Annotated in this window: 413 protein-coding genes, 8 tRNA genes and 17 pseudogenes (2 of these 438 cut by a window edge); 237 read left to right on the top strand and 201 right to left on the bottom strand. The window is 69.5% G+C overall.

What is annotated here, in order from left to right:
• Positions 1 to 908: the 3' portion of an aldo/keto reductase gene (locus tag OG905_RS21180; RefSeq protein ID WP_328674635.1), read on the top strand. Its footprint begins 79 nt before the window's first position; only the last 908 of its 987 coding nucleotides appear in the window; its start codon lies off the left edge, out of view; its stop codon occupies positions 906 to 908.
• Between the two features lie 41 nt (positions 909 to 949).
• On the opposite strand, the gene OG905_RS21175 is transcribed toward OG905_RS21180, so the two are convergent.
• Together OG905_RS21175 and OG905_RS21170 are read right to left on the bottom strand one after the other, a co-directional pair.
• The gene (locus OG905_RS21175) at positions 950 to 1,552 is read right to left on the bottom strand and encodes a sigma-70 family RNA polymerase sigma factor (RefSeq protein ID WP_328674634.1); all 603 of its coding nucleotides are present in this window, start codon (positions 1,550 to 1,552) and stop codon (positions 950 to 952) included.
• A 138-nt stretch (positions 1,553 to 1,690) separates the two neighbouring features.
• Positions 1,691 to 2,344, bottom strand: a complete 654-nt coding sequence (locus tag OG905_RS21170) for a hypothetical protein (protein ID WP_328674633.1) — start codon at positions 2,342 to 2,344, stop codon at positions 1,691 to 1,693.
• Between the two features lie 282 nt (positions 2,345 to 2,626).
• On the opposite strand from OG905_RS21170, the gene OG905_RS21165 reads away from it, so the two are divergent.
• Both OG905_RS21165 and OG905_RS21160 read left to right on the top strand, forming a co-directional pair.
• A complete protein-coding gene (locus OG905_RS21165; RefSeq protein ID WP_328682506.1) occupies positions 2,627 to 3,757 on the top strand; it encodes an MFS transporter in 1,131 nt (376 codons plus the stop codon).
• Positions 3,754 to 4,740, top strand: coding sequence for a sugar ABC transporter permease (locus OG905_RS21160; RefSeq protein ID WP_328674632.1), 987 nt, complete (start codon positions 3,754 to 3,756; stop codon positions 4,738 to 4,740). The genes OG905_RS21165 and OG905_RS21160 overlap by 4 nt, the downstream gene beginning before the upstream one ends.
• A 218-nt stretch (positions 4,741 to 4,958) precedes the next feature.
• On the opposite strand, the gene OG905_RS21155 is transcribed toward OG905_RS21160, so the two are convergent.
• On the bottom strand, positions 4,959 to 6,143 hold the full coding sequence (locus OG905_RS21155; RefSeq protein ID WP_328682505.1) for an acyl-CoA dehydrogenase family protein: 1,185 nt from the start codon (positions 6,141 to 6,143) through the stop codon (positions 4,959 to 4,961).
• A gap of 113 nt (positions 6,144 to 6,256) precedes the next feature.
• Here OG905_RS21155 and OG905_RS21150 point away from each other — a divergent pair, with 113 nt between their 5' ends.
• Both OG905_RS21150 and OG905_RS21145 read left to right on the top strand, forming a co-directional pair.
• Positions 6,257 to 8,008, top strand: a complete 1,752-nt coding sequence (locus OG905_RS21150) for a CoA transferase (RefSeq protein ID WP_328674631.1) — start codon at positions 6,257 to 6,259, stop codon at positions 8,006 to 8,008.
• The gene (locus tag OG905_RS21145; RefSeq protein WP_328674630.1) at positions 8,005 to 9,666 is read left to right on the top strand and encodes a class I adenylate-forming enzyme family protein; all 1,662 of its coding nucleotides are present in this window, start codon (positions 8,005 to 8,007) and stop codon (positions 9,664 to 9,666) included. Before OG905_RS21150 ends, OG905_RS21145 begins: the two co-directional genes overlap by 4 nt.
• A gap of 155 nt (positions 9,667 to 9,821) precedes the next feature.
• Here the strand turns inward: OG905_RS21145 and OG905_RS21140 are convergent, their stop codons facing one another.
• The 3 genes from OG905_RS21140 to OG905_RS21130 are packed head-to-tail and all read right to left on the bottom strand — an operon-like array spanning position 9,822 to position 12,081.
• Positions 9,822 to 10,625 (bottom strand): metal ABC transporter solute-binding protein, Zn/Mn family, encoded by an 804-nt coding sequence (locus OG905_RS21140; protein ID WP_328674629.1) that lies wholly within the window; start codon positions 10,623 to 10,625, stop codon positions 9,822 to 9,824.
• The gene (locus tag OG905_RS21135; RefSeq protein WP_328674628.1) at positions 10,583 to 11,449 is read right to left on the bottom strand and encodes a metal ABC transporter permease; all 867 of its coding nucleotides are present in this window, start codon (positions 11,447 to 11,449) and stop codon (positions 10,583 to 10,585) included. Before OG905_RS21135 ends, OG905_RS21140 begins: the two co-directional genes overlap by 43 nt.
• Complete coding sequence (locus OG905_RS21130) at positions 11,446 to 12,081, bottom strand: ABC transporter ATP-binding protein (protein ID WP_328674627.1); 636 nt, start codon at positions 12,079 to 12,081, stop codon at positions 11,446 to 11,448. The genes OG905_RS21135 and OG905_RS21130 overlap by 4 nt, the downstream gene beginning before the upstream one ends.
• A gap of 140 nt (positions 12,082 to 12,221) precedes the next feature.
• Between OG905_RS21130 and OG905_RS21125 the strand changes: the two genes are divergently transcribed.
• Together OG905_RS21125 and OG905_RS21120 are read left to right on the top strand one after the other, a co-directional pair.
• Entirely contained in the window at positions 12,222 to 13,931 is a 1,710-nt protein-coding gene (locus OG905_RS21125; protein WP_443043965.1) for an ABC transporter transmembrane domain-containing protein, read from the top strand.
• Positions 13,928 to 15,664, top strand: a complete 1,737-nt coding sequence (locus tag OG905_RS21120; RefSeq protein WP_328674626.1) for an ABC transporter ATP-binding protein — start codon at positions 13,928 to 13,930, stop codon at positions 15,662 to 15,664. The genes OG905_RS21125 and OG905_RS21120 overlap by 4 nt, the downstream gene beginning before the upstream one ends.
• Before the next feature lie 30 nt (positions 15,665 to 15,694).
• Here OG905_RS21120 and OG905_RS21115 read toward each other — a convergent pair whose 3' ends face one another.
• From OG905_RS21115 to OG905_RS21105, 3 genes are read right to left on the bottom strand one after another with little or no spacing between them, the layout of a single operon-like run.
• Positions 15,695 to 16,198 carry a copper chaperone PCu(A)C gene (locus OG905_RS21115; protein WP_328674625.1) on the bottom strand — a complete coding sequence of 168 codons (504 nt, stop codon included), beginning with the start codon at positions 16,196 to 16,198 and terminating at the stop codon, positions 15,695 to 15,697.
• Positions 16,179 to 18,428, bottom strand: coding sequence for a heavy metal translocating P-type ATPase (locus OG905_RS21110; protein ID WP_328682502.1), 2,250 nt, complete (start codon positions 18,426 to 18,428; stop codon positions 16,179 to 16,181). Before OG905_RS21110 ends, OG905_RS21115 begins: the two co-directional genes overlap by 20 nt.
• A gap of 20 nt (positions 18,429 to 18,448) precedes the next feature.
• Entirely contained in the window at positions 18,449 to 18,652 is a 204-nt protein-coding gene (locus OG905_RS21105) for a hypothetical protein (RefSeq protein ID WP_328674624.1), read from the bottom strand.
• A 135-nt stretch (positions 18,653 to 18,787) separates the two neighbouring features.
• On the opposite strand from OG905_RS21105, the gene OG905_RS21100 reads away from it, so the two are divergent.
• Positions 18,788 to 19,375, top strand: coding sequence for an HhH-GPD-type base excision DNA repair protein (locus OG905_RS21100; protein WP_328674623.1), 588 nt, complete (start codon positions 18,788 to 18,790; stop codon positions 19,373 to 19,375).
• 51 nt (positions 19,376 to 19,426) lie between these two features.
• Here the strand turns inward: OG905_RS21100 and OG905_RS21095 are convergent.
• Positions 19,427 to 19,517, bottom strand: a pseudogene (locus tag OG905_RS21095) (helicase HerA-like domain-containing protein); the annotation flags it as partial.
• 80 nt (positions 19,518 to 19,597) lie between these two features.
• Here OG905_RS21095 and OG905_RS21090 point away from each other — a divergent pair.
• Positions 19,598 to 19,894, top strand: coding sequence for a type II toxin-antitoxin system VapB family antitoxin (locus tag OG905_RS21090; protein WP_003955420.1), 297 nt, complete (start codon positions 19,598 to 19,600; stop codon positions 19,892 to 19,894).
• Between the two features lie 136 nt (positions 19,895 to 20,030).
• Positions 20,031 to 20,657 (top strand): LytR C-terminal domain-containing protein, encoded by a 627-nt coding sequence (locus OG905_RS21085; RefSeq protein WP_328674565.1) that lies wholly within the window; start codon positions 20,031 to 20,033, stop codon positions 20,655 to 20,657.
• 20 nt (positions 20,658 to 20,677) lie between these two features.
• Here OG905_RS21085 and upp read toward each other — a convergent pair whose 3' ends face one another.
• Positions 20,678 to 21,313, bottom strand: a complete 636-nt coding sequence (gene upp, locus OG905_RS21080; protein WP_328674563.1) for a uracil phosphoribosyltransferase — start codon at positions 21,311 to 21,313, stop codon at positions 20,678 to 20,680.
• A 119-nt stretch (positions 21,314 to 21,432) separates the two neighbouring features.
• On the opposite strand from upp, the gene OG905_RS21075 reads away from it, so the two are divergent.
• The 5 genes from OG905_RS21075 to OG905_RS21055 all read left to right on the top strand — a co-directional run bounded on the left by OG905_RS21075 (position 21,433) and on the right by OG905_RS21055 (position 24,530).
• A complete protein-coding gene (locus OG905_RS21075) occupies positions 21,433 to 21,612 on the top strand; it encodes a hypothetical protein (protein ID WP_328674561.1) in 180 nt (59 codons plus the stop codon).
• Positions 21,613 to 21,752: 140 nt separating this feature from the next.
• Positions 21,753 to 22,292 carry a tRNA adenosine deaminase-associated protein gene (locus OG905_RS21070; RefSeq protein WP_328674560.1) on the top strand — a complete coding sequence of 180 codons (540 nt, stop codon included), beginning with the start codon at positions 21,753 to 21,755 and terminating at the stop codon, positions 22,290 to 22,292.
• A gap of 71 nt (positions 22,293 to 22,363) precedes the next feature.
• Positions 22,364 to 22,792, top strand: coding sequence for a tRNA adenosine(34) deaminase TadA (tadA, locus tag OG905_RS21065; RefSeq protein WP_328674558.1), 429 nt, complete (start codon positions 22,364 to 22,366; stop codon positions 22,790 to 22,792).
• A 59-nt stretch (positions 22,793 to 22,851) separates the two neighbouring features.
• Positions 22,852 to 22,936, top strand: a tRNA-Ser gene (locus tag OG905_RS21060).
• 286 nt (positions 22,937 to 23,222) lie between these two features.
• Positions 23,223 to 24,530 (top strand): pentapeptide repeat-containing protein, encoded by a 1,308-nt coding sequence (locus OG905_RS21055; RefSeq protein ID WP_328674556.1) that lies wholly within the window; start codon positions 23,223 to 23,225, stop codon positions 24,528 to 24,530.
• A 66-nt stretch (positions 24,531 to 24,596) separates the two neighbouring features.
• On the opposite strand, the gene OG905_RS21050 is transcribed toward OG905_RS21055, so the two are convergent.
• The 13 genes from OG905_RS21050 to OG905_RS20990 all read right to left on the bottom strand — a co-directional run bounded on the left by OG905_RS21050 (position 24,597) and on the right by OG905_RS20990 (position 35,547).
• A complete protein-coding gene (locus OG905_RS21050) occupies positions 24,597 to 25,826 on the bottom strand; it encodes a tyrosine-type recombinase/integrase (RefSeq protein ID WP_328674554.1) in 1,230 nt (409 codons plus the stop codon).
• Between the two features lie 80 nt (positions 25,827 to 25,906).
• Positions 25,907 to 26,140, bottom strand: coding sequence for a helix-turn-helix domain-containing protein (locus OG905_RS21045; RefSeq protein ID WP_328674552.1), 234 nt, complete (start codon positions 26,138 to 26,140; stop codon positions 25,907 to 25,909).
• 468 nt (positions 26,141 to 26,608) lie between these two features.
• On the bottom strand, positions 26,609 to 28,084 hold the full coding sequence (locus OG905_RS21040) for an ATP-binding protein (RefSeq protein WP_328674550.1): 1,476 nt from the start codon (positions 28,082 to 28,084) through the stop codon (positions 26,609 to 26,611).
• 2 nt (positions 28,085 to 28,086) lie between these two features.
• Positions 28,087 to 28,992, bottom strand: a complete 906-nt coding sequence (locus tag OG905_RS21035; protein WP_328674548.1) for a bifunctional DNA primase/polymerase — start codon at positions 28,990 to 28,992, stop codon at positions 28,087 to 28,089.
• A gap of 84 nt (positions 28,993 to 29,076) precedes the next feature.
• Positions 29,077 to 29,556, bottom strand: a complete 480-nt coding sequence (locus OG905_RS21030) for a hypothetical protein (protein WP_328674546.1) — start codon at positions 29,554 to 29,556, stop codon at positions 29,077 to 29,079.
• A gap of 1 nt (position 29,557) precedes the next feature.
• Positions 29,558 to 30,166, bottom strand: a complete 609-nt coding sequence (locus OG905_RS21025; RefSeq protein WP_328674544.1) for a hypothetical protein — start codon at positions 30,164 to 30,166, stop codon at positions 29,558 to 29,560.
• A 10-nt stretch (positions 30,167 to 30,176) separates the two neighbouring features.
• The gene (locus tag OG905_RS21020; protein ID WP_328674542.1) at positions 30,177 to 30,365 is read right to left on the bottom strand and encodes a hypothetical protein; all 189 of its coding nucleotides are present in this window, start codon (positions 30,363 to 30,365) and stop codon (positions 30,177 to 30,179) included.
• A 5-nt stretch (positions 30,366 to 30,370) separates the two neighbouring features.
• The gene (locus OG905_RS21015) at positions 30,371 to 30,664 is read right to left on the bottom strand and encodes a hypothetical protein (protein ID WP_328674540.1); all 294 of its coding nucleotides are present in this window, start codon (positions 30,662 to 30,664) and stop codon (positions 30,371 to 30,373) included.
• A 139-nt stretch (positions 30,665 to 30,803) separates the two neighbouring features.
• Positions 30,804 to 32,975: a cell division protein FtsK gene (locus OG905_RS21010; protein ID WP_328674538.1), complete on the bottom strand. Its 2,172-nt coding sequence runs from the start codon at positions 32,973 to 32,975 to the stop codon at positions 30,804 to 30,806.
• A 100-nt stretch (positions 32,976 to 33,075) separates the two neighbouring features.
• The gene (locus OG905_RS21005) at positions 33,076 to 33,462 is read right to left on the bottom strand and encodes an RRQRL motif-containing zinc-binding protein (protein WP_328674535.1); all 387 of its coding nucleotides are present in this window, start codon (positions 33,460 to 33,462) and stop codon (positions 33,076 to 33,078) included.
• A complete protein-coding gene (locus tag OG905_RS21000; RefSeq protein WP_328682499.1) occupies positions 33,462 to 34,568 on the bottom strand; it encodes a conjugal transfer protein in 1,107 nt (368 codons plus the stop codon). Before OG905_RS21000 ends, OG905_RS21005 begins: the two co-directional genes overlap by 1 nt.
• Positions 34,568 to 35,233, bottom strand: coding sequence for a GGDEF domain-containing protein (locus OG905_RS20995; RefSeq protein ID WP_328674533.1), 666 nt, complete (start codon positions 35,231 to 35,233; stop codon positions 34,568 to 34,570). Before OG905_RS20995 ends, OG905_RS21000 begins: the two co-directional genes overlap by 1 nt.
• Positions 35,230 to 35,547 carry a hypothetical protein gene (locus OG905_RS20990; RefSeq protein WP_328674531.1) on the bottom strand — a complete coding sequence of 106 codons (318 nt, stop codon included), beginning with the start codon at positions 35,545 to 35,547 and terminating at the stop codon, positions 35,230 to 35,232. Before OG905_RS20990 ends, OG905_RS20995 begins: the two co-directional genes overlap by 4 nt.
• Before the next feature lie 613 nt (positions 35,548 to 36,160).
• Here OG905_RS20990 and OG905_RS20985 point away from each other — a divergent pair.
• Together OG905_RS20985 and OG905_RS20980 are read left to right on the top strand one after the other, a co-directional pair.
• Complete coding sequence (locus OG905_RS20985; protein WP_328674529.1) at positions 36,161 to 36,877, top strand: XRE family transcriptional regulator; 717 nt, start codon at positions 36,161 to 36,163, stop codon at positions 36,875 to 36,877.
• A gap of 2 nt (positions 36,878 to 36,879) precedes the next feature.
• Positions 36,880 to 37,353 carry an NUDIX domain-containing protein gene (locus OG905_RS20980; RefSeq protein WP_328674527.1) on the top strand — a complete coding sequence of 158 codons (474 nt, stop codon included), beginning with the start codon at positions 36,880 to 36,882 and terminating at the stop codon, positions 37,351 to 37,353.
• On the opposite strand, the gene OG905_RS20975 is transcribed toward OG905_RS20980, so the two are convergent.
• On the bottom strand, positions 37,341 to 37,913 hold the full coding sequence (locus tag OG905_RS20975; RefSeq protein ID WP_328674525.1) for an HD domain-containing protein: 573 nt from the start codon (positions 37,911 to 37,913) through the stop codon (positions 37,341 to 37,343). The genes OG905_RS20980 and OG905_RS20975 overlap by 13 nt on opposite strands.
• Entirely contained in the window at positions 37,910 to 38,377 is a 468-nt protein-coding gene (locus tag OG905_RS20970; RefSeq protein WP_328674524.1) for a GntR family transcriptional regulator, read from the bottom strand. Before OG905_RS20970 ends, OG905_RS20975 begins: the two co-directional genes overlap by 4 nt.
• 421 nt (positions 38,378 to 38,798) lie before the next feature.
• On the opposite strand from OG905_RS20970, the gene OG905_RS20965 reads away from it, so the two are divergent.
• The 5 genes from OG905_RS20965 (at position 38,799) to OG905_RS20945 (ending at position 42,219) form a co-directional block, all read left to right on the top strand.
• Positions 38,799 to 38,963 (top strand): hypothetical protein, encoded by a 165-nt coding sequence (locus OG905_RS20965; protein WP_328674522.1) that lies wholly within the window; start codon positions 38,799 to 38,801, stop codon positions 38,961 to 38,963.
• Positions 38,964 to 38,973: 10 nt separating this feature from the next.
• Entirely contained in the window at positions 38,974 to 39,267 is a 294-nt protein-coding gene (locus tag OG905_RS20960; RefSeq protein ID WP_328674520.1) for a Dabb family protein, read from the top strand.
• Positions 39,268 to 39,444: 177 nt separating this feature from the next.
• Positions 39,445 to 40,287, top strand: a complete 843-nt coding sequence (locus OG905_RS20955; RefSeq protein WP_328674518.1) for an RNA polymerase sigma factor SigF — start codon at positions 39,445 to 39,447, stop codon at positions 40,285 to 40,287.
• A gap of 234 nt (positions 40,288 to 40,521) precedes the next feature.
• A complete protein-coding gene (locus tag OG905_RS20950) occupies positions 40,522 to 41,385 on the top strand; it encodes an RNA polymerase sigma factor SigF (protein ID WP_324985263.1) in 864 nt (287 codons plus the stop codon).
• A 60-nt stretch (positions 41,386 to 41,445) separates the two neighbouring features.
• The gene (locus OG905_RS20945) at positions 41,446 to 42,219 is read left to right on the top strand and encodes a hypothetical protein (protein ID WP_328674514.1); all 774 of its coding nucleotides are present in this window, start codon (positions 41,446 to 41,448) and stop codon (positions 42,217 to 42,219) included.
• Between the two features lie 15 nt (positions 42,220 to 42,234).
• On the opposite strand, the gene OG905_RS20940 is transcribed toward OG905_RS20945, so the two are convergent.
• Positions 42,235 to 42,453 (bottom strand): hypothetical protein, encoded by a 219-nt coding sequence (locus OG905_RS20940; RefSeq protein ID WP_328674512.1) that lies wholly within the window; start codon positions 42,451 to 42,453, stop codon positions 42,235 to 42,237.
• Positions 42,454 to 42,646: 193 nt separating this feature from the next.
• Between OG905_RS20940 and OG905_RS20935 the strand changes: the two genes are divergently transcribed.
• The 3 genes and pseudogenes from OG905_RS20935 to OG905_RS20925 all read left to right on the top strand — a co-directional run bounded on the left by OG905_RS20935 (position 42,647) and on the right by OG905_RS20925 (position 45,254).
• A complete protein-coding gene (locus tag OG905_RS20935; RefSeq protein WP_328674510.1) occupies positions 42,647 to 43,105 on the top strand; it encodes a MarR family winged helix-turn-helix transcriptional regulator in 459 nt (152 codons plus the stop codon).
• Between the two features lie 15 nt (positions 43,106 to 43,120).
• A pseudogene (locus tag OG905_RS20930) lies at positions 43,121 to 44,755 on the top strand (MDR family MFS transporter); the annotation flags it as partial.
• Positions 44,756 to 44,786: 31 nt separating this feature from the next.
• Complete coding sequence (locus tag OG905_RS20925) at positions 44,787 to 45,254, top strand: PPOX class F420-dependent oxidoreductase (RefSeq protein ID WP_328674506.1); 468 nt, start codon at positions 44,787 to 44,789, stop codon at positions 45,252 to 45,254.
• Positions 45,255 to 45,703: 449 nt separating this feature from the next.
• Here the strand turns inward: OG905_RS20925 and OG905_RS20920 are convergent, their stop codons facing one another.
• The 13 genes from OG905_RS20920 to OG905_RS20860 all read right to left on the bottom strand — a co-directional run bounded on the left by OG905_RS20920 (position 45,704) and on the right by OG905_RS20860 (position 57,759).
• On the bottom strand, positions 45,704 to 46,483 hold the full coding sequence (locus OG905_RS20920) for a TetR/AcrR family transcriptional regulator (protein WP_328674504.1): 780 nt from the start codon (positions 46,481 to 46,483) through the stop codon (positions 45,704 to 45,706).
• 35 nt (positions 46,484 to 46,518) lie between these two features.
• Complete coding sequence (locus OG905_RS20915; RefSeq protein ID WP_328674503.1) at positions 46,519 to 48,060, bottom strand: MFS transporter; 1,542 nt, start codon at positions 48,058 to 48,060, stop codon at positions 46,519 to 46,521.
• Between the two features lie 69 nt (positions 48,061 to 48,129).
• Positions 48,130 to 50,271 (bottom strand): ArnT family glycosyltransferase, encoded by a 2,142-nt coding sequence (locus OG905_RS20910; RefSeq protein ID WP_328674501.1) that lies wholly within the window; start codon positions 50,269 to 50,271, stop codon positions 48,130 to 48,132.
• Complete coding sequence (locus tag OG905_RS20905) at positions 50,268 to 51,596, bottom strand: bifunctional glycosyltransferase family 2/GtrA family protein (protein WP_328674498.1); 1,329 nt, start codon at positions 51,594 to 51,596, stop codon at positions 50,268 to 50,270. Before OG905_RS20905 ends, OG905_RS20910 begins: the two co-directional genes overlap by 4 nt.
• A gap of 25 nt (positions 51,597 to 51,621) precedes the next feature.
• A complete protein-coding gene (locus OG905_RS20900; protein ID WP_328674496.1) occupies positions 51,622 to 53,145 on the bottom strand; it encodes a HAMP domain-containing sensor histidine kinase in 1,524 nt (507 codons plus the stop codon).
• Entirely contained in the window at positions 53,145 to 53,882 is a 738-nt protein-coding gene (locus tag OG905_RS20895; RefSeq protein WP_328674495.1) for a response regulator transcription factor, read from the bottom strand. Before OG905_RS20895 ends, OG905_RS20900 begins: the two co-directional genes overlap by 1 nt.
• 67 nt (positions 53,883 to 53,949) lie before the next feature.
• A complete protein-coding gene (locus tag OG905_RS20890) occupies positions 53,950 to 54,864 on the bottom strand; it encodes an amidohydrolase family protein (protein WP_328674494.1) in 915 nt (304 codons plus the stop codon).
• Positions 54,821 to 55,165: an antibiotic biosynthesis monooxygenase family protein gene (locus OG905_RS20885; RefSeq protein ID WP_328674492.1), complete on the bottom strand. Its 345-nt coding sequence runs from the start codon at positions 55,163 to 55,165 to the stop codon at positions 54,821 to 54,823. Before OG905_RS20885 ends, OG905_RS20890 begins: the two co-directional genes overlap by 44 nt.
• Before the next feature lie 87 nt (positions 55,166 to 55,252).
• Positions 55,253 to 56,119, bottom strand: coding sequence for a DUF2797 domain-containing protein (locus OG905_RS20880; protein ID WP_328674490.1), 867 nt, complete (start codon positions 56,117 to 56,119; stop codon positions 55,253 to 55,255).
• 95 nt (positions 56,120 to 56,214) lie between these two features.
• On the bottom strand, positions 56,215 to 57,093 hold the full coding sequence (locus OG905_RS20875; RefSeq protein WP_328674489.1) for an arginase family protein: 879 nt from the start codon (positions 57,091 to 57,093) through the stop codon (positions 56,215 to 56,217).
• 34 nt (positions 57,094 to 57,127) lie between these two features.
• Positions 57,128 to 57,256, bottom strand: coding sequence for a hypothetical protein (locus OG905_RS20870; RefSeq protein WP_328674487.1), 129 nt, complete (start codon positions 57,254 to 57,256; stop codon positions 57,128 to 57,130).
• A 140-nt stretch (positions 57,257 to 57,396) separates the two neighbouring features.
• A tRNA-Arg gene (locus OG905_RS20865) sits at positions 57,397 to 57,469 on the bottom strand.
• A gap of 196 nt (positions 57,470 to 57,665) precedes the next feature.
• Positions 57,666 to 57,759: transfer RNA gene (locus tag OG905_RS20860), tRNA-Ser, on the bottom strand.
• A 206-nt stretch (positions 57,760 to 57,965) separates the two neighbouring features.
• On the opposite strand from OG905_RS20860, the gene OG905_RS20855 reads away from it, so the two are divergent.
• Together OG905_RS20855 and OG905_RS20850 are read left to right on the top strand one after the other, a co-directional pair.
• Complete coding sequence (locus OG905_RS20855; RefSeq protein WP_328674484.1) at positions 57,966 to 58,406, top strand: SSI family serine proteinase inhibitor; 441 nt, start codon at positions 57,966 to 57,968, stop codon at positions 58,404 to 58,406.
• A 169-nt stretch (positions 58,407 to 58,575) separates the two neighbouring features.
• The gene (locus OG905_RS20850; protein WP_328674483.1) at positions 58,576 to 62,412 is read left to right on the top strand and encodes a PAS domain-containing protein; all 3,837 of its coding nucleotides are present in this window, start codon (positions 58,576 to 58,578) and stop codon (positions 62,410 to 62,412) included.
• 72 nt (positions 62,413 to 62,484) lie between these two features.
• Here the strand turns inward: OG905_RS20850 and OG905_RS20845 are convergent, their stop codons facing one another.
• The 8 genes from OG905_RS20845 to OG905_RS20810 all read right to left on the bottom strand — a co-directional run bounded on the left by OG905_RS20845 (position 62,485) and on the right by OG905_RS20810 (position 70,330).
• On the bottom strand, positions 62,485 to 64,131 hold the full coding sequence (locus tag OG905_RS20845; RefSeq protein ID WP_328674481.1) for a long-chain fatty acid--CoA ligase: 1,647 nt from the start codon (positions 64,129 to 64,131) through the stop codon (positions 62,485 to 62,487).
• Between the two features lie 210 nt (positions 64,132 to 64,341).
• On the bottom strand, positions 64,342 to 64,914 hold the full coding sequence (locus OG905_RS20840; protein ID WP_266480768.1) for a SigE family RNA polymerase sigma factor: 573 nt from the start codon (positions 64,912 to 64,914) through the stop codon (positions 64,342 to 64,344).
• A gap of 199 nt (positions 64,915 to 65,113) precedes the next feature.
• Positions 65,114 to 66,280 (bottom strand): lipid-transfer protein, encoded by a 1,167-nt coding sequence (locus OG905_RS20835; protein ID WP_328674478.1) that lies wholly within the window; start codon positions 66,278 to 66,280, stop codon positions 65,114 to 65,116.
• On the bottom strand, positions 66,277 to 66,678 hold the full coding sequence (locus OG905_RS20830) for a MaoC family dehydratase (RefSeq protein ID WP_328674476.1): 402 nt from the start codon (positions 66,676 to 66,678) through the stop codon (positions 66,277 to 66,279). Before OG905_RS20830 ends, OG905_RS20835 begins: the two co-directional genes overlap by 4 nt.
• Positions 66,665 to 67,738 carry an acyl-CoA dehydrogenase family protein gene (locus OG905_RS20825; protein WP_328674474.1) on the bottom strand — a complete coding sequence of 358 codons (1,074 nt, stop codon included), beginning with the start codon at positions 67,736 to 67,738 and terminating at the stop codon, positions 66,665 to 66,667. Before OG905_RS20825 ends, OG905_RS20830 begins: the two co-directional genes overlap by 14 nt.
• Positions 67,738 to 68,643, bottom strand: a complete 906-nt coding sequence (locus tag OG905_RS20820) for a bifunctional MaoC family dehydratase N-terminal/OB-fold nucleic acid binding domain-containing protein (RefSeq protein ID WP_328674472.1) — start codon at positions 68,641 to 68,643, stop codon at positions 67,738 to 67,740. Before OG905_RS20820 ends, OG905_RS20825 begins: the two co-directional genes overlap by 1 nt.
• Complete coding sequence (locus tag OG905_RS20815; protein WP_328674470.1) at positions 68,640 to 69,830, bottom strand: acyl-CoA dehydrogenase family protein; 1,191 nt, start codon at positions 69,828 to 69,830, stop codon at positions 68,640 to 68,642. The genes OG905_RS20820 and OG905_RS20815 overlap by 4 nt, the downstream gene beginning before the upstream one ends.
• Before the next feature lie 191 nt (positions 69,831 to 70,021).
• Positions 70,022 to 70,330 carry a hypothetical protein gene (locus OG905_RS20810; RefSeq protein ID WP_328674469.1) on the bottom strand — a complete coding sequence of 103 codons (309 nt, stop codon included), beginning with the start codon at positions 70,328 to 70,330 and terminating at the stop codon, positions 70,022 to 70,024.
• 333 nt (positions 70,331 to 70,663) lie between these two features.
• On the opposite strand from OG905_RS20810, the gene OG905_RS20805 reads away from it, so the two are divergent.
• The gene (locus OG905_RS20805; protein ID WP_328674467.1) at positions 70,664 to 71,539 is read left to right on the top strand and encodes a bifunctional DNA primase/polymerase; all 876 of its coding nucleotides are present in this window, start codon (positions 70,664 to 70,666) and stop codon (positions 71,537 to 71,539) included.
• A 157-nt stretch (positions 71,540 to 71,696) separates the two neighbouring features.
• Positions 71,697 to 72,227, top strand: a complete 531-nt coding sequence (locus OG905_RS20800) for a hypothetical protein (protein WP_328674465.1) — start codon at positions 71,697 to 71,699, stop codon at positions 72,225 to 72,227.
• A 114-nt stretch (positions 72,228 to 72,341) separates the two neighbouring features.
• Here the strand turns inward: OG905_RS20800 and OG905_RS20795 are convergent, their stop codons facing one another.
• Both OG905_RS20795 and OG905_RS20790 read right to left on the bottom strand, forming a co-directional pair.
• Positions 72,342 to 72,662 (bottom strand): carboxymuconolactone decarboxylase family protein, encoded by a 321-nt coding sequence (locus OG905_RS20795; protein ID WP_328674463.1) that lies wholly within the window; start codon positions 72,660 to 72,662, stop codon positions 72,342 to 72,344.
• A 209-nt stretch (positions 72,663 to 72,871) separates the two neighbouring features.
• Entirely contained in the window at positions 72,872 to 73,348 is a 477-nt protein-coding gene (locus tag OG905_RS20790) for a hypothetical protein (RefSeq protein ID WP_328674461.1), read from the bottom strand.
• 272 nt (positions 73,349 to 73,620) lie between these two features.
• Between OG905_RS20790 and OG905_RS20785 the strand changes: the two genes are divergently transcribed.
• The gene (locus OG905_RS20785; RefSeq protein ID WP_328674459.1) at positions 73,621 to 73,866 is read left to right on the top strand and encodes a hypothetical protein; all 246 of its coding nucleotides are present in this window, start codon (positions 73,621 to 73,623) and stop codon (positions 73,864 to 73,866) included.
• Between the two features lie 788 nt (positions 73,867 to 74,654).
• Entirely contained in the window at positions 74,655 to 75,602 is a 948-nt protein-coding gene (locus OG905_RS20780) for a hypothetical protein (RefSeq protein ID WP_328674457.1), read from the top strand.
• Positions 75,603 to 75,818: 216 nt separating this feature from the next.
• On the opposite strand, the gene OG905_RS39170 is transcribed toward OG905_RS20780, so the two are convergent.
• Together OG905_RS39170 and OG905_RS20770 are read right to left on the bottom strand one after the other, a co-directional pair.
• The gene (locus OG905_RS39170) at positions 75,819 to 76,754 is read right to left on the bottom strand and encodes a pentapeptide repeat-containing protein (RefSeq protein ID WP_443043964.1); all 936 of its coding nucleotides are present in this window, start codon (positions 76,752 to 76,754) and stop codon (positions 75,819 to 75,821) included.
• Between the two features lie 169 nt (positions 76,755 to 76,923).
• Positions 76,924 to 79,353: a SpoIIE family protein phosphatase gene (locus OG905_RS20770; protein WP_328674453.1), complete on the bottom strand. Its 2,430-nt coding sequence runs from the start codon at positions 79,351 to 79,353 to the stop codon at positions 76,924 to 76,926.
• Between the two features lie 380 nt (positions 79,354 to 79,733).
• Between OG905_RS20770 and OG905_RS20765 the strand changes: the two genes are divergently transcribed.
• Positions 79,734 to 79,964, top strand: coding sequence for a response regulator transcription factor (locus tag OG905_RS20765; protein ID WP_328674451.1), 231 nt, complete (start codon positions 79,734 to 79,736; stop codon positions 79,962 to 79,964).
• Between the two features lie 272 nt (positions 79,965 to 80,236).
• Positions 80,237 to 81,175 (top strand): tellurite resistance/C4-dicarboxylate transporter family protein, encoded by a 939-nt coding sequence (locus OG905_RS20760; RefSeq protein WP_328674450.1) that lies wholly within the window; start codon positions 80,237 to 80,239, stop codon positions 81,173 to 81,175.
• Positions 81,176 to 81,613: 438 nt separating this feature from the next.
• Here OG905_RS20760 and OG905_RS20755 read toward each other — a convergent pair whose 3' ends face one another.
• From OG905_RS20755 to OG905_RS20735, 5 genes are all read right to left on the bottom strand, one after another.
• Positions 81,614 to 82,030, bottom strand: coding sequence for a hypothetical protein (locus OG905_RS20755; RefSeq protein WP_328674448.1), 417 nt, complete (start codon positions 82,028 to 82,030; stop codon positions 81,614 to 81,616).
• 61 nt (positions 82,031 to 82,091) lie between these two features.
• The gene (locus OG905_RS20750; protein ID WP_328674445.1) at positions 82,092 to 82,274 is read right to left on the bottom strand and encodes a hypothetical protein; all 183 of its coding nucleotides are present in this window, start codon (positions 82,272 to 82,274) and stop codon (positions 82,092 to 82,094) included.
• Between the two features lie 480 nt (positions 82,275 to 82,754).
• Positions 82,755 to 83,504 carry a hypothetical protein gene (locus OG905_RS20745; protein WP_328674444.1) on the bottom strand — a complete coding sequence of 250 codons (750 nt, stop codon included), beginning with the start codon at positions 83,502 to 83,504 and terminating at the stop codon, positions 82,755 to 82,757.
• Positions 83,505 to 83,554: 50 nt separating this feature from the next.
• Positions 83,555 to 84,253 carry a helix-turn-helix transcriptional regulator gene (locus tag OG905_RS20740; RefSeq protein WP_328674442.1) on the bottom strand — a complete coding sequence of 233 codons (699 nt, stop codon included), beginning with the start codon at positions 84,251 to 84,253 and terminating at the stop codon, positions 83,555 to 83,557.
• 104 nt (positions 84,254 to 84,357) lie between these two features.
• Positions 84,358 to 84,834, bottom strand: a complete 477-nt coding sequence (locus OG905_RS20735; protein WP_328674441.1) for a hypothetical protein — start codon at positions 84,832 to 84,834, stop codon at positions 84,358 to 84,360.
• A 59-nt stretch (positions 84,835 to 84,893) separates the two neighbouring features.
• Between OG905_RS20735 and OG905_RS20730 the strand changes: the two genes are divergently transcribed.
• The gene (locus OG905_RS20730) at positions 84,894 to 85,286 is read left to right on the top strand and encodes a hypothetical protein (RefSeq protein WP_328674438.1); all 393 of its coding nucleotides are present in this window, start codon (positions 84,894 to 84,896) and stop codon (positions 85,284 to 85,286) included.
• A gap of 74 nt (positions 85,287 to 85,360) precedes the next feature.
• Here OG905_RS20730 and OG905_RS20725 read toward each other — a convergent pair whose 3' ends face one another.
• Positions 85,361 to 85,696, bottom strand: a complete 336-nt coding sequence (locus tag OG905_RS20725; RefSeq protein WP_328674436.1) for a hypothetical protein — start codon at positions 85,694 to 85,696, stop codon at positions 85,361 to 85,363.
• Positions 85,697 to 86,275: 579 nt separating this feature from the next.
• Entirely contained in the window at positions 86,276 to 88,828 is a 2,553-nt protein-coding gene (locus OG905_RS20720; protein WP_328674434.1) for a DUF6185 family protein, read from the bottom strand.
• A gap of 311 nt (positions 88,829 to 89,139) precedes the next feature.
• On the opposite strand from OG905_RS20720, the gene OG905_RS20715 reads away from it, so the two are divergent.
• Positions 89,140 to 89,709, top strand: coding sequence for a hypothetical protein (locus OG905_RS20715; RefSeq protein WP_328674432.1), 570 nt, complete (start codon positions 89,140 to 89,142; stop codon positions 89,707 to 89,709).
• Between the two features lie 142 nt (positions 89,710 to 89,851).
• Here the strand turns inward: OG905_RS20715 and OG905_RS20710 are convergent.
• Together OG905_RS20710 and OG905_RS20705 are read right to left on the bottom strand one after the other, a co-directional pair.
• Positions 89,852 to 89,938: transfer RNA gene (locus OG905_RS20710), tRNA-Ser, on the bottom strand.
• A 139-nt stretch (positions 89,939 to 90,077) separates the two neighbouring features.
• The gene (locus OG905_RS20705; protein WP_328674431.1) at positions 90,078 to 91,622 is read right to left on the bottom strand and encodes a S1C family serine protease; all 1,545 of its coding nucleotides are present in this window, start codon (positions 91,620 to 91,622) and stop codon (positions 90,078 to 90,080) included.
• Positions 91,623 to 91,863: 241 nt separating this feature from the next.
• Here OG905_RS20705 and OG905_RS20700 point away from each other — a divergent pair, with 241 nt between their 5' ends.
• The 3 genes and pseudogenes from OG905_RS20700 to OG905_RS20690 all read left to right on the top strand — a co-directional run bounded on the left by OG905_RS20700 (position 91,864) and on the right by OG905_RS20690 (position 94,439).
• A complete protein-coding gene (locus OG905_RS20700) occupies positions 91,864 to 92,664 on the top strand; it encodes a glycerophosphodiester phosphodiesterase (protein ID WP_328674429.1) in 801 nt (266 codons plus the stop codon).
• Between the two features lie 5 nt (positions 92,665 to 92,669).
• Positions 92,670 to 93,314: pseudogene (locus OG905_RS20695) on the top strand (ATP-binding protein); the annotation flags it as partial.
• Positions 93,315 to 93,470: 156 nt separating this feature from the next.
• Complete coding sequence (locus OG905_RS20690) at positions 93,471 to 94,439, top strand: DUF5926 family protein (protein WP_328674427.1); 969 nt, start codon at positions 93,471 to 93,473, stop codon at positions 94,437 to 94,439.
• A gap of 194 nt (positions 94,440 to 94,633) precedes the next feature.
• On the opposite strand, the gene OG905_RS20685 is transcribed toward OG905_RS20690, so the two are convergent.
• Complete coding sequence (locus OG905_RS20685; protein ID WP_328674425.1) at positions 94,634 to 95,257, bottom strand: hypothetical protein; 624 nt, start codon at positions 95,255 to 95,257, stop codon at positions 94,634 to 94,636.
• Between the two features lie 193 nt (positions 95,258 to 95,450).
• Positions 95,451 to 96,134: a bifunctional DNA primase/polymerase gene (locus OG905_RS20680; RefSeq protein ID WP_328674423.1), complete on the bottom strand. Its 684-nt coding sequence runs from the start codon at positions 96,132 to 96,134 to the stop codon at positions 95,451 to 95,453.
• A 487-nt stretch (positions 96,135 to 96,621) separates the two neighbouring features.
• Here OG905_RS20680 and OG905_RS20675 point away from each other — a divergent pair, with 487 nt between their 5' ends.
• Together OG905_RS20675 and OG905_RS20670 are read left to right on the top strand one after the other, a co-directional pair.
• Entirely contained in the window at positions 96,622 to 98,172 is a 1,551-nt protein-coding gene (locus OG905_RS20675) for a PP2C family protein-serine/threonine phosphatase (RefSeq protein ID WP_328674422.1), read from the top strand.
• Positions 98,173 to 98,303: 131 nt separating this feature from the next.
• Positions 98,304 to 99,761 (top strand): aminopeptidase P family protein, encoded by a 1,458-nt coding sequence (locus OG905_RS20670; RefSeq protein WP_328674420.1) that lies wholly within the window; start codon positions 98,304 to 98,306, stop codon positions 99,759 to 99,761.
• Positions 99,762 to 99,798: 37 nt separating this feature from the next.
• On the opposite strand, the gene OG905_RS20665 is transcribed toward OG905_RS20670, so the two are convergent.
• Positions 99,799 to 100,260, bottom strand: a complete 462-nt coding sequence (locus OG905_RS20665) for an ATP-binding protein (RefSeq protein ID WP_328674419.1) — start codon at positions 100,258 to 100,260, stop codon at positions 99,799 to 99,801.
• 227 nt (positions 100,261 to 100,487) lie between these two features.
• On the opposite strand from OG905_RS20665, the gene OG905_RS20660 reads away from it, so the two are divergent.
• The 9 genes from OG905_RS20660 (at position 100,488) to OG905_RS20620 (ending at position 110,094) form a co-directional block, all read left to right on the top strand.
• A complete protein-coding gene (locus tag OG905_RS20660; protein WP_328674417.1) occupies positions 100,488 to 101,291 on the top strand; it encodes a hypothetical protein in 804 nt (267 codons plus the stop codon).
• A gap of 96 nt (positions 101,292 to 101,387) precedes the next feature.
• Complete coding sequence (locus OG905_RS20655) at positions 101,388 to 102,125, top strand: YcnI family copper-binding membrane protein (RefSeq protein ID WP_328674416.1); 738 nt, start codon at positions 101,388 to 101,390, stop codon at positions 102,123 to 102,125.
• A 32-nt stretch (positions 102,126 to 102,157) separates the two neighbouring features.
• On the top strand, positions 102,158 to 102,811 hold the full coding sequence (locus OG905_RS20650; RefSeq protein WP_328674415.1) for an SCO family protein: 654 nt from the start codon (positions 102,158 to 102,160) through the stop codon (positions 102,809 to 102,811).
• Positions 102,808 to 103,254 (top strand): copper chaperone PCu(A)C, encoded by a 447-nt coding sequence (locus OG905_RS20645; RefSeq protein WP_328674413.1) that lies wholly within the window; start codon positions 102,808 to 102,810, stop codon positions 103,252 to 103,254. Before OG905_RS20650 ends, OG905_RS20645 begins: the two co-directional genes overlap by 4 nt.
• Before the next feature lie 22 nt (positions 103,255 to 103,276).
• Complete coding sequence (locus tag OG905_RS20640) at positions 103,277 to 105,205, top strand: copper resistance CopC/CopD family protein (RefSeq protein ID WP_328674412.1); 1,929 nt, start codon at positions 103,277 to 103,279, stop codon at positions 105,203 to 105,205.
• Positions 105,206 to 105,212: 7 nt separating this feature from the next.
• Positions 105,213 to 106,475 (top strand): iron uptake transporter deferrochelatase/peroxidase subunit, encoded by a 1,263-nt coding sequence (gene efeB / locus OG905_RS20635; RefSeq protein ID WP_443043963.1) that lies wholly within the window; start codon positions 105,213 to 105,215, stop codon positions 106,473 to 106,475.
• A 27-nt stretch (positions 106,476 to 106,502) separates the two neighbouring features.
• On the top strand, positions 106,503 to 107,438 hold the full coding sequence (pheA, locus tag OG905_RS20630; RefSeq protein ID WP_328674410.1) for a prephenate dehydratase: 936 nt from the start codon (positions 106,503 to 106,505) through the stop codon (positions 107,436 to 107,438).
• 569 nt (positions 107,439 to 108,007) lie between these two features.
• Positions 108,008 to 109,285, top strand: coding sequence for a serine--tRNA ligase (serS, locus tag OG905_RS20625; RefSeq protein WP_328674408.1), 1,278 nt, complete (start codon positions 108,008 to 108,010; stop codon positions 109,283 to 109,285).
• Positions 109,282 to 110,094 carry an HAD family hydrolase gene (locus tag OG905_RS20620; protein ID WP_328674405.1) on the top strand — a complete coding sequence of 271 codons (813 nt, stop codon included), beginning with the start codon at positions 109,282 to 109,284 and terminating at the stop codon, positions 110,092 to 110,094. The genes serS and OG905_RS20620 overlap by 4 nt, the downstream gene beginning before the upstream one ends.
• Positions 110,095 to 110,539: 445 nt before the next feature.
• Here the strand turns inward: OG905_RS20620 and OG905_RS20615 are convergent, their stop codons facing one another.
• Genes OG905_RS20615 through OG905_RS20600 form a run of 4 tightly spaced genes read right to left on the bottom strand, consistent with a single transcriptional unit; the run spans position 110,540 to position 114,073 of the window.
• Complete coding sequence (locus OG905_RS20615) at positions 110,540 to 111,259, bottom strand: ABC transporter permease subunit (protein WP_328674404.1); 720 nt, start codon at positions 111,257 to 111,259, stop codon at positions 110,540 to 110,542.
• A 17-nt stretch (positions 111,260 to 111,276) separates the two neighbouring features.
• Positions 111,277 to 112,188 (bottom strand): ABC transporter ATP-binding protein, encoded by a 912-nt coding sequence (locus OG905_RS20610; protein WP_328674401.1) that lies wholly within the window; start codon positions 112,186 to 112,188, stop codon positions 111,277 to 111,279.
• Positions 112,185 to 113,102, bottom strand: coding sequence for an ABC transporter permease (locus tag OG905_RS20605; RefSeq protein ID WP_328674399.1), 918 nt, complete (start codon positions 113,100 to 113,102; stop codon positions 112,185 to 112,187). The genes OG905_RS20610 and OG905_RS20605 overlap by 4 nt, the downstream gene beginning before the upstream one ends.
• Positions 113,099 to 114,073: an ABC transporter ATP-binding protein gene (locus OG905_RS20600; protein WP_328682495.1), complete on the bottom strand. Its 975-nt coding sequence runs from the start codon at positions 114,071 to 114,073 to the stop codon at positions 113,099 to 113,101. Before OG905_RS20600 ends, OG905_RS20605 begins: the two co-directional genes overlap by 4 nt.
• Before the next feature lie 265 nt (positions 114,074 to 114,338).
• Between OG905_RS20600 and OG905_RS20595 the strand changes: the two genes are divergently transcribed.
• The 5 genes from OG905_RS20595 (at position 114,339) to OG905_RS20575 (ending at position 119,624) form a co-directional block, all read left to right on the top strand.
• Positions 114,339 to 115,181 carry a M24 family metallopeptidase gene (locus OG905_RS20595; protein WP_328674397.1) on the top strand — a complete coding sequence of 281 codons (843 nt, stop codon included), beginning with the start codon at positions 114,339 to 114,341 and terminating at the stop codon, positions 115,179 to 115,181.
• Positions 115,182 to 115,195: 14 nt separating this feature from the next.
• A complete protein-coding gene (locus tag OG905_RS20590) occupies positions 115,196 to 116,965 on the top strand; it encodes an SDR family oxidoreductase (RefSeq protein ID WP_328674396.1) in 1,770 nt (589 codons plus the stop codon).
• Entirely contained in the window at positions 116,962 to 117,879 is a 918-nt protein-coding gene (locus tag OG905_RS20585) for a metal-dependent hydrolase (protein WP_328674395.1), read from the top strand. Before OG905_RS20590 ends, OG905_RS20585 begins: the two co-directional genes overlap by 4 nt.
• An 81-nt stretch (positions 117,880 to 117,960) precedes the next feature.
• Positions 117,961 to 118,914, top strand: coding sequence for a MerR family transcriptional regulator (locus tag OG905_RS20580; protein WP_328674394.1), 954 nt, complete (start codon positions 117,961 to 117,963; stop codon positions 118,912 to 118,914).
• 125 nt (positions 118,915 to 119,039) lie between these two features.
• Positions 119,040 to 119,624, top strand: a complete 585-nt coding sequence (locus OG905_RS20575) for an RNA 2'-phosphotransferase (protein ID WP_328674393.1) — start codon at positions 119,040 to 119,042, stop codon at positions 119,622 to 119,624.
• 21 nt (positions 119,625 to 119,645) lie between these two features.
• Here the strand turns inward: OG905_RS20575 and OG905_RS20570 are convergent, their stop codons facing one another.
• The gene (locus OG905_RS20570; RefSeq protein ID WP_328674392.1) at positions 119,646 to 120,545 is read right to left on the bottom strand and encodes an LLM class flavin-dependent oxidoreductase; all 900 of its coding nucleotides are present in this window, start codon (positions 120,543 to 120,545) and stop codon (positions 119,646 to 119,648) included.
• A 93-nt stretch (positions 120,546 to 120,638) separates the two neighbouring features.
• On the opposite strand from OG905_RS20570, the gene OG905_RS20565 reads away from it, so the two are divergent.
• On the top strand, positions 120,639 to 121,526 hold the full coding sequence (locus tag OG905_RS20565) for a Cof-type HAD-IIB family hydrolase (protein ID WP_328674391.1): 888 nt from the start codon (positions 120,639 to 120,641) through the stop codon (positions 121,524 to 121,526).
• On the opposite strand, the gene OG905_RS20560 is transcribed toward OG905_RS20565, so the two are convergent.
• From OG905_RS20560 to OG905_RS20545, 4 genes are all read right to left on the bottom strand, one after another.
• Positions 121,523 to 122,566 (bottom strand): M23 family metallopeptidase, encoded by a 1,044-nt coding sequence (locus OG905_RS20560; RefSeq protein ID WP_328674390.1) that lies wholly within the window; start codon positions 122,564 to 122,566, stop codon positions 121,523 to 121,525. The genes OG905_RS20565 and OG905_RS20560 overlap by 4 nt on opposite strands.
• A gap of 79 nt (positions 122,567 to 122,645) precedes the next feature.
• Entirely contained in the window at positions 122,646 to 126,227 is a 3,582-nt protein-coding gene (gene cydD, locus OG905_RS20555) for a thiol reductant ABC exporter subunit CydD (RefSeq protein ID WP_328674389.1), read from the bottom strand.
• Positions 126,228 to 126,242: 15 nt separating this feature from the next.
• Positions 126,243 to 127,244 (bottom strand): cytochrome d ubiquinol oxidase subunit II, encoded by a 1,002-nt coding sequence (cydB, locus tag OG905_RS20550; RefSeq protein WP_328674388.1) that lies wholly within the window; start codon positions 127,242 to 127,244, stop codon positions 126,243 to 126,245.
• 22 nt (positions 127,245 to 127,266) lie between these two features.
• A complete protein-coding gene (locus OG905_RS20545) occupies positions 127,267 to 128,775 on the bottom strand; it encodes a cytochrome ubiquinol oxidase subunit I (protein ID WP_328674387.1) in 1,509 nt (502 codons plus the stop codon).
• Positions 128,776 to 128,962: 187 nt separating this feature from the next.
• Between OG905_RS20545 and OG905_RS20540 the strand changes: the two are divergent.
• Positions 128,963 to 129,157: pseudogene (locus OG905_RS20540) on the top strand (cyclophilin-like family protein); the annotation flags it as partial.
• Between the two features lie 44 nt (positions 129,158 to 129,201).
• Here the strand turns inward: OG905_RS20540 and hisC are convergent.
• Positions 129,202 to 130,281, bottom strand: a complete 1,080-nt coding sequence (gene hisC / locus OG905_RS20535; RefSeq protein ID WP_328674386.1) for a histidinol-phosphate transaminase — start codon at positions 130,279 to 130,281, stop codon at positions 129,202 to 129,204.
• A 370-nt stretch (positions 130,282 to 130,651) separates the two neighbouring features.
• Here hisC and OG905_RS20530 point away from each other — a divergent pair, with 370 nt between their 5' ends.
• The 3 genes from OG905_RS20530 to OG905_RS20520 all read left to right on the top strand — a co-directional run bounded on the left by OG905_RS20530 (position 130,652) and on the right by OG905_RS20520 (position 133,990).
• Entirely contained in the window at positions 130,652 to 131,764 is a 1,113-nt protein-coding gene (locus OG905_RS20530) for a LacI family DNA-binding transcriptional regulator (protein ID WP_328674385.1), read from the top strand.
• Between the two features lie 159 nt (positions 131,765 to 131,923).
• Positions 131,924 to 133,015 (top strand): metallophosphoesterase, encoded by a 1,092-nt coding sequence (locus tag OG905_RS20525; protein WP_443044080.1) that lies wholly within the window; start codon positions 131,924 to 131,926, stop codon positions 133,013 to 133,015.
• A 147-nt stretch (positions 133,016 to 133,162) separates the two neighbouring features.
• Positions 133,163 to 133,990, top strand: coding sequence for a hypothetical protein (locus OG905_RS20520; RefSeq protein ID WP_328674383.1), 828 nt, complete (start codon positions 133,163 to 133,165; stop codon positions 133,988 to 133,990).
• Positions 133,991 to 134,153: 163 nt separating this feature from the next.
• Here OG905_RS20520 and thiC read toward each other — a convergent pair whose 3' ends face one another.
• The gene (thiC, locus tag OG905_RS20515; RefSeq protein ID WP_328674382.1) at positions 134,154 to 135,944 is read right to left on the bottom strand and encodes a phosphomethylpyrimidine synthase ThiC; all 1,791 of its coding nucleotides are present in this window, start codon (positions 135,942 to 135,944) and stop codon (positions 134,154 to 134,156) included.
• Positions 135,945 to 136,142: 198 nt separating this feature from the next.
• On the opposite strand from thiC, the gene OG905_RS20510 reads away from it, so the two are divergent.
• Complete coding sequence (locus OG905_RS20510; protein WP_328674381.1) at positions 136,143 to 137,471, top strand: YibE/F family protein; 1,329 nt, start codon at positions 136,143 to 136,145, stop codon at positions 137,469 to 137,471.
• Positions 137,472 to 137,502: 31 nt separating this feature from the next.
• Here the strand turns inward: OG905_RS20510 and OG905_RS20505 are convergent, their stop codons facing one another.
• From OG905_RS20505 to OG905_RS20495, 3 genes are all read right to left on the bottom strand, one after another.
• Positions 137,503 to 137,937, bottom strand: coding sequence for an SsgA family sporulation/cell division regulator (locus OG905_RS20505; RefSeq protein ID WP_328674380.1), 435 nt, complete (start codon positions 137,935 to 137,937; stop codon positions 137,503 to 137,505).
• Positions 137,938 to 138,291: 354 nt separating this feature from the next.
• Entirely contained in the window at positions 138,292 to 138,504 is a 213-nt protein-coding gene (locus OG905_RS20500; RefSeq protein WP_328682493.1) for a DUF5326 family protein, read from the bottom strand.
• 127 nt (positions 138,505 to 138,631) lie between these two features.
• Positions 138,632 to 138,949 carry a cupin domain-containing protein gene (locus OG905_RS20495; RefSeq protein WP_328674379.1) on the bottom strand — a complete coding sequence of 106 codons (318 nt, stop codon included), beginning with the start codon at positions 138,947 to 138,949 and terminating at the stop codon, positions 138,632 to 138,634.
• A gap of 51 nt (positions 138,950 to 139,000) precedes the next feature.
• On the opposite strand from OG905_RS20495, the gene OG905_RS20490 reads away from it, so the two are divergent.
• The 5 genes from OG905_RS20490 to OG905_RS20470 all read left to right on the top strand — a co-directional run bounded on the left by OG905_RS20490 (position 139,001) and on the right by OG905_RS20470 (position 142,749).
• Positions 139,001 to 139,378: a phage holin family protein gene (locus OG905_RS20490; RefSeq protein ID WP_328674378.1), complete on the top strand. Its 378-nt coding sequence runs from the start codon at positions 139,001 to 139,003 to the stop codon at positions 139,376 to 139,378.
• Positions 139,379 to 139,385: 7 nt separating this feature from the next.
• Positions 139,386 to 139,883 carry a low molecular weight protein-tyrosine-phosphatase gene (locus OG905_RS20485; protein WP_328674377.1) on the top strand — a complete coding sequence of 166 codons (498 nt, stop codon included), beginning with the start codon at positions 139,386 to 139,388 and terminating at the stop codon, positions 139,881 to 139,883.
• On the top strand, positions 139,880 to 141,031 hold the full coding sequence (locus tag OG905_RS20480; RefSeq protein WP_328674376.1) for a cystathionine gamma-lyase: 1,152 nt from the start codon (positions 139,880 to 139,882) through the stop codon (positions 141,029 to 141,031). Before OG905_RS20485 ends, OG905_RS20480 begins: the two co-directional genes overlap by 4 nt.
• Before the next feature lie 295 nt (positions 141,032 to 141,326).
• Positions 141,327 to 142,217, top strand: coding sequence for a LysR family transcriptional regulator (locus OG905_RS20475; RefSeq protein WP_328674375.1), 891 nt, complete (start codon positions 141,327 to 141,329; stop codon positions 142,215 to 142,217).
• Positions 142,218 to 142,269: 52 nt separating this feature from the next.
• On the top strand, positions 142,270 to 142,749 hold the full coding sequence (locus OG905_RS20470; RefSeq protein WP_266480665.1) for an NUDIX domain-containing protein: 480 nt from the start codon (positions 142,270 to 142,272) through the stop codon (positions 142,747 to 142,749).
• 25 nt (positions 142,750 to 142,774) lie between these two features.
• Here the strand turns inward: OG905_RS20470 and OG905_RS20465 are convergent, their stop codons facing one another.
• The gene (locus OG905_RS20465; protein WP_443044079.1) at positions 142,775 to 144,541 is read right to left on the bottom strand and encodes a globin domain-containing protein; all 1,767 of its coding nucleotides are present in this window, start codon (positions 144,539 to 144,541) and stop codon (positions 142,775 to 142,777) included.
• A 282-nt stretch (positions 144,542 to 144,823) separates the two neighbouring features.
• A complete protein-coding gene (locus tag OG905_RS20460; protein ID WP_328674373.1) occupies positions 144,824 to 145,474 on the bottom strand; it encodes an HAD family hydrolase in 651 nt (216 codons plus the stop codon).
• Between the two features lie 147 nt (positions 145,475 to 145,621).
• Between OG905_RS20460 and OG905_RS20455 the strand changes: the two are divergent.
• The 5 genes and pseudogenes from OG905_RS20455 to OG905_RS20435 form a co-directional block, all read left to right on the top strand.
• Positions 145,622 to 145,927 (top strand): annotated as a pseudogene (locus tag OG905_RS20455) (DUF2269 domain-containing protein); the annotation flags it as partial.
• Between the two features lie 5 nt (positions 145,928 to 145,932).
• The gene (locus OG905_RS20450) at positions 145,933 to 146,793 is read left to right on the top strand and encodes a GNAT family N-acetyltransferase (RefSeq protein ID WP_328674371.1); all 861 of its coding nucleotides are present in this window, start codon (positions 145,933 to 145,935) and stop codon (positions 146,791 to 146,793) included.
• Between the two features lie 93 nt (positions 146,794 to 146,886).
• Positions 146,887 to 147,345, top strand: a complete 459-nt coding sequence (locus OG905_RS20445) for a MarR family winged helix-turn-helix transcriptional regulator (protein ID WP_328674370.1) — start codon at positions 146,887 to 146,889, stop codon at positions 147,343 to 147,345.
• A gap of 10 nt (positions 147,346 to 147,355) precedes the next feature.
• Complete coding sequence (locus tag OG905_RS20440) at positions 147,356 to 147,808, top strand: GNAT family N-acetyltransferase (protein WP_328674369.1); 453 nt, start codon at positions 147,356 to 147,358, stop codon at positions 147,806 to 147,808.
• Positions 147,809 to 147,823: 15 nt separating this feature from the next.
• Positions 147,824 to 148,984, top strand: a complete 1,161-nt coding sequence (locus OG905_RS20435) for a winged helix DNA-binding domain-containing protein (RefSeq protein ID WP_328674368.1) — start codon at positions 147,824 to 147,826, stop codon at positions 148,982 to 148,984.
• Between the two features lie 53 nt (positions 148,985 to 149,037).
• Here OG905_RS20435 and OG905_RS20430 read toward each other — a convergent pair whose 3' ends face one another.
• The 4 genes from OG905_RS20430 to OG905_RS20415 form a co-directional block, all read right to left on the bottom strand.
• A complete protein-coding gene (locus OG905_RS20430) occupies positions 149,038 to 150,420 on the bottom strand; it encodes a serine hydrolase domain-containing protein (protein WP_328674367.1) in 1,383 nt (460 codons plus the stop codon).
• A 305-nt stretch (positions 150,421 to 150,725) separates the two neighbouring features.
• Positions 150,726 to 151,517 (bottom strand): ABC transporter permease, encoded by a 792-nt coding sequence (locus tag OG905_RS20425; protein ID WP_328674366.1) that lies wholly within the window; start codon positions 151,515 to 151,517, stop codon positions 150,726 to 150,728.
• On the bottom strand, positions 151,514 to 152,494 hold the full coding sequence (locus OG905_RS20420) for an ATP-binding cassette domain-containing protein (protein ID WP_328674365.1): 981 nt from the start codon (positions 152,492 to 152,494) through the stop codon (positions 151,514 to 151,516). Before OG905_RS20420 ends, OG905_RS20425 begins: the two co-directional genes overlap by 4 nt.
• A 13-nt stretch (positions 152,495 to 152,507) precedes the next feature.
• Complete coding sequence (locus OG905_RS20415) at positions 152,508 to 153,179, bottom strand: DUF4097 family beta strand repeat-containing protein (RefSeq protein WP_328674364.1); 672 nt, start codon at positions 153,177 to 153,179, stop codon at positions 152,508 to 152,510.
• Positions 153,180 to 153,401: 222 nt separating this feature from the next.
• On the opposite strand from OG905_RS20415, the gene OG905_RS20410 reads away from it, so the two are divergent.
• Positions 153,402 to 154,157 (top strand): GbsR/MarR family transcriptional regulator, encoded by a 756-nt coding sequence (locus OG905_RS20410; RefSeq protein ID WP_328682490.1) that lies wholly within the window; start codon positions 153,402 to 153,404, stop codon positions 154,155 to 154,157.
• A gap of 359 nt (positions 154,158 to 154,516) precedes the next feature.
• On the top strand, positions 154,517 to 154,717 hold the full coding sequence (locus OG905_RS20405; RefSeq protein WP_328674363.1) for a hypothetical protein: 201 nt from the start codon (positions 154,517 to 154,519) through the stop codon (positions 154,715 to 154,717).
• Positions 154,718 to 154,970: 253 nt separating this feature from the next.
• On the opposite strand, the gene OG905_RS20400 is transcribed toward OG905_RS20405, so the two are convergent.
• The 3 genes from OG905_RS20400 to OG905_RS20390 form a co-directional block, all read right to left on the bottom strand.
• Positions 154,971 to 155,435, bottom strand: a complete 465-nt coding sequence (locus tag OG905_RS20400; RefSeq protein WP_328674362.1) for a hypothetical protein — start codon at positions 155,433 to 155,435, stop codon at positions 154,971 to 154,973.
• An 81-nt stretch (positions 155,436 to 155,516) separates the two neighbouring features.
• Complete coding sequence (locus OG905_RS20395; protein WP_328682488.1) at positions 155,517 to 157,340, bottom strand: alpha/beta hydrolase; 1,824 nt, start codon at positions 157,338 to 157,340, stop codon at positions 155,517 to 155,519.
• Positions 157,341 to 157,348: 8 nt separating this feature from the next.
• Positions 157,349 to 157,804 (bottom strand): hypothetical protein, encoded by a 456-nt coding sequence (locus OG905_RS20390; protein WP_328674361.1) that lies wholly within the window; start codon positions 157,802 to 157,804, stop codon positions 157,349 to 157,351.
• 171 nt (positions 157,805 to 157,975) lie between these two features.
• Here OG905_RS20390 and OG905_RS20385 point away from each other — a divergent pair.
• A pseudogene (locus tag OG905_RS20385) lies at positions 157,976 to 158,427 on the top strand (transposase); the annotation flags it as partial.
• Here OG905_RS20385 and dnaB read toward each other — a convergent pair.
• Positions 158,426 to 159,892, bottom strand: coding sequence for a replicative DNA helicase (gene dnaB, locus OG905_RS20380; RefSeq protein ID WP_328682486.1), 1,467 nt, complete (start codon positions 159,890 to 159,892; stop codon positions 158,426 to 158,428). The pseudogene OG905_RS20385 and the gene dnaB sit on opposite strands and share 2 nt — an antisense overlap.
• A 443-nt stretch (positions 159,893 to 160,335) precedes the next feature.
• On the opposite strand from dnaB, the gene OG905_RS20375 reads away from it, so the two are divergent.
• Positions 160,336 to 161,673 (top strand): MATE family efflux transporter, encoded by a 1,338-nt coding sequence (locus OG905_RS20375; RefSeq protein WP_328674360.1) that lies wholly within the window; start codon positions 160,336 to 160,338, stop codon positions 161,671 to 161,673.
• Between the two features lie 169 nt (positions 161,674 to 161,842).
• On the opposite strand, the gene rplI is transcribed toward OG905_RS20375, so the two are convergent.
• The 4 genes from rplI to rpsF all read right to left on the bottom strand — a co-directional run bounded on the left by rplI (position 161,843) and on the right by rpsF (position 163,545).
• On the bottom strand, positions 161,843 to 162,289 hold the full coding sequence (rplI, locus tag OG905_RS20370; protein ID WP_142214744.1) for a 50S ribosomal protein L9: 447 nt from the start codon (positions 162,287 to 162,289) through the stop codon (positions 161,843 to 161,845).
• A gap of 18 nt (positions 162,290 to 162,307) precedes the next feature.
• Positions 162,308 to 162,544, bottom strand: a complete 237-nt coding sequence (rpsR, locus tag OG905_RS20365) for a 30S ribosomal protein S18 (protein ID WP_003956534.1) — start codon at positions 162,542 to 162,544, stop codon at positions 162,308 to 162,310.
• Positions 162,545 to 162,587: 43 nt separating this feature from the next.
• Positions 162,588 to 163,181 carry a single-stranded DNA-binding protein gene (locus OG905_RS20360; protein WP_328674359.1) on the bottom strand — a complete coding sequence of 198 codons (594 nt, stop codon included), beginning with the start codon at positions 163,179 to 163,181 and terminating at the stop codon, positions 162,588 to 162,590.
• 73 nt (positions 163,182 to 163,254) lie between these two features.
• On the bottom strand, positions 163,255 to 163,545 hold the full coding sequence (gene rpsF, locus OG905_RS20355) for a 30S ribosomal protein S6 (RefSeq protein ID WP_215093090.1): 291 nt from the start codon (positions 163,543 to 163,545) through the stop codon (positions 163,255 to 163,257).
• Positions 163,546 to 163,805: 260 nt separating this feature from the next.
• Between rpsF and OG905_RS20350 the strand changes: the two genes are divergently transcribed.
• From OG905_RS20350 to OG905_RS20340, 3 genes are all read left to right on the top strand, one after another.
• A complete protein-coding gene (locus tag OG905_RS20350) occupies positions 163,806 to 164,123 on the top strand; it encodes a hypothetical protein (RefSeq protein ID WP_328674358.1) in 318 nt (105 codons plus the stop codon).
• A 108-nt stretch (positions 164,124 to 164,231) separates the two neighbouring features.
• Positions 164,232 to 165,350: a lipid II:glycine glycyltransferase FemX gene (locus tag OG905_RS20345; protein WP_328674357.1), complete on the top strand. Its 1,119-nt coding sequence runs from the start codon at positions 164,232 to 164,234 to the stop codon at positions 165,348 to 165,350.
• Between the two features lie 97 nt (positions 165,351 to 165,447).
• Positions 165,448 to 166,479, top strand: coding sequence for an alanine racemase (locus tag OG905_RS20340; RefSeq protein ID WP_328674356.1), 1,032 nt, complete (start codon positions 165,448 to 165,450; stop codon positions 166,477 to 166,479).
• A 48-nt stretch (positions 166,480 to 166,527) separates the two neighbouring features.
• On the opposite strand, the gene OG905_RS20335 is transcribed toward OG905_RS20340, so the two are convergent.
• Positions 166,528 to 168,048 (bottom strand): glycosyltransferase family 87 protein, encoded by a 1,521-nt coding sequence (locus tag OG905_RS20335; protein WP_328674355.1) that lies wholly within the window; start codon positions 168,046 to 168,048, stop codon positions 166,528 to 166,530.
• Positions 168,049 to 168,166: 118 nt separating this feature from the next.
• On the bottom strand, positions 168,167 to 170,863 hold the full coding sequence (locus OG905_RS20330; RefSeq protein WP_328674354.1) for a transglycosylase domain-containing protein: 2,697 nt from the start codon (positions 170,861 to 170,863) through the stop codon (positions 168,167 to 168,169).
• A 368-nt stretch (positions 170,864 to 171,231) separates the two neighbouring features.
• On the opposite strand from OG905_RS20330, the gene OG905_RS20325 reads away from it, so the two are divergent.
• The 4 genes from OG905_RS20325 (at position 171,232) to OG905_RS20310 (ending at position 175,050) form a co-directional block, all read left to right on the top strand.
• Entirely contained in the window at positions 171,232 to 171,948 is a 717-nt protein-coding gene (locus OG905_RS20325; RefSeq protein WP_328674353.1) for a PadR family transcriptional regulator, read from the top strand.
• Positions 171,949 to 172,007: 59 nt separating this feature from the next.
• Complete coding sequence (locus tag OG905_RS20320; protein WP_328674351.1) at positions 172,008 to 173,090, top strand: inositol-3-phosphate synthase; 1,083 nt, start codon at positions 172,008 to 172,010, stop codon at positions 173,088 to 173,090.
• 76 nt (positions 173,091 to 173,166) lie between these two features.
• The gene (locus OG905_RS20315) at positions 173,167 to 174,435 is read left to right on the top strand and encodes an MFS transporter (protein ID WP_328674349.1); all 1,269 of its coding nucleotides are present in this window, start codon (positions 173,167 to 173,169) and stop codon (positions 174,433 to 174,435) included.
• A 48-nt stretch (positions 174,436 to 174,483) separates the two neighbouring features.
• Positions 174,484 to 175,050, top strand: a complete 567-nt coding sequence (locus tag OG905_RS20310) for an LppU/SCO3897 family protein (protein ID WP_328674347.1) — start codon at positions 174,484 to 174,486, stop codon at positions 175,048 to 175,050.
• Positions 175,051 to 175,157: 107 nt separating this feature from the next.
• Here the strand turns inward: OG905_RS20310 and OG905_RS20305 are convergent, their stop codons facing one another.
• A complete protein-coding gene (locus tag OG905_RS20305; protein ID WP_328674345.1) occupies positions 175,158 to 176,612 on the bottom strand; it encodes a CCA tRNA nucleotidyltransferase in 1,455 nt (484 codons plus the stop codon).
• A 178-nt stretch (positions 176,613 to 176,790) separates the two neighbouring features.
• On the opposite strand from OG905_RS20305, the gene OG905_RS20300 reads away from it, so the two are divergent.
• The 7 genes from OG905_RS20300 to trxA all read left to right on the top strand — a co-directional run bounded on the left by OG905_RS20300 (position 176,791) and on the right by trxA (position 186,288).
• Positions 176,791 to 179,163, top strand: a complete 2,373-nt coding sequence (locus tag OG905_RS20300; protein WP_328674343.1) for a DUF6049 family protein — start codon at positions 176,791 to 176,793, stop codon at positions 179,161 to 179,163.
• 45 nt (positions 179,164 to 179,208) lie between these two features.
• Positions 179,209 to 181,359, top strand: coding sequence for a murein biosynthesis integral membrane protein MurJ (gene murJ / locus OG905_RS20295; RefSeq protein WP_328674341.1), 2,151 nt, complete (start codon positions 179,209 to 179,211; stop codon positions 181,357 to 181,359).
• Positions 181,360 to 181,477: 118 nt separating this feature from the next.
• Complete coding sequence (locus OG905_RS20290; protein ID WP_328674339.1) at positions 181,478 to 183,178, top strand: protein kinase family protein; 1,701 nt, start codon at positions 181,478 to 181,480, stop codon at positions 183,176 to 183,178.
• A 25-nt stretch (positions 183,179 to 183,203) separates the two neighbouring features.
• Positions 183,204 to 183,908: an RNA polymerase sigma factor SigM gene (gene sigM, locus OG905_RS20285; RefSeq protein WP_328674337.1), complete on the top strand. Its 705-nt coding sequence runs from the start codon at positions 183,204 to 183,206 to the stop codon at positions 183,906 to 183,908.
• Positions 183,905 to 184,804 (top strand): zf-HC2 domain-containing protein, encoded by a 900-nt coding sequence (locus tag OG905_RS20280; RefSeq protein WP_328674335.1) that lies wholly within the window; start codon positions 183,905 to 183,907, stop codon positions 184,802 to 184,804. Before sigM ends, OG905_RS20280 begins: the two co-directional genes overlap by 4 nt.
• A gap of 125 nt (positions 184,805 to 184,929) precedes the next feature.
• Entirely contained in the window at positions 184,930 to 185,904 is a 975-nt protein-coding gene (gene trxB, locus OG905_RS20275; RefSeq protein ID WP_328674333.1) for a thioredoxin-disulfide reductase, read from the top strand.
• 51 nt (positions 185,905 to 185,955) lie between these two features.
• Positions 185,956 to 186,288: a thioredoxin gene (gene trxA / locus OG905_RS20270; protein WP_328674331.1), complete on the top strand. Its 333-nt coding sequence runs from the start codon at positions 185,956 to 185,958 to the stop codon at positions 186,286 to 186,288.
• Positions 186,289 to 186,375: 87 nt separating this feature from the next.
• On the opposite strand, the gene OG905_RS20265 is transcribed toward trxA, so the two are convergent.
• From OG905_RS20265 to rpmH, 9 genes are all read right to left on the bottom strand, one after another.
• A complete protein-coding gene (locus OG905_RS20265) occupies positions 186,376 to 186,993 on the bottom strand; it encodes a GNAT family N-acetyltransferase (RefSeq protein WP_328674330.1) in 618 nt (205 codons plus the stop codon).
• Positions 186,994 to 187,301: 308 nt separating this feature from the next.
• Positions 187,302 to 188,402: a ParB/RepB/Spo0J family partition protein gene (locus OG905_RS20260; RefSeq protein ID WP_328674328.1), complete on the bottom strand. Its 1,101-nt coding sequence runs from the start codon at positions 188,400 to 188,402 to the stop codon at positions 187,302 to 187,304.
• Complete coding sequence (locus OG905_RS20255; RefSeq protein WP_324975339.1) at positions 188,399 to 189,475, bottom strand: ParA family protein; 1,077 nt, start codon at positions 189,473 to 189,475, stop codon at positions 188,399 to 188,401. Before OG905_RS20255 ends, OG905_RS20260 begins: the two co-directional genes overlap by 4 nt.
• 265 nt (positions 189,476 to 189,740) lie before the next feature.
• Positions 189,741 to 190,457: a 16S rRNA (guanine(527)-N(7))-methyltransferase RsmG gene (gene rsmG / locus OG905_RS20250; protein WP_328674325.1), complete on the bottom strand. Its 717-nt coding sequence runs from the start codon at positions 190,455 to 190,457 to the stop codon at positions 189,741 to 189,743.
• Positions 190,458 to 190,568: 111 nt separating this feature from the next.
• Complete coding sequence (locus tag OG905_RS20245; protein ID WP_328674323.1) at positions 190,569 to 191,081, bottom strand: Jag family protein; 513 nt, start codon at positions 191,079 to 191,081, stop codon at positions 190,569 to 190,571.
• Positions 191,082 to 191,099: 18 nt separating this feature from the next.
• Entirely contained in the window at positions 191,100 to 192,356 is a 1,257-nt protein-coding gene (yidC, locus tag OG905_RS20240) for a membrane protein insertase YidC (protein WP_328674321.1), read from the bottom strand.
• 3 nt (positions 192,357 to 192,359) lie between these two features.
• The gene (gene yidD, locus OG905_RS20235; RefSeq protein ID WP_266480578.1) at positions 192,360 to 192,719 is read right to left on the bottom strand and encodes a membrane protein insertion efficiency factor YidD; all 360 of its coding nucleotides are present in this window, start codon (positions 192,717 to 192,719) and stop codon (positions 192,360 to 192,362) included.
• Entirely contained in the window at positions 192,716 to 193,087 is a 372-nt protein-coding gene (gene rnpA / locus OG905_RS20230; RefSeq protein ID WP_328674320.1) for a ribonuclease P protein component, read from the bottom strand. Before rnpA ends, yidD begins: the two co-directional genes overlap by 4 nt.
• 18 nt (positions 193,088 to 193,105) lie before the next feature.
• Positions 193,106 to 193,243 carry a 50S ribosomal protein L34 gene (gene rpmH, locus OG905_RS20225; protein ID WP_006381191.1) on the bottom strand — a complete coding sequence of 46 codons (138 nt, stop codon included), beginning with the start codon at positions 193,241 to 193,243 and terminating at the stop codon, positions 193,106 to 193,108.
• Between the two features lie 360 nt (positions 193,244 to 193,603).
• Between rpmH and dnaA the strand changes: the two genes are divergently transcribed.
• From dnaA to OG905_RS20180, 9 genes are all read left to right on the top strand, one after another.
• Positions 193,604 to 195,400 (top strand): chromosomal replication initiator protein DnaA, encoded by a 1,797-nt coding sequence (dnaA, locus tag OG905_RS20220; RefSeq protein WP_328674318.1) that lies wholly within the window; start codon positions 193,604 to 193,606, stop codon positions 195,398 to 195,400.
• Positions 195,401 to 196,263: 863 nt separating this feature from the next.
• Positions 196,264 to 197,394, top strand: coding sequence for a DNA polymerase III subunit beta (gene dnaN / locus OG905_RS20215; RefSeq protein ID WP_142214717.1), 1,131 nt, complete (start codon positions 196,264 to 196,266; stop codon positions 197,392 to 197,394).
• A 135-nt stretch (positions 197,395 to 197,529) separates the two neighbouring features.
• Positions 197,530 to 198,408 carry a phosphogluconate dehydrogenase (NAD(+)-dependent, decarboxylating) gene (gene gnd, locus OG905_RS20210; protein WP_328674315.1) on the top strand — a complete coding sequence of 293 codons (879 nt, stop codon included), beginning with the start codon at positions 197,530 to 197,532 and terminating at the stop codon, positions 198,406 to 198,408.
• 30 nt (positions 198,409 to 198,438) lie between these two features.
• Positions 198,439 to 199,608, top strand: a complete 1,170-nt coding sequence (recF, locus tag OG905_RS20205) for a DNA replication/repair protein RecF (protein WP_328674313.1) — start codon at positions 198,439 to 198,441, stop codon at positions 199,606 to 199,608.
• On the top strand, positions 199,605 to 200,156 hold the full coding sequence (locus OG905_RS20200) for a DUF721 domain-containing protein (protein WP_328674311.1): 552 nt from the start codon (positions 199,605 to 199,607) through the stop codon (positions 200,154 to 200,156). Before recF ends, OG905_RS20200 begins: the two co-directional genes overlap by 4 nt.
• Positions 200,157 to 200,795: 639 nt before the next feature.
• Positions 200,796 to 202,862, top strand: coding sequence for a DNA topoisomerase (ATP-hydrolyzing) subunit B (gene gyrB, locus OG905_RS20195; RefSeq protein WP_328674309.1), 2,067 nt, complete (start codon positions 200,796 to 200,798; stop codon positions 202,860 to 202,862).
• Between the two features lie 41 nt (positions 202,863 to 202,903).
• Positions 202,904 to 205,513, top strand: coding sequence for a DNA gyrase subunit A (gene gyrA, locus OG905_RS20190; RefSeq protein ID WP_328674308.1), 2,610 nt, complete (start codon positions 202,904 to 202,906; stop codon positions 205,511 to 205,513).
• Between the two features lie 87 nt (positions 205,514 to 205,600).
• A complete protein-coding gene (locus tag OG905_RS20185; RefSeq protein ID WP_328682484.1) occupies positions 205,601 to 206,152 on the top strand; it encodes a DUF3566 domain-containing protein in 552 nt (183 codons plus the stop codon).
• Positions 206,153 to 206,221: 69 nt separating this feature from the next.
• A tRNA-Ile gene (locus OG905_RS20180) sits at positions 206,222 to 206,298 on the top strand.
• Between the two features lie 295 nt (positions 206,299 to 206,593).
• Here the strand turns inward: OG905_RS20180 and OG905_RS20175 are convergent.
• Positions 206,594 to 207,616 carry an alcohol dehydrogenase gene (locus OG905_RS20175; protein WP_328674306.1) on the bottom strand — a complete coding sequence of 341 codons (1,023 nt, stop codon included), beginning with the start codon at positions 207,614 to 207,616 and terminating at the stop codon, positions 206,594 to 206,596.
• A 355-nt stretch (positions 207,617 to 207,971) separates the two neighbouring features.
• On the opposite strand from OG905_RS20175, the gene OG905_RS20170 reads away from it, so the two are divergent.
• The 3 genes from OG905_RS20170 (at position 207,972) to OG905_RS20160 (ending at position 211,664) form a co-directional block, all read left to right on the top strand.
• Entirely contained in the window at positions 207,972 to 208,106 is a 135-nt protein-coding gene (locus tag OG905_RS20170) for a DLW-39 family protein (RefSeq protein WP_003958712.1), read from the top strand.
• Between the two features lie 181 nt (positions 208,107 to 208,287).
• Positions 208,288 to 210,189: a vWA domain-containing protein gene (locus OG905_RS20165; RefSeq protein WP_328673882.1), complete on the top strand. Its 1,902-nt coding sequence runs from the start codon at positions 208,288 to 208,290 to the stop codon at positions 210,187 to 210,189.
• Positions 210,186 to 211,664, top strand: a complete 1,479-nt coding sequence (locus OG905_RS20160) for a hypothetical protein (protein WP_328673880.1) — start codon at positions 210,186 to 210,188, stop codon at positions 211,662 to 211,664. The genes OG905_RS20165 and OG905_RS20160 overlap by 4 nt, the downstream gene beginning before the upstream one ends.
• Before the next feature lie 16 nt (positions 211,665 to 211,680).
• On the opposite strand, the gene OG905_RS20155 is transcribed toward OG905_RS20160, so the two are convergent.
• Both OG905_RS20155 and OG905_RS20150 read right to left on the bottom strand, forming a co-directional pair.
• On the bottom strand, positions 211,681 to 213,033 hold the full coding sequence (locus tag OG905_RS20155; RefSeq protein WP_328673878.1) for a serine/threonine-protein kinase: 1,353 nt from the start codon (positions 213,031 to 213,033) through the stop codon (positions 211,681 to 211,683).
• A gap of 46 nt (positions 213,034 to 213,079) precedes the next feature.
• Positions 213,080 to 213,628, bottom strand: a complete 549-nt coding sequence (locus OG905_RS20150; RefSeq protein WP_328682482.1) for a helix-turn-helix domain-containing protein — start codon at positions 213,626 to 213,628, stop codon at positions 213,080 to 213,082.
• A gap of 182 nt (positions 213,629 to 213,810) precedes the next feature.
• Between OG905_RS20150 and OG905_RS20145 the strand changes: the two genes are divergently transcribed.
• Together OG905_RS20145 and OG905_RS20140 are read left to right on the top strand one after the other, a co-directional pair.
• Positions 213,811 to 213,883, top strand: a tRNA-Ala gene (locus OG905_RS20145).
• Positions 213,884 to 214,099: 216 nt separating this feature from the next.
• Positions 214,100 to 214,501, top strand: a complete 402-nt coding sequence (locus OG905_RS20140; protein ID WP_328673876.1) for a DUF6344 domain-containing protein — start codon at positions 214,100 to 214,102, stop codon at positions 214,499 to 214,501.
• A gap of 55 nt (positions 214,502 to 214,556) precedes the next feature.
• Here the strand turns inward: OG905_RS20140 and OG905_RS20135 are convergent, their stop codons facing one another.
• The gene (locus tag OG905_RS20135; protein WP_328673873.1) at positions 214,557 to 215,237 is read right to left on the bottom strand and encodes a DUF5324 family protein; all 681 of its coding nucleotides are present in this window, start codon (positions 215,235 to 215,237) and stop codon (positions 214,557 to 214,559) included.
• A gap of 271 nt (positions 215,238 to 215,508) precedes the next feature.
• Between OG905_RS20135 and OG905_RS20130 the strand changes: the two genes are divergently transcribed.
• Positions 215,509 to 216,042: a peptidylprolyl isomerase gene (locus OG905_RS20130; protein WP_328673871.1), complete on the top strand. Its 534-nt coding sequence runs from the start codon at positions 215,509 to 215,511 to the stop codon at positions 216,040 to 216,042.
• A 131-nt stretch (positions 216,043 to 216,173) separates the two neighbouring features.
• The gene (locus tag OG905_RS20125) at positions 216,174 to 217,070 is read left to right on the top strand and encodes a rhomboid family intramembrane serine protease (protein WP_328673869.1); all 897 of its coding nucleotides are present in this window, start codon (positions 216,174 to 216,176) and stop codon (positions 217,068 to 217,070) included.
• Between the two features lie 256 nt (positions 217,071 to 217,326).
• Here the strand turns inward: OG905_RS20125 and crgA are convergent, their stop codons facing one another.
• Positions 217,327 to 217,584, bottom strand: a complete 258-nt coding sequence (gene crgA / locus OG905_RS20120) for a cell division protein CrgA (RefSeq protein WP_328673867.1) — start codon at positions 217,582 to 217,584, stop codon at positions 217,327 to 217,329.
• 142 nt (positions 217,585 to 217,726) lie between these two features.
• Between crgA and OG905_RS20115 the strand changes: the two are divergent.
• The 6 genes and pseudogenes from OG905_RS20115 (at position 217,727) to OG905_RS20090 (ending at position 222,082) form a co-directional block, all read left to right on the top strand.
• Positions 217,727 to 218,541: pseudogene (locus tag OG905_RS20115) on the top strand (DUF881 domain-containing protein).
• A 14-nt stretch (positions 218,542 to 218,555) separates the two neighbouring features.
• Complete coding sequence (locus OG905_RS20110; protein ID WP_328673863.1) at positions 218,556 to 219,275, top strand: class E sortase; 720 nt, start codon at positions 218,556 to 218,558, stop codon at positions 219,273 to 219,275.
• Between the two features lie 56 nt (positions 219,276 to 219,331).
• Positions 219,332 to 219,505 (top strand): hypothetical protein, encoded by a 174-nt coding sequence (locus tag OG905_RS20105; RefSeq protein WP_266480533.1) that lies wholly within the window; start codon positions 219,332 to 219,334, stop codon positions 219,503 to 219,505.
• The gene (locus tag OG905_RS20100; protein WP_328673860.1) at positions 219,502 to 220,140 is read left to right on the top strand and encodes an aminodeoxychorismate/anthranilate synthase component II; all 639 of its coding nucleotides are present in this window, start codon (positions 219,502 to 219,504) and stop codon (positions 220,138 to 220,140) included. Before OG905_RS20105 ends, OG905_RS20100 begins: the two co-directional genes overlap by 4 nt.
• Positions 220,137 to 221,348 carry a class E sortase gene (locus OG905_RS20095; protein ID WP_443043962.1) on the top strand — a complete coding sequence of 404 codons (1,212 nt, stop codon included), beginning with the start codon at positions 220,137 to 220,139 and terminating at the stop codon, positions 221,346 to 221,348. The genes OG905_RS20100 and OG905_RS20095 overlap by 4 nt, the downstream gene beginning before the upstream one ends.
• A gap of 59 nt (positions 221,349 to 221,407) precedes the next feature.
• A complete protein-coding gene (locus tag OG905_RS20090; protein WP_328673859.1) occupies positions 221,408 to 222,082 on the top strand; it encodes a class E sortase in 675 nt (224 codons plus the stop codon).
• A 56-nt stretch (positions 222,083 to 222,138) separates the two neighbouring features.
• On the opposite strand, the gene OG905_RS20085 is transcribed toward OG905_RS20090, so the two are convergent.
• The 7 genes from OG905_RS20085 to OG905_RS20055 form a co-directional block, all read right to left on the bottom strand.
• On the bottom strand, positions 222,139 to 223,170 hold the full coding sequence (locus OG905_RS20085; RefSeq protein ID WP_328673857.1) for a restriction endonuclease: 1,032 nt from the start codon (positions 223,168 to 223,170) through the stop codon (positions 222,139 to 222,141).
• 198 nt (positions 223,171 to 223,368) lie between these two features.
• Positions 223,369 to 225,327, bottom strand: coding sequence for a Stk1 family PASTA domain-containing Ser/Thr kinase (gene pknB / locus OG905_RS20080; protein ID WP_328673854.1), 1,959 nt, complete (start codon positions 225,325 to 225,327; stop codon positions 223,369 to 223,371).
• 168 nt (positions 225,328 to 225,495) lie between these two features.
• Complete coding sequence (locus OG905_RS20075; protein WP_328673853.1) at positions 225,496 to 226,962, bottom strand: peptidoglycan D,D-transpeptidase FtsI family protein; 1,467 nt, start codon at positions 226,960 to 226,962, stop codon at positions 225,496 to 225,498.
• Positions 226,959 to 228,374 (bottom strand): FtsW/RodA/SpoVE family cell cycle protein, encoded by a 1,416-nt coding sequence (locus OG905_RS20070; RefSeq protein WP_328673851.1) that lies wholly within the window; start codon positions 228,372 to 228,374, stop codon positions 226,959 to 226,961. The genes OG905_RS20075 and OG905_RS20070 overlap by 4 nt, the downstream gene beginning before the upstream one ends.
• Before the next feature lie 26 nt (positions 228,375 to 228,400).
• Positions 228,401 to 229,900, bottom strand: coding sequence for a PP2C family protein-serine/threonine phosphatase (locus OG905_RS20065; protein ID WP_328673848.1), 1,500 nt, complete (start codon positions 229,898 to 229,900; stop codon positions 228,401 to 228,403).
• Between the two features lie 129 nt (positions 229,901 to 230,029).
• Positions 230,030 to 230,542, bottom strand: a complete 513-nt coding sequence (locus OG905_RS20060; RefSeq protein ID WP_328673846.1) for an FHA domain-containing protein FhaB/FipA — start codon at positions 230,540 to 230,542, stop codon at positions 230,030 to 230,032.
• Between the two features lie 10 nt (positions 230,543 to 230,552).
• Positions 230,553 to 231,410, bottom strand: coding sequence for a DUF3662 and FHA domain-containing protein (locus tag OG905_RS20055; protein ID WP_328673844.1), 858 nt, complete (start codon positions 231,408 to 231,410; stop codon positions 230,553 to 230,555).
• A 313-nt stretch (positions 231,411 to 231,723) separates the two neighbouring features.
• Between OG905_RS20055 and OG905_RS20050 the strand changes: the two genes are divergently transcribed.
• Both OG905_RS20050 and OG905_RS20045 read left to right on the top strand, forming a co-directional pair.
• A tRNA-Leu gene (locus OG905_RS20050) sits at positions 231,724 to 231,807 on the top strand.
• 671 nt (positions 231,808 to 232,478) lie between these two features.
• A complete protein-coding gene (locus OG905_RS20045; protein ID WP_328673842.1) occupies positions 232,479 to 233,378 on the top strand; it encodes an aminoglycoside phosphotransferase family protein in 900 nt (299 codons plus the stop codon).
• Positions 233,379 to 233,510: 132 nt separating this feature from the next.
• Here OG905_RS20045 and crcB read toward each other — a convergent pair whose 3' ends face one another.
• The 3 genes and pseudogenes from crcB to OG905_RS20030 form a co-directional block, all read right to left on the bottom strand.
• On the bottom strand, positions 233,511 to 233,885 hold the full coding sequence (gene crcB, locus OG905_RS20040; protein WP_328673840.1) for a fluoride efflux transporter CrcB: 375 nt from the start codon (positions 233,883 to 233,885) through the stop codon (positions 233,511 to 233,513).
• Positions 233,882 to 234,229, bottom strand: coding sequence for a DUF190 domain-containing protein (locus tag OG905_RS20035; protein WP_328673839.1), 348 nt, complete (start codon positions 234,227 to 234,229; stop codon positions 233,882 to 233,884). The genes crcB and OG905_RS20035 overlap by 4 nt, the downstream gene beginning before the upstream one ends.
• Positions 234,226 to 234,435: pseudogene (locus OG905_RS20030) on the bottom strand (fluoride efflux transporter FluC); the annotation flags it as partial. The pseudogene OG905_RS20030 and the gene OG905_RS20035, both read right to left, overlap by 4 nt.
• 120 nt (positions 234,436 to 234,555) lie before the next feature.
• On the opposite strand from OG905_RS20030, the gene OG905_RS20025 reads away from it, so the two are divergent.
• Together OG905_RS20025 and OG905_RS20020 are read left to right on the top strand one after the other, a co-directional pair.
• Positions 234,556 to 236,250 carry a sensor histidine kinase gene (locus OG905_RS20025; protein ID WP_328673836.1) on the top strand — a complete coding sequence of 565 codons (1,695 nt, stop codon included), beginning with the start codon at positions 234,556 to 234,558 and terminating at the stop codon, positions 236,248 to 236,250.
• A gap of 43 nt (positions 236,251 to 236,293) precedes the next feature.
• A complete protein-coding gene (locus OG905_RS20020) occupies positions 236,294 to 236,962 on the top strand; it encodes a response regulator transcription factor (RefSeq protein ID WP_328673834.1) in 669 nt (222 codons plus the stop codon).
• Positions 236,963 to 237,276: 314 nt separating this feature from the next.
• Here OG905_RS20020 and OG905_RS20015 read toward each other — a convergent pair whose 3' ends face one another.
• Positions 237,277 to 237,714: a MarR family winged helix-turn-helix transcriptional regulator gene (locus OG905_RS20015; protein ID WP_328673832.1), complete on the bottom strand. Its 438-nt coding sequence runs from the start codon at positions 237,712 to 237,714 to the stop codon at positions 237,277 to 237,279.
• Between the two features lie 198 nt (positions 237,715 to 237,912).
• Here OG905_RS20015 and OG905_RS20010 point away from each other — a divergent pair, with 198 nt between their 5' ends.
• The 3 genes from OG905_RS20010 to OG905_RS20000 all read left to right on the top strand — a co-directional run bounded on the left by OG905_RS20010 (position 237,913) and on the right by OG905_RS20000 (position 240,740).
• Positions 237,913 to 239,454, top strand: coding sequence for a DUF2252 domain-containing protein (locus tag OG905_RS20010; protein ID WP_328673830.1), 1,542 nt, complete (start codon positions 237,913 to 237,915; stop codon positions 239,452 to 239,454).
• Between the two features lie 33 nt (positions 239,455 to 239,487).
• Positions 239,488 to 240,321 (top strand): hypothetical protein, encoded by an 834-nt coding sequence (locus tag OG905_RS20005; protein ID WP_328673828.1) that lies wholly within the window; start codon positions 239,488 to 239,490, stop codon positions 240,319 to 240,321.
• A gap of 74 nt (positions 240,322 to 240,395) precedes the next feature.
• Positions 240,396 to 240,740 (top strand): rhodanese-like domain-containing protein, encoded by a 345-nt coding sequence (locus OG905_RS20000; RefSeq protein ID WP_328673826.1) that lies wholly within the window; start codon positions 240,396 to 240,398, stop codon positions 240,738 to 240,740.
• Between the two features lie 16 nt (positions 240,741 to 240,756).
• Here OG905_RS20000 and OG905_RS19995 read toward each other — a convergent pair whose 3' ends face one another.
• The 6 genes from OG905_RS19995 to paaA all read right to left on the bottom strand — a co-directional run bounded on the left by OG905_RS19995 (position 240,757) and on the right by paaA (position 245,576).
• Entirely contained in the window at positions 240,757 to 241,932 is a 1,176-nt protein-coding gene (locus tag OG905_RS19995) for an acyl-CoA dehydrogenase family protein (protein WP_328673824.1), read from the bottom strand.
• A gap of 125 nt (positions 241,933 to 242,057) precedes the next feature.
• Positions 242,058 to 243,113, bottom strand: coding sequence for a 2Fe-2S iron-sulfur cluster-binding protein (locus OG905_RS19990; protein ID WP_328673822.1), 1,056 nt, complete (start codon positions 243,111 to 243,113; stop codon positions 242,058 to 242,060).
• Positions 243,114 to 243,617: a 1,2-phenylacetyl-CoA epoxidase subunit PaaD gene (gene paaD, locus OG905_RS19985; protein WP_328673821.1), complete on the bottom strand. Its 504-nt coding sequence runs from the start codon at positions 243,615 to 243,617 to the stop codon at positions 243,114 to 243,116.
• The gene (gene paaC, locus OG905_RS19980) at positions 243,611 to 244,327 is read right to left on the bottom strand and encodes a 1,2-phenylacetyl-CoA epoxidase subunit PaaC (protein ID WP_328673819.1); all 717 of its coding nucleotides are present in this window, start codon (positions 244,325 to 244,327) and stop codon (positions 243,611 to 243,613) included. The genes paaD and paaC overlap by 7 nt, the downstream gene beginning before the upstream one ends.
• A complete protein-coding gene (gene paaB, locus OG905_RS19975; protein ID WP_328673817.1) occupies positions 244,324 to 244,614 on the bottom strand; it encodes a 1,2-phenylacetyl-CoA epoxidase subunit PaaB in 291 nt (96 codons plus the stop codon). The genes paaC and paaB overlap by 4 nt, the downstream gene beginning before the upstream one ends.
• Entirely contained in the window at positions 244,611 to 245,576 is a 966-nt protein-coding gene (gene paaA, locus OG905_RS19970) for a 1,2-phenylacetyl-CoA epoxidase subunit PaaA (protein WP_328673815.1), read from the bottom strand. Before paaA ends, paaB begins: the two co-directional genes overlap by 4 nt.
• A 113-nt stretch (positions 245,577 to 245,689) precedes the next feature.
• Here paaA and OG905_RS19965 point away from each other — a divergent pair, with 113 nt between their 5' ends.
• Genes OG905_RS19965 through OG905_RS19955 form a run of 3 tightly spaced genes read left to right on the top strand, consistent with a single transcriptional unit; the run spans position 245,690 to position 248,360 of the window.
• On the top strand, positions 245,690 to 246,517 hold the full coding sequence (locus OG905_RS19965) for a DUF5819 family protein (protein ID WP_328673813.1): 828 nt from the start codon (positions 245,690 to 245,692) through the stop codon (positions 246,515 to 246,517).
• The gene (locus OG905_RS19960; protein ID WP_443043961.1) at positions 246,514 to 247,710 is read left to right on the top strand and encodes an HTTM domain-containing protein; all 1,197 of its coding nucleotides are present in this window, start codon (positions 246,514 to 246,516) and stop codon (positions 247,708 to 247,710) included. Before OG905_RS19965 ends, OG905_RS19960 begins: the two co-directional genes overlap by 4 nt.
• The gene (locus OG905_RS19955; protein WP_328673812.1) at positions 247,707 to 248,360 is read left to right on the top strand and encodes a TrmH family RNA methyltransferase; all 654 of its coding nucleotides are present in this window, start codon (positions 247,707 to 247,709) and stop codon (positions 248,358 to 248,360) included. Before OG905_RS19960 ends, OG905_RS19955 begins: the two co-directional genes overlap by 4 nt.
• Positions 248,361 to 248,470: 110 nt before the next feature.
• Here the strand turns inward: OG905_RS19955 and paaN are convergent, their stop codons facing one another.
• Positions 248,471 to 250,147, bottom strand: coding sequence for a phenylacetic acid degradation protein PaaN (gene paaN, locus OG905_RS19950; protein ID WP_328673811.1), 1,677 nt, complete (start codon positions 250,145 to 250,147; stop codon positions 248,471 to 248,473).
• Between the two features lie 123 nt (positions 250,148 to 250,270).
• Between paaN and OG905_RS19945 the strand changes: the two genes are divergently transcribed.
• Together OG905_RS19945 and OG905_RS19940 are read left to right on the top strand one after the other, a co-directional pair.
• Positions 250,271 to 251,788, top strand: a complete 1,518-nt coding sequence (locus tag OG905_RS19945) for a 3-hydroxyacyl-CoA dehydrogenase (protein WP_328673809.1) — start codon at positions 250,271 to 250,273, stop codon at positions 251,786 to 251,788.
• Positions 251,785 to 252,378 carry a TetR/AcrR family transcriptional regulator gene (locus OG905_RS19940; RefSeq protein WP_328673806.1) on the top strand — a complete coding sequence of 198 codons (594 nt, stop codon included), beginning with the start codon at positions 251,785 to 251,787 and terminating at the stop codon, positions 252,376 to 252,378. The genes OG905_RS19945 and OG905_RS19940 overlap by 4 nt, the downstream gene beginning before the upstream one ends.
• Positions 252,379 to 252,419: 41 nt before the next feature.
• Here the strand turns inward: OG905_RS19940 and OG905_RS19935 are convergent, their stop codons facing one another.
• Positions 252,420 to 252,941 (bottom strand): Lrp/AsnC family transcriptional regulator, encoded by a 522-nt coding sequence (locus tag OG905_RS19935; protein WP_328682476.1) that lies wholly within the window; start codon positions 252,939 to 252,941, stop codon positions 252,420 to 252,422.
• Positions 252,942 to 253,146: 205 nt separating this feature from the next.
• Between OG905_RS19935 and pdhA (OG905_RS19930) the strand changes: the two genes are divergently transcribed.
• The 6 genes from pdhA (OG905_RS19930) (at position 253,147) to OG905_RS19905 (ending at position 260,222) form a co-directional block, all read left to right on the top strand.
• Positions 253,147 to 254,286, top strand: coding sequence for a pyruvate dehydrogenase (acetyl-transferring) E1 component subunit alpha (gene pdhA / locus OG905_RS19930; protein WP_328673804.1), 1,140 nt, complete (start codon positions 253,147 to 253,149; stop codon positions 254,284 to 254,286).
• Positions 254,283 to 255,287, top strand: coding sequence for an alpha-ketoacid dehydrogenase subunit beta (locus OG905_RS19925; protein ID WP_328673802.1), 1,005 nt, complete (start codon positions 254,283 to 254,285; stop codon positions 255,285 to 255,287). Before pdhA (OG905_RS19930) ends, OG905_RS19925 begins: the two co-directional genes overlap by 4 nt.
• A complete protein-coding gene (locus OG905_RS19920) occupies positions 255,287 to 256,717 on the top strand; it encodes a dihydrolipoamide acetyltransferase family protein (RefSeq protein WP_328673800.1) in 1,431 nt (476 codons plus the stop codon). Before OG905_RS19925 ends, OG905_RS19920 begins: the two co-directional genes overlap by 1 nt.
• Before the next feature lie 93 nt (positions 256,718 to 256,810).
• Positions 256,811 to 257,716: an NTP transferase domain-containing protein gene (locus OG905_RS19915; protein ID WP_328673798.1), complete on the top strand. Its 906-nt coding sequence runs from the start codon at positions 256,811 to 256,813 to the stop codon at positions 257,714 to 257,716.
• A complete protein-coding gene (locus tag OG905_RS19910) occupies positions 257,713 to 259,095 on the top strand; it encodes a molybdopterin molybdotransferase MoeA (RefSeq protein ID WP_328673796.1) in 1,383 nt (460 codons plus the stop codon). Before OG905_RS19915 ends, OG905_RS19910 begins: the two co-directional genes overlap by 4 nt.
• 137 nt (positions 259,096 to 259,232) lie before the next feature.
• Positions 259,233 to 260,222, top strand: a complete 990-nt coding sequence (locus tag OG905_RS19905; RefSeq protein ID WP_328673794.1) for an NAD(P)H-quinone oxidoreductase — start codon at positions 259,233 to 259,235, stop codon at positions 260,220 to 260,222.
• A 619-nt stretch (positions 260,223 to 260,841) separates the two neighbouring features.
• Here OG905_RS19905 and OG905_RS19900 read toward each other — a convergent pair.
• From OG905_RS19900 to OG905_RS19880, 5 genes are all read right to left on the bottom strand, one after another.
• Positions 260,842 to 261,384 carry a bacterial proteasome activator family protein gene (locus tag OG905_RS19900; protein WP_328673792.1) on the bottom strand — a complete coding sequence of 181 codons (543 nt, stop codon included), beginning with the start codon at positions 261,382 to 261,384 and terminating at the stop codon, positions 260,842 to 260,844.
• Positions 261,385 to 261,492: 108 nt separating this feature from the next.
• Entirely contained in the window at positions 261,493 to 264,354 is a 2,862-nt protein-coding gene (locus OG905_RS19895; protein ID WP_328673790.1) for an ABC transporter permease, read from the bottom strand.
• Positions 264,351 to 265,103 carry an ABC transporter ATP-binding protein gene (locus OG905_RS19890; protein ID WP_328673788.1) on the bottom strand — a complete coding sequence of 251 codons (753 nt, stop codon included), beginning with the start codon at positions 265,101 to 265,103 and terminating at the stop codon, positions 264,351 to 264,353. Before OG905_RS19890 ends, OG905_RS19895 begins: the two co-directional genes overlap by 4 nt.
• Before the next feature lie 166 nt (positions 265,104 to 265,269).
• A complete protein-coding gene (locus OG905_RS19885; RefSeq protein WP_328673786.1) occupies positions 265,270 to 265,941 on the bottom strand; it encodes a PadR family transcriptional regulator in 672 nt (223 codons plus the stop codon).
• A gap of 860 nt (positions 265,942 to 266,801) precedes the next feature.
• Complete coding sequence (locus OG905_RS19880; RefSeq protein WP_328682474.1) at positions 266,802 to 268,415, bottom strand: protein kinase domain-containing protein; 1,614 nt, start codon at positions 268,413 to 268,415, stop codon at positions 266,802 to 266,804.
• Positions 268,416 to 268,757: 342 nt separating this feature from the next.
• On the opposite strand from OG905_RS19880, the gene OG905_RS19875 reads away from it, so the two are divergent.
• The gene (locus OG905_RS19875) at positions 268,758 to 270,290 is read left to right on the top strand and encodes a protein kinase domain-containing protein (RefSeq protein WP_328673784.1); all 1,533 of its coding nucleotides are present in this window, start codon (positions 268,758 to 268,760) and stop codon (positions 270,288 to 270,290) included.
• A 235-nt stretch (positions 270,291 to 270,525) separates the two neighbouring features.
• Here the strand turns inward: OG905_RS19875 and OG905_RS19870 are convergent, their stop codons facing one another.
• Positions 270,526 to 271,533: a phosphotransferase gene (locus OG905_RS19870; RefSeq protein WP_328673782.1), complete on the bottom strand. Its 1,008-nt coding sequence runs from the start codon at positions 271,531 to 271,533 to the stop codon at positions 270,526 to 270,528.
• Positions 271,534 to 272,095: 562 nt separating this feature from the next.
• Here OG905_RS19870 and pdhA (OG905_RS19865) point away from each other — a divergent pair.
• From pdhA (OG905_RS19865) to OG905_RS19855, 3 genes are read left to right on the top strand one after another with little or no spacing between them, the layout of a single operon-like run.
• On the top strand, positions 272,096 to 273,244 hold the full coding sequence (pdhA, locus tag OG905_RS19865) for a pyruvate dehydrogenase (acetyl-transferring) E1 component subunit alpha (RefSeq protein WP_328673780.1): 1,149 nt from the start codon (positions 272,096 to 272,098) through the stop codon (positions 273,242 to 273,244).
• Positions 273,245 to 273,246: 2 nt separating this feature from the next.
• Positions 273,247 to 274,227 (top strand): alpha-ketoacid dehydrogenase subunit beta, encoded by a 981-nt coding sequence (locus tag OG905_RS19860; RefSeq protein WP_328673778.1) that lies wholly within the window; start codon positions 273,247 to 273,249, stop codon positions 274,225 to 274,227.
• Between the two features lie 14 nt (positions 274,228 to 274,241).
• Complete coding sequence (locus tag OG905_RS19855) at positions 274,242 to 275,642, top strand: dihydrolipoamide acetyltransferase family protein (RefSeq protein WP_328673776.1); 1,401 nt, start codon at positions 274,242 to 274,244, stop codon at positions 275,640 to 275,642.
• Between the two features lie 79 nt (positions 275,643 to 275,721).
• Here OG905_RS19855 and OG905_RS19850 read toward each other — a convergent pair whose 3' ends face one another.
• Entirely contained in the window at positions 275,722 to 276,603 is an 882-nt protein-coding gene (locus OG905_RS19850; protein ID WP_328682471.1) for a D-alanyl-D-alanine carboxypeptidase family protein, read from the bottom strand.
• Positions 276,604 to 276,892: 289 nt separating this feature from the next.
• Between OG905_RS19850 and OG905_RS19845 the strand changes: the two genes are divergently transcribed.
• Together OG905_RS19845 and OG905_RS19840 are read left to right on the top strand one after the other, a co-directional pair.
• Entirely contained in the window at positions 276,893 to 277,534 is a 642-nt protein-coding gene (locus OG905_RS19845; RefSeq protein ID WP_328673774.1) for a GntR family transcriptional regulator, read from the top strand.
• The gene (locus tag OG905_RS19840; protein WP_328673772.1) at positions 277,531 to 278,832 is read left to right on the top strand and encodes an MFS transporter; all 1,302 of its coding nucleotides are present in this window, start codon (positions 277,531 to 277,533) and stop codon (positions 278,830 to 278,832) included. The genes OG905_RS19845 and OG905_RS19840 overlap by 4 nt, the downstream gene beginning before the upstream one ends.
• A gap of 99 nt (positions 278,833 to 278,931) precedes the next feature.
• Here the strand turns inward: OG905_RS19840 and OG905_RS19835 are convergent, their stop codons facing one another.
• Positions 278,932 to 279,756, bottom strand: coding sequence for a maleylpyruvate isomerase family mycothiol-dependent enzyme (locus OG905_RS19835; protein WP_328673771.1), 825 nt, complete (start codon positions 279,754 to 279,756; stop codon positions 278,932 to 278,934).
• Between the two features lie 163 nt (positions 279,757 to 279,919).
• Between OG905_RS19835 and OG905_RS19830 the strand changes: the two genes are divergently transcribed.
• A complete protein-coding gene (locus tag OG905_RS19830; RefSeq protein ID WP_328673770.1) occupies positions 279,920 to 280,735 on the top strand; it encodes a carbon-nitrogen family hydrolase in 816 nt (271 codons plus the stop codon).
• Here the strand turns inward: OG905_RS19830 and OG905_RS19825 are convergent.
• Positions 280,732 to 281,232: an LURP-one-related/scramblase family protein gene (locus tag OG905_RS19825; protein WP_328673769.1), complete on the bottom strand. Its 501-nt coding sequence runs from the start codon at positions 281,230 to 281,232 to the stop codon at positions 280,732 to 280,734. The two genes, OG905_RS19830 and OG905_RS19825, sit on opposite strands and share 4 nt — an antisense overlap.
• Before the next feature lie 41 nt (positions 281,233 to 281,273).
• Here OG905_RS19825 and OG905_RS19820 point away from each other — a divergent pair, with 41 nt between their 5' ends.
• Positions 281,274 to 283,097 carry an NHL domain-containing thioredoxin family protein gene (locus OG905_RS19820; RefSeq protein WP_328673768.1) on the top strand — a complete coding sequence of 608 codons (1,824 nt, stop codon included), beginning with the start codon at positions 281,274 to 281,276 and terminating at the stop codon, positions 283,095 to 283,097.
• Between the two features lie 9 nt (positions 283,098 to 283,106).
• Here the strand turns inward: OG905_RS19820 and OG905_RS19815 are convergent, their stop codons facing one another.
• From OG905_RS19815 to OG905_RS19805, 3 genes are all read right to left on the bottom strand, one after another.
• Complete coding sequence (locus tag OG905_RS19815; RefSeq protein ID WP_328673765.1) at positions 283,107 to 283,484, bottom strand: hypothetical protein; 378 nt, start codon at positions 283,482 to 283,484, stop codon at positions 283,107 to 283,109.
• A gap of 68 nt (positions 283,485 to 283,552) precedes the next feature.
• Complete coding sequence (locus tag OG905_RS19810) at positions 283,553 to 284,845, bottom strand: M18 family aminopeptidase (protein ID WP_328673764.1); 1,293 nt, start codon at positions 284,843 to 284,845, stop codon at positions 283,553 to 283,555.
• Between the two features lie 145 nt (positions 284,846 to 284,990).
• Positions 284,991 to 286,817 (bottom strand): acyl-CoA dehydrogenase, encoded by a 1,827-nt coding sequence (locus tag OG905_RS19805; RefSeq protein WP_328682469.1) that lies wholly within the window; start codon positions 286,815 to 286,817, stop codon positions 284,991 to 284,993.
• Positions 286,818 to 286,941: 124 nt separating this feature from the next.
• On the opposite strand from OG905_RS19805, the gene OG905_RS19800 reads away from it, so the two are divergent.
• The 4 genes from OG905_RS19800 to aspS all read left to right on the top strand — a co-directional run bounded on the left by OG905_RS19800 (position 286,942) and on the right by aspS (position 291,642).
• Entirely contained in the window at positions 286,942 to 287,391 is a 450-nt protein-coding gene (locus OG905_RS19800) for an SseB family protein (RefSeq protein ID WP_142214650.1), read from the top strand.
• A gap of 112 nt (positions 287,392 to 287,503) precedes the next feature.
• Positions 287,504 to 288,493, top strand: a complete 990-nt coding sequence (locus OG905_RS19795) for a pirin family protein (RefSeq protein ID WP_328673762.1) — start codon at positions 287,504 to 287,506, stop codon at positions 288,491 to 288,493.
• 145 nt (positions 288,494 to 288,638) lie between these two features.
• Positions 288,639 to 289,751: an AI-2E family transporter gene (locus tag OG905_RS19790; protein ID WP_328673760.1), complete on the top strand. Its 1,113-nt coding sequence runs from the start codon at positions 288,639 to 288,641 to the stop codon at positions 289,749 to 289,751.
• Between the two features lie 118 nt (positions 289,752 to 289,869).
• Positions 289,870 to 291,642 (top strand): aspartate--tRNA ligase, encoded by a 1,773-nt coding sequence (aspS, locus tag OG905_RS19785; protein WP_328673758.1) that lies wholly within the window; start codon positions 289,870 to 289,872, stop codon positions 291,640 to 291,642.
• 322 nt (positions 291,643 to 291,964) lie between these two features.
• On the opposite strand, the gene OG905_RS19780 is transcribed toward aspS, so the two are convergent.
• Positions 291,965 to 292,699, bottom strand: a complete 735-nt coding sequence (locus OG905_RS19780) for a DUF2637 domain-containing protein (protein WP_328673755.1) — start codon at positions 292,697 to 292,699, stop codon at positions 291,965 to 291,967.
• On the bottom strand, positions 292,696 to 292,887 hold the full coding sequence (locus OG905_RS19775; RefSeq protein WP_328673752.1) for a hypothetical protein: 192 nt from the start codon (positions 292,885 to 292,887) through the stop codon (positions 292,696 to 292,698). The genes OG905_RS19780 and OG905_RS19775 overlap by 4 nt, the downstream gene beginning before the upstream one ends.
• Positions 292,888 to 292,982: 95 nt before the next feature.
• On the opposite strand from OG905_RS19775, the gene OG905_RS19770 reads away from it, so the two are divergent.
• Positions 292,983 to 293,192 carry a hypothetical protein gene (locus OG905_RS19770; RefSeq protein ID WP_328673750.1) on the top strand — a complete coding sequence of 70 codons (210 nt, stop codon included), beginning with the start codon at positions 292,983 to 292,985 and terminating at the stop codon, positions 293,190 to 293,192.
• Positions 293,193 to 293,291: 99 nt separating this feature from the next.
• Positions 293,292 to 294,062, top strand: coding sequence for a L,D-transpeptidase family protein (locus tag OG905_RS19765; RefSeq protein WP_328673748.1), 771 nt, complete (start codon positions 293,292 to 293,294; stop codon positions 294,060 to 294,062).
• 82 nt (positions 294,063 to 294,144) lie between these two features.
• Here the strand turns inward: OG905_RS19765 and metG are convergent, their stop codons facing one another.
• The gene (metG, locus tag OG905_RS19760; protein ID WP_328673747.1) at positions 294,145 to 295,761 is read right to left on the bottom strand and encodes a methionine--tRNA ligase; all 1,617 of its coding nucleotides are present in this window, start codon (positions 295,759 to 295,761) and stop codon (positions 294,145 to 294,147) included.
• A 164-nt stretch (positions 295,762 to 295,925) separates the two neighbouring features.
• Here metG and OG905_RS19755 point away from each other — a divergent pair, with 164 nt between their 5' ends.
• Both OG905_RS19755 and OG905_RS19750 read left to right on the top strand, forming a co-directional pair.
• Positions 295,926 to 296,579 carry a response regulator transcription factor gene (locus tag OG905_RS19755; protein WP_328682467.1) on the top strand — a complete coding sequence of 218 codons (654 nt, stop codon included), beginning with the start codon at positions 295,926 to 295,928 and terminating at the stop codon, positions 296,577 to 296,579.
• Complete coding sequence (locus tag OG905_RS19750) at positions 296,576 to 297,685, top strand: sensor histidine kinase (protein ID WP_443043960.1); 1,110 nt, start codon at positions 296,576 to 296,578, stop codon at positions 297,683 to 297,685. Before OG905_RS19755 ends, OG905_RS19750 begins: the two co-directional genes overlap by 4 nt.
• On the opposite strand, the gene OG905_RS19745 is transcribed toward OG905_RS19750, so the two are convergent.
• Positions 297,682 to 299,367 carry a VWA domain-containing protein gene (locus OG905_RS19745; protein WP_328673745.1) on the bottom strand — a complete coding sequence of 562 codons (1,686 nt, stop codon included), beginning with the start codon at positions 299,365 to 299,367 and terminating at the stop codon, positions 297,682 to 297,684. The two genes, OG905_RS19750 and OG905_RS19745, sit on opposite strands and share 4 nt — an antisense overlap.
• A 280-nt stretch (positions 299,368 to 299,647) precedes the next feature.
• Here OG905_RS19745 and OG905_RS19740 point away from each other — a divergent pair, with 280 nt between their 5' ends.
• Positions 299,648 to 301,729, top strand: a complete 2,082-nt coding sequence (locus OG905_RS19740; RefSeq protein WP_328673743.1) for a PhoX family protein — start codon at positions 299,648 to 299,650, stop codon at positions 301,727 to 301,729.
• A 6-nt stretch (positions 301,730 to 301,735) separates the two neighbouring features.
• Here OG905_RS19740 and OG905_RS19735 read toward each other — a convergent pair whose 3' ends face one another.
• Together OG905_RS19735 and OG905_RS19730 are read right to left on the bottom strand one after the other, a co-directional pair.
• The gene (locus OG905_RS19735) at positions 301,736 to 302,707 is read right to left on the bottom strand and encodes a hypothetical protein (RefSeq protein WP_328682461.1); all 972 of its coding nucleotides are present in this window, start codon (positions 302,705 to 302,707) and stop codon (positions 301,736 to 301,738) included.
• Between the two features lie 14 nt (positions 302,708 to 302,721).
• Positions 302,722 to 304,197, bottom strand: a complete 1,476-nt coding sequence (locus OG905_RS19730; protein ID WP_328673741.1) for an APC family permease — start codon at positions 304,195 to 304,197, stop codon at positions 302,722 to 302,724.
• A gap of 311 nt (positions 304,198 to 304,508) precedes the next feature.
• Here OG905_RS19730 and OG905_RS19725 point away from each other — a divergent pair, with 311 nt between their 5' ends.
• On the top strand, positions 304,509 to 304,907 hold the full coding sequence (locus OG905_RS19725; RefSeq protein WP_266480248.1) for an RNA-binding S4 domain-containing protein: 399 nt from the start codon (positions 304,509 to 304,511) through the stop codon (positions 304,905 to 304,907).
• Positions 304,908 to 305,366: 459 nt separating this feature from the next.
• Here the strand turns inward: OG905_RS19725 and OG905_RS19720 are convergent, their stop codons facing one another.
• The 5 genes from OG905_RS19720 to OG905_RS19700 form a co-directional block, all read right to left on the bottom strand.
• A complete protein-coding gene (locus tag OG905_RS19720; protein WP_443044078.1) occupies positions 305,367 to 307,358 on the bottom strand; it encodes an FUSC family protein in 1,992 nt (663 codons plus the stop codon).
• A gap of 73 nt (positions 307,359 to 307,431) precedes the next feature.
• On the bottom strand, positions 307,432 to 307,677 hold the full coding sequence (locus OG905_RS19715) for a DUF2630 family protein (protein WP_328673736.1): 246 nt from the start codon (positions 307,675 to 307,677) through the stop codon (positions 307,432 to 307,434).
• 11 nt (positions 307,678 to 307,688) lie between these two features.
• Complete coding sequence (locus OG905_RS19710) at positions 307,689 to 308,633, bottom strand: NADP-dependent oxidoreductase (RefSeq protein WP_328673734.1); 945 nt, start codon at positions 308,631 to 308,633, stop codon at positions 307,689 to 307,691.
• Between the two features lie 94 nt (positions 308,634 to 308,727).
• Positions 308,728 to 309,789 (bottom strand): endonuclease/exonuclease/phosphatase family protein, encoded by a 1,062-nt coding sequence (locus tag OG905_RS19705; RefSeq protein WP_443043959.1) that lies wholly within the window; start codon positions 309,787 to 309,789, stop codon positions 308,728 to 308,730.
• Entirely contained in the window at positions 309,770 to 310,477 is a 708-nt protein-coding gene (locus tag OG905_RS19700; protein WP_328673733.1) for a TetR/AcrR family transcriptional regulator C-terminal domain-containing protein, read from the bottom strand. The genes OG905_RS19705 and OG905_RS19700 overlap by 20 nt, the downstream gene beginning before the upstream one ends.
• A gap of 127 nt (positions 310,478 to 310,604) precedes the next feature.
• Here OG905_RS19700 and OG905_RS19695 point away from each other — a divergent pair, with 127 nt between their 5' ends.
• Both OG905_RS19695 and OG905_RS19690 read left to right on the top strand, forming a co-directional pair.
• The gene (locus tag OG905_RS19695) at positions 310,605 to 310,886 is read left to right on the top strand and encodes a hypothetical protein (RefSeq protein ID WP_328673731.1); all 282 of its coding nucleotides are present in this window, start codon (positions 310,605 to 310,607) and stop codon (positions 310,884 to 310,886) included.
• Between the two features lie 17 nt (positions 310,887 to 310,903).
• Positions 310,904 to 311,713 (top strand): MBL fold metallo-hydrolase, encoded by an 810-nt coding sequence (locus OG905_RS19690; RefSeq protein WP_328673729.1) that lies wholly within the window; start codon positions 310,904 to 310,906, stop codon positions 311,711 to 311,713.
• Between the two features lie 87 nt (positions 311,714 to 311,800).
• On the opposite strand, the gene OG905_RS19685 is transcribed toward OG905_RS19690, so the two are convergent.
• On the bottom strand, positions 311,801 to 312,718 hold the full coding sequence (locus tag OG905_RS19685) for a hypothetical protein (protein ID WP_328673727.1): 918 nt from the start codon (positions 312,716 to 312,718) through the stop codon (positions 311,801 to 311,803).
• Between the two features lie 85 nt (positions 312,719 to 312,803).
• Positions 312,804 to 313,304, bottom strand: coding sequence for a MarR family winged helix-turn-helix transcriptional regulator (locus tag OG905_RS19680; protein WP_328673725.1), 501 nt, complete (start codon positions 313,302 to 313,304; stop codon positions 312,804 to 312,806).
• A gap of 116 nt (positions 313,305 to 313,420) precedes the next feature.
• Between OG905_RS19680 and OG905_RS19675 the strand changes: the two genes are divergently transcribed.
• From OG905_RS19675 to OG905_RS19665, 3 genes are all read left to right on the top strand, one after another.
• Positions 313,421 to 313,795: a DoxX family protein gene (locus OG905_RS19675; RefSeq protein WP_328673724.1), complete on the top strand. Its 375-nt coding sequence runs from the start codon at positions 313,421 to 313,423 to the stop codon at positions 313,793 to 313,795.
• A 99-nt stretch (positions 313,796 to 313,894) separates the two neighbouring features.
• Positions 313,895 to 314,272 (top strand): hypothetical protein, encoded by a 378-nt coding sequence (locus OG905_RS19670; protein ID WP_328673723.1) that lies wholly within the window; start codon positions 313,895 to 313,897, stop codon positions 314,270 to 314,272.
• Between the two features lie 169 nt (positions 314,273 to 314,441).
• Complete coding sequence (locus OG905_RS19665) at positions 314,442 to 314,570, top strand: DUF6126 family protein (RefSeq protein WP_222123134.1); 129 nt, start codon at positions 314,442 to 314,444, stop codon at positions 314,568 to 314,570.
• 30 nt (positions 314,571 to 314,600) lie between these two features.
• Here OG905_RS19665 and OG905_RS19660 read toward each other — a convergent pair whose 3' ends face one another.
• A complete protein-coding gene (locus OG905_RS19660; protein ID WP_328673719.1) occupies positions 314,601 to 315,383 on the bottom strand; it encodes a bestrophin-like domain in 783 nt (260 codons plus the stop codon).
• Positions 315,384 to 316,136: 753 nt separating this feature from the next.
• Between OG905_RS19660 and OG905_RS19655 the strand changes: the two genes are divergently transcribed.
• The 4 genes from OG905_RS19655 to OG905_RS19640 all read left to right on the top strand — a co-directional run bounded on the left by OG905_RS19655 (position 316,137) and on the right by OG905_RS19640 (position 319,891).
• On the top strand, positions 316,137 to 318,170 hold the full coding sequence (locus OG905_RS19655; RefSeq protein WP_328673717.1) for an NADPH-dependent 2,4-dienoyl-CoA reductase: 2,034 nt from the start codon (positions 316,137 to 316,139) through the stop codon (positions 318,168 to 318,170).
• Between the two features lie 20 nt (positions 318,171 to 318,190).
• Entirely contained in the window at positions 318,191 to 318,730 is a 540-nt protein-coding gene (locus OG905_RS19650) for a PadR family transcriptional regulator (protein WP_328673715.1), read from the top strand.
• Between the two features lie 83 nt (positions 318,731 to 318,813).
• Positions 318,814 to 318,996, top strand: coding sequence for a hypothetical protein (locus OG905_RS19645; protein ID WP_328673713.1), 183 nt, complete (start codon positions 318,814 to 318,816; stop codon positions 318,994 to 318,996).
• Between the two features lie 76 nt (positions 318,997 to 319,072).
• Positions 319,073 to 319,891, top strand: coding sequence for an MOSC domain-containing protein (locus tag OG905_RS19640; RefSeq protein WP_328673712.1), 819 nt, complete (start codon positions 319,073 to 319,075; stop codon positions 319,889 to 319,891).
• A 28-nt stretch (positions 319,892 to 319,919) separates the two neighbouring features.
• Here the strand turns inward: OG905_RS19640 and OG905_RS19635 are convergent, their stop codons facing one another.
• Positions 319,920 to 321,215: a phosphoribosyltransferase gene (locus tag OG905_RS19635; RefSeq protein WP_328673711.1), complete on the bottom strand. Its 1,296-nt coding sequence runs from the start codon at positions 321,213 to 321,215 to the stop codon at positions 319,920 to 319,922.
• A 70-nt stretch (positions 321,216 to 321,285) separates the two neighbouring features.
• Here OG905_RS19635 and OG905_RS19630 point away from each other — a divergent pair, with 70 nt between their 5' ends.
• Both OG905_RS19630 and OG905_RS19625 read left to right on the top strand, forming a co-directional pair.
• A complete protein-coding gene (locus OG905_RS19630; RefSeq protein ID WP_328673710.1) occupies positions 321,286 to 322,080 on the top strand; it encodes an HAD-IIA family hydrolase in 795 nt (264 codons plus the stop codon).
• Positions 322,077 to 322,493, top strand: a complete 417-nt coding sequence (locus OG905_RS19625; protein ID WP_328673708.1) for a TIGR03668 family PPOX class F420-dependent oxidoreductase — start codon at positions 322,077 to 322,079, stop codon at positions 322,491 to 322,493. Before OG905_RS19630 ends, OG905_RS19625 begins: the two co-directional genes overlap by 4 nt.
• A gap of 22 nt (positions 322,494 to 322,515) precedes the next feature.
• Here the strand turns inward: OG905_RS19625 and corA are convergent, their stop codons facing one another.
• From corA to OG905_RS19605, 4 genes and pseudogenes are all read right to left on the bottom strand, one after another.
• Positions 322,516 to 323,598, bottom strand: coding sequence for a magnesium/cobalt transporter CorA (gene corA / locus OG905_RS19620; protein WP_328673706.1), 1,083 nt, complete (start codon positions 323,596 to 323,598; stop codon positions 322,516 to 322,518).
• An 83-nt stretch (positions 323,599 to 323,681) separates the two neighbouring features.
• Positions 323,682 to 324,107 (bottom strand): annotated as a pseudogene (locus OG905_RS19615) (NPCBM/NEW2 domain-containing protein); the annotation flags it as partial.
• 33 nt (positions 324,108 to 324,140) lie between these two features.
• Positions 324,141 to 325,835, bottom strand: a pseudogene (locus OG905_RS19610) (NPCBM/NEW2 domain-containing protein); the annotation flags it as partial.
• A gap of 143 nt (positions 325,836 to 325,978) precedes the next feature.
• Positions 325,979 to 326,338 carry an ArsR/SmtB family transcription factor gene (locus OG905_RS19605; protein WP_328673704.1) on the bottom strand — a complete coding sequence of 120 codons (360 nt, stop codon included), beginning with the start codon at positions 326,336 to 326,338 and terminating at the stop codon, positions 325,979 to 325,981.
• Positions 326,339 to 326,478: 140 nt separating this feature from the next.
• On the opposite strand from OG905_RS19605, the gene htpX reads away from it, so the two are divergent.
• The 6 genes and pseudogenes from htpX (at position 326,479) to OG905_RS19575 (ending at position 333,415) form a co-directional block, all read left to right on the top strand.
• Positions 326,479 to 327,399 (top strand): zinc metalloprotease HtpX, encoded by a 921-nt coding sequence (htpX, locus tag OG905_RS19600; protein WP_328673703.1) that lies wholly within the window; start codon positions 326,479 to 326,481, stop codon positions 327,397 to 327,399.
• A 54-nt stretch (positions 327,400 to 327,453) separates the two neighbouring features.
• Positions 327,454 to 328,056: a PspA-associated protein PspAB gene (gene pspAB / locus OG905_RS19595; RefSeq protein ID WP_328673701.1), complete on the top strand. Its 603-nt coding sequence runs from the start codon at positions 327,454 to 327,456 to the stop codon at positions 328,054 to 328,056.
• 105 nt (positions 328,057 to 328,161) lie between these two features.
• Positions 328,162 to 328,968, top strand: coding sequence for a VOC family protein (locus tag OG905_RS19590; protein ID WP_328673699.1), 807 nt, complete (start codon positions 328,162 to 328,164; stop codon positions 328,966 to 328,968).
• Between the two features lie 148 nt (positions 328,969 to 329,116).
• Positions 329,117 to 329,242 (top strand): annotated as a pseudogene (locus OG905_RS19585) (SAM-dependent methyltransferase); the annotation flags it as partial.
• Between the two features lie 172 nt (positions 329,243 to 329,414).
• Positions 329,415 to 330,722 (top strand): phytase, encoded by a 1,308-nt coding sequence (locus OG905_RS19580; RefSeq protein ID WP_328673696.1) that lies wholly within the window; start codon positions 329,415 to 329,417, stop codon positions 330,720 to 330,722.
• A gap of 284 nt (positions 330,723 to 331,006) precedes the next feature.
• Positions 331,007 to 333,415 carry a SpoIIE family protein phosphatase gene (locus tag OG905_RS19575; RefSeq protein ID WP_328673695.1) on the top strand — a complete coding sequence of 803 codons (2,409 nt, stop codon included), beginning with the start codon at positions 331,007 to 331,009 and terminating at the stop codon, positions 333,413 to 333,415.
• A gap of 60 nt (positions 333,416 to 333,475) precedes the next feature.
• Here the strand turns inward: OG905_RS19575 and OG905_RS19570 are convergent, their stop codons facing one another.
• Positions 333,476 to 335,389, bottom strand: a complete 1,914-nt coding sequence (locus tag OG905_RS19570) for a protein-arginine deiminase domain-containing protein (RefSeq protein ID WP_328673693.1) — start codon at positions 335,387 to 335,389, stop codon at positions 333,476 to 333,478.
• Between the two features lie 315 nt (positions 335,390 to 335,704).
• Between OG905_RS19570 and OG905_RS19565 the strand changes: the two genes are divergently transcribed.
• The gene (locus OG905_RS19565) at positions 335,705 to 336,010 is read left to right on the top strand and encodes a hypothetical protein (protein WP_328673691.1); all 306 of its coding nucleotides are present in this window, start codon (positions 335,705 to 335,707) and stop codon (positions 336,008 to 336,010) included.
• Positions 336,011 to 336,166: 156 nt separating this feature from the next.
• Here the strand turns inward: OG905_RS19565 and OG905_RS19560 are convergent, their stop codons facing one another.
• Positions 336,167 to 336,907, bottom strand: a complete 741-nt coding sequence (locus OG905_RS19560; protein ID WP_328673689.1) for a PP2C family protein-serine/threonine phosphatase — start codon at positions 336,905 to 336,907, stop codon at positions 336,167 to 336,169.
• Positions 336,908 to 337,086: 179 nt separating this feature from the next.
• On the opposite strand from OG905_RS19560, the gene OG905_RS19555 reads away from it, so the two are divergent.
• Positions 337,087 to 338,910, top strand: coding sequence for a glycoside hydrolase family 15 protein (locus tag OG905_RS19555; protein ID WP_328673687.1), 1,824 nt, complete (start codon positions 337,087 to 337,089; stop codon positions 338,908 to 338,910).
• 161 nt (positions 338,911 to 339,071) lie between these two features.
• Here the strand turns inward: OG905_RS19555 and OG905_RS19550 are convergent, their stop codons facing one another.
• From OG905_RS19550 to OG905_RS19540, 3 genes are all read right to left on the bottom strand, one after another.
• On the bottom strand, positions 339,072 to 340,133 hold the full coding sequence (locus OG905_RS19550; protein WP_328673685.1) for a hypothetical protein: 1,062 nt from the start codon (positions 340,131 to 340,133) through the stop codon (positions 339,072 to 339,074).
• Positions 340,134 to 340,250: 117 nt separating this feature from the next.
• Positions 340,251 to 340,835 carry a TIGR03086 family metal-binding protein gene (locus tag OG905_RS19545; RefSeq protein ID WP_328673683.1) on the bottom strand — a complete coding sequence of 195 codons (585 nt, stop codon included), beginning with the start codon at positions 340,833 to 340,835 and terminating at the stop codon, positions 340,251 to 340,253.
• A gap of 321 nt (positions 340,836 to 341,156) precedes the next feature.
• The gene (locus OG905_RS19540) at positions 341,157 to 342,077 is read right to left on the bottom strand and encodes a helix-turn-helix domain-containing protein (RefSeq protein WP_328673682.1); all 921 of its coding nucleotides are present in this window, start codon (positions 342,075 to 342,077) and stop codon (positions 341,157 to 341,159) included.
• A 696-nt stretch (positions 342,078 to 342,773) separates the two neighbouring features.
• Here OG905_RS19540 and OG905_RS19535 point away from each other — a divergent pair.
• On the top strand, positions 342,774 to 342,989 hold the full coding sequence (locus tag OG905_RS19535) for a MarR family transcriptional regulator (protein WP_328673680.1): 216 nt from the start codon (positions 342,774 to 342,776) through the stop codon (positions 342,987 to 342,989).
• Positions 342,990 to 343,092: 103 nt separating this feature from the next.
• Here the strand turns inward: OG905_RS19535 and OG905_RS19530 are convergent, their stop codons facing one another.
• The 3 genes from OG905_RS19530 to OG905_RS19520 all read right to left on the bottom strand — a co-directional run bounded on the left by OG905_RS19530 (position 343,093) and on the right by OG905_RS19520 (position 345,077).
• A complete protein-coding gene (locus OG905_RS19530; protein ID WP_328673678.1) occupies positions 343,093 to 343,869 on the bottom strand; it encodes a DUF72 domain-containing protein in 777 nt (258 codons plus the stop codon).
• Positions 343,870 to 343,970: 101 nt separating this feature from the next.
• Positions 343,971 to 344,783 (bottom strand): maleylpyruvate isomerase family mycothiol-dependent enzyme, encoded by an 813-nt coding sequence (locus tag OG905_RS19525; protein ID WP_328673677.1) that lies wholly within the window; start codon positions 344,781 to 344,783, stop codon positions 343,971 to 343,973.
• Between the two features lie 147 nt (positions 344,784 to 344,930).
• Positions 344,931 to 345,077, bottom strand: coding sequence for a hypothetical protein (locus OG905_RS19520; RefSeq protein ID WP_328673676.1), 147 nt, complete (start codon positions 345,075 to 345,077; stop codon positions 344,931 to 344,933).
• A gap of 174 nt (positions 345,078 to 345,251) precedes the next feature.
• Here OG905_RS19520 and OG905_RS19515 point away from each other — a divergent pair, with 174 nt between their 5' ends.
• The 5 genes from OG905_RS19515 (at position 345,252) to OG905_RS19495 (ending at position 352,443) form a co-directional block, all read left to right on the top strand.
• The gene (locus tag OG905_RS19515; protein WP_328673674.1) at positions 345,252 to 346,814 is read left to right on the top strand and encodes an FAD-dependent monooxygenase; all 1,563 of its coding nucleotides are present in this window, start codon (positions 345,252 to 345,254) and stop codon (positions 346,812 to 346,814) included.
• A gap of 139 nt (positions 346,815 to 346,953) precedes the next feature.
• The gene (locus tag OG905_RS19510; RefSeq protein ID WP_328673672.1) at positions 346,954 to 347,322 is read left to right on the top strand and encodes a hypothetical protein; all 369 of its coding nucleotides are present in this window, start codon (positions 346,954 to 346,956) and stop codon (positions 347,320 to 347,322) included.
• Positions 347,319 to 351,650: a DUF6531 domain-containing protein gene (locus OG905_RS19505; RefSeq protein WP_328673670.1), complete on the top strand. Its 4,332-nt coding sequence runs from the start codon at positions 347,319 to 347,321 to the stop codon at positions 351,648 to 351,650. Before OG905_RS19510 ends, OG905_RS19505 begins: the two co-directional genes overlap by 4 nt.
• Positions 351,647 to 352,129, top strand: coding sequence for a barstar family protein (locus tag OG905_RS19500; protein ID WP_328673667.1), 483 nt, complete (start codon positions 351,647 to 351,649; stop codon positions 352,127 to 352,129). Before OG905_RS19505 ends, OG905_RS19500 begins: the two co-directional genes overlap by 4 nt.
• Positions 352,126 to 352,443: a hypothetical protein gene (locus OG905_RS19495; protein WP_328673665.1), complete on the top strand. Its 318-nt coding sequence runs from the start codon at positions 352,126 to 352,128 to the stop codon at positions 352,441 to 352,443. Before OG905_RS19500 ends, OG905_RS19495 begins: the two co-directional genes overlap by 4 nt.
• A 63-nt stretch (positions 352,444 to 352,506) precedes the next feature.
• On the opposite strand, the gene OG905_RS39165 is transcribed toward OG905_RS19495, so the two are convergent.
• Entirely contained in the window at positions 352,507 to 353,382 is an 876-nt protein-coding gene (locus tag OG905_RS39165; protein WP_443043958.1) for an SCO2400 family protein, read from the bottom strand.
• 314 nt (positions 353,383 to 353,696) lie between these two features.
• Positions 353,697 to 354,044, bottom strand: a complete 348-nt coding sequence (locus OG905_RS19490; RefSeq protein WP_328673663.1) for a MerR family transcriptional regulator — start codon at positions 354,042 to 354,044, stop codon at positions 353,697 to 353,699.
• 120 nt (positions 354,045 to 354,164) lie between these two features.
• Here OG905_RS19490 and OG905_RS19485 point away from each other — a divergent pair, with 120 nt between their 5' ends.
• A complete protein-coding gene (locus OG905_RS19485; protein WP_328673661.1) occupies positions 354,165 to 355,238 on the top strand; it encodes an alkene reductase in 1,074 nt (357 codons plus the stop codon).
• A 135-nt stretch (positions 355,239 to 355,373) separates the two neighbouring features.
• On the opposite strand, the gene OG905_RS19480 is transcribed toward OG905_RS19485, so the two are convergent.
• The 4 genes from OG905_RS19480 to OG905_RS19465 all read right to left on the bottom strand — a co-directional run bounded on the left by OG905_RS19480 (position 355,374) and on the right by OG905_RS19465 (position 360,887).
• Positions 355,374 to 356,045, bottom strand: coding sequence for a class F sortase (locus tag OG905_RS19480; protein WP_328673658.1), 672 nt, complete (start codon positions 356,043 to 356,045; stop codon positions 355,374 to 355,376).
• Between the two features lie 95 nt (positions 356,046 to 356,140).
• Positions 356,141 to 356,635 (bottom strand): sortase, encoded by a 495-nt coding sequence (locus OG905_RS19475; RefSeq protein WP_328673657.1) that lies wholly within the window; start codon positions 356,633 to 356,635, stop codon positions 356,141 to 356,143.
• Positions 356,636 to 357,096: 461 nt separating this feature from the next.
• On the bottom strand, positions 357,097 to 357,219 hold the full coding sequence (locus OG905_RS19470; protein ID WP_328673655.1) for a hypothetical protein: 123 nt from the start codon (positions 357,217 to 357,219) through the stop codon (positions 357,097 to 357,099).
• Positions 357,220 to 357,371: 152 nt separating this feature from the next.
• Complete coding sequence (locus OG905_RS19465) at positions 357,372 to 360,887, bottom strand: hypothetical protein (RefSeq protein WP_328673652.1); 3,516 nt, start codon at positions 360,885 to 360,887, stop codon at positions 357,372 to 357,374.
• 73 nt (positions 360,888 to 360,960) lie between these two features.
• Between OG905_RS19465 and OG905_RS19460 the strand changes: the two genes are divergently transcribed.
• Complete coding sequence (locus OG905_RS19460) at positions 360,961 to 361,107, top strand: hypothetical protein (RefSeq protein ID WP_328673650.1); 147 nt, start codon at positions 360,961 to 360,963, stop codon at positions 361,105 to 361,107.
• Positions 361,108 to 361,356: 249 nt separating this feature from the next.
• On the opposite strand, the gene OG905_RS19455 is transcribed toward OG905_RS19460, so the two are convergent.
• Complete coding sequence (locus OG905_RS19455) at positions 361,357 to 362,244, bottom strand: hypothetical protein (protein ID WP_328673648.1); 888 nt, start codon at positions 362,242 to 362,244, stop codon at positions 361,357 to 361,359.
• Positions 362,245 to 362,578: 334 nt separating this feature from the next.
• Positions 362,579 to 362,803: a cold-shock protein gene (locus OG905_RS19450; RefSeq protein WP_328673646.1), complete on the bottom strand. Its 225-nt coding sequence runs from the start codon at positions 362,801 to 362,803 to the stop codon at positions 362,579 to 362,581.
• Between the two features lie 317 nt (positions 362,804 to 363,120).
• On the opposite strand from OG905_RS19450, the pseudogene OG905_RS39160 reads away from it, so the two are divergent.
• Positions 363,121 to 363,252 (top strand): annotated as a pseudogene (locus tag OG905_RS39160) (HhH-GPD-type base excision DNA repair protein); the annotation flags it as partial.
• 165 nt (positions 363,253 to 363,417) lie between these two features.
• On the top strand, positions 363,418 to 364,950 hold the full coding sequence (locus tag OG905_RS19445; RefSeq protein WP_328682456.1) for a M28 family metallopeptidase: 1,533 nt from the start codon (positions 363,418 to 363,420) through the stop codon (positions 364,948 to 364,950).
• Positions 364,951 to 365,143: 193 nt separating this feature from the next.
• Here the strand turns inward: OG905_RS19445 and OG905_RS19440 are convergent, their stop codons facing one another.
• Together OG905_RS19440 and OG905_RS19435 are read right to left on the bottom strand one after the other, a co-directional pair.
• Positions 365,144 to 365,539 carry a hypothetical protein gene (locus OG905_RS19440; RefSeq protein ID WP_328673643.1) on the bottom strand — a complete coding sequence of 132 codons (396 nt, stop codon included), beginning with the start codon at positions 365,537 to 365,539 and terminating at the stop codon, positions 365,144 to 365,146.
• A 648-nt stretch (positions 365,540 to 366,187) separates the two neighbouring features.
• Complete coding sequence (locus tag OG905_RS19435) at positions 366,188 to 366,364, bottom strand: hypothetical protein (protein WP_328673642.1); 177 nt, start codon at positions 366,362 to 366,364, stop codon at positions 366,188 to 366,190.
• A 251-nt stretch (positions 366,365 to 366,615) separates the two neighbouring features.
• Here OG905_RS19435 and OG905_RS19430 point away from each other — a divergent pair, with 251 nt between their 5' ends.
• Both OG905_RS19430 and OG905_RS19425 read left to right on the top strand, forming a co-directional pair.
• Positions 366,616 to 367,602, top strand: a complete 987-nt coding sequence (locus OG905_RS19430) for a helix-turn-helix domain-containing protein (protein WP_328673640.1) — start codon at positions 366,616 to 366,618, stop codon at positions 367,600 to 367,602.
• 538 nt (positions 367,603 to 368,140) lie between these two features.
• On the top strand, positions 368,141 to 369,895 hold the full coding sequence (locus tag OG905_RS19425; protein ID WP_328673638.1) for a serine/threonine-protein kinase: 1,755 nt from the start codon (positions 368,141 to 368,143) through the stop codon (positions 369,893 to 369,895).
• Between the two features lie 188 nt (positions 369,896 to 370,083).
• On the opposite strand, the gene OG905_RS19420 is transcribed toward OG905_RS19425, so the two are convergent.
• A complete protein-coding gene (locus OG905_RS19420; RefSeq protein ID WP_328673635.1) occupies positions 370,084 to 370,329 on the bottom strand; it encodes a hypothetical protein in 246 nt (81 codons plus the stop codon).
• A gap of 260 nt (positions 370,330 to 370,589) precedes the next feature.
• Between OG905_RS19420 and OG905_RS39155 the strand changes: the two genes are divergently transcribed.
• The 10 genes and pseudogenes from OG905_RS39155 (at position 370,590) to OG905_RS19370 (ending at position 377,537) form a co-directional block, all read left to right on the top strand.
• Complete coding sequence (locus OG905_RS39155; RefSeq protein WP_443044077.1) at positions 370,590 to 371,090, top strand: bifunctional DNA primase/polymerase; 501 nt, start codon at positions 370,590 to 370,592, stop codon at positions 371,088 to 371,090.
• Positions 371,045 to 371,269 (top strand): annotated as a pseudogene (locus tag OG905_RS19410) (N-terminal phage integrase SAM-like domain-containing protein); the annotation flags it as partial. The gene OG905_RS39155 and the pseudogene OG905_RS19410, both read left to right, overlap by 46 nt.
• A 183-nt stretch (positions 371,270 to 371,452) precedes the next feature.
• Entirely contained in the window at positions 371,453 to 371,857 is a 405-nt protein-coding gene (locus OG905_RS19405; RefSeq protein ID WP_328673633.1) for a WXG100 family type VII secretion target, read from the top strand.
• 40 nt (positions 371,858 to 371,897) lie between these two features.
• Positions 371,898 to 372,200 (top strand): WXG100 family type VII secretion target, encoded by a 303-nt coding sequence (locus OG905_RS19400; RefSeq protein WP_307663364.1) that lies wholly within the window; start codon positions 371,898 to 371,900, stop codon positions 372,198 to 372,200.
• Positions 372,200 to 373,948, top strand: a complete 1,749-nt coding sequence (locus tag OG905_RS19395; protein ID WP_328673628.1) for an RNase A-like domain-containing protein — start codon at positions 372,200 to 372,202, stop codon at positions 373,946 to 373,948. Before OG905_RS19400 ends, OG905_RS19395 begins: the two co-directional genes overlap by 1 nt.
• Positions 373,949 to 373,959: 11 nt before the next feature.
• On the top strand, positions 373,960 to 374,565 hold the full coding sequence (locus OG905_RS19390; protein ID WP_328673626.1) for a hypothetical protein: 606 nt from the start codon (positions 373,960 to 373,962) through the stop codon (positions 374,563 to 374,565).
• A gap of 10 nt (positions 374,566 to 374,575) precedes the next feature.
• A complete protein-coding gene (locus OG905_RS19385; protein ID WP_100111247.1) occupies positions 374,576 to 374,881 on the top strand; it encodes an RNase A-like domain-containing protein in 306 nt (101 codons plus the stop codon).
• A gap of 12 nt (positions 374,882 to 374,893) precedes the next feature.
• Complete coding sequence (locus tag OG905_RS19380) at positions 374,894 to 375,583, top strand: contact-dependent growth inhibition system immunity protein (protein ID WP_328673621.1); 690 nt, start codon at positions 374,894 to 374,896, stop codon at positions 375,581 to 375,583.
• A gap of 4 nt (positions 375,584 to 375,587) precedes the next feature.
• The gene (locus tag OG905_RS19375) at positions 375,588 to 375,710 is read left to right on the top strand and encodes a hypothetical protein (RefSeq protein ID WP_328673619.1); all 123 of its coding nucleotides are present in this window, start codon (positions 375,588 to 375,590) and stop codon (positions 375,708 to 375,710) included.
• A 1,584-nt stretch (positions 375,711 to 377,294) separates the two neighbouring features.
• A complete protein-coding gene (locus OG905_RS19370) occupies positions 377,295 to 377,537 on the top strand; it encodes a hypothetical protein (protein WP_328673617.1) in 243 nt (80 codons plus the stop codon).
• A gap of 375 nt (positions 377,538 to 377,912) precedes the next feature.
• On the opposite strand, the pseudogene OG905_RS19365 reads toward OG905_RS19370, so the two are convergent.
• A pseudogene (locus OG905_RS19365) lies at positions 377,913 to 378,287 on the bottom strand (transposase family protein); the annotation flags it as partial.
• Positions 378,288 to 378,657: 370 nt separating this feature from the next.
• On the opposite strand from OG905_RS19365, the gene OG905_RS19360 reads away from it, so the two are divergent.
• The gene (locus OG905_RS19360; RefSeq protein ID WP_328673615.1) at positions 378,658 to 379,017 is read left to right on the top strand and encodes a hypothetical protein; all 360 of its coding nucleotides are present in this window, start codon (positions 378,658 to 378,660) and stop codon (positions 379,015 to 379,017) included.
• Between the two features lie 458 nt (positions 379,018 to 379,475).
• The gene (locus tag OG905_RS19355) at positions 379,476 to 381,032 is read left to right on the top strand and encodes an oxidoreductase (protein WP_328673613.1); all 1,557 of its coding nucleotides are present in this window, start codon (positions 379,476 to 379,478) and stop codon (positions 381,030 to 381,032) included.
• Here OG905_RS19355 and OG905_RS19350 read toward each other — a convergent pair.
• Positions 381,029 to 381,867 (bottom strand): IS5 family transposase gene (locus OG905_RS19350; RefSeq protein ID WP_443043957.1). Its coding sequence is split into 2 segments (ribosomal slippage): positions 381,029 to 381,507 and positions 381,507 to 381,867, totalling 840 coding nucleotides; the frame shifts between segments, so codons are not numbered across the junction. The genes OG905_RS19355 and OG905_RS19350 overlap by 4 nt on opposite strands.
• Positions 381,868 to 381,919: 52 nt before the next feature.
• Here OG905_RS19350 and OG905_RS19345 point away from each other — a divergent pair.
• Positions 381,920 to 383,100: pseudogene (locus OG905_RS19345) on the top strand (tyrosine-type recombinase/integrase).
• A 63-nt stretch (positions 383,101 to 383,163) separates the two neighbouring features.
• Here OG905_RS19345 and OG905_RS19340 read toward each other — a convergent pair.
• Positions 383,164 to 383,237, bottom strand: a tRNA-Gly gene (locus OG905_RS19340).
• Between the two features lie 523 nt (positions 383,238 to 383,760).
• Between OG905_RS19340 and dcd the strand changes: the two genes are divergently transcribed.
• The gene (gene dcd / locus OG905_RS19335) at positions 383,761 to 384,336 is read left to right on the top strand and encodes a dCTP deaminase (RefSeq protein WP_324987674.1); all 576 of its coding nucleotides are present in this window, start codon (positions 383,761 to 383,763) and stop codon (positions 384,334 to 384,336) included.
• Between the two features lie 3 nt (positions 384,337 to 384,339).
• Positions 384,340 to 384,837, top strand: a complete 498-nt coding sequence (locus OG905_RS19330; protein ID WP_328673606.1) for a phosphoribosyltransferase — start codon at positions 384,340 to 384,342, stop codon at positions 384,835 to 384,837.
• A 63-nt stretch (positions 384,838 to 384,900) separates the two neighbouring features.
• Here OG905_RS19330 and OG905_RS19325 read toward each other — a convergent pair whose 3' ends face one another.
• The 4 genes from OG905_RS19325 to OG905_RS19310 form a co-directional block, all read right to left on the bottom strand.
• Positions 384,901 to 385,794, bottom strand: a complete 894-nt coding sequence (locus OG905_RS19325) for a Yip1 family protein (RefSeq protein ID WP_328673604.1) — start codon at positions 385,792 to 385,794, stop codon at positions 384,901 to 384,903.
• 132 nt (positions 385,795 to 385,926) lie between these two features.
• A complete protein-coding gene (locus OG905_RS19320) occupies positions 385,927 to 387,009 on the bottom strand; it encodes an FG-GAP repeat domain-containing protein (protein ID WP_328673601.1) in 1,083 nt (360 codons plus the stop codon).
• Between the two features lie 336 nt (positions 387,010 to 387,345).
• Complete coding sequence (locus OG905_RS19315) at positions 387,346 to 389,616, bottom strand: (Fe-S)-binding protein (RefSeq protein WP_328673599.1); 2,271 nt, start codon at positions 389,614 to 389,616, stop codon at positions 387,346 to 387,348.
• A 129-nt stretch (positions 389,617 to 389,745) separates the two neighbouring features.
• Positions 389,746 to 390,267, bottom strand: a complete 522-nt coding sequence (locus tag OG905_RS19310; protein WP_328673597.1) for a sugar transferase — start codon at positions 390,265 to 390,267, stop codon at positions 389,746 to 389,748.
• Between the two features lie 235 nt (positions 390,268 to 390,502).
• On the opposite strand from OG905_RS19310, the gene dnaK reads away from it, so the two are divergent.
• Genes dnaK through OG905_RS19290 form a run of 4 tightly spaced genes read left to right on the top strand, consistent with a single transcriptional unit; the run spans position 390,503 to position 394,672 of the window.
• The gene (gene dnaK, locus OG905_RS19305) at positions 390,503 to 392,362 is read left to right on the top strand and encodes a molecular chaperone DnaK (protein ID WP_328673595.1); all 1,860 of its coding nucleotides are present in this window, start codon (positions 390,503 to 390,505) and stop codon (positions 392,360 to 392,362) included.
• On the top strand, positions 392,359 to 393,012 hold the full coding sequence (grpE, locus tag OG905_RS19300; RefSeq protein ID WP_328673593.1) for a nucleotide exchange factor GrpE: 654 nt from the start codon (positions 392,359 to 392,361) through the stop codon (positions 393,010 to 393,012). Before dnaK ends, grpE begins: the two co-directional genes overlap by 4 nt.
• Before the next feature lie 30 nt (positions 393,013 to 393,042).
• On the top strand, positions 393,043 to 394,227 hold the full coding sequence (gene dnaJ / locus OG905_RS19295; RefSeq protein ID WP_328673591.1) for a molecular chaperone DnaJ: 1,185 nt from the start codon (positions 393,043 to 393,045) through the stop codon (positions 394,225 to 394,227).
• A gap of 1 nt (position 394,228) precedes the next feature.
• Positions 394,229 to 394,672 (top strand): heat shock protein transcriptional repressor HspR, encoded by a 444-nt coding sequence (locus OG905_RS19290; RefSeq protein ID WP_328673588.1) that lies wholly within the window; start codon positions 394,229 to 394,231, stop codon positions 394,670 to 394,672.
• Between the two features lie 79 nt (positions 394,673 to 394,751).
• Here the strand turns inward: OG905_RS19290 and OG905_RS19285 are convergent, their stop codons facing one another.
• A complete protein-coding gene (locus OG905_RS19285; protein ID WP_328673587.1) occupies positions 394,752 to 395,735 on the bottom strand; it encodes a helix-turn-helix transcriptional regulator in 984 nt (327 codons plus the stop codon).
• 434 nt (positions 395,736 to 396,169) lie between these two features.
• Here OG905_RS19285 and OG905_RS19280 point away from each other — a divergent pair, with 434 nt between their 5' ends.
• Positions 396,170 to 396,490: a (2Fe-2S)-binding protein gene (locus OG905_RS19280; protein WP_142214562.1), complete on the top strand. Its 321-nt coding sequence runs from the start codon at positions 396,170 to 396,172 to the stop codon at positions 396,488 to 396,490.
• A gap of 129 nt (positions 396,491 to 396,619) precedes the next feature.
• Here OG905_RS19280 and OG905_RS19275 read toward each other — a convergent pair whose 3' ends face one another.
• Positions 396,620 to 397,024 carry a pyridoxamine 5'-phosphate oxidase family protein gene (locus OG905_RS19275; RefSeq protein ID WP_328673582.1) on the bottom strand — a complete coding sequence of 135 codons (405 nt, stop codon included), beginning with the start codon at positions 397,022 to 397,024 and terminating at the stop codon, positions 396,620 to 396,622.
• 122 nt (positions 397,025 to 397,146) lie between these two features.
• On the opposite strand from OG905_RS19275, the gene clpB reads away from it, so the two are divergent.
• The 22 genes from clpB (at position 397,147) to OG905_RS19165 (ending at position 424,846) form a co-directional block, all read left to right on the top strand.
• The gene (gene clpB / locus OG905_RS19270) at positions 397,147 to 399,765 is read left to right on the top strand and encodes an ATP-dependent chaperone ClpB (RefSeq protein WP_328673580.1); all 2,619 of its coding nucleotides are present in this window, start codon (positions 397,147 to 397,149) and stop codon (positions 399,763 to 399,765) included.
• A 115-nt stretch (positions 399,766 to 399,880) separates the two neighbouring features.
• A complete protein-coding gene (locus OG905_RS19265) occupies positions 399,881 to 400,426 on the top strand; it encodes a YbjN domain-containing protein (protein WP_328673578.1) in 546 nt (181 codons plus the stop codon).
• A 247-nt stretch (positions 400,427 to 400,673) separates the two neighbouring features.
• Positions 400,674 to 401,807 (top strand): aminotransferase class I/II-fold pyridoxal phosphate-dependent enzyme, encoded by a 1,134-nt coding sequence (locus tag OG905_RS19260; RefSeq protein WP_328673575.1) that lies wholly within the window; start codon positions 400,674 to 400,676, stop codon positions 401,805 to 401,807.
• Positions 401,808 to 401,961: 154 nt separating this feature from the next.
• Positions 401,962 to 404,619, top strand: a complete 2,658-nt coding sequence (locus OG905_RS19255) for a SpoIIE family protein phosphatase (RefSeq protein WP_328682455.1) — start codon at positions 401,962 to 401,964, stop codon at positions 404,617 to 404,619.
• An 831-nt stretch (positions 404,620 to 405,450) separates the two neighbouring features.
• Entirely contained in the window at positions 405,451 to 405,969 is a 519-nt protein-coding gene (locus tag OG905_RS19250; protein ID WP_328673572.1) for a DUF2617 family protein, read from the top strand.
• Between the two features lie 53 nt (positions 405,970 to 406,022).
• Positions 406,023 to 407,618, top strand: a complete 1,596-nt coding sequence (locus tag OG905_RS19245) for a polyamine aminopropyltransferase (protein WP_328673570.1) — start codon at positions 406,023 to 406,025, stop codon at positions 407,616 to 407,618.
• A gap of 73 nt (positions 407,619 to 407,691) precedes the next feature.
• Positions 407,692 to 408,591: an SRPBCC family protein gene (locus OG905_RS19240; protein ID WP_328673568.1), complete on the top strand. Its 900-nt coding sequence runs from the start codon at positions 407,692 to 407,694 to the stop codon at positions 408,589 to 408,591.
• 22 nt (positions 408,592 to 408,613) lie between these two features.
• A complete protein-coding gene (locus OG905_RS19235; RefSeq protein ID WP_328673567.1) occupies positions 408,614 to 409,408 on the top strand; it encodes an aldose epimerase family protein in 795 nt (264 codons plus the stop codon).
• A gap of 10 nt (positions 409,409 to 409,418) precedes the next feature.
• Positions 409,419 to 409,958, top strand: a complete 540-nt coding sequence (pyrE, locus tag OG905_RS19230; RefSeq protein ID WP_328673565.1) for an orotate phosphoribosyltransferase — start codon at positions 409,419 to 409,421, stop codon at positions 409,956 to 409,958.
• Positions 409,959 to 410,183: 225 nt separating this feature from the next.
• Positions 410,184 to 411,206 (top strand): class II fructose-bisphosphate aldolase, encoded by a 1,023-nt coding sequence (gene fbaA / locus OG905_RS19225; RefSeq protein WP_328673562.1) that lies wholly within the window; start codon positions 410,184 to 410,186, stop codon positions 411,204 to 411,206.
• A 55-nt stretch (positions 411,207 to 411,261) separates the two neighbouring features.
• Entirely contained in the window at positions 411,262 to 412,443 is a 1,182-nt protein-coding gene (locus tag OG905_RS19220; RefSeq protein WP_328673560.1) for a MalY/PatB family protein, read from the top strand.
• A gap of 27 nt (positions 412,444 to 412,470) precedes the next feature.
• A complete protein-coding gene (locus OG905_RS19215) occupies positions 412,471 to 413,952 on the top strand; it encodes an MFS transporter (protein ID WP_328673558.1) in 1,482 nt (493 codons plus the stop codon).
• Between the two features lie 939 nt (positions 413,953 to 414,891).
• Complete coding sequence (locus OG905_RS19210) at positions 414,892 to 415,305, top strand: DUF3151 domain-containing protein (RefSeq protein WP_324975226.1); 414 nt, start codon at positions 414,892 to 414,894, stop codon at positions 415,303 to 415,305.
• Between the two features lie 118 nt (positions 415,306 to 415,423).
• Complete coding sequence (locus tag OG905_RS19205; RefSeq protein WP_328673554.1) at positions 415,424 to 416,302, top strand: DUF3152 domain-containing protein; 879 nt, start codon at positions 415,424 to 415,426, stop codon at positions 416,300 to 416,302.
• A gap of 100 nt (positions 416,303 to 416,402) precedes the next feature.
• Positions 416,403 to 417,224, top strand: a complete 822-nt coding sequence (locus tag OG905_RS19200; protein ID WP_266480014.1) for a tryptophan 2,3-dioxygenase family protein — start codon at positions 416,403 to 416,405, stop codon at positions 417,222 to 417,224.
• Positions 417,217 to 418,410: a kynureninase gene (gene kynU / locus OG905_RS19195; protein ID WP_328673552.1), complete on the top strand. Its 1,194-nt coding sequence runs from the start codon at positions 417,217 to 417,219 to the stop codon at positions 418,408 to 418,410. The genes OG905_RS19200 and kynU overlap by 8 nt, the downstream gene beginning before the upstream one ends.
• A gap of 177 nt (positions 418,411 to 418,587) precedes the next feature.
• Positions 418,588 to 419,466 (top strand): alpha/beta hydrolase, encoded by an 879-nt coding sequence (locus OG905_RS19190; RefSeq protein ID WP_328673550.1) that lies wholly within the window; start codon positions 418,588 to 418,590, stop codon positions 419,464 to 419,466.
• 100 nt (positions 419,467 to 419,566) lie between these two features.
• Positions 419,567 to 420,910, top strand: a complete 1,344-nt coding sequence (locus tag OG905_RS19185) for a sensor histidine kinase (RefSeq protein ID WP_328673549.1) — start codon at positions 419,567 to 419,569, stop codon at positions 420,908 to 420,910.
• Positions 420,907 to 421,566: a response regulator transcription factor gene (locus tag OG905_RS19180; protein ID WP_328673546.1), complete on the top strand. Its 660-nt coding sequence runs from the start codon at positions 420,907 to 420,909 to the stop codon at positions 421,564 to 421,566. The genes OG905_RS19185 and OG905_RS19180 overlap by 4 nt, the downstream gene beginning before the upstream one ends.
• A gap of 51 nt (positions 421,567 to 421,617) precedes the next feature.
• Positions 421,618 to 422,184, top strand: a complete 567-nt coding sequence (locus OG905_RS19175; RefSeq protein ID WP_328673544.1) for a TetR/AcrR family transcriptional regulator — start codon at positions 421,618 to 421,620, stop codon at positions 422,182 to 422,184.
• Between the two features lie 547 nt (positions 422,185 to 422,731).
• The gene (locus OG905_RS19170; protein ID WP_328673542.1) at positions 422,732 to 423,934 is read left to right on the top strand and encodes a cytochrome P450; all 1,203 of its coding nucleotides are present in this window, start codon (positions 422,732 to 422,734) and stop codon (positions 423,932 to 423,934) included.
• Positions 423,935 to 424,072: 138 nt separating this feature from the next.
• A complete protein-coding gene (locus OG905_RS19165) occupies positions 424,073 to 424,846 on the top strand; it encodes a hypothetical protein (RefSeq protein ID WP_328673541.1) in 774 nt (257 codons plus the stop codon).
• A 267-nt stretch (positions 424,847 to 425,113) separates the two neighbouring features.
• Here the strand turns inward: OG905_RS19165 and OG905_RS19160 are convergent, their stop codons facing one another.
• A complete protein-coding gene (locus OG905_RS19160; protein WP_328673540.1) occupies positions 425,114 to 425,950 on the bottom strand; it encodes a diacylglycerol kinase in 837 nt (278 codons plus the stop codon).
• A gap of 153 nt (positions 425,951 to 426,103) precedes the next feature.
• Here OG905_RS19160 and OG905_RS19155 point away from each other — a divergent pair, with 153 nt between their 5' ends.
• Positions 426,104 to 427,387: an adenylosuccinate synthase gene (locus OG905_RS19155; protein WP_266479996.1), complete on the top strand. Its 1,284-nt coding sequence runs from the start codon at positions 426,104 to 426,106 to the stop codon at positions 427,385 to 427,387.
• 48 nt (positions 427,388 to 427,435) lie between these two features.
• Here the strand turns inward: OG905_RS19155 and OG905_RS19150 are convergent, their stop codons facing one another.
• The gene (locus OG905_RS19150; protein ID WP_328673538.1) at positions 427,436 to 429,469 is read right to left on the bottom strand and encodes a serine/threonine-protein kinase; all 2,034 of its coding nucleotides are present in this window, start codon (positions 429,467 to 429,469) and stop codon (positions 427,436 to 427,438) included.
• Between the two features lie 18 nt (positions 429,470 to 429,487).
• Positions 429,488 to 430,104: pseudogene (locus tag OG905_RS19145) on the bottom strand (substrate-binding domain-containing protein); the annotation flags it as partial.
• A gap of 233 nt (positions 430,105 to 430,337) precedes the next feature.
• Between OG905_RS19145 and OG905_RS19140 the strand changes: the two are divergent.
• Positions 430,338 to 430,850 (top strand): hypothetical protein, encoded by a 513-nt coding sequence (locus OG905_RS19140; protein WP_328673535.1) that lies wholly within the window; start codon positions 430,338 to 430,340, stop codon positions 430,848 to 430,850.
• Positions 430,851 to 431,037: 187 nt separating this feature from the next.
• Positions 431,038 to 431,580 (top strand): GNAT family N-acetyltransferase, encoded by a 543-nt coding sequence (locus OG905_RS19135; protein ID WP_328673533.1) that lies wholly within the window; start codon positions 431,038 to 431,040, stop codon positions 431,578 to 431,580.
• A 100-nt stretch (positions 431,581 to 431,680) separates the two neighbouring features.
• On the opposite strand, the gene OG905_RS19130 is transcribed toward OG905_RS19135, so the two are convergent.
• The 3 genes from OG905_RS19130 to OG905_RS19120 all read right to left on the bottom strand — a co-directional run bounded on the left by OG905_RS19130 (position 431,681) and on the right by OG905_RS19120 (position 434,450).
• Complete coding sequence (locus tag OG905_RS19130) at positions 431,681 to 433,327, bottom strand: serine/threonine-protein kinase (protein ID WP_328673531.1); 1,647 nt, start codon at positions 433,325 to 433,327, stop codon at positions 431,681 to 431,683.
• Positions 433,328 to 433,395: 68 nt separating this feature from the next.
• Positions 433,396 to 433,860: a MarR family winged helix-turn-helix transcriptional regulator gene (locus OG905_RS19125; RefSeq protein ID WP_328673530.1), complete on the bottom strand. Its 465-nt coding sequence runs from the start codon at positions 433,858 to 433,860 to the stop codon at positions 433,396 to 433,398.
• Complete coding sequence (locus tag OG905_RS19120; protein ID WP_328673528.1) at positions 433,857 to 434,450, bottom strand: type 1 glutamine amidotransferase family protein; 594 nt, start codon at positions 434,448 to 434,450, stop codon at positions 433,857 to 433,859. The genes OG905_RS19125 and OG905_RS19120 overlap by 4 nt, the downstream gene beginning before the upstream one ends.
• A 167-nt stretch (positions 434,451 to 434,617) precedes the next feature.
• On the opposite strand from OG905_RS19120, the gene OG905_RS19115 reads away from it, so the two are divergent.
• The gene (locus tag OG905_RS19115; protein WP_328673526.1) at positions 434,618 to 435,973 is read left to right on the top strand and encodes an aspartate aminotransferase family protein; all 1,356 of its coding nucleotides are present in this window, start codon (positions 434,618 to 434,620) and stop codon (positions 435,971 to 435,973) included.
• A 213-nt stretch (positions 435,974 to 436,186) separates the two neighbouring features.
• On the opposite strand, the gene OG905_RS19110 is transcribed toward OG905_RS19115, so the two are convergent.
• Positions 436,187 to 436,633 (bottom strand): hypothetical protein, encoded by a 447-nt coding sequence (locus OG905_RS19110; protein WP_328673524.1) that lies wholly within the window; start codon positions 436,631 to 436,633, stop codon positions 436,187 to 436,189.
• 78 nt (positions 436,634 to 436,711) lie between these two features.
• Here OG905_RS19110 and OG905_RS19105 point away from each other — a divergent pair, with 78 nt between their 5' ends.
• From OG905_RS19105 to OG905_RS19090, 4 genes are all read left to right on the top strand, one after another.
• Positions 436,712 to 437,401, top strand: coding sequence for a GntR family transcriptional regulator (locus tag OG905_RS19105; protein ID WP_328682453.1), 690 nt, complete (start codon positions 436,712 to 436,714; stop codon positions 437,399 to 437,401).
• Positions 437,398 to 439,836 carry a dolichyl-phosphate beta-glucosyltransferase gene (locus OG905_RS19100; protein WP_328673522.1) on the top strand — a complete coding sequence of 813 codons (2,439 nt, stop codon included), beginning with the start codon at positions 437,398 to 437,400 and terminating at the stop codon, positions 439,834 to 439,836. The genes OG905_RS19105 and OG905_RS19100 overlap by 4 nt, the downstream gene beginning before the upstream one ends.
• Positions 439,837 to 439,962: 126 nt before the next feature.
• Positions 439,963 to 440,613 (top strand): hypothetical protein, encoded by a 651-nt coding sequence (locus OG905_RS19095; protein ID WP_328673520.1) that lies wholly within the window; start codon positions 439,963 to 439,965, stop codon positions 440,611 to 440,613.
• A gap of 73 nt (positions 440,614 to 440,686) precedes the next feature.
• On the top strand, positions 440,687 to 441,628 hold the full coding sequence (locus OG905_RS19090; protein ID WP_328673518.1) for a class I SAM-dependent methyltransferase: 942 nt from the start codon (positions 440,687 to 440,689) through the stop codon (positions 441,626 to 441,628).
• 331 nt (positions 441,629 to 441,959) lie between these two features.
• Here the strand turns inward: OG905_RS19090 and OG905_RS19085 are convergent, their stop codons facing one another.
• A complete protein-coding gene (locus OG905_RS19085) occupies positions 441,960 to 442,694 on the bottom strand; it encodes an SLATT domain-containing protein (protein WP_328673516.1) in 735 nt (244 codons plus the stop codon).
• Positions 442,695 to 442,975: 281 nt separating this feature from the next.
• Here OG905_RS19085 and OG905_RS19080 point away from each other — a divergent pair, with 281 nt between their 5' ends.
• The 7 genes from OG905_RS19080 (at position 442,976) to OG905_RS19050 (ending at position 449,376) form a co-directional block, all read left to right on the top strand.
• Positions 442,976 to 443,311 (top strand): YbaB/EbfC family nucleoid-associated protein, encoded by a 336-nt coding sequence (locus OG905_RS19080; RefSeq protein WP_328682451.1) that lies wholly within the window; start codon positions 442,976 to 442,978, stop codon positions 443,309 to 443,311.
• 55 nt (positions 443,312 to 443,366) lie between these two features.
• Positions 443,367 to 443,966, top strand: coding sequence for a recombination mediator RecR (recR, locus tag OG905_RS19075; protein WP_142214508.1), 600 nt, complete (start codon positions 443,367 to 443,369; stop codon positions 443,964 to 443,966).
• Positions 443,959 to 444,618: a DUF5063 domain-containing protein gene (locus OG905_RS19070; RefSeq protein WP_328673513.1), complete on the top strand. Its 660-nt coding sequence runs from the start codon at positions 443,959 to 443,961 to the stop codon at positions 444,616 to 444,618. Before recR ends, OG905_RS19070 begins: the two co-directional genes overlap by 8 nt.
• A gap of 301 nt (positions 444,619 to 444,919) precedes the next feature.
• Complete coding sequence (locus OG905_RS19065) at positions 444,920 to 446,191, top strand: aspartate kinase (protein ID WP_266479957.1); 1,272 nt, start codon at positions 444,920 to 444,922, stop codon at positions 446,189 to 446,191.
• The gene (locus OG905_RS19060) at positions 446,188 to 447,258 is read left to right on the top strand and encodes an aspartate-semialdehyde dehydrogenase (RefSeq protein WP_328673510.1); all 1,071 of its coding nucleotides are present in this window, start codon (positions 446,188 to 446,190) and stop codon (positions 447,256 to 447,258) included. The genes OG905_RS19065 and OG905_RS19060 overlap by 4 nt, the downstream gene beginning before the upstream one ends.
• Before the next feature lie 340 nt (positions 447,259 to 447,598).
• Entirely contained in the window at positions 447,599 to 448,261 is a 663-nt protein-coding gene (locus tag OG905_RS19055; protein WP_266479952.1) for a SigE family RNA polymerase sigma factor, read from the top strand.
• Positions 448,262 to 448,332: 71 nt separating this feature from the next.
• Positions 448,333 to 449,376, top strand: coding sequence for a hypothetical protein (locus OG905_RS19050; protein ID WP_328673505.1), 1,044 nt, complete (start codon positions 448,333 to 448,335; stop codon positions 449,374 to 449,376).
• Positions 449,377 to 449,607: 231 nt separating this feature from the next.
• Here OG905_RS19050 and OG905_RS19045 read toward each other — a convergent pair whose 3' ends face one another.
• Both OG905_RS19045 and OG905_RS19040 read right to left on the bottom strand, forming a co-directional pair.
• On the bottom strand, positions 449,608 to 450,363 hold the full coding sequence (locus OG905_RS19045; protein WP_328673503.1) for an SURF1 family protein: 756 nt from the start codon (positions 450,361 to 450,363) through the stop codon (positions 449,608 to 449,610).
• Between the two features lie 96 nt (positions 450,364 to 450,459).
• Positions 450,460 to 452,301 (bottom strand): S9 family peptidase, encoded by a 1,842-nt coding sequence (locus tag OG905_RS19040; RefSeq protein ID WP_328673501.1) that lies wholly within the window; start codon positions 452,299 to 452,301, stop codon positions 450,460 to 450,462.
• Positions 452,302 to 452,371: 70 nt separating this feature from the next.
• Here OG905_RS19040 and OG905_RS19035 point away from each other — a divergent pair, with 70 nt between their 5' ends.
• Both OG905_RS19035 and OG905_RS19030 read left to right on the top strand, forming a co-directional pair.
• Complete coding sequence (locus tag OG905_RS19035; RefSeq protein WP_328673499.1) at positions 452,372 to 453,199, top strand: class I SAM-dependent methyltransferase; 828 nt, start codon at positions 452,372 to 452,374, stop codon at positions 453,197 to 453,199.
• A 43-nt stretch (positions 453,200 to 453,242) separates the two neighbouring features.
• Complete coding sequence (locus OG905_RS19030; protein ID WP_328673497.1) at positions 453,243 to 453,635, top strand: nuclear transport factor 2 family protein; 393 nt, start codon at positions 453,243 to 453,245, stop codon at positions 453,633 to 453,635.
• Here OG905_RS19030 and OG905_RS19025 read toward each other — a convergent pair.
• A complete protein-coding gene (locus tag OG905_RS19025) occupies positions 453,629 to 454,327 on the bottom strand; it encodes a 4'-phosphopantetheinyl transferase family protein (RefSeq protein WP_328673495.1) in 699 nt (232 codons plus the stop codon). The two genes, OG905_RS19030 and OG905_RS19025, sit on opposite strands and share 7 nt — an antisense overlap.
• Positions 454,328 to 454,434: 107 nt before the next feature.
• Here OG905_RS19025 and OG905_RS19020 point away from each other — a divergent pair, with 107 nt between their 5' ends.
• Entirely contained in the window at positions 454,435 to 454,557 is a 123-nt protein-coding gene (locus OG905_RS19020; protein WP_328673492.1) for a hypothetical protein, read from the top strand.
• A gap of 97 nt (positions 454,558 to 454,654) precedes the next feature.
• On the opposite strand, the gene OG905_RS19015 is transcribed toward OG905_RS19020, so the two are convergent.
• The 3 genes and pseudogenes from OG905_RS19015 to OG905_RS19005 all read right to left on the bottom strand — a co-directional run.
• Positions 454,655 to 455,230, bottom strand: a complete 576-nt coding sequence (locus tag OG905_RS19015; protein ID WP_328673490.1) for a TerD family protein — start codon at positions 455,228 to 455,230, stop codon at positions 454,655 to 454,657.
• Between the two features lie 259 nt (positions 455,231 to 455,489).
• Positions 455,490 to 455,975: pseudogene (locus OG905_RS19010) on the bottom strand (cation:proton antiporter); the annotation flags it as partial.
• Positions 455,976 to 456,017: 42 nt separating this feature from the next.
• On the bottom strand, positions 456,018 to 456,373 hold the 3' portion of the coding sequence (locus OG905_RS19005) for a potassium channel family protein (protein ID WP_443043956.1). 175 nt of this gene lie beyond the right edge of the window; the window shows 356 of its 531 coding nt (coding positions 176-531); its start codon lies beyond the right edge, outside the window — the gene reads right to left on this strand; the stop codon is at positions 456,018 to 456,020.

Here is a 456,373-nt window from a genome sequence, read left to right as displayed (position 1 = left end):
GGACGGCGACCGACGAAGCCACGTCGTTCGCGATTCTCGACCGGTACGTCGAGGCCGGCGGGACCTTCGTCGACACCTCGAACAACTACGCGTTCTGGCTCGACGGCACCCAGGGCGGCGAGAGTGAGGCACTGCTCGGCCGCTGGCGCCGCAGCCGGGGGATCGGTGACGAAGTCACGATCGCCACCAAGCTCGGGGGTCGGCCGCTCGCACCGTCCACCGGTTTCAGCAAGAACATCGAGGGCCTGTCCGCCAAGGTGATCCGCGAGTCCGCCGAGCGCAGCCGGGAACGGCTCGGTGTCGAGAAACTGGATCTGCTGTACGCGCATCTCCAGGACGAGGCCGTGCCGCTGCAGGAGGTCGTCGAGTCCTTCGCCGGGCTGGTCGCCGACAGCACCGTCGGTCTCCTCGGCGTGAGCAACCACTGGGCGTGGCGGGTCGAGCGGGCCCGTTCTCTGGCGGCGGCGGCCGGGCTGCCCGGCTTCGAGGTGCTGCAGTACCACCACAGCTATCTGCGACGCCGCACCGACCGGCCGACGCTGCGCTCCCTCGACGGCGAGGTCGGCGTGGTCTCCGGGGACCTGCTCAGCTATGTGCGGGCCGAGCCCGAGCTGGCGCTGGTCGCGTACTCGCCGCTGCTGGCCGGGAGTTACGTACGCGAGGACAAGCCCCTGGACGCCGGCTTCGACCACGCGGGCACGCCGGTACGGCTCGCGGCGCTGCGCGATGTCGCCAAGGAGACCGGGGCGACGGTCAACCAGGTCGTGCTGGCCTGGCTGATCGGCGGCGAGATCCCGGTGATCCCGCTGGTCGGGGCGTCGTCGGTGGCGCAGCTGGACGAGAGCCTGGCCGCGGTGGACCTGGAGCTGACGGCGGAGCAGCGGGCGAAGCTCGACGCGGCCGTGTGAGGGGAGGCCGTCGGACCCGGCGGTCCGACGGCCTCCATGAGTCAGACGGCGACCGGCTGTTCCGCCGCGTGCAGCAGGCCGACCAGCGAGCTGCGTGCGCGGGCCACCCGGGAGCGGACGGTGCCCACGGGGCAGCCGCTGACGAGGGCGGCCTCGGCGTAGGGCAGTCCCAGCAACTGTGTGAGGACAAAGGCCTCCCGGCGCTCGTCGGGCAGCGTGGCCAGGAGTTCGCCGAGGGCTATGCCGTCGTCGAAGCCGGGCAGGTTACGGGACTGGGCGCGCTCCGCGGCGGACTGCCAGTCGTCCGTGTCCGCGAGCCGGGGGCGGGCCGCGGTGTGCCGGAGGCTGTCGATCACCGCGCGCCGGGCTATGGAGAGCAGCCACGTACGGGCCGACGAGCGGCCTTCGAAGCGGTGCAGGCTGCCGAGCGCCCGCAGGAAGGTGTCCTGGGTCAGATCGTCGGCGGCCTGCGGATCGGCGCTGAGGTAGGCCACGTACCGGCGTACGTCGCGGTGCAGGGCGCGTACGAATCGCTCGACGGCCAGGGGATCACCACCGCGTGCGTCGAGCGCCCATGCGGTGATCGCGTCGTCGGTCGAATATCGCGTCGTACGGGGCACGGTCGAGGTCAGGGCAGAGTTCATTGCCTGATGTCCTTCTCGGAATCCGGGAATCCGGAGCCGCGCGAGGGCGGGTCCGGTGAGTCGTACGGCCGCGCACAGGGCGCGGCCGATGCCCGAGCGCCTGGGGTGAGCCCCAGGGCGGCATCGGGGAACCGGCTGTCAGCTGACAGCGGTCCCCGTGGGCGGACCCCGAGTGGTGAGGGCGTGAGCGAGCAGCAACTGCCGTGGCGTACGCGCGCGGCGGCTGCGCCGGACGCGGATACGCGGCGGACGGTGCGGCAGTGCGGGGACGCGGACCGGCAGACGGAGCGGGGCGACGAGCCGGTCGGCGAGTGCGCGCAGGATCCGGAACGCCGCGCGTTCGCCGTACGCGAGCCAGAGGCCGCTCAGGAGCGCGGCCAGCAGGTGGGCCGCGAGCATTCCGGTCGACGACGTCATGCCACCGCCGGTCATGCCGGTCATGTCGTGCGCCGTCGATGCCATGGACGGCATCGGCTCCATGGCGGACGAGAGATGTTGGTGCCGCATCGGCGGCATGTGCGGAGCAGTCGGCCGGGCCGCCGTCTGGGCCAGCGAGAAGGCGGTGTGCAGTGCGGTCTGCGCGGCGACGGCGAACAAGACGACGGGGAGCAGGGTGCGTTCCCGCTCGGCCAGGCACCAGGCCGCGGCGCCGGTGATCACCGCTCCGGCGCCAACCGTCCACCAGGGGACGCCGGTCTGTGACATCAGTACGTGGCCGATGACCGCGAGCAGCACACAGACGGCCGCGAACACCGCAGCCCGTACCGCGCGCACACCCCGTCCGACAGTCATGGCGGGGCTCATCCTCGCATCCGGCTCGCGTTCATCAAGGGTGGGTACGGAAGTTCCCGAGCCGCGCTCAAGCTCCGGCATGTGATTCAAGCCACGGAAAATCGCGGGAACTTGAGGCCCCTTCCGTACGACTCCCTGCCACGACCCGGGCGACTTCCCGGGCGGCGAAGGGACGGAGACGCACGGGTGGGGACGGAGCAGGGGACGGAGCACAAGGAAGCGGCCGCGGCCACGGAGGCGCCTCGTCCGGCGCGTGCGCCGACCGCGTTGCTGACCTGCGCGATGGCGTTCTCGATGATGCAGCTGTTCCTGCTCGGGGCGCTGGGTCCGCGGCTCGTGGACGAACTGGACGTCTCGCCGACCCTGCTGGGCCTCACGACGACCGTCGGCTTCGGCGCGGCGGCCGTACTCTCACCGGTCGGCGGCCGCGTGGTGGACCGCGTGGGGCCGCGCCGCTGTCTGGTCGCGCTGCTTCTCGTCTGCGCCGTGGCGCTTGCCCTCATCGGATCGGCGCCCGGCGCGGGTCTGCTGCTGGCGGCGGTCGCGCTCGGCGGGCTGCCGCAGGCACTGGCCAACCCGGCCACCAACAAGGCGATCCGGGCCACCGTCCCGCCCGAACGGCGCGGCTCGGTGACCGGGATGAAGCAGTCCGGCGTACAGCTCGGGGCCTTCGCCGCCGGGCTGCCGCTCGCGGCGCTCGCCGGGGTCGCGGGCTGGCGGGGCGCGGTGTGGACGGCGGCGGGTGCCGCGGTGGTGGCGGCCGCCTGGGCGGCGCGGGCGCTGCCCCGGGATGTGCCCCGGGCTGGCAGCAGTGCGCCCGGGGCGCGCTCCTCGTTCGTACCGCGGGGTGCGATCGCCTGGCTCGCGGTGTTCTCGCTGCTGCTCGGCTGCGGGATCGCCTCGGTCAACACGTATCTCTCGCTGTACGGCACACAGCGGCTCGGCCTCGGGCCCACGGCGGCCGGTGCGCTCGTCGCCGTCCTGGGGGTCGCGGGCGTCGCGGGCCGGGTGGGCTGGTCGAGGGTCGCCGGGCAGCCTGCGCGCGCCGTGTGGCTGCCCGGCGGCCTTGCCGCCGGGGCGGTGGGAGCCGCCCTGCTGCTGGCCGGCGCGTCCTTTGCCCGCCCGCTGGCATGGGGCGCGGCGGTCGCCGTCGGTGTCTTCGCGGTCGCCGCCAACGCGGTGTCGATGGTGCTCGTCATGCAGCGCGCGACGACGGGGCGGGCGGGGCAGGACTCCGCGCTGGTCTCGGCGGGGTTCTTCGCCGGATTCGCTGTCGGGCCGCCGCTGTTCGGACTGCTGGCGGAGTCGGGGCGGTACGGGACGGGGTGGCTGCTGGTCGCCGGAGAGTTCGCGGGGGCGTGTGCGGTGGCGGTGTGGTGGGCGGTACGGGACCGGGGCGGGGAGAAGCGATGAGCGCGGTGGCGGCGCCGGAGTGGGCCGCGCCCGCGCTTGCCAGGGTCCTCGACCGGGTCGCCGTCACGCGGGCCGAAGTCGGCGACCGCTTCCCGCTGTTCGCGGACCCCGAGAGCGGGCGATGGAGGACCACCGGGCGCGGTTCCTGGACCGGCGGGTTCTGGGCCGGACTGCTGTGGCTGCGCGCCCGCCACACCGGTGAGGCCTCCGACCGGTGGGCCGCGGCCGCGTGCACGGCGCGCCTCGCCGACTGGGTGGACGCCGACACCGCCACGCGCGGGCTGATCCTCTGGTACGGGACCGCGCTCGCTGATGACGAGGCGTCTGTACGGCTGCGCGGACGGGCCGCCCGCGCCTGCCTGAAGTCCTTCGACCCCGAACTGGGCCTCGTCCCCTGGGGTTCTGCCTTCGGCGGCCCCCGGCTGCTCGCCCGCGCCGACGCGGTGCCGGGGATGGTGCCGCTGCTCGCGGCGGCGGACTCGGGGGCGGCTGAGAGCCACCTGTGGACGCACCTCGAACTGTGCCGGGGAAACGGGGCGTCGCGCTTCGACTCCGCGGCGGGCGGGTGGGTTCCGCATCCCGAACCGACGCCCGGCTGGAGCCGGGGGCGGGCGTGGCTGCTGCTCGCGGCGGCGGACGCGGCGGGGCGGCTGGATGCGGCCGATCTGCGCGACCTCACCGACGAGTTGACCGACACCCGGCTGGTCCCCCCGGCCGACGACGCCCATCCCGACGGCCCCCTCGACACCTCCGCCGCGGCGATCACAGCAGTGGCGCTGCTCAAACTGGGCCGCCGCGAGCAGGCGGTGGCGGTGCTGGAGGAGCTCGTACGGGTGTACCTGGGGGAGGACGGGGGGCTACGGGAGGGCTGCTACGACCTGGGCGGGGGTGTGGCGGTGCGGCACGAGCTGGTGTGGGGGGACTTCTTTCTGGCTCTGGGGGTGGGGGTGCTGGTGGGGTTGGTGGGTGTGGGGGAGGTCTAGAGGGTGCGGGGCCGGTGGGGGCGCATGTGCGGGGCGCCTGCGGCGGGCCTGTTCCCCACCCCGCCCCAGACCCGGTATGCGACCTTCGGCCGCATGTCCTCAAACGCCGGACGGGCTGAATATGCGGCCCAGCCGCGCATATCCAGCCCCGTGGGGGTCCCCCCGGACGAAGTCTGGGGGGAGATTGAGGCGCGGGGGTCCGTGGGCAGCGGCCCCGGTCAAGGCGAACGCAGTACCCGCCGCGCCACCGACACCACGTGGAGCTCGTCCGGACCGTCCAGGATCCGCGCCATCCTCCCCGTCCGGAACAGCCCCGGCAGCGCCGTGTCCGGGCCCAGGCCCGCCGCGCCGTGGATCTGGATCGCGGAGTCCGCGACCTGCTGGAGCATCCTCGCCGCCGCGACCTTCGCCAGGCCCACCTCCACATGGGCGTCGCGCCCCGCGTCGAGGTGGGCCACGGCCTCGTACACCAGCGGGCGTGTCGTGCGCAGTGCGAGCAGCGCGTCGAAGAGGTGGTGCTGGACGAGCTGGAGGTCGCCGAGCGGGCCCCGTGACCGGGTACGGGTGAGGGCCCGTTCGCGCATCAGGTCGAAGGCGCGGCGGGCCTGGCCGAGCCAGCGCAGGCAGCGCAGGGTGCGGCCGAGTTGCAGTCGTTCGCCCGCGATGGCCAGGGCCTTGCCGGGTTCGCCGAGCAGATGGTCCGCGGGCACCGGTACCTCGTCGAGCGCGATCTCCCACTGGCCGCCCGCGCCCAGGACGGGCAGTTCGCGTACCACCCGGAAGCCGGGTGCGTCCGTCGGAACGAGGAGCAGGGACAGCCCGTCGCGGTCCGGCGGCGCGCCGCCGGTGCGGGTGAGGACCGTGACGAGGTCGGCGTCGCCGGCGCCGCTCGCGAACCATTTGCGGCCGGTCACCGTCCAGCCGCCGTCCGGCGCTGGCTCGGCGCGGGTCTGGGTGAGAAAGGGGTCGGTGCCGGGGACTTCGGGTTCTGTCATCGCGTACGAGCTGCGCAGCTCCGCGGCGACCAGCCGCCGCGGATAGTTCTCGCGGACCCGGGCGCTGCCGTGCCGCCGCAGCATCTGCACATCCAGCAGGGAGGCCGAGCCGAGCGCCGCGGGCCCGTGGTCGCTGGCGCCCTCCGCCTCGGCGATGTGCGCGTACGAGCGGAGGGGAAGTCCCTGGCCTCCGAGTTCGGCGGGCAGGGGCAGCGCCCACAGGCCCTGCTCCTTGGCCTCGTGCCGCAACTCGCGCAGAACGGCGGCCGCGTCCGGCCCGCCGCGGTCGAGGGCGGGCTCCTGCGGCACGACCCGCCGGCGTACGAAGTCGGCCACACGGTCCTTCAACTCCCGTACGTCCGAAGGACATTCGGGAAGTCCCGCCGTCACAGGCACCTCTGGCTGCACCACTTCCTCCGGCCTTCCGGGAACCCATGGGAACGACTGTCCGACTGCCTCTCACACGGAACAGGTCGGGCGCGACAGTCCCCTGGTTCCCACCGCTTCGGAAGAGGAGAGGCATGGCATCACCTGCCACCACGCGCACCGTCCGGCCGCTGGACGGCCTGCGCACGCGGGCCTCGGGGCCGCCGGGTCCCGGCGCCGGGCTCGTCGCGGAGCATCTGCGGCTGCTGGGCGCCGGGGCGGATGACGCCGAGGGGTCCGAGGTCGTCGTCGACGGCGCCGGGTTCGGGGCTCTCGCCGCCCGCACCACCTGGGCGGACACCGCGCGCGACGTGACCGACGAGGCGACCGTGCAGGCCGCAACGGGGATCATGGCGGTGCACGGGCGGCGCGACGGCGGCCCGCGCGGGATCGCGGCCGACTACGCAGCCACCGCCTCCGCCGTACTGACCGTCCAGGGAGTGCTCGCGGGACTGCTGGCCCAGGCACGCGGCGGCCGGATCGCCCAGGTGTCGACGAGCGCGGACCGGGCGGGGCTGCTGGCCGTCTCGCAGTATCTGGCCGCGGCCGGTGCCGACGAGGGCGAGGCGGCCGAACTCGCCCCGGGCGGGCCGCCCTTCACCTCGGCCGACGGGATCGTCTTCGAGCTGGAGACCCTTGATCCGGGGGCGTGGGCGGCCTTCTGGCGTGCGCTCGGCGCGCCGGAGGATGCGATACGGGCGGGCTGGCGGCCCTTCCAGTTCCGTTACGCCACGGCCTGCGCGCCGTTCCCCGACGCACTGCATTCCACGGTCCGTCACGGCGACTGGGAGCGGATCCGGTACGCCGCCGAGGCCTCCGGCGCTCAGGTGTGCCCGCTGCGTTCCCTGGCCGACCGGGGTATCGAGGATGCTCCCCCGTGGACGCTGGCCCCGCACGAAGCGGCGTACACCACGGGCGGCGCTCCGGCCGGGCTGCCGCTCGCCGGGCTGACCGTCCTGGAGGCGGGCCGCCGTATCCAAGCGCCGCTCGCCGCCCATGTGTTGGGACTGCTCGGCGCCGACATCGTCCGTATCGAACCGCCCGGCGGCGACCCGCTGCGCGGCATGCCCCCCGCCTGCTCCGGAATCTCCGCGCGCTGGCTCGCGCTCAACCGGGGCAAGCAGGCCGTCGAGATCGACATCAAGGCGGAAACCGACCGGCGGCGGCTGCGCGAGATGGCGGCCGGAGCGGACGTCTTCCTGCACAACTGGGCCCCCGGCAAAGCCGCCGAACTCGGCCTCGACCACCATCAGCTGGCCGCGGCCAAACCCGCGCTCGTCTACGCGTACACCAGCGGCTGGGCCGACCGGCTGCCCGGCGCACCCATGGGCACCGACTTCATGGTCCAGGCCCGTACCGGCGTCGGCGAGGCCGTCCGGCCGGACGGTGAACCGCCCGCGCCCTCGCTGATGACCCTGCTCGATGTGCTCGGCGGGCTGCTCGGCGCGGAGGCGGTCCTGGCCGGGCTGCTGCTGCGGGAGCGCACCGGTCACGGCGTGCGGGTGGACTCCTCCCTCCTGGGCGCGGCCGATGTCCTGACCGCGCCCGCCCGCCGCCGGGCCGCGCAGGGTCTCGCCCCGCGCCGTCCGGCCGGATTCCGCCGCCCGCTGCCCACCGCCGACGGCTGGATCGCACCCACCGACTCCTGCGCGGCCGCTGCCGCCGCGTACGACCTGGGCGCACTGCCCACCGCGGACGCCCTCGCGCAGCTGCGTACGCACGGTCTGGCCGCGACCGCGGTCACCACCGACCTCGCCGCTCTGCACCACGACCCGCGCTTCGCCGGCTCGATCAGCCGGGACGCGCACGGTGCACCTGCCGTTCCCGACCCCTGGAGCTTCCTGTGACCGTCGCCCTGCACGATCTGCTGCCCGCCGAGCTGCGCCGTTCCTGGACCGTCGACGGCACCTGCCCCGACCTCGACGTCTACAGCCTCTACCGGGCCCGCCAGATCGCCGATCTGCATCGCACGGCGGTGATCGACGCCAAGGGGAAGCTCTGTTACACGGCGCTGGACCGCAAGGTGCGATGTCTGGCCGCCGGCCTCACCGCCCTGGGCATACGCCCCGGCGACGTGGTCGGCGTCCAGCTCCCCGGCACCCGCAACGCCGTCATCGCCGATCTCGCGCTGGCCGCGATCGGCGCGGTCGCGCTGCCGTTCCCGGTCGGCCGGGGAGGGCGCGAGGCGGCCTCGCTGCTGAGCAGATCCGAGGCGGTCGCCGTGATCGCCGCCATCGAACACCGCGGCTGCGCGCACGCCGCCGATCTGCTCGGCCTCGCCGCCGAACTGCCCGCCCTGCGCACGGTGATCGCCGCCGGACCGGGCGAGGCGCCCGAAGGGGCCGTACCGCTGTCGCAGCTGCTGCGCACCGACGCGAGCGCCTTCGTCCCGGCCCGCCCCGACCCCGACTCGGCCGTACGCATCCTCGTCTCATCCGGCTCCGAGGCCGAGCCGAAGATGATCGCGTACTCGCACAACGCGCTGGCCGGCGGCCGCGGCAACTTCCTGGCCTCCCTGATGAAGGACGGGCAGCCGCCGCGCTGTCTCTTCCTCGTACCGCTCGCCTCCGCCTTCGGCAGCAACGCCACCGCGGTCGCCCTCGCCCGGCACGGCGGAACCCTGGTCCTGCTCGACCACTTCACGCCCGAAGCCGCCCTCGACGCCATCGCCGAGCACGAGCCGACGCATGTGCTGGGCGTGCCGACGATGATCCGGATGATGCTCGACGAACTCGCCGAGCGGCCGCGCGACCTCCCGGCGCCCACCGCGCTGGTGCTCGGCGGGTCCGTACTCGACGCGGCCACGGCCGATGAGGCGCGCCGCGTCTTCGGCTGCCCGGTCGTCAATCTGTACGGGTCGGCGGACGGCGTCAACTGCCATACGGGACTGGGGGACTGGCCCGCGTCCGGGCCGGGTCCCGGCGTGCTCGCCGGGCATCCCGATCCCCGCGTCGCCGACATCCGTATCGCCGTCCCCGGCACACGCGAGATGGAGGAGGCACCCGCGGGAGCCGTCGGCGAGATCGTCGCCCGTGGTCCGATGACGCCGCTGTGCTACGTCGGCGCGCCCGAACTCGACGCGCGCTACCGCACGGCCGACGGGTGGGTCCGCACCGGAGACCTGGGACTCCTGGAAGAGGACGGGGCGCTGCGGATCGTGGGCCGCCTCAAGGACGTGGTCATCCGCGGCGGGGCCAACATCAGCCCCGCGGAGGTCGAGATCGAACTGGCCGCGCATCCGGGGATACGAGACGTGGTGTGCGTCGGCGTGCCCGACCCGCTGATGGGCGAGCGGCTCGCGGCGTGCGTGGTCACCCGGGACGGACAGGCCGCGGTGACACTGGACGAGCTGGGCGCGTATCTGGACGCGCGGGGCGTGGAGCGCCGGAAGCACCCGGAGCGGCTGCTGGTCCTGGCCTCGGTGCCGCTGACCCCCGCGGGCAAACCGGACAGGCTCGCGCTACGGGAACGGTTCGCCGGTGCCGGGTTGGTGGAGGCGGTCTGACCTCAGGTCCGTCCTCAAACGCCGGACGGGCCGGATATTCGGCCCGTCCGGCGATGGAAGTGCGGGTCACCCCGCTGCGGTTCGCCCGCGGTACCACTCACCGGACAGCAACCACCAACGCCCCCTGGCCCAGGCTCACCCCGGCCCCGGTGACTTCAGGGCTTTGCCAGCGCCGCCTTCACCGCCGCCGCCGCGTCCCGGTACACCGGCAGCAGATCCAGGTCCTTCCCCGGGAAGTTGACGATCTTCACCTGCTCCGCACCCGAGTCGGGCAGCACCGTCCCCGTCGACATGTGCGCGTTGTCCAGCACGAGGGCCGGCTTCTTCGCCGACAGCTCCGACAGCTGCTTCGCGCTCACCGCCTCGGGCCCGTACGTCCCCACCACCTGCGCGCCCGCCATCTTCGCCGACCACGCGGTGAACACCTGCGTGACCACGGACGGAGCCTTTCCGCCCGGCCAGGCCGCCTTCAACTCCCGCTGCAGACCGGCGTACTGCGTCCCGAAGCCCTTCTGCCACGTCGCCGCGGCGGACTCGGTCCCGAACAGCTTGCCCAGCCGGGCGACCTCGCCCGTCACCTTGCCCGCGTCGTTGTCGAGGTTCACCTCGACCAGCTTCGCGTCGGAGCCCGCGGCCGCCTTGATCTTCTCCGCGTACGGCTCGAAGGGCGCGTAGAGCACGAAGTCGGCGTCGGCCACCGCCGCGAGGTCGGACGGCTTGGGGTCGTAGTCGGGAGCGTGCTGCACCGACTGCGGGACGATCACCTTGACGTCCTTCGCGCCCGCGGCCTTGGCGAAGGCGCCCTCCCAGGTCGTGGTCGCGACGACCACCGGGGCCCCGCCGCGCGGATGCCCGTCGTCTTTGGACGAGGCGTCCGAGCTGCCGCCGCAGCCCGCGGTCAGGGCGAGGGCGGTGGTCAGTGCGAGGAGGGAAGCGATGCGGACGCGGTTGCGCGCCATGGGCGGATTCTCCGTTCGGGGACGAGATGGACGCCGAGGGCCACGGCCCCGGCGGTCAGGACAAGGACGGGACCGGGCGGCAGATCCAGCCGGAGGGCGATCAGGAAGCCGGTCGCGTTGACGGCGACGCCGATGCCGACGGCCCAGGCGGTGATCGACCTCAGCGACGAGCCCAGGCGGCGCGCGGCGAGGGCGGGCAGCAGGGTCAGCGCGTCGACGAGGAGCGCGCCGGTCAGCTTGATCGCACCGGCGACCGCCACCGCGACCAGGACGAGCAGGACGAGGGTGAGGCGTTCGACCCGTACACCGGAGCAGAGGGCGAGTTCGCGGTCGTACAGCAGCAGGGCGATGTCGCGCCGCCGCCACCAGAACAGGCCGGGCACCACGACGGCGAGCGCGCCCAGCACCCACAGGTCGGCGGTGCCCACCGAGAGGATCGACCCCCACAGCAGGGCGAACGCGCCCGCGGCGTTGACTCCCGAGACCGAGAGCACCAGCAGCGCGGCGGCGATGGCCAGGCTCATCAGCAGGCCCATCGCGCCGGAGAGCCCGTCGGGTGTGCGGGCGAGCGGCGCGACTCCGGCGCCCGCGAGAGCGCAGGCGAGCAGCGCGCACAGCATGGGGTCGAGGCCGGTGAGCAGCCCCACGGCGATCCCCAGCAGGGCCACATGCATCATCGCGAACCGCACCGGCATGATGTCGAGACCGACGATCACCACGCCGACGACCGGCAGCCCGACGGCGGCCAGCAGCAGGGCGAAGCCCGCGCGTTGTACGGGGACCAGCTGCAACAGCGCGCCGATGTCGGCGGCGGCGAGCGTCATACGACCTCCCGCAGCCGGCCGGCGGCCATCTCCAGGACGCGCTCGCAGCGGTCGGCCAGGGCGCGGTCGTGGGTCACCACGACGAGGGTCGCGGGCAGGGACAGCAGGACGTCGGCGGCCTCCTCCTGCCCGGCGAAGTCCAGCGCGGCGGTGGGCTCGTCGGCGAGCAGCACCCCGGCTCCGGCGGCGACGGCACCGGCGGCCCGGGCCAGATACATACGCTGCAACTGGCCGCCGGACAGAGTGTGCAGCGGCCGCCCGGTCAGTTGGCCGACGCCCAGTTTCTCCGCCGCTTCCTCGGCTTCGACCGCCGCGCCGCTGCTGGTCAGCAACTCCCCGGCCAGCAACGGAAAGCGCCCGGCCGCGGGCTTCTGCGGAATCCACGCGCAAGCCCTCCGCCGCCAGGCCCACTCGGCCGGGGTGCGGGCCGGACGCCCGCCGACGAGGATCTCGCCGTCCGCGGTCCGGTGCAGGCCGAGCAGGGCCCGTAGCAGTGTGGTCTTGCCGGAGCCGTTGGTGCCGGTCAGCGCCACCCGCTCGCCGGGCGCGATGTCGAGATCCACGGCGCGTACGGCTTCGATACGGCCGTGCCGGCAGCCGACCCGGCGCATCCGCACGTCAAGCCCGCCCATTCCACCTCCCGTTCGGTCACCCATGTACGGGAGAGGAGTCGGACGGCGAGGCCGATGAGTTCCCGGCCTCGAGCTGCGGCTTCGATCAACTCACGGACCTGACCGCACGGATGAGCGAACCAGGTCACTAAAGTTGCACCGTGACAGTCGCGGATACGGGGCCGGACAGCCGGAGTGCCGGGCGGTACTTATGGTGGCTGGTCACCAGCCAGCGGCGCCGCGTCGCCGCGGGCGCTCTGCTCGGCAGTCTGTGGATGGTGTGCCTGACACTGCCGCCGTATCTCCTGTCGCGGGCCATCGACGAAGGACTCCGGCCGGGCGACTTCGGCGCGCTGACCGGTTGGGTCGCCGCACTGCTCGGCGTCGGGGTGCTCAACGCCTGGCTGGCGATCATGCGCCATCGCACCATGACCCGGATCCGGATGGACGCCGTCTTCCGAACCGTCGAGGTCGTCGTCCGGCAGTCGACGCGCCTGGGCGCCGCGCTGCCGCGGCTGCTCACCGCCGGCGAGGTCGTCACGATCGGCATCAGCGACGTCAGGACCATCAGCCAGACGCTCACCATCACCGGGCCCGGCGTCGGGGCGGTCTTCGCCTATCTCGCAGTGGCCGTCCTGCTGCTCACCGTCTCGCCGCTGCTCACCGCCGTGGTCCTGCTCGGCGTGCCGGTGCTCGCCGTGCTGGTGGGGCCGCTGCTCGGGCGGCTCCAGGGCGCGGAGTCGACCTACCGCGAGCGGCAGGGCAGCCTGGCGGGGCGGATCGGGGATCTCGTGGGCGGGCTGCGCGTGCTCAACGGCCTTGGCGGCAAAGGGCTGTACGCCGACCACTACCGCCGCGGATCGCAGACGCTGCGGGCGGAGGGCTACCGGGTCGGCGTCGTGACCAGCTGGATCCAGGCGCTCGGGGTCGGGCTGCCCGCGGTCTTCCTCGCCGCCGTGACCTGGCTGGCGGCGAGGATGGCGGCTCAAGGGGCCATCACCGTCGGCGAGTTGGTGGCGGTCTACGGCTATGTCGCGATCCTCGTCGTACCGGTGGCGTTCTTCATCGAGGGCGGCTACGACCTGGGGCGCGGCCTGGTCGCGGCCCGCCAGGTGGTGCGCTTCCTGAATCTGGAACCCTCGGACGCGGACGCCGCCGAGCCGGTCGACGCGCCCACGTACCCTGCCGTACTGCACGATCCGGAATCCGGTGTGGAGGTGACGCCCGGGCGGCTGACCGCGCTGGTCAGCGCCCGGCCCGCGCAGTGCGCGGCGGTGGTGGACCGGCTCGCCAGGTTCACCGGCTCGGCGGCGACCTGGGGCGGGATACGCCTCGACGCGATGGCGTCGGCACGGATACGGGAGCGAATCCTGGTCGCCGACAACGAGGCCGATCTGTTCTCGGGACCTCTGCGGGAAGTCGTCGCCGGGCGAGCGGAGCGGGACGAGGACGCCGTCGCGGCGGCGGTGCACGCGGCCGTCGCACAGGACATCGTCGACGGGCTGCCCGACGGCCTCGGCTCGGCGGTCGACGCGCAGGGCCGCAATCTCTCCGGCGGTCAGCGCCAGCGCATACGGCTTGTACGGGCCCTGCTCGCCGAACCCGAGGTACTGATGGCGGTCGAGCCCACATCCGCCGTCGACGCCCATACGGAGGCGGCGCTCGCCTCCCGGCTGCGTACCGCCCGCGCCGGGCGCACCACCGTGCTCACCAGCACCTCGCTGCTGCTCCTTGAACAGGCGGACACCGTGTACTTCCTGGTCGACGGGACCACGGCCGCGACCGGCAGCCACCGTGAACTGCTCGCGGCCGAGCCCGGATACCGCGCACTGGTCTCCCGCAGCGCGGGCGAGGAGGAGAGGCAGCGGTGACCCGTCACCTCCCGGTCGCCGAGCCGCACCACGTACGCCGCGCCGCCCTGCGGCTCGTCCGGCTGGACTCACGGGCCTTCGCCGCCGTGATCACGCTCAACGCGCTCGCCGCCGCGGCCGGGCTCGCCGGGCCCTGGCTGGTCGGACGCGTCATCGACCGCATCAGCGACGGCGCGGGCGTCGCCACCGTGGACCGGCTGGCCTTCGCCATCCTCTGCTTCGCCGTCGCCCAGTTGCTGCTCGTCCGCTTCGCCCGGTACGTGGGACACCGCTTCGGAGAGCGGACGTCCGCCCGGATCCGTGAACAGTTCGTCGAGCGGGCGCTCGCCCTGCCCGCATCCGTCGTGGAACGCGCCGGGACCGGTGATCTCACCGCGCGCGGCACAGCCGATGTCGCGACCGTGGGCACTATGCTGCGCGACGCCGGGCCCGAGGTCTCCATCGCGGTGGCCCAGGCCCTGTTCATCATTGGCGCGGTCTTCGCCCTCGACCCGCTGCTCGGTGCCTGCGGGCTGCTCGGCCTGATCGGCATCTGGTTCGCCGCCCGCTGGTACCTGCGTCGCGCGCACACCGACTATCTCGCCGAAGGCGCCGCCAACTCCGCGCTCGCCGAAGTGCTTTCCGCCACCGCGTCCGGCGCCCGCACCGTCGAGGCACTCGGGCTCCAGGAGCGGCGTATCGCGGCCTGCCATGACGCCGTCGAGGAGTGCAAGGGGACCCGGATGCGGACGCTGTTCCTGCGCAGTGTGCTCTTCCCCGCCGTGGACGTCTCGTACGTCCTGCCGGTCGTCGGCGTCCTGCTGCTCGGCGGCGCACTGCACGCGCACGGCACGGTCACCCTCGGAGCGGTGGTCGCATCGGCCCTGTATCTGCGGCAGTTGTCCGAGCCGCTCGACACCGTTCTCTTGTGGCTCGACCAACTGCAGAGCAGCTCCGCCGCGTTCGCCCGGGTCGAAGGTCTCGGCCGGGCCCCGGCAGCGCTGCCGGCCGCGGAGGCCGCTCCCGCCGACGACCGGATCGAGGTCGCCGGCGCGCGGTACGCCTACGACGGCGGGCGCGACGTCCTGCACGGCGTCGACCTCACCGTCCGTCCCGGCGAACGGCTGGCCGTCGTGGGCCCTTCCGGCGCGGGCAAGTCCACCCTGGGCAGACTGCTCGCCGGCATCGACGCCCCGCACACGGGCACGGTCACCGTCGGCGGAATTCCGCTTGCCGCGCTCGACGCCGCACAATTGCGCCGCCAGGTCGTCCTCGTCACCCAGGAACACCATGTCTTCCTCGGCACGATCCGGGACAACCTGCTGATCGCGGCCCCCTCGGCCACCCGCACCGAACTGTCCGCGGCTCTCGCCGCGGTAGGCGCCGACTGGGCGTCCGAGCTCCCTGCCGGCCTCGACACCGAACTGGGCGCGGGCGCCCACCGCCTCGACGGGGCCCAAGCCCAGCAACTCGCCCTGGCCCGCGTCGTCCTGGCCGACCCGCACACGCTGATACTCGACGAGGCGACGGCGCTGTTGGACGCGACGACGGCACGCCATACGGAGCGGGCCCTTGCTGCCGTTTTGAAGGGCCGCACGGTGATCGCCATCGCGCACCGTCTGCATACGGCCCATGACGCGGACCGGGTGGCGGTCCTGGCAGAGGGGCGACTCGCGGAACTGGGGACGCATGAGGAGCTGGTGGGGGGTGGGGGTGCGTACGCGGCGCTGTGGCGGTCCTGGCAAGGGGGATAGAGGGGGCGCCTGCGGCGGGGCCTTGCCCCCTCAACCCCCCGCCCGCACCACCACCGCCACCGCCCGTACCTCACCCCCGTCCCGGAACCTGAGCACGAAATCGACTCGCTCACCCAACCGAAGCGCCGGCGGATTCTCGACCATCACGTCGCCCACCGCCGGGGACATCCGCACCTCCCCGCCCGCCGGCACCTTCAGCTCGGGCAGCGCCTCCATCCGGCCCGCACCGTCCGACTCGACGTCGCGCGCGAGCATCGTCGGCGAGCCGAGCAGCGGCGCCTCCACCGAGACCAGGGACGCGTCGGCGCCACCCGTGTTGCGCAGGTCGAAGTAGGCCACGGTGTCGCGGCCCGCGAGCGGCTGGACGACCCGGGCGCGGGTGACCGTGATCCGGGCCGGAGGCTCACCCGCCGCGCCGCTGGAGACGTAGGCCGTGAGCAGGGCGAGCGTCACGGCGCAGGCGGCCACCGGCACGAGGATCGCGGCGGTCACGGCTGCCCGGCGCCCGGCGGGGTCAGCGGAGGCTGAGGTCATCGGAGCCCCTCCGGACGGCGGATCGGCCGGGCACGCGCCCGGCGGCCGGTGGCCGTCTGCGGGGCCGCGGTCCGTCGGCGCGCAGCCGCAGACTGTTCCCGACGACCAGCACCGAACTCGCGGACATCGCCAGCGCCGCGAACATCGGGTTGAGCCACCCGGTCGCGGCCAGCGGCACGGTGACCACGTTGTAGCCGAAGGCCCAGACGAGATTGGCCCGGATCGTGGCGAGCGTGCGGCGGGTGAGGAGCACCGCGTCGACGACCGCCGCCATGTCCTCCCGTACGAGAGTGATGTCCGCGGCTCCGATCGCCGCGTCCGTTCCGCTGCCCATGGCGATACCGAGGTCGGCGCGGGCGAGTGCGGCCGCGTCGTTGACCCCGTCGCCGATCACCGCGACGTGGCGTCCTTCGGCGCGCAGCGCGGCGACCAGTTCCGCCTTGGCCTCAGGGCTGACGCCCGCGTGCACGGTCGTGATGCCCAGCTCACGGGCGACGGCCTCCGCCGCGGAGGACCCGTCACCGGTCACCAGGATCGGTTCGATGCCCAGGCGCTTCAGCTTGGTCACCGCCGCGCCGCTGGAGGGCCGCAGGGTGTCGCCGACGGCGAGCAGGGCGACGGGCCGGGAGTCGATCTCGACGACGACCGCCGTGTGCCCGGTCTCCGCGGCACGCAGCAGGCCCTCGTGCAGCGTGTCCGGGAGCGGGGCGGCGGCTCGTGGACTGCGTACGGAGATCTCCCGGCCCTCGACCCGGCCGTGCACGCCTTCGCCCCGTACGGCTCGGAAGTCTGCCGTCTCGGGCAGCGGTTCGCCGCCCGCCTGCCTGCGCGCGGCCGCCAGCAGGGCGCGGCCGACGGGATGTTCGGAGCCGTACTCCACCGCACCCGCGAGACGCAGCACATCAGTGGCATCCCGCCCTTCGGCCACGACGGTCTCGACGAGGGTCATACGGCCCGTGGTGAGCGTTCCGGTCTTGTCGAAGACGGCGGTGTCGACCCGGCGCAGCCGCTCCAGGGCGCCCGGATCCTTGATCAGTACGCCGAGCCGCGCACCGTGCCCCGTCGCCGCCAGGAACGCGGTGGGCGTCGCAAGCCCCAGCGCGCACGGGCAGGCGACGACCAGGACGGCGACCGCCGCGGTGACCGCCGCCTCCGCGTCGGCACCGGCCCCGAGCCAGAAGCCGAGCACGCACGCCGCGACCGTCACGATGGCCGGGACGAACACGCCCGCGACGGCGTCGGCGAGCCGCTGAATCCTCGCCTTGCCCGCCTGGGCGTCGGTCACCAGCCTGGTGATACGGGCGAGTTGGGTGTCCGCTCCGACGGCGGTCGCGCGGACGACGAGCAGCCCGCCGGAGTTCACGGCACCGCCCACGACGCGGAAGCCGGGCCCCACCTCGACGGGCGTCGACTCACCGGTGACCAGCGACAGGTCCAGCGCCGAACTGCCCTCGGTCACCACGCCGTCGGTGGCGACCTTCTCGCCCGGCCGGACCATGAACTCCTGCCCGGTCAGCAGCGCGGAGACGGAGATGCGCTCACCGCTCCCCTTCAACTCCACGTCTTTCGCGCCCAGTTCGGCGAGTGCCCGCAGCGCGGACCCGGTGCCGCGCTTGGCGCGCGCCTCCAAGTACCGCCCGGCCAGGACGAAGAGCGGCACGCCGACCGCTGCCTCCAGATACAGATGCGCGGTGTCGCCCTCGGCACGCGGCAGCCAGCTGAACGGCATCCGCATGCCCGGATCGCCCGCCCCGCCGAAGTACAGGGCGTACACGGACCACAGGTAGGACGCGATCACACCGAGCGAGACGAGGGTGTCCATGGTGGCGGTCGCATGGCGAAGCCCACTGAGCGCGCGCGCGTGGAAGGGGTGGGAGCTCCAGATGACGACCGGTCCCGCGAGGGTGAAGCAGAGCCACTGCCAGTAGTCGAACTGCAGGGCGGGAACCATCGACAACACGAGGACCGGCACCGCGAGCACGGCGGTGATCACCAGCCGTTCCCGCCCGTCGTCGTCCCCGGCCTCGTCCTCGTCCCCCGTTGCGAGCGGAGGCGACGGCAACCGGGCGGTGTAGCCCGCCCGTTCCACCGTGGAGATCAGCAGGTCCACACCCACCTCGGACGGATGCGTGATCCGGGCAAGACCGGTGGCCAGATTGACCGTGGCGCTCACCCCGTCGACCCGGTTCAGCTTCTTCTCGACCCGGGCCACGCACGCCGCGCACGTCATCCCGCCGATCAGCAGATCCGTCACCGGCCCGCCCCCATGTCATGCATCCCGGGCATCCCGCCGGGCTCCTCGCCGCCGGGGCTCTTCGGCTCATCGACACGGTGCAGCCCGGGCGCCACCGGGCCGACGGCGCGCCCCACCGCGTACGAGAGGGCCGTCAGGGCGAGCACCAGGAGCACGAACCCCACCAGGGCCGTGGGCACGGGTATCCGCGAAGTCCTCATGCGTCCATACCGTACGGGGGTATGAGCGCGAGGCGAACCCCCAAAGGCTGTGAGGAAGAACAGCCCTCGGGACGGGAACCCGGAGGTCCGGTGGCGCGACTGGCGGGCGCCCATCGGCTGCGTGATCCTCGGGACATGAGCCCCACGATTCATCTCGCCCAGCAGCCCGAGGCCGACGAACTGCTCGGCCGCAGTCCGCTCGCCGCCCTGGTGGGCATGCTGCTCGACCAGCAGGTCCCCATGGAGTGGGCGTTCTCCGGCCCGTACACCATCGCCCGGCGAGTCGGCGGCGAAGATCTGGACGCCGCCGAGATCGCCGCCTACGACCCGGACGCCTTCGCCGAACTGCTGAAGGAGAAGCCCGCCGTCCACCGCTATCCGGGCAACATGGCCAAGCGGGTGCAGCTGCTGTGCCAGTACCTCGTCGACGAGTACGACGGCGACGCGAGCGCCATCTGGCGCGATGCGGCGAGCGGCGACGAGCTGCTCGCGCGGCTGAAGGCGCTGCCCGGCTTCGGCGAGCAGAAGGCGAAGATCTTCCTGGCGCTGCTGGGCAAGCAGTTCGACGTACAGCCCACGGGCTGGCGCGAGGCGGCAGGAGCGTACGGCGAGAAGGGCTGCTACCGCTCGGCGGCGGACATCACCGGACCGGACTCGCTGGCGAAGGTGCGGGCGCACAAGCAGGAGATGAAGCGCGCGGCGAAGGCAGCGAAAAAGTCCTGAGCGGAACCGTGCTGTCCGACCCGGGGATCAGCCCCGGAACCCGCGCCTCACATGTCTTCGGGGTCTGCGTCACGAAGCAGCCGCCGACCCCTTTCGAGCGAATCGGCCGTACTGTCTGCGTGATCGACTCCGGGAATGTTTCCGGGTTTGCACAATTTTGCCCGGGATCGCACTCCGCCACCGTGGCTGCGCCCGGAGCCTCTTGACCGGTAGGCTTTCCGTGTGATCTTCAAGCGCATCGGTAACGGGCGGCCGTATCCCGACCACGGCCGGGAAAGCACCCGGCAGTGGGCGGACGTGGCGCCGCGCCCGGTCCGCCTCGATCAGCTCGTGACCACCAAGGGCCAGTTGGATCTCGAAACGCTGCTCGCGGAGGACTCCACGTTCTACGGCGACCTCTTCGCCCATGTCGTGAAGTGGCAGGGCGACCTCTATCTGGAGGACGGTCTGCACCGCGCCGTGCGCGCCGCGCTGCAGCAGCGCCAGGTGCTGCACGCCCGCGTTCTCGAGCTGGGCTGAGCCGCCCGCCGGGGTTCCCCGGCCACCTCCGCGGCCGCCCGGGCGACTGAGCCTTTCGGGCTTTTTACGGACCGTACGGACGCAATCGGTTGATCGTTTAGTAGGCATCGGCACCAGGCCGCACTACGCTGCGCCCATGAGCATGCTCACTCCCCCAGGCATGGGCGGAAAGTACCGCATCACGGGCGACAAGTACCCACGAATGCGACGCCCTCGCAATCGCGGCAGGATCGTTGTGGTGGCCCTCGCCGCGGTGGTCGCCCTCGGCCTCGCCGGCTGGGGAACACTGCAGCTCATCGACGTCTTCACGGGCGACGACGGCAAGAAGGCGTCGGCGGCCAGGACGAAGGACTGCAAGAGCGCACCGAAACCCTCGGCCGCGCCCCCGCCGGCCCTCAAGCCGGGCCAGATCACGGTGAACGTCTACAACGCGACCCCGCGCGGCGGCCTCGCCAAGGCGGCCGCCGACGAGCTGAAGAAACGCGGCTTCGCGATCGGCAAGGTCGGCAATGCCCCGGAGGCGTACGACAAGAAGGTGCCCGGCACGGGGATACTGCTGGGCGGTTCCGAGGCACAGCAGGGCGCGTTCCGGGTGCTGGCGACCCAGCTGAGGAGCAGCCGACTGCAGACCGACGCGCGCCGGACGGCGGACGTCGACCTGATCCTCGGCACGGCCTTCAAGACGCTGGACACGAAGAAGGACGCCGACGCGGCGCTGGCCACCCTGGCCAGGCCCGCACCAGCGCCCTCCGGCGCGTGCTGAGCTGAATTACTGCCCCTGGGCTACTCGGCCATGCCGTACATCCGGTCGCCCGCGTCGCCCAGCCCCGGCACGATGTAGCCGTTCTCGTTGAGCCGCTCGTCCACGGACCCGGTGACGACGGTGACCGGCGTGCCCGCCAGCTCGCGTTCCATCACCTCGACGCCCTCGGGCGCCGCCAGCAGCACGACCGCGGTCACATCGTCCGCGCCGCGCTTGATCAGTTCCCGGATCGCGGCGACGAGGGTGCCGCCCGTGGCCAGCATCGGGTCGAGGACGTACACCTGGCGGCCCGAGAGGTCCTCGGGCATCCGGGTCGCGTACGTCGACGCCTCCAGGGTCTCCTCGTTGCGGATCATCCCGAGGAAACCCACCTCGGCGGTCGGCAGGAGCCGCACCATGCCGTCCAGCATGCCCAGGCCGGCCCGCAGGATCGGCACGACCAGCGGACGCGGGTGCGAGAGCTTCACGCCCGTCGTCCCGGTGACCGGGGTCTCGATGTCCACCTGCTCGGTGCGCACATCTCTGGTGGCCTCGTACGCGAGGAGGGTGACCAGCTCGTCGGCCAGGCGCCGGAAGGTCGGGGAGTCGGTGCGCTTGTCGCGCAGTGTGGTGAGTTTGTGCGCCACCAACGGGTGGTCGACGACATGGATCCGCATGCGCCCAACAGTAGCCCGGGCTGGCATCAACGGTGGGTACGGAGGGAAGGTGGTGGGAGTCCCCCAGGCCGCGGGGCCCGGAGGGGACACGGACCCAGCCGTGGGGTGGTGTGTGGCCGATGCGGGAGCCCGGACCCGAAGAGCAGGAGATAGCGGCGGACGCCGAGCGCAGACGGCGACGCGCCCAGTTCCTCCGCGAACTCGGCGAGGCCAAAGCACTGCGCGATCGCGTCCAGCCCCGGAGGGCCAGAGCGGCCCGGATGCGCCAGCAAATGCGTATGCGGACGTTCCGCTGGTAACCGGTCCTGGCAGAACTGATGGCCGACGCAACGACGGAAGACCTCTCGCATCGCGCAGGTTTCTGCCACGATTCCGAGTGGGCGGGGCACGAACAATTGCACCGCCGGTCGTCACACCTCTGATCAGTGGGAGAGTCACGGTGTACTTCGCCGCACTGCTCGCGCGCACTCAAGACGGGTGGGAAGCGAGCGACACAGAGCTCGACGATGTGGAGAGCCTGTCGGATCTGACCGACCTGGCCCGTGAGGCCTCGGTGGACGAGGACACGGTGCTCGTCTTCATCGAGCAGGAGGACGCCTGGTTCGGCGTTCTGCGGGTGGAGGGCGAGGAGGATCCTCGTATCTTCGTCTCGGACGCGGCCGCGGCCGCACGCTCCTCGTACGGGGAAATCCTCACCAACGAACTGCTCGGCGGGGACGATGACGACCCCGCCGACGACCTGGACACGCTGGATCTCGACGGCACCGAGGACGGAGAGCCGGAAGACGACGACGCCGACGACGAGGTCGGCGAGTCGGGTTCGGCCGCCGAGCTGGTGCCCGCGGGACCCGTCGGCGATCGCGACATCCTCATGGACCTGGGGCTGTCGGAGAAGGAGCTGCTGGCACTGGACACGGACGCACTGCTGGAGATCGCGGACGCCTTGGGCGCAGCCGAGGTGCTGGAGACCGTCCGCTAGTGACCGGGGGCGTACCTGATCCCGCATCCGGACCCGCAGGCGATCCGGTACGCGACCCGTGGAAGGCGCCGATGCGTCTCGCCATCGAGGAGGCGGAGCGCGCGGCGCTGTCCGGCGATGTGCCGGTCGGTGCCGTCGTGCTGTCCGCGGACGGCACGCTGCTGGCCGCCGGGCACAACGAACGCGAGGCGACCGGCGATCCGACGGCGCACGCCGAGGTGCTGGCGATCCGAAGGGCCGCGGCTCTGCTCGGACAGTGGCGGCTCAGCGGCTGCACGCTCGTTGTGACGCTGGAGCCGTGCACGATGTGCGCGGGCGCGATCGTGCAGTCCCGGGTCGACCGGGTGGTCTACGGCGCACGCGACGAGAAGGCGGGCGCTGCGGGTTCGCTCTGGGACCTCGTACGGGACCGACGGCTGAACCACCGGCCCGAAGTGATCACCGGCGTGCTCGAGCGGGAGTGCGCGCAGCAGCTGACGGACTTCTTCCGGGAACGCTGACCGACGGGGTCCGGATACGGATTTCAGAGCACGGCCCACCTTGGGCTAAGCTCTCTCCCGGTAGCGTGTCCGAGCGGCCGAAGGAGCTCGCCTCGAAAGCGAGTGTGGGGAAACTCACCGAGGGTTCAAATCCCTCCGCTACCGCAGGTAGACGAAGGGCCCGATCCTATGGATCGGGCCCTTCGTGTTGCTCCGTCTCAGTTTCCGTCTCAGTTGCACCACGCTCGCAGCCCTGAGGCGGCCACCGGCGGCCTGACCGACTGATGCCTGTAGTCCTTCGCATGCCCTCCACCCTCTGAGGCGCGCCGTACGCGTTCCTGCGGCTGGCACCCGGGGCCGGGGCAGGACGAAGCGATCCTGCCCGGGCCGGGCGTTGGGGTATTCCGGTAACTCCCTGCCGACGGCACCCGCCTGCCCCCATCATCCTGACGTGGCATCTCTCCTACGCAGGCGTCAGGCTCCCCAAGGCCGGCATACGCCGAACCTCTGGTCGGTCTGGGTCGTCGCCCCCTTAGCGCTCCTCGTGGTCGGCGCCCTGAGCTTCGGGCTCTATCACGGCGTCTACGGTCTGCTCGCGGATGCCGCCCGCAGCCAGAAGCCGCGCAAGCCGGTCAACATCAACGACGTCATCAAGACCACTGTTACCGTCCTCACCCTGGTCGGCGCCGTCCTTGCCGGTATCTACGCCTACCGCAAACAGCTCCTCTCCGAGGGCGACGCGCACCGGGCCGACGCAAGTCAACTCGCCGACCGCTACACCACCGCGGCCGAACAGCTCGGCCACGACCAAGCCGCCGTCCGCCTCGCTGGCGTCTATGCCCTAGCCCGCCTCGCTGACGACTGGGAGGAACAGCGGCAGGTGTGCATCGACGTGCTGTGTGCCTACCTGCGCATGCCCTACGAAGCCGATGAGTCGGCGCCGGGGCACAAGGCGGGCGAGCGCGAGGTCCGACTTACCGTCATCCGCGTCATCCGTGACCACATGCGCCAACCGGAAGCCCCCACCACCTGGAGTGAGTGCTCCTTCGACTTCACCGGGGCAACCTTCGACGGCGGCGACTTCTCCGAAGGCCACTTCCGAGGCCTGGTCTCCTTCAACGGCGCGACGTTCGCTGGCGGCACGGTCTCCTTCGACGACGCGACGTTCGCCGGCGGCCTGGTCTCCTTCAACGGCGCGGCGTTCGCCGGCGGCTCGGTCTCCTTCGACGACGCGACGTTCGCCGACGGCCTGGTCTCCTTCAACCACGCGACGTTCGCCGGGGGCACGGTCACCTTCAACGACGCGACATTCGGCGACTGCACGGTTACCTTCCACTACGCGAGGTTCCGCGGCGGCACGGTCCCCTTCTTCGGCGCGATATTCGGCGACGGCACGGTCTCCTTCAACCACGCGATATTCGGCGACGGCACGGTCACCTTCTTCGACGCGATATTCGGCGGCGCCACGGTCACCTTCATCGGCGCGACATTCGGCGGCGCCACGGTCGATTTCACCGGCGTGGGCTTCCGCGACGGCACGGTCACCTTCAACCGCGCGGCCTTCCGCGGCGGCACGGTCACCTTCGACGGCGCGCTGTTCGGCGGCGGCACGGTCATCTTCGACGACGCGACATTCGGCGGCGGCACGGTCTCCTTCAACCACGCGACATTCGGCGACGGCACGGTCACCTTCACCGGCGCGACATTCGGCGGCGCCGTGATTACTTGGGGTTCTCTGCCACCGCCTGCGGGGGCCTAATGCGGCGACGGGACGAGCCTGACGCTCGCCTCATCGCCGTCATGATGATGGACCCGGCCAACGCTCCTAGTTCTGTAGGTGCTGGTTCCAGAGGAGTCCGTCGACCTGCTCAGCAACGTTCGTACGCACCGTGTCGACCATGTGCTGATACCTCGCGGCCATGGCCGTTGAAGACCAGCCCATCAAGCCCATGACCGCGCGCTCGGACACTCCGAGGATGAGCAAGACAGTGGCCGCGGTGTGCCGAGCATCGTGCAGTCGGCCATCCCGTACCTTCGCGCCGCTCAGGAGTTCCTTCCAGTCGTCGTAGTCCGTGCGGGGCGACGTGCCCCGGCCGGTCTCGGTCGCGAAGAGCCAGCCCTCTTCCGTCCACTCGCCACCCGCCTTAGCGCGCTCGGCGTCCTGCCGGATCATGTGCGTGCGGAGTAGATCCACAAGCTGTGGAGGAAGGCCGACCGCCCGGCGTCCGGCGCGAGACTTCGTGTCGGCCGTCTCGGGGTTCGTCCGCTCGCGTTGCGGGCAGTACCCGGCCTTGCGCTCGCAGGTGTCTCCGCAGCCGTGGGCGTAGTGGGGGCGTCGGCGGCTGCGACGGACCATCAGGACTCCCCCGTTCAGATCCACATCGGTCCACTTGAGACCGAGCGCTTCACCTTGTCGGAGACCGAGCGCGAGGGCGACGGCCCACCGTGCCGAGTTACGACGCTCGTCGGCTGCGCGCAGCAGCCGACGGACCTCGTCGACGGTGTACGGCTCTACCTCCTGCTCGCGCACCCTCGGGGCCTTGGCCAACTGCACCGGATTCTTTCCGAGGTGGCCACGCCGCACCGCCTCGTTGAGCGCGGTCCGGAACGTGCGGTGCGCCTGGTGGGCGGTCGCAGGCGCGCTGCCGTTGGCCTGCATCTTCGCGTAGAAGGTCTCGATGTGTTCCGGCTTGAGCTTGTCGAGACGGTGAGCGCCCAACCCTGGGATCAGGTGCTTCCGGACCGCTACGCCGTAGCCCACCATCGTGTTCTCGTTGACCCCAAGCGGGGCGATGTTCTCGATCCAGTGCGTCAGCCACGCCTTGACCGTCCAGGGCTTGCCCGGCTTGCGTACGGTCGCGGATTCTCGCTGCCGCTCCAGCTCACGTACCGCGTCGGTGACTTCCGCGCGGGTCTTGCGCTCGACATGGCGACGGTCCGGCTTGCCGTCGTCGCGGGTGCCGACAGTCACGCGACCGTGCCACTTACCGTCATTGCCCTGGTAGATGGACGAACGGCCATTCGGCTGTCGAGTGCGCTTCTTCTCTTCCGCCACGGGCGGACTCCCTCAGGCTAGGTGGGTGGAAACGGCCGGGACGCCACCCCGTAGCGAGGTGACGTCCCGGTTAGAGGTGATCAGGCAGCCCGCTGCTCAGCACGGCGACGGGCGAGGTAGGCGGCCGGAGCGTCGGCGGGGACGCGTCGGAGTCCGCCGATGGTCAGGGACTCCAGCTCCCCGGTACGGATGAGGGCGAAGCAGGTCGTCCGGCCAATACGGAGGCAGCGGGCGGCCTCTTCAACGGTCAGGAGAACAGGGGCCGGGTCGCCAGCCTCAGCGAGTGGTGCGATGTCCACGGTGGCGATGCTCACGGAAAGGTCTCCTTTGGGACTGTCCGTCGTGGGTGGTGGCGGTGTCTCTATCGGGAGCCCGTGTTTGTCCGAGGCTCGGATTTCTGCGTCATTGCGTCATCAGCGTCATTCAGGCTTCTGACCTGCGGTTTTGTGTGACGCAGTGGTTCAGGGGTGCGTCATCGGTGCGTCATGGGCTGCGTCATCGCATGACGCAGATGACGCAGGATGACGCAGAGGCCGCCGTCTGCGTCATGCCTGTAGTCGCAGGTCAGAGGCCGTTTTTCGGCCTGCATGACGCAGATGACGCAGCGTCTTCCCTCTTAGGACAAAAGAGGGGGTGTCTGTAGTGGTGCGGTGTGCCTCACAGCGTGAACAAGGAGCCGCTGCGCGGCGCGTCCTTTGGGCGGCGTTCCGCCGAACAGCAAGAGGAGCACGCCTGGCCGGTGGTGCTCTTCTTGCTTGTCCGGGTGAGCGTCCGCACACGGGTCAGAACACCCGCTTTTGCTCCTGTGGGGGTGTGGTGGCCGGGCGGGTCATTTCGAGGTAGCGGCCTTCGCTGGTGCGGCCGCTGTCGATGAGGACACCGCGAGAGGCCAGGGTCGGTTGGAGGCGCTTGAGACGGTCGGAGAGGACTTTGCCCGTGGTGGGCCAGCCCTTGGGCAGGGGGCGGCAGTCGTCGCCGCTGTAGAGGCGGCTGAGGCAGTGCAGCCACTCGGTGGAGGTCATCCGCTGCGCCGCGCCCGGCTCGATGGTGTCGGCATGCCTGAGGACGGTCTGCGCGAGGAGATCGCCCTCGATCACGTCGTCGTTCAGGTCGTCCAGACTGGCCCCGTAAGCAGTGAGCGCCCCGAAGCCGGTCGCAGCATCGAGCTGCGCGCACAGGTGAGCGAAGTCCGCCATCCGCAGGTCGGTGGGCGTCTCCGCTGCAACCGCACGGACCTTGACCGTGAGGTCCAGGAGAGATCCGAGAACGACAGGCAGAACCTCCGCGTACTCCGCCCACAGTTCGGCCTCGGTGCGCCGGACGCGGGGCCGCTCCAAGCGCAGCGGCAGGAGCCGTTCGGCGAGGTCGGGCCGGATCACCCCGACATCGATACCGGTCAGGAGCAGGGGGCGGCGGTAGCGAGCGCGGAACACGTCCCCGTCGGTGAACAGGGCGCGTTTGACGTTCTCGGCTCCGGTGACGATGCAGCACATGGCGTCGGACAGGTCCGGAGCCATGTGGGAGAGGTTGTCCAGGGCGGTGATCCATCCCGCCGCGACCGCTGCGATGAGGTTCTCTTCGTCCTTGGGTGCGCGGCGCAGGTCGCCGCTCATGCCTTCGATGATCCGCAGGAGCATCCGCCCCGCCGTGGACTTGCCCGCCCCTTGGGGCCCGGTGAGGAAGGGGGCGGGGACGGGCACGGACGGTCCGAGGCACCCGATCAGCCATGCGATGGCCAGGCACTCGGTCTCCGCGTTCGCGAAGTTGGTCAGCCTCAGCAGGAGGTCGATGCCTTTGCCGTCGGTGTCTTTGGCCGGCAGGGGGAGTTCGCCGGTGAGCTGGGTGCGCCGCCAGCACACTTCGCGCGGGTCGGGGGTGAGGATGTCCCAGCCGGTGGGGTGGATGCGGACGGACTGCCCGTCGTTACGGCCCAGGTCCAGCCACGTCGCTCCGTCGAATCCCGGTGCGACGCGGATGTGGACGGGCTGCACGTCCTCGGTTAGCGCGAGGGCTTCGATGAGGTCCAACGCCTCTTTGAGCGCGGTCCCGTTGAACACGCCGCGCCCGTCCTTGAACAGGCCGACCATGAGTTCCTGTCGGTGGCTGCCCGTCGTGCCCTGGGATCGGATGGGGCGGGCCACGGGGTGGCCGTTCTTCTGCGCGTACACGGTTCCGTCGGCGGTGCGGAAGTACCGGAAGTGCTGCTGCGCGTAGTCGGTGATGACCTCGCGGGCGGGGTTCTTCTCGTCGTCTGCCATGGTCACAGTCCCAACCTGGTCAGGGCATTGGTCCACGCGTCGGTGCAGTGCCGGGCCGATTCGCCCTTGCGCTGAGCGGCCGTGAACAGCCTGCTGATGTGGGCGTCGGTGAGGCAGCCGCACCGGCCGTGCGTCGACAGCACGGCGAGGAACGTCCGGTAGACGGTGGCATGCACCGCGCTGGAAGCCTCGGTGATGCGCTGCTCAGCCATGGCAATGCCACGGTCCAGATAGGCGGGCGTGCGGTGAGGACACTCCCCGCCCCCGACCAGTGGGGGCACCATGATGGCCGCGGGCCGGAGTGCGGTGGGATCCTTCACGGTCAGTTCGCGCACGACGTCGGGCAGTGCCGTCATGGTGCCGGTGCCGGGCCCCAACCACCGCGTGTAGGACATCGTGGACTTGACGTCCACGCCGGGCCGTACGGCGTTGGCGGACTGCATGACGCCCTGGTAGAGCCAGTGCTCACCCCTGGTGGTACGCACGATTCGGGTGGCGGGCAGGCTGGCACGCGCCCACGCGATGGCTTCCGCGTTGTCGAGGTCCACGACGGTGAGACCGGCGCCGCCGGGGTGATAGGCCACGGCCGCCGCTTCGCGCCACGCCCATGCCCACGTCGGTGCGTTGATGACGTGGTGGTCGGTGGTGGCGGCGGCCCAGCCGTGGCACACGCCGGGGCAGCGGCACTCTCCCGCTCGCTTCATGTGGGGACGCCCGCCGCACGCTCCGTCGGCGCACGTGCGGCAGTTCCCGAACGGCACCTTCCCTGCCCGCAGAGGCAGTACCGGCGCGCCTGCTGCTGCCAGCTCCAGGGCTGTTCGCAGGTGCTCGTTCGGGCGTGGCCGCAAGCCGCGGACGGCGGCGGACTGTGCAGCGCAGAGCAGCGCGGTGACGTGGTCTGATGTCATGCTGGGGTTTCTCCTGTTTCTGCGAAGGGGCGGAGAGCCGGGGCGGTCGCGGTCTTTGGAGAGAGGCGACCGCCCCGGGCGTAGCTACTGGTTCTTGGCCCACAGGGCGTACTGCTGACGGACGTAGCCGCGCGGGTCGGTGATGCCCTCGGCCCGGTCGAGGTCGAGCAGGCGGCGGGCCGCTTCGGTGGCCGCCTCACACGCGTCGCCGAACGCCTCCCCGTTCTCGTCTCCGAGGGCGATGCGGTCCAGGACTGCGGCCTTGCGGAGCCAGAACTCCCGCCCGAGCAGGGCGCCGGTCGGACGCCCGACGGCGTTGTAGGCGGTCCATCCGATCTCGCTGGGGATGCACGGCGCGGTGGCGTACGCCTCTTCCGGCGTCTGCCAGGTCTCCGGCTGCGTCTGCGGACGGTGGTCGGCGTAGTCGGTCGAGTCGGCGGCCATGTCATCGAGCTGCACGAGCAGTTCTCCGAGCTGGCGGCGGGTGATGTCGCGGGTGTAGGCCTCGGTCCAGCCCTCGCAGTCCAGCTCCACGGTCACGATCTCGTCGGGGTTGATGTCCATGTCAGTGCTCCTTGGTGATGTCGATGGCGGGGAGTTCGGGCAGGCCCGCGCTCTGAAGGGCCTTGGGGTCGAAGCCGGGCAGGGCTGCGCGGGTGATGAGCGCGGTGGCGAGGGATTCGGCGTAGGCGGCGCCGGAGCGGGCGACTTCGATCTGTGCCCCGGCGCGCAGGGCTTCGATGCGTTCGATGTGGCCGTGTTCCTCGCGCCGTTCGGCGGTGTGCCGGTGGTGGGCGAGGGTGGCGCGGCGGTCGGTGCGCCAGTAGCGGGCCGCGATGCCGTACGTGACGGCGGTGGCCAGGGCCCACAGCAGCAGCGGCAGTGAGAGGCCATCGGCGTATCCGGCGACTCCTGCGAGGGCGAGGCCTCCGGAGGCGGCGAACGCGGTTCCGGCGATGACGGGGTCACCGGCCCGACCGGCCGACGCGAAAGCGCCGGCGGTCGCGGCTCCGGCAGCGAGCACGACCATCAACGCGGCGTTGCCCACGCTGTGTTCGGCGCCGTTGGCGTTCCAGATCCTGCCGAGGATCAGCACGGTGGACGTGGCGAGCGCCGGGGCCACCTTCGGGGCTGCGAGTGCGAGCCAGTGGCGGGCGACGATGGGTTCGTTCATGTCCAGCCTCCTAGAGGTTGCCGATGGCGTCGACGACCGCGGAGGTGAGGTCGTTCATCGGCTGGGAGGCGCCGGTGGAGGCGAGGTAGAAGCCGAACATCATGGCGACGAACGCGGAGCCGTAGCCGAGGCTCTTGGAGCGGAGCAGGAAGAACAGGACGAGCCCGAACAGGGCGACGAGCGAGACGGTGATGGCCATCGGGGTTATCCCTTCGAGGCAGGCTTGAAGGCGGGCTTCTTGGCGGGGGTGTCGGTGCCGTCGCGGTAGAGGCGCAGCCACACGTTGTAGAGGTGGCGGCCGACGCGTATGCGCTTGCCGTGGCCCTTGCAGCGGCGGCACGGCTTGCCGCGCTTGAGGCGGCCCTTGCGGTCGATCTTCATCGCGAAGCCGAAGCCCCTGCACTTGCGGCAGTCGCCGAACGGGCTGCCCGCACACAGACTGATGTAACCGAGAGTGACGAACAGCAGGCAGGCGCTAGCAAGGAGGATGAGGGTCATGGCGTGCCTTCCAGGCGGGTTTCCGGCGTTTTCGCAGGTGGGATGCTAGATGCGAGATCGCTGATGGGAGCCGGTTTGGGCTGCTAGTGGGGGTGCTAGACCTAGCAGCGGTGGCTGCTAGGTCTAGCACCGGTGCGCGTCAGCCCTCGGACCGCTTTCCGTCACGCACGGTGATTGCTGCGGTGACGTCGGCTCGGGCGATGCCCCGGCGGGTGGTTCCCTTGCCCTTGTCGGTGCTGCCCCATACGTCCTGCGCCGTGACGCCGTGCGGCTTGAGGTTCGAGGTGACCGTCTCGGCCTTCCAGCCGCCGTAGACCTCCGGGCGCAGCGTGGCGAGACGTGCTGCAACCTTCTCGTTCCACACCTTGTCCTCATCGGCCGCAACGACCCTGAGGATGTCGGCCAGCAGATCGAAGGCGGCCTCGCCGCTCTCGGGTTCCTGGCCGATGGCGTGGCCGGTGACGTTGCCGTACTCCTCGCGCACCTTGCGGGCCCTTGCTACGACCTTTTCGGCTGCGAGCGCGTCGACGAACGCGGACGCGACGATGCGCGGGTCGTCGCCCTCACCGGCCATCCAGCAGATGCCGAGGTCGGTGCGGGAGAACATGGTGGCCCGGTACCCGGCTTTGTAGGCGCCGGTACTGAGGACCATGTCGTTGGCGGTGTGGCCCATGACCTTGAGGCAGAACCGCAGCACCGCGTTGGCGGAGATGCCCGGGGGCAGCGACTTGGCGTCGGGGCGCTGGGTGCCGAACATGCCGACGATGCCCAGAGCCGGGCCGCGCTTGGCGATGTCGGTGGAGATCTCCTCTATCTCCGCCCCGTGCTTGTCGTGCTCGAAAGCCTTCTGGCACTCGTCCAGTCCGACAACGATCGGGTGCAGCCCAAGGGACTTGTCGTTGGCCAGCTCGGGGGTGACTTTCGACTCCGGGCAGCGTGAGCGCGGCAGGGACTTGATGACCTTCGCCCGCCTGCGCAGCTCCTCCTTCAACTCCCGCAGAGCGTGCAGGACGTAGAGGATGTCTTCGTCCTCCTCTCCGGCCCGGTAGCGGTGGCAGACCGGTTCCAGCGCGCCGAAGTCTCCGGTGCCCTTGAAGTCGAACGCGTACAGCTCGGCGCGCGGGTCCAGTGCGGCGATGAGCAGGAACAGGCGCATCAGGAAGGTCTTGCCCATGCGCGGGATGGAACCGACCACCACGCTCGCGAACATCAGGGTCACGGACACGTCGGCCATGCGCTGGTCGTTGCCGAACACGACCGGCTTGAACAGGTCCACGCTGCCGGACTTCAGCAGCGGCCACGCGGGCTTGGTGGTCTCATTCATGGGCTTGTCGCCCACCCACAGGATCAGCCGTCCCTCGTGCTCCGTAGGGTCGGCTGACGGCCACACGCAGCCGACCTTGCGCCGCAGCCCGGAAGCGAGCGGCTTGCGCTCCTCCATGATGTCCTCCGGGGTGACACCCCAGGGAAGGTCGAGGTCAGCGCGGTATCCGGGCCCGTCGCGGGTGATCTCGGAGGTGAACCGCATCCCGTTCATGTCACCGCCCTTCTTGATGGCGGCCGACAACTTCGCGTTGCCGATGTTGTCCAGCGCCCGCAGCACGATCGAACCGGTGAGCTTCTGAAGTTCGGTCTTCAGCACCGCAGGCCCGATGACGGGCTGATCCTGCGGAGCACCCCAGAAACCGGCGACCAGCACCGCAGCCGATGCCAGCACCGCGAGCCAGCCGGGAGCCATCACGTACATGGTCAGGGCGAACCCAGTGCCGAAGATGAGTGCCACGGTCGTGACCAGCGCCCGCAGCCGCACCCGGCTGTCCCGCTGACGCGACAGCTTCAGGTACTCGGCGGTGTTCTCCTTGTAGACCTCGTAGGCGCGCAGCGGGGCAGCCTCGGCGTCCCACATCCACCGGTTGGTGTCGCGGACCAGACGGGCCGCACCGCGCGGGGCGTTCAGCCCGAGCTGAAGCGCGTACCAGGGGGTGCGGATGCCGTGGAAGGCGGTGGCGTAGAACGCGTTGCTGGCCGCGCGCTGGGTGGTGGAGACAAACCCCGGCTTGGAGGTGAGCCAACTCGGCAGGATCGGCAGCCGCTTGTAGGTGGTGATGCCCGGGGCGGGCAGGTCGGGCGAGTCGACCGGCCGCAGCCGGGGCGACTCGTCGTCGTCGTCGACTTCGGCCGCCGGGGCAGCAACGGTCGCTTCGGCCGGTGCCGGGGCGGGCTCGGCGGGTCGTTTGGTGGTGATGTCGAAGACCTCGGCGTCGGGACGCTCGGGCTCTTCGGGCTGGCCAGTGACGTGGACATCAGACACGGTTGGTCTGCTCCCTCTTGTCGAGTGGGGTTGGAAGGGGCCCGGACGGCGCTTTGGTAGGCGAGCCGTCCGGGCCCCAGTGAGCGGGAGTTGTGTGAGGTCAGGCAGCGAGCTGGGGAGCATCCGCGCAGCTCACGCACATGCCGAGCGAGGTCGGGATGCGGTACCCGGCATCGGTGCGGCACTCGGGGCAGACCTGTTGGGCGGTGTTCGCTTTGGCGAGCGCGGCCCATTTGGCCGGCGTCATGGGCCGAACCGTCTTGGCCAGGTCGACGCGGTAGAGGTAGGCGACGCGGATGGGGCTCGTGCCCTTGCGCCAGTAGCGGCGCGAGTACCACATGACCTGCGCGGCAACGTCCTGCCCGCCGGGCCGAAGCCCCTCGGTGCGAAGCTGACGGCAGGTCGCCAACCCGTCCGGAGCCATCCGCCACGGAAAGGTAGGGAGGCCGTAGCGGGCGCCGGTCGGGTCGTAGAAGCGGCTGGCCATTACTCGGCCGTCGCCTCGGCACCGTCATCCGGCACGGCCCGTTCAGCCTTGAGCGCGTCCCGCAGCGTGCGGCCGTTGGCCGACGACGTGCGGACCGCCTTGCGGATCGCCTCGGCCGTCAGCGCACCATCCGACCAGTCGGCCGTGACCGACCGGGCCTCGGCAAGGAGTTCGTCCGGGGTGCGAGTCGGTCGGGGCGTGCGAGCTGCCTGCGGTACCCGACCGGTCGCCCGGCGCGGGGCCGACTCCGCAGCAGCGACCGCCTTCACCGCAACCGACTGAACGGGCTCGATCACCGGTACCGAGTCGGCCGAATAGACAACAGCCGGGCCAGGCTCGACCGGCTGCGGGTCGGCCGACGAGAGTGCGGGAACCGTCGCCGCCTCGGCTAGCGGTTCGGGTGCCGACTTCCGCAGGTCAGACCCCAACCGATTTGTGGCTGAGTCGGCCGTTTGATCCTGGTATGCGGGAGTGGTGAACATGGCCGCGAGAGCGGCGTCCGCGCCGCCGGTGACGCGTTCGCGCTGGATATCCAGCAGGCGTACGCCCAGCGACGGGTCCCCCAACCCGACTTTCCGGGCCAGCTTCCAGGACGTGCGCTCGGATGACTTCCGCACCCGCGTCTCCGGGTGGTTCGCCGCCCGGGCGCGGTGATAGGCCAGCGCCCGCACCACGGCGGCAGCCTTCGCTTCCGCCTCGATGTCGCGCCCGTCCTGGTGGACGACGATCCGCCGGGCCAGGAACGCCATGCCTTCCGCCGACACGCACATGCCCATCGGCGTCACGGCATAGATCACGGTGCGGCCCGGGTCATCGGCGGCCATCGCGGCCATCGCGGACGCGGCGGCGGGCAGTGCCCACAAGCCCATTCGGATGATCCCCGGGGCGGACTGTCCCAGCATCGTCAGCCCGAGCAGCACGAGCGCCAGAACAGCGGTCGCGCCCTCACCGGCCGCCACCGCACCCAGCGCGGTACCCGAGCCGTAGGCGCGGCTGATGTTGCTGAACGTCCCCACGCCACCGGCGATACCGGTGGCCAGCATGGGCACGAACGCGGCAGTCAGAACCACCTTCTGCGCTTTGGTCAGCATCCTGCGCGTGGTCATCACACCGCCTCCCGGGATGCGCCACGGCGGCCCTCACGGCGGCCGTTGACTGTGCGGAACTCCGGGGCCGACCTGAGCGCCGGGGCGATGCTCCATCCCCCGCCCTCCTCCTTGGCCCTGTACATCTGCTCATCCGCCCGGCGAAGCAGAGCGGACAGGTCAGCCGTACCGGCGCGCCAGTACCGGGCCACACCGATCGACGCGTACACGTCGATGCGCTGGCCCTCGAACCCCACCGGCTGCTCCAGCCGGTCCAGTAAGTCAGCCAGCTTGGCGAGCAGGTTGCCGGTCATGGTGTCCGTGTTTCCGTCCACGGGAGTGATGGCGGCGAACTCATCCCCGCCCAGGCGCCCCGCGACTCCGGCGTTATCGTCGGCCCACTCGCCGAAGCGCTGCCCGGTAGCCCGGATCACAGCGTCCCCAGCGGCGTGGCCGAAGGTGTCGTTGATCTGCTTGAACCAGTTGAGGTCCACGACGTAGACCGCCCGCTGCTGTCCACGGGTCAGGCTCTTGCGGGCCCGCTCCTCGAACGGGTCGCGCGTCCACAGACCGGTCAGCGGATCACGGCGCGCGTCGTCGATCCGGCGCCGCATCCACAGACTGTGGATGGACCAGCCGGAGGCAAGAGGAAGGGCTGCGGACAGAGCCGCAAGGGTCTGACTCACGCCGCCTCCCCCGTCCGCGCAAAACGGCCGGCAGCGCGGGCGGCGCGCAGGAAGGGCACCGTGCGGGTCAGCGCGTCGGCGTACAGAGCGTCCCAGGCGGCGACCTCATCGCCGCCCTCGCCCTGCTCCACCAGGTCCGCGATGGCCTCCCGGGCCACATCCAGGCGGGCCGCCCGCTCGTCGGGCGACTCGGGCTTGAGCGGACCGCGGAACAGGTCGCGGTCGATACCGGCGGGCAGCTCGTCGAATCCGAGCGCCAGCTCTTCGAACTCCACCGTGTTCACGGCTTCATGACTTCCGATGTACGTACGCATGCGGATTACTCCTGAATCGAAGGGACGGAGAACCCGTGGCGGTCGCGGCCTTGGAGAGAGGCGACCGCACCGGGAGTAGAGCCTGTGGTCCCGGCTCCCCTCAGCCCCGCCCGTACGAGACGGACAGAGGAGGCAACCGGCCGCAGCACCGAAGTGCTGCGGGGCGGTGAAGTCGTACAGATGTCTCCTTCGGGAACACGAGCTCCCGTTTCAGGCGTATGGAGACGTGACCTTTCGGTCTCAAGCCCTCCGGACTGCCAAGGGGTCCGGGTCCCTCGCCCCCAGTCGCCTGGGGCCTCATGACCCCCGAGCGATCCAGGGGCCCTCTATCTGCGCGATCAGGCATTGCTGATCACCGCGATCGAGCGTCGCCCGATGCAGTACCTCTATTACAGGTACTGCATTGAGTTCCGTCAAGCGTGCTGACGGGGCTACCGGGCTTTGCGCCGGGACTTCTTGGCGCACCATCAGAATCGGTGCAGGTGGGGGGCGTTGTTCACCCCGCGCATGGACACCTTGGGTCGATCTCGCTACCGTCAGGAAGTCCCTAGACGTCCCATCGGGGGTTGAGATGTCCAACGAGCGCCTACGGTCTGCTCTCTTGGCGCAGGGCATGACCGTGCAAGACCTGGCCGACGCGATCGAGGTCAACCCGAAGACGGTCGAACGCTGGATCACACAGGGCAAGGTCCCGTATCGACGGCACCAGTACGCGACGGCGTCACTGCTCAAAGTCGATGTGACGACGCTTTGGGAAGACTCCCGTACGGCCGAAAGCGCCTCAGACCTGAGCAAAGCCGAGATCGTCACGGTCTACCCGCATCGGCACATGGTGCCCGCCGGACTCTGGCGCGAGATCTACGGTCAGGCCCAGTCGCACATCGACGTACTCGTCTATTCCGGGCTGTGGCTGTCGGAGGACCCGCTCTTTCACGATCTACTCAAGGCCAAGGTGCAGGGGAACGCGCAGGTGCGCATCCTGCTCGGGGATCCGGACTGTGCAGCGGTCAAGCAGCGCGGCATAGACGAGGGTCACCAGATCATGGACGGCAAGATTCGCAATGCGCTGGTGAACTACCGGCCACTGTTCAGCAGCCATCCGGACATCGGCTTCCGGCTGCACGACGCGACGCTCTACAACTCGCTGTTCCGGGCCGATGACGAAATGCTGGTGAACACCCACGTCTACGGCATCGGCGCGTACCTGGCACCCGTCCTTCACCTGCGACGGCTGCCGGGCGGAGGACTCTTCAACACCTACGCGAATAGCATCGAGCAAACCTGGGGAGGCGCGCGCCAGGTGACGGATCACGACCTCACGGGAGTTTGAGTATGGGACGCATTGACTATCTCCACGACCCCGACGCCCCGCCGGCCAACTCCGTAGTGCCATCCGTCGTCGCTTTCGTGCAGAACGACGCGGGCGATGTGCTCGTGATCCAGCGGTCCGACAACGGCCGGTGGGCACTCCCCGGCGGCGGACACGATGTCGGCGAGTCGATCAGTGACACGGTGGTGCGTGAGGTCTGGGAAGAGACCGGCATCAAGGCCGAAGTCATCGACATGTCCGGGATCTACACGGACCCAGGCCACGTGATGCTGTACGACGACGGCGAGGCTCGGCAGCAGTTCAGTATCTGCTTCCGGGCGCGGCCGATTGGTGGGGACGTACGTACAAGTGACGAAACGACGCAGGTCCGCTGGGTTGCCCCAGCAGACCTGACCGAACTCGACATCCACCCCACGATGCGGCTCCGCATCGAGCACGCGATGGACCGTGCGCGAACGGCTCCCTACATCGGCTGACGCTTTGCCGCGGCGACTCGCTCCAGTACACGGGCGGTGCTGGCCAGGATCTCCGGTTCGGCACGGCGAATGAACGTGCCGATGAGACTGTCTGGCCCGTACCGCCCGGCGATCTCGTTCACGCGGTCCACGGGGTTGGTAGGCGTGCCGTCCGGAGTCGTGTTCATGTCGCAGTAACAGAGAGCGTCGGCGAGGTGCGGGAGCTCACCGGGAAACTCGCTCTCCAGCTCATCGCGCAGGCCGCGGGCCTCTGCTTCCATCCAGGCGCATGAATGGTGGGCCACGAGCCGGATCACCCGCTCGTCTGCGTCGGCCACATCGCGCAGATACCGCGCACCGTCCAAGGGATGAAAACCCGTCTTGGCGAGGTCTGGCGCGTACCCGATGTCGTGGAGTACCGCCGCTGCTTCCATGAGATCAGCGTCCGCACCGAGGATGGGGGCAATGATCCGCGCCCGCTCTGCCACCCCGAGCGAGTGCTTCCAGCGACGCGGCAGCGGCTCAGCCAGCAGCGATTCAGCGAGGGGGTAAGCCCACTCCGTCAGTTCCGTTGCGCTCACAGGCTGGAACGCTCCTTTCGATCCGGCAGAGCCAACACAGTGCGCTGCTTCCCCTGCCGCGCCTCAGACAGCAGTCCGGCAGCTTCAAGCTTGTCCAGCGCCTTGGTCACAGTCGGCCGCGACACACCGAACCGAGTGGCGAGCGCGGATGTGCTGGGGAACGGCGCACCCACCGCGATATTGTCCCTCGTGATCACGTCTGCGATCTGCTCAGCCAACGGCCGACGGTCGATGCTCTGCCCATCCCTGATCACGCGCCACCGACCACCCGGCACCGGTTCGGCCACCCCCTCTTGCCGAAGCACGTTGAACGCCCGAAGCGCTACGCCCCGAGATACGCCGTGCTCCTCCATCAGGGTCGCGAGCGTCGGCAGCTCAGTCATCTCCGGCTTGGCTTTGATCTCCGCCTTCACAGCATCCGCAATCTTTACGAAGGTCCCGCGAGGGCTTGTCTGCTGCGACACTCGTTCTCCCTCTCTGCGCGCCGTCGTCACGCTCAAGCGTCCCATGGGCTTCCATGCAGGCGACAGCATGTCCAGCGAGCCGACGGCGTCCGGGGCATGCCTCGATCCTCCGTCTCAGTTTCCGTCTCATTCACCTCCGTACATCGGCGTTCATCTCCGTACGCGCCGCGATTTCCGCCGGGTCTCGGGAACGTGGCTGAACGGAGATGAACGCCGACGGGTGACCCTCTGACCGGCACGAACAGACCTCGAAAGCGAGTGTGGGGAAACTCACCGAGGGTTCAAATCCCTCCGCTACCGCTCTTGTCGAAGGACCCCGGTGCACCGCGCCGGGGTCCTTCGCCGTGCTCGGTTAGACTCACGCGACGCACGGCCAGGGGGCTGCAGGGGCGCCAGGGAATCACAGGGGAGACAGGGGCTGATGGTGCAAACGAAGAAGATCGCTCTCTACGCTGTCATCGTCTTCGTGCTGTACACGATCATCACCTCTCCGGCCAGGGCAGCCGATCTGGTGCAGATAGGGTTCGAGGGCATATCGAGCGCCGCGCGGAGCGTCGGCGACTTCATGACCGAGCTCGTGAACTAGGAGAGCCTCCTTGATCCGCCATCTGGTCCTCTTCAAGCTCAACGAGGGCGTCGAGCGCGACGAGCCGTGTGTCGCCGCCGGCGTGAAGGCCTTCCGGGAACTGGACGGGCAGGTGCCCGAGCTGGAGTTCTGGGAGTGCGCCTGGAACATCACCGACCGGCCGATCGCCTATGACTTCGCGATCAACTCCGCGGTGGCCGACCGTGATGCACTCAAGCGGTACCTCGAGCATCCGGCCCATCAGGCGGCCGCCGGTCAGTGGCGCGAGTTCGCCACGTGGGTGATCGCGGACTACGAATTCTGAACCCCCGCCTTTCCAGGCCCCTCGCCGATGCGGCGGGGGGCTTTTGAGGTTTAAAAGCCAACTTACCTTCAACACGTAGTTATGCGGTGCTTGCACACAGTGGACATGTCTTGTGATGCTATGACCGCTTTTGACGGATGAGTTGACCTTAGTTGACCGCAAAGGGGTGGCGTGACCGTGCCGGCCAGTACTGCGCCTCAAGTGCCACCCCAGAACGAGCGGCCGGACGATCCCTCTGCCGCCACGAAACCGCAGAGCAGGGGCGCGGACACCCGGGCGCTCACCCAGGTGCTCTTCGGCGAGCTCAAAGAGCTTGAGCCGGGCACCCCGGAACACTCCCGGGTGCGTGGCGCGCTGATCGAGGCGAATCTGCCGCTCGTGCGGTACGCCGCGGCCCGCTTCCGCAGCCGCAACGAGCCGATGGAGGACGTCGTCCAGGTCGGCACCATCGGGCTCATCAACGCCATCGACCGCTTCGACCCCGACCGCGGGGTGCAGTTCCCGACCTTCGCGATGCCCACGGTCGTCGGCGAGATCAAGCGGTACTTCCGCGACAACGTACGGACCGTCCATGTCCCCCGCCGGCTGCACGAGCTGTGGGTCCAGGTCAACGGCGCCACCGAGGACCTGACGACGGCTCACGGACGCTCACCCACGACTGCCGAGATCGCCGAGCGCCTCAAGATCGGCGAAGACGAGGTACTCGCGTGCATCGAGGCCGGGCGCTCGTACCACGCGACCTCACTGGAGGCAGCCCAGGAAGGCGACGGGCTGCCGGGACTGCTCGACCGGCTCGGGTACGAGGACCCGGCGCTGGCCGGCGTCGAACACCGCGACCTGGTCCGCCATCTCCTCGTACAACTGCCCGAGCGCGAACAGCGCATCCTGATGCTGCGCTACTACAGCAATCTGACGCAGTCCCAGATCAGCCAGGAACTGGGCGTTTCACAGATGCATGTGTCAAGGCTGCTTGCCCGAAGTTTTGCCCGACTGCGATCCGCAAACAGGATCGAGGCATAGCTGAAACGGGTAGACCGTTTGCGCGCCGGTTCCAGCTACCCAACAACCCCGCACCCCCTGCTTCCTGCGCAAATTCACCGGTTACTTGTCGACATGTCACTTCAGCGTGTTGCCGACATGTGACATTCTGCGGGAACCGCGTTTGCCGCAGCTCCGCCTCCGGTATTCAGGTGGAGGCTGCGTTCCTCCGATGGTCGTGGCCGCCGCGACCGTCCGCGACCTCAAGGGGGTGGCATGTCCGTAGAACAGGGCAGCTCCAAGGTGCTCACGCTCACGAAGAGCGTGCCCGCACCTGTCGTACCTGACAGCTCGGAAGCCATCAACACCCGCACTCTGTCCCGCTCCCTGTTCCTGCGGCTGCGCGCGCTGGACACAGAAAACGCCGCGGGCGGAGCCGACACCCCGGAGCGCACCTATGTGCGCGACACCCTCATCGAGCTCAATCTCCCCCTCGTGCGGTACGCGGCGGCACGTTTCCGCAGCCGCAACGAGCCGATGGAGGACATCGTCCAGGTCGGCACCATCGGCCTGATCAAGGCGATCGACCGGTTCGACTGCGAACGCGGCGTGGAATTCCCCACGTTCGCGATGCCGACGGTCGTCGGCGAGATCAAGCGCTTCTTCCGCGACACCTCGTGGTCGGTGCGGGTGCCGCGCCGGCTCCAGGAGCTGCGGCTCGCGCTCACCAAGGCCAGCGACGAGCTGGCGCAGAAGCTGGACCGCTCCCCGACCGTTCCCGAACTCGCCGCGGTGCTGGGGGTGTCGGAGGAAGACGTGGTCGACGGTCTCGCCGTCGGCAATGCCTACACCGCCTCCTCGCTGGACTCGCCCTCGCCCGAGGACGACGGCGGCGAGGGCTCGCTGGCGGACCGTCTGGGGTACGAGGACTCGGCACTGGAGGGTGTGGAGTACCGCGAGTCGCTCAAGCCCCTGCTGGCCAAACTCCCGCCCCGTGAGCGGCAGATCATCATGCTCCGCTTCTTCGCGAACATGACCCAGTCGCAGATCGGCGAGGAGGTCGGCATTTCGCAGATGCATGTCTCGCGGCTGCTGACCCGTACGCTCGCGCAGCTGCGGGAGGGCCTGATCGCCGACTGAGCCGGCCGAAGCCCGGTGGGCAGGGTTCCTTATTGACGGTGCGTCAGACACACTGGCGCGATGCGACGACGTCATGGAGCCGCTCTCGCGGCGGTCGCGCTCTGCTTCGGCGGGGCGCTGACCGCGTGCGGGAGCGGCGGAGGCGACGGCTATGTGGCCCTCGGCGCCGCGGGGTCGGGGCCCGACGAGGCTCCCACCGCCGCCGTGCCGCCGAAGGGCAAGGTCGTTCTGGTGCCGCTGGACGGCACCACACCGTCCGGTGGCGAGGCGGGGAAGCCGCCGGGCGATCAGGCCGTGAACGGGACGCGACTGCCCTCGGTGCCCGGCAGCGGCGGCACATCGAGCGGTACGGGCGGTTCCGGGAGCCCGGGCGGCACGGGAGGCGCCTCAGGCGGTACGGGCGGCAGTTCCGGCGGCACAGGCGGCTCGGGCAGTTCCGGCGGCAGCGGCGGATCAGGCGGTACGGGCAGCAGCACCGGCGGCACCACCCCGCCGCCCGGCCCGACGCCGACACCGCCCCCGGCCGGACCCGCAGTGCTCGCACTCGGCGAACCGGTCCGTGCCGCGCTGGACAAGCGCTGGTGCGAGCAGGTGACGGTGGAGTTCCGCAATACCGGCGGCTCGCCGGTGACCTCGGGCACCGTCACCTTCGCGACGCACATCATCGGCGCACTCGGGATCGACTGGGCGACCGTCGAGTCGGCTCAGCCGCTCCCCGCGCCGATCGCCGCGGGAGCGGTGAGAAAACAGGCGTACACCGTGTGTGTGGACGCCTGGCGGGTGCCGCTGGGCATGCATGTCGAGACCCAGGACGTCACCGCCGTATGGAAGTGACCTTGTCGCAGAGGCTCAGCCGAGGGCGAGCCAGGCCACCGCGCCGAGGATCGCGACGGCCGCGATGACGCCGACGATCAGCCCGATACGCGAGGACGACTGGGCGGCGGGCGCCGCCTGGCGGCCCTGGGGCGCGCCGTCGTCGACGAAGGCGCGGAACATCTGGGTGCTGCCCGCCGGGTCGTAGTTGCCCTCGGGGCCCTGACCTTGGGGAGCGTGGGGGTTGTGTGCCATGGGGCAGGACCCTAGCGAACCCCGGTGCGCCGCCCAACCCCGGGCGGGTGGCAGATCTCTCCCTCTGGGGGCCATGACCGGCGGCATGCGAAGGCTTTGGGGTTCCTTTACTCCCGGGCGCCCGTTTTAGTTTGCCTGCGGCAACCAACAGCTTTATGGTTGCCCTAAGCAACAAGATGCTGGGGGGACGGCCATGGCCGCACAGAGCCAGTACGCGGAACTGGCCCGACAGCTCAGCGCCATCGGCGCCGTGAAACGCGGCCTCGCGCGGATGCTGCCCGCCGAGTGCCCGTCCGGTTCGGCCGCCGTGCTCACCCTGCTGGACCGGCACGGTGAGATGCGGATGAGCCGGCTGGCCGAGCTGCTCGCCGTCGACATGTCGGTCACCAGTCGCCATGTCGCCCACGCGGCGGAGCGCGACTGGATCGAACGGCTTCCCGACCCGGGGGACAAGCGCTCCCGGATCCTGCGGCTCACCCCCGCAGGGCTGGTCATGCTCGACGAGCTCGCCCGGCGGACGACCGAGATGTTCGCCCAGAACCTCAAGGACTGGTCCGACGAAGACGTCGGACGGCTGATCGTCATGCTCGCCCGGCTCCGCGACAGCTTCGGCGACTGCCGGGCCCACCACCTCACCCGTACACCCGCTTAAGACGTAAGGAAGTTCATGGCTACGACCACACCAGCCGGTGTGCGGGGCGGCCACGCCAAGCACGGAGGGCAGTCCTCCGAGGGCGCGCCGATGACCCACCGGCAGATCCTGGAGGCGCTGTCCGGGCTGCTGCTCGGCATGTTCGTCGCCATCCTGTCGTCCACGATCGTCTCCAACGCCCTGCCGGAGATCATCACCGACCTCGGCGGCGGCCAGAGCGCCTACACCTGGGTGGTCACGGCCTCGCTGCTCGCGATGACCGCGACCACCCCGCTGTGGGGCAAGCTCGCCGACCTCTTCTCCAAGAAGCTGCTGGTCCAGATAGCCCTGGTCATCTATGTCCTCGGCTCGGTGGTCGCCGGACTCTCGCAGAACGCCGGAATGCTCATCGCCTGCCGGGTCGTCCAGGGCATCGGCGTCGGCGGTCTCTCCGCGCTCGCGCAGATCGTGATGGCCGCGATGATCTCCCCGCGCGAGCGCGGCCGCTACAGCGGATACCTCGGCGCGACCTTCGCCGTCGCCACCGTCGGCGGCCCGCTGCTCGGCGGTGTCATCACCGACACCGACTGGCTCGGCTGGCGCTGGTGCTTCTACGTCGGTGTGCCGTTCGCGGTCATCGCGCTGATCGTCCTGCAGAAGACCCTGAAGCTCCCGGTCGTGAAGCGCCAGGTCAAGGTCGACTGGTCCGGAGCGTTCTTCATCAGCGCGGCGGTCTCGCTGCTGCTGGTCTGGGTGACCTTCGCGGGTGACAAGTACGACTGGGTCTCCTGGCAGACGTACGCGATGGTCGGCGGCTCGGTCGTGCTCGGCGCGATCTTCCTCCTTGTGGAGTCGAAGGCGACCGAGCCGATCATCCCGCTGCGGCTGTTCCGCAACCGCACCATCACGCTGGCCTCGGTGGCCTCGCTCTTCGTCGGCGTCGCGATGTTCGCGGGCACCGTCTTCTTCAGCCAGTACTTCCAGCTGGCGCGCGACAAGTCGCCGACCATGTCCGGCGTCATGACCATCCCGATGATCGGCGGCCTGTTCATCTCGTCGACGGTCTCGGGCCAGGTCATCACCAAGACGGGCCGCTGGAAGGCCTGGCTGGTCAGCGGCAGCGTGCTGGTGACGGCGGGCCTCGGACTGCTCGGCACCATGCGGTACGACACCGAGTACTGGCGTATCGCGATCTTCATGGCCGTGCTGGGTCTCGGCCTCGGCATGATGATGCAGAACCTGGTGCTCTGCACGCAGAACCAGGTCGCCCCGGAAGACCTCGGCGCGGCCAGCTCGGTCGTCACCTTCTTCCGTTCGCTGGGCGGTGCGGTCGGCGTCTCCGCGCTGGGCGCGGTCATGGCCAACCGGGTGACCCATTACGTCAAGGACGGACTGGCCGAACTCGGCCCGCAGGGCGCGGCGCTGGGCCACGGGGGCACGGCGGGCGGCGGCATTCCCGATCTGGACAAGCTGCCCGCGCCGATCCGTACGGTGATGGAGAGCGCGTACGGACACGGTGTCGCCGATGTCTTCCTCTACTCGGCGCCGTTCGCGCTGCTGGCCTTCCTGGTGACGCTGTTCATCAAGGAGGTCGCGCTGAAGAGCCACGCGAAGGCGGAGGCGGTCGAGGCGGCGGAGGCCGTCGAGTCCCCTGTCGCGGCGGCCGTCGCCGGGACCTCCGTACAGGAATAGGCTGCGGCGCATGGCACCCAACATCGCCACCAACACTGCGGTGGAACTGGACGAGTTGCTGGACTTCGTACGCCCCAGGCACCGGGCCATCCTCCTTACGACCCGCGCGGACGGCACGCCGCAGGGGTCCCCGCTGACGTGCGGGGTCGACGACGCGGGCCGTCTCGTGATCTCCACGTATCCGGAACGCGCCAAGACCCGCAACGCGCGGCGCGATCCGCGAGTCAGCGTGATCGTCCTGTCGGACGACTGGGACGGCCCCTGGGTCCAGATCGACGGCACGGCGGAGGTACTGGACGCGCCGGACTCGGTGGAACCGCTGGTGGAGTACTACCGGAACATCGCGGGGGAGCACCCGGACTGGGACGAGTACCGGGAGGCGATGATGAAACAGGGCAAGTCGATCATCCGGGTGACGGTGGAGCGGTGGGGGCCGGTGGCGAGGGGTGGGTTTCCGGCGAGGCTCAGCGGGAGCTGACGGTGCGGGGGGCCGGGGGGTTCCCCCACCCCGCCCCTTCCCGTAACCGGGGCTCCGCCCCGGACCCCGGGGGTACGTGGGGGCTGACGCCCCCACACCCCGGTGCGGCAGCTTCGCGCCGCCGCGACCAAACAGCCCGTCCGTGCCGTGGGCCAGGGGGCGTTGGTGGTTACTGCCCGGTCGGTGGCTTCGCGGGCGAACCACCGCGCAGCACAGCCCATCCGGTGGGGAGGGGCGGTGCAGGGTCGTCCCCGCAGGCGATTGGCGGCCAACACCGGGTGATCAACGCGGACCCCTCATTGCCGCCGACGCCGAGGAGTCGAGCCCGGAGGCGACCCGGAGCCCGCACCCCGCGGCGGGCCCGCACCGCGGACGCCAAGGCCCGCGCCCCGCGGCCGCCCGGCGCAACGGACGCCCAAGCCCGAGCCACGGCACCCCGCGCCGGGACCCTACGCGCGAGCAACCATCGCTTCGATGCCTGCCACCAAGAGCTCCAGCGCGAACCCGAAGTCCCTCTCCCTCATTTCCTCCACCGTGTCCCCGCCCCGCGCCTCCATCAGTTCCGACGCGCTCTCCACCATCTCCCTGAACTGCGGCTGTTCGCCCACCGTCCCCATCGCCTGGCGGAAGTACTCGTCCTGGCTCATCCCCGCCGTCGCGCACCGCTGAATGAAGTGCCCCTCGACCGTGCCGAACCCGTACACGAACTGGAACACCGCAGCAAGCGCTCCCATCTGCCCGTGGGGCGGCAGGCCCGTGTTGCGCATCACCTGTTGGACCGCCAGTGAGAACGCCATCGCGTTCGGGCCGATGTTCAGGAACGTACCGATCAGCGGTGACACCCAGGGGTGGCGGACCAGCAACGCCCGGTACCCGGTGGCCAGTTCGCGCAGCTGCTCGCGCCAGTCCCCCGTCGCGCTCACTTCCGGCAGTCGCAGCGTGCCGAAGACCGAGTCGAGTGCCAGTTCCAGCAGGTCGTCCTTGGTGTCGACGTACCAGTACACCGACATCGCCGTGACGTTCAGCTCCGCGGCCAGGCGGCGCATCGAGAACTTGGACGCGCCCTCGGTGTCGAGTAGCCGGACCGTCGCTTCGATGATCTTGTCGCGGTCGAGACCGGCCGGCTGGTCGCGGGTCCCCGGCTTGCGGCCGCGGTCCCGGTCCGCCTTGCCGTCCAGCCACACGCTGGTCCGCGCGGGCCCCTTGGCGCGGTCGGCCGCACTCACCATCGCGCATCCTCCTCGGTTCGCCCCCGACTCCGATGCTATGCCGCCGCCCTGGGTGAGTCTTCCCGCCCGGCCCGCCGCAGCAGCATCGCGGCGAGCAGCCCGCCGGCGAGTACGGCGACCGCGCCGACCAGCTGACTCGTCTGGAGGCCCGAGGCGAAGGCGTCGGAGATGCGGCCGCGTTCGGCGGGGCCGTCGGCCGCGGCGAGGGCCGCCGGTAGGGAGGCCGTGCCCGCGACGGTCGCTGCGAGCGCGGCGAAGCGGGAGTTCAGCACGGCGCCCAGGACAGCGACTCCGAGGCCGTTGCCGAATTCGGCGAGGGTGCCGTTCACTCCGGCCCCCACCCCCGCCTTCTCGGGCGGAATCGCGCTCATGATGGCGCCCGCCATGGCGGGCATGGAGAGCGCGACGCCCGCGCCCATGACGACGAGCCCGAGCAGCATGCCGCCGTATCCGTCGCCGCCGAGTACCGCGATCGCCGCGAGCCCGGCGGCGACCAGGGTCATCCCGGTGGCGACGGTCCCGGGGGTGCCGAGCTTCGGCAGCAGCCGCGCGCCGACGCCGGTCAGGTTGAGGGCGATGACGGTGAGTGCGAGCGGCGCCGTGCGCAGACCCGCGTCCAGCGGCCCGTACCCCAGCACGAACTGGAGGTGCTGGGTGAGCAGGAACAGCGAGCCGCCCATGCCGAAGGCCACGAGGATCGCTCCCGCGACCGCGCCGATGAAGCGCTGGTTGCGGAAGAAGTGCATGTCCAGCATGGGATACGGGATGCGCAGCTCCCAGAGGACGAAGACGGCCAGGACGAGAACTCCGCCCGCCGCGGAGGCGAGGACCCGTGTGGACGTCCAGCCGTGCTCGGGCCCGGAGATGATCGCGTACACCACGGCCGTCATGCCGATGGTGGAGAGCAGCGCGCCGAGCAGGTCCGGCCGGTCGCCCTGCACCGGGGGTCCGGGGGTTGTCCCCCGGGAAAACACAGCCTTGGACTCCGGTACGAGTGCGAGGACCGCGACGAGCCCGATCGCCGCCACGGGGATGTTGACCAGGAAGATCGCGCCCCACCAGAAGTGGTCGAGCATGACCCCGCCGATGAGTGGACCGGCCGCGAAGCCGAGGGAGCTGACGGTGGACCAGAGGCCGATGGCCTTGACGCGTTCGGTGTCGTCGAAGATCTGGACGACGACGGCGAGGGTGGTGGTCATCAGCAGCGCGCCGCCGACGCCCATGCCCGCGCGCGCGGCGATCAGCCCGGTCACGGTCTGCGCGAGTCCGGCGGCCAGGGAGCCGAGGCCGAACAGCGCGAGTCCCGCGACCAGCATTTTCTTGCGGCCGTAGCGGTCGGAGGCGTTGCCCGCAGTGAGCAGGAGCCCCGACTGGACGAGCGAGTAAGCGTTGATCATCCATTGGATGTCGGCCGTGGAGGCGTCGAGCTCCCGGGTGAGGGAGGGGATGGCGACGCTGAGGACGGTGTTGTCGAGCAGCACGGTGAGCTGGGCGAGGCAGATGACGCCGAGGATCAGCCAGCGCTGCGGGTGGCGTCCGGTGGGGGCCAGGTGGGTCTCGGCAGTCGTTGCCGTCATACACGCTCCTTGTACGGTGTACGGGACTTCGTCGTACACCGTACAAGGATTCTCATACGCTGTATAGGACTATTTCTCGTCGGTCAGGTCGTAGAGCGTCGTGCCGTCCACGGTGACCTTGGTGAACGTGGCCTCCACCCACGTCGTGATCCCGGAGTTGCCGCTGCCGCCGGGCCCGCCGCCCTGGCCGCCGGAGATGAAGTAGTGGATCTTCCCGTCCTCGACGTACTGCTTGAACTGCGCGAGGCTCGGCGACGGGTCGCTGCCGTTGAAGCCGCCGATCGCCATCACCGGCTTCTCGGTGGCGAGTTGATAGCTGGCGGCGTTCTGGGAGCCGATGGCCGCGGCGATCCAGGTGTAGTCGCCGGCGTTCTGCTTCAGCTTGGCCTCGACCTCGGCGTTGACATTCGCGCCGTTGAGGAGACCGCCCATGCCGCCGCCACCGGCGCCGCGCTCGCCCTGCCCGGCACCGGGGAAACCGCCGGGCATCTGCCCCTGGCCCTGAGGGGCTTGGCCCTGGCCCATCTGCCCGCCCGTCGGGGGCTGCCCCATACCGCCGCCCGGCACGCCGCCACCCTGCTGCCCGGCAGCCTGACCCGGCCCCTGCTGCCCGGGCGGCTGCATCCGCGCACCGTCACCGCCGAGCCGCCCACCGGGACCGCCACCGCCCGGACCGCCACCGCCCGGACCACCGCGGCCACCGGCCACCGCAGGTCCCGCCGTCACGATCGAGCCCGCGTGGGCCTCGCTCACCGTCGTGAGGGTGTAGGCGACGGGCCCCGCCAGCGAGGCCGCGAGCCCCAGAGCCGCCGCGCCGAGCGCCAGTTGGCGGCCGATCCTGCCGGTGAGCAGCAGCCCGGCCGCGGCCGCAAGACCGCCGATCAGCACCGCCCACCGCAGCCACGGCAGATAGTCCGTGCTCCGGCCGAGCAGGGTGTACGACCAGTACGCCGTCACCGCGACGGTGCCGCCCAGCGCCGCCGAGGCCGCGGAGGAACGCCGCTCCTCCCACAGCACCGTCGCGCCCATGCCGACGAGCGCGGCGATGTACGGCGCCAGCGCCACCGTGTAGTACTCGTGGAAGATCCCCGCCATGAAGCTGAAGATCCCCGCGGTCATCAGCAGTGAGCTGCCCCAGACCAGGAACGCGCCCCGGGCAGTGTCCGTTCGCTTGGCCCGCCAGGTGACAACAAGCCCCGCGACGAGCAGCAGCAGCGCGGCGGGCAGCAGCCAGGAGATCTGGCCGCCGATGTTCCCGGCGAACATTCGGTCGATGCCAGTCTCGCCCCAGCCACCGCCACGGCCCCCGCCGCCGCCTCCGACGCTTCCGGTCTCGTTGCCGTTGATCCGGCCGAGGCCGTTGTAGCCGAAGGTCACCTCCAGGAAGCTGTTGTTCTGCGAGCCGCCGATGTACGGACGCGAGGACGCGGGCCACAGCTCGACGATCGCGACCCACCAGCCGGCCGACACAACCATCGCGAGTCCGGCCAGGGCCAGTTGGCCGAGCCGCCGCCGCAGGGTCGCCGGTGCGCACACCGCGTAGATCAGGGCCAGCGGCGGCAGGATCAAGAAGGCCTGCAGCGTCTTCGTAAGGAAGGCGAAGCCGACCGCCACACCCGCCCAGAGAAGCCACTTCGTGCGCGCGCCTTCGAGGGCGCGCAGCACGCAGTACACCGTCACCGTCATCAGCAGCGCGAGCAGCGCGTCCGGGTTGTTGAAGCGGAACATCAGCGCGGCGACCGGTGTCACGGCCATCGCGGCGCCCGCGATCAGGCCCGCGGCGGGGGAGAAGCGCCGGCGTACGGCGCCGTACAGCACACCGACCGTCGCGACCCCCATCAGCACCTCGGGGGCGAGGATCTGCCAGGAGCCGAGCCCGAAGAGCCGTACGGACAGGGCCATCGGCCAGAGCGCGGCCGGGGGCTTGTCGACGGTGATGGAGTTCGCGGCGTCGGACGAGCCGAAGAAGAAGGCCTTCCAGCTCTCGCTGCCCGCCTGCACGGCCGCGGAGTAGAAGGAGTTGGCGTAGCCCGAGGCGCTCAGGTTGTAGAGGTAGAGCAGCGCGGTGAGAAGCAGAAGTCCGAGGAAGGCGGGGCGCACCCAGGCGGCGTCGTCGGCGCGCCCGCGCCAGATACGGGTGCCCGGCGCGCTGCGGGCGTGCCCGGGGCTGTCCGCCACCGCGAGCCCGTCGTGGGGAAGAGTCGTCGTCATCGTGAGTTCCTTACGGTGTACGGAAGTTCGGAGGCGGGCCGCTCGGCGCCGGGCGGGACGTCGCCGTCAGCCGGGACGTCGTCGTCACGCCGGTCCGGGAAGACCCACGCCCGGAAGAGCAGGAAGCGCAGCATCGTCGCCGCGAGGTTCGCCGCGATCAGGACCGCGAGCTCGGTGCCGTGGGACGGGTTTCCGGCGGCCGCGTCCAGGGCGGCCAGCGAGCCACTGGTCAACGCGAGCCCGATGCCGAACACGACCAGGCCCTGCGCCTGATGGCGTACGGCCCGCTCCCGGCCGCGTATCCCGAAGGTGAGCCGCCGGTTCGCGGCCGTGTTCGCGACGGCGGAGAGCAACAGCGCGCCCGCATTGGCGACTTGGGGACCGGCCCCGGCCCTGAAGAGCGAATACAGCAGCAGATAGAGCAGCGTGGACAGCGCGCCGACCACACAGAAGCCGACCAGCTGCCGGGCGAGACCACCCGGAACCCCGCTCAGCTGCCGGTCGCGCGGATCGTCACCGAAGGGTCGCGCGAGGCGGTCCAGCGGCAGCGCGCCCACCGCCAGCGCACGCCCCACCCGCCAGACGCCCTTGAGGTCCTCGGTCGCCGTGCTCACGATGTGCACCGTCGAGTCCGGGTCGTCGACCCAGTCCACCGGCACCTCGTGGATCCGCAGCCCGGCCCGCTCGGCCAGCACCAGCAGCTCGGTGTCGAAGAACCAGCCGGTGTCCTCGACCATCGGCAGCAGCCGCTCGGCGACCTCGCGCCGTATCGCCTTGAATCCGCACTGGGCATCCGAGAACCGCGCCGCGAGCGATCCGCGCAGAATCAGGTTGTAGGCGCGCGAGATGAACTCCCGCTTCGGCCCCCGCACCACGCGCGACGAGCGCGCGAGCCGGGACCCGATCGCGAGGTCCGAGTGCCCGGAGATCAGCGGTGCGACCAGCGGCAGCAGGGCGTTGAGGTCGGTGGACAGATCGACGTCCATATAGGCGAGTACGGGGGCGTCGGAGTGCGACCACACGGTGCGCAGTGCCCGGCCGCGGCCCTTCTCCTCCAGCCGGTAGGCCTCCACCTCGGGGATGGAGTGGGCGAGCCAGGTCGCCACCTGGGGCGTGGCGTCGGTGCTCGCGTTGTCGGCGACGGTGATCCTGAAGCCGTACGGGAAGGTCCGTACGAGGTGGTCGTGCAGTCTGCGCACGCACCGTTCGAGGTCTTTCTCCTCGTTGTGGACCGGGATCACCACGTCGAGTACGGGCCGGCCTGCGGTGTGGGCGAGCAGATGCTCCCGGGCCGGAAGAGTCCCCCTTGGGGTATCGGTTCGCATGGCACGACACTCGGCGGCCGCGCTGTCACGCCTGTGTGATGTGCCTGTGGCTCGTCTGTGAGTCGTGCGCCGCGGGCATTGCCACGGCGAAGGCCGTGCGCCCCGGTTCGGAGCGCACGCTCACCGTGCCACCGTGCGCGGTCACGACGGCCTGCACGATCGCCAGGCCGAGCCCGGTGGATCCGGCGTGCCGGGACCTGGAGGCGTCGCCGCGCGCGAACCGTTCGAAGATGTGCGGCAGCAGGTCCGGCGGAATGCCGGGGCCGTCGTCCTCGACCTCCAGCACGACGGTCCGGCTCTCGCGTCGCACGCGTGCGGTGACGGTCGTGCCCGGTGGTGTGTGGGTACGGGCGTTCGCGAGGAGATTGACCAGCACCTGGTGCAGGCGGGCGCTGTCGCCCAGGACCGTCGCCGGTTCCACCGGGAGCTCCAGACGCCACTTGTGGTCGTGTCCCGCCGCCTGCGCATCACCCACGGCGTCCACGACCAGCGGCGAGAGATCAGTGCTCTCGTACGAGAGCGGGCGTCCGGCGTCGAGACGTGCCAGCAGCAGCAGATCCTCCACCAGACCCGTCATCCGCGTCGCCTCGGCCTCGATCCGCCCCAGTGCGTGCCGGGTGTCCGCGCCGACCTCCTCGCGTCCGCGCCGGGTCAGCTCGGCGTAGCCGCGGATCGACGCCAGCGGCGTCCGCAATTCATGGCTGGCGTCCGCGACGAACTGCCGCACCCGCGTCTCGCTCTCCTGCCGCACCGCGAGCGCCGAACCGACGTGCCCCAGCATCCGGTTGAGCGCCGCGCCCACCTGGCCAACCTCGGTCTGCGGATCGGCCTCGGCGTCCGGGACGCGCTCGTGCAGGGCCACCTCGCCGCTGTGGAGCGGCATTTCGGAGACGCGGGTCGCGGTCGCGGCGACCCGCCGCAGCGGCTGCAGCGCGACCCCGACCAGGGCGGCGCCCGCGATACCGGCGGCGATCAGCCCGGCGCCGGTGACGGAGACCTCGACCAGTACCAGCGTGCCCAGCGCGTCCTGTACGTCGCTCGTCGGGATCCCGACGAGGTAGGAGCCGCGGACCCCGGTGACATACGTGACCCGGTAGTCGCCCCGGCCGGGCAGTTCCAGGGTGTGCGGACGGCGATCGCGCGGGATTTCGGCCAGAGCGCTGGACTGTGCCGCGGTGAGCGGGCTCTTGCTCGGCTCCAGCGCGTCCGTCGCCCGCTCGGTGCTGGCCGCGGCGTCGAGAACCTTGCCGCTGGGGGTGAGCTGCGCGCCGACGGTGCCCACCGGCGTACCGCCGCCGGTGACGAAGTCGAGCGGATCCCGCTCCGGCATGCCGGCGAACGGCCGGTCCGCGACCGGGCCCGGCGGGCCGGCGGCACGCATGCCGACGGTGGCCAGCTGGGTGTCCAACTGCCCGTACAAATAGGTGCGATAGGCGATCGTCGTGACCGTACCGATCACCGCCGACACCACCGCGATCAGCGCCACCGCCGAGACCACGAGCCGGGTCCGCAGCGACCATCTGCGCCGCCGCCCACGTACGCCGCGCACTACTCGCCCGGCTTGATCAGATATCCGGCCCCGCGCCGGGTGTGGATCATCGGCGGACGCCCCGCGTCGATCTTCTTGCGCAGATACGAGACATACAGCTCGACGACATTGGCCTGCCCGCCGAAGTCGTACGACCACACCCGGTCCAGGATCTGCGCCTTGCTGAGCACCCGCCGCGGATTGCGCATCAAGAAGCGCAGCAGCTCGAACTCGGTCGCCGTCAGATGGATCGACTGGCCGCCCCGGCTGACCTCGTGGCTGTCCTCGTCGAGGGTCAGATCCCCGACCGCGAGCAACGACTCACTGCGTACGGTCGCGGCCCCGGACCTGCGGATCAGACCGCGCAGCCTGGCCACCACCTCCTCCAGCGAGAAGGGCTTGGTCACATAGTCGTCGCCGCCCGCCGTCAGTCCCGCGATCCGGTCCTCGACCGCGTCCCTGGCGGTGAGGAACAGCACCGGCACCTCGGGCAGTTCGCGCCGCAGCCGCCCGAGGACGGCGAGCCCGTCCATGTCGGGCAGCATCACGTCGAGCACCACCGCGTCGGGCCGGAAATCGCGCGCGGAACGCACCGCGCCCACGCCGTCCCCGGCGCTGCGCACCTCCCAGCCCTCGTAGCGCAGAGCCATCGACAGCAGCTCGCTCAGCGCCGCCTCGTCGTCCACGACGAGCACCCGGACGGGGCTGCCGTCCGGCCTGAGCATTTCGGTACGCCCCTGGGGCGAGGTCGCGGTCATGCTGGTCACCCTGCGACCCCGCCCTGAGAGGGTCCTTGCCCTTTGCTGTGAATTCCCTGAGAAAACGCTAGGTGAGACCGAAGAGAGCCGCGCCGTTGTCGTGACACACCGCGCGCAGCCAGTCGTCCCCGAGATCCAGCCGCTCCAGCGCCCGCAGTTGATGGACGTACGGATACGGAATGTTGGGGAAGTCGGTCCCGAGCAGCACCCGATCGCCCAGCGCCGCCAGCCGGGCCCGCTCCCCGGCCGGGAAGGGGCTGAGGCGCTCACTGAAGTCCGTGAAGGCCATCGTCGTGTCCAGCCGCACCTCCCGGTAGCGCTCCGCGAGATCGAGGAAGTCGGTGTACTCCGGCATACCCATGTGGGCGACGACCAGCCGCAGCCGCGGATGCCGCGCGAGCAGTCGGCCCACCGGCTCGGGCCCGGTGTGCTTGCCGGGCACGGGCCCGGAGCCGCAGTGCGTGACCACCGGGATTCCGGCCTCGGCGAGCAGTCCCCAGACGGGGTCGAGCAGGGCGTCGTTGGGGTCGTACGCGCCGACCTGGCGGTGCGCCTTGAAGACGCGCGCCCCGCGCTCGACCGCCTCGCGCACGTACCGCTCGACGCCCTCCTCGGGGAAGAGGGTGGCCGTGTGCAGACAGCCGGGAGTGCGCTCGGCGAAGTCGGCGGCCCAGCCGTTCAGCCACGCGGCCATGCCCGCCTTGTGCGGATAGAGCATCGAGGTGAACGAGCGCACCCCGAACTCCCGCAGCAGCGCGACGCGTTCCTCCTCCTCGTGCCGGTAGGTGATGGGCCATTCCATGCCGGTCAGCGGGCCGACGGCATCGAAGTACGCCCACACCTTCCTGAGGACCTGCTCGGGCATGAAGTGGGTGTGTACGTCCACGAGTCCGGGCAGCCCGAGCCGCTGCCAGAACATCCGGACGTCGTCACTCTCGCTACTCTCGCTCAAAGCCGTAACTCCGCTCCACCTTGCCGACATGCACGCTGTAGCTCTCGTACCACTCGGCGCGTCCGCGCTTCTGCGCGGCCTGGTGCTCCAGATTCCGCTGCCAGGCGACGATGGCTTCCTCGTCCCTGAAGTAGCCGACGGTGATCCCCAGCCCACCCGGAGTCTTGGCCGACTCGTACCCGAGGAACCCGGGCACCTCCTGCACCAGTTCCTTCATCCGCTCTGCCGTCTCGCCGTATCCCTCGGGTCGGTCGGAACGGACGGAGGTGAAGACCACTGTGTAGTAAGGCGGTTCATGCGCTGCGACAGGTCTGATGTTCTGCATGCTCATGACGCCCAGCCTCCGTTCCGGGTCGGGGAGGTGTCCAGCCTCATTGCGGTAAGGGATCCAAAGGGGATCCAAGACTTGACCATCCGGTCAGAAGAGCCCGTCCTGAACGGCCCCGCCGGCGACGTCGAGAAGGGGCACCGTCACGCCCTCCCCCGGCCCTGCGCCGATGAGCGACCAGCCGGTCATCAGCCGCGTATCGAGCACGACAAGCCCGTCGTCCGCGGTCCACAGATGCAGATCGGGCCCGGCCGCCGCCACCACGCGCCCGGCGACGACCCCGCCGTCGACCAGTTCGCGCACCACCGCGGTCGCGGCGGGCAGACCGTCGAGCCCGAACACCTCGGCGTGGTCGACCGCCTCGAAGTCCAGCCGCTCCAGCGACTCGGCCCACCCGGCGAGCGCCACCGCGCGGCGGTGCAGCTCCCCGATCTCCGCGGCCCGCTCGGCCGCCCCGGGCAGTGCGGCCCGCACGGCGCGCTTGGCCGCGTACGGAATCCGGTCCGGCACTCCCAGCGCACTGCGCAGCAGTTCCTCGGTCCGCCGCGCGGCCATCAGCGGCCCGCGCCCCAGCCAGCTGAAGACGACGGCCCCCTGCTCCAGCAGTCGCGCGGGCCCGCGCTCCTCGGCGGTGATGCCGACCTTGACCATCTCAGGACCGAACCAGGCGAGATACACGCGGTACGTCCTGGGGTCGTCCGCGATGGTGTCGGCGGCCACCGAGTGCGCCCGGTCCAGCCGCGCGCACTCCGCACACCGCGCCTGCTTGGCCCGACCCGTCACGACGGCCCCGAGCGGACAGGGATTTCCCCGTGCCCCGACGCAGCATCGCTCGCCCTCGGCACGGAAGCCGAGCTCCTTCCCGGCGGTCAGCGGACTGACCCGCCCGCCTTCCCACGCGAGCACGGGAATCCGGGTCCCCCGCGGCCAGCTGAGCCCCGCGCAGCGCCACGCCATACACACACCTCCGGCCGAAAACGGGGACGTTACCGGAGCCCACGGACATCGCCCGCGATCGGCTCAGCCCTACGCAGCCCTGGCCCGGCCTCGGCTCAGCCCCGGGCGGTCCGTGCGGACAGCCCCCGGCGCAGGCATTCGACGAGGCTCGCGGCGATGCTCCCGTCGGGATCGAGACGGGGATTGAAGATCGTGACATCGAAGCCGACGGCCCGATCGTCCCCGAGCGCCGTACGCAGCACGCTCTCCAGCTCGGTCCAGCTCAGCCCGCCGGGAAGCCGGTAGTCGACGGCGGGCATGACCGCGTCGTCCAGCACATCCACATCGAGGTGCACCCAGTACTCGCCGAGCCGCCCGACGGCGCCCCGCGCCGCCGCCGCGGCCCCGACAGCCCGCACGCCGTCGAGATCGACCGCGCACAACTGCGGCGGCAGCGCCTGCATCCCGGCCTCTGCGGACTCGCCGGCATCGCGGAACCCGAGGGCGACGACATCCTCGTCCCGCACCAACGGCCCCAGCCCTTCCAGATCGGCAAGCACCCGCGGCCCGCGCCCCGTCGCCAGCGCGAGCTCCATCGACGCCACCTCACCGGCCGGCTCCGCGGACGGTTGATAGAAGTCGGTGTGCCCGTCGAGGAAGAGCAGTCCGTACCGCCCCCGTCGCCGGAGCGCGAGGAGATTGCCGAGCAGGATGCTGCAGTCCCCGCCGAGGACGACGGGAAACAGCCCACGGTCAAGGACGCCACCCACGGTGTCGGCGAGTGCGCTGGAGTACCGCGCAATACCACCCGAATTGAGCACCCCGCTCTCGCGATCGCGCCTCGCCTCGTACGCCGGCGGCTCAACCCGCCCGCCCCGCACGGCCCCAAGCCCCTCCACCAGCCCGGCCCCGAGCAGCGCCTGCGACAGCTCCTCAACCCCGGTCGGCCGCAGCCCGAGGACGGAGGGCGCCTCGATGATCGCGAGTTCCCGCACTCCGCACGCCTCCTCGACCAGAACCCCAACCCGGTCAGGCTCCCGGCTCCTCCACCGCTTCGCCGAGATTTCCGCACCACCACTCGGCACCGGCAACCCGATCGGCCCACACGTCCATGCCGGCTTCGACCTCGTCCAGGCCGACGCCAGGCGGCAGGGCCACCACCGGAAACCGCCACGCCGCACGACCTCGAACCGGCCACCGGCCACCGGCCACCGCAGTCCACCGTGACCACATCCCCGGCAGCGTTCGCGGCAACGCAAGAGGCCCCCCGGATTTCTCCGGGGGGCCTCTGAGCAGTGTGCACTCGGCAGGATTCGAACCTGCAACCTTCTGATCCGTAGTCAGATGCTCTATCCGTTAAGCTACGAGTGCTTGTGCGTCCCGGGCTTTTCTGCCCGGTCGGCGTTGCGGGAACAACATTACATGACCCGCGCCGTCAGGTGAAATCCGTTAAGCACACCCCACCTGACCTGCGAAAACGCCGCAGAAACGCCTCTGAAGCACCCCCGCGAAGCGGCCCTGAACAACCCGAAGCCCCGGCCATCAGGACGGGGCTTCGGTGATCAACTGGCGGAGGCGGAGGGATTTGAACCCTCGATGGGCTTTAAGACCCAAACCGCATTAGCAGTGCGGCGCCATAGACCGGACTAGGCGACGCCTCCAGCTCACCCGCGCGGGCGCGAGTGGTGCGTGCAGATGATGACACAGCCCGGTGGGGTGTCACCAATCGCTGTCCACGGTACTAGGCACGCGGGCCACAGAGCAAAGCGCTTCTCCGGTTGCGCAACGCCGCGGCCCACGGAGCGTTAAAGATGCCGGGGCCCCGCGCCCCGGGTGGAACCGTGACTCTCGAGCTCCAGGAGTTTCCATGCTGCGCCGCATCGTCCTCATCGCAACCGCCTCCGCCGCCGCGCTGGCCGCCGCCGTCCCCGCCGCCGGGGCCTCGCCCCTTCCGCTGCCGTTGCCGCTGCTGTCCGCGCCGGCCGGGGACCAGCTGACCGTGACCGTCTCCGAGACCGCGCGGACCGACGGGAGGTACGAGCTCTTGTGCGGGCCCACCGGCGGTGACCACCCGGCGGCGCAGGAGGCCTGCGACCGGCTGGACGAGTTGGCGCTGCAGGGGGAGGACCCGTTCGCGCCGGTGCCGCAGGACCAGATGTGTACGGAGCAGATGGGCGGCCCCGAGACCGCGCACATCACCGGCACCTGGCAGGGCCGGCAGGTGGACGCCACCTTCAGCCGGACCAACGGCTGCGAAATCTCGCGATGGCAGACCATGGAACCCGTACTGCCGAACACCAGGTCATAGGCCCAGGGCGTAGGCCGTGTGCACACAACCTTGGTGAGAGCTCCCCCTCATCCGCCGCCTCCCGCACATCCGCTGCCTTTAGACTCCCTCCAGTGACAGGCTGAAGCCCGAGGGGCAGGATGGGACCGGCCGTCCGCACCATGCAGTAGGTCAGGGAGGAACCGTCGTCGTGAGCAGCAGGCCATCCCGAGGCGCTGCTCGCCTCGCAGCCATACTCGACGCGCTCCCGGACGGGCTCGTGCTCGTCAACTGCAATGGCACAGTCGTCAACGCCAACACCATCGCCCTCGAACTCTTCGAGAGCGCGGGCACCGCACTCGTCGGGCGCGGGCTGCTCGATCTGCTGCCCTCGTTCGACTCCCGGCTGATCCCGGGCTCGATGCGTCGGCCCGAGGCGGCCGACGAGCGGGGCCGCACCAAGCCCGCGCGGATGATCGCGCGGCGTACGGACGGCAGTGAGTTCCCGGTCGAGGTCACCAGCGCGAGCCTCGAGGACGGGCGCGAGGCGTACGACTCGTACGGCGGCGGCTACACCGGTGACGAGCTGCTGATGCTCGTCGTACGTGATCTGTCGGGGACCGTGGACACCGAGGCGGAGCTGGCGCGTTCGCAGCGCCAGACCGAGATGATCCTGCGGGCCGCGTCCGAGGGTGTCGTCGGTACGGACACGGATGGGCGCGTCGTGCTCGTCAATCCGGCCGCCGCGCAGATCCTCGGGTTCCGGGCGAGCGACCTCGGCGGCCAGGAGCTGCATCCGCTGATCCTGCACTCGCGCGCGGACGGCGAGCCCTTCCCGTACGAGGGGTCGCCGCTCGCGGACACCCTCAAGTCCGGTCGCAAGCACCGGGTGCGCGGGCAGGTGCTGTGGACGAAGAACGGTTCGAAGGTGTCGGTCGATCTGACGACCGCGCCGGTACGGGACGGGGACCAGCTCGTCGGCGCGGTGATGACCTTCACCGACCGGCGCCCCTACGAGGAGCAGGCGGAGCAGCACGCGGCGGAGCTGGCGCAGACGACCGAGCGGCTGAGGGCCGAGATCGCGGAGACGACCGAGCGGCTCTCGGCGGAGCTCGCGGACAAGTCGGAGCGCTACGCCGCCGAGATCGAGGAGCGGACCGACCGGTTCGAGGAGCTGGCCGCCCGGCATGCCCAGCTGACCGCCGTACTGGGTGAGTCGCTGCGCGGGCCGCTGGAGGAACTGCGCGCCGAACTGGGCACGCTGGCCGCCGATCCGGCCGGGCAGCTGTGGCCCGAGGCCAATCAGATCCTGCATCATCTGGCCGCCGGATATGCCCGGATGACGACGCTTGTCGACAATGTCCTGAGCTATCAGCGGCTCGACACGGGCGCGGAGGAGCTGCACAAGGCCAAGGTGCTGCTCGACGGGGTCGTTGCGGCCGGTGTCGAGGGCGCGATCGAGCTGATCGGTCCGGGGCGGGCGCAGTTCGCGGTGCACTCGCCGCCGATAGAGGCCGAGGTGGACGCGGGGCGTCTGGCGACGGCGCTCGCGCATCTCGTCGCGGACGTGGCCGGGGTCGACTCGACCGGCAAGGCCCGGGTGGTTCCGGGCGGCGGGTATGTGGACTCGACGGTCGTCGTGGCGGCGGCGCAGCGCGGTGATGTCGTACGGATCGAGGTACGCGGGCCGTTCGCCGGGGGAGACCCGGTGCACGAGCCGATCGTGCGCGGGATCGTACGGGCCCACGGCGGGGTGCTGCAGACGCACGAGGTGCCGGGGATGAGCGGCAGCGCGTACGTCCTGGAGGTGCCGCTGGGCGAGGGCTCGGGGACGGTGACGGCTGCCCCGGCACCGGATCCCGAGGCCGGTGCGCTCGCTGTGCCGGAACAGCAGACCTCGCCCGCCACGACCGGCGGGGGCGGGCGGCGGCGCGCGCGGCGGGCCTCCACGGATGCCTTCCTGGAGAGCCCCGTGGCCGTGGAGGTCCCGGCGGCCACGCAGCCGACGGGCCGCCGCAGGGGTCATCCGGGAGAGCCGCAGCAGGAGCAGATCCCCGCTCAGGATTCGGGCGAGGAGAGTGGTTCGGGGAGCGGCGGGACCGGGCGGCGGCGCGGGCGGCCGAGCCCCGCCGAGCAGGCTGTCGCGGTCGCCGCGGGAGCGGCTCCCCGGCCTTCCGAGGGTTCGGTGGTGACGGCCGCGGAGGGCGCGGCCTCGACCGGGCGCGCGGCGCTCGGCGAGACGGTGCCGCCGCAGGGCGTGCCCGTCGCCCCGCAGGGAACGGGCCCCTCCGGGCGGCGTGCGCGGCGCCCCGATGGCGCGATGCCCCAGCTGCCCGCGGCTCCGACCGCGACCGCGGCCCCCGCTGCCGCCCCTGCTCCGGCTGCCGGGCGGCGCGCCAGGCGGGCGCTGGCGACCGCGCCGGCCGAGGTGGAGGCCGGGCGCACGGCGTTCGCGCTCCCGCCTGCCGAGGCCGACCGGATTCCACCGACGGCGGGTGAGGCCGATGCCTCGCTGCCGGGCAGGCACGACGCCGTGGGCACCGAGCCGGGCACCCAGCACCACACACCGCCGCAGCAGCATCCGGAGCCGACGGGCCGGCGCAGGGCACGCCAGGAGGCTCAGCCTCTGCCCGAAGAGACACCCGAGCCGTCTGCGGTGCAGCCGGACACCCAGCCCGTCGCCGAGTCCCTGTCCCAGCCTGCCGTACAGCCGGACTGGGCCGAGAACGGCACCGCAGGCAGCGGCCTCGCGGCCCTCGTCTCCGACGACTCGACCGGCCACCATGCGGCGGCCGTCGACGAGGCCGCGCAGCCGTCCGCGCCCGCGCCCGCGCAAAGCCCGACCCTGAGCCCTGGCCAGACGGTCGCGGCCGCCGGTTCCGTATCGATGCCGCTGCCCGTGCCCGCCGACGGTCCCGCCGCCTCGCGCGCCGCGCAGCCGCTGCCCGCCGAGGCTCCGGTTCCGGCCGAGGCCCCTGTTCCTGCCGACGCCTCACAGGGACGGGCCTTCAGTGTGCGCACGCTGGGGCAGGGCGTGCCGTTCTCGCAGCAGATCGCCGAGAAGCAGAACCAGACACTCGGCTCCGGCCGTCGCCGCAAGCTGGCCACGCCCCCGGACGGCGAGCGTTCCGAATCATCCGCCCGTCAGCACCCGCAGGGCCCGGCGCAGACCGGTTCGCTGATGCCGGCCGAGCGGACCGAGGGCCGGGCGTACGCGATCGGTGCCCCCGACGAGGGCGCGGAGGGCCCCGAGCCGCTGGACGGCCCGGGCGGCGCGGTCGAGGTGGCCAACCGGCCGCAGCCGCAGCCCGTCGACGACGAACTGCCCCCTGAGCCGCTGGACAACCCGCGCCGTCTCCTTGTCTGGCCCGCTCCCGATGTCTCCACCCAGCAGGCGCTGAGCGACCGCGGCTACCGCCCGGTGGTCGTGCACTCGCGCGAGGAGGTCGACGCGCAGATCGCGGCCTTCCCGGCGGCGCTCTTCGTCGACCCGCTGACCGGCCCGATCACCCGGACGGCCCTGCAGTCGCTGCGCCAGGCCGCGGTGGCGGCGGAGGTTCCGGTGCTGGTGACGGCGGGGCTGGGGCAGGCGACGCGGGAGGCCGCGTACGGCGCGGATCCTGCCGTACTGCTCAAGGCGCTGGCCCCGCGCGACAGCGAACAGCACCCTCCGCGCGTGCTGTTGATCGAGGAGCACGAGGAGATCGCGCTCGCGCTGTCGGCGACGCTGGAGCGCCGCGGTATGCAGGTCGCGCGCGCCGGGGCGGACACGGACGCGGTCACGCTCGCCTCCCAGATGCGGCCGAACCTGGTGGTGATGGACCTGATGCAGGTACGCCGCCGCAGGGCCGGGATCATCGACTGGCTGCGGGCGAACGGACAGCTGAACCGCACCCCGCTGGTCGTCTACACCTCGGCGGGCCTCGACCGCGCGGAGCTGCCGCGGCTCTCGTCGGGAGAGACGGTGCTCTTCCTCGCCGAACGCTCCACGAGCAGCGAGGTGCAGGCACGCATCGTCGATCTGCTGGCGAAGATCGGTACGAACTAGCGCGAAAGGGGCGGCGGTTGTGGCCGCCGCCCCCTTCCGTACGCGTACTGCAGCTCCTGCGGCTCCGCCCGGCTACAGCTCCGTGACGTCCAGCTCGCCGTCCGCGTACTGCTTGCGGATCACCTTCTTGTCGAACTTGCCGACGCTCGTCTTCGGAACGGCCGGGATCACCGCCCAGCGCTCCGGCACCTGCCACTTCGCGATCTTCTCGGCGAGGAAGGCCTTCAGCGACTCGTAGTCCGCGGTCGACCCCTCCTTGAGTACCACGGTCGCCAGCGGCCGCTCGCCCCACTTGGCGTCCGGGACCGCGACCACGGCCGCCTCGGCGACCTCCGGGTGTGCCATCAGCGCGTTCTCCAGATCGACGCTGGAGATCCACTCGCCGCCGGACTTGATGACGTCCTTCGCCCGGTCGGTCAGCGTCAGGAAGCCGTCGCTGCTGATCACACCGACGTCGCCGGTCTTCAGCCAGCCGTCCTCGCTGAACTTGTCCTCGGGCCTGAAGTCCTCGCCGCCCGCGCCGCCGTAGTACGCGCCCGCGATCCAGCTGCCGCGCACCTCCAGCTCACCGGCCGACTCGCCGTCCCAGGCCAGGATCTCGCCGCCGGGGCCGACCAGCCGCCCCTCGACACCCGCCGGGAAACGGCCCTGGGTGACGCGGTAGGGCCACTCCTCCTCCGCGCTGAGCCCGGCCGGGGGGTGAGCCATCGTGCCGAGCGGGGAGGTCTCCGTCATGCCCCAGGCGTGGCAGAGCCGCACACCCAGCTTGTCGTACGCCTCCATCAGGGACGGCGGGCAGGCCGCGCCGCCGATGGTGACCTGCTTCATGGAGCTCAGGTCCCGCGGGTTGGCGGTGACCTCCGCGAGCAGACCCTGCCAGATGGTGGGGACGGCCGCGGCGTGCGAGGGCTGCTCGCGCTCGATCATCTCGGCGAGGGGGGCGGGCTGCAGGAAACGGTCGGGCATCAGCATGTTGATGCCGGTCATGAACGTGGCGTGCGGCAGGCCCCAGGCGTTGACGTGGAACTGCGGGACCACGACGAGGGTCGTGTCCCGGTCCGTCAGCCCCATCGACTCGGTCATGTTGACCTGCATGGAGTGCAGGTAGATGGAACGGTGGGAGTAGACGACACCCTTGGGGTCGCCGGTGGTGCCGGAGGTGTAACACATGGCGGCGGCGGAGCGCTCGTCCAGCTGCGGCCAGTCGTACGTGCTCGGACGGCCGGCGATCAGCTCCTCGTACTCGTGCACCCGCGCCTGCACGCCGTCGAGCAGCGCACGGTCCCCGGGGCCGGAGACGACGATGTGCTCGATCGTCGGCAGGTGCGGCAGAAGCGGCGCGAGGAGCGGCAGCAGGGAGCCGTTGACGATGACGGCCCGGTCGGCGGCGTGGTTGACGATCCACACCAGCTGCTCCGCGGGCAGGCGGAGGTTCAGGGTGTGCAGTACGGCGCCCATGGAGGGAATCGCGAAGTACGCCTCGACATGCTCCGCGTTGTTCCACATCAGGGTGGCGACGCGCTGGTCGCCGTCGATTCCGAGCTCGTCGCGCAGGGCGTTGGCCAGGCGGCTCGCCCGCTCGCCGACTTCCGCGAAGCTCCGGCGCTGCGGCTCGGCCTCTCCTGTCCAGGTCGTGATCTGTGACTTCCCGTGGATCGTCATCCCATGCTGAAGGATGCGGCTCACAGTCAGCGGTACGTCCTGCATGGTGCTCAGCACGGCGTCCTCCCGGTGGGCGCTAGCGCTACGTGGCAGTAAGGGTGGGAAGATTCTGCTCACATACCGATTGGTATGTCACTACCCGGAGGTAATCAATCGGCGCCGGAAGATCAGTGCGGAAACAGCAGGGACTGCGGAAACAGGTGAGACGGGAGGGGTGCGGGCGCGGCCGCGGAGCGGGCACGGGAGACGGGGCCGGGCCGGGGCCGGTCAGCGTACGGGCGCCAGCTCCGGGTCCTCGCGGAGCTTGCCGAGCGCCCGCGACACCGCGCTCTTGACCGTGCCGACGGAAACCCCGAGCACCTCGGCCGTCTGGGCCTCGCTGAGATCCTCGTAGTACCGCAGCACCACCATCGCCCGCTGCCGGTCCGGCAGTTTCATCACGGCGCGCCACATCGCGTCGTGCAGCACCTGCTGCTCGGCGGGATCGGGCGTGGGCACGGTCTCGGGCTCGGGCAACTCGTCGCACGCGAACTCGTCGACCTTGCGCTTGCGCCACTGCGAGGTGCGGGTGTTGAGCAGTGCGCGGCGCACATAGCCGTCGAGCGCCCGGTGGTCCTCGATCCGCTCCCACGCGACATATGTCTTCGTGAGCGCGGTCTGCAGCAGGTCCTCGGCGTCGCTCGGGTTCGCGGTGAGCGAGCGGGCTGTTCGCAGCAGCACGGGCCCCCGCGCCCGTACGTACGACGAAAACGATGAGTAGGTCGCATAGCGCGCGTTCGGCGTGTACGAGGCCGCCGGTGCGGCGGCCTTCGAAGCGCTTGTGCAGACTGGCGTGGTCATAGGTCCACGCTAGGAGCGGGCACTACGGTCGCGGATCGGCCCCAGGTCCCGAAGCGGTGTCCGCCTCAGGTTGTACGGGTGGTGCTGCCCCCACCTCCTGAAGGTGGAGGACACCCTGACGCTGGGATACGGGCAGCTGCGGCTTCGCCTCGGCCCGCAAGCCGCCGCAAGCCGCCGCAAGCCGTCCTTCAGCCATCCCTCAGCCCTCCGCGCCCAGGACGAGCCCGGATGTGGGCACGCCGGTGCCCGCGGTGACAAGCGCCCTGGACGCGCCCGGTATCTGGTTCACCGAGGTGCCGCGCAGCTGTCTGACCGCCTCCGCGATGCCGTTCATCCCGTGCAGATACGCCTCGCCGAGCTGCCCGCCATGGGTATTGAGCGGCAGCGCGTCCGCGGCCACGAACTCCGCGGCCTCGCCGGGCTCGCAGAACCCGAACTCCTCCAACTGCATCAGCACAAACGGGGTGAAATGGTCATAGATGATGCCGACGTCGATATCGCCGGGGGCGAGCCCGGACGTCGCCCAGAGCTGCCGGGCCACAACACCCATCTCGGGCAGCCCGGTGAGATCGTCGCGATAGAAGCTGGTCATCTGCTCCTGAGCCCGGCCCGCACCCTGCGCTGCCGCGACGATCACCGCCGGCGGCTGCCGCAGATCACGGGCCCGCTCGGCGCTGGTGACGACGATCGCCTGACCGCCGTCGGTCTCCTGGCAGCAGTCCAGGAGACGCAGCGGCTCGACGATCCAGCGCGACGCGGCATGGTCGGCGAGGGTGATCGGCTTCCCGTAGAAGTACGCGGCAGGGTTCTTCGCCGCGTGACGGCGGTCGGTGACGGCGACATGGCCGAACGCGTCGGGCGTCAGCCCGTACGAATGCAGATAGCGCTGCGCGGCCATGGCGACCCAGGAGGCGGGGGTGAGCAGCCCGAAGGGGAGGTTCCAGCCGAGCGCCGTGCCCTCGGCGGACGGCTCGCGTTGCTGCACCCCGGAGCCGAAGCGCCGACCGGACCGTTCGTTGAACGCCCGGTAGCAGACGACGACTTCGGCGATCCCGGAGGCGACCGCGAGCGCCGCCTGCTGCACGGTGGCGCAGGCCGCGCCGCCTCCGTAGTGAATACGGGAGAAGAAGGACAGCTCGCCGATGCCCGCCGCCTGGGCGACGGTGATCTCCGGGCTGGTGTCCATGGTGAAGGTCACCAGGCCGTCGACGTCGGCCGGGGAGAGGCCGGCGTCGTCGAGTGCGGCACGCACCGCCTCGACGGCCAGCTTCAGTTCGCTGCGGCCGGAGTCCTTGGAGAACTCGGTCGCCCCTATGCCCACGACGGCCGCCCTGCTCCCGAGCGTGTCCCGGCTGCGGATGCTCATAGGGCGCCCTCCGGGCTCGGTGCGAGGCTCACGGTCACCGTGCCTGTGACGTGGTTGCCGATGCCGTTGGCGCCGACGACCCGCACTTCGGCGGTGCCGCCCTCGACGGAGGCGACCGTACCGCTCAACACCATCGTGTCTCCCGGGTAGTTGGGCGCGCCGAGCCGGATGGCGACCTTGCGGAGTACGGCACGCTCCCCGAGGCAGTCGGTGATGTACCGCCCGACCAGGCCGTTGGTCGTCAGGATGTTCATGAAGATGTCCGGGGATCCCCTCTCCTTCGCGAGCTCCGTGTCGTGATGCACGTCCTGGTAGTCGCGCGAGGCCACGGCTCCGGCGACGATCAGGGTGCGGGTGATGGGGATGGTGAGCGGCGGGAGTTCGTCACCGGCTTTCACGTACGGGCTCCTTGGTCAGTACGGGCTCCTGCGCGGTTACGGGCTCCTTTGCGAGCAACTGGCCGAGTTCGGCGAGGAGTTCCGGACCGCAGCCGAGGTAGGCGTCCAGCTGGCGGCCCCACAGGAAGTGCCGGTGGACCGGATGGTCCAGGTCGGCACCGGTCCCGCCGTGCAGATGCTGCCCGGCGTGGACGACGCGCCGGCCGGCCTCGGCGGCCCACCAGGCGGCGGTCAGCACCTCGGCGGCGGCGTCGAGCCCCTCGTCCAGCCTCCAGGCGGCCTCGTAGGCCGTGACCCGTATCGCCTCGGTGTCCATGTACGCGTCGGCGGCGCGCAGCAGCACGCCCTGGTTGGTGGAGAGCGGACGCCCGAACTGTTCGCGGGCCGAGGTGTGTTCGACGGCCCGGGCGAGCGAGCCCGCGCACACCCCGGCCTGCAGTCCCGCGAACGCGGTACGGCCCAGGGCGAATACGGACTCGTACGCACCGGGCCCGCCCAGCCGCTCGCCCGGGGTGCCGGACAGCACGAGCCGTCCCGCCGCCCAGGGCGCCATGGTCTCCACGTCCGTCACCTCCGCATCCGCGGTCCGTACGAGCCAGAGCGCCCGGTCGCCATCCGGAACCAGTACGTGCGTGGCGTCCCGCAGCCAGGGCACGAGCGGCACCGAGCCGTTCAGCCGGCCCGGCGCCAAGACCTGTATGCCGCCGCGTGCCGGGAACGCCCCGGTCGCCACCGCCGTGCCGTCGCCGAGCGCGGGCAGCAGCCGGGCCCGCTGCTCGTCCGTGCCGTGCGCGGCCACCGCCAGCACTCCGTAGACGCAGGTCGCGGCGAAGGGCACCTGAGCGGTGGTCCGTCCCTGCTCCTCCAGAAGCAGCACAAGACCGAGCAGACCTATGTCCTCGGCGGCCCCCGGAAGGCCCGCCGCACACAGCGCCTTCCACAACTCCGCGTCCGTACCGGTCCCGGCGGCGACCAGCCGCTCATGAGTGGAGAGGTCGCCGAATATCCGAGCCGCCAGGTCCCGCGCGGCCGTCTGCTCCTGCGTGGGCGTGAAGTCCATCAGCCCGCACCCCCTTGAGCACCACTGAAGACCGGCAGCTCCAACTCCTCGTCCACCCGCAGGAATTCGAGCCGTACGGGCATCCCGATCCGCACCTTGTCGTACGGCACGCCGACCACATTGCTGACCATGCGGACGCCCTCGGCCAGTTCGATCAGCCCCACCGCGTAGGGCGGGTCAAAAGCCGGGAAGGGCGGGTGGTGCATCACCACGTACGAGTAGACCGCCCCGGCGCCGCCCGCCTCGACCGTGTCCCATTCCGCCGAGCCGCACGCCCCGCATCCCGGCAGCCAGGGCAGGCGCAGCGTCCCGCATCCGCCGCACCGCTGGATGAGCAGTTTGTGTGCGGCCACCCCCTCCCAGAATCCGGAGTTGTCCCGGTTGATCACCGGCCGTGGTCGTCTGGCCGTGGGGGGCTTCGGTTTCCGCCGGGCCGGGGCGTACTTGAGGATCCGGAAGCGATGCGTCCCGGCCGGTTCGCCGTCGGCCCTCACGTCCATGCGTGTCGTGACGAAGTGGCCGGCCCCCAGCTTCGTCGTCTTGAGCTCCGACACCGACTCGATCACCGCGTCGAAGGTGATCCGGTCCCCGGGCCTCAGCGGCCGCAGATACTCCTGCTCGCAGTCGGTAGCGACGACCGAGGTATAGCCCGCCTCGTCGAGCAGTCCGAACAGCTCGTCGTGCGCCGCCGACCGGTCCGTGTGCCCCGAGAGACCGCCCATCGTCCAGGCCTGCAGCATCGTCGGCGGCGCTATGGCGTCGGGCCCGCTGTAGGCGGGGTTGGTGTCCCCCATCGCCTCGCACCAGTGCCTGATCATGGGCTCGTTGACCAGGTCCTTGCCGACGCCCGAGGTGGTGGCCGCCCGCCCCTCGTACGCCTTCAACCGCTCATACAGGTCCGTCACCGCTTCCCCCTCCTCATGCCGAGTCGCATCGTCGCGACGATCTCCCGCTGCACCTCGCTCACCCCGCCCCCGAAGGTGTTGATCTGTGCCGCCCTGTTCATCCGCTCCAGTTCCCCGTCCCCCAGCGGACGCTCCCCGGCACCGATGTCGAGCGAGCCGGGCGAGCCGGCCCGGATCAGCCCCGCTTCCCCCGTGATTTCCTGGCACATGCGATACGCCTCGACCGCGGATTCAGTTCCCGCGAACTTCACGCCGCTCGCGTCGCCGGGGGCCAGTCGGCCCGCCCCCACATCCCCCACCAAACGCCAGTTGAGCAGGCGCGTTGCCGCGAGCCGGGCATGTACTTCGGCCGCTCTGAATTGGACCCACGGCACGTCAATCCGGCGCTCACCCGTCACCGGATCGGGTGTACGCGCCCGCTCCAGCACCGCCGCGTAGAAATCCTCGGCCTGCATTCCGATCGCCGCGAGCGCCACCCGCTCGTGGTTGAGCTGGTTGGTGATCAGTCCCCAGCCGCCGTTCTCCTCGCCGACGAGGTTCGCGGCGGGTACCCGTATCCCGTCGTAGTACGTCGACGTCGTGGCGAGGCCGCCCACCGTCTCGATCGGCGTCCACGAGAAGCCCGGCGCGTTGGTCGGGACCAGGATGATCGAGATGCCCTTGTGTTTGGGCGCCTGCGGGTCCGTACGGCAGGCGAGCCAGATCCAGTCGGCGTTCTGGGCGTTGCTGGTGAAGACCTTCTGTCCGTCGACGACCCAGGATTCGCCGTCCCGGAGGGCGCGCGTACGCAGCGAGGCGAGGTCCGTCCCTGCCTCCGGCTCGCTGTAGCCGATCGCGAAGACGAGGTCGCCGCTGAGGATGCGCGGCAGAAAGTAGGACCTCTGCTGTTCGGTGCCGTACTTCATCAGGGTCGGACCGACGGTGTTCAGGGTCACCATGGAGACGGGCGCACCGGCGCGGTACGCCTCGTCGAAGAAGACGAACTGCTCGTCGGGGCCGCGCCCCTGGCCTCCGTACTCCACGGGCCAGCCGAGACCGAGCATCCCGTCCGCCCCGATGCGTCGCAGCAGCCGCCTGCGGCCCGGCTCGTCGGCGGCGGGCGGCGGTCCGTCCGGCATCAGTTCTCGGAAGTACGAGCGAAGTTCGGCGCGCAGCTGCTGCTGCCGCTCCGTCGGGGCGAGGTGCACGGCGGCCGCCTCCCGGGCGTACGGATCAGGGTTTCTGACTGTCCGTCAGATACGTGTGCCCTGTCAAGGTCGGCCGCAGCCCCGGCCGCTCTCGCGAATGCCTCCGTACGCACAACAGCCTGCGCGACGGCACCGAAGCACCGCCGCGCAGGCCGTCGTTCACCCCTCGGTCGAACCCCCCATCGGGCCGGTCACCACCACAGATCCGTGAAGTTCACCACCGCATGGGACTGGTCGATCATCGTGAAGCCGGAGCCGCTCACACTGGCGGTGCTGTTCTGGTTGGACGCTCCGGCTCCGTTCGCCACCTGTTGGGTGGTGGTCGAATTTCCCCAGTTGTCGCCGGCGACTCCGCTGCCGATGATCGAGCCCACCGCCGCGTTCGATCCGTCGTCCGCGAAGGCGCCATTGTCGGCCTGGGCGACACCCGAGAAGAGTGCGGCAGCGAGGGGCAGGGCAGCGACGGCGGCGAAAGCGCGGGCGGTACGGATGCATGCCATGTCATTTCCTCCATGAACTGGAACTGCAGAAATACGGCTTGTTCCAAGGCAGTTGGCCGACCGCCCGGGATCGTGGTCACGACGTCGCGAGATCAGAGTTGCCCAGGGAATCCCCGGCGAACCACCCCGGACCTCCCAATTCCCCCTCAAGTGTGAGGACATGTCGATAAACCCCCTTCGCGCCCACAAAACCCCAGCTCAGGCCCGCGCACACCACGAAACCCAGGCAGGGCAAGGAAGGAAGCGTTTACGGCATATTTTCGGCCATCCCCCCCGTGTGCGCCGAGACGGCCCCCTCTTCCCTTCTTCGAACACCTGTACGAACATAGAGGCATGGCCACCACCGACCGGCAGAGCGCCACCCTGGCCCTCGCCCACGCTCTCTCCGCCGCGGAGCGCGGGCTCCCCGTCATTCCCCTGTCCCCCAGCAAGCTCCCCGCCCTGCGCTCCCCTCACCGGGGGGAGGCCGAGCCGGTCCTGTGCCGCGGCGAATGCGGCCTCCCCGGCCACGGCGTCCACGACGCCACCACCGACCCCGCAGGTGTCCGCGCCCTCTTCGCCGCCGCCCCCTGGGCCACCGGCTACGGCATCGCGTGCGGCCGGCCGCCGCACCATCTGATCGGCATCGACCTCGACACCAAGTCCTCGGCCGACTCCGTCGCCGCGCTCCAGGACCTGGCCCTGCGCCACCTCTTCACCATCCCCGAGACGGTCACCGTCCTGACCCCGAGCGGCGGCCGCCACCTCTGGCTTACCGGCCCGCCCGACATCGTCGTCCCGAATTCCGCGAGCAGGCTCGCCCCCGGCATCGACGTACGCGGCGCGGGCGGCTATCTCGTCGGTCCCGGGTCGGTCAGCGCCCACGGCGCCTACCGCCTCGCCCCCGGCTCGGCCGAGCTCTCCCCCGCACCCTGCCCCCGCGCACTCCTGCGCCTCGTGACACCCCCCGCACGCCCCCACCACCCCACACAGGCCGGCCCGGCCCGCCCGGCGCAGGGCAACGGCCTGGTCCAGTTCGTCCTCGCCGCGCACGAGGGCCAGCGCAACACCCGGCTGTTCTGGGCGGCCTGCCGCGCCTACGAGAACGGCTTCGGCGACGAGCTCGCGGACGCCCTCACCGAGGCGGCGGTCCACGCGGGCCTGACCGAACGGGAGGCCCGCGCGACGATCGCCTCGGCGGAACGGCTCACCTCGGGGCGCCGCTACTGAACAGGTCCCGTGAACGGGTCGGGCGAATAGGTCGGGTGAACGGGTAGCGGGACCCGCCATCGCCCGCCGACGTCGCTGGATCTGGCTCACCCACCCCGACCGCGACCACACCGGCGGCCTGTTCGACCTGCTCGCCGCGGCGCCCAAGGCACGCGTGGTGACCACCTTCATCGGCGCGGGCATCATGTCCACCGAGCGGCCCCTGCCCCTCGACCGCGTCTGCCTGGTCAACCCGGGCCAGGCCCTGGACGCCGGCGACCGCACCCTCAGGGCGTTCCGGCCGCCGCTGTTCGACAACCCCGGCACCGTCGGCTTCTACGACGACCGCTCGGCGACCTGCTTCAGCTCCGACTGCTTCGGCGCACACATGCCGAGCGCGGAACTGGCCGTCGCCGACGACGTCGGCGCCGTACCCGCCGGGGATCTGCACGACGCCCAACTGCTGTGGGCCACGGTCGACAGCCCCTGGGTCCGCGTGGTCGACAAGGACAAATACCTTGCCACGGTCCAGCCCCTGCGCACCATGGCCCCCGAACTGGTCCTCTGCACCCATCTGCCGCCCGCGTCCCCACTGGCGGGGCCGATGCTCGACACCATCGAGGCCGCCCCGGGCGCGGACCCCTTCGTCGGCCCGGACCAGCAGGCACTCGAGCAGATGCTCGCCGGCTTCGAACCTGCCCAACCGTGAATCGCGGCGGGCCGGGACACGCGAACGGCCCGGACCGGCTTCGTTGACCGGTCCGGGGCCGATTCGTCACGCAACGTGCGGTGGTGCTCCAGACCTGGGGCGATGTCTCAGCGCTCAGCCCTGGGCCTCGGCATCGGCGACGGCGATCGCGATGCCGAGTGCTTGGGCGATGTTGCCCGCTGCCGTCATGACACGGGCTGTACCCACGATGGGGGCGATGGCGACCAGTACGTCCTGCAGCTGGTCGGCGGTCATACCCGCCTGGATGGCGGGGTCGATGTTGGCGACGTAGGAAATCGGCGGAGCGTCCGAGGCGGCGAGGGCCGCGATGCGGGTGAGCATGAACATGTCCGGGGTCAGCCCGCACCGCTCAACCGAGTCGACCGTCATCGCGGCGAGGGTGTCCAGTACCGGGGTTTCAGATGCTGTGGCCATGGCAGGGTCGTCTCCTGTTGGTGTCGAACGAGGATCAACGGGCGGAAGATGATGCTCCGCATCCCGGTGCAGCGTCTACTGCTCGACCGTAAGTCCGTTCCGCGCGGATTGCCTGTCGAGGGCGGCTCTGTAAGAAGGGACAGCACTTCGACAGCGGCGCGGGAGGCAGTTGAGCACCGAGGCGAGCCGGGGGCCGAGGCCTTCCCGCATCACACGGCCGGGTCTTCCCCGGCGCGGCGCTTCGATTCGAGGGCCGCGCCGCCGGCGCATGCGGCGGCGGCCAGCACGGAGCCCAGCACGGCCGGGTTGATGTAGCCGGGAACGGACTCGGCGGCGTAGCTTCCTCCGCCCTTCGTCTCGCACACGAACCTGAGGGGCACGTAGTCCACGGTGTAGTCGACGACGCTCAGCGCTCGCTCCCACTGGCCCGGTGTCCGGCAGGGCCGAAGCGGTGACGAATCGGCGCCGCCGTCCTCTGCCTCGATGACCGTTCCGGCGAGATGGAGCAGGCCCCACGTATACAGGGCAGCCGCGACGGCACCGAGAATCGCGGCAAGGCTCCGGAGCCATACCTCGCGGTCGGCCCGCCGGTGGCTGGTCCGGCCCAGGGTGCCGAAGCCGTAGCCGACGAAGGCCAAGGCAGCGACGAGCCCGAGCGGGATGAACAGCAGGAGCAGCAACACCATCCGTCGAGTGCACCAGGACAAGATCACAACGGCTGTGACGGAGCCCATAGTTCCGGCAACGGGAGCGTCACAGCATGCGGTGGTGCCGGGCGCTGATGCCTCGGCATGCAGCTCCCACCAGCTCGCCGCGGCGAGCTGCCCAGATACGCGAAGGCGGCCGGGGACCATCAAGAGCCAAACGGAACCTGCGGGCCCGCGCGGTCCGGCCGAGTGCGCTGTGAACGTCGGGGCGTCGGGATTCGGGGCGTCCAGATGAGGAGGACACTGATCCTATGGCCCTACCCAAAACGCACCATTGCTCGGCCTGCTCGGACGATGCCGCGCCGCAGACAGTCCTTCACGAAGACCTCGTCGTCGGAGCACCGCTGTCCATGGAGGATCTCACCGACGAGCAGCGCCTCGACCGATTCGCCCGCAAGTACGCCCACGACGGCTGCGAGGTCAGAGAAGTCCGGCGGGTCCCACACAACGGCTTGAGCGGCTACGCCTGGTCCGTCCGCTTCGTCGAGAGTTCCTGAGCCTCGCCGGAACCAACGACCCAGCGCCGAGCTTCGGCACCGGGGCGCCCGTCACCCTAGCTGATCATGGTCACGTCACTGGAGCCGTCCGTCGCGGCCCGCAGCAGTCGCGGTGTCCATCACATACGCGCCGAGTTGGCCACCACGCGCGCCCCGGCACTGCAGCCAAGTGTGTCAATCGCACCGTTGTGCGGGCGTACCGCGAACTGGAGACTGCGGGCCTCGTAAAGAGCCGCCGAGGTTCTGGCACCCAGGTCGTCGCCCCGGCGGCCACTACCGACGTCAAAGCGAAGCTAGCGGAACACGCAAGCAGTTACGCGGCTGCCGCCAAGCAGCTCAACGCCACCAACGAGGAAGCTCTTGCGGCGATCCGGCACGCTCTCGCAAGTCTCGATACACCGTGACCCCAGAGGTACGGCGGATCATGCCGACGTGCCGAAAATCCCATGTCGGCTCCGGCGCCCGCGGCCGTAGCCTCGGGGCGTGCTCCAACTCGTCCTTGCCGCATCGGTGTTCACTGTGGCCGCCGCCGTGTACGGGGCCATCGGCCTCCGGTGGCGGCGCCGGGCCCGGATCCGGCGCGAGATCCTCGGGCTGGTCGCCGCCCTGGACCTCGAGCCGTACCACGCCGCCGCGATGGAGTCCCGGGCGACCGAGGCGGCCGCCGCCGAGCTGCTGCTCGGCGGGTACGTCGACATCGACGGGGAAGGGGCGGCGCTCCCGACGAGGCCGGCCGCGACCCCGGCCGGACGCCCGCCCATCCGCTGCCCGCCGCCCTGCTGGAGGCCGTGCGCCGGCACGATCCCGAGCCGGTGTCGATCGGCTGGATCGACTGGTGCAACGAGGAGTACGTGGCGCGGCGCAGCGCGTACCGGAGCGAGCGGGACGACCTGCTGCCCGAGATTCCCCGCATGCCGGACGGCGAGGGGCGGCAGCTGCTGGCCTGCTGCGCCTGCATGGGCGTCACCCTGCTGCTGAGTTTCTGGTGCCTGGCGGCCGTGCTGCTGGTGATGGCGCGCCCGCACGGCGTCCTGGAATGGGCCGCCGCCGCCGCGGCCGCCGCGGGCTTGACGGCGCTCTGGTTCGCCGACGATGCCCACCAGGCGGTCCGCGCCCGCACGGCATGCGAGGACCCGCTGGGTGACCGGACCCGAGCGGAGTTGCATCCGTCCCTCGCGGCGCTGGACGAGCAGCAGCGTTTCCACGTCCTCAGGAGCATCGGCGACCACAGCAGGTGGCGGGGCACCGACCGGGTACTGAGCGAGGGCGGTGACGAGGACGACGACTGGCTGGACGACGACTGGTGGCCGGACGCGTACCACTACCGGGCCACCGACCAGGAGGAGGAGCCCGACTGCGAGCTCCACGGCGACGCCCGAGGCACGCCCCCTGGGACTTGTCCGCCCGATCAGGCGACTGCCTCGCTGCCTGCGCCGCCGGGCGAAATGGATGACCTGTTAGGACCGCGGCGGCGGTCGGAGCCGATCGGCGCCGTGACCTGCGAGTCGTCGCCCACCAGAAGCTCGGCGGGCCTCTGGGACCGTCTCAACACGTATCTGGCCTGCGGTACAAGACAGTTCATTTGCCGACCACGGCTGGTTGACCGTCCGTCACCTGTCCTGGCTGCGCCCCAGACCTCGGCCCGGCCTGCGCAAGATCCGCGCTTTCAATTGGGGCTGAGCCCGCGCGACATCGCGAATTCACGGAGAGTAGGACTTCGGCAGTGTTTTGCCTGACGGTGCTGCTGCGGACGAGAGGTCGCTTTCTGCAGGAGCGGAGGCGGCGCTGGCGTATTACCTCCGCGCCCTTACCTGGCGTCTTTGAATCCGTCAAGTCCCGAGCCCTCGGAACATGACCCGGTTGGACGATGCGGGCCTACTTGAAGTGCGGGCCTCACCGGAAACACCGGAAGGAAAACAAGGCCCCGGGGCACGTGAAAGTGCCTTTCACCATCAGGAGGAATCGTGACTCGCATTATCCGCAAGCGTAAGGGCACCAATCCCAAGCGTCGGCTCAGCCTCGCTACGGCTGTGGCGTCTGCCGTTGTGGTCGCCGGAGGCGTCATCCTGCCGGCCACCGCCGCAACGGCGGCCCCGACGTCCGGCACGTCGGTCGGGACCATGACCCCAGGGCATAAGGACAAGCACCACAAGAACTACTGCTGGAGCAAGCACCACAACAAGCCCAATAAGCACAAGAAGAACAAGAAGCAGTTCTGCTGGAGCAAGCACCACAAGTTCTACTGGGACGACCATTACAAGTGCTACTACGTGGTGAAGTACCACCACAAGTGGTACTTCTGGGACACCTACAACGACTACCACTACTGGGAGAAGCACCACAAGGATCACTGGAATACCAAGGACAAGGATCACTGGAAGGACGAGCACGAGGTCGAGAAGACCAAGCCGGACCCCGCGAAGCCGGACCCCGCGAAGCCGGACCCCGCGAAGCCGGACCCCGCGAAGCCGGACCCCGCGAAGCCGGACCCCGCGAAGCCGGACCCCGCGAAGCCGGACCCCGCGAAGCCGGACCCCGCGAAGCCGGACCCCGCGAAGCCGGCCCCGCCCCCGGTGGAGCCGCCTGTTAAGCAGCTCCCCGCCAAGCCGAAGCCGGTCCCGGTGGTGCCTGTCCCGGCGGCCCCGGCCCCGGTCCCCCCGGCCCCGGTCCCCCCGGCCCCGGTCCCGGCCCCGGTCCCGGCCGTGTAGGGCGCGGGTAGCGATGGCGGTAACCGCGGTGACACCCGGTGGCCGGCCCTCGCCGATGGACCGGACGGGTTCCTGACGCCCGGGCCGCGACGCCAGGCGCGACGGGGTGGAGGCCTTCACAGCCTTCACCCCGTCGCCTTGTCGGTCTCCTCGCCCCTTGATAAGGGAAGAAGCGCTCATGTCCAGGAGGCCTGGCAGTGTTTGGGTCGCCCCAGCCTGGCTCCCTGGGCGATCGCCATCAGCGCCGCATGCGCGGGGAAGGGGACCGCGCACGGATGGGGCCGCCCGGGTGTGCAGGTCGTGGTGGGCAAGGGCCGCGTGCTGCGTCGAGGGTCTGGGGCCGGGGGCTTCAATCGGTGGTGAGGAACTGTTCGGCCCAGACGGTTTTGCCGGTGGGGGCGTGCCGGGTGCCCCAGCGCTGGGCGAGCTGGCCGACCAGAAGGAGGCCCCGTCCTCCTTCGTCGAAGGTCCGGGCGCGGCGCATGTGCGGGGCGGTGCTGCTGGAGTCGAAGACCTCACAGATGAGGGTGCTGTCGTCGTGGATCAGGCGCAGCTGGATGGGCGGCCGGCCGTAGCGGATGGCGTTGGTGACTAGTTCGCTGACGACGAGTTCGGTGATGAACGCGGCGTCGTCCAGCTGCCAGGTGGTCAGTTTGTCGGTGGCGTGCCGGCGTGCCTGGGCGACGATGGCGGGGTCAAAGGCCAGGTCCCAGGTGGCGACCCGGTCGGCGTCAAGGGCCCGGGTGCGGGCGATGAGCAGGGCGATGTCGTCGTCGGGGCTGTGGGTCAGCATGGAGGTGAGGATCCTCTCGCAGACCATGTCCAGCGTCTTGGCGGGGCGGGCGAGGGCGGCGAACATCTTGTCCAGTGAGTCATCGATGTCGTGGTCGCGGACTTCGAGCACACCGTCGGTGTAGAGGGCGATCAGGCTGCCCTCGGGCAACTCGGTCTCGAAGGTCTCGAACGGCAGGCCGCCCAGGCCCAGGGGTGGTCCGGCCGGGACGTCGAGGAAGCGGACGGCGCCGTCCGGGGTGACCACCGCGGGCGGGGGGTGGCCGGCCCGGGCGAGGGTGCAGCGGCGGGAGACCGGGTCGTAGACCGCGTACAGGCAGGTGGTGCCGATGCCTCCGGCGCTCTCGGCGGCGCCTTCCGTGCCGCCCTCGTCGGCGGACAGGTGGATGACGAGGTCGTCGAGATGGGTGAGCAGTTCGTCGGGCGGCAGGTCGACGTCGGCCAGGGTGCGCACCGCGGTGCGCAGCCTGCCCATGGTGGCGGAGGCACGGATGCCGTGGCCGACCACATCGCCCACGACGAGGGCCACCCGCATGCCGGACAGCGGGATCACATCGAACCAGTCGCCGCCCACGCCGGCCCGGCTGTCGGCGGGCAGGTAGCGGGTGGCGACATCCAAGGCTCCCTGATCGGGCAGCGTCTGCGGGAGCAGGCTGCGCTGCAGGGTCATGGTTGTGGTGCGTTCCCGGGGGCGGCGGCGGGCGCTGTGGATGCTGACGGCCGCTATGGCCGTGAGTTCCTCGGCCAGCCACAGGTCGTCCGGTTCGAAAGGCTCCGGGCGCTGGTGACGGCTGAAGAGGGCCACGCCGAGCGTGCTGCCGTGCGCCCGCATCGGCACCACCATCACCGAGTGGGTTCCCGCCTCGCGGATCCAGGCGGCGGCTTGGGGGTCCTGGGCCGCCCACCGGGCGACGGCCGGGTCGCTCACTTCGTACAGGGCGCCATGGCCCTGGGCCAGGCACTGGGCCACCGGTGACGACGCAGGGTAGCGGGAGGGTTCTCCCGCCGCGAAGGGGGAGACGTCGTCGTCGAGGACCGACCGCACAGCGGCGCGGTCCATGGTGAGGGGACCGGCCGCCGGGACGGGGAGCACCTCGCCACCGCGCTGGACGGCATCCAGCAGGTCGATGGCGGCGAAGTCCGCGAGGCGGGGGACGGCGACGTCGGCCAGTTCCTGCGCGGTGCGCTGGACGTCCGGGGTGGTGCCGATGCGGGCTCCGGCTTCGTTCAGCAGGAGCATTCGCTGCCGGGCGAGGTGCTCCTGCAGCGTGTCGTGCGCCGACAGGCATACGGCGCGCACCCGGCCGTCGGGGTCTTTCAGCGGAGCCAGCGTGGTCGACCAGCCGTGCTCCGCGCTGACACCCGTGGGGCGGATGTAGGCCTCTACGTGCTGCACCTCGCCGCTGTCCAGCGCCAGGCGCATCTTCGCCTCGGCCTGATCGCTCACGGGATGCGGCGCGAGGTCCGGCAGGCGCAGCCCGCGCATCTGGTCCTCGGTGAGGGACAGTGCGCGCTCCATGCCGGCGTTGGCCCGCACCAGCCGCAGGTCCGCATCGAAGACCGCCAGGAGGCTGGGGGACTGGCGAAAGGCCCATTCCCCCAGCGCCTCGTCTCCGGGCGTGCGCGGCTGGCCCGCCACGGCGGACACCACCAGCCACTCGGCGACCGGGCCGTCCGGCCTGGGGCGGTGCACGAGCATTCGCTGCTCGAGCCGGTGACCGTCCCGGTGCCGCAGCGCCACGGTGCCGCTCCACCTCTCCCGCCCGGCCGCATCCTGCAGCGCTCTCTCATCGATGTCATCGCAGAGCAGCCGCGCGGCCCGGTGGCCCACGACCTCCGAGGGTGCGTAGCCCAGCAGCCTCCGGGCTCCCTCACTCCACCCCGTCACGATGCCCTGCTCGTTGACGGTGGCCGTGGCCGTGTAGGCCGACTCCGGCAAGGCGTCCGCCTGCGCCTGGTCACCGGGAGGGGTAGGAATTCGCTCCATCGGCGCTCATCTCGCCCTTCGGGAACCTGCACGGCCGGGCCCTCCTGACAAGCATGATCCTCAGGGGCATGGAGTACCAACCCGGCGCCGTCACGACGAGCCCTGCCCATGCCTGTCTCATGACGCGACGGGCCGCTCAGGAACAGCGCCGCCCCGACGGCTTTCACCGCCGGGCCCCGCCGGCCGGGACCACGATGATCGCTCCGGTGGCGCGCCTGTGGAGGTGGCCTGTGACACCCCTGTGACAGTCAGCGGACACGGTCATGAAGTCACCCAGGCAGCCTTTTCGAAAGCGGACAAAATGCAGCATTCAGGCATTTATCCACTGCTTCCGAGGGTGTGAGCAGTGATGACCGAGCCGATTCGTCGGAGGAAATCCCATGCGCTTCGCACCCACCACGGTGCATACGGAAGCCCCCGCACCTGTGCTGGCCCCGCGTGAGCTGGAGACCCTTCGGCATATCGCCTCAGGGTGCACCTACCTGCAAGCGGCCCGCCAGATGGGGCTCTCCAAGCACACGGTCGACACCTATCTCCGCCGTATCCGGGCCAAGCTCAACATAAACAGCACGGCCGAACTCACCCGATGGGCCATTTCCCTGGGACTGTGACACCCAGGCTGCGGAGGTCGCGCTGCAAGTCGGGGAAGTCCCAGTCCTCACCAGCCCGCGGCCCGTGGGTGAAGTCGTACACACCACCGGTCGTCGGCGGGCACTCGGGCCTTACGGCCCCAAACTGCTCCAGCAACGCTTCGGCAGCGAGCGCGCGGGTCAGCTCGACGCGGGTCATCCGCGCCCGATGCGAGCAGTCGTCGCTCCCCCCGCAGCGTAGGCACGCGTGTCCAAGGGCGCGAGGAACTGTGCGGGACGGAAGACTGCAAGACGTGACCGCCCGTCCCCGCACAGCCCCTTTCTCCCCACCGGTGGTTCACCCCGCGGCCGGGGGCGCGGTCTTGGCCACCGGCGCCCTGTCCGTCGGCCTGCTACTGATCGGCTATACCGTCCTGTCGGCGGTGGCCTTCGCGCTGGCCGGGGCGCTCTGGCTGGTGCTCGCCCTCGACGTCGGCTTCCGACTGGTCCGGGACCGGCCGCGCTGGTTCGCCGAGGCCGACACACCGCCCGCGCTGACCGCCGTCGCCGCCACCGCCCTTCTCGGCACCCGGAGTTCACTCGCCGGCCTGCATCATCTCGCCGCCGCCCTGCTCGCGCTGGCCTCCGCACTCTGGCCCGGTCTGCTGACCGCCGTCGCCCGGCACTGGAAGCGCCCGATACCCGGGTCCGTGTTCCTGGTGTGCGTCGCGACGCAGTCTCTCGCCGTCCTCGCCGGCACCCTCGTCCTGGCCGGCGCCGGCGACTGGCTGACGTGGGCGGCGCTCGTCCTTTTCTGCCTGGGCCTCGCGCTCTACCTCGAAGCCCTCACCCGCTACGACTTCCGGCAGATCTGGCGCGGTGCCGGAGACCAGTGGATCGCATCCGGCGCGCTCGCGATCTCATCCCTGGCCGGCTCAAAGCTGATCCTCTCCCCACTCTGGACCGGGTCCGCCCACGAAGCGCTCCGCACCACCACCCTGGTCCTGCTCGCCCTCGCCCTCGCCTGGCACGCCGTCCTCCTCACCGCCGAACTGGCCCGCCCCCGCCTGCACTACGACATCCGTCGCTGGTCCACGGTCTTTCCCATGGGCATTACCGCCGTCGCCACCCTCTCAGTCTCCACCGCCACGGACATCCCCTGGCTCGACACAGTCGGGCGTGCCCTTCTCTGGACCGCGGTCGCAGCCTGGTTCCTGACGCTCGCCGGTCTGCTCCGCTCCTGCGCCCGTTGAGCCTGGTGGGCGACATGTTGCTTCGCTCGTCACCCGCCGGTGCGTTCTGTCAGACAGACATAAGCCGACGGCACCTCTTCGTCGAGACCGCTGTAGTCAAGGATCGCTGGATAGGTAAGGCGGGTCCCCGGGTAAAGGGAAGCGCACTCTTGAGGGGCGTCGTAGAACACGCTTGACTCACCATCCGGGTGTACAGCTTGCACGTCGATGGCGCCTGCCAGAGTGGCACCGCACTGATACCCAGGTGCCTTCAAGAGAAGCGCACCGTTGCGGCCGGTCTCATTGCCGCTGCCTGTCCAAGCAATGCAGTACTGCATGTCGGGATCACCGCCGGTTTCCGGCTGGGAAACGAGGTGGACGACTCCAATGTGTCCTGCGCCCAGCGCGCCCGCGGCCGCACGCGGCAAGGGCGGGCGGGGGCGCGAAGGGCGGCAGGAATCAGGCCTGCGTCTCGGCGCTGCAGATCCAGTCGCCGTAGCGGACGCCGTCCTTCGAGCGGACGATGCAGACCCGGACCGTGTCGTTCTCGGTCAGGTCGTAGTTGCAGATCGAGTAGCCGTCGGTCGTGTCGTTCTTGGTGGTCGTGTCGTAGCAGCCGGTCCGGTGATCCACCCAGCTCCACGCGTCGATGTTGACCTTCTGCCAGCGCTGGATCTTGGCCTGCACGCTGTAGCCGTCCGCGGACAGGTCCTTCACCTTCAGCTCGTCGCCGTAGGTCGTAAAGGTCGCCGTGCCCCAGGTCCGGGAGATGGTCACATTGCTTCCGCTTGCGGAGGCCGAGCCCGCCATGCCCCCGACGATGATGACGCTCGCCGCGAGAGCCATACCGGCCTTTGCTACCGTGCTGCGCTTCATCAAGCGTTCCCCCTGTAGATGTCGGGTCGTTACGAGTGCTAGATCAAAGCGTCGCCCTGGATCACCTGTCAACTACTTTGTGGACGTGTTGAGTTGAGGCGTGCGCATGGCGAAAGGCGGATTCGACGCCTGCCTGGCGTGGGACATGATCCGCCGCCAGATCCTGCGCGAGCGCGACATACCCGGCGGTGCGAACATCGGTCGGCTGGATCTGACGGTCCGGCACGATCTTGAGAGCCTGCACCGCCTCTACGCAAGGCCATTCGACGCAGTCGGCAGCGCTCGGGCGAGTTCTCGAAGCCGTAGCCGAGGAGTAGCCGCCAGCCACTGCGTTCGCGAGGCGTCGCCCTTCACGCATCTCGGGTAGGACGACTCTGTCCTGTTCCCTGGACCAGCGGCCCCGCCGGCCCACGCATGGCCCATATCGCCTGGTGACAGGCCCTGAGCGGGCAGCAATCCGGTCCACGCGCACGTCGGCTTCAAGGGGTTGCCGAGCTAAAGACGGCCGGGATGAACGGCGTGTATCTCACTGATCTTCTCTGCACCAATGGCTTGGCAGGCGAACGCCAGGCTGACCGGGAGGTTCAGGAACGGGTCGTCACGGCCGGCGTACGAATTCGCAACTCACCACCACCTTGGGTCGGCATCCACGCCTACGGTGCCGAAATGGACACACAGACGCGACCACCGATATTGCGTCCACCAGGTGGCGTGGGCACGGGCTTCAGTACCGGAATGGACGAGTCCCCGTCAGGGACCACGCGCGTGCGAACCGGCCGGAGCGCACTGTCAGGAGGTCGACGCCGCCGACCGAGGTACCGTCAGCCCTGGTTTCGGCCGTCCAGAGAAACGCTACGTACCTTCGCGCGGGGTCGACGACGGGCTGCCGGTGGATCCTGATGGCGGGCGGGTAGTTGGTCTTGGCCTGTCGCTCGATCAGGTCGGCCAACTCGGAGGGGCCGTGCGCATCGCCACACGGTCCGGCGCCCGAGAACAGGTCGAAGTCGTCCGTCACCACGTCCGTGGCCAGCTCGGCCCGGCCGTTGCGAAGCTGAACCCAGTGGTGGCACAGGTCCTCGATCGTGGCAGGGTCGGTCCGAGGGGCCGCATCGGGTTCTGGATCGGATTGCTCACAACGCCGCTCCGCCACGAACGTCCAGTTCTCCCGTATGCGGTCGTCCGTGAGAATGTTGACGTCGATGCCGGTCAGTACCTGACCGTCGGCCTTCCTCACATCCCACAGGTAGGCGAATCGGTCACCGGCGTCGACGAGTACTCGCGGGCTGAAGACGTTCACGTGGCGCGCGCGGTACCCGGTGACGAACTGTTCCTGCTCGTGCGGGCCGACCACCGTGTCCAGGCTGGCTCCGTGATCCGACCACTGCACGCAATCGTCGGACATCAGGCCGTACGCCAGGGAGGGGTCCTCGTTCCACATGCGGCACCACGTGATCATGCGCTTCTCGTTGTCCATGGTGAACAGCATTGCGGCCCCTCGCGACACCGTCCTGTCGGTGTTTCAGATCACAGAGCGAAAGGTTCGGCATCCAAGCGCTTCAACTCGGCCCTCCACTGCGGTTCCCGGGATGCCACTCGTTCGTCCGACAGTTCCAACGAGGTGATCCGGTCGAGCTGGAAGCCTCGGACCGCTGACCGCAGCCGGCACCACGCCGCCAGATACCAGCCACTGGGTCCCCACAGGAGGCCCAACGGCTCGACGTCGCGCGTTGTTGCCGCGCCAGCCCGGTCGGCATAGGTGAGGTGCAGGACATGTCCGGAGACCACTGCCTCGACGATGATCTCGCTCAACTTGCCGCTCTGGCCAGGCGCGTGGTCCCCGACCCGGTACACCAGCCGCGCGAGCGCTTCCTCCCGCTGTCGCACGTCGGCGGGCAGCACTGCCAGCACCTTCTGACCGGCGCGGTGTGCGGCTGCCGCGAACGGCGTGGACGCCGCTGTGCGAAGCGCGACGCTGACGGCGAGGGCCTCAGTGGCGCTGAGTGTCACGGGCGGCAGCGTACGGTCCCGGTCCAGGCTGTATCCACCAGCCCGACCGGAGTCACTGCGGATCGGCAGGCCCGACTGCCTCAACGCTTCGAGATCCCGCTCTACGGTGCGCACGCTGACCTCGAACCGCCGTGCCAGCCACGGAGCACTGCGCGGCCGGGGCGCTACCGCTCGAAGCTCCTCGACCAGCGCATACAGGCGATCGGTGCGGTTCACTGCCCCAGCCTAACCGCCGCCACCGGTCGAGCCGATCCCCGAGTCAGTGCAGTCAACTGACCAGGCCCTCCACCAGACTGCGCTGCTGATCTCCGCCCTGCTGATCACACTGGTGTGACATCAGCGGCGGGGCAGGGGGGGACGACGCCCTTGGCTTCGTCCCCCCTGCCGATGATCCGGGACCGCAGCGGACGTACTGAGCGGCGGCGAAGCCGCTGAACCTCGTCGTCCATGGCCGCCAGGACCGACAGCAGGTGCTGGTGACGCTCCTTGAGCTGCGTCAGCTCGGTGTGGGTGCGGGCGAGTTTGCCGGTGAGCCGCTGGTTGAGATCACGTAGCCGGACGATGCGGGCCTCGCGCGGGTCGGGCTGCCGGCCCGCAGCCCAGGCGGCTGCCCGCCGCTTCTCGAATTCGTCCTTGAGGTGGCCCCAGGTCCGGTAGAGGGATGCGCGGGAGATGCCTGCCTCACGGGCGAGCGTCTTGACGTCGCAGGCGCCGCCGAGCGGGATCTGCCCGGCCAACAACCGATCGATGGCCGCGCGGATGCGCCGCTCGATCTGGTCGCGCTGCTGGTAGCTCATTGCGCAAGCCTTACGAGGAACGCCAGTTGAAGCACCGGGCTCGCCGCGCGGTCCGACCGGTGCCAATCCCGCCCGTGCTGGTCGCCATCCTGCGGGCTCATTTGGACGCGTTCGTGGCGACCCCCGAAGGGCGACTGTTCAGCGCCGTACGCGGAGGTCCGGTGCGGTCACAGGAGTACGGCGCTGTGTGGAAGGAAGCGCGCCGCAAGGCTCTGACGCCAGCGCAGATCGCATCTCCACTCGCTGCCATCCCGTACGACCTGCGGCACGCCTGCGTGTCGTCCTGGCTTCGCTCCGGGGTGAGCCTGGCCGAGACCGCCCGCCGGGCCGGTCAGAGCGTCGCTGTGCTTCAGCGCTACTACACCAAGGTGCTGGACGGCGAGGAAGCGAAAATGAACGCGCTGATCGAGCAGGGGTTGGCGGAGCACGGGGGCGAGACACAGGGGCGGTGAACCAAGGCTCGGGACCCGCGAAGCCGCTCAGTTGGATTCGTGATCAATGCGATCAGCCACCTGCGAACGCCGCTTCAAGCATCCGGACTACGGTCGTCGACCTTGGCATCGAGGGTCATATGTCCGGTGTCCCAGACTGTCTGGGGGCGGTAGCCCGGTCCGTTGATCGGTGTCCAGCACAGGGGACAGAAGATCGGGTCGATGTCCTCATGGAATCGAAGTTCCGCAGGCTGGTCCGGTACACCCCTGGCGACCGCGAAGTCGATCGGTGCCTCCATGTAGCACACCGGGCCGCCTTGTGTCGTCCAGAACGGGCCTGCGCCCTTGCCGGGCGGGCGGGGACGGAAGCGGTTGCCGGCCCGGACGAGCGCGTCGACCACAGCCTCCAGGTGGTGATTCGTATGATCCACGGCGCAAGTGTGCACCAGCTTTCCCGAGCACCGAGGCCGGGGCAGGTGGCAAGGGGGCTCGTGAATCCTGGCCGCAGGTTGGCCGCACGCGCTGGTCAAAGCTGGGAAACCGGCGAGCCAGGGTGAGACAGGTTCATGCAGAAGGGGTGCCGCTCCGGAGAGTGGCACCCCTTCTGACCTGCTGCGGTGGGTGTGGGATTTGAACCCACGGTGACATCGCTGCCACGACGGTTTTCAAGAGCGTCGTGGATGTTTGTCTCACGTTGGCCCTGACCTGCGAAGTGTCATACAGCGGCTGGTCGGGGCGACCTGTTGGCCCACGCATGGCCCACAGCCACCTGATCCGTACTCCAGGCGGATCGGTCTCCGGCGGTTATTCCGGTCGGTTACGGCCCCAGCAGGCACTGCCGGAGGAGCGCGGGGCTAAAGCCGTGGAACCCACCGCCCCGGCCCCAGAGGTTATCTCCTATCTCGTGCCCGCTACCGTGCAGGCTGTCGTCGAGGCGGCGCGAGCCCGCGCCGTGCGCGGGCCTTTGCGGATGTGGCTGGATACGTGGGTGTAGGACGGCTCGCAGGCGCCTACTTGCCCTCCGTCGGAGATCCGCTCTCCCCGCCTCCGGAATCCATGCCGTTGCGCAGTTGTAGCCACAGGCTGACGATGGCCGCCACCTGTGCGATGACGAGCGCCACGCCGGTCTGGGCAGCTCCGAGGCGGTAGACGGAGGCCAGCGGGCTCCACGACGTCGCCCACGAGGGGCGCTGTGCGCGCAGGGTGTTGGCGTCCATCGTGACGCTGGTGATGGTCAGGGCGATCGTCAGCAGACCGGTGACGCCCCACTGGTAGTTCGCGGCGGTCTGGTCCAGCGCGTAGCGGACGAAGCTGTCCACCAGCATCGCGATCACGTACGCGAGCGCGATGGGTAGTATTTTCACCGGGCCCCGCCTGCCGGGAAGTTCGTGCCAGAAGAAGCCCAGGAGGAAACCGCTCGAGGCCCAGGCCAGTGGCGGGATGAGCACCCAGTACACGAGCCATAGGGGACCGAACCACTGGGTGAACTGGCTGGTCCACCAGGAGGGGTCGTAGTCCTCCTTGTACAGGTACAGCACGACGGGCAAGCTCATGATCGTCATGTATAGGGACGCCCGCAGGCCGTTCTGCCACGGCGTCGTGGACGGGCCGAGGCACATGGCCACGTCGACGGGTGTGACGCCGGCTGGCAGCCGGCCCACTGCGTTGCCGTTGCGGCGGCGGCCGCGCCGGATGCGGAGCCTGCCACTGGTGGCGGCATTGGTCGGCGGGGGCCAGTCGGACAGCCGGTCGAGTTCACGCTCGATGCTCCCGCGCTTCTGGTGATAGGCCTCCGCGTCCATGTCCGAGGCGCCGTTCCAGGCTGCGTCGAGCTTGCGGCCCTCCTGTTCCAGCGAGTGGTAGGCCAGGGCCGTGGCCCGCAGGTCCGCCAGCGTCGACGGCGAGCTCCGCGCGACGAGTTCGCCAAGTGTGTCGCCCGGCGGTGTGGTGCCGGACGACGGCGCTCCCAGGCGCTTGGTGAGCAGCACGTGGGACTTGTTGATCCTTATGCCGATCAGCAGGACCACCGTGGTGGTCAGCGGGATGAGTGACACGGGTACGCCCGCGTACCAGTCCGGCCAGTCCTCGAGGGCTATCCCGCCCAGCACGACGACGAGCAGGCGGACGGACGGCCGAGTGCGTCCTGGAGGCAGGTTCTTGAGGACAGGCACCGAAGCCGCCAGCACGGCGAGCCACCACGTGAACACCAGCGCGGCACACAGGTACGACGGATAGTTGAGTAGGTCGAAGTCCAGGTCCACGGAGGGGTCGTCCAGCAGCCATCGCTGGTGCCGCTGGGTGTTGATGATGTTCTTCAGGAAACTGCCCAGCGTGAGCGCCGCGGCCAGGGCGCCGATGCCCAGCGCGACCCCGGCGTGCTGCCACCGCGTGACCTGGCCCCGGGCGGCCCGCCACGCCGCGAGGCAGACTCCCGCGGTTCCGGCGAACACCAGCAGCGACAGGACACCGTCCAGAGCGAGGACGACTTCCGCCCGCGGGCCGACGCGGTAGAAGACCACGGCGGCCGCCGCTACGCCCGCGCCCAGTACCAGGGACACCCACACCCGCGCCACATGCCGCAGGACTCCCAGATGGAACATCGCCACGGCGACGGCCATCCAGGCCGCGGCGATCGCTCCCTGGTAGGCAGACGAGAGATCCGCGTCGCCGAACAATACGGCGTTCATGTCCGTCTTCTCGGACAGGATGTCGAACACGCCGAAGTCCAGGGCGTTCAGCAGCGCGATCACGAGCTGCAGGACGACGGCCACGGTCAGAGTGGGCAGGTGCGGCACGACCGGATGCCGCCCGCGTTCACGGACCCGGGAGATCAGGAACGGAAGGAAGACGATCAGGACGCCGAATGCCTGCACTCCACAGATGACGATGTTCGCCGGGTACTGACCTATCTTGGCGACCATCCGGATGCGCCAGGGCGCATCGAGGGTAATGGTCAGCTCCGGTCCCTGAGCACCGTGCACGTTCTCCCACGTGTACGTTGCGTCGTCCGTCAGGTGGAGAGGTTTCGGGCGGGGGGCGAGGATGTTGTTTCCGTCCCGCTCCAGCCTCACGTCCCAGGACGCCCGCCGCAGCGCCGGCGGCGCATTCAGTGTCAGATGATATCCAGTGGCGTTCAGCTCGGCCTTCCACGGGCCGACGTCATGGCTGTTGCGGTCGTTCAGGGTGACCCGGACGGTGTCCGTGACGGTCGTCTCCTTCTTCGTGGCCACCACGACCGGCAGACCGTCGCGCTCTTCCTTGTCGCGGATCCCCGTCCAGCCACCGTCGGCGAGGAGGCAGCGCATCGCCTTCCGGTACGAACCTGACTTCGGCGACAGCATGAGTCCGTCGTACAGCGGCCAGGACACGGGAATCTCGATCACCGTCGTGAACGTGATCAAGCCCGTGTCGTAACGGTGCTCGTTGAGCCGGATGTCCGTCGAGACCTCGGACTTGTCGAACACGGACTCCTGGCACTCCGTGGGGTCGGCGGCCGCGTGGGCCGGAGCTGCGCCCGAGAACAGCCCCGCGAGCAGCACGGCCAGGACCGACAGACACCTCAACCACCCCGTGCATAAGGCCAATGCGCCCTCCCCCGATTGCGCCGGACTGAGTTTCTGCCCGCCCCGTGTGATCGTTAAGGTCGCAGATCGCGGTAAGCCTTGATGACGTAGAGAAGGTTTCTGAGAAAGGCCTCCTGTCTGCCAACCCCCTTCCCCGTGTCGACTGGACACCACCGGAGACGGATGAGGAGATCGATTTCCGGTACGTCCCCGGCCCGACGCTGGCCGCCTCCTTCATCGAGGCCGTACGGGACTCCGGGGCGCGTGGGCGGCACCTCGCGGGGTTCTTCGGGTGCCTGTACTACGCGGCAATGCGCCCCGCTGAAATCGCCTCCCTCAAGGCCTCAGACTGCACGCTGCCCCCAGACACCGAGGACGCTGCGGAGCAGTGGGGCGAGTTGCTGCTCGGTGAGAGCCGCCCGGAAGTCGGGGGAGGCTGGACTGATGATGGCGCCTCCTACGAGGCACGCAGCCTCAAGCGTCGGGCCCGTGGGGCGACACGGTCCGTGCCCATTCCGCCCCTACTCGTGCGGATGCTGCGGGACCACCTCGCAACCTACGGGACCACCCCTGACGGCCGTTTGTTCCGTGCAGCGCAGGGTGGTCGGGTGCGCTCCACCGAGTACTGCGATCTGTGGGACGCCGCTCGTGCTGCGGTGCTGTCCAAGGAGGACGCGGCGACCCCGCTCGCGGAAGTGCCGTATTCGCTTCGCCATGCCGGTGTGTCTCTGTGGATCAAGTCAGGGGTTGATCCGGTAGAAGTCGCCCGCCGGGCAGGCCACAGCATCGCCGTGCTGTTCCGCTTCTACGCCAAGATCCTCCGGGGCGAGCAATCACGATCCAATCAGCTCATCGCGCAGGAGCTGAGCAAGGGCGGGTAGGCCCTGGCTTGGCCCACAGATGGCCCATACGTGCTGGTCAAACCTGGGACACGGGCGAGTCAGGGTGAGACAAGGTGCACGCAGAAGGGGCGCCCCCGAGAGCGGGGGCGCCCCTTCTGACCTGCGATGCTTCTGACCTGCGCGGTGGGTGTGGGATTTGAACCCACGGTGACATCGCTGCCACGACGGTTTTCAAGACCGTTCCCTTAGGCCGCTCGGGCAACCCACCCACGCCCCGGCCACCTGCGGCGGAGCGGGCTACAGACTACCGGCCCCGCGTCGTGCGTCGCAGCAGTGTTCTCCCGTAACGAGCACTGCCGTACCGCGCTCTCCCCGTACGGAGGTCTCCCGTACCGAAGGAGCAGCGGTCAGCTGTCGCCCGTGCGCTTGCCCAGGACGACCTCCGCCGTGTGTTCCTTGCCGTCGCGCTCGTACGTGAGCGTCACCTTGTCGCCAGGCTTGTGGTTCCAGATTTCGCTGATCAGCGTCGGGCCGCTGTCCACCGGCTTGCCGTTGAACTGGGTGATGACGTCGCCCGCCTTGAGGCCCGCCTTCGCGGCGGGGCCGTTCGGGGACACCGCCGGGGTGCCGCCCGTGCTCTGGGCGGCGATCTTGGCGCCGGAGTCCTTGCCCGACATGTCGACCGTGGCGCCGATCACCGGGTAGACCGGCTTGCCCGTCTTGATCAGCTGTACTGCGACGTTCTTCGCCTGGTTGATCGGGATGGCGAAGCCGAGGCCGATCGAGCCCGCCTGCGTCTGGCCGAGGCCGCTGCCCGCCGACTGGATCGCGGAGTTGATCCCGATGACCGCACCGCGTGAATCGAGCAGCGGGCCGCCGGAGTTGCCCGGGTTGATGGAGGCGTCGGTCTGCAGGGCGCTCATGTACGAGTTCTTGCCGCTGGAGCCGTCCCCAGAGGCGACCGGGCGGTTCTTCGCGCTGATGATGCCGGTGGTGACGGTGTTCGAGAGGCCGAAGGGCGCGCCGATCGCGATGGTCGAGTCGCCGACGGCGACCTGCTCGGAGTTGCCGAGGGCCAGCGGGTTCAGCCCCGAGGGCGCGTTCTTCAGCTTCAGTACTGCGACGTCGTAACCCTGCGCCCGGCCGATCACTTCGGCGTCGTACTTCTTGCCGTTGGAGAAGGTCGCGGACAGTGTGCCGCCGTCGGCCGCGGAGGCCACCACATGGTTGTTCGTGAGGATGTGGCCTTCCTTGTCGTAGACGAAGCCGGTGCCCGTGCCGCCCTCGCTCTCACCGCTCTCGCCGACGCCGGCGCCGCCCGCCTTCGCCTCGATGGTGACCACGCTCGGCAGCGCCTTGGCCGCGACCGCGGCGACCGTGCCCGGCTCGCGCTTGAAGTCCCTGGGCGTGTCGGCCGCGGAGACCGTGGTCGAGTCGATGCCGTCGTCGTTGTGCTCGGCGGCCCAGTAGCCGATGCCGCCGCCGACGCCGCCCGCGACGAGTGCAGCCACGAGCACCGCGGCGACCAGGCCGCCGGAACGCTTGCGCGGGGGCTCCGAGACCTGGGCGGGTGCTCCCCAGACCGGGCCGCCGCCGCTGTCGCCGCTCCCGTGGGAGCCGCCCCCGTAGGAGCCGCTCCCGTACGAGGGGAGTGCGGGCGGGGGCGGCGGCCAGTCGGCTCCCTGCGGCTGGCCGCCGGTCGGCGCGGCGGCAGGTACGGGACCGGGCAGCGGCGCGGTGGTGGGCTCGGGCTGGGGGGAGTGCCCGGGCTCCTCGACCGCAGCCGCTGCCGGCTCGATGGTTCGGGTGGCCCCGTTCGTGTGAGGCGTCCGGTCCGCCCCGGCTCCCTCGGTGGACGCGGGCATGCCCGCGGGAGCAGCGGCCGGCACAGGAGGTACGGACGGGGCGGCCGGTACCGCAGTGCCCTCGTTGCCCTCGTTCTCGGTGCTCACAGCTGTTTCTCCTCAGGTTCCACGTCGGCGCTATGCAGGTGTCTGCGGACAGCTTTTCCCACAGCCCGTCAGGCCACTGTAAGCGGGACCTGTGCGTATCTACGTAATCCTTTACGTCCGGCAAAACGGACGCATCTCCAGGGCCGCCGGACAGTCATCGCACGCCCTTCGGACGAACCTGCGAGTGACACATGGCGGCCCCCGGCACCCGCCTACCCCGTTGCGGTGACACCATGACGCGGTGACTCAAGCACGACAGCACAACATCCAGGTCGTCGCCCACCGAGGCGCCTCCGAGGACGCGCCCGAGCACACCCTCGCCGCGTACAAGAAGGCGATCGAGGACGGCGCGGACGCCCTCGAGTGCGATGTACGGCTCACCGCGGACGGCCATCTCGTCTGTGTCCACGACCGGCGCGTCAACCGCACCTCCAACGGCCGGGGCGCCGTCTCCGCCCTGGAGCTCGCGGATCTCGCCGCCCTCGACTTCGGCTCGTGGAAGGACAGCGAGGAGAGCCCCGACTGGGGAGACCCGTCCTTCACCTCCGTACTGACCCTGGAGCGGCTGCTGGAGCTGGTGGCCGACTCCGGGCGGCGCATCGAGCTGGCGATCGAGACCAAGCACCCCACCCGCTGGGCGGGCCAGGTGGAGGAGCGGCTGATCCAGCTGCTCGGCCGCTTCGGACTGGCCGATCCCGTCACGGCCGACGACTCGCCCGTACGGATCATGAGCTTCTCGGCCCGCTCGCTGCACCGGGTCTCCGCGGCCTCGCCGAACCTGCCCACCGTCTATCTGATGCAGTTCGTGACGCCGCGGCTGCGCGACGGACGGCTGCCGGCCGGAGCGCGGATCGCGGGACCGGGGATGCGGATCGTACGCAACCACCCCGGCTATATCGCCCGGCTGCACCGCGCGGGCCATCGTGTCCATGTCTGGACGGTCAATGAGCCGGAGGACGTAGAGCTCTGTGCCCGGCTGGGCGTCGAGGCAATCATCACCAATCGCCCCAAACAGGTCCTGTCCCAGTTGGGTCGCCTCTAACTCTGATGACAGGGAGTGCACCGGCGCGTTCGTTCCGTATTCGATCGTTACGAGTGCGTCACTGGCCTGCCGTTGGCCGGTTTCCGGTCCAGTCCATTGGGGCATTCACACCGTGGCGTGGGGCAAAGGAGGTCTCGGGGGTGGCGTTGGTGGTGGCACAGGAGGTGCCCACGTCGTCGAGCATGGCCGTACCCCATGGCCCTGCGGGCGTGGGTGAGGCGAGACACCGTATGCGGGAGCAATTGCGACGCAGCGGGATGTCCGAATCGGTCGTCGACGATGCAGTTCTTATCCTTTCCGAGCTTCTCAGTAACGCATGCCGTCATGGCAGGCCGCTGGGCCACGCCGAGGTGGGCGACGGCGACATCCGGGCAGCATGGGGCGTGGACACGGCAGGCCGGCTCACCGTGGAAGTGACGGACGGAGGCGGTCCGACCCGACCGGTTCCGGCCACGCCTTCGGTCACGGCGCGTGGTGGCCGCGGGCTCAACATCATCAGCGCGCTCGCCCAGGACTGGGGTGTCCGGGACAGTGCGGCCGGTGAGGTCACAGTATGGGTAGTCGTCACCGAAGGGCTCCGCCGCGAGGATTTCGCTACGCGCGTCGCCGGCCCCGGCTTCGACTTCGCGGACTCGTACGACGACCTCGCTGAAGCCGGGGCCGAAGGGGGCGGAACGAGGAGCGGAACCGGCACCACCGGTTCGGCGCACCAGGCCGCGCTTGTGAGCCGCTGCTCCCCCGTGACGGCGACAGAGGACTAGGCTCGCGCCCGACACAGCACCACCGCAGTCGGGAGAGAGCCACACATGGCCAAGAAGCGCCCCCAGACGAAGGCCGCCAAGCCCCAGATCGAAAGCGGGGAGATTCCGGTCGTCGGGGCCCGCGAGCCCTGCCCGTGCGGATCGGGCCGCCGCTACAAGGCCTGTCACGGCCGGGCCGCCGCGCACGCCGTGACCGAGCTGGTCCAGCGTCCCTTCGAGGGCCTGCCCGGCGAGTGCGACTGGGTAGCCCTGCGCGAGCTTGTGCCCGCCGCGACCGTAGAGCTGACCGTGAAGGGCGGACTGCCCGAGGGCGTGCCCTCGGTGACCCTCGCGACCGTACTGCCGATGGCCTGGCCCGCGCTGCGCCGCGAAGACGGCTCCGTACTGCTCGGCCTGCAGAACGACACGTCGTCGGGCGATCTGAGCCGGGATCTCGCCGATACGCTCCGGCGTGCGCTGAGCGCCGAGCCCGGCACCCCGGTCGCCGCCCAGCGGGTGCCCGCCGACGGCCCACGCCTTCAGGACCTCCTCGACGAGAGCGTCGCCTTCGCGCCGGTCGTCCACTCCGGCTTCGAGTTCTGGGTCCCGGACTCCGCGGAGAACGCCACCCCCGAGGTCGCCGCATCGCTGGAGCGCGCGAACGCAGCGGCGATCCCGACCGTGAAGCTCTCCGGCGTGGACGCCGCCTACTGGTGCGAGACCCCGGAGAAGAACCACCTGCGCTGGGTCATGCCGCACCCCGAGGAGCAGCTCCTCGACGCGCTGGCCCGGCTGCACGCCGCAGGCACCTCTTCCCTCGGCGAGGGCACCCGGCTGGTCGGCTCCTTCCGCGCGCACGGCCTGATGGTCCCCGTCTGGGACCTGCCGAGCGGGATGGGCGCAGAGGAGTGCGAGAAGCCCGCGGCCGAGCTCGCCGAGCGGCTGGCCAAGGCTCTTCAGACGGACGCTCCGCTGACCGCGGAGGAGCGCCGGGCGCGCGGTGGGCTCACCAACCGCCAAGTCACCCTGAGCTGAGAGTGACGTTTTCTGTCGACCGATAGGTGACTCCAGTCACAACTCGCCCTACGGGCAGGTAAATCGTTGTCCGAATACCCGAGATCGAATTTGCGAACCGCCGATCTCTTGTTACCGTTCTAGAAGCCCGGCCGCTGGTGCATCCCCCGTCGCCAGCGACCGGGCGCTTCCATTTCCGCGGAATGACTCATTCCTCAACGGCCAGCCGGAGCAGCCGAGTTGCTCCCGGATCGCAGCAGCAGCGGCCCTTCGCCCGCCTCGTCCGCAGTCGCGAACTCCGCTACCGCCGAATACCGCGCAACAGGCCCGCGCGAGAGCTCACGGGGCGTCTCACAGACATTCGGTTCGTCGCCCGCCTCGACCACACAGTTGGTCTGCAAAGTGCGCCCGCCGGGCCCCATCAGAGTGAGTACGGAGCTCAATTCCTCGCCCGTCGCATTGCGGTAGTAGGTACGCGCCCAGGTGTCGCGCCCCTCTCTCAGTACGCAGGTCTGTGCCTCGACGCCGTCGGGAGAGGTGAGTTCCGGCCCACATCGGGCCGACGTCTGCGGGGCAGTGGCCCCCGTCACACCCGATCGCTCGGCTGCGTCGGAGGCGCCGGAAGCGCCTGCCCCTTCGCCCGGCGCTTCGCCCGTCCCTTCGGCGGAGCCGAGCCCGGGCAGCAGGCCGGGCCGGGCATCGGTTTTCGGCTTCGCCTCGTCCAGGGGCGCAGCGCCGGATCCCGGCCAAATTCCGTCGCTCGGCCCGGCGAACGCGGCCAGCGGCAGCAGCGCGGCGAACACCACGACAGCGCAGAGCCCGATCATGCGGAGATTCATGGGTCCACCTGCCGACTGCGCGGGAAATTGTTGATGGTGGGCCGAAGATAGCGACGCAATCGGTGCGCCCGGGGCGCCGCGCGCCCAATTCCCGTACAACTCGGGCCGGCTCCTACCCGTACGAGTGACGGAGCCGGCCCGGATCAGTGCACGTTGTCAGTAGCGCCGGCAGTACGCGCGGTCGGTGAGTCGGTCAGTACGCGAGGCGGCTGCCGCCGTCCGGTGCGCTGGTGCTCGCCTCGACCAGCGCGTCCACCACCGCCTCCACATCCGGCAGCCAGGGAGCCGCGGAGCCGGGCAGCGGCGCGCGTTCCCAGCGCACCTGTCCCGTCCCGGCCTGTGAAGGCGGCAGCACGAGATAGCCGCCCTCTCCGTGGAAGCGCAGTGAACTGGGCACGCAGTCCTTGACGAAGAGAAGTTCACCGAGCCGTTCGAGGGTGTACGGAGCCACAAGCAGCGACCACCGGGTGGGCGTCGCCACAACCGGGCCGAGCCGCGTGCCCATCCGGTCAAGTGCCGACAGGGCTCGCGCCCCGGCGACCGCCGAAAGGCTGACGGCGCAGGGCGCACGCCCTCCGGTGGCCAGCACGATCGGAGCGGTGGGCCGGTTGGTCCACCACCAGCGCACCATCCGCTCGTCCGTCGTCGCCGCGAGGATTCCTGGGTCGAAGGGGTGCGCGCCGGGTACGACGCACTCGGGGTCGGGGCAGGCGCAGCCGCGCCCGCGGTCACCGCGACTTCCGGCCGCTTTCAGTCCCACACCGGGGAGTACGGGCCATTGCCACCCGGCGGCGTAGGTGAGCGCCGCGTCGAGCTGGACAGGCCCCCTCTTGCGCCGGAACCGGAGCCTGCGTCGCCTTCCGAGGATCTCGCGCATGAGCGCTCGTTCCTTTCCGTTGAACGCCGAGGTCCACCACATCACACCTTGTGTGCAGCTCTTCACTGTGCGTACAAGTCGGCGCATCGCCGCCCCTTGCCGGTGGCATGGGCGGCCCGCCGCTTCGCCTGCGGCAGGATCGCCGCCCGGGGCCGAACGTGGGCTGTAGTCCATTAAACGCGTGGCGAGGGGTGGCGCGCGCCTGGCGCTTGCAGTCCCGCTGAACTTTTCCCCGCCACTCGGGGATGAGGCGCGGCCTCCGGCTGTTATGACGCCCGGGCCCGTCGCCAGGTTCCGGGGCGGTCTCAACTGCCCCTGGCCATCACCGTTTAGGTACCCATCCCGCTTGGAATGACTCCCCCTCGGGCTTCGCCCTGGGAGGATCCCCCCTGCCGAACAGCCCTCAGTCGACCTCAATTGACCGCCAGGGGGTGCATTTTTCGGCCAAGTTCAAGGTCACCTAGACACCACCGATCCCACTGGTCCAATGCTGGACATCCCCTTACTTGTGCGTGTACATGTGGATGCATTGATAGCGGCGCAGAATGACATGGGGGTTTGCGATGCTATTGAGCGAAACGCACCAGTCGGAAAGCCGGCTGCCATGAGCCCCTCTCACCTGCCGAAAGTGGCTGGAATCGATTCAACGGTTCCCAACCCCACGCACACTGCCGCCGCCCTGCCCGCCATCCCCGCCGTACCGGCCCCTCCCGGAGCGGTGATTCAGGACCGGCTCGCAGGCTGGGTCTCCGACCTGACCACCCTCCACGAACTCACCGAGCGACTGGTCCGGACCGCTTCGCTCGACGACGCCCTCCATGAACTACTGCGCGCCGGTGCCGCCCTCGTCGGGGCCCGGCGTGGCCTGGTCGTCCTCGAACCCGCCTCCGCCGCCTCACGGGCCGACTGTTTCGAGCCGGACCGTGGTCCCGCCCTCACCAAGGGCCTCGGGTTCACCCATGCCGAACTTGGCCACATCGAGACGGTGCCACGCACCGCGACCGCCTACGGGCGGATCCTCGACGGCCGCCTCCCTGACGGACGGCCCGGCCCAGGCGGACCTCCCGAGGCTGTCGCCCATCCCGATCTGCTCGGCGACAAGACGCTCGACTCCCGCCACCGCGAGGTGGCCCTCCGCCTCGGCTACGCCGCCAGTTACACCGTGCCGCTCGCCTCCGAAGCGGCCGGAACGCTCGGCGCCGCCGTGTGGATGTACGACGAGCCCGCCACCCCGGTGGAGCGCCAGTGCCATCTGGTCGGGCTCTACATGCGCTACGCCACCGAGCATCTGGCCCGGCTCGTCGAACTGGAGCAGGCGCGCGCCACAGTGGCGACCGTCGCCGAGGAACTGCTGCCCAGCCGGCTGCCCCGGGTGCCCGGCGTCCAGCTCGCCGTCAGACACCGCACGACTCCAGGCGGCGGTGGCGACTGGTACGACGCGCTGCCACTGCCCGAGGGAGCGCTGGGGCTCGCGGTCGGATCCGTCAGCGGCTCCGGTCCCAGCGCGATGGCTGCGATGGGACGGCTGCGGGCCTCCCTTAGGGCGTACGCCGTGATGGAGGGCGAGGACCCCGTCGCCGTACTGTCCGATCTGGAGCTGCTGCTGCGGCTGACGGAACCGGCCCGCACCGCGACCGCGCTCTTCGCGTACGCGGAGCCCGCCGGGAGAAAGATCGTGCTGGCCGGCGCCGGGCACACACCGCCGCTGGTGGTCGGGGAGCGGCGCACCGAGTTCGTCGAGACGTCCCTGTCCGCGCCGCTGGGGATGCTCGCCTGCTGGGAGGCGCCGAGCGTGGAGCTCTCGCCCGAGCCCGGAGAAACGGTGCTGCTCTACACGGACGGGCTGCTGCGGCGTACCGGTGACCCCATGGACCGGGCTTTCGCCCGGCTGCACGCGGCGGCCGCGAGCGTGCCGAAGTCGCTGCGCGACGACCCGGGAGCGATCGCCGAGCATGTGCTGCGCACGGTGCTGCCCGAGGGTCTCGACGAGGCCGACACCGGTGAGGACGTGGTGTTGCTCGCCGCCCGTTTTGACTGATTCCTCACACGTTTTCCACAGGACACCTGGCCGTCTTCCGCTCACACATACGATGGTGAGGTCGCCCCCGGCTGAAGCCAGGGGAGGTCCAGTGTCGTATCAGGAAAGGCCGACAGGCCCAGGAGGCAGACGTGGCCGAGGAGCTCCCCCCGGAGACCCCGGAAGAAGAAGAGCAGCCGATCAAGCAGCGTAAGAACGGCCTGTACCCGGGCGTGTCCGACGAGCTCGCCGAGAGCATGACGACGGGCTGGGCCGACACCGAGCTGCGCGACCTGGAGCCCATCGCGCAGGCCTCGCAGACCGCCGCCCGCCGTGCCGCACTGTCGGCGCGTTTTCCCGGCGAGCGCCTGGTGATCCCGGCCGGCAATCTGAAGACCCGCTCCAATGACACCGAGTACGCCTTCCGCGCCTCCACCGAGTACGCCTACCTCACCGGCGACCTGACCGAGGACGGCGTCCTCGTTCTGGAGCCCAAGAACGGCGCGCACAAGGCCACCATCTACCTGCTGCCGCGCTCCAACCGTGAGAACGGCGAGTTCTGGCTGTCGGGCCAGGGCGAGCTGTGGGTCGGCCGCCGCCACTCCCTGGCCGAGGCCGAGCAGCTGCTGGGCATCCCGGCCAAGGACGTGCGCGAGCTGCCGGAGAAGCTGCGCGAGGCGAGCGGCCCGGTCCGCGCCGTGCGTGGCCACGACGCCGGTATCGAGGCGGCGCTGACCGACAAGGTCACCGCGGAGCGCGACGAGGAACTGCGCGTCTACCTCTCCGAGACGCGTGCCGTGAAGGACGAGTTCGAGATCGGCGAGCTCCAGAAGGCGTGCGACTCCACCGCGCGCGGCTTCGAGGACGTCGTCAGGGTCCTGGACAAGGCCGAGGCGACCAGCGAGCGCTACATCGAGGGCACCTTCTTCCTGCGCGCCCGCGTCGAGGGCAACGACATCGGATACGGCTCGATCTGCGCCGCGGGGCCGCACGCGACCACCCTGCACTGGGTGCGCAACGACGGACCGGTCCGCTCCGGCGAGCTGCTGCTGCTGGACGCCGGCGTGGAGACCCACACCCTCTACACCGCGGACATCACGCGCACACTGCCGATCAACGGCCGCTTCGACGAGCTGCAGCGCAAGATCTACGACGCGGTGTACGAGTCCCAGGAGGCGGGCATCGCGGCCGTGAAGCCGGGTGCCAAGTTCCGCGACTTCCACGACGCCTCGCAGCGGGTGCTCGCCGAGAAGCTCGTCGAGTGGGGTCTGATCGAGGGTCCGGTGGAGCGTGTGCTGGAGCTGGGTCTGCAGCGCCGCTGGACTCTGCACGGCACCGGCCACATGCTCGGCATGGACGTCCACGACTGCGCCGCCGCGCGCACCGAGGCCTATGTCGACGGGACCCTGGAGCCGGGCATGTGTCTGACCGTGGAGCCCGGGCTCTACTTCCAGGCGGACGACCTGAGCGTGCCACAGGAGTACCGCGGCATCGGCGTCCGGATCGAGGACGACATCCTGGTGACCGAGGACGGCAACCGCAATCTGTCGGCGGCGCTGCCGCGGCAGGCCGACGAGGTCGAGGCCTGGATGGCCTCGCTCAAGGGCTGACCCGTACGCCGGACATCCCTCCAGGAGGGCGCGCTGCTCACGAGACCTTGAGCAGCGCGCCCTCCCGCCATTTGAGGATCTTGTCGAAGCTGACCACCGCACCCCGGCCGGGCCGGTTGCGGACATGAACATGGTCGGCGAGCTGCTCGATGAGACAGAGACCGCGGCCGCTCTCGGCGGTCGGGGGCGGTGGTTGCGCGGCATGCGCGCACTGCCCGCCGCGCCGGACGGGAAAGCCGGGCCCCGAATCGGCCACTTCGATACGGCACTTCTCGCCGTCCAGATACGCGGTCACGCGATACGCCGCCGAGGCTTCGCCGGCCCCCTGACCGCCGCCGTGTTCCACTGCGTTCGCGCATGCCTCGCTGAGGGCGACCGACAGATCGTAGGAGATGTCGGGATCGACTCCCGCGGTCTCCATCGTGCCGAGCAACAGGCGGCGGGCGAGCGGGACGCTCGCGGCATCGCGCCGCAAGTGGAGTGACCACCAGATGCTCATGCTCCGGCCTCCTGGCTGCGGCTCGACATACCGATACGTATTGCCGTAAGACACCGTGCGTAAGCACACAGTTGATGTGATTGCGCTCATTCGGCGGATGCGCACGATTCGGTCGGCGGTGTATGCGGCGGTGCTTGGATCCGTGTACGCGGCGATACGCGTCAGAAAAGGGATCTTCCGGACCTGCTGTATGGGCGCTCCGGGCACAGTGCGATGATGACCCGGCCATGTCGTCCATTTCCGTTGCGCGCGCCGGAGCCGGTCCCCGGCTGCTGAGGGCCGCGGTGTTCACCGCGGTCTGCGTTGTGCTGTCCGCGACGGGACATGCGCTGGCAGCCTGCGCCGCGATTCCCTGGTGGACGCTCACGGCAGGCTTCGTCGGGATGTTCGCGCTGGTCGCGCCGTTCGCGGGACGGGTGCGCTCGCTGCCGTCCATCGCCGCCGCGCTCACCGCCGGACAGCTTTCCCTGCACGCCCTGTTCGGGCTCGGACAGCATCAGCTGCGCCTCGCCCCCACGGCGGACGACGCACTGATCAGGATGGCCGCGAAGCTGATGTGCGGGGCGGGCGCCGCCTCGATCAGCCCCGCGGACGCCCGGCGGATCGTCACCACCTCCGGCATCGCCCCGCCCGGACAGGGCGGACCCGGCGGACACCTCGGCCACGAGCACATGGCGCAGACCGCCGTCGCTTCGCCGGAGCTGCTGCCCTCCCTCCCCATGCTGCTGGGGCATCTGCTGGCCGCGCTCGCGACCGGCTGGCTGCTGCGGCGCGGGGATCTGGCGCTGGTGCGGCTGATCCGCTTGTCGGCTGACTCGGCCCATGAGGTGGCCGAGGCGGGCCGGCTGCGTTCGCTGCGCGCAGCGGTCTGTCTCGTACGGGCGCTGCATTCCGGTCTGGCATTGGCGCCCGCGGTGGATCCGCACACTGCCCGGACCTCGTCCGCCCCTCCCGTGCTCTTCGCCGGTGAGGCACTCCAGCACACGGTGATCAGGCGCGGGCCTCCGGCCCGCCTCGCTCTGGCAGCCTGACGCGGCCCACTCGACGGGAGTGGTGCCGTGGTGCCCGCGCATCCGTAGGTGCGCAGCACACACTCACCTCTTCTGAACTGTGGAGTGTCCTCAGCCATGAACGTTTCCCGTATCGCTGTCGCGACCGGAATCGCCGCTTCCTCCGTGCTGCTCCTCTCGGGCACCGCCTTCGCGCACGTCAGCGTGCAGCCGCAGGGCGAGGCCGCCAAGGGCGGTTACGCGACGGTCAACTTCAAGGTCCCCAACGAGCGCGACAACGCCTCGACCGTGAAGCTCGAAGTCAGCCTCCCGGCCGACCACCCGATGGCCTCCGCGATGCCGCAGCCCGTCCCCGGCTGGAAGGCCGTGGTCACCAAGGCCAAGCTGGCCAAGCCTCTTGAGGTGCACGGCAAGCAGATCACCGAGGCCCCTTCCAAGATCACGTGGACCGCGGACGGCGGAAAGATCGCTCCGGGCGAGTTCCAGCAGTTCCCCGTCTCCCTCGGCCGACTGCCCGAGGACACCGACCAGTTGGTGTTCAAGGCACTCCAGACGTACGACAACAAGGAGGTCGTGCGCTGGATCGAGGAGCCGAAGGAGGGCGCCCCGGAGCCCGAGTCCCCCGCGCCCGTCCTGAAGCTGTCGGCCGCGACGGAGGACCACCACGGCGGCAGCGCGAAGGACGCGTCCGCGAAGGACGGTAAGAACGCCGGGCACGACGAGGACACGAAGTCCGAGACCGCGTCCGCCGACAGCAGCGACACGACGGCCCGCATCCTGGCGATCGTCGGCATCCTGGCCGGCATCGCGGGTGTGGCCTTCGGTGTCCTGGCCGGCCGCCGTCGCTCCTCCTGACGGTCCGCACACCACACTTGGGATATTTCTCCATGCGCAAGAAGACCGTGCTCGCGGCCACGCTCGTCGTGGCCGCGGCGCTCAGCCTCTCCGCCTGCTCGGGCGGCGACGACTCCGCCAAGAGCCCCGTCGCCGATGTCTCGGCCGGGGCCAACCGGCCCGCGACCGTGCTCGACCAGCCGTTCACCAAGCCGAACCTCGTCCTCACGGACACCCACGGCAAGAAGTACGACCTGCGTGAGCAGACCAAGGGCAAGCCGACACTGATCTACTTCGGCTACACGCACTGCCCCGACGTGTGCCCGCTGACGATGAGCAACATCGCCATCGCCAGGAAGCAGCTCCCCAAGGCCGACCAGGACAAGCTCCAGGTCGTGTTCGTCACCACCGATCCGGAGCGCGACACCCCGGCCGAGCTGGCCAAGTGGCTGCCGAGCGCCGGAGACCCGTCCTTCACCGGGCTCACCGGCGACTTCCCGACCATCCAGGCCGGCGCACGCCAGATCGGCATCGGCATCGACCCGCCGAAGAAGGAGAAGGACGGCACGGTCGTCTCCATGCACGGCGCTCAGGTCATCGCCTTCTCCCCGAAGACCGACAAGGGCTATGTGCTCTACGGCGAGGACACCACGGCGGACGACTACGCCAAGGACCTCCCGAAGATCATCCGCGGGGAGAACCCGTGAACCGGCGTACGTCCCTCGCTGCCGTCATAGCCCTGACCGCGGGGCTGGCGCTGGCGGGCTGCTCGTCCGACGGCAAACCGGAGTTGAAGGTCAGCGGCGGGTTCATGCCACAGCCCGTCGGCGACATGGCAGCCGGTTTTCTGACGGTGCACAACAGCGGCGGCGGGGCGGACAAGCTCACCACCGTCACCAGCGACATCTCCGACGACATCACGATCCACGAGTCGAAGAACCAGGCGATGCAGGAGGTGAAGGCCTTCGACGTCCCGGCGGACGGCGAGCTCGATCTCGAACGCGGTGGAAACCACATCATGTTCATGAAGCTCAAGCAGCAGCCGAAGCAGGGCGAGAAGGTCACCGTGGAGCTGCGCTTCGAGGAGTCCGACCCGATCACGGTCGAACTTCCCGTCAAGGAGCCCACGTACAACCCGAAGAAGCACTGAGCACCGAGGGACTGATCAATCCATGACAGCCACCGCCCCGCGCTTCGGCCCGTCCCCCCTCCGGCTGCTGCTCGCCGCAATCGTGCTCGTCGGCACGCTCTTCAGCGCGCTCCTGGCCGGTGCGAGCCCCGCGTCGGCGCATGCCGCGCTGACCGGGAGCAACCCGAAGGACGGGGCGGTGGTCGCCACCGCCCCCAAGGACGTCACGCTCACCTTCTCCGAGCAGGTGGCCATGGGGAAGGACTCGATCCGGGTCCTCGAACCCAGCGGCAAACGCGCCGACAAGGCCGCCGTCCGCGACCTCGGCACCGGCGGCAAGGTCACCTACGGCGTCGATCTGCTGCCCGGACTGCCCGACGGCACCTACACCGTGGCCTGGCAGGCCGTCTCGGCCGACAGCCATCCCGTCTCCGGTGCCTTCACCTTCTCCATCGGAGCGCCCTCCAAGACCACCGCCGTTGTCCCCGACCAGAAGGCCGGCGGCGGAGTGGTCGGCGTCCTCTACGACATCGCGCGCTACGCCTCGTACGCGGGCTTCGTGCTGCTGACAGGCGGCGCTGCCTTTGTGCTCGCCTGCTGGCAGCGGGGTGCTTCCGTACGGCCGCTGCAACGCCTCGTCGTACGGGGGTGGGTGACGCTCACCGCGGCCACTCTCGCGACGCTGCTGCTGCGCACCCCGTACACAGGCTCCGGGAAACTGGCGGACGCCTTCGACCTCGGCGGGCTGCAGGACGTCCTTCAGACCAAGACCGGCGCCGCGCTCAGCTCCCGGCTGATGCTGCTGGGGGCGGCCGCGTTGTTCATCGCCGTGCTCTTCGGGGCGTACGCGAAGCGGGAGGACGAGGGCGAGAGGAAGGATCTGACCTTCGGTCTCGCCGTCGGCGGCGCGGTCGTCGCGGCGGGGATCGCGGCGACGTGGGCGCTCTCGGAGCATGCGTCGACGGGCATTCAGCCGGGTCTTGCGATGCCCGTGGATGTACTGCATCTGCTGGCCGTGGCCACCTGGCTCGGCGGGCTCGCGGCGCTGCTGACCGCGCTCTACCGTGCGCCGTCGATCGAGCGGGCTGCGGTACGGCGGTTCTCCAAGGTGGCGTTCGGCAGCGTGGCCGTGCTCGCGGCGACCGGGATCTACCAGTCCTGGCGGCAGGTCGGCTCCTGGTCGGCGCTGACCGGGACGTGGTACGGGCAGTTGCTGCTGATCAAGGTGGGGCTGGTCGTCGTCCTGGTGAGCGTCGCGTGGATCTCGCGTCGGTGGACGGCGCGGCTCGCGGAGACGGCGGAGGTGACGGAGAAGGGCAAGGAGGCCGACGAGGAGGAGGCCGACGAGGAGGCGGACCCGGTTGCCGAGGATGCCGCGGACCCCGAGCGCGCCGCCCAACTCGCCAGGCAGAAGGCCGCGGTGGCAACGGCCCAGAAGAAGAAGGCCCGGGACACGGCCAGGGACGCCGACCCGGTGCGTTCCGGACTGCGCCGTTCCGCACTGGCGGAGGCGGGCATCGCGGTGGTCCTGCTGGCCGTGACCACCATCCTGACGTCCACCGAACCGGGACGTACGGAAGAAGAGGCCGCCAACGCCTCGGGCTCGCAGGCCGCCGCGGCCGTGCCGAACGGCCCCACCGAGATCAGGCTGCCCTTCGACACCGGCGGCAGGAACGGCAAGGGCACCGTCCGGCTCAGCCTCGACCCGGCCACCTCCGGCGCCAACGTGATGCACGTCTGGATCTACAGCCCGACCCTGAAGCCGATGGACGTGCCCGAGGTGAAGGTCTCCTTCACCCTCAAGGCCAAGCAGATCGGCCCGCTGCCGATCACGCCCGACCGCATCGCCACGGGACACTGGAGCGCGGACGCCGTCCAGATCCCGATGCCGGGCGACTGGCAGGTCCAGGTGACCGTGCGGACCTCCGACATCGACCAGACGACCACCGACAAGAACATCAAGATCGGCTGACCCACCCGTGAGTGACCCTGTGCGCGACAACGACATCTCCAGACGGCGGCTGCTCGGCACCGTGGGTGCGGCCGGCGCCACCGGTCTTGTGCTGGGGGCCGCGGGCGGCGCCGCCGCGCATGCCGCGGCCTCCGGCGAGGTCCCGACCGCGCTGACGACGCTCGGCTCGACCGGCATCCCCTTCCACGGCACCCATCAGGCGGGTATCACCACGCCCCTCCAGGCTCGCGGCCATCTGATCGCCTTCGACCTGGTGCCCGGTGCGGGCCGCAAGGAAGCCGCCGCGCTGCTGCGCCGCTGGTCCGCGCTCGCGAACGAGCTGATGGCGGGCCGGGCGGCGGGCGAAGGCGACACGGGCGTCGCGCTGGACGCCGGGCCGTCCTCGCTGACGGTCACGTTCGGCTTCGGCCGCACCTTCTTCGACCGTACGGGGCTGGTGGCGCAGCGCCCGCCGCAGCTGGATCCGCTGCCCGCGTTCTCCTCCGACCAGCTGGACAAGAAGCGGTCGGACGGCGATCTGTGGGTGCAGATCGGCGCGGACGACGCGCTGGTCGCCTTCCACGCGCTGCGCGCGATCCAGAAGGCGGCGGGGGACGCGGCCCGGGTGCGCTGGCAGATGAACGGCTTCAATCGTTCGCCGGGGGCCACCGGGAAGCCGATGACCGCCCGCAATCTGATGGGCCAGATCGACGGCACTCGCAATCCGAAGCCGTCCGAGCCCGACTTCGACAAGCGGATCTTCGTGCCGTCAGAGTCGTCGGGGACGTCGGGGACGAAGTACTCGTGGATGGCCGGCGGCTCGTACGCCGTCGTACGCCGGATCCGGATGCTGCTCGACGACTGGGAGCAGCTTCCGCTCACGAAGCAGGAGCAGGTCATCGGCCGTCGCAAGTCCGACGGCGCTCCGCTCAGCGGCGGCAGTGAGACGACCGAGCTCGCGCTCGACAAGACCGGCCCGGACGGCACGTTGGTCATCCCGGACAACGCCCATGCCCGGATCTCCGCGCCCGAGCAGAACGGCGGCGCGGCGATGCTGCGGCGGCCGTTCTCCTTCCACGACGGGATCGGCGCCGACGGGACGCCGGACGCCGGGCTGCTCTTCGTCTGCTGGCAGGCCGATCCGCTGCGCGGCTTCGTTCCCGTGCAGCGCAAGCTCGACCGGGGCGATGCCCTGTCGGCGTTCATCCGGCACGAGGCGAGCGGGCTGTTCGCGGTGCCGGGCGGGCCGAAGGAGGGCGAGTACGTGGGACAGCGGCTCCTGGAGTCGTAAGGACTCCGGGCCCATTAGGGTGACGGTATGTCGGCCACGCGCTACACCTATCTCGGCCCCGAGGGCACCTTCACCGAGGCCGCCCTGCGCACGCTCCCGGAAGCCGCCACGCGGGAGCTCGTCCCGATGGTGTCCGTGCCCGCCGCGCTCGATGCCGTACGCAACGGGGACGCCGCGGCCGCCCTCGTACCGATCGAGAACTCCGTCGAGGGCGGCGTCACCGCGACCCTCGACGAGCTCGCCTCCGGCGAACCGCTGATGATCTACCGCGAGGTGCTGCTGCCCATCGCCTTCGCGCTGCTGGCACGCCCGGGCACCAAGCTGTCCGAGGTGAAGACGGTGACCGGCCATCCGGTCGCCCAGCCGCAGGTGCGCAACTGGCTGCGGGCCAATCTTCCGGATGCCCTGTGGGAGTCGGCCGCGTCGAACGCGGACGGCGCGCGGCTGGTGCAGGAGGGGCGCTACGACGCGGCCTTCGCGGGCGAGTTCGCGGCGGTGACATACGGCCTTGAGCCGCTGGTCACCGAGATCCATGACGCCGAGAACGCGGAGACCCGCTTCGTGCTCGTGGGCCGTCCGGCCAGGCCCGCGGCGCCGACCGGCGCGGACAAGACGTCGGTGGTCATCTGGCTGGGCGACGACCACCCGGGTGCGCTGCTCGAACTGCTGCAGGAGTTCGCGGTGCGCGGGGTCAACCTGATGCTGATCCAGTCCCGGCCGACGGGTGCGGGGATCGGGAACTACTGCTTCGCCGTGGACGCCGAGGGCCATATTTCGGACCGCCGGGTGGGCGAGGCACTGATGGGGCTGAAGCGGATCTGTCCGAATGTGCGGTTCCTCGGTTCGTATCCGCGGGCGGGTGTGGCGGTCGGGGACGTACGGGCGCTGCGGGCGGGGACGTCGGACGCGGAGTTCACAGCGGCGGCCGACTGGCTGGCGCGCTGCCAGGACGGCCGGGCCTGAGCCACCTCCGGCTCCGGGTCGGGCTTCTGAACCGGTCCTACCTGCAGATTTTCGTTATCCACAGAAGTTATCCACAGGTGCGCTTCTCGACCTGGGGACAAGTCGACAACACAACACGACATGGTCGACAAATCGGTCCAGTCGCCCACTTCCGTCCACAGGTAGGCACGGTGCCTTGTGTCACCTCAATTCCATTGATCAACTCTTTGGGGCGAGGAATTCCCACCCGAATGAGCGTGTGAGGTGGGTTTGGAGGGGGAATCCTCCGGCCCACGCTCGACATTGGAAATGATCATTTCCGTGGTCCACAGATCCCGCACACAGCCTGTGGATAACCGTGCGACAGCCCGTATCCCTGTGGACAAGGGGAGCCCAGGTCCCACCCCCGCAAGGGAAGCCGGTCAATTCAGACAACGGCCGGATGCCCCTTTTCGGCGAGTGATCCAGCGCCTATTGACGCTTGCCCGGTAAATTGGCGGCCGCTTTCTGAATTCCGGCAATTCGGACATAGTGACACGCAAGGCAATATCGAGTGAGGTTGAGCGAGTCGGCACCGGTAGCCTGGTGGGGTGATTGACCTTCGCCTGCTCCGTGAGGACCCCGACCGTGTTCGCGCCTCCCAGCGCGCCCGTGGAGAGGACGTCGAGCTCGTCGACGCCCTGCTCCAGGCCGATGAGCGGCGCAGGTCGTCCGGCCTCCGCTTCGACGAGCTGCGTTCCGAGCAGAAGCAGCTCGGCAAGCTCATCCCCAAGGCCACTCCCGAAGAGCGCGCCGAGCTGCTGAAGAGGGCCGAGCAGCTGAAGGCCGACGTCAAGGCTGCCGACGCGGCCCAGGACGAGGCCGACGAAGAGGCCAGGCGGCTGCTGCTCCTGCTCGGGAACATCGTCCACGAGGACGTCCCGGTCGGCGGCGAGGAGGACTTCGTCGTCCTCGAGACGCACGGCACGATCCGCGACTTCGGCGCCGAGGGCTTCGAGCCCAAGGACCACCTGGAGCTCGGCGAGGCGCTCGGCGCCATCGACGTCGAGCGCGGCGCCAAGGTGTCGGGATCGCGCTTCTACTACCTGACGGGCGTCGGCGCGCTGCTCGAGCTCGCGCTCGTCAACGCCGCGATCGCGCAGGCGTCGGAGGCCGGGTTCATCCCGATGCTGACGCCCGCGCTGGTCCGGCCGCGTGCCATGGAGGGCACCGGCTTCCTCGGCCAGGCCGCCGAGAACGTCTACCACCTGGAGAAGGACGACTACTACCTGGTCGGCACCTCCGAGGTCCCGCTCGCGGCGTACCACATGGACGAGATCCTCGACGCGGACAAGCTGCCGCTGCGCTACGCCGGCTTCTCGCCGTGCTTCCGCCGCGAGGCCGGGACGTACGGCAAGGACACCCGCGGCATCTTCCGGGTGCACCAGTTCGACAAGGTCGAGATGTTCTCGTACGTCGCTCCCGAGGACGCGGAGGCCGAGCACAAGCGGCTCCTCGACTGGGAGAAGCAGTGGCTGACCGGCCTGGAGCTGCCGTTCCAGGTGATCGATGTGGCCACCGGCGACCTGGGCGCGTCCGCCTCGCGCAAGTACGACTGCGAGGCGTGGATCCCGACGCAGGGCAAGTACCGCGAGCTCACCTCCGCCTCCAACTGCGACGGCTTCCAGGCGCGCCGCCTGTCGGTCCGGATGCGCGACGGCAAGAAGGTGCAGCCGCTGGCGACGCTGAACGGCACGCTGTGCGCCGTACCGCGCACGATCGTGGCGATCCTGGAGAACCACCAGCTGGCGGACGGTTCGGTGCGGGTGCCCGAGGTGCTCCGGCCGTATCTCGGCGGCCGTGAAGTGCTTGAGCCGGTCTCCAAGTGAGCTTGCCGTACCGCCTGATAGCGACCGATCTCGACGGCACGCTGCTGCGTGACGACGGCACGGTCTCGCAGCGCACGCGCGACGCGCTCGCCGCGGCCACCGCGGCGGGCGCCGCGGCGGGCGCCGCGCACATCATCGTCACCGGACGTGCCGTGCCCTGGACCCGGCACATCCTGGACGACCTGGGCTACGAGGGCCTCGCCGTCTGCGGCCAGGGCGCGCAGGTCTACCACGCGGGCGAGCACCGGCTGCTGACGTCCCTGACGCTGGACCGGCAGCTGGCCTCTCTCGCGCTCTCCAAGATCGAGGCGGAGGTCGGCCCGCTGGCGCTGGCTGCGAGCCGCGACGGGCTCGACGGCGAAGTGCTGGTCGGACCCGGGTACCGGGTGCACGAAGGCCCGCTGCCGGTGGTGGCGTACGAGGACCCGGCCGAGCTGTGGTCGGCCCCACTGAACAAGGTGTACATCCAGCATCCGGAGCTGGACGACGACGCGCTGGCGAGGGTGGCCAGGGCGACGGTCGGCAGCCTGGTGGACGTGGTGATGGCGGGCGCGGGCATCGTGGAGATGCTGCCGCTGGGGCTGAGCAAGGCGACGGGGCTGTCGCTGGCGGCGAGGCGCCTTGGGCTGCGGGCCGCGGACACGATCGCGTTCGGCGACATGCCGAACGACATCCCGATGTTCGGGTGGGCGGCGCACGGTGTGGCGATGGCCAATGCGCATGAAGAGCTGAAGGCCGTGGCGCACGAGATCACGGCGTCGAACGAACACGACGGCATCGCGGTGGTACTGGAGCGGTTGCTGGACTGACGGCCCTGTTGGGGGCGTGGGTTCACAACGGGTCGTGCTGAAGTCCTGCTGACTGACGGCCCGTTGTGGGGATTCGTGCCGCAGGGCTGGGAGCACCGGCCAATCCGCCGGGAGGGGGCGGCCCGCGCAGATGCGCGCTCGAAGCGGCCGCCCCCGGGCAGCTGCCTGCGGGCGGCCTCGCGGAGTCGTCGGTGGCTACTCCGCTGCCTGCCCGGCGCTGCCCTGTTGGGAGCTCGACGGACTCGCACTCGTACTCTCGGTCATCGCCGCGCTCCTCTCCCGGTCGGTGGCGTCGGTCGCACTGGCGTGCGCCCGGCTCAACTACTGTGCCCCGGTGGACGGTTCGCTGCCACTGATTTTCCGGCGCCCTGCCGGTACGCGTCGGCCCCCGCCCTGAGGACGGGGGCCGAGGACGAACTGCCCGGCTGTCAGAGGGCCTTCCGGATCACTCCTCGCCGGCGAGCTTCAGCACCCTCAGCTTCTGACCGGCGTACCAGGTCGCCACCACCGTGACCCCCGCCAGCAGCGTCACGGCGAGCGGCAGCCCCACGTCCGAGCCGATCAGCCCCTCCCCGCCGATCTTCTCGGCGAGTGAGAGCGACCACTGCTGCACGCTCAGCGTGCGCGCCCCCGGCACGAGGCTGCCGAACAGCGTCTCCCACACCAGCGCGTAGACGAGTCCGATGACGACCGCATGGCGGCTGACCGTTCCGAGGAGAAGGAACAGCGCGCTGTACGCGATCGAGGCGACCAGCGCCGCGACCGTGTAGGCGATGGCGACCTGCTGGCCGTTGCCGTTGAGGATGAATCCGGCGATCAGTGTGGGAATCGCGGAGAAGGCCATGGTGATCGCGATGGCCACGATCAGCTTCGTGACGATGATCGTCGGGCGCTTCACCGGCTTGGCGAGCAGATAGACGATCGACCCGTCGTCGATCTCGGGCCCGATCGCGCCGGTGCCCGCGATCACTCCGATCAGCGGCACCATCGTGGCGATGGCGAATCCGCCGAGGAGGTCGGCTGCGACCTGGTCGTCCAGGCCGTTGAAGCTCCGGACCGCCGCCGCGATGAGCAGCAGCAGACCGGGCAGTACGAACAGGATCGCCGCGCGGCGCCTGCCGAGTACGGCCCGATAGGTGAGCCGGGCGACTGTGGGGTTGTACATGGACGTCACAGCTCCTTTCAGGCCGCTACGAGGTAGGAGAAGACCGATTCGAGGGACTCGTCCGAGGGCGAGACCGTCAGCAGCCGGATCGAGTGCTCGCGGGCGACCCGCGGCAACAGCTCGGTGAACCGGCCGAAGTCGACGGCCTGGATGCGCAGCGCGCCCTCGGCCAGGTCGACCTCGATGCCGGCCGTCGACGAGTCGGCGATCAGGGCCGCGGCAAGCGCCCGGTCGTCGCTGGACCGTACGAGATAGCGGTGCGGCCGGTCCGTCATCAGCCGGCGGATCTTGCGGAAGTCGCCGGATGCGGCATGCCGTCCTGCCACGATCACCTCGATGTGCGAGGCGAGTTGCTCGACCTCCTCCAGGATGTGCGAGGAGAACAGCACGGTGCGGCCTTCCGCGCCCATCCGCCGCAGCAGGTCCATCAGCTGCATGCGCTGGCGCGGGTCCATACCGTTGAAGGGCTCGTCGAGCAGCAGCACGGACGGCTCGTGCACAAGGGCGGATGCCATCTTCACGCGCTGCCGCATGCCCTTGCTGTACGTGGCGATCTTGCGGTCCTGCGCGTACTCCATCTCGACCGTGGCGAGCGCCTTCTGGGCGGCCTTCTTGCCGAGATTGTGCAACTCGGCGTTGGCGACGACGAATTCGCGGCCGGTGAGGAAGTCGTACATGGCTTCCCGCTCCGGTACGACGCCGATCTGCCGGTAGACGGACTCGTTGCGCCAGATCGCCTGACCGTCGAGCGTGACGCTTCCCGTCGAAGGGGCCAGGAAACCACCCATCATGTTGATGATGGTGGACTTTCCGGCGCCGTTGGGACCGAGCAGTCCGGTGACGCCGGGGCCGACGGCCATGGTGACGTCGTTGACGGCCACGACATTTCCGAACCACCGCGAGGTGTGCTCGATGTTGATGGTGGTCACAGCCCGACCTTTCGGTAGCGGCGCATCAGTACGGCGTACGAGCCGGCGACGAGCGCGAGGACGACGAGCAGATAGACCATGCCCGGGCCCGCACCGGGGCCCGCCTCGCCCGGGAAGGCCGAGGTGGCGCCGAGGAAGGCGGTCTGTACGCCGTCGATGAGCGTGACCGGCGAGAAGAGGCCGAGCCACTTGATCACTCCGGGCGATCCGGTCTCCCAGGCGATCGCCTGGACGGTGGAGACCGCGCCGTAGGTGATGGTCATCGTCGCGATGACGGCGGCGACGCCGAAGCCCCGGCGCGGGGTGAGCGCGGCCATCACCAGGCCGATGCCGCCGAAGAGTACGGACAGGAGCGCGACGGAGACCATGCCCTGCGCGAAGCCCTTCGTCTGGTCCGCGAAGTCCATCTTGGCGAGCAGCGAACCGATATAGAGGACGACCAGAGGCGCCGCGGTGAGCACGAACAGCGCCGAGGCCATGGCTCCGTATTTGGCGAGTACGTAGTCGATGCGCTCGATGGGACGCGAGAAGTACAGCGGAACCGTCTTGAAGCGCAGATCGCGCGAGACGGACTGCGGGGCCTGCGCGGCGAGGAACAGCCCGATGACCGCCTGGGTGACGATCGCGTAGCGGGTGTAGTCCAGCGGCAGGTCCTTGAGCTTCGTGGCGACGGCGACCGCGACGATGATCGCCGCAGGCAGGCACATCACCGCGAAGAGGATCATCGGCAGGACCTTGGACTTGGCCGAGCGGCCCAGTCCGTACGCGCCGCGCAGCGACTGCGAGTAGAGCGAGCGGCGGGCGTACGCCCGGCCGAGCCGCGGGCCTTCGTAGTTGCGGTATCCGATGTTGTGGATCCGGGTGGTCTCGTTCTGGACCCCGCTGCCCGGGACCCCGGTGAGCTCCGTGCTCATCGCGCCTGCACCTCCATGGGCTGGGCCGCTGTCTGGGGACCTTCGGGGCGGAAGACCTCAGCGATGTGGTGGCGGCGCTGTTCCATCCGTACGAGACCGAGGCCGAGCCCGGCGACGGTGTCGCGCACGACGTCGTACGTCTCCTCGCCCGTCGCCTCGAGGAGCAGGATGTGGCCGGCTCCGGGCAGACCTTCCTCCACGCGCGCGTGGAGCGTGATTCCGGCGGCGGCGAGCGCCTCGCGGAGCACCGCGGTGCCGTCGGGATGGGTGTCCGTGTCGGTGACCTCGACCGCGAGGGTCGTGGTGATCTGGGTGAAGTCACTGGTCGAACTGGAGCGCAGCAGCGAGCCGCCGTCGATGACGACGACATGGTCACAGGTGCGTTCGAGTTCGCCGAGGAGGTGCGAGGTGACCAGGACCGAGATGCCGAAGTCGGTGTGGACGCGGCGGATCAGGTTCAGCATCTCGTCGCGGCCGACCGGGTCGAGCCCGTTGGTCGGCTCGTCCAGGAGGACCAGCTTCGGGTCGTGGACGAGGGCCTGCGCGAGCTTGACGCGCTGTTTCATGCCGGTCGAATAGCCGCCGATGGGGCGGTACCGCTCCTCGTACAGGCCGACATGGCGCAGCGTGTCGGCGGTGCGCTCGCGGGCGGCCGTAGGCGGCAGCCCGGACATGCGCGCCATGTGGACGACGAACTCGGTGGCCGACACATCGGGCGGCAGGCAGTCGTGCTCGGGCATGTACCCCACCTGTTCCCGGATGGCGGCGCCGCTCGTGGCGACGTCGAGGCCGAGCACGGCGGCCCGGCCCTCCGTGGCAGGGGACAGACCCAGCAGGATCTTGATCAACGTGGACTTGCCGGCTCCGTTGGCGCCCACCAGACCGGTCACACCGGGTCCGATGTCCAAGGAGAGCCGGTCAAGCGCGGTCACCCGGGGGAACCGCTTGCTCAGGCTTTCGGTCGCGATCACAGTCACATTTCGAAGGTAGTGGCCCACGACACATCGAGCGTCAGCCTGCGCGGCTGGATCCGTGTCCGACTCCAGAGGTACGGACCCGTAGGGGGCTGCTACCTGAGTGCAGGGCTCCCTGCTCCTCGATGTGGACAACTCCGTGACCCTTGGCCTCCGGGTTTTCCACAGGCTGACGCACGGGCCTTGACGTAGCCGCCGGGCATTGTCACATTCATCAGTGTCAAGTTGCGAGGCAAGTACCGCACGGGGAGGGCAGGGTGGCATGACCTCAGCAGTGGCAAGCGAACTGACCGCGGAACTGCGGGGGTTCAGGGAGGTGCAGCGTCTCGCGTACGAATGCGCGGAGGCAGTGGCCGCCCAGCTCAAGCCCGGCGTGACGGAGCGCGGGGCGGCGCGGATGCAGCGCGAGTGGCTGCGGGAGCGGGGGGTGCGCGACTGGTTCCATCTCCCCTTCGCCTGGTTCGGGGATCGCACGGCCTTCGTCAACTTCCGTATACCGCTGCAGTTTTTCCCGACCAACCGCGTCCTCGAAGCGGGCATGCCCTTCATCCTCGACATGGCCCCCGTCTACAAGGGCTTCACCGCGGACATCGGCTATTCGGGCTGCCTCGGCCCGAGCCCTCTGCACAACAAGCTGCTGGCCGACCTTCGGGCGCATCGCGAGCTGATGCTGCGCGAGGTGCGGGAGCGGCGCTCGATGCGCGAGATCTATGAGGACGTGGACCGGCTCATGGTCCGCCAGGGCTATGCCAACCGGCACCGTGCCTATCCCTTCGGCGTCATCGCCCACAAGATCGACCGGGTGAAGGAGCGGCGCTGGTCGCCGCAGCTCTTCGGCTTCGGCACCCAGTCGCTGAAGGGACTGGCGAGCGACGCCCTGCACGGTCACCGGGACGGCTGGTCGCCGCTGTGGAGCCCGTACAAGTTCTCCGACCACCCGCCTCGGCCGGGGCTGTGGGCGGTCGAGCCGCACCTCGGATTCAGGGGTACGGGCGCGAAGTTCGAGGAGATCCTGGTGGTCACCGACTCCAAGGACCCCGAACAGAGCGCGTTCTGGCTGGACGATGATCTGCCGCATGTGCGGCGCTGGGCGGAGGACGCGTGAGCGGGGGAGCCGGCATGGGTCTGGAAGGTGCGCGGGAGCGCTGGGTCCGTACGGGCGGTGTCGAGCTGTGCGTCGCCGAACTGGGCGACGCGACGCAGCCGACCGTGCTGCTCGTGCACGGCTATCCGGACAGCAAGGAGGTCTGGTCGGCTGTGGCGCGGCGGCTGGCGGACCGCTTCCATGTGGTGTTGTACGACGTCCGGGGGCACGGCCGCTCGACCGCGCCGGTCCCGCTGCGCGGCGGCTTCACGCTGGAGAAGCTGACGGACGACTTTCTGGCTGTCGCGGACGCGGTGAGCCCGGACAAGCCGGTGCATCTGGTGGGCCACGACTGGGGTTCGGTGCAGTCGTGGGAATTCGTCACGGTCAAGCGCACCGAGGGCCGCATCGCTTCCTTCACCTCGATGTCCGGTCCCTCGCTCGACCACTTCGGGCACTGGATCAAGAAGCGGATGAGCCGGCCCACACCCCGCAGGGTCGGCCAGCTTCTCGGCCAGGGTGCCAAGTCCTGGTACGTATACATGCTGCACACGCCCGTGCTTCCGGAGCTCGCCTGGCGCGGGCCTCTCGGCAAGCAGTGGCCGAAGATCCTTCAGCGGCTGGAGAGGGTGCCGTCGGCCGACTACCCCACCCCCTCGCTGCCGCAGGACGCAGCCCGCGGCGCCTGGCTCTACCGTGACAACGTCCGGGCCAGACTGCGCCGCCCACGCACCGACGCGTACGCGCATGTGCCCGTCCAGCTGATCACGCCGACCGGCGACATATTCCTGTCCGAGCGGCTCTTCGACGAACTCGGCGAGTGGGCACCTCAGTTGACGCGCCGCTCCCTGTCGGCCAAGCACTGGGTGCCGCGCAGCCGGCCGGACCGGCTGTCGGCCTGGATCAGCGAGTTCGTCACCGCCAACGAGGACAGTGCGGCGGGGGTGGCAGGGCGGGAGAGCGTGGCCCGTGGACCGTATGCCGAGCGGTTCGGGGGGCAGCTCGTCCTGGTGACGGGCGCTGCCAGCGGCATCGGGCGGGCCACGGCCTTCGCCTTTGCCGAGGCAGGGGCGCGGATCGTCGCCGTGGACCGGGACGCGGAGGGGGCGGCCAGGACCGCGGAGATGTCACGGCTGATAGGCGCACCGGAGGCCTGGGGCGAGACGGTCGACGTGAGCGACGAGCAGGCGATGGAACAGCTGGCCGAGAAGGTCGCCGGCGAGTACGGCGTGGTGGACGTCCTGGTCAACAACGCCGGGATCGGCCTTTCCGGTTCCTTCCTCCAGACCAGCCCCGAGGACTGGAAGAAGGTCCTCGACGTCAACCTGTGGGGTGTCATCCACGGCTGCCGGCTCTTCGGCAGGCAGATGGCCGAGCGCGGACAGGGCGGCCATATCGTCAACACCGCCTCGGCTGCGGCCTATCAGCCCTCGAAGGCGCTGCCCGCCTACAGCACGTCCAAGGCGGCGGTGCTGATGCTCAGCGAGTGCCTGCGGGCCGAGCTGGCAGGAGGGGGGATCGGGGTCTCGGCGATCTGCCCGGGCTTCGTCAACACCAACATCACTTCCACGGCGCGCTTCGCAGGGGTCGACGAGGCCGAGGAGAAGCGCCGCCAGAAGAAGTCCGCCCGGCTGTACGGCCTGCGCAACTACCCGCCGGAGAAGGTCGCCGACGCGATTTTGCGGGCCGTCGTGAAGAACCAGGCGGTGGTGCCGGTGACGCCCGAGGCACGCGGCGCCCACTTCATGTCCCGCTTCACGCCCAGGACACTGCGGGCGATCGCCCGATTGGAGCCGCCGCTATGAGCGCCGAGGAGCACGTCGGCCACCACCCCATCAAGCCGCGCCGGGTCTCGTTCGACTGGGACGAGACCCCGCTGCACTGGATACCGGACGAGCCCACGGCCACGCACGTCATCAATGTGCTGCACCTGCTGCTGCCGGCCGGGGAGCGGTGGTTCGTCAAGGTCTTCAAGGAGGCCCTGCCACTGGTCCGTGATCCGGTGCTGATGAAGGACGTCAAGGGCTTCATGGGCCAGGAGGCCACGCACAGCGTCCAGCACGCGTATGTACTGAACCACCTCGCCGCCCAGCGGCTCGACACCGAGGGTTTCACCAAGTACGTCGACTTCCTCTTCGAGAAACTCCTCGGCGAGAAGCCGCCGTTCGGGGCGCCGATACCGACCCAGGAATGGCTGCGCTTCCGGTTGGCGATCATCGCCGCGATCGAGCAGTTCACGGCGGTCCTCGGCGACTGGGTGCTGCACGCCGAAGGGCTGGACCGGGCGGACGCCGACACGATCATGCTGGATCTGCTGCGCTGGCACGGCGCGGAGGAGGTCGAGCACCGGGCCGTCGCCTTCGACATGTACCAGCACTGCGGGGGCGAGGGGCTGCCGCGCTATGCCCGCCGTGTCGAGGGCATGGTCGTCACCGCGCCCATGCTGCTCTGGTTGTGGGCATGGGGCACGGCCTATCTGATCCGCCACGATCCCCAGCTCGCCGGGCGGATGCGCTACTCCCTGCGCGAGCACAACCGCGCGGTGGCCAAGGGGCTGCTGCCCACCTGGCGGGAGTTGGGCACGGCCATACCCCGCTACTTCCGGCGGTCGTACCATCCCTCGCAGGAGGGCTCGCTGCGCAAGGCCGTCGAATATCTCGCGACCTCGCCCGCGGCCCGCGCGGCGGCGGGGGCGGTGGGGCGGGCCGCCATGTCATAGACGGCTCTCTTCGGCCGCTCATCGGCTCTCATCGACCTGTCATTCGATCTGTCATTTCGATCTGTCCTCAAGGGGGCGGGCTTGTCCGAGCAGTCAGTGGCCCAGTCAGCGGCCGAGTACCGGATCGAGGATCTGGCGCACCACAGCGGCGCCACCGTCCGTACGATCCGCGCCTACCAGGACCGCGGACTGCTGCCGAAGCCGGAGCGCCGCGGCCGGGCCAATGTGTACGGCTCGTCGCACCTCGCCCGGCTGCGGCAGATCGCCGACCTGCTCGACCGCGGCTACACCCTGGCCTCGATCAAGGAACTGCTCGAGGCCTGGGACGCCGGGCGGGGGCTGGGTGGGGTACTGGGTCTGGTCGCGGAGGTACAGGGACCGTGGACCGACGAGGAGGCAGCCAGGATCACCCGTACCGAGCTGGACGAGAAATTCGGCGGGAAGCCGGACGAGGAGGCCGTGGCGGAAGCGGTCGAGCTCGGGGTGCTGGAGCGGATCCCGGGACGGGACGACCAATTCCTCGTACCAAGCCCTCAAGAGCTGGCAGTGGCAGCGGAGTTGCACGCGGCGGGCGTACCGCTGTCGGCGATCTCCCGTCATCTGCGGGAACTTCGCGGACAGGTCGAGCACATCGCCTCCCGTTTCCTGGAGTTCACCACCGAGCATGTCTTCGCCCGCTATCTGGGCCATCGTCCGCCGACCGAGGCCGATGCGGCCGAAGCGGCGTCGATGGTGCGGCGGCTGCGGCCGCTCGCGCAGCAGACGGTGGACGCCGAACTGGCCCGGGCCATGCAGACGTTCGCCACTCGCCATCTTCAGCACCATCTGGGTGCGGAGGGGCCACCGCCAACGGACAGTGAGCCGCGTTCGGTGGTCTTGCCGCCGGAGACAATGCGGGCGGTGCACGGCCTGGTTGGGCAGGAGCACGCGGCGGCGTTCATCGCGGCGGCGACCGAACGGGAGGTGCAGGCCCGGACATTGGACGCTCTTGCCTCAAAAGCCAATATTTCCAAGCAATTTGGTCAAGAGGCTTGAAACAGGGCGCCGTTGTCCACAGAAGCGCCAATTCCCTTGTGGATAACTACAGTTGGCTGTGGATCAAACCTGTAGAGCGACTTTTTTCGGTGGCACCGGGACGCGACGCGAGGCACGCTGACGGGATGAACGAAAGACCCGACGAGTCAGACACGACCGACGCGACCGACGAAAGACGCACCGTCAAGGTGTCGAAGTACCTCTCGAAGCATCTGCGGCACCAGCCGGAACGGATCGGCATCACCCTCGACGAGAACGGCTGGGTGGCGATCGAGGAGCTGATGCGCGCCGCGGCAGCGCACGGCTTCCGGTTCACTCGCGCCGAGCTCGATCATGTCGTCGCCGTCAACGACAAGAAGCGCTTCACGATCGACGGCACGCGCATCCGCGCCAACCAGGGCCACACGGTCGAGGTCGACCTGGACCTTCCCACGGCCGAGCCGCCCGCGTATCTCTACCACGGCACCGTCGCCCGCAGCCTGGACGCGATCCGCGCCGAAGGCCTGCGCCCCATGAAGCGCCACCACGTCCATCTCTCGCCCGACCGCGAGACCGCGACCCGCGTGGGCGCCCGCCGCGGCCGCCCCGTCGTCCTGTCCGTGGACGCCGGAGCGATGCACCGGGCGGGCCACCTCTTCCGCGTCAGCGCCAACGGCGTCTGGCTGGCCGACACCGTACCGCCGGAGTTTCTGCGCTTCCCCGGCGCATAAGCCGGCGGGGAAGCGGCGCACTCAGCGGCGCAGCTGGGCGAGGCCCTCGGTCGCGATCTGCTCGAAGACCGCCTGGTCGGCGGCGAAGTCCGAGTCCGGGATCGGTGCGTGGATCACGATCTCCGTGAAGCCGAGCTCGAAGTGCCTGCCCGCGAAGTCCACAAAGGCGTCGAGGGACTCCAGCACCTTGCCCGGTTCCGGTGTGAAGCCGGTGAGCAGGATCTTGTCCAGCTCGGCCACGTCCCGCCCGATGTCGGCGCACGCCTTTCCGAGCTTCTCGACCTGCCCGCGGATCGCCTCGACGGACTGCTCGGGCGTGCCCGTCTCGAAGAGCTTCGGGTCACCCGTGGTCACCCATGCCTGCCCGTGCTTCGCCGCGAGCTTCAGCCCGCGCGGCCCGGTGGCGGCGACCGCGAAGGGCAGCCTCGGCCGCTGTACACACCCGGGGATGTTGCGGGCCTCCACCGCCGAGTAGAAGGTCCCCTCGTACGTCACGGAGTCCTCGGTCAGCAGCCGGTCGAGGAGGGGAACGAACTCGCCGAAGCGGTCGGCCCGTTCGCGAGGCGTCCAGGCCTCCTGGCCCAGCACCGTGGCGTCGAAGCCCATGCCGCCCGCGCCGATGCCGAGGGTGACCCGGCCGCCGGAGATGTCGTCGAGCGAGATCAGCTCCTTGGCGAGGGTGACGGGATGCCGGAAGTTCGGCGAGGTGACCAGGGTGCCCAGTCGCAGCCGCTCGGTGGCGGCGGCCGCCGCGGTCAGTGTGGGGACCGCGCCGTACCAGGGGCCGTCGCGGAAGGTACGCCACGAAAGGTGGTCGTAGGTGTACGCGGTGTGGAAACCGAGCTGCTCGGCGCGGGTCCACTCGTCGCGGCCACCGTGGTGCCAGGGACGGACAGGAAGGATCACGGTACTCAAACGCATGCTTCGAGGTTACGTGGCCCAGGAGTGGCCCGTGCGCACTCAAATGTGCGCCCGCCCGCACGCCCGTGCGCCGGCGTACGGGAGAATGGATCTGTGACCTCAGCTACCGATCTCCGCGCCCTGCCCGCTGCTCCCCGGCTGATCGCCACCGATCTCGACGGCACTCTGCTGCGTGACGACAAGTCCGTCTCGGACCGCACCATCGCCGCACTCGCCGCCGCCGAGGAGGCCGGGATAGAGGTCTTCTTCGTCACGGGCCGCCCGGCCCGCTGGATGGACGTCGTCAGCGACCATGTCCACGGCCACGGTCTGGCGATCTGCGCGAACGGCGCCGCCGTCGTGGATCTGCACGCCGGCGGGAAGGTGATCGAGGTCCGCCCCCTGGAGCGGGATACGGCCCTCGATGTCGTACGTACGCTGCGCGATGCCGCCCCCGGGACGTCTTTCGCGGTCGAGACGGTCACCGGCATCCACTACGAGCCGGACTATCCGCCGTTCCATGTCGACCCGGGCGCCACCGTCGCGGTCGCCGAGAAGCTGCTCCGCGAGGAGGGGCCCGGCTCCGCAGCCCCGGTGATCAAGCTGCTCGCCCATCACCCCGAGCTGACCCCCGACGGCTTCCTCGCCCTGGCCCGACGGGCGGCCGGCGAGCTCGCGTCCTTCACCCGCTCCAGCCAGACCGCGCTGCTGGAGATCAGCGGACTGGGTGTGAGCAAGGCCAGCACGCTGGCGCTCTGCTGCGACGAGCGCGGGATCTCCGCCGACGAGGTCGTTGCCTTCGGTGACATGCCCAATGACGTGGAGATGCTGACCTGGGCGGGAACCTCGTACGCGATGGGCAACGCTCATCCGGACGTGATAGCCGCGGCGTCCGGGCGGACCGTCGCCAACAACGAGGACGGCGTCGCGGTCGTCATCGAGCAGATACTCGCCCGCCGCCTGGAGCACGACGAGCACAGCGCGGGCAACGGCAGCCGCTAGAGCGGGACCCCGTGCTCGCGCAGCCAGACCACCGGATCCACCCCGGACCCCAGATACGGCGTGAGCCGCACCTCGAAATGCAGGTGCGGCCCCGTCGAATTCCCCGTCGTGCCCGTCTGCCCGATCCACTGCCCGGTCCGAACCTGCTCGCCCTGATCGACGGTGACCGCCGCCAGATGCGCGTAGTGCGTGTAGTAGCCGCCCGGGTGCTGCACCACGATCTGGATCCCGAAGGCGCCGCCGCAGGAGACCGAGAGCACGCGCCCGGCCCCGACCGAGCGCACCGGGGTCCCGATGCCCACCGCGAAATCCTGTCCGGTGTGCCGGTGTGCCCAGTGCTCACCGGCACTGTCGAACCCGGCCGACAGCTGGTAGTGCTCCACCGGCGTCACCCACGCGGTGCCCGGCGGCGGCGCGCCCCCGGTCTCGTGGAGATCGACGGCACCCGCGCACTTTCCGGCCGCGACGCTTTCGTCCGCCTGCGCCTGGAGCGTCCACTGCGCGACCTCCAGCTTTGTCTCGATGCCCTGCTTGATCGCGGCGAGCCGCTCCTTTCGTACGTCGAGTTCGCGCCAGGCGGACCTGGCCTGCGCCTCGGCGACGGAAAGCCGCCGCTCGGCCGCCCGGGCCCGGCCGATCAGCTGGTTCACGGCAATCTCCGCCTGCCATGCCAGCCGCTGTCCGCGCATCAGCTCATCCGGGGTTCTGGCGAGCAGCAGCTCGGCGGTGAGCGCGAGCGGGCCGCCGGTGCGGTACTGGGCACGGGCCACACCGCCCACCGCGTCGTGGATCGCGGCGAATTCGAGCCGCTGCCGATTCAGGCGCTCCTGCAGCCGGCCCGCGGCGGTGCGCTGTGCGTCGGCCGCGCGCCGGCCCTGTTCGTACGTCGCGGTGGCCTTGGCAGCGTCCTCGTACAGCCGCGCCACCTCGGCACTGGCGCTGGGCCCGTCGGACGCCGTGGCCTTGGGCACCGCCGTAGCGATGAGCGCGCACAGCAGCACCGGGACGAGCAGCAGCCGGTCGCGGTGTCTCAGGCACATTCCCGGATCGTCACCCGGCGCCGGGACGATTCCCGGTACCCGTGAGGTGTCGTACGCCCGACCGGCCCAGCAATTAGTCCTATTTCGTGAAGAAAGCCGGGTACGCGGCCTCGCCGATCCGGGCGGAGAGCAGGTCGGCGGCCCGTTCACGCTCCAGCATCCTGCGGAGGGGGCCATCGGCCGCGGCGAGCTCCGCATACGAGCCACGCTGCGCGGTATGTCCCGCCGCCAGGACGACGATCTCGTCCACGGCGTCGAGACCCTGCAGCCGATGCGTGATCAGCAGCGTCGTCCGGCCCTCGGTCGCCGTCAGCAGATCCGCCGTCAGCGCGTCCGCCGTCGCCAGGTCGAGATGCTCGGCAGGCTCGTCGAGCACGAGCACCGGGAAGTCGGCCAGGAGCGCACGCGCCAGAGCCAGCCGCTGCCGCTGGCCGCCGGAGAGCTGCGCGCCGTGCTCGCCGACGAGGGTGTCGAGACCGTCGGGGAGTGCGTCGACCCACTCCAGCAGCCGTGCCCTGTCCAGCGCCTGCCGGAGTTCGTCCTCCGTCGCCTGCGTCCGCGCAAGCCTCAGGTTCTCCCGTACGGAACTGTCGAAGAGGTGGGCGTCCTGCGCGCACAGTCCGACGAACCGCCGGACCGCGTCCCCGTCGAGCGCTGCCGCCTCCACACCGCCGAGCGTGTACGTCCCCTCCCTGGCGTCCAGGAAGCGGAGCAGCACCTGCGCGAGGGTGGTCTTCCCCGAGCCCGATGCGCCGACCACGGCGATGCGCTTGCCCGCGGTAAGGGTGAGATCGAAGCCGTCGAGCGCGTCCCGCTCCTGCCCTGCGTACCGGGCACTCAGTCCCCGCACTTCGAGCGGGAACGCCGTCGCGGGCGGCGTGGCACTGTGCTCCGGCTCGTGTACGGGAAGAGGCGCGTCCAGGACCTCGTGGACGCGCTCGGCACTGCGCTTGACCCGCTGCCGGTACTGCACGGCCAGCGGCAGCGAGGTGACCGCCTCGAAGGCGGCGAGGGGGGTGAGCACCACGACAGCCAGAGACACCCCGTCGAGCCGTCCGTCCCGCACCGCCTGCACGCCGGCGAACGCGGCGCACACGACGGTCAACCCGCAGGCCAGGGCGGAGAGCCCGCCACCGAGCGCGGTGGCCGCGGCCCCGCGCGACGCGATCCGCGTCAGCCGCCTGTCGGCCGCCCTCGTCTGCTCGATCCGTCGCTTCAGGGCTCCGGCGACGGTCAACTCCGCGGTCCCGCCGAGAAGATCAACGACCTGGGTGGCCAATGACCCGCGTGCGGGGGCGAGTTGCCACTCGGCCCGCCGGGCAAGGGTCCCGCTGATCAGCGGTACCGCAACACCTGCGACGAGCAGCCCGACGGCAAGCACGGCCCCGGCCTCGGGCAGCAGCCATGCGGTGAATCCGACCGATCCCGCACCCACGACGACGGCCACACCCGCGGGCAGCAGCCAGCGCAGCCAGTAGTCCTGCAGCGCGTCCACATCGGCGACGAGCCGGGACAGCAGATCCCCGCGCCGCGTCTGCCTCAGGCCGGCGGGCGCGATGCGTTCCAGCCTGCGGTAGACGGCGACCCTCAGCTCGGCGAGCATCCGCAGCACGGCGTCGTGCGAGACGAGCCGCTCGGCGTAGCGGAAGACGGCCCGCCCGATACCGAAGGCCCGGGTCGCCGTCACGGCCACCATCAGATAGAGGACCGGTGGCTGCTCGGAGGCGCGCGAGATCAGCCACCCTGAGACGGCCATGAGCCCTACGGCGGACCCCAGCGCGAGGCTCCCCAGAAGCAACGCGAGCCCGAACCGCCCCCGCAGCTCCCCGGCCATCCCCCGCACCCGCGCGAGCCCACCGGTTCCGGACGGCGAGAAGCCGGGCGTATCGCCCCTGGCATGGCCACGCCCGGAGAGCTCTCCGACACCCTCCGACGCAGCCGCCGAGGGACCCCGCTCGGAGGGACGTACCGCACTGTGCACGGCACCGTCCGGCGAAACCGACGGGCCCGGCACACCGAAGGAGCCCTGCGAACCCCCCACCTCCACCACCCGGTCGGCTACCGCCAGCAGCGCCGGCCGGTGGACGACCAGAAGCACCGTCCGACCGGAGGCCAGCCGCCGTACCGCGTCGACGATGCCCGCCTCGGTCTCACCGTCCAGCGCCGCCGTCGGCTCGTCGAGCAGCAGCAGCGGCCGATCCGCTAGGAACGCCCTGGCCAGCGCGAGCCGTTGCCGCTGACCGGCCGAGAGACCGGCCCCGTCCTCGCCGAGCGGCGTGTCCACGCCCTGGGGGAGTTCCGCCACGAAGCCGTACGCCCCCGCCTGCCGCAGCGCGTCCTGCACCGCCGCCTCATCGGCGTCCGGCCGCGCCAGTCGTACGTTCTCCGCGACCGTTCCCGCGAAGAGATACGGCCGCTGCGGCACCCACGCGATTTGCTCCCGCCACCGCTCCAGGTCCAGAGAGGAAAGATCCACGCCCGCGACCCGCACGCTCCCCGCCGCGGGCTCCGCGAACCCGAGCAGCACATTCAGCAGCGTCGACTTCCCGACGCCGCTCGGCCCGACCAGCGCTACCGTCTCCCCGGGCTCGACCACCAGTGAGGCCCGGTCCAACGACGCCTCACTGCGCCCCGCATGGTGGACGGTCACCCTGTCCAGCTCCAGCCGCAGGCTGCTTGGAGTCTCCCCTGTACCGCCCGCCCGCGGCTCCGTCTCCAGAACCTGGAAGATCTCCTCCGCGGCCGAAAGCCCCTCCGCCGCCGCGTGGTACTGCGCCCCCACCTGCCGGATCGGCAGATACGCCTCGGGCGCGAGGATGAGGATCACCAGACCCGTATACAGATCCAGATCCCCGTGCACGAGCCGCATCCCGATGCCGACGGCGACCAGCGCCACCGAAAGCGTCGACAGCAGCTCCAGCGCGAAGGACGAGAGGAAGGCGATCCGCAGCGTCCGCACCGTGGCCCGCCGGTACTCCGCGGTGATGGAACGAATCGACTCGGCCTGCGCCTTCGCCCGACCGAAGACCTTCAGGGTGGGCAGACCGCCGACCACATCGAGAAAGTGCCCCGACAGCCGGGACAGCAGCCGCCACTGGCGGTCCATCCGGGCCTGGGTGGACCAGCCGATGAGGACCATGAACACCGGGATCAACGGCAGTGTCACCACGATGACCGCCGCCGAGACCCAGTCCTCGGTCACGATCCGCGCCAGCACCGCCACCGGCACGACGACCGCGAGCCCCAACTGCGGGAGATAGCGCGAGAAGTAGTCGTCGAGTGCGTCGACTCCGCGCGTGGCGAGCGCGACCAGCGACCCGGTGCGCTGCCCGCTCAGCCAGCCCGGCCCCAGCTCGGCGGCCCGCTCCAGCAACCGCCCCCGTAGCTCCGACTTGACCGCCGCACTCGCCCGGTGCGCGGCCAGTTCGGTCAGCCAGGAGACGACCGCCCTGCCGATGGCGACCGCGGCAAGCAGGATCAGCGGTGTCCCGAGATCGGCGGCGGAGAGCCCCTTCTGGAAGGCCCCCACCACCACGTCGGCGATCAGCATCGCCTGGGCGACGACCAGCGCCGCCCCGACAAGTCCGAGGAGCACCACCGCGGTCAGGAATCGGCGGGTGGCCCGGGCGTACCGGAGCAGACGCGGGTCGATCGGTTTCACGTGAAACATCCCCCACTAATGGGCATCGACGATGTGCTGCGTACCGATCCGCTTGCGGAAGACCCAGTACGTCCAGCCCTGGTAGAGCAGCACCAGCGGAGTGGCGATGCCGGCGCACCAGGTCATGATCTTCAAGGTGTACGGACTCGACGAGGCATTGGTGACCGTCAGGCTCCACTCCTCATTGAGCGTGGACGGCATGACGTTCGGAAAGAGCGTCAGGAACAGCATCGCGACGGCGGCCGCGATCGTGACACCGGACAGCGCGAACGACCAGCCTTCGCGCCCCGCCTTGATGGCCACAATCGCGCCGACGAGCGCCACCACTGCGACCATCATCGCGACCAGACTCTTGCCGTCGCCGTGCGAGGCCTGCGTCCAGATCAGGAAGCCGAGCGCCAGGGCGGCGGTGAGCAGCCCCAGCTTCAGGGCCAGGGCGCGCGCCCGTGCCCGGATGTCGCCCACCGTCTTCAGCGCGGCGAACACCGCACCGTGGAAGGTGAACAGGGTCAGCGTGACGAGCCCGCCCAGAATCGCGTACGGGTTGAGCAGATCGACGAAGGTGCCGACGTACTCCTTCTGTCCGTCGATCTTCACGCCGCGCACGATGTTGCCGAAGGCGACGCCCCACAGCAGGGCAGGCAGCAGCGAGGTCCAGAAGATCGCATGCTCCCAGTTGGTCTGCCAGCGCTCCTCGTCCCGCTTGTGCCGGTACTCGAAGGCGACTCCGCGCACGATCAGGCAGACCAGGATGAGCAGCAGCGGCAGATAGAAGCCGGAGAAGAGGGTGGCATACCACTCGGGGAAGGCTGCGAAGGTCGCACCGCCGGCGGTCAGCAGCCACACCTCGTTGCCGTCCCAGACGGGCCCGATGGTGTTGATCAGGACCCGCCGCTCGGTCCGGTCCCTCGCGAGCAGCTTGGTGAGAACGCCGACCCCGAAGTCGAAGCCCTCCAGGAAGAAGTAGCCGATCCACAGGACGGCGATGAGTACGAACCAGACGTCGTGAAGTTCCATGCCTCAGCAGCTCCTCAGGGCCTCAGTACGAGAAGGCCATCGGCCGGTCGGCGTCACGGTCGTCGCCGCCGATCTTGGTGGGCGGGTTGAGGTCGGCCTCGGTGAGCTCGGGCGGTCCGGCCTTGACGTACTTGACGAGCAGCTTGACCTCGATGACGGCGAGCACCGCGTAGAGCAGGGTGAAGACGAGCATCGAGGTGAGCACCTCGCCCTGCGAGACACCGGGGGAGACAGCGTCACGGGTGCGCAGCACGCCGTACACGACCCAGGGCTGCCGCCCCATCTCGGTGAAGATCCAGCCCCAGGAGTTGGCGATCAGCGGGAAGGCCATCGTCCACAGGGCGATGATCCAGTACCACTTGGTGAGCCTGGGGTTCAGCGCCTTGCTCTTGAAGAGCACCAGATTCGGCACTTCGTCCTCACCCGTCCGCAGGCTCGCCGGCAGCATGAACTTCTTGCGGGTGAGCCAGAGTCCGATCAGGCCGATGGTGAGGGACGCCATGCCGAAGCCGATCATCCAGCGGAAGCCCCAGTAGGCGACGGGGATATTGGGACGGTAGTCGCCGGGCCCGAACTTCTCCTGCTCGGACTTGTTGACGTCGTTGATGCCGGGGACGAACGAGGTGAAGTCGTCGTTGGCCAGGAAGGACAGCAGTCCCGGGATCTCTATGGCGACCTTGTTGTGGCCCTTTTCGACGTCGCCGTAGGCGAAGACCGAGAAGGGCGCGGGCGCCTCGCCGTCCCACAGCGCCTCGGCTGCGGCCATCTTCATCGGCTGCTGCTTGAACATGACCTTGCCGAGCAGATCGCCGCTGACAGCGGTGAGTAGTCCGGCGACGACGATGGTGACCAGCCCGAGCCGCAGCGAACTGCGCATCACGGGGATGTGCTTCTTGCGCGCCAGATGGAAGGCGGCGATGCCGACCATGAACGCGCCACCGACGAGGAAGGCCGCCGAGATGGTGTGGAAGAACTGGGTGAGCGCGGTGTTCTGGGTGAGTACGTGCCAGAAGTCGGTGAGTTCGGCCCGCCCGCGTTCCTTGTTGATGCGGTAGCCGACGGGGTGCTGCATCCAGGAATTGGCGGCCAGGATGAAGTACGCGGAGAGGATGGTGCCGATCGACACCATCCAGATGCAGGCCAGGTGGATCTTCTTCGGCAGCTTGTCCCAGCCGAAGATCCACAGTCCGATGAAGGTGGACTCGAAGAAGAACGCGATCAGCGCCTCGAAGGCGAGCGGGGCGCCGAAGATGTCACCGACGAAGCGCGAGTAGTCGGACCAGTTCATGCCGAACTGGAACTCCTGGACGATGCCGGTGACGACCCCCATGGCGATGTTGATCAGGAAGAGCTTGCCCCAGAACTTCGTGGCCTTGAGGTACTTCTCGTTCTGTGTCCGCACCCATGCCGTCTGCAGGCCGGCGGTGAGCGCGGCGAGCGAGATCGTCAGAGGAACGAAGAGGAAGTGGTAGACGGTGGTGATGCCGAACTGCCATCGCGCCAGAGTCTCGGGCGCCAGAGCCAGGTCCACGTCGTCTTCTCCTTACATCGCCGTAGTGATCGGCAGCCTGCCCCTCCAATCCCACCGATCCCGGGATGATCAGGACGAGCTTGTGAACGCGTTCACATTCACAAGCAATTATGGCTCATGCGAAATCCATACCGCCGAGCGGGGGTGCCCCTTCCCAAGAACTTCAACATCTTGTTGAACCCGGCCCATGCAGATACGTATCTCATGGCCCGCCGGGCACCTGACCGCAACCCTTGAAGAGACCCCCACGAGCAAGGCGCTCGCAGGGGCTCTGCCACTCATGTCCACCGCCCGAACCTGGGGCGACGAGGTCTATTTCGACACGACCGTCTCCCCCGCCCTGGAGGCGGGCGCACGACAGGTGGTCGAGCCGGGCACGGTCTTAGGCCCCGTCCGGCCGATCTTGCCGGGCTCGAGGGTGTCCCCCTAGAGCTCCTTGCGGAACGCTTCGGTGGTGTGCAGGAAGAGGTCGTTGGCCTCGGTCTCCCCGATCGTGACCCGCACGCCCTCACCCGCGAAGGGCCGGACCACGACACCGGCCTTCTCGCACGCCGCGGCGAAGTCGAGCGTGCGCTCGCCCAGCCGCAGCCAGACGAAGTTCGCCTGGGTCTCCGGCACCGTCCAGCCCTGCTGGACGAGGCCGTCGTAGACCCGCGCGCGCTCGCAGACCAGGGAGCCGACCCGGCCGAGCAGCTCGTCCTCGGCACGCAGCGAGGCGACCGCCGCGTCCTGCGCGAGCTGCGAGACGCCGAACGGCACCGCGGTCTTGCGCAGCGCCGCGGCCACCGGCTCATGGGCGATCGCGAAGCCGACCCGCAGTCCCGCCAGGCCGTACGCCTTGGAGAAGGTGCGCAGCACCGCCACATTGGGGCGGTTGCGGTAGATCTCGATGCCGTCAGGGACCTCGGCATCGCGGATGAACTCGCGGTACGCCTCGTCCAGTACCACCAGGACGTCCGACGGCACCCGGTCGAGGAACCGTTCCAGCTCGGCCCTGCGCACCACCGTGCCGGTCGGGTTGTTGGGATTGCAGACGAAGATCAGCCGGGTCCTGTCGGTGATCGCGTCGGCCATCGCGTCCAGATCGTGAACCTCACCGGGGGTCAGCGGCACCTGCACCGACTTCGCTCCGCTGATCTGCGTGATGATCGGGTACGCCTCGAAGGACCGCCAGGCATAGATGACCTCGTCGCCCGGGCCCGAGGTGGACTGCAGCAAGGACTGCGCGACGCCGACCGAGCCGGTGCCGGTGGCCAGATGCGTCACCGGCACGGCGAAGCGGTCCGCCAGCTCGTTCATCAGGCCGGTGCAGGCCATGTCCGGGTAGCGGTTGAACCCGTGCGCCGCGGCGATCGCGCTCTCGATCACACCTGGCAGCGGCGGATAGGGGTTCTCGTTGGACGACAGCTTGTACGCGACCGGGCCGCCGGCAGCCGCGGGCTTGCCCGGCTTGTAGGTGGGGATGCCGTCCAGCTCAGCGCGCAGCTTGGGGCTCGTCTCGCTCACCGCAGGTCCTCCTCGTGCCTTCTCGTAGCTTCTCGCACCTTGGGCAGGTTCGAATACTGCTCACCTTATGAGGATTCCCGGCCACTGCGAATGGCGGTGTCCGGGAAAGGGGGAGCGCTCCCCTCCGCGGCGCGCGCCGGTAGCTCACTCCGTGGCGCGCATCACCCGTAGTGGTGAGTTGAGACCTCTTCGAAACATCGACCATTCGACAGGCCTGCATGGCCCGGCACCCGAGACGCTGTGGGCGCACCACCCAACTCCCTTGACTTCCAAGGTAGTTGGGCGTAAATGATCATGCAGAAACGTGCCTGTCAACGAGTGCATATGCGACCGGCTCAACCGCCCACGCGAGCCCTACTATCGGCTCGCCATGACAGCAGCAGGGAAGCACCAGGTGAGCCGGACGGAGACATCCCGCCGGAGCAGCCGGCAGAGTCGGGCGGGCATTCGAGACGTGGCCGCCGCAGCCGGTGTCTCGATCACGACTGTCTCAGACGCGCTCAACGGCAAGGGCCGGCTCCCGGACGCCACCCGCCGACATGTCCGCGAAGTCGCCGACCGGCTGGGCTACCGCCCTTCCGCAGCGGCCCGAACCCTCCGTACCGGAAAATCAGGCCTGATCGGCCTGACGGTGACGACGTACGGGGATGAACCTTTCACCTTCACCGAATTCGCGTACTTCGCCGAAATGGCGAGAGCCGCAACCTCGGCCGCGCTCGCCCGCGGCTACGCCCTTGTCATCCTGCCCGCGACCTCACGCCATGACGTCTGGTCGAACGTCGCTCTCGACGGCACCGTCGTCATCGACCCCTCCGACCATGATCCGGTCGTCACCGAACTCGTCCGCCAGGGCCTGCCCGTCGTCTCCGACGGCCGGCCGGCCGGAACTCTTCCGGTCACCGCCTGGGTCGACAACGACCACGAAGCCGCCGTACTCGATCTGCTCGACCATCTCGCCGACGCAGGCGCCCGCCGGATCGGCCTGCTCACCGGCACCACCACCGACACCTACACCCGCCTGTCCACCACCGCCTATCTGAACTGGTGCGAGCGCGTGGGCCAGGATCCGGTCTACGAGTCCTACCCCGCCCATGACCCGTGCGCCGGCGCAGTCGCCGCCGACCGGCTGCTCGCCCGCCCGGACAGACCCGACGCGGTCTACGGACTCTTCGACCCCAACGGCACCGATCTGCTGGCCGCCGCCCGGCGGTACGGCCTGCGCGTCCCCGAGGATCTGCTGCTCGTCTGCTGCAGCGAATCGACCGTGTACGCCACCACCGAACCGCCCATCACCACGCTCTCGCTCAAACCGCGCAGGATCGGCACAGCGGTCGTCCAACTCCTGATCGACGCCATCGAAGGCATCAACGAGGACCGGCCGGTTGAACAGGTGATACCGACCGAACTGATCGTGCGAACGTCCTCGCAGCGCCGCCCTCCGCGAACGACCGTGAGCGCCCCGCGATCACCTTCACCGGACTAGACCTAATAAATCGGGACGAAACAACCGGCGAACCAGGGGTGCTGATGGATTCACCACCCCTGGTGCGTCACACAGCGCGGAGCTCATTCCTATGATGGGCGCACGACACCGCGGACCACCCCGACCAGGCTGGGCCGAGAGGTGAACGGCGGCGCGACGGTGGTGGAGGGGTCGATGACTCAGGGGGCCGGTCAAGGACCCGTGGTGCGGACGGCGACATTGCGCGATTTCCGTGTGCCGCCCTACGCGCAGGTGCCCGTGCAGTCACAACAGTCGCCGGAGTCGAGCCACCCCGGCAACGCGGTCCCCGAGGGCGAAACCCCGGACGGCTACACCCCCACCGCGCGCGACCTCCCGGTGATCAGCGCCGGCGGTCCCGGCGACACCGTCCAGGTGCAGGTCGCGCCCGACGAGGCGCCCGCGCCCGAAGGCCTCGGCCCGCTCTATGTCGTGGGCGATGTCCACGGCTATCTCGACGAACTCGTAGCCGCCCTCACCGAACAGGGCCTCATCGACGCCGAGGGCCAATGGGCGGCGGGCCATGCCCGCCTCTGGTTCCTTGGCGACTTCACCGACCGCGGTCCCGACGGGATCGGCGTCATCGACCTCGTCATGCGGCTCTCCGCCGAGGCCGCGGCCGCCGGCGGCTACTGCAAGGCCCTGATGGGCAATCACGAACTGCTGCTCCTCGGCGCCAAGCGGTTCGGCGACACCCCGGTCAACTCCGGCGCCGGCACCGCCACCTTCCAGGCCGCCTGGCTGCTCAACGGCGGTCAGAAGTCCGATATGGACCGGCTCCAGGAGGTCCATCTGCAGTGGATGGCGCGGCTCGACGCGGTGATCGAGGAGGATGAGCATCTGCTGATGCACTCCGACACCACCGCGTATCTGGAATACGGCTCCAGCATCGAAGACGTCAACGACACGGTGCACGCGATCCTCACCCGCAATGACGCCGACGAGTGCTGGGACCTGTTCCGCAAACTCACCAAGCGGTTCGCCTTCCGTGACGACGAGGGACCGCAGGCCGTACGCGAACTGCTCTCCGCCTACGGCGGCAACCGCGTCGTGCACGGCCACAGCCCCATTCCGTATCTGCTCGGCGAGGTGGGAACCGAGGACGGCGAGGACGAAGCGCGTCCGGTTGTCGAAGGTCCGCATGTGTACGCGGACGGGCTCGCGATCGCCATGGACGGTGGCGTGACCATGGCCGGAAAGCTGCTTGTCGTCCAACTTCCTCTGTCCAATTGAGCAGAGCCCGGGAGGCGATTTACGGAAAGCCCCTGTCACCCCGTGCCGTAACCGCTCTACCATCGGCTTATCCGTAGCAGGCTCTCCTCCGTTTCTGCCCAACTGCCCGATCGATGCGGGCAACCCGGCCCTACGGAGCATCGGGGGATGCACATGAACAGCGCTCCGCACCTGCTGACCGAGGACCGCGCCGAGTATGAGCGCATCCTCGACGACGCGCTGCGCAACGCCCATGACCGTCCGGACCTTGCTGCCGTGGGGCAGCGTCTGAACGCCGAGCAGCTGCGCACGATGGCCCTGAACGCGACGGCACTGATCACCACCGCCGCCGCTGCCGAGTACGAGCACTACACAAAGATCCGCGAGGAGATGCGTTCCCCCGCGGCCGCCGCTTCCATGCGGATCTCCGTGCCCGCCTCCGCCGAGGACGGGGCATCCCAGAACGGCGCCGGGTTCGCCGCCGTCATAGCCGTGCTGGCCCCGGTGCTCGCGGGGACAGCCGCACTGATCTTCCTGCTGGTTGGCTACATCCTGAAGATGCTCAGCCCCACGCCCTCTTTCGCGGCGACCCTGGTCTCGGCGGGCTGGTTCTTCGCGGCCCTCACGGCGGCCGCCATTCTGGTCGCCGCGATAGGGCTGCTGCTGACCGCGCTGCGCAATGGCGCCACCCAAGTCCCGGCCGAGGAATCGACGGGCGAGCTACCCGACGAGGTGTCCCGGGCCAAAGAGGCCTGGCGGCACGCCCTGCTGGAGCGCGGTCTCCTGCCCTTCCTGCGAGCAGCGCTCGCCGACCCCAGCGCCGACCCGACCTCCGCGGCCCCGCCGCGCCATGTGAGCCGTATCCCGAAGGTCGGCTACAGCGGTCCGGACTACTCCAGCCCGAGCGAGGGCTCGACGTCGGGCCAGCGCCCCACTTTCACCAGCCCGGACTTCACCAGCCCGGACTTCGGCGGCCCCGAGCACCAGCCGGAGTGATCCCGGCCGGTGCTGGGGGGACACGACCCAGCCGCGGGCGTCACCGCATGGCCCTCGCTGACGTGAACCGGCGTACGCCTTCGGGTGACCAACCCGACGCCGCCGGACACGCCTCGACGGTATCGGGGGGACCTCGGATGCACCGGCCGTTTGCGCGTGAGCGTCAGTCGGCGAGCGGCAGGTACACGCGGTTCCCCGCCTCGGCGAACTCCTTCGACTTCCGGAGCATCCCCTCGGCGACCTCCTCAGCCGTCGCCCCTGCCGCCGCAGTACCGCCAAACTGCTCTGTGATGCTTTGGCTAATCTTCATGCTGCAGAACTTCGGACCGCACATCGAGCAGAAGTGCGCGGTCTTCGCCGGCTCGGCCGGGAGCGTCTCGTCGTGGAACTCCCGTGCCGTGTCCGGGTCGAGGGCCAGATTGAACTGGTCCTCCCACCGGAACTCGAACCGGGCGTCGGACAGCGCGTCGTCCCACTCCTGCGCGCCCGGGTGCCCCTTGGCGAGGTCGGCCGCATGGGCAGCGATCTTGTAGGTGATGACGCCCGTCTTGACGTCGTCACGGTTCGGCAGGCCCAAGTGCTCCTTGGGCGTGACGTAGCAGAGCATCGCCGTGCCCCACCAGGCGATCATCGCCGCCCCGATGCCGGAGGTGATGTGGTCATACGCGGGGGCCACGTCCGTGGTGAGCGGGCCGAGCGTATAGAAGGGGGCCTCCTCGCAGATCTCCTGCTGGAGGTCGATGTTCTCCTTGATCTTGTGCATCGGGACGTGACCAGGTCCTTCGATCATCGTCTGCACATTGAAACGCTTCGCGATCGAGTTGAGTTCCCCGAGCGTGCGCAACTCAGCGAACTGCGCCTCGTCGTTGGCGTCCGCGATCGAGCCGGGCCGCAGACCGTCGCCGAGGGAGTACGTCACGTCGTACGCGGCGAGGATCTCGCAGAGCTCCTCGAAGTTCTCGTACAGGAACGACTCCTTGTGGTGCGCGAGACACCAGGCCGCCATGATCGAGCCGCCGCGCGAGACGATGCCGGTCTTGCGGTTGGCGGTCAGCGGGACGTACGGCAGCCGCACACCCGCGTGGACCGTCATGTAGTCGACGCCCTGCTCGGCCTGCTCGATGACCGTGTCCTTGTAGATCTCCCAGGTCAGTTCCTCGGCCTTGCCGTCGACCTTCTCGAGCGCCTGGTAGAGCGGCACGGTGCCGATCGGCACGGGAGAATTGCGCAGCACCCACTCACGGGTGGTGTGGATGTTGCGGCCGGTGGAGAGGTCCATGACCGTGTCCGCGCCCCAGCGCGTCGCCCAGGTCATCTTCTCGACCTCCTCCTCGATGGAGGAAGTGACCGCGGAGTTGCCGATGTTGGCGTTGACCTTCACCAGGAACCGCTTGCCGATGATCATCGGCTCGATCTCCGGGTGGTTGACGTTGGCGGGAAGGACCGCGCGACCTGCGGCGATCTCCTCGCGTACGACCTCGGGGGAGACGTTCTCGCGGATCGCGACGTACTCCATCTCCGGCGTGATCTCGCCACGGCGGGCGTACGCGAGCTGCGTCACCGCCTGCCCGTCGCGTCCCCGCCGGGGCTGGCGCGGGCGGCCGGGGAAGACCGCGTCGAGGTTGCGCAGACCGCCCCTCGGCGAGGTGTGCTTGATCCCGTCGTCCTCGGGGCGGACCGGGCGGCCCGCGTACTCCTCCGTGTCGCCGCGGCCGATGATCCAGTTCTCCCGCAGCGGCGCAAGCCCGCGGCGGACGTCGGTCTCGACGTTCGGATCGGTGTACGGGCCGGACGTGTCGTACAGCGTCACGTCCTTGCCGTTGGTGAGGTGCACCTGGCGGACCGGCACCCGGAGGTCGGGACGCGAGCCCTCGACGTATCCCTTGTGCCAGCCGATGGACTTTCCGGCCTCGGGCTGATTCGAGGCAGGCGTGCGTGCATCCTGAACGGTCATCGTGACCTACTCCCTACGCCGGCATTACCCGGTAACAGGTTCGGCGGTCGGCGCAGCCGCTTCCGTACGGTTCGTACGGATTTCAGCGCCCTCTCAGCCCGGTGCTCCGAGCTCCCGCGTGTGCAAAGGTGCCACCACGCTAGCGTCATTTCTGGCCTGCTGAACAGTGGGCCCCGTCGTTCTTGCGATGATCGGTCGGTGACCTCATCGCCGACACCCCCGCCGCAGACGCCCGAGCCCCATGGCCACTCGCACAGCCATGGGCCCGCCGCACCCGTCTCGCAGCACCTCCGCAAGGTCATCGCCGCAGTGCTGATCCCTTTCGCCGCGGCCGTCGTCGTGGGCCTCGTCGTGCTCTGGCCGGGCGGCACTCCCGGCCATGAGCGCACCGGTGTCGGCTTCGACCGGCAGACCGAGCAGGGCAAGGTGGTTCGGGTCGAGAAGGTCGACTGCAAGGACGTGAATGCCGCGCAGGTCCCGCCGACCGGCGACACCTCCACACCGGAGGGACGTGAGGCGGTCAATGCCCAACAGGGCACATGCAAGAAGGCGACGGTCAAGGTCACCACCGGCAAGGACAAGGGCCGCACCTTCGTCGAGATCGTCCAGCCCGACGCGCCCCGGCAGTTGAGCGAGGGCCAGGGTGTGGTGGTGGCGTACGCCCCCGACGCGCCCCGTGATCTTCAGTACTCCGTGACCGACGTGGACCGCGGGTTCCCGTTGGCGCTGCTGGCCGGGATCTTCGCGCTCGTGGTGGTGCTGGTGGGGCGGATGCGCGGTGTGATGGCGCTGATCGCGCTCGCTGCTTCCTTCGCCGTACTGACCCTGTTCATCCTGCCCGCGATCCTGCAGGGCTCCAATCCGCTGATCGTCGCGGTGGTCGGAGCGAGCGCGATCATGCTGATCGCGCTCTATCTGTGCCACGGGCTGAGCGCGCGCACCTCGGTCGCGGTGATCGGAACCCTGATCTCACTGCTGGTGATCGGCCTGCTCGGCTCGCTGTTCATCGGCTGGGCGAGTCTGAGCGGCAACACCGACGACAGCACCGGCCTGATCCACGGCCTGTTTCCGAACATCGACTTGAGCGGTCTGCTGCTGGCGAGCGTCATCATCGGCTCGCTCGGTGTGCTCGACGATGTGACGGTGACCCAGACCTCGGCGGTGTGGGAACTGCATCAGGCGGACCCGGACATGGGTCGGCGGGCGCTCTACCGGGCCGGTATCCGCATCGGCCGGGACCACATCGCGTCCGTCGTCAACACGCTCGTACTGGCTTACGCCGGCGCCGCGTTGCCGCTGCTGCTGCTCTTCTCGATCGCCCAGAGCAGTGTGGGGACGGTGGCCAGCAGCGAGCTGGTGGCGGAGGAGATCGTACGGACCCTGATCGGTTCGATCGGCCTGGTCGCCTCGGTGCCTGTGACCACCGCGCTGGCGGCGCTGGTGGTCTCCGCCGACCGGCCGGGTCCTCTCCCGGCGACGGGCCGGGCTGCGATGCGTGGCGGCAGTGGCCGCCGCCGTAAGAGGTAGCGCACACAAGCAATAGATGCCGCGGCGCTGCTCAGCCGGCGTTCTCCTCCGCGAGGATGCGCCCGAGGGCCTCGTCGAGACTGCACTCGAAGTCGACGACCGTACGCTCCTGCCCCAGCGGCACCAGCTTGTCCGTGCGGTCGAGGAAGGCCACGAGCGGCGCCGCACTCACCCGGAACAGCGCCCGGTCGCAGCCGACCTGGAGCCGGATGGCCACATCGGAAAGCTTCCCGGGATGAGTCGGCGCGATGTGCACATCGCCGTCCCCGCTCGGGCCGTTGATGCCGTCCACCAGCAGTTCCCGACCGAAAGTCCAGGTCACAGGCGCATCTCCGGGTAGGTGAAAGGTCATCCGCACGGCGAACGGATCCTTCGTCTCGTACCGGATCTCCACCGGGATCCGGAATGAGAGCTCCTCGGAGACAAGGAAACTCATGAGGACCTCGGCCTGGACCGACTCGCGCATCGTGTACCCCGCAGTGGATGAAGCAGTGAACGGGAAGCTCGGCAAAAAGGCCAGGAAAGATCCCCATGGCCCTCTTGACGTAATCGTCCAGTACGCGCTCGAAGATCACAAGGAGTGAGTTTTCAGATACTGATAGAGAACACGAGGGAGCCGAGAACGGCCCGCGTCGACCGCAGGGGCACAAGGGGTGTCGGCGACGGCGACGACGGGAAGCGGAGGGCCCGCCTCACGCGCGAGCTGTTTCGCGGGGGCTCCGTCCCGATGGGAGCCCGCAGCCTCCAGAAGCCGCAGCGCCCGCCGCTCGGAGTGTTCCCCGGCCGGGCTATCGCCCGTCCGGATATGTCCTCTTGGTCACTACCAGTCGCTGCGCGAGCTGGAGGACGACATGAACTTCCGTACGACAAAGACGAGCCCGCCGACAAGCGCGACGAACAGCAGGACCTTGAAGAGCAGTCCGATCACAAAGCCGATCACGCTCGCGATCAGGCCGCCGAACAGCACAAGGGCGATGATGGGCACCGCGACCCACTTCACCCACCACGGCATCCCCGCGAATATCTCCCGCACAGCCATCGTCCCTACCTCGTTTCTCTGGATTCCTGGCTTCGATGCTATGCGCGAGGGGCGACGTCCGGGGGCCTGCGAGCCCTTGATCTCCCCTGAGCGAACCCCTAGGGACCGGGCAGGGTTCCGGTCAGCTCTCAGGGGGAGAAAAGACCACCATGACCCGCAGATCCTCGGTGATGTGGTGGAACTTATGGGCCGCTCCGGCGGGGACATAGACCACGCCGCCTCGTCCGACCTGGGTCGTTTCCATCCCGACCGTGATGGAGGCGCGGCCGCTGACGACGAAGTAGACCTCATCCTGGCGGTGGGGCAGCTGGGGGTCGAGATCACCGGCATCCAGGGCGTACAGCCCGACCGACATGTTCCGCTCGCGCAGAAACTGGAGATATGCGCCGTCGTTGGCGGCGCGCTCCGCCTCCAGCTCATCCAGTCGGAATGCCTTCATGGTCCGTCCGCCCCTGCCCTAGGTCCGATCACGTCTGCCACGATCAGACACATGATGAATTTCCTAGTCAAGACGATCGCCAATGCGGCAGCCCTGCTCGTGGCTATCTGGCTGCTGGAGGACATAACCCTCACCGGGGACAGCACCGGCAAGAAGGCCTGGACCCTGGTCCTGGTGGCGCTGCTCTTCGGTCTGGTCAACTTCCTCGTCAAGCCGATCGTGAAGCTGCTGACCCTGCCGCTGTTCATCCTCACCCTCGGGTTGATCACGCTCGTCATCAACGCCCTGATGCTGCTGCTGACCTCCTGGCTGGCCGACCAGTTCGACCTGAACTTCCATGTGGAGGGCTTCTGGACCGCCGTGCTCGGCGGCCTGATCATCTCTGTCGTTTCGTGGGCGATGAATGTCGCTCTGCCGGACAAGGACTGAACGCCTAGTGAGTTCTGCGTATCGCGTCTGCTTCGTCTGCACCGGCAACATCTGCCGCTCGCCCATGGCCGAGTCCGTCTTCCGCGCGCGCGTGGCCGAAGCCGGACTCGACGGGGTGGTCGAGGTGGACAGCGCGGGCACCGGAGGCTGGCACGAGGGCGACGGTGCGGACGGCCGCACCGTCGCCGTGCTGGAGGCGAACGGCTACGAGTCCGGGCACAGCGCCCGGCAGTTCCGCGCCTCCTGGTTCCCGCTCCTCGATCTGGTGATCGCGCTGGACGAGGGGCATCTGCGGGAGCTGCGGCGGCTCGCGCCGACGGCCGCGGACGCCGCGAAGGTGCGGCTGCTGCGGTCGTACGACCCGTCCGCGGCCGGAGACCTGGATGTTCCGGATCCGTATTACGGCGGTATAGACGGTTTCGAGGAGTGCATGGAGATGGTGGAGGCGGCGAGCGAGGGGCTGCTCGACGTCGTACGGATGGCAGTCGAGGAGCGTGCGGCATGAGCGGCGGCATGAGTGCGGGCGACGGCGGGAGTCAGGGGGACGGCACCAGGGCGGTACGGGCCGGACTGCCCGAGCCGGTGAAGTACGAACCGACCCTGCCGGGACCGGTCTTCGCGGCCCATTTCCACCTCCCGGGCGAGCCCACCGGTCCTTACACCTACGGCCGTGACGAGAACCCGACCTGGACCCATCTGGAGCGGGCGATCGGCGAGCTCGAGGCGCCGGGGGAGTCCGTCGGGACCGTGGCCTTCGCCTCGGGGATGGCGGCGATCTCGGCGGTGCTCTTCTCGCAGCTGAAGGCCGGGGAAGCGGTAGTGCTTCCGGACGACGGCTATCAGGCGCTGCCGCTGCTGCGGGAACGTCTCGAGGCCTACGGCGTCGAGGTCAGGACCGCGCCGACAGGCGGCGACGCACAACTGGGTGTGCTCGACGGGGCGCGGCTGCTGTGGATCGAGACGCCGTCCAATCCGGGGCTGGATGTGTGCGACGTACGGCGGCTGGTGGAGGCGGCGCACGCGGCCGGCACGCTGGTCGCGGTCGACAACACCCTCGCGACGCCGCTCGGTCAGCGGCCGCTGGAGCTCGGCGCGGACTTCTCGGTGGCCAGCGACACCAAGGGCATGACGGGCCACGGAGACATCCTGCTCGGCCATGTGACCTGCCGGGACCCGGAGTTGGTGGCGGGTGTACGGCGCTGGCGCAAGGTGGTCGGGGCGATTCCCGGCCCGATGGAGGCGTGGCTCGCACACCGCTCGCTGGCCACGCTTCAGCTGCGGATCGAGCGGCAGTGCGCGAATGCGCTGGCACTCGCGGAGGCGCTGAGCAGCCGGGGCGAGGTGAGCGGGCTGCGGTATCCGGGGCTGCCGTCGGACCCCTCGTACAAGATCGCCTCGCAGCAGATGCGGCGCTTCGGCTCCGTGGTCTCGTTCGTGCTGCCGGATCGGGGGCACGCGGAACGCTTCCTGGGCGGGCTGCGACTGGTGGACGACGCGACGAGCTTCGGCGGGGTGCGTTCCACCGCGGAGCGGCGCGGTCGCTGGGGTGGCGACGCGGTTCCGGAGGGCTTCATCCGCTTCTCGGCGGGCGCCGAGGACGCCGTGGACTTGGTGGCGGATGTGCTGCGGGCGCTGGACGAGGCGGGACGGTAGGACGGAGTCGCTGGTTCCGGGGGATTTTGGGCGGGGGGAGCGCACCGAGCCGCGCGCGGCGTGGACCGGGGGGCGTACGCCGGAGTACAACGGCGCGCTGAGCGGCGCTACGTACAACGGGCGGTCCGAGCCTCCCCCCTCATGGCTCGGACCGCCCTCGGTTCCATGCGCGAAGAACCGCGCGAACAAGGCTAGTTGACCCTGCGTCAGTGTCCAATCACAGTAGCGACAGCGACCTATCGACTTATTTATAGTTGTCCGGTCCGCGGGCATCGTCGGTCGAGAGGGGCTTGGCATGGATCTGGCCCTGCTGCGCACATTCGTCACGGTGCACCGGGCCGGCTCCTTCACCCGTGCCGCCGCACTGCTGGGGCTCTCCCAGCCCGCCGTGACCGGACAGATCCGCACGCTGGAGAAGCAGCTGGGGCGGCCCCTGTTCCTGCGCCAGGCCCGCGGTGTGACGCCCACGACCATCGGCGACGAACTCGCGCACCGGGCCGCTCCTCATCTGGACGCCCTGGTCGAGATCACCGAGACCGGTCTCGACGAGGAGTCGGGCGTACGGACCCTGCATCTGGCGGGTCCCCCGGAGTTCGTGTCGCTGCGGGCCCTGCCCGCCCTCACCCCGCTCATATCCCAGGGCCTCGCGCTGCGAGCCTCGTTCGGGAACGCCGAGGAGACGCTGGAGGGTCTGGCCGCCGGACACCATGATCTGGCCATCGCCACCGCCCGTCCGCGCGGCGGACTGCTCACGGCGACACCGCTCTGCGACGAGGAGCACGTCCTGGTCGCCTCGCCGCGCTGGGCGGCCCGGCTGGGGCCGGGAGTGCTGCGCGGCGGGCATGTGGTGCTCGAGCAGTTGCCCGTCGTGGAAGTCCACGAATCCCTGCCGTTCGTCTCGCGCTACTGGTCCGCCGTCTTCGACTCCCGGCCGGCCGCCGCGGGCGCCGTGATCGCCCCCGACCTGCGGGCCGTCCTGGAGACCGCGGCCTCGGGCGCGGGCCTCGCCGTGCTGCCGCGCTATCTGTGCGAGGAGGAGCTCCGCAGCGGGCGTGTGGTGGCACTGCTCGACCCTCCGGTACCCCCGCTGCGTACGTACTTTCTCGTCGTCCGGACCGGCACACTCGCACTCCCGCACATCGCGCGGGCGCACGAGTGGCTGCTGCGTGCTGCGGTCGACTGGTGACCGAAGGGCTGACAGGAGTTTCAGAACGGGCCTGGCGGGCCATTTTCTAGCCATGACCGAACGGCCAGTGGTCAAGCGCACCGCACGCGCCATCCTGCTCGACGGCGACGATCTCGTCCTCATCAAGCGCACCAAGCCCGGCGTGGATCCCTACTGGCTCACGCCCGGCGGCGGAGTCGAGCCCGAGGACGCCACCGTGGTGGACGCGCTCCACCGGGAGGTGGACGAAGAGCTCGGCGCCAAGATCACGGATGTGGTGCCCTGCTTCGTCGACACCGTCGAGCACATCGCCGACGGCGGTGTGACGGGGGTGAAGGTGCAGCACTTCTTCGTCTGCCGGCTGGAGTCCATGGACCCCTCGCGACGGCACGGCCCGGAGATCGACGAACCCAGCGGGGAGTACGAGATCGTACGGGTGCCGTTCAGCCGGGTCGGCATCGCCGCCGTCCATCTCGTACCGCTGTCACTGCGGCACTACCTGGACGGCAATATCGAGGGCGTACGCGCGATGCACGCCCCTGACCTGGGCTGACCCTGCCCGCCTCGGCTGTCGTGCGCTAGTCGCCCGTCGCGACGAGCTCTTCGAGGGAGTCGTGGCGGATCCGGGCGGACGGGATTCCGATGCCGCGCAACGCGTCCACACCGCTGCGGATCATGCCGGGCGGCCCCGAGAGATAGGCGTCGTACTCGTACCACGGGCCGAACTCCCGCACCGCGTCCGGGAACTGCGCACGGTCGTCCACTACCGCGCGCACCGACAGCCACGGGTGCGTCTGCTGGAGCCGGAGCATGGTGTCGATGTCGTACAGGTCGTAGTCGGTACGCGCCCCGTAGAAGACCTCCACCGGGCGCTGCTCACCGTGCTCGGCTACGTCCTCGACCAGTGCCTTGATGGGCGCGATACCGGTGCCGCCGCCCAGACAGAGCAGGCCGTTGTCGGTGGAGTGGTCGACGGTCATGGATCCCGCAGGGGGCCCGAGCCGCAGCATGTCGCCGGGGCGCGCGTGGCGGACCAGGGCGTTGGAGACCCAGCCCGCCGGGACCGCCTTGACGTGGAAGGAGAGCAGACCGTCGGCGCGGGGCGCACCGGCGAAGGAGTAGTGCCGCCAGATCCGCGGCCACCAGGGCGTTTCCAGGCTCGTGTACTGCCCGGCCAGGAATGCATACGGCTGGTCCGGGCGCACGGTGATGATCGCGATGTCGGGGGTCCGGAGATCGTGCGACACCACCTCGGCGTGCCACGAGGCGGGCGCCGTCCGCTCGTTCTCGGCGGCCGCGTCGATCATGATCTGCGAGATCGTGGTGTAGGTGCGCACCCAAGCAGCCTCGGTCTCCTCGTCCCAGGTCGACGTGGCGTACCGGGTCAGCGCTCCGAGCAGGGCCTCGCCGACGGCGGGATAGTGCGCGGGTTCGGTGCCGTACTTGCGGTGGCCGCGGCCCAGGTGCTGGAGGTAGTCGGTGAGCACCTCCGCGTTGTCCATGTGCTCGGCGGCGGTGAGCAGGGCCTTGAGGAGCCGGTCGCGCTGGGCATCCATGGCGGCGGGGAAGAGGCTGCGCAGCTCGGGGTGGCGGACGAACAGCAGGGCGTAGAAGTACGAGGTGACCTTGTCAGCGACGGGCCCGATCTCCGCCATGGTGCGGCGGATGAGGATCGCGTCGGGCGATGCGTCACCGGCGGGCGCGGCGGGCTCCGGGTGGGGAGTGTCACGGGGGGCTTCGCGCGGGGCCCCACGCGGCGCTTCGCGCGGCCGGGGGACTTCGCGCGGTTCTATGCCTTCGTAGGGCCGTTCCGCGGCTTCTCGTGGGCTGCCCGCTGTGCCGTGAGACTGCCCCGCCGGTTCGTGAGGCCGGTCCTCCCCCACCTCGCCCGCGATATGGAGCCGCCGCGGGCTCTCGGCGGGCCAGATCGCATCACGGGGCCAAGGGGCTTGGTGGGAGCTGGCCGCCTCACGCGGGCTCGGCACGCGAGGATCCGCGTGGCTTTCGCGGGCACGGGGATCCTGGCGCCCACCCGCGGTCTCGGCCGCACCGGCCGGCGGGGCCTCGGCGACGGGAGTCGTGGGCGGCGGCTCATCCCTCGCCCCCGGCCGCGCCGGACGAGAGGTGACGGAGCCGACCGGGCGTATGGAAGCGACAGGACGCCTCGGGGCCGCTGTCCGCTCCTGACCCGCGTCACCCGCGGAAGCCCCCTCACCAGGGTCGGTCCGGTCCTGGACCGGCCGCTTACGAGGGGTGAACCATCCGCCCCCGCTGCTCTCGTCCGAAGTGCCATTGTCGGCCGACGTGGTGGTCGGAGCGTCCATTGTCTGCCTCGCCTCGAACATCTTTCGGTCGGTCCGCACTTCCGCCGGCTCGGAACGTGCTTCATTCCCCGCTTCGCTCAGGACTACTGCCAGCCCACACTAACCACGACCGCAAGCTGAATCGGGACGACTGAGCCAGAAATGTGACATTGCCCGCAGCGCCCGTCGTCGCAGCATGCCAGGCAGCATCAACACAGGGGACAAAGAGCGGAAAGTCCGGGCATCCGGACCCGCTTTTTCGTTAGGCTCCATTGCCCCCATGTCCAAATTCCGGGTCGCCCGGACCACCTCCGGGCTCCTGAACTAGCGGCGGAATCGCACCAGTTCGTAGGCCTCGCGCAGATCGCCCCCCGTATAGGCATGCGTGGCCAGACCCGACAGATGGTGATCGGCGTTCATCGCCACCGCCGTGGGCACTACCGCGAAGATCTCCGCGTCGGACATGGAATCACCATATGCAACGCATGTGTCCAGGCCTACCCCAAACTCTGCACAGAGCCGATTCGCGATCTTCACTTTCGCGGCGGCAGTGAGAATGCCCGACGGCTCCACAGGCCGGGTGAACGGCACGTCGGGAAAGCGTGATCCATGTGCCGCATGAGCCCCCCAGCCCAGCAGCCGCTCCACAAAGAAGGACGGTGAGAGGGAAATGACGGCGCAGTAGTCCCCGCTCTCACGGATCTCCCGCCACACCTCCTGGATACCGTCGAGCCAGGGTGCAGCCTCGAACGCTGCCGAAACATGAGCCTCCGTGAGGCCGCCCCAGAGCCCATGCACACGCACCGCATACTCCGGCGGGCCTATCGTTCCGGCGATCAACTCCCGCTCCAGCTCGCCGATCTCCTCCAGCAGCCCCAGCTGCCGGGATATCTCCACGGGCGCCGCCGATCCACGGATCAAAGTGCCGTCGAGATCGAAGATGTGAAGCCTGGGTCTTCTCTTCCGGTACGCCATGTAACGCCGAGGTTAGTACGCGGCGCTACTCCCGCTGTCAGACGCGATACGTCTGCCCGCCCGGCACGGTGTTTCACGTGAAACCACTCAGGCGCCCCGCGCGCCGGGCTCTCCTCGTCGTCCATGTCGCCGCATCCGCCGGCCACGTGGGGTCTCGCCCGACACCGCTGGGTCTACGCGAAGTTCTGGCTGACGCTCATCACCATCACCGCATCAGTCTTCGCGCTGCGTCCGGGTGTCAATGCCGCGGTCGACACCGTGGCCTCCGAGGCGACGCTGACGGACCCTCTGGGCTTGGTGATGGGACCGGTCGTCTCCTTCACGGCGTATGTCTTCATGACGGTTGTCTCGGTACTCAAGCCGTGGGGTCTCACCCGTCGCGGTCGGCGCTTGCGCGGCCTGACCACTTCTCGGAAAGCGCTGGACGAGCGATCACTGGGTCCGACAGCCTGACCCTTATGTCGACACCGCTCTCCGAGCTGCCCATCCGCCGCCTGACCACCGACGACCTCACGTCCTGCGCAGATCTCTCCGAGGACCGGGGCTGGCCGCGCGAGGAGCACAAGTGGGGGCTGCTGCTCACGGCCGGTACGGGGTACGGAATCGATGACCCGGAGGGCAAGGGTCTGGTGACCGCCTGCGTGGTCACCTCCTACGGCCGCGGGCTCGCCGCGATCGGGATGATGCTTGTCGCCGAGCGGCACGCCCGCCGGGGCGTTGGGCGCCGCCTGATGCAGCACGTTGTGAACGAGGCCGGGGACACCCCGCTCACGCTGCACGCAACGCCGTACGGGCAGCCCCTCTACGAACAGCTGGGCTTCGTCGACACCGGCCGCGCCGAGATGGTCCACGGCCACCTGCGGGCCCCGGAGTCTGTCCCCGAGGCAAGGGTGACCACCCGGCCGGCGACGGCCGAGGACCTTCCCGCGATCGTGCGTCTCGACGCCGAGGTCTTCGGCCTCGACCGCACCCACATGATCACCCGGCTGCCGGCCTTCGCCGATCAGCTCCGCGTCGCGGAGGAGGACGGGGTCCTCACCGGGTACGCCGCGGCCTGGCCCAATATGCAGACCCATGTCGTCGGACCGCTGATCGCCGAGGACACGGAGACCGCGAAGGCCCTGGTCGCCTCGTTGGCGGCGGGCACGGACCGGCCGCTTCGTACGGACATCGACGTACGGCACGGGGAGCTCATCGCGTGGGTGAAGGAACACGGCCTGGAAACGGTCGCCTTCAACACCGTGATGACCTATCGCATCCCGGACCTCCCCGGCGACTGGACTCGCCGCTTCGCGCCGCTGTCGGTGGCCGCGGGCTAGCCCTTGGGCAAGCGCCAGATAATTGCAAACGCGGACTATTGCGTTCGTCGTCCATCCTGGGCAGAGCCGCTCCGGCACGGAGGAGGAAGACAGATGACCGCGACCGACCCCGCACTCACCGCGCTCTCCCGGAGCTGGTGCGCCCTCTCTCTGCTCCACGGGAAGCTCGAGGCACACGTCGAGCGCGCCCTGGAGAGCAAGCACGGCCTGAGCATGCGCGAGTACTCCCTCCTCGATGTCCTCAGCCGCCAGCACAGCGGCCCCGGCGGCCATCTGCAGATGAAGCAGGTGGCGGACGCCGTCGTCCTCAGCCAGAGCGCCACCACCCGGCTCGTCACCCGGCTCGAGGACCGCGGCCTGCTGACCCGCTATCTCTGCGACACCGACCGCCGCGGTATCTACACCGATGTCACCGAGTCCGGTCTGGCCCTGCTCGCCGAGGCACGGCCGACCAATGACACAGCGCTGCGCGAGGCCCTCGACGAGGCGGCCAAGGACCCTGAGCTCGCTCCCCTGGTACGAGCCGTCGAGGAACTGCGGGTCCCCGCGTAATCTGCGGACCATGAGCGATCTGGACATACGGCCCGCAGTACTCGGCGACATCCCGGCGATCGTGGCGATGCTCGCCGACGACCCGCTGGGCGCGCAGCGCGAATCGCCGGACGACCTCGCCCCGTACACCGCAGCCTTCGAGCGACTGAGCCAGGACCCGAACCAGATTCAGGCCGTCGCCGTGCGCGCGGACCGGGTCGTCGGGACGCTCCAGCTCACAATCATCCCCGGGCTTTCCCGGCGCGGCTCGACCCGCTCGATCATCGAAGGCGTACGGATCCACGCCGCCGAACGCGGCCTCGGTCTGGGCACCCGCCTCATCGAGTGGGCCATCGACGAATCCCGCCGCCAGAACTGCCAGTTGGTGCAGCTGACCTCCGATGCCTCCCGCACCGACGCCCGCCGCTTCTACCAGCGGCTCGGCTTCGAGGCATCCCATGTAGGTTTCAAACTCGGGCTCTGACCAGGGGAGTTCACCGTGCACCGGATCAGTGACGACCAGCGCCGCATCCGGCTCGGCCGCCGCCATCTGCTGGCCCCGTCCGTACGAGCCGACTCGCCGGTGGCGGTCGCCGACGCACTTGTCGCGCTGCACGCCACCGATGCCGCGACCGTCTTCCTCTCCGCCTGCGCACGCCTCACCGACCCGAGCGTCCACGCAGTGGAGCAGTCTCTGTACGAGGACGTGACGCTGGTCCGGCTCCTCTCCATGCGGCGCACCCTCTTCGCAGTCTCAGCCGAACTCGCCCCGTACGTCGACGCGTCCACCGCTCGCGCCATCGCGGTCAAGGAGCGCAGGACACTGCTCAGCCACCTGAAGGAGGACGCGAACGGTCTGGACGAGACATGGCTGGCCGAGGCCGAGGAATCAGTGCTCGCCGCCATCGCCACACGTGGCTCCGCCACCGGCAGCCAGCTCTCCACCGACGTGCCGGCACTGAAGACGAAGATCACGGTCTTCCCCGGCAAGAAGTACGAGACGGTGCAGGGCGTTGCCACCCGTGTGATCCGGCTGCTCGCCGCGGACTGCCGCATCCGGCGGGACCGGCCGCGCGGCTCCTGGACCTCCAGCCAGTTCCGCTGGACGGCAAGCGACCCCTGGCCCACGCTGTCGCCCACCCAGGCACGGACCGAACTCGCGCGACGCTGGCTCCAGTCGTACGGACCAGCCACCGAGTCCGACCTCAAGTGGTGGACGGGGTGGAGCCTCGCAGACGTACGCAAGGCACTGGCTGCCGCCGGGGCGGAGGAGGTCGAACTCGCTGAGGGCACCGGTTATGTGGCCCCCGGCGACACGGCACCCGAGGAGCCCCTGGAACCCTGGGCCGCCCTGCTGCCCGCGCTCGACCCGAGCGCCATGGCTTGGGCCGACCGCCGCTTTCACCTGACCGCGGACCACAGCGCGGCGCTCTTCGACCGCTCGGGCAATGTCGGACCCACGGTGTGGTGGAACGGGCAGATCATCGGCGGCTGGGCCCAGCGCGCGGACGGCGAGATCGTCTGGCGGCTGCTGACGGACCCCGGCTCTGAGGCCGCCGCCGCCATCGCAGCAGAGGCCTCACGGCTGTCGGGCTGGGTGGCCGAGGCCCGGATCACGCCGCGCTTCCGCACCCCGCTGGAGCGGGAGTTGACGGCCTGAAGCGAGCCCGGGACCCCGCTCGCTGCCGTTTCACGTGAAACATCAGCTCCGTTTCACGCCTTGAGTCCGCGCCAGCCCCCCTTGTCCACGCCACCCGGAACAGCCGTCCCCGGCTCATACGGCTCACGGGTGAAGACGAACGACCCCAGATCGAGGTGGCTCACCGAGCCGTCCTCAAGCCGCACCACACGCAGCGTCTCCCCCGCGTAGTAGCCGTCGCGTCCGGTCCAGGTCCCATCCACCTCCGCGGCGAAACGCGACCCGCGGCCGGTGCCGCCGAGCGGCTGCAGTTCCACGCCTCGGTCGGCGACCAGACGCAGCCCGAAGGATTGAGTCCCCCAGTACCAGGGCCCGGTCAGCTCCAGCAGAGCGTGGTCGACCTCCGGCAGTGGCCGCCAGGGCTCGGGGATGCGCGGTTCGGCCTCGGCCACGATCCGGACGAGATCGGCGGCCACTGCCGCGGCGAGCGGCCCCGAGGTGGCGTTGGCGAGCGCGACGGCCGCGATGCCGTCGTCCACGCTCACCCAGAGACCCGCGAGGAAGCCGGGCAACGAGCCCGTATGCCCGACAAGGGTGCGGCCGTCCTTCCGTACGATCTGCATCCCCAAGCCGTAGGTGCTGTCCCACTCGCCGGCCTCGGCCGGCACGGACGGCGTCCTCAGCTCCCGCACGGACGCCGCGCTCAGCACGCGCTCGTCGCCCTCGGCGAGGAACGCAGCAAAGCGACAGAGGTCGGCGGCGGTCGACCAGAGCTGTCCGGCCGGGGCCATCAGACCAAGGTCCTCGGAGGGTTCGGGGAGCATCACATCGGCCCAGGGATGCACCGCCCAGCCACCGGCATGCGGGGCCTCGGGCTGCGCGCTCGTACGGCGCAGGCCCAGCGGTTCCAGGATCTCGCTCCGCAGTGCGTCCTCCCAGGAGGCCTTCCGTACCGTCTCGATCAGTGAACCCAGAACCGTATAGCCGGGGTTGGAGTAATGGTGGCGCCGCCCGACCGGATGCATCCGCGGCTGGTCTCCGAGGACGTCGGCGAGTTCGGGGCGCAGCGAGCCAGGCGTGCGCTCCCACCACGGCGCCGGCGTCTCCGCGCTCAGGCCGGCGCTGTGACCGAGGAGCTGAGCGATGGTCACATCCCCGACCCCGGTGCCGGGAAGGTGCCGCTCCAGAGGGTCGCTCAGGTCGAGCAGACCTTCTTCCCGCAGCCTCAGCACCAGGACGGCCGTGAAGGTCTTGGTGATGGAGCCGATGCGGTACTGGGTGTCGGCGTCCGGAGCATGTCCGTCGACCGAGCTGCGGGAGCCCGACCACACCAACTGCCCGTCGCGCTGCACCCCGGCGACAAAGGAGGGCGCGCGCCCTTCGGACTGGGCAACGGCGATGCGGTGAAACAGCGCCCGCTGCGTGGCAGGAAGGAGCTCGTCACAAGAGGAGGTCATGAGGCAGGTCTATCTGGGCCGCCTCGTCACGTCGAGCGCATGACGTGACATTACGCGGCGCGCGGAAGAGAAGCCTGGCTGTCGCGCGACGGACAGCTTGCACTGGAAGCGCCCCCCTCCTGCCGCAGCGCGGCGCCGCCCCCCTTGTCGCTCTCGGGGTCTCACTCGGACAGCCCGATGAGACGACAAGGGCAGGGAAGCGGCGTACGCCGCCGACGACGGGGCGGCGTACGCCGACGCGGTGTCGGAGTACGCCGCCCTGGGGCGGGACGAGTTGCGGGAGGCGGCTCGCGCTGTCATGGCGGTTACTTCGGGTCGCGGTCGAACTTCGAGGTCGACCAGAAGTAGCCGAGCACCGCGAGACCCAGGCACCAGACGATGGCAAGCCACCCGTTGTGGCCGATCTCGCTGCCGAGCAGCAGGCCCCGCAGGGTTTCGATGGCGGGCGTGAACGGCTGGTACTCGGCGATCGGCTGGAACCAGCCGGGCATGGAGTCGACCGGGGTGAAGGCGCTGGAGAGAAGCGGCAGCAGGATCAGCGGCATCGCGTTGTTGCTGGCGGCCTCGGCGTTCGGGCTGATCAGGCCCATGCCGACCGCGATCCAGGTGAGCGCCATGGCGAAGAGCACGAGCAGCCCGAACGCCGCCAGCCACTCCAGGGCGGTTGCGTCTGTGGGCCGGAAACCGATGGCCACTGCGACGGCGCCCACGAGGACCACGCTCATGATCGACTGCAGCACGCTGCCGACGACGTGCCCCACGAGCACCGAAGGGCGGTGGATCGCCATCGTGCGGAAGCGGGCGATGATGCCCTCGGTCATGTCGTTGGAGACGGACACCGCGGTTCCGACCACAGTGCTGCCGATGGTCATCAGCAGCAAGCCCGGGACGACATACGCGATGTATGCGGAGCGGTCCGGACCGCCGCCGCCGATGCCCGAGCTCATCGCGTCGCCGAAGATGTAGACGAAGAGCAACAGCAACATGATCGGCGTGAGCAGCAGGTTCAGGGTGAGGGACGGATAGCGCCGCGCGTGCAGGAGGTTGCGGCGCAGCATCGTGGACGAGTCGCGTACGGCGAGGGAGAGGGAGCTCATCGGACAGCCTCCTTGGGCTGGCTGGGCAGGCTGGACCGGCCGGGCTGCGGGTCGGTGCCGGTCAGGGCGAAGAACACGTCGTCGAGGTCGGGGGTGTGCACGGTCAGCTCGTCGGCCTCAACGCCGGCGGAGTCCAGCCAGTCGAGGATGGAGCGCAGCTCGCGCTGGGTGCCGTCGCTGGGGATCTGCAGCGCCAGTGCCTCGTCGTCCCGGGTGACCTCGCGCAGGGCGAGGGCGGCCCTCTGGTACGCGGCCGGGTCGGCGAAGCGCAGCCGCACGTGTCCGCCGGGTATCAGCCGCTTCAGCTCCTCGGCGGTGCCCTGGGCGGCGATCTTGCCGTCGTTGAGCACGGCGATGCGGTCGGCGAGTTCGTCGGCCTCCTCCAGGTACTGGGTGGTGAGGAAGACGGTGACGCCGTCGGAGACCAGCTCGCGGATGATCTGCCACATGTTGTGCCGGGAGCGCGGGTCGAGGCCGGTGGTCGGCTCGTCGAGGAAGATGATCCGCGGGTTGCCGACCAGCGTCATGGCGATGTCCAGGCGGCGCTTCATGCCGCCGGAGTAGGTCGAGGCGGGCTTCTTCGCCGCCTCGACCAGGTCGAAGCGCTCCAGCAGCTCGGCGGCGGTGCGCCGCCCCTCGCTGCGGGAGAGGTGGTGCAGGTCCGCCATGAGGAGCATGTTCTCCTCGCCTGTGATCAGGCCGTCGACGGCGGAGAACTGGCCGGTGACGCCGATCGCGGCGCGCACCGCCTGGGGGTCGGTGGCCAGGTTGTGGCCGCCGATACGGATGTCGCCGGTGCCCGGGTCGGCGGAGATGAGGGTGGACAGGATCTTCACGGCGGTGGTCTTGCCGGCGCCGTTCGGGCCGAGCAGGGAGAAGACCGTTCCTTCGGGGACGGCCAGGTCGACGCCGTCGAGCACGACCTTGTCGCCGTAGGACTTGCGCAGCCCGTTCGCCACGATGGCCGGGTTGGTCATGATGGGTGCTCCTTTAGAGGCTGCGGGCGGTGATGTCGCCGTAGGCGGTGGTCGCTTGGATGTTCAGGCCGGCGGCGGCGCCGGCGGTGTTCTTCAGCGCGTTGTGGATCCGGCCGTAGGCGGTGCCGGCGTCCAGGGAGGCGGAGACTCCGCGAGCGGCGCCGACCGACACCTCGCCGGACTCGGTGCGCAGCACGACCGTGCCGCGCACGGCCTCGGCGATGTGGATGTCGCCCTTTTGGGTGCTGATCTCCGCGGGGCCGCCCAGGCGGCCGACCGAGACGTCGCCGGCGAGGAGGGTGAGGCGGGCGCTAGCGGCCTCGTCGAGCTTGACCGAGCCCTGCGCGCCCTCGAAGGCGACGTCGCCGAGCCGTCCGACGCCCCGGAACTCGGCGCTGGCCGTCTTCGCCTCGATGCGGGAGCCGGCAGGCAGCTGGATTGTCACCTCGATGGATCCGGAGCTGCCGAGGATCCGGTTCTTCGCCGGTGAGGCCTCGATCCGCAGGACACCGTCGCCGTATTCGACCGTGATCTGCTCCGCCGCCTTCACGTCACGGCCCTTCGAGGCGTCCGCGGGCAGGACCTCGACCTTGGTGTCGGCCCGCTCGGCAGCTATGAACCGGATGCGTCCCGCGGGGATGTCGAGGACGGCGGAGATCGGGGCGGGGGTGTCGAACTTCTGCATCGTGCTCTCCTTCGGTCCATTGTTTCTGACTTTGGAAACGCTACGTTGCATTCAAAGATTCGACAACATAATCATTGCGTTCAATCACCATCGCGGCAGGTAGATGCCGCGAAATCGTTGCAATGGATTTGGCTCTAATGCAACAACAGCCACCCTGTTCGTTGCAATGAATGAGGAGTGAACGCTATGCTGGAGACACCCAGGACCACGAAGGAGACCGCGATGCCGGGAGGCAGGCTCACCCAGCAGGAACGTCAGCAGATCGCGCTGGGGCTGGCCGACGGCCTCGCCTACGCGGAGATCGCCAGACGCCTCGACCGCCCCACCTCGACGATCACGCGCGAGGTGATGCGCAACGGCGGCCCCACCGCCTACCGCGCCGACCTGGCCCACCGCGCCACCGAACGCCGCACCCACCGGCGCAGGCAGGCCGCGCCCCGAGGGCAGGGGGCGCCGGCGCAGAGCCACGGGCGGGACGCCGAGGCCGTGCGCGAGTACGAGGAGGCGTTCACCACCCTCCTGATGCAACAGGGTCTGCCCAAGATGACGGCTCGGGTGCTGACCTGCCTCTTTATCGCCGACGCGGGCAGCCTCACCGCGTCCGAACTCGTCCAGCACCTCCAGGTCAGCCCGGCGTCCGTCTCCAAGGCGATCGCGTTCCTCGAAGATCAGGGCCTCATGCGCCGGGAACGCGACGAACGCCGCCGCGAGCGCTACTTCGTCGACGACGACGTCTGGTACCAGTCGACGATCGCCAGCGCCCGCGGCATCGCCCAGGTCGCCGAGACCGCACGGCAGGGCGTCGGCATCCTCGGCCGCGACACCCCGGCCGCCGCCCGCTTGGAGAACATCGCCCGCTTCAGCGACTTCATCAGCGAGAGCATCCTCCGCGCCGCGGAACAGGTCCGCGAGGTCCTCTACACGGAACCCGAAGCGAGCTCAGGCGGCACTGCCACGCCAGGTTCGGATCGCGGATAGACAGCGGATAGACAGCCGTCTTGATGGTCACAGTCAGTGGTGCCCGCGCCGGATCCTTCCTCCTGAGCCGACCCCATCGCGCGCCCGCCAGGCGGCCTCCTTCATGCCGTACTCACGGGCGAGACGGGCCAGCGCGTTGCTGCGTGCTGGACGACGCGCTTGCGCTGACGGACGAGGCGATGCAGATGTGAGATGTCGAGTTGGTCCGGGTCGGGGCCGGGGACAGGGTTGATGCGTTCTCGCATCGCGGGATGAAGGTGCCGGTCACAGCGGGCAGTTGACGATACCGACGCAGAAGGGCACGGCCCTCGTTGATCACGTGGAGTCGAAGCCGCGTGAGCCAAAGGATCCGTGCCCGGATGCCATCCTGCCTGATCGAGGATCTCGCCCGCACCCTCGATGTCATCGAAGTTCCCCTTGACCAGGAAGCTTTCGCCGGATCCGCGGAGGTGACGACGCTGCTGGACGCGTTGACGCTCGTTCCCGATCCTCGCCGCAGGCAGGGATGCCGCTATGCGTTGCCCCGGAAAGGCGACGCCCGCCCTGCAGCCGTGACTTGAGCCGAGCGGAGGCGGGCGATGCTGTCCGACCGGCTCGGCTAGAGAACGCTGGTCACGTTGTCGAGAGTCACCTCGGCGCCCATGATCGCGTTTCGCACCAAATCGACGACATTCGGGACAGCGATGGTGGCGACACCATGCCTGACTCGACAACTGATCGAGTCGCTGCCCTAACCGCCCGGGCCGATGATCGGGCACGCCCCTCACTCACATGAGTGCCAGGGCCACGCGCCCATGACTAGCCGTCCGATCCTCAGAAGTGTTCGACCTCTTCGCCGTCCGGGACCTTGTAGCAACCGGACACTAGGTCCAGGCTCAGCATCGGCGGGTCACTCTTCGCTGCCATTTTGATGACCTTGACGCTGACCTTCTTCTTGTCGTTGTCGGCGGTCAGGGTGATGCTTCTGCTCTTGCTGTTATTCGGTCCGTATTCGACGATCTCCCACCCGTGCTTGGGCAGTTCTCTCTTGAGCCGCTCCATCGCTTCATCGAGGTCGCTCGCCGAGGCGGGGGTGAAGCTCCACGGATGGAAGATGCGGAAGTATGTCTTTGTGTCCTTGCCTGAGCAGCCCGTCACTCCCGGAAGGCTTTCTGACGCTTTTCCCTTCACGCCAATCAGGTCGTAGATACCGCTGGAGACCTTTTCCATCGTGTCGGCGGCGTCACCCGAGGTGCTCGTGCCTGCGGACGGGACGCCATCGCTCTTGTCGTCAGTCATGCCACATCCCGTCAGGATAGTGAGTACAAGGGGTACGGCGAGCACGGAGGCACGCGTTCTGGTCTTCACGTCTGAGCTCTCCTACTTCGAACGCAATACTTCTTCACTCGTCAATGGGTTGGGCGGCGGCTTCAACTCCACTTTATCGCCCTTCCCCACTACCACCAGGGCCTGATTCTGCAGACTTGTCGACCCCTCATCCCAGTAACCGCTGTGGCCTTCGGTGTCCGTGGTCATCTGGTTGGCGCCGAATTTCTCATCGCTGGGAATTCTGAAGTTCAAACCGTCCCCGCCGTGTCCATAGCGGCCGAGATCCGGGACCACGTCCCCCTTGGCTTCCTCGTTCCACACATGGCCCTTGGGGACATCCATCTCATCGGCACCCGACACCTTGACGCCGGGGCTGCCCGCGAAGACGACGTCATCGGCGTTGAGGTCCCCTGTCTCTGCCGCCGCGCCGATCAGGGTCGTCCCGTACGAATGGCCGATCACGGTACGGTGCGGTGCCGTATCGCCGGTGTGTGACGTTTCCAGGCCGTCCAAGAACCGGTTGAGCGCCGGTGCGCCGTCGTACGCGTAGTGCTCGAACGGGGCGTCCTTGGGTACGGAATCAGGCGCGTCGTATCCGAGCCAGGTGATGGTGGAGACGGATTCACCACCGGCTTTGGCGTCGGCCGATCTCCACACATTGACCGAGCGGTTGATGTCGCCCTCGATCTTTCCGAGCTCCGCTGTCGTACCCGGCACGTAGACCGACTGGTGATCCGCGGTGTCCGGGTTTCCGTTGGCGAGGATCGCGCGGCCGTCGCCCTCGGTGCTGAAGCCCAGCAGAAACGCCTCGGGCAGTCCTTTCCTGCCGGTCTGGTCGAAGCGGTTCTGGATCGCGTCCATGCCGTCGATGGATTTGTGGGCGCTCTTCCGTGCTTTTTCCCATTCCTTCCACGCCACGCTGTCGACCTTGACGCCCTTCATGATGGTGCCGGTCATGGGGTTGATGTAGTCCGTGTACCGCGTGGGCTCAGGATGCTTCTTGAGCCACGTGTCGTATTCGACCTGCGCGGCACCTCGGGCCTCGGCGAGCACCATCCGGTTCGCGTCGTCGCGTACGGCGGAGGGAAGGCCGTCGAGCGCTCCGATGCTCGCGGGGTGCATGGAGACGTAGGCGTCGCGCTGCTCCTGGGAGAGGCCGTTCCACCAGTTGGCGTTGTCCTGGGGCCAGTCGTTCTTGGGCGGTGGCTTGATCGTGTCGAGGTAGGCATCGGCCGCGTCGCGCACGCCCCCCGTGTCCGACGTGACGTCCGTCCAGTCCCGGGCGGACACTGTCAGGTCGTCATCGGCCTTGAGGGCCCGTAGTTTCGGCGCCCACTTCGTGTCCGCGTCCGTGGCTTCCTTGAGCGCGTCGGCGATCCGGTTCGCGTACCCCATCGCCTTGCCGTAGTTCGGGTTCGGGTGGATGTTCGCCGCCTGGCGCTCCAGGGCATCGGAAGTGGGGCTGCCTCCGGCACTCCCCGTCACCGTGCCGCCATCAGCGACCTTCTCGTCGCCTGGCTTCTTACCCGCTGGATATGTGACCGAGCCGTCCTCGTTCACCGTGCAGCCCTCGGCGTCCCCGATCGCCGTGTCCAGATTCCGCTTGGCGGCCGCCATGTCGTAGGCGAACCCGTTGAGGGCTGTGCTGATCACGCCGCATTCGGTCTGGATGTAGTGGAAGTTCTTCGCCAGGGCTTGAAGCTGCTTCTGTGCCGCCTCCGCTGCCTCACCCTGCAACGTCTTGCGCATGCCTGCGGCCACGGTGTTCTCGACGCGATCCTTGGCTGCCTGGGCCACGTTGCCCATGGAGCGGTATCCGTCGGCGGCGTCCTCGTACTCGGAGGGCTTGAAGGCCTTGAGGGTGGCGTAGTCCATCCCGCCCGTCACCGGCCCTTCGCCTGGCCGCCGATGGCGTCCGTGTCCGCGTACTTGAGGTTCAGCCTGCCCATCTCGCCCTTGACCGCCTCATCGGACGTCAACAGGTCGCGGCCCACCTGCTCCAGGATGCTCTGGAGTGAGCCGCACCGCTCGCTGACGCTTTCGGCGTACTTCTTCCAGGAGTCGTACACGTCTTTCTGCGCGGCCGCGCTCAGACAACCCGTGGTTGCGCCGAGCCCTGCCTGGCCGTTCTCCAGTTTGGTCAGCCCGGTGCCGATGCTCTGGCGAAGGGAGCCCACCCCTTCGCCGGCCGTGGCCCACGCCTTCTTGCTGGACTTCAGGCCGCCTGTCACGGCGCTGGGCCCGGAACTGGGCTCAACCGGAACGTGGTTGAGCTGCATCGCTGCGGACTGCCGTCCGGTCACATCGGCTTTGATCTGTTCCCACTCGTCCCACGCCATGCGTAGCCCCCGTTTACCCCTGTGGATCACACCAGCCAAGAACACTACATCGCACCAGCAACACACAGCCCATGAGTACCTGTACCTATGCGAATGAGCACCTGCCCCGGGGCTGTAAAAGGAACGGTGTAACTCCTGATCACGGAAGATGCTCCGATGACCAGCGACAAGATGATTGAACCTGAGCCCGTCGAAGTGGCTGAGCCGCAGCGGTCTCTGGCCCTGGATCAGCAGCTGATCGACGAGCTGGTAGGCCGTGCCCCAGGCCGAAGGCCCGCAGCTGACCAGCGAGGGCGGACTCCTCCAGCAGCTGACGAAACGGCTGCTGGAGTCCGCCCTGGAAGGCGAGGTCACCGATCACCTCGGCTATGACCGGCACGATCCGGCCGAAAAACAGCGGCAACTCCCGCAATGGCACCCGCTCCAAGACGGTGCTGACGGATGTCGGACCGGTGGAGATAGCCGCGCCCCGCGACCGCAACGGCTCATTCGAGCCGAAGATCGTGCGCAAACGACAGAGGCGTCTGACCGGTGTCGACGAGATGGTCATCTCACTCGCGGCGAAGGGTTTGACGACCGGCGAGGTCCAGGCCCACCTGGCCGAGGTCTATGGCACCGACGTCAGGTCTGCGCCATGTCCACGAAGCGTGAGTAGTGCCCCTGGAAGGCGACAGTGATCGTCGCCGTCGGGCCGTTACGGTGCTTGGCGACGATCAGGTCCGCCTCGCCCGCGCGCGGTGACTCCTTCTCGTACGCATCCTCGCGGTGCAGCAGGATGACCATGTCGGCGTCCTGCTCGATGGAGCCTGATTCACGCAGGTCGGAGACCATCGGCTTCTTGTCCGTACGCTGCTCGGGACCACGGTTCAGCTGCGACAGCGCGATCACCGGGAGCTCCAGCTCCTTCGCCAGCAGCTTGAGGTTTCGGGACATGTCCGAGACCTCCTGCTGACGGCTCTCCGCGCGCTTCGAACCACCGGACTGCATCAGCTGCAGATAGTCGATGACGACCAGCTTCAGATCATTGCGCTGCTTGAGGCGTCGGCACTTCGCCCGGATCTCCATCATCGAGAGGTTCGGGGAGTCGTCGATATAGAGCGGGGCCTGCGACACATCCGGCATACGGCGCGCGAGCCGGGTCCAGTCGTCGTCCGTCATCGTTCCCGAGCGCATGTGGTGCAGCGCCACTCGTGCCTCGGCGGACAGCAGGCGCATCGCGATCTCGTTGCGGCCCATTTCGAGGGAGAAGATCACGCTCGGCAGGTTGTTCTTGATGGAACAGGCCCGGGCGAAGTCCAGCGCCAGCGTGGACTTACCCATGGCGGGACGGGCCGCGATGACGATCATCTGGCCCGGGTGCAGGCCATTGGTGAGTGAGTCGAAGTCCGTGAACCCGGTGGGAACACCGGTCATCTCGCCACTGCGTGACCCGATCGCCTCGATCTCGTCGAGCGCGCCCTCCATGATGTCGCCGAGCGGCAGATAGTCCTCGCTGGTGCGCTGCTCGGTGACGGCATAGATCTCGGCCTGGGCGGAGTTGACGATCTCGTCGACATCGCCGTCCGCCGCGTATCCCATCTGCGTGATCTTGGTGCCCGCCTCCACGAGGCGACGCAGCACCGCACGCTCATGGACGATCTCCGCGTAGTACGAGGCGTTGGCCGCGGTCGGGACCGACTGGACCAGGGTGTGCAGGTACGGCGCACCACCGACCCTGGTGATCTCGCCCCGCTTGACCAGTTCGGCAGCGACGGTGATGGGGTCGGCCGGCTCGCCCTTGGCATAGAGGTCGAGGATCGCCGTGTAGACGGTCTCGTGAGCGGGCCGGTAGAAGTCGTGGCCCTTGATGATCTCCACGACATCGGCGATGGCGTCCTTGGAGAGGAGCATGCCGCCGAGGACGGACTGCTCTGCGTCCAGGTCCTGCGGAGGAACGCGCTCGAAGCCGGGGGAACCGCCGTCCCAGCCGCCGGTGTCCCTGCCCCGCTCGTGCTGGTCTTCGCGGCCACCGCGGCCTTCGCTGCGGCGCTGGCGGGAGACGGGAAGACGGTCGCTGGGACCGCCATCGGCTGCCCAGGGGTCGTCCAAGGGCTCGGAAATACTCACCCGGGCCACCTCCTCCCGTCCGCCCCGCGGACCTCGCCGTGCCACTCTTTTCTACGGCACGACACTGACAAAACGAACGGCCAGACTCCGCTTCGGGCGCGTCGGGCAACGGTCCACGGTAGGCCCGTCGGCACCGTCAGCCAATCCGGTTATCCACAGGCCATGTGGACGAAGGTCCAGATGCTGTGGAGAACCCTCCTGAACCTGTGCACGGACCGGGGGACAGCTCTGTGGACAAAGTCAGAACCATCCCGCCACACATGCTTTGAGCTGGCATTTTTCCGTCCACCGGCTGTGGGGGAGAAAAACTTTGCCGACTGGACCAAGATCAGAACAAACGGCACACAGCCGAACCTCCACGTTGACTATCGGTAAGGGCTGCAGAGCAGTTGCATCTCTTACCTGTGGAAGATTAGATTGCCGCCATGACTCAGGCTCCAACGGCACCGACGGCTCTCCGGCGACGCCACGACCGAGAGATCGTCGCACTCGCCCTTCCCGCCTTCGGCGCCCTCGTAGCCGAGCCGCTCTTCGTGATGGTCGACAGCGCGATCGTCGGCCATCTCGGCACCCCACAACTCGCCGGTCTGGGAGTCGCAGCGGCACTGCTCATGACCGCGGTGAGCGTCTTCGTCTTCCTCGCCTACGCCACCACGGCCGCCGTCGCCCGCCGCGTCGGCGCGGGCGATCCAGCCGCCGCCATACGCCAGGGGATGGACGGCATCTGGCTCGCGTTGCTTCTCGGCGTCGCCGTTGTCGCCGTCACCCTGCCCACGGCGCCCTGGCTCGTCCATGCCTTCGGGGCCTCCGACACCGCCGCCCCGTACGCCACCACCTACCTCCGGATCTCCAGCCTCGGCATACCCGCGATGCTGATCGTGCTGGCCGCCACCGGGGTACTGCGCGGCCTCCAGGACACCCGAACCCCGCTGTACGTAGCCATCGGCGGCTTTGCCGCCAACGGGGCACTCAACGCAGGACTCGTCTACGGCGCCGGCCTCGGCATCGCCGGCTCTGCCTGGGGCACCGTCATCGCACAGGCCGCCATGGCCGCCGCTTACCTGATCGTCGTCGTACGAGGAGCCCGACGGCACGGCGCCTCACTGCGTCCCGACGCCGTCGGCATACGGGCCAGCGGCCAGGCCGGCGTCCCCCTCCTCGTCCGCACTCTCTCGCTGCGTGCCGTCCTGATGATCGCCACCGCAGTGGCCGCCCGCCTCGGTGACACCGAAATCGCGGCCCATCAGATCGTTCTCTCCCTGTGGAGCCTGATGGCCTTCGCTCTCGATGCGATCGCCATCGCCGGACAGGCGATCATCGGCCGCTATCTCGGTGCGGGCGACGCCGAGGGCGCCCGTCAGGCCTGCCGCCGCATGGTGCAGTGGGGCATCGCCTCCGGTGTGGTGCTCGGAATCCTGGTCGTGGTCTCCAAGCCACTCCTCATCCCGCTGTTCAGCAGTGACTCGGCCGTGCACGACACCCTGCTCCCGGCACTGCTGGTCGTTGCCGTCTCCCAGCCGATCGCGGGCGTGGTCTTCATCCTCGACGGCGTACTGATGGGAGCAGGCGACGGCCCCTATCTGGCCGGGGCGATGCTGCTGACCCTGGCGGTCTTCGCGCCGGTGGCCCTGCTCATTCCTGCGCTGGGCGGCGGACTGACCGCCCTGTGGTGGGCCATGACGCTGATGATGACGATCCGCATGGTGACCCTCTGGCTACGAGCGCGCTCCGGCCGCTGGATCGTCACTGGCGCGACCCGCTGAACCGCGACCGCTGAGCGTCGATGTTTCACGTGAAACTCGCTGAACGTGAAACTCGCTGTTTCACGTGAAACTTGTTGAACATGCAGCACGGTGAACATGAAGCACGGCACAGCAGAAGGGCTGTACCCCACGGGGTACAGCCCTTCGTACTACTCAGCCGAGCGCAGCGTTATGCGGCGACGACCTCGACGCCCAGCTTCGCGGCGACCTCGGGGTGCAGACGCACGGACACCTGGTGCGAGCCCAGGGTCTTGATCGGCGAACCGAGCTCAACGCGACGCTTGTCGACGTCCGGACCACCGGCGGTCTTGATCGCCGAGGCGATGTCGGCCGGGGTGACGGAGCCGAAGAGACGGCCGGCGTCGCCGGAGCGAACAGCCAGACGCACCTTCACGGCCTCGAGCCGGGCCTTGATCTCATTGGCCTGCTCGATCGTCGCGATCTCGTGGATCTTGCGGGCGCGGCGGATCTGCGCCACGTCCTTCTCGCCACCCTTGGTCCAGCGGATCGCGAAACCACGCGGGACCAGGTAGTTGCGAGCGTAGCCGTCCTTGACGTCAACGACGTCGCCGGCAGCACCGAGGCCAGAGACCTCGTGGGTGAGGATGATCTTCATGATTCGGTCACCCTTCCCTTATCGCGCGGTGGACGTGTAGGGCAGCAGCGCCATCTCACGGCTGTTCTTCACGGCCGTGGCGACGTCACGCTGGTGCTGCGTGCAGTTGCCGGTGACGCGGCGGGCACGGATCTTGCCGCGGTCGGAAATGAACTTCCGCAGCATGTTCGTGTCCTTGTAGTCCACGTATACGGTCTTGTCCTTGCAGAAAGCGCAGACCTTCTTCTTCGGCTTGCGCACAGGCGGCTTCGCCATGGTGTATCTCCTGTGTGATCAAGAAGTGGGGTACGAGCAGCCCTTAGAAGGGAGGCTCGTCCGAGTAGCCGCCGCCGGAACCGCCGGAGCTTCCGCCCCAGCTGCCCCCACTGCCCTGCTGCTGGCCGCCGCCGGCCGGCGCGCTGGTGGCCCAGGGGTCGTCGGCGGGTGCACCGCCGCCGCCCTGCTGCTGGCCACCGCTGCTGGGACCGCCGCCCCAGTTGCCGCCGCCCTGCTGCTGACCGCCGCCGTAGCCACCCTGGCCACCGCGACCGGTGGTCTTGGTGACCTTGGCCGTGGCGTTCTTGAGGCTGGGGCCGACTTCCTCGACGTCCAGTTCATAGACCGTGCGCTTGACGCCCTCGCGGTCCTCGTAGGACCGCTGCTTCAGCCGGCCCTGCACGACAACGCGCATGCCTCGCTGGAGCGACTCGGCGACGTTCTCCGCCGCCTGACGCCAGACCGAGCAGGTGAGGAACAGGCTTTCGCCGTCCTTCCACTCATTGGTCTGACGGTCGAAGGTGCGGGGAGTGGACGCGACGCGGAACTTCGCGACCGCCGCACCGGACGGGGTGAAGCGCAGCTCGGGGTCGTCGACGAGATTGCCGACGACCGTGATGACGGTCTCGCCTGCCATGGGTGAACCTCTCGGCGGGATTGCTGCTGGCTGCTTGCTGCTACTCGAACCCGATGACCTCTGAGCTAGATGCTCAGTGGGTCTCGGGACGGAGGACCTTGGTCCGGAGGACCGACTCGTTCAGGTTCATCTGGCGGTCGAGCTCCTTGACGACCGCAGGCTCGGCCTGCAGGTCGATGACCGAGTAGATGCCCTCGGGCTTCTTCTTGATCTCGTAAGCGAGACGACGACGGCCCCAGGTGTCGACCTTCTCTACCTTTCCGTTGCCCTCGCGGACGACGGAGAGGAAGTTCTCGATCAGCGGGGAGACAGCGCGCTCCTCGAGTTCGGGGTCGAGGATGACCATCACCTCGTAGTGACGCATGTGGAACCCACCTCCTTTGGACTCAGCGGCCACGGTCGTTCCGTGGCAGGAGGGTCGTGATGCGTAAGCAACGGTAGCCGCCGCCACTGACAATCCCGGGGGATTGCGTCCTGGCCTGGGCAGACACCGGTGCAGACCGTACAGAGTACCCGCAGACGTGCTTCGGGTTGAAATCCGGTGGTCACGGACCGCACTCTGTATGCATCGGGTGTGGGCGGCGTCACAGTGCGCCGCCTTCCGGGAACGCCAGGAGGTGCTTCATGGCACAAACAATGCGACCGAACCCCACAGGCTCTCTCTTCGCCACGGACGGCAAAGCCCATCCGCTCCAGGACACCCTGATGCTGGTGACGCTGGTGCTGGGCGCGGTGTCCTTCACGACCGCGCAGTTCGACAACCTGCACATCCTCAGCTCGTGGTCCGGTCTCATCGGAGTTCTCACGGGCGCGTACGGCCAGTTCATCTCGGCCACGACCCGTGAACGCTTCCTCCTGATCGTCGGACTCGGCGCCTCGGCCTTCGGCTTCTACCTCGGGATGGCACACGGCGGGCTCTTCGGTGGCGTGATCAGCTACTAGCCCCGTTCTCCCACGGCAACGCGGGGCGTTCCCACGGCCCAGTAGGCTTCGGCGCGAGAGCCGGAGCCCCTGTACCCATGGGGACACACCTGCCGAGGAGCGCCCCGCATGAGCCTGACCCTGAGGACCATCAGCCGAGAGCAGCATCTGGCGTACATCCAGACCCTGCCCTCGGCAAGTCATTGCCAGGTCCCGGCATGGGCTGATGTGAAGACCGAATGGCGGTCGGAGAACCTGGGCTGGTTCGACAGGAGCGGTGAACTGGTGGGCGTGGGCCTGGTGTTGTACCGCCAGCTGCCCAAGATCAAGCGCTATCTCGCGTACCTGCCCGAGGGCCCGGTGATCAATTGGTACGCCCCGAACCTGGACGACTGGCTGCAGCCGATGCTCGCTCACCTCAAGCAGCAGGGCGCCTTCTCCGTGAAGATGGGCCCCCCGGTGGTCATCCGCCGCTGGGACGCACCGGCGATCAAGACCGGCATCCAGGACCCGGATGTGAAGCGCCTGCGCGATGTCGAGGCGACGCACATCGAGCCCCGCGCCTTCGAAGTGGCCGATCGGCTGCGGAAGATGGGCTGGCAGCAGGGCGAGGACGGCGGTGCCGGCTTCGGTGACGTACAACCGCGGTACGTCTATCAGGTGCCGCTGGCGAACCGTTCGCTCGACGATGTCCTCAAGGGCTTCAACCAGTTGTGGCGACGCAACATCAAGAAGGCCGAGAAGGCCGGCGTCGAGGTCGTCCAGGGTGGTTATGACGACCTGGCCGAGTGGCAGCGGCTGTACGAGATCACTGCTGTGCGCGACCACTTCCGGCCGCGCCCGCTCTCGTACTTCCAGCGCATGTGGACGGTCCTGAACAACGAGGACCCCAACCGCATGCGGCTGTACTTCGCGCGGCACGACGGCGTGAACCTGTCCGCGGCCACCATGCTGGTCGTCGGCGGGCACGTCTGGTACTCCTACGGCGCCTCCGACAACATCGGCCGCGAGGTCAGGCCCTCGAACGCGATGCAGTGGCGGATGCTTCGCGACGCCTATGCGATGGGCGCGACCGTCTACGACCTTCGCGGCATCAGCGACTCGCTCGACGAGACCGACCATCTCTTCGGTCTGATCCAGTTCAAGGTCGGCACGGGCGGCGAAGCCGTCGAGTATGTCGGCGAGTGGGACTTCCCGCTCAACAAGCTGCTGCACAAGGCGCTCGACATCTACATGTCACGACGCTGACGATGCGGCCGACCTCTTCGCGGGCGACGCCGTAATCTCGTAGATCTCGCACATACCTCTGATACACCGCAGCCACCAGAAAGGTTCCGGGCCGGCCATGGCGCTCTCCCTCTACGTCGACACCGCGCGCTGGCGGGCGCACCAGAAGTCCGTGATCGACCAGTTCCCCGGCCTCGTACCGGTCTGCAAGGGCAATGGCTACGGCTTCGGTCACGAGCGGCTCTCGGAGGAAGCCTCCCGCTTCGGCTCCGACATGCTGGCCGTCGGCACCACCTATGAAGCGGCCCGGATCAAGGACTGGTTCAGCGGCGATCTCCTGGTCCTCACGCCCTTCCGGCGGGGTGAGGAGCCGGTTCCGCTGCCCGACCGCGTCATCCGTTCCGTCTCGTCGGTCGACGGTGTGCACGCGCTGGTGGGCGCGCGGGTCGTCATCGAGTGCATGAGCTCCATGAAGCGCCACGGCGTCAGTGAGCAGGACCTGGGCCAACTGCACGCCGCGATCGAGGATGTACGGCTCGAAGGCTTCGCGCTGCATCTGCCTCTCGACCGTACGGACGGCTCCGACGCGGTCGAGGAGGTCATCGGCTGGATGGACCGCCTGCGTGCGGCCCGGCTGCCGCTGCACGCCATGTTCGTCAGCCATCTGCGCGCCGAGGAACTCGCCCGGCTCCAGCGGCAGTTCCCGCAGACCCGCTTCCGCGCGCGGATCGGCACGCGGCTGTGGCTGGGCGACCACGAGGCGACGGAGTACCGCGGCGCGGTCCTGGACGTCACCCGTGTCGCCAAGGGCGACCGCTTCGGATACCGCCAGCAGAGGGCCGCATCCGACGGCTGGCTGGTGGTGGTCGCGGGCGGTACGTCCCACGGCGTCGGCCTGGAGGCCCCGAAGGCCCTGCACGGTGTCATGCCGCGCGCCAAGGGCGTCGCCCGCGCGGGCCTCGCGACCGTCAACCGGAACCTTTCGCCCTTCGTGTGGGCGGGCAAGCAGCGCTGGTTCGCCGAGCCCCCGCACATGCAGGTCTCGATCCTCTTTGTGCCTGCGGACTCCCAGGAGCCCAAGGTGGGCGACGAGCTGGTGGCTCATCTGCGCCACACGACGACGCAGTTCGACCGCCTCGTGGACCGCTAGGCGTACGAAAGCGGTAGCCCGGGGTCTTCCGGGCCGCCCGAGGCTGCTCTAGGCCGACGGGCGGGCCTCTCCGGGCCCCTGGGGCTGCGTCCCCCACTCGACTCTGGGCCCATCCACCGCGTGCGCCGCATGCCGCGGCGGATGAGCCGCCCGTCCCACCACAAAGACGTCCTCGGCCCCGTCGAGCACACCGCCCGACGGGTCGTCCGACCCGTCCTGCCGTACGCCGTCCCGCTCCGGCATCAGGATGTCCCGTACGACTACCGCGCACAGATACAGCGTCCCCAGCAGATGCAGGGCGATCGCCAGCTGGTAGCCCTCCGGCGGAAGTCCCTGGTGCTTGGGGCTCGTGGTGTAGGCGAGGTACATCCAGATGCCCACGAAGTACATGACCTCGCAGGCCTGCCAGATCAGGAAGTCCCGCCAGCGCGGTCTGGCCAGCGCGGCGAGCGGAATCAGCCACAGTACGTACTGCGGCGAGTAGACCTTGTTCGTGAGGATGAACGCGGCGACGACCAGGAACACGAGCTGCGCGAAGCGTGGCCGCCTGGGGGCGCCGAGCGTCAGCGCCGCGATTCCCGCGCAGGCCAGGAGCATCAGCAGCGTCGCGTAGGTGTTCACCGAGTCGACTTCGAGCGGCTCACCCGTGCGCTGCGTGATGATCAGCCAGAACGAGCCGAAGTCGACCTGCCGCTCCTGGCTGAAGGTGTAGAACTTCTTCCACCCCTCGGGCGCCATCAGCATCACTGGCAGGTTCACAACCAGCCAGGCGCCTGCCGCGCCGAGCGCCGCCGTGGCGAACTCCCGCCATTTACCGGCCCGCCAGCACAGCAGCAGCAGCGGACCCAGCAGCAGTACGGGATAGAGCTTGGCAGCGGTCGCCAGCCCGATGAGGATGCCGAAGGCCAGTGCCCGGCCACGTGACCACATCAGCATCGCGGCGGCCGTGAGCGCCACAGCCAGCAGGTCCCAGTTGATGGTTGCGGTGAGCGCGAAGGCGGGCGCCAGAGCCAGCAGCAGGGCGTCCCAGGGGCGGTGGCGGTGAGTGCGGGCCACACAGACGGCGATGACCGCGGTGCAGATCATCAGCATGCCCGCATTGACCATCCAGTACGTCTGCTCCTGGTTCTGAATGGAGCCGCCGGCCAGATTGAGCCACGAGGCGACCTGCATGAAGAGGCCCGTCAGGACGGGGTACTCGAGGTACTGCATGTCGCCGGGCAGCCGGTCGAAGTACGGAATGAGCCCCTCGGAGAAACCGCGCCCCACGTAGAGGTGCGGAATGTCGGAGTAGCACGCGTGCGTGTACTGGGAACTGGCACCCCTGAACCAGGCCCAGTTGTAACACGGCATCTTCTGCACCATGCCCAGCGCAAACATCCCGATGGCCACCAGTGCGACGACGCGTACGGGCGTGAACCAGCCACCGCTGCCGCGGAGGGCGAAGCGGCCTGCCGGACCGCCGATCAGCTCGCTGCCGGACGCGGCGACGGAGTCCCGCCGCGTGGGCCGTACGTCCGGCCGCTGCGTCCGGTCCTGGTACACGCTCGTCTCTTCTGCGCTGGGCATGCTGCACATCCTGCCGTACGGAGTCGGGGACACGGCAAGGGCCGCCGCCCCCAGGTACGCACTGCTGTGCGTTCCGGGTGCGGCGGCCCTTGCGTTACAGGGAGCCGATCACGGGCCGCTACCCCGAGCCTCCGATGAAGCCTCCATTGCCGTTGCCTCCGTTGCCGTTGGTGCCTGGCGGTGTTGTCGACGGACTGATCGTCGGCGTGCTGGTGGGATCGGTGGTGCTTCCGCCGTTGCCGCCATTGCCACCTGTGGTGCCGCAGGTGAAGTCCTGCCACGGATTGCAGGACTGGCTCGGGCTGGGCCCTCCGGACGGGAAGCCGGACGGCGTGCTGGACGGCGTCGAGGACGGGGTACCGGACGGGGTGGCGGTCGGCGACGGCGGCGGGCTGGAGGCGCCGCCGCCCCAGACGGCCTCACCGTCGATGGACTCCGGGTCGGGGAAGGTCTTGAACGGCTCGTCCTTGAGCGCATCCGACATGTACGTCTGCCAGATCTCGGACGGGAAGGACGCACCGTGGATCTTGTCCTGACCGCCGGTGCCGTACATCTCGAGGAACTTGCGCTTCTTGTTCTTCTCGTTGTCGTCGAGGCGGTACATGTCGATGGCGGTCGACAGCTGCGGCGTGTAGCCCACGAACCAGGCCGACTTGTTGCCGTCTGTCGTACCGGTCTTGCCCGCGACCTGGCGGCCGGGAATCCGGGCGTTCTTGCCGGTGCCCTCGCGCTCGTCGACGACGGACCTGAGCACGTCGGTCACATTGCTCGCGACAGCGGTGGTGAAGCGCTGCTTGGGCTTCACCTCGTGCTCGTAGACCGGCTTGCCCTCTTGTTCGACCTTGGTGACGGAGAACGGATCGTTCTGCTTGCCGTTCGCCGCGAAGGTGCCGTAGGCGCCGGCCATGCGAATAGCGCTCGGGGAGGAAATACCGATCGAGAACGACGGGACATTCGACTTGTTCAGGCTGGACTCGAGCAGACCCGCATCGACGGCCGACTGCCTGACCTGCTTGATGCCGATGTCCATGCCGAGCTGCACGAAGGGCGAGTTGGCGGAGTGGACCATGGCTTCACGCAGGTCGATGTCCCCGTACGACTCGCCGCCATCGTTGGTCTGGAGCCACTCCTTTCCCTCCTCGTTGTGCCAGATGGAACCGTCGTAGTCCTTGATCTTGAGCTTGTTCTTGCCGCTGTACCTGCTCTTGTCGGGGTCGACGATCTTGCGCTCGGACGGGCCCTGTTCCTGCCCGAGCTTGGGGTCGCGCACCCCGTCGCGCATCGCCGCGGCCAGGACGAACGGCTTGAACGTCGATCCGACCTGGGCGCCGGTCTCGTTGGCGTTATTGGTGAAGTGCTTGGTCGCGTCCTCACCGCCGTAGATGGCGACGATCGCTCCAGTCTCCGGATCGACCGAGGCACCACCGAACTGGACGTGGGTATCCGTGTCCGGGCGCTTCTTGGGCTTGATGTTGGCGTCCTGGACCTTCTTGACCGCGGCCCTGAGCTTCTTGACCTTCTCCTTCTCGAAGGTCGTGCGGATCGTGTAGCCGCCCTGGGAGAGCTTGTTGGCGTCGATGCCCTGGTCGTTGTTGTTGAGGAAGTAGGACTTGGCGAGGTCCACCAGATATCCGACCTGGCCGCCCAGCTGCGCGTTCTTCGTCGGCTTGTTCGGCATCGGGAAGGCAGTGGGCTTGGGCCGCTTCTCGGGCGAAAGGCGGCTGTCCTTGACCATCTCGTCGAGGATCCAGTTCCAGCGTTCTACGGCCCTGGCCTTGTTGGCATCAGCTGTCGCAGCGGGGTCGATGTCCGTCGAGCCGGCCGGGTCGTAGTAGGTCGCCCCCTTGAGAAGCGAGGCAAGGAATGCGCACTGTCCGGCGTTGAGTTTCTTGGCGTCCACTCCGTAGTACGTACGTGCTGCGGCTTGGATGCCGTAGGCGCCACGTCCGTAGTACGAGGTGTTCAGGTAGCCGGCCATGATTTCCGGCTTCTCCAGGTCCGTGCCGACCCTGATGGAGATGAACAGCTCCTTGAACTTGCGGGTCAGGGTCTGGGACTGGTCGCCCAGCATGGCGTTCTTCACATACTGCTGGGTGATCGTGGAGCCGCCCTGGGTCTGCCCGCCCGTGGCCATGTTCTTCAGGGCCCGTGCGATGCCCATCGGGTCGATGCCCGAGTCATTCTCGAATGTCTTGTTCTCCGCCGAGATCACCGCGTTCTGCATGTCCTTGGGGATCTGATCGATGGGGATGATCTGGCGATTGATCTCACCGCCAGTGGCGGCCATCTGCGAGCCGTCTTCCCAGAGGTAGACGTTGTTCTGCGCCTTGGCGGTCAACTGCGGGTCCGGGACCTCCACCATGGCGTACGCGATGGTCGCCGCGGCCATCAGGCTTCCGACGAAGCCCAGAGTGAGCCCGGTCACCAGCTTCCACGACGGCACCCACCGTCGCCATCCGTACTTGTTGTGGCGCGGATAGTCGATCAGGCGCTTCTTGGAGGGCCGTCCGCCACGACCGCGGCCCGGACCGTCATACCGCCCACCGCCTCCGCCGCGGCGTCCGCCGCCCCGGCCTCCATGACCGGCGCCCGCGCCTTCGTCGACGCGCCTGCGGCTGCCGCCGCGCTGGGCGGCCCGGCGGGCCTCGGCCCGGCTGCCGTACGAACGCTCCTCGCCGTACGAAGCGGAAGGTGATCCCGAAGTGGAACCCCGGGACGGGGCTGCGCGGCGGCCGGAGGGCTGCTGGGCAGCGCGCCTGGACCCGGCACGCCCGCCACCCTGCGGCTGCGGCGGTTTGCGTCGGTGCTCGCTCATCGAACGACTACTCCTCGGGCAGGCGAGACGCCTGGAAGCGGCAGTTGAGTTCCGGTCCCCCCGAAATGAATACGGACCAGCCCCGCGAAGGGCTCATCCGCTGTGCATCCACGACGAGGACGCACACAGGCGTCGCTTGGTTCCCGGTGGTCTGCATGGCGCACATGGCGCACAGACTACGCACGGTCAAAACCCGCCCAGCGCCAAAGTTCCCCCCAAATCAGGCATATCGCCGCCTATGAATTGAGGATGTGACGCCGTTCACCATGGCCCCTCTTGTCGCAGGAGGAACGTCGTTCTATCGTGCTGATGTATCGAGTCGATACATCAGCACGGCATAGGCGACCGAGACGGCGAGGGAGGTAACGGTGAGCAGACGCTCCGGCATCCTTGAGTTCGCCGTGCTCGGTCTGCTCCGTGAGGCCCCCATGCACGGGTATGAGCTGCGGAAACGGCTCAACACCTCGCTGGGAATCTTCCGGGCCTTCAGTTACGGAACGCTCTACCCCTGCCTCAAGACGCTGGTTGCCAACGGCTGGTTGATCGAGGAGCCGGGAAGCGCTCCCGAAGACGCGCTCGCCGCCTCACTCGCAGGGCGCCGAGCCAAGATCGTCTACCGGTTGACGGCAGAAGGTAAGGAGCACTTCGAGGAACTGCTCTCGCACACCGGCCCCGACACCTGGGAGGACGAGCACTTCGCGGCTCGTTTCGCCTTCTTCGGGCAGACGGAGCGCGAGGTGCGGATGCGGGTGCTCGAGGGCCGCCGCAGCCGGCTGGAGGAGCGCCTGGAGAAGATGCGCGCCTCGCTGGCTCGCACCCGCGAGCGCCTCGACGACTACACGCTTGAGCTGCAGCGACACGGAATGGAATCCGTGGAGCGCGAGGTGCGCTGGCTGAACGAGCTCATTGAGAGCGAGCGAGCGGGACGGGATCAGCGACAGCCCGCCCCTGAGAGCTCAGCTCAGCAGGACAACACATCTGGAGAGACGGGCGGCCTGCCCCGGCACAGGGGTGCCGAGTCCTCCGGGGGCACAGCCTCTGGAGGCTTCACCCCGCCGGATCCGTCCGACGACACCGCCAAGTGAAGCGCTGCGATCCGCAGGGTTTCATCCGGAATACCGAGATCACACAGGGAGCAACCGGAATGGGTTCGGTTCGCGTAGCCATCGTCGGCGTGGGCAACTGCGCCGCCTCGCTGGTGCAGGGCGTCGAGTTCTACAAGGACGCCGACCCGGCCGGCAAGGTGCCGGGTCTGATGCACGTCCAGTTCGGCGACTACCACGTCTCTGACGTCGAGTTCGTGGCCGCCTTCGACGTGGACGCCAAGAAGGTCGGCCTCGACCTGGCGGACGCCATCGGCGCCAGCGAGAACAACACCATCAAGATCTGCGACGTGCCGAACACCGGCGTCACCGTGCAGCGCGGACACACCCTGGACGGCCTGGGCAAGTACTACCGCCAGACCATCGAGGAGTCCGCCGAGGCCCCGGTCGACATCGTCCAGATCCTCAAGGACAAGCAGGTCGACGTTCTGGTCTGCTACCTGCCCGTCGGCTCCGAGGACGCTGCGAAGTACTACGCGCAGTGCGCCATCGACGCCAAGGTCGCGTTCGTCAACGCCCTCCCGGTCTTCATCGCCGGTACCAAGGAGTGGGCGGACAAGTTCACCGAGGCGGGCGTCCCGATCGTCGGCGACGACATCAAGTCTCAGGTGGGCGCCACCATCACGCACCGCGTGATGGCGAAGCTCTTCGAGGACCGGGGCGTCATCCTGGACCGCACGATGCAGCTGAACGTCGGCGGCAACATGGACTTCAAGAACATGCTCGAGCGCGAGCGCCTTGAGTCCAAGAAGATCTCCAAGACGCAGGCCGTCACCTCGCAGATCCGTGACCGCGACATGGGCGAGGACAACGTCCACATCGGTCCGTCGGACTACGTGGCCTGGCTCGACGACCGCAAGTGGGCGTACGTCCGCCTCGAGGGCCGTGCCTTCGGCGAGGTGCCCCTGAACCTCGAGTACAAGCTCGAGGTCTGGGACTCCCCGAACTCCGCGGGCATCATCATCGACGCCGTGCGCGCCGCGAAGATCGCCAAGGACCGCGGCATCGGCGGCCCGATCCTCTCCGCGTCCTCGTACTTCATGAAGTCCCCGCCGGTCCAGTACTTCGACGACGAGGCCCGCGAGAACGTCGAGAAGTTCATCAAGGGCGAGGTCGAGCGCTAAGCGTTCAGCTGATCGTCTGCCGAGGGTCCCCGGGTAATCCGCCCGGGGACCCTCGGCTTGTGTGACGCTTGATCGCATGCCTGTCGTACGTGATCTGCGCGTACTCCTGCGCCTTGCCGACTTTCGCCGGCTGCTGACGGTCCGGCTGCTCTCCCAGTCGGCCGACGGCGTCTATCAGGTGGCGCTTGCCACGTACGTGGTGTTCTCCCCGGAGAAACAGACCTCGCCGGCTGCCATCGCCTCGGCCATGGCCGTACTGCTGCTGCCGTACTCCGTGATCGGCCCGTTCGCGGGCGTCCTGCTGGACCGCTGGCAGCGCAGGCAGGTCTTCCTGTACGGGAATCTCCTGCGGGCCGTCCTCGCGAGCGGCACCGCGGTGCTGATCCTCCTCTCCGTACCCGACTGGCTCTTCTACGCCTCGGCCCTCTCCGTCACAGCCGTCAATCGTTTCGTGCTGGCCGGTATCTCCGCCGCGCTGCCGCGGGTCGTCGACGCGGACCGTCTCGTCATGGCCAACTCCCTCTCACCGACAGCGGGCACACTCGCGGCGACCGCGGGCGGCGGACTCGCCTTCGCGGTACGCCTGGTGTCCGAGGACTCCGATGCGGCAGTGGTGATGCTGGGCGCTGTGCTCTATCTCTGCTCGGCGCTTGCCTCGCTGCGGATGGCGCGTGAACTTCTCGGCCCCGACCGACAGTTGGTCCAGCCCCGACTGGGTGCCGCGCTGGCGTCGACGGCACGCGGTCTGGCGGGCGGGCTGCGGCATCTTGCCGAGCGCCGCGCTGCCGCCCGGGTGCTGTTCGCGATGACTCTGATGCGCTTCTGCTACGGCGCCCTGACCGTGATGGTGCTGATGCTGTGCCGGTACGCCTGGTACGAGAACGAGTCGGACGGCCTGGCCCTGCTCGGTGTGGCCATCCTCATCTCGGGCGCCGGGTTCTTCGCAGCGGCGGTGGTGACTCCGTATGCCGTCGGCCGACTCGGCCAGTTCGGCTGGGTAGTGGCGTGCGCGGGAGTGGCAGCCGTCCTCGAACCGGCCCTGGGGCTGCCTTTCGAGCCCGCGCCGATACTGGTCGCCGCATTCATCCTGGGGCTCATCACCCAGGGCGCGAAGATCGCCACGGACACGGTGATCCAGACCTCGGTGGACGACGCCTACCGCGGCAGGCTCTTCTCCCTGTACGACGTGCTGTTCAACGTCGCCTTCGTGGGCGCTGCGGCGATCGCCGCACTGATGCTGCCCCCTGACGGCCGGTCGGTTCAGCTGGTGGTCGTAGTCGCGGTCATCTACGCGGCCGTGGCGGCAACGATGGCCCGTTGGAGGCATGTTGGCCCGGTGATATAGCGTGCCCGCGTCAAAGATCGACGCACACGCCAATCGGGGGACTCCCACATGACCCATCCGCCGCAGCAGGGCCCAGGCGCCTACGGACATCCTGACCCGTACGCACAGCAGCCTCAGCAGCCGTACCCGCCGCAGCCCGGCTACGGATATCCGCAACAGCCGCCCCACCCGCAGCAGCCTCAGCCGGGATACGGGTACCCCCAGCAGCAGCCGACGCAGCCTTTCCCGCCGCAGCAGCAGTGGGGCACCCCGCCGCCTCCGCCGCCCTCTTCCGGACGTGGCGGCCTCGGCATCAAGAACATCCTCAAGATCATCGGCGTCGTCATCGCCCTCATAGTCTTCGCGATCGTCTACTTCACGAGCCAGGACGACGCCGAAAATGCGAAGGTCGGCGACTGCATGCACAACAGCGGCTCGGAGTTCACTCCCGATCTCGAGGTAGTGAAGTGCGGTGACGCGAAGGCCAATTACAAGGTGGTCGAGGTCCACCCCGACACGACCGACCAAAAGCTCTGCCAGGGCAAGTCCGACGTCGGCTACTTCGAGCAGACGCGCGGGGGTCGGCGTAGCTCGGGCAAGCAGTTCGTGCTCTGCCTGAACAAGATCAAGAAGTAGCCAGGGAAGCAGCCGCATACGCCGAGGGGCGATGTTTCACGTGAAACATCGCCCCTCGCTCGTTGATCGGCGCCATGTTTCACGTGAAACATGGCGCCGTTTCACGCTCAGCGCGCGCGCTCGACCTCAGTCGCCCACCAATCCTTCAGTGCTGCGACCGCGGCATCGTGCTCCATCGGCCCGTTCTCCAGGCGCAGCTCCAGCAGGAACGCGTATGCCTTGCCGATCACGGGGCCGGGACCAACACCCAGAATCTCCTGGATCTGATTGCCGTCCAGATCGGGCCGGATCGCGTCCAGCTCCTCCTGCTCCTTCAGCTGCGCAATGCGCTCCTCAAGCCCGTCGTAGGCCCGGGACAGGGCACCAGCCTTCCGCTTATTGCGCGTGGTGCAGTCGGAGCGGGTCAGCTTGTGGAGTCGGTCCAGCAGGGGGCCTGCGTCGCGTACGTACCGTCGGACCGCCGAGTCGGTCCACTCTCCGGTCCCGTAGCCGTGGAACCGCAGATGCAGTTCCACGAGCCGCGAGACGTCCTTGACCATGTCATTGGAGTACTTGAGAGCAGTCATCCGCTTCTTGGTCATCTTCGCGCCCACCACCTCGTGGTGGTGGAAGGAGACCCTGCCGTCCGTCTCGAAGCGCCGGGTGCGCGGCTTTCCGATGTCATGGAGCAGCGCGGCCAGCCGCAGGACCAGATCCGGCCCCTTCTCCTCCAGATCGATGGCTTGATCCAGGACGGTCAGTGAGTGCTCGTACACATCCTTGTGCCGGTGGTGCTCATCACTCTCCAGCCGCAGCGCCGGCAGCTCGGGCAGCACATGGTCGGCCAGGCCGGAGTCGACGAGCAGCCCCAGCCCCTTGCGCGGATGGGCGGAGAGGATCAGCTTGTTCAGCTCGTCGCGCACCCGTTCGGCGGAGACGATCTCGATGCGGTCCGCCATCTCCTTCATCGCGGTGACGACGTCGGGCGCGACCTCGAAGTCCAGCTGCGCGGCAAAGCGAGCGGCCCGCATCATGCGCAGCGGATCGTCGGAGAAGGACTCCTCGGGCGTACCGGGAGTTCTCAAGACACGCTCGGAGAGATCCACCAGACCACCGTGCGGATCGATGAACTCCTTCTCCGGCAGCGCCACGGCCATCGCGTTCACGCTGAAATCGCGCCGTACGAGGTCTTCCTCGATCGAGTCGCCGTACGACACCTCGGGCTTGCGTGACGTCCTGTCGTACGCCTCGGAGCGGTAGGTGGTGACCTCGATCTGGTAGCCCTGCTTCTGGCAGCCCACCGTGCCGAAGGCGATCCCGACTTCCCACACCGTGTCAGCCCACGGACGGATGATCTTGAGTACGTCCTCGGGACGGGCGTCGGTCGTGAAATCCAGGTCATTGCCGAGCCGGCCGAGCAGCGCATCCCGGACCGAGCCGCCGACCAGGGCAAGACTGAACCCGGCCTCCTTGAAACGGCGGGCAAGGTCGTCGGCGACAGGGGACACCCGCAGCAGTTCGCTCACCGCGCGGCGCTGCACGTGACTCAGTGCAGTGGGGTTGTCTTCATTGGCGTTCGGCACAACAGAAAAGGGTACGTGCCCCGGCCGGCCGGAGCGTCCCTGTTTATGGCTGCCCGGCGTCCCATCCGATCTTGTGGGGCACTCCGCGGCACTTCGACACGGCGCACCTCGTTACCATGCGTGGACGCAGGAACCGAGAACCACCACCGGCAGCAGACGACAAGGGACGGGCGAGCGCGTGGCCGAGGCGGCAGACTTCCAGGGGATGAGTCCCTCTCCTGCCCGCCGGTGGCTGCGCCGCACAGCCTCCCTGGTCCTGGGCGCACCGCTTGTGGCCGCCCTGCTGTGCGGTCCACTCACACCGGCCGCACAGGCCGCCGAGGGCGCCTCCGGGTCCCACGGGGTCGATGTGTCTCTCGACACTCTGACGCCGGCCACCCCCGGCAAGAGCGACACGCTCGCGATCTCCGGCACAGTGATCAACAAGGGCAGGCAGACCGTCACCGACGCCGAGATCGATCTACGGGTCGGACCGGTGCTGTCCGGCAGGATCGCCGTCGACCGCGCCGCCGAGCGGAGCGGCAATACGGCGGACCTCGACGCTTCAAAGGTCGACGCCAAATACACGATCAAGGTGCCGAAGCTCATCTCCGGCGTCGGCAGGGACTTCACACTCCATGTCCCGGTCAAAGAGCTGAACCTCGACGACGACGGTGTCTACCAGCTCGGTGTGTACCTCTCGGGCCAGACGGCGGCCGAGCCGTTCGAGAAGGTGCTCGGCGTTGAGCGGACCTTCCTGCCCTGGCAGCCCGACGCGACCGAGAAGAAGACCCAGTTCACCTATCTCTGGCCGCTGATCTCCTCGACCCATCTCACCTCCGAGACCGGGTCGGACGAGCAGCAGACCCCCGTCTTCGAGGACGAGACGCTGGCCACGGAGCTTGCCCCGGGCGGCCGTCTGGAGCAGCTCGTCTCTCTCGGCAGCCAGCTGCCCGTCACCTGGGTCATCGATCCGGACCTGCTGGCCACGGTCGACGCGATGACCAGGAGCTACCAGGTCAAGAGCGGGAGCACCACCGTCCCGGGCAAGAACCAGGCGATCGCCAAGCGCTGGCTGAGCTCCGTCGAGTCCGCCGTCCGGGGCAGCAAGGTCGTCGCCCTGCCGTTCGCCGACCCGGATCTGGCGTCTCTGGCACACCGGGGCAAGAACGTCTCCGGATCCCTGAGCCATCTCCAGCCGGCCACCGAAGTCGCCGAGACGACCGTCGAGACGATCATCCATGCGAAGCCGTCCACCGACTTCGCCTGGCCCGTGGACGGCGCGATCGACTCGTCGATCGTGGATGTAGCCACCTCGGCAGGCGCACACAAGGTGATCGCCCGAAGCGACAGCCTGAGCGACAACCTGTCGTACACGCCCACCGCCGCACGCCCGATCGGCGGCGGCACAACGGCCGTGGTCGCCGACACGCGGCTCTCCATTGCGTTCCAGGGCGACATGATCAAGACGGAGAACTCCACGCTCGCAGTCCAGGAGTTCCTCGCCCAGACGCTGGCGCTGACCCTTCAGGACACCGACAAGCAGCGGAGCATCGTCGTCGCCCCGCAGCGCCAGCCGACCGCGTCCCAGGCGCAGTCCATGGCCCGCGCACTCAAGGCACTCGACGCTCAGCGCTGGACTCAGCCGCTCGATCTGATCGCGGCGGCGGGTGCCGCCCCCGACGCCGATGCCACGACCGATGTGCCCGCCACGTCCCGCTACCCCGATCGGCTACGCAAGCACGAGTTGCCGGTCCAGGCGTTCCAGGACATCCGGGCCACACAGAACACCCTCGACAACTTCAAGGTCATCCTCACCGCGAAGGACCGGGTGGAGACCCCCTTCGGCCGGGCGATCGACCGGGAGATGTCCACTTCGTGGCGCGGCAACCGGGTGGAGGCCCAGCTGTACCGTGACAAGGTGCAGGGCTATCTGCTGAGCCTCACCGACGAGGTGCAGCTGGTCGAGAAGTCGCTCATCACGCTCTCGGGGCGCAGCGCGACGATCCCGGTCACGGTGCAGAACCGGCTGGTCCAGGGGATCGACCATCTGGTGCTGCGGCTCAGGTCGGAAAATCCCACTCGCCTCAACCTCGACGACGACAAGGGCGTCGCGGAGCAGCCGATCAAGGTCGAGGGTGGCCACAGCCAGTCGGTGAAGTTCGCCGCGGCGGCCAACGCCAACGGTCCGGTGCAGATGAGGGCACAACTCTTCACCGAGGACGGCAAGCCTTACGGCGACCCCATGATGTTCACGGTGAAGGTCTCCGAGGTCACCCCCACTGTGATGCTCGTCATCGCCGGCGGCGTCCTGCTGCTCGTCCTCGCAGGGGTCAAGATGTACAGCCAGCGCAAGCGCGCCGCTGCCCGCCAGGCGGCCGCGGAGGACGCGGAGGGTCCCAAGGCCGCCGAGGCCTCGGAGGAATCGGCAGACTCGGACCACACGGACAGCGCAGAGGGCTCGGGCCGAGACATCGACAGCCCCGATCCCGGGCAGCCGAGTGACCCGACACCGGACACCGGACCCGAAAGCGGTGACCCGTCGGGCGCGGGTGAGAAAGTGGACCGTTGAGCGATGTCGTGGCCGGTCGGCCGGGGACGATGAGGTGGGGTGGCAATGAACGCGCCGTACGACGGTGACCGCGGTCAGGGCGCGGGCGGAGACCCGGCAGCCCAGGGTCCTCCGCCGCCCCAGCCTGCCCCGGACCCGTATGCACAGGACCCGTACCTCCAGGACGCCTACGCCCCCGATCCGTACCGGGCGCAGGACCTGTCCGCGCAGGACCCGGTGGCCGAGGCCCTCTACGACCGCGCCTCGCACCCGCCGCCGCCCCCCGGCACCTACCAGGAGCCCCAGCAGCTCTACCAGCAGCCGCCCAGCCCCCAGCACGCTCCGGACCCCCATATTTGGGCGCAGACCCCGCCGCCCGAGCCCTCCGGTCCCTCCCGTCACCTGCCGTACGGGGACGACGCCAGGACCACCCAGTTCACCGGTGTGGACGACCTGGTGACCCGGGCCGGTGAGGAGGAGCCCGAGCCCGACGCCTTCGCCCACCTCTTCCGGGACCAGCAGGACTCGGGCCGGCCGGCTCCGGCCCCCGAGCCGAGCCCGGCGGCTCCCGCGCCCAGAAAGCCCGGCGGCCGGGCCTCCGGCCTGCTGAAGTCCAGTGCGGTGATGGCGGCCGGCACGCTGGTCTCCCGCCTTACCGGTTTCGTACGCAGCCTCGTGATCACCGCGGCTCTCGGTGCCGCTCTCCTCGGCGACACCTTCACCGTCGCGTACACCCTGCCGACGATGATCTACATCCTCACCGTCGGCGGTGGCCTCAACTCCGTCTTCGTCCCGCAGCTGGTGCGCGCGATGAAGAACGACGAGGACGGCGGAGAGGCGTACGCCAACCGTCTGCTGACGCTCGTCATGGTGTCGCTAGCCGCCATCGTCGCCGTCGCGGTCTTCGCGGCCCCGCTGCTGGTCCAGCTGATGTCGGACACCATCGCCGGCAACGAGGCGGCCAACAGCGTCGCTGTCACCTTCGCCCGCTACTGCCTGCCCACGATCTTCTTCATGGGCGTACACGTGGTCATGGGCCAAATCCTCAACGCCCGTGGCAAGTTCGGCGCGATGATGTGGACCCCGGTCCTGAACAACATCGTCATGATCACCACATTCGGCCTCTTCATCTGGGTGTACGGCACCTCCGCCGAGTCGAACATGGGTGTCCAGTCGATCCCGCCGGAGGGAGTCCGGCTGCTGGGTATCGGCACCTTGCTCGGCCTTGTCGTCCAGGCGCTCGCGATGATCCCGTACCTGCGTGAGACGGGATTCCGGTTCCGTCCGCGCTTCGACTGGAAGGGCCACGGCCTCGGCAAGACCGTCAGGCTCGCAAAGTGGACCGTGCTGTTCGTCCTCGCGAACCAGGCGGGTGTGCTGGTCGTCACCCAGCTCGCCACCGCTGCCGGTGAGACCTCCGGCAGGCAGGGCGCGGGCTTCATCGCCTACACCAACGCACAGTTGATCTGGGGCATGCCGCAGGCCATCATCACCGTCTCGGTCATGGCCGCCCTGCTGCCCCGTATCTCTCGTGCCGCCCACGACAACGACCCGGGTGCCGTACGCGACGACATCTCCCAGGGGCTGCGCAACTCGGCGGTCGCGATCGTCCCGGTCGCCTTCGCCTTCCTGGCGCTCGGCGTTCCGATGTCCACACTGCTGTTCTCCTCGAGCGGCCTTGAGGCCGCCCGGGGCATGGGCTTCATCCTTATGGCTTTCGGCCTCGGTCTCATCCCGTATTCCGTGCAGTACGTCGTGCTGCGCGGCTTCTACGCGTACGAGGACACCCGCACGCCCTTCTACAACACGGTCATCGTCGCCGCGGTCAATGCGGCCGCCTCGGCGCTCTGTTACGTGCTCCTGCCCGCCCAGTGGGCCGTGGTCGGCATGGGTGCCTCCTACGGTCTCGCCTACGCGGTCGGCGTGGGCATCGCCTGGCGCCGGCTGAAGAACCGCCTCGGCGGCGATCTGGACGGCGCCCATGTCATGCGTACGTACGCACGTCTGTGCATGGCTTCCGTCCCCGCCGCGGCGGCCGGAGGCGCGGTCGCGTACTTCGTCCTCAAGGGGCTGGGCAGCGGGGCGCTGAGTTCGCTCGCCGCGCTGGTCGGCGGTGGGATCGTGCTGCTGGGCGTCTTCTTCGTCGCTGCGAAGCGGATGCGTATCGATGAACTGAACGCCATGGTCGGCATGGTGCGCGGGCGCCTCGGACGCTAAGAGCGCACCGTCCCGCACAACCATCGTCGGCCGCCGTGTGTCGTGCATAGCGGCCGACTGTGGGCACAATTGGCATGGCTGTTGGATATGCGCAACGGATGGGGAGGCAGGAACGACGGTGGCGGAACGTAGCACGGCTGCCGTCGACGTGGCCGACAACAGCGGAGATGATCCGCTGACCGCGAAGGCGGGCAAGGCCACGACCGACGGGGCGGCGGAATCCCAGGACACGGCGGAGAAGACCGCACCGGACACGGGCAGCGAACGGCAGGGCACCGAACCCACCATCGCCACGCCCGAACTGCACAGTGGTCACAAGCTCGCCAGACGCTACCGACTCGAGGAGTGCGTCACCCGTCTGGACGGTTTCAGCAGCTGGCGTGCGGTCGACGAGAAACTGCGCCGCGCCGTCGGCGTGCATCTGCTCCCCGCCGACCACCCGCGGGCCCGCTCCGTACTCGCGGCGGCCCGCTCCTCGGCACTTCTCGGCGACCCACGCTTCGTACAGGTCCTCGACGCCGTCGAGGAGAACGACCTCGTCTATGTCGTCCATGAGTGGCTTCCTGACGCGACGGAGCTAACCGCTCTGCTCGCCATGGGGCCCATGGAGCCGCATGACGCCTACCAGCTCGTCGACCAGCTGTCCCAGGCCATGGCCGCGGCGCACCGTGAGGGGCTGGCCCACCTCCGGCTCACCCCGGGAGCGGTGCTGCGGAGCTCGACCGGGCAGTACCGAATCCGCGGCTTGGCCGTGAATGCGGCCCTGCGCGGAATCACCGCCGACGGTCCGCAGCGCGCGGACACCGAGGCCATCGGCGCCCTGTTGTACGCGGCGCTGACCCAGCGGTGGCCGTACGAGAACGACGCGTACGGTCTCTCCGGACTGCCCAAGGGCGTCGGGCTCATCGCTCCCGACCAGGTGCGGGCCGGCGTACACCGCGGGCTCTCCGAGCTCGCCATGCGCGCTCTGGTCAACGACGGCGCCACGGCCTCCCGCCAGGAGCCGCCCTGCACCACACCGGACGAGCTGGCGAAGGCCGTCGCGGCGATGCCCCGCATCCGCCCACCGGAGCCTGCGTTCACCTCCCCGCCCGAGTACCAGCGGACCACGTACCAGCAGGGCGCTTACGGCCGCCCTGCGCCCCGTCCCGGCCCCGCGGCAACCCAGACGGTGGCCGCCCCGCCGCCACCGCTCCAGAGCCGCACGGGCAGGGTCCTCAAGTGGACCGTGGCCGCGCTGCTCATCGCCGCACTGGGGCTGGGCAGCTGGCAGATCGCCGACAAGCTGATCGGCCGCGACAAGGACCCGGTCGACCCGGGCACCTCACAGTCGAACAGCGGCGAGAAGAACACCGAGGACAAGTCCGGTAAGCCGGTCGACATCACCGGCGCGCGGGACTTCGACCCGCTCGGGGACCAGTCCGAGAAACCTGACGGAATAAAGAACAGTTTCGACGGCAACCCGTCGACGTTCTGGACCACCGACGGTTACAAGGGCACCGGGGACTTTGGGCATCTGAAGTCAGGTGTCGGCATCATTCTGGACCTGGGCAAGGTCCAACAGGTCGGCACCGTGGATGTCTCCTTCCTCGGTGGCGACACATCCGTGGAACTGCGGGCAGCGGCAGAGGATGCCTCGTCCGAGCCGACAACCCTCGACGGCTTCACAAAGGTCGCCGACGGATCCGGTTCGAATGTGTCTCTCAAGCCCGGCAAGCCGGTGCAGGCACGGTACGTTCTGGTCTGGCTGACCAATCTTCCGCAGAGCGACGAGGGCAACTTCCGGGGCAAGGTCTCGGAAATCAAGATCACCAGCTGACGGCACCAGGGGAGGGGGCTCACCGTTGGACGACGCGACACTCAGCGACGCAAGAGACCAGGACCTTCTGGCACGCCATGTCGCGGGGGACCCGGATGCCTTCGGTGAGCTTGTACGGCGCCACCGCGACAGGCTCTGGGCCGTTGCCCTGCGCACGCTGGGCGACCGCGAGGAAGCGGCGGACGCGGTCCAGGACGCTCTGGTGTCGGCCTTCCGGGCCGCCCATACCTTCCGGGGCCAGTCCGCCGTCACCACCTGGCTTCATCGCATCACCGTGAACGCCTGCCTCGACCGGGCCCGCAAGGCGGCCTCACGCAAGACCTCCCCCGTCGACGACACGGAGCGCCTGGAGCAGCTTCTCGAGCCTCATGAGTCCGCCGAGGCACCGGCGGAGCGACAGGATCTGCATCGCGAGCTCCTCGCTGCTCTGGCAAAACTGCCCGTCGATCAGCGGGCCGCACTCGTGCTGGTGGACATGCAGGGCTATCCCGTCGCCGAGGCAGCCCGTGTCCTCGATGTACCGACCGGAACCGTCAAAAGCCGGTGTGCTCGCGGTCGGGCACGACTGCTGCCGATGCTCACTCATCTGCGCGGTGATGCCGGGGATAACACCGAGCTCAGCGTGGGAAGGAACCGGACGCCGGGGACATCCGTCCCACCGGCGTCGGGACAAAGGGATCCAGGGCCGAATGACCCTGCAGCTGCGAAGGGCGGAGGTGGGCGCGCGTGACATCGACGACCGACACGAGTCGGCACCCGGACGTCTCGGAAATCTCCGACCTCACCGAGGGTCTGCTCCCCCCGTCCCGTACAGCCGATGTGCGCGAGCATCTGGACGGCTGCCCCTTGTGCGCCGACGTACGCACGTCGCTTGAAGAAATCCGCGGACTGCTCGGCACGCTGCCGGGCGCTCATCGGATGCCCGCTGACATCGCCGGCCGCATCGACGCCGCTCTGGCTGCCGAGGCTCTGCTGGACTCCACCGCGCCCGGACAGACGGCACATGTTTCACGTGAAACAGCGCCCGCCCCTCAGCCGGCCGAGACGACTCCCGGCGGCCGCCCCTCGGGACACCCGCGCGCTGCCACGGGACCCGGCCGCACCGGACACGCAAGGCGGCGGAAAGCCGTCCTCGGAGCCGTCTTCGGCGCAGCCGCAATCGGAATGAGCGTCCTGCTCCTGCAGTCGCTGCAGTCCACCGGTGTCAACGACGCCGACTCTGCAAAGAAAGATGCGGGCGTCAGTGCCGCGGCGGGCTCCTCCCAGGACTTCTCGGACTCCGACCTCAAGGGCCATGTCCAGGCGCTGCTCGCGGCCGGATCAGATCAGGCGGAGCCGCGGATCGAGAAGGGCCCCTCGCTCAACAGCGAGCCCAATCTCCCTTCGCCCAGGCAGAAGCCGACCGTGGCAGTGCCGCCCTGCATCCAGAAGGGCACCGACCGCACAGATGCCCCGATCGCCGTCGAGAAGGGCGAGTACAAGGGCGAGGACGCCTACCTCATCGTGCTGCCGCACTCCACGGACAGCCACCAGGTCCAGGCGTATGTGATCGATGCGGCATGCGTCGAGTCGGCGCCCGCGTCTGCGGGGAAGCTCCTGCTCACCAACTCGTACCCTCTGCGCTGACACGCGCCGCCGCGCCGCGCGGGCGTCCCGGGAATGCAAGCCCCGTAGGATCCGTTGGGTGGGGTGAGGGTCGCAGACCCGCCCCCGTAGGCAGCAGGCAGTCCGCAGAGACGAGGAAGAAACCCGTGAGCGACGTCCGTAATGTGATCATCATCGGCTCCGGGCCGGCCGGCTACACCGCGGCGCTCTACACCGCCCGCGCGTCGCTGCAGCCGCTGGTCTTCGAGGGAGCCGTCACCGCCGGCGGTGCACTGATGACCACAACCGAGGTGGAGAACTTCCCCGGCTTTCGCGACGGCATCATGGGTCCGGACCTGATGGACAACATGCGTGCGCAGGCCGAGCGCTTCGGCGCCGAGCTGGTCCCGGACGACATCGTCTCCGTCGACCTCAGCGGCGAGATCAAGACCGTCACCGACACAGCGGGCACCGTCCACCGGGCCAAGGCCGTCATCGTCACCACTGGCTCCCAGCACCGCAAGCTCGGCCTGCCGAATGAGGACGCGCTGTCCGGGCGCGGCGTCTCCTGGTGTGCGACCTGTGACGGGTTCTTCTTCAAGGACCAGGACATCGCCGTCATCGGCGGCGGCGACACCGCTATGGAGGAGGCGACCTTCCTCTCCCGGTTCGCCAAGTCCGTCACCGTCGTCCACCGTCGTGACACCCTGCGTGCCTCCAAGGCCATGCAGGACCGCGCCTTTGCCGACCCGAAGATCTCCTTCGCTTGGGACAGCGAGGTCGCGGTGATCCACGGCGAGCAGAAGCTTTCCGGTCTGACGCTGCGCAACACCAAGACCGGCGAGACCTCTGAGCTCCCTGCCACCGGGCTTTTCATCGCCGTTGGCCATGACCCGCGCACCGAGCTCTTCAAGGGCCAGCTCGAGCAGGACGACGAGGGCTACCTGAAGGTGGAGGCGCCGTCGACCCGCACCAACCAGACCGGTGTCTTCGCCGCGGGTGACGTCGTCGACCACACGTACCGCCAGGCCATCACGGCTGCCGGTACCGGCTGTGCGGCCGCCCTCGACGCCGAGCGTTACCTCGCCGCTCTCGCCGACGGCGAGAAGGCCGCCGAGCCGGAGAAGACCTCCGCGGTCTGACCCTCTGCACCCCATCCCCCTCACACCCCGCAAAGCAGTAAGGAGGCCGCCGTGGCCGGCGCCCTGAAGAACGTGACCGACGACACCTTCGAAGAGGATGTCCTCAAGAGTGAGAAGCCCGTGCTGGTGGACTTCTGGGCCGCCTGGTGCGGACCGTGCCGCCAGATCGCACCGTCGCTCGAAGCCATCGCGGCCGAGCACGGCGACAAGATCGAGATCGTGAAGCTCAACATCGACGAGAACCCGGCCACCGCTGCCAAGTACGGCGTCATGTCCATCCCGACGCTGAACGTCTACCAGAACGGCGAGGTCGCCAAGACCATCGTCGGTGCCAAGCCGAAGGCCGCCATCGTCCGCGACCTCGAGAGCTTCATCGGCGAGTAGTGGGCGAGCAGTCACAGCGCCGCTGTTTCACGTGAAACACGAATGGGCTCATCCCCAGCGGGGATGAGCCCATTCTCGCGTTCGCGGTCAGAGCGGCCGCAGCACCGGCTCCTTCTGCACAGCTCCGAGCAGACGGTCCAAGGCCAGCTCCACATCTTCCTTCCAGGAGAGCGTCGTCCGTAGTTCCAGCCTCAGGCGGGGATACGTCGGATGGGGTCGCACCGTCTTGAAGCCGACTGCCAGCAGATGCTCGGCGGGCAACACACAAGCAGGATCCTTCCAGCGCGCGTCTCCGAATGCCTCGATCGCACGGAAGCCCCGCCGTAGCAGATCCTTGGCCACTGTCTGCACGATGACCCTGCCAAGTCCCTGTCCCTGATAGCCAGGACTGATCCAGGCGGTCATCAGCTGGACGGCGTCGGGTGAGACGGGACTGGTGGGGAAGGCTGTGGAACGCGGCACATAGGCGGGTGGCGCGTAAAGGACGAAGCCGACCGGAACCTCGTCGACGTAGACGACTCGGCCGCAAGAGCCCCACTCCAGCAGCACAGCCGAGATCCAGGCCTCTTTCTCCAGCTCAGGGGTTCCCGCTTTTACCGCGGCTTCTCCACTGACCGGATCAAGCTCCCAGAAGACGCACGCACGACAACGCTTGGGAAGGTCCGAAAGGTTGTCCAGCGTGAGCGGTACAAGCCGACGCCCCATGAAGGCTGTTCCTCGCTTCCGTCACCCGCCGCGCTACGAGCGGCTGCCAGCGCGCTCCGCTCCTGGAGCAGGCTGCTGATAAAGCCTCCGACTGCCCCCAGGCCCAAGCCCGCTGTCACCAGTTGGCTGCGGCTCACCGTTCGCATTGCCCTCGCCCTCCCTCTGAGGTGGATCAAGGTGGATGCGCCATACCAGAACGCATCGTATCCACCCAGCCCCGACACGGGTACAGGCCTACAGCAAAGGGCGGGCCATGTCCGGTCAACCCACCGGAACATGGCCCGCCCTTTACGACATTGGCGAGAGCCTCAGCCCTCGTCGTCCTCGCCCGACTCCTCGGTCAGGCTCTTCTCCAGGACCCGACCCTCACCGGGGGCAAGGGTGCCGAGGATGCGCTCCAGATCGTCTATCGACGCGAACTCGACAACGATCTTTCCCTTCTTCTGACCAAGGTCGACCTTCACCCGGGTCTCAAAGCGGTCGGAGAGCCGCGACGCGAGATCGGTGAGCGCCGGCGACAGCCGGGCCCCTGCCCGCGGGCTCTTCGGCTTGGCCGTGCTCTTAGGGTTCGAGTTGATCAGCGTGACGATCTCCTCGACCGCCCGCACAGAGAGTCCCTCGGCCACGATCCGGTGCGCAAGCCGGTCCTGCTCCTCGGAGTCGTCCACCGAGAGCAGCGCCCTCGCATGACCGGCCGAGAGCACCCCGGCGGCGACCCTGCGCTGGACAGGAGGCGACAGACGCAGCAGGCGCAAAGTGTTGGACACCTGCGGACGCGAGCGTCCGATCCGGTCGGCCAGCTGGTCGTGGGTGCAGTTGAAGTCCTTGAGCAGCTGGTCGTAGGCGGCAGCCTCCTCCAGCGGGTTCAGCTGCGCGCGGTGGAGGTTTTCCAGCAGCGCATCCAGCAGGAGCTTCTCGTCGTCCGTGTCCCGGACGATCGCAGGAATCCGCTCCAGACCGGCCTCACGGCAGGCCCTCCAGCGGCGCTCGCCCATGATGAGCTCGTAGCGCTCCGCGCTCAACTGCCGTACGACGACCGGCTGGAGAAGGCCCACTTCCTTGATGGACGTGACCAGCTCCGCGAGAGCGTCCTCGTCGAACACCTCACGCGGCTGACGCGGGTTGGGTGTAATGGCATCGAGCGGCAGCTCGGCAAAGTGCGCACCGGCCGGCTCCGCGGGCTGCGGTACGAGCTCCGGCTCCTCCGGTGCCAGCGTGATCGGATCCGGCGAAACGGCGGCCGTCGGCAGCGTCGTCACCTTGGCGGCCGCAACACCCCGCTCCGCGGTCAGCACCGGAGCCGCTCCCGGAGAGCTCGAAGCCCCGGCAGGGGGCGCCTGCTTCTCCTGGGGAGCGGCAGGGATCAGCGCACCGAGCCCACGCCCCAATCCTCTACGTCGCTCGCTCACTGGATCCCCTCCGAGATGTTCTGCTGGCTGTTCTGGCCGACCACATGGGCCTGCTGCGGGTCGTAATGGATCCCGACCCCTCGCAATGCGATTTCACGCGCCGCTTCGAGATACGACAGGGACCCACTGGAACCTGGATCGTAGGTCAGCACGGTCTGTCCATAGCTGGGGGCCTCCGAGATACGCACCGAGCGCGGGATGCTCGTACGGAGCACCTCCTCGCCGAAGTGGCTGCGCACTTCGTCCGCCACCTGTGAGGCGAGCCGGGTTCTGCCGTCGTACATGGTCAGCAGAATCGTCGACACATGCAGCGTCGGGTTGAGATGCCCGCGCACCAGGTCCACGTTCCTCAGCAGCTGCCCCAGACCTTCCAGTGCGTAGTACTCGCACTGGATGGGGATCAGGACCTCCGCACCGGCGACCAGCGCGTTGACGGTCAGCAGACCGAGCGAGGGCGGGCAGTCGATGAGGATGTAGTCCAGCGGCTGCTCATAGGCCTGGATGGCTCGCTGCAGTCGGCTCTCCCGCGCCACCAGCGACACCAGCTCGATCTCCGCACCGGCGAGATCGATGGTGGCGGGGGCGCAGAAGAGACCCTCGACGTCCGGGACCGGCTGGACCACCTCGGAGAGCGGCTTGCTCTCCACCAGGACGTCATAGATCGAAGGGACTTCGGCGTGGTGATCGATCCCCAGCGCCGTGGAGGCGTTGCCCTGTGGATCCAGGTCGACAACCAGAACGCGCGCGCCATGGAGGGCGAGCGAAGCGGCGAGGTTGACCGTGGTGGTGGTCTTCCCCACGCCGCCCTTCTGGTTGGCGACAACCATGACGCGTGTCTGCTCAGGTCGGGGCAGACCCTCGCCGGCACGCCCCAGCGCCTCCACAGCCAGCTGGGCAGCACGGCCGATGGGGGTGTCGTCCATCGGGGGCGGTGTTTCACGTGAAACATCCTCCCCCGGAGACTCTGTACGGGGACCGGGGACCGGGTCGGTCATCGGTCCCGCGATGTTGGCGTCGGACCGCAAGGATTCACTCTCCTCGACTTCAGGCTCGCGATGAACAGAGCCTGCCATGCTTTCGGGGTCGTGAACCAGCGAGGCAGGTGGTTCTGTGGGTGAATCCACCTCTGTGGACAACTCCGTAGCCCTCACGAGGGGCTTTCGGTCCCGCATCGGGGCGGCAGCACGGCCGCGACTGATGATTCCCTGCAGCAGTGAGCGACGTTTCACGTGAAACACGATGCACGCGCCGCAGGACTACACCCGCACGACACTCCGAAATGCGTACGTATGGAAGCTTGTATGGAGCATTACTCATAGGCAGTACGAACTGTATGGATCAGCGACGCCGACGAGTGCGGCTGGTCCGGGCAGCCTTGGCCCGCTTCGCAGCGAAGCGCACACCGCCAGGGCTCTCCCCGACCTCCACACGGACCACTGTGGACAGCGGATCGACAATCCCCTCACCGACGTGCAATACCGAAGTCTCCACCACACCGAGCTTGCTCAGGGCGGCACGTGCCCCCTGGATCTCCTCCTCGGCGGTGTCTCCCTTGAGGGCGAGCATCTCTCCGTACGGCCGCAGCAGGGGCACTCCCCAGCCCGCCAGCCGGTCCAGCGGCGCCACGGCACGTGCGGTCACCACATGCACCGGAGGCAGCTTGCCCAGCACTTCCTCGGCCCGGCCCCGGACCACGGTCACATGCTCCAGACCCAGCAGTTCCACGACTTCCTGGAGGAAATTCGTCCGGCGAAGCAGCGGTTCGAGGAGTGTGATCTTCAGATCCGGGCGGACGAGCGCCAGCGGAATGCCCGGGAGGCCGGCCCCCGAGCCCACATCGCAGACCGTGACGCCCTCCGGCACTACCTCGGAAAGCACCGCGCAGTTCAGCAGATGCCGTTCCCACAGTCGTGGCACCTCCCGAGGACCGATCAGTCCACGCTTCACCCCCGTATCCGCGAGCAGCTCCGCATACCGCACGGCCTCCGGAAAGAAGTCTCCGAAAACCGTCCGCGCCTCTGCTGGCGCCTGGGGAAGCTCTACTGCCTCCGTCACGGGAACCGTCCTTCCGTACCGCACTGTCGCAACGTGGACTGTGGACTGACTATCAGGCTGACAAAGATCGGCCCCGCCTGCGAACAGACGGGGCCGACGGAACAATCGAGGTCAGGCAGGGAGTACGACGACGAAGCGCTGCGGCTCCTCGCCCTCGGACTCACTGCGCAGACCCGCGGCCGCGACCGCGTCGTGGACGACCTTGCGCTCGAACGGCGTCATCGGGTCGAGCTTGACCGGCTCCCCGGTGCTCTTGACCTCGTCGGCGGCCTTGGCGCCGAGTTCGGCGAGTTCGGTGCGCTTCCTGGCCCGGAAGCCCGCGATGTCCAGCATCAGCCGGCTGCGGTCCCCGGTCTCCCGGTGCACGGCGAGCCTCGTGAGCTCCTGAAGTGCCTCCAGGACCTCGCCGTCGCGGCCGACGAGCTTTTGCAGATCGCGGCCACCCGAGTCACTGATGATCGAGACCGCGGCCCGGTCGGCCTCGACGTCCATGTCGATGTCACCGTCGAGATCGGCGATGTCGAGCAGACCCTCGAGGTAGTCGGCCGCGATCTCCCCTTCCTGCTCGAGGCGGGTCAGGGTGTCGCCACCCTCGGCGGCGGCGGAGATGGTGCCTTCCGTCACGGATGGACTCCTTCTTACTTACTTCTTGGACGAGGGGTGCTTGGGCCGCTGCTGGCCCTTGCGCTGCCCGGACTTGGGCTGCTGGCGTGGGGTACCCGAGGCGGGCTTGCCCGGCGCGCCCTGAGGCGTGTCCTTCTGCAGCGAAGGCTTCGGGGCCGAGTCTGCGGCATCGGTGTTCTTGGGCGCGCTCTGCGGGGCACTGGCGGACTGCCGCTTCGCTTTGGTCTGGCGCTTGGGCTGCTGCCGCTTCTGGGCGGCGCCGCTCTCGGCTTCGGCCTCGGCGATGTCGCTCTTGATCACCGTGCCGTCCGCCTGAGCGGCGTAGCCGGCCTTGGCGAGGCCCGTGATGAACCGGCGCTCGTTTTCGTTGCGGTCCGGGCCCTTGGCGACGATCGCCCGGATCACGGTCCGCTTGCGTCGCGACTTGACCTCGCTGTGGGCGGCGACGCCCTTGAGCAGCCGCTGCAGGTAGTGGTCCTGGGCCTTGCTGCCCGGCGTCGGGTTCTGGTTGATCACGTACATCTGCTGGCCCATGGTCCACACGTTGGTGGTCAGCCAGTAGACGAGGACACCGACGGGGAAGTTGATGCCCATCACGGCGAAGATGACCGGGAAGATGTACATGAGCATCTTCTGCTGCTGCATGTACGGCGTCTTGACCGTCAGGTCGACGTTCTTCTGCATCAGCTGGCGCTGCGTGTAGAACTGCGACGCCGACATCATGACGATCATGACGGCGGTGACGATGCGCACATCGGTCAGCGAGGCGCCGAGAGAGGCGACCTTCTCCGAGCTGTCCGTGAACTTCGCGGCGAGCGGGGCGCCAAAGATGTGCGCCTGCCGGGCGCTGTCCAGCAGCGATTCATTGATGACGCCGATGGTGTGGCCCGAGGCGATGCTGGAGAGCACGCGATACAGGGCGAAGAAGAACGGCGACTGAGCGAGGATCGGAAGGCACGAGGAGAGCGGGTTGGTGCCCGTCTCCTTGTACAGCTTCATCATCTCTTCGGACTGACGCTGCTTGTCGCTCTTGTAGCGCTCCTGGATCGCCTTCATCTTCGGCTGGAGCGCCTGCATGTTCCGGGTCGACTTGATCTGCTTCACAAAGAGCGGGATCAGACAGATCCGGATGAGGATCACCAGCGACACGATGGACAGTCCCCAGGCCCAGCCCGTGTCGGGGCCGAAGATTGCCCCGTAGAGCGTGTGGAACTGGACGATGACCCACGAAACAGGTGTGGTGATAAAGCTGAAGAGACTGGAAATCGTGTCCACTAATCAGGCTCCTTGAGCATTGGGCGAGGTCTCTGCTGCCGGACTCGGGGGTTCGGGGGTCGACCCCCGGGGAGGCACATCGGCGGCGGAGTGCCCGCCCTTGCTGCCACGCAAGGCATCACGCAGCATTTCGTGCCACCGCGGACGCTTGCGCGGCGGCACATGATCCACGCCACCCGGCGACCATGGATTGCATCGCAGGATGCGCCAGGCGGTCAGTACTGTGCCCTTGACCGCGCCGTGCCGGTCGATGGCCGTGTATCCGTAGTGGGAGCACGACGGGTAGTACCGGCAGACAGGGCCCAGCAGCGGGCTGATCGTCCACTGGTACAGCTTGATCAGAGCCAGCAGCGGGTACTTCATCGCGCGCCCCCTCCCAGCAGCCGCTGGAGGGCGGCATCCAGGTCTCGGGCCAGCTGTTCATAGGAGGCGTCGCCCGCACCGGGCAGCGCCCGTACGACCACCAGGCTACCGGGGGGCAGCTCGGTGAGTCGTTCACGTATCAGGTGACGCAGTCTTCGCTTGACCGTGTTGCGGACGACTGCGCCGCCTACGGCCTTGCTTACGACGAAACCCGCACACGTCGGGGGAGCGCTCTCCCCAGGCGCGTGCGGGTCCGTTGCACCGCTGTGTAGATGGACGACGAGGAGCGGGCGACCGGCCCTGCGTCCTCGGCGTACCGCGGTCGCGAAGTCCTCGCGCCGCCTCAGCCGATTCTCGGTAGGCAGCACGTCATGACCTGTAAGCGATCAGGCGGACAGGCTGGCGCGACCCTTGCCACGGCGGTTCGCGAGAATCGCGCGGCCGGCACGGGTACGCATCCGCAGGCGGAAGCCGTGGGTCTTCGCGCGACGACGGTTGTTCGGCTGGAAGGTGCGCTTGCTCACTCGGGGGCTCCAGAAATGATTCGTAGATGGCGGGACATCGCCTGGCTGTCACCGTGCGCCCACGAGTAGCTCGCGTTTACGCCCGAGTGCACCGCTTCACGATCACAGACCGTGATCTTTGCCCATCGGAGGCAGGCGGCAGCAGCCATCGACAACTCGACCTGGTTACGGTACGCGCGGCTACGCCATCCGGTCAAACCAGCCTGATGGCGTGGTCCACTATGCACAGGCTGTGGACAACAACTTGAACCGCGCGGGTCGCCCTGACTACCGTGGCTGAACTCCAATTCCTTTCCTGCCTGTCTTCCCATCCCGTCCCGAGAACCACACATTCGTGGGACCTGCGAGAGAGCGTGCCTTGTGGCTGACGTACCTGCCGATCTTGCCGCAGTGTGGCCACGAGTGCTGGAACAGCTCCTCGCAGAGGGCCAGCAGGGCATCGAGCCCAAGGACAAACAGTGGATCGAGCGCTGCCAGCCGCTCGCACTGGTGGCCGACACGGCGCTCCTCGCCGTCCCCAATGAATGGGGCAAGCGTGTCCTCGAGGGCCGGCTGGCTCCACTGATCAGCGAGACCCTGAGCCGTGAGTGCGGCCGCCCCATCCGGATCGCCATCACGGTGGACGACTCCGTGGGCGAGCCCCTGCCCTCGCAGCAGCCCCCGGCCCAGCAGGCTCCCCGCTACCAGGGGCCGCAGCACGACGATCCTCGCGACTCCCGGCAGAGCGACCCCTACGACAGCTACGGGCACCGGCCCGGGGGAGACGACGGCCTGCCCGACGTCCGCCCCGCCTACCCCGAATACCAGCAGCGACAGCAGCGCCCGGAGCCCGGAGCCTGGCCTCGTACGCAGGAGGATCTGTCCTGGCAGCAGCCGAGGCTCGGCGGCTTCCAGGACCGCGACCCCTCCGCGGAGCAATGGCGCGAGCCGTACGCCACCGCCCGGCCGCGCCAGCCCCAGCACGACTACCGTCAGCCGCAGTCGCCCGAGCGCCAGCCGTACGAGCAGCAGCGCCCGGAGCGGCACGGGCTGCCCGACCACCAGACGCCGCACCGCGGCACTCCTACGGGCGCTCCCGGACCGCTGGGCGCGCAGCCCTCGCCGGCGCCCGGCCCGGGTGAGCCGCATGCCCGGCTGAACCCGAAGTACCTCTTCGACACCTTCGTCATCGGCGCGTCCAACCGGTTCGCGCATGCCGCGGCGGTCGCGGTCGCCGAGGCGCCGGCCAAGGCGTACAACCCCCTGTTCATCTATGGGGAGTCGGGGCTGGGCAAGACGCACCTGCTCCATGCCATCGGGCACTACGCGCGCAGCCTCTATCCAGGGACGCGTGTGCGGTATGTGAGCTCCGAGGAGTTCACCAACGAGTTCATCAACTCGATCCGCGACGGCAAGGGAGACACGTTCCGCAAGCGCTACCGCGATGTGGACATCCTGCTGGTCGACGACATCCAGTTCCTGGCGAGCAAGGAGTCGACGCAGGAGGAGTTCTTCCACACCTTCAACACGCTCCACAACGCCAACAAGCAGATCGTGCTCTCCTCGGACCGGCCGCCCAAGCAGCTGATGACGCTGGAGGACCGGCTGAGGAACCGTTTCGAGTGGGGTCTGACCACCGACGTACAGCCGCCGGAGCTGGAGACGCGTATCGCGATTCTGCGCAAGAAGGCGGTGCAGGAGCAGCTCAACGCCCCGCCGGAGGTGCTGGAGTTCATCGCGTCCCGCATCTCGCGCAATATCCGCGAGCTGGAGGGTGCGCTGATCCGGGTGACAGCGTTCGCGTCGCTCAACCGGCAGCCGGTGGATCTCGGGCTCACCGAGATCGTGCTGAAGGACCTGATCCCCGGCGGCGAGGACTCGGCCCCCGAGATCACAGCGAGCGCCATCATGGCGGCGACCGCCGACTACTTCGGTCTGACGGTGGAGGATCTCTGCGGATCCTCGCGCAGCCGGGTGCTGGTGACCGCCCGCCAGATCGCGATGTACCTGTGCCGCGAGCTCACTGATCTCTCGCTGCCGAAGATCGGCGCGCAGTTCGGCGGCCGCGACCATACGACCGTGATGCACGCCGACCGCAAGATCCGCGCGCTGATGGCCGAGCGGCGGTCCATCTATAACCAGGTCACCGAGCTGACCAACCGCATCAAGAACGGCTGACGCCACCAGCCGACTCAACAGCACACGAGGCCTTCGAGGGCGCTCCGGGACGACGTTCCGGAGCGCCCTTCGGCGTTCCGCACCCGTTTCCGTACCTGTCCTGCGGATGTCCGGTGTTCGAATACCCGGCGACGGGAGGGTGTTCTCCACAGATTTGGGGACGATCTTCCGTCCACAGCCTGGGGACTGGAAAGTTGTCCAGATTGCGTCCACAGGGGCGGTTGCTGAGATTTCATCACACCAGGTCAGGCGGCTGTGGATTTGTGGTCAACCGTACTCCACAGGCTGTGGACGCAGGATCCGTCCACAAGGCGTGATCAAAGTTGTCCACCGGCGGCCCACAGGCAGCGCCACGTTGCCCACAGCTTCGCGTGGCTTCTCCACACCCTTGTCCACTGTTCGGCAACGAAACGCCCGAGCTCACCGGGTCGAGTGAAAGGCGTCACACCAAGGTGGTCGGTTGGGCTGTGGGGAACGTGGGTAAAGCTGGGGACAGCGCTGGGGAGAAGTCCCCCTCGTCTGTGCATCGGATGTGCAGAACTTTCGGGCGTCCACAGAAGCACCGGGTTGTCCACCGGTGCCACCCACAGGCCCGGTGGACAAAAAAACGGGTCTGACCTGCGTGGATAACGTTATCCACGGTTTCCACAGGCCCTACTACTACTCCCACTTAGAGTTACCGGGGAATTCGCTTCGAAGAAGGCCCTGTGCACAACTCGAGCCCGGAGCCCCCGACGCCTCTTGCCACGACTTGACCCCGACCCGCACCGACTGTCGGTGCCGTACGTCAGACTGGTCCCCGGCGACACAGCCGACGACGAAGGCCAGCAAGGGCGAGCCAGCAACAGCAGGAGGCGGTTCCGGTGAAGATCCGGGTGGAGCGCGATGTACTCGCGGAGGCGGTGGCCTGGGTGGCCCGCAGCCTCCCGGCCCGTCCGCCGGCGCCCGTACTCGCGGGCCTTCTTCTGAAGGCGGAGGACGGCGCCCTCAGCTTCTCGAGCTTCGACTACGAGGTCTCGGCGCGCGTTTCCGTGGAGGCGGAGGTGGACGAGGACGGCACCGTGCTCGTCTCCGGCCGGCTCCTCGCCGACATCTGCCGCGCTCTCCCCAACCGCCCCGTGGAGATTTCCACAGACGGTGTACGGGCGACCGTCGTCTGCGGCTCCTCGCGATTCACACTCCACACCCTGCCTGTGGAGGAGTACCCGGCGCTGCCGCAGATGCCGACCGCGACCGGCACCGTGCCCGGTGAGGTCTTCGCCTCCGCCGCCGCACAGGTCGCCATCGCCGCCGGCCGTGACGACACGCTCCCCGTCCTCACCGGCGTACGGATCGAGATCGAGGGCGACACCGTCACGCTGGCCTCCACCGACCGCTACCGCTTCGCGGTCCGTGAGTTCCTGTGGAAGCCGGAGAACCCGGAGGCGTCCGCCGTCGCGCTGGTGCCCGCAAAGACCCTGCTGGACACCGCCAAGGCGCTGACCAGCGGTGACACGGTGACGCTCGCGCTCTCCGGCTCGGGTGCCGGCGAGGGGCTCATCGGTTTCGAGGGCGCCGGACGGCGGACCACGACCCGGCTGCTCGAAGGCGATCTGCCGAAGTACCGGACGCTGTTCCCCACCGAGTTCAACTCGGTCGCCGTCATCGAGACCGCGCCCTTCGTCGAGGCCGTCAAGCGTGTCGCGCTGGTCGCCGAGCGGAACACTCCGGTCCGGCTCAGCTTCGAGCAGGGCGTGCTGATCCTGGAGGCCGGTTCCAGCGACGATGCACAGGCTGTGGAGCGCGTCGACGCGAACCTGGAGGGCGACGACATCTCGATCGCGTTCAACCCGACCTTCCTGCTCGACGGCCTGAGCGCCATCGACTCGCCGGTCGCCCAGCTGTCGTTCACGACCTCCACCAAGCCGGCGCTGCTGAGCGGCAAGCCCGCCATGGATGCCGAGGCCGATGAGGCGTACAAGTACCTGATCATGCCCGTGCGGCTGTCCGGCTGAGACGGCGAAGACGGCCGAACGACTGATCCTGACGGGCCTGCTCCGGCGTGAGCAGGCCCGTCAGGCCGTCCGTACGGCCCGGGCGTAGGCTCGGAGCCGGGTACGAATCGGCATACAACGCGTAAGGAATCTGTGATGGAGCTCGGTCTCGTCGGCCTTGGCAAGATGGGCGGCAATATGCGCGAGCGCATCCGCCGCGCAGGCCACACCGTCCTTGGCTACGACCGCAATCCGGACCTCGCTGATGTCCACAGCCTCGGCGAGCTTGTGGGCAAGCTCAAGGGCCCGCGGGTCGTGTGGGTGATGGTCCCGGCCGGAGCCGCGACCCAGTCCACCATCGACGAGCTTGCCGAGCTGCTGGAGCCGGGCGACGTGGTCGTCGACGGCGGCAACTCCCGCTGGACGGACGACGAGAAGCACGCGGTCGAGCTGGGCATCAAGGGCATCGGCTTTGTCGACTGCGGTGTCTCCGGCGGTGTCTGGGGTCTCGAGAACGGCTACGCGTTGATGTACGGCGGCCACGCCGAGCATGTCGCGAAGGTCCAGCCGGTCTTCGACGCGCTCAAGCCCGAGGGCGAGTTCGGCTCCGTCCACGCGGGCAAGGTCGGCGCGGGCCACTTCGCGAAGATGGTCCACAACGGCATCGAGTACGCCATGATGCAGGCCTACGCCGAGGGCTGGGAGCTCCTGGAGAAGGTCAACTCGGTCACCGACGTACGCGAGGTCTTCCGCTCCTGGCAGGAGGGCACGGTCATCCGTTCCTGGCTGCTGGACCTGGCGGTCAACGCGCTGGACGACGACGAGCACCTGGAGAAGCTGCGCGGTTATGCACAGGACTCCGGCGAGGGCCGGTGGACTGTGGAAGCCGCGATCGACAACGCGGTACCGCTGCCCGCGATCACCGCTTCGCTGTTCGCGCGCTTCGCGTCCCGTCAGGACGACTCCCCGCAGATGAAGATGATCGCGGCGCTGCGCAACCAGTTCGGCGGCCACGCGGTCGAGAACACGAAGTAGTCCCAAGCCGGGGGAGGTCGGCGTACATCCATGCACGTCACGCATTTGTCGCTGGCCGACTTCCGCTCGTACGCCCGGGTCGAGGTCCCACTCGACCCGGGCGTCACCGCGTTCGTGGGGGCGAACGGGCAGGGGAAGACCAATCTCGTCGAGGCGGTCGGCTATCTCGCGACGCTGGCGAGCCACCGGGTCTCATCGGATGCGCCGCTGGTGCGGATGGGCGCGGACCGGGCGGTGATCCGGGCCGCTGTCACCCAGGGCGAGCGCTCCCAGCTGATCGAGCTCGAGCTCAATCTGGGGAAGGCGAACAGGGCCCGTATCAACCGCTCCTCGCAGGTCCGGCCCCGTGATGTGCTCGGGATAGTACGGACGGTGCTTTTCGCCCCCGAGGATCTGGCGCTGGTGAAGGGCGACCCGGGCGAGCGGCGGCGGTTCCTGGACGAGCTGATCACGGCGCGCTCGCCGCGGATGGCGGGGGTGCGCTCCGACTACGAGCGGGTGCTCAAGCAGCGCAATACCTTGCTGAAGTCCGCGGCCATGGCACGGCGGCACGGCGGGCGCGGCATGGACCTGTCGACGCTGGACGTGTGGGACCAGCATCTGGCGCGCGCCGGGGCGGAGTTGCTGGCGCAGCGGATCGATCTGATCGCGGCGCTGCAGCCGCTGACGGACAAGGCGTACGAGCAACTGGCGCCGGGGGGCGGGCCGGTTGCGCTGGAGTACCGTTCCTCCTCCGGTGCCGCGGCCGGTGTGGATGCCGGTGCCGGTGCCGGTGCTGTGGGCGAGGGCGCGGTGCATGGTCGGGAAGCCCTGTGCGAGCAGCTGATCGGCGCGCTGGCCGAGGTGCGCAAGCAGGAGATCGAGCGGGGCGTGACGCTGGTCGGGCCGCACCGCGACGACCTGGTGCTCAAGCTCGGGCAGCTGCCCGCCAAGGGGTACGCCAGCCATGGCGAGTCCTGGTCGTACGCGCTGGCGCTGCGGCTGGCCTCGTACGACCTGCTGAGAGCCGAGGGCAACGAGCCGGTGCTGGTCCTCGACGATGTCTTCGCCGAGCTGGACGTGCGGCGCCGCGAGCGGCTGGCGGAACTGGTCGCTCCGGGCGAGCAGGTGCTGGTGACGGCGGCAGTGGACGACGATGTGCCGGCGGTGCTGGCCGGTGCGCGGTACCTGGTGGCGGACGGGGCGGTGGGGCGCGTATGAGCGAGGAGCCGAAGCAAGCGGCCGAGCCACCGGGGGTGCCCGAGTCCTCGGGCGTCGACCTGGCGCGGGTCGCGCTGCGTGCCGCGAAGGAACAGGCGAAGGCGCGGGGCGCCGCGGCACAGCAGAAGAAGCAGGCCAGGCGGGGTGGCGGGCTGCGATCGGGCGCGCGGGCGGACGGGCGTGATCCGCTCCCGCTGGGTGCGGCGATCAACCGGCTGATCACCGAGCGGGGCTGGGAGACACCGGCCGCGGTGGGCGGTGTGATGGGTCGCTGGCCGCAGATCGTGGGCGCGGACCTGGCGAACCACTGTGTGCCGCTGCGGTACGAGGAGGACCCGGATCAGCGGGTGCTGACCGTGCAGTGCGACTCCACGGCGTGGGCGACGCAGCTGAGGCTGCTGGCGCCGCGGCTGGTGGCGCGGCTGAACGAGGACCTGGGGCACGGGACGGTACGGCTGATCAAGGTACTGGGGCCGGGTGGGCCACCGAGGACGTACGGGGCGTTGAGGGCGCCGGGGAGTGTGGGGCCGGGCGACACGTACGGGTGAGGGGCCCCCTTGGGCTTCGTACCCGGGGCCTGGCGCGGGGTTTCGCGCCGCAGTGGCCCCGTGTGGCCGGGCTCGCGTCTGCGGGCGTGCGGTGTTCGCTCAAGGCGGATTTGTACCCCCGCTCCTCCCCCGAAACCGGGGGGAGGAGCTCCATGGCTCCGCCGCGGAGAAGAGCTCGGGCCCGGCGCCCCGCATCCCGTTGCGGCAGCTTCGCGCCGCTGTCGCCCTCGCGGTCGGCGCGCGCCGACCCGACCCAGGGCACCACCCCACCCCACGCCGCCCCGCAGCCGCAGTGGCCAACGCCCCCGCCCGACCCGCCCATAGCCCCGCGCCTCGCCCCCTGCCGCCCGTGCAACGCGGCCCATCCCGTAACACCCCAAACCCCCCGATGCGGGTGAGGTGTCCCTCACCGTAGCCAGTGGTTGACAGCCCGAAGCGCTCAATGCCCGTGTGAGCCTCCTGGAGCCCCTTCCCAGATATGGGGAGTCGGACCGACATGGTTCAGGGCGGCACATGAGGACGCAGCTACCGGCAAACCCCCATTCGGGTCGGCCGTACCGGTAGACTGGTGCACAATCCCGCCCACTCGCGGAACATGTCGAACGACGCAGCCGCTCCCGCCTGCCCGGAGAACGGCTTGTGCTGTGCCAGAAAGGGCGCTTCGTGGCCGATTCCGGCAACCCCAACGAGAACATTCCGTCCACTCCTGCCGGTGGGAACGGCGAGGTAACCGCCTCGTACGACGCCAGCGCGATCACGGTCCTCGAGGGCCTGGACGCGGTCCGCAAGCGACCTGGCATGTACATCGGTTCAACCGGTGAGCGTGGACTCCACCACCTCGTACAAGAGGTCGTCGACAACTCCGTCGACGAGGCCATGGCCGGTCACGCCGACACGATCGACGTCACGATCCTCGCCGACGGCGGCGTGCGCGTCATCGACAACGGCCGCGGCATCCCCGTGGGCATCGTCCCGTCCGAGAACAAGCCGGCCGTCGAGGTCGTGCTCACCGTTCTGCACGCGGGCGGCAAGTTCGGCGGCGGCGGCTACGCCGTCTCCGGCGGTCTGCACGGCGTCGGCGTCTCGGTCGTCAACGCCCTGTCGTCGAAGGTCTCCGTCGAGGTCAAGACCGACGGCTACCGCTGGACGCAGGACTACAAGCTCGGTGTCCCGACCGCGCCCCTCGCTCAGAACGAGGCCACGGACGAGACCGGCACCACGGTGACGTTCTGGGCCGATCCGGACATTTTCGAGACGACCGAGTACTCCTTCGAGACGCTCTCCCGCCGTTTCCAGGAAATGGCCTTCCTCAACAAGGGCCTCACCCTGACGCTGACGGACGAGCGCGAGTCGGCGAAGGCCACCGTAGGTGCCGACGCCCCCGAGGAGCCGGACGAGGAGACGCCCGCGCGCGCGGTGAAGTACTACTACGAAGGCGGCATCGTCGACTTCGTCAAGTACCTCAACTCCCGCAAGGGCGAGCTCATCCACCCGACCGTCATCGACATCGAGGCCGAGGACAAGGAGCGCCTGCTCTCGGCCGAGATCGCGATGCAGTGGAACTCGCAGTACACCGAGGGCGTGTACTCCTTCGCGAACACCATCCACACCCACGAGGGCGGTACCCACGAAGAGGGCTTCAGGGCCGCTCTGACGGGCCTGGTCAACCGTTACGCGCGCGACAAGAAGCTGCTGCGCGAGAAGGACGACAACCTCTCCGGCGAGGACATCCGCGAGGGTCTGACCGCGATCATCTCGGTCAAGCTGGGCGAGCCGCAGTTCGAGGGCCAGACCAAGACCAAGCTGGGCAACACGGAGGCGAAGACCTTCGTGCAGAAGGTCGTGCACGAGCACCTCACCGACTGGTTCGACCGCAACCCCAACGAGGCCGCGGACATCATCCGCAAGTCCATCCAGGCGCAGACGGCGCGCGTCGCGGCCCGCAAGGCGCGCGACCTGACCCGTCGCAAGGGCCTGCTGGAGTCGGCTTCCCTGCCGGGCAAGCTCAGCGACTGCCAGTCGAACGACCCCACCAAGTGCGAGATCTTCATCGTCGAGGGTGACTCCGCCGGTGGCTCGGCGAAGTCCGGCCGTAACCCGATGTACCAGGCGATCCTGCCCATCCGAGGCAAGATCCTGAATGTCGAGAAGGCCCGGATCGACAAGATCCTGCAGAACACCGAGGTCCAGGCGCTGATCTCGGCCTTCGGCACCGGAGTCCACGAGGACTTCGACATCGAGAAGCTCCGCTATCACAAGATCATTCTGATGGCGGACGCCGACGTCGACGGTCAGCACATCAACACCCTGCTGCTGACCTTCCTGTTCCGCTTCATGCGGCCGCTGGTCGAGGCCGGGCACGTGTATCTCTCGCGCCCGCCGCTCTACAAGATCAAGTGGGGCCGGGACGACTTCGAGTACGCGTACTCGGACCGTGAGCGCGACGCGCTCGTCGAACTCGGCAAGCAGAACGGCAAGCGGATCAAGGAAGACTCGATCCAGCGCTTCAAGGGTCTCGGCGAGATGAACGCCGAGGAGCTGCGCATCACCACGATGGACGTGGACCACCGCGTGCTCGGCCAGGTCACCCTGGACGACGCGGCGCAGGCCGACGACCTGTTCTCCGTGCTGATGGGCGAGGACGTCGAGGCGCGGCGCTCGTTCATCCAGCGCAATGCCAAGGACGTCCGCTTCCTCGACATCTGAGTCGGTCTCAGCTGACCGCTTCGAAAGGATCTTGACCAGCAATGGCCGACGAGAACACTCCCGCCACCACTGAAGAAGAAGAGCAGGGGCTGCGGATCGAGCCCGTCGGGCTCGAGACGGAGATGCAGCGCTCGTATCTCGACTACGCGATGTCCGTCATCGTCTCGCGTGCGCTGCCCGACGTGCGGGACGGTCTCAAGCCCGTCCACCGTCGTGTGCTCTACGCGATGTACGACGGCGGATACCGGCCCGAGAAGGGCTTTTACAAGTGCGCCCGCGTCGTCGGCGACGTCATGGGTACGTACCACCCGCACGGCGACTCCTCGATCTACGACGCCCTGGTCCGGCTGGCCCAGCCGTGGTCGATGCGGATGCCGCTGGTGGACTCCAACGGCAACTTCGGTTCTCCGGGCAACGACCCGGCCGCCGCCATGCGGTACACCGAATGCAAGCTGATGCCGCTGTCGATGGAGATGCTCCGGGACATCGACGAGGAGACCGTCGACTTCCAGGACAACTACGACGGCCGCAATCAGGAGCCGACGGTTCTGCCGGCCCGGTTCCCGAATCTGCTGGTCAACGGTTCGGCCGGTATCGCGGTCGGTATGGCCACCAACATTCCGCCGCACAATCTGCGTGAGGTCGCGGCGGGCGCCCAGTGGGCGCTGGAGAACCCTGACGCCACCCACGAGGAGCTGCTCGACGCACTCATCGAGCGGATCAAGGGCCCGGACTTCCCGTCCGGCGCGCTGGTCGTGGGACGCAAGGGCATCGAGGAGGCGTACCGCACCGGTCGCGGCTCCATCACGATGCGCGCGGTCGTCGAGGTCGAGGAGATCCAGAACCGCCAGTGCCTGGTGGTCACGGAGCTTCCGTACCAGACCAACCCGGACAATCTCGCCCAGAAGATCGCCGACCTGGTGAAGGACGGCAAGATCGGCGGCATCGCGGACGTCCGCGACGAGACTTCCTCCCGTACGGGCCAGCGCCTGGTCATCGTGCTCAAGCGCGACGCAGTCGCCAAGGTCGTGCTGAACAACCTCTACAAGCACACCGACCTGCAGACGAACTTCGGCGCGAACATGCTGGCGCTCGTCGACGGCGTGCCGCGCACGCTCTCGCTCGACGCCTTCATCCGCCACTGGGTGCACCACCAGATCGAGGTCATCGTCCGGCGTACGAAGTTCCGCCTGCGCAAGGCGGAGGAGCGGGCGCACATCCTGCGCGGTCTGCTCAAGGCGCTGGACGCGATCGACGAGGTCATCGCGCTGATCCGGCGCAGTGACACGGTCGAGATCGCGCGCGAGGGCCTGATGGGCCTGCTGGAGATCGACGAGATCCAGGCCAACGCCATCCTCGAGATGCAGCTGCGCCGACTGGCCGCCCTGGAGCGCCAGAAGATCGTCGCCGAGCACGACGAGCTGCAGGCCAAGATCAATGAGTACAACCTTATCCTGGCCTCGCCCGAGAAGCAGCGCCAGATCGTCAGCGAGGAACTGAACGTCATCGTCGAGAAGTTCGGCGACGACCGGCGCTCCAAGCTGGTGCCCTTCGACGGTGACATGTCCATCGAGGACCTGATCGCCGAGGAGGACATCGTCGTCACCATCACGCGTGGCGGCTATGTGAAGCGTACGAAGACGGACGACTACCGCTCGCAGAAGCGCGGCGGCAAGGGCGTGCGCGGCACGAAGCTGAAGGAAGACGACATCGTCGACCACTTCTTCGTCTCCACCACGCACCACTGGCTGCTGTTCTTCACCAACAAGGGCCGGGTCTACCGCGCCAAGGCCTACGAGCTGCCGGACGCCGGCCGGGACGCGCGCGGTCAGCACGTCGCCAACCTGCTGGCCTTCCAGCCGGACGAGCAGATCGCCGAGATCCTGGCGATCCGCGACTACAACGCCGCGCCCTACCTGGTGCTCGCCACCAAGGGCGGTCTGGTGAAGAAGACGCCGCTCAAGGACTACGACTCGCCCCGGTCGGGTGGTGTCATCGCGATCAACCTCCGCGAGACGGAGGACGGCAGCGACGACGAGCTGATCGGTGCCGAGCTGGTCTCGGCCGAGGACGATCTGCTGCTGATCAGCAAAAAGGCGCAGTCGATCCGGTTCACCGCGACCGACGACGCGCTGCGTCCGATGGGGCGTGCCACATCGGGCGTGAAGGGCATGAGTTTCCGTGAGGGAGACCAGCTCCTCTCGATGAATGTGGTGCGGCCCGGTACGTTCGTGTTCACTGCTACTGATGGTGGGTACGCGAAGCGGACCGCCGTCGACGAGTACCGCGTCCAGGGTCGTGGCGGCCTCGGTATCAAGGCCGCCAAGATTGTGGAGGACCGTGGTTCACTCGTGGGCGCGCTGGTGGTCGAGGAGACGGATGAGATCCTCGCCATCACCCTTGGCGGCGGTGTGATTCGTACGCGAGTCAACGAAGTCAGGGAGACGGGCCGTGACACCATGGGCGTCCAACTGATCAACCTGGGCAAGCGCGATGCCGTGGTCGGCATCGCTCGTAACGCCGAGGCCGGTCGCGAGGCCGAAGAGGTTGAAGGGACCGACGAGGTCGAAGCGACCGATTTGGCCGGCGCCGACGCGGCCGAGGCGGCAGTCGAGGGCAGTGAGCCCTCGGCAGGGGAGCACGAGGAGTAAAGCGTGAGTGGAGCCACGGGCGCCGGATCGGCCGCATCCGGAGCGAACGGTGCCCGTGGCCCTGCCGCGGACTCCCAGGGGGTTACGGTGACGGACACCCGGGGGCCCAAGCCCCCGTACGAGACGTATGGCGGCGAGCAGCCGGCGCCGCAGCAGACTGCGCAGCCGTACCACCCGCCGCAGGCATACCCCACGCCCCAGGGCGCGGGCGCGCCTTCGCCGGGCGCGGCTGTACGCCGGCCGCGCACCGGGGCCCGTACGACGCCGCGTACACGCAAGGCACGGCTGCGGGTGGCCAAGGCCGATCCGTGGTCGGTGATGAAGGTCAGCTTCCTGCTCTCCATCGCGCTGGGCATCTGCACGGTGATCGCGTCAGCGGTGCTGTGGATGGTCATGGACGCGATGGGTGTCTTCTCCACCGTCGGCGGGACGATCAGCGAGGCGACCGGCTCCAACGAGAGCAATGGATTCGACCTTCAGTCGTTCCTGTCGCTGCCGCGGGTGCTCATCTTCACCTCGGTGATCGCGGTGATCGATGTGGTGCTGGCCACAGCGCTGGCCACCCTCGGAGCCTTTATCTACAACCTCTCCGCAGGTTTCGTGGGCGGTGTCGAGCTGACGCTCGCCGAGGACGAGTGAGGCAGGACAACCGATTTTGGGACTGGCCCCGACGTGCGCTAATCTTCATGAGTCAGCGCGCAGCGCGGCGGGGCTATAGCTCAGTTGGTTAGAGCGCATCCCTGATAAGGATGAGGCCACAGGTTCAAATCCTGTTAGCCCCACCAGTGCAAGGGCCCCCAGCCGATCAAGGTTGGGGGCTTTTGACATCTCCGGCTGACATCAGCCGTCGGTCTGCCGGCCCGAGACCAAAGGGGAAAGCAAGCCGGACACGCGTGCAATCTCCTTGGCTTTGTCTTGCGGAGCGCCGCCCGAGGGCGGGCACTGCCTCAGGCTCGATGTGGAATGGGCACAGCAGCAGGCCGCGGTATAAGTCACCAGGCATGACGTGTCCGGTCTCCCGATGGATCAATTGGCGGCGGACATAACCCGGTTCGGGTAGCGCGTGCCCCTGCGTACACGTCAGCGGGTGGTGAGCACCATCCGGAACCGGGCGGCGCCGGACATCATCTTTTGGTACGCCTCATCGGCCTGATCCAATGGCACGATCTCGACCATGGGGCGGATCCCGTGCAGGGCGCTGAACGACATGGTGTCCTGCACGTCCTGCGCGGTGCCGGACGGGTGGCCACGGATGATCTTGCCGCTCAGGAGCAGTTGGTTCGGGCTGATTCCCAGCGGCTCGGCGTCCGCGCCGATGACCACGAGCTCGCCGCGGGGGCGAAGCCCTTCCAGGGTGGCCGTGGTGGCGTCGGAATTGGCGGCGGTGGCCAGAACTGCCTTGGCGCCGCCGAGGGACTGCAGAGCGTCTGCGACGGCGGTCGCCGCCGTGCTGTCGATGTAGTGGTGCGCACCGAGCTGCTTGGCGAAGTCGGCCTTGTCGGATCCGCGGGCGATGGCCACAGTCTCGAATCCCATGGCGACCGCATACTTCACCCCCAGGTGGCCCAAGCCCCCGATGCCGAGCACGGCGACCAGATCGCCCGGCCGTGCGGAGCTGCGCCGCAGCCCGTTGTACGTGGTCACCCCCGCGCAGGCCAAGGGCGCCGCATCGGTCGCCGCCAGTGCGTCGGGGATCCGGGCCAGGGCGTCGGCCGGTGCGATCACCGTCTCGGCGAAACCGCCGTCGTATGCCCATCCGGGAACCTTCAGGTTCTCGCACACGACGAAGTCGCCCTGTCTGCAGGGCGTGCAGTGGCCGCAGCTGCCGCCGAACCAGCCCACCGCCACATGGTCGCCCACCTGCCAGCCGCTGTATGTTCCCTCGCCGACCTCCTCGATGCGACCGGCGATCTCATGCCCGGGGACCAGCGGAAACCGTACGCCCGGCACCAGGGCGTTCATGAAAACGACGTCGCTGTGGCAGACCCCGCAGGCCTCCACGGCAATCCGCACGTGGCCTGGACCCGGCTGTGATATCTCCCGCTCGACGATCTCCAACGGACCGCCCGAGGCGGCGACCTGCGCAACTCGATAGGTACTCATCTGGATCTCTCCGGGCTAGGGGTACAACGCCGCCCCCAGAACCAGCAGACCAGCTCCAGCGCGATCACGCGCGCCGAAATATCCGGGTGAGCACTCGGCATCAGCCGTCGGCTACCAGTCGCAACCCGGAGTCATGAGAGGCGCACCGATCGTCGTGCACGGGATCTGCCCGGCCGTCGGCTTGATTCGGCCCGGACGGAGTTTCTGCGTCCGGGCCGATCGCTTTGTCCGGAGCCGGAGTTGGGGCGTGCGGAGGTCGTACGCTGGTCCTACGCAGGTCACCGATCGGTATCGGTCGGTGTGTATAGTCGGGCGCCAGAAGTCCTCATACGTCAAGGAAAGACGAGGTCGCGCGGTGAAGAAGCTTCTCCTGGTCGCACTGGCCGCCATCGGCGGGCTCCTCGTGTACCGCCAGATCCAGGCGGATCGCGCCGAGCAGGATCTGTGGACGGAGGCGACCGACTCCGTGCCCGCAGGTTCGGGTGTGTGAGACGCAGCATTCTTGAAACCACTGAGCCCCGGTCGCTGTAGCGGCCGGGGCTCAGTGCTGCCCGCCCCCTTTCTTGGCCCCTCGGTGCCGTTGCGTGACCGTGACAATCTTGGCCTTGAGTTCGCCTGAGCAAATCATTAACTTGCAAGAGCAAACGTCAGTGCTCGGGAGGGGAACACGGGTGAAGGCACGACTGGGCCGCCGCGCGACGGCGGCAGCGATCGGGGTGGGGGCACTGCTCGCCCTGGTGGCGGGACCGCTGCCGGGTGCGAGCGCCGCGAGTCAGACAGCGCGGGCCGAAGGGCAGGGGGACGGGAAGAGCGGCCTGGTGATGGTCCTCGACTCCTCGGGATCCATGGCGGACGACGACGGCGCCGGGCAGACCCGGATGGCCTCCGCCCGCGCGGCCGTCGGGACGGTCGTCGACGCTCTTCCCGACGGCTTTCCCACCGGACTGCGCGTCTACGGCGCCGATCAGACGAGGGGCTGCGCCGACACCCGGCTGGCCAAGTCCGTCGAGCCGTTGGACCGGGCGGGTATCAAGCAGGCCGTGGCAGCCGTACAGCCCAAGGGCGACACCCCCATCGGGCTCTCGCTCCAGAAGGCCGCCGGCGACCTCCCCCGGCCCGCGGGAGGCTCGATCGGGACGCGCACGATCCTGCTGATCTCCGACGGCGAGGACAACTGCGGCTCCCCGCAGCCCTGCGAGGTCGCCGAGCAGCTTTCCAAGCAGGGTGTCGGGCTGCGCATCGACACGGTCGGCTTCCAGGTGCGGGGCACGGCACGGCAGCAGTTGGAGTGCATCGCGAGGGCGGGCAACGGGCGCTACTACGACGCCGCCGACGGCAAGGCACTCGCCCGCCAGCTGCAGCGCTCGGCCCAGCTGTCGGCCGACGGATACCGCTTCAGCGGCAAGCCGGTCGCGGGCGCGCCGCGGCGGGACGCGGCGCCCGTGCTGCTGCCGGGGCAGTACCTGGACACCATCGGCCCGGGAGAGAAGCGGTACTACGGGGTCGAGCTGGACTCGCTTTCCACTGTGGACTTTTCGGCGACGGCGGTGCCGCAACCGGGGGCGGCGGTGGACACCTTCGACGTCCTGCGTACCAGCATCGCGTACGGCACTGACAGTGCCTGCGAGACCAGCACCCAGCACTTCTTCCAGAAGGAAGGGGCGACACCGCTGACCTCGGCGGTTGCCCGGATTCCCAGCGAGAAGGGGACCGGCGGCTGCGACAGGGCGGGACGGTACTGGCTGGTCGTCGAGCGGCAGAGCAAGAAGGACTCGGACGCCGCGCGCTGGCCGCTGGAGCTGACGTACGGGACCGAGAAGCAGCTGCCCACGGGCGTGACGCCGGCTCAGTCGCAGCCGGAGTACGGCGCCGGCGACAAGGGTGCCCAGCTGCCGACCGGGGATCCGCGCGACGTCACGGGCGGCACGGGCTTCAACGACGCCAGGCAGATCGGACAGGGCGTGTGGCGGGACAAGGTGCTGCCGTCGCAGACGCTCTGGTACCGGGTCCCGGTCGGCTGGGGACAGCAGCTGCGGTACGACGTGGAGTTCGCCAACGAGCCGACGGTGGAAGGCTCGTCCTCCGTGTGGTCCTACGGAGCCACCCAGGTCTTCACGCCGGGACGGGCCCCTGTCGGCGGCGGCACGGGCGAGTTCAACCCGCAGACCATCTACAACGGACGGCCCATGGCCCTGGAGATGGGCACCGTTCCGGTCGCCTGGACCAACCGGCATGAGTCGAACCCCAATGTCATCCCTGTGCACACCAAGGGCGCCTTCTACATCGCCGTCACGCTGGGCGCGAAGGCCGCCGAGATCGCCGAGAACCCGCAGATCGGTGTGGTGTTGAGGGTGGCTGTGCTGGGCGACGAACTCGCCGGGCCGCAGCACGACGCGCCTCTGCTTGCCAAGAAGGGGGACAAGCAGGGTGATTCGGCCGCCCGCGAAGACAGCCAAGCGGCTGCCGGGGCAGGATGGTCCGGCACCGCGACCGCCGCGGCGGCCGGCTGCGCGGTCGTCGTGATCGTGGGCCTGGTGCTCGTACTGGTACGGCGGACAAGGAGAAGCGCGTGAAGAGGCAGCGCGGCACGGGCCGGGTGACGCTGGCGGCCATGGCGGCCATGGCGGCGATGTGCGCGGTGGCGGCGCTGCCCGGGCAGTCATGGGCGGCCGGCAAGCCCAATCCGTACGCCTTCGACAGTGAGGCCACGACCGTCAAGGGCGCCGCGGTCAACAGTGACGGGCCGCCCCTGAGGGCCGGATCGACCTACAAGGACACGATCGAGCCCGGCGAGAAGCGCTACTACCGGGTCGATCTCGATGCCAAGACCAACGCCTACATCTCGGCCGTCGCCGTCCCCAAGCTGGCGACGAAGGTGTCGTACGCGGACAAGCTCTCGGTGAGCATCGAGGACCGCTCGGGGTACAAGTGCGGTGACGAGGACGCCCAGTTCGGATCGGCCTCGTACGCCAGGCCGGTCGCCGCGTACGCGGACCGGACGATCGACAAGAACACGAGCAGCTGCCAGGAGGCGGGCGCGTACTACGTGCTCCTGCAGCGGTCGAAGGCAGACACCTCCACGCCCGAGCCGTGGGACGTGGAGATCCGTTTCGCCTCCGAGTCCGGGCTGAAGTCCCAAGGCCCCACAGCGCCGTCCGAGAACTGGCCGTCCGCGTCCCCCGCAGCGCCCGGAGGCGGCCCCGGGAAGCGGCACGGCGGCACGAGCTTCTCCGATGCCACGAGCCTGAAGCAGGGCGAGTGGCGGGACGCGATCACCCCTGGCCAGACGCTCTTCTACCGGGTGCCGGTCGACTGGGGACAGCAGCTCTTCGCCAGCGCCGACCTCGGAAGCAGTACGGCGCCCGACAGTGCGAAGAGCGTCAACAGTGCCCTGGTGCTGTCCCTGCACAACCCGGCCCGTGGATACGTCGATGACGCGTCGAGCCTGTACTACGACGGCAAGCAGAAGTCGCTGGCGCTGGATCCGCTGCCGCCGGTGGCGTACGAGAACCGGTACGACTCCACGAGTTCCACCAACGCCATGCGATTCGCCGGCTGGTACTACCTCTCGGTCACGCTCAACCCGGAGGTCGGCAAGGAGTACGGCACGAAGCCCATCCCGCTGACGCTGCGCGTGAACGTCGAGGGCGAGGTGCGGGGCGCTCCGGCGTACGACGGGCCCGCGGGGGACTTCCAGGTCACCAAGGACGACCAGGAGGCCGCGGACAGCGGGAAGAGCGCGCCGGAGGCGGCGAAGAGCGACACGATGCAGCTGGTCGCCGCCGCGGGGATCGGCGCGGGGACCGTGCTGGTGCTGGGACTCGGAGCATGGACCCTGCTGGCGCGGCGGCGGACGGCCGGGGCGCCGGCGCAGGGACCTGCTCACGCGGCTGCGGTGGCTCCCGTCACGGATGCTGCCGCTCCGTTCCCCTCGCAGGGACCGGCGGCAGGGCAGGTGCCCGGACAGGCGCCGGGTGGGCACGGTCAGGTGCCGGGCCAGGCGCCGGGCCAGGCCACCGGGCAGTACGGCCCGCCGCCCACCTGGTAGTTCAGGGGCCGCGGGATCAGGCCTGGGTCAGCGCCCAGATGCCCACCGCGAAGCAGAGCAGCGCGACAAGCAGCACCGGGACCGCGACCTTCGGGGGCGGTCCCGGTCGTTTGCGGGCCGCCGTCGGAACTGGCGCGTGCACGTGCGGAACCTGCGGGCTCTGCGCGGTGTAAGCACGGGTAAGAGCTTGTTCGTACTGCACCGGGGCGGTCGGAGCGGTCTGGGACTGCAGGGACGGCTCGGGCGCGGGGGCGTACAGCGGGGAAGCGCTGTGGGCCGGTACGGGCGTGGGGGTGGGAGTCGGCGTGGGCGTCGGCTCCGAAGCCGCCGGCATGGGGGGCGGAGTGGACGGCTGGGCCGTGTAAGGGAGTTGGGCGGACGGCTGCTGCGGTGGCGGGGCCAGATGGAAGCTGCCCGTCTGCGACGGCGGGAGCGGCTGCTGTACGTGAGCCTGCTCGGCCTGGGCAGCATGGGCAGCCGGGGCGGGGCCGGTCGGGCCGTCGGGACCGAATCCGGCGGGGAGCGGGCCGATCTGGTCGAAGATCTCGACAGGCTCGTCGTCGGCGCCGGGCTCCGGGAGCATCTCGACAGCCGCCGTGAGCGCCTTGCGCGCGCCCGTGGCGGTACGGAACCGCACCTGCGGATCGGGCTGCAGCAGACCGGCGAGCACCTGCCACAGCGGTTCGGGGATGCCCTGAGGGGCACCAGGAGTACCGATGTTGGCGAAGTGCTCGACCAGCGCCCTGGAGTCGGGCTTCTTGCCCTGGAGCAGATAGAGCGCGACGAGACCGACCGCGAAGAGATCGGCCGTGAAGTCCGGCTCCGCGCCCATCATCTGCTCGGGCGCGAAGTAACCAGGCGTGCCCACCACATAGTTGGTCTCGGTGAGCCGTGGCTCACCCTTGCGCATCGAGATCCCGAAGTCGGACAGCCGCAGATGCGGCCGTCCGGTCCCGGTGGCCTCCATCAGGATGTTCGCCGGCTTGATGTCGCGGTGCACGACCCCCTCCGCGTGCACCGCGGCCAGACCGGACAGCAGCTGATCGAGCAGCGTGCACACAAAACGGGGCGGCAGCGGGCCGTAGTCCCCGATGACATGCGCCAGCGACCCGCCGCTCACCAGGTCCATGGTGAACAGCACCTTGTCGTCGTCCGCGGCCCAGCTGGCCGGGGCGAGGACATGGGGATGATCGATCCGCAGGGCCTGTTCGCGGACGAAGCGCAGCAGGGTGTGCGCATCGCTCTGCTGCAGCACCTTGGCCGCCACATAGCGACGGCGCCGTTGGTCCCAGGCCCGCCACACCGCACCGACACCGCCGCGACCGATCGGGTCGATCAGTTCGTACCGACCAGCGAAGACCTCACCCATTGCGCTGCGCCCGCTCCCCGTTCCCTAGTGAGGCCCGCTGCCTCGGTCAGCTCTGATGCGACTCGTAGTGGGCGACAGCGTCGGCCGTGCGACCGGCGCCGTACACCCGGAGGAACTCTGCCAGCTCGGGGTGGCTCGGGGCGAGAGAGTCCGCCGCATCGATGATGTCGCCCGCCGCAGCAACCGAACGAAGCAGCGACTGGATCTCGCGTACGACACGGCGAACTGTCGGCGCTCCGGAGCTGCTTGTGCTCTGGCTGGTGCCGGTCAGCACGGAGCCGCCCTGCGACTTCTTGATCTCTTCCATCCGGTCCGTCGCCTCGACCGCGCTGACACTGCCGTCGGCGACCTGACTCGCCAGATCCTGCAGAGCCTGCACCCGCTGGACCACCGCAGGGTTGCCGATCTTGGCGCGCTGGCCGCTCATCAGCTGGGAGAGCATCGGAGCCGACAGCCCGAGCACCGCAGCGAGGCGGGCCTGGTTCAGGCCCAGATCATCGATGAGCCGACGGAAGAGCGCCCCCAGCGGCTCTCCGTACCAGCTGCGCTGCAGCTCTCTGGCTCTTGCGGTTGTTTCCTGCTGCGCGGCGTCCATGGCGTCTCCCCATCGCTTTTCCCCAAAGCGGGCTTCGCTGCTGCGAACCTCGACGAGCATCTTACGGAGCGTGGTCGCCCACCGGGAGTCCCAATCCTTTTGCAGGATTCCGGGGGTCACCCGGTACTCTGGTCTGCGGCGGTGGCCGAGGCACGCTTCTGCTCGGCCGTACCCACCCTTCCGGGGCCTTAGCTCAGTTGGTAGAGCGCTGTCTTTGCATGGCAGATGTCAGGGGTTCGACTCCCCTAGGCTCCACAGCGACAAGGGCGCTCCGATCTGTCGAGAACAGATCGGAGCGCCCTTTTTCACTGCCTTGTACTGCCTCGCCGCCCCGCCCGCACCGTGGAATGAGCCGTCCGGGTGGTGTTCATCGGAAGAACTGCGCAGCGGCGGCGTCGCTCCGCCACTTCCCGAGATGCGTACACATCATGAGAAAGGTATGTAGATCGCTCAACCCGAAAGCGAGGGGTCATGGCCGCCATGAAGGTCAGGAATCTGTGGACCGCGTTCATCACCGCGTTCTTTGCGCTGCTTGCCTCGGTGGGGCTGACCACCGCCACCGCCGCCACGCGCCGGCCGGTCGTGCGGACGCCCAAGGCGCCGGTCCTGCCGAAGCAGGTGCGGCGGCAGACCGTCCGGCCGACGGTGCCCCCGCCCAGTACGCGATGGAGCCCCTTTACACGATGGAGCCCCGTCGCGCGCGACAGATCGCTGCCGCCCACCATCAAGCAGCGCATCCGCGCCGAGGCCCATGGATCCTCGCCGGCCACCCGTCACCTGCCGGCGACCGACGCAGACAGTGCCGACATCACGGACATCGGGCAGACCCCGGCCCCTGCCCGCGTCGCCGATACGGCGTCCGCCCCGGCATGAGGCGCCGGGATCGCTCACTTCTCCCGGCGCCACCTGCTCCACGGGCGGTATGCGATCAGCGCTGATCGTCGCGGTCAGAAGCCTCCGCCTCGTCCTGCTTCGCCTGCACCTCGGGGTCCAGGTCTCCCTGTTCACTGCCGTCGACGGACGACAGCGGGGCTCGGTCGGAGACCTCCGTGGCAGCGGGCGGTTCCACCAGCCAGTCGGGGTTGGCCTGCTTGTCCCACCACTTCCAGGCCGCGAATGCCCCACCGACCAGCGCACCGACGATCGCGAGCCGCTTGGCGAGCCGCGCGGCCTTCGAGTGCCGCTCGTGCTTCCTCACCAGCTTCTGAATCTCCTTCGCCGTCACCTGTCCGCGCAGTGCGGCCAGTGCGGCAGCGGAGCGGGCCAGAGCCTCCTCCCGTACGGGCTGAGCGACGGCCACCGCCTGCTCAACACGCGGAACGGTGTAATCCGCCGCCTGACGAGCTGCCCTCCGAGCCTGAACCGCGGCTCGGTGCGCCGCCTCGTCCACCTTCGGCGGCACACGCGGCGCAACACGCGCGTCGTACTGAACACGGGCCTGAGTAGCGGCCTTGGAGACTTTGGGCGCGAGCCGTACGCGGGCCTCGTGCGCATAATGCGCTGCCTGGTCCTTGGCCGTACCGGCGTAGGGCGCCACCACTTCCGCGGCGTGCAGCACGCTGTCCTTCGCCGTACCGGTCGCGGCGCGCACGCTGTCCATGCGGGTCACGGGATCCTCCTCCTCGGTGGCGTTCTGGGTGGCTGGGGTTACTTCCAGTTAGGCATAGTTTCGCCTTTCCACCCGTTTCGAAATCATGCCTGTTGAGTGCGGCCTCGGCATGCGGGGCGGGCATCCGGGTCATGTAGGACCTTGTGGTCGACGATGCCACGGTTCGCCCCACAACGCGCCGCTTCGTCGACGACTCGACGCCTTTTATCCGTGGACGGCTCTCGCGTGCGAGGATCGTGTGACGTCAGAGCAGACTTACGGAAGGCAGATCGTGGCCGAGCAGCTGTACGCCACCTTGAAGACCAACCAAGGCGACATCGAGATCCGGCTTCTGCCGAACCACGCGCCCAAGACGGTCAAGAACTTCGTGGAGCTCGCCAAGGGCGAGCGTGAGTGGACCCACCCGGCGACCGGCAAGAAGTCCACGGACAAGCTGTACGACGGCACGGCCTTCCACCGCGTGATCAGCGGCTTCATGATCCAGGGCGGCGACCCGCTGGGTAACGGCACCGGCGGCCCGGGGTACGAGTTCCAGGACGAGTTCCACCCGGACCTCGCCTTCGACAAGCCGTACCTGCTGGCCATGGCGAACGCCGGCCCGGGCACCAACGGCTCGCAGTTCTTCATCACCGTGTCGCCCACCGCCTGGCTGACCCGCAAGCACACCATCTTCGGCGAGGTCAGCAGCGAGGCCGGCAAGAAGGTCGTGGACGCGATCGCCGCCGCCCAGACCAACGCGCGCACCGACCGCCCGGTCAAGGATGTCGTGATCGAGTCGGTCGTCGTGGAGACCCGCGAGGGCTGAGCCACGCGGTGCCCCCGTGGTGCCCCCGGGATCCTCAGGGATCCGAAGGGGACCCGAGGGAACCAATTCGCCCCGCTCATCCGTATGGATGGGCGGGGCGGTGTGTTGAGCTAGGGAGACAGAGGGACCTCATGGACCAGGCGCCAGGCAGTGGGCAGCAGCCGCAGGACGCGCACGGCCCCAGCTGCTACCGGCATCCGGGCCGCGAGACGGGCATCAGGTGCACCCGTTGCGAGCGGCCCATCTGCACGGAGTGCATGGCCAGCGCGTCGGTCGGATTCCAGTGCCCGGAGTGTGTCCGTTCGGGATCGGGTACGGGACACGCCCCGTCGGCCACGCGACCTCGGACCATCGCGGGCGGCACGGTCAGCGCTGATCCGCGCCTGCTGACCAAGCTCCTGATCGGGATCAACCTCGCCGTCTTCCTGCTGCAGCTGTCGCTCGGGGACCGGTTCACCGACCAGTTCGACCTGATCGGGCGCGCTTTTGTCCCGCTGCTCGGAGATGTCGAGGGCGTCGCTGAAGGGCAGTGGTACCGGCTGCTGACATCGATGTTCCTGCACGGCAGCTATATCCACATCGCATTCAACATGCTCAGCCTGTGGTGGATCGGCGGCCCTCTGGAAGCCGCCCTCGGCCGCGCGCGCTACCTGACCCTGTACGTGCTCTCCGGCCTGGCGGGCAGCGCGCTGACGTATCTGCTCGCCGACGCGAACCAGCCCTCGCTCGGTGCCTCCGGCGCCGTCTTCGGACTCTTCGGCGCGACCGCCGTGCTCATGCGGCGAATGAACTACGACATGCGGCCGGTCATCGCGCTGCTGGTGATCAACCTGATCTTCACCTTCAACCCGGCGTTCAACATCGCCTGGCAGGCCCATATCGGCGGGCTCGTCGGAGGTGTCGTGGTCGGGTACGCCATGGTGCACGCGCCGGCCGAGCGCCGAGCTCTGGTCCAGTACGGCACCTGCGCACTGATCTTTGTCGCGGTGATCGTCACCGTGGTGGCCAGGACCGCCGCGCTCACCTGAGCGAGATCTTTCCCCAAAGTTGTCCACAGCGTGTGGTCGATCTTGTGCATGCTGTGGGGAACAAGCGTGCCCCTTGTCGCTGAGCTGGGTTTTCCCAGCAGGGACAAGGGGCGGGACGCTTCATCAAGATGGCCGATGCAGTCACACCGGCGTCAATGCTTTGAGGGTTATCCACAGATCGTCTGAACTTTTCCCCACTGTGGACAACGCTGTGGATAACCTCAGGGCAGGGCTTGACGACGAGGCTGCGGAGAAGCTACTTCCACTGGGTGGATACGCCGAAGCCGCCGGCGATGAAGCCGAAGCCCGCAACGATGTTCCAGTTGCCGAAGCTCTTGATCGGAAGGTCGCCCTCAGTGACATAGAAGAGGACGATCCAGGCCAGGCCGATCAGGAACAACGCGAGCATCACCGGTGCGACCCAGCTGCGGCTGGTCAGCTTGATGCTGGTCGCCTGCTTCGACGCCGGCGGCGGCGTGAAGTCGGCCTTCTTGCGGATACGTGACTTCGGCACGAGGGACTCTCCTGTCGATGCGCTGCGTGACCGCGCAGGGAACTGTGGCTTGACGCCAGGGGCTGGAGCGAGGGGGACCACCGCCTCCCCCGGGCGTCCGTTAGCGTAGTGCTTCCGCGGCGCCTAAGGAGATAAGGGTACGTTGAGCAATTCTGCCGACTCCCCCCAAGGTCCGGACAACCGCTTCGACGGACAGGAAGGTGGCGAAGCTCGATGAGGGGTGGTGGTCGCGTGACGGGCGGGACGGTCCGGCTCCTGACGGCTGCCGTGTTCGCCCTCGCCGGGCTGATCTTCGTGACCAGCTTCAACACCGCCAAGGGCACCAACATCCGTACGGACGCGTCGATGCTGAAGCTCTCCGACCTGATCCAGCAGCGCAGCACCAAGAACGCCGACCTGGACGAGTCCACCGCGGCGGTACGGGACGACGTCGACGCGCTCGCCCGGCGCGACGACGGCTCCACCAAGGCCGAGGACGTCAGGCTCGGCGCCCTGGAGAAGGCCTCGGGCACCTCGAAGGTCAGCGGACCCGCCCTCAGCGTCACCCTCAACGACGCCCCGCCGAACGCCCAGGCAGCACCCGGCTACCCCGAGCCGCAGGCCAACGACCTGGTCATCCACCAGCAGGACCTGCAGGCCGTCGTCAACGCCCTGTGGCAGGGCGGTGCCAGGGGCATCCAGGTCATGGACCAGCGGCTGATCTCCACCAGCGCCGTGCGCTGCGTGGGCAACACGCTGATCCTTCAGGGGCGCGTCTACTCCCCGCCGTACAAGGTCACGGCCGTCGGAGACCGGGGAGCGCTCAAGAAGGCGCTCGCCGAGTCTCCCGCGATCCAGAACTACCAGCTGTATGTGAAGGCCTACGGGCTCGGCTGGAAAGTCGACGAACGTAAGGCGGTGACTCTCCCCGGCTACTCGGGCACAGTGGATCTCCACTACGCGAAGCCCGTGCAGTAGCCCCTGGGGGGACGGTGGGACGGACGGTATCGGTACGGCTGATCGTCAGGATCTTCAGCGAACTCTGCATCACCGCCGGCACCTTGATCGTGCTCTTCGTCGTCTACGTAATGTTCTGGACCGGAATCAAGGCAGCCGACGCCACCGACGGACAGATCGACCGGCTCCAGGAGGAGTGGTCGCAGGGTCCGGTCCAGGCTCCCGCTGCCACCCCCGCTCCGGAGGGCACGACGACACCCGCCCCTCCCGCCCCCGAGGAGTACCGCGACGGCAAGCCCTTCGCGGTCATGTACATCCCCCGCTTCGGCAGGAGTTGGGACTGGCCGGTCCTGGAAGGCACCTCGACGGGCACCCTCAAGAAGGGCCTCGGGCACTACGCCTCCACCACGGTCCTCGGCGGCAGCGGCAACTTCTCGGTCGCCGGCCACCGGCGCACGTACGGCGATCCCTTCAAGGACTTCCCGGAGCTGCGGCCGGGTGACGCGGTGGTGCTGACGGACGGGACGACCTGGTTCACGTACCGCGTCGACCGGGAGCCCTACCGGACCGTCCCGAGCGACACCGGCGTCATCGAACCCGTCCCCAGAAAGTCGGGCTTCGACGGGCCGGGGCGCTATCTGACGCTGACCACCTGCGATCCGGAGTGGGGCAGCAGCCACCGGCTGATCGCCTGGGCGCATCTGGACGCCACCCAGCCTGTGACCGACGGCAAACCGGAAGCTTTGCGCAGCTGACCCATGTGCCCCTGCCGCCCTTTAGTCTGGTGCGGTACCAAACGGAAAGGGACAGCATGTACGGCTGGATCTGGCGGCATCTGCCGGGCAACGCATGGGTGCGGGCAGTTCTCTCGCTCGTGCTGATCCTCGCGGTCGTCTACGTGCTGTTCCAGTACGTCTTCCCGTGGGCGGAGCCGCTGCTTCCGTTCAACGATGTGACGGTCGACGGAGCGGGGGCGGCCCGATGAGCGCGCGCATCCTGGTCGTCGACAACTACGACAGCTTCGTCTTCAACCTCGTCCAGTACCTGTACCAACTGGGTGCGGAGTGCGAGGTCGTGCGCAACGACGAGGTGGCGCCGGCGCATGCGCAGGACGGCTTCGACGGGGTGCTGCTGTCCCCCGGGCCCGGCGCGCCCGAGCAGGCAGGTGTGTGCATCGAGATGGTGCGGCACTGCGCCGACACCTCGGTTCCGGTATTCGGCGTCTGTTTGGGGATGCAGTCGATGGCGGTGGCGTACGGCGGTGTGGTGGGCCGCGCCCCCGAGCTGCTGCACGGCAAGACCTCGCCGGTCACGCACGAGGGCAAGGGCGTCTTCGCGGGGCTGCCTTCGCCGTTCACCGCGACCCGTTACCACTCGCTGGCCGCGGAACCGGCGGAGCTCCCGGACGAGCTGGAGGTCACGGCACGGACCGCGGACGGCATCATCATGGGGCTGCGCCACCGTGAACTGGCCGTCGAGGGCGTGCAGTTCCACCCCGAGTCGGTCCTCACCGAGCACGGGCATCTGATGCTCGCCAACTGGCTCGAGCAGTGCGGCGACACCGGGGCGGTCGGGCGTTCGGCGGGGCTCGCACCGGTGGTGGGCAAGGCTGTGGCGTGAGCGCCCGGCGTCCTGAGGACGGGTATGAGTACGACCCGCTGACGGATCCCTCCCCTACGGCTCCGCCGTGGGGAGACCCCATGCCGCCGGGGGAGCAGGGGTCGCCGTGGTTCGGGGCGGCGGACATTCCGGACGAGGGGCAGGCTCACGCCCCTGAGGCCGAGGTGCCTCAGCCTCGGGAGTGGTCTGGCCACGGCCAGTACTCCGTAGACGACCCGGAGGGCTATCAGCGGGACTGGTACGCCCAGCCGCAACCGGAAGCGGAACCTGGGGCGGCGCTGTACGAGACCGTCGCGATCCCTCAGCAGATGTCCGGGCCGATACCAGTACCGGACGACGAGACCGTCGCCCTGCGTACGGAGGACACCCGGCGCGCGGCACAGACGCCCGCGGGTCCCGGCCGTGCCGAGCGGCGTCGGGCTGCCAAGGCTCGGGGCCATAGGCGCCCGGGGCCCGCTGCCGCCGCCCCGGACTCCTCCGCGACGCCCGCCAAACCCCTCTCACGCGTCGAGGCCCGCCGCGCCGCGCGTGCCGCGAAGGACAGCCCCGCCGTCATCGCGAGCCGCGCCATCGGCGAGCTCTTCATCAGCTTCGGCGTGCTGATGCTGCTGTTTGTGACGTACCAGCTCTGGTGGACGAACATACGCGCCGGGCAGCAGGCCAGCCAGGAGACGAACAAGATCCAGGACGACTGGGCGAAGGGCCGCCAGCCCGGTGCGTTCGAGCCCGGGCAGGGCTTCGCCATCATGCACATCCCCAAGCTGGACGTGGTCGTCCCGATCGCCGAGGGGATCAGCAAGCACAAGGTCCTCGACCGCGGCATGGTGGGCCACTACGGCGAGGGGAAGCTCAAGACCGCGATGCCTTCGGACAAGGTGGGCAACTTCGCGGTCGCGGGTCACCGCAACACCCACGGAGAACCGTTCCGGTACATCAACCGTCTACAGCCGGGGGACCCGATCGTCGTCGAGACGCAGGACGCGTATTACACGTACAAGATGGCGAGCTTCCTCCCGCAGACCTCACCGTCGAACGTGAGTGTGATCGCTCCGGTACCGGAGGGCTCCGGATTCGGCGGACCGGGCCGGTACATCACGCTGACGACGTGTACGCCGGAATTTACGAGTACGTATCGAATGATCGTGTGGGGCAAGATGGTCGACGAACGACCGCGCAGCAAGGGCAAACCGGACGCGCTCGTCGGCTGAAATCGTTGGTTCGGTTGGTTCGGTGGGTGCGGTGGGACTTCAAGACGGGAAAAGGTGCAGTGTCACGTGCGCGTAGCCGGGTCGCCGGTGTCATCAGTGTCTTCGGCGAACTGCTGATCACCGCGGGCGTGGTGCTGGGGCTCTTTGTCGTCTACTCACTGTGGTGGACGAACGTCCTCGCCGACCGTGCGGCCTCCAAACAGGGCGACCAGATGCGCGACGGATGGGCGAGCAGCCCCGGCGCCCTCGACACCAAGGACGGCATCGGCTTCCTCCACGTACCCGCCATGAACAACGGCGAGGTGCTGGTGAAGAAGGGCACCGACTCCAAAAGCCTCAACGACGGCATCGCGGGCTACTACACGGACCCGATCAAGTCGGGGCTCCCCTGGGACGGCAAGGGCAACTTCACGCTGGCAGCGCACCGCGACGGCCATGGAGCGAAGTTCCACAACATCCACAAGCTGAAGGACGGGGACCCGATCGTCTTCGAGACGCGGGACACCTGGTACGTCTACAAGGTCTACAAGGAGCTTCCGGAGACCTCGAAGTACAACGTGAACGTGCTGCAGCCGGTCCCGAAGGAGTCGGGCAAGGCGAAGCCGGGCCGGTACATCACGCTGACGACGTGCACGCCGGTCTACACGTCGGACTACCGCTACATCGTGTGGGGCGAGCTGGTGCGCACGCAGAAGGTCGACGCGGACCGCACGCCGCCGGCGGAGCTGCGCTGACTGTGACTGAGGTCCTCGAAGAGCCTCAGTCGTCCTAGGATCCTCTGACCGGCTCGCTAACGGAGTACGTTCAGCGCGGTGCCCGCGCTCCAAGCCTCCAGCAGCCCTCGGTGTACGGCGGTGATGCCGCCCTCGGCAGAAATGTTGAGAGCTTCCCGGGTGAAGGGGCACGTTGCCACGTAGAGGGCGACGTCGGCCTTGTGCAGCACCTTGGCGGCCCCCAGAAACTTCTGGATGTCGGGGCTTGTGACCGAGTTGTGGGGTGCGAATCTCTTGCACTGGACGACGAGCGGTCGCCCGTCGGGGGTGCGGCCCGTGATGTCTACGCCTCGGTCTCCGCCGCCCCCGCGCACGACCACGTCGGTGCAGCCGTCGCGGCGCAGTAGGGCGGCGATGTGCTCTTCGAACTCGTAGCCGTTCATGGCGTCGATGGCGGCCATGACTCCGGCGAGTGGCCGGTCTTCCCGTGGGCCTTCGAGCCGTCGCAGCCGAGTGTGGTGGAGACAGAGTCTGCGTTCGACACGCTGGATGTCCTGGCGCAGGTCGGTCAGTTCCTTGCGGTGTTCGCCCGAGGTCTCGATGAGGGCGTCGAACAGGGGGACGACGGCTGTGCCGAGGATGTCGACGATGCGCCGGTCGATGCGGTCGCCGAGGGGGTCGGCGGGGCTGTGGACGGAGTTATCCACAGGGGTGGTGCGCGCCATGTACTCCATGTCGAGGAGGTACGTACGCACCTGACGTGCGACTTCGCTGTCACGGAGCAGCATGGCGATGTTGAGGACAGCGCGCCGGGAGTAGAGGGCGAGTGCCCGGGAGCGGGACTGAATCCCACTGACCTCCTTGAAGGAGGTCAGTTCTGTACCTGTCAAGACTCGGTAGCCGTTGGCTTCCAGTTCCTCTCGGTGGTCGAGCACCAGGGATTCGATTGCTTTGACGCCGACCTGGAAGTACGCGGCGACCATCGCCGTCGTCACATGCATGCCGTCCGATAGCAACGACAGTGTCTTCACCCTGTCGAGTACCTCTGTGTGCGTAGCCACGCTCGTGCGCAGCGATTTCGACTCCAGCAGCGCGATCTGGTCGATCATGCTCCGGCCCTTCCTGCCCGCGTGGTAGGTGGTGAGGTCGGGGCAGGAGCTTGAGTCCCCTCCCCATCCGTCCAACGAGTCAGGACATCTGAAGAAACGACCGATGGTCGAAAGCGTGCGCGCAGCAGATGGCATACAGCAGGAGGCCCCGGTCACCCGATGAACGGTGCCGGGGCCTCCTGCTGTTGCGGGCCGGGGCTAGCCGAAGATTCCGCCGTCGTTCCCGCCGTTGTTCCCGCCCCCGCCACCGTCAATGGTCTGCACATTGACCTGCTGGTTGGGAGTCGCCGGTGAACCGGCCGCCGGGTCCTGAACAATGATCCGGGCCTTGTCGTCGTTCGGACCGTTGACGGCGCCGAGCTGCAGACCTGCCTGAGCGAGGAGCTGCTTGGCCTCGCCGATGGTCTTGTTGAACAGCTGAGGCACCTGAGCGGTCTGCTGCGGGCCCTTGGAGACCTGCAGCGTGACCGTGGCACCCTTGGCGGCCTTCGAGTTGCCCGCCGGGTCCTGCTGGATGACCGTGCCCGCCGGCTGGTCGGAGTCCACGTCGGCCCGCGCGACCGTGAACTCGAGGGTCTCGAGCTGGCTCTTGGCGTCGTCGAACAGCCGACCCACGACCGGAGGCACGGTGACCTTGGCCTGCTTGGCCACGGTGAGCGTGACCTTGGTGCCCTTCTCGGCCTGGGTGCCGCCCCTGGGATCCTGCTTGAGGACTGTGCCCGGGTCCTCGTCGGACTCAATCTCCGTGGTATCGACCTGGAAGGATTTGCCTTCCAGGATCTCCTTGGCCCGCTCCACTTTCTTGTCGAGCACGTCGGGGACCTCGACCTTGGGTGCGCCCTCGGAGACGACGACCTGGACGGTTTCGCCCTGCTTCATATTGCCGCTGGCCGGATTCTGGCTGCAGATGCTGTCCTTGGGCTGATCGCAGCGCTGTGTACCGGACTGGGCAACCTTGACGCCCGCGTTCTTCACGAGTGTCTGGGCTTCCTTGAAGGGCTTGCCGACGAGTTGCGGCACCGGCACATCGCCGGCGCCGCCGTCACCGCCGCCGAAGACCGCCTTGCCGATCAGCACCGCACCGACGAGCACCAGGATGCCCGCGAGGACCAGCAGGATGGTCGAGGTGTTCGACTTCTTCTGGCGGCGGCGGTCCGGGCGGTCGTCGTAGCCGTAGCCCCCGTCGTCCGGGTTCATCGGCGGAAGCATCGACGTCTGGCCCGCCGGGTCGGCCTGGCGCAGCGCCGTGGTCGGCTGGTCGTCGGGGGCGTATCCGCCATAGCCGACCGCGCCCATCGCCGCCGTCGCCGCGACTGGCTGGCCGTCGAGGCATGCCTCGATGTCCGCGCGCATCTCGTCGGCCGACTGGTAGCGGTAGTCGGGGTCCTTGACCAGGGCCCGCAGGACGATGGCGTCCATCTCGGGGGTGATCTCGGGGTCGAAGTTGCTCGGCGGCTGCGGCTCCTCGCGTACATGCTGGTACGCCACCGCCACCGGGGAGTCGCCCACGAAGGGCGGACGGACGGTGAGGAGCTCGTACAGCAGACAGCCGGTGGAGTACAGGTCGGAGCGGGCGTCGACCTGCTCGCCCTTGGCCTGCTCCGGGGAGAGGTACTGTGCGGTGCCGATGACCGCCGCGGTCTGGGTCATCGTCATCCCGGAGTCGCCCATGGCGCGTGCGATGCCGAAGTCCATGACCTTGACCTGGCCGGTGCGCGTCAGCATGACGTTCGCGGGCTTGATGTCGCGGTGGACGATCCCGTTGCGGTGGGAGTACTCGAGCGCCTGGAGGATGCCGATGGTCATCTCGAGCGTGCGCTCGGGAAGCAGCTTGCGCCCGGAGTGCAGCAGCTCTCTGAGCGTGGAGCCGTCGACGTACTCCATGACGATGTACGGGATCGAGACCCCGTCGACGTAGTCCTCGCCCGTGTCGTAGACCGCGACGATTGCCGGGTGGTTGAGCGAGGCGGCCGACTGGGCCTCACGGCGGAACCGGGCCTGGAAGGACGGGTCACGGGCGAGATCGGCCCGCAGCGTCTTCACGGCGACGGTGCGGCCGAGCCGGGTGTCGTGGGCGAGGTAGACCTCTGCCATGCCACCACGGCCGAGCACCGAGCCCAGTTCGTACCGGCCGCCGAGGCGACGCGGCTCTTCCATAACTGTTCCAGCCCTCTCCGTCAGTCCCGACCGCACCCGTGTGTGGTCCGGCGGTGCGCTGTTCGCGCATACGCTACCGGCCACGCACCACCTGATCGGCCCGCGACCGTCACCTGATACCCGACCGGTATCGCAATGTGCAGGTATGGACGCCGGACGTGATCCGCGTCACTTCTTGCTGTCCAGTACCGCCTTCATCACATCGCGGGCGATGGGTCCGGCGAGACCGCCGCCAGTGATGTCGTCGCGCTTGGCTTCGCTGTCCTCCACGACGACTGCGACGGCGACCGGCGATCCGTCGGCGGTCTTGGCGTACGAGATGAACCAGGCGTACGGGTTCTTGCTGTTGTTCTCGCCGTGCTGAGCGGTACCGGTCTTGCCGCCGACCGTCACATTGTCGATCTTGGCCTTGCCGCCGGTGCCGTTCGGGCTCTCGACGACGTTCTCCATCATTTCCTGGAGGAGCTGCGCGTTCTTCTGGGAGAGCGGTCGGCTCATCTCCTCGGGCTCGGTCTTTTTGATGATGTCCAGCTTGGGCGTTTCCAGCTGGTCGATCATGTACGGCTTCATCAGCTTGCCGTCGTTGGCGATCGCCGCGGCGACCATGGCCATCTGAAGCGGCGTGGTGGCGGTGTTGAACTGACCGATGGAGGAGAGCGCGTTGCCGGGCCTGTCCATGTTCTTGTCGTAGACGGAGCCGGCGGCACGTACCGGGGTGTCGATCTCGGGGTTGTTGAAGCCGAACTTCTGCGCCGTCTCCACCATCTTGTCCCGGCCGACCTGGTCACCGAGCTTGGCGAAGACGGAGTTGCAGGAGACTTCGAGCGCCCTCATCAGGCTGGCGTTCTTGCAGCCGTTGGCGTGGTTGACCATCGGTTTGGTGGTGTTGGGCAGGATGTACGGCTCGGGGGTGTCGGTCGCCGCGTTGATGTCGTCGATGACGCCGTGCTCCAGCGCGGCGGCCGCCGTGACCACCTTGAAGGTGGAGCCGGGCGGGTAGACCTCGCGCAGCGCGCGGTTGAGCTTCGGCTTGTCCTTGTCCTTCTCGAGGGTCACCCATGCCTTCTCGTCCTTTGCCGAGTAGCCGGCGAAGGTCGAGGGGTCGTACGAAGGAGTCGAGGCGAGCGCGAGGATCTTGCCGGTCTGCGGGTCGATGGCCGCGACGGCGCCCTTCTTGGACCCGAGGCCCTCAAAGGCGGCCTTCTGGGCTGCGCCGTTCAGGGTGGTGACGACGTTGCCGCCCTTCTTCTTGTCGCCGGTGAACATCGCCATCGTGCGGTCGAAGAACAGCTGGTCGGAGTTGCCGGTGAGGATGCCGTCCTCGAGCTTCTCGATCTGGTTGGCGTCGTATGCCTGGGAGGCGTAGCCGGTGACTGGGGCCCACATGGCGCCGTCGATGTAGGTGCGCTTGTACTTGTAGAACTTGTCGTTGGTCGCCGTGGAGCCCGTGATCGGCTTGCCGTCCACGATGATGTTGCCGCGCTCGTAGGCGTATCGCTCGATCAGTACGCGCTTGTTGTTCTTGTGGGTGTTGAGCTCTTCGCTCTGCATGTACTGGACCCAGTTGGTACGGATCAGCAGGGCGAGGATGAGCAGGCCGCAGAAGATCGCGACCCGGCGCAAGGGCTTGTTCACGGTCGGACCACCTGGGTCATTTCGGCGTCGGGGGACGGGGCAGGGGACGGCGCCGGTCGGCGCGCGGTGTCGCTGATCCGGATCAGGATGGCGATGAGTGCCCAGTTGGTGATGACGGAGGAACCGCCCTGCGCGAGGAACGGCATGGTCATACCGGTGAGCGGAATCAGGTTGAGGACGCCGCCGGCGACGATGAAGACCTGCAGGGCGAAGGCCGAGGACAGGCCGATGGCGAGCAGCTTGCCGAACGGGTCGCGGGCCGCGAGCGCGGTGCGCACTCCGCGCTGCACGATCAGCGCGTAGATCAGGAAGATCGCCATCATTCCGGCGAGGCCCAGCTCCTCGCCGACCGTGCCGAGGATGAAGTCGCTCTTCGCGGCGAAGTTGATCAGGTCCGAGTTGCCCTGTCCGAGGCCTGTGCCGAGGGTCCCTCCGGAGCCGAAGGCGAACAGCGCCTGCGCGGCCTGGTCGGAGATCAGGCCCTGGGGCCGCTGGTCCGGCGGTAGGAAGATCGCCATCGGGTTGAGCCATGCTGCGACACGGGCCTTGACGTGAGGCTCGAAGGAGGCGACGACCACGGCGCCCACCGCAGACATCAGCAGGCCGAAGACGATCCAGCTGGTCCGCTCGGTGGCCACGTAGAGCATGACCACGAACATTCCGAAGAAGAGCAGCGAGGTACCGAGGTCGGTCTCGAAAACGAGGATGAGGATGCTGAGCATCCACACGGCGAGGATGGGGCCGAGGTCACGGCCGCGAGGCAGGTACATCCCCATGAAACGACGGCTGGCCAGGGCAAGGGCGTCGCGCTTCACCATCAGGTAGCCGGAGAAGAAGATCGCGATGATGATCTTCACGAACTCGCCGGGCTGGAGCGAGAGCGGACCGAGCCGGATCCAGATCTTCGCGCCGAAGTTCGCACTGTCCGCGGGGAAGAACGCCGGTGCTGCCAGCAGGATCAGCGCGAGGACCATCGAGATGTACGTGAAGCGCTGCAGGACGCGATGGTCTTTGAGGAACACCAGTACGCCGATGAACATGGCGACGCCGAGTGCCGACCACAGCAGCTGGTTGGGGGCGGCGGCACCCTGGTAGGCCAGTCTCGGCGACTGGTCCAGTCGCCAGATCAGCACCAGGCCGAGGCCGTTGAGCAGTGTCGCCAGCGGCAGCAGCAGCGGGTCTGCGTACTTGGCGAACTTGCGCACCACGAGGTGGCCGACGCCCGCCAGCAGCCCCAGCCCGAGGCCGTAGGCGAGCATGCCGGCCGGGAGCTCACCATTGAGCGCGAGGCCCACATTGGCGTAGGCGAACACCGGAATGAAAACGGCGAACGCGAGCAGCATCAGCTCGGTGTTGCGGCGGCTCGGTGCTTCGATCGCGCCGATCGTGGTGGTGTTGGTGACAACGCTCATGGTGGAGAAAGGCCCCCTACGGCCGATTACTGCTTTCCGCAGTTCGCGGCCAGCTTCTGCTCCTCCTCCGAGAGGGTGGGGCCCGGAGTGGGAGTAGGTGCGGTCGGCTTGGTCTGTGCGTTCTGGGTGGTGGGCTTGCCGGTGGTGCCACCGGCCTCGCCCTCACCGGGCGGCGGAGTGCTGGCGCGGTCCGCGGCGTCGCGGCGCTGCTCGTCCTTCTTGCAGGCTGCGGCCTGGTCGGCGAGCTCGTCGACCTTCGCGCGGGCCTTGCCGAGGCTGTCGGCGGTGATTGTCGCCTCGACCTGCTTGCGCTGGTAGGGCGGGAGGTACTTGAGTTCGATCTCGGGGTGGTCCTTCTCGACGTCCGAGAGCGAGACCCAGGCCAGGTCCTGGCTGATGCCCTGGTAGAGCGCGACGTGCTCGTCCTTGGAGCCCACGTAGTACTGGGTCTGCGTCCAGCGGTAGCCGCCGTACAGGCCGGCGCCGACGACTCCCAGGGCGAGCACGATGTAGAAGCTTCTCTTCAGCCACTTGCGGCCACCGCGCGGCTTGATGAAGTCGTCGTCGGTGTACGCGCCGAAGCTGCCCTCGGGCGGCATCCCGCCGTATCCCATGCCGTCGCCGCTGCCGGGCGGGCCGAAGCCGCCGCCGGGCTGCTGCGGGGGTACGGGGCGGCCGAGGCCGGCCGCGCGGCCCGCCGGGGTCTGCATGGCGCCGCCGTCGTTCAGCTGGAGCTGGTTCTCGGCGACCGCGCCGACGACGACCGGGGTGTCGTTGAGCTGCCCGGCCAGGGTGTCGTTGGAGTCGGTGTCGAGGACGTCGGCGACGATGCACGTGATGTTGTCGGGGCCGCCGCCTCGCAGCGCGAGCTGGATCAGGTCCTGGATGGTCTCCTGCGGGCCCTGGTAGCTGGCGAGGGTCTCCTCCATCGTCTGGTGGGAGACCACACCGGACAGTCCGTCCGAGCAGATCAGATAGCGGTCGCCGGCGCGGACCTCGCGGATGGAGAGGTCGGGCTCGACATGGTCGCCGCTGCCCAGCGCGCGCATCAGCAGGGAGCGCTGCGGGTGGGTGGTGGCTTCCTCTTCGGTGATCCGGCCCTCGTCGACGAGGCGCTGCACCCAGGTGTGGTCCTGCGTGATCTGCGTCAGCACGCCGTCGCGCAGCAGATAGGCGCGGGAGTCGCCGACGTGGACGAGGCCGAGGCGCTGGCCGGTCCAGAGCAGGGCGGTGAGCGTGGTGCCCATGCCTTCGAGCTGGGGGTCCTCCTCGACCATGAGTCGCAGCTGGTCGTTGGCGCGCTGTACGGCACTGCCGAGCGAGGTGAGGATGTCCGAGCCGGGCACGTCGTCGTCGAGTGTGACGAGCGTGGAGATGACCTCAGACGAGGCGACCTCGCCGGCGGCCTGGCCGCCCATGCCGTCGGCGATGGCCAGAAGGCGGGGGCCGGCGTAGCCGGAGTCCTCGTTGCCCTCCCGGATCATGCCCTTGTGCGATCCGGCGGCGAAACGCAGAGACAGACTCATGCGCACCTCGCCCGTCGGCTCGGGGTACAGCCGGTCTCGAGCCACACTGCCCACCCTCCGGTCGGGAGCCCGTCCCGGTCCGCTGTCGGGACCGCTGCGGCTCGCTCGCTCCGCTCGCTCATTGTCGTACTACTTCCGCAGCTCGATGACGGTCTTGCCGATGCGGATCGGCGCGCCCAGCGGAATCGGTGTCGGGGTGGTGAGTCGGGTCCGGTCGAGATATGTGCCGTTGGTGGACCCGAGATCCTCGACGATCCACTGGCCGTCACGGTCCGGATAGATCCTGGCATGCCTGCTGGACGCGTAGTCGTCGTCCAGCACGATCGTGGAGTCGTGCGCCCGGCCCAGGGTGATCGTCTGGCCCTGCAGCGCCACCGTGGTGCCCGTGAGGGTGCCTTCGGAGACGACAAGTTTGGTGGGCGCACCGCGGCGCTGGCGGCCGCTTGCCTGCTGCCGCTGCTGCGGAGGCGCGGCGCTCTGGCGTGCCTGCTGGGGGCGCGCGTCGGCATTGCGGCGTGAACCGCGTTGCGTGACGCGCGTACCGAACAGGTCGCTGCGGATGACCTGAACGGCCACAATAACGAACAGCCACAGAACGGCCAGGAAACCTAGCCGCATGACCGTCAGGGTCAGCTCTGACATTGCCCCCGCTTCACCCTTCGGCTTGCCGGTAAACGATGGTGGTGCTGCCCACGACGATCCGCGAGCCGTCGCGGAGCGTAGCGCGGGTGGTGTGCTGCCCGTCTACCACGATGCCGTTGGTAGACCCGAGATCCTGGATCGTCGAGGGCGTTCCGGTCCGGATCTCACAGTGCCGGCGCGATACGCCGGGGTCGTCGATCCGCACATCGGCGTCGGTGCTGCGACCCAGCACCAGCGTCGGGCGGGAGATCTGATGGCGGGTGCCGTTGATCTCGATCCAACGTCGTACTTGAGTGCTCGGCATCGGGCCTGGGCCCGGTGCCGGGCGGCGGTCCGCGACGGGCGCGGGGCCGGGTCGGCCGGTGCCCGGAGGGGGCGCGGCCGGCATGGGAGGTGCTCCGGTGGGCGGGTAGCCGTAGCCGCCGCGGGCGCCGCCCTGGGGGGCGGCGGCGTGGCCGGGACCGGCAGGTGCCCGCTCGGGCGACTGTGACGAACTCGACGCGAGGGTGCGGCTGCGCACCCGGTACAGACCGGTGTCGAGGTCGTCCGCCTTCTCCAGGTGGACCTTGATCGGCCCCATGAAGGTGTAGCGCTGCTGCTTGGCGTAGTCGCGTACCAGTCCGGACAGTTCGTCGCCGAGCTGGCCGGAGTACGGGCTCAGGCGCTCGAAGTCGGGCGCGCTGAGCTCCACGATGAAGTCGTTGGGGACGACAGTCCGCTCGCGGTTCCAGATCGTCGCGTTGTTGTCGCACTCGCGCTGGAGGGCGCCGGCGATCTCGACCGGCTGGACCTCGGACTTGAACACCTTGGCGAAGGTGCCGTTGACCAGACCTTCGAGTCGCTGCTCGAACTTCTTCAGGACTCCCATGAGGCACCTCCTCCGTCGTTGCCGTCCTGATACTGCTTACTGATCGTATCCACGCGTCGGGAAATCGGCTGGTTCCCCTTGTCTGCCCCGTCGATGAGTGTCACCTCTCACACGGATCGTAGAGGCGGCCTCCTGACAGTGTCCCGCACACGGGGTGCTCCAAGGAGGAGCGGGGGCGGCCGCCTTCCGTTCCCTGTTCCCCGGCACCGTCCGCGAAACAATCGGATGTGAATCGACCCTGTGCAGCGTGCTAATCTTCTGCATGTCGCCAGGCGCTCACACCGACAGGTGGGGGCAGGTGGCAACACCCAATGCGCGGGTGGCGGAATAGGCAGACGCGCTGGATTCAGGTTCCAGTGCCCGAAAGGGCGTGGGGGTTCAACTCCCCCCTCGCGCACAGAGAGAAACCGACGAAACGGGTTCTCGCCAGAGACGAAAGTCCTGGTGAGGGCCCGTTTCGCGTTGGTGAAGATCATGGCGGCCCGGGTCCGGTACGTACCGGGTGGTTTTTACGTGAATGAGCCCACACCATGACATGCCTCACTGTGCGGGCCCTGCCTCTTTGATGATCTTCAATTGGTGTGCTCTGTCACCCGGTGCCTGTCGCGGTCACCGCGATGCGCTGTGTGGTCGGCAGCAGGGAAGGCGTCTTTGCGGCCTCGGCGAAGGGAACGGCCGCGGCCGCATCGCCGAGTTCTTCAGCCAGGGAGTCGCGTCGCCGCAGGATTTCCTCGTAGACGGCTCTCTGCCGGACCCGCCGGCCGCCATGTGCAGCCGGTCCACCTCGGCTCGGCCTGTGGAACTCGATCCTCGTCTTCGCGGTCGCGTCGGTCGCCGGCTGGGCGCTGTTCGCGTCGGCCTTCGGGAGGCTGCCGGCCTCGGCGCCGGAGACGACGCCGACGACATCTCCAGTCCGCTGAGGCTGCTGATGACAGGCCCGGACGAGGAAGTCTGCTGCGAGACTGCAAGGTGATCGATGACATCAAGGACCTTGTCCACGTGCTGCGTTGACAGGTCTGCCCCCAAGTCCTCCATGCCACATGGCGGAACTCTGTTCAGGACGGTTCTATGTGCGCCAGCAGGATGCATGCCGACGAGGCGAGCATCGACACATCTCTTGTGCATCGGCTCATCGCCGCTCAGTTTCCGCGGTGGGCGGGCCTTCCCGTCGAGCCGATCGACTCCGCCGGCACATCCAATGCCATGTATCGGCTGGGCCGGGACATGGTCGTACGACTCCCCCGCCTCGCGGGGGCCGCCGTTGACGTGGAGAAGGAACACCGGTGGCTGCCACGGCTTGCCCCGCTGCTTCCCTGTGACATTCCCGTTCCGCTGGGCAAGGGAACGCCCGCTCTGTCGTATCCCTGGCATTGGTCCGTGTACCGCTGGCTCGACGGTGAGAACCCGAGCGTCGGGTCCATCGCCGAACCCGGCCTGCTCGCCGAGGACCTGGCGGAGTTCGTCACCGCGCTGCACAGGATCGATCCCACGGACGGGCCTGTCTCCTACCGAAGTGAGCCCTTGGCCGACCGGGACACCGCGACACGCGCCGCGATCGCGGAACTACGTGGAATCGTCGACGCCGACGCGGCGACCACCATCTGGGAAGCGGCCCTGCGGGTTCCGGAGTGGTCCGGCCCAGCAGTCTGGCTTCACGCGGACCTGCAGCCGGGCAATCTGCTGATGGCCCGCGGACGGCTCAGCGCGGTCATCGACTTCGGGTGCCTGGGGCTGGGCGATCCCGCAGTCGACCTGATCTCGGCGTGGTACCTGCTGCCGGCCGACACGCGGGGCGCCTTCCGGGCCGCCCTGGAAGTTGATGACGCGGCCTGGGCACGAGGTCGCGGCTGGGCGCTGTCGATAGCGCTCATAGAACTGCGGTACTACCGGCACACGAATCCGGTGATGGCGACCATCGCTCGACATGTCATCGAGGAAGTCCTCACCGACCACGATCGCGCCGAATGACACCGACATGACGTCGTGGCACACAGCGAGCGACCGACGAAGCGGCTCTCTACCAGTGACGGAAGTCCTGGTGGGGCCCGTTTCTCGCTGATCGGACGGCCACGGAGCGGACGAACGGGTGGGCCCAGCGGGTCATTCCCAGAGCGCCTCGCCGAACAGGACACCGACGAAGACCGCGCCCAGCCCGGCGACCACGCCGGCGATCACGTTGACCGCCGCGTAGAACTTCGCCCCATCCTCGACCAGCCGCAGCGTCTCGTAGCTGAACGTCGAGTACGTCGTCAGCGCCCCGCACAGCCCGGTCCCCAGGAACAACTGCACGTGCGAGGACGCCGCCCCGGCCGTCACCGCCCCGGTCAGCACACCCAGTACGAGACAGCCGACGACATTGACCGCGAAGGTCCCCCACGGGAAGACCGAGTCGTGCCTGGTCTGCACCGCCCGGTCGGTCAGGAAGCGCAACGGGGCGCCGATCGCCGCCCCCAGCGCCACCAGCAGCCAGTTCACTTGGACTTCTCCCTGCCCGCGTAGTGGATGACCTCGCACTCGTCCAGGATCACCAGCCCCTCCGTGACCAGCTCGTCGAGCTGCGGCAGGAAGGCGCGGATGCGTTCCTCGTCATCCACGATCACGATCGCCACCGGCAGGTCCTCACTCAGGGACAGCAGCCGGACGGTGTGAATCAACGAGGAGGCGCCGAACCCCTCGATCCCCCGGAACACACTCGCGCCCGCCAGCCCCGCCTTGTGCGCCCGGTGCACGATCTCCGTGTACACCGGTTTGTGGTGCCACAGATCCGATTCCCCGATGAAGATCGTTACGCGCAGTGCCGTGCCCGTCAGCCTGGTCATCCCTGCCTCCACGCCAGTACGCGGCGCGCCACCCACACCGCACTCCACACCGCAGCGAGCGTCGCCAGCGGCGTCAGTCCCAGATACGCCGGCCCTGTACCGGCCTGGCCGCCTTCCACCAGACGTCGAATATCCACCGCATACGTCGAGAACGTCGTGAACCCGCCCAACACGCCGCAACCGAAGAATGGCCGCACCAGCCGGTGGACGCCAACGCACGGGCGCCGAACCATCGACACGCTCCATCGCAAGGTGCGACGTTCGTCGCTTCCCGGCAAGACGAAAGTGGGGCGTGGGCGCCGGGGCGCTCTGTTTAGGGTGCCACCGTGGACGCTTCATCGAGAATCCGGGCGGGCTGGGCATGGCTGGCGGCGCCTGAGCTGTGGTCGAGGCGGCGGACCGCCGGCGAGCTGGTGCTCGCGCTGGTGCTGGGCCTCATGGCCGCCGGGACCGAGGAACTGCTGGGCAGCGAGGGACTGAGGCTGCTGCTCGTCGGTGTGTCGGCCGCGCTGCTGTCCCTGCTGCGGCGCCGGATGCCGACGCCGGTGCTGGCGATAACCGGGGGGCTGGCGCCGCTTATGAGCGGCTTCGCGCCGCTGCTGATGGTCGTGGGGTGGTCGGCGGGGCGCAGGATCGTGGGCGCCGGCCGGGCGCTGGCCGCGTTCACCGTCGCGTACGCGCTCTTCATCGGCACCACGCTCGTGGACGCCTGGTCGCAGCAGGCGCAGATGACGGCGGTGCTGCTCTCCACTCTCTACTTCCTCGCGACGACGGTCGTGCCGGGGCTGGCCAGCCGCTACTGGACGCAGCGCCGGACCCTGCTGCACGCCCTGCAGGAGCGCAACGGCCAGCTCCTGCGGGAGCGGGCGATGGTGGCAGGGCAGGCGCGGCTGCTGGAGCGGCAGCGGATCGCCCAGGACATGCACGACAGCCTCGGCCACCAGCTGGCACTGATCTCCGTGCACACCGGGGCGCTCGAGGTGGACCCCGGGCTGACACCACGGCAGCGAGAGGTCGTCGGCGTGCTCCGGGACGCTTCGGTGACCGCGATGCATGAGCTGCGCGAGGTCGTCGGGATTCTGCGGGACGGGGTCGAGGCGCCGCAGCCCGTCGACGAGTCGGGGCGGGCCGCGCGTGGGACAGCCGGTATCGCTGGGCTCGTGGAGGCGGCGCGTGCGGCGGGCAATGCCGTGGAGCTGCGGTGCTCGGGCGAGGCCCGGCCCCTTGCGGCAGCGGCCGACCATGCTGCCTACCGCATCGTGCAGGAGGCGCTGACCAATGCGTACAAGCACGCGCCCGGGGCCGCGATAGGCCTGGAGCTGAGATACGAGCCGGACTCCTTCGTCCTCGAGATCGTCAGCGGGGCACCGGTGGCGCCGGCGCCGGGCGAGGTGGTCAGTGGCGGGCAGGGGCTGACCGGGCTGCGGGAGCGGGCCCGGCTGGTCGGCGGCATCGTGCACGCGGGTCCGGCGGACGGCGGGGGCTTCCGGGTGGCGGGGGTGCTGCCGTACGGAGTGGTGGAGGCGGCGCCGTTCGTCGCGACGGAGGACAACTTCCGCCAGCAGTCGCCGCAGGCCGCACTCGGGAACGGTGGTCCGGTCATGGACTGGACCGTTTCGGAGCGGGAGCTGGCGATGGGTGGACGGAACAGAAGCAGGGGCGGCGGTCTGGCGCTGGGCTGTGGGATCGCTTTGGCGGCGTTGCTGGTACTGGGGGCAGCGGGTGTTTTCGGGCTGTTCTTCCTGGTGGGTTCGATGAGTGAGGGGATGATCGACCCGGTCGAGTACGAGAAGGTGAAGATCGGTGCCGCCGAGGACGAGGTGCGTGACCGGCTGCCGAGCGGGGACACGATCACGACCACCGGGCTGAGCGGCAAGGGCCCTCAGGAGCCTGCAGGCTCCGAATGCCTGGTGCTGATGTCCTCGGAGGTGGGAGACAACATCGACACCGAGCCGGTGTTCCGGTTCTGCTTCAAGGACGGCAAGCTGATCGAGAAGAAGTCCTACGAGGTCAGCCGATAAGTGGAGTTGGCCGCATGGGTGCCGCTGGGTGTGGGGGGTGCAGGTGACACAGTCGCCGATCCGGGTCGTCATCGCTGATGACGAGCCGCTCATCAGGGCAGGGATCCGGATGATCCTCACCTCCGACCGCGGGATCGAGGTCGTGGCGGAAGCGGCCAACGGGCGTGAGGCGATCGAGTTCGCACGTTCACACAGCGCCGATGTGGTGCTCCTCGACATCCAGATGCCGGTGATGGACGGTCTCACGGCTCTGGGAGAGCTGCGCAGGGCGGCACCGGCGGCACGGGTGATCGTGCTGACGACCTTCGGCGAGCGCGAGAACGTACTGCGGGCGCTGGAGCACGGCGGCGCGGGCTTTCTGCTGAAGGACACCGCACCCGCGGAGCTGATCCGGGCGGTACGCGCGGCGGCCGCGGGGGATGCGTATCTCTCGCCCGGAGCGACCCGGCATGTGGTGGACCAGCTCGCCTCGGGGCGGGCGGCGGCCCGCGGCGAGCAGGCGCGGACGAGGGTGGCCGGGCTGAGCAGTCGAGAGCGGGACGTGCTCGCCCTGCTTGGGGAGGGGCTGTCCAACGCGGACGCCGGGCGGCGGCTGCATATGAGCGAGGCCACGGTGAAGACGTATGTGAGCCGGATCCTGGCGAAGCTGGAGTGCGAGAACCGGGTGCAGGCGGCGCTCCTGGCGCGCGATGCGGGGCTGGACGCGGGGTGATGGGAGGGGGCGCGTGCCGCCGGGACCGTCGGCTCGCGGGGCGGATGCCACGCGGACCGGGGGCGACGTGATGTGACGTCGTTCCACGTGGAACATCCGTGTTGCCTGTTTCACGTGAAACGCCCGCCGAGGTGGACCCTCGGATCGTGAGGTCGTAGATGGGTGCGCCCATCAGGACCGCGCCGGCCGCTTCGAGCTCGGCGGCGAGCTCGGCGCGCAGAACGCCCTCGATACCCGCCGAGACGGCGGCGAAGTCCAGGTGCGGCAGCGGGGTGGCGGCAGGGGCGCGGTAGACGACCTCGCGGGCGGAACAGCTAGGGGGTGTCTGCTCCGGCCGCGTTGTAGCGCAGCAGGTACGCGGCGAAGCGGGCCAGATCCTCGGTCGGCCAGTCGGCGAGGAGCTCCTGGTAGGCGGCGCGGCGGCTCGCGTGGGTGGAGGAGAGCAGTTCGGTTCCTGCCGCGGTGGGGTGCAGGACCTGTACGCGATGGTCGTCGGTGTCGGGCCGCCGCTCGACAAGACCGAGCTTTTCGAGGGCGGAGACCTGCCTGCTGACGGTTGACTTGTCGAGCATGTAGTGCGCCGCGAGGTCGGTGGCGCGGCAGCCCTGCCGGCCGTCGATGTGTGCCAGCAATGTGTAGGAGACCAGCGGCAGTTCGGGGTGGAGTCGGGCGGCCGTGGCGCGGGCACGGCGGGCGAACGCTGTGAGTTCACACTCGATGATGTCGACGGACTCGTCACGTGTGGCTGACATGGTTCGCCCTCCTTGATCTCGGTTGCATAGTACAACGTTTAAGTGAAGGGGGCCTCTGGGGGCTCGGTTGTGGTTGATCTTCGCAGGCGGTGGAGGCGGCGAACGTTATCCACAGGGGGAGACGGCTGTCGGGAAGCGGCGGTACGGTCAGTAGCAGTTGATGTTGAACGTGTACGACGACGGGGGAGGCAGCGCGTCATGGGCGAGGCTGAGACGGGGACGCCGGTGCGGCAGGCGGAGTTCGACGGAGCGGGGGCCGACGGGTCACGGGATGCGGCAAGGGCATCCGGGGACGCGGCGGGCGTGGGGGCACGTATTCCGGTGGTGCCCGGATTCGTACGGCGTCCGGGGCAGGGGACGGCCGGTGCTCAGGATGGCGCCAGGTCGCCGAAGGAGGCCGGGAAGGCGCTGAGGGACCGGATTCCGCGGGCCTCGCACGACTCACTCGTGCTCCCGGGGGCGCGGCCCGACGCCGTCCAGGCCGTCGAGGAGTCCAGCCGGGGCCGGGTGCCGGAGCTCACGCCGATACGGGTGGGCCGGATGGCGGCCTCGCCGTTTGCCTTTCTCCGCGGCTCGGCCGGCCTGATGGCCCATGACCTGGTGGGCACTCCGGTCACCGGAGTGAGCGCGCAGATCTGCGGCGATGCGCACGCGGCGAACTTCGGTCTGTACGGCGATGCGCGCGGCCGCCTCGTCATCGATCTGAACGACTTCGACGAGACCGTCGTCGGCCCGTGGGAATGGGATCTCAAGCGGCTCGCCGTCTCGCTGGTGCTGGCCGGGCGCGTGGTGGGCGCGGACGAAACCGTTTGCCGGGCGGCCGCTTTCGACGCCGTGGGCGCCTACCGGCGCACGATGCGGCTGCTGGCCAGGCTTCCCGCGCTGGACGCGTGGAACGCCATCGCCGACGAGGAGCTCGTCTCCCACACGGACGCGCGGGATCTGCTGGGCACGCTGGAGCGGGTCTCGGAGAAGGCGCGCAACAACACGAGCGCGCGCTTCGCCGCCAAGTCGACCGAGGCTGTGTCCGGCAGCGGCTCCGCCGCGGCCGACGGGGGACGGCGCTTCGTGGACGCGCCGCCGGTGCTGCGGCGGGTACCGGACGCGGAGGCGGCGGCTGTCGCCGCGTCGCTGGAGGAGTATCTGCGCACGGTGTCCGAGGACCGGCTGCCGCTGCTCGCCCGGTACTCGATCCATGACGTGGCCTTCCGGGTGGTCGGGACCGGAAGCGTGGGTACCCGGTCGTATGTGGTGCTGCTGCTCGACCACCGGGGCGATGCGCTGGTGCTGCAGGTGAAGGAGGCACGGTCCTCGGTGCTGCTTCCCCACCTGACGGCTGCCGGGTTCCCGGTTCCGGACGTGGAGCACGAGGGACGCCGGGTGGTGCTCGGCCAGAAGCGGATGCAGGTGGTCAGCGACATCCTGCTCGGTTGGACGACGGTTGACGGACGGCCTTTCCAGGTACGGCAGTTCAGGAACCGCAAGGGCAGCGTGGACCCAGCTGCCCTCGCCCCGGACCAGGTGGACGACTACGGACGGATGACCGGAGCCCTGCTGGCCCGGGCGCACGCGCACAGCGCCGACCCGCGGCTGCTCGCCGGATACTGCGGAAAGAACGAAGAGCTGGACGAGGCGATGGCCGGCTTCGCCATGATCTACGCGGACCGAACGGAGGCGGACCACGCGGATCTGCTGTCGGCGATCAAGAGCGGGCGGATAGCCGCTGAGCTGGGGGTGTGACAGGGCACTCGGCCGCGCCCGTAGGCTGGGCGGGTGACCCAGGATGCACCCGGGGGCCCGACGACCCGGAACGACGAAGAGCAGGACGCGCAGGCGCGGCCCGAGGCCCGGCTGGAGAAGGCGGTGCGCGCGGCCGAACAGGCGCTGATCGAGTTCGAGATCGCGCTGGAGACGTTCCGGGTGGAGGTCGAGAACTTCTCCCGGCTGCATCACCAGAAGCTCGGCCCGATGTACGCGCGCCTGGACGAGCTGGATGCCCAGATCGCCGAGGCCACGGCCGCCCGCACCGGAGACCCGGAGGATCTGCGCAAGGCGCAGGAGGCCCGGGCGATGGTGATGCCCATGCCCGGCGTGGACGAGCTGTTCCACGACTGGATGGACGCCGACGGCCTCTCCCCCGAGGCCGCCGCGATGCTCACCGGCCAGCCTGTGCGGGCGCCGAAGCGGGTGCGGCCGAGCGAAGAGGCGCGCAAGCTCTACCGCGAGCTGGCCCGCAAGGCGCATCCGGACCTGGCTCAGGACGAGAAGGAACGGGCGCGGCGCGACGAGTTCATCACACGCGTGAACGGCGCGTACGGGCTCGGCGATGTGGCGTTGCTGAAGGAGCTGGCCGCGGAGTGGGAGGCCGGTCCTGTGCCGGCCGAGCAGCGGCTGAGCGAGAGCGAGGAGCTCTACGCCCGGCTCGAGTGGCTGTCGCAGCGCAAGGAGCTGCTGACGGCGGTCGCCAAGGAGCTGGAGGAGAGCGCGATCGGCGCGATGCTGCGGATGGCGCCCGATGACCCGGACCGGCTGCTGGAGGAGATCGCCGAGCAGCTGCTCGCGCAGGTCGCCGAGCGCGAGGCGGAATTGTCCAAACTGGTGCAGTAGGTTTTCTGAGGGGTCCCGGGAGACTTGGAGACCGGCGAATCCTGCCGCCGTACGTACGAGAGAAGGCATAGCTCATGAATTTCGCCCCGCTGCCCTCGGTGGACGCCGCGGCGGTACCGTCCGAGGGCCTTGTGCTGGACGTCCGGGAGAACGACGAGTGGGCGGCCGGGCATGTCGAGGGGGCACTGCATGTGCCGATGAGCGACTTCGTGGCCCGCTTCGGTGAGGTGACCGAGGCTGTGGCGGACAAGGGCCGTGCATATGTGATGTGCCGGGTCGGCGGGCGGTCCGGGCAGGTCACCCAGTATCTGGTGCAGCAGGGCATCGACGCCGTGAACGTCGAGGGCGGCATGCTCGCCTGGGACGGCGCCGGGCGTCCGATGGTCACCGACAACGACAGCCCGGCGTTCGTGCTCTGAGCTTCTGCCTGAGCGTCTAGCCGAGGGGATGGGCTGCCAGCAGGTCGCCCAGCGCCTCCTCATGAGCCGCTGCCGGGCCGAGCGAGAGCTCGAGCTGCTTGGCCCAGGCGTGATAGCGGTGCAGCGGATAGTCGGTGTCCGCGCCGAAGCCGCCGTGCAGGTGCTGGGCGGTCTGTACGACACGCCGTACGCCCTCCGAGGCCCAGATCTTGGCCACCGCCACATCGCCGGACACGGGCAGTGGGCCGCCGACTCCCGCACTCCCCCGAGCCGGGCCCAGCCGCCATGCCGCCTGCCAGAGGGTCGCCTCCATCGCGCGCAGATCGATATAGCGGTCGGCGGCCTGGACGGCGACCGCCTGGAATGTCGCGACCGGGAATCCGAACTGCTCGCGTTTTCCGGTGTATTCACTGGTCATCGAGAGCACCGACTCACCGAGACCGAGTGCCAGCGCGCAGGTCCCGGTCGCCAGGAGCTGGCGCAGCCACTCCCAGGCGCCCTCGGCGTCGATCAGCTCGCGGGTCCCGATCCGTACGGAGTCCAGGCTGACCTCGGCGAAACGCTCGCCGCTGGTGGAGATCTGCTCGGCGAGAGTGAGACCGTCATGGTCCCGGGGGACCAGGGCGAACACGGCCCGGCCGTCATCGGTGTGCGCCGGTATGGCAATGCGGTCCGCGGACTGGGCCCACGGCACGCCCGTCTGCACGCCGTCGAGCACCCAGCCGTCCCCGTCCCTGTCCCCGCGCTCGTGCCCGGCGTAACGGCGGGCGGCGACGGCGAGTTCGGCGGGGTCGTGACCGGTGCGGCCACTGGCCCCGGCGGTGAGGACCAGCTCACCGCGGCCGACCCGGGGGAGGATCTCCTCGCTCAACTCGGCGCTGCCATAACGCTCGACGGCCATGGCGACCGCGCTCGTCTCCAGCAGCGGCACCCGCGCGAGCACCTTCGCCGACTCGCGCAGGACCAGGCAGAGCGCGATGGGGTCGAGTCCCGCCCCGCCGTACTGCGGAGACAGGACCAGGCTCAGCAGATCCACGCCCGCGAGCTTGGCCCACAGCGGCCGGTCGAACTCCTCGGCCACCGCGCCAGGGGTGAGCGCGGGGCTCGGTACTCCGTCGGGAGCGACGCCCGAGAAGACCGCTTTCGCCGCCTCGACGGCCGCCTGCTGCTCCTCGGTGAAGGTGAAGTCCACGGTCCTGTCCTCCCACGCACCGGCGCTGCCTCATCCGTATCTGACGGACCGTCAAGATAGAACAGGTCCCGGGAAAAGAACACAGCGCGGGAGGACCGGAGCGCGCCCGATCGGCGCGCCCCGGCTCAGCGGTCGAAGTCCAGCTCCACTTCCGGCGTGGCCGGATGGGACTGGCAGGCCAGCACATAGCCCGCCTCGGTCTCCTCCTGCTCCAGCGCGAAGTTGCGGTCCATCCGCACTTCGCCCGAGACCAGGAAAGCCCTGCAGGTGCCGCAGACGCCGCCCTTGCACGCGTACGGCGCGTCCGCGCGGCTCCGCAGTACCGTCTCGAGCAGCGACTCCCCTTCCCGGACGGGCCACTTGCCGGACCGGCCGTCGAGGGTCGCGGTGAGTTCGGCGTGGGCCGGGGCGCTCACCGCGGCCTTGCTCGGCCCCGAGCCGTCGTCCACATGGAAGATCTCCTCGTGGATGCGGCTGCGGTCCACCCCGAGCCCGCGCAGCGCGCGCTCGGCGCCCTGGACCAGACCGAAGGGGCCGCAGAGGAACCAGCCGTCCACGTCCGCCACCGGCAGCAGCGCCGGCAGCAGCCCGGTCAGCCGCTCCTGGTCCAGCCGTCCGGACGGCAGCCCCGACTGCTGCTCCTCCCGGGAGAGCACGGTGACCAGTTGCAGACGGTCGGGGAAGCGGTCCTTGAGGTCGGCGACCTCGTCCAGGAACATCGTCGAAGCCGCAGTGCGGTCGCTGCGTATCAGACAGAACCGGGCCTCCGGCTCGGTCGCCAGCAGCGTCGCCGCCATCGACAGCACCGGGGTGATACCGCTGCCGCCGACGATCGCCGCGAAGTAACCGGGGCGGGGGGCGAGGAGGAAGCGGCCCATCGGAGGCATCACCTCGACGGTGTCGCCGACTGCGAGCTCCTTGAGCGCGAACGTCGAGAACTCACCGCCGTCGACATGCCGGATGCCCACACGCAGCATCGGATCAGCGTGTCCGCGGGCGGCCGGGGCGCAGATCGAGTACGTACGGCGGATCTCCTCGCCCTGCACCAGGCGGCGCAGGGCCAGATGCTGACCGGGGGTGTGTCGGAAGGTCTCGCGCAGCTCGGGCGGCACCTGGAAGGTGACGGCCACCGAGTCGTCCGTGAGCTGTTCGACCTCGCTCACCCGGAGCGGATGGAACATCTACAACTCCTTGAAGTGGTCGAATGGTTCGCGGCAGCTGACGCAGCGGCGCAGAGCCTTGCAGGCGGTGGAGGAGAACCTGCTCAGCAGTTCGGTGTCGGTGGAGCCGCAGTGCGGGCAGCGCACGGAGAGCGTGAGCGCCACCGGTCCCTCAGCAGCGTGCGGGCGGGGCGGTGCTATCCCGAACTCGGCGAGCTTGCGCCGCCCTTCCGCGCTGATGTCGTCCGTCGACCAGGCCGGGGAGAGAACCTTGACGACCGAGACGTCCGCCACCCCGTGGTCGTGCAGGATCTGTTCTATGTCCGAGGTCATGGCCTCGATCGCCGGGCAGCCGGTGTAGGTCGGAGTCAGTTCCACCTCGACCCTGCCGGGCCCGAGGATCTGAACCCCGCGCAGCACACCGAGCTCCTCCAGGGTCAGCACCGGCAGCTCAGGGTCCGGCACGGAGCCGGCGAGCCTGCGCAGCTCCGCCTCGAGGCGTGAGTCGGTCACGTCGGTCACCATGACGCCCCCGGGTGGCTGCGGTGCAGATGCTGCATCTCGGCCAGCATCCGCCCGAACGACTCGGTGTGCAGACCCTGGCGGCCCGCCCCCGCGGCCCAACCGCCCGAACGCGGCCTGTCGGGCACGGTCAGCGTCGACCGCTGCAGGACAGTGCTGACGCTCTCCAGCCAACTGGCCTGCAGTGCCTGCCAGTCGATGTCGATCCCTTCGAGCGGCTGGAACATCTCGCCGGTGAAACGCCACAGCGCGTCGCAGGCGCGCTGCATTCGCTCATGGCTCTCGGCCGTGCCGTCGCCGAGCCGCGCCGTCCAGTGCTCGGCGTGGTCCTGGTGGTACGCGACCTCCTTGACCGCCTTCGCCGCGAGCCCGGCGAACTCGCTGTCGCCGGCCGCCAGCTGCCCGTACAGCAGCCGCTGGTAGACGGAGAAGTAGAGCTGGCGGGCGATGGTGTGCGCGAAGTCGCCGTTCGGCTGCTCGACCAGCTGGAGATTGCGGAAGGCCCGCTCCTCGCGCAGATACGCCAGCTCGTCCTCGTCACCGACGAGGGAGAGCAGCACCCGCGCCTGCCCCAGCAGGTCCAGCGCGATATTGGCGAGGGCGACATCCTCCTCCAGGACGGGCGCATGGCCCGCCCACTCCCCCAGGCGGTGCGAGAGCACCAGTGCATCGTCGCCGAGGGCGAGTGCCGCGGCGTTCACCGTGGTGGTCACAGGTGCTTCACCCCTTCCGGGATCTCGTAGAAGGTCGGGTGGCGGTAGGGCTTGTCGCCCGCGGGCTCGAAGAAGGGGTCCTTCTCGTCGGGCGAGGACGCGGTGATCGAGGTGGAAGGGACGACCCAGATCGACACGCCCTCGCTCCGCCGGGTGTACAGATCGCGGGCGTTGCGCAGGGCCATCTCCGCGTCCGGGGCGTGCAGGCTTCCCGCGTGGGTGTGGGAAAGCCCGCGGCGCGAGCGGACGAAGACCTCCCACAGCGGCCAGTCGGTCGAGCTGCTCATGCCGTCGCCTCCCCGGGCTTCACGTGCTGTGCTTCATGCTTGCTTGCGTAGGCCGCGGCCGCTTCCCGGACCCAGGCACCCTCTTCGTGGGCCCTGCGCCGCTGCGTAATCCGCTGTTCGTTGCAGGGGCCGTTGCCCTTGAGGACTTCCTGGAACTCCGACCAGTCGATCGCGCCGAAGTCGTGGTGGCCCCGCTCCTCGTTCCACCGCAGGTCGGGGTCGGGGAGGGCGAGCCCGAGCGTTTCGGCCTGCGGGACGCAGATGTCCACGAAGCGCTGGCGCAGCTCGTCGTTGGAGTGCCGCTTGATCTTCCAGGCCATGGACTGCGCGGAGTGCGACGACTCGTCGTCCGGCGGGCCGAACATCATCAGCGAGGGCCACCACCAGCGGTTCACCGCGTCCTGCGCCATCTCGTGCTGGGCGGGCGTGCCCCTGGAGAGGGTGAGCAGCAGCTCGTAGCCTTGGCGCTGGTGGAAGGACTCCTCCTTGCAGATCCTGACCATCGCCCGGGCGTAAGGACCGTACGAGCAGCGGCACAGCGGCACCTGGTTGGTGATCGCGGCGCCGTCCACCAGCCATCCGATCGCGCCGACATCGGCCCAGGTCAGCGTCGGGTAGTTGAAGATCGAGGAGTACCTTTGGCGGCCGGCGTGGAGCTTGTCGAGCAGCTCCTCGCGGCTGGTGCCCAGGGTCTCGGCCGCGCTGTACAGATAAAGGCCGTGGCCTGCTTCGTCCTGGACCTTGGCCATCAGGATCGCCTTGCGCCGCAGCGAGGGCGCCCGGGTGATCCAGTTCGCCTCGGGCTGCATGCCGATGATCTCGGAATGGGCGTGCTGTGCCATCTGGCGCACCAGCGTCGCCCGGTAGGCGTCCGGCATCCAGTCGCGTGGTTCGATGCGCTCGTCGGCGGCTACGGCGGCGTCGAAAACCGCCTCGTACGTATCCGCAGTCACTGCCGTCATCCGGGCCCCCTACCGACCGATCGTTCGGTTCATTGACTTCAATGGTGAGTCGACGGCCCGTAGGGTGTCAACCCTGTGGATAACTGAGGTGGACCGATGGGGATCGGGGCGGGATGGACTCCTACGAGGACGAGGACGCCAGAGGCGCCGGGGGCCTGAGCTCCGAGCCGCCCGCGGGCCACGGCCCCGAGCCCGTCCCAGCAGCCCGGCGGGAGGCGGCCGGCGGGCCCGAGCTCGCACCTCAGTCGCAGCCCACGCGCGGCCCGGGCCCCGCGCCCGGCAGGGGCATCGCGGCGCTCTCCCTCCCGTATCAAGGGGCGGCCGCCGTCTCGCTCGCGATCATCGCTGCGGTTGCCTGCGTCCACCTGACCATGGTGTTTCTGCACGTCGCGCCTCCCAACACGGTGACCAAGGAGCACGGCGAAGCGGTCGACGGCTGGATCTATCCCGAGTTCGAGCAGAACTGGAAGCTCTTCGCCCCGAACCCGCTCCAGCAGAACGTCGACGTAGAGGTCATGGTCGAGTACTCGGCCTCCGACGGCAGCCGCGAGAGCTCCGGCTGGATCGACCTCACCGCCGATGACGGTGAGGCGATCCGCGGCAATCCCCTCCCCAGCCATGTCCAGCAGAACGAGCTGCGCCGGGCCTGGGACTTCTATGTCAATTCTCATGACAACGAGAACCGCGGCAACGGCCTGCGCGGCCAGCTCTCGGAGAGCTATGTCCGCCGCATCGTGATGACGCGGCTCGACAAGCGAGACCTGGGCGGCTCCGTCGAGCGCATCCAGCTCAGGTCGTCGACCCGCTCGGTCAAGGCCCCGGAGTGGAGCGACGAGAAGATCGACACCCGCCCCGCGTACCGCGTTCTGCCCTGGTGGACGATCACCGCGGCGGATCTGCCAGGGGGAGTCCGCAACGGTCGTGCGGAGGCGGGCTCGTGAGCGACACTCCCGACCGCAGGGCCGCCCGCGCCGTCCAGCGCATCACCTCAACGGCCATGGGCCCGTACCAGAGCGCCGTCATCCGGATCGGCTTCGCCGCCACCTGGCTGCTCTTCCTGCTGCGCGAGCTGCCCAACCGCCAGGAGATGTATGGGCCCAACGGCTCCTGGAGCTGGGACATGGCGCGACAGCTCATCGCGGGCAATGACGCCTTTACCGCGCTGATGTGGGCGGACAACACCGTCTGGTTCGAGGTCGTGTACGGCCTCGCCGTGCTCTCCAGCGCGCTGCTGATGCTCGGCTGGCGGACCCGCACCATGTCCGTGCTCTTCATGATCGGCGTGCTGTCGCTGCAGAATCGCTCCATTTTCATGGGCGACGGCGGGGACAACGTCATCCATCTGATGGCGATCTATCTGGTCCTGACGCGCTGCGGACAGGTCTGGTCGCTGGATGCGAGGCGCGCGGCACGGGCCGCCCCGGATGTGCGGGGTGTGCCACCGCGGGACCGCGTCGGCCCGGCACTCTGGGCCGTGCTGGGATTCGCCCTGGTCATAGCCACCTTCCTGAACCAGACCGGCTCGTTCGTCCTGCTCCTTGTCTGGGGGCTCTGGGTGGGACAGGGCCTCTGGTGGATGGCCGGCCGGTACGCGCCGAACAGCGAACCGCGCGCCCTCCTGGACGTTCTGGCCAACCTCGCGCACAACGCCGCCCTCGTCGTGATCATGGCCGAGGTCTGTCTGATCTACGCCACGGCCGGCTGGTACAAGATCCAGGGCTCGCGCTGGCAGGACGGCACCGCGCTGTACTACCCGCTCAAGCTCGACTACTTCACGCCCTGGCCGGCCCTTTCGGACCTTCTCGCCTCCGGCGGCATGATGGTGATGGCGCTGACCTACGGCACGGTCATCGTGCAGGTCGCCTTCCCCTTCACACTCTTCAACCGGCGCGTCAAGAACGTCCTGCTCGTGGCCATGATCATGGAGCACGCGGCGATCGCCGTGCTCCTGGGGCTGCCGTTCTTCTCGCTGGCGATGATCGCCGCCGACGCCGTCTTTCTGCCGACCACCTTCCTGGTCCGGCTCGGCGGGTGGGCGGCGCTCGGCAGGGACCGGCTGTTCTCCCGGGCGGGCGGGGTGGGGGCGGAGCAGCGGCGGGGGAGTCAGGACCAGCCCCGTACGCTCGTTGGGTGAGCACCACCGAAGAACCGATTCAGTACGACGACGCCTACAGCCCCGAGGTCGGCGTCGGGCCGCATCCCCTGCCCTGGCCGCAGGACGAGCGCTACGACCCCTCCCTGCTGGCAGAGGGCGACCGGCGCAATGTGGTCGACCACTACCGGTACTGGACGCGCGAGGCGATCGTCGCCGACCTGGACACACGACGGCACGGTTTCCATGTGGCCGTGGAGAACTGGGGTCACGACTTCAACATCGGTTCAGTGGTGCGCACCGCCAACGCGTTCCTCGCCCGGGAGATCCACATCGTGGGCCGACGGCGCTGGAATCGGCGCGGTGCCATGGTCACCGACCGCTATCAGCATGTGCGCCATCACCCGGACACGGCCTCACTGACCGCGTGGGCTGCCGAGGAGGACCTGCCGATCATCGGGATCGACAATCTGCCGGGAGCGGTGCCGCTGGAGCGGACCGAGCTGCCACGGCGGTGCGTGCTGCTCTTCGGCCAGGAGGGTCCCGGGCTGACCGAGGAGGCGCGCAAGCACGCGAGCATGGTCTGCTCGATCGCGCAGTTCGGCTCGACGCGCTCGATCAACGCGGGAGCGGCGGCGGCGATCGCGATGCATGCGTGGGTACAGCGGTACGCGGAGATCCACACTCCGTAGTGCTCCGCCGAGGCGGATCCGGCAGGCCTTGAACCGAGGACCGCGCACCGCCGTGACCACTTGCGAGGCCGTGACCCGTACGTCCCACGGGTCACGGCCTGCTCAGGGCCTCAGGCCTGGCGGCGGACCTCCACCACACGGAAGCGGTTCGAGACGAACGCGCCGTCGCACAGGGCCGCGTTTGCCGCCGGGTTGCCACCCGAGCCGTGGAAGTCGGAGAACGCCGCCGTCTGGTTGACGTACACCCCGCCCGTCAGGTTCAGGGAGAGCTGCGCCGACTCGTCCAGGCAGACGTCCTCGATCGCGCGCTCGGCCTCTTCCGAGGTCGTATACGCGCCGACCGTCATCGCGCCCTTCTCGCGCACCGTGCGCCGCAGCAGCTCCAGCGCGTCGGCCGTCGAGTCCACGGCGACTGCGAAGGACACCGGGCCGAAGCACTCCGAGAGGAACACGGCATCCGCGTCGGTTCCCTCCCAGAGCTTCCGGGCGCCGTCGAGCTTGACGATGACCGGCGTACGGACGACCGCGTCCGGGAACTCCGGGTTGGTGATCTTCCGGGAGGGCAGAGCCACCTCGCCCAGTCCGGCCGCCGCGTCCAGGCGCGCCTTCACGTCAGGGTTGACCAGCGCGCCCAGCAGGGCGTTCGCCCGGGCGTCGTCGCCGAGCAGGCCGCCCACGGAGGCCGCGAGGTCGGTGACGACCTCGTCGTAGGACTTGGGGCCCACGTCCGTGGTGATGCCGTCCCTCGGGATAAGGAAGTTCTGCGGGGTGGTGCACATCTGGCCGCTGTACAGGGACAGCGAGAAGGCCAGGTTGGACAGCATCCCCTTGTAGTTGTCGGTGGAGTCGACAACGACCGTGTTGACGCCGGCCTTCTCGGTGTAGACCTGCGCCTGGCGGGCGTTCGCCTCCAGCCAGTCACCGAAGGCGGTGGATCCCGTGTAGTCGATGATCTTGATCTCGGGGCGGACGGCCAGGGTCTTGGCGATGCCCTCGCCCGGTTGCTCGACTGCCAGAGCGACGAGATTCGGATCGAAGCCCGCTTCGGCGAGCACCTCGCGGGCCACGCGCACCGTGAGCGCGAGCGGCAGCACCGCGCGTGGGTGCGGCTTGACCAGCACGGGATTGCCGGTGGCCAGGGAGGCGAAAAGCCCCGGGTAGCCGTTCCACGTGGGGAAGGTGTTGCAGCCGATCAGCAGGGAGATGCCGCGGCCGGCCGTCGTGAAGGTCTTCCGCAGCTCCAGGGGGTCGCGCTTGCCCTGCGGCTTGGACCAGTCGGCTGCCGCGGGGGTGCGGGTCTGCTCCTCGTAGGCGTACGCCACGGCCTCCAGGCCGCGGTCCTGGGCGTGCGGGCCGCCCGCCTGGAACGCCATCATGAAGGCCTGCCCGCTGGTGTGCATCACCGCGTGCGCGAACTCATGGGTTCGGGCACTGATCCGCGAGAGGATCTCCAGGCAGACCAGGGCACGGGTCTCGGGCCCGGCCTCGCGCCAGGCGGTCATGCCCGCGCGCATCGCGGGCAGCAGGACGTCCAGATCCGGGTGCGGGTACTCGATACCCAACTCCGGGCCGTACGGCGAGACTTCGCCGCCGGTCCAGCCGTCCGTGCCCGGCTGGTCCAGCTCGAAGCGGTTGTTGCGCAGGGCCTCGAACGCGGCGAGGCCGTCGGCCGGCGCGCTCTCTCCGTACGCCTTGGGGTGCTCGGCGTGCGGCGACCAGTAAGCGCGCGTGCGGATCGCTTCGAGGGCCTGGTCGAGCGTGGGCCGGTGGGTCTCGGTCAGCTGCATGAAGGACCAACTCCTCGTCGAGCTGGGCAGGGAAGGAATGACAGAGTTAGAGTAACCGAACGATCGGTCGGTACAAGGGGGCCTGGCGAACCTGTGGACAACTCATCGGGGAGGATCACTCCCATGACTGCCATCGATCAGAGCCGGACCGTCGCCGTGGTGGGCACCGGCACCATGGGGCAGGGCATCGCGCAGGTCGCCCTCGTCGCAGGCCACCCGGTGCGTCTTTACGACGCCGTCCCCGGACGGGCGGGCGCGGCGGCGGACGCCATCGGCGCGCGCCTCGACCGGCTGGTCGAGAAGGGCCGGATGGACGCGGCCGCCAGGGATGTGGCCCGCGCCGGGCTGCACCCCGCGGCGGAACTGGCCGAGCTGGCCGACGCCGCGCTCGTCGTCGAGGCGGTCCTCGAACAACTCCCGGTCAAGCAGGACCTGTTCACGGCGCTCGAGGAGATCGTCGCCGACGACTGCGTACTGGCCACCAACACCTCCTCACTCTCGGTGACCGCCATCGCGGGCGCTCTCAGGCACCCGGGCCGCTTCGTCGGCCTGCACTTCTTCAATCCGGCGCCGCTGCTCCCGCTGGTCGAGGTGGTCAGCGGCTTCGCCACTGAGGACGCGGCCGCCACGCGCGCGTACGAGACGGCGAAGGCCTGGGGCAAGACCCCGGTGCGCTGCACCGACACCCCCGGATTCATCGTCAACCGCATTGCCCGGCCCTTCTACGCCGAGGCCTTCGCGCTGTACGAGGAGCGCGGCGCCGATCCGGCCACCATCGACGCGGTGCTGCGCGAGAGCGGCGGCTTCCGGATGGGGCCCTTCGAGCTGACCGACCTGATCGGCCAGGACGTCAATGAGGCCGTGACCCGTTCGGTCTGGGAGTCCTTCTTCCAGAGCCCCAAGTTCACGCCGTCGCTCGCCCAGCGCCGGCTCGTCGAGTCGGGCCTGCACGGGCGCAAGAGCGGCCGCGGCTGGTTCTCGTACGAGGAAGGCGCCCTGCGCCCCGAGCCGCACACGGCACCGGCCACCGAGCCGCCGTCCCACATCACCGTGGAGGGCGGCCTCGGGCCTGCCCGGGAGCTGCTCGGCATGATCCGGGAGGCGGGCATCAGCGTCCGCGAGGCGGATGAGGACCAGGGCACCAGGATCGTGCTGCCCAGCGGAGGACAGCTGGTGCTCGCAGACGGGCAGACCTCGGCGGAGTTCCGCGATGTCGTCTATTTCGACCTCGCTCTCGACTACCACGCAGCGACCCGGATCGCGCTCTCCGCCTCCGAGGTCACCGGCTGGGAGACGCTCAGGCAGTCGATCGGCCTCTTCCAGGCTCTCGGCAAGAAGGTCAGCGTCATCGGGGACGTCCCCGGGATGATCGTGGCCCGTACGGTCGCGATGCTCGTGGATCTCGCCGCCGACGCCGTCGCCAAGGGAGTCGCCACCTCTCAGGACATCGACACGGCGATGCGGCTCGGCGTCAACTATCCGCTGGGGCCGGTCGAATGGGGCCGCCGGCTCGGCCGCTCCTGGGCTCACGAGCTGCTGGACGAGCTCCACGCGCGCGTGCCCACCGGGCGCTACGCCCCTTCCCTGGGGCTCTACCGGCAGTCGTACGTGCGGCTGGAGAAGGACGAGGCAGGCGCATGACCACGGCCAAGCGGGACACCTACACGCCGGAGACGCTGCTGACCGTCGCAGTCCGGATCTTCAACGAGCGCGGCTATGACGGCACCTCCATGGAGCATCTCTCCAAGGCGGCAGGCATCTCCAAGTCCTCGATCTACCACCATGTGGCGGGCAAGGAGGAGCTGCTGCGCCGGGCCGTCAGCCGGGCGCTCGATGCCCTCTTCGCCGTACTCGACGAGCCGGGGGCCGTGCGCGGACGGGCCATCGAGCGGGTCGAGTACGTCACCCGGCGCACCGTCGAGGTACTGATGGCCGATCTGCCCTACGTGACCCTGCTACTGCGCGTACGGGGCAACACGAAGACCGAGCGATGGGCCATGGAGCGGCGCCGCGAGTTCGACCAGCGGGTGGCCGATCTGCTCAAGGCCGCCGCGGCCGACGGCGATCTCCGTGCGGACATGGAGATCCGGCTGGCGACCAGGCTCCTCTTCGGCATGGTGAACTCGCTGGTCGAGTGGTACCGCCCGCATCCCGGCAGCGGCTATGAGGGCGACGAGGTCGCCGAGGCGGTCGTCAGGCTCGCCTTCGACGGGCTGCGTACGGCCTCCTAGAGCTACAGGCCTCCCAGGGCTCCACGGACAGGGCCACGGGTTCACTGCAGCGGTTCCACGTCGGGTGGCGCGCCTGAATTGGGCACCGGGTCGAGATCCGTCTCCTCGAAGACCAGCAGCGTGCGCGTGGACAGCACTTCCGGGATGGACTGGAGCCGGGTCAGGACGAGCTCGCGCAGCGTGCGGTTGTCCGGGGTGTGGACAAGCAGCAGTACGTCGAAATCGCCGCTGACCAGAGCGATGTGGGCGGCTCCGGGCAGTGCCTGCAGCTGCTCGCGCACCGTGCGCCAGGTGTTTTGCACGATCTTGAGCGTGATGTAGGCGGAGGCGCCCTGACCTGCGCGCTCGTGGTTCACCCGGGCGCTGAAGCCGCGTATCACGCCGTCGTCGATGAGTCTGTTGATACGTGCGTACGCGTTGGCGCGCGAGACATGCACACGCTCGGCGACGGAGCGTATCGAGGCGCGGCCGTCGGTCTGGAGGATCCGAAGGATGTCCCGGTCGATGGGGTCGAGGGACCGTGCCGGAGTGGTCTGCTCCGTCCGGTCCCCGCCCTCGGCCATTTGTTCAGCTGCCATATCCCCCCGCCTTCTCAGCATGGACGACCTGTCTCCATCTCAGGCTGTGGAGAACCGTTTGTCCACAGGCTGAAGGTGCCTGTAGCCAAAATGCGTCCACGACCGAACAATCGGTAGGGAGGCGGGTCACACTGTCGTGCCGCTTCGTCGTCGCTCCCGTGAGGAGGTGCTCGCGTTGAGGAAAAGCAGCATGACGGTCCAGGAGCTGCCCGGTGCCGCTGCCGCCTACCGGCCCACCCCGCCCCCGGCGTGGAAGCCCCGTACCGACCCCGCACCCCTGCTCCCGGACCCGGAGCCGTACCGCGTGCTCGGCACGGACGCCGCCGCCGGCGTGGACCCCGAGCTGCTCCTGCGGCTGTACGCGGAGCTGGTGCGCGGCCGCAGGTACAACGCCCAGGCGACCGCCCTGACCAAGCAGGGCAGGCTTGCCGTATACCCGTCGAGCACCGGGCAGGAGGCGTGCGAGGTGGCGGCGGCGCTGGCGCTCGAAGAGCGGGACTGGCTCTTCCCCAGCTACCGCGACACCCTCGCGGCCGTTGCACGCGGGCTCGACCCCGTACAGGCACTGACGCTGCTGCGCGGTGACTGGCACACCGGATACGACCCGCACGAGCACCGCATAGCGCCCCTGTGCACCCCGCTCGCCACCCAGCTGCCGCATGCGGTGGGACTGGCGCACGCCGCCAGGCTCAAGGGCGACGACGTCGTCGCGCTCGCCATGGTCGGCGACGGCGGCACCAGCGAGGGCGACTTCCACGAGGCACTGAACTTCGCCGCCGTGTGGCAGGCCCCGGTCGTTTTCCTGGTCCAGAACAACGGCTTCGCGATCTCGGTACCGCTGGCCAAGCAGACGGCCGCGCCCTCGCTCGCCCACAAGGCCGTGGGATACGGCATGCCGGGCCGACTCGTCGACGGCAACGACGCGGCCGCGGTGCACGAGGTGCTCGCCGATGCCGTGGCCAGGGCCCGGCGCGGCGGCGGTCCGACGCTGATCGAGGCTGTGACGTACCGCATGGACGCCCACACGAACGCCGACGACGCGACCCGCTACCGGGTCGAGAGCGAGGTCGAGGCCTGGCGTGCGCACGATCCGATCCGGCTGCTGGAGCGGGAGTTGACCGAGCGAGGACTCCTCGACGAGGGCGGCATACGGGCGGCTGCCGACGCGGCCGAGACGATGGCCGCTCAGCTGCGCGAGGGGATGAACGCCGACCCGGTGCTCGACCCCATGGACCTCTTCGCGCATGTCTACGCCGAGCAGACCAGCCAGCTGCGGGAGCAGGCCGCGCAGCTGCGGGCCGAGCTCGACGCCGAGGGAGAAGCGCGATGACCACGGCAGCGGTGAAACCGGCCTCGATGGCCCAGGCCCTTCAGCGGGCGATGCGGGACGCGATGGCCGAGGACCCGACCGTCCATGTGATGGGGGAGGACGTCGGCACGCTCGGCGGAGTCTTCCGGGTCACGGACGGGCTGGCCAAGGAGTTCGGCGAGGACCGCTGCACGGACACACCGCTCGCCGAGGCGGGCATCCTCGGCACGGCCGTCGGCATGGCGATGTACGGGCTCCGGCCGGTGGTCGAGATGCAGTTCGACGCCTTCGCCTATCCGGCGTTCGAGCAGCTGATCAGCCATGTCGCGCGGATGCGGAACCGGACCCGGGGCGGGATGCCGCTGCCGATCACCGTGCGCGTGCCGTACGGCGGCGGAATCGGCGGCGTTGAGCACCACAGTGACTCGTCCGAGGCCTACTACGTGGCGACTCCGGGACTCCATGTCGTCACGCCCGCGACCGTCGACGATGCGTACGGGCTGCTGAGGGCCGCGATCGCCTCGGACGACCCGGTGGTCTTCCTGGAGCCCAAGCGGCTGTACTGGTCGAAGGCGGAGTGGTCGCCCGAAGCGCCGTCCGCGGTGGAGCCGATAGGCCGCGCCGTGGTGCGCCGGCCGGGGCGCAGCGCCACGCTGATCACGTACGGGCCCTCCGTGCCGGTCTGCATGGAGGCCGCCGAAGCGGCCGCGGCCGAGGGCTGGGATCTGGAAGTCGTCGATCTGCGCTCGCTGGTGCCCTTCGACGACGAGACGGTCTGCGCGTCCGTGCGGCGCACGGGACGGGCGGTCGTCGTCCATGAGTCCACCGGTTTCGGCGGCCCTGGAGGGGAGATCGCCGCGCGGGTGACGGAGCGCTGCTTCCACCATCTGGAGGCTCCGGTGCTGCGCGTGGCCGGTTTCGACATTCCGTATCCGCCGCCGATGCTGGAGCGGCACCATCTGCCGGGAGTGGACCGGGTTCTGGACGCGGTGGCGCGGCTGCAGTGGGAGGCGGGGAGCTGATGGCTCAGGTGCTCGAATTCAAGCTCCCGGACCTCGGCGAGGGCCTGACCGAGGCGGAGATCGTGCGCTGGCTGGTGGCGGTGGGCGACGTCGTCGCGATCGACCAGCCGGTCGTCGAGGTCGAGACGGCCAAGGCGATGGTGGAGGTGCCGTGTCCCTACGGGGGCGTGGTGACCGCGTGTTTCGGCGAGGAAGGTACGGAAGTTCCCGTCGGGGCACCGCTGCTGACGGTAGCGGTGGGGGCGGCGGACCTGGGCGGGGCCGACGGTATCGGCTCCTCCGGCTCGTCCCGTACCGCTGAGGCCGCGGGCTCTTCCGGGGCCGCGGAGGAGTCTTCGGGCAATGTGCTGGTCGGCTACGGGACGGGTGCGCCAGCGGTCCGTCGTCGGCGGATTCGGCCTGCCGGGCCCCTCGCGTCCGTTCCGGCGGCGCCGGCTCCCGCGCCCACCGCCGTGCCCCCTTCCGCTCCCGCTCCCGCTCCGGCTCCTGCCGCGGCTCCGGCGCCCGAGCGCCGGCCGGTCGGCGCGCTGGCGGTCCATGAGGCCGCGCAGAGCGGGCCTGTGCCCGTCATCTCGCCGCTCGTCCGCCGGCTTGCCCGTGAACACGACGTCGATCTGCGCACGTTGACCGGTTCCGGGCCTGACGGCCTGATCCTGCGTGCCGACGTCGAGCACGCGATGCGGGCCGCAGAGGCACCGGCCGCGCCTGTCGCCGCCGCGGCCCCCGCCTCCGCCGTGACGCGCGGCGAGCGGGTACCGCTGCGCGGCGTACGCGGAGCCGTGGCCGACAAGCTGTCCCGCAGCCGCCGCGAGATACCGGACGCCACGTGCTGGGTCGATGCGGACGCGACCGAGCTGATGGCCGCGCGGGCCTCGATGAACGCGGCGGGCGGTCCGAAGATCTCGCTGCTGGCGCTGCTCGCCCGGATCTGTACGGCCGCGCTCGCCCGCCACCCGGAGCTCAACTCCACGGTGGACATGGACGCCAGGGAGATCGTGCGGCTTCCCGAGGTGCATCTGGGCTTCGCGGCGCAGACCGAGCGTGGCCTGGTGGTTCCGGTCGTACGGAATGCGCACGGCCGCTCGGCCGAGTCGCTGAGCGCTGAGTTCGCGCGGCTGACGGAGGCGGCGCGGCAGGGGACGCTGACTCCGGCCGATCTGACGGGCGGGACGTTCACCCTGAACAACTACGGGGTGTTCGGTGTCGACGGCTCCACGCCGATCATCAACCACCCGGAGGCGGCGATGCTCGGGGTGGGCCGGATCGTGCCGAAGCCGTGGGTGCACCAGGGCGAGCTGGCCGTACGCCAGGTCGTGCAGCTCTCGCTCACCTTCGACCACCGGGTCTGTGACGGTGGCACCGCGGGCGGCTTCCTGCGCTATGTCGCCGACTGCGTCGAGCACCCGTCGGTGCTGCTGCGCAGCCTGTAGCGACAGCCGCAGGACGGCCCTGGGCACGCCCCGAGGAACAGGAGAGATCACTCGGGGCTGCCCGCCCACGCGATCGCGGCCCATACTTCAGGCATGACCGCCTATGACGCCATCGTGCTCGCCGGGGGTGCCGCGAAGCGGCTGGGCGGGGCCGACAAGCCTGCGGTGAGAGTGGGCGGTCGGGCCCTGCTCGACCGGGTGCTCGGGGTGTGCCGTGACGCGGGGCGCACCGTCGTGGTCGGGGGGCGCCGGGCCACGGCACGCCCCGTGGTGTGGGCGCGCGAAGAGCCCCCCGGCAGCGGGCCGCTCGCCGCGCTCGACGCCGGGGTGCGGCAGGTCGAGGCAGGAGCCGTCCTGGTTCTCTCGGCCGATCTGCCGTTCCTGGGGGAGCGGACCGTACGGCAGCTGATCCGCACCCTGGGCACGAGCGGGCGCGAGGCGGCGCTGCTCACCGATGCGGGCGGGCGCGACCAGCCCCTCGTCGCCGCGTACCGCACCGAACCGCTGCGCCGTGAACTCGCCCTTCTCGCCAGCGAGTACGGCAGTTTGACCGGGCTGCCGTTGCGTCTGCTGACGCAGGAGCTGGAGCTCGCCCGGATCGACGCGGAGCCGCTCGCCTCCTTCGACTGCGACACCTGGGAGGACATCTCCGCCGCTCGGGCCCGCATCAGGGACCATAGGAACGTGCTGGACGAATGGATCACCGCAGTCAAGGACGAACTCGGCATCGAACTCGACGTCGACACCGGCGTCCTGCTCGACCTCGCGCGCGATGCCGCGCACGGCGTCGCCCGCCCCGCCGCACCGCTCACCACCTTCCTGGTGGGGTACGCGGCGGCCCAGGCAGGAAGCGGCGGCCCGGCGGCAGTCGCCGAAGCCGCCCGCAAGGCGGCCGCGCTCGCCGCGCGCTGGGCGGAGGAGGCCGAACAGGCAGCCCCGGGAGCCGGTCCCGCCCAGGCTTCCGGGCCTGGCGAGCCGGACGAGGGCGACGCCGGATGAACGGTCGGGACCAGGAGGCCGAATCCGACGGCGTCGAGGAAGCCCTCGCGCTCGTCGCCCGCCGGACGCGGCACGAAAGCGCCCCCGGTTCGGCTCACGGCTCCGACGCCTCCTCCGCACGGACGGGCGAGGCGGCCGGGGACCGGCATCGCGCGACTGCCTGGCCCGATGCCCGGGCCCTCGCGGCGCGTATCGGGCGCGACGCGCAGCCCCGCACCCGGCGGGTCCGGCTCGATCAGGCCCTCGGCCAGGTGCTGGCCGAGCCGCTCACCGCGCTCTGCGATCTGCCCTCCTTCGACACCTCCGCCATGGACGGTTGGGCCGTCGCCGGTCCCGGACCCTGGACCATTCGCAGTGGCGGCTCGATTCTCGCCGGGCACGGCGAAACCCCGCCGCTCCCCGACGGTGCAGCGGTACGCATCGCCACGGGCGCCCGTATCCCGCCCGAGGCCACCGCGGTGATCCGCAGCGAGCACGCCCGCACCGATGCGGACAAGGGCCAGCTGTACGCCGAGCGCGAGGTGGTCCAGGGGCAGGACATCCGGCCGCGAGGACAGGAATGCCGGTCCGGCGACCACCTCCTGCCCGTCGCCTCCCTGGTGACCCCCGCCGTGTTGGGCCTTGCCGCGGCCGCCGGTTACGACGAGCTGGTCACCGTTGCGCGGCCGCGCGTCGAAGTGCTGGTACTCGGCGATGAATTGCTCAGCGCCGGCCTCCCCCACGAAGGCCTCATCCGCGACGCCCTCGGGCCGATGATCGGGCCCTGGCTCGGTGCCCTCGGCGTCGATGTCGTCGCCACCCGGCGCCTCGGTGACGACGCCGAAGCCCTGCACCGCGCTGTCACCACCTCCGACGCCGATCTCATCGTCACCACCGGAGGCACGGCCGCGGGCCCCGTCGACCATGTCCACCCGGTTCTCGGGAAGGCGGGCGCCGAGCTGCTGGTGGACGGGGTGGCCGTGCGCCCCGGCCATCCGATGCTGCTGGCCCGGCTCGCACCGCACGGCGAACTGCCGTCCAGGTATCTGGTGGGGCTGCCCGGCAATCCCCTGGCTGCCGTCTCCGGGCTGCTGACACTCGCAGAGCCGCTGTTGAGCGGACTTGCGAGACGGCCGGCGCCCGTTCCGTATCGCGCGCCGGTGCGTGACGAGGTGCACGGGCACCCGTACGACACCCGCCTTGTGCCCTTCGTCCACGGCGCCGACCGGCTGGTGCCGCTGCACTACAACGGGCCCGCCATGCTGCGCGGAATCGCCGCCGCCGACGGTCTGGCCGTCGTGCCGCCGGGCGGGGCTCAGGCCGGTGATGAGCTGGAGGTTCTCGACCTGCCGTGGACCTCCTGGGCGCCGTCGATCGCCGACGGAGGGCGTTTCACGTGAAACGTCCCGGCCGGGACGCCGTGGCTCGGCGGGCCGGGGAGCGGCTGGTGACGAGCCGGGCAATCACGATCCTGCGCGCGGAGGACCTCGCCCCTCAACGGCACTGAACGGTCAGGGCGCGGAGTAGCCTCGCGCCCATGCATGCGATCACGATTCCCGAACCTGGTGGTCCCGAGGCGCTTGTCTGGGCAGAGGTGCCCGATCCCGTACCCGGCGAGGGCGAGGTCCTCGTCGACGTCGTGGCCAGCGCCGTAAACCGTGCGGATCTGCTGCAGCGGCAGGGCTTCTACGATCCGCCGCCCGGCTCGTCCCCGTATCCCGGTCTCGAATGCTCGGGGCGCATTGCCGCGCTGGGCCCCGGGGTCTCGGGGTGGGCCGTGGGCGACGAGGTGTGCGCGCTGCTGGCCGGCGGCGGATACGCGGAGAAGGCCACCGTGCCGATGGGGCAGTTGCTGCCGGTGCCGCAGGGGATGGACCTGGTCACGGCGGCGGCGCTGCCCGAGGTGACCTCGACGGTGTGGTCCAACGTGTTCATGATCGCGCACCTGCGGCCGGGAGAGACGCTGCTGGTGCACGGCGGAGCGAGCGGGATCGGCACCATGGCGATCCAGCTCGCCAAGGCGGTGGGGGCACGGGTCGCCGTGACGGCGGGCGGGCCCGAGAAGCTGGCCCGCTGCGCGGAACTGGGCGCGGACATCCTCATCGACTACCGCGAGCAGGATTTCGTGGAGGAGCTGCGGAAGGCGACGGAGGGGGCGGGGGCGGACGTCATCCTCGACATCGTCGGCGCGAAGTATCTGGACCGGAATGTGCGGGCGCTGGCCGTCAACGGCCGCCTTGCCGTGATCGGCCTGCAGGGCGGCGTCAAGGGCGAGCTGAACCTGGCGACACTGCTGGGCAAGCGGGCGGCGGTGACGGCGACGTCGCTGCGCGGCCGGCCGCTGGGCGAGAAGGCGTCGATCGTGGCGGCGGTACGGGAGCACGTGTGGCCACTGATTGAAGCGGGCCGGGTGCGGGCGGTGGTGGACCGGAGGGTGGCACTGGCGGATGCGGCGGAGGGGCACCGGGTGCTGGAGTCCGGGGCGAATGTGGGGAAGGTGCTGTTGGTGTCGCCGGCGGGTGAGTGACGGCGGGTGGGGGTACGGGCCCACGCCGCAGGGGCGGTTCCGGCTCCGCGGGGGTAGCCCGCCCGCCCGGGGGCACGGGTGTACTGCGTACCCCCGTACCCCCGTGCCCCCGCGGTGTGCGGGTTTCGCCGCGCGGGGTGGTCCTGCGGTGATGCTGCGCGCCGGTGCGCCGCTTGTCGGCTCAACCGCCCACGCGCCCCGGGGGCGCTCCGCACGAAGATCGGATCGCCCGGGAGTAGCCCCGGGCGCCCGCCCTGGAGAACCGGGGGAGTGCGTACGACCCTGTCCCTGCCCTGCGGGCTGTGCCGCGCGGGATGTCGTGTCCGGCTAGGTGCTCCCACCGGCGTCCCGGGGCGGGTTCCGGCTCCCGGACGTGGCCCGCACGCCCTTGAGAACGGGCGTGCGCAGTACCCCCGCGAGTACCGGTCCGTCCTCGCCGCTCGGGATTCCTGCGGGGCGTCGCCTTGCGCGCCCGGCCGCACCGCGGCTTCGTCGCAACCGCCGTGGCGCGGCGCAAGATCTCCCCGCCCAACGCGCAAGCCGCGGGCAAAAGACCGGCGGGCCGAGGTATCCGTACCCCGGTCCGCCGTCGAGTCGCGCGAAGATTCGCGAATTCGCGTTACAGGTACGGTCCCGAGCGGATCGCGCCGTGCTGGCCGTCCTCGTCGTCCTCGTGGCTCGCTCCCGGCGGGAGCGCTCGGCGCATCTGTTCCAGTTGGGCGCGGGCTGCCATCTGCTGCGCGAACAGCGCCGTCTGGATGCCGTGGAAGAGGCCCTCCAGCCATCCCACCAACTGAGCCTGCGCGATGCGCAGTTCGGCCTCCGAGGGGATTGCCTCGTCCGTGAACGGGAGCGAGAGGCGTTCGAGTTCCTCGACCAGTTCGGGGGCGAGGCCGTCCTCCAGTTCCTTGACGGAGCTGGCGTGGATCTCCTTGAGCCGGACCCGGCTCGCCTCGTCCAGAGGTGCTGCTCTGACTTCCTCCAGCAGCTGCTTGATCATGCTGCCGATCCGCATGACCTTGGCAGGCTGCTCGACCATCTCCGTCACCGGGACCTCGCGCGACTCGTCGTCACTGTGACCGCCGCCGAGTGCCATTCCGTCCTGTCCCACGACAAGGACATGGGGGCTCTCCTGCGACCGTTCATTCCTCGGCATCTCCATGCCGCCATTCTCTCGCACATGTGCGTCACCACACGGTGTGCCCCCGTACGAGGGTGATCCACCCTCGTACGGGGCCACAAAACCGCTGGATATGGCCGGATGCGACCGTCAGGTCGCCTCTCGGCGGGAGAGCGCACCGCGGGAGCGGGTCACCAGCGCCGCCAGGAGCGCCGCGCCGACCGGGACCGCGACGAGCAGCGCGGCCAGGGTTTCCCAGGGCACGATGATCGGCACGTATGGCACCGAGTCTGCCGAGCCGAAGCCCTGGTCGAGCGCCTGCTGGTAGAACTTCATCTCCTGGCGCTTCTCGGTGAGACGCAGTCCGACCGCCGGGAGAACACCCGCCGCCGAGCCGAGCAGCACACCCATCGCGGCCACCACCCCGCACTGGAACCCGCTGAGTGTCCTGCGCACCCGCGGTGGGGCGCCGACCGCGGCCAGGGTCTTCAGGTCGGCCTCCGCATCGGCCTGGGCGAGGCCCGTGGCGATACCCGCAGCGCCGATGGTGATGAGCCCGGCGAAAACGGTCAGCGACAGCAGGATGATGCTGTTCTCGCTGGTGTAGCCGTCCTCGACATGGAGATTGATGTCCGAGCCTGTCTTGTCGAGCTCGCCGTCCAGCCGCTGGCGCTGCGCGCTGCTCGGCATCTTGTCGGTCGAGTAGTACGCCCCGAGCGGCACCGTGGTCACACCCGCGGCCTTGAGCGCCGCAGGCGGCACGATCATGGCGACGCCGTACGAATTGGCGCTTCCGGAGACCTGGTGCGTGGTGAACGACTTGATCTCGCCCGGCGCCTCCTTGCCCTTCTCGCGGGCCTCGTCGGCCGCCTTGGGGTCGGTGATCAGACGGATGCTGATCTTTCCCTTGGCGTCGAGATTGCGCTTGTCGAACGAGACGATCTGCCCGTCCGCCAGCGCCTTCTCCGCCGCTGCGTCGTTGATCTCGAGCACCTTCAGCAGCTTCGCGTCACCGACCACCACACCCGAGTCGACATAGGTGGAACCCGCGGATTCCTTGCAGCGCCAGTCCTTTGCGAGCTTGCGGCGCTGCTCCTTGCTGAACCTCTCCGAGGGGTCCTCGTTCGGGTGGGCAGGGTCGGTCATCCACAGCGGGCACTGGTTGGCCTTGGGCACGACGACCTCGTAGCGGCCGCAGCCCTCCTTGCCGCTGTACATCGAGCAGGTGGACTTGCCGACCGAGATCCGGTCCACATCGGCCCGCACATCGATGGGCAGCAGCTTCTGGACGGCGGCGCGCACCGCGGGGACGTCCCGGCCGCCGGCCTCGTCGAGCATCACGGAGACCGCGCCGTGCGGCAGCCGTGCCTCATAACCGGCCTTGCCCTGGGCCTCGTTGCTCGCGGTGTACGTCGCCACGGCCACCGTGCCCGCGACGGCGGCCAGCACCGCGGCCACCGCGGGAGCCGTGCGGCCCCGGTTGCGTACCGCGTCACGCAGCGCGAGGCGCGGCGAGAGCGGCAGGATGCGCCCGGTCCGGCCGAACAGGCCCACCAGAGCGGGGGTCAGCGCGACCACGCCCAGCTCGGCGATGGCGCTGCCTCCGGCGACGACGATGAACTGGTCCGTCATCAGCGAGCCGTAGAGCGCGATCGCCGCGCCCAGCAGGACCGCGATCAGGCCGATCACCGGCAGCACCCGGTTGCTCTTGCGTACGCCACGACGGCCGGTGAGCGAGGCCAGGACGGACTGGCGGGACGAAGTGATTGCCGGGACGATCGCGGCCATCAGGCCTGTGAACACGGCAAGCAGACCGATACCGAGCAGTTCGAGTGGCCGTACGTCGAAACTGCCGAAGCGCTGGCCCATGTAGTCCTCGAGGACCGGCTGCAGCGCGAAGGTGAGCAGCAGACCGAGGACCGTGCCGACCACGGCCGCGGCGAAGCCGATCACCAGACCACCGGCGAGGACGATGGCGCGGATATGGCGGCGGTCTCCGCCGTTGGCGCCGACCAGACCGAGCTGGCGGCGCGAGCGGCGGGCGCCGACCGCGAAGGCGGGCCCGGCCAGCAGGCAGATCTCCAGCATGGCGAGGCCGACGACGGTGCCGACGGCGGCCAGCGCGGCTGCTTTGGCGGCCGTACTTTCCTCGAAGGTGCCCCAGCCCTCTTCCTGGTAGATCGGAACATCGGCCGTGGCGGGCGGATTGAGGGCCACGGCACGCGAATTGACCGTCACACCCTTGGCGTTGGCCGCTTTGACCATGTTCCACGTGAAACCACCGGAGACAGTCACCAGATGCGTGGTGCTGGTCTCGGTGCCGGGCAGCTCGGCCTTGTCGAGAGCCTTGTCGAGCGGCGCGAGAAGCGCGCCCGGCAGCGCGTTGACCTGGTCGGTCTTCAGCGCGTCGGGGAGTTCGTACGAGCCGACGATCGTGTACTCGCGGTCGAGCCCGCGGGCCGTGAGCTTGGAGCCCACCTTCAGACCGCTGGACTGAAGAAAGTGCGTGGTCGCGGCGACTTCGTCGGACTTCTGGGGCAGGTGGCCCCGGTCGACGACCATGATGCCCTTGGCCAACGGGTCCGAGGCCTTCAGCTCACGGATCTCGGTGTTCAGCAGACCGTGCGTGGTACGCAGCTTGCCCGAACCCAGGGAGTCCGTAAGGGACTTGGTACTTGGGGGCAGTGCCTTGCTGATGTCTGTCTTGCCCTCGGGCCACGGCTTTCCGTCGAAGTCCCCCACGGGCGTGTAGCTGCCGGCGTCGGGCGTCTGCTTGATGGGTACGCCGCCCAGACCGGGGTCGGACAGCCGGGCGTCGGCGGCGCCCAGCTTGCGCTCAAGGCTCTGCTCGGTCGACAACTCGGCGCTGCGCAGGGTCAGATCCGCGGCGCTCACGCCGAGGATCGGGAGGGCGATCATCGCGAGGACGAGGAAGCTGCGTCCCTTGGAGCGCAAGGCGTCGCGGCGGGCGATACGGATCGCGGCCCGCCAGGAGTGGTACCAGCTGTTCACAGTTCCGCCGCCTGGCCCGAGAGCAGCGAGTCGGCCTGGCTGCGGATGGTCTGGTCGACGACCGCGCCGTCCCGCAGGAAGACCACGCGGTCCGCCCAGGCGGCGAAGCGCGGCTCGTGGGTGACGAGAATGCCGGCCGCTCCGCCGTCGCAGCGGGCGCGCAGCAGGGCGAGCACGGACTCGCCGGTCTCGGAGTCCAGGGCGCCGGTCGGCTCGTCGGCGAGGACGAGCCGCCGCTCGCCGACCAGGGCACGGGCGATGGCCACGCGCTGCTGCTGGCCGCCCGACATCTCGTCGGGGAAGCGGTCGGCGAGATGACCGAGGTCCATCTCCTCCAGCGCGGCGACGGCCTCGGTACGGGCCTTGCGTGCGGAGATGCCGTCGAGCTCGCGCGGCAGGGAGACGTTCTCGGCGGCGGTGAGCGCCGGTATGAGGTTGTAGTCCTGGAAGACATAGCCGATGCTGCGGCGGCGCAGGGCGGCGAGCGTCTTGCGGTGGGCGGTGGTGATGTCGGTGTTCTCGACGATCACCCGGCCCGAGGTGGGGGTGTCGAGGCCGCCCGCGATGGTGAGCAGCGTGGACTTGCCGGAGCCCGACGGGCCCATGACGGCGACGAGTTCGCCGGGGAAGACGTCGAGGTTGATACCGCGCAGGGCATGCACCTCGGTGGCGCCGCTGCCGTGGACTCGGGTCAGTTGCTGGAGTTGCAGTACGGGCTGTTGTGACTGCTGTGACGTGCGGTCGGACATGAAGGTCCCCCCTTGGACGGACGGCGTACGAGCGGGTGGATGTACGAGGAAGTCGAGAAGCGAAGAGGCCGAGAAGCGAGGAAGTCGAGAAGCGAAGAGGTGGAGCAGCGAAGAGGTGGAGCAGCGAAGAGGTGGAGCAGCGAAGAGGCTGTGAGGGACCGGGACGCTAGGTCGGCGGCGTGGGCCGCCCCGGCGCCGATGCCGCGGACCGCCCCTGCGCCGACGACGAGGCGGGCGGCGTCGGCGACCCGATCAGGGAAGCGGCCGCCGGGCGTTCGGCTCCCCGATCGGCCGTCGCGGAGAGCCTGATCAGCCGGACCTCGCAGTGGTCGAGCCAGCGCGCCTCGGCCTCGGTCTGGAAGATCAGCTGCTCAAGCACGAGGAGCCAGGCCACGTCGTCGCGCTCGGCCGAGCCCCCGCTTTCGATCGCGGCCAGTGCCTGCGCCTTGAGCCGGGTGTAGTCCTGCATCGCCTTCACGGTGTGGTGGCGCTGGGACTGGATGACATTGCGGATGTCCACGCCGGGCGCGCCCACGGCCATGGCGAGCTTGATGGCGAGTTCGTCGCGGGGCGGGCTGCTGCGGTCCACGGGCGTGGCGAACCAGGTCCTCAGCTCGGCGTGCCCGGCCTCGGTGATGGCGTAGAGCGCATGGCCGGCGCCGTCCTCGCCGCTCTGGGCGACCATGCCGTCGCGCTCCAGACGGCTGAGGGTCGTATAGACCTGACCGACGTTGAGCGGCCAGGTGGCACCGGTGCGGGACTCGAACTCCGTACGGAGCTGGGAGCCGTAGCGAGGGCCGTGCTCAAGGAGGGCGAGAAGCCCGTGGCGGATGGACATACTCAGTATGTATACCGGGTATGCCGCTGACGGCAACCCATCGATAGGCGGAGCCTGTGCATCCGTCTTGAGGAGGACGGCGCGCTCAACGATGCCGCAGCCGCACCCCGAGGAAGCCGATTCCGAGCCCCATGAGAGCCATTCCGATCCCCAGGGACATCGGGGAAATCTGCTGAGCGGCGGGCTGGGGAAGGGCCTGAGGTGCTTGCTGACGTGCGGCGGCGGGTGCGCTGGGGATCGGCGCGGGCGACGGAGAGGCCTCCCCTTCCTCCGGCTCGTCCGTCGCGAGTTCCTCGTCCTCTGCGGGAGGGGGCTTCCGCTCGGACGGGCGCGTACGGGACGGGGCGTCCGAAGGGGATCGTGACGCGGAAACCGAAGGGGAAGGTGACTCGGACGGCCTACGGCCTGGCCGGTCCTCGCGATCCGCCCCGGGCTCGTCCCGGTCCTGCGACGCGTGAGTCCTGTGCTTCTGGGGAGTACGTCCCGGCCGCGGGCGCCCCTCACCGGCCGGGCGGCCCGCGAGGGAAGCGGTGGCGGCGGGTGTGGCCGCCGGAGTCGGCTCGAGAGCCTCGGACTCCTCGGCGTACGCGACGGGCGTGGCCAGCAGGAGGAGCGAGGCGACTGTGATCGCACAGCGTGTGCGGAGCGCTGGAGTCACCGGGTGACCCCCTCCCGTGCCGAGTCGCCGAGATATCGGACTCAGCGTCACATACCATGACAATTCCGGCATCCCGGGCGGGCGCACGGGGGAATCGCGGGGAATCTCGAGTGAAGTCGCGACGGCACGAGGGGAACGGCCCGGCACGCGACATGCGTGCCGGGCCGTTCCCGTGAAGCGATGTGGAGCGCTGAGGTCCGGGTCAGCCGGCCTTGCCGGTGGAGATCGTGATCTCGAACTCCTGGCTCTTCGGCACCACGGCCTCGCCCGAGCTCGGGTACTGCGAGATCACGGCGTCCTTGGGGTACTGAGGGTTGTCCTCCTCGACCACTTTCCAGGTCCAGCCGGCCGCCCGCAGACAGTCCTTCACCGAGAGGAGGTCCTTGTAGAGAAGCTGAGGGGCCTGGACCTTCGACGGATCGTTGCCGTCCTCCATGGCATCCGAGCACTTCGTCTTGTCGATCGTCCGGGTCCGGTCCGGCGCCAGGGCCCCGTCCGCAGCCGCCGACTCGCTCGAACTCGGGTCCCCGCCGGTGTTGTCGCCCCCCGGGTCGTCCTTGTTCAGCACGATCGCCGTGATCAGGCCGCCGACCGCCAGCAGGGACACCACGATGGCGCCCACGATGACCGGCATGTTCCGCTTGCCACTGCGGTTGCCGCCGCTGCCGCCCGGGACCGCGGTCTGCGGAGAGATGGAGTACGGAGGCGGCGTCGAGACCGCCTGACCGGGCGCCTGGTACGCCCCTACCGGGGCCGGCGTCTGCGGATACCCGTAGTGCGGCGCCGGAGTCGGCGGGCCGTACGGGCCCGGCTGGTAGGGCGTCTGCACGCTCTGCGGCGCCGGAGCCGACTGGTCCAGCGGCGGGAAGACCGCCGAACCCACCCCCGCGCCACTCGTCGTCGGAGCGCCGCCGATGATCACCGGCGCGCCCGTCTGTCCGGCGCCGGCCACTCGCGCGCACTCGTCGCGCATCGCGGCGGCGCTGGGGAACCGCTCGTTCGGGTTCTTCTTCAGTGCCCGTGCGACCAGCGCGTCCATCGCGGGGGTGACGGAGCGGTTGATCGTGGACGGAGGGACCGGCTCCTCCTGCACATGCGCGTACGCGATCGCCAGCGGCGAGTCCGCGTCGAACGGCAGCCGGCCGGTCAGCAGCTGGAAGAGCATGATGCCGACGGAGTAGAGGTCGGACCGGGCGTCCACACCGCGGCCCAGCGCCTGCTCGGGCGACAGGTACTGCGGCGTACCGACCACCATGCCGGTCTGGGTCATCGAGGTGACGCCCGACTGCATGGCGCGCGCGATGCCGAAGTCCATGACCTTCACGACATTGCGCTTGGTCATCATCACGTTGCCGGGCTTGATGTCGCGGTGGACCAGGCCCATCTCGTGGCTGGTCTCCAGCGCGGCCAGCACATCGGCCGTCACCTTCAGCGCCTTGTCGGCCGGCATCGCGCCGTACTGCGCGATGTCCGCCTGCAGTACGGATCCGAGCGGCTGGCCCTCGACGTACTCCATGACGATGTACGGCATCAGCGAGCCGTCGAGCTCGTCCTCGCCGGTGTCGAAGACCGAGACGATGTTGGTGTGCGACAGCTTGGCGACGGCCTGCGCCTCGCGCCGGAACCGCTCACGGAAGGACTGCTCGCGTCCGAGCTCGGTGTGCAGCGTCTTGATGGCGACCTGGCGGTCGAGCGCCGAGTCGTACGCGAGATATACGGAGGCCATGCCGCCCTCGCCGAGCAGGTCGCGCAGCTGATAACGCCCGCCGGCGACCGAACCTCCCGCATAGCGGCCCTGTGCGCCGTCGTGGCTCATGCTCTGCTTCCCCCTCGGCGCGAAGGCCGCGATGCCCGCGATGCCTGCGATCCGCATTCCCGTGATCCGTATTTACGGGCCAAGTCTGCCCGAGGGCACAGACACGTCAAGCCGGGTGCCCGTTCCGTGACCGTACGCACAAGAAGCGTCTCGGAAGCGTTACAGGAACCGCATGGAATTTGCGCGGCCGCGGCGGCAGCGGTTTGATGGCCGGTCCCTCTCGAACCGGCGCGCCCCGCGAAGGCTGTAGCGTGACGTGGCAGAGGACCCCTGAGGACTTAAGCGAACACCCGCACGCACAGTACACACAGTGCACGCGGACAGATACGACGGCGAGGACTGATGGCACCCGAACCCGAAGCAGGCGGCGGCGGAGTGCCGGATGCGGCGGACAACTGGGGCATCGGCGGACTGGTCGGCGACGGCCGCTACCGCCTGACCCACCAGCTCGGACGCGGCGGTATGGCCGAGGTGTTCGCGGCGGAGGACGTACGGCTCGGCCGCACGGTCGCGGTCAAGCTGCTCCGATCCGATCTCGCCGAGGACCCGGTCTCCAAGGCCCGCTTCACGCGCGAGGCGCAGTCGGTCGCCGGCCTCAACCACCATGCGGTGGTAGCTGTATACGACTCCGGCGAGGACGTCGTCGGCATGCAGACCGTCCCGTACATCGTGATGGAGCTCGTCGAAGGGCGCACCATCCGCGACTTGCTGGTCAACGCGGAGGCTCCGCCGCCCGAGCAGGCGCTGATCATCGTCTCCGGTGTGCTGGAGGCGCTCGCGTACTCCCACCAGCACGGCATCGTGCACCGTGACATCAAGCCCGCGAACGTCATCATCACCAACTCCGGTGCGGTGAAGGTGATGGACTTCGGTATCGCGCGCGCTCTGCACGGCGCGCAGTCGACGATGACCCAGACCGGCATGGTCATGGGCACGCCTCAGTACCTCTCCCCCGAGCAGGCGCTGGGCAAGGCCGTCGACCACCGGTCCGATCTGTATGCGACGGGCTGTCTGCTCTACGAACTCCTCGCCCTGCGGCCCCCGTTCACCGGTGAGACGCCGCTGTCGGTGGTCTACCAGCACGTCCAGGACATTCCGTCGCCGCCGTCCGAGATCTCGGACGTGGTGCCGCCGGAGCTCGACGGACTGGTGATGCGCTCCCTCGCGAAGGACCCGGACGACCGGTTCCAGAGCGCGGAGGAGATGCGCGGTCTGGTGCAGTACGGGCTGCAGATGCTTCAGCAGCAGGGCAGCCACACCGGTACCTGGAACACCGGACCCGTCGACCTGCACGAGGGCGGATTCACGCCGGCGATGGGGACGACCGCGCCGACCGCGGTGCACCACCCGATGCACCACCCGGTGCACGGCGAGACCTCGCAGAGTCCGATCCTGCCCCCGATGAACCCGAACGACGGCGGGTACGACGGCGGTCACGGGGGCGGCCGGGACGGCCGCGGCGGCCGGGGCAAGATGTGGCTGCTCGCGGTGCTCGCCGTGCTGGCGATCGCCGTTGGTGTCGCGTTCGCGCTGAACAAGGCGAACGGCAACAACACGGACCAGAAGCCCAACACGACGGTCTCCGAGACCCCGTCGACGCCGGACACCACGCCGACGCCGACGGAGGAGGACACCGAGCAGAGCGAGGAGACGGACCCGACGGGCGACGAGCAGCAGCCGTCGTACACGCCCTCGTACACGCCGTCGTTCACGCCCAGCGATCCGCAGACGCCGACGGACGATCCGACGACGGCAGATCCGACGGACCAGCCGACGGAGCCGACGGACCAGCCGACGGATCCCACGGACCAGCCCACGACGGCGGATCCGACGGACGGTCAGACGGGGAACCCGGGCGACCCGGGCGCCGGCTGACGGACACCCAGGGGCTGAGCTGGGGCGTGTTTGAGAAGTCCCTCCCCCAGAGCTTCGCCTGGGAGGTACCCCCACCCCGCGACGCCTGGCACGCGCACTCGCGGTGTTGTCGTCAGTCGCCCAAGTACGTCCAGTACGAGGGCGATCCTCCGCCTTGCGATTGCACGCACCAGACGCCGCGGGGCCCGCCCTGCGGGCGGACGGCGCTACTTCTCAAACACGCCCCAGCCGGGTCTCAGCCGGCGAAGGCATCCCGTACCGCCTCGTACTCCCTCGTCCACCACACCGCCAGGGCCGACGCCGCAGGAAACTGCGGGTCGGCCCTTCGGTCGTGCAGTTGGTAGCGCCAGCGCAGTATCCAGAAGTCGTTGAGCCGCTCCCACCACACCCGGTGCACCGCGGCAGCCAGTTCGGCCGCGTCCGCGCCGGCCGCCCGGCGGTAGGCGCGCGCGTACGCCCGTACCTTCCCCAGCTCCAGCTCACCGGCCGGCTGGACGAAGAAGATCGCCGCCGCCCGCACCGCCTCCTCCGCACGCGGGTGCACCCCCAGCCGGTCCCAGTCGACGATCGCGGCCGGTTCCGCGCCCCGGTAGAGCAGATTCAGCGGGTGGAAGTCGCCGTGCACCCAGCAGCCCGGGGAGGCCGGGGGCGGTCTGCGGTCGGCATGGCGTTCCAGGAGCGCGCGCCGTTCGAGGAGCCGGCGCTCGGCCAGATTGTCGAAGGCGTCCCGGGGGCGGGCGGCGCGGGCGAGGGCCAGCAGTTCGTCGATGAGGGTGAAGGTCTCCTCGGGGTCGGCGCTCTCGTGCTGACCGCGGTGGGTGGCGTCCACCTCCATGACCTGCTCCAGGCACGTGTGTACGCGACCGAGGAGGGAGCCGAGCCGCCGGGACTGGGGTGTCGTCAGCTGCGCGCCGTCGCGGTGCCGCCCCTCGATCCAGGGGTGCAGGGCGTAGCACCGTCCGCCGATCACCGCGACCGTGTCGCCGTGCGCGTCCTCGACGGGCGGGGCGACCGGGACACCGAGCTCCTGGAGCCGCTGGGTGGCCCGGTGCTGGCGGGCGATGGCCTCGTGGTCGCCGTCGAGATGGTGCTTGAGGAAGTACGCGCCACGGGTGGTGGCGAGCCGGTAGCCGCGGTTGAGGAGCCCCTGTGTGACGGGCTCGCAGGAGAGTGGTTCGCCCGGGTTCTCGTAACGGCGCAGCAGGACACCGACGGGTGGGGCAGTTGCAGATGAGCGCGGCACTCGCCAGATGTTAGATCACGCAGCGTGGCCGGCGGGATGCTCTTCGGGATAATCCAGCATATGTGCGGTGGCGAACCGCGGCTCGATGTATATGAACCCGAACGGGTGAGCTCTGACCGGACGGCGTCGGTGGCACCGGGCGCTGGGCGCGGATGCGGCGGACGGCCGCCACCTCCCGTACCGCCGCCAGCAGCTCATTGCCTTGGAATACAGTGATTTTTACCTCTTCGCGAACAAAAGGGTTGTCACACATCTACTCTTCCCGTGCCCGGGGTGCCCGGGATAACGTGCCGGTGTTCCGGCGGCCTGCAAGGCTGTGACCAGTGGTTGTTCCCGCATTTCTCGATTTACTTGGAAATCCAAGCAAAATCGCAGGTCAAGTGGGGTTTCGCAGGAGTGCGACCCACTGGGTAACGTGCCTTTGGCAGGGCGCTCGCCGGGGCACCTGTCACGCCTGATTCCCGGCCGAGCGGCACCCACCCCGTGCACGGGTACGGAAATAGGCGAGCCGCACTGGCCACACCGGCAACCCCGGGGGCCGGACCGACGGAGGAGCACGCACGTGACCGTGGAGAGCACTGCCGCGAGCAAACCGCGACGCAGCAGCAAGCGCGTGAGCGCCGCGAAGAAGCCGCAGAGTTCTGAGCCCCAGCTCGTACAACTGCTGACGCCCGAGGGTGAGCGCGTCGAGCACCCGGACTACGAGATCGACCTGACCCCGGACGAGCTGCGCGGGCTGTACCGGGACATGGTCCTGACGCGGCGCTTCGACGCCGAGGCCACCGCTCTTCAGCGGCAGGGCGAGCTCGGTCTGTGGGCGTCGCTGCTGGGCCAGGAGGCCGCCCAGATCGGCTCCGGCCGGGCGCTGCGCGACGACGACTATGTCTTCCCGACCTATCGCGAGCACGGCGTCGCCTGGTGCCGCGGGGTCGACCCGACCAATCTGCTGGGCATGTTCCGCGGTGTGAACCACGGCGGCTGGGACCCCACCACCAACAACTTCCACCTGTACACGATCGTCATCGGCTCGCAGACGCTGCACGCCACCGGCTACGCCATGGGCGTGGCCAAGGACGGCGCCGACTCCGCCGTGATCGCGTACTTCGGTGACGGCGCGTCCAGCCAGGGCGACGTCGCGGAATCGTTCACGTTCTCCGCGGTCTACAACGCCCCGGTCGTCTTCTTCTGCCAGAACAACCAGTGGGCGATCTCCGAGCCGACCGAGAAGCAGACCCGTGTGCCGCTCTACCAGCGCGCCCAGGGCTACGGCTTCCCCGGTGTCCGTGTCGACGGCAACGACGTACTCGCCTGCCTGGCCGTGACCCGCTCCGCGCTGGAGCGCGCCCGCCGCGGCGAGGGCCCGACCCTGGTCGAGGCGTTCACCTACCGGATGGGCGCGCACACCACCTCGGACGACCCGACGAAGTACCGGGCGGACGAGGAGCGCCAGGCCTGGGAGGCCAAGGACCCGATCCTGCGGCTGCGTACGTATCTGGAGAACGCCGGCCACGCCGACGAGGCGTTCTTCACCTCCCTGGAGGAGGAGAGCGAGACGCTCGGCAAGCGGGTGCGTGAGGCGGTGCGGGCCATGCCCGACCCGGACCATCTGGCGATCTTCGAGAATGTCTACGCCGACGGGCACGCCCTCGTCGACGAGGAGCGCGCCCAGTTCCTCGCGTACCAGGCGTCCTTCGCCGAGGAGGGCAACTAATCATGGCCGTACAGAAGCTTCCCCTCGCCAAGGCGCTCAACGAGTCGCTGCGCAAGGCGCTCGACACCGACCCCAAGGTCCTGATCATGGGTGAGGACGTCGGCAAGCTCGGCGGCGTCTTCCGGGTGACCGACGGACTGCAGAAGGACTTCGGCGAGGACCGGGTCATCGACACCCCGCTCGCCGAGTCCGGCATCGTCGGCACGGCGATCGGTCTCGCGCTGCGGGGCTACCGGCCCGTCGTGGAGATCCAGTTCGACGGCTTCGTCTTCCCCGCGTACGACCAGATCGTCACGCAGCTCGCGAAGATGCACGCCCGCGCGCTCGGCAAGATCAAGCTGCCCGTCGTCATCCGCATCCCCTACGGCGGCGGCATCGGCGCGGTCGAGCACCACAGCGAGTCCCCCGAGGCCCTGTTCGCGCATGTCGCGGGCCTCAAGGTCATCTCGCCGTCCAACTCCTCGGACGCGTACTGGATGCTCCAGCAGGCGATCCAGAGCGACGACCCGGTCATCTTCTTCGAGCCGAAGCGGCGCTACTGGGACAAGAGCGAGGTCGACACCGAGGCCATCCCGGGCCCGCTGCACAGGGCCCGCGTCGTCAAGGCGGGCTCGGACCTCACACTCGCGGCGTACGGTCCGATGGTGAAGGTCTGCGTCGAAGCGGCGGCCGCGGCCGCCGACGAGGGCAAGTCGGTGGAGGTCATCGACCTGCGCTCGATGTCCCCGATCGACTTCGACACCATCCAGACCTCCGTGGAGAAGACGGGCAGGCTCGTCGTCGTCCACGAGGCCCCGGTCTTCTACGGCTCCGGCGCGGAGATCGCCGCTCGCATCACGGAGCGGTGCTTCTACCACCTGGAGGCCCCGGTGCTGAGGGTCGGCGGCTTCCACGCCCCCTACCCGCCGGCACGGCTCGAGGAGGAGTACCTTCCGGGACTTGACCGGGTGCTGGACGCCGTCGACCGCTCGCTCGCGTACTGAGGAGTGCCGTGACCATGACTCAAGACACTTCGCTCCGCTTCCGAGAGTTCAAGATGCCCGACGTGGGCGAGGGACTCACCGAGGCCGAGATCCTCAAGTGGTACGTCCAGCCCGGAGACACGGTGACGGACGGCCAGGTCGTCTGCGAGGTCGAGACGGCCAAGGCGGCCGTCGAGCTGCCGATCCCGTACGACGGCGTGGTGCACGAGCTGCGCTTCGAGGAGGGCACGACCGTCGACGTCGGCACCTCGATCATCACGATCGACGTGGCGCCGGGCAGCGGTGACGCGGCCCCGGCCGCTGCCGCTCCCGTCGTCGAGACCCCTGCCGAGACGCCCGCCGAGGAGGCGGAGCCGAAGGGCCGCACGCCCGTCCTCGTCGGCTACGGCGTCGCCGAGACCTCCACCAAGCGCCGCGCCCGCAAGGGCACGTCCGCCGTCCCGGAGCAGGCCGCGGCGGCCACCGCGATCCAGGCCGAGATGAACGGCCACGGCCTCGTCACCGGCCCGGCCCGCCCGCTCGCCAAGCCCCCGGTCCGCAAGCTCGCCAAGGACCTGGGCATCGATCTGGCGACGGTCACCCCGACCGGGCCCGACGGAGTCATCACGCGGGAGGACGTCCACGCGGCGGCCACCCCGGCTCCGGCGCCCGCACCGGTCCGGGCCGAGCCCGCGCTCGCCGCACAGCCCGCGCCCGAGCCTGTCGTGGCGGGCGCCCGGGAGACCCGTATCCCCATCAAGGGAGTACGCAAGGCCACCGCGGCGGCGATGGTCGGCAGCGCCTTCACCGCGCCGCATGTCACGGAGTTCATCACGCTCGACGTGACACGGACGATGAAGCTCGTCGACGAGCTCAAGGCCGACAAGGACATGGCGGGGCTGCGGGTCAATCCGCTGCTGCTGATCGCCAAGGCGCTGCTGGTCGCGATCAAGCGCAACCCCGCCGTCAACGCGGCCTGGGACGAGGCCGCCCAGGAGATCGTGCAGAAGCACTACGTCAACCTGGGCATCGCCGCGGCCACGCCGCGCGGTCTGATCGTGCCGAACATCAAGGACGCGCACGACAAGACCCTGCCCGAACTGGCGCAGGCGCTCGGCGAGCTGGTCTCCACCGCCCGCGAGGGCAAGACCACTCCCGCGGCCATGCAGGGCGGCACGGTCACGATCACCAACGTCGGCGTCTTCGGCGTCGACACCGGTACGCCGATCCTGAACCCGGGCGAGTCCGCGATCCTCGCGGTCGGCGCGATCAAGCTCCAGCCCTGGGTCCACAAGGGCAAGGTCAAGCCGAGGCAGGTCACCACGCTCGCGCTCTCCTTCGACCACCGGCTGGTCGACGGGGAACTGGGCTCCAAGGTGCTCGCGGACGTCGCGGCGATCCTGGAGCAGCCCAAGCGGCTGATCACCTGGGCCTGACGGTCTGACGGCCTGACGGCCCGGAACACCGAGGTCCCGTGACGCGATGCGTCACGGGACCTCGTGTTTCACCGGTGCGTCAGTCGCGCTGAGCGCCGGCCGGGAGCGATCGAACCGTCATCGTCTCGGCGGTGGTGGAGCCGAAACCGAAGTCCAGCAGCTTCGCCGCGTCCTTGGTGCGCTCGGTGACGCTGGAGCTGGCGAGGACGACGCCGACGTAGGTCTTCGTGCCGCGGGTGGCGGCGAAAACGAGGCAGGGGCCGGCAGCCGTGCCGGTGCCGGTCTTCACGCCGATGGCCCCGCTGTACGAGCCGAGGAGCGTGTTGGTGTTGTACCAGGTGTACGTGCGGGTGGCGCCGGTGCTCGTCGTCGCGACGGTCTTGTACGACGTGGCCTTGACGACATCGCGGAAGGTCGCGCTGCTCATCGCGTGGCGCGCGAACTTCGCCAGGTCCCACGGAGTGGTGTAGTTGGCGCCGGCCGCGGAGATGCCGTCGAACGAGTCGAAGTGCGTGTTGACCAGGCCGAGCTGCTTGGCCTTGGCGTTCATCTTGCCGATGAACGAGGACGTGCGCGCGGCGGTCGTCGTCCCGGTGCCGTAGGCGTCGGCGAGGGCGTACGCGGCGTCGCAGCCGGACGGCAGCATCATCGCGGACAGCAGCTGACGGACGGTCAGCTTGTCACCGGTGCGCAGGTCCGCGGTGCTCGCGCCCTGCCGGACGACATAGTCCCGGTACGCCTGCTTGACGGTGACCTTCTTGTTGAGGTCCACGCCGGGCTGGGTGAGGACCGTGATGGCCGTCACCAGCTTCGTCGTGCTCGCCATCTGGCGGCGGGTGTTGTTGGCCTTGCCGTAGATCGGCTTGCCGTCCGCCTGGTCGAGCAGGAAGCCGCCCTTGGCGCTGATGGTCGGGATCGGCACCGCTGCCTGGGCTGTCGTGACCAGGGGTGAGGCCGCCATCAGCAGGCCGCCGGCGAGGGCGACGCCGGCGGCTCTGCGCAGGCCCTTGCTTTTGAGTATCAAAGGGAACGCTCCGATAGTCGCGTTTGCGTCGAAAGTCCGTTAAATCCCGTGACTTTCAAAGTCGATGGGGCCCAGGGAAAACAGGGTCCCGACATGAGACTCGCGAGCGGAGTGAATGGATGTACGGAAGTTGCGTACTTCTTGTTCCGGGCGCTCAAACCCCTTGCCCGTCCTGCATCGTGGACGCGGCTTCCTGATGCACCTGTGTTGTATCTAAGCTGTGCGCATGCCCGCCGCCGCCCCTGCCGCAGAACGCGTCTACACCCACATCAAGCAGGCCGTCCTCGACCGCCGCTACGAGGGCGGAACCCTCCTCACCGAGGGCGAACTGGCCGACGCCGTCGGCGTATCGCGCACCCCCGTGCGCGAAGCGCTCCTCAAGCTGGAAGTCGAAGGGCTGATCAAGCTCTACCCGAAGAAGGGCGCCCTGGTCCTCGCCGTCTCCGCACAGGAGATCGCCGATGTGGTCGAGACCCGGCTGCTGGTCGAGGAGCACGCCGCCCGCAAGGCCGTACCGGCCTCACCGCAGCTGATCGCCCGCCTCGAAGAGCTCCTCGAACAGCAGAAGCGACAGGGCGAGGAGGGCGACCTGGCCGCCGTCGCCGTCACCGACCGCTGCTTCCACGCCGAGATCGTCCGCAGCGGGGGCAACGCGATCCTCTCCCGCCTCTACGACCAACTCCGCGACCGGCAGCTGAGGATGGGCGTCGCCGTCATGCACTCCCACCCCGACCGGATCGCCAAGAACGTCGCCGAGCACAGCGAGATCCTTGAGGCGTTGCGTGACGGAGACCCGGACGCGGCGGCCGCCCTCGTCCACCGGCACGTCGGCTGGTTCAGCAACCTGGCGCGGGGCGAGGTCCGATGAGCGCCTCCGCCGTCGCCCTGCCGGGGGATCCACCCGGCGGACGGCGGGCCGCCGCGGTCTGGGGCATCGGCGTCGCGGTCTACTTCGTCGCCGTCACCTTCCGTACGTCCCTGGGCGTCGCCGGCCTCGACGCCGCCGACCGCTTCGACGTCAACGCCTCCGCGCTGTCCACCTTCTCCATCCTCCAGCTGCTCGTGTACGCGGGGATGCAGATACCCGTCGGCCTGCTGGTCGACCGCCTCGGCACCAAGAAGGTCCTCACCATCGGCGTGGTGCTGTTCACGGCCGGGCAGCTGGGCTTCGCGTTCTCCCCCTCGTACGGCACGGCCCTCGCCTCGCGTGCGCTCCTCGGCTGCGGCGACGCGATGACCTTCATCAGCGTGCTGCGGCTCGGCACCCGCTGGTTCCCGGCGCGGCGCGGACCGCTGATCGGGCAGGTCGCCGCGCTCTTCGGGATGGCGGGCAACCTCGTCTCGACCATCGTCATCGCCCGGATGCTCCACGGCCTGGGCTGGACCACCACCTTCGCGGGCAGCGCGGCGGCCGGACTGGTCGTGCTCGTACTGCTCGTGCTCTTCCTCAAGGACCACCCCGAGGGCCATGAGCCACCGCCCGCCCAGCACGCCGGATCGGCTTTCGTACGCAAGCAGATCGCCCAGTCCTGGCGGGAGCCCGGCACCAGACTCGGCCTGTGGGTGCACTTCACCACCCAGTTCCCCGCGATGGTGTTCCTGCTGCTGTGGGGGATGCCCTTCCTGGTCGAGGCGCAGGGCCTGTCCCGGGAGACGGCGGGCGAGCTGCTGACCCTGGTGGTGCTCTCCAACATGATGGTGGGCCTCGTGTACGGGCAGATCATCGCGCGCCACCATGCGGCCCGGGTCCCGCTCGCTCTCGGCACGGTCGGGGCGACCGCACTCGTGTGGGCCACCACCATCGTGTACCCCGGCGACCATGCCCCGATGTGGCTGCTGATCACACTCTGCACGGTGCTCGGGGCATGCGGGCCCGCGTCGATGATCGGCTTCGACTTCGCCCGCCCCGCCAATCCCCCGGAGCGGCAGGGGACGGCGTCGGGCATCGTCAACATGGGCGGCTTCGTGGCCTCCATGACGACACTGCTGGCGGTCGGGGTGCTGCTGGACGCGACCGGCGACAACTTCCGGATCGCGTTCTCGTCGGTGTTCGTGCTGGAGGCCGTCGGGATCGGGCAGATCCTGCGGCTGCGGGCGCGCACCGTGCGGCGGGAGCGGGAACGGCTGGTGGCGAGCCGGGTGGAGGCCGTGCACGTACCGGCGTGACGGCGCGGACCCTCGGCGGTGCGACCGGTTCGGCGCGCACCCTCCGGCGTGACCCTGCGGCGCGCGCGAGACGGGTGCCACGCGCGCCCGGCTCCTCGGCTACGGCGTGACCGCGAACTCCCGCAGGATCGCCGCGCCCAGCTCCGCGTCCCCGTCCACCTTGACCCGGTCCTGCACCGCGGCCGCCCGCACCCGCCCGCACGCCAGGCGGACGTAGGTCTCCCAGTCCATGGCGAGGGTCACGACCGGCCCGAGCGAGGGCGCGCCGTCGACCGTGCCGCGGCCGTCCGCGTCCACCCGGACCGTCCGCAGGAACTCCACCGGACCGTGCACATCGAAGACGACCGCCGAATTCGCGGGCGCGCCCGCGTCCTTGGCGACGACCTTCGGCAGGGCTTCGAGCAGACAGTCCCGCGCGACGTACGCGCCGGGGGAGTCGAGGTTGCCCGGCTTGCCGAGCGCCACCCGCAGATCCTGCTCGTGCGCCCACGTGTCGAACGCGCGCATCCGCATGGCGAGTTCAAGGGTCTGCTCGGCGCCGAGCGGGGCACGGACCATGGTGTGGGGCGCGCGGCTCTCGTTGCGCAGCTGACGGGCCCGCCGGATGATCGTGTACTCCAGCTCCGAGGTCATCTCCGGCGCCGTGTGGTGCCGGCGCACATCGACCTGCATCTCCATGTAGCGGGCGAACTCGCTCTGCACATGGTAGAGATCGCGCGGCAGCGTATGGATCGGCCGGGGATCGCCCAGCATCTCGCACTCCATGCCGATGATGTGCGAGACGACATCGCGGACTGACCAGGCGGGACACGGCGTCGGCCGGTTCCACTCGCCTTCCACGAGCGGCTGCACCAGCTCTGCTATCGATTCGATGGAGTGGGTCCAGGCGTCGGCGTAGGTCTGGAGGCTGGGATGGACGGTCACGGGACCCCTCGGCGGTTCTGCGGTACGCGGGCTGGGCTGCTGACTGCTGGGCTGCGTGGGAGGCTCGGCAGTTAAGTTACGCTGCCGGGCGGCACCCCGGCAGTGCTTTGGTGTGACGATCGTAGGCCCGCGTTGACGGCTCGAATGCCAGGACGGTGGTAGTGTGCGCGCCTCTCTCATCCAGATCGCAGTAGACCCGGACGAAACAGTCAATTCTCGTAGGGCGCGGGCCGCTTCGCTGGTACGCGAACAACAGGACGCCGATCTGGTGATCCTGCCGGAACTGTGGCCCGTCGGCGCCTTCGCCTACGAGTCCTTCGCCGAGGAGGCGGAGACGGTCACCGGCCCGACGTACGAGGTGATGGCGAAGGCGGCGAGCGACGCGGGCGTGTGGCTGCACGCGGGCTCCGTCGTCGAGAAGGCCGCGGACGGCACCCTCTACAACACCTCCCTCGTCCTCTCCCCCGCCGGTGAACTGGTCGGCACCTACCGCAAGATCCACCGCTTCGGCTTCGACAAGGGGGAGGCGGTGATGATGGGTGCGGGCGACGAACTCGTCACCGTCCCGCTGCCCGGCCTCACCGTCGGCCTGGCGACCTGCTACGACCTGCGCTTCCCCGAACTCTTCCGCGGCCTCGTGGACGCCGGCGCCCAGGCCTTCGTCATCCCGGCCGGCTGGCCCGCCCGCCGCCGCGAACACTGGACCCTGCTGGCCCGCGCCCGCGCGGTCGAGAACCAGGCCTACGTCCTGGCCTGCGGCACCGCGGGGACCCACGCGGGGGTCGAGCAGGCGGGCCACAGCATCGTGGTCGACCCGTGGGGCGAGGTCCTGGCGGAGGCGGGGCCGGACGAGGAGGTCCTGCGGGTGGAGCTGGACGCGGAGAAGGTGACGACGACGCGGGAGCAGTTCCCGGCGCTGAAGGACCGGCGGCTGGGGCTGGAGGTGCCGCGGCGGTCCGGGGGCGAGCCCCGGAGCTAGTCGTCGTCGCCGTCCCGCTCCCTCTCCGCCATGCGGATCACACATACCGCCACCGCGATCATCAGCGCCGCGTCCGCGTCCTCCCGGACGACATTCACCGCGTACGTCTCCCGCACCCGGAACCACTGCTTCGAGATGTGCGCCAGCAGTTCGCCGTCGTACTCGACCACGAACTCCCGGTTCAGGATCCGGCCGCTGACATCCAGTTCCGTGCCCTCGACGAGCGTCACCCGGTAGTGGTTGCGCAGCAGCGAGAGCCGCTTCCTGCGGATCGTGGCGAGCGGCGCGTCGCCCCGTTCGACGGTCATCGTGTCCCGCAGGCTCAGCAGCTTCTTGCGCAGCGTGATCAGCACAAGCCCGCTCGGGTCCTTGAGCTCCAGCGTGTCGCGCAGCCGCAGCGCCTTGCCGTCGACGAGGAAGGCGCGGCGCCCCTGCTCGTCCTCGATCCAGTAGTCGTCACCGATCGCGAAGATCTTGTCGCGTACGAGGTATTTCATGGCTGGAATGCGTACCCGGTCTCGTGCGGTTGGATGGGGGTATGGCTACACGTGCACGCGTTCGGGCCCCCGAGCTCATCGGCAGGGGCGGCTGGCTCAATACCGGCGACGCCCAGTACACCCTCGCTGACCTGCGAGGACGCATAGTTATCCTCGATTTTTGGACGTTTTGCTGCATTAATTGCCTGCATGTCCTGGACGAGCTGCGCGAGCTCGAGGAGAAGCACCGCGACACCGTGGTGATCATCGGGGTCCACTCGCCGAAGTTCGTGCACGAGGCCGAGCACCAGGCCGTCGTCGACGCCGTCGAGCGCTATCAGGTGCATCACCCGGTGCTGGACGACCCTGAGCTCGCCACCTGGAAGCAGTACGCCGTACGGGCCTGGCCCACCCTCGTCGTCATCGACCCCGAGGGCTATGTCGTCGCCCAGCACGCGGGCGAGGGGCATGCGCACGCCATCGAGAAGCTCGTCGAGGAGCTGGAGGCCGAGCACGCCGCGAAGGGCACGCTGCGGCGCGGTGACGGGCCGTATGTCGCGCCCGAGCCGGTCGCCACGCATCTGCGCTTCCCCGGCAAGGCGCTCGTGCTGCCCGACGGCGGTTTTCTGGTCTCCGACACCACCCGCCATCAGCTGGTCCGGCTCGCGGCCGACGCCGAGACGGTCGTCCAGCGGTACGGCGACGGTGAGCGCGGGCTCGTCGACGGCGGCCCCGAGCGGGCGCGGTTCAGTGAACCGCAGGGCCTCGCCCTGCTGCCCGGGGGGCGCGTCGTCGTCGCAGACACGGTCAACCACGCCCTGCGCGTGCTCGACCTGGAGAGCGGAGAGACCACCACCGTCGCCGGGACCGGCAGGCAGTGGTGGCAGGGCTCGCCGACGAGCGGCCCGGCCCGCGACGTGGACCTCTCCTCGCCGTGGGACGTGGCCTGGTGGCAGGGCGAGGTGTGGATCGCGATGGCCGGTGTCCACCAGCTGTGGGCGTACGACCCCGAGCACGGCACGGTCCGCGTGGCCGCGGGCACCACCAACGAGGGCCTGGTCGACGGCCCGGTCGCCGAGGCGTGGTTCGCCCAGCCGTCCGGGCTCGCGGCGACCGAGGAGCGGTTGTGGATCGCCGACTCCGAGACCAGCGCACTGCGGTACGTCGACCGGGAGGGCGCCGTGCACACCGTCGTCGGCACCGGACTCTTCGACTTCGGTCACCGCGACGGTGCGGCCGGACAGGCCCTGCTCCAGCACCCGTTGGGCGTGACCGCGCTGCCCGACGGTTCGGTGGCCGTCAGCGACACGTACAACCACGCGCTGCGCCGCTACACACCTCCTGTTCAAGAGGGGCACAGCGGCGAAGTGACCACCCTGGCCACCGATCTGCGGGAGCCGAGCGATGCCGTGCTGGTGGGCGAGGACATCGTCGTGGTGGAGTCCGCGCGGCACCGGCTGACCCGGCTGCGGCTGCCGGAGGAGGCGGTACGCGTCGATGCCGTCGCCCACCGCACCCAGCGTGCCGCGACCGAAGTCGCCGCGGGCAAGCTGCGGTTGGACGTGGTCTTCCAGGCCCCGGCCGGCCAGAAGCTGGACACCCGGTACGGGCCGTCGACCCGGCTCCTCGTGTCCTCGACCCCGCCGGAGCTGCTGATCTCCGGTGAGGGCGCGGGCACGGACCTGGCGCGCGACCTGGAGATCGATCCGGCGGTCGCCGAGGGCGTGCTGCATGTGTCGGCGATGGCGGCGTCCTGCGACGACGACCCGTCGAACGAGTACCCGGCCTGCCATGTGCACCAGCAGGACTGGGGTGTTCCGGTGCGGGTGAGCGCGGACGGGGCCGCGCGGCTGCCGCTCGTACTCGCCGGGATGGACCAGGAGTAGCAGCGGCGGCTAGTAAAAGAGCCCCTGTCGCAGGGGCTGGCGGCCCGCCGCACCGTCCAGGCAGCCGTCCACCCACAGGCCGGGGTCGTACGTCGCCTTGCGCCCGCCCCAGCCGGCGGACCGGATCTCTGCGCACCCGCCGGCCAGGAGCTTTTTCACCTCCTGGCCGGTCGGGTCGTACATCCGGACCCGTCTGCCCTGGACGTAACCCGCTTCGTACGAGATGTCCTCGGCCCACGGCGGCCGCTCGTTATGCCGCTGGATGACGAACCAGCACCCTGCGACGAGGACCGCGACCGCCGAGGCAAGCGTGAGGAACAGGGTGCCGCGCGAGGGGCCGGACCGGTGGGTGACCACCGTGTGATGACCGAGGAGAACCATGGTCATCACCGTTGCGTACGGCTGCTTTCGCAGATGTTTCGCAAACCCCCGACTGGCCCTTGGGCCAGGGGACTTCAGGCCTCCAGGAACGCGGTGAGGGCGTTCGCCAGCAGATACGGGTCCTGCGCGCCGCACAGTTCACGCGCGCTGTGCATCGACAGAATCGCCACGCCGATGTCGACGGTCTGGATGCCGTGCCGGGCCGCGGTGATCGGGCCGATGGTCGTGCCGCACGGCATCGCGTTGTTCGACACGAACGTCTGCCACGGCACCCCGGCCCGCTCGCAGGCCCGGGCGAACACCGCGCGTCCGCTGCCGTCGGTGGCGTACCGCTGGTTCACGTTCACCTTGAGGATCGGGCCGCCGTTGGCCCGCGGGTGGTGCGTCGGGTCGTGCCGTTCGGCGTAGTTGGGGTGGACGGCGTGGCCCGTGTCGGACGACAGGCACACCGTGCCCGCGAAGGCGCGCGCCCTGTCCTCGTACGCACCGCCGCGCGCGAACACCGAACGCTCCAGCACATTGCCGAGCAGCGGACCGTCGGCGCCGGTGTCGGCCTGCGAGCCGTTCTCCTCGTGGTCGAAGGCGGCGAGGACCGGGATGTAGGGCAGCTCCCCGGACTCGGTGACGGCGGCGAGCGCGGCCGTGCCCGCGTGCACCGAGAGCAGGTTGTCCATCCGGGGCCCGGCGACCAGTTCCCGGTCACGGCCCAGATAGGACGGCGGCTCGATGGAGTGCACCATCAGGTCCCAGCCGGTGACGTCTCCGTCGTCGAGGCCCGACTCCTGCTCCAGGAACCGGATCAGATCGCCTTCCTCGACCTCGCCCAGACCCCAGATCGGCTGGAGGTGCTTCTGCCGGTCGAGCTTCAGCCCGTCGTTGGCCGAGCGGTCCAGGTGGATGGCGAGCTGCGGTACGCGCAGCAGCGCACGGTCGATGTTGACCAGGCGGTGGCTGCCGTCGCGCAGGGTGAGCCGGCCGGCCAGACCGAGGTCCCGGTCCAGCCAGGTGTTGAGCAGCGTCCCGCCGTAGACCTCGACGGCGATCTGCCGCCAGCCGTACGCGCCGGTGTCCGGCAGCGGCTTGACCCGCAGATTGGGCGAGTCGGTGTGGGCGCCGACGATCCGGAACGGGGTGTGCGGCTCGGCGCCTTCGGGCACGTACCAGGCGATGATCGCGCCGCCTCGCAGCACGTACTTGCCGCCGTGCGTGCCGTCCCAGGCGTCCGTCTCAAGCACCTGCCGGAATCCGGCCTTTTCCAGCCGCGCGGCCGCGCCCGCGACCGCGTGGTACGGCGACGGGCTCGCCGCCAGAAAGGACATCAGGTCGTCGGTGTGGCCGCGGTCGAAGCGGGCGGTTCTCGCGCTCATGGGGTCACCTTAACGAGGGATACGCCTCGCCCGTCTGCCGATCGGGGGCGCCCAGGTCGGCGGCGCGTCGATCCCGGGGCCCGGTCATGGGTGTGGCCCGCCCCCAGGACTGGGGGCGGGCCACATCACAGACGGTCCGGCGTGACTAGAACGCCGCCTCGTCCAGGTCCATCAGCGAGTTGTCGACCGTCTCCGCGAGCGCGCGCTCGGCCGAGACGCCCGGCAGGACGTTCGCGGCGAAGAACTTCGCGGCCGCGATCTTGCCCTGGTAGAACGGCACGTCCTTCGCGGAGGCCGACTGGAGCTTCTCCGCCGCGACCGCCGCGCCGCGCAGCAGCAGGTAGCCGACGACCACGTCGCCGGAGGCCATCAGCAGGCGGGTGGTGTTCAGGCCCACCTTGTAGATGTTCTTGACGTCCTCGCCGGTGGCGATGAGGTCGTTCGTCATCGTGCCGACGATCGCCTCCAGGTCCACCGCGGCCTTGGCGAGCGCGTCGCGGGCCGGGGCCAGCTCCTCGCCGCCGGTGCCGACCGCCAGGAACTTCTTGATCTCCTCGGAGAGGGTGTTCAGCGCCTGGCCCTGGTCGCGGACGATCTTCCGGAAGAAGTAGTCCTGGCCCTGGATGGCCGTGGTGCCCTCGTAGAGGGTGTCGATCTTGGCGTCCCGGATGTACTGCTCGACCGGGTACTCCTGCAGATAGCCGGAGCCGCCGAAGGTCTGCAGCGACTGGGCCAGCTGCTCGTACGACTTCTCCGAGCCGTAGCCCTTCACGATCGGCAGCAGCAGGTCGTTCAGCGCGACGAGCGCCTTGGCGTCCTCGCCCGCGGCTTCCTTGAGGGCGATCTCGTCCTGGACGGATGCGGTGTAGAGGACCAGGGCGCGCATGCCCTCGGCGTACGCCTTCTGCGTCATCAGCGCGCGGCGCACGTCCGGGTGGTGCGTGATGGTGACCTTGGGCGCGGACTTGTCCGCGAAGTTCACCAGGTCCTGGCCCTGGACGCGCTCCTTTGCGTACTCCAGCGCGTTCAGGTAGCCGGTGGACAGGGTCGCGATGGCCTTCGTGCCCACCATCATCCGGGCGAACTCGATGATCATGAACATCTGGCGGATGCCGTCGTGCTTGTCGCCGATCAGCCAGCCCTTGGCAGGGTGCTGGTCGCCGAACGTCATCTCGCAGGTGTTGGAGGCCTTGAGGCCCATCTTGTGCTCGACGTTCGTGGCGTACACGCCGTTGCGCTCGCCCAGCTCGCCGGTCTCCCAGTCGAAGTGGAACTTCGGCACGAGGAAGAGCGACAGGCCCTTGGTGCCCGGGCCGTGGCCCTCGGGGCGGGCCAGCACGTAGTGAAGGATGTTCTCCTCCATGTCGTGCTCACCGGAGGTGATGAAGCGCTTCACGCCCTCGATGTGCCAGGAGCCGTCCTCCTGCTCGATGGCCTTGGTGCGGCCGGCGCCGACGTCCGAGCCGGCGTCCGGCTCGGTGAGCACCATGGTGGAGCCCCAGCGCTTCTCGACGGCTATCTGGGCGACCTTCTTTTGCGCCTCGTTGCCCTCCTCGAAGAGGATGCCCGCGAAGGCGGGACCCGAGCAGTACATCCAGATGGCCGGGTTCGAGCCGAGGAGCAGCTCCGCGTACGACCAGATCAGGGAGCGCGGCGAGGTGGTGCCGCCGATCTCCTCGGGCAGGCCCAGGCGCCAGTACTCGGAGTCCATGAAGGCCTGGTAGCTCTTCTTGAAGGACGCCGGGACGGGCGCGGTGTTGGTCGCGGGGTCGAAAACAGGGGGGTTGCGGTCGGCGTCCGCGAAGGATTCGGCGAGCTCGTTCTCGGCGAGACGCGCGATCTCTTCGAGGATGCTCTTGGCAGTGTCGACGTCCATCTCCGCGAACGGGCCAGTGCCGTACAGCTTGTCGCGCCCGAGGACCTCGAAGAGGTTGAACTCGATGTCGCGGAGATTCGACTTGTAGTGCCCCATGGCGACGGCTCCGTAAGGATCGATGTTTCTCATCCACGTACCAGTTAGTAACTACCATGATGCTACCCGTCGGTAATAAGACGCAACCCTAACGGGGCAACTGTGACTCAGTACTCTTGCGTGCATGTACGGCTACGACCAGACCCCGGGCGCTCAGCAGCAGTACGTACCGCAGCAGCCCTCCTACGGGGAGCAGCCGCTCTACCCCGAGCCGTCGCCCCCTTCGCTCGCCGACGCGGTGCGGGCCTTCACCACGGCGTCGCTGTCCGCGGAGGACTTTCAGCAGATCTTCGCGACCTCGAAGGTGTACTGCCCGCGCGGTGACAATCCCGGGTTCCTGGCGCTGCACAACACCCAGCAGCCGGTCATCCCGATGTTCACCTCGCTCAAGGAGCTGCGCCGGTACGCGGGCAAGGAGTCGAAGTACTTCGTGATCACGGGCGCCGAGGTGATCGACCTGCTGCCGACCGGGTACGGCTTCGTCCTGGACATGGAGGGCGACCACCGCATGGTCTTCGACGCGAAGGCCGTGGAGCAGATGGTCGACTTCGCGATGCGGCGGATGTACGGCTGAGCTGCAGGCCTGCCTGTAGGGCGCCCGGGGGGAATTCCTCCCGGGCGCCTCGCGTTCCAGGTGGCAAGAAGTTCAGTCTTCAACTAAACTGGACGCACAAGGAGGCCATGTCATGCCTGCAGTGACTGTCGAGAATCCGCTCACCCTGCCGCGCGTAGCGGCGCCCGCCGATGCTCTGTCGCGCCCCGTGCTCGCCGTGACCACGGCGCCCAGCGGGTTCGAGGGAGAGGGCTTCCCGGTGCGGCGTGCGTTCGCGGGGATCAACTACCAGTACCTCGACCCGTTCATCATGATGGACCAGATGGGCGAGGTGGACTACGCGCCGGGCGAGCCCAAGGGCACGCCCTGGCACCCGCACCGCGGCTTCGAGACCGTCACGTACCTGATTGACGGAACGTTCGTGCACCAGGACAGCAACGGCGGCGGCGGAACCATCCGCAACGGCGACACCCAGTGGATGACGGCGGGCTCCGGCCTGCTGCACATCGAGGCGCCGCCGGAGTCGCTGGTCATGTCGGGCGGGCTCTTCCACGGGCTCCAGCTGTGGGTGAACCTCCCGGCGAGCGACAAGATGATGGACCCCAGCTACCAGGACATCCGCGGCGGCCAGGTGCAACTGCTCACCTCGCCCGACGGAGGCGCGCTGCTGCGGGTCATCGCCGGTGAGCTGAACGGTCACGAGGGCCCGGGCATCACGCACACGCCGATCACGATGATCCACGCGACTCTGCGGCCCGGCGCTCGGATCGACCTGCCGTGGCGCAAGGACTTCAACGGCCTCGCGTACGTCCTGGCCGGGCGCGGCGCGGTCGGCACCGAGCGGCGGCCCGTGCGGATGGGGCAGACCGCGGTGTTCGGCGACGGCGACTCGCTCACGGTGTGGGCGGACGACACCCAGAACGGCTCGCACACCGGCGACCTGGAGATCGTGCTGCTCGGCGGGCGTCCGATCCGGGAACCGATGGCGCACTACGGGCCGTTCGTGATGAACAGCCAGGCGGAGCTGAGGCAGGCGGTCGAGGACTTCCAGGCCGGACGTCTCGGCACGATCCCGGCTGTGCACGGACTGGGCGAGCCGGGCGTCGGGGAGACCCAGGGCTGAGGGGTCCAGGGCGGGGGGCAGGGCTGACGGTCCGCTGCCCTTCGGCACGTGGGCGCGGACCGGCCGGTCGCCGTATCTGATGGGGTGCCACCCTCCTGGCCCCGGTGGGCGGGACGGCTTGTGCGCGCTGTGGTCACGTGGGAGCGTGCAGAGCCTTCTTCCCGAGCCCGTGCGGCGACTTGCCGCCTGGTGTGTGGTCGCGCTCCTTGTGGCCGGGGTCGCCGCCGTCGGGGTATGGCTGGTCGTGGAGCTCAAGACCGCCGTCACGCCCGTGCTGCTCGCACTGCTCGGGACCGCCCTCCTCGGGCCCCTGCACCGGCGGCTGGTGCGGATGAAGGTGAACCGGTCCATCGCCGCGGCGCTGACCTGTGCGGCGGTCGTCGTCGTCATCGGTGGGGCCACGTACATCGTCGTCCACGCGCTGATCGACAGCGGCGACCAGATCGTCGCCTCCCTGCGGCAGGCCGGCCGGGATCTCGCCGAGCGCTTCGGGGCCGCCGGGACCTCGCTCGACGATCTCGCCAAGAACGCGAAAGAACTGCTCGGCAAGTTCGGGGGGACGGCCGCGTCCGGGGTGATCAGCGGCCTGAGCGTGGTGGGGGAGGTGATCGCCGCCTCCGTGCTCGCGCTGCTGCTCATGTTCTTCTTTCTGCGGGACTCCCACAAGGCGGCCGGTCTGCTGCGGTCCCTCGCCCCGCGCTCGACGGGCGATGCCGCCGAGGCCATGGGGCGGCGGGCCTTCGGGGCGGTCGAGGGCTTCATGCGCGGGACGACGCTCATCGCGCTCATCGACGCGTTCTGCATCACCGTCGGGCTGCTGATCCTGCGCGTCCCCGGAGCGGTCGGTCTGGGCGCGCTTGTCTTCGTCGCGGCGTACATCCCCTACCTCGGCGCCTTCCTCTCCGGCACGATCGCCGTCCTTGTCGCGCTCGCCGACCGCGGGTTCGTGATCGCGCTGTGGGCGCTGGGCGTGGTGATCGCCGTGCAGGTGCTGGAGGGGCATGTGCTCCAGCCCGTGATCCAGAGCCGTACGGTCCAGATGCACCCGGCCGTCGTGATGCTGGCGATCACCGCCGGGGCGTCCGTCGCCGGGATTCTCGGGATGCTGCTCTCCGTACCGCTGACCGCTGCCGCGTTCGGCGTGATCGGCGAGCTGCGCACCCGCTACTCCGCCGGCGCGGGCTCCGGCGAGGGTTCCGGCTCCGACCCGGGTTCGGGCTCCGACCCGGGTTCCGGCTCCGGCGCGGGAGATGCGTAGAGCGCCTGCCGGGGCGTGCCAGCCGGTGGCATGCGTATGTCAATGAGCCGGACGGGGGCCGGGCGGTAACCTTGACGGGCCCACCCCCTCTCAAATTGCTAAGACTGGATGAACGACGATGCATCGGTACAGGTCCCACACCTGCGGCGAGCTCCGCGCCTCTGACGTCTCCGCCGACGTCCGGCTGAGCGGCTGGCTGCACAATCGCCGAGACCTGGGCGGCATCCTCTTCATCGATCTGCGCGACCACTACGGCATCACGCAGCTCGTCGCCCGTCCCGGCACCGCCGCCTACGAGGCCCTCGACAAGGTCAACAAAGAGTCGGTCGTCCGCGTCGACGGACAGGTCGTCTCGCGCGGTGCCGAGAACATCAACCCCGAGCTGCCCACGGGCGAGATCGAGGTCGAGGTTTCCGAGGTCGAGCTGCTGGGCGCCTCGCAGCAGCTGCCCTTCCAGATCAACACCGACGACGGAGTGGGTGAGGAGCGCCGCCTGGAGTACCGCTTCCTCGACCTGCGCCGCGAGCGCATGCACCGCAACATCATGCTGCGCACGGCCGTGATCTCCGCGATCCGGCACAAGATGACGGCGCTCGGCTTCAACGAGATGGCCACCCCGATCCTGACCGCGACGTCCCCCGAGGGCGCGCGCGACTTCGTGGTGCCCTCCCGGCTGAATCCCGGCAAGTTCTACGCGCTGCCGCAGGCCCCGCAGCAGTTCAAGCAGCTGCTGATGATCTCGGGCTTCGACCGCTACTTCCAGATCGCGCCCTGCTTCCGCGACGAGGACGCCCGTGCCGACCGTTCGCCGGGCGAGTTCTACCAGCTCGACGTCGAGATGAGCTTCGTCGAGCAGGAGGACGTCTTCCAGCCGATCGAGAAGCTGATGACCGAGCTCTTCGAGGAGTTCGGCAACGGACGGCACGTCACCTCGCCGTTCCCGCGCATCCCCTTCCGCGAGTCGATGCTCAAGTACGGCAACGACAAGCCGGATCTGCGCGCCCAGCTGGAGCTCGTCGACATCACGGACGTCTTCGAGGGCTCGGAGTTCAAGGCCTTCGCGGGCAAGCACGTGCGCGCGCTGCCGGTGCCGGACACCGCCTCGCAGCCGCGGAAGTTCTTCGACGGCCTGGGCGACTTCGCCGTCGAGCACGGTGCGAAGGGTCTTGCCTGGGTGCGTGTCGGCGAGGACGGTTCGCTGACCGGCCCGATCGCCAAGTTCCTCACCGAGGAGAACGTCAAGGTCCTCACTGAGCGTCTCTCGCTCGCGCCAGGCCACGCGATCTTCTTCGGCGCCGGCGACTTCGACGAGGTCTCCAAGATCATGGGCGCGGTCCGGGTCGAGGCCGCCAAGCGTGCTGGTCACTTCGAGGAGGGCGTCTTCCGGTTCTGCTGGATCGTCGACTTCCCGATGTACGAGAAGGACGAGGAGACCGGCAGGATCGACTTCTCGCACAACCCCTTCTCGATGCCGCAGGGCGGCCTTGAGGCCCTGCAGACCCAGGACCCGCTGGACATCCTGGGCTGGCAGTACGACATCGTCTGCAACGGCGTCGAGCTGTCCTCCGGCGCGATCCGGAACCACGAGCCCGAGATCATGTTCAAGGCCTTCGAGATCGCGGGCTACTCCAAGGAGACCGTCGAGCACGAGTTCTCCGGCATGCTCCGCGCCTTCCAGTTCGGCGCCCCGCCGCACGGCGGCATCGCCCCGGGCGTCGACCGCATCGTGATGCTGCTGGCCGACGAGCCGAACATCCGCGAGACGATCGCCTTCCCGCTCAACGGCAACGCGCAGGACCTGATGATGGGCGCACCGACCGAGCTGGAGGAGGCGCGGCTGCGCGAGCTGAACATCGCGCTGCGCAAGCCGGTTGCCGACAAGGACAAGTAGCACCAAGGCGCAAGGGGCCCCGACCGGAAGGTTCGGGGCCCCCTTGCGCGTTCACTGGAACGCACAGCCAGCACCCACGCCCCTGCCATCCCGGCTATGACAGAAGCCCAAGGACCCGCCCACAAACGGGACATGACGCGACGCCGGTTCGTCCTCGTACGCGAGCCTGCGTATGGAGGGCGACGGCGGGGGCGGTACGCCGCCGAGCGGAGCCCCGTACGCCTGGAGACCCACGACGGCACGAGCTGACCTACCTCGGCCGCCCACACGCCGTACGCGCGAAGGGCCCCGGAACCGCCCAGGTTCCGGGGCCTCGCCGGCTTCAGTCCGAGCAGCAGGCGGCGGCGTGCCCCCCGTGCCGCTGGCGGGAGGCGCGTCGGCAAGGGCTGGTGAGCAGGATCTGGTGGACCAGCTGCTGGAAGGAGAGCAGCGCGGTCACGGGCGGAAGCGCGGCCACCGCCATCGGGATCGGCGCCCTGGGGGCGTGGGCGACGCACAGACACATCGCGACGGCGGAGAAGAGCACCACGACGGCCCAGGAGTGTGCGGCGCGGCGGTCGTGCAGCGCGGCCCGCAGGATCGACAACGACGCCACCAGCCACGGCCCGTAGACCAGCAGCGGCCACCACCCGGCCAGCCCGTGGGCTTCGGGGGACGCCATGCGGCGCAGCGGATCGTAGGCGATCAGCCCGCTGAGCACGCTCAGCATGCCGACGATGGCCGCGGTCAGTGCCGCAATGATCAAGCTCAGCACCTTCAGTCGCGGCGCCCGGATCCGGCGGACGCAGCGCACCAGCAAACTCGGACGCCGACGGGCACCGCGCCTGCGGGGGATGGGCGGGACGGGCGGGACGGTGGGTGCGACGGGGTCGGGGGCCGCGGCCTTGAGAAGCTGGGTGAGATCGCTCTCGAAGTCCCAATGGGTGTCCGGATGGACGTCCAGGCCGTCGGGGATGGTGGGGTCGAGTACGTCCGCGCCGAGGGCGTCCGACGGAAACTGATAGTGATACGGAGCCGTGCCCAACCCGTCGTCGGGACGGGGCCAATATCCGCTCATGCCCGCCTCATCGGCACCGGGGCGGCGCCGGAACGCCGGGTGAAATCTGCCTGGATCTGCTCCAGGGCGCCAAAGAGGTCGTCGAGCAGATCGGAGCAGTCCGCGTATCCCGACGCTCGCGCGAAGCCCGGATCCCGCTCCTCGTAAAACTCTGCCACCGCTGTGTTCTGCGGGCTCATCGTCGCCATGCCCTCCCAACGATGAAGAAATTCGTTGGATACGCCTAGCTTGAAGACAATGTCCGATTATTCATGCGTTTAACGCTTCTTCAGTTCAATTGTCGATGCGCTATAACTACGGGAAGTTGCGGTCCGGCGGTGCGCTGCTCACCCTTGGTAGGGAGACAGACGGCAGCCGCGGCTTCGAGGAGTACACCGCGCCGATCGGCGGCGACGCCGCGCCCAACATTGTGATCCTCGTGCGTTTTCTGTGCCTCCGGTTCTGTGCCTCCGGCGACGCCCCGCGCATTCTCCTTCCGAAATGCGACGAATGATCTCATACATCCGATTTGATGTCGCCGGGACCGACGTCGCCCCGAACCTCGCCCCAGAAGCAGCAGCACATTCAGGCTCCCGAACCGAAAGGCCCGCACATGTCCCTCCGCACAGGACTGTTCCCGGCGGTCGCGCTGGCCGTCGCAGGTCTGCTGCTCACCGGCTGCGCGGGCGCCGGCGGCGAGGCGGCGCCCGGGGCCGCGCAGGGATCCGGGGGCGCCGCCGCCTCGTCGGGTTTTGCCGGGCACCTCGGCCCCCAGGCGCAGATGGTCCGGTCGCAGGAGATCCCCTTCCTCGGACCGCAGACCCGCGCAAGGATCTCCAAGACAACCCAGCAGGCGGTCGTGGTGGTCGGCGAGGGCCCCGACTCCAATCAGTCCGCCGCCACGCTCTACGAGCGCATCCCCGGCCTGGGCTGGAAGGCCGTGTCCGATCCCTGGCCGGCGCACAACGGCCTGCGCGGCTGGACCGACGACCACGAGGCCGCCGACCACCGCTCGCCGATCGGGGTCTTCGGCCTCACCGACGCGGGCGGCAAACTGCCCGACCCGGGCACCAGGCTGCCGTACGACCAGGAAGCGGCCTTCGACGCTCCCGGCACCGGCTTCGAGGGCGAGCCGCTGAGAGGCTCCTTCGACCATGTGGTGGCCATCAACTACAACCGCGAGCCGGGTACCACCCCGCTGGACTGGACCCGGCCGCTCGGCGACGAGAAGGGCGGCGGGATCTGGATCCACGTCGACCACGGCGGGCCGACACAGGGCTGCGTGGCGCTGAAGCTGGACCGGATGAAGGAGCTGCTGGTGTGGCTGGACCCGGCGAAGCGGCCGGTGGTGGTGATGGGCGACGCGGCGGCGCTGAGGCGCTGAGGCGCTGAGGCCGAGCCGCCCAAGTACGTAAGCGAAAAAAGGCCCGGGACCTGTGCAGGTCCCGGGCCCTTTCACACAGGCACTAGTCCTTCTTCGGGTCCTCCAGGCGCGGGAACAGCACCGCGCCCTTCGTCACCGTGGCACCCGCCGGGAGCCTGCCCCACTCGCCCGCGTGCTGGATCTGCTGGTCCGCGAGAGCACCCAGCGGGGCCTCGGCGCCCAGCGAGTCCCACAGGGCCTGCGAGGTCTCGGGCATGACCGGGTTGAGCAGCACCGCGACGGCACGCAGGGACTCGGCCGCCGTGTACAGGATCGTCGCGAGACGGGCCTGGCCCTGGGGCGACTCGTCCTTGGCGACCTTCCACGGCTCCTGCTCCGTGATGTAGCCGTTGACCTGCTTCACGAAGTCGAAGACCGCCAGGATGCCGCCCTGGAAGTCCAGCTCTTCGCCGATCTTCCGGTCGGCCTCGGCGACCGCCCTGGCCAGGCCCTCCTGGACCGCCTTCTCCGCCTCGCCGGGCGCCGTCGCCTCCGGCAGCGCGCCGCCGAAGTACTTGCCGACCATCGCCGCGACACGGGACGCGAGGTTGCCGTAGTCGTTGGCGAGCTCGCTGGTGTACCGGGCGGTGAAGTCCTCCCAGGAGAACGAGCCGTCCTGGCCGAACGAGATCGCGCGCAGGAAGTACCAGCGGTACGCGTCCACCCCGAAGTGCGAGGTCAGGTCCTGCGGCTTGATGCCGGTCAGGTTCGACTTCGACATCTTCTCGCCGCCGACCATCAGCCAGCCGTTGCACGCGACCTTGCCGGGCACCGGCAGACCCTGTGCCATCAGCATCGCGGGCCAGATGATCGCGTGGAAGCGCAGGATGTCCTTGCCGATCAGGTGCACGTTCGCCGGGAAGGTCTCCTCGAACTTCGCGGGGTTCTCGTTGTAGCCGACGGCCGTCGCGTAGTTGAGCAGCGCGTCGATCCACACGTAGATCACGTGCTTCTCGTCCCACGGCACCGGGATGCCCCAGTCGAAGGTCGAGCGCGAGATCGACAGGTCCTGCAGGCCCTGCTTGACGAAGTTCACGACCTCATTGCGGGCAGACTCGGGCTGGATGAAGCCGGGGTTGGCCTCGTAGAACTCCAGCAGCTTCGATCCGTACTCGCTGAGCTTGAAGAAGTAGTTCTCCTCCTTGAGGATCTCCACCGGCTTCTTGTGGATCGGGCAGAGCTTCTGCCCGGCGAACTCGCCCTCGCCGTCCAGCAGGTCACCGGGGAGTTTGTACTCCTCGCAGCCCACGCAGTACGGGCCTTCGTACCCGCCCTTGTAGATCTCGTCCTTGTCGTACAGGTCCTGCACGAACTCCGCCACACGGTCCGTGTGCCGCTTCTCCGTCGTACGGATGAAGTCGTCGTTCGCGATGTTCAGATGCTCCCAGAGGGGCTTCCATGCCTCCTCGACGAGCTTGTCGCACCACTCCTGGGGCGTGACATTGTGCGCCTCGGCAGTGCGCATGATCTTCTGACCGTGCTCGTCCGTGCCGGTGAGGTACCACACCTTCTCGCCACGCTGGCGGTGCCAGCGTGTGAGCACGTCGCCTGCGACGGTCGTGTAGGCGTGGCCCAGGTGAGGAGCGTCGTTGACGTAGTAAATGGGGGTCGAGACGTAGTACGCCTTCGCCCCCTGCTTCTCGGATCCAGTGGCCGCCATGGTCGAAATCCTAACGGCCCGCGCAACGTCCACTCACCTCGATAAGCGGCGCGGAGAGGTCTGCGAAACATCCCCTCCCCTAAGAAGGGCGCATCCTGGGAGGAGGGGCGGTGCACAGGGTGCAGGGGGAGCCAGGGGAGCTGGCGGAGCTGGGGGACGACACGATGCGGGTACTGGTCGCCGAGGACGAGGAATTCCTGGCCGAGCTGGTCGCCACCGGGCTGCGGCGGGCCGGATTCGCCGTCGACACGGTCTACAGCGGGGACGCCGCGCTCTCCTGTCTCGGGCTGCACGACTACGACGTCGTCGTCCTCGACCGCGATCTGCCGCGCGTCCACGGCGACGAGGTGGCGCGCGAGCTGGTCGCCTCCGCGTCCCGCACCCGGATCCTGATGCTGACCGCCTCCTCGTCCATGGAGGACCGGGTCGAGGGCCTCGACCTGGGCGCGGACGACTATCTGGGCAAGCCCTTCGAGTTCCCCGAGCTGGTCTCCCGGGTACGGGCGCTGCGGCGGCGCAGCGCCAGGCCGGTGCCGCCGCTGCTGGAGCGGCACGGGGTACGGGTCGACACGGTGCGGCGGACGGCCGAGCGGGACGGGCGGGATCTCGATCTGTCGCCGAAGGAGTTCTCCGTCCTGCAGATCCTGATGGAGGCGGACGGGGCGACGGTCTCGGCGGAGGAGCTGCTGGAGCGGGCCTGGGACGCGCACACGGATCCGTTCACGGGCGCGGTGCGGGTCTGTATGAGCAAGCTGCGCGGCAAACTCGGGGAACCGGCGCTGATCCGTACGGTGCAGGGCGTGGGGTACGTCCTGTGAACCGTCCCTACATGGGCCCGGGTTCGACGATCCGGACGCGGATCGCGCTCGTCTACGGCGGGGTCTTCCTGGTGCTCGGCGCGGTGCTGCTGGGCATCGTCAATCTGCTCTCCCGCGCCGGTACGGAGAGCGAGGTCGCCGCGATCAGGGCGCGCGTCGTTTCCGCGCTGCCGGTGGAGGACGTACGCGGGGTCACCGTCGTCCAGCTGACCGACAGCGTCCGGGATGCGGCGGGGCAGCAGATGCTGATCTGGTCGGCGTTCGCCCTGCTGGGGACGGGACTGTGCGCGGTCGCGGTGGGCTGGTGGACGGCGGGGCGGGTGCTGCGGCCCGTACACGCGATGACGGCGAAGGCACGGCGGCTGTCGGAGCGGACGCTGCACGAGAGGATCGCGGCGAGCGGTCCCGACGACGAGCTGAAGGAGCTCGGCGACACGCTGGACGCGCTGCTGGCCCGGCTGGAGAAGGCTTTCGACAGCCAGCGGCGGTTCATCGCGAACGCCTCGCACGAGTTGCGTACGCCGCTGGCGACACAGCGTACGGCGATCCAGGTAGGGCTGGACGCGGACTGTTCGCCGGACGAACTGGCCGCTGTGAAGCGGGTGTTGCTCGACAACAACCGGCGCAGCGAACGGCTCATCGAGGGGCTGCTCGTGCTCGCCCGGAGCGAGCGGGGGCTGGCCGAGCAGGAGGACGTGGACCTGGGAGAGGTCGTGGCGCATGAGGCGGCGCGCTACGAGGTGAAGGCGGCGGCGACCGTGTCCGGAGGGGTCGTGCGCGGGAACCGGCTGCTGCTTGCGCAGCTGGTCGGGAACCTGGTGGCCAACGCGGTCGCGTACAACGTGCCGGACGGGACGGCCGACGTCGGAGTCGAGTGCGGGCTGCTGACCGTGACGAACACGGGGCCGGTGGTGGCGGCGGCGGACATCCCGGCGCTGTTCGAGCCCTTCCGGCGGGGCGAGGGGCGGGACCGGATGGGGCCCGGGGCGGGGCTCGGCCTGTCGATCGTCCGCTCGATCGCCGAGGCCCACGGCGGCACGGTGACGGCGGAGCCCGGCCCTGCGGGCGGGCTCGCCGTCACCGTGTCGCTGCCGGTGGCGTCCTAGGGGCGCCAGGCCTCCAGAACGCCGCTGAACAGGTCCGCGTCCGGGAGCTCACGGGGAGCGGGCCCGGCGTGGAAGAACCCGGCGTTGCCGGCGGTCAGCTTGCGGAGGTAGTCGAAGGCCTTCGCGTCGTGCTCGCCGAACGCGACGAACTGCCAGAAGACGGGCTTGTCGGCCGCCTCCGACAGCGCGGCGGTGGCCGCGGTCTTCGACTCGGGCGCGCCGTCGGTCTGGAAGATCACCAGCGCGGGCACGGTGGAGTCGGCCTTGGCGTGAAGCCCGAGGACCTCCTCGACGGCGAGGTGGTAGTTCGTACGGCCCATCCGGCCGAGGGAGTTGTGGAGCTCGTCGACGCGGCCCTGGTGCTCGGCGAGGGTCAGCTCGCCGGTGCCGTCGATCTCGGTGGAGAAGAAGACGACGTTGACGGTCGCGCTCTCGTCGACATGCGCGGCGAGAGCGAGGGCCTGCTCGCCGAGGTGCTGGGCGGAACCGTCCTTGTAGAACGGCCGCATGGACCCGGACCGGTCGAGCACGAGATACACCCGTGCGCGAACCCCGGTGAGCTGCTGCTTCTTGAGCGCGGCACCGGCGGCCTTGTAGTGGTCGACGAGCTGCGGCGCGCGGGCCTTGACCTGGGCGAGGGTGTGCGCGGGGGCATTGGCGGCCGGCGGGGTGGTGGGCTCGGCGACGGGCTCGGGCGCGGCGTCCGGCTCGTTGGCGGGGGCCGCCTGCGGCTCGGTTTCCGTATCTGGCTCGGCGGGTTCGGCCTTGTCGGCCGGGGCCGCGAGCGCCGGTTCGGTCTCGGCGGCGGGAGTCTCGGTCTCCGGCTCCGCCGGGGCGGCCTCGGTCGCGGTCACGGCGACGGGCTCGTCGCTCTCGGCCCGGGCCGAGCCTTCGGCGTCGGCCTGCGGCTCGGTTTTCGCGACCGGCTCCGCCGGAGCGTCCTCGACGGACGCGGCCTCAGCAAGCGGCTCCACCGCAGCGGCCTCGGCCTCGGTCGCAGCCGACGCAGCGACCGGCTCGGGCTCGGCGTCTGCCTCGGTGGCCGTTTCGGCTGCGGCGACCGGCTCGGTGATCGCAATCGGCTCCGCCGGGGCAGCTTCGGCGTCCGGGGCCGCGGGGGCGGGTTCGGTCCTGTCGGCCGGGGCCTCCTTCTCCGGCTCCGCCGGAGCGGTTTCGGCCGCGGTAACGGGGACGGAATCTTCGTCCTGGGGCGGGGTGACGTCTTCGGCGTCGGCCTGCGGCTCGGTTTTCGCGACCGGCTCCGCCGGAGCGGCCTCCGGCTCGGCGACCGGCTCAGCTTCGGCACGAGCAGCCTCCGCCTCGGCGGTCGGCTCCGCCGGAGCGGCCTCGGGCTCGACCGTAGGGGCAGTCTCGGCGGCAGGAGCGGCCTCGGGCTCCGCAGGCGCCACCTCCGCGTCCGGGGTCACCGATTCCGTAACCGGCGCCGCAGGCCGCGGCTTGACCGGGTCGGTGGCCGCCTGGGCCGGGACCTTCGGGGTCGGGTTGTCGAACGCCGCCGAGACCAGGTCCGCCGCCGCCCTTTCCGCCGGGGACGGCGACGGGACCGTCGCGGTCCGCGGTTCCGAGCGCTCGGTCTGGGGCGGGACGGAGGCTGCCGTCGACTCGTCTCGCTCCGAACGCTCGCGTCCGAACACCTTGCGCAGCAAGCTCCGAATGCCCATGGGCGAGGCCTTTCGCATGAGTTGAGTGCGGAGAATGTCCGCATGTGGCCGGAACGCTCCGCATCCTGGCCACGGCGGACACGTAAGGTTAGCCGCCGCCCGTGGCGATCTCCGGCAGGGGCGGCCCTCAAGCGTCCGCACATGTCAACCCCGCCTCAGCCGGGCCGCATTCATTCGCCGTTCACTTCCCGGCCGCCACATTGAGCACGTTTACCCCTAACGTCGCGGCGGAACATATTCCGACACCATTGTCGGCGCGGGTGCGCCGGAGGAGGACGAAGTGCGCAAGCTGCTGCCGCTGTTGAACACGAACGCCCACGCGGGCGGACGTTCCGCTCTTACCTGCCGATTCCGCTGTGGCGACGCCTGTTTCCACGAGGTGCCGAACACCAGTGACAACGAGTACGTCGGCGATGTCATAGCCGACGCCCTGTCGCGGCGCTCGATGATGCGCGCCGCCGCCGTGGTGACCGTCGCCGCTGCCGCCGGTACCGCGACCGTCATCGGCGCCGGTGGCCAGCAGGCCTCCGCCGCGGACCTCCCTGCCGCCGACCTTCACGGCGACGGACAGGGCAGCACCGATGGCGCCCGCGGTCTCCGCTTCGCCGCCGTCGCGCCGAACAAGGACGACAAGGTCACCGTCCCCGACGGGTACTCGCAGAACGTCGTCATCCGCTGGGGCGAGCCGATCCTCCGCGGCGCCCCCGCCTTCGACGCCGACAAGCAGACCGCCGCGGCGCAGGCCGGCCAGTTCGGTTACAACAACGACTTCCTCTCGCTGCTCCCGCTCTACGGTGAGCGCGGCCGTCAGGTGCTCGTGGCCAACCACGAGTACACGGACGAAGTCCTGATGTTCAAGGGGTACGACCCGGCCAACCCCACCCGTGAGCAGGTCGAGATCGCCTGGGCCGCGCACGGCCTCGGCGTCGTCGTGGTCGAGGAGGAGCGCCGGACGGGCAAGCTCAACGCGGTCACCCGTCACCAGCTCAACCGCCGTCTGACGGCGACGAGCGAGTTCAAGCTCACCGGCCCCGCCGCTGGCAGCGCCCTGGTGAAGACGTCCGCCGACCCGACGGGCACCAAGGTGCTCGGCACGCTCAACAACTGCTCGGGCGGCACCACCCCGTGGGGCACCACGCTCCACGGCGAGGAGAACTTCAACCAGTACTTCGCCAACGGCTCCAGCACGACCGACAAGCGCTACGGCATCGGCACCGCCGCCACCGAGCGCAAGTGGGAGCGTTTCGACAAGCGCTTCGACGTGGCGCAGGAGCCCAACGAGCCGCACCGCTTCGGCTGGGTCGTCGAGCTCGACCCGTACAACCCGGACTCCACGCCCCGCAAGCGCACCGCGCTCGGCCGCTTCAAGCACGAGGGTGCGCAGCCGCGGCTGACCGACGACGGCCGCCCGGTCGTCTACATGGGCGACGACGAGCGCTTCGACTACTTCTACAAGTTCGTGTCGAGCAAGCGCATGAAGAAGGGCGGCTCGCGTGCCGCCCGTGAGCACAACCTGACGCTCCTCGACGAGGGCACGCTGTACGTCGCCAAACTGACCGGCGACTCCCCGGCGGCCGAGATCGACGGCACCGGGAAGCTGCCGAGCGACGGCGAGTTCGACGGTTCCGGCCAGTGGATTCCGCTGGCCACGGCGGGCCCCGACGGCAGCGTCTCGCACGTGGCCGGCATGAGTGCCGAGGAGGTGTTCGTCTTCACCCGCCTCGCCGGCGACAAGGTGGGCGCCACCAAGATGGACCGCCCGGAGGACATCGAGCCGAGCCCGCGCTCCGGCCGCGTCTACGTCGTCCTGACGAACAACACCGACCGCGGCAAGGCCGGCAAGGCCGCCGCCGACGAGGCCAACCCGCGCAACCTCAACAAGCACGGCCAGATCCTGGAGCTCGCCGAGCACTGGGACGACCCGACGTCCGACGGCTTCGCCTGGCGGCTCTTCCTGGTCGCGGGCGACCCGAACGACCCGGCCACGTACTTCGCGGGCTTCCCGAAGGACAAGGTCAGCCCCATCTCCTGCCCGGACAATGTCGCCTTCGACCCGCACGGCAACCTGTGGATCTCGACGGACGGCAACCAGCTCGGCTCGCACGACGGTCTGTTCGGCGTGGCGACCAAGGGCGAGCGCCGCGGTGAGCTCAAGCAGTTCCTGACGGTTCCGGCCGGTGCCGAGACCTGCGGTCCGCTCGTCCAGGACCGCCGAGTGCTCGTCGCGGTCCAGCACCCGGGCGAGATCGACGGCGCGTCCGTCGAGAAGCCCGCGAGTGTCTGGCCGGACGGACCGGGCAAGATCGTCCGCCCGGCGGTCGTCGCCGTCTGGCGCAAGGACGGCTGCGACATCGGCGTCTGACGCCTGTCATGAGGTGGCGCGCACCTGTGCGCGCCACCTCAGGAATTCCTCCGCCGCGGGTCCCGTGTACGACCACGGGACCCGCGCCGCTTGCCGCCCGAGCAGCCCGAACAGCTGCCTGGCCTCGTCGGCCAGGCCGGCGTAACAGGCCGCGTGCGTCAGATAGTTGAGCTCGCCCATTTCCTCCGGGGCCGCCGGGCCCCGCCCGCGGCCGCCGATCCAGCGGTCCCAGGTGCGCCGTACCTCGGTCACCGCCAGCTCGTGGTGCCAGTGCCGGCCGAAGTCCCGTACCGGCGCAGGACCCGTCGCGCCCTCGGTGACATGGCGGTACTCCTCCACCCGGGCGATCTGCACCAGTACCGGCAGCGGCGACCCGGGCGGCGCCGCGCCCGCCGCGTCCCGGGCGAAGTCGTACATCCGGCCGTGGGTGCCGTGCCAGCGCGCCGAGTGGTAGCGCAGCAGCTGCACATGGCCCTCGATGTTGTGCGGGTCGCGCCGCCGCAACTCGTCCCACCAGCCGCGCAGTTCGCGCCGCGACACGCCCGACTCGTACAGCCGGGCCACCGTCAGCAGCGACACCCACGGCATCGGGTCGTCCGGCTCGGCATCGGCCGCGCGCAGGCAGGCCAGCACCGTCGCATCGAGCCGTTCCTGGTCGAGCGCGGCCCTGCGGCCGGACTCGATCGCCTGGTGGAAGACGCGTACGACCTCGGTCGCCGCCCGCAGCACCTCCGCGTCCGGGCTTCCGGGCTCCGCCGCCCGCCAGGCCTCGACCGCCGACGAGCCCGCGGCCGCGTGCGCGAGGAGCCGCAGCCGGTGGGTGCGCAGCGGCCAGTCGGCTCCGGTGGCGCGCAGCAGATCCCGTACGCCCTGCCAGCGGCCGATCACGATGTCGTGCACGGCGTCGGCGAGCGGCCGATCGCCGAAAGCGGGATCGAAGTCCGGGACGAAACCACCACGTCGGCGGCGCGCGGCCATCTTCGCCACGTCCCTCAGAAGTCCGTCGCCAGCGCCTGGTCGGCGTAGTCGGTATGCCGCGAGGCGGAGTTGGCGTACCGCTCCTCGGCGGCGATGGCCCGCGTCGCGTCCAGTCTGGCGGGTCGATAGTACGAACTCCCCCGCCGCCAGTAGTGGATCATCGGCACCAGACCGGCGGCGAGACCGCCGATACCGATCGCGATCGAGGCCGCGCTCAGCCTGCTCAGTGCCTCGACGAGAATCCAGAGCATGAACAGCGCCCCGAGCAGCGGCCACGCTCCGCCGAGGACGAAGTCCCGTACGGAGGTGAGCAGGGTCTTGCGGTACGCGACGACCGCGGCGATGCCCGCGAGACCGTAGTAGAACGCGATCTGCAGGCCGATCGCGGAGACCGCGGCGGAGAGCACGTCGCCGACCGAGCCCAGCGCGGTGGAGGCGACGAACATCGCGAGCGCCACCGCCCCGACGACGGCGATCGCGACCCAGGGGGTGTTCCAGCGGCGGTGCACGGTGCCCAGCGCGGCGGGCATCGTACGGTCGCGGCCCATCGCGAACAGTGAGCGCGTCACCTGGATCAGGGTGGTCTCCAGGGTGGCGACGGTGGACAGCAGCACCGCCACGACCAGCAGTTTTCCTCCGACGCCAGGCCAGATCGCGTCCCCGAGCGCGCCCAGCACATTGGCGCCGTCCGCCCGGATGTCCTCGTGGTCAAGGATCATGTTCACGGCGATGGTGAAGGCTTCGAAGAGAAGGAAGACGACACCGAGACCGACGAGCGAGGCGAGCCCGGCCGTGCGGCGGCTGTCGCGGGTCTCCTCGCTGAGATTGCTGGTGACGTCCCAGCCCCAGTAGTAGAAGGCGGCGACCAGCGCGCCGGAGGCGAAGCCCGCCGGTCCGTCGAAGTGCGAGAAGCCCAACCAGGACCAGTCGAAGGCGGCGGCGTAGCCGGTGTGCAGCAGCGCGGCCACGACGAAGAACAGCAGGATCGCCAGCTCCACGCCGGACATCAGCAGCTGAGCGCGCACGGTCAGCCGCGCCCCGCCGACGACGACGAGCAGCATCGCCAGGAACCAGGCGGCGCCGGTTGCCGTCGCGAGTGCGGTGTTCTCGGCGAGGTCCGGGTCGAAGAGCGCAAGGGTCATGGCGCCGGCGGGCAGCGATCCGGCCACCATGAAGATCGTCGCGGAGACGACGAGCGCCCAGCCGGACAGAAAGCCGAGGAAGGGGTGGACAGTTCGGCCCACCCAGGAGTAGCTGGCGCCCGCGTTGACGTCGATCCTGCCGAGTCTGCCGAAGGCCAGGACGATGCCGAGCATGGGGATCGCGCAGTAGAACAGCGCGGCGGGTCCCGCGAGACCGACGGAGGCGACGAGTACGGCGGTGGTGGCCGCGATCGAATAGGCGGGGGCACTGCCCGCGACGGCCATCACGATCGTGTCGAAGGTGCCGAGGACATTGGGCTGAAGCCCTCTGCCGGAGTTGGTGCGCATGCGACTCTCCGAATGCCCTGGTGATGCCTGGTGCCGGATGTGCCTGTGTCACACGACATGTGTCGGCGCGTCAGAAACGAATGCCCGCGCAGAGTGAAGGCCCCGCGAGAAGGCCTCCGTGAAGGGAGAACGTGCGCATCGTAGTCGGATGCGTGCGCTGGGGTGAGGGGGTGGGGCCGCTCCCAGAGGCTGGGTGCCGCCATGGGCCGGGGTCCCCGCTCTGCGAAGCGTCACCGTCGCGGTGATCGGCACGGCGGGCGCCGAAGGTATTGCCGGTGCGGGCGATGCGGGCGGACTCGTAGAGTCGGTATATGACTGCAGACGTTTCGGACGAGGGAACGGTACGGGTCGACACCTGGATCTGGTCGGTCCGCCTGACAAAGACCCGCTCGCAGGCCGCCTCGGCCTGCCGGGCCGGACATGTCCGGGTTAACGGCGACCGGGTCAAGCCCGCGCATGCGGTGCGCTCGGGGGACGAGGTGCGGGTCTTCCACGCCGGGCGGGAGCGGGTGGTGGTCGTCTCGAAGACCGTCCGCAAGAGGGTGGGCCCACCGGTGGCGGTCCAGTGCTACGTGGACAACAGCCCGCCGCCTCCGCCGAGGGAATTCGTGGCCCCGGTGGCGATCCGGGACCGGGGTGCGGGGCGCCCGACGAAGAGGGACCGGCGAGAGATGGAACGCTTGCAGGGTGGCGGCGGCCCGGTCCGCTGAGGTTTCGGGGTCGCCCGGTGCCGTGGGGTGCGGGGCTCTGGGCGGTCCGGGGTGCCCGGTGCCGTGGGGTGCGGTTCCGGGTCGCCTCCGGGCTCGACTCCTCGGCGTCGGCGGCGGTGAGGGGTTCGTAGGGGCACCCGGTGTTGGCCGCCAATCGCCTGCGGGGACGACCCTGCACCGCCCCTCCCCACCGGACAGCCCGTGGTGCGCGGCGGTTCGCCCGCGAGACCACCCACCGGGCAGCAACCACCAACGCCCCCTGGCCCACGGCACCCACGGACCCTGGAAACGCGGGGACGACCCTGCACCGCCCCTCCCCACCGGAACGGTGTAGGCCCGGGTCCGCCGGGCGGCGCGAAGCTGCCGCGAGGGTGTGCGGGCGTCAGCCCCCACGTCCCCCTGGGGTCCGGGGCGGAGCCCCGGTTTCGGGAAGGGGCGGGTAGGGGAAACAAACCCCCCTCACCCCGAACCCCCCGGCGACGCGATCGCCCTCGCCGCTCTCACCTCCTGCCGCAGCGCCCCCAGCACCCCCTCCTCGCCCCCCTCCAGCTCCGCCATGACCTCCACCAGCACCTCACTCGCCCGCAAGCCCTCCGCCAGCTCCCGCAGCTGCTGCTCGATCTCCGACACCTCCGCCCGCGTCGGCGGCTCCGCCCCGTGGTTCACGCGTACCCGCGCCGCCGTCGTCGCGTCCACGATGCGTTCGACGGCGACGACCAGCGGCCACCAGGCCGCCGCCCGCGCCCCCGTCGGCGGTGGTTCCGTCAGGGCGCGCTGGAATTCCGTGCGGACGGAGGACAGGTCGCGGTAGATCCGCCGTCGCCGGCGCACCCGTTCCGCCTGGTCCGCCGCCGACTCGGACCCGAACGCGTACGCCACGTACCCCGCCGTGTCCTCCACCGCCGCCGCGAGCCGGTCGCCGATGCGGGTGTGCCAGCTTTCGGGCCAGAGCAGATAGCCCGCGACGAGCGCGATCGCGCAGCCTATGAGGCTGTCGACCAGGCGCGGGAGGACCAGGTCGAAGCCCTGGTGGTTGAGGACGTCGGAGAGCAGCAGGATGACGGGGGTGATGGCCGCCGTCTGGAAGGCGTAGCCCTTCGCGGAGAAGGCCGGGACGAGCGCCGCGAGGACCATCATCACCGGCACGTCCCACCAGCCGCGCGGCACTTGGGAGAGCACGGCCGCCGCGACGACCAGACCCCCCGCCGTACCGAGTGCGCGCAGGACCGCGCGGGAGAAGACCGAGCCGAAGTCCGGTTTGAGTACGAAGGTGACGGTGAGGGCGACCCAGTACGAGCGCGGCACCGGCACCAGCGAGACCAGGGACTGGGCGAGGCCGATGCACAGGGCGAGCCGCAGGCCGTAGCGCCAGGACGGTTCGGAGAGCAGGAGGTCGCGGGCCGTGCGGCGGGCGCGGATGCGCAGGGCCGCGGGCCTGCCGAGCCGGTCGTCGACGTTGTAGGGGTCGGGGTCCGCCTCGTGGACGACGACCGCGGCGTGCCGCAGCGCGGCTTCGACGGCGCGGTCGGCGGGGCCTTCCGGCTCGGGCAACTCCAGTCGGGGCGCCTCGCCTCGGCCCCGGTCGACCGCGTCGGCCAAGTCCCGTACGGCCGCGGCGATTTCGGGCTGCCGCGAGGCCCGCCCGTACAGGTGCGCCGCTGCCGCCGCCTCGACGAGCGGGATCAGCACGTTGAGCTGCGCGAGGAGCCGTACGAGCGGGCTGCTCCGCCCGTGGTCGCGGGCCCGCCGGGCGAGGATCAGGTCGTAGGAGGTGTTGAGGGACTCGGTGACGGCCTGGCGTTTCTCGTCGTACTCCGTCGTGCCCGCCGCATCGAGGAGATCGGCGACCGAGCGGTACGTGGCGGCGACCGCCGTCCGCTCCGGCATGCGTCCGCGCAACGGCCAGGCCAGCAGCGACAGTACGAGGACGAACAGACCGCCGAGCGTGAGCAGCATCGGGGCCTTCCACCACGGCCCGGGCATCGGCAGCCCCGCGCCCACCACCGCGTTGAGCAGGAGCAGCAGCCCGGACACGGATGCCACCGCGCCGATCGACGAGATCATTCCGGAGACGAGCGCGACGAAGGTCAGCGCGGCGACCGCGAGCCAGCCCTGTCCGTAGACGAGCGTGCCGAGCGTGACGCCGATCGCGCCGAAGAGCTGCGGGACGGCGATATTGAAGATCCGCATCCGGTACGCGTCGGCGGTGTCGCCGATGACGCCCGACAGCGCGCCCATCGACACCAGCGCGCCGTACATGGGCTGCCCGATCGCGAGCCCGACGGCGAGCGGCGCGGCGAGTGCGACGGAGGCACGGGCGACGGCGGCCCAGGGCACGGGCGCGGACTGCGGCCGCAGGCCCTTGAGCAGCCACTCGGGTGGGGACAGGCGCCCCGTCGGCGCCTCTGATCCGGAGGATCTCGTGGAAGTTCCGCCCTTGTCTTCACCCATGGTCATCAAAAGACCTCGAAGTGGGCGGCCTGCGCAACTCCCCTGCGCTACTCCCCTGAGGGAAGGCGGGCGGTCAGCCCAGGTAGCCCTCCACCTCGTCGGCGGGCTGCACCCTCGCCGTGTCCGGGTCCTCCCCGAACTCCGCCTTGGCGCGGCGCCGGCGCAGCAGGTCCCAGCACTGGTCGAGCTGGACCTCGAGGTCGCGCAGCCGCGCCTGCTGGTCGGAGTCGAGGCCGTGCTCCTCGGACGTGCGCGCCCGCAGGGCGCGTTCCTCGGCGACGAGTTCGCTGATGCTGCCGAGTATCTGGTCGTTGTCCATGGCTCCTGCTCTCAGAGTACGAAGACCGTCTTGCCGCGTGCCCCGCCCGCGCGGGACTGCGCGAGCGCGTCCGGCGCCCTCTCCAGGGGGAGTTCGGCGTCCACGGGCGCCGTCAGGGAGCCGTCGGCGGCGGCCGCGGCCAGGGTGTCCAGCAGGGCGGCGGAGGGGTGCTGCCGGAAGTCGATGCCCTCGACGCCGGCGGGGAGCCGGGCCTCGCCCGCCACGCCGCGGGTGGTGAGGGCGCGGCCGCCGGCGTGCACCGGGGTGGCCATCGCCGCGAAGGAGGACGCGTCGGCCGACACCAGGTCGACCAGCGCGTCGACGCCGTCCGGGCAGGCGTCCCGTACCGCGGACGACAGGTCGCGAGAGGTGGTGTCGATGGTCGCTGCCGCGCCGAGCGCGGACATCCGGCCCTGCTCGTCGCCACGTACGGCCGCCAGGACCTGGACGCCACGGGCCGCGGCGAGTTGGGTCAGGAAGGTGCCGACGCCGCCCGCGGCACCGATGAGCAGCAGGGACTGCCCGGCGCCCACCCCCGCCGCGTCCAGCAGCTGCGCGGCGGTCATCCCGGCCGTGGGCAGCATGGCCGCCGTCTTCAGCGGGAGGTCGTCGGGGACGAAGGCGATGGCCGCGTCCTGCGGCATGACCACGTACTCGGCGTACGTACCGGTGCCGACCGGCGGCCTGGTCGCCTGGCCGAAGACCGCGTCACCCACCCGGAAGCGGCTGTCGCCGGGGCCGACCACATCCACCCTGCCCGCGAAGTCCGAGCCGATGACCAGCGGGAAGACATGCGGGACCCGGCCGGCGAGCGCTCCGTCGGCGGCCTTCCAGTCGAAGGGGTTGAGGGCCGCGTACGCGATCTTCACCAGCACCTCGCCCTCGCCGGGCTCCGGCTTGGGTACCTGGATCAGCTCGGCCTCGGCCTTGAACGCCCTGACCGCGACAGCACGCATCCGGAACGCCTCCTGACGAACGGCCCCCCGCTGACGGACGGCCCCCCGCGTCTCACCGACACTCCCACGACCCCACTCTTACGCGGGCGCGCACTCAGCGCACGTCGTGCAGTTCGAGCCCGACGAGCAGCGCGCGGTGGTCGGTGTCCGCCAGGTCCAGGAAGCGTGCCGAGCGGACCGAGAAGTCCTCGCTGACCAGCACATGGTCGATCTGCGCGCCCAGTGGGCGGCGGACCGCGGCGGGCCAGGACGGGGTGCGGCCCGCGCCCACGAGGGTGGCGCTGTCGCGCAGCTGACCGGCGTCGAGGATGTGGCGGAAGGCGGCGTGGTCCTCGGTGGCGTTGAAGTCGCCCGCCACTAGCGTCGCCTCGCCCTTCACCCCGCTTGCGTACGAACGCACCCGGCCGAGTTCGCGGCGCCAGTCGCCGATGGCGCCGGGCATCGGCGGCAGGGGGTGCGCCAGCTGCACGTTCACCGGGTGCCCGGCGACGACCGCGACCGAGCCGGGCATCGCGAGCTCGCTGTCGATCCCCGGCGCCGCGCGCAGCGGATACTTGCTGAGGATCGCCGATCCGGAGGCCGAGTCGCCCTCGACCACATTGCGGTACGGGTAGTCGGTGCGCGGGACCCTGGCCGCGAGGGCGTCCAAGCAGGTGCGCGAGCATTCCTCGACGAAGACCAGGCCGGGCTTTTCCCGGCGGATGGTGGCCAGCAGCCCCTCGGTGGCGTTCCCGAACTTGATGTTCGATGTGAGCACCGTGACGCCGGCGACGACCCGCCCCGGCGGATCGTCGGTCAGCCCGGTGTCGTACGGCCTGACGAACCACCCCGTGACGGCGAGTACGGCAGCGGCCCAGATCATGCCGGTGCGCCAGCGCGCGAGCAGGGCGAGCAGCAGTCCGGCTCCCTCGGGCAGCAGCAGCCAGGGCAGGAAGGCGAGCAGCTGGGGGACGGGCGTGATCCCGTCGGTGTCCGCGACGCGGCAGCCCACGACCACGCTGGGAGCGAGGAGCAGCAGGCCCGCGAGCCAGGCAGCGGCGCGCCGTCCGTCCGAGGGGCCCAAGGACGCGTCCGCCGCGTCCGGGGCCGCCGCCGAGATGGCGCTGTTCACAACCGGCCTCCGAGCCGCGGGATGGTCAGTCCTCCTTCGGAGCATACGGGCGGAGGGCGTTGATCAGCAGTTCCACCCCGAAGGTGAACTCCGCATCGTGATCGATCACCGCGAGCTTCGGCGCGAGTTTCGCCACCGCCGGGAAGCCCGAATTCGCGAGCTGCTCGGTGCGCTCCCGTACCGCCGACTGGTCCTCCCCCTTGACGGAGGGCGAATGGAACTCCCGGAGCAAGGAGCCGACCTGGAAGGCGATGAGCAGCCGCAGCGCGTGCACGGCGGCGGCCTCGTCGAAGCCGTGGTCGAGCAGGACGGCGAGGGAGCAGTTGATGGTGGGGAGCGCGCCGGGGGAGGAGAGCTGGCGGGTGAGGACGAGCTCGCAGGCGCGCGGGTGGCGCAGGGACGCCCGCCGGAAGGCGTGGGCGACCGAACGGATGCCGTCCTCCCAGCCGCCGCCCGAGCGGCGGGAGAGCTGCATGTCATGGGTGATGAACTCGGTGACTCCGTCGAGGACGTCCGCCTTGCCGTCGACATGGTTGTAGAGCGACATCGCCTGGACACCGAGGGTGGTGGCGATCCGGCGCATGGAGAGCGCGTCCACGCCCTCGGTGTCGATGATCGTCAGCGCGGCCTCGACGATCCGCTCGCGCGACAGCGGCTCGCGGGGTTCCCGCTCCTCGCCAGGGGCGGATGTGCTGCGCTCCGTGGGGTGTTGACGGGATCTTCCGTCAGACATCGGGGGGCTCCTGGGTGGGTTTCGCGGACTCGTGCCCTACTCCTTGACGACTTACAGCGTAAGTGCTTCTCTCGGTCCCGTACTTACGGCGTAAGTACGGAATGGACTGGCCTGGAGGGCCCGGAAGATGAGCAAGGAAGCGCGCGAGGCACTCGTCCTCGCGTACATGGCGAGCGAGAACCGGCACGAGTACGACGACACCCGGAAGACCTTCGGTCTCCCCCGGTACGAGATCGTCGCCACGGGTCAGGTCTTCGACGGGCTCGCGTGGGCCGCCGGTTACTACGAGGTGACCCGCACGGCCTTCCCCGGCCGGCGCAAGGAACTGGTCTGCGAGCGCGTCCGCTTCGACCCCGCGACCGTCCCCGCCCGGCTCGGCCTCGCGCCGTCCCTCCCTCTCCCCGCGTAAGCCGGAGGCGCGCACGCATGTCTGTGCCCACCGTCCACCATCTCGACTGCGCCCCGATGCATCCGGTCGGCGGCGTCCCGCTGGTCGCCCACTGCCTGCTGGTGGTGACCGGCAGCAGCCTCGTCCTCGTCGACACGGGCCTCGGCTCCGCGGATGTCGCCGACCCGCGGCGGCTCGGCACGTTCTTCCGGCGGACCATGCGGCCCGAACTGGGCATGGCGCACACGGCGTACCACCAGATACGGGCGCTCGGATACGACCCGCGCGACGTTCAGGACATCGTGCTCACGCATCTCGACCTCGACCACGCGGGCGGTCTCGCGGACTTCCCCGACGCGCGGGTGCATGTGATGGCCGACGAGTACCGCGCGGCGATGCGCCGCGACACGCGCCTCGACGCCGGCCGCTACGTCACCGCGCAGTGGAGCCACGGCCCGCGCTGGACCGTCCACGACACGGCGGACTCCAACTGGCACGGCTTCGCGGCGTCCCGTGTCCTGCGCTTCCCGGACGTCCTGATGGTCCCGCTGCCGGGGCACACGCGGGGGCACTGCGCGGTGGCGGTCCAGCAGCCGGACCGCTGGCTGCTGCACGCGGGCGACGCGTACTTCTTCCACGGCGAGATGGACCTGCGCAGGCCGCGGTGCCCCCGCCCGCTGGCGCTGCACCAGCGGCTGTTGGCGGAGAACCACGGCCAGCGCCTTACGCAGCTGGAACGCCTGAGGGAGCTGCGCAGGGCGGACCCGAGGCTGATCCGGATCTTCTCGTCGCACGACGCGCAGGAGTTCGCGACGCTGAGCACGGAGACTTTCGGCCACGTGAGGTGACGGGTCGGGGGGCGCGGGTCGCGCCGTGCGAGATGCGCTCCCAACTACGGCCGAGGCTCTCGCAGTTGGTACCAGGGGTGTCAGGCCCTAGCCCCCACTGACCCTCCCCCCGAGGGTCCGGGGTGGAGCCCCGGGTTCGGGAAGGGGCAGGGCGGGGGAACAACCTCGAGCCCGCGCCCCCCGCCATCGCCCCACCCCCCACGCCCCCACCGCAAGCCCCACCCCCACCCCCGTCACCCACCACGATGTCGGCCGCAGCGTCTCCGTCAGGGCGTCGTACACCGCCCCCGCCGCCGGGCGGTCCACGTCCGCGGGGAGGTCGTCCAGGGCGAGGCCGTGGCCGATCGTGACCGCGAGGCGCAGCAGCGCGCCGCCCGCCGCGATGGCGAGGCCGAGGCCGATCAGGGCGCGGACCCGGCGTGCGGCGAGCAGCACGGCCGCCACCCCGAGCAGTAGCGTCGCCACCGGCAGCCACACCCCCGCGATCTGCAGCCCGTCGAAGACCTCGCGCGCCACGCCGAGCTTGTCGGACTCCAGGATCGTGACCGGGGTGCGCTCCACGGGGATCTGGTCCGCGAACGGCACCCCCTCGTCGCTGAGCTGCTGCTTGACCTGCGCGATGACGGGCCCCAGGTCCATGCTCACGTTGTCGCCGTTGTCGCTGGTCAGTGCCTGCTCGACGGCGGTGTGCGCCGCGCGGTTGACCGTGTTCCAGGCGGTCTTGTAGGCGTCGGTCCCGGAGAAGGAGAACACGGCCTCGTGCAGCAGATTCCGTACACCTTCCTGGAAGGGACCCGCGTCGAACTTCGCCATCGCCTCGTCGGTGATGCGGTCGGCGACGGCGTTCTGCACGGCGGGGTCGGCGGCGAGCGGCGCCATCGTGGCGACATAGCTGTCGGTGTCGCCGATCTCCTGGTCGGCCCAGACGGCGAGCGCGCTCAGCGGCGTCAGGAGGGCCACGAGGACGAGCAGCACCGCCGACGCCGCTGAGAGGAAGCTCCGCACAGCTCAAGGGAACGCGGGCCGCGGGCCGCTCGCGAGCGGTGCGCCGCCGACCGGGCGGTGCGTGGCGCAGTGGGGTGACTGGGCGTCAGCCGCCGCCGGGACAGTCGAATCCGGGGTCCATCGCGTGCAGGATGCGCATGCTGATCTCGCGGAGCTGGTCGAACTGTTCGGGCTCCAGCGCGTCGACGACGAGCGACCGCACGGCCGTCACATGCCCGGGCGCGGTCGCGACGACCTTGTCCCAGCCCTCGTCGGTGAGGACGGCGTTGGTGTAGCGGCCGTCCTCGGTGCAGGGCTCACGGCGCAGATAGCCGCGGTTCTCAAGGCGTTTGACGACATGGGAGAGGCGGGAGAGCGAGCCGTTGGCGAGTACGGCGAGGGTGCTCATCCGCATCGTCCTGCCCGGGGACTCGGAGAGCCCGGCGAGTACGAGGTACTCGAACTGGTTCAGCCCCGCGTCCCGCTGCAGCTGAGCGTCCAGCGCGGCGGGCAGCTTGATCATGGCCGCGCTGAAGGCCCGCCAGGCGGCGAGCTCCCGCTCGTTCAGCCAGCGAGGGTCCTGCGGATCACGGTCGTGCGCGTTCATGGCATCGAGCCTACCCGAGTCACTTGACGCTTCAAGTGATCGCTTCTACGGTGAGGAAGTACGTGGGTTGAAGCTTCAACCCATCGCCGCGATCCGAAGTCGAAGGAAGCCCCGACATGAACATCACCCTGTGGACGGTCGCGGGCCTGCTGGCCGCGCTCTTCCTCGCATCCGGCGCCGGCAAGCTCCTCCAGCCGAAGGCGAAGGTCGTCGCGAGCAGCGGCGCCTGGGCCGAGAGCTTCCCGCCCGGCGCGCTGAAGGGCATCGGTTTGGTGGAGGTGCTCGGCGCGATCGGCCTGATCCTGCCCGCCGCCGTGGACATCGCACCCGCCCTCGCCCCGGTCGCCGCCATCGGCCTCGCCGTGGTGATGGTGGGTGCCGCCGTCACCCACGGCAGGCGCGGCGAGACCAAGAACGTCGCGGTGAACGCCGTACTCCTCGCCCTCGCCCTGGTCGTGGCCTGGGGCCGCTTCGGTCCGTACGCGTTCTGAGTCCGTCGTCCGAGCCTGTCGCCGGACTTGCCAGGCGGTGGACGCGGGTGTGCCCTGAAAGGAGGACGCGGGGGAACGAGAGGGAAGGAGCTCTCCGCCATGGCCGCACACGCAGCGGTGCCCGCACGGCACCACGGTTCTCTCGGCTGGGCGATGCCCGTCAGCCTGGGCCTCGCCTACGGCACCTACGTGCTGTTCATCCGCCACGCCTGGGGTGACGTCACCTGGGGCGATGTCCTTTACGCCCTCGTCGCCGGCGTGATTCTCGCGGCGCTGGCGTTCGTTCTCGGCCGGACCCAGCATCTGCTGCCGCGTGAGCTGCGCGCCGGGGCGTACGGGGCACTGTGCGGCGTGGCCATAGGCTTCCTGTACAGCCTGACCGGGGAGAGCGTGCTGAGCTCCGTCGGCATAGGGGCCATCTTCGGCGCCGTGATGCTCGCCGTGTCCTTCTACCTCTTCTACATGAGAGAGCCCTAGGGGCCCTGCCGGGGCGCTGACCTGCGGTTCTCCATGCGACGCGCGGTTGCCGGACCCGATCCGGCAACCGCGCGCCGCGGTCACCGTACGCAGGAGGATGTCGTCCATTCCGTCGCCCGTACTCTGGAGCGACGGAGTGACGATGGAACGGTGACGCGAGGAGCGACGGGTGAGCGAGAGCGAGAGCTGGAAGGAGCGGGGGGTTGCGCTCCGGGTCTTCGTGTACATCTTCGCGACGCATCTGTTCGCCGGGTTCGTGTACCTGCTGTTCTACGTGGGGGAACACGCGCAGAAGTAAGGGGACTCGCAGTGCCCCGGACAGCCCCGCTCAGCCCCGCCCCACCGCCGTTGCGAACAGCTGGCGGAACGCGTCCGCCGACTCCGAGCCCGAGCGGCCGAACGGGGCGTCGAAGTCCCAGACCAGGAAGAGCAGGAACGCGATCAGCGCGCTGAAGAGACCGGCCATCAGCAGCTCCCTCGGTGTGCGGCCGATCTGCAGCGTGAAGATCAGGCCGACCGTCACCAGCGCCCCGGTGATCAGGCCGAACCACACCACACCCGGCAGCGTCTCCCCGGCGTTCTCCGCGCGCGCGTTGCGCGCGTCGTCCGCGATCGCGATCTGGTCGAGCAGCGGCTGGTAGGCCTGCGCCTCCAGTTCGCCCGCGGGCGCCCTCTCCGCGATGTCGGTACGGACCGCCGCGAGCAACTCCGAGCCCCGGTCGGGCAGTTCGTTGTGGTCGACCATCCTCGGCCATTCCACCTGGACGACATGGGAGACGTACCGGTTGATGTCCGTATGCAGCTTCTCCCGGACGTCGGCCGGGTAGACCTGGGCCCGCTGGGACACCTCGTGCAGGGCCTGCGCCTCGCGCCGTACGTCGTCCTGCGCGGCGCTCCGCGCCTCCCACACGCCCGCGATGGCCAGACCGAGCACGATCGCGTACACGACGCCGACCATCATCGTCATGTATTCGAGGACGTCGGGCGTCTCGCTGCCGTCCTCCTCCGCCACCCCCGCCCTGCTCAGCCGGTACTGCCTGAACAGCACGATGACGAGGACGAAGGCGCACGCGGCGGCCATCGCGAGGACCAGGACCAGCCATTCCGACATGACAGTTCTCCGGAGGGTGTGTGGGGAGCCGGGGAGGGGACGGTGGTTCAGGAGCGGCCGCAACCGGAGGCGGCGGACCGTGAGCGGGGCCGCAGCGCTGCGGCCGCCAGGACTGCCGGGGTGGTTGTCACCAGCATCAGGACCGTGATCGGGGTCCCGGTGCCGGCCGGTTTCCCGGTCGCCCGGCGGTAGTTGCGTACGGCGTGGACGCGCGGCCGCGCTGCGGGCGTCGCGCCGGGAGCCGGAGGGGGAGCGGGAGGCGGATCCGCGACGGGTGCCTTCGAGGGGGCGGGTTCCGGGGGCTCGGGCGAGGGCGGCGCGGGCTCAAGCGGCGCGGGCGACGGCGGCGGGGGCAGCGGGGCCGCCGGAGTGCTGGGCGGTGCCGGAGCCGACGGCACGGGCTGCGTGTGCGTGGGCGCGGGAGCAGGTGTCGGTCTTGGCGCCGGCGTGCAGCTCCCGATGTGAACCGCCAGCGGCCCGACGTCCACGCACACGGCGACGCCGCATCCCTGCGAGCCCAGAATCGCCACGATCCCCAGTACGCACAACTGCTTCCATCCCGCCACAGCGGCACGCTACGGGCGCACGCCCCGGCCGGACGACCACCATCACCCGTACGACTGATCAGCACACTTGTCGGACTGTCGCCACCGAGTAGCCGAGATCACCCGATCTCTCTTTTGCACCTTGTTGCATAATCGCTTCGGGGTCGCTACAACTGGACCGTCGACCCCTGCGCGAGGAGGCGCCCCCATGAACCCGAACCCGAACCCGTACCCGCATCTGCTGAGCCCGCTCGACCTCGGGTTCACCACCCTGCCCAACCGGGTGCTCATGGGCTCCATGCACGTCGGCCTCGAAGAGGCGGAGAACGGCTTCGAGCGGATGGCCGCCTTCTACGCCGCCCGCGCCCGCGGCGGCGTCGGCCTCATCGTCACCGGCGGCATCGCGCCCAACGACCGCGGCCGCCCGTACGAGGGCGGCGCCAAGCTCACCACCGAGGCCGAGGCGGAGCAGCACAGGACCGTCACTGACGCCGTGCACGCCGAGGGCGGGCGCATCGCGATGCAGATCCTGCACTTCGGCCGGTACGCGTACCACGCGGACCTCGTCGCGCCGAGCGCCATCCAGGCCCCCATCAGCCCGTTCGTCCCGCACGCCCTGACCGACGCCGAGGTCGAGGAGACCATCGAGGACTACGTACGGGCGGCACGGCTCGCGCAGTCCGCCGGGTACGACGGCGTCGAGATCATGGGCTCCGAGGGCTACTTCATCAATGAGTTCATCGCCGCCGCCACCAACCACCGCACCGACCGCTGGGGCGGCTCGTACGAGAACCGGATCCGGCTCCCCCTGGAGATCGTCCGCCGCACCCGCGAGCGTGTCGGCCCCGACTTCATCCTGATCTACCGCCTCTCCATGCTCGATCTCGTCCCCGGCGGCTCCTCGCTCGAAGAGGTGATCACGCTCGCCAAGGAGATCGAGGCGGCCGGAGCGACGATCATCAACACCGGGATCGGCTGGCACGAGGCCCGTATCCCCACCATCGCGACCTCGGTGCCGCGCGGCGCGTACACCTGGGTGACCAGGAAGCTGATGGGCTCCGTCTCCGTCCCCCTGGTCACCAGCAACCGCATCAACACCCCCGAGGTCGCCGAGCAGTTGCTCGCCGAGGGCCGCGCGGACATGGTGTCGCTGGCCCGCCCGTTCCTCGCCGATCCCGAATTCGTCGCCAAGGCGCGGGCGGACCGCGCGGAGACCATCAACACCTGCATCGGCTGCAACCAGGCCTGCCTGGACCACACCTTCAGCGGGAAGATCACTTCCTGTCTGGTCAACCCGCGCGCCTGCCACGAGACCGAGCTGGTCCTCTCCCCGACGCGGCTGCGCAAGCGCGTCGCCGTGATCGGCGCGGGTCCCGCGGGGCTCGCCTGCGCGGTCTCGGCGGCCGAGCGCGGCCACGAGGTGACCCTCTTCGACGCGGCGGACGAGATAGGCGGCCAGCTGAACGTCGCCAAGCGGATCCCCGGCAAGGAAGAGTTCAACGAGACGCTGCGCTACTTCCGTACGCAGCTCGAACTGCACGGCGTCGAGGTCCGCCTCGGCGTCCGCGCGACCGCGGACGAGCTCGCGTCGGCCGCGTACGACGAGATCGTGGTCGCCACCGGGGTCACGCCCAGGACCCCCGAGATCCAGGGCGTCGACCACCCGAGCGTCCTCAGCTACCTCGACGTCCTGCGCGACGGAGCCCCCGTCGGCGAGCGGGTCGCGGTCGTCGGCGCGGGCGGTATCGGCTTCGACGTCGCGGAGTTCCTGACCGACGGCGGCGAGGGCGCGAGCCTGGACGCCGAAACGTACTTCCGCCAGTGGGGCGTCGACACCGACTACAGCGCGCCGGGCGGGCTGCGGGCGCCCGAGCGCCCGAAGCCGCCGCGGTCGGTCCACCTCCTGCAGCGCAAGAGCAGCAAGGTCGGCGCGGGTCTGGGCAAGACGACGGGCTGGATCCACCGGACGGAACTCAAGCACCGCGGGGTGACGATGACAGCCGGGGCGACCTACGAGCGCATCGACGACGAGGGCCTGCATGTCAGCGTCGACGGCACGACCACCGTGCTCCCCGTCGACACCGTCGTGCTGTGCGCCGGCCAGGAGCCGCAGCGCGGACTGTACGAGGAGCTGAGCGCCGCGGGCTGCTCGGTGCATCTGATCGGCGGCGCGGACGTGGCGGCCGAGCTGGACGCCAAGCGCGCGATCGACCAGGGCACGCGGCTGGCGGCGACGCTGTAGCGGATCCCTAGGATCGGCCCATGTCCCTCCCGCACGCGATCCTCACGGCCCTGCTCGAAAAGCCCTCGTCGGGTCTTGAGCTGACCCGCCGCTTCGACAGGTCGATCGGCTACTTCTGGTCGGCCACGCACCAGCAGATCTACCGCGAGCTGGGGAAACTGGAGCAGGCGGGCCACATCCGGGCTCTGCCCGCGACGCAGCCGACCCGCGGGCAGAAGAAGGAGTACGAAGTCCTGCCCGCGGGCCGCGAGGAACTGACGGCCTGGGTCGCGAGGTCGGAGGACCCCAGACCGGCGCGCGACCCGCTGCTGTTGCGGCTGCGCGCCGCGGGCGTGGTGGGCAGCGCGGGTCTGGAGGCGGAGCTGGAACGCCATCTGGGGCTGCATCGGCGCCAGTTGGAGGAGTATCTGGCCATCGAGAAGCGCGACTTCCCGCCGGACCGACAGGCGACGGAGCAGGACCGGCTGCGGCATGTGGTGCTGCGGGGCGGGATCGAGCTGGAGACGTTCTGGACGAAGTGGCTGACGGAGGCGCTGGCGGGTTTCCGTACGGGAGCCTGACGTTTACGACGTCCGGTCTTCCGTCTCCTGCGGACGGAGTAGCCCGGCATGCGGCATCTGACGACCCGTGAGACGGTCGCGGCGTGACCGATTCCATGTTCGCCGTCTTCGTCGCGGCAGCTCTCGCTCTTATCGTGACCTCCGTGCGCGGCTTCTCCCGCGCCGGAGGTACGGACCCGTCCGCCGAGGCGCGCTCCGTGACGCTCGCGCTGTACGGCTGCGGTGTCGCCGTACTGACGTTGGCCCTGTTCATCGCGGGGACGTAGCACGGCCACGGGCATTGTCAGTGCCGGCTGGCACGACGCCCAGGTCTAGGACACCCCCTGGCGGTACGCTGACGCCGTGCCCCGAGTGGTGGAACTGACGTCCTATCCGATCAAGGGATGCGCGGGCGTTGCGCTGACAGCGGCCCTGATGACCCGGGCGGGTCTCGCTCATGACCGCAGCTTCATGGTGGTCGGCGAGAACGGGGTGTTCCGCAGCCAGCGGCGCGATCCACGACTTGCGGTCGTCCGCCCCGCGATCACGGCCGACGGCGGGCAACTCACACTCCACGCACCGGGTGTTGACGCCGTCCGTATCGACGTCGACCGCGCGTCGGCGCGCGTCGGGGTGGAGCTGTTCGGTACGGCGTACGAGGGCATCGACCAGGGCCGGGCAGCCGCCGACTGGCTCTCCGACGTACTGGGCACACCGAGCAGGCTCGTGTGCGTGCCGCCGGAACACGGGCGTCTGACGGACGGGTTGACGTCTGGCACCTCCGGCTATGCCGACAGCAGCCCGGTGCACATCCTGTCCGTCTCCTCCCTTCAGGCGCTGAACCGGCGGATCGCGCGGTCGGGCTCCGGCCCGCTGCCGATGACCCGGTTCCGCCCGAACATCGTGGTCGACGGCTGGGACGAGCCGCATACGGAGGACCGGGCCCGGCGCATCACCGTCGGGAACGCCGAGCTCGGTTACGCGAAGCTCGCGATCCGCTGTGCGGTCACCCTGGTCGACCAGAGCAGCGGCGCGAAGGCGGGCCCGGAGCCGCTGCGGACGCTCGCGGGCTATCGGCGGGCGGCCGAGGGCGGTGTGGCGTTCGGCTCGAAGTTCTCGGTGGTACGGACGGGCGAACTGGCCCTCGGCGATGACCTCGTCGTCGGCGAGTGGGACGGCTGAGGCGTCCGACCGAGGGGAGCCAACGAGCTCAGCCGGCCACGCTCTGCGCCGCCAGGTGTGAGGTGAACCAGTCCCGGGCGAGCTCGGCGACCCGGTCCAGGGCTCCCGGCTCCTCGAAGAGGTGCGTGGCGCCCGGCACGATCTCCAGCCGGTTCTCGCAGTGCAGCTGCCTCTGGGCCTGGCGGTTGAGATCGAGGACGAGGGCGTCGTGGCCGCCGACGATGAGGAGCGTGGGGGCTCGTACGTCGCCGAGGGACGGCCCGGTGAGGTCGGGGCGGCCGCCGCGGGAGACCACGGCCCCGATGTCCGCGCCGGAGTCCGTCAGGGCGGCGGCCCGCAGCGCCGCCGCGGCTCCGGTGCTCGCTCCGAAGTAGCCGATCGGGAGGGATTCGCGGCCCCGCAGCCAGCGGGTGGCGTCGGCCAGCCGCCGGGCCAGGGTCTCGATGTCGAAGACGTTGGCCCGGTCCGACTCCTCGGCGGGAGTGAGCAGATCGAAGAGCAGGGTGCCCAGGCCCGCCCGGTTCAGGGCGCCCGCCACGAAGCGGTTGCGCGGGCTGTGGCGGCTGCTGCCGGAGCCATGGGCGAACATCACGACCGCCGCGGCACCTGTCGGCAGGGTGAGGTCCCCGGCGAGAGCGACCCCTCCCGCGTCCACATCCACCTCGGCCTCGGAGCCTGTCGAGGCGCCGTGCGCCGACGCCTGAGCGAGCAGCGAGGCGACCTCCTCGTCGGGAGTCTGCGAGAAGTCCATGTACCACTCGCCGACGGCGCGGAAGGCGCGCGGCGTCGACAGGCACACCACCTCGTCCGCCTCGGCGCGCAGCCACTCGACGGCGTCGGGCGGTGCGACCGGCACGGCCAGCACCACGCGGCCCGCGCCCTGTGCCTGTACGACCTGGCAGGCCGCCGCGGCCGTGGCACCGGTCGCGATCCCGTCGTCCACGATGATCACGGTCCGGCCGGTGAGTGCGAGCCGTGGCCGGTCCGCCCTGAAGCGCCTCGCCTGCCGCGCGAGCTCCGCCTCCTCGGCCCGCTCGACCGACTTGAGCTCGTCCTGCCCCGCCCTGCTCATACGGACGATCTCGTCGCTGATGACCCGCACCCCGCCCTCGCCGATGGCCCCGAATCCCAGCTCCCGGTGGTACGGGACCCCCAGCTTGCGGACCACGATCACATCGAGCGGCGCCCCGAGCGCCCGCGCCACCTCGAAGGCCACCGGCACTCCGCCCCGGGGCAGGCCCAGAACGACCGGCTCCTCCCCCTGTACGTGCCGTAGCGCTTCGGCAAGCTGTCGTCCTGCGTCGGTGCGGTCGGTGAAGAGCACGGTGGTTCACTCCCCCGCGCGTATTGCCCCTTTTGTGGCTATTTTACAAGGCGGCGATACGGTCCTCCGTATGGAACGCATCGGAGCCGCCCTGATCGACATCGACGGCGTACTCACCGTGTCCTTCAAGCCACTGCCCGGAACCGTGGAGGCTATGGAAAGCCTGCGGGCCGCCGGCCTCCCGCTGGCGCTGGTCACCAACAACACCTCACGCACCCGCGCCACGATCGCCGCGAAACTCGCCTCGGCGGGCTACCCGGTCACCGCCGGTGACATCCTCACGGCCCCCGCCGTCACGGCCGCGTACCTCCGCGAGCACCACCCGGGCGCCCGCTGCCTGTTCCTCAACAGCGGCGACGTCCAGGACGATCTCGACGGCGTGACGCTCGTCCCCGAGGCCGACGACACCGCCCCCGACGTGGTCGTCTTCGGCGGCGCGGGCGACGAGTTCACCTATGCCTGTCTCAACCGCGCCTTCCGCGAACTCCAGCGCGGCATCCCGCTGATCGCCATGCACCGCAACCTCTACTGGCGCACATCAGGGGGCCTCGATCTCGACACCGGGGCCTTCCTGCTCGGCCTGGAACAAGCCGCCCGCGTCGAGGCGACAGTCACCGGCAAGCCCGCGGAGGCGTTCTTCGCCACGGCACTGGCCCACCTCGGAGTCACCGCGGCCGAGGCCCTGATGGTGGGGGACGACATCGAGTCCGACGTCCTCGCGGCGCAGCGCTGCGGCATCACCGGGGTCCTGGTCAAGACGGGCAAGTACCTCCCGGAAACCCACGTGTCGGCGCCCGGCACCCCCGACCATGTCCTCGACTCCTTCGCGGACCTGCCCGCGCTGCTGGAACGGGCGGGCCGATGAGGCTCACTCCTGAGGATGCACGACTACGGTTTGCGGCGGCACCGGTCGCACGCCTGGCCACGGTCGGCAGCGAGGGCGCACCGCATCTGGTGCCGTTCACCTTCGCCGTGGACGGCGACCGCGTGTGCTTCGCGGTCGACCACAAACCCAAGAGCACACGCGATCTGCGGCGGCTGCGCAATATCCGCGCCAACGATCAGGTGTCGGCACTCGCCGATCACTACGCGGACGACTGGGCCCGGCTGTGGTGGGCACGGGCCGACGGGCATGCCGAGGTGGTCGAGGAAGGTGAGCGGCTCTCCGGTGTCATTGAGCTGTTGCGCGCCAAGTACGTGCAGTACCGGGAGCGTTCTCCCGAGGGGCCGGTCGTCGTGATCAGCGTGACGCGCTGGACCGGCTGGGCAGCCACCTGATGGGCGGCGGCCGGCGCGGCGCTCAGAGCCAGCCGTTGCGGCGGAAGCTTCGGTGGAGGACGAAGCACGCCACCGCCATGACACCGAGGGCCAGCGGGTATCCGTAGGTCCAGCGCAGCTCCGGCATGTGCTCGAAGTTCATGCCGTAGACGCCGCACACCATCGTCGGTACGGCGATGATCGCCGCCCATGCCGTGATCTTGCGCATGTCCTCGTTCTGGGCGACCGTCACCTGTGCGAGGTGGGCCTGGAGGATCGAGTCGAGCAGGGCGTCGAAGGACGTGATCTGCTCGGCGACGCGGTTGAGGTGGTCGACGACGTCACGGAAGTAAGGCTGGATGTCCGGGCCGAACGGCGGCAGCGAGTGGGTGGCCAGGATCTGGAGCGGGCGGTCCAGGGGTGCCACCGCGCGCTTGAGTTCCAGCAGTTCGCGCTTGAGCTGGTAGATGCGGCCGGCGTCGCCGCGGCCCGCGTGTTCGCTGAAGACGGCGGTCTCGACGGCGTCGATGTCGTTCTGTACGGCGTCCGCCACGGTGAGGTAGTCGTCCACCACATGGTCGGCGATCGCGTGCAGTACGGCGGACGGGCCCTTGGCCAGCTGCTCGGGCGTGGCCTCCAGGGACTCCCGCAGCGGGCCGAGCGAGCCGTGCCTGCCGTGCCGGACGGTGATCACGAAGTCGGACCCGGTGAAGACCATGAGCTCGCCGGTGTCCACGACCTCGCTGGTGGCGGTGAGCTCCTCGTGCTCGACATAGCGGCAGGTCTTGAAGACGGCGAAGAGCGAGTCCTCGTACCGCTCCACCTTGGGCCGCTGGTGGGCCTGCACCGCGTCCTCGACGGCCAGCGGGTGCAGGCCGAACAGCTCGGCGATACCGGCGATCTCCGTCTGCGAGGGCTCGTGCAGCCCGATCCACACGAAGCCGCGGCCCGTCTTGCGGACCCGCCGCAGGGCCTCGTCCACGGGGGCGGCGTCGGGCTGCCGTACGCCGTTCTCGTAGACCACGCAGTTGACGACGGTGCTGCCCAGGGGGGAGCGGGACGGGTGACTCAGGTCCACCGTCCTGCGGTAGGCGCGGCGCACCGCACGGCGGAGGTTGCGGATCATCGGCACAGCTGGGCTCCTTCGGACAATCGTCCGCCAGTGTGCCATCGGTCGCGCCGGCGCAGAGTGCCGCGTCTCGCTCCGGGTCAGCCGCAGCTCAGCGTCGGGGCCGTCCAGTCCGCGTGGTCGTAGTCGATGCCGTCGCCGCTGTCGGTGACGACCAGCCTGACCTCCAGTCCGCCGGTGAGATCCGCGGTCAGCCGCCTGGCCGCGTCGGCCCCGGTGACGCGGCCGCTGTCGGCGACCAACGCGTCGTCCCGGTAGATCCGGAAGACCACGGAGCCGTTCGTACCGCCCGCCTCGTCGTCGATGCCGACACCGGTGGTCAGGGCCGAGCAGCCGCCGCCGAGGTAGTACGTGATCGTGGAACCCGCGTGGGTGCCGAAGCCCTTCGCGTAGGTCGTACCGCCCACGGTGAGGGTCCTGCCGTCGCCCGCGGCCTTCTCGCCGTTGCTTCTGTCGCGTTCCACCGGTCCCCAGCCGCCCACCGCCGAAGTCCACGACAGGTCGCTGAGCGCATGCGTCCCGGCGGCCGGACCGTTGCCGCAGACGAGCCTGGCGTCCGCCCAGTCGGTGTGGTCGTAGTTGATGCCGTCGCCGCCGTCGGTGACGACGAGCCTCAGTTTCGTACCGCCGGTGAGGTCGGCGCTCATCCGCTTGGGCGGATCGTTCGCCGTCCGCAGCCCGCTGTCCGCGAGCAGGGCGCCGTCACGGTAGATGCGGAAGACGGCCGAGCCGCCCGCCGTCGACTCGTCGTCCACGCCGACGTCGACGCTGAAGGACCGGCAGGTGCCGCCCAGGTGATACGTGAGGTCGCTCGCCGCGTGCGTGCCGAGGCCCTTGGCGTACGCCGTCCCGCCGATGGTGAGGGTCCTGCCGTCTCCGGCGGCCTGTTCGCCGTTGCTGCGGTCGCGCTCGACCGGTCCCCAGCCGTTGATCGCCGATGTCCACGGCAGATCGCTGAGCTGGTTGACCCCGGCCGGCGGCGGTACGGGAGCGCCCGGCGTCACGCGGTACATCACGGTGCCGTGGGCGGGCACCGAAGCGCTGATGGCGCCCGTGGTGGTGCTGGTCTGCTTGGACCAGAGGTCCTTGAGCGCGTACGAGGAAGCACCGCCGATCCCGATCGCGTCGACGGTCGTCGAGATCGTTCGCGCCGAGGAGGTCTCGTTCGTCAGGGTCACCGAACGGCCTCCGTCCGCCAGGGGCTTGGACATCACCACCAGGCCGCCGGAACTGGACACGACGGTGCCCTGCCTGCCCAGAGCGTCCTGGTCGACCGCGATCACGTCGGTGTTCTTCAGGATTGCGAGGGTCGCGGCGGATGCGCTGCGCAGATCGCTGCCGATCAGCAGCGGCGCGGCCATCTGTGCCCAGAGGCTGACGTGGGTGCGGTATTCGGTGTCGGTCATCCCGCCGTTGCCGACCTCCAGCATGTCCGGGTCGTTCCAGGCCCCGCGTCCGGCATACGGAGCGAGTCCCTGGTTCTGGTGCGCGATGCCGATCATGCTGGACCAGGAGTCGCTGATGTCTCCGGTCGTACGCCATGAATTGCCGACGCCCGCCGCCCAGTTCCACGGCTGGTTCTCGCCCCACTCGCAGATGCTGTAGAGGATCGGCCGCCCGGTGGCCCTGAGCGCGTCGCCCATCGCCTTGTAGCGCTGCCGTGCGTCGGCGCCGGTGTTGTTGCAGTTGTCGTACTTCAGGTAGTCCACCCCCCAGGACGCCCACAGGTTGGCGTCCTGCCGCTCGTGCCCGAGCCCGCCGGGAAAGCCCTGTCCGTCACAGGTCTTGGTCCCGGCGCTGGAGTAGATCCCGAACTTGAGCCCCTTGGAGTGCACATAGTCGGCAACTGCCTTGATCCCGTGGGGGAAACGCACCGGGTCGGGCACGAGATTGCCGGAGGCATCGCGGTTCGGCAGGGCCCAGCAGTCGTCGATGTTGACGTAGGTGTATCCGGCGTCCTTGAGCCCCTGCGAGACGAAGGCGTCGGCGACGCCCTTGACCATCGCCTCGTTGAACTCGGCCCGGCAGTGGGTGGAGTTCCAGTTGTTGAAGCCCATCTGGGGCGTCAGGGCGAGGCCGTTGTCGACGGCCGCTGCCGGGGGCGCGGCGGCGACCTGTGCGGTGACGGCGGCGAGCGTCGCGGCCGCGGCCCCGCCGGTGAGGAGGGCGAACGCGGCGGTGACGGCGGCCAAGCGCTCTCTGAGCGGGCGTGCGGTGTGTCGTTCGGTGTGCATGTGCGGCTCCAGAGGGGGTCAATGGCGCACAAACAAACGGGGGCGAACGAAAGCCACCACATCTCAGCGTCGAGGCAGGAACATGTCAAGAGATTGCGCGAGTAATCACCGGTGCGGTGCCGCAGGTGCGGCGCCGCCGTTGCTCAGGCGGCGTACCGGCCCAGGATGTGGCCCATCGCGGCCAGCACCGACGGCTCGACCCGGTAGTAGACCCAGGTGCCGCGCCGCTCCGAGCTGAGCAGGCCCGCGTCCTTGAGCTTCTTCAGGTGGTGGCTGACGGTCGGCTGGGAGACGCCGACGTCGGAGATGTCGCAGACACACGCCTCGCCGCCCGCGTGCGAGGCCACCGCCGAGAAGAGCCGCAGCCGGACCGGGTCGCCGAGGGCCTTGAACATGGCGGCGGTGCGGACCGCCTCCTGTGCCGTGAGGGGGCGTTCGGTCAGCGGCGGGCAGCAGGGCTCGCCGTCCGGCTCCAGCAGGGGCAGCACCTTCGCATTCGACATACGTCTATGTTGACACATGTCGAACCAATGTGCCGGGAGGCGGGTGTCTTCGCTCCGCGAACTTATGCCGGAAATAGATGGGAAGGGAGCACAATCTATTCAGGGGGAACGAGAAACGGCACCGCCCGGAGAGTGATCAGATGCCAGCGAACCGGCCTCTTTCGCGCTACGCCCCGGATCACGGACTCACCACACGCATGGTGACGACGATGTTCCTGATCGGGCTGCTCTATGTCGTCTTCGTGGGCGCCCTGCTGGCGATCCTGCGAGGCTCCTGGCCGCTCATCCTGATCATCGCGGGCGCTGTGTTCGTCGCGCAGTTCTGGTTCAGCGACCGGATCGCGGCCTTCAGCATGGGCGCGCGTGAGGTCACCCCCGAGCAGGCGCCCGAGCTGCACGGCGTCGTCGACAGGATCTGCGCGCTCGCCGACATGCCCAAGCCCCGCGTCGCGATCGCCCAGAGCGATGTGCCCAACGCGTTCGCCACCGGCCGCAACGAGAGGACCGCCCTGGTCTGCGCCACGACCGGCCTGCTGCGCCGCCTGGAGCCGGAGGAACTGGAAGGGGTCCTCGCGCACGAGCTGTCGCATGTCGCCCATCGCGATGTCGCGGTGATGACCATCGCGTCCTTCCTGGGGGTCCTGGCGGGCGTGATGACCCGTATCGCGCTCTGGGGCGGCTTCGGCCGGGCGGACAGCAGCCGCGACCCCAACGCCGCCATCGCCATGATCCTTGTGCCGGTGGTCAGCGCGGTCGTCTACGTGATCAGCTTCCTGCTGACCCGCGTGCTCTCCCGCTACCGCGAACTGTCCGCCGACCGCGCCGCCGCGCTGCTCACCGGCCGCCCCTCGGCGCTCGCGTCCGCGCTCACCAAGGTGACGGGCGAAATGGCGAGGATCCCGACGGAGGATCTGCGCAAGGCGGAGCCCTACAACGCCTTCTGGTTCGCGCCTGCGTTCTCCTCGAAGCAGAGCCTGAGCCGCCTGTTCTCCTCGCACCCGACGCTGGAGCAGCGCCTGGACCAGCTGGCCAGGATCTCGGCGCAGCTGGCCCGTCCCTAAGCGCTCACCCCGTCCGTAAACGCTCACACAGATGCCGACGAACTGAGGTACCTCGTGGGACTCCTCGACACCATCCTCGGCCGCAGCAAGCCCGTACGCCCCGACCTCGACCAGCTCTTCGGCCTGCCCGGGGCCGCGATCACCCTCCAGGCCGGCGCCGGTTTCACCCCGACCGGTATCGGATCGGTGTGCTTCGCCAGCGTGGAGGGCGGCGCTTTCGCGCAACTCCAGCAGGATGTACGGGAGTTGCTGGACGCGGACACCGGTCGCGGCGGCGTCCCGGTCGAGTTCAGCCAGGACGCGTACGGCTACACCTGGCTCCTCGCCCGCCAGCCCGCCGACGACACGGCCTCACTGGTCAACGACCTCCACGCGGTCAACACCCTTCTCCAGGAAGCGGGATTCGGCCCCCAGCTGCTCTGCTCCCTGATGGTCTTCCACGAGGCGGCGGGCGCTCGCTCGCTGGCCCTGGTCTACCTCTACAAACGCGGCACCTTCTACCCCTTCGCGCCGCTGCCCGGCGCGGTCGAGAAGCGCGACAACGCCCTGGAACTGCAGGCCAGGGCGCTGCTCACCGACGACCTGCGCATCGAGACGGACCTGGCCCGCTGGTTCCCGGTGTGGGGCGCCCCGGGCCTGGGGGCCCCGCGGACCTGAATCTCACCGGGGCCGGGCGTGACAGGCGTTCACCGCGCGGGTTGGCCCCGGAATGGCTAGCGTGACAAGCGGGGACAAACCATCGATCAGGAGAGAGTCATAGCCATGGCCGCACTACCTGAGGGCACGCCGTGCTGGGCCGACGCGATGTTCAGCGATGTCGAGGGTGCGAAGAGTTTCTACGGAGATGTGCTGGGCTGGACGTTCGGAGAGGCGCAGTCGGAGTACGGCAACTACACACAGGCCTACGCCAACGGCAAGGCGGTGGCCGCTGTCGTCCCGCCGATGCCCGGCGCGGAGGCGCAGTCGGCGTGGTGCCTGTATCTCGCGTCGCCGGACGCCGCCGCCACGGCCACGAAGATCCGTGACAAAGGGGGCGAGGTACTGATGGAGCCGATGCAGGTCGGCGACTTCGGTTCGATGCTGCTGGCCCGCGACCCCGGCGGTGTCGCGTTCGGGGTGTGGCAGGCGGGTGTCCACGAGGGCTTTGAGGCGAAGGCCGTACCGGGCGCGTATGCCTGGGCCGAGGTCTTCACGCGCGAGCCCGAGAAGTCGGACGCCTTCTTCCCCGCCCTCTTCCCGTACAAGGTGCAGCGCGTCGAGGACCCGGAGGTGAAGGATCTGGACTTCACGATCTACAACCTCGGCGACGACACGGTCCTGGGGCGGATGAGGATGGGGGAGGAGTTCCCGCCCGAGGTGCCCGCGTACCTCAACGTGTACTTCACCGTCGAGGACTGCGACGCGGCGGTGGCCAAGGCGACGGAACGCGGCGCGGTGCTCCGGTTCGGGCCGATGGACAGCCCGTTCGGGCGGTTCGCGGCGCTGACCGATCCGCAGGGCGCGGCGTTCTCGGTGATCGACATGACCAAGACCGCCGGCGATATGCCGAAGATGTCGGACGTGACCTGAGCGGTGGTCGCAGGCCTCCCGCATTTCCTCCCGCGCGCTTCTTGAAGGGGCGTGCGGGAGGCGCTTGAGGGGCGCGCGTTGATTCCGCGTGCTTCCATCGCTCCGCCGTGAACCAGTCACCGAAAGTGACGGCTGTGCCTTCGGGGAGTATTTCAAGGCCATGGCCGCCAACGACCTCGCGAAGTGCTCGGTGGCCACGGGCATCGAGGACCCCTTCCTGACCGCGTACAAGGAAGGCAGCTTCCACTGCCTGCTGATCGCCGCGGACCGCGTCCGACGGCTCAACGGAGCAGCCCCGGGCCCCCGTCGGCCCGGGGCTGCCCTGCCGTCGCGGCGAATTCACGGCCCGCACACGCGGGCATCCCGTGCCCGACGCCCGGCCGCCACCCCCCGGTTACACGCTCACGTGACTGATCGTCATGTTCCCGACACTGAGGAGCACATTCGTGAGCAGGCCCCGTTCCGTCCGGCCGGCCGCCCTCGTGCTGGTCACGTCTCTCGCGGTACTCGCGGCGGCCGTGCCCGCCGAGGCGCGTACCCCTGCCTCCGGTTCACTGCCCGCCGTCACACCCCGGGCGGAGACGCCCACGCTGTACGACGACGAAGGGGGCGGCAACGCCAACGCCGACGACCCCGCGATCTGGCGCAACGCCGCCGACCCCGGCCGCAGTCTGGTGATCGCCACCGCCAAGGAGGGCGGACTGCGCGTCTACGACCTCGACGCCCGCCAGATGCAGTCGATCCCGGCGCCTGCCGGGCCGCGGCCCGGCGACGCACCGGGCAGGTTCAACAACGTCGACCTGGTACAGGGGCTGCGGCTGAGCTCCCAGAAGGCCGACGTCGCCGTGACCACCGACCGCGGCAACGACCGGCTGCGCGTCTACCGCATCGACCGCGACCGTCCCGGCGGACCGCTCACCGATGTCACCGACCCCGCCGCCGCGCCGGTGTTCTCCACGGGCCAGAACGAGATCAACGACCAGAAGACCGCCTACGGCCTGGCCACCTGGACAGACAGGACCAGCGGCCGCTCGTACGCCCTGGTCAGCCGCCGCAACCGCACCGCCGTCGCGCTGCTGGAGCTGACCGCCCGGCCCGGCGGCACCGTCGGCTACCGCAAGCTGCGAACCCTCGACCTGCCGTCCGCCTTCCGGCTGCCCGACGGCTCCTCCTGGAGCCCGTGCGCCGAACCCGGTGAGCTGCCCCAGGTCGAGGGCATGGTCGTTGACCCGGCCAACGGCACGCTCTATGCCGGGCAGGAGGACGTCGGCATCTGGCGTATGCCCGCAGATCTGACCGGTCGCCCCCAACTCGTCGACAAGGTACGCGAGTTCGGCATCCCGGGCGTCTACGACGAGGAGACCGAGGAGTGCACCGCGGGAGCCGACCCCGGCTTCGGCGGCAAGCGTCTCGCGGCCGACGTCGAGGGGCTGACGCTGCTCACCGAGCGCGACGGCGACGGCTACCTCATGGCCTCCAGCCAGGGCGACAACACCTTCGCGCTGTACGACCGCGAGCTGGAGGACGACAACGAGTACGAGGGCGGCTTCCGGGTCGCCGCGGCGACGGGGACCCTCGACGGCTCCGAGGAGTGCGACGGTGCCGCCGTGCTGGGCGCGCCGCTGGGCAGGAAGTACCCGCACGGCCTGCTCGTCGTCCAGGACGGCCACGACACACCGGTACAGGGCGAGCGGGAGGCCACCGGGTTCAAGTTCGTGGATCTGGGCGATGTCATGGACAGCATCAAGAACTGAGTCGAGGACCGAGTACCGGCCGGTCCCGCCGCCCCGCCAGAGCGGCCCGGCGGGACCGGCCGGGCGGGTTGTGCCCCGGGGGGTGGCGGGAAGCCGGGAACTGGTGAACACTCGCGGAACCCCGCACACGCCGCGCGCCTTCCCTAGGCTGGAACCGACCGGTTCAGGACGCGTGACGAGGTGGGTGGGCCGCCTCTGAGCGCGGCGCGGCCGACAGGGCCCGGTCGGAGGCGAGGGATGATGAAACGTCCGACGACAGCGCGAGCACGGGGGCGCTGCGGACTGTGACACAGCGGATCCAGGTTTTCGGCGGGGCGGCGCTGGCCGCTGTCTATGTGCTGGGCAAAAAGCACGACACCCTCCAGCTGGCGGAATCGGCCGGAGGCTCCGGTGCCCTGTACGGGCTGTCGCCCAGCTACTCCCTGTCCGGCCGGGCTCCCGTCGTAGACGCCTTCCGTACCGGCCGCCCCCTGTGGCTCAACGCGACGGGACTCGCCTCGTACGGCGAAAACCCTCCCGAGACCCTGCCCGCCCATGTCTCGCTGGGCGCGCTGCCGCTCGGAGCCAACGGCACTCCGCTCGGCTGCCTGGTCGTCGTCGACGAGGTCGCTGACGGCTTCGACGCCGAACGGCGCAACTTTCTGGAGCTCTACGCCGACCAGGTCGCCGCATGGCTCGAAGCGGGCGGCGAACCGAACAGTCACGCCATCGGCCGTACGGGCCGCCGCCCGGTTCTGGGACCCGCTCTGGGCCGCTTCTCCGTCGGCTCCTTCACCCTGGTCCTGAACACCGGGCAGATCGACGCGGACGACCGGGTGCTCGATCTGGTCGACATCCCCAGGGAAGACTTCGACGGACGTGTCGAGACGCTTCTCGAACACACCGTCCCCGACGATCTGCCCGCGCTCATGTCCATCGTCGAGCCGGGCCATATGACCTCCACCGGCCGGGAACTGGAATTCCGCATCCGGCGTCCCACGGGTGAGCTGCGCTGGCTGCGCCTGCGCGCCCGGCGGCTCGCGGAGCGCGGCGGCAGGCCCGAGCGGGTCCTCGGAGTCGTCGCCGACGCCGCGCATCTGCGGCCCAGCGCGGACGAGGTCTCCAAGGTGCAGCGGCTGTCCGTCGCGCTGGCCGGTGCGATGACCGTCAGGGACGTCAGCCGAGCGGTGGTGTCTGCCCTGCGCGACCCCCTCGAAGCCGACCGGGTGGCTCTCGCCGAACTGGAGGGCGACCGCCTGGTGGTCTCGGTCCTGGACCCGCCGGAACCCGATGCCTGGCCGGAACTGTGGCGTTCGGAATGGCGCTCCGAGTGGCCCGACGCGCCCGCCCGCGCCCTGCCCACACTGGAGGCCGCGCTGCGCGAGGGCCGGATGAGCCTGTGGACGGCGGGATCCAGCCTGGAGCCGAACCTCGCGGGCGTCGGCCCCGGCGGCCTCGCCGTGCTGCCGCTCCCCGCCGAGGGCCGGGTGGTCGGCGCATGTCTGGTCGGATGGGACGAGCCGCACGCCTTCGGCACCGAGGAGCGGTCCCTGCTCACCGCGACCGCGGGCCTGGTGGGACAGGCCCTGATGCGCGCCCGTGCGCTCGACGCCGAGCACGAACTCGCGACGATGCTCCAGCGCAGCCTGCTGCCCCGCAAGCTTCCCCGGCTGTCCGGAGCCGTCGCCGTCGCCCGCTATCTGCCCGCGACGGTGGGCCTCGCCGTGGGCGGCGACTGGTACGACGTGATCCCGCTCTCCGAGAACCAGGTGGCGCTGGTCGTCGGGGACGTCCAGGGACACAACGCGGGCGCCGCGACGATCATGGGCCAGATGCGTACCGCCATCAGGGCCTACGCGGTGGAGGGCCACCCGCCCGACGTGGTGGTCTCCCGCGCCAACCACCTGCTCGTCGGCATGGAGACCGACCTCTTCGCCACCTGCTGCTATGTCGCCATCGACATGGAAGAGGGCAACGCCTGGTGCGTACGGGCCGGGCATCTGCCGCCTCTGCTGCGGACGCCGGACGGCGACACCCGGGAGGTGACGATCGAGGGCGGGCCCCCGCTGGGCGTACTCGCGGAGGCGGACTTCCCGATGACCGCGGTCGCACTGGCCCCCGGCGCGGTGCTCGCCCTGCTGACGGACGGCCTGGTCGAGTCGTCGAGCCTGCACCTGGACGACGGCATGCGCCGCGTGTGCGACCTCCTGTCCGCCGCCGACCCCTCCGATGCCGGGCGGATGGCCGATGAGCTGCTCGGCGGCTCCAACCGGCGCGACGACGACGTGGCCCTGCTGCTCCTGCGCTACGACGGCATCGGGGTGCGGCCGCTGCGGGTGAGCTGGACCGTGTGGAGACTGCCCGACGCCGTCGCCCACGCGCGCCGCTTCACCTCCCGCACCCTGCGCTCCTGGCAGGTGACGCAGGAGGCCGACACCATCCTGCTGATCGTCTCCGAGCTGGTCACCAATGCCCTGGTCCACACCCAGGGCCAGGTGCGCGTCGACTTCACACTCGCGGGGGAGCGCCTTCGGGTGGCGGTGAGCGACGCCTCTCCGCGCGCACCCGTCAAACCGTCGAACCTGAACTGGGAGGCGACCGGCGGCCGGGGCATCCTGCTCGTCCAGGCGGTGTCGGCGGCGTACGGCTCCGTGCCGCTCAGCAGCGGCAAGCAGGTGTGGGCGGACGTTGCCCTGACGCCGCGCCAGGCCTGACCGGCGGGGTGGTGCGCACGCCCGCGGTGACGGACGTGCGCACCCCTGCTTTCCGACGGGCTACGGCTTCCACCAGGAGGCCGAGGCATCGCGCAGCGTGTTCGTTCCGCAGTGCACCTCACCCATGCCGACGTGATACGTGTGCCAGTCGTCGAGGTACGACACCTTCATTCCCGCGCCCGTGTACGCGGCGGTCACGGCGGTGGTGAAGATGTCCTTGCCGCCGATGACCGGTCCCCACTGCCGCGGAGCCAGATAGCGGTTCCTGCCGAGCACGATCCCGTTGACCGCCCCCGGAACGTAGGCGCTGGTCATGACGGTTGCCGCGACGGCGGCGCCCTCGCGGTGCTGCGAGAGTTCCTTCTGCTGCCCGTACTCGCGGACCGCGTCCGGTGCCTGGCCGGCCCCCATCCGCGTCAGCCGCGGCATGCTGTCGCCGCGCTCCTCGCCCGTACCCCGCGTGTACAGGGCGGGCACCCGCACGACCTCGGCTTCGGTCGCGCCCGTCTCGCGCATGAGCACAGCCAGATTCGCGGTGATCCGCTTCGCGGCCATGGTGTTGTCGGCCACCAGCCACTTCGAGGCGAGCGCCTGGTCGATGGTCTCCTTGGGGGCGGGCAGGTCCTTGCTGCCCGGCACCGAGAACATCCGCGTCCTGCCGTGGCCTGCCGCCTTCGCCTCGCGCAGCAGCCGCAGCCCGGCATCCGGGTCGGCGATCGCGATCTTCCAGCCACGTGGGGTGTCGGCCGGGAGGAACTGGACGAACTCGTCCACGTGGCCCACATGCAGCCACGAGGTGTCCAGGAGCAGCGGGTCCTGGAAGCCCTGGGACTTCAGCAGCGTACGCATGGCCTGCGCGGGCTTCGAGCCGTTGTCCTTGCGCTCGCCCATGATGATGCGCCCGGCGGGGAAGGACCGGCCGCCTTGGCTGTACGGAGGGATGGTCTCCAGGTTCCCCATCGAGTTGAGGGTCCACTCCTCCGAGTCACGGACCCCGGACACCTGCACCACGCCCACGCCGTTGCCGCGCAGCTTCTCGAACAGCTCCCGGCCCGCCGCGCGGTCCGCCTGCGCGGAGCGCAGCATCACGCGCATGACCTGCTGCCGCCCGCCGGGACCGGCCATGCTCACATAGCCGGGCTCGACGAAGTCCTGTGCCCAGATGTCCCCGTACTTCTCGAAGGTCACCAGCGGCTTGGACATCCCTGCCGACTTGGCCTCCGCGGCAAGGCCCTTGACGAAGGCCTGCTGCCTGCGCGCGTAATCGTCCTTCCCCGGCACCTTGGTGACCATCAACTGCTGTGCGTTTTGCAGGTGATGGTGGGTGAGCAGCGGGGCGACGCGCAGGGTGACATCGTCCGACGTGCTCCTCCCGCCGGAGGTCACGGTCAGCCGGATCACGGCGCGGCCGTCCCAGACCTTGCTGTCACGTATGACGTCGGTGCTCTCGACCCCGAGCTCCGCCCCGGAGCGCAGCTCGGCGGCGGACAGGCGGGTCTTCGCGGTGACCAGGGCCCAGCCGGTGGTGCGCTTGAGGAAGACCCGGGTGTTCTTGCCGCCGTTGACCACCCGCAGCGTGCCAGTCGCGGTGGCGGGCAGCTTCGCCATCGGCACGGAACGCACCCGCGCCAGGTCGGCCAGGTCGTCGGCGCCGTTCACCTTGGCGTCGGAAGCGTCGTTGCAGGCGGCGAGCTTGGCGTCCGGCAGCTGCTTGCCGCCGGGGCCCTTCACGGCACACCGCTTGCTGTCGTCGTCGATATTGGGCAGGAAGACCGCGCCCCTCCCGGGGGCCCAACTGTCCTCCCCGTCGGTGTCCGTGACGCCGCTGACATCCACCCGCCCGTCCCGGTTCACATCCGCCCGGAGGTCCACCTGTGGCGGCGCCTCGACGGCGAACGCCGGTGACACGGGCGCCAGTACGGCCCCGATCACGGTGATGGCCAGTGCCGCGTGTCTCGCATGGCTCGTACCCACGATGCGTCCCTTCCTGGGGTTCGGATTCCGAGCCGGAAGAGGGCAGGAGTGAGCGGTGAGTTGCCTGTGGACGCAAGGGATCATCCCGCAGGTATGGCGAGGGGGAGACCCGTGGAGGAGGCAGTGTCAGCCCGGGCATGACGAGGAATCAGGCGCATGGGGATAAGGGCGGGTCGGACCGGCCCGACCACCCGATCGGTGGGCTCGATCCCTGTCGATCTAGGCTTCCGGTTGACCACGCGGGCCGACATGCCCGCGTCAACGGGAAGGGGAACAACAGATATGCGCCCACGCCGAATCCTCGGAGCGTCTGTGGTGACTGCCGCCCTGCTCGGCACCACGCTGATCGCCGGCGGGTCCGCCTCGGCCCAGACGGGCGCCGCCACGTCCGCGGCGAGCTGCACGGCTACGGCCCTCGAGACGGTCGTGATACGCGACCGAACGAGCGTCAGCGGCACGGCACTTGCCCAGCTCAACAAGGGCGAGAGCGCGTCTTCGCCGTGCCAGATGTACTACGGCGGGTCGTACACGAAGTGCGGAATCACCAGCAAGCGCTGGGTCAAGGTCACCAAGCACGGCGTGACCGGCTATGTGGTCGGCACCTGCGTGAAGACGCCCTGACTCCCGTTTCCAGCCCGTCCGGCGTTTGAGGACACGCGCGAAGCGCGTACGGGGTCTGGGGGCTTGCCCCCAGTTACGGGATGGGGGTACCTCCCACGGCCGCCAGGCCGTAGCGGGAGGGCGGGTCGGGGACAGAGCCCGCCGCAGGCGCGCCCTCTACTCGCTGAGCCGCACCAGCGCCAGCGTGATGTTGTCCGGCCCGCCCGCCTCGATCGCCGCCTTCCACAGCTCGAACGCCGCCCTCCCGTCGTCGTGCACCCGCAGCAGATCGTCGATCACCTCGTCCGGCAACGGGTCGGTCAGCCCGTCGGTGCAGATCAGGTAGCGATCGCCCATCGACAGCGTCGAGGCCGTCACATGGGCCGTGACGGCCTCGAATTCGAGTCGTCCGCCGAGCGTCTGCGTGACGGCCGACGTTGTGCGCCGCCCCAGCTCCGGCGGCGGGCTGTCGTCCACGCTCACCTGGCGAAGCCCGTCCCGGGCTGCCTCGTACACCTTGCTGTCCCCGACGTTGAACGTCAGCAGTGACTCCGCGAGCACGACGGCACCCGCCACCGTGGTCCCCATCGTGGCCAGTTCGGGCCGGCCGCCGGCAGCCGCGTACACCGACTGGTTGCACACGTCCAGCGCGTCACGGAGGGGCGCCTCACCATCCAAGGAAGGCCCGAACGAGGCGAGTTGGCGGGCGACCAGCGCACTGGCCACCTCACCGGCGGGCTGCCCGCCGAGCCCGTCGGCGACCGCGACGACGAGCGGCGTGCCGAGCGGGAACACCAGGGTCTGAGGGTTCTCGGTCACGGTGCCGCACAGCGTCCACGGCCCGACGACGAGACTGTCCTCGTTGTGCTCGCGAATCAGCCCGACGTGGCTCAGGGCGGTCACGGCTATGTACGGCACTGAAGGTCCCGCCTCTCCGCTGGGCAGCCGCGTGCTCCTCACCACCATTGTGACGCGTGGGGCGGGCCGGGGCAGCGGGCCGGGCCCTGTTCCGTGCCGCAAGGCTCCGGAGTGCCCCTGTGGCAGGGGTGCCATAGCGTGGGTTGTAGTCGTGGTGGGGGCCTTGCGGAAGGATCACCATGCGCAGCTATCCGCTCATCGCGGACCACGGGCTCATCGGGGATCTGCAGACCGCGGCCCTCGTCTCGTCCGAGGGCGTCGTCGACTGGTTCTGTACGCCGCGCTTCGACTCGCCGAGCCTGTTCGCCGGGCTGCTCGACCTTGAACGCGGCGGGCATTTCGCGATCACCGCCGATGCGCCCGACACCACCGCCCGGCAGCTCTATCTGCCGGACACGGCCATCCTGGTCACCCGCTTCCTCACGGCCGACGGCGTGGGCGAGGTCCTCGACTTCATGCCCCTCGACCTCCCCGAACTGCCCACGGCCCGGCACCGCATGGTGCGCGTGATGCGGGTGACGCGCGGCAGCGTCCGCTTCGCCCTGGAGTGCAGGCCGCGGTTCGACTACGGCCGCGCCGAGCACCGGCTGACCCTGGAGTCCGGAGTCGCTCACTTCAGCGGGCCGGGCGCCGAGGCCTTCTTGCAGACCATTGGGCCGGTGACGCTGGAGCGCGACGGCGAGGACGCACGGTCGACGGTGCTGCTGCGGCAGGGGGAGCGGGCCGCCGTGGTGCTGACCGTGTGCGAAGCCGGTGGCGAGCAGCCGGCACCGATGACCGAGCACGACGGACGGCAGGTGTTTGATGACACCCGGGACTTCTGGCACGGGTGGATCCGCCGCAGCCGCTACCGGGGCCGCTGGCAGCAGATGGTTCACCGCTCCGCGATCACGCTCAAGCTCCTGACGTACGCGCCGACCGGCGCGCCCGTGGCAGCGGTCACGATGGGGCTGCCGGAGCAGCTCGGCGGCGAACGGAACTGGGACTACCGCTACACCTGGGTACGCGACGCCTCCCTGTCCGTGAGGGCCCTGGTCGACCTCGGATTCGAAGAGGAGGCCCACGCCTTCCGCCTCTGGCTCGGTGCTCGTATGAAGGCGGGCAAGACCGTCACCGGTGAGCCGCTGCAGATCATGTACCGGGTGGACGGCGACCCTCACCTCGCGGAGGAGGTGCTCGGCCACCTGGAGGGCTATCGCGGCTCGGCTCCGGTACGGGTCGGCAACGGGGCCGCCGACCAGCTCCAGCTCGACATCTATGGAGAGGCCGTCTACGCGCTCGCGGAGACCAAGAACGTCGTCCTCCTCGCCGGCTATGACGGCTGGCAGGTCGTTGCCGGAGTGCTCGACTGGCTGACCGGGACATGGGATCGGCCCGACGAGGGCATCTGGGAGACCCGCGGCGGGCAGAAGGACTTCACGTACAGCCGTCTGATGTGCTGGACGGCCTTCGACCGCGGCATTCGGGTGGCCACGGAACTCGCCCGCCCGGCCGACGTGCCCGGCTGGACCGCCGCTCGTGATGCCGTGCTCCAGCAGGTGATGGACCGCGGCTGGAGCCCAGAGCGCCGGGCGTTCGTCCAGCACTACGGGGACGAAGTCCTGGACGCGTCCCTGCTGTTGATGCCCACCGTGGGATTCGTATCGCCCAAGGACCCCCGCTGGCTGTCGACGCTGGACGCGATGGACGCGGAACTGGTCTCCGACAGCCTCGTCTACCGCTACGACCCGGCCGCGTCCCCGGACGGACTGCGCGGCAGCGAGGGCACCTTCTCGCTGTGCAGCTTCCTGTACGTGGACGCCCTGGCCCGCGCGGGCAGGCTCGGCCCAGCCAGGTACGCCTTCGACAAGATGCTCACCTACGCCAACCATGTCGGCCTGTTCGCCGAGGAGATCGGGCCCACGGGCGAGCAACTGGGCAATTTCCCCCAGGCGTTCACGCATCTGGCACTGATCACCGCGGCCATGTCGCTGGACGAGGAGCTCGACCGGGCGGAGGTATGACGCCCCCTGCGGAGCGGCTTCCCCAGGGAAACGGGACCTGCGCGCACCCTTGCGATCGCCGGGCGCACACACTGAGCGCTTCAGTTGGCGAAACCCGCCAACTGAAGCGCTCAGTCACATCTGGCCAAGTACCGCGCTCGGCCTGTGTTGTGACCCGTTGATCAGTTCTTGACCTTGACGGGGGTCAGGGTGAATCCGTTGTTGGGCTTGCCCATGAGCAGGTCGGGCAGCCCACCGGTGAGGGCGAAGGTCGACCCGTGGGGCCCGGCGGCGATGCCGCTGGTGACGGGGGCGGTTACGGTGTCGGTGACATTCACCGTGGCGTACTTCCAGTCGCCGCAGGGGCGCACCCGCTGGATCTGGGCGGGCTTGCCGGTCAGGAGGCCGCTGCTGACCGCGGCGATGGAGCCGTCGGGCAGCACCCGGATGCCGGCGGTGAGGGCGGCCAGCGGCTGGGAGAGCTCGACCTTCCGCGCGCGTTCGGGGTGGTTGACCGGTACCCGGACCAGAGTGCCGTCGGCCTTGGCGATGATCAGGTGGTTGTGCGGCGTCCAAGCCACCGCGGTCATCCCGATGCCGGACAGGAAGTTGGGAACGTCGACCGTTCCCTTCAGGAGATCGCTGCGCAGGAGGACCGAAGCCTGGCCGTTGCGGTCGATGCGGAACACCGTGGGGGTGAGCTGGTCGACCGCGTACGCGGTGCCGTCGGGGGCCACCGTCACGTCGGCGATCAGGTGCTGCTTGCCGTCGGCGGCGACCTTGGCCAGATCGGCGTACCACTGCTTCCGTCCGCTGGTCAGGTCGTAGCTGCCCACTCCGGCGACGCGGAAGGTGGTGTCCTTGGACGAGCGGTCGGCAACGCCGTAGTCCACGTTGCCGGCCAGGACGCGATGCATGTCGCGGTCGACGCGGACCGCCTGGACGGACACCAGGCTCGGGTCGTCGACGAGGGTGCGCACGGTTCCGTCGAGGCCGACGGTGGAGATCGTGCTGTGCTTCAGCGAGCCGACGACGAAGCTCTTCGACTGGCGGTTGTAGTCGACCGAGTGGGGGAACACCCCCGGGCCGTTGGCCTTGATGACGCTGTGTGCGGCGTTTTCGGTCTGCGCGATCCTGTGTCCGTCGTGGCCGGGAGCCGTGGAGGCGGAGGCCGTCATAACGGCCGTACCGGTGGTCAGCACTGCGGTGAAAGCGGCGGCAGCGAGCGCGAGCTTGAGCTTCATGGAAATCTTCCTCCGTCTGTTGATGCGTTCTTCGCGTAAGGCTGTGAGTGATGGAGCGCGGCGTTGACGCTGCCGCGGACGGTGTTGGAGTACGGGCGGACCGACTGCGAGGGGAGATCAGCCGGCGATCTCACGCCCGAGCAGGGCGGCCAGGTGGTCGATCGCGGGGGCATCCGCCGGGGCGGTGCGGGACATGGCGAACGGGCCGTCCGGGGCGGGCGGCAGCTGCGCCACCAGACCGCGGGCGAACTCGATCTCCCGCTCGACCGCGGTGTCGTCGAACAGGGCCTTCTGGCCGGTGGCCTGGGCCAGGTCCCAGCCGTGGACCAGGTGCTCCATGGTCTGCAGGTGCAGTGCCACGGCGCCGGGCACCTCCCCGATCGGGGCCTGCACGGTGCGCTCCAGCGCTCCGGGTCGCGCGAAGGCGGCCGCCAGAGCGCCGGCCGACTCGCGGACGGCCGCCTTCAGCGAGTCCGGCGTGGACTCGGTGCCGGCCGGCTGCTCAGGGCCCTGCGAGGTGGGCTGCTCGGCCATCGCGTCGGTGAACACCCGCTGTCCCGCCACCAGATGGTCGACCAGCTGCGCCACGTTCCAGTCGGAGCACGGCGTGGGTGCGGTCCACTGGTCATCGGCGACGGCCTCGACGAGGTGGGCAACGGTGTCGGCGATGCCGGTGAAAGCCGTCACGGGCGTGTTGGACATGGGAGAACTCCATTCATGGTCAAAAGGGGGCAGGACGGGGTGTTCCGGTGGCTCGCCGCGTGCGGGCACCGCCCCGGTGGACATGTCTGTCGAAGGGCACGTCGTGCCCCTGCTGCGGAGGTGGGACGAGCGGGAGCGGCAGCGTCGTCGGCGTCGGCGACGGCGAGGTGGCCGTGACACGCGCCGCTCAGGTCACTCGTGGCCCGGTTACCGGCAGTGGGCAACCGCCGGGGCGCTCGTCCGGGCGTGACGCATCGTCCGGCCGGCTGCGATTGGGTTTCGGTTCGTCAGCCGGGCGGTTGGATCAGGTAGGCGATCGGATCAGGCGTGCGAGGACGTACGGGTGTTGGGACTGTCGGCCCTTGCCACCTCCCCGGCGCGGTGGAGGGTCTGGTTGAGCAACCGCAGCGCCGCTTCGGAGGCCGATCCGGGCTCGGCCGTCGTCACGACCAGCCGGACCCCCTGTCCCCGCGGCACCGGCAGCGAGTGCTGCAGAACGTCCATCTCCCCGACCAGCGGATGGCGCATCCGGTACTCGGCAAGATCCCAGGCCCGTACCCGGTGCTCGGCCCACAGGGTGGCGAACTGCGCGCTCTGCATGGTCAGTTCACCGATCAGGGATGCCAGGCGCGGGTCGTCCGGGTATTCGCCCACCGCCTGCCGCAGCTTGCCCACCACGTCCCTGGCCTTCCTCGGCCAGTCGACGTATAGGTCCCGCGTATGGGCGTCCAGGAACACCAGCCGGGCCGTGTTGGGCCGCTCGGCCACCCGGTCCGGGCTGTCCGCGTCCAGGTGCCCTGCGAACAGGGCGTGCCCGGCGCGGTTCCAGGCCAGCACGTCCGAACGCCTGCCGAGGGCGACCACCGGTGCATCACCGAAGGTGTCCATCAACTGCCGTACCGCCGGGGTGACCCGCTCGGCGGGCAGTCGGCGCCGGCGTGTCTGCTGCCGCCCGTCGCCCGCCAGGTCGTGCAGGTGGCGCCGCTCCGCTTCGTCCAGCCCCAACGCTGTGGCCAGCGCATCGAGGACCTGAGGCGACGCGTTCAGCGACAACCCCTGTTCCAGCCGGGTGTAGTAGGCCACGCTGACTCCCGCCAGCTGCGCCAGCTCCTCGCGCCGCAGACCCGGGACCCGCCGCCGCTCGCCGTACTCCGGGAGCCCCACGTCCGCCGGCTTCAGCTGAGCCCGACGCGTTGACAGGAACTCCCCGAGGAGGGATTTGCCGTGCCGTGTGTCGTTCATGCGGTCGAGTATGTTCCGGCCCGCATCTTCTAGCCTGCCACTGCGAGTAACAGGCACGGAGACCGCGGAGACCGTGCTGCTCGGCCCGGGAAGGGGACCCGACGCCCGACGCCTCGGCGGCATGAGACTCGTCGGCGCTCAGCACTCCCGTGAACCACTCGGTCACCGTCAGGTTCCCCAGTCACCGAAAAGTGCGTTCTTCCCTGCCGGGCACACACTCTCCTACGGTTTCCGAGTAACCACCGGAGAGCGCTTGCGTCTCGGGTTCTGCGGAAGCGAGCCCACGGGCTCTCAGGCAAGAAAGCAGGCAGCATGGGAGGTCGAAGCCACCGCGATCCTCGACTGAACAGGGGCTCTTCGCCCGGAGGTCGGTGAGCAGGCCCTCTGCCGGCGGCGGGCGAAGGCGTGCGCTCGGCGTGTAGACGTGCGCAGGAAATCGAACACATGATTGAATTCCGGTCATGCCCCACGCTGCTTTCCCGCCCGACCTCGTGCAGGCCCAGCGCGACTGGAACCGGACATACGCACTGCTCGCCGAGCATCAGCTCCACACCACGGTGCTGCGCCGCCGCCTGCTGGACCTGTCCCTCCGACTTGTCCGGCATCCGTTCTGGGCCACCGAGCAGGGCCGGTCGCCGGCGGCCCGGGTGGAGCTGCGCCGCCACGTGCGCGCTCAGGAGGAGGAAGGGGAGACCTGTGGTCGATCGCCTGAGCGCGCGGCAGGAGAGCATTCTGCGGTGCATCACGGAGTGGATAGCTGACCATGGCGAGGCCCCGACGATCCGCGAGATCGGTGAGAGCGTCGGCCTGTCCAGCACGTCGTCGGTGGCCTACCAGCTCCGCCGGTTGGAACAAGCCGGGCTGATCAGCCGCAGCCGCCGGAGCTGGCGCTCCTGCCGCATCGGCAACTGACCTGCGGGCCAGGCCCGTTGGGCTGGCGCTCACGCATCGTGGAGGCTGAACACCGGGCCGTACGAGCGTGCCCCGAGGCGGATTGGCCCTCAGCCGGAGCCGGTCATGGCCCGGGCGGGACCGGAGGCGTCCGGCTCACCGTCCGGCCCAGCGCCGCCGCCGCCCGTGCGAACTTCGCCGCGTCCACCACGGCCGCGCCGCCGACGTCGTTGTTGAAGTACACGTACACCTCGTCCTCGTCCGGCCACGCGTCGGCGATCCGCCCGGCCCACGACGTCAGGGCCTGGCGGCCGTAGCGCGGCGGCGGCTCGGCGATGCCGCCGTGGAATCGCACGTACCCCCATGACGCGGTGCGCCACAGGGGCGTCACCGGGCGGGACCCCCGGTCCGCCCAGCACAGGGCGCTGCCGTGCCGTTCCAGTACCGCCCGGAGCTCACGCTCCGCCTCCCACCACGAGGTGTGGCGGAATTCGACGGCCACCCGGACCGTGCGGGGAAAGCAGCTGAGGCAGGCGTCCAGAGCCGCGATGTCCTCCCGGAAGTTGGGCGGCAGTTGCAGCAGAACCGGTCCGAGCCGGTCGCCGAGGCCCTCGGCGCGGTCCATCAGCCGGCGCACCGGCTCCTGGGGGTCGTGCAGCCGCTTCAGATGGGTCAGATAGCGGCTGGCCTTGACCGCCATGACGAACCCCTCCGGCGTCCGCTCCCGCCAGGAGGCGAAGATCTCCTTGGTGGGGAGCCGGTAGAAGGCGTTGTTGTTCTCCACGGTGGCGAACTGCCGGGCGTACTCCTCCAGCCACAGCCGCTGCGGTTGCTTGGGCGGATAGAGAACACCGCGCCAGTCCTTGTACTGCCACCCCGAGGTTCCGACGAGCATGGGCATGCTCCGATCCCTGCCCGCACGGGACAGAGACATCACGAGACTGGGACATATCGCCCCATTCGTCCGGCCGGACCGTCGCGAAGCCCGCGGCACTCGTGAGTTCAGGGCGCCGTGAAGAGGGTCGGGAAGCGGGGAGCGAGCCAGGGCTTGCGGCCCCAGGCGACGACGCGGCCCCGGGCCATGGCGCCCCACGGCTCGCAGCGGCCGAGCGCCATCAGCAGGAAGGTGACCGGCTCCGTGAGAATCGTGCAGTCCGGGCGGCCCGGCGGCTGCGGGCTCACGGCCACATCGCCGTCGGTGAACGTCACGCCGAAGCGGGCGCCGCCCCACAGGCGGATGGTGTAGCGGGCGTTCAGCCCCGCGCTGTTGGCGGCGTCGACCACGCGCGGCATGGCCCTGATCAGGAAGGGCAGGGCCAGCTCGACCCGGACGCGGTCGATCATCTGCGGGCGGCGGCCCAGCGCGCGGGCGAGATCGTAGCCGTGGCCGAGCATGTGCGTCAGCAGGTACGAACCCAGCTCGGCCGGGCTCATCGGGCCCAGTGGAGTGAACAACGCCACCTCCACGGCCCCCTCGCCCGCCCGCTCGTCGACCGCCTTGAGGAATGCGGCGGCCTGCTCCACGATCATCCCGGCCAGCGGATCGGCCGCGCGCTCGCCGAACTCGGCGAGCGCGCGCTCATTGGCCGCGGCCAGGCTCTGCGGGGTGCCGTCCCCGTGGCTGCGCTCCCGCCCCGCCGCGATGTCGGCCATCAGCTCATTGGCCTGCGCCAGATGAGCCGCCGCCGCCCCGAGGCTCCACTGCGACCCGGGCACCGGAACACCCGTGTCGGCAACCCCGCGCAGCAGCGCGGCGATCTCCTCGGCGGTGCCGCGTATCGCGTCACCGAGTCCCTCGGGCAGAGTGCCTCGCATGTCCTGCCCAGCCACTGGTGCCACGCCATTCCCATCGTCACCGAACCCGTACGGGATCGCCCGCGGTACACAACTCCGCGGTACACAACCAGGCAGGAAGAGCTGCGACAAGACCTTCAGCACCACAGATGCCACGTGCACCCGGCTTCACTTCGCGGGCGGCAGAATCACCCAGTCCGCGTCGGGGGCCGACTCCACACTGTCGGAGTGGACCGCGGTCACCAGGTAGAAGCGCGTGGTGCCGGGCGCCGCGCTGGAGTCCGTGTACGAAAGGTGGACCAGACAGCCCGACACATCGGCGACCGAGTTCCAGGAGAGCTCTGATCAAGGAAGGCAGCGAGGCATGGCAGGGCAAGGGCTGCTGCGCGGCCCGGTACCCCCGGCCTCCCCGTCAGCGGAGGCCGATCCCGATGTCTGCGCCTGCGGGCCGGGCTGCGGCTGCGCCTGACACCGGATTACGGTGGCTCCATGGCGGAACCGCTGGATGTACTGGTGGTGGGTGCCGGCCCGACGGGACTGGCCCTGGCCGCTCAGCTACGGGCGTACGGCACCCGGTTTCGCATCATCGACCGCAGTCTCGACCGGGCCCGCGAGTCACGCGCTCTGGCCATCCAGCCGCGGACTCTGGAGGCGCTGTCCGGGTTCGGTGTGACGGACGAACTGGTCGCGCGCGGCAATCGGGCGGTGCAGCTGCGGATGCATGTGCCGGGCCGGGTGCTGCGGCTTCCGCTGTTCGACATCGGCTGTACGGACACCCCGTATCCGTATCTGCTGTTCCTGTCCCAGGCCGAGACCGAGGCCGTGCTCGGCGCGCATCTCGCCGAGCGTGGTGTGGCCGTCGAGCGCGGCACAGTGCTGCGGGACCTGTCGCCACAAGACACGTATGTCACCTGCCGGTTGAGTCACGGTGACGAGGAGTGCGAAACGGTCCGGGCCCGCTTCGTCGTCGGCTGCGACGGCGCGCACAGCACCGTACGCGGCCTCGCGGGCATCGGTTTTGTGGGCTCCGCCTACCCACAGACGTTCCTGCTCGCGGACCTGGAGGTCGACGGCCTCGAACGCGGCGCCGCCCATACGTACCTCTCCGGGGCCGGGATGCTGTTCTTCTTCCCACTGGAATCACCGGCCACCTGGCGAATGCTCGCCATGCGCCCGCCGGACGCGCCGGACGAGGAGCTGAGCCTGGGGCAGCTACAGGCGATCACCGACCGGTACGCGGCCTCCGCGGCCGGGGCGGGTTCCGCGGCCGAGGCGGGCGAGAGGCTGCGCCTGCGGGACGCCGTCTGGATGACCGAGTTCCGGCTGCAGAACCGCGGCGCCGCCCACTACCGCGCCGGAGGTGTCTTTCTCGCGGGCGACGCGGCCCATATCCACAGCCCGGCCGGTGCCCAGGGCATGAACACCGGCATTCAGGACGCGCTCAACCTCGGCTGGAAACTCGCCCTCACCTGCCGGGGCGACGCCCCCGACGCGCTTCTCGACACGTACGAGAGCGAACGCGCGCCGGTCGGCCGGAACGTGCTGCGCTTCACGGACCGCGCCTTCACGATCGCCACGAGCCGTAACCCGTTCATCCGGCGTGCGAGGACCCAACTCGCCCCGCGCCTGATGCCGTTGGCGCTTCGCTTCACCACCCTGCGGGGCAGAGCATTCCGTACGCTCTCCGAGCTCGCCATCCACTATCGGCACAGCCCCCTCACCGAAGAGGGGAACCGCCGTCCGCGCGGCGGCCCCCGGGCGGGCGACCGGCTGCCCGACGCTCCCGCCGGTCTGCAGGCCCTGACATCGGGTCCCGGCTACCACGTGCTGCTGTGCGGTCCGCGTGACGCGTGGGATCCGGAGGACCTGGCGGCCGTCGGCCGAAGCGGCCTGGTCACCGTCCACCACCTCGGCGACCGGGGCCCCTGGCCGGGTACCGCGCACGGCCTGGTCCGCCCCGACGGATACCTCGCCTACCGCGCGGGCGGGACCGACCTGTCCGGCCTCCGCCACCACCTGGACCGCTGGCTGCCCGCGCCACCCCACAACTGACGGGTTTCACGGGCGTCGTACGACCGGGGCCGCGTGTCGCGTGCATCACCCATTGCCGGGGGATGGGTGTGGCTTGACCGGGCCATGACCGTGATCTTCTAGGGTGGGGATTCGCAGTCGATAACGGGGGAGGCGTCGCGTGGGCGACGGTAAGGGCGACGGCAAAGTCCTGGAAATCAATACGGCCGACATCAAGTTGACGGCGCCGATCTTTCATACGCAGGGCAAGAATCTGAGCACGGCGCTGACGGCTTTGGTCACCACCTTGGACGGGCTCGGCGCCCCCTGGGGAGACGACGAGCAGGGCAAGAGCTTCTACGACGCCTACCACCCGCAGCAGAAAGCCATCGAGCGGGCTGCCGGCACCCTTGTCCTCGGCCTGATCAGCATCCACGAGGCGATGGTGGACATGGCGGACGGGCATGTCGACAACGACGAGTTGATCGCCGGGATATTCACCAAGGTGAAGGCGAAGATCGATGGTGACCACGGCCAGGGCGTCAAGTGAGTGTTGAGGACGAGGCCAAGGAGATCCTGCTCAAGCTGGGCATGTGGTGGCCGGACGCCAACTCGGGCACACTGCGCAGCGCTGCCACTGCCTGGCGGACGTTCGCCGATGCCGTGGACGACGTACGTACCCCTGTGAACAACGCGGCTTCATCGCTCATCCACAACAACAAGGGTGAGGCGATCGATGCGTTCGAGATCTTCTGGGGACGTTACGCCAAGGGCAAGGACGCGGGCTGGCTGAGCGATCTCGCGAAGGCGGCCCGCAAGATGGCGGAGGCGCTGGACAAGTTCGCCGAAGCCGTCGACGACGCCATCAACAAGCTCCGGACGCATCTCGCCGTCGACGCCGCCATCATCGTGGCGGGCATCGGACTCGCCTGGTTCACGGCGGGCATTTCCGCGGGCGCCGCGGCTATCGCCGCCGAGGCCATCCTTGAACTCGCGGGCACGCTGGGCATCGCCGTCACCACCACCGTCGCCGAGATCGCCGCGGGCGCCCTGATCGCCGCAGCCTTCGGTGGCGTCGAGTCGGTGACCGTCGACCTGGCCGTCGCCCAGCCGCTGAAGATCGCCACGGGCATGCAGAACGGCTTCAGTCTGGACGAGATCAATGCCGCCGCACAGGACGGCATGATCTATGGCGGGGCCTTCGGCGCGGGCAGCGGCGTGGTGAAGGCCGGGGTCGAGCGGAGCCTGTTCGGGAAGTTCAACGAGGTGCCGCTCATGCTGCGCCCGCCTTCCCTCCGTCCCGACCTGGTCGAACTCGGACCAGCTGCCCGGCAGGCCAAGGGAACTCCATGCGTTGGAGAGCCGATCGACGTGGCGACGGGCGCCATGCTGATGACGCAGACCGACCTCACGCTCCCGGCCGGCCTTCCGCTCGTCTTCGAACGCACCCATCTGTCCTCGTACCGCGCCGGAATGTGCTTCGGACCCACCTGGGTCTCCACCCTCGACGAGCGCCTTCAGATCGACGGGGAAGGCGTGGTGTTCGCGGCCTCCGACGGGATGCGCCTGGTCTATCCGGTACCGCAGCCCGGTGAGCCGGTCCTGCCGGTGAAGGGTGCCCGCTGGCCGCTCGAATGGGACGGCAAACCCGACGGCGTCATGACCGTCACCGATCCGGTGTCCGGGGTCGTACGAAACTTCAGCACCCCGGTCCCCTCCGGCACCTTCGGCGTGTTCCACCTCCCCCTGGACAGCTGGCACGACCGCAACGGCGCCCGCATCGACGTTGAGCGCACGCCCGAAGGCGTCCCCACTGCGCTCCGTCACTCCGGCGGCTACTACGTGGCCGTCGACACCCTGGGGCCCCGCATCATCGCCTTGCGCCTGCTCGACGAGGCCCCGTCGTTGTACGAGCCGTCGCAGGGCGAGGGCGGCGGGACGGTCGTCATGCGGTATGGATACGACGAGTCGGGCAACCTCACCGAGGTCATCAACTCCAGCGGTGCGCCGCTGCGTTTCACCTATGACGCGGAGGGCCGTGTCACCTCCTGGACGGACCGCAACGGCACCTCGTTCGCGTACTTCTACGACGCGCGTGGCCGCGTCGAGCGCACCGAAGGCAGCGACGGCTTCCTCTCCGGGGCTCTCACCTACGACGATGAGTCGCACGCCACCACGTACACCGATTCACTCGGTCGGCAGTCCACGCATCGATACAACTCCCAGGGACAGGTCGTCGAGGAGACCGATCCCCTCGGCCACACCACCCGCACCCAGTGGCACGAGCGTGGCGACAAGCCCCTCTCGGTCACGGACCCACTGGGCCGCACCACGCGCTACACGTACGACGAAGCCGGCAACCTGACCGAGGTCGCCCTGCCTGACGGCTCCGTCGCCCGGGCCACGTACAACATTCTTGGCCAACCGATCGAAGTCGTCGAGCCGGACGGCGTCATCTGGCGGCACACCTACGACGAACTCGGCAATCTGCTGACCGCGACCGACCCAGTGGGCGCCCAAACCCACTACGTCTACGACGGGTTGGGTCACCTGATCGCCATCACGGACGCTCTCGGGAACACTCGCACCGTCACGCGGAACGCGGCCGGACTGCCCATCGTCACGACAGACGAACTCGGGCACCGCACAGAGGTCAGCCGCGACAGCTTCGGCCGGGTCGTGGAGCTGACCGACCCGTTGGGGCATGTAACCCGGATGTGCTGGACTACCGAAAGCAAGCCGGAATGGCGCGAACACGCTGACGGCTCGCGGGAGTCCTGGATGTGGGACGCCGAGGGCAACCTCCTCAGCCACACCGATGCCGCGGGCAATGTCACCCGCCACACTGCAGGGTACTTCGACGTCCCCGCTACCCGGACGGACCCGGACGGCACGACGTACGCCTTCGCGTACGACACCGAGCTGCGCCTGACCGGAGTCACCAACCCGCAGGGGTTGACCTGGTCATATGTGTACGACGAGGTGGGCCGACTGGTCGCGGAGACCGACTTCAACGGTCGGACGCTGGCGTACACGCATGACGCGGCGGGCGAACTGGTGTCCCGTACGAACGGCGCGGGGGAGGCGGTGCGTTTCACGCGGGATGTGCTCGGGCGCATAACCGAGCAGCGGACCGACGCCGGTGATGTCACCACTTATGGATACGGCCCGGCCGGCCATATCAACTCTGCGGCCAACGGCGAAGCCGAGGCTGTCATTGAACGCGACGCGGTCGGCCGTACGCTCGCCGAGACCGTCAACGGCCGTACGACCACGTACACCTACGACGTTCTTGGACGGCGGACCGGGCGGGTCACGCCGTCAGGTCTGAGCACGAAGTGGACATATGACCAGGCAAGTCGGGCGGTTGAGCTCCGTTCAGATGCGGGTTTGATGTCCTTCACTTACGATGCTGCCGGGCGCGAGGTCCAGCGTAGACTCGGGGATGAGGTCGCCCTCAGTCAGACCTGGGACGCGACCGACCGCCTCACCACTCAGTCCCTTACGGCTCGCGCAGTGGGGGGCGATCGTGTCCTTCAGCACCGCGCCTACGCCTTTCGTGAGGACGGCTACCTCACCGAGATCCGTGAACTGACTTCGGGCACAAGAGGATTCGACCTCGACAGGATGGGGCGGGTCACGGGCGTACGGGCCCATGGCTGGACCGAGACGTACGCCTACGACGTTGCCGGCAACATCACCCACGCCACAGCCCCCGCGCACGAGACCCCTGGCGACCGCGAATTCGAGGGCAACCTCATCCGTCACGCGGGCCGCACCTCCTACGAACACGACGCGCAGGGCCGCCTGGTCCGCAAGACCCGCAAGCTCCTCAACGGGCAGCAGCGGACGTGGACGTACGCGTGGAACGCGGAGGACCGCCTGACCGAGGCGGTCACGCCGGACGGCGACCGTTGGCTGTACAGGTACGACCCGTTCGGCCGCCGAATAGCCAAGGAACGCTTGACGGAAGATGGCTCGGTTGCCGAGCGCACGGACTTCACTTGGGACGAGACCCGCCTGGCCGAGCAGCGGGGACCCGACGGCAGGGTCACCACCTGGGATTACGCCCCGGGAACCCATCGCCCGCTCACTCAGACCGACCACAAGCCACTGGTCCGCGAGCCGGGTGAGTCCCTACTCTCCAAGCTGGCCGAGGACACCTCGGCGAACTACGGCACCCACTTCCACGCCGTTGTCACGGATGCCTTGGGCACCCCTGCCGAACTCGTCACGCCGGATGGCGACCTGGACTGGCAGCGGCGCACCACCCTCTGGGGCACGAACCTCCCTGCCCCAGCAGACAGCACGTCCGTGAACTGTCCTCTCCGTTTCCCGGGCCAGTATGCCGACCCCGAAACCGGCTTGAATTACAGCTACTTCCGTTATTACGCCCCGGAAATCGCCAAGTATGTGTCGCCGGATCCTCTCGGACTGTCCCCCGCGCCAAATCCGACGGCCTACGTCGGCAACCCTCACACCTGGGCCGACCCCCTGGGCCTCGCGCCGTGCAAGGCGGGAGACACCCTCGGAGACACGTCCAAGTTGAAGGGATGGATCCCTACCGAGGTTCCTGTGGAGTCCAAGGCGGTCCTGCAGGACATTCGAGAATTCGGCGTCGAAGCGCAGGGAGCAGGACCGCAGCTCATGGGCCCGTCCGTACCCAAACCATTCGAGAACAGCGGAAAGGGCGGCGCATTCAAACTCCCTGAGTTCGATAGTACAGGAAAGGCGATTCGCTATACCGAGTGGGGGACAGTGCAGTCGCCGCTAAACCCGAAGTGGGGTGGCGAGCGGGTCATCACTGGGTCTGACGGATCCGCCTACTACACTCCAACCCACTATCAGACTTATATCGTCATGGAGGTTGGGCGATGAGTAGTATCTCCTGGTGGTCCGACTCGCCGCCGTGGGTGCGCGTGATCCCGGATGATTCACTTGTGCCAGCATCGGAAGCCTTGCCGCCGAGCGGTGCGATTTTCTCTGCTCGGATGCAGGGGCGCGAAATGGCCAACATTGATGGCGTTTTCACGCAATTCTACGAGCACCTTCGCCTGCCCGATTATTTCGGCTGGAATTGGGAAGCGTTGCGCGATTGTCTCTGTGATCTGCACTGGGTCAGCGCCACGCAATATCTACTGATTGTGGATGACGCGGAGGACATCCTCCATGAAAGCTCAGAGGATCGCGTCACATTCCTCGAGGTGATGCAGAAATCAACTAAATTCTGGGCAGAGAAGCCCAGTTTCCCGGAGAAGACTGGAATCACCCTCCGCGTCGTTCTTCTTTGCGCTCCTGAACGGTACGCAGGGCTCAGCCGAGAGGTTTCTGAGGCGCAAAAGGAGTATGGGTCATGAATGAGGGAATCACTCTTGCCTCCGGGACGCACGGGCCACCGCTGGTGATGATCGGCGTCTTCGTGCTGGCCGGCCTGGTGGCGGTGTGGTGCGGTGCGAGCTGGGCGTTCAATGTGCGGGGCATAGCGGTACGGCGGGCCGAGAACATTCGGCAGCGTCATCAGTTGGGAGGGGCCGGGCTGGGGCAGCTCGGTGGGGCGCCGTCCGGTGGGATGTGGGCGGAGCCGTGGTACCACCGGCTTCTGGGAGCCGCCCTGACGGCCGCGGGCTTGGTGCTGGTGGTCGCGGGCTACGCGCTCTGGCATCTCCGCTGAGCAGCACGGGGCCGCGATTCCGTCAGCGTGAGGAGGCCTCGGCGCGCGATGGCAGCGAGGCGATCAGCCAATGCACAAGGCGATCAGGCACACCTGCGTCGGTGATGTTGGGTCGCCCGCCGACGTTGACGGCAAAAGGTTCACAGTCGTTGTGCCTGCGCCGGGGCGTTCGGTGGAAGCGGGCGCAGTCGGCTCCGGGGCCGGGGCAGCGGCGTTGCCCGCGGGCGTCGCCTTGGCCGAATCGGCTGCGGAGGGCGGCGTTGCGCCAGGGGGCGTGAGCGGTTGGGCCGTCGGCGCGGTCTTCAGCTGTCGGCTCGTCGTCCCTGTGGCAGGCGCAGTGCGAGGCGTGGCGGCCGTGGTGCTCTGCTGTCCGCCGGTTGCTATGGGCGGGCGAGTGCTGGGGTGCCGCGAATCCGGAGTGTCCGGTTGCTCGGATGCCGAGTCGGTGGCTGCCGTCCCGGGCGTTGCCGCGGTCACTGGCTCCGGCGGTGAGGCTGCGTGTGTGTGGCTGCTGGAAGGCCTGGTGGTCGGGAACGCGGCAACGGTCAGTCCGCCACCGACAAGGGCAACGGCCGTCGCGGCCACGGCCCGACGCTTGTTCTTCTTCCAACGCGCCAGCTGCCGACGCCGAGCCGCCCGGCCCTGCCCGGTGGAGGCGGTGACTCCGTGGCCGCTGGACGAACCAGTACCGGATGCGTCCGCCGTCGTGTCTCCGGACGCGCCGCTGCCGGTGGGTGCGGCATCGGACTGAGGGGTGCCGGGGCGGGGCTCCGGGGCGGGGACCTCCTCCGCGTCCCAGGCCTGCCCCGCCGTTGCGGGAGAGGCGACCGCGCTGTGGAGGCGATGGGCGGGCGGGGCGATGTCCGGAGCGTATGCACCGCACCCGGGACACACGAGCGCACCATTGAGATTCCGACGGCACGAGTAGCAGTAGTCCATCTGCGATCTTCCTGTGCTGACTGCACCGCCAGGGACGCCGGCGACCTGTTTCGCGTTCGCATTTCGCTTCGCATGCGGGATCGAGCGGCCAGTAACGCTACTGGCGCCCGTGGAAGGTGATGCGCAGCCCTTGTGACGCTGCTGCAAAGATCTACTGGCGGTGGTACGTCGTACTCCCGGACATGTCGTCACGAATCCCGGGATGAGAGGCGGGCTACGCGGCGTACCCCATCCGGTGCGCGGCTGGACCGACCGACGGCGCTGCGTCGCGGTCTACTCCCAGGGCCGCGCGTGAGCGGCCGGCGGTCACAGTTTCAGGATGTGCTGCTCCTGGCCGCGGTGATGATGGTGTCGAGCCTGTCGCGGGCGCTGACCAGTTCACCCACCTGCTTGTCGATGCGATTGCGCTCGGCCGTCAGCAGCGCCAGCGATTCAGGCGTGCTCACTCCTGTGTAGACACAGGGGAGGAGCTCCAGGATCGTCCTGCTCGACAGCCCCGCGGCGTACAGCTGCTGGATCAGCAGCACGCGGTCGACCGCGCTGTCCGGGTAGAGCCGTTGCCCGCTCGGGCTGCGTTCCGAGGTCAGCAGATTCTGCTCCTCGTAGTACCGCAGCGCCCGCACGCTCACGGATGTCCTCGCAGCGAGCTCGCCGATGCGCACAGCGCCTCCTGGTGATCCGAGCCACATCACTTGCCTCTGACGTCAGCGTCAGGTTTTAGCGTAGCTCACGGAGCAGCCCACGGACGGCCCGCACATTCCGCGAATGCAAAGGACAGCACTGTGACCAGCTTGTTTGACAGCTACCAGCTTGGAAACCTCCGGCTCCCCAACCGTGTGGTGATGGCCCCGATGACCCGGGCCCGGGCAACGGCGGACGGAATCCCGAGCCCCCTGGCGGCGACCTACTACGCCCAGCGGGCCACCGCCGGGCTGATCGTCAGCGAAGGCGTGCAGCCGAGCCTGCGGGGCCAGTCGAACCCCAACACCCCCGGGCTGCACACCGACGAGCAGGTCGCCGCGTGGCGGCCGGTGACCGCCGCGGTGCATGCCAACGGGGGGCGGATCTTCGCCCAGCTCATGCACGCCGGCCGGGTCGCGCACCCCGAGACCGTCGGCCACCATCCCGTCGCCCCGTCGGAGATCGCCCTGCAGGCGGAGCTGTTCACCGGCCCGAAGGGGCTCCTGCCCGCTCCCGTCCCGCGCGCCCTGTCGACCGAAGAGGTCAAGGGCGAGGTCCAGGTGTTCGTGGACGCCGCGCGCCGCGCGATCGACGCCGGTTTCGACGGCATCGAGCTGCACGGGGCGAACGGCTACCTGATCCAGCAGTTCCTGTCCTCCAACGCCAACCAGCGCACCGACGCCTACGGCGGTTCCGTCACCGGCCGCATCCGCTTCGCCGTCGAGGTGGCCGAGGCGACCGCGGACGCCATCGGCGCCGACCGCGTCGGTATCCGTCTCTCCCCCGGCGGCCAGGTCTGGGAGATGGCCGAGGACGACGTCTCGCAGTTGTACGGGGCTCTGCTCGGCGCACTCGCCCCGCTCGGTCTCGCCTACGTCCACACCCTGGTCACCGCGGACGACGACCTCCTGATCATGCTGCGCAAGGCCTGGCCGGGCGCGTTCATCGTCAACCCGGGCGGGCAGATCGGACCGATCCCGACCGACCAGGCGCTCGGCGAACGCTGGCTCGCCCAGGGCGCGGACCTGATCGGCTACGGTCGCGCCTACCTCGCCAACCCGGATCTGGTCGAGCGGCTTCGTACGGGACTGCCGCTGCGCGCCACCCCCGACAAGGACACGTGGTACTCGGGCGGCGACACCGGATACGTCGACTATCCCAGCTACCAGCGCTGAGCTGGGCCGAGGCCCGGGGCCCCGCACGCCCGCATGCACTGCACCGCACCAAGGCCGCGCACGCCCCGGGCGGTTACGGCGAGCATTGCCCGCCGCAGGTCCGGACACGGCTCCGCGCGGGGCACCTTAGGTGGGCTACTTCACCGCGCTCAGCGTCGCGAAGACCACGACGTTGCCCTGGTAGCCGGTGCCCTTGGTGTAACCGCCGCCGCAGGTGATCACCCGCAGTTCGGGACGCTCGGAGCTGCCGTAGACCTTCTCGTCCGGGAATTTCTTCTTGTCGTAGACCTCCACGGCGTCGACGGTGAACACGGCCGTCCGCTCGTCTGCCCGGCTGATCTCGATGGTGTCGCCCTTGGTCAGGGCACCGAGGTCGTAGAAGACGCCCGGGCCGGTGCGCGTGTCCACGTGCCCAGTGGCGACGGCAGTGCCTGTCGAGCCGGGAGCCGTGCCGGCGCCGTACCACCCGGCAAGGCCGGGGCTGTCGGCGGGCGGGGGCCGTAGCGCCCCCGCCGCGTCGAGGTCCAGTCGTGTCATGGGGGCGTCGACACCGATGGCGGGGACCCGAAGCCGGACCGGATCCGATGGGGGCAGCGTCAGGACGGTGGGGAGCGCGGCCGGGGCGGCGCGGCTGGGAGTGGGCCGTACAGAGGTGGGGAAGGCCTGGGCGGCCGAAGGCTGTGGTGGCTGCTCGTCGCGTGCCGCGTTGATCACGAGCACGCTGCCCGCGATCAGTGCGCAGGCCAGAACCTTGGCCGAGGGGATGAGGGAGTGTGGGGAAGCGCTGGTCTGGTGCCCGGTTTCCATCGCGGTTGAGCCTCTGCTTCGCAGCCGGTGGGGGGAGCCTCGTGGCCCCCGGACCGATGCGGTGTCCGGGGGCCGGTGTGGCGGGAGTTGGGCGGTCAGGTTCGGACACCGCTCGGGCGGCGCCGCATCCTGAGTACACCCCCGGCGGCGGCTCCAGCGATCAGCACACCGCCCAGGGCGAGCTGGGTACTTTTGTCGCCGGCCCCGAAACCGGCGGCGACCGCGCCGCTCGGGCCGTTCGGGGCGCCGGCGGTGATCAGGTGCGTATCTGTGATCTTGATCCGCGGTGGGCACTTCACCGTGACTTCGTGGATGCCGGGCCCGGTCTCTTCCGGGACCTTGAACTGGCCGGTGAGCACGCCCACCCTGTCACCTTTGAACAGGTGGAACGCCCCTCCCGCCTCTGACTCGCCCTTGCCGTAGGTCTCCTTGCCGCAGGCAGTGGTACTGACGGTGATGGTGGAGCCCGGGGCGGCCTTCCCCGGGCGGATCTGGATGCCTGAGCCATCGGCGGCGACAGCGGCCGGGACCGACAGGGCAAGGGCTGCGACAACCAGGCCGATACCTGCACCAACTCGTGTGTTACGCATGAGGATCCTCCAACGGAGCAGTGTCCGGCCTGTCTGCGCGGCGCCTCTGCTGTGCTCCGCTCTTGAGGCAACCGACAGTCCGTCAGCTCCGCAACATGACGCATCGCCACATGTGTCACCCGGGTAGGCGTAGCGGCGGCTCTTGCTTGATCATTTACGCAGGTCACCGGAGCAGAGACCGTCACGGTGGAGGAAACGGCGGAGGGACGGCGAACGGGCTAGGAGCGCTCTGCCGGGATGCCGCGATCCCCCTGAAACGCACGTAGTGGCACGTGCATGTGCGGTTCCCCCGAAAACGCGTCAGGGCCTGAGCCGTCCGGAGCCGAGTAAGGGCCCTGATCAGGCATTCTGTGGTGTCTTGCGCAGAGCGGGTGACGGGAATCGAACCCGCGCTCCGAGCGTGGGAACGGTGCCGGCTTCCGGCCGCCCCTGTCCGCCCTCTTCGATGTCAGGCATGGATGTCAGTCCAGGGGCGGTGTCAGTCCGGTTCCAGTCTGGCCCGGAGGATTGCGGGCGACGCGGACGATCAGGGTGATGGGCGGGTAGCCGCTCCCGGCGGCCAGGACGCTGCTGGTGATGGTCAAGGAAGGCGCCGGCGGCGCCGGAACTGCAGGAGCTGTCGCCGTTCGCCACGGCAGAGCAGGTGTTGTCCAGGTCCTTCTGACCGCCCGGACGCGGCACGCGAAAGGGGTGGGCCCCGCCGGATGACCGGCGGGGCCCACCCCGTGAGGCGTGCTCAGCGAGCGACGTTCGCCGTCGACCTGCTGATGGCGGTCCCGTCGCTGTGCCCGGTGCGGCGGGCGGTCACCTTCACCGTGATCTTCCTTCCGCGCTGGGCGGGGGTCAGCTTCAGCGAGGAACCGGTGGCGCCCCTGATCGCCTTGCCGTCCGCGTACCACTGGTAGGCGTACGAGGACGGGGTGGGCGTCCAGGTGCCCTGGGCGGCCTTGAGCGTGTAGCCGACCCTGGCGGTGCCCGAGATCGTGGGCGCCTTGGTGGCCTTCGGGGCGCTGCCCTTGGCGACCGTGACCGCGGCGGTCGCGGCGGCGCCGTCGGCGTGGCCCGTGCGGTGGGCGGTGACGGTGACAGTGAGCTTCTTGCCGAGCAGCGAGGCGGGCACGGTGTACGTGGACGCCGTCGCCCCGGAGATCACCTTGCCGTCCGCCCTCCACTGGTAGCCGTACGACGTGGCGGCCCGCGTCCAAGTGCCCTGCGTGAGGCCGAGCTTGGCGCCGACCTTCGCCGCGCCGCTGATGTTCGGGGCCGTGATGGCCGTCGGGGCGGCGCCCTTGGCGACCGTGACGGCCGCCGAGGTGACGGCGGTTTCTCCACCGAGGAGGCGGGCGGTGACGCTGACGGTGAGCTTCTTGCCGAACTGCGAGGCGGGCACGGTGTACGTGGACGCCGTCGCCCCGGAGATGGCCTCGCCGTCCGCCTTCCACAGGTAGCCGTACGACGCCGGGGTGGGCGTCCAACTGCCCGGGTCCGCGGTGAGGGTGGCGCCGACCTGGGCTGTGCCCTGGATGGCGGGAGCCGCGGTATTGGTCAGCGTGGGCGGGGTGACGGTGAAGGTGCCCTGTGCGTACTCCCCCGCGTTATGGGTGATGACGCTGAGGTTCCAGTCGCCCGGGGCGGCCCCGGTCAGGTCCAGGACGGCCGTAAGGGACCTGCGGTTGGCCGACACCGACACGGTGGTCGATTCCACCTTGCTGCCGACCCGGCTGAGCACCACCTTGTCGTCCTTGTGCAGAGCGGTACCCGTCACGCTTACGGTGGCTTTCGTGCCGCTCTCGGCGGTGGTCGGGGTCACCCAATCGACGCTGACCCGCTGCGTGCCGCAGATGGCGGAGGAGCAGGTGAGTTCCGCCCGGTATGAGGTGTGCGAGGCCTTCTTGGGCAGGCTCAGAACCATGATGCTGGGGGTGACGGCCCTGGTCTCCGGCTCGTTGACGGAGCATTCGTAGCCGGTGGACTGCATCAGTGTGCAGCCGTTGTCGAGGCTCTTGCCGTACAGCGCCGGCACGGCGGTGTCGCCGGCCCCCGTGGTGTCACTGATCGCCACGTTGAAGCGGTCGCTGTACGCGGTCGGCAGTACCGCGCAGACGGCAGTGTGCTGCTCGTCCAGGGTGCCGGTGATCGGACCGTACCCATAGCTGACGTTGGGCACGGCCGTGCACTCCCGGGCCGGCCCGGCGGCGGTGGCGATGCGCAGGGCGTCGAAGCGGTAGGGGTCGTCGTCCTTCTGACTCGTCGGCACGGTGACGAGGACCTGGTAGTGGGTGGAGCCGGTGACCGCGCAGGCCTTGTTGGTGTAGTTGCTGCAGGCGAGCTTGCCGTCCTCGCTGTAAGCCACGAGGCTCGCGGTGCCGAGCGCGTCGCGGACGTCGAGGTGCAGGGTGTCCTCGGCGTCGGAGGTGGTGACCTGGCGGCAGAGCAGCGTGTTCGCCCCGGAGAAGGTGCCGCCCGTGGACGGTCCGCCGACCGGGGTCGCGGGATTGGCCGTGCAGCCCTTCGCGGTGGAGGTGACGTCCCGGCGGGTCAGGGTGTAGGTGCCGGGTGTGTCGCTTCCGTTGACCAGGATGGTGTGCGCGACGCCCGGCACGAGGTTGCAGGTGAGCCGGATGCCCTGCAAAGCGGGGCCCCGGCAGACCTGCCTGCTGTACTTGTCCACGACCGAGAGGTACGTCCTGGCCGTCGTACCCGGGGCGGCCTGGAGCTGGATGCTCTCCATCGCGCTGTGGTCGCCGGCGGGGATGGTCCGGCAGTGCGAGAAGACCCCGCCGCCTGTGTTGAAGCTTGCGTGGGCGCTGTCGGAGGTGAAGTCGCCTGCCGGGAGTACCTGGCAGTCGTTCGCCGTGTCCGTGCGGTAGAGGGCGAGGCGGTAGGAGCCGGTCGGCGTCTTCTGGTCGGCGGCGGAAACCAGGACACGGAACGGAGCGGTGCCGTTCAGCCCGCAGGTGCCCCAGTTGAGGGTGGTCGCGTCGCACAGCTGGGCGCCGGTGGCATCGGCGACGGTGACATCGATCCGCGGGATCTGGCCGCTCACGCTCTTCAGCACGGCCATTCCCGAGCCCTTGGGCAGCGGCAGGGTCAGGCAGTCCACCTCGCCGCTGTGGGTCAGAGTGCCCTGGTGGGTGCCGAGTTCGACGGCCTGGCAGCCGGTGGTGGCGGACCGGTCGAGGATCAGGGTGGCGTCGTCGGTGGGTACGGTGTAGTCGCCGGCAGCGGGCAGGGTGCAGAGGCCGTCCGATGTGCAGACGGTCCGGCCCGTGTGGTCGTACACCTTCAGCGGGGAGCGGCTCCCGTCGTGAACCCCGTACACGTCGTAGCGCCCGGCGGCGGGCGCGGTGAAGACCTTGCAGCCGGAGGCCGGATCCACGGTGGTGGGCGCCGAGCCGTACGCGTCGAGCGGGACGTGCGCGCAGCCGGCCGGGTCGGAGAGGCGACGGATCTTCAGGGTGTACGCGGCGGGGAAGCCGCCCTCCACGTCTCCGATGCGGGCGAGGACCCGGTAGGGGCCGTCGCCGGGCAGGACGCAGCCTTCGCTGTTGTCGTCGTTCGAGCGCGGGCAGATCCGGGCACCGGACGCGTCGGTGATCCAGTACTGGCTGTCGCTGGAGTGCTTGTCGGTCCGGAGGTCGACCGTGATGCGCTCACCGGCCTTCCCGGTGAAGGGCTGGCACATGATCGCCACCGCGCCGGGGGCGGAGCCCTTCATGTCCGGGGCGTCCCACGCCGTTCCGGCCTCCGGGGCACAGTGGTCGGCGGTGTTCAGCGGCACGACGGCGACAGGAGTGTCAATCAGGTTCGGCCACCCCTGATTGACCACCTTCAGGGTGTAGGCGCCGGCGCGGGGCAGATCGCACCAGCCCGCGTCGCTCCGATCGGTCTGGTTGCAGTTCAGTTGGGTGTCGCCGTCGAAGACCTGGGAGTAGGTCTCGGGGTTGACCTTGCCGATCATGACGCGGTGCAGCCCTGCCTTCGCGGCGGTGAAGCCGAAGCAGGCACGGCCGCCGTGTGCAGGGATCGTCGCTTTGCCGGCCGCGCTGCCCGGGTCCCCGAAGGGGCTGAGCGGCAGCTGGGTGCAGCTGTCGCCGGCGGCGTTCGCGGCGGTGGGCGTGATGTCCCGCGCCCACGCTGCTCCCACCGGAAGCAGCGTGGACAGCAGGACGGACAACAGGACGGGCAGCGTGAGCATGAGTGCGGTGCGCGGCGCAGATCTGGCGGCCGTCGCACGCGGATGGCGTGACATTCCGTTCCCCCCCGGGACGGTAAGACATGGCCGCGCTCGCTGGTCCGGTGCGGCACATGGTGAAGATGCGGCCATGATCGTACACAAGTCCCACACACAGAACCTGAATTCGACCGGTGGGGCCACCGACTGGCGCCGGTCGCCCGGGCCGGTGCGCATCTGCCACCCGGCGACGAGCGTCGCGCCCGCCGGGTGCCAGGTTCAGCGCCTCGGCGAGTAGTCCGCGGGCCCCAGCCACCGCCGAGGTGATGACCGCGTTCCATGCGGTGATCCGTATCGACGGTCCGGACGGTAGCTACTCGCGTGCCCGCGCCGTTGGGGTTGTGCTTGCGCTGGGAAGCCATCAGTCAGCCTCCTCGGTCCGGTCGCTACCCCTGAAGCTGTGACAGGAACCGGCGTGAAAGCCCATGTGACGGCCTGCCGGGCGGAGGGGCAGGCCGTCACAGAATCCATCGGGCCAGCGCTCTGTCTACGGCGCTTGCCACTCCGCCTGGAGCTGCGGAGCTACGACGGCCCCTCCATTGGATGCGGAGAGAGAGGTGGCGGGGCTTCCGCTGTTCTGGAAGACCGTGAGGGAGATCACGTCACCTGCATTCAGCTCAAGAATCGTGGACAACTCCTGCGAAATTCCAGGAGCGCCCCCGGTGTCTGCGGTGTCCTGCTCGTCGTAGGCCTGGAGAACGCCGTTGACGTAGATGCCCATTTGACGGCTCCCCGGAGCCGGAGTGATGGACCAGAGAAGCCGTGCCTTGAGGAGGTAGCGCCCGGGGGTGTTGACCACCAGACTGTCGGAGGCGTCATCGAACATCGCGTCCGTGTCGTAGGCGGAGTCGTCGAAAGCGATCTGAGTCGCGGCGCTGCTCGGGATGGCCTGGTTCGCCGTGGCGAAGATACTCGCGCCGACATCGACCGTGGGCCCGGTTGCGCCGGTCGCCCCGGTCGCGCCGGTTGCGCCGGTCGCCCCGGTCGCCCCGGTCGCCCCGGTCGGTCCCGTCGCCCCGGTTGCGCCGGTCGCCCCGGTCGGACCCGTCGCCCCGGTCGCCCCGGTCAGACCCGTCGGACCGGTCGGTCCCGTTGCGCCGGTCGGACCAGCGGGACCGGTCGGACCCGTCGGACCTGTCGCCCCCCTGCAGCGGTCCCTGCCGCCGAGGATCGACACGCCCTCGCACCTGTCGTCTCCGCCGCCCGGACGGCTCGACGCGTTCACGCGTTCGCCCATGCTCTGAGCCGCGACCGCGACCGGACTGACAACCCCGGCCGCCAGGACCAGCGCGAGGGAGACGATCGTGCCGCGTGCCTGCCACTTGCCTCGACGGGGCACAGGCCCCAGCGGGGACCTCCTGTTGTCAGCACCCATGCACTTACTCCCTGTTTCAGTCGATTTGGCCGAACCCAGGGCTGAGCTTGACCCGTGCGCAGTCGATCGATCCGTCCACTCGACAAGAACGCGCCGATTGTCAGCAGATCGGAGTAATCGACATATCCGGAGGGGTACTTTTCGTCCGCCGATTCGCACTCGGGGACGCGCGGGCAATCGGGCTGAGCGTCCGACTTCGTGAGGTCGGCGGAGCGCACCTGCTTGAGGAGTTCGATCAACAGGACGCCAGTGCATGCCGGGGTAGGGGGTGCGGTGGCACAGCGAACCACTGGGGACCGTGGTCGTGCGCTGTCGTTGATGGCAGGTGTGGATGTCAGGCAGGTCGAGGCACGATGCTCACCGCGCGGTAGTCGTACCCGTCCTGTTTGAAGCCGGGGGCTTCCCACGTGAGGTCCACTTGCTGTCCGGGCGCCAAAGTGCGGTACCCAGTCATCTGTATGTCGGAGAAGTGGCCAAAGCAGCCGCCGGGAGTCTCGGGGGAGTCGAGTACACCCCACCCTTCCTCTTCGCGCCACTCGCGGACAGTCGCAGTCACCATGGTCGGAACCTTAGAGGTTTGTCTGCGCCGGCAGTCCGGGTCCTGAGCTTGGGAATCACGGATGATCTACTGGCGGTTGGTGTCCAGAGCAGCGGGTTCGCCGAGGCGGCCGGGGCCTAGGGCGTGTTTTAGAAGTCGCTCCCCCAGAGCTTCGCCTGGGAGGTACCCCCACCCCGCGACGCCTGGCACGCACACTCGCGGTGTTGTCGGAGTCGCCCAAGTACGTCCAGTACGAGGGCGATCCTCCGCCTTGCGATTGCACGCACCAGACGCCGCGGGGCCCGCCCTGCGGGCGGACGGCGCTACTTCTAAAACACGCCCTAGGAGAGAAGGGCTCCTACCGGTCGGCGGCCGACATCACCGGACCGGAGTCGCCGGCCAAGGTACGGGCGCACAAGCAGGAGATGAAACGTGCGGCAAAAGCGGCACCGGCCGCGAAAAAGTCCTGATCCAGGACCGGTTGAAGTGGATGCTTCGGCTCCGCGTGCCAGTTACATGAAATAAGCCGTCAGTTACGGCTCAGGTGTTCCCAGAACCCGCAGAGATCGCTAGCTTCCCCTCAACCCACGTTCGCACCGGGAAGGACCTCTGTGAACGCATCCCATCGCAGAGCCGTGGCCACCCTGGCCGCAGCCGCACTCGCCACCCCGCTCCTGCTGGCATCCGCCTCCCCCTCCGCAGCCCACCAGGACCCCGCCGACCGGGCGGCCAAGGAGGCGTCGAAGCTGGCACGGAAGCTGGTCGAAAGGTCGTCTGCGCAAGACGCCTTCAAGCACCTGCAGAAGTTCCAGCAGATAGCGGACACGACCGGCGGACACCGCGCCGCCGGCTCGCTCGGGCACGACGCGTCCGCCGCGTACGTGTACCAGCAGTTGAAGAAGCTCGGGTACGACGTCTCGTACCAGCGCTTCGAGTTCGTCTATACCGAGACGCTCGCCCAGAAGCTCTCGGTCGTATCGCCCGCGCCCCGCGACGTCGCCATCCAGGCGATGACGTACACCAAGTCCACCCCGGTGGGCGGCGTCAAGGCCGATCTGGCCGCGGTGCCGGTGGACGCCACCACCGGCTGCGAGGCCACCGACTACGCGTCGGGCACCTTCACCGGCAAGATCGCGCTGATCAAGCGCGGCGGCTGCACCTTCGCCGCGAAGCAGGCCGCCGCGGCCGCCGCGGGCGCGATCGGCGCGATCGTCTACAACAACACCGAGGGCGCGCTCTCGGGCACCCTCGGCGACGCGGCCGCCAGCAAGATCCCGACCGGTGGCATCACCCTCGCCGAGGGCGAGAAGCTCGCCGCGGACCTCGCCAACGGTCCGGTGAACATCTCCTTCGAGATCCGCCAGCTGCAGGAGACGCGCAGCACCAACAACGTCATCGCGGAGACCCGCCACGGCAACGCGGCCAACACCGTGATGCTCGGCGCGCACCTCGACTCGGTCACCGCGGGCCCCGGCATCAACGACAACGGCTCCGGCTCTGCCGGTCTGCTCGAGGTCGCCGAGGAGCTGGCCAAGGCGGAGAAGCGCCCCGCCAACAAGGTGCGCTTCGCCTGGTGGTCGGCCGAGGAGAACGGCCTGCTCGGCTCCGAGCACTACGTCGCGAACCTCAGCGACCTGGGCAAGAAGGAGATCAAGCTCTACCTGAACTTCGACATGATCGCCTCGCCGAACTACGGGCAGTTCGTCTACGACGGCGACGACTCGGACGGCGTCGGCGCCCCGGCGGGCCCGACGGGCTCGGCCCAACTCGAGCGCGACATCAACGAGTTCCTCGACAAGCGCGGCACCCCGCACGAGGGCACGGACTTCACCGGCCGCTCCGACTACGGGCCGTTCGTCGAGGTCGGCATCCCGTCCGGCGGCACCTTCACGGGCGCCGAGGGCATCAAGACGGAGGCACAGGCAGCGAAGTTCGGCGGTACGGCCGGCGTCGCGTACGACGTGAACTACCACGCCAAGGGTGACGACCTCCGCAACATCAACATGACGGCGTTCAAGGTGAACATCGGCGTCATCGCCAACGCCGTGGGCACCTACGCCCAGGACCTGAGCTCGCTGCGCAAGCCGGTCGACTCCGTCCCGACGGACGGTGACGCGGGCAGCGGCGGCGGCCTGCATGACGCTCACGACCACGAAGTGACCGAGTAACACCCCCCGGGCGCGGCGCGCCGCGGGCTCATCGCCTGTGGCGCGCCGTCCCGAAGAGCGAGCGCGAGATCTCGCGCCCCAGCTGCGTCCCCACCGAGCGCGCCAGCGTGGCGGTTGCGAGGTCACCCCTGGTGCGAACGAGCTTGACGCCCTAGGCCGCGACTGCTCGGCTCTGCCTGGGCTGGCGGGCCAATCATGAAGACTTTGACCACACATAGAGACTGCCGCTGACTGATACGTCGGACGTAGCGCCGCCATCCATGTGCTCGATCACAGCCATGGAGACAGCGCCTTGGTCTGTGACGGCGCACAGCGCCGCGCCTTCAACGAAGCCCCGCTTCTCCCGATCCCCAGTCTGGTAGAGGGCAAGGGCTCCGAAGCCCGTTCCGGCTGCGGCTTGGCAGGATTTGAAGGACTTCTCCATGTCGGCTCGAAGAAGCCCCACGCGGGTATTGGGCAGAGCCCGTAGCGTGTAGTCGCCTATGCCAGTGCAGGTGTCGGGCCAGTACAGGAGCTCGGCCCCACCGGGGTCCTTGACCGCGCCGTTGTCCTCGGGTTCCACCCGGCTCTGGCCATCGTCGAGATCCACGAGCTGCTGCTCATGCTGTGTACAGGGCACAGGCGCAAGACCCCACCCCGCCTTCCGTACGTGTGCGTACCCAGTGGGTGCATTGAGATCCGCGTCTGGCGAGGCTGACCCGGTTGGGTCCTCGGTCGACGACCCAGTCGCTTCTGGTGCTGGGGCAGGGCTCGACGGGGCGGAGGAGCCAGACTCTAAGCTACTCGTGGCCGGAGTTGGGGTAGCCACCACTGTGGGTTCGCGATCACCGCTGACGATCACGCTCACGACTATGCCAAGCAGGGGGATCGCGATCCCACCGACCCACCAGGCCCACCGTGGAGGTTCCGCACGCGGGGTGCGAGGGGGGTGTGGCGGCGGCGGTGGGGTGCTCGGCGCCCCTGCATGCGTACTCATGTCCCCCTCGTTGGACCCGACTCCTCAAGAACGGCAACAGCTTAACGATCACCCCAGGACTGGGCCACCAGCCTTTCGTGAACCGGGTATTGCAACGCAACCCCCGCCGGCTTGCGCGGTTCCGCGGTGCTCACCACGTCCGCCACCATGCATAGCGGGCGTGGCACAGTGGCGTCATGAAGGCGTTCGGCCGGCCCCGGGGGTGTTGCTGCCCGCTCCACCCCGGGGCGGCCTGTCATCAGCTCCTTCTGCGCGGCCCGGTCATCCGCGAGGGTGGCCGGGCCAGTTGCTGGTCACGGTGACGATGAGCGAGCCGATCTGCACCGCCAGGGCGACCAGAGGCTCGATGCGGCCGACGGTCTTGAGAGCGTCGCCCAGGCGCCGCCGCGAGCGGGGCTGCCCAGGTTCCTCCTCGCGGGGGTCGTGCGCGTCCTGCACAGTTCTCCTTCCTTCAGAGTGACCTCGGCCTGAAGCCGCGCTGCCCCGAGGCGGGACATCCGGCCGCAGACTCGGGTGACGAAGCCAGTACACGGGCTGTGCGTTGATTCCTCCAACGCGTGAACAGACTGCCGGAAGAATGCCGAACAATGCGCTGACCTGCACACGCAACATCGACTTCACCGAACGGGCCGCGTCGCGGCAGTAGTTCCGGAACAATGAGCGGTCTGCGAACAATGGGGGGCATATCCGTGGCGGGCCGCAGACTCAAGGACTTACCGGACGACGGATCGGCCCGCACCCAGCTTGCGCTGCGCCTGCGTGCGATGAGGGAGCAGGCCGGTGATCCCACCTATGTGGAGATCAGCAAACGCACGGGCTATTCGCGTACGGCCTTGTCCGGACTGTTCAACGGTCAGGTACCCAGTCGTGAGCTCCTTCAGGACGTTGTGCAGTGGCTCGGGGGGAATCCGCAGGAGTGGCTCGGGCTGCTCGATCAGGCCCAGCGTGAGGACGGCTCCCGGCAAGAGCCCGCCCCCGGCCTCGCGGAGGAACTCCAGCGTGCTCACGAGGAGATCGCCGCCCTCAAACTCATGATCGCCAATCCGGACGATGCCGGGTACTGGGCGGACCGCAAACTGAACGCCGCGACCGACCAGGCCCGTAGTGCGGCGGACATGGAACGGCAGGCCTCGGAGCTCCTCACACGAGTGCAAACCGAAATGCGTCGCCTGAAGGACATGCGCACCGATATTGAACGGGACTGCGACGAGATGATCCGCAACTCGATGAGGCAGGCCACCCTGAGCGAAGAGCGTGCACAGGTGGCGGCCACCGAGACGACTCGAGATGCAGAGAACACGGCTGCCCACATTGTCGAAACGGCGAGGGCACAGGCGGAACGTATCAGCGCCGATGCCCAGACCTACGCCTCCAGTCTGCACGGCCGTGCAGGCGAGCAGGTCGACGCCCTGCTGCGGGAGGCGGATGCAGTGGCTGCCGACGCACGGCGCGAAGCCGACCGGCTCAAGGCACGCGCACGTATCGAGATCCAGCGGATAGTTCGCGACACCCAGGACGCCCTCCACCGCGCTGGCAAACCGCAAACCGCGCAGACGCTGGAGCAGTTGTTGATGGACTTCGCGATTGGCGACATCCATCCTGAGGACGGTCCATCCGGCCGCCACCGCCGCAGCGCACTACCCGCATCCGCTCCGCGCCCCGAACTCACCGCCTGAAGCTGCAACCAGTCCGCGATGGCCCGCCCGGTCGCAATCGAGCTGATCTGCCAAGACAGTTGAGCCACACTGATCACCGTCGGCCGTGACCTGCGGCCGCCTCGTCGATCAAGGCTCTGACCTGCTGCTGAGCTGTCGGCAGTTGTCGGCGTTGGTCATCGTTGAGCGCCTTTCCACGGCCCCAGGACGGCCCGGGAGGGCGCTCATGCGTTGGTGGAGGAGATGACTGCCTTGTAAGCCTGGTAGTGGCCTTCAGCCTGTCTTCCCAGGCCAGTAGGCACGAACCCACGGAGTGTCGCCGGGTACGAGCTTGTCCCCATCTTCGCTTTGCCCTTGGACGGCGGAAGTTGGCACCCGGCTCTGACTTCTGACGCCGGCCGAGACGCACGGCCAGGGACCGCCGTGCCCGCCATGGGCGACAACCCTGATGGGCAGCCACATACTTGCGCACGGCCGCCGCCTTCCCCTCACACCCCTGCCTCTACCCTTGAGGACTTCGGATTGATGGTTCACGAACAACTATGGAACGGAGCGTGCGGTGACCGCGGGGGAAGCGCATGGCGGAGAGCTGACGGGCAAGGTACTCGGCGGGCGTTACCGGGTGACCTCCATGATCGGGCGCGGCGGCATGGGAGTGGTCGCCCGGGCGGTGGACGAACTCCTGAACCGAGAGGTCGCCGTCAAGGTCCTGCGGGCTTTCACCGACACCTCCGCAGCCGAACTGGCCGACGTGCGGACCCGGATGCAGCGGGAAGCGCAGGCCGCCGCCCGTATCCGGCACAGCGGCGTGGTCACCGTGCACGACGTGACCGAGGAGCAGGGCCTCCCGGTCATCGTCATGGAACTCGTCGACGGGCCCTCGCTCGACGACGTGCTGACGGAGCGCGGGACGCTGGAGCCGCACGAAGTCGCCGCGATCGGCGCCAAGTTGATGGACGCGCTCGACGCCGCGCACCGGGCCGGCGTACTGCATCGGGACGTCAAGCCGGGAAACGTTCTGCTGGAGCACGGTGGCAGGGTCGTGCTCACTGATTTCGGCATCGCCAGCATGGAAGCCTCCGACGACGACGCCATGGCCAAGCTGACCCAGAGCGGTCAACTCGTCGGTTCCCTCGACTATTTGCCGCCGGAGCGCGCGCAGGGCAGGGAGCCCGGTCCCGCGTCGGACATCTGGTCGCTCGGCATGACGCTCTACGCGGCCGTGGAGGGCACTTCGCCGTTCCGCCGCACGTCCGCGTGGTCCACCCTTTCGGCGATCGTCACCGAGCCCCTGCCGGAGCCCCGCCGGGCGGGACCGCTCACGCCGGTGCTCCAGGCGCTGATGGCGAAGGAGCCGGAAAACCGGCCCACGGCGGAACAGGCGCGCGGCATGCTGGAGCGCGTCGCCTCGGGCGGGACGGTGCACCTCCCATCCGCCGCTCCGACGCCGACACCCGCTCCCGATCCCTCGGTGGGTCCCGGGGCCGCGGCCGCCGCCGCACCTGCCCCCGGGTTCGGTCCCCCGCTGTTCCCTCAGCCCGCCCCGCAGTCTGAGCCTCCGCACGCCGGCTACGCGCAGCCCGACCTGCCGCCGACGCTGCCGCAGCACGGCGCGCCGGTCGCGGGCCACGCCGGAGTCCCCGCTCCCGAGACGAGCCGGACGGCAGCCCGTCGCGCACCGCGCCGCAGCAACCGCACCGTCGTCGCGGCAGCGGCCGCCGTCGTGCTCCTCGCCGCAGGCGCCGGCATCACCTACGCCCTGACGTCCCAACAGGGCGGCACGACCACGGACGGCGCACAGGCGACGCCGCCCGGCGTCGGCTCCCCCACGGACAGCCCCTGGCCGACCTGGGGCAGCACCCCGTCGTCCGCCGGTTCTCCCGGCACGTCCTCGAAGCCGTCGACCTCGGAGGAGCCGGACGGTCACGAGGACGAGGAGCTGGGCCCCACGAAGAAGCCCGGCGTCGAAGGCGACAAGCCGACCGAGAGCCCGTCGGCCTCCCCAGAGACCAAGCCCAGCCCGACGGTGAAGGAGCCCACCCCGGTGTCGACGGCCTGCACCGGCTGGGGCCACGAGAACCGCAGCGACGGCTACGGCTACCTGGCCGAGACGTCCCACCTCTACACCGGGCCGTACGCGGAATGCCAGTACGTGACCGCGGTCAAGACCGGTGTGAAGCTCTACTACCACTGCTACATCACCAACGCCTACGGCAACAAGTGGATCTACGCCCGTATCGATGGGACGAACACAGAAGGCTGGGCCCACAGCACCAAACTCACCAAGGAGAGCGGCACCCTGCCCCGCTGCTAGGCGTTCCCAACCAGTGCTGTATCGGGGCGCAAGCCGCCACTGTGGTAGCCCCGCGATGGCCGGGGACCGCTTCAGAGGCGGTCTTTGGCGGCCCGCACCAGCCGGCTGGACGGGGACGGTTGCTGCAGTTGCGGTACTGCGCTGCTGCAGCCGCGTGTGGCTAGCCGAGCGAGGGCGCTCGGTGGTCTTCAAGGCTGACGGAGCGTGTAGCGGACGCTCCCATTGGGGTTGTAGACCCACACCTTCACCGCCCAGCCGTCGGCCTCTTGGTCCCGTGCGGTCACGACGTCGCCGTACGTCTCGAACGTGACCTTCCCGCCGGGGTCGCCGTCATCGGTCTGCAACGAGTGGCTGTCGGCATAGCTCGGCGTACCTGCCAGGCACACGAGTGCCGCTGCCGCGGCCGTGGCTCCGAGCATCCCTCGAGCACGCATGAATCGCATGAATCAACTCCGATGTCTGTCGTCCTTTGCGCCGCGAGTGCCGCACTGGCACGGCGGCGTTGTCCTTCACCGGCAGCATTTCGGATCCACCGGGCACAGTCCTTACCGCTCGGTTCACAGGGCTTGCCCATGCCTCTACACATGCGGCCACGACACAGGCCGAGGGCACGAACTACGCGGGCGACGTGAAACGACGCTGCGGGTGGCGGGCGAGCTGTTCGGCGACACGAGCCCCCACTTGGTGATGACCACTGCCCCACGCCCCGTACAACATCGGCATTGCAACCGGCCCGTCCGGACTGGTCGTTGTCGACCTGGACCTGCCCAAGCACCCGGACGACACCCCGCCGGCCGAATGGGCGATCCCCGGCGTGAACAACGGCGCCGACGTGCTCGCCGTCCTGTGCGAGCGCCACCGCCAGCCCTACCCGGACGACACTCACACCGTGCGGACCTGGAGCGGCGGCACCCACCTGTACTTCGCCGCCCCCGAAGGCACGCCCCGGTGGACACTCGCGCCGTGGGCGGGCTCGTCGTCGCCGCGGGCAGGGCCTTCAGCAATCAGCCGTACTAGACCGTGCGCCACCACGTCGTGGCGCCGTTTCCCGGGCTGGCTCACGGAGCTGCTGCGCCTGGTGCCGCTGCCGCCACAGCAGCCGGTCACGGTCGTTCTCGCGTCCGACCGGCGTGGCAAGTGGCTGCGCGCCGAGACCCAGACGCGGGGGCGGTCAACTTCGAGGAGTACGCATTGAAGTGGGTCGTTGAGCGCGGAATCGCGCCCACTACGGATGAGCTTTACCGGCGACTCCTGCGGCTGCACATCCTCCCGGCGTTCGGGCGATATGACCTGGATCAGATAACCCCACCGCGGGTCCGCGAGTGGAGGGCTGAACGGCTCACGTCGACCGGCGCCACGACGGTGGCAGGCAGTTGTCCCGGTCTCGGCCCCCGACCGTATCGGGTGTGGCATCCACCGATCCGCGCGGGGTGAGCGACCCCACATTCATGGAGGATTTGCTGCTGCCAAGGTCTGAAGTGAAGTTGTTAGGGTGGCCCGGGTGTGTCAAGTAACCAGCGGAGCAGCGGCGTTGACGACCGCAGACTGGGGGATGCGATGAGTGGCGCAGGCGGACAGCCACGACTTCGGGCGCAGGACGACCGGCTGACGGACCTGGCCAATGACCTCGACGGTATGCAGGGCTACCTGGACAAGCAGGTCAGACGCATGGACGCGATCGTCGACCGGATCGAGGCGGGATGGCAGGGGCCGGCCGCCCGTGCCTACCGGGACCTCCACCGGGGCGCGGCCGAGGACGCCGTACGTATCCGCATGATCATCCAAGCTGTTGAACAGGCAGTGCGATTGAGCCGGGACGGGTTCTCGGAGCAGGACCTGGACGTCATGGCGCAGCTACGGAAGATCCAGGTCGAGACGGATGTGAAGCGCGAAGCGGACGCGCTGTCGACGCCGAACACAGAGGTACCCGCCGCGCCGCGCAGCACCCTCTCCGACCTCTGAGAGCCCGTACGCCAACTGACGACTTCTGAACGGGGGAAGCATGGTGGACGACGACCACATAACCGTCGACTTCGCGACGCTGCAGGACCTTTCCGGAGATCTCGAGGACATTCTCAAGCGCCTCAACGAGCAGCTGGACCTGCTCTACCGGCGCGCCGAGAAGGTGGTCCTGACCTGGGAGGGCGAAGCCCGCGAGGTGTTCATCGACAAGCTGGACGAGTGGGACCGGTCCGCGGCGGATCTGCAGGCCACGCAGGCCTGGCTGCACGACGTGGTGGTCAACGGCGAGATCAATTACGCGGCGGCGCACCAAGCGGTGCTCCGGGGCTGGGGTGCCGCCTGATGGCCGATCTGCCCTCCGACAAGCAGCGCAAGCAGGAGCGCGACCAGGCGAAGACCGCCCCGCCCAATCGGGGCGTCGGGCGCTTCGACGTACAGCCGAAGCACCTCTACTTGACGTCACTTGTCGTTCGCGACGAGCAATTCGCGTACGACAAAAGCGCGAAGAAGTTCATCGAGCGCGTGAACAAGTACAGCCAGTCCGCGGGCACGGGCTGGGGTCCGGACTCCTTCGCCGACCGGTACGGCATCGTCGCCGGGAAGTTCGTGAAGCTCTGGGCGAAGAGCGTGGTGTCCGTGGGCGGGGTGTCGGTGGGTTTCACGCAGACCGCGAACAACTACGCGCAGGCGGACTGGGCGGCGAACAAGGGCAAGGGCAGTCCGCCCGAGGAGAAGCAGCCTCCGGCGGTGATCGACAGCGATCCCACGTACGGCCCGCCCAATGACCTCACTTGGCGAGGGGAGGGCGAGTACCACGATTCCTGGGCGATCTCGGGAATCCTGGGCGAGGTCCCGGACTTCCTCATGTTCATCATGAAACCCGTGGTCGACGAAGGGCTGAGACTCGGCCGCGTCCACGAGATCACGCCGGGCGTCAAGGAAGATGAGTTCCGCGACATCGCCGGGGCCTGGCGGGATGTCTCAAAGGACGTGAAGAAGGCGGCCGACGGCTTCACGGACGCGATCTCCTACATCACCGATCCCACGGGGAATGGTGAGTGGCAGTCCGCGATGAGGGCCTTCTGCCAGACGATCTGGGGAACCACGGCCTGGGGGAAGGTACGTGACCAGCGGGCGGAGGTGACCGCCAAGAAGGGCGCCCGAAGCTGGAAGACCCTCGGGAAGGTCGACCCCGCTACGAGACGCCCGATCATCGAGGTCCTCGACAAGAGCGCGAACACGATTCAGAAGCTGTTCGACGACCTGGCCGACCTGGGCGAGAAGACCACCGAGACGACCACGCGCCTTGCCAAGGAGGCCGCGGACAAGACGGTGAAGGACCTCACGTCTGGTCTCGACCCCATCGAGCTCACCAGACTCGCGGTCGGGCTCGTGGTCGCGGAGGTCGTCCTGACCTTCCGGTCCCATATGGACAAGGCGGCCATGGACGCGGCGGTCGGGGCCTATCTCGAGGCGTTCGGCGATGCCGCGGGCAAGCTGGCCATGCTTGAGTTCGAGCTCGACGAGGCGCTGCAGAGCGTGCCCACGTTCCAGGCGGAGCGGGCCCGGGCGCAGGGGTTCGGTGCGCGCTCCCTGAATGAGTTCAAGAAGGAGCACCGCTGGCAGCTGCCGGAGAGCCAGTTTCCCTACATGTACTCGATGGACCTCGCCGCGGCGGAAGGGGTGGGCAATGGACATACCCTTGACAAGCATGTGGGGAAGACCGACGAGCAACTGCTCCAGCGGATGAGGGACGAGAGCAAGGCGGATGGGACGCCCAAGATCCCGGGCGCATCTACGTACGCCGACATGGAATCCGCTCAGCGGTACACCCAGTACGCTCTGCGTGACAACACGGACGAAATCAACAAGTGGCTCAATGAGAATCCGCCGAAGCCGTTCGCGGAATTCAATACGCCGTCCGTTCCTCTCCAGGGTCCCCTGGCCGGCGACGCGGTGACCGGGCGCGGCACGGCTCTGGTCGACGGACAGCTCACAGAGGTGCGCGACACCAAGGGGGTCTCGCTGCGTCTCATGCACGACCCGAGCCTCGATCCGCCGTTCGTCGTCTTCAGCTCGATGCCCAAGTGAGGGAGACCCGGATGGACAGCGAGACCGAGCCCGATCGGCAGGACGGCCCGCAGCTGCCCCTGGATACCGCGACCTGGGCGGCGGCTGTGGAGATGTACCGCAACCGGTACTCCTTCGTCGCGGTCGGCCCGCGCGCCCACGAGGACTGGCTGCCCGATGTGGCCGCGGTGATGCACCGCGAGGTGGCCGATCCCCGTGGCTGGAGCGGCAGGGATCCCGAGCAGGGAGACGAGGAGCTGGAGGAGGACCCCGCCTTTCCGTTCCGGGTTCCGCCGACGGATGAGACCGGGGCCGCGGAATGGCGCAGCCGGCTGTTCGAGATCCCGCGTTCCGCCGTCGTACGGCTGCTCGTCATGCTGGCGACGGACGCCATGGACGTGTCGCGGCAGTACGGCTTCGCCGAACGCAGGCCGAGCATGGAGGAACGCGCGCAGGCGATCCTGTCGCGCTTCCCGGAGGGCTCGCAGTTCTTCACGAACACCCGCCACGGCGACCACCCCGACTTCTACGAACGGGTCACCGGCTGCTGGCCTATGACCCAGTACTCCTGGGACTTCGGCCTTCTCGCGGTGTCCCGTGAGGAAGTCGGCCTCATCTGGTCGTTCGACGCAAGCTGAAGTGGAAGACATGACTGTACGCACCAGATCCGCCACCTACCCCGACCGCGAAACCGCCCACTGGGCCACCCAGCAGGTGGTGACCGGCAACGAGCAGAAGATCCACCGCTGGCTCGCCCAGGGCACCCGCGCCCGCCTCGCCATCGAGGCCGCCTGGCCCTCCCGTGAGGCGCCCGTCGGCCGCGTACTGCTGCAGGCGATGATGCTCGCCGGGCGCGAGCCCGTCGATGTACGCGCGGCACGTGTCGTCCTCAAGCGTGAGCCGAACAGCCCGCACGGCTTCGTCGTGCTCACCACCGTCCCGATCTACCTGTAGAGGTCCAACGCCGTGTCCATGAAGCCGCTCGAATTCGACCGCCGCTACGGCGAGTTGGACCAGGTCATCAGCGCGTACACCGGCATGGCGGCCGACGACGAGCCGGACAAGCCGAGCGAAGCCCTCCAGGCCTACCTCCGCCACATCTGGCACACCCGCCCCTGGGCCCTGGCCACGGCCGAACAGCAGATCCGCGAGTACGCCCGCAACCCACCGGGCCGGCTGCGCCTGAGCCTCGGTGAGTTCTACCCCGTGCCGGACGTCGGCCTGCCCGAATCGGCAATCCAGGACTGGCTGTTCGTGATCGCGGATCACCTGAAGCGGTCGATCGAGGAGGGCGAGGTCCCGCCCCCGGCCGGCCCTCGCACCCACTGGGAGTGGCACGCCCGCTTCCCCGAGCTCGGCCAGTTCCTCGGCGGCTGGTTCTCGCAGGACATGCCGGACGAGTTCCCGGACCACGACGCGGCCGTACGCGACTACACCGCCACCACGGACCCGCAGCTGGTTGCCCGCCTCACGGGCGAGCTCCACGAGCTGCTCGCCCTCGCCCTCGAAGAGTCCGAATACGCCCTCGCGGTGGCGCAGCTGGGCATGGAGGTCGACCCGCCCCAGCCGTACTCCCCGAGCGGCTGGCTGGCCCACCTCGCGGACTGTCTGGGCGGATTCAAGGCGTACTACGGACCCGGACCGGCCACGGGCTGACCGCATGCCCGTCTTCGCTCACTTCGCCCTGGCCACCGGCCGCCTCCACCACCTCGCCTGCTGCGCGGCCGAGGCCCGGCGGTCCGCGGGGGCGGTGGATCCGCTGGAGTGGCAGGAGCTGCGGTAGCGGCGGCTCGCGCAGGGCGTGAACTGACCTGGGCCTTCGTCGTGGAGCGGGTGACGGGAATCGAACCCGCGCTCTGAGCTTGGGAATCACCGTGCTTCTGCGGCCCGTTGTGGCTTTGACCAGGCACAACGCATGCTGGAACCAAGCCTGGGCTGCGTGGCCCAGCACCCGCCATTGACCGTGGTCCCCGCCTCGTCGGGCACGCATCGGGCACGGAACCACTGACACACACGGAGGTCGTTTCATCTTTACCTCGGAGCCGTTCCAGGTCCGATCACAGCGGGTGCAGCTCGATGTGCAATCGCGTGCGGGCTGGCCAGTGGCCTAAATCCCGCTGGCGTTCAGCGATTTACGCGGCCGCTCTGAGGCTGAGAGCCTGTCGATGGTCATGGCGCCGTGATCTCGAACCAATGCCGTCTGCGATAAGCCTCGTTGCTCGCCACGACGGCTGTGTGAGGTGCCTGTCTGGCCGGTTCTTCGCACTGCCGCCCGTAACACGTTCGCTCATTCGGTAAGATGCGCGCATCCGGCTCGCGGAGAGTCGGATGGCGGCATGTACCCCCAGGCCCGGCACCTGAGGACGCTGCAGATGGGTGTGGTTCACCCAGCTCCGCACGAGCTTTTGACGGGTTCACGAGGTATGTGACCGAGAGCGTCAGCCGGGTGGCATCGAGGTATCAGCATGCCTGAAAGCGTGAATAAGGCCATTGCCCGCGCCCGAGTGGGATTCACTGGCGAGCCCAAAGAGGCGGCGCTAGCGGGGGTTCCACGAGACGGGTCACTCGGTCTCGACACCTGCTTGCCCGAGCAACGCACCCTCCGTGCGCTGTTGGCACTCGGTCTCTTCAACCGATTGGGACTCGGGGAAGCTCGACCGCCTGCCTGGTGGGGACTGCACACACTCGTCGCATACGACATCACGGCCTCGCCTCGCCACAACCGGCTCGTCCTCATCACGGACGTACCGCACAACGTGGCCCCGTACCTTTTGCCCAGTCGTGATGGCGGAAGCTCGCTTCCGGGGCTTCGACTTGAAGAGTTCCGCGGACGCCGCACCTACGTTGCACGCCACCTGCCCACGGACGCGCAACTTGTAATCACCGGGAACCCGTCCGGCACTTGGAGTGCAGCTCAGCGTCCCTCCCCGCGCTGGGACTTCTTCTCAGTTGATGAGCCCCTCACCCAGTCGGAACGGACACAGCTTGAGCAAGTCCCCGATATGAATGCAGACGCTGAGCGTCTGTTGGCCGGCCTCACGGTCCGTATCGCAGCACAGGACCCTCAGGGCGGATGGGCGATCGGCAACTGGTTCTCCGACCCACTGCAGCGCCCTGGTTGGCTCAACGACGGGAGCGAAGAGCGATACGGGAAGCAACTGTGGGGCTCCGGGTATATTTGGTCGTTCCGGTGGAACGGCTTTCCTTACGCCGAAGATGTGGCCGCGTCACTGACGGCGCCCCAGGTCGGCGTTCCCGGCGCTACGGTGCACGATGCTGGCGACCGTTTGGATGTGCGGTTGGGACGCACAACGCTCAGCCTGCATGGACGACGAGCAACTCTCCAGCGGACGCGAGGGCGGTCTTCATGAGCTGGGACAATGCGACGCTGATCATCCTGGCAAGTTTCGGCTGCGCAACGTTGCTGCTCACGCAGATCGCCGAGGTGCTGTCCAAGCTTCCGGCGATTATCCGTGCTTGGCACGAAGTACGGCGCGCGCTTCAAGCGGGGCTTGATCACCCCCCGAGAGAAGAGACCCGGCAAGAAATCGACGAATTGAGTCCCATGACGGGTGGGGAAAATTCACCAGAGGAACGACACTCTGCGTGACACGAGAAAGCCCCGGGCTTCTGGCCTGGGGCTTTTCCATGGAGCGGGTGACGGGAATCGAACCCGCGCTCTGAGCTTGGGAATCACCGAGCCTCGACGGTCCGATCTGGCGTCTGACCAGGTACAACGGCCGCTTGAACCAACTCGGAAAGCCTGTGTCACCAACCGCCATTGACCGTGATTCTCCGCCCTATCGGGCACGGGGAACTTCTGATCCGTAGCTCTATGCAGACCGGTCAGTAACGGTCACATCGGGCACACATCGGTCGGGTGCAGCTGCCAGGAACCGGTGCTCGTTGTTGCGGTTGCGGTACTTCCCTGCTGTACGGCCAGAGCGTCAGAACCTGCTAGAGGCTGTCCCGTATGGGGCGGGAGTTATCCGATGAGGGCCATGTTGTGAAGGCGTGCGATGCCGAGCATCGCCTGGTGAACGCCGTTGCCTTTGAGACGGCAGTCCCGCAGGATCTTCCAGTTCTTCAGGCGGGACAGCGCATGCTCAACGCGGGCGCGGGCCTTGCGGTGCACGTTGTTCTCGGCTTCCTGTTGAGAAGTCAGGTGTTCCTGGCCGCGTCGGCGGCGGTGTGGAATCAGCAGGCCGGTCCCTTGGTATCCGCCGTCGGCGATCGCGGGGACGCCTCGGCAAGCGGCATCGACGCCGGATTCGGCGTAGGCCCGGCAGTCGTTGCGGCTGCCGGGCAACGGATCGCCGATGGCCACCACCAGGCGGCTGTTGGCATCGATGACGACCTGCAGGTCAGCGGTTTACCCCGGTGCGATGTCCGAGCCGTTGACCTGCCCGGATGCGGCGGCGGCGCTTATCGTGCACGAGCTCGTTAGTCGGCCGTGACACTAAGCACCGCAAATGCTCCGTGGGTAGTACACCTACGGGCAACCAGGACAATCGGGGGGATCGATCCCCTTCATGGCCAGACTAGGCCGACGGGCTATATCACGCAAATTTCGCACACAATCAGGCCACGAAAATCGACACCTCAAGTTCGGCTCAAGCGGATTGCCGACGTTCTGCTTTACGTGCGAGAGTTCACCTCGACCCACCCGGCAAGCGCAGGGTGTAAGTAGTCTTTCCCCAGGGGGTAATTTCACAATGAATATTGTTCGTATGAGTGCCAAGGTCACGGCTCTTGCGGTGCTGGCTCTGCCCATGCTCGGGAGCACTGCCTACGCCGCGCCGCAGGCTGGGACCTCTGCTACTCCGCTGGCAGGCGCCGTGCAGACCTCGTGGGGCTGCGACAACAACTCGAACCGCTTCAACGCGTCGTACACGCCGGGGAACAATTCCGTCACCGTCTACTACAACAACCACTGCAACCACAGCGTGAAGTGGCGTGTGGAGTTCTTCGACACCAAGAACCAGGAGAATCACATGTCGGAGTGCGTCACGGTCGCTGCTGGCTCGAAGAGCAGCAAGAAGTTCAGCAAGAGCGTCTTCGACGACGTAACAGGCGTCTGGAAGTGCTGACGCTAGCCTAATTTCCGCTCGCTCATTTCGACGGAAATTAAATGAGCGGGATAGACGGATTTCGCCTGGCGAGTTTTGGAAAATTCACCAGGCGAAAGCCGTCTATCTTCCTGCTTGACCGAGCAGAGGGTGGTCTCCGCGGTGGTTGCTTCTACCGGCATCGCAGGCGGTGGTCTGGTTCTCGCTTACCCGAGCCTTGCTGCACCCATTGGCATATCGGCTGGAGTGGTGGCCGCTGTCGTGCCGCTTGTGCAGCGGATGGGACGCGGGCGGTCCGATCGCCAGACAGGGGACGACATGTAGCTCGATCCGGTTCGCGGGGCGCTCCCTGGCTTAAGGCCAAGGGGCGCCCGCCTGCGTTCCTGGAGCACTTAGAACTCCTAACAGAATGGGCCGCCCTCCGATCCGCGGCGCGGTAGGGCAAGGCGAGTGCGAGGGAAGATCACTACTCTGCCTGAGTGCTCTCATACGACGAGTTGACTTCACCAGAGCGTGAGCTGTGGGACGCGTTCCCCGAGGGACGCCGCGTGGACCTGCGCACGGGTGTGCCCGAGGACGACCGTGTCGCCGAGGGTGGGCGGTGGAGCTCCGGGCGGACAGTTCGGGCCACCGTGATCGTGGCGCTCCTCCAGGGCGCGAACACCCCGCAGCCAGGAGCTGTCGCGTGCCTGAGGCTCGCCGGGGCGCGGATACCCGGACACCTCAACCTGGCCGGCGCGCAGATCGCTCACCCCCTCTGGCTCGAGGACTGCTGGTTCGAGGATGGCGTGGACCTCTCCGGAGCGTCGACCCAGTCGATCGCGATTGTGGGCAGCCGAGTGCCGGGCGTGGAAGCGGGCTTGATCCGTATCGAAGGACGCCTCGACCTGCGGCGCTCTCGCCTGGAAAGAGGCTCTGCCTCGCCCTTCCACCGCAGGGTCACCGCCTTGTCGCTCATCAACGCCCACGTGAGCGGCGCCGTGAATCTCAGCGGCGCCGAGATCATCGCACCTGAGCAATGGGCGCTGTCCGCTGGCGGACTGGTCGCGGAGGGCGGCGTCTACTGCTTGGACGGATTCGTCGCCCATGGTGAAGTCCGTCTCATGGGGGCACAGTTGCCAGGCGGACTGCACATGCGGGGCGCACTAGTGGAACGCCCCGGCCAGCGTGGGGTGACGCTCGCCCTGGACAACGCCGTGGCCTCGACGCTCGACTTCTCCGACGGGTTCATCTCGAACGGGACCGTACGGCTGCGGGGCGCCCGGATCTCGGACAACCTGACCTTTGAAGGAGCGGTCCTGAACGGGCCGCCCGACGGCCACGGCCCGTCATTGGTCGCCCTGCTGATGCAGGCAGTCGACTTCGACTTCATCCTCGCCCGGCCACCGTCCGGCACCGTGGACCTGCGGGGCGCGCAGGTGTCCTACCTCCACGACAGCGACCACAGCTGGCCGGACGTGGTGGAGCTGGACGGCTTCGTCTACGGCTCCATCAAGGTGGACGAGGCAGGCGAGCGGCGGGAGGCAGTGGGGCGGCGGGACTCCGTGGCCCGCCGCGTGGCGTGGATACGACGCAGTCCGGGCTACAACCCCCAGCCCTATGAGCAGTTGGCGAGCTGGTACCGGAAGGCCGGCCACGACCACGACGCCCGCCGGGTGCTCCTGGCGAAACAGCGCCATCGGCGTCAAACTCTGCCTCCGGCCGCGGGTGTGTGGGGGCACCTGCTCGACGTGACCGTCGGTTATGGCTACCGCCCCTGGCTGGCGGGCGTTTGGCTCCTCGTGCTGACCTTGCTGGGCACACTGTCCTTCGGCACTCACTCCCCCGATCCGGTCAAACCAGGTGAAGGCGCCCCGTTCCAGCCCCTTGTCTACACACTCGACCTCTTGATCCCCATTGGTGGTCTGGGTCAGCGCACGGCCTGGTACTGGTCGAGCGGCAGCCTCCAATGGCTGGCCTACCTGCTGATCGCCTTCGGCTGGGTGCTGACGACCGCCGTCATCGCGGGTGTCACCCGCACCCTCCAGAAAAACTAGCGGTCGACAGCTGAGTTCAGGCGTCGCCAGCAGAGCAGTGCGCATCCCAGGATGAGGAAGGCTTCGTGGATGTCGTCGCGTATCTCCCAGCGGATTCGCAGGCGGCGAAACCAGTGCAGATGTGCGAACGCGCGCTCGATGACCCAGCGTTGGGTGCCCAGGCCGGAGCCGTGCTCGGTGCCCCGGCGGGCGATCAGCGGCTTCACGCCCAGATCCCGGACACGACGGCGGTACTTGTCGTGGTCGTATCCGCGGTCGCCCAGGACCACGGTGGGGCGGCGGCGGGGTCGGCCGCGCTTGCCCCGTACCGGCGGGATCGCCTCCAGCAGTGGGATCAGCTGGGTGACGTCGTTGCGGTTGCCGCCGGTCAGTGTGGCGGCCAGAGGGATGCCGGTGGCGTCGGTGATCAGGTGGTGTTTGCTGCCCGGCCTGCCCCGGTCGACGGGGCTTCGTCCCGTCTTGGGGCCCCCTTTAACGCCCGGATGTGGGAGCCGTCGACGGCCGCCCGGGAGAAGTCCAGGGCGTCCACACTGCGCAGCTTTGCCAGGAGGGCCTCGTGCAGCCGGGGCCACACACCGGCCTCAGTCCACTCAGCCAGCCGGCGCCAGCAGGTCATGCCCGAGCCGAAGCCGAGTTCCTGCGGCAGGTGTTCCCAGGCGATCCCGGTGTGCAGGACGAACAGGATGCCCTGGAACACCAGCCGGTCCGGATGCCGCTTACGCCCAGGGTGCCGGGCCCGACGCTCGACCTTGGGCAGCAGTGGCTCGACCACCGCCCACAGCTCGTGGTCGACTTCCCACGGCTTCGGCCGAGCCACCCAGCACCCCCAGGTCATCAGTCCCGGAGTGATCCAACCACTTTGAAGATCATTTCGTTAGGAGTTCTAAGTGGCAAAGAAGGGACCGAAGAAGGGCAAGAACTTCCGGCGCTTCGGAGCAGTACGTCAGTACCGCTCCGGCCGCTGGACGGCTACCTATCTTGATCTGCTCGGGGAGCGTCGACGTGCACCGGACACCTTCGCAACCAAGACCGATGCAGAGGTCTGGCTGAGTCAGGTTGAAGCAGACCTCACACGCGGAGACTGGCGAGACCCAGACGCGGGGGCGGTCAACTTCGAGGAGTACGCCCTGAAGTGGGTCGTGGAGCGCGGAATCGCGCCCACCACGGATGAGCTTTACCGGCGACTCCTGCGGCTGCACATCCTCCCGGCGTTCGGGCGATATGACCTGGATCAGATAACCCCACCGCGGGTCCGCGAGTGGAGGGCCGAACGGCTCACATCGACCGTGCCACGACGGTGGCCAAGTCGTACCGACTCCTGAAGGCCGTACTCGAGACCGCTGCTGATGACGAGTTGATCCGCCGGAACCCCTGTCGGATCAGAGGAGGAGGCAACGAGTCCGCGATTGAACGCGAGATCGCCACGGTGGAGCAGGTAGACGCGCTCGCGGACGCGGTCGGGCCCCGGTGGCGGCTCATGGTTTACCTCGGTGCGTACGGCCCGATGCGGCCGGAGGAGCAGGCCGAGCTGCGCCGTAGGGATGTGGACCTGGACAGCATCACGATCCGAGTCCGCCAGGCCGCGCCCGAACTGAGCACTGGTCGGCGAGCCGTCGGCGACACCAAGTCCGCGGCGGGCAGGCGCTACGTCGTTCTGCCGGCCTTTCTGCACACGGACCTGAGGAGACATCTCGACTGGTACGCGGAGAAGGAGCCGGACGGACTGCTGTTCGTAGGGGAGAAGGGCGCTCCCTTCCGACGCTCCTCCTTCGGACGGAAGTGGCGGAAGGCACGAGCCAACGTCGGGATGCCGGAAGGCTTCCGCTTCTACGACCTTCGCCACACCGGTCACACGCTGTCCACGCGGTCCGGAGCCACGCTCAAAGACACGATGGTGCGCGCCGGACAGTCGTCGGAGAAAGCGGCGCTGATCTACCAGCACTCAGACCGCGAGCGTCAGAAGGAGGTGGCGAGCGGGTTGGACAAGATGGTCCGAGCCGCGCGGAAGAAGGGTTCTGACCAGCCTGAACAGGGTCCAAGTGGTGCGGAAGTGGTGCGCGACGCCTGAATCGGTCTAGACAACACGAAGGCCCGGGTTGGGGATCATGTCCCTGACCTGGGCCTCATCTTTTGGAGCGGGTGACGGGAATCGAACCCGCGCTCTGAGCTTGGGAAGCTCATGTTCTACCATTAAACTACACCCGCGCGGCGGGCCGTGACCGGCACCGCATCGTCGCACACTGTACCCCATCGCTGGCCCCCGGTGTATTTCGCCGCGGGGCCTTTGCGCTGTCCGGGGCCCTGGCCCCGGGCCCTCTCGAAGGTCGGATGTGGCTGCGGGGCGCGGGAGTTGAGGCGTAACGTTGAAGCGCGGAGTGCCGCGTGCGGCCCCGTCCCCTTCATCCTCTAATGTGGCCGTTCGTCCGCATTTGGTTGGGGAAGGGACTCGATGGACTTGATGGAGCGCACCGTCGTCCGCTGTGCCGAGGGGCACGTCTTCAGTACCGCTTCGTTTCCGATGCAGCAGCTCCGCGCCGATCGGATCGGGCCGGGGCGGCTCATCCGGTGTCCGCGTTGTGCGCGGCTGCGCAGTGTCGTGCCTGTGGAGCCCGCCAAGCGGTAGCGGGAGACGTAGCGGGACGTAGCGGAAGGCAGGGAGCGGCGCGGAGAGGAGCGTGCGGGGCCGTCCGATTGGGGTGGGCCCGTGCGCTCTGCGTATCCTCGGGGCGTGCTTCTCTCAGACAAGGACATCCGGGCCGAGATCGACGCCGGGCGGGTCCGCATCGACCCGTACGACGCAACCATGGTGCAGCCCTCAAGCATCGATGTGCGGCTGGACCGCTACTTCCGGGTGTTCGAGAACCACCGCTATCCGCACATCGACCCCGCCGTCGAGCAGGCCGATCTGACGAGGCTGGTCGAGCCCGAGGGCGACGAGCCGTTCATCCTGCACCCCGGTGAGTTCGTCCTCGCCTCGACGTACGAGGTCATCTCGCTGCCGGACGATCTCGCCTCGCGGCTCGAGGGGAAGTCCAGCCTGGGCCGGCTCGGGCTGGTCACGCACTCCACCGCCGGCTTCATCGACCCGGGGTTCTCCGGGCACGTCACGCTCGAGCTGTCGAATCTCGCGACGCTGCCCATCAAGCTCTGGCCGGGGATGAAGATCGGCCAGCTGTGCATGTTCCGGCTGAGCTCGCCGGCCGAGTTCCCGTACGGGAGCGAGCGCTACGGGTCGCGCTACCAGGGGCAGCGGGGACCGACCGCCTCGCGGTCGTTCCAGAACTTCCACCGGACGCAGGTGTGAGCCATGACTGACGTACGGGAGAACCTGACGTACGAGAAGTTCGGCGGCGCGATCCGCCAGCTCGCGCAGACCATCGCCGACGACGGCTACGAGCCGGACATCGTGCTCTCCATCGCGCGCGGCGGCGTCTTCGTCGCGGGCGGTCTCGCATACGCCCTCGACTGCAAGAACATCCACCTGGTGAACGTGGAGTTCTATACCGGCGTGGGGACGACGCTGGAGATGCCGGTCATGCTCGCGCCGATGCCGAACGCCATCGACTTCTCGGAGAAGAAAGTCCTCATCGCCGACGACGTCGCCGACACCGGCAAGACGCTCAAGCTCGTGCACGACTTCTGCGTCGACCATGTCGCCGAGGTGCGCAGCGCCGTCATCTATGAGAAGTCGCACAGCCTCGTGAAGTGCGAATACGTGTGGAAGCGCACGGATGACTGGATCAACTTCCCCTGGAGCGTTGAAAAGCCCGTCGCGCAGCGCAGCGGGCAGGTTCTCGACGCCTGACCGGATCTACGACGGACATGCGCAGGGCCCCCGCCTCATCATCGGCGGGGGCCCTGCGCATTCTCAGATCGTGCCCAGCTTGATGATCGACAGCAGCGCGATCAGCTGGATCGCCGACGCCCCCAGCGCCTTCGGCCACGGCAGATCGTGCGACTTGCTCACCATCGACGTGAACAGCGCGCCCGCCGCCAGCCAGGTCGCCCAGCCGAGCACCTGGACCAGGGAGTTCTCGCCGCCCAGGAAGAGCGCGAAGACCAGGCGTGGCGCGTCCGTGATGGACATGATCAGCATGGAGAGGCCGACCGTCGGCTGCCAGGCGCCGTCGCCGCCGAGCTGGCGGGCCAGGGTGTGGGTCACCGCGCCCAGGATCAGGCCGCCGATGACGAACGCCACCGCCGTCGTCAGGACGTACGGAATGGCCGTGGAGATCGTCGCGTTGATCGTCTCCTCGCGGGCCTTGTCGAAGCCGAAGAGCGCGAGCAGGCCGTAGAGGAACGTGACGATCAGCGCCGGGCCCCACACGGGGTAGTCGCGCATCTGCCAGAACGTCGGGCCCGGGCGCAGCACGATGCCGTTCAGCAGCTGCTTCCAGTGCAGCCGCGGGCCCGTCGGCGCAGCTGTTGAAGCGCCCGCGCGGTAGGTCGCGCCGTTGCCGTACGGGTCCTCGTTGATGCTGAACGCCTGCGTGTGGCCAGGGGTGTTGGCATACGGGTCGCCGTGCGGGGGCTGCTGCTGGTACGGGTCGCCGAAGTACTCCGGTTCGCCGTACGGGCCCTGGGGCTGCTGTTGTTGGTGGCCGCCGCCCGCCTGGGGCCACTGCGGCGGTTGCTGTTGCTGCGCATGCGGCGGCGCCGCACGGCCGCCCCCGCCCCGGTAGGGCGGCGGCGGTGCCTGCTGCGGTTGCTGCTGCTGCGACGTGCGGTTGTCCCGGCCGCGTCCGATCCTGAATCCAGCCACGTAATCGAACGTACCTGGTCCCGGAGAGTGAGGTGCCCGCGCTCGGGGAACCCACAGGCCTTTGCTGCCGACCTGTGACATCCCCTAGGGGATCCCGGTGGCGGCTGCGGAGGCCGGTTCAGTGCAGCCGGTTCAGTGCAGGAAGACCGACGTGCTGAAGGTGAGCAGCGCGGCCGTCCGCGCCGAGGCCGGATACAGCGCCACCACATCCGCCCGCTCGCCCCGGTGCGTACGTGTGACCAGGTCGGGGCGCTTGTCGCCGTCGAAGTCCGCGTACTGCAGGACGTCGGTCACCGGGCTCGTCTCGCCCGCCGGGAGGGCGGGGGACGGCGGGACGGACAGGGCGGTGAAGCCATAGCGGCCTCCCGCGCGGCCCGGGCCCTGCGGGCCGCCGAGCAGCAGTTTCCCCTTGGCCGCCGCGCCCGGCTCCGGGGCGCGGGCGGAGACCACCAGGTCGTCGTAGCCGTCGTCATTGGTATCGGGTTCGGGGGAGGGCGCGGACAGGGCGGGGCCGCCGCCCTGGACCGGGGCCGTGGCCGCGCGGGGGGCGCCGGTGCGGGCGAAGGGCCCGCGCAGGAAGCTGACCCTGCCCGCGGACGCGGTGACGGCGAGGTCGGTGGAGCCGTCGCCGTCGAAGTCGCCGCAGACGGGGTGGTCGGGCCACTCGCTTCCGTAACGGGCCTGCTCGGGGATGCGCAGGACGACCGCCTTGCCCGCGAGCCCGGCCGGGGAGCCGAAGAGGACCTGGAGCGGTACGGGTGGGCGGCCGATGCCGTCGTACGGCGGGTCGGTGGCCACGATCAGGTCGGAGAAGCCGTCCTTGTCGAGGTCGCAGGCGGCCTCGGCGTCGAAGGCGGCGGGCAGGGTGCCGCCGACCGGCGCTGCGTTGGCCCGCGGGGTGAGCAGGCGGCGTACGGACGGGTCGAGGGCGCGGGGGCCGGCGGTGCCGTAGACGACGCCGATGCCCGCGTCGTCGCCGTGGCTGTCGCCGGGGGCCTTCACCAGGTCGTTCAGTACGAGGTCGCGGTGGCCGTCGCCGTTGAAGTCGGCGGGGACGCGGCTGCCCTTGCCGCGGGGAACGGGCAGGCCGGCGGCCCGGGCGGCGAGCGGGGCGGTGTCGCCGTTCTTGGCGGGGGTGGGCCGCTGGGGCTCGGAGGTGCTCGTGCAGCCCGCCAGCAGCACCACGCAGGCGCAGGCAGCGATCGTCGCCGCCACGGGCCCCAGTCCTGTCCGCACAACTCACCTCGTCCGTCTCGTTCGTCATCAGCCGCCTCACGATGCTCGTTCGGCGCTCGCCTCAGGGCAATGGCTCCGGCGAGATCGCTGGTCAATGGTTATCCGGTGAGCATCCGTAGCTTCGTGGATGTCGCAGCCGCGAAGGGCTCCAGACACGGCACATCAGGCGTCAGCTCACCGGCCTGGGCTGCGCGATGCCGCGCCGTCGCGGCAACTGGCGTACGCACGCGGCAACTGACAGACAGAAGCGGCCGGTTCTGCCCCCGAGGCAGATCCGGCCGCTGCTGCGTCTTCCAGTCTTCCAGTCTTCCGGAACTACTTCACCGGCTCCGGCTCCGGTGCGTCCTGCGACTCCGTCTCACCCGCGGGCTCGGCCGGAGGCGTCTTCACCGAGTCGAGCAGCAGTTGCGCGACATCCACGACCTGCAGGCTCTCCTTCGCCTGGCCGTCGTTCTTCTTGCCGTTGACGGAGTCCGTCAGCATGACGAGGCAGAACGGGCAGGCGGTCGAGACGATGTCCGGGTTCAGCGACAGCGCCTCGTCCACACGCTCGGTGTTGATGCGCTTGCCGATCCGCTCCTCCATCCACATGCGCGCGCCACCGGCGCCACAGCAGAAGCCGCGCTCCTTGTGACGGTGCATCTCCTGCTGGCGCAGGCCGGGGACGGCGGACATGATCTCGCGCGGCGGCGTGTAGACCTTGTTGTGGCGGCCCAGGTAGCAGGGGTCGTGATACGTGATCAGACCCTCGACCGGCGTCACCGGAATGAGCTTGCCCTCGTCGATGAGGTGCTGGAGCAGCTGCGTGTGGTGGATGACCTCGAACTCGCCGCCCAGCTGCGGGTATTCGTTCGCGATCGTGTTGAAGCAGTGCGGGCAGGTCGCGACGATCTTCTTCGACGACTTGGGCTTCTTCGTCGTCTCGTCCTCGTCGTCCTCTCCGTAGGCCATGTTCAGCATGGCCACGTTCTCCTGGCCGAGCTGCTGGAACAGCGGCTCGTTGCCCAGGCGCCGGGCGGAGTCACCCGTGCACTTCTCGTCGCCGCCCATGATCGCGAACTTCACGCCCGCGATGTGCAGCAGCTCCGCGAAGGCCTTGGTGGTCTTCTTGGCCCGGTCCTCCAGGGCGCCCGCGCAGCCGACCCAGTACAGGTAGTCGACCTCGCTCAGGTCCTCGACGTCCTTGCCGACGATCGGGACCTCGAAGTCGACCTCCTTGGTCCACTCGACGCGCTGCTTCTTGGCGAGCCCCCAGGGGTTGCCCTTCTTCTCCAGGTTCTTGAGCATCGTGCCCGCCTCGGACGGGAACGCGGACTCGATCATCACCTGGTAGCGGCGCATGTCGACGATGTGGTCGATGTGCTCGATGTCGACCGGGCACTGCTCCACGCACGCACCGCAGGTGGTGCAGGACCACAGAACGTCCGGGTCGATGACGCCGTTCTCCTCCAGCGTCCCGATCAGGGGGCGCTCGGCCTCCGCGAGAGCGGCCGCGGGGACGTCCTTGAGAGCCTCGGCAGAAGCCTTCTCCTCGCCCTCCATCGTCTTGCCGCCGCCGGCGAGCAGATACGGGGCCTTGGCGTGCGCGTGGTCGCGCAGCGACATGATCAGGAGCTTGGGGGACAGCGGCTTTCCGGTGTTCCAGGCCGGGCACTGCGACTGGCAGCGGCCGCACTCCGTACACGTGGAGAAGTCGAGGATGCCCTTCCAGGAGAACTGCTCGACCTGGGAGACGCCGAAGACGTCGTCCTCGCCCGGGTCCTCGAAGTCGATCTCCTTGCCGCCGCTGGTCATCGGCTGCAGGGCGCCGAGAGCGGTGGAGCCGTCGGCGTTCCGCTTGAACCAGATGTTCGGGAAGCCGAGGAAGCGGTGCCAGGCGACACCCATGTTGGTGTTGAGCGAGACCGTGATCATCCAGATCAGCGAGGTGCCGATCTTGATCATCGCGGTGAAGTAGATCAGCGTCTGGAGCGTGGGGACGCTCAGCCCCTTGAAGGCCAGGACCAGGGGGTACGAGACGAAGTACGCCGGCTCGTAGCTGTCGACGTGGTGGATCGCGCCCTCGAGCCCGCGCAGGGCGAGGATCGCGAGGCCGATCGTGAGGATGACGTACTCGACGAAGTACGCCTGCCAGGCCTTGGAGCCCGCGAAGCGCGACTTGCGGCCTGCCCGCGAGGGCAGGTTGAGCAGCCGGATCGTCATCAGCACGACGATGCCGATGACCGTCATGATGCCGATGAACTCGATGTACATCTCGAACGGCAGGAAGCCGCCGATGACCGGCAGCGTCCAGTCCGCCTCGAAGAGCTGGCCGTACGCCTGCGCCAGGGTCGGCGGGAGGGTCAGGAAGCCGATCGCTACGAACCAGTGCGCGAAGCCCACGATCCCCCACCGGTTCATCCGGGTGTGGCCGAGGAACTCCTTGACCAGGGTGATCGAGCGCTGCTTCGGGTCGTCGGTGCGGCTGCCTGCCGGGACCGGCTGACCGAGCTTCACGAAGCGGTAGATCTGCGCGACGGCTCGGGCGATGAGCGCAACGCCGACCACGGTCAGGACCAGCGACACGATGATCGCGGCGAGTTGCATTTGGGGGCTCCTCGGGCCTGCGAGGGTGGGGATCTCGACAGTCTACTAAGCGGTAACTTAATCAGTCCGTGCTGAGCGTACCCACTTATTCCGCCGCACTGTAGTTGCGCAGCCGGTGATCTGTGTCGCTCAGGCAAGCCTGACCGGACGGGCCGCGCGGCGTCCGGCGATCGCGGTCGGCAGGGTCCGGACCAGGATCAACAGGTCCAGTCCCAGCCAGTGCTGCTCCACATAATGTAGATCGAGCACGCCCATTTCCTCCCAGGGGAGCTCGGAGCGGCCGCTGATCTGCCACAGCCCCGTGATTCCGGGGCGTACGCAGAGGCGGGCCCGGCCCGCGGCGGAGGCGTCTTCCCCGGGCGGAAGCGGCCGGGGACCCACGAGCGACATCTCCCCGCGCACCACATTGATCAGCTGCGGCAGATTGTCCAGGAAGTGGCGGCGCAGCAGCCGTCCTGCGGGTGAGGCCGGTGTCGTACGGAACGACAGCATCGCAAACGTGGACCCGCCCAGGCCCGCCCTGTCGCGGCGGGTCAGGAGCGGGCCCCGGGTGGTCGAGGCGACGGCGGCGGTGAGGGCGAGCAGCACGGGGGACAGGAGCAGCAGCAGGATCAGACTGCCCGTCAGGTCGATGGCTCGCTTCGCAGGCATGGACGCACGCCCTTTGGCTTCTATTGACCGCTTTTGCGGCTATGACTCTCCCAGATGGGGGCATCCGTGAAGGGGTGCGCCACGCGCTGCGGCGGACTTGGGGCGCAGGTCGGGGGGCGGGCTGCAGGTAAGTGCCGGATAAAAGTTGAGTGGGGTCGACTCAGCTCTGTTGACGTCGTCGACTCGGTCATGCATCCTTGAGCCAGATCCACTCAAGTCAGCTGGAGGAATTGAAATGGCACGTGCGGTCGGCATCGACCTGGGCACGACTAACTCCGTCGTCAGCGTTCTGGAGGGCGGCGAGCCCACCGTCATCACCAACGCCGAGGGTGCCAGGACCACGCCGTCCGTCGTCGCCTTCGCGAAGAACGGTGAGGTGCTGGTCGGCGAGGTAGCGAAGCGTCAGGCAGTCACGAACGTCGACAGGACCATCCGGTCGGTCAAGCGCCACATGGGCACCGACTGGAAGATCGAGCTCGACGGGAAGACCTTCAACCCGCAGCAGATGAGCGCCTTCATCCTGCAGAAGCTGAAGCGCGACGCGGAGTCCTACCTCGGCGAGAAGGTCACCGACGCGGTGATCACCGTCCCGGCGTACTTCAACGACTCCGAGCGCCAGGCCACCAAGGAGGCCGGTGAGATCGCGGGTCTGAACGTCCTGCGTATCGTCAACGAGCCGACGGCGGCCGCCCTGGCCTACGGCCTCGACAAGGACGACCAGACCATCCTCGTCTTCGACCTCGGTGGCGGCACCTTCGACGTCTCGCTGCTGGAGATCGGCGACGGCGTCGTCGAGGTGAAGGCCACCAACGGTGACAACCACCTCGGTGGTGACGACTGGGACCAGCGCGTCGTCGACTACCTGGTGAAGCAGTTCGCCAACGGTCACGGCGTGGACCTGTCCAAGGACAAGATGGCTCTCCAGCGTCTCCGCGAGGCCGCGGAGAAGGCGAAGATCGAGCTGTCGTCCTCGACCGAGACGAACATCAACCTGCCCTACATCACGGCCTCCGCCGAGGGCCCGCTGCACCTGGACGAGAAGCTCACGCGCGCTCAGTTCCAGCAGCTCACCGCGGACCTCCTGGAGCGCTGCAAGACCCCGTTCCACAACGTCATCAAGGACGCCGGCATCCAGCTGTCCGAGATCGACCACGTGGTCCTGGTCGGCGGCTCGACCCGTATGCCCGCCGTCGCCGAGCTCGTCAAGGAGCTCACCGGCGGCCAGGACGCCAACAAGGGTGTGAACCCCGACGAGGTCGTCGCCATCGGTGCCGCTCTGCAGGCCGGTGTCCTCAAGGGTGAGGTCAAGGACGTCCTGCTCCTCGACGTGACCCCGCTGTCCCTGGGTATCGAGACCAAGGGCGGCATCATGACCAAGCTGATCGAGCGCAACACCACGATCCCGACCAAGCGCTCGGAGATCTTCACGACGGCCGAGGACAACCAGCCGTCCGTGCAGATCCAGGTCTACCAGGGCGAGCGCGAGATCGCGGCGTACAACAAGAAGCTCGGGATGTTCGAGCTGACCGGTCTGCCGCCGGCCCCGCGCGGGGTCCCGCAGATCGAGGTCGCCTTCGACATCGACGCCAACGGCATCATGCACGTGACCGCGAAGGACCTGGGCACGGGCAAGGAGCAGAAGATGACCGTCACCGGCGGCTCCTCGCTGCCGAAGGACGAGGTCGACCGGATGCGCCAGGAGGCCGAGCAGTACGCGGACGAGGACCACCGCCGCCGCGAGGCCGCCGAGTCCCGCAACCAGGGCGAGCAGCTCGTCTACCAGACCGAGAAGTTCCTCAAGGACAACGAGGACAAGGTCCCCGGTGACGTCAGGACCGAGGTCGAGACCGCGCTCACCGAGCTGAAGGAGAAGCTCAAGGGCGAGGACACGGCCGAGATCCGCACGGCGACCGAGAAGGTCGCCGCGGTCAGCCAGAAGCTCGGCCAGGCGATGTACGCCAACGCCGCCCCCGAGGGTGGCGCGGCCCCCGGCGCCGAGGGCGCCCCGGCCGGCGAGCAGCCCCAGGCCGAGGACGATGTGGTCGACGCCGAGATCGTCGACGACGAGAAGCCGAAGAAGGACGGTGCCGCGTGACGGAGGAGACCCCGGGCTTCGAGGAGAAGCCCGACGTCCCCTCAGGCGCCACCTCTGACGACGCCGCCGCGTCCGCCGAGTCCTCCGAGAAGGAGGGCCCGGCGGCCCCGGCAGGGGACGCAGCAGCAGAGATCGCAGGCCTGACGGCTCAGCTGGACCAGGTGCGCATGGCGCTCAACGAGCGCACCGCGGACCTCCAGCGGCTCCAGGCCGAGTACCAGAACTACCGCCGTCGTGTGGAGCGCGACCGGATCACGGTCAAGGAGATCGCCACGGCGACTCTGCTGACCGAGCTCCTGCCCGTGCTCGACGACATCGGCCGTGCCCGTGATCACGGGGAGCTGGTGGGCGGGTTCAAGTCGGTTGCCGAGTCTCTCGAGACGGCCGCAGCCAAGATGGGCCTGCAGCAGTTCGGCAAGGAGGGCGAGCCCTTCGACCCGACGATCCACGAGGCCCTGATGCACTCGTACGCACCGGATGTCGCCGAGACCACGTGCGTCGCGGTCCTGCAGCCGGGGTATCGCATCGGCGAACGGACCATCAGGCCCGCACGGGTCGCGGTGGCCGAGCCCCAGCCGGGCGCGGCGCCCGCGGCCTCGAAGGACGAGACGGCGAACGACGAGGAGAGCGGTGGCCCGGACGAGGGCTGACGCAATGATTGTCCGAGAGGAGGGACGTCGATGAGCACGAAGGACTTCGTCGAGAAGGACTACTACAAGGTCCTCGGCGTCCCCAAGGACGCCACCGAGGCCGAGATCAAGAAGGCGTACCGGAAGCTCGCCCGCGAGTTCCACCCGGACGCCAACAAGGGCGACGCCAAGGCGGAGGAGCGCTTCAAGGAGATCTCCGAGGCCCATGACATCCTCGGCGACCCCAAGCGGCGCAAGGAGTACGACGAGGCACGCGCCCTCTTCGGCAACGGTGGCTTCCGCGCCGGCGCGCCGGGCGGCCCCGGCGGCTCCTTCAACTTCGACCTGGGCGACCTCTTCGGCGGCGCCCAGGGCGGCACGCAAGGGGGTGCCGGCGGCTTCGGCGGCGGTCTCGGCGACGTGTTCGGCGGGCTGTTCAACCGCGGCGCCGGCCCGGGTACGCGTACCCAGCCGCGCCGCGGCCAGGACATCGAGTCCGAGGTGACGCTCAGCTTCACCGAGGCGGTCGACGGGGCCACGGTCCCGCTGCGGATGTCCAGCTCGGCCGCCTGCAAGGCCTGTTCGGGCACCGGCGACAAGAACGGCACGCCTCGCGTGTGCCCGACCTGTGTCGGCACCGGCCAGGTCTCGCGCGGCGGCAGCGGCTCCTTCTCGCTCACCGACCCGTGCGTTGACTGCAAGGGCCGCGGGCTGATCGCGCAGGACCCCTGCGAGGTCTGCAAGGGCAGCGGGCGGGCCCGTTCCTCGCGCACCATGCAGGTCCGGATCCCGGCGGGCGTCTCCGACGGCCAGCGGATCCGGCTGCGCGGCAAGGGAGCCCCGGGCGAACGGGGCGGCCCGGCGGGCGACTTGTACGTCGTCGTGCACGTCGACTCCCATCCGGTCTTCGGCCGCAAGGGCGACAACCTCACGGTCACCGTGCCCGTCACCTATACGGAGGCGGCGCTCGGCGGCGAGGTGAAGGTGCCCACGCTCGGCGGTCCGCCGGTCACGCTGAAGCTGCCCGCGGGGACACCCAACGGCCGTACGATGCGTGCCCGCGGCAAGGGCGCGGTCCGCAAGGACGGCACCCGCGGCGACCTGCTGGTCACCGTCGAGGTCGCGGTCCCCGAGGAGCTCAGCGACAAGGCGAAGGAAGCGCTGGAGGCCTACCGCGAAGCCACCGCGGACGAGGACCCGCGGGCCGAGCTGTTCCAGGCCGCGAAGGGAGCATGAGATGGACGGTCGTCGCCGCAACCCCTACGAACTGACCGACGAGTCGCCGGTGTACGTCATTTCGGTGGCGGCCCAGCTCTCGGGCCTGCATCCGCAGACGCTGCGGCAGTACGACCGGCTTGGTCTCGTCTCCCCCGACCGCACCGCGGGACGGGGCCGGCGCTACAGTGCCCGTGACATCGAACTGCTGCGCACCGTCCAGCAGTTGTCGCAGGACGAGGGCATCAACCTGGCCGGAATCAAGCGCATCATCGAACTGGAGAACCAGGTCGCTGCGCTTCAGCAAAGGGTTGCCGAGCTGTCGGCCGCAGTCGAGGGAGCGGCTGCGGCGATGCAGCAGCGCGAGGCCCAGGTGCATGCCTCCTACCGGCGCGATCTCGTGCCGTACCAGGATGTGCAGCAGGCGAGCGCACTGGTGGTCTGGCGACCCAAGCGTTCCGAATAGGCCATGTCTCGGCCCGAAGGGGCGGTGGAGCAACGCGAGTTGCTCCACCGCCCCTTCGGTGTATGGGTTTCGGTCACGTTCAGGACTCGTGTTCCAGGATTCCCGACTGGGCGATCAGATAGCCCAGCTGGGTCCGGCTGCCGCTGCCCAACGACGAGCCCAGCTTGGCGATATGAGCCCGGCAGGTACGGACATTCATCCCGAGCCGGCGGGCGATGGCCTCGTCCACATGCCCTTCGACCAGCAGCTTCGCGATCGAGCGCTGGATGCCGGTGATGCCGTCCAGGTCCGGTCCGTACGAGATCGGCTCCTCCCACGCGATGCCGTGCAGCCAGAACTGCTCGAAGACGCCGACCAGATACTCGACGATGCCCTTGTGCCGCAGTTCCAGCGCGGACAGCCGGTCGCTGCTCGCCGGGATGAAGGCCACTCTCCGGTCCACGATGATCAGCCGGTCGATGATCTCCTCCAGCGTGCGCACCTCCACGCCGGAGGGCCCCACTTGCTCCATGTAGGCGAGCGTGGCGGGGTGGTGGCGGGCCGTGTGCTGGTAGAGAGTGCGCATACGGACGCCGCGGTCGATGAGCGGCTCCACGCGGCGCAGCGCCTTTTCCAGGATGTGGGGCTGTCGCCCGCTGCCGGGCTGGACAGTGAGAAGCTCCTCGGTGCAGTCTGCGGTGACTTGGTCGAGGGTTGTGTTGATGCGGTTGAGGCCCTCGAGGACGGTAATCCCTTGTGGGACGGTGGAGTTCTGAGCGGTGAACGCCATGAATGGCTCAAGAGCATCGGTCAGAGCGACAGTTCGTCGTCGACGCTCTTGGATCTCCCGCTCGATGGGGTGTATCAGCTGTGTCAGCGCAGTGGTCGGCGGGACCGGTCGGAGCCACTGAGCGTCGTCGGGATCCGGGTGCAGCAGGGCGAGATCGAAGAGGCAGGGTGTTGATTCCGCCTCTGACCGGGCTATACGCCCGGTGCGCAGTGCGGTGATGTAGAGACTTTTCCCCGCCTCGCACAGCTCGCCGTCTGCGTGAGGGTGTCCCGTTTCGCCCTCATTAGATGGCATATGCACCCCCTCAGGCTCCTGCATTACAGGAACATGATGCCTGCCGTCGCTGGTGCAAGCGTTCGGAGTGAGACATCGTCTTATGCGCGGGGGAGGAGGAATGATCAAAAGAGGTGGAGATCACCCATGTCTAGGACGCTACGTGCTCTTTGTGCTCTTGCCATAGCGGCGGCCGCGCTCGGTGCGGTGGCCTCCGGTGAGCCCTCCTGGGGTAGCTCTCCCGCCGGCGCGGTGACGGCAGCCCCTGGGGAACCGTCGTGGGGTTTCGCTCCCGCTGACGCTGTGGCCGGAACGCCCGGTGAGCCCTCCTGGGGCGTTGTGGCACCGGCGGACGCGTCGGCTCCCGGTGAGCCTTCATGGGGTGTCGCTCCGGCTGACGCCGCGGGCACGCCCGGTGAGCCCTCCTGGGGTGTCGCTCCGGCCCGCACGGACGCATGACCGTTCCACCGGACGACCGGGTCTTCCGGCGCGAGATGGCTACGGCTTATCGATCGGGGTGGCATTTCATCGACCTCGTCACGGCAATCCCCCACCGTGGCGACTCGTTGATGGTCACCCTCTTCGGAGAGCCGATCGTCGTGGCGCGCGAGGAGGACGAAGACGTCCGTGCGTATCGGTGCCTTCGCCGGCCCCGTGGAGCTCCGCAGCCCGTCCGCTGTGCCATCCGGTACGGCATGATTTTCGTCAATCTCGATCAACGCGATCACCAGTTGGTCGAGCCCGACACCACCACCGCCACCCCCCGCAGTGCCTGAGCGGTTCCCCCGTCGTTGTAAATCGCTCGGGCGCTTCCCCCACACAGCGGCGCCATCGTGGACCTGAAACGCGATGGCGCCGCTGTGCTTTTCCCGTACGGAAGGCATGTACGGGGAACGTGAGCCCGGCTAGGCCCGGCCCATCGCCCGCGTCAGGGCGATCTCGATCAGCACCCGGTCCGGATTCGGGGCCGGTGTGCGCCCGTAGCGTTCCGCGTAACGCTCCACCGCGTCCGCGATGAGCTCGGGCTCCGTACGGACCCTCGCGCGGCCCTCCAGGGTCGCCCAGCGCCCCTTGTCGACCTGGCAGACCGCGACCGGCGCGCCGTCCGGGCCCGCGGCCAGGATGTTGGCGACCTTGTGGCTGTGCTTATTGGTGATGACGCGGGCGAGTCCGCCCTCCGGGTCGTACGTGACGCCGACCGCGACGACGTGAGGGGTGCCGTCCTGGCGCGGGGTCGTCAGTGTGCACATGTGGTACTCACGCCAGAAGGTGAGGAAGGACGCGTCGGGGCTGCGCGGGTCGATGGCCATGCCCGGAACCTACCGGCGGCAGCTACCGCTCACTAGGTTGAGTGGAATAGACTCAACTTTGTGCACGCTGAATGAGTCAGTGTGAAAGAACAGACCCCTACCAGCGAGGAGGAGAGACCGCAGTGGACGCCGAGCTGACCAACAAGAGCCGGGATGCGCTCAACGCCGCCACCAGTCGGGCGGTGTCCGCAGGGCATCCCGATCTGACCCCCGCGCATCTGCTGCTCGCGCTGCTCGCGGGCGAGGACAACGAGAACATCGTCGATCTGCTGGCCGCCGTCGAGGCGGACCAGGTGGCCGTGCGCGCCGGGGCCGAGCGGGTGCTCGCGGCCCAGCCCAGCGTGACCGGCTCGACCGTCGCCCCGCCCCAGCCCAACCGGGAGCTGCTGGCGGTCATCGCGGATGCCGCCCAGCGGGCCAAGGAGCTCGGGGACGAGTACCTGTCCACCGAGCACCTGCTCATCGGTATCGCCGCCAAGGGCGGGCAGGCCGGAGAGGTGCTGGCCCAGCAGGGAGCCACGGCGAAGAAGCTGCTGGACGCGTTCGAGACGGTAAGGGGAGGGCGCCGGGTGACAACTCCCGACCCCGAGGGGCAGTACAAGGCACTGGAGAAGTTCGGTACGGACTTCACCGCCGCCGCCCGCGAGGGCAAGCTCGATCCGGTCATCGGCCGGGACCAGGAGATCCGCCGGGTCGTCCAGGTGCTGTCCCGCCGCACCAAGAACAACCCGGTGCTGATCGGTGAGCCCGGCGTCGGCAAGACCGCCGTCGTCGAAGGGCTCGCGCAGCGCATCGTCAAGGGAGATGTCCCCGAGTCCCTGAAGAACAAGCGGCTCGTCTCGCTGGATCTCGGTGCGATGGTCGCGGGTGCGAAGTACCGCGGTGAGTTCGAGGAGCGGCTGAAGACCGTCCTTTCCGAGATCAGGGCGAGCGACGGCCAGATCATCACCTTCATCGACGAGCTGCACACCGTGGTGGGCGCGGGCGCCGGCGGCGACTCGGCCATGGACGCGGGCAACATGCTCAAGCCGATGCTGGCGCGCGGCGAGCTGCGCATGGTCGGCGCCACCACGCTCGACGAGTACCGCGAGCGGATCGAGAAGGACGCGGCCCTGGAGCGGCGCTTCCAGCAGGTGCTGGTCGACGAGCCGACCGTCGAGGACACGATCGCGATCCTGCGTGGGCTCAAGGGCCGCTACGAAGCCCACCACAAGGTGCAGATCGCGGACAGTGCGCTGGTCGCCGCGGCGACCCTCTCCGACCGGTACATCACCTCGCGCTTCCTTCCCGACAAGGCCATCGACCTCGTCGACGAGTCCGCCTCCCGGCTGCGGATGGAGATCGACTCCTCGCCCGTCGAGATCGACGAGCTGCAGCGCGCCGTGGACCGGCTGAAGATGGAGGAGCTCGCGCTCAAGAACGAGACCGACCCCGGCTCCAGGCAGCGGCTTGAGAAGCTGCGCCGCGACCTCGCCGACAAGGAGGAGGAGCTGCGCGGTCTCACGGCGCGCTGGGAGAAGGAGAAGCAGGGCCTCAACCGCGTCGGTGAGCTGAAGGAGAAGCTCGACGAGCTGCGCGGCCAGGCCGAACGGGCCCAGCGCGACGGCGACTTCGACACCGCGTCCAAGCTGCTGTACGGCGAGATCCCCGCCCTGGAGCATGAGCTGGAGGAGGCCTCCGAGGCGGAGCAGGAGGCGGCCAAGGACACCATGGTCAAGGAGGAGGTCGGCCCCGACGACATCGCCGATGTGGTGGCCTCCTGGACCGGTATTCCGGCCGGGCGGCTCCTGGAGGGCGAGACGCAGAAGCTGCTGCGGATGGAGCAGGAGCTGGGCAAGCGGCTGATCGGCCAGAGCGAGGCCGTCCAGGCCGTGTCCGACGCGGTACGCAGGACGCGCGCCGGGATCGCCGACCCCGACCGGCCCACCGGCTCGTTCCTCTTCCTCGGCCCGACCGGTGTCGGCAAGACCGAACTGGCCAAGGCGCTCGCGGACTTCCTCTTCGACGACGAGCGGGCGATGGTCCGTATCGACATGTCGGAGTACGGCGAGAAGCACTCCGTCGCCCGCCTCGTCGGCGCCCCGCCGGGGTACGTCGGCTACGAGGAGGGCGGCCAGCTCACCGAGGCCGTCCGCAGGCGCCCGTACTCCGTCGTCCTGCTCGACGAGGTGGAGAAGGCACACCCCGAGGTCTTCGACATCCTGCTGCAGGTACTCGACGACGGGCGGCTGACCGACGGCCAGGGGCGGACGGTGGACTTCCGCAACACCATCCTGGTCCTGACGTCGAACCTCGGCAGCCAGTATCTGGTCGAGCCGCTCACCAGCGACGAGGAGAAGAAGCAGCAGGTCCTGGAGGTCGTACGGGCCTCCTTCAAGCCGGAGTTCCTCAACCGGCTCGACGACCTGGTGGTCTTCTCCGCGCTGAGCAAGGAGGAGCTGAGCCGGATCGCCGAGCTGCAGATCGGCCGCCTCGCCAAGCGTCTGGCCGAGCGCCGGCTGACGCTGGAGGTCACTCCTGGGGCGCTTCAGTGGCTGGCCGACGAGGGCATGGACCCGGCGTACGGAGCGCGCCCGCTGCGCCGTCTGGTGCAGACCGCGATCGGCGACCGGCTCGCGAAGGAGATCCTCGCGGGCGAGATCACGGACGGCGACACGGTGCGGGTGGACCGTTTCGGGGACGGCCTGATCGTGGGACCGGCCACCGGAAAGACCGGACCGGCCACCGGAAAGACGCTGTAAGGCCGCTGGAAGAGTCCACTCGGACTACGCCACGAGCGGACCCGTCGGGTGGGGGTTGCCAGCCCCCGCCCGAGATGGGGGAGGATGGCAGGAACCGTACGAAGGGAAATCCACGGTGACCATCGATCCGTCCTCGATTCCGAATTTCGGGGGCCAGCCCCAGCCTCAGGCCGCAGGACCGGCGGGCCCCGTCGTTCCCGACCAGGACCTGGTCAAGCAGCTCCTCGACCAGATGGAACTGAAGTACGTCGTCGACGACGAGGGTGACCTCGCGGCGCCGTGGGAGGAATTCCGTACGTACTTCATGTTCCGCGGCGAGGCCGACCAGCAGGTCTTCTCCGTGCGGACCTTCTACGACCGTCCGCACGCCGTCGAGGACAAGCCGAAGATCCTCGACGCGGTCGACGACTGGAACCGCCGCACGCTGTGGCCCAAGGTCTACACCCACCTCCACGAGGAGGAGGAGGACGGCCCCACCATCCGCCTCATCGGCGAGGCCCAGATGCTGATCGGCACGGGCGTCAGCCTGGAGCACTTCGTCTCCTCGACGGTGAGCTGGGTCCGTGCCGCCATCGAGTTCGACAAGTGGCTCGCGGAGCAGCTCGGCCTGGAGACGGCGGACGAGAAGCCCGCCGACGAGAAGCCCGACGACGAGGCCTGAGCAGACACGTCCCGTTGGCGAACGACAGCCCGGCCAGTGCGACGGTCACCACGACCGCCGCCCTCGGCCGGGCTTTTGTCAGCGCGACGGCCCGCTGCAGCGCCTGCTCAGGCCTATCGTGAGGGCCGGATCTCCTGGTTGACGGACTCACTCGGGAAAGCGGGATCGCATGAACACGGCAGGGACGGCTGACACGCGCGGCGTCGTGGGCTCGGCAGGCTGGAGTCCTGCGGCTCGGGTACACGGCATGGGCACGTCGATCTTCACGGAGATGACGGAGCTGGCGCGGAGTACCGGGGCCGTGAACCTCGGGCAAGGCGTGCCGGAGCTGGCGAGTCCGCCCGTACTGCTCAAAGGCGTGGCGGACGCGGTGCTCGCGGGCAGCAACCAGTACCCGCCGGCTCATGGGTTCCCTGCGCTGCGCGAGGCTGTCGCCGCTCATCAGCTGCGGCGGTACGGCCTCGACTACCGGCCTCAGGGGGAGGTGCTGGTGACGACGGGCGCGACGGAAGCCCTCGCCGCGGCCCTCCTGGCGCTCTGCGATCCCGGCGACGAGGTCATCGCCTTCGACCCCTGCTACGACGCCTACGCTGCCGACGCCCGCCTCGCCGGGGCCCGGTTGGTCGCCGTTCCCCTCGTCCTCGACGGCGACGGGTTCGCCCTCGACGCGGACGCGCTGCGCGCGGCCGTTTCCCCGCGTACCCGGGTGCTGATCCTCAACACCCCGCACAACCCCACGGGCATGGTCTTCAAGGCCGAGGAGCTCGAAGCCGTCGCGGATGTGTGCCGTGAACACGCGCTGACGGTGATCACGGACGAGGTCTACGAACACCTCGTCTACGGCGACGGCGCGCGCCATCGGTCCATTGCCGCTCTGCCGGGGATGCGGGAGCGGACGGTGGTCATCTCCTCGGCGGGCAAGACCTTCAACACGACGGGCTGGAAGGTCGGTTGGGTCTGCGGACCCGCGCCGCTCGTCGCCGCGGTGGGCGCGGCCAAGCAGTTCCTGACGTACGCCTCGGGTACCCCGTACCAGGAAGCGCTGGCGCAGGCACTCGGCTCGGTGGAGGAATGGGCGGCCGGTCTGCGCGACACGCTGCGGGCGAACCGCGACCTGCTGAGCGACGGCCTGGCGGAAGCCGGACTGCGGCCCTTCCGCGCGGACGCCGGCTATTTCGTGCAGGCGGACGTGCGGCCGTGGGGATACGCGGACGGGGTCGAGTTCTGCCGGAAGCTGCCGGAGCGCGCGGGTGTCGTGGCCATCCCGACGTCGGCGTTCTACCTGGGCGCGAACGCTCCGGCCTGGCTGGTCCGATTCTCGTTCTGCAAGCGCGAGGACTCGATCCGCAAGGCCGTCGACCAGCTGATCACCGCGCGCTGATCGCAGCCGGGCTGTGCCGCACCCGGAAAGGCTGCTGCGTGCCTTGCGCCGGGCGGCCCGGTCCGGGCATGTTTGGCCGCAGAGCACTTTGCGGTGTTAGAAAGGCAATGTGGTCAAACGCTCCGACCGATTCCGGAGCGCACCGGTTCGGTCACTGACCGACAAGCACCCCCGGAGCGTTGCGGGGCAGGTCTTCACCCTGCAGGTGGCCTTGGTGGTGCTGCTTGTGGCGGCCGCGGTGCTCGCGCTTGTGCTGCAGTCCCGGTACGACAGCAGCTCGGAGGCGAAGCGCCGCTCTATTGCCGTGGCGCAGACGTTTGCGCACTCACCGGGTGTTCTGGCTGCGCTGAAGACCCCTGACCCCTCCAAGGTGCTGCAGCCACTCACCGAGGCGGGGCGGAAGGCGGCCGGCGTCGACTTCATCGTGGTGATGGACACCAAGGGGATCCGCTACACGCATCCCCAGCCGGAACGGATCGGGAAGAGGTTCGTCGGCACCATCGAGCCCTCGCTGGCCGGCCGCGTGTACACCGAGAGCGTCCATGGCCCGCTCGGCCACGAGGTACAGGCGACCGTCCCCATCTACGACCTCAAGGGCAACGTCGTGGCCCTGGTGTCCGCCGGTCTGAAGGTCAAGAACGTGACCAGCGTGGTGGACAGACAGCTGCCGATCATCCTCGGTGCCGGAGCAGCCGCGCTCGCCCTGGCCACGGGCGGGACGGCGCTGGTGGCCAGGCGGCTTCGGCGGCAGACCCACCGTCTGGGCCCGGCCGAGATGACCCGCATGTACGAGCATCACGACGCTGTGCTGCACGCCGTACGCGAGGGTGTGCTCATCGTCGACAACGACGGTCAGCTGCTGCTCGCGAACGACGAGGCCAGGCGACTGCTGGACTTGCCGCCCGACGCCGAGGGGCGGCACATCTCGGAACTGCCCAGCCTTGATCCCCCCACGGTGGAGCTGCTGACCTCGGGCCGCGTGGCCACGGACGAGGTGCACCTGGCCGGGGAGCGGCTGCTTGCGGTGAACCAGCGGCCCACGGATCGCCACGGCGGCCCCGAGGGGACGGTCGCGACCTTGCGTGACTCCACGGAGCTGCGGGCGCTGTACGGCAAGGCGGAGGTGGCCCGCGAGCGGCTGAAACTGCTGTACGACGCCGGTCTGGGCATCGGTACCACCCTCGACGTGGTGCGTACGGCCGAGGAACTGGCGAAGGTCGCGGTCCCCCGATTCGCCGACTTCGTCACCGTCGATCTTGCCGACCCGGTCCTGCGAGGGGAGGAGCCGAACGGTACCGGCGCGGACATGCGCCGCACCGCGGTCCACGGCATCCGGGACGACCATCCCCTCTACGAACTCGACCGCCTGATCGACTTCGTCCCCTCCACACCGCAGGCACGCGGTCTCGGCAGCGGACTCTCGGAGCTGGTTCCCGACCTGGCCGCCGCGTCCGGCTGGCATGCCCAGGACCCGGAGCGGACACGGATGATCGTCGACTACGGCATCCATTCGCTCATCACGGTGCCCCTCCAGGCGCGGGGCGTCATCCTCGGCATGACCAACTTCTGGCGCTCGGAGAAGCCCCAGCCGTTCGAGGAGGACGACCTGTCCCTGGCCGAAGAACTCGTCGCCCGGGCGGCGGTCAGCATCGACAACGCCCGCCGCTTCACCCGTGAGCACACCCTGGCCGTCGCCCTGCAGCGCAGCCTGCTGCCGCGAGCCCTGCCCGAGCAGAGCGCCCTCGAAGTCGCCCACCGCTACCTGCCCGCGCTGTCCGGCGTGAGCGGCGACTGGTTCGATGTGATCCCGCTTCCCGGCAGTCGCGTGGCGCTGGTCGTCGGGGACGTCGTCGGCCACGGCCTGCACGCGGCCGCCACGATGGGACGGCTGCGCACGGCGGTGCACAACTTCTCCACGCTCGACCTGCCGCCCGACGAAATCCTCAACCACCTCGACGATGTGGTCGGGCGGATCGACCAGGAGGAGGAGGCGGCGTCCGCGGGTGCGGGGGTCATGGGCGCCACGTGTCTGTACGCGATCTACGATCCCGTCTCCCGCCGCTGCGCCATGGCGCGGGCCGGGCACCCCCTGCCCGCGCTGGTCCACCTCGACGGCAGTGTGTCCTTCCCCGATCTTCCGGCCGGGCCGCCGCTGGGCCTCGGCGGTATGCCGTTCGAGACCGCCGAGCTGGAACTGGCGGAGGGCACCCAACTCGTCCTGTACACCGACGGGCTCATCGAGGACCGCACCCGGGACATCGACGTGGGGATCGAGATGCTGCGCAAGGCCCTGGAGTCCCATCCCGACCGGTCGCCGGACGAGAGCTGTCAGGCAGTGCTCGACGAGCTCCTGCCCAGTCGGCCGAAGGACGACGTGGCGCTGCTCATCGCCCGCACACGGGCGATCCCGCCCGACCACGTCGCCGGCTGGGACGTGCCGCTGGATCCCGCCGCCGTGGCGGGGATGCGCGCCGCCGTGGCCGAGAAGCTGGACGACTGGGGTCTGTCCGAGCTCGCGTTCGCCATGGAACTGGTGCTCAGTGAGCTGATCACCAACGCGATCCGCTACGGCTCCGCGCCGGTCACGATGCAACTGCTCCACGATCGCACCCTGACCTGCGAGGTGGCCGACGGCAGCAGCACCTCGCCCCATCTGCGGTATGCGGCCACGATGGATGAAGGAGGCCGCGGACTGTTCCTCGTCGCGCAGATGGCCGAACGCTGGGGCACCCGCTACACCCCCGAGGGCAAGGTCATCTGGGCGGAGCTGGCGCTGCCCCGATCCGACGGGAGCCTTGACGGCACGGTTTGACGGGAGCCTTGACGGCACGGTTTGACGGGAGCCTTGACGGCACGGTTTGACGGGAGCCTTGACGGCACGGTTTAGGGGGTGTCCGACGTCCCCTGCGCGGTGACGACGTGCCGAAGCTCTGGAGTTGCTCAAGTCTGCTTTGGGTTCCGGGGGCCGGGGGCATCCCCCTGACACGCAAGAAGCGGTCACGCGACGACGCGGGGGGCTCGCTTCGGGGGATGGAAGGACGGTGAGTGCAGTGCCAACGTTCATCGGGATTCTGATCATCGGGTTCGTGTTCGTCGTGATCATCGCGATGGCCTCCGGTTCCAAGCGGGCCGGGAGCGGCAGGGGGCGCCGGAGCGGCGCATCGGGTGGCGCCGCGGGGAGCGGCAGCTGGTGGGCCGGTGGCGGTGATTCGGGCGGCAGCTCGTGCGGAGGCGGCTCTTCCTGTGGCGGGGGTTCGTCCTGCGGGGGCGGCGGGGGATGCGGTGGCGGAGGCAGCTGACACGGGGCAGCCGGTCCGCGACCACTGAAGGCACCTGGCGGAGCAACTCCCGCCGGGTGCCTTCTTGTTGATGGTCGGCGAGGTGACCTTTGTGGCCGTTCGCAGTTGAACAGTTGAACCGTCAGGCCCCCGGGGGGATGGAAACCCCTGCAAGTTGGGTAAAAATGCTGTGAGCGTCGCTTACTTCATGATTCCCTCGCTGTCGGAACCTTGTTGGAACCATCCAGCCCTCGGACCTGATGTGGACCCGAGTCGGCGCTCCTCCCGGATCTTCTTCAACTCCCCCTCAGGGGCGCTGCCGGTCCACGTGTCCACCCCCCGAAGCGTGTTTGCGGAGCCGACCCATGCTCACGACCCTCCATACCGCCTACACAGACACCCGCGCCGACGACCTCGCCTGGGCGCTGGGCCGGGAGCCGCTGCCCGCCCTCGCCGTCCTCGACCTCGAACTGTCCGGAGCGAAGCTCCAGTTGAGGCTGCTCGGTGCCTCGCACCAGGTACTGCTGGAGGAGGAACAGGGCAGCTGCTCCGAGACCGTCGCCTGCATGCCCGGCAGCAGCACCCCGCTCCCTCTCGGCGTCGCCAAGCGGATCGGGGACTGGGAGTACGAGTTCGCGGCCCGCGTCGAGACGCTGTCGAACGGCTCCTTCGCCGGGCGCGCGCAAGAGCTCCTCGCACTGGTCGCCGATCACCCCCATGGGCTGGCCGGCACCTTTCCCGGATCACCGCACGCGTTCACGGCGATGCTGGCGCAGCGGCTCGATGGCCAGGTGCGGTGGCGCACATGGCATGCCTATCCGCAGGAGGGCCAACTCGTTGTCACCCGAACGCGGGTCGGTGCCCGTATGCCTGCAACGCTGTAGTGAACCCTTGTGGGTGACAAGCCGCACCGTACCCCTGACGTAGCGTTACGAACATGATCGACCGGCCGCCGACCTCACCGCCCCCGTGCGCGGTGCGGCTGCCCGTGCGCCCCGACGCCGGCCGGTATCTGGTGCTCACCGCCGTCTTCGTCTGCGCCGCCTGCGGACTTGTGTACGAGCTCGAACTGGTCGCGCTCGCTTCGTATTTGATCGGCGACTCCGTCACCCAGGCGTCCGTCGTGCTGTCGGTGATGGTCTTCGCCATGGGCGTCGGCTCGCTCCTCGCCAAGCGGCTGCGCTGCCGGGCCGCGGTCGGATTCGGTGTGCTGGAGACGGTGCTCGCCCTGGTCGGCGGCTGCTCGGCGATGGTGCTGTACGCCGCGTTCGCCTGGTTCGGCGAGTCCCGGTTCGTGCTGGTGGGCTTCTCGCTGGCCATCGGGGTGCTGATCGGCGCGGAGATCCCCCTGCTGATGTCCCTGATCCAGCGCATCTCCCGGCGCGACGCCGAGGGCACGGTCGCGGACCTGTTCGCCGCGGACTATGTGGGTGCCCTGGTCGGCGGGCTCGCCTTCCCGTTCCTGCTGCTGCCCTGGCTGGGTCAGCTCACGGGCGCGCTGTTGACGGGAGCCGTCAACGCGGTGGCCGGCGGCTCACTCGTACTGTGGCTGTTCCGGCAGGATCTGACGGCGCGTTGGCGCGGCTGGCTGCTCGTCGCCAATGTGGCAGTGCTCGCCGTGCTGGCGACCGCGACCGTCATGGCCGACGACTTCGAGCGGGCCGCACGCCAGGCGGTCTACGGCGACGAGGTGCGCGTCGCCATCCGCACCGGCGTCCAGGAGGTCGTCCTCACCGGCAGCCGTTCGGGGCCGCCGGATCTCTTCCTCGACGGACGGCTGCGGGTCAGCGGGCACGACGAGTACCGCTACCACGAGGCGCTGGTGCACCCGGCGATGCTGGGGCCGCACGCCCGGGTGCTGATCCTGGGCGGGGGCGACGGGCTGGCCGCGCGCGAGGTGCTGCGCTACCGGGACGTCGAGTCGGTGACCGTCGTCGAACTGGACCCGGGCGTCGTCCGGCTGGCACGCAGCGACCCGGCGCTGGCCGCGCTGAACGGGCACGCCCTGCGTGACGCGCGGGTGCGGGTCGTCTTCGCGGACGCCTTCACGTGGCTGCGTGTGCCGCGCGGGACGTACGACGTGGTGATCTCGGACCTCCCCGACCCGGGCATCACACGGAGCACGAAGCTCTACTCCCAGGAGTTCTACGGACTTGCCGCGAGGGTCCTCACGGGCGGCGGGCGGCTCGTCGTGCACGCGGGGCGGCCGGGCTCGGGCCCGCGCACCTTCTGGACGGTCGACGCGACGCTGCGGGCCGCCGGGTTCCGGACCCGTCCGTACTGCGCCGCCGGACCGCTCGCCGGTTTCGCCGAGGGGGCCGGGCGCTCGGGGCGGGCGGCGCCCGTGCCGCGCGGATGGGGCTTCCTGCTGGCAGCCGTTGGGTGGGCGCCGCAGCTCGGGCTTGCCTCCTCGGCGCCGCCGCTGAGGGCGCTGGACGCGTCCGAGCTCGCGGCCGGGGCCTGGTGTGCGGAGCGTACGAGGCTGCCGGGTCTGCCGCCCTCCACGCTGGTGCACCCGCGGTACACCGACTGAGTTGCGCATCGAGTGGGCCGTACACGGACCGAAACGCAGACGTGGCGGGCGCGTCTGAGTAGGCTCGGCTCCCATGGAGCATGAGGTGTTCGTTCCGGTTCCGGCAGAGACCGTCCGAAAGGCGCTGAGGGACCCCGTCCGGGTCGCCCGCTGTGTGCCGGGGCTCCAACAGGACGCGGACGAGTCCGCAGGCCCGCTCGCCGGCCGGCTGAAGGTGCGCATCGGCGGGCACACGATCACCTACCGCGGCACCCTGCGCATCGTGGAACAGGGCGAGGTCTTCACGGTCGAGGGCGACGGCGTGGAGGCGCGCGGCACCGGCTCGGCCAAGGTGAGCCTGACGATCCGGCCGGAGCCCGCCGAGGGCGGCACGACGCTCACCTTCACGGGGACGTCGAGCGCCGAGGGCCGGCTGGCGGAGCTGGAGGACGCGACGACGGCGTCCGCCGCGCACCGGCTCCTCGACCGTTTCGCGGACCGGCTCGCGACGACCGCGGAGGACCCGGCGGTGGAGGACGCGCCGGCCGACGACGCGTCTGCCGACGATGCGGCGGTGGGTGAGACGGCGGTGCAGGACCAGGACGGCGACGCCGCGGCGCCGTCCGTGCTCGACGCGCCCGTGCCGCCGCCCTCCCTCGACCCCGCCGCCGAGGAGGAGTTCGACGCGGCCGATTTCGACGAGGGCGAGGCGCAGGCTCCGGACGGACCCGAAGAGCCGGAGGAGTTCGGCGAACTGCATGAGCTTCCCGCCATCCCCGACGAGCCGCCCGCCGAGGCGGCGCACGCCCGCCGCACCATGATCGGGCGCAGCGCCGAAGAGGTCGACCACGCCCCGCCGCGCGGGCGTTACGCCCCCACGCCCGCCCCCGACGCCGGTACCGCCGCGGCCACCCTGCGCTGGATCGCGCCCGCCGCTGCCCTCGCGCTCGCCTCCGCCGTGGTCGTCAGCCGAGTGCTGCGCCGCCGCAAGTAGTCACCGCCAGTACTGTCGTGGTGTGAGTAGCGAAGAGAGCGTCCGGCTGGCCGCCGGAGACGTCGAGTTGACCGTCCGTCCGCAGAACGGCTGCCGTGTCGGGGGCCTGAGCATCGGCGGCACCGAGGTGCTGCGCCAGGGCGACCGCTACGGGTGCTTTCCGATGGTCCCCTGGTGCGGCCGCGTCAGGAACGGCCTGTTCCGCAACGGCGACGTCGCGCATCAACTGCCGCTCAACTCCCCGCCGCACGCCATCCACGGCACCGGCCGCGACACCGCCTGGCGCACCGCCCGTACGTCCAAGAGCGAGGCGTCCTTCACGTACGACCTCGCCGAGCCCTGGCCGTACACCGGACGTGTCACCCAGACCTTCGAGCTGGCCGAGGACTCGCTGACGCTCGCCATGGGCATCGAGACGTACGACACCTCCTTCCCGGCCCAGGCCGGCTGGCACCCGTGGTTCCGGCGCAACCTCGGAAGCGGCGAGGACGCGCGCGTCGACTTCAGCGCGGCGTGGCAGGAGCAGCGCGGGGAGGACCATCTGCCGACCGGGCAGCGCATCGCGCCCCAGCCCGGGCCCTGGGACGACTGCTTCGGGATGCCCGACGGGGTCTCGGTCACCCTCACCTGGCCCCAGCAGCTGGAGCTGACCGTGACCAGTCGCGCCGAGTGGGTCGTGATCTACGACGAGCAGGCCGAGGCGATCTGCGTGGAACCGCAGTCCGGCCCGCCCAACGGCCTCAACACCCACCCTCAGCTCGTCACTCCGATCGAGCCGCTGGAGATCGCGACGACCTGGAGCTGGCGGCGCCTCTAAGCTGGCGGGCATGACTGACGTACGTGGTGAGCTGCTCCAGCAGATCAAGGACAAGGCCGTGGTGCACGGCAGAGTGACCCTCTCCTCGGGCATTGAGGCCGACTGGTACATCGATCTGCGCCGGATCACGCTGGACGGCGAGGCCGCGCCGCTGGTCGGACAGGTGATGCTCGATGCCACCGCTGAGCTGGACTACGACTGCGTGGGCGGGCTGACCCTGGGCGCCGACCCCGTGGCCACCGCGATGCTGCATGCGTCGGCGGCGCGCGGGCAGCGGCTCGACGCCTATGTCGTGCGTAAGACGGGCAAGGCGCACGGCATGCAGCGCCGGATCGAGGGCACCGACGTCAAGGGCCGCCGCTGCCTGGTCGTCGAGGATGTCTCGACCACCGGTGGCTCGCCGCTCACCGCTGTCGAGGCGGTACGGGAGGCGGGCGGCGAGGTCGTCGCGGTCGCCGTGATCGTCGAGCGGGGCGCGGCACCGGCCGTCGCCGAGGCGGGGCTGCCCTATGTCAACGCCTACTCGCTCGGCGAGCTCGGTCTCGCCTGAGACCTGTCCGCGAGCAACTCGTGACCTGGGTCGCGAGAGGGCCTCTGACCTGCGGTGATGATGAGGGGTCGGCTGTTTCACGTGAAACAGTCGGCCCCTCACGCATGCCCACGACGCACGCAGGGTGGAGCCGCGCCAAGAGTCTGGAAAGATAGGCCGTGACGATGACGTCGCCCCCAGGTCAGGGCCAGCACCACATACCCGCACATCACAAGGAGCGGACACATGCCCATCGCGACTCCCGAGGTCTACAACGAGATGCTCGACCGGGCGAAGGCAGGCAAGTTCGCCTACCCGGCCATCAATGTGACCTCGTCCCAGACCCTGCACGCTGCGCTGCGCGGCTTCGCGGAGGCCGAGAGCGACGGCATCATCCAGATTTCGACCGGTGGCGCCGAGTTCCTGGGCGGCCAGCACAACAAGGACATGGTCACGGGAGCGGTCGCGCTGGCCGAGTTCGCGCACATCGTCGCCGCCAAGTACGACATCACCGTCGCCCTGCACACGGACCACTGCCCCAAGGACAAGCTCGACGGCTATGTCCGTCCGCTGCTCGCCGTCTCCGCCGAGCGCGTGGCCAAGGGCCAGGACCCGCTGTTCCAGTCGCACATGTGGGACGGCTCGGCCGAGACCCTCGCCGACAACCTGGCCATCGGCCAGGAGCTGCTGGCGCAGGCCGCCGCCGCCAAGATCATCCTCGAGGTCGAGATCACCCCGACCGGTGGCGAGGAGGACGGCGTCACCCACGAGATCAACGATGAGCTGTACACCACCGTCGAGGACGCGCTGCGCACCGCCGAGGCGCTCGGCCTGGGCGAGAAGGGCCGCTACCTGCTGGCCGCCTCCTTCGGCAACGTCCACGGCGTCTACAAGCCGGGCAACGTCGTGCTCCGCCCCGAGCTGCTGAAGGACCTGCAGGCCGGTGTCGCCGCCAAGTACGGCAAGGCCGACCCGTTCGACTTCGTCTTCCACGGCGGCTCCGGCTCCACGGCCGAGGAGATCGCCACCGCGCTGGAGAACGGCGTCGTGAAGATGAACCTCGACACCGACACCCAGTACGCCTTCACCCGCCCCGTCGCGGACCACATGTTCAAGAACTACGACGGTGTGCTGAAGGTCGACGGCGAGGTCGGCTCCAAGAAGACCTACGACCCGCGCACCTGGGGCAAGGCCGCCGAGGCCGGTATGGCCAAGCGTGTCTCCGAGGCCTGCGCGGCCCTGCGCTCCACGGGCACCAAGCTCAAGTAAACGACGTCCGCACCGCCGGGCCCGGCACCCCCTCGCGGGGTGCCGGGCCCGCGGCATGCCCCGGGAAGGACTCATCGTGAGCTATGACTTCGACACCCCCGTCGACCGGCGCGGCACCTGGTGCATCCAGTGGGACGGGGTCGCCGACCGCTTCGGCGCCGACGGGCTGCTGCCCTTCACCATCTCCGACATGGACTTCACCTCACCGCCCGAGGTCCTCGAAGCGCTCCAGCGACGTGTCGCCCACGGTGTCTTCGGCTACACCGACTGGCGGCACGAGGACTTTCTGTCCGCCGTGGCGCACTGGTTCAGCAGCCGCTATGACACCGAGATCGACACCGGACGGGTCGTGTACGGGCCGTCCGTGCTCAACCAGCTCTCCCAGCTGCTGCGGATGTGGTCCGAGCCGGGCGACGGGGTCGTCGTCCACACACCGACGTACGACGGCTTCCTGAAGGCGATATCGGGCCTCGGGCGGGAGCTGCGCGGGGTGCCGGTCGGTGACATGGCCGCACTGGAGCGGCAGCTCGCCCGCGCCGACAGCAAGGTGCTCGTCCTCTGCTCGCCCCACAACCCCACAGGACGGGTGTGGACTCGGGCCGAGCTGGAAGAGACGGCCCGGCTGGCGGCCGCGTACGACGTCGCCGTCGTGAGCGACGAGATACACGCCGACTTCGTCCACCCCGGCTTCGTGGCGGACGGGCAGCGCCATCTGCCGTGGACGCGGTTCGGAGCGGGCCGCTGGGCGCTGATCACCTCGGCCACCAAGGCCTTCAACTTCCCGGCGCTGAGCGGCTCGTACGGGATCATCGGCGACCCGGACGACCACGCGGCGTTTCTGCGCCGGATGCAGACCGGCGAAGGGCTCGCCTCGCCGGCCGTGCTGTCGCTGACGGCGCACATCGCCGCGTATCGCGAGGGCGGGCCGTGGCTGGACGAGCTCGGCGCGTATGTGGCGGGGAATCTGCGGATGGTCGCCGAACGGCTGGGCTCCGCCTTCCCCGAGCTCGGCTGGCAGCCGCCACAGGCCGGCTATCTCGCCTGGATCGATCTGCGGGCGCTGGGCATCGACGACGCGGTGCTGCAGCGCGAGCTGATCCAGCGGGAGAAGGTCGCGATCATGCCCGGCACCACGTACGGGGTTGAGGGCTTCGTACGGTTCAACGTCGGCTGCCCGCGCGCCAAGGCGGAGCGGGGTGTGGACGCCCTGATCCGTGCCCTCCACCGACTCGTCTGAGCCGGTGGAGGCTGGGATGATCCGGGTATGGACAAAGCCCCGGGCGAGATCAGGCTTTCCACCGCCACCGGGCGCTGGGTGATTCTGACGACCGTGCTCGGGTCCAGCATGGCGCTGCTGGACTCCACGGTCGTCAATGTCGCACTGCCTCGCATCGGCGAGGACCTCAACGCCGACCTGGCGGTCCTCCAGTGGACCGTCAACGCTTACACGCTCACCCTGGCCGGTCTGATCCTGCTCGGCGGGTCGCTCGGCGACCGCTACGGGCGGCGGAAGATCTTCGTCCTCGGCGTGATCTGGTTCGCTATCGGCTCGCTGCTGTGCGGCCTCGCACCCAACGACATTCTCCTGGTGGCCGCGCGTGCCCTGCAGGGCGTCGGCGCGGCGCTGCTCACCCCGGGGTCGCTGTCGCTGATCCAGGCAAGCTTCCACCCCGACGACCGGGCGCGTGCGGTGGGGCTGTGGTCGGGTTTCGGAGGCGTCGGCGCGGCGGTCGGTCCCTTCATCGGCGGCTGGCTCGTCGACGGGCCCGGCTGGCGCTGGGTGTTCCTGATCAATGTGCCGCTGGCCGCGCTGTGCGTACCCGTGGCGCTGCGGCATGTTCCGGAGTCGCGCGACCCGCAGGCGCACGGCCGGTTCGACGTACTGGGGGCAGTGCTCGGCGCGGCGGCGCTGGCGCTGATCACGTACGGGCTCATCGCGCCGCAGGTGTGGGCGGGCGTCGCGGGCGTGGTGGTCGGCATCGCGTTCGTACTCGTCGAGCGCTCGCGGCCCGATCCGATGCTGCCGCCGTCGATCTTCGCCTCGCGGCAGTTCACCGCGGCCAATCTGGTGACGGTGTGCGTGTACGCGGCCTTCGCCGGCTTCTTCTTCCTGACCGCCCTGCAACTCCAGGTGGTGGCGGGCTATTCGGCGCTCGGCGCGGGGACCGCGCTGCTGCCCACGACGGTGCTGATGCTGCTCTTCTCCGCGAGATCGGGCGAGTTGGGGGAGCGGATCGGCCCGCGCATCCCACTCACCGTGGGCCCGCTGCTGTGTGCGGGAGCGATGCTGCTGATGCTGCGCGTGGGCGAGGACGCCTCGTACGTACGCGATGTGCTGCCCGCCATGCTGGTCATGGGCATGGGCATGGTGACGCTGGTCGCGCCGCTGACCGCGACCGTCCTGGCGTCCGTGGAGACCGCGCGGGCGGGGCTCGCGAGCGGCATCAACAACGCGGCGGCCCGCGCGGCCGGACTGCTCGCGGTGGCGGCGCTGCCGCTGCTGGCGGGGATGGGGCCGGAGGCGTATCGCTCGGCGGAGCAGTTCGGGGAGACGTTCCGGCGGGCGATGCCGATGTGTGCGGGGGTGCTGGTGCTGGGCGCGCTGATCGCGTGGACGACGGTACGGAGGCCGGAACCGGCGGACGTCCTGGCGCGGGCGCGGCCGCAGTGCCGGGTGAACTGCGGGGTCTCGGCGCCACCGCTGGAACAGGCGGCGGAACGGGTGACCGGGTCCGCGGGCCCCTGACCGGGGGCTGCGCCGCATGCCTGAGCGGTCCGGGTGTGGGTCGCATCGTGGCCCGGTGTGGTGCGGGTCTGGGCGGTCCGGGGTGCCCGGTGCCGTGGGGTGCGGGTTCCGGGTCGCCTCCGGGATCGACTCCTCGGCGTCGGCGGCGGTGAGGGGTTCGTAGGGGCATCCGGTGTTGGCCGCCAATCGCCTGCGGGGACGACCCTGCACCGCCCCTCGCCACCGGACGGGCTGCGGTGCGTGGGGGTTCGCCCGCGAGGCCACCCACCGGGCAGCAACCACCAACGCCCCCTGGCCCACGGCACCCACGAACCCGGTACAAGCGCCGTCGGGCTCGACTCCTCGGCGTCGGCGGCGATGGGGGGTTCGTAGGGGCATCCGGTGTTGGCCGCCAATCGCCTGCGGGGACGACCCTGCACCGCCCCTCGCCACCGGACGGGCTGCGGTGCGTGGGGGTTCGCCCGCGAAGCCACCCACCGGGCAGCAACCACCAACGCCCCCTGGCCCACGGCACCCACGAACCCGGTACAAGCGCCGTCGGGCTCGACTCCTCGGCGTCGGCGGCGGTGAGGGGTTCGTAGGGGCACCCGGTGTTGGCCGCCAATCGGGGGTTCGCCCGCGAAGCCACCTACCGGACAGCAACCGTCAACGCCCCCTGGCCCACGTTCACCACGGACGCTGGAAACGCGGGGACGACCCTGCACCGCCCCTCCCCACCGGACGGGCTGAGGTGCGCGGGGGTCCGCCCGCGAAGCCACCCACCGGGCAGCAACCACCAAACGCCCCCTGGCCCACGCTCACCACGGACGCTGGAAACGCGGGGACGACCCTGCGCCGCCCCTCCCCACCGGACGGGCTACGGTGCGCGGGGGTTCGCCCGCGAGAGCGCCCCACCGCGCCCCCGCCGCGGATCTCGCAGGGACCTGTGACACTTGGGCCATGTCCATCCATGAAAACCTCCTCGGGGGACCGCCCCCGACCCACCTGCCCGACGAGCCCGAGCCGCGTGAGCTGCTCGCGGCCGGGACGGCGCCCGCCGAGGTCGCCGCCAAGTACCCGACCTCCTCGCTGGCCTGGGCCCGGCTCGCCGACGACGCCTTCGAGAGCGGGCGCGTCGTGGAGTCGTACGCATACGCCCGCACCGGCTACCACCGCGGCCTCGACGCGCTCCGGCGCAGTGGCTGGAAGGGCCACGGCCCCGTGCCGTGGGAGCACGAGCCGAACCGGGGCTTTCTGCGGGCCCTGCACGCGCTGGCCCGCGCCGCGCAGGCGATCGGCGAGCAGGAGGAGTACGAGCGCTGCTCGACGTTCCTGCGGGATTCCTCCCAGACCGCGGCGGACACGCTGAGCTGAAGCGCGGACACGCTGCGCTGATCATGGAACCGAAGGCCCGTATCCCCTGTCTTGATCGTGGGACGCGGGCCTTCGGCCTGTCCGCCCGCACACCGGTACCGCTGGGGAGGGGTCTGTCTTGGGCAAGCGTGCCGACGCCCGTCGCAAGGATTCCCGCCGCCGGCTTTTACGAATACTCCCGGTCGGCGCGGCCCTCGGCGTCCTCGCGCTCGGCGGCGGCGCGGCCCTCGCGCACTGGCAGGGAAGGGAACAAGCCGCGACCGGGGCCGCCCAGGACACCGTCCGGCCGCTCCTTCCCCCGTCACAGAGCCCCGAGGCCGCCGATCCCGAGGCCGCCGACCCCGAGCCGCGCACCACCGCCTCGGCGCCCTCGCGAAACCGCCCGCCGGTTGCCGAGCCGCCCACGAAGCGGAAGCCACCCGCCAAGGTCCCGGCCTCGGGTGCGGGCACCTTCACCACCACCCGTGGCGAAGGCCGCCCGTCCGGCTCGGGCACGCTGCGGCGCTACCGCGTCCAGGTCGAGAACGGCGTCGACATCCCCGCGAAGGACGCCGCCACCGAGATCGAGCAGATACTCGCCCATCCGCGCGGCTGGGCCGCGCACGGCCGGGGCTCCTTCCAGCTCGTCGAGTCCGAGGCCGACGCCGATTTCGTGATCAGGATCGCCACCCCGGCCACCGCCGACCGCCTCTGTCTCGCGCAGGGCCTCGACACCCACGGCGAGCTGAACTGCGAGACCGCCGACGGTGTCGTGGTGAATCTGCGCCGCTGGATGCTTGGCTCGCCGACGTTCAAGGGCACGCCCGCCGAGTACCGGCATCTGATCATCAACCATGAGGTCGGGCACGAGATCGGCATCCGCCGGCACCTGGGCTGCGGGGGCCCCGGCAGGCTCGCGCCGGTGATGATGCAGCAGATCAAGGGGCTGGACGGCTGCCGTTCCAATGCCTGGCCGTACGACGAGGACGGGACGTACGTCACAGGCCCGGAGCTCTGACCCGTGAAAAGCCTGTCGGCTTATGATGCCAGTGGGGACCGGGGCTCCCGAGCCAACAGGAAGGGGCGGACCGCTACCCGGACACGTCGAGGAGACAGCGATGTCACATGACGCGGCCCCGAACCTGGATTTCGCGGGCACCACTCCGTACGAGGACTATGTCCAGGCGGACGTTCTCACCCACCTCCAAAAGACGCTCTCGGACGATCCGGGAGAGATGGTCTTCCTGGTCACCACGCAGGTGATGGAGCTGTGGTTCACCGTCATCGTCCATGAGTGGGAGACGGCGGCGCGCGCCCTGCGCGAGGACGATCTGCCCGTCGCACTCGCCGCGCTGAAGCGCAGCACGTACGAGCTCGAATCGCTCAACGCCTCCTGGAAGCCGCTGGCGCACCTGACGCCCGCGCAGTTCAACGCGTACCGCAGCGCCCTGGGCGAAGGCTCCGGCTTCCAGTCCGCGATGTACCGGCGGATGGAGTTCCTGCTCGGCGAGAAGTCGGCGTCGATGCTGGTGCCGCACCGGGGCGCGCCGCGCGTGCACGCCGAGCTGGAGAAGGCCCTGCACGAGCCGAGCCTGTACGACGAGGTGCTGCGGCTGCTCGCCCGGCGCGGGCTGCCCGTGCCGTCCTCGGTCCTGGAACGGGACCTGTCGCAGAAGTACGAGCCGTCGGAGGACGTCGAGAAGGTCTGGGCCGCGGTGTACGGCGGCGAGGACCAGGACAGCGACATGGTCCGTATCGGCGAGGCGCTGACCGATGTCGGCGAGCTCGTGTGGCGCTGGCGCAACGACCACCTGGTGGCGACGCGGCGGGCCATGGGCTCGAAGGCGGGAACGGGCGGTTCGGCCGGGGTTGCCTGGCTGGAGAAGCGGGCCCGCAAGAACGTCTTCCCGGAGCTGTGGACGGCGCGCAGCCATGTCTGAGTCACTGGCCCACAGGGCCGCGGCGCTCGACGCCGCCGACGAGCTGGCCGGTGCGCGCAAGCTGTTCGCGCTCGACGAGACGGTCTATCTGGACGGGAACTCGCTGGGCGCGCTGCCCGCGCACGTACCCGCGCGGGTCGCGGACGTGGTGAGCAGGCAGTGGGGCGAGCTGCGGATCCGCTCCTGGGACGAGAGCGGATGGTGGACGGCGCCCGAGCGGATCGGCGACCGGATCGCGCCGCTGGTGGGTGCGGGACCGGGGCAGGTGGTGGTCGGCGACTCCACAAGTGTCAACGTTTTCAAGGCGGTTGTCGGGGCGGTACGGCTGTGCGGGGACGACTCCCGTACGGACATCGTGGTCGACGCGACGACGTTCCCGACGGACGGCTACATCGCCCGGTCGGCGGCCCGGATGACGGGCAAGCGCCTGGTGCCCGTCGCCCCGGCGGACCTGCACTCCGCCCTCGGGCCGAGCACCGCGGTCGCACTGGTCAACCATGTCGACTACCGCACCGGCCGCCTCCATGACCTGCCGTCGCTCACCGCGGCGATCCACGAGGCGGGCGCGCTCGCGGTCTGGGACCTCTGCCACAGCGCGGGCGCGCTGCCGATCGGCCTGGACGAACACGGCGTGGACCTGGCGGTCGGCTGCACGTACAAGTACCTGAACGGCGGGCCGGGTTCGCCGGCGTATCTGTACGTCGCCGAGCGGCACCAGGCGGCGTTCGACTCCCCGCTGCCGGGCTGGAACTCGCACGCGGACCCCTTCGCGATGACGCCCGGCTTCGAGGCGGCGCCGGGCGCGGTCCGGGGGCGGGTCGGGACGCCGGACATCCTGTCCATGCTGGCGCTGGAGGCGGCGCTGGATGTGTGGGAGGGGGTCTCGATCGAATCCGTACGGGCGAAGAGTCTGGCGCTGACGGATTTCTTCCTGGAGTGCGTCGAGGCGTACGTGCCCCGGGGGACGGTCGCCTCGCTGACGCCGGTCGAGCATGCCGCGCGCGGCAGCCAGGTCGCGCTGCGGTGCGCGGACGCGCCCGCGGTGATGGAGCGGCTGATCGCGCGGGGCGTGGTGGGGGACCTGCGGCGGCCGGACGTGCTGCGGTTCGGGTTCACACCGCTGTATGTGGGCTTCGGGGACGCGGAGCGGGCGGCGGCGGTCCTGGCGGAGGTTCTGGCCGGCTGAGAATCAGCCCGCCCGGCGTTTGAGGACATGCGGCCGAAGGTCGCATACGGGGTTCCGGGGCGGAGCCCCAGTTACGGGAAACCGCGGGGCGGGGACAAGCCCCGCCCCGCGGAACCGGCTGCTACCGTCCCCGCTGGTCAGGTCAATTCCGCCACTCCGCAGGAAGGCTCGAGCGCAATGCCGGACCCCGTCGACCCCGTCGCCCGTGACGCCGCCGAGTTCGAGTCGGTGCTTTCGCATCCCGCCGTCACGCCGGACGAGTCCGTCGCGTACGGGGACCATCCCGACCAGGTCGTCGACTTCTACGCGCCCCGCGGCGGGCAGGCCGGTGCGCCCCTCGTCGTCGTGCTGCACGGCGGCGCCTGGCGAGCCCCGTACGACCGCTGGCATGTCACCCCCTTCGCGGACTTTCTGGCCCGCCGCGGGCTCGCCGTCGCCAATGTCGAGTACCGGCGCGGGCGCGAGATTCCGCAGCAGCACGGGAGCGGGCCCGTAGCCGGGCGGTGGCCGGAGACCTTCGACGACGTCGCCGCGATGATGGACGCCCTGCCCGCCCTCGCGCGAAAGGCCCTGCCGCAGGCGGACGTCCGGCGCATCGTGGTGACCGGGCATTCCGCGGGCGGGCATCTCGCGCTGTGGGCCGCCGCGCGGCATGTGCTGCCCGTCGGGTCGCCGTGGCGGCTGGACGCGCCGCCCGCGCTGCGCGGGGTCGTCGCGCTCGCCCCGGTCGCGGACTTCGCGACGGCCGTCGAGCTCGATGTGTGCGGTGGTGCGGTGACCCAACTCCTCGGTCGTGAGGCGGAGTTCGAGGCGAGGAGCGCGCACGCCGATCCGTCCGCGCTGCTGCCGACGGGCATCGCCACGACCGTCGTCCAGGGCCGCACCGACATCGTCGTGCCGTACGCCGTCTCCGAGTCGTACGTCGACGCCGCGGCCAAGGCGGGGGAGACGGTCGGGCTGACCCTCCTCGAAGGGGTCGGGCACTTTCCGCTCATCGATCCCGCCGCCGACGCGTGCGCGGTCGTCGCGGAGGAGATCGCTCAGCTCGCCTGGTAGAGGCACGCGGACGCGTTCCACCCGTAGGGCGCGCCTGACCAGGAAGTACCGCGAGTAGACGCAGGTAGTACTCAGGGCGGACGCGGCAGGATCCGCAGCGATGCTGACGACCGCGTCCGTCCGTCCGCTTACCGTTCTGTACGTGACCGAGATGAACCGCAGCCCCGAGTACCGCCTTGCAGCGGGCGCCCTGAGCGGCCTCCGCGAGGACCTCTTCCACGACGCCTTCGCCTACCGGCCGCTGCCGCGGAGGCGCACGGACGGGCCGATAACCCGCCGGCTCCCGGGCCGGATACGCGACTACGCGGCCTGGATGCCGCATGCCGCGGTCGGCGCCGTGGCGATGTTCACGCTGCTCCTGGCCTATGGCGGCGAGGGCGTAGGACCGGCGTTGGTGCTCACCGGGTTCATCCCGGCGGCCGCCGTGGTGATGACGCTGCTCCGGCCGGTCGGCGCGTTTTGGCTCTCGCTGGCGTCGACGCCCCTGGGCGTCACCGCCGGCTACTACGGCGACTGGCCGTGGTCGCCCAGCGGCTTTGTCTCGCACCTGGCGGTGATGACCCTGGTGGCGCTGCGGACCCGGCCGCGCACCGCGGCCTGGATGTGGCTGCTCACCGCCGGATACGGCCTGTTCGCCGAGGTCGTGCTCTCCCGGGGCTTCAGCTCCAACATTCCGGAGATGCTCTTCCTCGCCGCGCTGGCGCTGCTGGTGGTGACCGTGCGGCAGGTACGCCGCGAAGCCAAGGAGGAAGTCGCGGCCCAGCAGACGGTGACGGCCGTCGAGCGCGACAAGCGCACGCTGCTGGAAGAGCGCACCACCATCGCGCGTGAGCTGCACGACGTGGTGGCCCACCACATGTCGGTGGTGGCGATCCAGGCGGAGGCGGCGCCGTACCGGGTGGAGAACCCGCCGCCCGAGCTGGAGCGGGCGTTCGCCACGATCCGGGAGAACGCGGTGGCTGCGCTGACCGAGCTGCGCCGGATCCTCGGAGTCGTACGGGCCGAGGACTACCAGGCCCCGGACGCACCGCAGCCGGTGCTCGGCGACCTGGACAGCCTGCTCGCGAATGTCCGTGACGCGGGCCTGGAGACGGAGAAGACGATCACCGGCGCGGTCCGCACGCTGCCACCGGGCGTCGAGCTCTCCGCGTACCGGATCATCCAGGAGGCACTGAGCAACACACTGCGCCACGCGCCCGGAGCGACGGCGAAGATCGAGATCTCGTACGTCCTCGGTGGCCTGGGCCTGCGGGTCGTGAACACCGCGCCCCGGGGCCTGGTCAAGCCCTCGCCGGGCGCCGGGCACGGCATCACGGGCATGCGGGAGCGTGTGACGATGCTGGCCGGCGAGATGACCGCGCAGCCCACGCAAGACGGCGGCTACGAGGTGACCGCCTTCATTCCCGTCGTCGCGGCCGAGACCGCATCCGAGGAGACCTCATGACGATCCGCGTCCTCATCGTCGACGACCAGATCATGGTCCGCGAGGGCTTCTCGGTCCTGCTGAACGCGATGCCCGACATCGAGGTCGTCGGCGAGGCCGTGAACGGCCGCGAGGCAGTCGCCAAGGTCGCCGAGCTCGCCCCCGACGTCGTCCTCATGGACATCCGTATGCCGGAGCTGAACGGCATCGAGGCGACCCGCGAGATCGTCGCGGCGCACGCCGATTCCAAGGTGCTGGTGCTGACCACCTTCGACCTCGACGAGTACGTGTACCAGGCGCTGCGTGCGGGAGCCTCCGGCTTCCTGCTCAAGGACGCGTCCGCACGCCAACTGGCCGACGGCGTACGGGTGGTGGCGGCCGGCGAGGCACTGCTCGCCCCGACGGTGACGCGCCGCCTGATCACGGAGTTCTCCAAGCTCTCCCAGACCCCGCGGCCGCCCGCGCTGGCGCAGGTCGGCGACCTGACGGAACGCGAGACGGAGGTCCTTGTGCTGATCGCGCAGGGGCTGTCGAACGCGGAGATCGCCTCGCATCTGGTGGTCGCCGAGTCGACGATCAAGACGCATGTGAGCCGGGTGCTGGTGAAGCTGGGCCTGCGGGACCGGACACAGGCGGCGGTGTTCGCGTACGAGGCGCGCTTGGTCACGCCGGGCTGAGGACTCCTCACGTGCGTTGACACGCAAGAGTGTGAGTGGTTGAGTACTCACATGAAGAGCGAACGACCCCGCCAGTTGTCCACCGCGGAGGAGCGCCGCGAGACGGTGCTGCGCACCGCCATCGGCGCGTTCGCGGCGCGTGGCTACTGGGGCACGACCACGACCGAGGTGGCGAAGGCGGCCGGCATTTCGCAGGCGTACGTCTACCGCTTGTTCCCGAACAAGGAGCTGTTGTTCACCGCCGTGGTCGAGCACTGCTTCGTGCTGGTCCGGGCGAGTCTGGAGCGGGCGGCGGCGGAGGCGAAGGGCAGCTCCGCCGAGGTGGTGCTGGATGCCATGGGGGACGCCTACGCGCGGCTGATCAGCGACAACGACCTGATGCTGATCCAGCTGCACGCCCAGGCCGCAGCCGTCTCCGAGCCGGCTGTACGCGAGGCGGTCCGGCAGGGCTATGCCCGGGTGGTGGAGTACGTCCGCGGCGCCTCCGGCGGCACCGAGGAGCAGGTCCAGCAGTTCTTCGCGATCGGCATGCTGTGCCACCTCATCGTCTCCATGCGGGCCGACGAGGTGGACGCCCCCTGGATCCGAACGCTGGCCGCGGGCATCACGCACTACTGACACCCGGCGCAGCCGCGCAGCCGGGCCTGTCGGCTGGGCACACAGCCCCGCCGTTTTCTTAGCGGCAATTGTGAGTGGTTGACCACACATGGAGATGCCGTGAGGATCACTGACACCACCCGCAGCCCCGGAGCGGCGCTCGCGGCTCTGGCGGGGGCGCAGTTCACCGTCATGCTCGCCACCTCGATCGTGAACCTGTCCGGCGCGGGAGGCGCGGCCGGAGTCCTGCTCGGTGGTGTCCTCACCCAGGCGTGGGGCTGGCAGTGGATCTTCTTCGCTGTCGCCTTCGGCGCGTTCCTGGTCCTGGCCGGCGCTGCCGTCAGCGCCCCTGCTCACCATCGTTTCCGACCTCAAGCAGGACGCCTCCCAGCTCCTGGTGGTCCTGGACGCCTCCAGCCTCGACCGGATCGCGACGGTCCAAAGCCGGGCCCGGTGCTCGGGCTTGCTCGCCCCAGCACGTCGTTCCTCGTCTCCATACGTATATCGGAGTCCTCAGGGGATTCCCCGGGGGCTACGGCCCGGCCGTACCTTCGGCTAGCGTCGGCCCATGGCCGCCTTCGACCCCTGGTCACCCGCATTCCTCGCCGACCCCTACCCCGCCTACGCCGAGCTCCGTGCCCGCGGACGCGTCCACTTCTACGAGCCCACCCGCCAGTGGCTCGTGCCCCGTCACGCCGACGTCTCCGCGCTCCTGCGGGACCGGCGGCTCGGCCGGACGTATCTGCACCGCTTCACCCACGAGGAGTTCGGGCGTACGCCGCCGCCCGCCGAGCACGAGCCGTTCCACACGCTCAACGACAACGGGATGCTGGACCTGGAGCCCCCGGACCACACCCGCATCCGGCGCCTGGTCTCGAAGGCGTTCACGCCGCGCACCGTCGAGCGGCTGGGCCCGTACGTCCAGGGGCTGGCCTCCGAGCTGGTGGGCGCGCTCGTCGCGGACGGCGGCGGCGATCTGCTGACGGCCGTCGCCGAGCCGCTGCCGGTCGCCGTCATCGCTCAGATGCTGGGCATCCCGGAGTCCGACCGCAAGCAGCTGCGGCCCTGGTCGGCGGACATCTGCGGGATGTACGAGCTGAGCCCGTCGCGGGAGACGGCGCATCGGGCCGTCCGGGCGTCCGTCGAATTCTCCGCCTACCTGCGGGAGTTGATCGCCGCCCGCCGCAAGGAGCCGGGCGACGACCTGATCTCGGGCCTCATCGCCGCACACGACGAGGGGGACCGGCTCTCCGAGCAGGAGATGATCTCCACCTGCGTCCTGCTCCTGAACGCGGGGCACGAGGCGACGGTGAACGCCACCGTCAACGGCTGGTGGGCGCTGTTCCGCCACCCCGGGCAGCTGGCGGCCCTACGCGCCGACCGCTCGCTGCTGTCCACAGCTGTGGAGGAGCTGATGCGGTACGACACCCCGCTCCAGCTCTTCGAGCGCTGGGTCCTGGACGACATCGAGATCGACGGTACGACGATCCCGCGCGGCTCCGAGGTCGCCCTGCTCTTCGGCTCGGCCAACCGCGACGCGGACGTCTTCGCCTGCCCGGACACCCTGGACCTGTCCCGCGAGGACAACCCGCACATCTCCTTCAGCGCGGGCATCCACTACTGCATCGGCGCGCCCCTGGCACGTATCGAACTGGCGGCGTCCCTGGGGGCCTTGCTGGACCAGGCCCCGACGCTGCGTCCGGCGGCGGAGCCGGAACGCAAGCCGAACTTCGTGATCCGCGGTCTCAAGGAGCTGCGCGTCGAGCTGTAGCCCTGTCCTTAGCCCACGCAGGTCATCGTCTCCGGCCGTTCGTGGGACGGGTGCGCTGCCCGGGTTGCGGTTGTCGACCGGTTCGGGCACCCATGCCCTCGCGCCGGGCGACCCGGCAGACGAACAGGAGACAACAGCATGCTCAAGATGCGAGCGACTCGCGCAGCGTGGCGCCTTTGGGCGCCGGCCGTGACCGTCGCGGTCACCGCGGCCGCGGCCGGAGTGGTCTCGGCCGCCCCCGCCTCGGCCCAGACCATCGTGAACTGCCCCGCCCAGAACCTCCAGACCGCGATCGACAGCGCGGCCTCGGGTTCGATGATCATGGTTGTGGGGACCTGCGTCGGCAACTTCACCGTCGACAAGGACCTCAGCCTCGTCGGCTTCGACGGTGCGGTTCTCGACGGCAATGCCGCGGGTACGACCCTGTCCGTCGGCGCGGGTGCCCATGTGCAGATCACCGCCGTGAACATCACCAACGGCTCCGCCGACAACGGCGCCGGTCTCCTCAACAACGGCACGGTGACACTGAACTCCTCCACCGTGCGCGACAGCAACGCGAACTTCTACGGCGGCGCCGTCCTCAACGCCGGCACGATGACGCTGAACGCTTCCACGGTGCACACCAGCACCGCCGATGTCGGCGGCGGTATCGCCAACTTCTCCGGCGCCACACTGACGCTGAACGCTTCCACGGTACGGAACAACACCGCTCTGTCCGGGGGCGGCGTCGCGAATCTCGGCGGCACTGTCCTGATGAACTACTCCGCGGTGACGCTGAACACCTCGGTGGGCGGCGCCGACACCGATGGCGGCATCAACAACAGCAGCGGCTCGGTGTCCCTGCTGGCCACCGCCGTCACCGGCAACACCCCGAACAACTGCACCGCGGCCATTGCGGGCTGCACCGACTGACGCGCTCGGCGCCGGGCCGGCGGCCTGTCAGGCCGATGAGCCCGGCGCCCCTCGGAGTCACCGTCAGGCCTGCATGTCCCTGTGGCGCAGGCCCGCAAGCCCGTCAGCACCAGCACCGGCGCCCAGGCATCTGCGTCCCCGGCAGCGACGGCAGGTGCTCGAACGGCGACAGGTTGGTCACCGACTGCACTTCCAGCGCCGGGCCGATCCAGCCGAGGGCGAGCGCGATGCCCGACGCTCCCCAGGCGGCCGCGTGCGGTCCCGGCCCTACCCGCCCCCCGCCGCGCCCGCCGCCGACGGCAGGGTCAGGCCCCACGCCCCCGGTCGCAGTGTCCATGTCCGGGTCCGGACCGGGCCCGTGATCAGTGTGTCCGCCCGGTAGCGGAAGTCCGCGCCCGACACCGTCACCGTCAGGGCCCGCGCCATGACCGGTTCCGTCTGGGCGCCGTGCCGCACCGTCACCTCCGCGCGTCCGCCCCCCGCCCGTACCGTCACGGCCTCCACCAGGCGGTCCAGGTCCGTCAGCAGCACCCCGTCGGCCTCCACCCGCAGCCGGTGGGTACGCACCGCGGGGGCGGCCGGTGCCGGGCGGACCAGGGTGCGCACCAGCGAGCGGCAGGTGTCCCACACGGACCCGCCGGGCGTGCCGTTCGCCGTGGGCACCGCCACCGACCCCGCGGCGGCCGGGATCGCCAGATCCCCCAGCACGACCCCGTCGCTCTCGTCCACCAGCAGATCGAGCCGCCGTACGGCCCCGTCGAGCACCGCGCGTGCCGCGGCCACCGCCCCCCGCGGCACCCCCAGCGCATGCGCCAGTTCTACGGAAGGCCCCACCGGGACCATCGCCAGTGCCCCGTCGCCGAGCCAGCGGTCGCGGTGCAGCAGTGCCACCGCACGCAGCAGCGTCCGGTCGTCACCCACCACGACGGGCCTGCGCGACCCCCTGCGGGCCAGTGCCCGCGCGAATTCCTCCGGCCCCTCGGGGAGACAGATTTTCGCCTCCGACCCGCCACACAGCACATCTTTCGCGATCCGCACGGACTCGCCGTCATTCCGGCGGGCGACCGGGTCGATGACCACCAGTAGCTGGTCGTGAGCCGACACCTCGGTCCTTCCTCGGGTAGCATCTTTGTGCAAGAGCCCCTTGCGCTATTGCGCCAGGGGCTTCGTCTATTCCGGGGCAACCGGTCCGAAGACTCAGGCACGGCTCAGGCCCCCTGACCTTGGTCTTGCCCCGCCCGGAAGGGGTGTACGCCTGTGCCCGCACTTGTGCTGCTCGGTGCTCAGTGGGGTGACGAGGGCAAGGGAAAGGCCACCGACCTCCTCGGTGGATCCGTCGATTATGTGGTGCGCTATCAGGGCGGCAACAACGCCGGCCACACGGTTGTCGTGGGCGACCAGAAGTATGCGCTGCATCTCCTCCCTTCCGGAATCCTCTCGCCCGGATGTACCCCGGTCATTGGCAACGGCGTCGTCGTGGACCCGGCGGTTCTGCTCTCCGAGCTGAGCGGGCTGAACGACCGTGGCGTCGACACGTCCAAGCTCCTGATCAGCGGTAACGCCCATCTGATCACTCCGTACAACGTCACCCTCGACAAGGTGACGGAACGGTTCCTCGGTAAGCGGAAGATCGGCACGACCGGCCGCGGGATCGGCCCGACCTACGCCGACAAGATCAACCGCGTCGGCATCCGCGTCCAGGACCTCTACGACGAGTCGATCCTGGAGCAGAAGGTCGAGGCGGCGCTGGAGTCCAAGAACCAGCTGCTCGCCAAGGTCTACAACCGGCGCGCGATCGAGGCCGGGAAGATCGTCGAGGAGATGCTCCAGTACGCGGAGCAGATCAAGCCGTACGTCGCCGACACGACGCTGATCCTGAACAACGCCATCGACCAGGGCAAGGTCGTCCTCTTCGAGGGCGGCCAGGGCACGCTGCTCGACGTGGACCACGGCACGTACCCCTTCGTCACCTCCTCGAACCCGACCGCGGGCGGCGCCTGCACGGGCGCGGGCGTGGGTCCGACGAAGATCAGCCGGGTCATCGGCATCCTCAAGGCGTACACCACGCGCGTCGGCGCGGGTCCCTTCCCGACGGAGCTCTTCGACGACGACGGCGAGGCGCTGCGCCGCATCGGCCACGAGCGCGGTGTGACGACCGGCCGTGACCGGCGCTGCGGCTGGTTCGACGCGGTCATCGCGCGGTACGCGACCCGGGTCAACGGCCTGACCGACTTCTTCCTCACCAAGCTGGACGTGCTGACCGGCTGGGAGCAGATCCCGGTGTGTGTCGCGTACGAGATCGACGGCAAGCGGGTCGAGGAGCTGCCGTACTCCCAGACCGACTTCCACCACGCGAAGCCGGTGTACGAGTACCTGCCGGGCTGGTCCGAGGACATCACGAAGGCGAAGACCTTCGACGACCTGCCGAAGAACGCGCAGGACTATGTGAAGGCGCTGGAGGAGTTGTCGGGCGCGCCGATCTCGGCGATCGGCGTGGGCCCCGGCCGCACCGAGACGATCGAGATCAACTCGTTCCTGTAGGGGTTGCTGTGGCTCGCCCCGGCTTTCGGCCGGGGCGAGCCCTCGTTCCTACAGACGGCTGTACTCGCGGGGCGAGTCGCCCGTGTCGAGGAAGGACCGGGTCAGCGTGCTGCCGCTCACCGTCAGGACCGACGACCCGGCCGCCGCGCAGTCGCCGCTCAGCACCCGCGAAGGACCGATCACGACGCGGTCCCCCGCCGAGAACAGCTCGGCGTCCGACGTACAGGTCGCGCCGTCCGTCGTGGTGGTGAAGGTGACGACGCTGCTGCCCACGGCGCCCTGTGCGACGGTCAGCCGCTGCGCACCCTTCGAGCCGGTCAGCGACCGCTCCCACGAGCCCAGGAAGCTTCCCGGGATCCGGTCGGAGCCCGCCCTGCGCAGTGTCGAGGTCCGGCCGCCGCTCGCCGTCCACGCGAGGGTGCCGTCGGAGCGCGCTGTCAGGGTCTGCTCGCCGATGGCGGAACACTTTCCGGCGGGCGTGCTCGCCGTGACTGCGGTGTCGATACGGATCGAACCACCGCCTGCCGCAAGCAGCTTGCCGGTGCCCTTGCACAGATAGCTCTCGCCCACGCTGATGCTCGCGACGACCGTGTCGCCGACCGTGCCGGGGGAGAGGGTGATCCGGCGCTCCGACCCGGTGTCCGCGCCGTCGCGGTAGACGCTGCCGGTCCAGGACCCGGCATACGCGGCGGGCAGCGCGGCCGGTCCGGCGGGCTTCCCCGGCGCTCCCGGCTTCTTGCCCGCCGGGTCCTTGGACGCAGGGTCCTTAGCATCCGCGCTCGCGCCGCTCCCGGGCTCGGACGACGACAGCGACTCCTTGCCCTTGCCCTGACCGGCCGTGCCGGGCGCTGCGGTGGTCTGCCCGCCGCCTCCCGGGCGGCTGCTCACCCTGTCTCCGTCACCGCGCAGGAGCGTGACGGCGGTGAAGGACGCGCCCAGCAGCGCTGCCACGGCGACACCGGCGATCGCCACGGTCCGCCGGGAGCGCTTGCGCGCCAGGGGGCCGGTGCCGGTGGTGTCGGGTGCGTCGGCGCTTGTGAGGTGGGCTTGTACCCAGGGGCCGTAGGGGGCGGCGGCCGAGGGTGCTCCGGGCGCGGGGGCTCCGGGCACGGGGGTTGCGGGTGCGCCTCCGGGGGTTCCGGGTGCCGGGGCGGCGGCGTACGCCGGTGGGTTCGCCGCGGCGCCCCTCGACGGCGTATCGGCGTCGAGCAGCGACACCGCGTGCTGCCCGAGCTGTGCGATCAGAGCCGCGGGCAGCCAGGGCTCGGCCGGATCGGCAGGGCGCGTGCGCTCCACGATCTGCTCCGGCGTCGGCCGCTGTGCCGGGTCCTTGGCCAGACAGTCCGCGATCAGCTGCCGCAACTCCCCGTCCACACCGCTCAGATCGGGCTCCTCGCTCACGATGCGGAACATGACCGAGTGGATCCCGGTGTCCGAACGCCCGAACGGCAGCCGCCCGGTCGCCGCGTACGCCAGCACCGAGCCCAGCGAGAACACATCGCTTGCGGGACCGACCCGCTCGCCCTGGATCTGCTCGGGCGACATGTAGCCCGGCGACCCCACCACCACGCCGGTCTGCGTCAGTTCATCGGACGCGTTCTCCAGCGCGCGGGCGATGCCGAAGTCGATGACCCGGGGACCGGCGATGGTGACCAGTACGTTGGACGGCTTCAGATCCCGGTGCACGAGACCGGCCCCGTGCACACTCCGCAGCGCGCCGGCCAGCCCGTACGCGAGTGTCCGCACCGACTCCTGAGGCAGCGGCCTCTCCCGTACGACGTGCAGCAATGAGGGCCCGGCGACGTACCCGGTCGCCACCCACGGCTCCGCCGCCTCGGTGTCCGCGTCCAGCACGGGCGCGGTCCACTCCCCGCCGACCCGGCGTGCGGCTGCCACCTCCTGCCGGAAGCGGTGACGGAACTCCGGCTGCCCGGCGAGCTCGGCCTTGATGAGCTTGACGGCGACTGTGCGGCCGCCCGCGGAACGTGCGAGGTAGACCCGGCCCATACCGCCCTCACCGAGGCGGCCGAGCAGACTGTACTCACCTATGGAGGGCGGATCCTGGGGCGCGAGCTGTTCCATGCGCGAAAGCCTACGAGGTCAGCCCGCGCCGCAGATCCGCAGCCCCTTGGGCGTCGCGCACGGCAGATGCCCGTGCGCGCGGATGACGTCCTGCCCGTTCCCCCGGCTCATGTAGCCGAGGAAGCTGGAGGCCAGTGAGTCCGCCGGCGGCTGGCCATAGGTGTACGCGTAATCGATCTCCCGGTACGGGTACTTGCTCTCGCCGATGTCGTCCACCGACGGCGGATCCCCGTCGATGTCCAGCCGGTGCAGCCCCTTCAGCCCGGTCCCGGCGCGCAGTTCGCTGTAGCCGATCGCTCCCGGCAGCCGCGCCACGGTGCCAGCACCTGTTCCGTGCTGTCGAGTTCGTAGCGCAGGACCTTCGCCTCGCCGTCGTCCTTGCTCTCGCAGTCGCGCGAGGAGTTCGCGGGCTCGTTGCGCAGCAGCACCCGGCGCTGGAACACCTCGCGCGTACCGGAGTTGGCGTCCCTGCTGACCAGCAGTACGGGCAGAGCGGGCCCGCCCAGCTGCTTCCAGTTGGTGATCCCGCCGCGGTAGATCCTGCGGATGTCGCCGGTCGACAGATTCTTCACTGACACCTTGTCGTTGACGACGAGCGCGAAGACGGAGACGGCGACGCGGTCCTCGCGCAGCTGCGTGGATAGCCGCCGACCGGTGCGGGGCGGTTCGTGCACCCACTGCTCCTCTGCAACGCGGCCTCCGCGTTGCAGAGTTGAGCCCCGGGTCGACATGACCGGTACACCTCAAAAGTTACTCAAGTCGCTCGACCGGTCCGTCGAACGGTTGGCAGGATGATCAACGACCACTCGGCATCAAGCCAATCTGTATCCATTCCCGGTGCCCGCTGCCGGGAGAAACGGGGCTGTCCATGCGAACCCTCGCCCATGGCGCGGTTGTCCTCACTCTCATCTCGGGAGGAGCGGTTGCCGCCGCGCAGCCGAGCTACGCCGCCTGCGCACCCGAGAAGCCGATCTTCAACATCACGAACATCCAGACGACCTACCGCCCCACCAACATCAAGAGCGACTTCATCAAGGGCCCGGGCACCATCTCGTACTCGAAGGCCGACTCGGCGACGTCGACCTGGACCGGCAGCGCGGGGATCGGCGGCGACATCGGCGTGATCGTCGCCAAGCTCAACCTCCAGGCCAGCGGGTCGTACGCCAAGTCGTGGACCAAGACCACCACGTGGACCTACACGCTGGACATCGCCAAGGGGAAGACCCAGCGCATCCGTATGTACCACGCGTCGAAATCGCTCTACGTGACCAAGAAGGTCTTCAACAACGGCCGGTGCAAGTGGGAGACCGTCTACAAGGACAAGAAGGTCATCGTGCCGTCGAAGCAGAACGTCAATGTCTGGAAGCGCGAGAACTTCTAGACCCCCGATGCTCGCCGAGTCCCCGTCAGCTCACTGGCGGGGACTCGGCGCGTGAGCCCGCCAGGGCCTGTCCGGCGGATCTTCTGGGGCTCAGCGACGTGCCTCCAGGCCATGGGGGCCTGGGAGGTGCCAATGCGGTTGCCTTATTGGTTTGCCGTCGGCGAGCCCGGTCGGATAGGAAGTTTGCATGCTAAGGGGCAGCAAGGTCGGGCTCAGGGCCCGGCATGAGGACGACATCCCGATCCTGCGGGCTGAGCTCTACGACGACGTGGTCAACGCCTCGCGGGCCGAAGGCCGGCCGTGGCGGCCGATCACGCCCGGCTCGAAGGACTCGCGGCTGGTGGTGGACGACAAGGAGCAAGGGCACGTCCCCTTCTCTGTAGTGGAGTTGGACGGCGGCACGCTGGTCGGCACCGCGGTGCTGTGGGACATCGACAACCACAATCGGTCCGCGCACATCGGCCTTGGACTGCTGCCGTCCTCTCGCGGCAAGGGCTACGGCACCGACGTGGTCGGGGTGCTGTGCCACTACGGTTTCGTCGTGCGCGGCTTGCAGCGGCTGCAGATCGAGACGCTGTCGGACAACGCCGCGATGCTGTGCTCAGCCGAGCGCAACGGCTTCGTCCGCGAGGGCGTGCTGCGCTCCTCGGCCTGGGTGATGGGCGAGTTTCTTGACGAGGTGCTGCTCGGGCTCCTCGTCCAGGACTGGAAGCAGGACTCGAAGGTCTAGGCCGTTTCTGATGGCTCTTGGTCGGCCACCGGGTGATCGTTCGGCGTGAACCGCCTCGCGATCCGCCGGCGGTTTCAAGAGCCGTCTGCTCATTGGAGTACTAGCTGCTCTTCGTGTACGTGAGCGGTGCCCCGCCCGAGCCCACCAGTTCGCGGACGATCGTCGTGCCGTTCGGCATGTCCAGGCGGCTCCACTGGCCCGGTGCGCACTGTTTCGGGTCGCCCGATGTGACCTGTGTCGGGCCGAGTTCGAGGGGCGGGCCCGAGGCCTGGAGGGTGGCGGACCAGGTGCAGTCGTAGTTCGGGCCGGTGCCCGACAGGGTCATGACCTGGGTGCCCGTCGTGCCCTGGGTGATCGTCATGGTGCGGGTGTTGTTGCCGTCGGCCGTGGCGAAGGATGCCTGCCAGGTGCCGACGTACTCCGCGGGGACGCCGCCCTCCTGCGTGCCGGGTGTGGTCGGAGGCTGGGAGGAACCAGGGGGTGTGGACGGCGTGTTTGTGCCGGGGGTTGTCGGCGAGGAGGTCGTGGGGCCCGGCTCGGCGTCCGCCGGGGACTTCTTGCCGTCGTCGCCCATGAGCGCGTACACCGAGCCGCCCGCCGCGAGCGCGACCAGCAGGGCGACCGCGATCAGGGCGATCGTGCCGCCCTTCTTCCGAGGCGGGGGCGGGGGCGCGTAGGGGGCGGGCATCGGCTGGTACGGCATCGGCGGGGCGTGGGTGACCGAGGGCGCCGCGTGCGGGTAGCCGTAGGCGGGCAGTGGCGGGGGCGGGGTGGGCAGCGGCGTCGGGCCGGGCGGCTTGGGGGCGGACGCGGTCATCGTCGGCGGCTGGACCGGCGCCGGGGCCTGCGGCTGTTCCACCTCCAGCAACTGGACCGCATGACGACCGAGTTGGGCGATCAGCGCGCCCGGCAGCCAGGGCTCGGCGGTCGCGTCGGAGGTGGTGAGCTCCAGGATCCGGTCGATCGTGGGGCGCGCCTCGGGGTCCTTGTGCAGGCAGTCCCGTACGAGAGAGGCGAGGCTCTCCGGAAGACCCTCCAGGGCCGGTTCCTCCTGCGCGATACGGAACATCAGCGCGTGCACCCCGCTGTCCGCCGAACCGAACGGCATCCGGCCCGTCGCCGCGTACGCGAGAACCGAGCCGAGGCAGAAGATGTCGCAGGCGGGCGTGACGCGGTCACCGCGTACCTGCTCCGGAGCCATGAAGCCGGGCGAGCCGACGAGCGCGCCGGTGCGGGTCAGACCGCCGTCGGTGACCGTCTCCAGGGCGCGGGCTATGCCGAAGTCGATGACGCGGGGGCCGTCGATGGTGATGAGGATGTTCGACGGCTTGAGGTCGCGGTGGATGAGGCCGGCGGCGTGGATGTTGCGCAGGGCGTGTGCGAGGCCGGAGGCGAGGATGCGGACGGAACGCTCGGGCAGGGGGCCGTGGTCGCCGGAGACGACGGTGTGCAGGGCGGGTCCGGCGATGTAGCCCGTGGCGACCCAGGGCACGGGCGCCTCGGTGTCGGCGTCGAGGACGGGCGCGGTCCACTCGCCGCCGACGCGCAGAGCGGCCCGTACTTCCTGGCGGAAGCGGCCTCGGAACTCCTCCTGCTCGGCGAGCTCATGGCGTACGAGTTTGACGGCGACGGTGCGGCCGCGGTCGTTTCGGGCGAGGTAGACCTGGCCCATGCCGCCCGCGCCGAGGCGGGCCAGCAGACGGTACTCGCCGATGTGCCGTGGATCTGCTGGTGCCAGAGGCTCCATCGTCGTGCGCCCTTCCCCCGTACCGCTCCCTGCCGACGGACCGAGGATAGTGCGCGCCGAACCGGGGCTTACATCTCAGGATCCGGCGGGAGCGGCCCGAGGCTGTCCATGGCTTTGGAGAGCTGCTCCAGGATCCGTGCGGTCTCGGCGAACTGCTCGGGGCCCAGCGCCTCGGCGAGACGGGCGGCCAGCGCCGCGTGGCCGGGGCTGATCCGGTCGATGGCGGCGTGGCCGTCGTCGGTGGGGCGCAGGAGTTTGGCCCGGCGGTGGGCGGGGTTGGGTTCGTACGCCGCGAGGCCCCGCTCGACGAGCAGATCGGCGATCCGCTGCACGCTCTGGCGCGTGATGCCCATGGCGCGGGCGATCCCGGCGACGGGCAGCGGCTCGTGCAGCACGGCTCCGAGAACCTGCCACCAGGCCGCGGTCAGCCCGGCGGGCTTCGCCAACTCCTCGGAGACGGCGAGGAATTGGCCGTTCAGCCGGAAGACGCCGAGGGCTGTGCGGCTGAGCAGTTCCTGTTCCTCGCGGCTCATGAGTTGAGGGCCGCGAAGGCGGAGGCGTCCGAGTCGTGGAACAGCCGGTACCAGGCGTCCAGCTTCTCGCCCTCGTACACACCGAGCCTGGCGAAGACCTCGCGGGCGAACGCGACGGGCTCGGTGGGGCCCGCGGTGATCAGGTCGCGGTCGGTGACGGCGTCGGCCTCGCGATAGTGATCGCCGCCCTTGTAGCCGGTGGCGCCGAGGTAGAAGGAGGCGGCGCTGGTGTGATCGCGGTCGTCGAGCAGCCCCTCGCGGGCGAGCCCTGCTGTGGCACCGCAGATGGCGGCGACGGGGACGCCGGCATCGAGGAAGGCGCGCGCCTTGGCGGCGAAGGGGGCGAGGTCGTCGCCCGCGTCCCAGAGGTGTGCGCCGGTGAGGATGAGCAGGGCGCTGTTGCCCGGATCGAGCTCGCCGAGGGCGAGATCGGGCTGGATACGGACGCCGCCCATGGTGGTGACGGGGTCGGTGGTGGGGCCGACGGTGCGGACGGTGAAGCCGTTCTGAGTGAGGTGGGCGGTGGTGTGGCCGGTTTCCCAGTCGGCGAAGGTGTCGTAGACGGCGAGATGAACGGTGCGGGTGTTCATGGTGGCCCTCCTGCCTCGATGACAGCAGCCTGTCATATCGACAGCCTGCTGTCAATGAGTTCCGAGTGGCACTGGGCCGCTGACGCGACACAGTGCCCAGGAACAGCGCCACGGCCATACACGGTGGCCATGTCCGTCCCCGCCCGCCCCTCCTTACCCTTGCCCGCATGACCCCTCATCCCGACCCCCAGGCCGGCGCAGCCGTGAAGGCCGCAGACCGTGCGCATGTGTTCCACTCCTGGTCCGCCCAGGGCCTGATCGACCCGCTCGCCGTCGCCGGTGCCGAGGGCTCGTACTTCTGGGACTACGACGGGAACCGCTACCTCGACTTCACCAGCGGTCTCGTCTACACGAACATCGGCTACCAGCACCCCAAGGTCGTCGCCGCGATCCAGGAGCAGGCCGGCAGGCTCACCACCTTCGCGCCCGCGTTCGCCGTCGAGGCCCGTTCCGAGGCCGCACGCCTCATCGCCGAGCGGACCCCGGGCGATCTCGACAAGATCTTCTTCACCAACGGCGGCGCCGAGGCCGTGGAGAACGCCATCCGGATGGCCCGGCTGCACACGGGCCGCCCGAAGGTCCTCAGCGCCTACCGCTCCTACCACGGCGGTACCGCGACCGCGATCAACCTCACCGGGGACCCGCGCCGCTGGGCCTCCGACAACGGCACCTCCGGTGTCGTGCACTTCTGGGCGCCGTTCCTCTACCGGTCGCCGTTCTACTCCGAGACCGAGGAGCAGGAGTGCGCCCGCGCCCTCCAGCACCTCGAGGACACGATCGCCTTCGAGGGCCCGGCGACGATCGCCGCGATCATCCTGGAGACCATCCCGGGGACCGCGGGCATCATGACGCCCCCGCCCGGCTACCTCGCGGGCGTACGCGAGATCTGCGACCGGTACGGGATCGTCTTCGTGCTCGACGAGGTCATGGCCGGATTCGGCCGCACCGGCGAGTGGTTCGCCGCCGACCACTTCGGCGTCGTACCCGACCTGCTGACCTTCGCCAAGGGCGTCAACTCGGGCTACGTACCGCTCGGCGGTGTCGCCATCTCCGCCGAGATCGCCGCGACCTTCGAGACCCGCCCCTACCCCGGCGGTCTCACCTACTCCGGGCACCCGCTCGCCTGCGCCGCCGCCGTCGCCACGATCAACGTGATGGCGGAGGAGAAGGTCGTCGAACAGGCCGCCCACATCGGCGCGACCGTCCTCGGCCCGGGGCTGCGCGAGCTCGCCGAGCGGCACCCGAGCGTCGGCGAGGTGCGCGGTACGGGTGTCTTCTGGGCGCTCGATCTCGTTCGGAACGAGGAGACGCGCGAGCCGCTGGTGCCGTACAACGCGACCGGCGCGGCGAACGCCCCGATGGCCGCGTTCGCGGCGGCGTGCAAGTCCCATGGCCTGTGGCCGTTCGTGAACATGAACCGCACGCACGCGGTGCCGCCGTGCAACATCACCGAGGCGGAGGCGAAGGAGGGCCTGGCGGCGCTGGACGCGGCGCTGTCGGTCGCGGACGAGCACACGGCGTAGTCGGCTCTAACTGGGGGCAAGCCCCCAGACCCCCGTATGCGACCTTCGGCCGCATGTCCTCAAACGCCGGACGGGCTGAAATTTCCGCTGGTCGGCCTGAAGATTCAGGCCGACCAGCGGAATTCACCCCCGTGGGGGTCCCCCCGGACGAAGTCTGGGGGAGTTTGAGGCGCGGGGTCCGGGGCGGAGCCCGGTCGGGGGTCCCCTCGGCCGTCACCCCCGCCCCGCCTCAACCTCCAAGAACCGCCGCTTCCGCGCCCCCCGGTACATCAGCGCCTCCCACCCGAGCGCCCCCAGCGCCGCCGCGCACCGAGCCAGCCCCGGCTCCTCCTCCTGCGCCGCACCGGCACCCCGCGGGCCCAGCCAGTCCACGCACACCATCCCGGCCCTGTCCGACGCGCGTACGCGATAGCCCGTCGCCGTCCTCGCCCCCGACGCGTCCACGGCCGAGGGCGGAATGCCCGCCGCCTCCAGGACGAGGGCGACCGCGCGCACCATCCGGTTGAGCTCCCACGCCGCCGGTGCGGTGTTCGTCACGCGGCGGATCTGGAGCAGGCCGTCCAGCGCTGCGCGCACCTCCGCGGCCCGTACTTCAGCGGCCCGTGCGGTGAGATCGGGCCGCGGACCGTCACCCGTCGCAGCCTCGAAGACGTCTGTCATGTCAGAATCCCCTGTCCGCACCCGGTTCGTGACGTCTGGCCTATCGTGTCCGGGACCCCGGCGAAGGAGAAGGCCACGATGCAGGGCAACGGCAGCAGTCCCGCTGTCACCCGCAACACCCTGCGGCAACAGATCGCGGACGCGCTGCGCGACGAGGTCCTGGCCGGACGTCTGCAGCCCGGACAGGAGTTCACCGTCAAGCAGATCGCCGAGCAGTACGGCGTCTCCGCCACGCCCGTCCGCGAGGCCCTCGTCGACCTCTCGGCCCAGGGCCTGCTCGACTCCGACCAGCACCGGGGCTTCAAGGTCCACGAGTTCTCGGTCGAGGACTACCGCGGCATGGTCCAGGCGCGCGCGCTCGTCGTGGACGGCGTCCTCCACCATGCGCAGAAGCGCGGCGTCACCGCGGTGCCCGGCAAGGCGCTGGTGTCCGTACGCCGCCGGGCCGAGGAGGCCGCCCGCGCGGCCCGCGCCGGGGACCTGGACATCCTCATCGGCTACGACCTGCGTTTCTGGCGCGAGCTCTGTGCGCTCGTCGCCAACCGCTACATCTGTGACTTCCTGCACCGGCTGCGCGTCCAGACCTGGGTGTTCGCCGTCCCGTATCTGCGCGGTCTGCGCAGTGGCGAGGAGTTGCGACAGTGGCTGTGGAGCGGCCACGAGGAGCTGGTGGACGCCGTCACGACCGGCGACGCCGAGGGCGTGCGCGCGGCCGTCGGCGCATACGACGATCATGCGCTCGCCTGGGCGGATCGGCTGGAGCGGTGAGCGTGGATCTGAGCGTCGTCGTCCCGGCGTACAACGAGGAGGGGCGGCTGCGTCCGACCCTGGACGCGATCTGCGCCCATCTGCGCGCGGAGCCCGGCCGCTGGGGCGACTGGGAGCTGATCGTCGTCGATGACGGCTCCACCGACGCCACCGCACAGATAGCCAAGGAGGCCGCGGCCGATGAGCCGCGCATCCAGCTGGTCAGCGGCGACGGCAACCGCGGCAAGGGCAGCGCCCTGCGCCTGGGCGTGCTCGCCTCGTACGGCCGGCGCGTCCTGATCACGGACGCCGACCTCGCGACACCCATCGAGGAACTGGACCGTCTCGACAAGCAACTCGCGGCCGAGGACAGCGCGGCGGCGATCGGCTCGCGCGCGCACCCCGACTCGCGCATCGAGGTGCACCAGCGCCCGATGCGCGAATGGATGGGCCGGATGGGCAACCGCCTCATACGCGCCGTCGCCGTGCCCGGCATCCATGACACCCAGTGCGGCTTCAAGCTTCTGGACGGCGACAAGGCGCGTGCCGCCTTCGCCGACTCGCGGCTCGACGGGTGGGGGATCGACGTCGAGATACTGCGCTTCTTCCGGCGCGCGGGCTGGCCGGTGACGGAGGTTCCGGTGCGCTGGTCGCACCAGGCGGGCTCCAAGGTCAGACCGCTGGACTACGGCAGGGTGCTGCTGGAACTGCTCAGACTGCGCGCCCGTGCCGTACGCCGCGTCGACCTGGCCGTCGTCGGGCTCTTCGTCCTCGCGTCCGTACTGCTCTACAAGAATCTTCTGGCGGACCTCGACCGGGGCTATCTCGCCGACTCGGGGCAGGACCAGAACCAGTGGGAATGGTTCTTCGCCGTCACCGCCGACAATGTCGCGCATCTGCGAAATCCCCTCTTCACCACGCTCCAGGGCTTTCCGGACGGCGTGAACCTGATGGCGAACACCGTCATGTTCGGGCTGTCCGTCCCCCTCGCCCCCGTCACGCTGCTGTTCGGCCCGACCGTCACCTGGGCGCTGGTGCTCACGCTCGGGCTCGCGGCGACCGCGAGCGCCTGGTACTGGCTGATCGCCCGGCGGCTGGTGACCAACCGGTGGGCCGCCGCGCTCGGCGCGGCCTCCGCCGCCTTCGCGCCGCCGATGATCTCGCACGGCAACGCGCACCCCAACTTCCTTGTGCTGTTCATGATTCCGGTGATCATCGACCGGGCACTGCGGCTGTGCGAGGGGCGCAATGTCGTACGCGACGGGGTGCTGCTGGGCCTGTTCGCGGCGTATCAGGTCTCCCTCGGCGAGGAGCCGCTGCTGCTCGCGTCGGTGGGCATGCTGCTCTTCGCGCTCTCGTACGCGCTGGTGCGCCGCGATGTGGCGCAGGCGGCCCGGCGGCCGCTGCTGCGCGGCCTCGCCGTCGCGGCCGCGGTCTGTCTGCCGCTGATCGCCTTCCCGTTGGGCTGGCAGTTCTTCGGGCCGCAGAGCTACAAGAGCGTGCTGCACGGCGACAACGCGGGCAACAGCCCCCTGGCTTTCCTGGAGTTCGCGGGCCGTTCGCTCGCGGGCTCCGACGAGGTCGCCGACCCGCTCGCGCTGAACCGCACCGAGCAGAACGCCTTCTACGGCTGGCCGCTGGTCGCGCTCGCGGTGGCGATCGTGGTGCGGCTGTGGCGGCTCGCGCTGGTCAAGGCGCTTGCCTTTACGGGGCTTGCGGCGGCGTTCCTCTCGCTCGGGCCGAAGTTCCGCATCCCGTACACGGACATCGTGCTCACCGGCCCGTGGCGTGGGCTGGCCCATCAGCCGCTCTTCGAGTCGGTCATCGAGTCGCGCGTGGCGCTGATCTGCGCCCCGGTGCTGGGCGTTCTGATCGCGCTCGCCGCCGACCGGCTCGTGGTGTCCAGGGACCGGGTCAGCCAGGTGGTGGGCCTCGCGGCGGTGGCGGCGGCGCTGCTGCCGGTGCTGCCGACGCCGTATCCGGTCCGGGAGCGCTCGCAGGTCCCGGAGTTCATCACGCAGGGCATGTACCGCTCGTACCTCGGCGAGGGAGAGTCGGTGGTCACGGTGCCGCTGCCCAATCCCGGCAGCGCGGAGGCCCTGCACTGGCAGTCGGCGACCGGCCTCGGCTTCCGGGTCGCGGGCGGCTATTTCAACGGGCCGTGGGGGCCGGACCACATCGGCATCTACGGCGCGACGCCCCGGCACACCTCCAACCTCCTGAGCGAGGTGCGCAACAGCGGGCGCGTGCCCACCATCGGCCCGAACTGGCAGGCCCAGGCGCGCTTCGACCTGGCGGCGTGGAAGGCGGGACTGGTGGTGCTGGAGCCGCAGTACAACGACGCGGCCCTGTATGCGACCGTGGAGAAACTGCTCGGGCGACCGGGGAAACGGGTGGGCGGCGTGTGGGTATGGGATGTGCACGACCCGAAGGACTCGGTTCGGACAGACAGCTGACCGGCACCCTTCGCCGAACGTGTCCCTGCCACTACGCTGTCCCCTCCGTGCCCGACCCTGTCCCCGATCTTGTGCCTGATCTTTTGCCCGACCCTGTGCCCGACACCCTGGAGAGCGAGCCTTCCCTTGGCCTGTGACCTGTGGCTGGTCCCCCTCGTCGACGTGCTGTGCCACAGCCCCGACAACCCCTTCGCCGAAGAGATCGCCGCCTACGACAAGGCACTGACCGACGCGGGACTGCCGACCGTCCCCGTCTTCGCGTACATGCCAGGCCTGTCCGGCGATGTGGCGCCGGTCGCGGGCTTCGACTACGACGCGCTGCACTTCCTGCGGCGCGCCTACCTGCTGCAGCTGTGCGGGCTCGCGGTGACCCCGGTGGACGAACTGGGCGGTGACTACGAGCAGTTGCTGGAGATGTTCGAGGCGACGGCGCAGCAGTCGCATCTGGTCTGGCACTACGACCACGCCGGGGCATACGTTCCCGTCGACTTCACCTCGCCGCTGTTCAACGACGAACTGCTCGCCGGGGGCGGTCCGCTGGGCTCCACGCAGGGCCTGCTGCGGGAGCTGGAGTTCGTCGCGCCCTCGATCGGCATCGACCCGGCGAACCCGCCGCAGGCACCGCGGCCGCCGGACCGGCCGACTTCGCTGGAGGAACCGGCGGGGCCGATTCCGTACGACGAGAGCCCGTTCGCGCGGGAACGGCACGTGTGGCTCGGGCTGCACGCGGCGGCGACGCGCAGCCTCGGCCAGGGCTCAATGATCATTTTCAGCTGACGCACATCCTGCGCACATCCGCTGAACGCGCGGCCTTAAGCTCCGGGACATGTCCGCCCGGTAGGACCAGTGCATGTCACAGACGAGTACCCCGGCGACGGGGGAGATCGCGGACGAAGCGCTCCCCCGGCCCACGCGCTTCGCAGACGTCAAGGGCTGGTTCTGGCCCGTGGACCAGCTCCTCTTCGACTGGTTCCTGTCCTATCAGCGGGACACGGATCCGGACGGGAGAGGGGATCTGCTCGAGCTCGGGGCGTACCTGGGCAAGAGTGCGATCTTCACGGCCGACTATCTGCGGGAGGGAGAGGAGTTCACGGTCTGCGACCTGTGGGACTCGCCGGCACCGGACGACTCCAACAGCGCGGAGATGGACCGGTCGTACTCGACGCTGACGAGGCAGGCGTTCGAGGCGAACTATCTGTCGTTCCACGCCGAACTGCCCACGATGGTGCAGGCGCCGACCTCCGTGATCACCTCGCGGGTGAGCGCGGGGAGCTGTCGCTTCGTGCATGTCGACGCGTCGCACCTGTACGAGCACGTGCACGGCGACATCGAGGCGGCGAAGACGCTGCTGCAGCCGGAGGGCATCGTGTCCTTCGACGACTTCCGCGCGGAACACTGCCCCGGGGTCTCGGCCGCGGTGTGGGGCGCGGTGGCGACCTCGGGCCTGAAGCCGATCGTGATCACGGGCACGAAGCTGTACGGCACGTGGGGCGACCCGGCACCGGCGCGCCAGGCGCTGCTGACGTGGCTGGAGTCGCGTACGGACCTGTGGCACGGGGTGGAGGAGGTGGCCGGCCTGCCGCTGATCCGCATCAAGGGCAACAAGGCGGAGGTGCCGCCGCACCCGAAGTCCCGCCATACGCCGGCCCCGAAGCCCGATCCGGTCGCACCCGCGCCCGTGCCCGCCGTCGCGGCTGCAGCGGCCCCGCGCCGCCGCCCGTCCCGCGCCCGCCGCCTGGCGAAGGACCTGTTGCCCCCGATCGTGACGAGGGCGATCACGTCCCGCCGTTAGCGCCTGTCCCCTAGGCCGTGTCTGACAAATAGCGCCGTCCGCCCGCAGGGCGGGGTGCGCGGCGTCCGGTGCGTGCAATCGCAAGGCGGAGGACCATCCTCGTACTGGACGTACTTGGATGACTCCGACAACGCAGCGAGTGTGCGTGCCGGGCGTCGCGCGCCAGGCGAGATTTGTCAGACACGGCCTAGACCCGGGGGGCGGAAGCCGAGCCGCCGTGCGGCACGAAACCGCCGCTGCCCGGGGTCCGGGTGCCCCGCCCAAAAACAGCCCCGTGGGGGTCCCGGTGAGATGACGCGCGGGGTCCGGGGCGCAGCCCCGGCGTCCGGGCTCAGCGCGGCGCCTCCGGCGGTCGCTGTCGCGGCATGTTCGGCCGCGCCCCCGGCGGCAGCGGCACCCGACCCGACGGGTGCCCTTCCACCTGCCGCCCCGGCGCCGCCCCCGTCGACTGCATCACCAGCGGCGCCGGGCCCGAGCCGAACTCCACCATCCAGTCCGCCGTCTCCGACCGCACCAGCTCCGCTACGTCCTCCGTGAACCGCCGCAGTACCCCCAGGCACCTCTCCGCCGCCTCGCTCGCCGTGCCCTCCGCCGGGCCCAGCACCTCCCGTACGCACTCCGACGCCCAGTCGAACTGCAGCCCCAGCAGTTTGCGCTGCACCGCCTGCGCCGTGGCGACGTTCCTTATCCAGCCCGACGTCAGCCCGAAGTACCGGTCGCACGCCAGGCAGGCCGCTCCCAGCAGCAGCGACAGATACCCCCACCTCGACGTCCCGTCCCGTACGCCCGTCACCTCCAGGAGGGGGAGCACGGCCCCGGCGATCACGCCCAGAGCCGTGCCGATGCGCAGCACCCGCGCCGCCCGGCGTTTCCACACGCGGTCCACCAGATACCACTGAGCCGTACGCAGCGCGCCCGCCTCGACCCACCGGTACAGCTCGTCGAGCCTCTCCGCCGGTTCTCCCCAGTCGCCGAGCGGAAACGGCCTCCCGGCCAGGTCACGGCGCGGCGCCTCGCCGCGCTCGCCCCGGGCCGGCCCCCCGGGCTGCATGTCCGGCTGGCTCACCGGTGCACTCCTCTACGACGTGGAACGAGGTGGAACGACGTAACACTGCGTGTACATACGGTGCGCGCGTGCATTCTGATGCGCATGCCCTTCCTACCGCCGAATGGTGGGCTGTGCGCCAGAAATACCGGTATTTCCGCCCACAAGAGGTCCTTGATCAGCTAGGGGTGTCCGCGCCCACTCACTCGAAAGAGTTGGTCACCGCAGGGTGGGGCGAGCCGCCCGGCGAGCACGTAGGCTCGGCTTACCGAACAATCGTCGTCGAAATGCCAGGAGTGACCGTGATTCCCGGTGGTGGCCAGCCCAATATGCAGCAGCTCCTCCAGCAGGCCCAGAAGATGCAGCAGGATCTCGCGCGGGCCCAGGAAGAGCTGGCACAGACCGAGGTCGACGGTCAGGCGGGCGGCGGCCTGGTGAAGGCCACCGTCACCGGCTCCGGCGAGCTGCGCGGCCTCGTCATCGACCCCAAGGCCGTCGACCCCGACGACACCGAGACTCTCGCGGATCTGGTCGTCGCCGCCGTCCAGGCCGCGAACGAGAACGCGCAGCAGCTTCAGCAGGAGAAGCTCGGCCCGCTCGCCCAGGGGCTGGGCGGCATGCCGGGCCTGCCCTACTAAGGCGCAGGCTCACCAACTACCGTAAGCACCACAGCACTCCACGAGAGGCGTTCCGTTGTACGAAGGCGTGGTTCAGGACCTCATCGACGAACTGGGCAGGCTGCCCGGCGTCGGTCCCAAGAGCGCGCAGCGGATCGCCTTCCACATCCTCCAGGCCGAGCCGACCGACGTACGCCGGCTCGCCCACGCGCTGCTCGAGGTGAAGGACAAGGTCCGCTTCTGTGCGGTGTGCGGCAATGTCGCGCAGCAGGAACAGTGCAACATCTGCCGTGACCCGCGCCGCGACCACTCGGTCATCTGCGTGGTGGAGGAACCGAAGGACGTTGTCGCGATCGAGCGGACCCGGGAGTTCCGGGGCCGCTACCACGTGCTCGGCGGGGCCATCAGCCCCATCGAGGGCGTCGGCCCCGACGACCTGCGGATCCGTGAGCTGCTGGCCCGCCTCGCGGACGGCACGATCACGGAGCTGATCATCGCCACGGATCCCAATCTCGAGGGCGAAGCCACCGCCACGTACCTGGCGCGCATGATCAAGCCGATGGGCCTGAAGGTCACAAGACTGGCCAGCGGTCTGCCCGTGGGGGGAGACTTGGAATACGCCGACGAGGTCACGCTGGGGCGTGCCTTCGAGGGGAGACGACTTCTCGATGTCTGACGCCAATCTGCACGCCGTCAATCAGGACCCGGACAGTTTCGCGGTCCAGATCGCCGACTCGATCGAGTCCTTCATCGTCGCGACCACGGAAGTCGCGAAGGGCGACGAGCCGGACAGCGCGGTGCCCTTCCTGCTGCTGGAGGTCTCCCAACTCCTGCTGACGGGCGGCCGGCTGGGCGCGCACGAGGACATCATTCCGGACGAGCGGTACGAACCGGACACCGGCCCCGACGTGGACGTCGACGACCTGCGCGAGCGCTTCGCCGTGCTGCTCGACCCGGTCGACGTCTTCTCCGAGGTCTTCGACCCGTACGAGCCGCGCAAGGCTCCGGTCGCCTCCCGGATCTCCGACAACCTCGCGGACATCGTCACCGACCTGCGGCACGGTCTGGCCCACTACCGTGCGGGCCGCACGAGCGAGGCGCTGTGGTGGTGGCAGTTCTCGTACTTCTCCAACTGGGGCCCGACCGCCTCCGCGACGCTGCGCGCGCTGCAGTCGCTGGTCGCGCACGTCAGGCTGGACCAGCCGCTGGAGGAGCTGGACGGCCTCGACACGGACGAGGACCTAGCCGAGGACGCCCTGGCCGAGGAGGCCGGGAAGGTGATGGTGCAGGAGATCGCGGGCCCGCTGGGCCTGCGTACGGCCACCTGAGCGCTCTCCGCGGTGGCCGGGGACGCGGGAGGCCGCATCGCCCAGCCCCGACAGGAGTCACTCCACGTGACCGCCGACGTTCGGCCGAAAACCACGAGCCCAGGGTGTGACCCGGCCCACACCTCGCGTAGCGCGCACCAGGCGGGGCAGGAGTCGATCCGAGCGGCCGTGACCCTTCCTGATGATCACGTAGTGAGCGGGACATCTCACCATGTGACAGCACCGGGTCGGAGTCCGGCCGCTCGTTAGACTGAGCCGACCGCAGTAGTGCGGAACGAAACAGACTGAGCGAGGAGCGCACGTGGGCCTTGTCGTGCAGAAGTACGGAGGCTCCTCCGTTGCCGATGCCGAAGGCATCAAGCGCGTCGCCAAGCGAATCGTCGATGCCAAGAAGAACGGCCACCAGGTGGTCGTCGTGGTATCCGCGATGGGCGACACGACGGACGAGCTGATCGATCTCGCCGAGCAGGTATCCCCGATCCCTGCCGGGCGCGAATTCGACATGCTGCTGACCGCCGGAGAGCGGATCTCCATGGCCCTGCTGGCGATGGCGATCAAAAACCTGGGCCACGAGGCCCAGTCGTTCACCGGCAGCCAGGCAGGCGTCATCACCGACTCGGTCCACAACAAAGCGCGCATCATCGATGTGACGCCGGGCCGGATCCGTACGGCGCTGGACGAGGGCAACATCGCCATCGTCGCGGGCTTCCAGGGTGTGTCCCAGGACAAGAAGGACATCACCACCCTCGGCCGCGGCGGATCGGACACCACCGCCGTCGCCCTGGCCGCCGCCCTCGACGCCGAGGTCTGTGAGATCTACACCGACGTCGACGGCGTCTTCACCGCCGACCCCCGGGTCGTGAAGAAGGCGAAGAAGATCGACTGGATCGCCTTCGAGGACATGCTGGAGCTCGCCGCCTCCGGCTCCAAGGTGCTGCTGCACCGCTGCGTCGAGTACGCACGCCGATACAACATCCCGATCCACGTCCGCTCGTCCTTCTCGGGGCTGCGCGGCACCTGGGTCAGCAACGAGCCGCAAGGGGACCAGCAGGTGGAGCACGCCATCATCTCCGGAGTCGCCCACGACGTCTCCGAGGCCAAGGTCACGGTCGTCGGAGTGCCGGACAAGCCGGGCGAGGCCGCGGCCATCTTCCGTACGATCGCCGATGCCGAGATCAACATCGACATGGTCGTGCAGAACGTCTCGGCGGCCACCACCGCCCTGACCGACATCTCCTTCACCCTCCCGAAGACGGACGGCCGCAAGGCCATCGACGCGCTGGAGAAGGCGAAGGCCGGGATCGGCTTCGAATCGCTGCGCTACGACGACCAGATCGGCAAGATCTCGCTCGTCGGCGCGGGCATGAAGACCAACCCCGGCGTCACCGCCTCCTTCTTCGAGGCGCTCTCCGACGCGGGCGTGAACATCGAGCTGATCTCCACCTCGGAGATCCGTATCTCGGTGGTGACGCGCGCCGACGACGTCAACGAGGCCGTGCGCGCCGTGCACACCGCCTTCGGTCTCGACTCCGACTCCGACGAGGCGGTCGTCTACGGAGGCACCGGGCGATGACCCGCAAGCCGACGCTCGCGGTCGTCGGAGCGACCGGGGCCGTCGGCTCGGTGATGCTCCAGATCCTTTCGCAGCACGCGGATGTCTGGGGCGACATACGGCTGGTCGCCTCGCCGCGCTCGGCCGGCCGCAAGCTGGCCGTGCGCGGAGAGGAGACCGAGGTCGTCGCGCTCTGCGAAGAGGCCCTGACGGGCGTCGACGTCGCGCTCTTCCTCGTACCGGACGCGGTGTCCGCACAGTGGGCGCCGATCGCCGCGGCCAACGGCGCGGTCGTCGTGGACAATTCGGGCGCCTTCCGGCTGGATCCGGATGTGCCACTGGTCGTCCCCGAGGTCAATCCGCATGCCGTACGGGTCCGCCCGCGCGGCATTGTCGCGAGTCCGCACGACACCACGCTCGCGATGGTTCCGGCGGTGGGCGCGCTGCACGCCGAGTTCGGGCTGCGCGAACTGGTCGTCTCCTCCTATCAGGCCGTCAGCGGCGCGGGACGTGACGCCGTCGCGGCGCTGCGCGCCCAACTGTCGCTCGTGGCCGGTACGGAGCTGGGTGCCGGGCCCGGAGACGTACGCAGGGCCGTGGGCGACGAGCTCGGGCCCTTCGCGGCACCGCTGGCGCTGAACGTGGTGCCGTGGTCCGGGACCCTCCAGGACGGCGGCTGGTCCTCGGAGGAGCTGGGGCTGCGGGCCGAGACGCGCAAGATCCTCGATCTGCCGGGGCTGCGGGTGGCGGCGACATTCGTCCGCGTACCGGTGCTCACCACGCACTCGCTCGCCGTGCACGCGCGGTTCGAGTGTGAAGTCACAGTGGAGCGGGCGCACGAGATCCTGGCGACCTCGCCCGGAGTCGTGCTCTACGACAATCCGGCGGCCGGCGACTTTCCCACACCCGCCGATGTGGTGGGGACCGATCCGACGTGGGTGGGGCGGGTGCGGCGGGCTCTGGACGACCCCTGTGCGCTGGACCTCTTCGTCTGCGGCGACAATCTGCGTAAGGGTGCCGCGCTCAACTCCGCGCAGATCGCGGAGGCTGTCGCGGCGGAGATCGGGCCCGCGCTCGCCTCCGGCTGATCCTTCTCGGTCTTCTCCGCCTTCTCTGTCCGTCTTCTCTGTCCGCTTGCGGCTTATTCGGGGCGGCAGAAGCGGAATGCTTTGTAGGATCTGTGAACGCCCTGTGATCAAGTCGAAGGTCTGTACCACTTGAACTGGGGTGCAAGGATGTTCGACGATGCGCTTCCCCCTTCCTGCAACCGGCAGTTGGGCGGGAAGCGTCTTTGCGGTTGCCCCTTCACGGTGCCGCGAAGAAAAGGGGCATTGGGGAAGAGCGGGTACGCATGAACGCATTTGGTTCACCGTCAAAAACGGTGGCGTACGCGTACAACCCTGACGGGGGGAAGCGTGTCCAACAGGCGTGGCAGAGGTTCTCGACATCACCAGGGTGGTCCCGGTCCGCGGCGCTGCAGTGCGCCCGCTCCGCAGACCCCGCCCGTCCGGCGGCATGCCGGTGATCGCCCCTATGCCCGCGCCCCGCACCACCCGCATCTCGTCCCAGCGCGAGGGCGCTGAGGACGTCATGGCCGCGGGTACCACAGTCGATCACCTCACCGAGACCTACCGCGCCCACTACCGGTCGCTGCTCGGTCTCGCGGCCCTGCTTCTCGACGACACGGCCTCCTGCGAGGACGTCGTCCAGGAAGCGTTCATACGCGTCCACTCGGCGCGCAACCGGGTGCGGGACCCGGAGAAGACCCTGGCGTATCTGCGCCAGACCGTGGTCAATCTGTCGCGGTCGGCCCTGCGCCGCCGCATCCTCGGGCTGAAGCTGCTTTCCAAGCCGATGCCGGACATGGCGAGCGCCGAGGAAGGCGCGTACGACCAGCTGGAGCGGGACGCGCTGATCAAGGCCATGCGCGGACTCCAGCGCCGCCAGCGCGAGGTGCTGGTGCTGAGGTACTTCGCCGACATGACAGAGGCTCAGGTCGCCGAGACGCTGGGGATCTCTCTGGGCTCGGTGAAGGCGTACGGCTCGCGGGGCATCGCGGCGCTGCGCGTCGCCATGGAGGCCACGGCATGAGCGGGCACAGGCACAGGTTTGAGCGGTACGGGCCGGACGGGCCGTTTGACGACCGGACTGGGAACGGAATTGTGAACAACGGGCCGGAAAATGAGCTGGGCGGCCTCGGAGGCCTCGGCGGGGACGAAGTTGCCCTGCGGCGGCTGCTGCAAGGGGCCGTGCAGGACCTCGCGCCCTCCGAAGGAGCCCTCGACCACCTGCGAAGGGCGGTACCCGCGCGGCGCGCCCGCAAAAGGCAGGCGCTGGTGGGTGCGGCGGCCGCGGTGATGCTGATCGGCACCGCCGTCCCCGCCTTCGTGCATGTGGCGAACTCCAGCGGCAGCGACAGCGCCAACCCCGTCAACGCCGGACACGGCGAACAGGCGCAGGGCGGCACCGGGTCAGAGGCGGGTGCCGAGGACGGCGAGGCGGGGACGAACAGCCCCTCCGTCGGCGGCCAGGGCACCGGGCAGAACCAGGGCGGCGCGACCCAGACGCCGGGACAGCAGCCCTCCGGCGCCAAGGACGGCACGACGGGCGGCGTCGTCAACCCGCCCGGTAGCGCGCCCGCGAGCTCCCCGGTCTGCGATGCCGGACAGCTCGGCGTCACTGCGGGACAGGCGGCGCCGGATGCCGAAGGCAAGGTGTACGGCACCTTCCGCGTCACCAATGTCTCCAAGACCGACTGCGCGGTCAGCGGCGACGGCACGGTCAACTTCAAGGCGCTGGGCGCGGCCGACCCCGCCAAGATCACGGTCGTCGAGCACACGGCGGGCGACGCGGCGACCGGACTGCCGGACCCCTCGCTGGAGGCGGGCTCGCTGCTGCTGAAGCCGGACACGGCGTACCAGGTGAAGTTCGCCTGGGTCCCGAAGGACAGCTGCCCGACCACCGGAGGCTCGCCCGAGCCCACGCCGTCGGACGGCGGCTCGTCGGGCGCGAGCACCGGTACGGGTACGGGCACGACCTCGGAGAACACCCAGCCCCAGCTCGTCCCCGCGGAGGGCGGCGGCACGGCGGACGGCAGCGTCGCGGTGAGCCACACCACGGCGGTGGGCGCGCCGAGCGCGGAGACGACGATCACCAACGCGTGCTCGGGCACGATCTACCGCACGGGTGTGCTGAGCGGTCAGTGACGGGCCGGTCCGGCGCCTGCGGCGGACCCACGCGGCGGAGCCGCACCTCGATACAGCCACTGCCCGCCCTCCCCCTACGGCCCGGCGGCGGTGGGAGGTACCCCCGTCCGGTAGCTGGGGGCAAGCCCGAGACCCTGTATGCGGCCTTCGCCCGCGTGTCCTCAAACGCCGGACGGGCTGTATGAGGGGGTCCGGGGCGGAGCCCGAGGGTGGACGGTGCTGCGGCCCTGGTTACACCGGCTCCGGCTCCAGGCCGAGCGCGCGGTCCCGCTCCGCCTCCGCCTCGCGGCGCAGCAGCCGGAACCACATGAAGAGCACGAAGCCCGCGAAGACGAACCACTCCCCGGTGTAGCCCAGGTTCTGGAACGCCTTCAGGTCCAGCCCGCTGCCCTCCGGCACGGACGCCGGGACCGGCTTCAGCCCGCTGTCCGCCTCCGTGAGGGTGACCCACGCGTCGTACACGTCGTCCGGCACGAGGTTCACCAGCGACGCCGCGCTGATCATCCCCAGCTGCCCGCTCGGCAGGCCGCCCGCCGTGTGCACCCCGTCGGTGCCGGGGGTCTCCGAGGCCTGCAGGGCGCCGGCCACGGTGACCCGGCCGGCCGGTGCCGCGGGGGCGGGCGTGCCCTGCCGCAGCCAGCCGCGGACCACCGGCAGCGTCCGGCCGCCGTCGGTCTTGAGCAGCGTCAGCACATACGAGCCGCGCTCACCGTCCAACTCCCGGTCCGGCACCAGGAACTGCTTGCCGTACCTTCCGTCGGCCACCGCCTGCCGCCCCGACGTCTCCTGGTCGACGGGCAGCAGCTCGTCGAGAGGCGCGGCCTTCTGCTCACCCGGCGTGGGCTTCTGCTTGGCCTGCTGATGCGTGTGGACGCGGTCCTCGAACTTGCCGAGCTGCCACGAGCCCATGAAGACACAGAAGGGGATCGCCAGCACGACGAAGATATTGATCCCCCACCAGCGGGGCGTCAGCAGGAACCGGTACACACCCCCACGGTACGGAACGTGCCGACCGTCCCTCGGCCCGCCCCCCGTTCCCGTCCTCGGCCCGCCCCCGTTCCCGGAGCCCGTTGCCCATCTCCGCTAGCCCAGGTCCACCCCCTGCCCCAGGTGCTCGGCCGCGAAGGCGATCTCCAGCCCCACCTGCTTGATCCGCTCCTCCACCACCAGCGAGCCGTGCCCCGCGTCGTACCGGTACACCTCGTGCACCGCGCCGCGCGCAGCCAGCCGGTCCACATAGTTCTCGACCTGGCGGATCGGGCAGCGCGGGTCGTTGACGCCGGCCGAGATGTAGACCGGGGCACGGACCGCGTCCACATACGTCAGCGGCGAGGAGGTCTCGAAGCGCTCCGGGACCTCCTCCGGCGTACCGCCCAGCAGGGTGCGGTCCATCGCCTTCAGGGCCTCCATCTCGTCGTGGTACGCCGTGACGTAGTCCGCGACCGGCACCGCCGCCAGGCCCAGCGCCCAGGCCTCGGGCTGGGTGCCCAGGCCGAGCAGGGTCAGATAGCCGCCCCATGAGCCGCCCGCCAGGATCAGCTTCCGCGGATCCGCGAGCCCGGACGTGACCGCCCACTTCCGGACCGCCGCGATGTCCTCCAGCTCGATCAGCCCGACCCGGTGCTTGAGGGCGTCCGTCCACTCCCTTCCGTACCCCGTCGAGCCGCGGTAGTTGACCCGTACGACCGCGTAACCGTGGTCGATCCATGCCGCCGGGCCCGCCGCGAAGGCGTCGCTGTCGTGCCAGGTCGGGCCGCCGTGGATCTCGAAGACGGTCGGCAGCGGGCCCGTCGAACCCGCCGGCCTCTGCACCAGCGCGTGGATAAGGCCGCCCGGCCCCTGCACCCAGGCGTCCTCCACCGGCACCGACTCGGGCGCCTTCATGCCCGGGGGATCGAGCACGACACCGCCCGACGTCGAGCGCACCTGGGGCGGCAGCGCGGCCGAGGACCACAGATACTCCACCTCCCCGTCCGGCCGGGCCGTCGCACCCGAGACCGAACCGGCCGGCGTCTCGATCCGCTCCAGCTCCCGCGTCGCCAGGTCGTACCGCCACAGCTCGCCGCGCGCCTCGAAGCTGTGCGCGACCAGAAGCCCCGAGCCGTCCGGATACCACTCCGCGTTCACATCGCCCGGCAGCTCGATCGCCAGATCGGACTCCTCGCCCGATGCGACGTCCCAGATCATCGGCTCCCAGCGGCCGCGTCGCTGATGCCCGATGAGCAACCGGGTGTCCCCGTCCACCGGAGCAAAACCGAGGACCTCCAGCCCCAGTTCCTCAGTGCCCCCCTTTGTGTCGTCCAGCTCGGCGACCGGGCTGCCGTCGAGGCGCACCACGCGCAGCGCCGAGTGCATGGCGTCACCGTGCTCGGTGTGCTCGATCGCGATCAGCGTCCCGTCGTGCGACAGATCGCCGACCCCGGCCGACTCCCGGTGCCGGTAGATCTCGACCGGCTCCGCGTCCTTCCGTACGACGTGAATGGTCGTGCCGTCCTCGTCGGTCGAGCGGCCGACCACCGAGGTGCTGTCCCGGCCGATCGCCAGGCCCGCCGGGTACGAGGGGCGAAGGCCCGGTGCGGCGGGCTCGTCGTCCCCGCCGCCGAAGGGCTGGCGCATCCAGACGCCGAACTCGTCCCCGTCGGTGTCCGAGAACCACCAGATCGACGCGCCGTCGGGGGAGAGCACCCCGTCCGTCGTGCCGTTCGGCCGGTCCGTCGCCTGCCGCTGCTCGCCGGTCGCCCGGTCCCAGGCGTACAGCTCGTACGTCCCCGTGGCGTTCGACACGAAGAGCGCGCGGTGCGGTGCGTCCTCCGCCCAGTCGGGCAGGGAAACGCGCGGCGCGCGGAAGCGCTTCTCCCAGTCGGGCATGTGGGGCAGCTCCGGCGTGCCCGGCAGCTCCGGCGTGGAGTCAGTGATCTCAGTCATGACCCCATTCTGCGCCGGACCCCCGACAATCCGTTCGCGTCGTCCGCAGCCTGTGGATAACTTCGACGGCATGTACTCCCCGACTCCCTCGGACTGGCGCGAGGCCAACCGCTCGCGCTGGAACGAACGCGTTCCCATCCATGTGGCCAGCGACTTCTACGACCTGGACGCCTTCCGCGCGGGCAAGGACGTCCTGCGCGACTTCGAGGCCGCGGAGGTCGGCGACGTGACCGGCCGTACGCTCCTCCACCTCCAGTGCCACATCGGTCTCGACACCCTGTGCTGGGCACGCCGCGGCGCCGCGCAGGTCGTCGGCCTGGACTTCTCGGAGCCGGCCGTCGAGACGGCACGCGGCCTCGCGGCAGACCTCGGACTCGGCCCGGACCGTGCGGCGTTCGTCACCGCAGATGTCTACGACGCCGCCGAAGCCGTCCCCGACTCCTCGTACGACATCGTCTACACCGGCGTCGGTGCGCTGAACTGGCTGCCCGACATCAGGCGCTGGGCGGAGACCGCCGCGTCCCTCGTCGCGCCCGGCGGCTTTCTCTATCTCGCCGAATTCCATCCGCTCACCGATGTCCTGGACGATGCGTCGGGCTCGCGGATCGTCAACGACTACTTCGCGCGGGACGCCTGGATCGACCAGACACCCGGTACGTACGCCGACTTCGACGCGCCCACCGTCCACAACCGCAGCGTCGAGTGGCAGCACCCGGTCGGCGAGGTCGTCTCCGCCCTCAGCGCCGCGGGCCTGCGGCTGGAGTTCCTGCACGAGCACGACGTCTCACTGTTCGAGCGCTTCGGCGTCCTGGCGCGGCACGAGGACGGCTACTACCGCTTCCCGGCCGACCGGCCCCGCATACCGCTGATGTACTCGCTCAAGGCTTCGCGCACGTGATCACCCAGACCCGGTTGTCAGTGGCCGGGTGCACACTCGCCGTATGAACCGATCGACCTCAGCGACCGAGCTGCACACAACAGTTGAGACGTACTGGTCCTCGGCCGAAGCCCGCGACTGGACGGGCTTCGCCGCGACGCTGGCCGAGGACGTGGTCTACGACCTGCCGCAGACCCGCGAGAAGATCCGCGGCAAGGAGGCGTGCGTCCGGTTCAACCGCGAGTATCCGGGCGACTGGCACCTGCGCATACAGCGGATCGTGGCCGACTCCGACCAGGCCGTCACCTGGATCCACGTCACCGTGGGCCTGGAGGAGATGTACGCGGTCACCTTCTTCACCGGTGACGAGGACGGCCGGATCACGACCGTCACGGACTTCTGGCCCGAGGCGTACGAGCCGCCGCCGGGCCGCGAGCACCTGGTCGAGCGCTACTGAGAGGCGGGCGCGGGCGGGGTGCGGCGTACGGCGAGGGCCGCCGTGTAGCCGGGATCCGCGGGCAGATCGGCCAGCAACCAGTCGGCGTTCACTGCCGGTTGGGGCCCGGCCCCGACATAGGTGAGGGCAAGGCCCTCGTTCAGGCCGACTCCGGTCGCCTTCAGCAGGGCCTCCTTACGGGTCCAGCAGCGAGCGAAGGCGACGGCGCGGTCCTCCATGAGCAGCGCCGCGAGGTGTGCACGCTCCTTCGGGTGCAGCTGCGTGGCGACATCGGCGACGATGGCGGGGTCGTCGGGGACGCCTTCGACGTCGATGCCGACGGGTGCCGTAGCGAGGGCGATCATCACCAGGCCACTGGTGTGCGAGAGCGAGAAGTGCACGGGGCTGCCGGGGACGACGGGCCGCCCGTGCGGGCCACCGCAGTGGGCGCACGGCTCGCGCGACAGTGTCACCGCTTCGGGGGCCTGTCCCAGCCGCTCACCCAGCAGCCGGCGCAGCATCACGTGCGCCACGGCGTAGGAGTCGCGGTCGGCGTCGCGCACGAAGGCGGCCAGGCGCGTGGTCTCGTCGCTGTCGAGGGTGTTGCGCTGGGCGAGGACGTCGGCGATGTGGTCGGGGACCCGGCCGGACCACAGCAGTTCCACGCCCGGCAGCGTCTGGGCCTCGCGGCCGATGGGGATGTCGGTCGGCATGCTGTGGTCCTCCGCCTGTGGTTCGACGCCGTCACCATGATCAACGGGCCGGATGTTCCGTTGAATTGGCCGGCACCAGAGTCGACCGTACGGGAACGGGAGTCGCCATGACCTCTGGGGACGCAGACCCGGGCACCCTCGGCGCCGTTCGCCCCGGCCGCCGGACCACCCGGGTCGCGGCGTCCGTGCTGTGGGCCGCGGGCGACGCCCTGGTCGCGTACGTCGGCTGAAGCGGCTGACGGACCCCGGGGCGTGCCAAGGGCCCGACCCGCGCCGCACAAGTCGTCGAGGATCAGGCCCTTGAGCAGGTGAACAGGCTTACGCGGCTCAGATGTTGACGCCGAAGTCCTGAGCGATGCCCCGCAGACCCGAGGCGTACCCCTGGCCGACCGCGCGGAACTTCCACTCCGCGGCATTGCGGTACAGCTCACCGAAGACCATCGCGGTCTCGGTCGAGGCGTCCTCGCTCAGGTCGTAGCGAGCGAGCTCGGTGCCGCCGGCCTGGTTGACGACGCGGATGAAGGCGTTGCGCACCTGGCCGAAGGACTGCTGGCGGCTCTCGCCCTCGTGGATCGAGACCGGGAAGACGATCTTGTCGACCCCGGTCGGCACGCCCGCGAGGTTGACCTTGATCTGCTCGTCGTCGCCCTCGCCCTCACCCGTGAGGTTGTCACCGGTGTGCTCGACGGAGCCGTCCGGGCTCTTGAGGTTGTTGAAGAACACGAAGTGCTGGTCGGACACGACCTTGCCGTTGGCATCGACCAGCAGGGCGCTGGCGTCGAGGTCGAAGTCCGTGCCGGTGGTGCTTCGTACGTCCCAGCCGAGGCCCACGACGACCGCGGTCAGTCCCGGGGCCTCCTTGGTCAGCGAGACATTGCCGCCCTTGGAAAGGCTGACACCCATGGAAATCCCCTGCGCAATCCGGCGCGGGCCGCGCCTCTTGACGATTCCTTTGCCCAACGGGGCAACGAGCGGTCCCCCTCCCTGGTTCCCGGTCACCTGATGTCATCGTCCGGATGGCCCTCACCACGCTTCGGTGCCCTCGGCCCGCTCCGCCCGGCGGCAGCCCCCTTCCCGCTGCGGATCTTCAGCGCCAGCAGCGGGAAGACAAGGTCGGACATCATGGCGGCGCCGACCAGCGCCGCCGCCTCGCCCGCCTCCACGCGATGATCGGGCCGAATTCACCGACCGCCCCGAAGGCCAGCATGACGGTCCCGAAGCGGCCCTGAAGGTCGCCGCTGTCGCGCAGGACCGGCAGGACGATGCCCAGCGCGGTACTGGTGAGCGCCGTGCCGATGGCAAAGCTCTTGCCGGTCTGCGCACCGGTGAGCGCGAACGCGATGCCCAGGCCGAGGGCGAGCGAGACCGCCCACGCCCAGGTCGCCCGGCGAAGGGTGCCGCCGCGCACGCTGCTGAACTCGATCTCGTACCCGGCGAGGAAGATCAGCATGGACAGGCCCGGATTGGAGAGGGTGTCGATGAACTGGCTGTGGGATGCCCAGCCCAGTGCTTCGGGTCCGACCGCGATGCCGAGCAGGATCTCGAAGAGCACCAGGGGGACGGGAGCCCAGCGGGCGACACCGTAGGCGAGCAGGGGCGCGACGACGGCGATCGCCATGATCAGGATGAGTGTCCCGTGATGCGACATGGCTCGTATGTGGCATCAGGCCCGACAAGTGGGACGGACCCGTCAGGTGAGATCGTCGCGTCCCAGCCGCTCCCCGGCCCGCCTGCGCACCCGGCGCGTCACCGCGGTCGCGGCGGCGGTCAGGACGACGAAGCTGTAGAGGATCTGAAACATGGTCACCAGTCGTGCGGTCTGGCTCCCTGGCACCACGTCCCCGTAGCCGACGGTCGCCAGCGTGACGACGGTGAAGTACAGGGCGTCGAGGCGTGTCTTCAGTCCCGTGAACGCGTTCGGGTCCTTGGCGAGTGCGTAGTACGTCGCGGAGAAGAGCAGGACCGCCAGGAACATCAGGACGGGAATGACGAGGACGGGATGGGTGCCCGGCTTGTCGACGTACGCGTTCATGATCTGACGCAGCA

The sequence above is a fragment of the Streptomyces sp. NBC_00322 genome (genome assembly GCF_036147535.1).
Lineage (GTDB): Bacteria > Actinomycetota > Actinomycetes > Streptomycetales > Streptomycetaceae > Streptomyces.
This window is presented reverse-complemented; position numbering and strand designations above follow the sequence as displayed.

Coding starts and splice junctions, on each gene's coding strand:
- OG905_RS20980 (WP_328674527.1), top strand. CDS start 36,880: ATGGGACGCATTGACTATCTCCACGACCCCGACGCCCCGCCGGCCAAC.
- OG905_RS20010 (WP_328673830.1), top strand. CDS start 237,913: ATGGGCGAGGCTGAGACGGGGACGCCGGTGCGGCAGGCGGAGTTCGAC.
- OG905_RS19825 (WP_328673769.1), bottom strand. CDS start 281,232: ATGAAATACCTCGTACGCGACAAGATCTTCGCGATCGGTGACGACTAC.
- OG905_RS20425 (WP_328674366.1), bottom strand. CDS start 151,517: ATGAGCTCCCTCTCCCTCGCCGTACGCGACTCGTCCACGATGCTGCGC.
- OG905_RS19705 (WP_443043959.1), bottom strand. CDS start 309,789: ATGCTCCGAAGGAGGACTGACCATCCCGCGGCTCGGAGGCCGGTTGTG.
- OG905_RS19315 (WP_328673599.1), bottom strand. CDS start 389,616: ATGCAACTCGCCGCGATCATCGTGTCGCTGGTCCTGACCGTGGTCGGC.
- OG905_RS19780 (WP_328673755.1), bottom strand. CDS start 292,699: ATGAGCGGATATTGGCCCCGTCCCGACGACGGGTTGGGCACGGCTCCG.
- OG905_RS21040 (WP_328674550.1), bottom strand. CDS start 28,084: ATGGCAGACGACGAGAAGAACCCCGCCCGCGAGGTCATCACCGACTAC.
- OG905_RS19800 (WP_142214650.1), top strand. CDS start 286,942: ATGTACGGCTACGACCAGACCCCGGGCGCTCAGCAGCAGTACGTACCG.
- OG905_RS19260 (WP_328673575.1), top strand. CDS start 400,674: ATGGGCACGTCGATCTTCACGGAGATGACGGAGCTGGCGCGGAGTACC.
- OG905_RS20140 (WP_328673876.1), top strand. CDS start 214,100: ATGGCCGCCATGAAGGTCAGGAATCTGTGGACCGCGTTCATCACCGCG.
- OG905_RS21140 (WP_328674629.1), bottom strand. CDS start 10,625: ATGGCGCGCAACCGCGTCCGCATCGCTTCCCTCCTCGCACTGACCACC.
- recF (WP_328674313.1), top strand. CDS start 198,439: ATGCACGTCACGCATTTGTCGCTGGCCGACTTCCGCTCGTACGCCCGG.
- OG905_RS19990 (WP_328673822.1), bottom strand. CDS start 243,113: ATGTTCCATCCGCTCCGGGTGAGCGAGGTCGAACAGCTCACGGACGAC.
- OG905_RS20905 (WP_328674498.1), bottom strand. CDS start 51,596: ATGCGAACCGATACCCCAAGGGGGACTCTTCCGGCCCGGGAGCATCTG.
- OG905_RS19815 (WP_328673765.1), bottom strand. CDS start 283,484: ATGACCATGGTTCTCCTCGGTCATCACACGGTGGTCACCCACCGGTCC.
- OG905_RS19130 (WP_328673531.1), bottom strand. CDS start 433,327: ATGGAGCCTCTGGCACCAGCAGATCCACGGCACATCGGCGAGTACCGT.
- OG905_RS20735 (WP_328674441.1), bottom strand. CDS start 84,834: ATGAGCTACCAGCAGCGCGACCAGATCGAGCGGCGCATCCGCGCGGCC.
- OG905_RS20070 (WP_328673851.1), bottom strand. CDS start 228,374: ATGAGCGTTGTCACCAACACCACCACGATCGGCGCGATCGAAGCACCG.
- OG905_RS20755 (WP_328674448.1), bottom strand. CDS start 82,030: ATGAAGCGCAGCACGGTAGCAAAGGCCGGTATGGCTCTCGCGGCGAGC.
- OG905_RS19840 (WP_328673772.1), top strand. CDS start 277,531: ATGAGCGCCTCCGCCGTCGCCCTGCCGGGGGATCCACCCGGCGGACGG.
- OG905_RS19220 (WP_328673560.1), top strand. CDS start 411,262: ATGCCCCGGGAAGGACTCATCGTGAGCTATGACTTCGACACCCCCGTC.
- OG905_RS20675 (WP_328674422.1), top strand. CDS start 96,622: ATGCTGGACATCCCCTTACTTGTGCGTGTACATGTGGATGCATTGATA.
- OG905_RS20575 (WP_328674393.1), top strand. CDS start 119,040: ATGAACGAAAGACCCGACGAGTCAGACACGACCGACGCGACCGACGAA.
- OG905_RS20920 (WP_328674504.1), bottom strand. CDS start 46,483: ATGGTGAGTGCGGCCGACCGCGCCAAGGGGCCCGCGCGGACCAGCGTG.
- OG905_RS20660 (WP_328674417.1), top strand. CDS start 100,488: ATGTCGTCCATTTCCGTTGCGCGCGCCGGAGCCGGTCCCCGGCTGCTG.
- OG905_RS20680 (WP_328674423.1), bottom strand. CDS start 96,134: ATGCGCGAGATCCTCGGAAGGCGACGCAGGCTCCGGTTCCGGCGCAAG.
- paaA (WP_328673815.1), bottom strand. CDS start 245,576: ATGACGGCAGTGACTGCGGATACGTACGAGGCGGTTTTCGACGCCGCC.
- OG905_RS20665 (WP_328674419.1), bottom strand. CDS start 100,260: ATGAGCATCTGGTGGTCACTCCACTTGCGGCGCGATGCCGCGAGCGTC.
- paaB (WP_328673817.1), bottom strand. CDS start 244,614: ATGAGCAGCTCGACCGACTGGCCGCTGTGGGAGGTCTTCGTCCGCTCG.
- OG905_RS20605 (WP_328674399.1), bottom strand. CDS start 113,102: ATGAGCACGGAGCTCACCGGGGTCCCGGGCAGCGGGGTCCAGAACGAG.
- OG905_RS20990 (WP_328674531.1), bottom strand. CDS start 35,547: ATGCGTACGTACATCGGAAGTCATGAAGCCGTGAACACGGTGGAGTTC.
- OG905_RS21000 (WP_328682499.1), bottom strand. CDS start 34,568: ATGACCACGCGCAGGATGCTGACCAAAGCGCAGAAGGTGGTTCTGACT.
- OG905_RS20925 (WP_328674506.1), top strand. CDS start 44,787: ATGGCACCCAACATCGCCACCAACACTGCGGTGGAACTGGACGAGTTG.
- OG905_RS20060 (WP_328673846.1), bottom strand. CDS start 230,542: ATGTCAGAGCTGACCCTGACGGTCATGCGGCTAGGTTTCCTGGCCGTT.
- OG905_RS19475 (WP_328673657.1), bottom strand. CDS start 356,635: ATGCGTAACACACGAGTTGGTGCAGGTATCGGCCTGGTTGTCGCAGCC.
- OG905_RS19370 (WP_328673617.1), top strand. CDS start 377,295: ATGAGCTGGGACAATGCGACGCTGATCATCCTGGCAAGTTTCGGCTGC.
- paaD (WP_328673821.1), bottom strand. CDS start 243,617: ATGGTGACCGACGTGACCGACTCACGCCTCGAGGCGGAGCTGCGCAGG.
- OG905_RS19035 (WP_328673499.1), top strand. CDS start 452,372: ATGTACTCCCCGACTCCCTCGGACTGGCGCGAGGCCAACCGCTCGCGC.
- OG905_RS20570 (WP_328674392.1), bottom strand. CDS start 120,545: ATGCGTTTGAGTACCGTGATCCTTCCTGTCCGTCCCTGGCACCACGGT.
- OG905_RS19545 (WP_328673683.1), bottom strand. CDS start 340,835: ATGTCCAACACGCCCGTGACGGCTTTCACCGGCATCGCCGACACCGTT.
- gnd (WP_328674315.1), top strand. CDS start 197,530: ATGGAGCTCGGTCTCGTCGGCCTTGGCAAGATGGGCGGCAATATGCGC.
- OG905_RS21015 (WP_328674540.1), bottom strand. CDS start 30,664: ATGACCCTCATCCTCCTTGCTAGCGCCTGCCTGCTGTTCGTCACTCTC.
- OG905_RS19765 (WP_328673748.1), top strand. CDS start 293,292: ATGTCCCTCCGCACAGGACTGTTCCCGGCGGTCGCGCTGGCCGTCGCA.
- OG905_RS19890 (WP_328673788.1), bottom strand. CDS start 265,103: ATGTCCGACCGCACGTCACAGCAGTCACAACAGCCCGTACTGCAACTC.
- kynU (WP_328673552.1), top strand. CDS start 417,217: ATGTCTGAGTCACTGGCCCACAGGGCCGCGGCGCTCGACGCCGCCGAC.
- OG905_RS20785 (WP_328674459.1), top strand. CDS start 73,621: ATGGCCCTACCCAAAACGCACCATTGCTCGGCCTGCTCGGACGATGCC.
- OG905_RS20530 (WP_328674385.1), top strand. CDS start 130,652: ATGACAGCAGCAGGGAAGCACCAGGTGAGCCGGACGGAGACATCCCGC.
- OG905_RS20155 (WP_328673878.1), bottom strand. CDS start 213,033: ATGGGTGAGGTCTTCGCTGGTCGGTACGAACTGATCGACCCGATCGGT.
- OG905_RS19730 (WP_328673741.1), bottom strand. CDS start 304,197: ATGCGCACCAACTCCGGCAGAGGGCTTCAGCCCAATGTCCTCGGCACC.
- OG905_RS21135 (WP_328674628.1), bottom strand. CDS start 11,449: ATGACGCTCGCCGCCGCCGACATCGGCGCGCTGTTGCAGCTGGTCCCC.
- OG905_RS20340 (WP_328674356.1), top strand. CDS start 165,448: ATGGCGCTCTCCCTCTACGTCGACACCGCGCGCTGGCGGGCGCACCAG.
- OG905_RS20360 (WP_328674359.1), bottom strand. CDS start 163,181: ATGGCAGGCGAGACCGTCATCACGGTCGTCGGCAATCTCGTCGACGAC.
- OG905_RS19885 (WP_328673786.1), bottom strand. CDS start 265,941: ATGTCCATCCGCCACGGGCTTCTCGCCCTCCTTGAGCACGGCCCTCGC.
- OG905_RS21035 (WP_328674548.1), bottom strand. CDS start 28,992: ATGACATCAGACCACGTCACCGCGCTGCTCTGCGCTGCACAGTCCGCC.
- OG905_RS19590 (WP_328673699.1), top strand. CDS start 328,162: ATGGCCGCACTACCTGAGGGCACGCCGTGCTGGGCCGACGCGATGTTC.
- OG905_RS20950 (WP_324985263.1), top strand. CDS start 40,522: ATGTCCGTAGAACAGGGCAGCTCCAAGGTGCTCACGCTCACGAAGAGC.
- OG905_RS20915 (WP_328674503.1), bottom strand. CDS start 48,060: ATGACGGCAACGACTGCCGAGACCCACCTGGCCCCCACCGGACGCCAC.
- OG905_RS20175 (WP_328674306.1), bottom strand. CDS start 207,616: ATGAGTACCTATCGAGTTGCGCAGGTCGCCGCCTCGGGCGGTCCGTTG.
- OG905_RS21110 (WP_328682502.1), bottom strand. CDS start 18,428: ATGACGTGCGCGGCGTGCGTGGCCCGGGTCGAGAAGAAGCTGAACCGG.
- OG905_RS20445 (WP_328674370.1), top strand. CDS start 146,887: ATGACCGCGACCGACCCCGCACTCACCGCGCTCTCCCGGAGCTGGTGC.
- OG905_RS19285 (WP_328673587.1), bottom strand. CDS start 395,735: ATGCCATCTAATGAGGGCGAAACGGGACACCCTCACGCAGACGGCGAG.
- OG905_RS20125 (WP_328673869.1), top strand. CDS start 216,174: ATGGACCAGGCGCCAGGCAGTGGGCAGCAGCCGCAGGACGCGCACGGC.
- corA (WP_328673706.1), bottom strand. CDS start 323,598: ATGATCCGCAACCTCCGCCGTGCGGTGCGCCGCGCCTACCGCAGGACG.
- OG905_RS19460 (WP_328673650.1), top strand. CDS start 360,961: ATGATCGTACACAAGTCCCACACACAGAACCTGAATTCGACCGGTGGG.
- OG905_RS19690 (WP_328673729.1), top strand. CDS start 310,904: ATGTCTGTGCCCACCGTCCACCATCTCGACTGCGCCCCGATGCATCCG.
- OG905_RS19680 (WP_328673725.1), bottom strand. CDS start 313,304: ATGAACGCGCACGACCGTGATCCGCAGGACCCTCGCTGGCTGAACGAG.
- OG905_RS19845 (WP_328673774.1), top strand. CDS start 276,893: ATGCCCGCCGCCGCCCCTGCCGCAGAACGCGTCTACACCCACATCAAG.
- OG905_RS20790 (WP_328674461.1), bottom strand. CDS start 73,348: ATGGTGTTGCTGCTCCTGCTGTTCATCCCGCTCGGGCTCGTCGCTGCC.
- OG905_RS19855 (WP_328673776.1), top strand. CDS start 274,242: ATGACTCAAGACACTTCGCTCCGCTTCCGAGAGTTCAAGATGCCCGAC.
- OG905_RS21130 (WP_328674627.1), bottom strand. CDS start 12,081: ATGGGCGGGCTTGACGTGCGGATGCGCCGGGTCGGCTGCCGGCACGGC.
- OG905_RS19805 (WP_328682469.1), bottom strand. CDS start 286,817: ATGGGGCACTACAAGTCGAATCTCCGCGACATCGAGTTCAACCTCTTC.
- OG905_RS20655 (WP_328674416.1), top strand. CDS start 101,388: ATGAACGTTTCCCGTATCGCTGTCGCGACCGGAATCGCCGCTTCCTCC.
- OG905_RS19395 (WP_328673628.1), top strand. CDS start 372,200: ATGGCCGATCTGCCCTCCGACAAGCAGCGCAAGCAGGAGCGCGACCAG.
- OG905_RS19480 (WP_328673658.1), bottom strand. CDS start 356,045: ATGGAAACCGGGCACCAGACCAGCGCTTCCCCACACTCCCTCATCCCC.
- OG905_RS19310 (WP_328673597.1), bottom strand. CDS start 390,267: ATGCCTGCGAAGCGAGCCATCGACCTGACGGGCAGTCTGATCCTGCTG.
- OG905_RS19875 (WP_328673784.1), top strand. CDS start 268,758: ATGGCACCCGAACCCGAAGCAGGCGGCGGCGGAGTGCCGGATGCGGCG.
- OG905_RS19210 (WP_324975226.1), top strand. CDS start 414,892: ATGTCCATCCATGAAAACCTCCTCGGGGGACCGCCCCCGACCCACCTG.
- OG905_RS21115 (WP_328674625.1), bottom strand. CDS start 16,198: ATGACCTCAGCCTCCGCTGACCCCGCCGGGCGCCGGGCAGCCGTGACC.
- OG905_RS21160 (WP_328674632.1), top strand. CDS start 3,754: ATGAGCGCGGTGGCGGCGCCGGAGTGGGCCGCGCCCGCGCTTGCCAGG.
- OG905_RS20310 (WP_328674347.1), top strand. CDS start 174,484: ATGACCCATCCGCCGCAGCAGGGCCCAGGCGCCTACGGACATCCTGAC.
- OG905_RS21170 (WP_328674633.1), bottom strand. CDS start 2,344: ATGACTGTCGGACGGGGTGTGCGCGCGGTACGGGCTGCGGTGTTCGCG.
- OG905_RS20885 (WP_328674492.1), bottom strand. CDS start 55,165: ATGAGCATGCAGAACATCAGACCTGTCGCAGCGCATGAACCGCCTTAC.
- OG905_RS20465 (WP_443044079.1), bottom strand. CDS start 144,541: ATGTTCGAGGCGAGGCAGACAATGGACGCTCCGACCACCACGTCGGCC.
- OG905_RS19020 (WP_328673492.1), top strand. CDS start 454,435: ATGACCTCTGGGGACGCAGACCCGGGCACCCTCGGCGCCGTTCGCCCC.
- OG905_RS19820 (WP_328673768.1), top strand. CDS start 281,274: ATGGCTACACGTGCACGCGTTCGGGCCCCCGAGCTCATCGGCAGGGGC.
- OG905_RS19405 (WP_328673633.1), top strand. CDS start 371,453: ATGAGTGGCGCAGGCGGACAGCCACGACTTCGGGCGCAGGACGACCGG.
- OG905_RS19110 (WP_328673524.1), bottom strand. CDS start 436,633: ATGACAGACGTCTTCGAGGCTGCGACGGGTGACGGTCCGCGGCCCGAT.
- OG905_RS19150 (WP_328673538.1), bottom strand. CDS start 429,469: ATGGAACAGCTCGCGCCCCAGGATCCGCCCTCCATAGGTGAGTACAGT.
- OG905_RS19775 (WP_328673752.1), bottom strand. CDS start 292,887: ATGGCGACGATGAGCCCGCAGAACACAGCGGTGGCAGAGTTTTACGAG.
- OG905_RS19965 (WP_328673813.1), top strand. CDS start 245,690: ATGGACTCCTACGAGGACGAGGACGCCAGAGGCGCCGGGGGCCTGAGC.
- OG905_RS20045 (WP_328673842.1), top strand. CDS start 232,479: ATGTGCGCCAGCAGGATGCATGCCGACGAGGCGAGCATCGACACATCT.
- thiC (WP_328674382.1), bottom strand. CDS start 135,944: ATGACCGTTCAGGATGCACGCACGCCTGCCTCGAATCAGCCCGAGGCC.
- OG905_RS19245 (WP_328673570.1), top strand. CDS start 406,023: ATGATCGACCGGCCGCCGACCTCACCGCCCCCGTGCGCGGTGCGGCTG.
- OG905_RS21085 (WP_328674565.1), top strand. CDS start 20,031: ATGAGCATGCTCACTCCCCCAGGCATGGGCGGAAAGTACCGCATCACG.
- OG905_RS20940 (WP_328674512.1), bottom strand. CDS start 42,453: ATGGCACACAACCCCCACGCTCCCCAAGGTCAGGGCCCCGAGGGCAAC.
- OG905_RS20470 (WP_266480665.1), top strand. CDS start 142,270: ATGACCGAACGGCCAGTGGTCAAGCGCACCGCACGCGCCATCCTGCTC.
- OG905_RS19860 (WP_328673778.1), top strand. CDS start 273,247: ATGGCCGTACAGAAGCTTCCCCTCGCCAAGGCGCTCAACGAGTCGCTG.
- OG905_RS20910 (WP_328674501.1), bottom strand. CDS start 50,271: ATGACGACGACTCTTCCCCACGACGGGCTCGCGGTGGCGGACAGCCCC.
- OG905_RS19390 (WP_328673626.1), top strand. CDS start 373,960: ATGGACAGCGAGACCGAGCCCGATCGGCAGGACGGCCCGCAGCTGCCC.
- metG (WP_328673747.1), bottom strand. CDS start 295,761: ATGGCGGCCACTGGATCCGAGAAGCAGGGGGCGAAGGCGTACTACGTC.
- OG905_RS20200 (WP_328674311.1), top strand. CDS start 199,605: ATGAGCGAGGAGCCGAAGCAAGCGGCCGAGCCACCGGGGGTGCCCGAG.
- OG905_RS20520 (WP_328674383.1), top strand. CDS start 133,163: ATGCACATGAACAGCGCTCCGCACCTGCTGACCGAGGACCGCGCCGAG.
- OG905_RS19290 (WP_328673588.1), top strand. CDS start 394,229: ATGGACGGTCGTCGCCGCAACCCCTACGAACTGACCGACGAGTCGCCG.
- OG905_RS19770 (WP_328673750.1), top strand. CDS start 292,983: ATGCGCTATAACTACGGGAAGTTGCGGTCCGGCGGTGCGCTGCTCACC.
- OG905_RS20615 (WP_328674404.1), bottom strand. CDS start 111,259: ATGTACAACCCCACAGTCGCCCGGCTCACCTATCGGGCCGTACTCGGC.
- OG905_RS19170 (WP_328673542.1), top strand. CDS start 422,732: ATGGCCGCCTTCGACCCCTGGTCACCCGCATTCCTCGCCGACCCCTAC.
- OG905_RS20495 (WP_328674379.1), bottom strand. CDS start 138,949: ATGAAGGCATTCCGACTGGATGAGCTGGAGGCGGAGCGCGCCGCCAAC.
- OG905_RS20065 (WP_328673848.1), bottom strand. CDS start 229,900: ATGAGTCTGTCTCTGCGTTTCGCCGCCGGATCGCACAAGGGCATGATC.
- OG905_RS20410 (WP_328682490.1), top strand. CDS start 153,402: ATGCCGGGAGGCAGGCTCACCCAGCAGGAACGTCAGCAGATCGCGCTG.
- OG905_RS20400 (WP_328674362.1), bottom strand. CDS start 155,435: ATGACTGACGACAAGAGCGATGGCGTCCCGTCCGCAGGCACGAGCACC.
- OG905_RS19555 (WP_328673687.1), top strand. CDS start 337,087: ATGCGCAGCTATCCGCTCATCGCGGACCACGGGCTCATCGGGGATCTG.
- OG905_RS20595 (WP_328674397.1), top strand. CDS start 114,339: ATGACCTCAGCAGTGGCAAGCGAACTGACCGCGGAACTGCGGGGGTTC.
- OG905_RS19915 (WP_328673798.1), top strand. CDS start 256,811: ATGACCGCCTATGACGCCATCGTGCTCGCCGGGGGTGCCGCGAAGCGG.
- OG905_RS19540 (WP_328673682.1), bottom strand. CDS start 342,077: ATGAACGACACACGGCACGGCAAATCCCTCCTCGGGGAGTTCCTGTCA.
- OG905_RS21075 (WP_328674561.1), top strand. CDS start 21,433: ATGCGGGAGCCCGGACCCGAAGAGCAGGAGATAGCGGCGGACGCCGAG.
- dnaJ (WP_328673591.1), top strand. CDS start 393,043: ATGAGCACGAAGGACTTCGTCGAGAAGGACTACTACAAGGTCCTCGGC.
- OG905_RS19400 (WP_307663364.1), top strand. CDS start 371,898: ATGGTGGACGACGACCACATAACCGTCGACTTCGCGACGCTGCAGGAC.
- OG905_RS20650 (WP_328674415.1), top strand. CDS start 102,158: ATGCGCAAGAAGACCGTGCTCGCGGCCACGCTCGTCGTGGCCGCGGCG.
- OG905_RS20590 (WP_328674396.1), top strand. CDS start 115,196: ATGGGTCTGGAAGGTGCGCGGGAGCGCTGGGTCCGTACGGGCGGTGTC.
- OG905_RS20855 (WP_328674484.1), top strand. CDS start 57,966: ATGCTGCGCCGCATCGTCCTCATCGCAACCGCCTCCGCCGCCGCGCTG.
- OG905_RS19530 (WP_328673678.1), bottom strand. CDS start 343,869: ATGCCCATGCTCGTCGGAACCTCGGGGTGGCAGTACAAGGACTGGCGC.
- OG905_RS19605 (WP_328673704.1), bottom strand. CDS start 326,338: ATGTCGAATGCGAAGGTGCTGCCCCTGCTGGAGCCGGACGGCGAGCCC.
- gyrA (WP_328674308.1), top strand. CDS start 202,904: ATGGCCGACGAGAACACTCCCGCCACCACTGAAGAAGAAGAGCAGGGG.
- OG905_RS39165 (WP_443043958.1), bottom strand. CDS start 353,382: ATGGACTACTGCTACTCGTGCCGTCGGAATCTCAATGGTGCGCTCGTG.
- OG905_RS20765 (WP_328674451.1), top strand. CDS start 79,734: ATGCGCTTCGCACCCACCACGGTGCATACGGAAGCCCCCGCACCTGTG.
- OG905_RS19070 (WP_328673513.1), top strand. CDS start 443,959: ATGTCTGACGCCAATCTGCACGCCGTCAATCAGGACCCGGACAGTTTC.
- OG905_RS20315 (WP_328674349.1), top strand. CDS start 173,167: ATGCCTGTCGTACGTGATCTGCGCGTACTCCTGCGCCTTGCCGACTTT.
- OG905_RS19935 (WP_328682476.1), bottom strand. CDS start 252,941: ATGGCCGAGGGCGGGGACCGGACGGAGCAGACCACTCCGGCACGGTCC.
- OG905_RS20350 (WP_328674358.1), top strand. CDS start 163,806: ATGGCACAAACAATGCGACCGAACCCCACAGGCTCTCTCTTCGCCACG.
- dnaK (WP_328673595.1), top strand. CDS start 390,503: ATGGCACGTGCGGTCGGCATCGACCTGGGCACGACTAACTCCGTCGTC.
- OG905_RS19655 (WP_328673717.1), top strand. CDS start 316,137: ATGAACCCGAACCCGAACCCGTACCCGCATCTGCTGAGCCCGCTCGAC.
- OG905_RS20375 (WP_328674360.1), top strand. CDS start 160,336: ATGACTCAGGCTCCAACGGCACCGACGGCTCTCCGGCGACGCCACGAC.
- OG905_RS20000 (WP_328673826.1), top strand. CDS start 240,396: ATGAATTTCGCCCCGCTGCCCTCGGTGGACGCCGCGGCGGTACCGTCC.
- OG905_RS20440 (WP_328674369.1), top strand. CDS start 147,356: ATGAGCGATCTGGACATACGGCCCGCAGTACTCGGCGACATCCCGGCG.
- OG905_RS20335 (WP_328674355.1), bottom strand. CDS start 168,048: ATGCCCAGCGCAGAAGAGACGAGCGTGTACCAGGACCGGACGCAGCGG.
- OG905_RS20390 (WP_328674361.1), bottom strand. CDS start 157,804: ATGGCGTGGGACGAGTGGGAACAGATCAAAGCCGATGTGACCGGACGG.
- OG905_RS20770 (WP_328674453.1), bottom strand. CDS start 79,353: ATGGAGCGAATTCCTACCCCTCCCGGTGACCAGGCGCAGGCGGACGCC.
- OG905_RS19625 (WP_328673708.1), top strand. CDS start 322,077: ATGAGGCTCACTCCTGAGGATGCACGACTACGGTTTGCGGCGGCACCG.
- OG905_RS20085 (WP_328673857.1), bottom strand. CDS start 223,170: ATGATCGACCAGATCGCGCTGCTGGAGTCGAAATCGCTGCGCACGAGC.
- OG905_RS20795 (WP_328674463.1), bottom strand. CDS start 72,662: ATGGCCACAGCATCTGAAACCCCGGTACTGGACACCCTCGCCGCGATG.
- OG905_RS19920 (WP_328673800.1), top strand. CDS start 255,287: ATGGCTCAGGTGCTCGAATTCAAGCTCCCGGACCTCGGCGAGGGCCTG.
- OG905_RS19910 (WP_328673796.1), top strand. CDS start 257,713: ATGAACGGTCGGGACCAGGAGGCCGAATCCGACGGCGTCGAGGAAGCC.
- paaN (WP_328673811.1), bottom strand. CDS start 250,147: ATGCAGCTGACCGAGACCCACCGGCCCACGCTCGACCAGGCCCTCGAA.
- OG905_RS19280 (WP_142214562.1), top strand. CDS start 396,170: ATGACCGTTCCACCGGACGACCGGGTCTTCCGGCGCGAGATGGCTACG.
- OG905_RS19630 (WP_328673710.1), top strand. CDS start 321,286: ATGGAACGCATCGGAGCCGCCCTGATCGACATCGACGGCGTACTCACC.
- OG905_RS20330 (WP_328674354.1), bottom strand. CDS start 170,863: ATGAGCGAGCACCGACGCAAACCGCCGCAGCCGCAGGGTGGCGGGCGT.
- OG905_RS19140 (WP_328673535.1), top strand. CDS start 430,338: ATGCGAACCCTCGCCCATGGCGCGGTTGTCCTCACTCTCATCTCGGGA.
- OG905_RS19745 (WP_328673745.1), bottom strand. CDS start 299,367: ATGGGCATTCGGAGCTTGCTGCGCAAGGTGTTCGGACGCGAGCGTTCG.
- OG905_RS19015 (WP_328673490.1), bottom strand. CDS start 455,230: ATGGGTGTCAGCCTTTCCAAGGGCGGCAATGTCTCGCTGACCAAGGAG.
- OG905_RS20475 (WP_328674375.1), top strand. CDS start 141,327: ATGGATCTGGCCCTGCTGCGCACATTCGTCACGGTGCACCGGGCCGGC.
- OG905_RS21030 (WP_328674546.1), bottom strand. CDS start 29,556: ATGGACATCAACCCCGACGAGATCGTGACCGTGGAGCTGGACTGCGAG.
- OG905_RS19120 (WP_328673528.1), bottom strand. CDS start 434,450: ATGAACACCCGCACCGTTCATCTCGCCGTCTACGACACCTTCGCCGAC.
- OG905_RS20745 (WP_328674444.1), bottom strand. CDS start 83,504: ATGGACAACGAGAAGCGCATGATCACGTGGTGCCGCATGTGGAACGAG.
- pyrE (WP_328673565.1), top strand. CDS start 409,419: ATGACTGACGTACGTGGTGAGCTGCTCCAGCAGATCAAGGACAAGGCC.
- OG905_RS20415 (WP_328674364.1), bottom strand. CDS start 153,179: ATGCAGAAGTTCGACACCCCCGCCCCGATCTCCGCCGTCCTCGACATC.
- OG905_RS20420 (WP_328674365.1), bottom strand. CDS start 152,494: ATGACCAACCCGGCCATCGTGGCGAACGGGCTGCGCAAGTCCTACGGC.
- OG905_RS19180 (WP_328673546.1), top strand. CDS start 420,907: ATGACGATCCGCGTCCTCATCGTCGACGACCAGATCATGGTCCGCGAG.
- OG905_RS19385 (WP_100111247.1), top strand. CDS start 374,576: ATGACTGTACGCACCAGATCCGCCACCTACCCCGACCGCGAAACCGCC.
- OG905_RS19185 (WP_328673549.1), top strand. CDS start 419,567: ATGCTGACGACCGCGTCCGTCCGTCCGCTTACCGTTCTGTACGTGACC.
- OG905_RS20585 (WP_328674395.1), top strand. CDS start 116,962: ATGAGCGCCGAGGAGCACGTCGGCCACCACCCCATCAAGCCGCGCCGG.
- OG905_RS19030 (WP_328673497.1), top strand. CDS start 453,243: ATGAACCGATCGACCTCAGCGACCGAGCTGCACACAACAGTTGAGACG.
- OG905_RS20015 (WP_328673832.1), bottom strand. CDS start 237,714: ATGTCAGCCACACGTGACGAGTCCGTCGACATCATCGAGTGTGAACTC.
- OG905_RS19450 (WP_328673646.1), bottom strand. CDS start 362,803: ATGGTGACTGCGACTGTCCGCGAGTGGCGCGAAGAGGAAGGGTGGGGT.
- OG905_RS19795 (WP_328673762.1), top strand. CDS start 287,504: ATGCCTGCAGTGACTGTCGAGAATCCGCTCACCCTGCCGCGCGTAGCG.
- OG905_RS19550 (WP_328673685.1), bottom strand. CDS start 340,133: ATGAAGCTCAAGCTCGCGCTCGCTGCCGCCGCTTTCACCGCAGTGCTG.
- OG905_RS20505 (WP_328674380.1), bottom strand. CDS start 137,937: ATGCGCGAGTCGGTCCAGGCCGAGGTCCTCATGAGTTTCCTTGTCTCC.
- pknB (WP_328673854.1), bottom strand. CDS start 225,327: ATGGAAGAGCCGCGTCGCCTCGGCGGCCGGTACGAACTGGGCTCGGTG.
- fbaA (WP_328673562.1), top strand. CDS start 410,184: ATGCCCATCGCGACTCCCGAGGTCTACAACGAGATGCTCGACCGGGCG.
- OG905_RS19925 (WP_328673802.1), top strand. CDS start 254,283: ATGACCACGGCAGCGGTGAAACCGGCCTCGATGGCCCAGGCCCTTCAG.
- OG905_RS19175 (WP_328673544.1), top strand. CDS start 421,618: ATGAAGAGCGAACGACCCCGCCAGTTGTCCACCGCGGAGGAGCGCCGC.
- OG905_RS20640 (WP_328674412.1), top strand. CDS start 103,277: ATGACAGCCACCGCCCCGCGCTTCGGCCCGTCCCCCCTCCGGCTGCTG.
- cydB (WP_328674388.1), bottom strand. CDS start 127,244: ATGGAACTTCACGACGTCTGGTTCGTACTCATCGCCGTCCTGTGGATC.
- murJ (WP_328674341.1), top strand. CDS start 179,209: ATGAACGCGCCGTACGACGGTGACCGCGGTCAGGGCGCGGGCGGAGAC.
- OG905_RS21165 (WP_328682506.1), top strand. CDS start 2,627: ATGGCGTTCTCGATGATGCAGCTGTTCCTGCTCGGGGCGCTGGGTCCG.
- pdhA (WP_328673804.1), top strand. CDS start 253,147: ATGACGGTCCAGGAGCTGCCCGGTGCCGCTGCCGCCTACCGGCCCACC.
- OG905_RS20320 (WP_328674351.1), top strand. CDS start 172,008: ATGGGTTCGGTTCGCGTAGCCATCGTCGGCGTGGGCAACTGCGCCGCC.
- OG905_RS19215 (WP_328673558.1), top strand. CDS start 412,471: ATGGACAAAGCCCCGGGCGAGATCAGGCTTTCCACCGCCACCGGGCGC.
- OG905_RS20450 (WP_328674371.1), top strand. CDS start 145,933: ATGTCGACACCGCTCTCCGAGCTGCCCATCCGCCGCCTGACCACCGAC.
- rpsR (WP_003956534.1), bottom strand. CDS start 162,544: ATGGCGAAGCCGCCTGTGCGCAAGCCGAAGAAGAAGGTCTGCGCTTTC.
- OG905_RS19710 (WP_328673734.1), bottom strand. CDS start 308,633: ATGCGTGCTGTCGCGGTCAGGGCGTTCAAGGCCGAGGCCGAGCTGATC.
- OG905_RS20840 (WP_266480768.1), bottom strand. CDS start 64,914: ATGACCACGCCAGTCTGCACAAGCGCTTCGAAGGCCGCCGCACCGGCG.
- OG905_RS19675 (WP_328673724.1), top strand. CDS start 313,421: ATGAACATCACCCTGTGGACGGTCGCGGGCCTGCTGGCCGCGCTCTTC.
- OG905_RS19695 (WP_328673731.1), top strand. CDS start 310,605: ATGAGCAAGGAAGCGCGCGAGGCACTCGTCCTCGCGTACATGGCGAGC.
- OG905_RS19375 (WP_328673619.1), top strand. CDS start 375,588: ATGCCCGTCTTCGCTCACTTCGCCCTGGCCACCGGCCGCCTCCACCAC.
- OG905_RS19720 (WP_443044078.1), bottom strand. CDS start 307,358: ATGGGTGAAGACAAGGGCGGAACTTCCACGAGATCCTCCGGATCAGAG.
- OG905_RS20255 (WP_324975339.1), bottom strand. CDS start 189,475: ATGGCAGGCTCTGTTCATCGCGAGCCTGAAGTCGAGGAGAGTGAATCC.
- OG905_RS19725 (WP_266480248.1), top strand. CDS start 304,509: ATGACTGCAGACGTTTCGGACGAGGGAACGGTACGGGTCGACACCTGG.
- OG905_RS20105 (WP_266480533.1), top strand. CDS start 219,332: ATGTACGGCTGGATCTGGCGGCATCTGCCGGGCAACGCATGGGTGCGG.
- rpsF (WP_215093090.1), bottom strand. CDS start 163,545: ATGCGTCACTACGAGGTGATGGTCATCCTCGACCCCGAACTCGAGGAG.
- OG905_RS21100 (WP_328674623.1), top strand. CDS start 18,788: ATGAGCCCCACGATTCATCTCGCCCAGCAGCCCGAGGCCGACGAACTG.
- OG905_RS20810 (WP_328674469.1), bottom strand. CDS start 70,330: ATGGCATGCATCCGTACCGCCCGCGCTTTCGCCGCCGTCGCTGCCCTG.
- OG905_RS19275 (WP_328673582.1), bottom strand. CDS start 397,024: ATGGCCATCGACCCGCGCAGCCCCGACGCGTCCTTCCTCACCTTCTGG.
- aspS (WP_328673758.1), top strand. CDS start 289,870: ATGCATCGGTACAGGTCCCACACCTGCGGCGAGCTCCGCGCCTCTGAC.
- OG905_RS19945 (WP_328673809.1), top strand. CDS start 250,271: ATGACTGCCATCGATCAGAGCCGGACCGTCGCCGTGGTGGGCACCGGC.
- OG905_RS20035 (WP_328673839.1), bottom strand. CDS start 234,229: ATGACCAGGCTGACGGGCACGGCACTGCGCGTAACGATCTTCATCGGG.
- OG905_RS21175 (WP_328674634.1), bottom strand. CDS start 1,552: ATGAACTCTGCCCTGACCTCGACCGTGCCCCGTACGACGCGATATTCG.
- OG905_RS21150 (WP_328674631.1), top strand. CDS start 6,257: ATGGCATCACCTGCCACCACGCGCACCGTCCGGCCGCTGGACGGCCTG.
- yidD (WP_266480578.1), bottom strand. CDS start 192,719: ATGAAGTACCCGCTGCTGGCTCTGATCAAGCTGTACCAGTGGACGATC.
- OG905_RS19900 (WP_328673792.1), bottom strand. CDS start 261,384: ATGGAGATGCCGAGGAATGAACGGTCGCAGGAGAGCCCCCATGTCCTT.
- OG905_RS20965 (WP_328674522.1), top strand. CDS start 38,799: ATGGTGCAAACGAAGAAGATCGCTCTCTACGCTGTCATCGTCTTCGTG.
- tadA (WP_328674558.1), top strand. CDS start 22,364: ATGCGTCTCGCCATCGAGGAGGCGGAGCGCGCGGCGCTGTCCGGCGAT.
- OG905_RS20935 (WP_328674510.1), top strand. CDS start 42,647: ATGGCCGCACAGAGCCAGTACGCGGAACTGGCCCGACAGCTCAGCGCC.
- OG905_RS19735 (WP_328682461.1), bottom strand. CDS start 302,707: ATGGCCGCGCGCCGCCGACGTGGTGGTTTCGTCCCGGACTTCGATCCC.
- OG905_RS20805 (WP_328674467.1), top strand. CDS start 70,664: ATGGCCACCACCGACCGGCAGAGCGCCACCCTGGCCCTCGCCCACGCT.
- htpX (WP_328673703.1), top strand. CDS start 326,479: ATGCCAGCGAACCGGCCTCTTTCGCGCTACGCCCCGGATCACGGACTC.
- OG905_RS19660 (WP_328673719.1), bottom strand. CDS start 315,383: ATGTCGGAATGGCTGGTCCTGGTCCTCGCGATGGCCGCCGCGTGCGCC.
- OG905_RS19905 (WP_328673794.1), top strand. CDS start 259,233: ATGCATGCGATCACGATTCCCGAACCTGGTGGTCCCGAGGCGCTTGTC.
- OG905_RS19500 (WP_328673667.1), top strand. CDS start 351,647: ATGAGTAGTATCTCCTGGTGGTCCGACTCGCCGCCGTGGGTGCGCGTG.
- OG905_RS20100 (WP_328673860.1), top strand. CDS start 219,502: ATGAGCGCGCGCATCCTGGTCGTCGACAACTACGACAGCTTCGTCTTC.
- OG905_RS20395 (WP_328682488.1), bottom strand. CDS start 157,340: ATGGACTACGCCACCCTCAAGGCCTTCAAGCCCTCCGAGTACGAGGAC.
- OG905_RS20480 (WP_328674376.1), top strand. CDS start 139,880: ATGAGCGGCGGCATGAGTGCGGGCGACGGCGGGAGTCAGGGGGACGGC.
- OG905_RS19165 (WP_328673541.1), top strand. CDS start 424,073: ATGCTCAAGATGCGAGCGACTCGCGCAGCGTGGCGCCTTTGGGCGCCG.
- rplI (WP_142214744.1), bottom strand. CDS start 162,289: ATGAAGATCATCCTCACCCACGAGGTCTCTGGCCTCGGTGCTGCCGGC.
- OG905_RS19360 (WP_328673615.1), top strand. CDS start 378,658: ATGAGTGCCAAGGTCACGGCTCTTGCGGTGCTGGCTCTGCCCATGCTC.
- OG905_RS19125 (WP_328673530.1), bottom strand. CDS start 433,860: ATGAGCCGCGAGGAACAGGAACTGCTCAGCCGCACAGCCCTCGGCGTC.
- OG905_RS19495 (WP_328673665.1), top strand. CDS start 352,126: ATGAATGAGGGAATCACTCTTGCCTCCGGGACGCACGGGCCACCGCTG.
- OG905_RS19250 (WP_328673572.1), top strand. CDS start 405,451: ATGCTCACGACCCTCCATACCGCCTACACAGACACCCGCGCCGACGAC.
- OG905_RS39170 (WP_443043964.1), bottom strand. CDS start 76,754: ATGAGCGCTTCTTCCCTTATCAAGGGGCGAGGAGACCGACAAGGCGAC.
- OG905_RS19090 (WP_328673518.1), top strand. CDS start 440,687: ATGTCACAGACGAGTACCCCGGCGACGGGGGAGATCGCGGACGAAGCG.
- OG905_RS20690 (WP_328674427.1), top strand. CDS start 93,471: ATGGCCAAGAAGCGCCCCCAGACGAAGGCCGCCAAGCCCCAGATCGAA.
- OG905_RS20150 (WP_328682482.1), bottom strand. CDS start 213,628: ATGGACGCCGCGCAGCAGGAAACAACCGCAAGAGCCAGAGAGCTGCAG.
- OG905_RS20835 (WP_328674478.1), bottom strand. CDS start 66,280: ATGAGCATCCGCAGCCGGGACACGCTCGGGAGCAGGGCGGCCGTCGTG.
- OG905_RS20945 (WP_328674514.1), top strand. CDS start 41,446: ATGCGACGACGTCATGGAGCCGCTCTCGCGGCGGTCGCGCTCTGCTTC.
- OG905_RS20345 (WP_328674357.1), top strand. CDS start 164,232: ATGAGCCTGACCCTGAGGACCATCAGCCGAGAGCAGCATCTGGCGTAC.
- OG905_RS20985 (WP_328674529.1), top strand. CDS start 36,161: ATGACCGTGCAAGACCTGGCCGACGCGATCGAGGTCAACCCGAAGACG.
- OG905_RS19040 (WP_328673501.1), bottom strand. CDS start 452,301: ATGACTGAGATCACTGACTCCACGCCGGAGCTGCCGGGCACGCCGGAG.
- OG905_RS19650 (WP_328673715.1), top strand. CDS start 318,191: ATGTCCCTCCCGCACGCGATCCTCACGGCCCTGCTCGAAAAGCCCTCG.
- OG905_RS19105 (WP_328682453.1), top strand. CDS start 436,712: ATGCAGGGCAACGGCAGCAGTCCCGCTGTCACCCGCAACACCCTGCGG.
- OG905_RS19200 (WP_266480014.1), top strand. CDS start 416,403: ATGTCACATGACGCGGCCCCGAACCTGGATTTCGCGGGCACCACTCCG.
- pheA (WP_328674410.1), top strand. CDS start 106,503: ATGTCGGCCACGCGCTACACCTATCTCGGCCCCGAGGGCACCTTCACC.
- OG905_RS20460 (WP_328674373.1), bottom strand. CDS start 145,474: ATGGCGTACCGGAAGAGAAGACCCAGGCTTCACATCTTCGATCTCGAC.
- OG905_RS20490 (WP_328674378.1), top strand. CDS start 139,001: ATGATGAATTTCCTAGTCAAGACGATCGCCAATGCGGCAGCCCTGCTC.
- OG905_RS20825 (WP_328674474.1), bottom strand. CDS start 67,738: ATGGACTTCACGCCCACGCAGGAGCAGACGGCCGCGCGGGACCTGGCG.
- OG905_RS20890 (WP_328674494.1), bottom strand. CDS start 54,864: ATGTCGGCAAGGTGGAGCGGAGTTACGGCTTTGAGCGAGAGTAGCGAG.
- OG905_RS19240 (WP_328673568.1), top strand. CDS start 407,692: ATGGAGCATGAGGTGTTCGTTCCGGTTCCGGCAGAGACCGTCCGAAAG.
- OG905_RS19455 (WP_328673648.1), bottom strand. CDS start 362,244: ATGGGTGCTGACAACAGGAGGTCCCCGCTGGGGCCTGTGCCCCGTCGA.
- OG905_RS19465 (WP_328673652.1), bottom strand. CDS start 360,887: ATGTCACGCCATCCGCGTGCGACGGCCGCCAGATCTGCGCCGCGCACC.
- OG905_RS20685 (WP_328674425.1), bottom strand. CDS start 95,257: ATGAATCTCCGCATGATCGGGCTCTGCGCTGTCGTGGTGTTCGCCGCG.
- OG905_RS20560 (WP_328674390.1), bottom strand. CDS start 122,566: ATGTGCCTGAGACACCGCGACCGGCTGCTGCTCGTCCCGGTGCTGCTG.
- OG905_RS19755 (WP_328682467.1), top strand. CDS start 295,926: ATGCGGGTACTGGTCGCCGAGGACGAGGAATTCCTGGCCGAGCTGGTC.
- upp (WP_328674563.1), bottom strand. CDS start 21,313: ATGCGGATCCATGTCGTCGACCACCCGTTGGTGGCGCACAAACTCACC.
- OG905_RS19190 (WP_328673550.1), top strand. CDS start 418,588: ATGCCGGACCCCGTCGACCCCGTCGCCCGTGACGCCGCCGAGTTCGAG.
- OG905_RS21025 (WP_328674544.1), bottom strand. CDS start 30,166: ATGAACGAACCCATCGTCGCCCGCCACTGGCTCGCACTCGCAGCCCCG.
- OG905_RS20715 (WP_328674432.1), top strand. CDS start 89,140: ATGCGCCCCGCTGAAATCGCCTCCCTCAAGGCCTCAGACTGCACGCTG.
- OG905_RS19670 (WP_328673723.1), top strand. CDS start 313,895: ATGGCCGCACACGCAGCGGTGCCCGCACGGCACCACGGTTCTCTCGGC.
- OG905_RS19880 (WP_328682474.1), bottom strand. CDS start 268,415: ATGAGCCACGACGGCGCACAGGGCCGCTATGCGGGAGGTTCGGTCGCC.
- OG905_RS19525 (WP_328673677.1), bottom strand. CDS start 344,783: ATGCGAGGCACTCTGCCCGAGGGACTCGGTGACGCGATACGCGGCACC.
- OG905_RS19700 (WP_328673733.1), bottom strand. CDS start 310,477: ATGTCTGACGGAAGATCCCGTCAACACCCCACGGAGCGCAGCACATCC.
- OG905_RS20880 (WP_328674490.1), bottom strand. CDS start 56,119: ATGGCGTGGCGCTGCGCGGGGCTCAGCTGGCCGCGGGGGACCCGGATT.
- OG905_RS19060 (WP_328673510.1), top strand. CDS start 446,188: ATGACCCGCAAGCCGACGCTCGCGGTCGTCGGAGCGACCGGGGCCGTC.
- OG905_RS21005 (WP_328674535.1), bottom strand. CDS start 33,462: ATGGCCAGCCGCTTCTACGACCCGACCGGCGCCCGCTACGGCCTCCCT.
- OG905_RS19940 (WP_328673806.1), top strand. CDS start 251,785: ATGACCACGGCCAAGCGGGACACCTACACGCCGGAGACGCTGCTGACC.
- OG905_RS21105 (WP_328674624.1), bottom strand. CDS start 18,652: ATGAGGACTTCGCGGATACCCGTGCCCACGGCCCTGGTGGGGTTCGTG.
- OG905_RS20055 (WP_328673844.1), bottom strand. CDS start 231,410: ATGGGAGTCCTGAAGAAGTTCGAGCAGCGACTCGAAGGTCTGGTCAAC.
- OG905_RS19135 (WP_328673533.1), top strand. CDS start 431,038: ATGCTAAGGGGCAGCAAGGTCGGGCTCAGGGCCCGGCATGAGGACGAC.
- OG905_RS19850 (WP_328682471.1), bottom strand. CDS start 276,603: ATGGCGGCCTCACCCCTGGTCACGACAGCCCAGGCAGCGGTGCCGATC.
- OG905_RS19810 (WP_328673764.1), bottom strand. CDS start 284,845: ATGAGCGCGAGAACCGCCCGCTTCGACCGCGGCCACACCGACGACCTG.
- OG905_RS19420 (WP_328673635.1), bottom strand. CDS start 370,329: ATGCGTGCTCGAGGGATGCTCGGAGCCACGGCCGCGGCAGCGGCACTC.
- OG905_RS20405 (WP_328674363.1), top strand. CDS start 154,517: ATGCCATCCTGCCTGATCGAGGATCTCGCCCGCACCCTCGATGTCATC.
- OG905_RS20895 (WP_328674495.1), bottom strand. CDS start 53,882: ATGACCGCGACCTCGCCCCAGGGGCGTACCGAAATGCTCAGGCCGGAC.
- OG905_RS20265 (WP_328674330.1), bottom strand. CDS start 186,993: ATGGGGCGTCGGCTTGTACCGCTCACGCTGGACAACCTTTCGGACCTT.
- OG905_RS19715 (WP_328673736.1), bottom strand. CDS start 307,677: ATGGACAACGACCAGATACTCGGCAGCATCAGCGAACTCGTCGCCGAG.
- OG905_RS19025 (WP_328673495.1), bottom strand. CDS start 454,327: ATGCCGACCGACATCCCCATCGGCCGCGAGGCCCAGACGCTGCCGGGC.
- OG905_RS20430 (WP_328674367.1), bottom strand. CDS start 150,420: ATGACCTCCTCTTGTGACGAGCTCCTTCCTGCCACGCAGCGGGCGCTG.
- OG905_RS21020 (WP_328674542.1), bottom strand. CDS start 30,365: ATGGCCATCACCGTCTCGCTCGTCGCCCTGTTCGGGCTCGTCCTGTTC.
- OG905_RS19330 (WP_328673606.1), top strand. CDS start 384,340: ATGACTGACGTACGGGAGAACCTGACGTACGAGAAGTTCGGCGGCGCG.
- OG905_RS19515 (WP_328673674.1), top strand. CDS start 345,252: ATGGCGGAACCGCTGGATGTACTGGTGGTGGGTGCCGGCCCGACGGGA.
- OG905_RS19115 (WP_328673526.1), top strand. CDS start 434,618: ATGACCCCTCATCCCGACCCCCAGGCCGGCGCAGCCGTGAAGGCCGCA.